Genomic DNA, 457,439 nt, shown 5'->3' with positions numbered 1-457,439 from the left:
CCCGTACGACGCGTGGATCACGCTGGCCGAGGCGGATGCCGGGATGAAGGCGGTGCCTCCGACCGCGCCGCAGAACACGGGCCTGGACCTCAAGGCGTTCCAGAACCTCGGCTACACCGGCGAGTGGTTCGTCTTCGCGGGCTTCGTCGTCTTCATGTGGTTCCGGCTGCTGCGCCGCGAGGTGGAGTTCGCCCGCGACGCCGAACTGGGGCTGCTCCCGGACCCGCCCGAGAGGCAGCCGGGGGACGACGACGCCACCACCGCGGTGACGCCGTCCGCCACGGCCTGACACCACCGCCACCGCCCGGCACCGCCACCCGCCGGCACCGCCGCCTGCCGGCGCGGCCGCCTGCCGGCGCGGCCGGGGCGAGCCCGACCTCCAGGCACCGCCCCTCGGCCACGCGCCGCTCATCGGTCGGCCGGCGCGCCGCGCACGGGTCAGGACGCCAGGATTCCCGTGTGGTAGACCGTGCCCGCGCAGGCGTTGGGGACGTTCACCGACGCCGCCGCGCCGCCCGTCGCGGCCGTGCTGGAGACGATGACGCTGCCGTCCTGCACGCCGTCCTCGACGAGGAGCTGGGCCGCGGTGCCGCCGCCCGTCTCGGTCGAGGTGCCGCCGGTGTCGGTGGCGCCTTCCGTGGGCGTCGGATCGGGTGAGGGCTCCACGGTCGGGCACGTCTCCGAGGGCACCCAGGCGAACTTCACCAGATACGAGGCGCCCGGCTGGAGCACCAGGGAGGCGACCTCCGTGGAGGGGTCGGGCAGCCCGGCGGCCGCGTCGCCCGCCACATGCGTCGCCACACCGACCTTGCCCCTGTCCGCCGCGCCCTGGACGTCCGCGTTGACGGTGCCGGCGCCGGTGACCGTGCAGGCGGTCGTGGAGATGTTCGAGACGGTGAAGGAGCCGTAGACCGCGCCGGTGGAGTCCGGGCCGGCGGCGACGCCGGAGGCTCCGCCGAGCTGGTTGATCGTGCAGGCCGTGGAGGCCGCGGCCGACGCCGAAGGGTCGGCACCGCCCGTGGCGGCCCCGCCCGGGCCCGTGCCCTTGCCGTCCGGCTTCTTCGTCCTGTCGTCCGTGCCCTGGCCCTTGGACGTGCCGGCGGAGCCGCCCGCGTCCTTGCCGCCGTCCGCGCCCTTGCCCTGGCTCGCTCCGCCCTGGGCCTCCGCGGTGTTGCCCACCATGGACGGGTCGGCTTTCGACCCGGAGGAGTTGGAGACGTGGACGAACGCCGGGATCGCCGTGCCGATGAAGAGCGCCGCCGCGGCCATGCCGACCACGGCCTGGCGCTTGCGGGCCCGTCGTGCCGGTACCGCGCGGCGCAGATGGTCCAGCGTGCCGTCGGAGGGTTCGATCTCCTCGACGGCCTGGTGCAGCAGCCGGCGCAGTGCCAGCTCGTCGGAGCCGAGGCCTTCGGATCCCAGTCCGTCCGTGCCCTGTGTGTCGGGCTGTTCGTCGGGGCCGTGGTTCACAGTTCCGTTCCCAGCGTGCGATTGCTTGTGCTCGTGTTCCGGGCGCCCCTGTTCCTCGGGGCGCCGCCCTTCGTCGTACCCGCTCATGCCGAGGCCCCCATGGCGACGCGGAGCGCGGCGATACCGCGCGAGCCGTACGCCTTCACCGAACCCAGCGAGATGCCGAGCGTCTCGGCGACCTGGGCCTCGGTCATGTCCGCGAAGTAGCGCAGGACCAGGACCTCGCGCTGGCGGCGCTGGAGCCCCTTCATCGCCTTGATCAGGGCGTCGCGCTCCAACTGGTCGTACGCGCCTTCCTCGGCGCTCGCCATGTCGGGCATCGGCTTCGAGAGGAGCTTGAGGCCGAGGATGCGCCGGCGCAGGGCCGAACGCGAGAGGTTGACGACGGTCTGACGCAGATAGGCGAGCGTCTTCTCCGGGTCCCGCACGCGCTTGCGCGCCGAGTGCACCCGGATGAAGGCCTCCTGGACGACGTCCTCGCAGGAGGCGGTGTCGTCGAGCAGGAGCGCCGCGAGGCCGAGAAGCGAGCGGTAGTGCGCCCGGTAGGTCTCGGTGAGATGGTCGACGGTGGTTCCCGCCGCCAGGGTGTCCTCGGCGCCGTCGCGCTGGTTCGGGATGCGGGCCGGCCGCGCTGCGGGCATGGGCGCGATCACCGGCATGCCGCCGGGCACGCCGGGGCTGCGGAGTCGGCGGGGTGGACGCAGGGCCGTGCCCCTTGTCTGTACCGCGGTGAATTCGAGTACCTCTGCCACGCCTGTTGGACACACGTCCCCCCGGCAGGGTTGTACGCGACAGGCATCACATTCGCGTCGGGTGTCACATTGGCCGGAATCCCGTCCCCGGGAACGACGCGCGGACGGCCCGTCGGTACGCCGTCCAGCGAGCGCGACAGTGCACTAAATGCCCTCATGCGTAACAGCTCTTCCCCTATGCCCAATGCCCTGTCGCCCCCCGGAGCCGCTGAATGGCGACCGCAAAGACGCTCCCCGCCCTCCGCGCGGTTGCGGAGAACGGGGAGCAAAATCTTCGAACGCCCACAGGGGTCGATTCAAGTGGTCCGGACCATTAAATTGATCACTGGACCAACACAGATCCTACAAACCGATCAGCCGAAGAGCACCGAGATTACGGCCGGCGTGCGCCGGGAGCGCAGAACCTGTGGATCAGGCGCATGTTCTGCGGACCGGTCCTAGGGGGTCCCGACGATCTCCGCCGCCACCAACTCCGCGATCTGGGCGGTGTTCAGGGCAGCACCCTTGCGCAGGTTGTCCCCGCACACGAACAGTTCGAGAGCCGTCGAATCGTCCAGGGCCCGGCGGACCCGGCCCACCCAGGTCGGATCGGTGCCCACCACGTCCGCGGGCGTGGGGAACTCACCGGCGGCCGGGTTGTCGAAGAGCACGACGCCCGGCGCGGTGGCCAGAATCTCCCGGGCCTTGTCGACCGTCACCTCGTCCTGGAAGCGGGCGTGCACGGTCAGGGAGTGCGTGGTGACCACGGGGACGCGGACGCAGGTCACCGCGACCTTCAGATGGGGCAGCCCGAGGATCTTGCGGGTCTCGTTGCGTACCTTCATCTCCTCCGAGGACCAGCCGTCCTCGGCGAGCGACCCGGCCCACGGCACCACGTTCAGGGCGACCGGCTCCGGGAACGGGCCCGTGTCGTCGCCCACCGCCCGGCGTACGTCACCGGGGCTGGTCCCCAGTTCCGTACCGGCGACGAGAGACATCTGCCGGCGCAGGGTGTCGACGCCGGCTCGGCCCGCGCCGCTGACCGCCTGGTACGAGGAGACGACGAGTTCGCGCAGCCCGAACTCGGCGTGCAGGGCGCCGAGAGCCACGATCATGGACAGGGTCGTGCAGTTCGGGTTGGAGACGATCCCGCGCGGACGCACGCGCGCGGCGTGCGGATTGACCTCGGGGACGACGAGCGGCACTTCCGGGTCCATCCGGAAGGCACCGGAGTTGTCGACGACGACCGCTCCCTTGGCGGCGGCGATCGGCGCCCACTGGGCGGCCACCTCGTCCGGTACGTCGAACATGGCGACGTCGACCCCGTCGAAGGCCTCCTCCGACAGGGCCACCACCTCGACCTCGACGCCGCGCAGGGCCAGCTTGCGGCCGGCCGAGCGCGGCGAGGCGATCAGACGGATCTCGCCCCAGATGTCCGCGTGCTGGGACAGGATCTGGAGCATGACCGTGCCGACGGCCCCGGTCGCTCCCACGACCGCGAGCGTCGGTCGTCCGGTCATCGCCCGGTGCCTCCGTAGACGACGGCCTCGTCGCTGTCGGAGTCGAGTCCGAAGGCGCTGTGCACGGCGCGTACGGCCTCGTTGACGTCGTCGGCGCGGGTGACGACGGAGATACGGATCTCGGAGGTGGAGATCAGCTCGATGTTGACCCCGGCGTCGGTGAGCGCCTCGAAGAAGCCGGCCGTCACACCCGGGTTCGTCTTCATGCCGGCGCCGACGAGCGAGATCTTGCCGATCTGGTCGTCGTAGCGCAGCGACTCGAAGCCGATCACGCCCTTCGCCTTCTCCAGGGCGTCGATGGCCTTGCGGCCCTCGGTCTTCGGGAGGGTGAAGGAGATGTCCGTCAGGCCCGTGGTGGCCGCCGACACGTTCTGCACGATCATGTCGATGTTGATCTCGGCGTTGGCGATGGCGCGGAAGATCGCGGCGGCCTCACCCGGCTTGTCCGGGACACCGACGACCGTGACCTTGGCCTCGGAGGTGTCGTGAGCGACACCGGAAATGATGGCCTGCTCCACCTTCTGGTCCCCTTGCTGCTGTGTCTTTCGAACGGGTGGTGCGCTGCTGACCCAGGTGCCCTGAAGCCCGCTGAAGGACGAACGCACATGGATCGGGATGTTGTAGCGGCGGGCGTATTCCACACAGCGGTGGAGCAGCACCTTGGAGCCGGAGGCGGCGAGCTCCAGCATGTCCTCGAAGGCGATCCAGTCGATCTTCTTCGCCTTCTTCACCACGCGCGGGTCGGCGGTGAACACGCCGTCCACGTCGGTGTAGATCTCGCACACCTCGGCTTCGAGCGCCGCGGCGAGCGCGACGGCCGTGGTGTCGGACCCGCCGCGCCCCAGCGTGGTGATGTCCTTCTTGTCCTGCGAGACACCCTGGAAACCGGCGACGATGGCGATGTTGCCCTCGTCCAGCGCCGTACGGATACGGCCCGGGGTGACGTCGATGATCCGCGCTTTGTTGTGGACCGAGTCGGTGATGACACCTGCCTGACTGCCCGTGAAGCTCTGGGCGCTGTGGCCCAGGTTCTTGATCGCCATCGCCAGCAGGGCCATGGAGATCCGCTCTCCGGCGGTCAGCAGCATGTCGAACTCTCGCCCGCTGGGCATCGGAGATACCTGCTCGGCGAGATCGATCAGCTCGTCCGTCGTGTCGCCCATCGCGGAAACGACCACGACCACCTGGTGGCCGTTCTTCTTCGCTTCCACGATTCGCTTGGCGACGCGCTTGATGCCCTCGGCATCGGCTACGGAGGAACCTCCGTACTTCTGCACGACAAGGCCCACGTGCGCTCCTCGCTCAATCCGTCTCTGCACCGCACTACTGCGGTCGGCTCAGTCTAACGAGCGGCCGGATTTCCCTTCCGAGGTATCGCATCGTGAGATGTCCCGCTCACGACGTGATCTCTCGGGATGTCAGGTCAGTAGGGACATCCGGCCGCTCCGAGACGGCACCTGCCCGTGCTGGGCCCCCGGCACTCCGAAAGTGCCCCGAGTCACACCGCGAACCGCTGCCGGAGCGCGGCCGACCGCCCCGGGAACCCCCGCCGGAGCGCGGTCGGCTACTTGACCGTGCGCAGGCCGAGCGGCCCGGCGATCTCCTCCGCCATCACCTTGCCGGCCTCCTCCGCGAGGGCCTCCTCGCCGAGGTCCTGGTCGGTGTCGAGGCCGTCGAGCTCCTCCAGGGGCTGGTTCAGGCGCACGTGCGCCACCACGGACTGCAGGGCGCGCAGCGTCGCGGAGGCGGTGGAGCCCCAGTTGGAGAAGTAGGAGAACTGCCACCACCAGAGGGCTTCCGTGGTGCGGCCCGCCCGGTAGTGGGCCATGCCGTGGCGGAGGTCGGCCATGACGTCGGCGAGGTCGTCGGAGATTCGGGCCGGGACCGGGGCCTTGCGGGGCTCGTAGGGGTCGAAGACCTCGGAGTAGACGTCGATCGGCTCGAGCATCACCGCGAGACGCTCGCGGAGTTCGTCCACATCCGCCTCCGGGCCGAGGTCCGGCTCGTAACGCTCGTCGGGGACGATGTCCTCGTGCGCGCCGAGACGGCCGCCGGCCAGGAGGAGTTGGGAGACCTCCAGGAGGAGGAAGGGCACGGCCGAGTCCGGCTCGTCGCCCTTGGCCACCTCGGTGACGGCGACCAGGAAGCTCTCTACCTGGTCCGCGATCTGGACCACGAAGTCGTCGGGGTCCGGGCTGGTCGCGTGCAGCGTGGCGTCAGACATCTAGAAGTCGTCTCCCCTCGAAGGCGCGGCCGAGCGTGACCTCGTCCGCGTATTCCAGGTCGCCACCCACCGGGAGGCCGCTGGCCAGGCGGGTGACCTTGAGGCCCATGGGCTTGATCATGCGGGCGAGATACGTGGCCGTGGCCTCGCCCTCCAGGTTCGGGTCCGTGGCCAGGATGAGCTCGGTGACCGCGCCGTCGGCGAGACGGGCCAGGAGTTCCCTTATCCGCAGGTCGTCCGGGCCGACGCCCTCGATCGGGCTGATCGCGCCGCCGAGCACGTGGTACTTGCCCCGGAACTCACGCGTCCGCTCGACCGCGACGACGTCCTTCGGCTCCTCCACCACACAGATCACCGAGAGGTCGCGGCGCGGGTCGCGGCAGATGTTGCACAGCTCCTCCTGCGCGACGTTGCCGCAGGTCGCGCAGAAGCGGACCTTCGCCTTCACTTCCATGAGGGTCTGCGCGAGCCGGCGGACGTCCGTCGGGTCCGCCTGCAGGATGTGGAAGGCGATCCGCTGCGCGCTCTTGGGACCGACGCCGGGGAGCCGCCCCAGTTCGTCGATGAGGTCCTGAACAACGCCTTCGTACAACGGATCGCCTTTCCGAGTGCCCTGGTACCGCCGGGTTCCGTCTTACGTTTCTTCCTGGTGCGTACGGTAGTTGGCCGCCACCGGTCTTAGAAGGGCAGACCGGGGATGCCGCTGCCGCCGCCGAGCCCCTGGGTGAGCGGGCCGAGCGTCTGCTGCTGGAGCGCCTGCGCGTTCGCGTTCGCCGCCTGGACGGCCGCGACGATCAGGTCGGCGAGCGTCTCGGTGTCCTCGGGGTCGACCGCCTTCGGGTCGATCACCAGGCCGCGAAGCTCTCCGGAGCCTGTCACGGTCGCCTTCACCAGGCCGCCGCCCGACTGGCCCCCGACCTCCGTCCGCGCCAGCTCCTCCTGCGCGTTCGCCAGGTCCTGCTGCATCTTCTGGGCCTGCTGCAACAACTGCTGCATATTGGGCTGGCCACCACCGGGAATCACGATCAGCTCCTGGTTTCGAGTACGGCTGTCCGGACCGTTTTTCCTGTCCAGCATGAGCCTACGTGGTCGACGGGCCCGTCGCCCAAGCACTCTTTCGAGTGACACCGTCGCGTCGCCTATACCTGATCAAGACCCTCTTCCGGGCGGAAAGCCGTTGAAACCAGGTCCATCGCCACCCATTGGGCGGTAGGAAGGGGGCGGCGCATTTGCACCACGCGTCACAGGACGTCACACAACGTCAGCTTCATGACCATCGTCCGTCATCACCGTCGTCAACTAGGGAGTGCCGGGTGAGTCAGCCGGAGATGCAGCCCGAGGGGCCGCCCCAGGACGGGCGGAGCGAGGGGGCGGCGGGGCTGCGGCCGGGTGACCTGACCGGTCGGCCGTTCCCGCTCGGCGACTGGGGGGAGCCGGCCGAGCGGCTCCATGAGCTCTACCGGTGGGTGGAACAGGGGGCGCTCGACACGGCGGCCTGGTACCTGTCCGACCGCATGTGGAAGCGGTGGGGCGCGCGTCTGCTGCGGTGCGGGGCCGCGCTGGGAGCCGTGGCCGGGGCCGCGCTGCCGTTGCTCGATCTCACCGGGTCCGTGAGCGGTGCCGCTCCGTGGGGGTATCTGGCGCTGCTGTCCGCGGTCGCCTGTGTCGCCGTCGACCGCTTCTTCGGAGTGACCTCCGGATGGATAAGGGACGTGGCCACCGCGCAGGCCGTCCAGCGGCGGCTTCAGGTACTTCAGTTCGACTGGGCGTCCGAGAGCGTCCGGGAGGTCCTCGGGCCCACGGACGGGACGGCCAGCGAGGCGGCCGACCGGTGCCTCGGGGTGCTGCGGAGGTTCTCGGAGGACATCACAGAGCTGGTGCGCACCGAGACGGCGGACTGGATGGTGGAGTTCCGCACGGGACCGACGCCGCTCGGGATCCAGTCGTCGTCGGCGGGAGCCCCCCGGGTCGACGGGCCGCCCCTGAACGGACGTGTGCCGCTGCCCCCGGGAACCCGCCCGAACATGCCCCGCCAGCGCCCCCCGGAGCCCCGGTAGCGGTCCCGGGCGGTGCCGCGGCGCTGACACCTGACAGCGCCGTGTGTGCGGTCACCGACACGGCGTCACCCGGCGCCGCAGATCTTCAGCCCGACCGGCGTCCCGCACGGCAGATGACCGTGGGTGCGGACGACGTCCTGGCCGCTGCCCCGGCTGATGTAGGAGAGGAAGCCGGAGGCGAGGGAGTCGGCGGGCGGCTGTCCGTAGGTGTAGGCGTACTCGATCTCGCGGTACGGGTAGTCCGAGGTGCCGCGCTCCAGGTCCTCGACGGAGGCGGTGTGACCGTCGAGGCCGATCCTGTGCAGCCCCTTGTGGCCGCCCGCGCTGTTGAGTTCGCTGTAGCCGATCGCGCCGGGCAGCTGGGCGACGGTGTTCAGCACCTGCTCGGTGGAGTCGAGTTCGCAGCGCACGAGCGGTGCCGTCGCGTCGTCCTTGTGGACGCAGTCCAGCGAGGAGTTGGCGATCTCGCCGCGCCCGAGCACCCGGCGCTGGAACACCTGCCGCGTACCGGAGTTGGCGTCCCGGCTGACCAGCAGGACGGGCCGGTCGGGTCCGCCCAGCTGCTTCCAGTTCCTGATCTCGCCGCGGTAGAGACGTCGTACGTCGGTCAGCGACAGGTTCTTGACCGGGATCCCGTCGTTGACGACCAGCGCGAAGACCGACACCGCGATCCGGTTCTCCCTCAGCCGCGGGAAGTCGCCCGGCTTGGGACCGTCGGAGAGAGCGACGACGGCCGGGGACCCGTTCTTCGACTCCCGCCCGGCCGCGTCGAGTTCGCGCACGCCGGCCGTGCTGCCGTGGGCGTCCACCGTGATGGCGGAGCCTTCGCAGTCCTGCTCGTACTTCTCGGCCAGTTCACGCATGACGGGCTCGAAGGCGGTCGAGCCCGTCACGGTCAGCGTGCCCTGCGCGCAGCCGACCGGCGGCGGGGAGTCGTCGCGCAGGACGACGAGCAGGGCGAGCGCGACGACGCACACCGTCAGCAGCACGGTGATCAGCCGGGCCGCGCGGCTGAACAGCGGCGGCTGGTCGTCCGGTGTCGTACTGCGGTTGGGCCGGACCTCGCCGTCCCGGATGCCGCCGACGATCCGTATCGGGCATCCCACGTCGCCGCCCGACAGCAGGACGAGCAGTTTGAAGTGCTCGCCCCGGTTGAGCGGGACCCTCGGGATGCGCAGCGTGCCGTCCGCGTAACTGAGACCGGCGGCCGGGGTGAAGTGGTCCATCAGGTGGTCGGTGCCGGGCGGCTGGGTCACGGACACACCGCGGATCGTGCGGTCGGTGAACACCGCGGTCAGACCGTGCCGTTCACGACTCGTGTAGTCGTCCCCGGCGATGCTCTGCGAACCGTCGTTCTCGATCCGCAGCAGCACGAGGGTGGCGTCGGACATGCCGGGCGCCTCCTCGAACAGCCCGAGCCGCACGTTCGCGCGTCCCGAACGGACGTCGTCCCCTATGGGGTTGTCCATCTGGACGCGGTAGCCGACACGTTTGCGGCGCGGCACCCTGCGTTCGTACCGGACCATCACGGCGGAGGCGCCGACACCGATGACGGCGGTCCCGACGGCCACGACGTTCTCTGCGCTCAGCCACTCCACGTGACCCACTCCCCCGAGCCTGCGGTGCGGTCACCGTACGACTCCGGACGGAAACAGCCCACCTACGGGAAGTGAACTTCAACCGCCTTGGTAGGCACGGAATTCGGCGTGCCGACCAGGGACCTCACAGGCCGCCGGACTCCTGGGGACCCGTGGGCCCGGGTCCACGGACCCGGGCGGGCTCAGCCGCTCTTCGTATAGGTGAGCGCCTCGCCCGAGTTGGTGTTCACCCGGCGCAGCCGGCCGTCCGACAGGAGGGTGACCTCGGAGGCGGCGCCCGGGGAGCACGAGGACGCCGGTTCGCCGGAGGTGACCTGGGAGGGCCCGATCTCCAGCGGTCCGCCGGCGCCCGGGGCCTCGGTCAGGGCGGCCTCGAAGACGCAGTGGTAGGTGCCGCTGCCGGCCGGGCCGTCCGCGGTGAGCGTCAGCACCGTGTCGCCGACCTCGCCCTGCTCGATGGTCAGCCGGCGGGTGTTGTGACCGGTGGCGTTGTCGATGCTGGAGTCCCAGGTGCCGAGGAAGGCCTCCGGGACGGTGCCGTCCGCGGATGCCTCGGCGCTGGGCGACTCGGAGCCGGCGGACGGCTCCTGCGAGGTGCTCTGCCCCGGTGTGGTCGGCGCGCCGGAGGCCGGCGTGGACGCCTTGGGGTCGTCCTGGCCGCCGCCCGCGCCGCCCTTCAGCAGCGCGTACACGCTGCCGCCCGCGCCGAGCGCGACGACCAGGGCCACGACAACGAGGAGGGCTGTGGACCGGCTGCGCCGGGGTTCGGGGCCGAGCGGGGCGACGGCGGGGCCGTACGGAGGGGTCGGGCCGTAGGGCGGGGTGACGCCGGGGCCGTACGGGCCCGGGGCGACGCCCGGTCCGTACGGCGGCGTGGAGCCGTACGGCGGCTGCTGGGGTGCGCCCCAGCCGGCCTGCGGGTAGCCGTAGGCGGGGTGGGCCGGGCCCTGCCCGGAGGACTGCGGGTGCTGCTGCGGGTAGCCGTAGGCCTGGTGCGGGGTGGCCGGTGCCGCCGGGGGCGGCGTCTGGCCCGAGCCCGCGACGAGGGTGGGGAGATGGTTCACGGGACCGGGCTGCCCGGGCGGAGGCGGGGTGGCGCCCTCCTCGGCCGGCGTGGGCGCGTGCTCCGGGGAGGCCTCGGCGGAGGCGGCGGGCGTCGAGGAGGACGCGGACGGCGTCGAGGAGGAGGCCGAGGAAGCGGGCGAGGCGGACGGCGGCTTGGAGAGGTCCGGGGCGGGGACCGGCGATGCGGGGGCCGGAGGCAGGGCGGGCCTGGCCGGCACGGGAGCGGCGCCGGGCACCGGGGCACCGGCCCGGGGCTGCTCCTGCTCCTCGTCGGGGTTCTCCGTGTCGAGCAACTTCACCGCGTGGCGGCCGAGTTGGGCCACCAGCGCGGCAGGCAGCCACGGATCGAGGGTGCGCCCGTCCGAGACGGTGTCCTCCGCGCCTGTTCGCGCCAGGATCTCGTCGAGGCCGGGCCGGGCGTCGGGGTCCTTGCGCAGACAGGCGCGCACGAGATCGGCGAGGCCCTCGGGCACGCCCGTCAGGTCCGGGTCCTCCTGCGCGATGCGGAACATCATGGCGTGCACACCACTGTTGGCCGCCCCGAACGGAAGGGCGCCGGTTGCGGCGTACGACAGGACCGAGCCGAGGCAGAAGATGTCGCACGCGGGGGTGACACGGTCGCCGCGCACCTGCTCGGGGGCCATGAACCCGGGCGAGCCGACGAGCGCCCCGGTGTGCGTCAGACCGCCGTCGGTCACCGTCTCCAGGGCGCGCGCGATGCCGAAGTCGATGACCCGGGGACCGTCGATGGTGACGAGGACGTTCGAAGGCTTGAGGTCGCGGTGGATGAGGCCCGCTGCGTGGATGTCCTTCAGCGCGTGCGCGAGGCCCGCGGCGAGGATGCGCACGGAACGCTCGGGCAGTGCGCCGTGGTCGCGTCCCACGACGGCCTGGAGCGAGGGTCCCGCGACGTAGCCGGTGGCCACCCACGGGATCGCCGCCTCGGTGTCCGCGTCCAGGACGGGTGCGGTCCAGAGACCGCCGACCCGGCGCGCGGCCCTCACCTCCTGGCGGAAGCGGGCCCGGAACTCCTCCTGCTCGGCGAGTTCCGGACGGACGAGTTTGACGGCGACCGTACGCCCCCGGTCGGAGCGCGCGAGATAGACGTGGCCCATCCCGCCGGCACCGAGCCGCGCCAGCAGTCGGTACGCCCCGATCTGGTGCGGATCCCCTGCCCCCAGGTTCTCCATGGCTGCGCCCACCCTCCCCCGTATGCGTGCAACAGACCGAGGATAGTGCGCCGTACGGGGAGGTGGACGGGGCGGTGTCTACGGTTCCGTCACGGCTGGTGCCGTTTTCGTAACAGGTGCCGCGTATTCCGTGGCCTCCGGCGCCGCCAGATCGTCGAGGACGGCCGACAGTCGCTCCAGGACGCGGACGGTCTCGGCGAGCCCTTCAGCGCCGAGCGCCTCGGCGAGCCGGTCGGCGAAGGCGGCGTGGCCGGGGCCGATCTCCGCGACGGCGGCGCGGCCCCGCTCGGTCGGGGAGAGGAGCTTGGCGCGGCGGTGGGCGGGGTTGGGCAGGTACGCGGCGAGCCCTCTGTCCACGAGCAGGTCGGCGACGCGCTGCACGCTCTGCCGGGTGATGCCCATGACGCGGGCGATCCCCGAGACGGGCAGGGGTTCGCCGAGGACGGCGCCGAGCACCTGCCACCAGGCGGCGGTGATCCCGGCGGGCCGGGCCAGCTCCTCGGCCACGGAGAGGTACTGCCCGTTCAGCCGGAAGACCGCGAGGGCGCTGCGGCTGAACAGGTCCTGCCGGCGCCGGCTCACCGGCCCGCCTTCTCCAGTACGGCGTACGCCTCGGCGTCGGAGTCGTGGAAGAGCCGGTACCAGGCGTCCAGGACCTCGCCCTCGTAGACCCCGAGCAGCCGGAAGACCTCGCGGGCGAAGGCGACGGGTTCGGTGGGCCCCGCGGTGACGAGCCCGCCGTCGGTGACGGCGTCGGCGTCGATGTACCGCTCGCCGCCCCGGTACCCCGTGGCGGCGAGGTAGAAGGAGACGGCGCTGGTGTGGTCCCGGTCGTCCAGCAGCCCCTCGCGGGCGAGGCCGGCCGTCGCCCCGCAGATCGCCGCGACCGGGACACCCGCGTCGAGGAACGCGCGGGCGGTACGGGCGAAGGGCGCGAGGTCCTCGGAGGTGTCCCAGAGGTCGGCGCCGGTGAGGACGAGCAGCGAGCTGTCCTCGGGGCGGAGCTCGTCGAGCGCGAGGTCGGGCTGCACGCGCAGCCCTCCGATGGTGGTGACCGGCTCCCGGCCGGGGCCGACCGTGCGGATCGGGTAGCCGGCTCGGGCGAGATGGGCCGTCGTGTGCCCCGTCTCCCAGTCGGCGAAGGTGTCGTAGACGGCGAGGTGGACGGGCTTGCGGGGTGCGGAACCCGTGCCGGCGTCTGCGGTGGCGTTCATGACTCCTCCTCGAGCGAGCGGAAGTTATGTAAGCATCCTGTCAATTCGACAGGGTGCTGTCAAGAGTTCGGAGGGTCCATCGCCCGACCACAGCCCGGACGCCGGGCCGTTGGCTCCCGGGAAGGCACGTGAGGCCGCCGAGAGCGCCCCCGCAGTCCGGACGGAGGCAGCCCGGAGACCGCGGCCGAGGCCCCTGGAAGCCACCCGGAGGGCGAAGGGGGCGTCCGGACGCCGAGCCTGGGAGCCCCTCGGGCGCTCCGGGGGCCCGAGGGGCTCCCGGAAGCCGCCTGAGGCCTGCCGGGAGGCGGCCGGTGGCGACCAGGAAGCCCCGGAAGCGACCCGGAGACCGGGGCGGAGGAACCGGGAAGTCGCCCGAAGCCCGCCGGGAGGGCAGCCCGGAGAGCGAAGGGAGGCGGCCGGACGCCGAGCCGAGAACCCCCGAGGGGGTCCGGACGCCGAGCCGAGAATCCCCGAAGGGCTCCGGACGCCGAGCCGAGAGACCCCGAAGGGCTCCGGACGCCGAACCGAGAACCCCCGAAGAGCTCCGGACCCGAACCGGGAGCCCGCGAGGCGGCCCGGGGGCCGGGCCGAGAACCCCTGGCGCTGCCCGTGGGCATCCCGCATGCCTCGGCCAAGCCCGACAGACTGTCGCGGAAAGCTCCCGACCGCAGACAGGACGCCGATACCGCGCCCGGTCCGTGGACATTTACGCTTCGCCGCATGACCCCTCAGCCCAACCCCCAGGCCGGCGCCGCCGTGAAGGCCGCGGACCGTGCGCACGTGTTCCACTCCTGGTCCGCGCAGGAGCTCATCGACCCGCTAGCCGTCGCCGGCGCGGAGGGGTCGTACTTCTGGGACTACGAAGGCAAGCGGTATCTGGACTTCACCAGTGGGCTCGTCTTCACCAACATCGGGTACCAGCACCCGAAGGTCGTCGCCGCGATCCAGGAACAGGCCGCGACCCTGTCCACGTTCGCGCCCGCCTTCGCCGTCGAGGCGCGTTCGGAGGCGGCCCGGCTGATCGCCGAGCGGACCCCGGGCGACCTGGACAAGATCTTCTTCACCAACGGCGGCGCGGAGGCCGTCGAGAACGCCACGCGGATGGCCCGGCTGCACACCGGCCGTCCGAAGGTGCTCTCCGCCTACCGTTCGTACCACGGTGCCACCTCCACCGCGATCAACCTGACCGGTGACCCCCGGCGCTGGCCGAACGACAGCGGCGCGGCCGGTGTCGTCCACTTCTGGGCGCCCTTCCTGTACCGCAGCCCCTTCCACTCCGACAGCGAGCGGCAGGAGTGCGAGCGCGCGCTGCAGCACCTGGAGGACACGATCGCCTTCGAGGGGCCCGCGACCATAGCGGCCCTCATCCTGGAGACGATCCCGGGCACCGCGGGGATCATGACGCCGCCGGCCGGCTACCTCGCCGGGGTGCGGGAGATCTGCGACCGGTACGGGATCGTCTTCGTCCTGGACGAGGTCATGGCCGGGTTCGGGCGGACCGGCAAGTGGTTCGCCGCCGACCACTACGACGTCACGCCGGACCTGATGACCTTCGCCAAGGGCGTGAACTCCGGCTATGTGCCGCTGGGCGGTGTGGCAATCTCCTCCGCCATCGCCGAGACCTTCGCCAAGCGGCCCTACCCGGGCGGGCTCACCTACTCCGGGCACCCGCTGGCCTGCGCGGCCGCCGTCGCGACGATCAACGTCATGGAGGAGGAAGGGATCGTCGACCAGGCCGCGGCCATCGGCGAGACCGTCCTCGGGCCGGGGCTGCGCGAGCTGGCCGAGCGGCACCCGAGCATCGGCGAGGTACGCGGCACGGGCGTCTTCTGGGCGCTGGAGCTGGTGAAGAACCGGGAGACCCGGGAGCCGCTGGTTCCGTACAACGCCGCGGGCGAGGCGAACGCGCCGATGGCCGCGTTCGGCGCCGCGGCCAAGGCCCGCGGTCTGTGGCCCTTCATCAACATGAACCGCACCCACGTCGTGCCGCCGTGCAACATCACCGAGGCCGAGGCCAAGGAGGGGCTTGCGGCCCTGGACGAGGCGCTGTCGGTGGCGGACGAGCACACGGTGTGAGGCCGTAGGGGTTCCCCGCCCCTGCGGGGGCCGGTCGCTCGGTTCCCGGCGCCCGTGCGGGGGTGCCGGGAAATCCGCTCGCCGATTCCCCACCGCGTATGGTGGCCTGCTCGACGGGATACGCGAGTAGATACGCGCACCTACCCACGCGACGGGGAGTGAGACGACCACCATGGCCGGCACCGGCGGCACGGGCGCCGTAACCCGCAGCACCCTGCGACAGCAGATCGCGGACGCGCTCCGCGACGAGGTGCTCGGGGGTCGCCTCCGGCCGGGCCAGGAGTTCACGGTGAAGGAGATCGCCGAGCAGTACGGCGTCTCCGCCACCCCCGTCCGCGAGGCCCTGGTCGATCTGTCGGCCCAGGGGCTCCTGGACGCCGACCAGCACCGCGGCTTCCGTGTGCACGAGTACTCCGCCGCCGACTACCGCGGCATGATCGAGGCGCGCAGCCTGATCACGGAGGGCATGTTCCAGGAGCTCGTGGCCGGCGGTATGCGGCAGGCCGACGATCCCCGCGCGCTCGCCGCCCTCGCCGCCGTCCGGCGCCGCGGCGAGGAGGCCCAGCGCGCGGCCGCCGCGGGTGACCTGAACATCCTCATCGGTTACGACCTCCGCTTCTGGCGCGAACTGAGCAGCCTCTTCGGCAACCCCTACCTCGGCGACTTCCTGCACCGGCTGCGGGTCCAGTCCTGGGTCTGCACGGTCCAGCACCTGCGCCGGGTCGCCGATCTGAGGGGCCAGCTGTGGTCCGGCCACACGGAGTTGGTCGACGCCCTCGCCCGCCGCGACGCCGACACCGCCCGGGCGATCGTGGCGGCGTACAACGAGCACGCGCTCGCCCTCATCGAACGGCTCGACGCCACGTGAGACCCCGGCCGGGACCCGGATCACCCCGGTCCCGCGTTTGAGGACACCCCCGCCGGGGATCGGGGGGTTGGGGGCACGGCCCCCGAGCGGCGGGCAGGCACCGGCCCACCCGGGAGACCTACTTGCGTACCGGCCTCTTCACAAGACCGCCACGCGCACTACGCTGCCCTGACCACCCTGCACCCCAAGGAGCAAGAGGAGCCGTCTGTTGGCCTGTGACCTGTGGTTGGTCCCGCTCGTCGACGTGCTGTGCCACACCCCCGACAACCCCTTCGCCGAGGAGCTCGCGCTCTACGACAAGGTGCTCGCCGAGGCCGGACTCCCACCGGTGCCGGTGTACGCGTACATGCCGGGCCTCTCGGGTGACGTCGCCCCGGTCGCCGGCTTCGACTACGACGCGCTGCACTTCCTGCGCCGCGCGTACCTCCTCCAGATGTGCGGGCTCGCGGTGACGCCGGTCGACGAACTGGGCGGAGACTACGAACAATTGCTGGAGATGTTCGAGACGAACGCCCAGCAGTCGCATCTGGTCTGGCACTACGACCACGCCGGTGCGTACGTCCCCGTCGAGTTCCCGCACCCGCTGGCCAACGACGAACTCCTCGCGGGCGGCGGCCCCCTGGGCTCCTCCCAGGCCCTCCTGCGCGAACTCGAGTTCGTGGCCCCCTCGATCGGCATCGACCCGGCCAACCCCCCGGCGGCACCGCAGCCCCCGAACGCTCCGACGGAGCTGGAGGAGCCCGCCGCCCCCGCCCCCTACGACGCCAGCCCCTTCGCCCGCGAACGTCACGTCTGGCTGGGCCTGCACGCCGCGGCGACCCGGAGTCTCGCCCAGGGCTCCATGATCATCTTCAGCTGATCCGGCCCTCCCGGTGCGGGGCCCCGGCCACGTGCGCCCCGCACCGACGGACCCTGGTCCCACCCCGGACATGCGCACGCACCCCCGCCCGGCCGTCAGCGCAGCTGGGCCAGGCCCTTCTGGAGATCCTCGCCGTTCATGATCGGGCAGACCTCGACCTCCGCGTTGAGCTGAGTGAAGAACGGTTCGCCGACGGGCGGGAGTTCCGAGCTGTCCTGCATGTCGAACACGATGAACGCGGTACGGCGCCCGCCCACCGGGCCGAAGTACGCCGCTTCCGGCTTGATGCGATCCAGAGCCTCCTTCAGCAGGTCCGACATCTTGCCGCTGCGGATCATTTCGTTGGCCTTCTCCGTGTCCAGGGTCGCCTTGAGCATGACGCGCATCGCACTCACCTTCTCCATCGGTCGACGCACGCAAATGCACCCGAACGTGCACATTCAGGCTATGCCCCCTATCCTCCGCATGCCCACTCCTGCGCCTCGAGCACGGAACGCCGCGGCGGCGTGCGGCCGAGGCGACGTCCACACCCGGCCGGTGCCGCCAACTCGACGGCCGGGTCCGCCCACTGAGGGCCGGGACGGGCACGTACACGATGCGGTTCGGGCTCGCCGTCGGATGCCTGACACCCTCCGGCCGCGCCCGGTGCGAGGTGCCGGCGGGCACCCGCGGGGAAGCGGACCGGGCGGCGCCCGGCGGATTCAACAAATCGTCGCAACACAAGGGGTGTTGGGGTCGTTTTCCAGTAGCTGGGTGAAGCGCTCGGCTGGGGTCTCCCAGCCGAGCGTTTTTCGCGGCCTGGCGTTCAGTTCAGCGGAGGCGGCGTCCAGGTCCATTCGCCCGGGGCCCGTTCCTCACCGGGCAGGCGCGCCGAGCGGCGGCGGGTCGCCCGCGGACGGGCCCACCGTCATGCGACGCCCTCCGCGCGGTGGGGGCGCACGGCAGGGGTGAGCGCCGCGGCACACGCCATCGCCACGGCGACAGACGGGTGGGGGTACGACCGGACCACCGGTTCGAAGGTGCGCCCGTCGCTCGTACGACAACCGAAGTGCGGCGGGACGAACGACGGTTCACAGCCGGTGAGCCGCGTCGAGAGGGCCCGCGCCAGGAGACCCCGCATCCGCGATCAGCTGGACTCGCGCACCACCAGCCTGCACGGAACCGTGTGGACACCCCCCGGCCCCGGCTCCACGTCCTCGGCGTCGATGGCCTCCAGCAGGCGCAGCGCGGCGATCCGGCCGATCTCGGTGAGGTCCATGTCGATGGTGGTCAGCGGCGGGCGGCAGGCCAGCGCCATGGTGTCCCAGTTGTCGTAGCCGACGACCGCGATGTCGCCGGGGACGTCCACCCCCCGCTCGCGCAGCGCGTCGGCGACACCCCGGGCGATCTGGTCGTTGCCGCAGAAGAAGGCGTCGGTGTCCGGTGCCGTGCGCAGCACCGCGTCGGCGGCCCGGCGCCCCCACGCCTCGCTCCACTCGCCGAAGTGGACCCGCCCGGTGGCCAGTCGCAGCGAGGAGCGCCCCAGGTGCTCGACCGCGTGCCGGGCGCGGTCGCGGGCGGCGGCGTGGTGCTCCGGGCCGGTGACATGCGCGATCCGGGTCCGGCCCGCGGCGAGCAGATGCTCCACGGCGAGCTGGGCGCCGCCCCGGTCGTCGGAGACCACGGAGGAGTCGGCCGGGTCGGTGGACGGGGAGAGCGCGTAGACGATCGGGATCGGGTCGACGCCGGTCAGCGGCGGGCGCGGGTCCGTGCGGCGGCCGGTGACGATGATGCCGTCCACCCTGCGGTCCATCAGGTTGCGCAGATGGTGCTGCTCGCGGATCGAGTCGCCCCGGGTGTCGCACAGCAGCACGGAGATCTTCCCGGCGCCCAGCGCGTCCTCCGCGCCGAGCAGCACGGGGGTGGAGAAGCGGCCGATGCCGTCCGTCGTCATCAGACCGACCGTCCAGCTGCGGCCGGTGTGCAGGCTCTGCGCGTGCTGGTTGGGGCGGAAGCCGAGCGTCTCCACGGCGTCGAGAACCCGCTGACGGGTCTCGGGCCGCATCCGCCCGCCGCCGTTCAGGGCCTTCGACGCCGTGCCCACACTGACCCCAGCGAGGGCGGCGACATCGGCGAGCTTGGCCCGGCCGGCGGAGGGCGAGCGCGGAGCAGAGGTCACGGGCAATCCTTTTCCTTCGCGTCGACCGGGACATCACCGTCCCTCGCCGACGACAGTAGCGACCCCATCGTGCCAGCGGCCAGGGGTACGGGCCAGAGCCCGAGCAGCGGAGAAAATTTTGCGTCCCGACCCTTGACCCCCTTCCGTCGACTCCCCTCTACTTTCCGGCAGGAAAACGGTTGCTCAAACGAGTTCCCGATCGGTCCCCCGACCCGTTCGAAGGGGCATGCCGCACCCGTCCCCGGGCGGTCTGCCTCACCCGTCCCCGAGCGGTCCGCCGCACCCGATTCCGAACGACCGACGACCCGCCGAACGCGTCCCGACGAGAACCGGAGAACCATGCCCCGCACACGCTCCGCCGCCCTCCCCGGCACGGGACCCGTGCACCCCACCCCCGGTGCCCGCGCCGCGCTGCGCCCCGCTCCCGTCACCATCGGCGCCGGGTTCTGGCACACCCGCCGTGAGGTCAACGCGCGCATCTCCATCCCGCAGGGCCCGGACCTGCTGGAGTCGGCGGGCAACCTGCACAACCTGCGGCTGGCCGCCGGCACGGCCGAGGGCTCGTTCCAGGGGGCGTACCCGTTCCTCGACACCGACGTCTACAAGTGGCTGGAGGCCGCCGCCTGGCGGCTGTCCGAGGAGCCCGCGGGCGGACCGGCCGCCGAGGTGGACCGGATCATCGCCCTGGTGGCGGCCGCCCAGCAGCCCGACGGCTATCTCAACACCTGGTTCCAGCTCCGCGGGAACGGCGAGCGCTACCAGGATCTGCGCTGGGGTCACGAGCTGTACTGCGCGGGGCACCTCATCCAGGCGGCCGTGGCCCACCACCGCACCACCGGCCGCCCCGAACTCCTCGATGTGGCCCGCCGTTTCGCCGACCACGTCGACTCGGTCTTCGGCGCCCCGGGCAGCGGAAAGCCCCTGGACGGCATCGACGGCCACCCCGAGATCGAGACCGCCCTGGTCGAGCTCTACCGGGAGACCGGCGAACGCCGCTACCTCGACCTGGCCGGCTACTTCGTCGACCGCCACGGCCACGGCCTGCTCGGCGGCGAGGCGTACTGCCAGGACCGGGTGCCGCTGCGCGAGGCGACCACCGTGGAAGGCCACGCCGTACGGCAGTTGTATCTGCTGGCCGCGGCGGCGGACCTCGCGGCCGAGACCGCCGACGCCGAACTCCGCGCCGCCTGCGAGCGCCTGTGGCAGGCCATGGTGGCGACGAAGACCCACCTCACCGGGGGGCTCGGCGCCCACCACGACGAGGAGGACTTCGGCGACCCCTACGAACTCCCCAACGAGCGCGCCTACTGCGAGACCTGCGCCGCCATCGCCTCCGTCCAGTGGAGCTGGCGCATGGCCCTGCTCACCGGCGAGGCCCGCTACGGCGACCTGATCGAACGCACCCTCTACAACGGCTTCCTCGCCGGGGTCTCCCTGGACGGCGAGCGCTGGCTGTACGTCAACCCGCTCCAGGTCCGCGACGGCCACACCGACCCCGGCGGCGACCAGTCGGCCCGCCGCACCCGCTGGTTCCGCTGCGCCTGCTGCCCGCCCAACGTCATGCGGCTACTGGCCTCCCTGGAGCACTACCTCGCGTCCACGAGTCCCGACGGTCTCCAGATCCACCAGTACGTCACCGGCGAGTACCGTGCCGAACGGGCCGGCGCCCCCGTCGCCGTACGCGCAGAGACCGACTACCCCTGGCACGGCACGGTCGCCCTGACCGTCGAGCAGACGCCCGACACCCCCTGGACCCTCTCCCTCCGCATCCCCCAGTGGTGCGACTCCTTCCGCGTCCACGACGGCGAACGGACCTACGACGGCGCGAACGCGCCCGTCCGGGACGGCTGGCTGCGCCTGGAGCGGACCTGGGCTCCCGGCGACCGGGTGATCCTCGAACTCGCCCTGGACGCCCGGCTCACCGCGGCCGACCCGCGCGTGGACGCCGTACGCGGCTGCGCGGCGATCGAACGCGGCCCGCTCGTGTACTGCCTGGAACAGGCGGACCACCCGGGCGGCGGCCTGGACGACCTCGTCCTCGACCCCGCCCGCCCGCTCGCCGTCAAACAGCGCCCCGACCTGCTCGGCGGCGTCACCACCGTGCTGGCCGCCGGACACCGCCGCGCCCTTCCTCCCGACGGTTCCTGGTGGCCCTACCGCCCGGCCGGTCACCCCGCCCCGCCGGCCGGCGACCCCGTCGAACTCACCGCGATCCCCTACTACGCCTGGGCCAACCGCGAGGACGGCGGCATGCGCGTCTGGCTGCCCACGTCCTGAATCCGTACGTCCCTCTCCCGACAACGAGGTCACCCCCGTGAGAAGCACCCGCCGCACCCTGACCGCAGCCATAGCCACCGCCTGTGCCCTCGCCACCGTCACCGCGTGCGGCGGCGGCTCCGGCTCCTCCTCGTCCGGCAAGTCCTCGACGTACACCTTCTGGGACCCCTACCCGCAGTTCGACGCGTCCTCCGACTGGGGCAAGCGTGTCGCCGCGTGCGGCACCGAGGCGGGGGTCGAGGTCAAGCGCACCGCGTACGACACCACGGACCTGGGCAACAAGGCACTGCTCGCCGCCCAGCAGGGCAACGCGCCCGACGTGATGCTGGTCGACAACCCGGTCGTCTCCACCCTCGTGGAGGCGGGCATCCTCACCAAGGCCGGCGACCTCGGTCTCGACACGGCCGCGATCCAGAAGAACATCATCGGAGCGGGCACCCTCGACGACGCGGCCTACGGCGTCCCCATCGGCGCCAACACCCTCGCCCTCTACTACAACAAGAAGGTCCTCTCCGCCGCACACGTCGACCCGGCCGGCATCAAGGACTGGCCGTCCCTCACGGCGGCCCTCAAGAAGATCAAGGCGGCGGGCAAGAAGGGCATCACCTTCTCGGCGATCAACACCGAGGAAGGCAGCTTCCAGTTCCTGCCGTGGTTCTGGGGAGCGGGCGGCGACCTCACCGAACTCGACTCCGCCAGGGGCGTCGCTGCCCTCACCCTGTGGAAGCAGTGGGTCGACGAGGGGTACGCCCCCAAGGACGTACTGAACAACACCCAGACCACCAGCTGGCAGGAGTTCGCCACCGGGGACTACGCGTTCGGCGAGAACGGCACCTGGCAGCTCGGCAACGCCGAGAAGGCCGGATTCCCGTACGGAATCGTCAACATCCCGGCGCAGAAAGGCGGTTCGGCACCGGTTCCCACCGGCGGCGAGTTCGTCACCGTTCCCGTGCAGCAGGACACCGGCCGCTACGACACCAGCAAGAAGATCGTCACCTGCCTGACCAGCGCCAAGAACCTCCTGGCGAGCGACACGACGCTGACCTATGTGGCACCCACCGACGAGGTGCAGGCCCGGCAGGTCGCGGCGAACCCGAAGCTCAAGCCCTGGGTGGAGGCGGTGGCAGCCGCCCGTGGCCGCACCAGCGGCGGCCTGGGCACCAAGTACCCGACCATCTCCCAGCCCCTGTGGACCGCCGTACAGGCGGCCCTCTCCGGCGCCAAGAGCCCCCAGTCCGCCCTGAACGACGCCCAGACCTCGGCCTCCAAGGGCTGAACCCCCAAGCGACTTTCGCCCCCTCCGCCCCTACCCGACCCGTACCTGGGGCTCCGCCCCAGACCCCGCTCCTCAAACGCCGGAGGGGCTGAAATTGCCGACCCCCGGAGGGGCTGAAAAGGGGAGACGCACCCGCAGCCGAAATGCGGCCGGAGGGGCCGTGCCGGTACATCCCTGATGTCCGTCGCTTACGCCCGGATCGAGCAGCGGCTCCCGTTCAGAACTCACGTCTGATCCAACGGCGACGGACTGGGATGTACCGGCACGGCCCCGACCCACCCACCGGACCCGCACCCGCACCCGCACCCACCGGACCCCGACCCGGAAACCGCAGAGGCACCCGCATGCTCACCCATCACCACCGGAGCCGGCTGACGGCGCTCGCCTTCCTCGCCCCGCTGGCCGCCTACCTCACCGCGTTCTACGCCTACCCGCTCTACCGCAACCTCGACCTGAGCCTGCGCGACTACACCGTCCGCTCCTTCGTCGCGGGCGACGCCCCCTTCTCCGGCTGGGACAACTTCTCCAGCGTCCTGAACGACCCGGCGTTCGCCCCGGCGATGCGGCACACCCTGGTCTTCACCTTCGTGTCCATCGCCGTCCAGTACGCCGCCGGCCTCGCGCTCGCCGTCTTCTTCAACCACCACTTCCGCCTGGCCCCCACCCTCCGGGCCCTGTTCCTGATCCCGTGGCTGCTGCCGCTGATCGTGTCGGCGTCGACGTGGTCCTGGATGTTCAACAGCGAGTCGGGTGTGGTGAATTACGCCCTGCACCCGACCGGCGTCGACCCCGTCGGCTGGCTCACCTCACCGCACTGGGCGCTGACATCGGTCATCATCGCCAACATCTGGATCGGCATCCCCTTCAACCTGGTCATCCTGTACAGCGGCCTCCAGAACATCCCCGCCGAGCTGTACGAGGCCGCCGCCCTGGACGGGGCGAACGCCTGGCAGCGGTTCCGCCGCATCACGTTCCCGCTGCTGCGCCCGGTCTCGGCGATCACGCTGCTGCTCGGTCTCGTCTACACCCTCAAGGTCTTCGACCTGATCTGGATCATGACGAAGGGCGGCCCCGGCGACTCCTCGTCCACCCTGGCGACCTGGTCCTACCGGCTCGGATTCGGCACCCTGCTGCCCCAGTTCGGCCCGGGAGCCGCCGTCGGCAACATCCTCATCGTCATCGCCCTCGCCTTCGGGCTGCTGCACATCCGCGTACAGAGGAGGCAGGAGCCGTGAAGTCCCGTACAGGCAAGCGGCGTTACACCGTGGCCGGCATCGCCCTCACCGCGCTGATGCTCTTCCCGGTGTACTGGATGCTGAACGTGTCCCTCACGCCGCAGCGGAACATGCGCAAGAGCCCGCCCGACCTGTTCCCGCTGCACCCCACCTTCGAGGGCTACCGGGCCGTCCTGAACGACCAGTTGCCCTACCTGGGCACCAGCCTGCTCATCGGCCTCGGCACCGTCGCCCTCACCCTGGTCCTCGCCGCCCCGGCGGGATACTCCCTCGCCAAGCTGCGCCCGCCCGGCGCGGGACCGCTCGGCCTCGTGCTCCTGGTCGCCCAGATGATCCCGGGCATCGTCATGGCGATGGGCTTCTACGGGTTCTTCCTCGACCTCGGACTGCTCAATTCCTGGTGGGGCCTGATCGTCGCGGACTCCACCATCGCCGTGCCGTTCGGCGTCATGATCTTCGCCGCGTTCATGTCGGGCATCCCGGACGAACTCATCTCCGCGGCCCGCATCGACGGCGCCGGCACCTGGCGGATCTTCCGCTCCGTCGTCCTGCCGGTGAGCCGCAACGCGATCGTCACGGTCTCGCTCTTCGGCTTCCTGTGGGCCTGGTCCGACTTCGTCTTCGCCAACACCCTCGACGGCGGCGGCGACCTGCGCCCCATCACCCTCGGCATCTACCACTACATCGGCAACAACAACCAGGAATGGAACGCGATCATGGCCACCGCCGTCGTCGCGTCGGTCCCCGCCACTGTCCTGCTCGTCCTCGCACAGCGCTACGTGGCCGCGGGCGTGACCGCGGGCGCGGTGAAGGACTGAGCGGGCGTCACCCGCTCCCCACCTCCAGGAGGCTCTCCATGAGCCGCACGAGCCGCTCAGGCCGCACGCCACGCACCACCACCGCCACTACCGCCAGTTCGACCACCACGACCACCACGACCCCCACCACCGGCACCGCCGCGGCCACCGCCAGTTCGACCACTACGAGCATCACGACCACCACCCCGACCCCGACCGCCAGACCTCACCGCGCCCGCGCACTGGCCGCCCTGGGGACCGCCGCCCTGGCCACCACCGCACTCCTGACCGCGCCCCCCGCCCAGGCCGCCCCGACCGCGGCCACCACCCTGGTCGTCAACGCCGACCAGACCCTGCGCTCCGTCACCCACGTGGCGACCGGCAGCCTGTACGGCCTCGCCGACGCGAGCGCCCCGGCCGACAGCCTGGTCACCCCGCTCAAGCCGAACACCTTCGTGCAGATGGCGCCGGGCGGTTCGCAGCTCCCCAACGGCGAACCCGCGCCCGGGGGAGACGCGCTGAAGGTGGCCTCCAAGGCCGCACGGGCCGGCGCCGGGATCGTCGTACGCATGCCGGACTGGTACCCGAACTTCCCCTACAAGTGGGTGAGCTGGAGCAACTGGCTGTCCGCCGTCGACACCCAGATCGCGTCGGTCAAGTCCTCCTCCGCCACCAACATCCGCGCCTACGAGCTGTGGAACGAACCCGACTGGACCTGGGACACCGCGAACGCCGGTACGTTCGACGCTGGTTGGACGCGCACCTACAAAGAGGTCCGGGCCAAGGACGCCACCACGCCGATCCAGGGGCCGAGCCACTCGGCGTGGAACCAGAGCTGGATGAGCCAGTTCCTCACGGCCGCCAAGGCCGCCGGCACCGTCCCCGACATCATCGCCTGGCACGAACTCCAGGGATCCCAGGACATCGCGGCCCATGTCGCGGCGTACCGCTCCCTGGAGAGCGGCCTCGGCATCAGCCCGCGTCCGATCTCCATCGAGGAGTACGGGACGCCCACGGAGATGGGCATACCGGGTTCACTCGTCGGCTATGTCGCCAAGTTCGAGCGGACGGGGGTGCGGGACGCCGAGCTCGCCTTCTGGAACCACTACGGCACCCTCGGCGACACCCTCACCGACACCGGGGGATCGCCCAACGGCTCGTACTGGCTCTACAAGTGGTACGGCGACATGTCGGGCACGATGATCCCCACCACGCCCCCGGCCCAGACGGGCATCGACGGAGCCGCGTCCCGCACCGGGGACGGCCGGCAGATCAGCGTCCTCTTCGGCGGCGGCACCGGCTCGACGGCCGTCACGGTCAAGGGCCTCGGCTCACTGTCCGCCTTCGGCAGCACGGTGCACGCCAAGCTGGAGTACACCCCGTCCAAGGGCCGCACCACGGCCGTACCGGCCCCGTACACCGTCTCGGAAGCCGACTACACGGTCTCGAACGGGTCCGTCACCGTGCCCGTGGCCATGAACCCCTCGGACGGCTACCACCTGGTCATCACCCCGAGCGGCAGCTCCACCTCGCTCGCCGGGACCTACCAGATCACCAACAGGAACAGCGGCCTCGTCCTGGACACCCAGAACGCGGGCACGGCCCAGGGCACCGCGGTCGTGCAGGCGACGTCCACCACCGGCGCCGGCCAGTCGTGGACCCTCTCGTCCGCCGGATCGGGTCTCTACCGCATCGCCAACAAGGCGAGCGGCCTGCTGCTCGGCATCACGAACGCGAGCACGGCGGCCGGCGGGACCGCGCTGATCTGGGCGGACAACGGCACCGCCGACCACCTCTGGCAGCTGGTCCCGGCCGGTGACGGCTTCTACAAGATCGCCAACTACAACAGCGGTCTGCTGCTCGGAGTGAACGGCATGAGCACCTCCACCGGCGCCCAGGTCCTGCAGTGGGACGACAACGGCACCGCCGACAACCTGTGGAGACTGACCTCCCGCTGAGGCCGGCTCCCCAGGTACGGGTACGCCCCCGGATGTCGGCCGGGGGCGCACTCGTGAAACAACAGCTTCCGGAACCGCGGCGGACGCCTTTTGGGAAACCGCCGCGGGTACCGCTTCGGAAACCGCGGCGGATCTCGCTTCCGTCACCGCCGCGGACACCTCTCCGCGCTAGATGAACGAGTTGATCTCGATCGTCTCGTCGCGGCCCGGGCCGACACCGATCGCGGAGATCGGCGCACCCGACATCTCCTCCAGCGCCTTCACGTAGTCCTGCGCGTTCTTCGGCAGGTCCGCGAAGGTCTTCGCCTTGGTGATGTCCTCCGACCAGCCGGGGAGGGTCTCGTAGATCGGCTTCGCGTGGTGGAAGTCGGTCTGGGAGTACGGGAGCTCCTCGACGCGCTTGCCGTCGATCTCGTACGCCACGCAGACCGGGATCTCCTCCCAGCCGGTCAGGACGTCCAGCTTGGTGAGGAAGAAGTCGGTCAGACCGTTCACGCGGGTCGCGTAGCGGGCGATGACCGCGTCGAACCAGCCGCAGCGCCGGTCACGGCCGGTCGTCACACCGCGCTCGTGGCCGATGCGCCGCAGCGCCTCGCCGTCCGCGTCGAAGAGCTCGGTCGGGAACGGACCCGAGCCGACACGGGTCGTGTACGCCTTGAGGATGCCGATGACCCGGCTGATCTTGGTCGGGCCGACGCCGGCACCCGTGCAGGCGCCGCCCGCGGTCGGGTTCGACGACGTCACGAACGGATACGTGCCGTGGTCGATGTCCAGCAGCGTGCCCTGGCCACCCTCGAAGAGCACGACCTTGTCCTGCTCGAGCGCCTGATTGAGGATCAGGACGGTGTCCGCGACGTACGGCTTGAGCCGGTCCGCGTAGCCCAGCAGCTCCTCGACGACCTGGCTCGCCTCGATGGCGCGGCGGTTGTAGAGCTTGGTGAGCAGCTGGTTCTTGACCTCGAGTGCCGCTTCGACCTTCTGGGTGAGGATCGACTCGTCGTAGAGGTCCTGGATGCGGATACCGACGCGGTTGATCTTGTCCGCGTATGTCGGACCGATCCCGCGACCGGTGGTCCCGATCTTCCGCTTTCCGAGGAAGCGTTCCGTCACCTTGTCGACAGTGACGTTGTAAGGCGTGATGATATGAGCGTTTCCGCTGATCAGCAGCTTGGAGGTGTCGACGCCGCGCTCGTTCAGTCCGTTCAGCTCGGAGAACAGGACGGACGGGTCGACGACGACTCCGTTGCCGATCACCGGAGTGCACTCCGGCGTGAGGATTCCGGAAGGGAGGAGGTGGAGGGCATATTTCTGGTCGCCCACGACTACCGTATGGCCGGCGTTGTTGCCGCCCTGGTAGCGCACCACATAGTCCACGGATCCACCGAGCAGGTCGGTGGCCTTTCCCTTGCCTTCGTCACCCCACTGAGCACCGAGCAGCACAAGTGCGGGCACAGGCGTACACCCCTTCCGGGCGGGGCATGTCCAAGGTCGGGGACGTACGCGGCTGGTTTTCGATACGGCTGCGTACGCCGGCGACCACCTTTGGCCGCGACCGTCGGACCGGATGCCCCGGAATAGACGAAGCCCCTGGCGCAATAGCGCAAGGGGCTCTTGCACAAAGATGCTACCCGAGGAAGCGAGGCATGACCGAGGTGGCGGCTTCCGACCAGCTTCTGGTGGTCATCGACCCGGTCGCCCGACGGACGGACGGCGAGTCTGTACGGATCGCGAAAGACGTGCTCAGCGCGGGTGCGGCGACCAAAGTGTGCCTCCCGGAGGGGCCCGAGGAATTCGCCCGCGCGCTGATCCGTCGGGGTGCGCGCCGACCGGTCGTGATCGGTGACGACGGCGCTCTGCTGCGGGCGGTGTCCCTGCTGCACCGGCAGCGGGAACTGGCCGCGTGCGCACTGTCCTTCGTGCCCGTGGGAGGCGTGCTGTCGCTGTCCCGCTCGCTCGGGGTGCCCATGGGGGCCGTCGCGGCGGCCAGGGCGGTCCTCGACGGGGCCGAACGGCGGCTGGACCTGCTCGTGGACGACAGCGACGGCGTGGTGCTCGGCGCACTGCGCATTCCCTCGCTGCCCTCCCGGCCGCCCGCTCCGGTGGGCGCGGGAGCGCCGGGGGAGGCCGGTGCACATCCCTGGCTCCGCACCTGCCAGTCCCTGGTCAGGACCCTCGCCTCCCGGCCGTCCCGGCTCGCTTTGGGGCCCGGACCCGGGCCCTCCCGGCTGCGGATCGAGGTCGACGGGGTGTGCGTGGTGGATCTGGACCAGCCCGTGGAGACCGTGTCCGTGACGCCCGGGGCGTCGGGGACCGGGGCGGAGATCGAGGTCCGCTCGGTGTCCGTGGGTGCCGAGGCCTCGCCCCTGCGACTGGTGGGGCACAAGGTCACCATCTCCGGCGCCGACTTCCGCTACCGCGCGGACTCCGTGGTCGCCGGCCCGGTCCGCACCCGCACCTGGACACTGCGGGAGTCGGCCTGGGGCCTGACCCTGCCGACAGCACGGTGACCTACCCGGGGATTCCGGGACACGCCGACCGACCGGGTTCCAGGGCACGGTGACCGACCCTGGGTTTCCAGGGCACGTGACGGGGCGAGCGCCCAGGGGCGCGATGGCGGGGCGGGTGTGTGGACGCCCCGCCCTCGCTCGTCACCTGTCGCCGTACAGCTTCTCCCGGTGGGCGCGCCAGCGTTCCATCATCGCGGCGATCTCCCCGTCGATGAACTCGAAGAACGCGAGGGTCTCGGAGAGCCGGCGCCCGGCGGGGGTCGCCGGGCCGAGGGAGTCGACGCCGGCCCGCAGGGCGAGTTCCCAGCGCTTCAGCACCGCGTCGCGGTTGGTCAGCGCCTCGTACCACTGGTTGCTGTGCACCCGGTACCGCTCGCGCCGCGAGCCGGGTTCGCGCTCGCGCGAAACCATGTGCTGCTGCGCGAGGTAGCGCACGGCACCGGAGACGGCGGCCGGGCTGACCTGGAGCTGCTCGCCGAGTTCGGCGGAGGTCATGGCACCGGAATCGGAGGCCAGCAGCGCGGCGAAGACCCGGGCGGGCATCCGCTGCATCCCGGCCTCGACGAGCTGCGCCGCGAAGCCCTCGACGAACTGGGAGACCGCCTCGGGATCCCGTTCCGCCGTAGTCGGTTCCGCCATCTGTCGATCATCTCCCCTGCTCGCGCATCACCGCCGAGTGTAGCCAGGGTTTATACGTTTCCTTAACTTCACAAATTTCTGAAAGAAGCGTACGTTCTGAATCATGACGAAGGCAATCAGCGTCGCCGGACTGCACAAGTCCTTCGGCACGACGCACGCGCTGGACGGCCTCGACCTGGAGGTCGAAGCCGGCGAGGTGCACGGCTTCCTCGGACCCAACGGCTCCGGGAAGTCCACCACCATCCGGGTCCTGCTGGGCCTGCTGCGGGCCGACTCGGGCGCCGCACGGATGCTGGGCATGGACCCCTGGGCGGACGCGGTCGAACTGCACCGCCGGGTCGCCTACGTCCCCGGCGACGTGACCCTGTGGCGCAACCTCTCCGGCGGCGAGGTCATCGACCTCTACGGCCGGCTGCACGGCGGGGGCCGCGCCCGGCGCGGCGGGCAGACGGGCGGACGGTCCGGCGGCCTCGACCCGGCGCGACGCGCCGACCTGATCGAGCGCTTCGAGCTCGACCCCACCAAGAAGGGGCGGACCTACTCGAAGGGCAACCGCCAGAAGGTCGCCCTCGTCGCCGCCTTCGCCTCGGACGTCGACGTGCTGATCCTGGACGAGCCGACCTCGGGCCTCGACCCGCTCATGGAGGAGGTCTTCCAGCGGTGCGTCCAGGAGGAGCGTGACCGGGGCCGGACCATTCTGCTGTCCTCGCACATCCTCAGCGAGGTCGAGGAACTCTGCGACCGCGTCAGCATCATCCGCAAGGGACAGACCGTCGAGAGCGGCTCCCTCACCGATCTGCGCCACCTCACCCGTACCAGCGTGACCGCCGAACTCACCGGCCCGCCGAACGGACTGGCGGCCCTGCCCGGGGTCCACGACCTCGAGGTGCAGGACACCGGGGTCCGGCCGGACGGAGTCCGCTGCCGGGTCGAACTCCACGTCGACACCGACAAGTTGAACGCCGTGCTCCGGTCGCTGACCGACTCCGGCGTACGGTCCCTGACCTCGACCCCGCCGACCCTGGAGGAGCTCTTCCTGCGGCACTACCAGGAGGACGTCCGGGCCGGAGCCGAGGAGGCGACGGCACGATGACCGCCACGACCGCCGGCACCTTCGCCGCACGCGTCGGCGGCTCCCGCCCGCTGGCCGGCACCGGAACCCTGCTGAGGTTCGCGCTGCGCCGCGACCGCGTGCTGATGCCGCTGTGGATCGGCGTGACCGCTCTGATGGTGCTCTCCCTGCCGAGCTCCCTGAAGACCGTCTACAGCACCCCCGCCGAACGCGCCGACGTGGCACGGCAGATGCTCACCAACAGCTCCCTGCGCGCCACCTACGGGCCGGTGTTCAGCGACTCGCTCGGCGGACTCACCGCCTGGCGCATCGGCGGCTACGCCGGAGTGCTCGCCGCCGTCATGAGCCTGATCGTCGTCGTACGGCACACCCGGGAAGAGGAGGAGAGCGGACGGCAGGAACTCGTCTCCGCCGCGATGGTCGGGCGGCGGGCTCCGCTGACCGCCGCGCTGCTCGCGGCACTCGTCGCGAACGGCGTCCTCGCCCTGCTCATCGCTGGTGGCCTGGCCGGACAGGGCGGCGCCGGAGCCCTGGCGCTGGGACTCGCGATCGGCGCCGTCGGGATGGTCTTCGCGACCATGGCGGCGATCGTCGCCCAGCTGACGGAGAGCGCACGGCTCGCCAAGGGGCTGACGGGCGGGCTGATCGGCGCCGCCTTCGTCCTGAAGGCGGCGGGCGACTCGGCCACCGACGACGGCTCCTCGGTGCTGACCTGGCTCTCCCCCGTGGGCTGGCTGGAGAACCTCCGCGCCTTCGCGGACGAACGCTGGTGGGTCCTGCTGCTGTTCGTGGCGGCGGCCGGCGTACAGGGCGCCGTCGCCTACGCACTCGCCGGTCGGCGCGACGTCGGCATGAGCTTCCTGCCCACCCGGCCGGGGCCCGCCACCGGCCGCCTCGGCACGGCCGGAGCACTGGCCTGGCGGCTGCAGCGCGGCGCGGTGCTCGGCTGGAGCCTCGGCTTCCTCGCCGCCGGCGCCGCGTTCGGCGGGATCACGAAGGGCGCATCCGACCTGGTCGGCGACAACGCCAAGACCCGCGAGATCATCGAGCGGATGGGCGGGCAGGCCGGCATCACCGACGCGTTCCTCGCCACCATGGTGAACATGCTGGGTATGGTCGCCGCGCTCTACATCGTCGCCTCCGTGCTCCGGCTGCACGGCGAGGAGACCTCGCAGCGCGCCGAACCCCTGCTCGCCGCCGCCGTCGGCCGACTGCGCTGGGCCGGCGGACACCTGGCCATCGCCTTCGGCGGCTCGGTCCTGATCATGCTGCTCGGCGGACTCGGCCTCGGTCTCGGCTACGGCTCCGAACTCGGCGCCGTCCTCGGAGCCTGCCTGGTCCAGGTCCCGGCCATCTGGACCGTGGGCGGCCTCGCCGTCCTGCTCCACGGCCTCTCGCCCCGCCTCGCCCCCGGCGCCTGGGCCGCCGCCGGTCTCGCCCTCCTCCTCGGCTGGATCGGCCCCGCCCTGGACATCCCCCAGGCCGTCATGGACCTCTCCCCCTTCGGCCACCTCCCGAAGCTGCCGGGCGGCACCATGGCCTGGACACCCGTCCTCGTCCTCACCGGGATCGCGGCGGCCCTGACGGCGGCAGGACTGGCCTCCCTGCGGCGGCGCGACCTGACGGTGTGAGGCGGCGCCGCCGAACGGAGCGAGCCGAGCTGAGCGAGTTGAGCTGAGCTGAGCGAGCGGACGGCCGACGGCGTCCGTCAGACCTCGACCATCAAGCTCTCCAGCCCGCGGATCACGAAGTTCGGCTTGCGGACCGGCTCCTCGGCGAGACGGAGGGCGGGGGCCCTGGTCAGCAGCGCACTCATGGACGCCGCCAGTTCGAGCCGGGCCAGCGGAGCGCCGATGCAGTAGTGGATACCGGCGCTGAACGAGATGTGCGGGTTCTCCGCCCGGGACAGGTCCAACGTCTCCGGGGCCGCGAACACCTCGGCGTCACGGTTCGCGGAACCGAAGAGCATCGCGATCTCCGCACCCCGCGGAACCGTCGTACCGTCGATCTCGATGTCGTCGAGCACCCAGCGCTCGAACAGCTGGAGCGGGGTGTCGTAACGCATCAGCTCCTCCACGGCCGTGGGGATCAGTGAGTGATCCGCCCGCAGCGCCGCCAGCTGCCCGGGATGCCGGAACAGGGTCCACCAGCCGGTCACCGTCGAGTTGACCGTCGCCTCGTGTCCCGCGTTCAGCAGCAGCACGCACGTGGAGATCATCTCCTGCTCGGTGAGCCGGTCGCCCTCGTCGTGCGCCGCGATCAGCCCCGAGATCAGATCGTCCGCCGGCTCCTTGCGGCGGGCCTCGATCAGCCCGCGCAGGTACTCGGTGAACTCCACCGACGCCCGCACCGCCTTCCCCGCCACCTCCTCGGACGGATTCAGCTCGTACATCCCGCAGATGTCCGCCGACCAGGGCCGCAACGGCGCACGGTCGGACTCCGGGATACCCAGCATCTCCGCGATCACCGACACCGGCAGCGGCTCCGCCACATCGGTCAGCAGATCCCCGCCGCCGGCTTCCACCAGCCGGTCGACCAGCTCACCCGCCAGCCCCTCCACGTACGGCTTCAGCCGCTCCACCGTGCGCGGCGTGAACGCCTTCGACACCAGCCGCCGGATCCGCGTGTGGTCCGGAGGCTCCAGATCGAGCATCCCGTGATCGTTGAGCACATGGAACGGCTCCTGCTCCGGCGGCGGCGCCGTCCGTCCGAAGTCCTCGTGCGTGAACCGGTGCTGATACGTCCGGCCCAACCGGCGGTCCCGCAGCAGTGCCGACACATCCGCGTGGTGCGGCACCAGCCACTGGTTCGTCGGCTCGTAGAAATGCACCCGGCCCCGCGCACGCAGCTCCTCGTACGCCGGGTACGGGTCCGCCACGAACGCCGGATCCCACGGGTCGAAGGCCTGCGAAGTCTCCAAAGCTGCCATGAACGGACGCTAGCCCGACCCACCCCCCGCTGACCAGGGCAGTCCCGAACAGCGACCGCCCGTCCCTCCCTGTCACCCCGGTGCTGTCGCGGCGCGGAGCCCCTTCGATGCGGCCGGCGTCGCACGGTCACCTCACTGCGACCGGCCGCGCCCGGTCCCCTCAGCGTGACCGGCCGCGCACCCTCACCTCGGAGTGACCAGTCGCGCCTCGTACGCGAACACCGCCGCCTGCGTCCGGTCCCGCAGGCCCAGCTTCACCAGAATGCGGCTCACATGGGTCTTGATCGTCGACTCCGCGACGACGAGGCGCCCGGCGATCTCCGCATTCGACAGACCCTGCGCGATCAGCACCAGCACCTCCGTCTCCCGGTCGGTCAGATCCCCGTACGCCGCATGCGCCGTCGCCGACAGCCGGGGCTCGTCCGCGAGCTTGGAGAACTCCGTGATCAGGCGCCTGGTGACCGAGGGGGCGAGCAGCGCCTCCCCGGCCGACACCACCCGCACCCCGTCGGCGAGCTGGCGGGCCGAGGCGTCCTTGAGCAGGAAGCCCGACGCCCCCGCCCGCAGCGCCTGATACACGTACTCGTCGAGATCGAACGTCGTCAGCACCAGCACCTTCGCCGCGCCGTCCGCTGCGACGATCTCCCGGGTCGCCTCGATCCCGTTCATCTCCGGCATGCGGATGTCCATGAGCACGACGTCCGGAGCCAGCTCACGGACCCGGTCGACCGCCTCCCGGCCGTTGACCGCCTCTCCGACCACCTCGATGTCCGGCATCGCGCCGAGCAGCACGGAGAAGCCCTCGCGGACCATCATCTGGTCGTCGGCGATCAACACGCGGATCGTGCCGCCCGTCATCCGGTCTCCTCCCCCGACGGCACCGGCACGAACACCGCCACCTCGTACCCTCCGTCGTCCGTGACGCCCGCCGTCATCTCACCGTCCAGCATCGTTACCCGCTCGCGCATGCCCGTGATGCCGTGCCCCGCGCCGTGCGTGGACTTCTCCAGGATCGTCGCCGGCGCGGGGCCGTTGACTATGCGCAGGCCGAGCCCGCCGAGGACGTAACCGACCTCGACGCGGGCCGACGCGCCCGGTGCGTGCCGCAGGGTGTTGCTGAGGGCCTCCTGGACTATCCGGTACGCCGACAGCTCGACGCCCTGGGGAAGTTCGCGCACCGCGCCGGTGACCGCCTTCTCCACGGTCAGACCCGCCTCCCGCACATTGGCGAGGAGCGCGTCCAGATCGGCGAGGGTGGGCTGCGGAGCGTCCGGGGCCTCGTAGTCCTCGGCCCTGACCACGCCCAGCACACGGCGCAGCTCGGTCAGCGCCGCCACCGCGTTCTCCCGGATCGTGACGAAGGCCTGCTCCAGCTCCGGGGGCGGATTCTCCACCCGGTAGGGCGCCGCCTCCGCCTGGATCGCGACCACCGACATGTGGTGCGCGACCACGTCGTGCAGCTCGCGGGCGATCGTCGTGCGCTCTTCGAGCAGCGTGCGCCTGGAACGCTCCTGGGCCGTCTCCGACTGGTGGGCCGTCACCTCCTGCTCGGCCTCCTTGCGGATGTTCAGGACCGTGACGACCAGGAGGGCCAGCGCGGAGACGAAGAGCAGCGGGAACGTGTTGACGCTGTAGTAGCCCGCTCCGAACAGGGTCTCGGTGACCAGGCTGTACGCCGCGGTCAGCAGCCACATCCACGCCGCGACGCGAGGGCGTGACCGCAGAGCCACGACCGTCAGCACCGTGACATGCGATATGAAGCTGCCGGGCGCCCACGGCCAGTCGCTCCAGGCGCTGGCGAACGTGGCGACGACCGGGGCCGCCGCGATCGAGAACCAGAAGGCGCCGACCGGACGGACCAGGGTCGCCAGGACCGGAAGCAGGGCGAGGAACCCGCACAGCAGGGGTGCGACCGTGCCGGAGCCGGGGCCGACACTGGACTCGGCGCCGTAGGCCGCGGCCATCGCCAGCAGGCCGGCCGCCGCCACCGCCGCGTGCGGGGTCCAGGCCGCGTATGCGCGCAGGGTCCCGGGGAAGCGGCGGGTGATGGGGCCGTCCGTGCGCATGCGGGGGAGGGGGCGGTAGGCGAAGGCGTTGTGGAACATGTCCTGCCGCAGGCCGCGCACGGCGTCCGCGGCGAGGCGGTACTCCGGGCTGCGGGGCTTGGCCCCGGCGATGCCGGAGAGCTTTCCGGCACCGCCGGGGGGCGGAGGTGTCGTCTGCGTCTGGGTCGTCTCGGTCACGTTCAAAACGGTAGGGCCGGGTGGGGGGTGCGGTCGTCACCTGCGAGGAGGGTTCCTGGGCGTCCGTCTCAGGTACTACGGGTAGGGGTTCGCTCGCCCCGAGGTCGGGCGGCCGGCGCCTGCCCGGGGTGCCTGCGGGGTCGCTCGCGCTGGCGTCCGGGTGGGGTGCGGTGGCCGGGCGGGGTCCGGGCGGGGTCCGGTGGCCCGGCGGGGTCCGGTGGGTGGGTCGGGGCCGTGCCGGTACATCCCAGTCCGTCGCCGTTGGATCAGACGTGAGTTCTGAACGGAGCCGCTGCTCGATCCGGGCGTAAGCGACGGACATCAGGGATGTACCGGCACGGCCCCTCCCGTGCGTGGACCGGTGCGGGTCGTACGTGGCGAAGATTCAGCCCCTCCGGCGTTTGAGGAGCGGGGGCTGGGGCGGAGCCCCAGGTGCGGGAGGGGATGGGGCGGAGGGTGCGAAGGAAAGTGGGGGCTGGGGCAGAGCCCCAGGGTGGGTCGGGTAGGGGCGGAGGGAGCGAAAAGGGTTGGGGGGCCGGGGCGGGTCAGTAGCCTGTGGGGCGGATCAGGCCTGACTCGTAGGCGAAGACTGCTGCTTGGGTGCGGTCGCGCAGGCCCAGTTTGACGAGGATGCGGCCCACGTGGGTCTTCACGGTCTGCTCGGCCACCACCAGGCGTTGGGCAATCTCTGCGTTGGAGAGGCCCTGGGCGATGTGGGCCAGGACCTCGGTTTCGCGTTCGGTGAGGTCGCCGATGCGCTGCTTGAGGGGTGCGCGCGGGGTGGAGTCGAGGCGGGAGAACTCGGCGATGAGGCGGCGGGTGATGCCGGGGGCGAGGAGAGCGTCTCCGGCCGCCACCACCCGGACCGCCTCGGCGAGTTGATCTGCCGAGGCGTCTTTGAGCAGGAAGCCGGAGGCGCCGGCGCGGAGGGCTTCGTAGACGTACTCGTCGAGGTCGAACGTGGTGAGCACCAGGACCTTGATGTGCGGGGTGTCGGTGGTGATGCGGCGGGTCGCCTCGATGCCGCCGAGTTCGGGCATGCGGATGTCCATCAGGACGACGTCCGGGGCGAGTTCGGCGACCTGGAGAATCGCGTCGAGTCCGTCGACCGCCTGGCCGATCACGTCGATGTCGGGCTGGGTGTTGAGCAGCACGGTGAATCCCTGCCGGACCATCTGCTGGTCGTCGGCGATCAGTACGCGGATGGTGCCGCTCACGGTCGTCATGGAGTCTCTTCTCCTGGGAGGCCTGCGATGGTGTCGTCGGTCCGGGCGGCGTCGTGGGCGGGAGCCGCGCCGTCGGGGGACGCGATGCCGTTGCGCGGGAGGAAGGCCGCCACCGCGAAGCCGCCGCAGGACGTCTCCGAGGTCACGAGAGTGCCACCGAGCATCGCGACGCGCTCCCGCATACCGAGCAGTCCGTGTCCCGCGCCCGGTGACGGCGGAGCGGGTCGCTCGGGCCGTGAGTTGACGACCCTGACCTGGAGGCCGCGCGGGAAGTGCCAGAGCTCCACCTTGACCGCGGAACCCGGCGCGTGCCGCAGGGCGTTGCTCAGCGCCTCCTGGATGATCCGGTACGCCGACAGCTCCACGCCCGGCGCCAGGGGAAGCTGCTCCCCGGTGATCTCCGTGGTCACGTCCAGTCCCGCCGCGCGGGTGTTCTCGACCAGGGCGTCGAGGCGGTCCAGTGTCGGCTGCGGAGCGTCCGGAGCCGCGCCCGCGCCCGCCCCGAGGCCGTACGGGTCGTCCGGATTCTCCGACCGCAGCACTCCGAGCACACGGCGCAGTTCCGTCAACGCCTCCAGGGCGTTCTGCCGGATGCCTTCCAGGTTCTCCTTCAGTTCCTGCGTCGGGTTCTCGACCAGGTGCGGGGCGACCTGGGCCTGAATGGAGATCACCGACATGTGGTGGGCGACCACGTCGTGCAGCTCGCGCGCGATGCGGCTGCGCTCCTCCAGGAGAGTGCGGCGGGCGCGCTCCTCCGCGGTCAGCGAGGCCTGCTCGACCAGTTGGGTACGGGCTTCCCGGCGACCGCGCAACGCCGTTCCGAGAAGGACGACGGCGGTGAAGACGACCACTGCCAGCGTTCCGGTCGGACTGTACGACGGTCCGCCCAGCATGCCCGTCGACCGGTACGCCGGTCCGCCTGCCAGGCCCTGCAGCACATACGTGACCAGACCCGTCAGAGCCAGCGCGCCGACGGCGACCCGTGTGGGCAGCCGCAGGGCGAGCAGGAAGAGCACGAAGGCCTGCGCCAGCATCGCGGACGTGCTCCACGGCCAGTCCGGTCCCGGGGCCGGGATGACCCACTCGGTGTGCGCGCGGGCGACGACGGCGGCCACCACAGTGGTGCCCAGCGACAGCCACCAGGCCGGAACGGGACGCCACAGCGCGAGCACGATCGCCGCACCCAGCACGAAGCCGCTCCCCGTGCCCAGCGGGAATCCCAGCCGATAGCTGCTGGTCAGCTCGTCCATGGCCGCCAGCCCGACTCCGAGGGCGGCCAGACACACCACCGCATGCGGCAGCCGACGCAGCCAACGGGGCCGGGACAACGGCGGCAGCGGCGCGGCCGCCGGCACCGCGAGCTCGGCCAGGATCTCGCGCAGCAGCGACAGGACCGGCATGAACGAGAGGGAGGCCAGTGCCCGCATGCGGGTGGGATGAGGAACACGACCCGTGGATGTCGTGGTGGGAGCGGGGACCTCGCGTGGGTGCGCGAGGTCGTCGGAGTGCACGGCAGGCTCGCTGTTCGCAGGCCTGCGCTCCTTGTCGGTCACGTCGGCAACCCTAGGCACGGGGCGCCGCCTTGGGAGTGGCCGGGCCGGAGCCGCGGTGGACGCGGACGACTCGGGACGTGCGACCGGTGGGACGGCGGGGTCCCCGCTCGTGGACACCGAAGGCGCACCAGCAGAGCGCGAGGGCGCAGACGAAGACGGGCAGCCAGGCGACTCTCGCGGCCACCCACGCCAGGGTGTCGGGGGTGGTGTGCAGACCGGGGAGCCGGCCCGCGAGCAGGCCGAGGGCGGTGACCGCCATCAGGGACGTCTGGTGCCAGAGGAATATCGTCATCGCGGAGAGGTTGGCGAAGGCGATCCCCGCCCAGACCGCCGGGCGCCGCATCCCCCGGCGCAGTGGCTCGCGCAGCAGCAGCGCGAGCCCGCACTGGGCCAGACCGAAGGTGACTGCGGCCAGCGTCGGCGGATTCAGGTTGGAGACCGTGGCCCCCGGTATGCCGACCATGGACGCCGGATAACCGCCCCACGCCACCAGCACGACCGTCGCCACGGCTCCGCCGCCGAACAGCACCCAGCCCGCGCGCCGCCTCTCCAGATCGCCGCGCGTCCAGGCGGCGCCCAGTGCATAGGGCACCAGCCAGCCGGCCGCGACGTTCACCCAGCCGAGCCATGCCGGGCCGCCGAGGCCGAACCGGATGACGTCCACATGGAGAACGACGGCCAGCGGCCACAGCGGGTTGACGCGGGTGAGCAGCGGCGTCGCCGCCGTCAGTCCGGCGAAGACCACCAGGAACCAGAGCGGGGACAACGCCAGCTTCACCAGCGTGTGCACCGTGGCGAGGTCGGCACCGGACACGAGCAGGCAGACCGTCGCCACCGCCCAGAGTGTCAGCACCGCGGCGACCGGCCTCAGGAGACGGCTCAGCCGCGCGCGCAGCCACTGCCCGTACGTCGTGCCACGCGCCCGCGCCGACGCATGGCTCTTCGTCGCCACATGGCCGCCCACCAGGAAGAACACGGCGAGCGTCTGGAAGACCCAGGAGATCGGGGCCAGCCACGGCATGGGCCGCAACGGGCTGGCCGCGCGCAGTGCGCCGCCGTCCGCGACCAGTGCCGTCACCAGCCAGTGGCCCAGGACGACGCCCAGGATCGCGAGGGCGCGCAGGGCGTCGACAGCGCGGTCCCGCTCGACGGGGGTGGCCCGGTCGACGCGGTGGACCGCGGTCCGCAGGCCGGCCAGGGCCGTCGTGCCGGTCACTTCACGCACGGGTCACCTCCGAGGTGTCGCCGAGGACGATGCGGGCGAGGTTGGCCAGCGACTCCGAGCCCGGTTCGAAGTAGTCGCTGTGGCCGTGGGGGCCCGCCCGGAAGACCCGGGCGCCGAAGAGCGGGGACACCGGGTCGGGGCCGAAGCCGACGGTCGTGCCGAAGAGGCCGGCACTCGCGTGCGGGAGATGCGCGATCCAGTCGGCGGAGCCGCGGGCCGCCCAGACGCGGGCGGAGGTGCGCAGCGCCGCGGCGGAGGACGCTCCCGTGCCGGGGCTGCCGATGAAGACGATGTCGCTCGCGTCCGAGCCCGGGGCCGCGCGGCCGCAGACCACCGTGCCGTACGAGTGGCAGAGCAGGGTCAGGTGCGCCGACCGGCCGACGACGCCCCGCAGTTGGCGCAGGAACGCCCACAGGAGGGGAGCCGCGTCGTCCGCGCGGTCCGTCGTCAGGACCGTGGTGCTCACGGTGCCCGGCGTCTCGTACCCGAGCCAGGAGAGGACGGCCCCGCGCGGGCCGAGTCGGTCGCGCAGGGCGAGGGCGCCGGCGCGGAAACGGTCGTACGTCTCCAGGGTGGTGTCCGAGCCCGGGACCAGGACGGCCACGCGGTCGGCGTGGGCGAGGTCGCCGAAGACCTCGACGGCCCGGCCGGGGCCCCGGCCGTCGAAGGAGAGAAGACGACGGGAGGGGGCGGCCATGGCGCGGTCGGCGGCGGCGCGGGTGCGGTCGCCGTGGTCCGCGGCCATCCGGGCCGCCTCCGCGGCGTTGGCCCGGTTCGCCTCGTACGCCGTGTCCAGGGTCGCCGCCGTCAGCGGCGCGAGGACCGCGGGCGCGGGTGCGGGGATCTCCGGCCGGGCGACGGCGGACACGGGGACGACCACGGCCGCCATGACCAGCGCGGCGAGCAGCGTCCGGCGCAGCCGACGGGTGAACCCGCCTCCGGCCCGGCGGCGGGGACCAGGGAGGGGACCAGGGAGGGGACGGAGGTCTTCGGTCCGCGTGGTCCGCTTGGTCCGCTTGGTCCGCGTGGTCCGCGTGGTCTGCGCAGTCGGCGCGGCGGGTGTGGCCGGCCTCCCCCGGGGCGGGTGCGCGGAGACGTCCGCTCTCCCCTTGGCGGAGACGTCCGCTCTCCCCCTGGCGGTCGGCCTCGCCCGGAATTCCATGATGTCCGTCCCTCCCCGTCCGCCCGTTCGTCGGGCGGCACTGGAAGGGAAATTACGGACCGTCACATGTCGTCCGCGTCCCGCTGTGGAACTCACCTGGGAGGTAGCTCTCAGGTACTACGGGTATGACCGGGGTTCGGGAGAGTGCGCCAATCGCCTTGATCGACAACGCGGTTGACGACTCCCGCGACGGCTCTTCTGTTGGCCGGCTCAGGGCCCGGTCACCGGGCCCAGCACCGGATCACCGGGCCCAACGCCCGATCACCGGGCCGGGTGCCCGATCGCCGGGCCGGGCCTGGACGCCGGTCCGGCTCCCGGACTACCAGGCCAGTTGGGCGATCTCCTCCGCCACGACGGCGCAGGCGTCGGCGGCCGGGTCGATCAGGGGGAAGTGGCCGACGTCCTCCAGAAGCGTCAGCCCGACCACCTCGCCCGCCTTGGCCGCCGCGTCCGCGTACGACTCGGCGACCGCCTGCGGTACGACGATGTCGGTGCGGCCCTGGACCAGGGTGGTGGCGATGCCGGTCGGGAGAAGGCGCACGGGGTCGGCGTACGGCAGACGTTCCGCGAACGTGGCTTCTCCACCCAGGAATTGGCGGGAGGCTCCGCCACAGACATCGAGCTTCTCCGCGACCTGGAAGTCCGCGATCGGGGCGAGGGCGACGACGCCGCGCAGGGGTGCGGGGCGCTCGGTGTACCAGGGCGCGTCGGCGGGCAACAGGTGGCGGGCCGCTGCCCACAGGGCCAGGTGACCACCCGCCGAGTGGCCGGTGACCACCATGCGCCGGGGGTCGGCCTGCGGGAGCGCCTCGCGTACGAGGGCGGGCAGCGCGTCGAGCGCGGCCGCCACGTCGTCGAGGGTGTCGGGCCACCGGCCGGCGACCGGACCTCCGGAGGAGGCCGCACTGTCCGGTCCCGGGGCCGCGGGGCCGCCCTGCGCGGGAATCGCGGCCCCGCCCGGCGCGGGGTGCGTCGCCTCCCCGCGGCGGTACTCGACGTTCGCCACGGCGAAGCCGCGGCGGGTCAGGAAGTCCGCGAACGGGGTGATGTGACGGCGGTCGTACGGGGCACGCCAGGCGCCACCGTGCAGAACGACCACGAGAGGGGTGAGGACCGCCGGGTCGGGATCGCGCGGGGCGTAGAAGTCGATCACCTGGTCGGGGTGGTCGCCGTACGCCATGGTGACGTCGGGGTCCACGGCCGGGTGCGAGAAGGCGGACGCCTCTTCGGCGGCATCGCGCGCGACGGCGGCCTCGCGCTCGGCGGCGGACTCGCGCTCGGCGGCACCGTCGCGCTCGGCGGCACCGTCGCGCTGTGCTCCGGCGCCGTGCTGTGCCGCGGCGTCGCCGCCGTCCCGGGATGCGGCGTCGTCCTGCATGCTCCAACCTCTCAGCGGTGAAACGGATTTGGCGGACCAGGGAAGATTCGGCCGTTGGCGGGGACGGTATCAGGCCGGTGACGTGCGTCGACACCGGGTTGTCACGCTCGGTGAGGGGTAAACGGTTCTGCTGTTTCGTTACGCTGACGGTGGCGTCCAGCCGTCCGGAACGTGATCGACGAAGGAGACCGTCATGTCCGCCGAGTCCGCCGAGTCCGCCGAGTCCGCCGAGTCCGGCAGCGTACGGCCCGAGCCGGACGAGTCCGCCGAGCCCGTCGAGCCCGTCGAGTCCCGCAGCGCACGGCCCGAGCCGGACGAGTCAGCCGAGTCCCGCAGCGTACGGCCCGAGTCCGCCGAGCCCGGCACCGTGCGGCCCGGGGGGCGTACGGCGCGTGTCCGTGCGGCCGTTCTGCGGGCTGCCGGGGACGTGCTCGCCGAGGAGGGGTTCGCGCATCTCGATCTCGCCGATGTCGCCCGGCGGGCCGAAGTGGGCAAGACGACCGTGTACCGGCGCTGGGGGTCGGTGGCGGGGCTCGTCGCCGATCTGCTCGGCGACATGGCCGAGCAGTCGCTTCCGCGGGTGGACACGGGAAGCGTGCTCGGGGATCTGCGGGCCAACGCCGATCTCGTACGGCGGACGCTCGCCGACCCTCGGCAGGGGGCGCTGTTCCGGGCGGTGATCGCCGCGGGGGCTTGCGACGCGCGTACGGCCGAGGCGTTGCGGAGGTTCTACGAGGTGCGGGTCGCCGAGTGGGCGCCCTGCGTGGAACAGGGGGTCGCCCGGGGGGAGTTGCCGGTGGGGACGGATGCGGTGGGGGTGGTGCGGGCGGTTTCGGCGCCGTTGTACTACGGGCTGCTCACCACGGGGGTGGTGCCGGGGGCCGCCGATGCGGAGCGGGCGGCGGAGGCTGCGGTTGCCGCTGCCGCGGCGGGGGTGTTTGTTGTCGCCGAGTGACGCTTCCGGCCGGGGGCCTGCACCAGGGAGGCGGCCTCCGGTGTCGATGTCAGTCCCCCCGTCACCGGTCACCGCCGGTCACCGGTCCAGGTAGCCGTGCCGGTGGCCTGACCGGGTCCAGGTCACCGTCCTTGCCCGGGGCCGGCGCACCCCGGTCGGGGCGGGAGCGGAGGAGTTTCGCCCCCTCCGCCCCTGCCCTTCCCGTACCTGGGGCTCCGCCCCAGACCCCGCTCCTCGAACGCCGGAGGGGCTGAAATTCTCCCCGGTCCGAGCTCCGGAGGGGCTGGCGGCAGGCCCGTTTTCTAGGCTAGTCCAGGGTGTCCGCCAGTACGCGTGCCGCCCGTTCCGTCTCCGCGAAGCCCACATAAAGGGGGGTGAAGCCGAAGCGGAGGATGTCCGGGTGGCGGAAGTCGCCTACGACGCCCTGGTCGATCAGGCGCTTCATCACGGCGCCCGCGTCCGCGCATCGCAGCGCCACCTGGCTGCCCCGTTCCGCGTGGGCGGAGGGGGTCACGGACTCGACCCGGCCCTCGGGGACGTACGCGGAGACGCACTCCAGGAAGAAGTCGGTCAGGGCGAGCGACTTGGCGCGGACGCTGTCGATCGAGACGCCGTCCCACACCTCCAGCGCCGCTTCCAGGGCCAGCATCGAGAGGATGTCCGGCGTGCCGACCCGCCCGCGCAGCGCGCCCGGAGCGGGTGCGTACGACGGGCTCATGCCGAAGGGGTCGGCGTGCGAGTTCCAGCCGGGGAGCGGGGAGTCGAAGCGGTCCTGGAGACCGGCGCGGACGTACAGGTACGCGGGTGAGCCCGGGCCGCCGTTCAGGTACTTGTAGGTGCACCCGACCGCCAGGTCCACGCCGTGCTCGTCCAGCCCGACCGGCAGGGCGCCCGCGCTGTGGCACAGGTCCCACACCGCCAGCGCGCCCGCGGAGTGGATCGCGGACGTCAGGGACGGGAGGTCGTAGCGTCGGCCCGTGCGGTAGTCCACGTGGTTGAGCAGCACCGCCGCCGTGCGGGAGCTGATCGCGGAGGGCACCTCGTCGGGGTCGACCGGGCGCAGCTCGCAGCCGGTCAGACGGGCCGCGGACGCCGCTATGTACCCGTCCGTGGGGAACGTCGTCGCGTCGACGAGGATCTCGTCCCGCCCGTCGCCGGCCAGCCGTACGGCGCCCACCAGTGCCTTGAAGACGTTCACGCTGGTCGAGTCGCCGACCACGATCTGTCCGGCCGCCGCGCCGACCAGCGGGGCGATCCGGTCGCCGATCCGCTCGGGCGCGGTCCACCAGCCGCTCTCCTCCCAGCTGCGGATGCGGAGTTCACCCCACTGCCGGCGTACGACGTCCTCGACCCGGCCGGGGACCCCGACCGGCAGCGCGCCGAGCGAGTTCCCGTCCAGGTAGACCACGTCGTCGAGCACGAACTGCTTGCGCAGACCGGCGAGTTCGTCGGCGGCGTCCAGTTCCGCCGCCCGCGCGGCCTGCGCGGACACAGAGCCTCGCTCAGACATAGGACCTCGCCGTCCACAGCTCGGGGAACACGTTCTTCTGCGCGCGCTTCTCCAGCCAGGCCACTCCGGCGGAGCCGCCCGTGCCGGTCTTCGAGCCCATCGCCCGCCGCGTGGCGACGAGGTGGTCGTTGCGCCAGCGCCACACCAGCTCGGCGACATCGGTCAGTGCCTCACCGAGCCGCGCGAGCTCGTCGGTGTCGTCACCGGCGTACAGGGCCGTCCACGCGGCCTCGACCTCGGGCACGGGCTCGTAGCGCTGCGACACGTCACGCTCCAGCACGGCGGCCGGGATCGCGTGCCCGCGCCGCGCGAGCAGCCGCAGCACCTCGTCGTACAGGCTGGGCTCGTGCAGGGCCTTCTCCAGCTCGGCGTGCACGCGCGGCGCGCCCCGGTGCGGGACGAGCATGGACGCGGCCTTCTCGCCGAGCAGGAACTCCATGCGCCGGTACATCGCGGACTGGAAGCCGGAGCCCTCGCCGAGGGCCGAGCGGTAGGAGTTGAACTGGGCGGGGGTGAGCTGCCCGAGCGGACGCCAGGAGGCGTTGAGCGCGTCCAGCTCGCGGACGGACCGCTTCAGCGCGGCCACCGCGACGGGGACGTCGTCCGAGCGCAGGGCCTTGGCCGCCGTCTCCCACTCGTGGACGATGACCGTGAACCACAGCTCCATGACCTGGGTCGTCACCAGGAAGACCATCTCTCCGGGGTCGTCGGAGAGGGTGTGCTGGAGGTGGGTGAGCACGTCGGCCTGTACGTAGTCCTCGTACGGCGTCGTGCCCTGGAAGTCGAGATGCGGAGTCTCGGGCTCCTGAGCCTGCGTGGGCTGAGCCTGGTGGGACATCGCTGTCTCCTGCAATGTGCTCCGGGTAGCGGTCCGCCCCTGCCGTTACCGACACGGGGGCCCCGGTCCCCACCGGGCATCCAACACAATCGTCCCCCGAAACCGCAAGGTCCGCCTGGTCACACCAGACGGACCCGCATCACGGCCTCGGAAACAGGCCGGTTCCTAGCCCAGGGTCTGGGCCGCCGTCGGCGAGGAGTCCTTCAGGAACTGGCTGCAGCGCTCGTACTCCTCCTGCTCGCCGATCGACTGCGCGGCGCGGGCGAGGGCGTGCAGGGCGCGCAGGAAGCCGCGGTTCGGCTCGTGCTCCCAGGGCACCGGGCCGTGGCCCTTCCAGCCGCTGCGGCGCAGGGCGTCCAGGCCGCGGTGGTAGCCGGTACGGGCGTAGGCGTACGACTCGACGACGCTGCCGCGCTCGAACGCGTCGTCGGCGAGCTGCGCCCAGGCGAGCGAGGAGGTGGGGTACTTCGCGGCGACATCGGCGGGGGCCGTGCCGTTCGCGAGGAGCTCGCGCGGCTCCGGGTCGTCGGGGAGGTGGGTCGGGGGCGGTCCCCCGAGCAGGTTCTCGTGAATCGTCATGGGTTCCAGTCTGCTGCATCACCGGTGATCGGTAACGGTTGCCCACGGTGCTCGGGGAACGGCCTGCTCCTCCCGCCCGACGAACCCCGACGAACTCCGTTCCTCCCGCCCGACGGACACCGACGGGCACTGACGGGCACTGACAGACCCCGACGGACACTGACGGGCACCGACGGACACCGCCAGTACGGTCACGGAGCCGGATCGGCGCTGGAGTCCGAGGCGCCCTTGGAGCCCGTAGAGCCCTTGGAGCCCGCGGCCCCGAGGACGCCCCGGGAGCGCTCCGGCTCCAGCGGGGGCGCCGTCAGCGAGCCGTGCGTATGGCACTCGGGGCGGAGGCAGCCGGGCGGCGGGCGGCGTACGGTCGTGAAGGCCAGCACCGCGCCGACCACCAGCACACCGGCGCACAGCGGCATCGCCCGGCGGAACGCGGCATCGAAGGCGTCCGCCGAGCGGTACGCCTCCTCTCCCATCCCGGTGAGCAGCGGCAGCGCGGCCACGGCGAGGAGTCCGGCCACGCGGGCCGCCGCGTTGTTGATCCCGCTGGCCAGGCCCGCCCGCCCGGTGTCCACGGAGGCCAGGACGGTGGCGGTCAGCGGCGCGACCAGGGTCACCATGCCGAGGCCCATCACCAGCAGCGCGGGCAGGACGTCGGCCACGTACGAAGCGTCCTCGCCCACCCGCAGCATCAGCAGCATGCCCGCCGCGCACAGCAGCGGTCCGACCGTCAGCGGGATGCGCGGGCCGATGCGCTGGGAGACTTCGCCGGAGCGGGCGGAGAAGAGCAGCATCAGGACCGTGGTCGGCAGCAGCGCCGTACCGGCCTGGAGCGCGGAGTAGCCCGCGACGACCTGGAGCTGGAGCGCGGTCAGGAAGAAGAAGCCGCCGAAGGCCGCGTAGACACAGAGGGTCACCAGGTTGACGGCCGTGAACTGGCGCGATCCGAAGATGTCCAGCGGCATCATCGGATCGGGCCGCCGCCGCTCGACGTACACGAAGGACACCCCCGCCAGCACGCCCCCGACCGCCGCCACCCACACGAGCACGGAACCGCTCGTGGCCTCGATCAGGGCGTACGTCACCAGGGCGAGCGCGAGCGCGCCGAGGACGGCGCCGAGGATGTCGAAGCCGCGGTGCGACGTGCCTCCCCCACTCTCGGCTTCGCTCGGGCGGGAGGTGCCCCCAGCGGACTCGGGGACGTGCCGCAATGCGATCGGGGCGCACACCAGCGCGACGGGGATGTTCAGCAGGAAGACCCAGCGCCAGCCGGGCCCGTCCACCAGCCAGCCGCCCAGGAACGGCCCGACGGCGGCCCCGACACCCCCGAAGCCCGACCACAGGCCGATGGCACGGGCCCGGTCGTCCGGGTGGAAGGAGGCCTGGATGATCGCCAGCGAACCGGGGGTGAGCAGCGCCCCGCCGACGCCCTGGAGGACACGGGCGGCGATGAGCACGCCCACGTTCGGAGCGAGCCCGCACAGCAGCGAGGCGGCGGCGAACCACACCACGCCGATGACGAAGACCTTCCGGCGCCCGAAACGGTCCCCGAGCGAGCCGCCCAGCAGGATCAACCCGGCCAGCGACAGCATGTAGCCGTTCACGGTCCACTGGAGGGCGGAGAGGCTGGCGTCCAGGTCACGGCCGATGGTCGGCAGCGCCACGTTGACGACCGTCGAGTCCAGCAGGGCCATGCTGGAGCCGAGGACGGTGGTCAGCAGGATCCACTTCCCCGTCCGGGAGGCGATCCGTACCGCGGGTCTGCCGTCCGACAGGTCCGATGCGTCCCGCGCAGGCACAGCCATACCTCGGAGCATACGGAAGGGCCCGGCACCGTGGGAGGTGCCGGGCCCTTGCGCGGGTGCTGACTACTTGAGCCTGGTGCCCGTGGAACGCAGGGCGGCGCACGCCTCGGTCACGCGCTGGGCCATGCCGGCCTCGGCGAGCTTGCCCCAGGTGCGCGGGTCGTACTTCGACTTCGTGCCGACCTCGCCGTCGACCTTCAGGACACCGTCGTAGTTGCGGAACATGTGGTCCACGACGGGCCGGGTGAAGGCGTACTGGGTGTCGGTGTCGAGGTTCATCTTCACGACGCCGTTCTCCAGCGCGGTGGCGATCTCCTCGGCGGTGGAGCCGGAGCCGCCGTGGAAGACGAAGTCGAACGGGCTCGCCTTGCCGTACTTGGCGGCCACGCCCTCCTGGAGGTCCTTGAGGAGCTCGGGACGCAGGACGACGTTGCCCGGCTTGTAGACGCCGTGCACGTTGCCGAACGACGCGGCGAGCAGGTAGCGGCCCTTGTCGCCCAGGCCGAGGGCCTCGGCGGTGCGCAGGGCGTCGTCGACGGTCGTGTACAGCTCGTCGTTGATCTCGTGGCTGACGCCGTCCTCCTCGCCACCGGTCGGGGTGATCTCGACCTCGAGGATGATCTTCGCGGCGACGGCCTTGGCGAGCAGCTCCTGGCCGATGGCCAGGTTGTCGGCGAGGGTCTCGGCGGAGCCGTCCCACATGTGGGACTGGAACAGCGGGTTCTCACCGCGGGCGACGCGCTCGGCGGAGATGTCGATCAGCGGACGTACGTAGCCGTCCAGCTTGTCCTTGGGGCAGTGGTCCGTGTGCAGCGCGACCGTGATGTCGTACTTCGCGGCGACGATGTGCGCGAACTCGGCGAGCGCGACGGCGCCGGTCACCATGTCCTTGTTGTGCTGACCGCCCAGGAACTCCGCACCACCGGTGGAGATCTGGATGATGCCGTCGCTCTCCGCCTCCGCGAAGCCGCGCAGCGCAGCGTGCAGGGTCTGGGACGAGGTCACGTTGATGGCCGGGTAGGCGAACTTGCCTGCCTTCGCCCGGTCGAGCATCTCGTTGTAGACCTCGGGGGTTGCGATGGGCATCTGTCCGCTCCTTGTATGTGCGGGTCTGCGTACTGCTGCTGCGGTACGACGGGACTGGTGCTTATGGCCCTGACCTAGGGGGGCGACGTCATCGTCGGCCCCATCTTTCCAGACATCGCCGGATGCTCCAGACCCCCATCCGACATACGGGACCCCGCCGTCGGCGGGGTCCCGCGGGAGCTTCGTCAGTCGAGCCCCAACTCGCCCTTGGAGTAGGCGAAGAGGTACGGGACACCGGCGCCCGACTCGATCTTCTCGGCGGCGCCGGTGGCGCGGTCGACGATCGTGGCGACGCCGACGACCTCGGCTCCGGCCTCCCGGACGGCCTGGACGGCCTCGAGCGGGGAGCCGCCCGTGGTCGAGGTGTCCTCGACCACAAGGACGCGCCGGCCCTTGATCTCGGGACCCTCGACACGGCGCTGCAGGCCGTGCGCCTTGGCGGCCTTGCGGACGACGAAGGCGTCCAGCCTGCGGCCGCGCGCGGAGGCCGCGTGCAGCATGGCCCCGGCGACCGGGTCGGCGCCCATGGTCAGCCCGCCGACCGCGTCGAAGTCCAGGTCGGCGGTGAGGTCGAGGAGGACCTGCCCGACGAGCGGGGCGGCCTCGCCGTCCAGCGTGATCCGGCGCAGGTCCACGTAATAGTCGGCCTCAAGACCCGAGGAGAGGGTCACCTTGCCGTGCACCACGGCCTTGTCCTTGATCTGCTGCAGCAGCGCGCCGCGTACGTCACTCATGGACGCCAGCTTAGAGCCGCCGCCAGCTCCAGGTCGTGGTGGCTTCGAGGGGCTCGATGGGTGTGACCAGGCGGGGGTGGGTGTTGAGCCCGTTCGGCGGACCGGTCTGCGGCTCCACGCACACGGCCGCCTCCTGCTCGTCGTAGACGACGACCCACTCCTCGCGGCTGCCGACCTTCAGCTCGAGCCGCCCCGGCCAGGTGAGCGTCACGTCGACGCCGCCCGGCATGCCGAAGCAGTCGTCCCAGGGGCCGGGCTGCGGGTCGACCCGACGGCCGGTGGGCAGATGGTCGTCGCCCCGCTCCTCCTGCCAGCCGGGCCGGAAGTCGACGCGGACGTCCTCGCCGCCGTCCCCCAGGTTCCTGTTGAACCAGGGGTGCCAGCCGATCTGGGCGGGGAACGAGTCCGCGTACGTCTCCACGGACATGGTGAGCGTCAGGGCGTCCTCGGTGAGGGTGAAGGCCTGGGTGACGCGGGCGGGATGCGGCCAGGGGTCCACCAGGTCGTACGTGATCACGGCCTCGCTCCCGGTGACGCGGGCCCTGGTCCAGGCGCCGTCGCGGGCGGTGCCGTGGATCGCGTGCGGCGGGGAGTTGAGCGGCATCTGCCGGACGGCGGCACCGTCGAGGAACCGGCCGTCGCGGATCCGCCCGCACCACGGGGCCATCGGGAAGCACCCGAACTTCGCGCCCTGTCGCAGCAGTTCGACGCCGCCGACCCGCAGACTTCCGACCCGTCCGCCGTTCCCCGGCGCCACGGTCACCTCCGCGTCACCCGCGGTCAGCGTGATGTCTTCGTTACTCACGGAGTTGACCCTACTGGGGCGGGAGCGCCGCGTGGTTCCCCGCCCTCACCGGCGCTTGCGCAGCGCCCGGGTCACGGCGATCGCCGAGGCCAGCGCGAGGGCCGCCGCGGGGGCCGCCCAGCGGAGGGTGGCGCGGGCGGCCGTGGCCTCCGGGGGCGGCACGGGGGCGTAGCGGCCACGCGGAGGAGCGTGGTCCACCTCCTCCGCGCTGCGTCCGATCATCGTCCGCCGCGCGTGCGCCGCCTCGGCCATCGCGTCCTCGCTCCCCGGTTCGTCGTCCTCCGCCACGAAGTCCTCCCCGTCGAACTCGTCGTCCCCGGCCGAGGAATCGAGCGAAGGAGGCGGCACCTCTGCCTCGAAGACGGAGGAAGCCCCGGTTCCGTGCCCGCCGTCGGACTCCGTCCCGGCTTCCTGCCCGGCGCCGGCCCCGACTCCGGGCTCGGAGTCGGCCTCGGGCTCGGGCTGGGGCTCAGAATCGGCCTCGGGCTCGGATTCGGCCTTGAGGCCGGGCTCGGACCCGCCCGCGGCCGCCGTACCGGTCGAGGGGCCGGTGTCGGTCGAGGGGCCGGTGTCGGGGGTGGAGGCGGCCGGGGTCGCGAGGCCCGCGGTCAGCGCTTCACCGAAGCGGGTCAGCAGGCGCAGTCCGGCCGAGGACACCGCGTCGTGCGGGAGTTCGGCCACGCGGCCGTCGCCGGAGGCCGTGCCGCCGAAGGCGAGGGTGGTGCCGCCGTCGGAGGAAGCGAGCCGCAGGGTCAGCGCCAGTTTCACGGCGCCCCCGCCGCGTACCTCCGTGGCGTCGCCCTCGACGGCGTACGAGCCGTCGTCCTGGGCGGTGACGCGCAACGCGCCGCGATAGGTGATCGTGTGCCCGGCGACGCGGACCTTCAGGCGCCCGGCGACCCGCGCGCCCGGCTCGCGGCCGACGGGGGAGGGCATCTCCGCGGCGTCGTCGCTACCGGAGACGGCGTCCTGCTCCGTCCCCGAGGCAGCGTCCTGCCCCGTCCCCGCGGCGGCGTCCTGCCCCGTCCCGGAGGCGGGCGGCGCAGCCGTGTCCGCCGCGCCGTCGGAGACGGCCGACGCGTCCTGCTGGAGACCCGGGATCGCGCGGGCGATCCGGACGGGATCCGCCAGGGCCTCCCTCAGCCGCCCGGCCGGAAACGGAACGAACACCTCATGCTCCATGTCAGCCGAGCCTACCCAGCACGACCCGGACCGCACCCGCGTATCACGGGATTCCCGCGCCTCCGCCTCAGTCGGCGTACCGCGGATGCACCAGCGTGGAGGGCGGCAGGGGGTGGGGGACGCGGCTTCGGTCGGCGGCGCGGGCGTCGGCCGTCAGGGCCGCCTGGGTGAGGGTGCGCAGGCGGGGACAGTGGGAGGCCAGCCGCAGGGACGCGGGCGTGCGGGAGGCCAGGATGAAGCCCCAGTCTCCGACGGAGCCCGCCGCGCCGCCGATGGCGCGGTCGGGACCGGCGGCGAAGCCGGAGTCCCGGCCGCGGACACGGTAGGGCCTGGTGAACAGGCCGGCCGCGCGGATCGTCGAGTCGACCGTCCAGAAGGCCCGATGCCGGTCGGCGAGCGGACCGGCGTGGACCACGAGCCGGCCGCCGGGGGCGAGGACACGGCGCGCGAGGCCGTAGAACTCCTGCGAGTACATCTTGGTGCTCGCGGTGATGCCCGGGTCGGGCAGGTCCGAGATGACGACGTCGTACGTCGTACGGGCGTCGCGCAGCCGGCTGAAGGCGTCCGCCGTCACCTCGTGCACCCGGGGGTCGTCGTACACATGACGGTTGAGGGCGGACAGCGCGGCGTCGTGGCGGGCCAGCCGGACCACGTCCGCGTCGAGTTCGACGACGTCGACGCTGCGCACCCCGGAGTGGCGCAGCACTTCGCGGGCGGCGAGTCCGTCACCGCCGCCGAGGATCAGCACGCGCGCGTGGGGGCCGTTCATCGCGGGGTGGACGAGCGCCTCGTGGTAGCGGTGCTCGTCGCGGCCGCTGAAGCGTGCGCGGCCGTCGAGGAAGAGGTGGAGGGGCCGTCCGCGGGTGCCGCCGGTGAGGACGACCTCCTGTACGCCGGTGCGGAGCGCGACGCGCACGTCCGCCCCGTACAGGGCATGCCGAGCGGCCCGTTCGAAGTCGTCGACCAGCACCGCGGCCGAGGCGAGGAGGCCGAGGACGAGGAGGTTGGACACCAGCAGCGTCCAGCGCGCGCGGCGGGACAAGTCCTTCCGGAACAGGCCGAGTACGAGGGCTCCGCCCGCCACCGCGTTCACCGTTCCGGTCAGCAGCGCGCCCGTCAACTGGCCGAACAGGGGCAGCAGCAGGAAGGGGAAGGCGAGGCCGCCGACGAGGGCGCCCACGTAGTCCGCCGCGAACAGGTCGGCCACCGCACCGCCGGGGTCCTGGCGGCGGATGCGCTGTATCAGCTCCATGAGGAGGGGGACTTCGGCGCCGATGAGCAGGCCGATGGTGAGCGAGAAGGCCACCAGGAGATAGCGGGGACCGTCCGCCCACAGGCCGCCCCAGCCGCCGGTCCAGGCGAACACCGCGTACAGGGCCATGGCGCTGCATCCGCCGACCAGCGCGAGCGCCGCCTCGACCGCGCCGAAGCCGGCCGCGGCGCGCGGGCGGAGCCGCTTCGCGGCGAGGGAGCCGACGCCCATCGCGAAGACCATGACGGAGAGCACGACGGATGCCTGGGTGACCGAGTCGCCGATCAAGTACGAGGCGAGGGCCACGAGTTCGAGTTCGTACACGAGTCCGCACGCGGCGCAGACGAACACTCCCGCCAGGACGAGGAACCTGCCGATGCCCGGGCGGACGGGCAGCCGCGCCTGGCCCTGGACGCCCCAGGGCGGCGGCGCGCCGGGAGGAGCTGGCGCGTGCGGTTCGATCACGCCGTGAACGCTACGTCACGCCGTCACTACGTCTCGTCACCCACACGTGTGGAAACCCTTGCGCTTCATGGCACATGGAGTTGACCTGGGCATCTTCCCGGCACACCGTCCGCGAACCCCGCCACGCGCAACTCCCTTGCTCCGCCCGCGCTTCCGGTATCCGATCGCGCGCTCGCCCTCAGACGCCGGACGTACTGAGGGCGTCCGTCCGCACGCCGACCCGCGTACGCGTCGCGACCAACTGGCCGTCCTGCGGGTACGCGTGCCACGTACGCCAATGGACCTGGCCCTCGTGGCGCTGGGCGAGCATCGCGGTGAAGGCGTGCGGGCTGCCGGGGAAGACGCCGGCGAGTCCCTGGGGGTGGTCGGAGACCAGGGCCAGCAACTCCTGGGCGCGGCCCGCGAAGGAGCCGGGGGACAGGATTTCGACCCGGGCCGCGAACTCGTACTCCCAGTCGTCGAACCGCTTCGCGACGCCGAGCGGCAGGGGTGTGCTGCTGCCGGAGATGCACGCGACGGTCTCCGAGCAGCTGCCCCGCTCCTCCTCCAGGAGTACCTGGTGGGATGCGCCGAGCAGCCTCAACTGCAGTTTTGCCCCGTCCAGTTCGAGGTCGAGTGCGGCGAGGGCCGGCAGCGGTTCGCGGCCCAGAGCCCAGGCGAGATCGGCCGCACGCGTGTCGGTGTACGAGGTGTTCAGGGTCGTGAGCATGGGTCGGCTCCGCTAGCACGCAAAGGTGAGGTGGGGTTCCGGCGCACCCGGTCAACACCGGGGGAACGGCCCGGTCAGCCCGGCCGGAAGGGCATCCGAAGGACGCGTCCGATAGGACCATCCGATGGACTTCCGAGGCCTGTCGGCCCAGGGCTGCTTGGTGATGTACCAGGGCTGCTTTGGTGGTTTAGAGGGAATCATGAACTGTGGTGCCGCCACAGCGTTTTTACCCAACTTCGTGCGGTTTCCATCCCCCCGAGGGCTCCACAGCTCAACTGTTCAACTACGGCGTGCGCCCCGCGCGCGGACGTGCCCGTCGGCAGTCGTCGGCCGACGGGCACCTCCGTGCGCCGGATGCGTTTCCCGCAAGGAGCTCAGCTGCCCCGTGTCAGCTGCCTCCGCCGCATCCGCCCCCGCCGCCGCACGAGGACCCGCCTCCGCAGGACGAGCCTCCGCACGACGAGTTGCCCCCACAGGAGTGACCCCCGTGGTGCCCGCCCGACGAACCGCCGGACGAACCGCAGGACGCGGCGCTCCCCGCACCGCCGGCCCACCAGCTGCTGGTGTCGCCGCCGCCGCCCCTGGAACGGCGGCGCCCCTTCTTGGCCCCGCGGACAACCCCCATGATCACAAAGAGCAGGACGACCGCCAGGATGATGCCGATGGCCATGGCGTCACCCTCCTTTCGTTCCCCCGAAGCGGCCCCCCGTGGGCCGTGCTTCTCGATTCCGGTCTTGCGTGACAGGGGGATGCCCCCACGCCTGCCGGCGCAAAGCAGAGTTGAGGAACTTCAGAGCCTCCACATGGGGGACGCCCCCGGCCTGCGCGGACTCATGCGCCCGAGCGATTGCGGCGTCGGCGGTTCCTGGGGTCGTTCGGCACTCTCGAACGCCGCTGCTGTCCGGGCGTTCTCACGGAGCGGCCGACCGTCCCGTTCGCCTCCGCCACGAGAGCCGGACACTCAACTGCCCACCGGGGCCCGGCACATCGCTCATTCCCCACCCCTGCCTCTGCCCCTGCGACGGATAACATCACGTGCCCCAGCCTTCCCCCACCCCCCAGGAGTCCCCCCATGAACCGCACCCCTGGCCTCCCCCTCTCACGCCGCGGCCTCATACGCACGGGCGCCGGCGGCGCGCTCGCGGCGCTCGGGCTCGGCGTCGGCGCGCAGACCGCCTCCGCCGCGGTGGCCGCCACCAAGCGGTTCGATCTCACGCAGCCCTCCTCCGACCTGTTCCGGTCCAAGACCACGCACGGTGTACGGGTCCAGCAGAGCTTCGCCTTCGACTGGGTGAACAAGTTCCTGTTCGTGGCGACCAAGCGGACCGACAGCCCCGAGTCCGCCGGTGACCTGTGTATCAACAAGATGGATTTCGACGGGAACTACATCTCGTACATGCACCTCAACGGCTTCGGCCACGGCGTCGCCTTCGCCGCGCTGCCGCACGGTTCCGGCACCGACCTGTGGATCGAGTGCGCCTCGGACGAGAACGTGGGCAAGACCGGGTACGGCACCGCGCTCACCCCTGTCCGTTTCACCGCCGACACCACCCTGAACTCGCCGAGTGGCTCGGCCGCCTACCGGCCGATCTCCGGGGCCACCGAGTACACCTGCTCCGTCGACCCGGTCTACCAGCGCATGATCGTGCGCTACCACACCAGCGGCGGCAAGCGCATCGCCGTGTACCCCCTCTCCGCCTTCGAGACGGGCACCTTCGGGTCGCCGCTGGTCGACTTCGCGCAGCCGACGATCCCCGGCACCGCGCAGGGCTACGCCCTCTACGGCTCGTACATGTACTTCCTGACGGGTGACCGCTACCCGGGCGACGGCACCCCCGTCGGCGACGGCAACACCCACATCACCAGCATCGACATCAACACGGGCACCGTGAAGCAGGGCCCCGAGCTCACCACGGCCGGCTCCACGCTCAAGTGGCGCGAGCCCGAGGGCATGGCGATCTACCGCACCGACGCCGGCGAGGCCCGCCTGTTCTTCGGCTTCGCCACCGGCGACGAGGGCGACCGGCGCTCCAGCATCTTCTACAAGAAAGCGCTGATCTGAGCCGTGTCCGCCGGGCGGCCGGTCGAACGCCGGAGAGGGCCGACCGCGCCTGCCCACGTCCGCCGTGGATCCCTCGGAAGTGAAGGAGGCCCCTGATCTGCTCACATCAGCAGGTCAGGGGCCGTCGAAGTCCCACCGGGCCGGACGGCCCGGACGTGTTTACGCGTGGCCCTGGTACGCGATGCTGCACCACGCCCCGGTGCCCTTGACCGCGCACACCTGGATGAAGACCTCGGTGCCCTCATCGAGGTTGCCGGTGTTCCAGCCGCTCGTGTAGGGGGACGGCTCCCCGCGCGTGGTCGCGGAACGCCCCGTCGTCGGGTCGATCATGCGCGCCTCTATGCCGAACCCGTCGGCGAGCACGTCCTTCACCCGGAACGCGTCGCCCGGTTCGCTGCCCGAGGGATCGCCGTTCCACTCCATGGTGCCCGCGTGGTCGCCGCCGTAGTAGACCTTGACGTCGAAGCTCCCGTCGGCGGACACGCCGCTCTTCGAGAAAGTGAAGTCGGCCGCCGCCGCGTCGGTGGCTCCGAGCGTGAGGGAGGTTCCGACGACGAGCGCACTGGTCGCCAGGAACGTCCCGACACGGCTTCTCATCTTCTGATTCATCAGTTTCCCTCAAGTCGGTTGTAAATTAGGCGAGTTGATCGACGATCATGACTCGCCGGACCGGTGCGGTCAACTCATTTCGACGGGGTCCGGTCGGCGGCCACTGCCTCCGGTAGGTGTCGGCGGCGATGTCCACCGACTCTTCCGGGACGGAAACGGGCCGTCCGCGGACGGACCGAACGAGCCGTCCGAGAAGCCGTCCGAGGGGGCCGTCCGAGGGGCCGTGGGTTGAGGAACTCCCGGGCCCGGGCGGAGGATGACCGGCATGACCTCCAGCGCGCGCCCCTTCCTGAACCGCCGGCTCGCCGAGTTCGGGACGACGATCTTCGCCGAGATGTCCGCCCTCGCGATGAGTACCGGCTCGATCAACCTCGGCCAGGGCTTCCCTGACACGGACGGTCCCGAAGAGATCCGGGAGGCGGCCGTACGCGCGCTGCGGGACGGGCGCGGCAACCAGTACCCGCCGGGTCCGGGTGTCCCCGAGCTGCGCACCGCGATCACCGCGCACCACAAGCGCCACTACGGCCTGTCGTACGACCCCGACACCGAGGTCCTGGTGACGGCGGGCGCCACCGAGGCCATCGCCGCCGCCCTGCTCGCGCTCCTGGAGCCCGGCGACGAGGTGATCGCCCTGGAGCCCTACTACGACTCGTACGCGGCCTGCATCGCCATGGCGGGCGGGACGCGCGTGCCGGTGACGCTGCGCCCCGACGAGGGCACCCAGGACGAGGGCGCCCATCGGCGCTTCCGGCTCGACCTCGACGAGCTGCGCGACGCCGTCACCGACCGGACCCGGCTGCTGCTGATCAACACCCCGCACAATCCGACCGGCACCGTCCTCACCCGCGCGGAGCTGACGGAGATCGCGCGGCTCGCCGTCGAGCGGGATCTGCTCGTGGTGACGGACGAGGTCTACGAGCACCTCGTCTTCGACGACGCCGAGCACGTACCGCTGGCCGGTCTGCCGGGGATGCGCGAGCGGACGGTCACCATCGGCAGCGCGGGCAAGACGTTCTCGTTCACCGGGTGGAAGGTGGGCTGGGTGACCGCGCCCCCGGCCCTGGTCGGCGCCGTACGGTCGGCGAAGCAGTTCCTGACGTACGTGGCGTCTGGGCCGTTCCAGTACGCCGTCGCCGAGGCGCTCGCGCTGCCGGACTCGTACTTCGAGGCCTTCCGCGCCGACATGCTGCGGAAGCGGGACGTGCTGACGGCGGGACTCAGCGAGGCGGGCTTCGCGGTCTTCCGGCCGCAGGGGACGTACTTCATCACCACCGACATCCGGCCGCTCGGCGAGACGGACGGTTTCGCGTTCTGCCGCGCCCTGCCCGAGCGCGCCGGGGTCGTGGCCATCCCGAACGCCGTCTTCTACGACCACCGCGAGCAGGGTGCGCCGTTCGTGCGGTTCGCGTTCTGCAAGGCGCCGGAGGTGCTGGAGGAGGCGTCCCGGCGGCTGAAGGCGGCCTGGTAGCCGGCGCCCGCACCCGCCGTCTAACACCGGCCGCGCCCTCCGAGCGGGCGACGCGCCGGGGCCCGCGGAACGGAACCCGCACGGACGAGCAGAGCTCGCGAAGGCCCCGTAGGGAACGCACAGTTCGGGTGTGACCCACCCGAGTACCCTCGCTCGCCCCGCCCTCACGGAGCCCGGCGACCGTGCCGTCCGACCGTCCCGCGCCGCACGCAGCCTGCCGTCCGCCGCGGTGACGGCGCTCGGGCTGTTCGCCGCCGTGCGCCTGGCCGGTCTCATCGTGCTCGCCGCGACCGCCTGGGCCACCGGCAAGCACCCGGTCGCCCTGCTCGCGCGGTCCTGGGACTCGGTCTGGTACCTGGGCATCGCCGCGCACGGCTACGGCCGGACGCTCTTCTTCCACCCCACGGTCGTCCACAGCGACCTGGCGTTCTTCCCGCTCTACCCAGCCCTCGTGCGCGTCGTCACCGCGCTGACGCCGCTGAGCGGGGGCACGGCGGGTCTGCTGGTCTCCTGGCTCGCGGCGGCGGCCGCCGTGTGCGGGGTGTACGCGATCGGGGCCCGCCTGCACGGCCGGGCGGTGGGTACCGCGCTGGTGCTGCTGTGGGGTCTGCTGCCGCACTCGGTGGTGCTGTCGATGGCGTACACCGAACCCGTGCTGACCGCGTTCGCCGCCTGGGCGCTGTACGCGGTGCTCGACGGGCGCTGGCTGTGGGCGGGCACGCTGGCCGCGCTCGCGGGACTGGCCCGGCCGAACGGCTTCACGGTGGCCGCGGCGGTCCTGGCGGCGGCGGCGCACACGCTCTGGCGGAATCGCGGAAAAGTTTCCCACAGGCTGTGGACGGGCGCCGCGCTCGCGCCGCTCGGCTGGGGCGGCTATGTGCTGTGGGTGGGGCACCGCAAGGGCGATCTGCTCGGTGGCTACTTCGAGGTGCAGCGGCTGTGGGGCTCGCGCTTCGACCTCGGCCTCGGGTCGCTCCGCTTCGTCAAGCACCTGCTGCTGCACGGGGACCGTTTCGTGTTCCCCATGACGGTGATGATCGTCGCCGCGTCCGTACTGCTGTACGCGCTGCTGATCGCGGACCGGGCGCCCCTGCCGCTGCTGGTCTACAGCGGCGTCCTGCTGCTGATCGCGGTGGGCGGCTCCGGGTTCTTCGAGTCGAAGCCGCGCTTCCTGCTGCCGGCGTTCCCGCTGCTGCTGCCGGCGGCCCGCGCCCTGGTACGAACGGCGAGAGCCCGCCCCTGGCACGCGACCCTGGTGGCCGGTGCCCTGGCCGGGCTCTCGTTCGCCTACGGCGCCTATCTGGTCGTGATCGCGCACACGCCGCTGTAACCGGCCGCGCGCGCCGCGAGGAGCGCCGCTGCGAGGACGGGTCTACTCCTCGTCGTCCTCGGGCTTCTCCGCCTCATTGATCTCCTGCTCCAGGCCGAGCTGCTCGACGAGCCACTTGTCGAACTCGATGGCGGCGCGCACCCAGCTGACCGTGGAGGACACGAAGTGCTCCAGGCTGACGCCGGTGCCGATCAGCATCTGCGCCTCGCCGATCAGGCGGACGGTGCCGTCGTCGTGGGTGTGGCTGTAGACCTTGGGCCACAGGGTGCGACGGTTCCAGTCGTCGATCGACTCGAGGAGCGCGGGCTTCTCCTCGAGCTGGTGCGGCCGGTCGTAGAACGTCCGGACCGAGAAGACCTGCTGGTCACCCTCGCCGCGGAACATGAAGTACGTACGGAATTCCTCCCACGGCGCCGCGAGGTCACCCTCGTCGTCGACGACGTACTTCAGCTCCATCTGTTCCAGGAGCTGCTTCACGAGGTCCTGATCCGGGACCACGGGGCCCGCGGGGCCGCCGGACTGCGGCTCGGGCTGGCCCCCGAAGTTCGGAATCGAGGACGGGTCGATGCTCACCGTGTATTTCCCTTCGTACGGATGGTGCCATCCTCCCCCATGCGGGGAGGGGAGTGGCAACCTCTGACGGGGCCTGTCCGCCGGGGGCTGACAAGATCCGGTCACGCGCGGGCATCGGGCCAGGTGGGGACGGTCCGCACGGACGCGCCGGAAGCCGCCCGGACAGCCGTTGCATGAACATCCAGCGGTGACATGAACATTCATGAGCCGGCCGAGCGCGACGCGGCCGGCCGGAGCCGTCGCCGAAGCGACGGGTCCGGGCACGCGGAGGGCCCGCGGCGGGTGTGCCGCGGGCCCCTGCCGGGTGCCGCGCCGGTTACAGCGTCTTGCCCGTGGCCGGCCCGACGATCAGGCCGTCGCCGAAGGCGTCCACGCGGACCGTGTCGCCGTCCTTGACCTCGCCCGCCAGGATCTCCTTGGCCAGACGGTCGCCGATGGCGGTCTGGACGAGGCGCCGCAGCGGGCGCGCTCCGTACGCCGGGTCGTTGCCCTCCTCGGCGAGCCAGGCCAGGGCCGCGTCGGTGACCTCCAGGGTGAGCCGGCGCTCGGCGAGCCGCTTGGCCAGGCGGTCGATCTGGAGCCTGGCGATGCGCTCCAGCTCCCGCTGGTCGAGCGCGGAGAAGACGACGAGGTCGTCCAGCCGGTTCAGGAACTCCGGCTTGAAGGAGGCGCGGACGACGTCCAGAACCTGCCGCTTCCTGTCCTCCTCGGAGGAGAGCGGATCGGCGAGACTCTGCCCGCCCAGGAACTGGCTGCCCAGGTTCGAGGTCAGGATCAGGATGGTGTTGCGGAAGTCGACCGTCCGTCCCTGACCGTCCGTCAGCCGCCCGTCGTCCAGCACCTGGAGCAGGATGTCGAAGACCTCGGGGTGCGCCTTCTCCACCTCGTCGAGCAGGATCACGCTGTACGGGCGACGGCGTACGGCCTCGGTGAGCTGTCCGCCCTCCTCGTAGCCGATGTACCCGGGCGGCGCTCCGACCAGCCTGGCCACGCTGTGCTTCTCGCCGTACTCCGACATGTCGATGCGGATCATCGCCCGCTCGTCGTCGAAGAGGAAGTCGGCGAGGGCCTTGGCGAGTTCGGTCTTGCCGACGCCTGTCGGACCGAGGAAGAGGAAGGAGCCGGTGGGCCGGTCCGGGTCGGCGATCCCGGCACGGGTGCGGCGCACGGCGTCGGACACCGCTTCCACGGCCTCGGTCTGGCCGATCAGGCGGCGGCCCAACTCCTCCTCCATGCGCAGGAGTTTCTGTGTCTCGCCCTCCAGGAGACGGCCGGCGGGGATGCCGGTCCAGGCGCCGACGACGTCCGCGATGTCGTCCGGCCCGACCTCCTCCTTGACCATGGTGCCCTTGGAGACCTCCTCCTCCGCCTGCGCGGCTTCCTCCAGGTCCCTCTCCAGGGTGGGGATCTCGCCGTAGAGCAGTTTGGAGGCGGTGTCGAAGTCGCCGTCGCGCTGGGCGCGTTCGGCCTGGCCGCGCAGCTCGTCGAGCTTCTCCTTGAGCTCACCGACGCGGTTGAGGGACTGCTTCTCCTTCTCCCAGCGGGCGGTGAGACCGCGCAGCTCCTCCTCCTTGTCGGCGAGGTCGCGGCGCAGCTTGTCCAGCCGCTCCCGGCTGGCGGCGTCCGTCTCCTTGCCGATCGCCAGCTCCTCCATCTTGAGCCGGTCGACGACACGCTGGAGCTCGTCGATCTCGACCGGGGACGAGTCGATCTCCATGCGCAGCCGCGAGGCCGCCTCGTCGACGAGGTCGATGGCCTTGTCGGGGAGGAAACGAGAGGTGATGTAGCGGTCGGACAGGCTCGCGGCGGCCACCAGCGCCCGGTCGGCGATCTGGACCTTGTGGTGGGCCTCGTACCGGCCCTTGAGTCCGCGCAGGATCGCGATGGTGTCCTCGACGGTCGGCTCGGCGACCAGCACCTGCTGGAAGCGCCGCTCCAGCGCCGGGTCCTTCTCGATCCGCTCGCGGTACTCGTCGAGGGTGGTGGCGCCGACCATGCGCAGTTCACCGCGGGCGAGCATGGGCTTGAGCATGTTGCCCGCGTCCATGGCGGAGTCGCCGCCCGCGCCGGCGCCGACGACGGTGTGCAGCTCGTCGATGAAGGTGATGACCTGCCCGTCGGAGTCCTTGATCTCCGCGAGGACGGTCTTCAGGCGCTCCTCGAACTCGCCGCGGTACTTCGCGCCGGCGACCATCGCGCCGAGGTCGAGCGAGACGAGCCGCTTGTTCTTGAGGGACTCGGGTACGTCGCCCTTCACGATCCGCTGGGCGAGCCCCTCGACGACGGCCGTCTTGCCGACGCCGGGCTCTCCGATGAGGACGGGGTTGTTCTTGGTGCGGCGGGACAGGACCTGCACCACCCGGCGGATCTCGTGGTCCCGGCCGATGACGGGGTCGAGCTTGCCCTCACGCGCCGCGGCGGTGAAGTCGGTACCGAACTTTTCGAGCGCCTTGTACTGGCCCTCGGGATCCGGGGTCGTCACCCGGCGCCCTCCCCTGCTCTTCTGGAACGCGTCGAGCAGCTTTTTCGCGCCGGCGCCCTGCTGGGAGAGTACGTCGGCGATCGGACCGCCCTTCGCGGCGATCCCGATGAGCAGGTGTTCGGTGGAGATGAACTCGTCGCCCAGCTCCTTGGCGCGCTCGGCGGCGTCGGCGATGACGGCGAGCACGTCACGGTTGGGCTGCGGGGGCGCGACGGTGGATCCGGTCACGCTGGGCAGACCGGCGAGCACGCGCTCGGTGCCGGCGCGCACGGAGGCCTGATCGGCGTCCACGGCTGCCAGCAGGTCGATGATGTTCTCGTTGTCCTGCCCCTCCAGCAGAGCGAGCAGCAGGTGGGCGGGGGTGAGGTCCGGGTGCCCCTCCTTCACGGCGCGGTTGCTGGCCGCGTTGATCGCGTCCCGGCTCCTGTTGGTCAGCTCGGCGTCCACGTTCGCGTTCTCCTCCTCCTGGTGTCCTGACCGCTGCCTGACTGAAGCAACGTACACAAAGTTGAGTCTATTCCACTCAAGGCTGGAATGGGGGCGGAACAGGCACCGCGAGGCGTAGATTCGGGCCCCATGGCTTCCTATCCGGTGGACCCGCGGCAGCCCGACGCCGCCTACCTGAGCTTCTGGCGCGAGCGCCACCTGTGCACCCTGACGACACTCCGGCCCGACGGCTCCCCGCACGTGGTGCCCGTCGGCGTTACATACGACCCCGAGGCCGGTCTCGCTCGGGTCATCACCAACAAGTCCAGCGCGAAGGTGGGTCACGTGCTCGCGGCGGGGCCGGACGGGGCTCGCGTGGCGGTCTGCCAGGTGGACGGCGCGCGCTGGGCGACCATGGAGGGGCGGGCCCGGGTCTCCACGGACCCGGCACGCGTCGCGGAGGCGGTGCGGCGCTACGCGGAGCGGTACGAGCGCACGCCGGCGCCGAACCCGTCCCGCGTGGTGATCGAGATCGAGCTCACGGGCGCGATGGGCCGCGGATGAGACGGCGGGGGGCGGCAGCCGGCGGGGGGAGCCGCCGGGCGGCCCGCGGGGCGGGCGGCCCCCGGAGCCCCGGGGCGCCGCGGCCGGTTCCGGCCCGTGGCGCGATGGGGCGGAACCTGGATCCTTCCCGTGAAACTGCAGCGGCGTCACCGTGTTCAGGTCACGGTGACGCCGCTGCGGGGGGAAGTACCTGCGCGATCTACTACGACGGGGGAATCGCGTCAGGCACTGCGGGGGGTGGCTGCGATGGTCTCGATGTCCGGGACGTCCGGACCGGCCAGCCGGTGGTCGCGCTGGTCGAGGTTCACAAAGATCATTCCGTACCGAATGGCGCACCGTACTGGCTGTGGCGCCCCCCGAGGCCGCCGCAGACACCGGTAAGCCCGTACGTCCTCGTCGTCGTCGCGGGTGACGACCACGGGCTCCCCGAACACGGTCACCATCAGCGAGTCACCACTGCCGGGGATGGCGGTGACCAGATCGATGAAGTGCCAGCCGGATCGGTAGGCGGTGGCCATTTCTCGGCGAAAGGAACGGTCGTCCGGGGGAATAGTCATGTCAAGCCCAGACACTGTCGTCAGTGCGGTCGGGAGACACCGGCCAGACGCTGTCGCCGGCTACCACGGTGGCCGCGGCTGCCGCTGGCCAGACACTGTCTGCCCGAACGTCGCCCTTCGCATCGGAGAGGCCACTCAGCGCTCCGAAGGCCGTGACGGCGGAGAAGGCGGCGACAAGCACCAAGCGAAGCATTTTCTTACGCATAATCGGCTTCGTCCTCACTTGAAGGTCCCCTCTTCCCCCGTCGGATACGACGATGGCTCATTTGGGGAGGTCATGGCCACACAATCGATGCATCATGTTCCTGCACGTTCAGGACCCTGGGGGGTGGAGATTTGATAACCAATGGGACTAAAGCGACACATCCCCATGCGGTGACCGAGTTGTGTGGGGAAGGTGGCCGACTTTATGCGATCGCACTCCGCACGGGACGTATCGCCCGCGCAGACGTGGAGAGCGCTCCCTGTTTGATGGAGTTCGCCCTTCTCCACCCGGATCCTGACGACGCGAACTGGCTGCGCCCCGTGCCCCCGTCGGCCGCCCTGGCCCAGCGGCTCAACGCCATAGAGCGCGAGATCACCGAGCGCAGACGGATGTCGATCGAACTGGCCGATGCTTTCGAGCCGTTCATGACCCTCAGCGCGCAGGCCGCTGCGACCACTCACTCGATCACCGTGCTCGAGGGCAACGACCGGATCAACGCGGCACTCGACCTGGCCACGGCCCAGTGCCAGACCGAGATGCTCACGGTCCAGCCGAGCGGCCCCCGCCCCGAACGCAACCTCATTCAGGGGCTGGAGCGGGACAGGCCTTTGATCGAACGTGGTGTGCGCATCCGGACCCTCTATCAGCACACCGCGCGATACAGCCCCGAGAAACTGGCCTACGTGGACCAGCTCTCCAACGGCAAGGTGGAGCACCGCACCATCGACGAGCTGGTCGAGCGGCTCATCATCTGCGACGAGACCGTCGCCTTCATCCCCACCCGCGACGACCAGAAGGTGGCCCTTGAGCTTCGTCACCCGGGCCTCGTCCGCTACCTGATCAAGGTCTTCGAGTTCATGTGGGGCCGCTCCGTCCCGCTGAGCGCCGGCGCACCCTACGAAACCGCCCCGGACGGCATCACGGACATCCAGCACTCCATCGCGAAACTCCTCGTGGAGGGCCACGTGGACGAGGCCATAGCCCGCCGCCTCGGCATGAACGTCCGCACCTGCCGTGCCCACATCGCCAAGCTGGCCTCCGCCCTCGGCAGCGGAAGCCGTGCTCAACTCGGTTTCCTGATAGCCCAGTCGGGGCTCCTGGACCAGGATCACTGAATGCCGAGAGAACAGAGCCACAGGTGACCACGGGGGCGCACGAGCACGGTGCCGAGGAACTGTGCCAGGCGGGCCTGGACCTGTACCCCCGCGCGCTCCACGAGGGCCGTGTCACCCAGCTGGAGGCCGAGCCCGTGCCCTGCCTGATTGACTTCGGCCTGCTCCAGCCGGACATCGAGGACATGCGATGGCTGCATCCCGTGGCCCCCGCCGTGGCGCTCCCCCGGCTGTTGCGCAACACCGCTGACGCCATCACACAGCAGCGACAGCGCGAGGCGCGCCTGGCGGAGGCGTTCGAGCCACTCATGCGGATCGATGGGCCTCACGCCGCGACGGCAGAGACCCCGACGATCAGCGTGCTCAGCGGTCTCCAGCGCATCAACTCGGTCATCACGCAGACCATGGCCTCCGCACACGAGGAACTCCTCACCATTCAGCCCCACAACGGGCGAAACGCCGCATCTGTACGAGAGTCCCTGGAACGCGACCAGGCACTGCTGGACCGGGGCGCCCGCATCCGTACGCTCTACCAGCACACACTCCGCCACTCGCCAGCAGTGGTTGCCCGCTATGAACTACTGAAGGGCGACATCGCGGTCCGCACCCTCGACGAAGTCACCGAACGCCTGATCATCATCGACCGCGCTGTCGCGTTCATTCCGGCGAACAAGGACCGCACACTCGCGCTGGAAGTCCGCAATCCAGCCCTGATCACCTTCTTCGTGATCACCTTCGAGCGCCTGTGGCGTCTGGCCATGCCCATGTACCCGGAAGCCGCCCAACAGCCCACCCTGAACGGCATCACCCCCCGCCAGCGAGCCATCGCGAGCCTCCTCGTCGAAGGCCACACCGACGCCTCCATAGCCGACCGCCTCGGCATGAACGTCCGCACCGCCCGAGTCCACATAGCCAAACTCGCCGCCACCCTCGGCAGCGAGAGCCGGGCCCAACTCGGCTATCTCATAGGCCAGTCGGGGATCCTTGATCAGGAACACCAGGGGGCTCGGGAGCAACTCCGGGAACGGTGATCGTCTCTGGCTCCGGAGTCCGCCGAGGCCCGTCCAGCCCCGCCTGGGCGATGCGGACGCCCAGTTGGGTGCGGCTCGCCGCGCCCAGGGTCTCCGACAGGCGCGCGATGTGCGCCCGGCACGTACGGACGCTGATGCCAAGGCGTTCCGCGACCACCGCGTCCTGGTGGCCCTCCGCCAGCAGGGCGGCGATCGAGCGCTCCCGATGGGTGATGCCCTCGATGCCGGTGGACGGGAGCGGGGACGTCAGCGGGATCGCCAGGCGCCACAGTCGCTCGAAGACCGTGACCAGGTAGTCCACGAGGGCCGGGTGGCGCAGCTCCAGGGCGATCGTGCGGTCCGAGTTCGCGGGGATGAAGGCGACCTTGCGGTCGAAGAGGATGAGCCGCTCCACGACCTCGTCGAGGGTGCGTGCCTCGGCCGCGTCACCCATCAACTCCATGTAGTTCAGAAGGCCTTGGCCATGCCGCGCCACGTGGGTATACAGATCGCGCATGCGCACCCCGCGCCGCCGCATCTCCAGCGCCCGGTGCAGGCCCTCCACGAGTTCGTCCTCGCGCCGGATGCCGCCCGGCTGGACCGTCAGCACCTCGCTGGTGCACTCCGAGGTGGCCTTGTCCATGGCGGCGTGGATCCGCGGCAGCCCGTCGAGGACCCGGATCGCCACTCCCTCGGCCGGTGCCTGTACCCGGCCGCCGAGCCCCGCGTACCACTCGAAGGCCGACACCGCGTCGCCCACCCGGGCCTGGCTCGCGCTGACTTCCTCGTACACGCCCCGCAGGAGCCGTGTCATGACCTCCTGGGGCGAGGTCGGCACCAGCCAGCCCATGTCGTCGGGATCGGGGTGCAGCAGCGCCAACTCCAGCAGGCAGGGCACCGCTTCCGCGTCCTCGCGGGGCACGCGGCCGCGCCGCACGGCCCGGGAGTACACCCGGTCGCCGGCCTCGCACAGTCGGTCAGCGCCGTGCGGATGCCTGTCCGTCCCGTGCCCGGCCATCTCCCACCCCTGGCTCCAACCCTGGCTCCAGCCCCTTCTGCGGTGAGACGCCTCGGCGTCTTCCGCAGCGCAACTATGCGCGGACGCGACCGACATCGCAACACTGCTGCCTCGTGGTCGCGCCCACTCTCGTCCTGCTTTGCGCATATAAATCCCCACCTCCGCCTCGACCCTTGCAACAAGATGACGGTGGCGACAACGTGTCCGCGGAGCGCATTCTTGGTGAAAGGCGGGGATTGACTCTCTCCGCCGACGAAAACGCTCGTGGAATTCGGGCGTAGCGGCACCCTGAGCGACCCTGGCCGGATTTCCCCCATCCGGCCAGGGTCCTCATGATGTGCCGTGCCAAACGGGGAGGTTGCAAGTGATACGGATCGGGATTTTCGGGCGTCATTCACTGGAACGCGCCGGAGTGCGTCAGACCGTTGAGCAGGACGATCAACTGCACGTCGTCAGCGAAGGCTCCATCGCATCGGCATCCCGGCTCGTACGTACGGCAACGCCGGACATCATCGTCATGAGTCATTCCAGCGTCGACGAAGCCCTGCACACACTCGAAGAATTGAACCAGCTCGCCATCACGGCCAAGAGAATTGTTCTCATGGACCGTGTCACGGAGCCCGTGGCCCGACGGCTTCTCCGCAACGGGGCGAACGGCATCCTTCACAGCGGCGACTGCGTGACGAACCTCCTGTGGGCCATACGAGCGGCCCGCGCCGGCAGTGTGGCGCTCGCGCCAGAGGTGGCTCGACCCGTGGTAGCCCGTTACCTCGAACCCAGTCACGCGGCGGAAGAAGTGAACGCCGCTCGGGAGCAGTTGAGAGGTCTCAGCCCCAGGTGCCAGGAGATCCTGAGTCTCCTTGGCGAAGGACTCTCCAACCTCGCCATCGCCGAAAAGCTCAGCATCAGCACGCACACCGTAAAGGATCACGTGCGCACGATCTACGAAACGATCGGTGCCGATAACCGCGTACAAGCCGCTGCGATCGCCTGGCGATCTCAGTCCCGCGAACAGCAACTCCACAATCTATGAAGGGCCTTGCGCCAAAATTCTCCAACTGTGAGTGCAGTCGGAGTGGTCAGGCGTACCTCAGTCCGATGAAGGCGTCCACATCCCTGCCGCCCGCACCGCGGCATGCGCTCCCCACAAGGCAAGCCCCAGGGCGCAGACCAGCGCACCAATCGTGATAGGCGCCACAGATGTAGGTGTCGCCACAGAAGTGCTGGTCAGCGGGGTCGCCAGCCACCATGACACCAAAACCCCGAATACTGCCGCCAAGACCGCGGGCATAAACAGCGACCACATGGCCACTGACCGGAAGATTCGGCGGCTGCCCGTCAGCACTGACAGCGGGGCAAGTTCCCGCCCGAAGCGGAGAAATTCAGCCATCGCACTTATCCCGGCAACCAAGCCGATCACGCCAACTCCCACCAGTGACATCAGTCGTACCAACTTGGTAGCCGTCACCAGTTTCCCCGTATCGGACAGGTCACCCAAGGGACGAACGGACGCCTTCATCGCCAGGGACCGGCCGGCTATCCCCTGAATTTCCGGTACCGAGAGCTGCTTGCGCCCCTTGCCTACGATCAGCAAGGTCAGCGAACCGCCCTTACTCGCTCCGATATGTGAGAGCGCCCCGCGTCGCGCGTATCCCTTCACCCCCTGTGCCACCCCGGTTCGACTCAGGATTTCTCGAAGGCGTACGTCTCCGCCCGCTGCCGAGATCCGTGCAGCTTTCTTCGAGCACGGCAGACCGATCTCTCGAAGGGCAGCACAGTCACCCACGATCTCAACCCGGTCGCCCGTCTGCCGTACGCCCAAAGACAGGGCAACCGACGGAAGCTCGCTCTCGAAATCCCGTACCCGATCACCTACTGCGTAGGGGGTGACTCTGAGGACCGTCGTCCCCACTCTCTTCTGTGTCTCCATCGCACTCTGCGTGAACTCCCCGAACACTCCTGTCCACAGCTGCGTCTGGGCGGCGAGCCCAATGGCGATCACCATGGAGGCCACCAGCCTCGACACCGAACGCGACCCGACACCCAGTCGGCGTCCGGAGACCAGAAGCCCCGAAGCACCAAACCGCCGACCGATACTCGCCATGAGCGGTCCCAACCGCTCCACCCCGGCCCCGATGACCGCGGGAAGAGTCGCAAGCACCACAATGCAACCAGTGGCGTAGACAGGTATCCGAAATCCAAGAGGAACGATTTCCACACCTCGCACGGTAACCAGCAAAGCGAAGGGAAACACCCATGGAATCCACGCTCTGCGACCCGATACGGAGGTCGGCCTGGTTCCGCCCGAACGCCGATGGCCGGGCTGAAGAACAATCGCCAGGAAGAGCACCGCGATCGGAACACCTGTCAGGCAGAGCAACAACTCTGGCCACGCGTCACGAGCATCTTCCTTCGAGAGGATGAACTCCACGAGAGGGTACGACGAATCCAACACGAGTGGGACCGATGAACCCAAAGCCGCGATACCTGCTCCAAAGGCAACAGGGAGCGCTGCCTCACCGAGCGTGAAGGCCAGCCTGACTCTCCTACCGGCACCCAGAGCTCCGAGCAGTGCCGTTCGCCTGTCCCGGGCAACGGCTCCCACCCGTGCCGCAATGACCACCAGGAGAGCCGCCGGGAGAAGAATCAATACAGCATATCCGGCATAGAACTTCTGGGCTCCGAAATTATGAATACTCTCTCCGACAAATCCGGCAGATGCCTCTGCGCCGAAGCCGCTGATCTCGAACATCTCGGATCGATCAAGCATCTTGGCGCTGGGCCGGACATAAACGAAGCGCTCCGCCGGTGCTTCGAGGCCGGCAGGACCGATGACACCGCCGAAACGCCCGAACTGCCGGGAGACGCCGTCGCTCCCACCGGCCTTCAACAGAGCGGGTGACAACACCGCCTCTCCCGGAGCGGGCCAGTGAGAGAGACCGGGGGGAAGCGGCGCGTCGTCACCTACCGGCTCGATGTACACGACGTCGAACGCCATGTTCCCGATACTTGACGTGGCCGGCGCCCAGAGCGCCCGGGGCGTCTCCCGCGGGTGGGCGGCAATGAGTCGAGGAGACCGTGCGACGCTGCGTTCTGCGCGGGCGTCAAAGGAGGCCGAAGCCAACACCAGGCCAGTTGCCGCGAGAGACAACAGAGACGTAGCCAGAACAAGGGCCCAGAAGCGCACTCGCCCTGCCTCCGCTGCCAGGGCGGCCGCGCGTCCCATGTGCAGCAACTGACGGAACAGCCCTCTGTCACTCACGCGCTTTCCCCCATCTCCGCAACCTCCGCACCGGCTGACAGCCGACCTCCGTCAAGTCGGACTCGTCGATCCGCGCGCTGCGCAACGCTGACGTCATGTGTGACCACCAAGAGGGCACAGCCTCGTTGCCGTGGCACGCTGTACAGCAGTTCAGCAACGGCGTCACGATGCATAGGGTCGAGTGACCCTGTTGGTTCATCCGCGAGAAGCAGAGCCGGATTGTTCATCAATGCCCGTGCAACTGCTGTTCGCTGCCGTTCACCGCCGGACAGCGTCGCAGTGGCAGAACCCTCGGCCGGCACACCCAGCTCATCGAGCAACTCAGCCGCACGCTCGTAGGCCTCAGTGGTCTTCTGGCCTGCCAAGAGACCCGCCAGGGCCACATTCTCCAAAGGAGATAATTCTGGAAGCAACTCGCCGAACTGAAAGACCATTCCGACGTTTTCCCGGCGATGCCGGGCAAGCTCGCGCGACGACAGCCCGCCCTGGTCGACGCCCGCAATGCGCACCAAGCCGGCGTCCGGTTTGATAAGACCGAGGATGCACGTCAACAAGGTGGTCTTCCCACTGCCGCTGGCCCCCGTCACAGCAACAGACTCGCCCGCAGCGACACACAGGCTGATACCTGCCAGCAGTGATCGGCCAGGCAGGCCGTAGTTGAGATCCTCGACTTCGAGCACAACGCGCTCGGTGTAGCCGCTCACTTGCACCTCCAGAGAGATTTCCCCATTGCTTGTCCGCCCCGAGCCCCGTCCACGAACGGCGCCGTGGGTCCGACTCGCTGAGTAGACTCATGGCGCAAGGAGGGGTGGCGGCCGCCATCACCGGCCGCCACCCCTCCGACTCTCCGACGTGGGTCAGCTACGAACTGCGGCGACTACTCGACCCAACCGCTGCAAGAGTCGGGCCAGTTGTTGTACACCTCGCACACCTGCATCTTGAAGATGGTGGAGTACTTCCCGCTCTCCACGGTCCAGGCGTTCCCGTCGTTGTCCTCGAAGTACGTGTCGCCGTAGGCCTGCTTGTTCCACAGGGTGAGCTTGTCGCTCGGGTGGGCGGTCCTGTAGTACTCGGCCTTCACGTCATGGCCGTCGTCCTGTGTGTCCTGGAGGTTCATGACCGTGGCGGACTGTTCGGTCCATCCACGGGCACCGCCCCGACTGACCGAGAGCGCGAACGCCGGCGACGCTCCCGCGATGGCGATCACGGTGAGCACACCAACCGCAGCCCGTCTCATCCCTCTGCCGCTCATTGCACCTTCCTTACTTTCGTCGGAGGCCTGTCAGCTCATGCACAGGCTCATACTCAGTCCCCGCCTCGTGCAGGGAAGAGCCCCGGTCGCGCTGGCAAAAGCGAACCGGGCAAGGAACAGTGAAGCGTCGGAGCATCCCTTTCTCACACCCCCCTTTTCGGCGGGTTCACGCACTCCCGTCCCCCATCAGGAGGGTTGGCACTCATCGGCCACGCGCCATGTGCTCCGTCGGGCTCCCTGGTCGGCAAGTAGGCACGGGTGAGCGGTGCGGAGTCCGCATCTCAGGAATGAATCGCGGATCTGAGCCACCGTCGGCCTCAGCAAGTCCTGGTCGCAGTCTTACGGGCCGACACGTCGTCGTGCTCACGCCCGGTCCCAGCAACGCCGCGTACTTCGAACACGCCCTGCTGCCACGGCTCATGGGCGTGCGGCTGGCGGAGGGGCACGATCTGGTCTGCCGCGGCAACCGGGTCTGGATGCGGACCACGCGCGACGAGAGGCGGGTCCATGTCGTATACCGGCGGCTCCGGTGGACGGGGCCGGCGGCCGACCCGTCGCCGGCCAGAGCCACGCCTGGATCTAGTACTGGGCGGGCGACTGGACCGGCCACGACCCCACCAACAGAACCCGCGCCGACGAGTCCCACGTCGTGGTCGGGCGGGGCCGCGACTACGACGACGTGACCCCGCACGAGGGGGTGTACCCGGGGGCCGCCGGAGGTGACGGTGGAGCTCACACGGGTGGCGTGAACCCCACCGTCCTGGCGTCGACGTCAGAACGCGGGCGGGAAGACGGAGTCACAGCTGCTTGCCGTCGGCGGTCTGCCGTGCGACGGCGCCGCCGTCGGTGCCGGACGCAACGCATCTCCACAGGAACTCCGCGCCCCACGGGCCCACCGGCTCGCGTCAGGCGTCGAGTTCGCGGGGCCCGTAGTGCGCGTGACCGGCGCCCGTGGCGAGCGCCCAGTAGCGGTCGCCGTACGACCAGTGCCACCACTCGGTGGGGTAGTTGACGAGGCCCGCGGCGGTCAGCGCGCCGGACAGCAGCCGACGGTGGGCCCGTGCCGTCCCGCTGATGCCGTCCGCGGCGCTGTAGCAGGCGCCGTCGCTCTCCTCGGGGTTCGCGTTCACCGGCGTGCCCATGTCCAGCTCCCGGCCGTCGGCGTCGACGAGGGTGAGGTCGACGGCGGCGCCCGCGCTGTGCGGGGCGATCTCCGGCGGGGACACGTAACGGCTCGCCGCGTCGCGCAGGCGCGCGGCGTCCCACTCGGGGTGTTCCGCCCGCAGTCCGGCGGCGTACCGGTCGAAGTAGAGCCGCTGCAGCGAGGGCGGGCGGTAGCCCTCGACGAACAGCAGCCGTATGCCGTCGGGCAGCAGTTCCCCGGCCGCCACGAGCCGGTTCAGCACCCCTTCGCGCAGATGCGCGTAAGCCCCCGAGCCGTCCCGTCTGCGGGCGTCGAGGGGGAAGGGCTCCTTCGCCCGTACGTCGACGAGCGGCTCGCCGCAGTCCACGACGGGTATCGCGGCGATCTTCGGGTCGGACATCAACACGATCCTGGACATGCGGCGATCATGCCGCACCGGGGCGCAGGGGCTCTCAGGGGGCGCAGGAGAGACCGGGCGGTCCGGCCGGGGCATCCGGGTGCCGGGCGGGCGGAACGCCGCCCAGCACCCCGGAAGGACCCTCCTCGCCGCCCGTCACGACGGCGAGGACCCGTACCGACCGCCTCGCCCCGAAACGGTGCGGTGAGCGCCCTGCCGGGGCGCCCCCGGTCCAGCGACCTACTTGAGACCGATCGCGGCGCAGGCCGCCTTGTACGGTGCCGTGCAGATCTGCTTGACGGTGTAGATGCTGTCCTGGATGACCGTGTCCTCGATGTTGTCCGTGGTCAGACCCACCACGGGCACGAGCTGGGCCGGGATGTCCTTGTTGGTCGGGCTGCTGACCTTGTCGCGGGTGAGGGCGTCGAACTCGATCGAGCGGCCCTGGACCTTGGCGACCGCCATCTCGGCGGCGGCGCTGGCCTCCTGCGGGTACGACTTGTACACGCTCATGTACTGGTCGCCCTTGATGATCCGCTGCACGGCGATGAGCTCGGAGTCCTGGCCGGTGACCGGCGGCACCTTGCTGACACCCGCGGTCTTGAGGGTGTCGATGACCGCGCCCGCGATGCCGTCGTTGGCGGCGTAGACCCCGGCGATGTTGCTCAGGCCGACCTTCTGGATGGACTTCTCCATGTTGGCCTTGGCGTTGACCGGGTTCCAGTCCTTGGTGTCCCAGGTGCTGGAGATGATCACCTTGTCCTTGAGCTCGGACTGGGCGCCGGCCTTGAACTGCGCCGCGTTCGGGTCCGTCGGCGAGCCGTTCATCATGATGATCTTCTTCGAGGCGGCGTTGGCACCCAGCGCACCGACCAGGGCCTTGCCCTGGACCTGGCCGACCAGCTCGTTGTCGAAGGAGATGTAGGCGTCGATCGGGCCCTGCGCCAGGCGGTCGTAGGCGATGACCGGGATGCCGGCGTCCTTGGCCTTGCGCACGCCCTTCGCGATGGACACCGAGTCCACCGCGTCCACCAGGATCACGTCGACCTTGTCGTCCACCATCTGCTGGAGCTGGCGGAGCTGCTTGGCGGCGTCCTGCTCGGCGTTGGCGTAGTCGACGGCACCCTTGCCCTCGGTGAGCTTCAGGACCTGCTCTCTGATGATCTTGTAGTCGAACTTCTCGTAACGGGTGTTCTCCTTCTCCGGAAGGAGCAGGCCCACCGTGATGTCGTCGCCCTTCGTGGGGCTGGCCTTGGTGTCAGTTCCACCGAGCCCGCCCACGCCGCAGCCGGCGAGTGTGATGGCCATGGCGGACGACGCCAGGGTTATGACGGTACGGCGGAGGCCGGTGTTACGAGTGTTCACATCAGGTGCCTTCCGGGCGAGGTTGCAGCATTGCGACCCAGGTGGCTGAAAGCCAACGCGGCGATCACCTCAGCGTCAAGGAGTAACCACTTAACGAGATGGCAACGGCGTTTCGTGTTCCACAAGTGAACACGACGGGAAGAGACTACGCCCAACCTTCGAGCAATCCCCTCAGCTTCACCTTCTGTCATTCACAGGTACAACCAACTCCCGCTCCCGGGAGTCGTGATCGTCAACGGTTTTTAACCGCTGTTGACGATCGGGCGGACCAGAAGGAACGCATGAACAGAGCCATCGGCACGACGGGCGCCCTCTCCTCGGCCCTCGTGCTCGCCACCGCGGGCGGACTGCTCACCGCGGCCGGCACCGCCGCCTCCGCAGTGACGAACTGCACATCGCCCGTTTATAAGCGGCAGTTCTATGCGAACACCGCATTCTCGGGCACACCGAAGAAGACGGACTGCGACTCCGCGATCGACCAGAGCTGGGGTTCCGGCGCGCCCGCCCCGGGTCTGCCCGCCAACGACTTCGGCGTCCGCTGGACCGTGACTCGGGATTTCGGCTCGGGCGGCCCCTTCACCCTCCCCGCCACGACGCAGGACGGAATACGGGTGTATCTGGACGGCGTGCGCAAGGTCGACCTCTGGAAGAACGTCTCGGCCACCCAGTCGAAAACGGTCAACCTCACCATTCCGCACGGACAGCACACTCTGCGCATAGATTTCGTCAATTGGACGGGCAAGGCAAATGTCACCTTCGCCTACAAACCCGTCACTTCCGCCACCATCGACAAGACAAAGCCACTTGTGCCCACCGGTTCTTCGGCGACGTACGACACCGCCACGGGCAAGGCCAGGGTCTCCTGGTCGAAGAACCAGGAGATGGACCTCGCGGGCTACCGCGTCTACCGCCGCCTCAAGGGCAGCACCACCTGGACACGGCTGACCACGACGACCTCCACCTCGTACACCGACACGACCCTCCCGGTGACCGGCGTGACCTACTACTACGAGGTCCGCGCCCATGACAGGGCGGGCAACGAGTCCACGGGGACGGCGGACCGGGCTGTGACCACCGCCGACCGGACGGCGCCCGCGCGCGTCACCGGCCTGTCGGCTCAGGGCACCACCGCGGGCAACGTCCTGCTGTGGTCGCCCTCTTCGGCGGACGTCGATCTCTACGAGGTGTGGGCCGCACCGCTCGGGCAGAGCGACCCCGACGGACCCCAGCCCGTGTTCGGGACGTCCTACACGGACCCGATCGCAGAAGTGGGAACCGACTACAGGTACACCGTCCAGGCCGTCGACGGAGCCGGGAACGTCTCGCCCGTCTCCGAGGGCGTGACGGTCATGCGCCCGGAGGAGTCCACCGTGCCCGTGCCGTCCGCGCTCCAGGGCACGCCCGCCGACGCTTCCACCCACATCACCTGGACCCCCGCGCAGGACTCCGACGCGATGGTCACCGGATTCCACGTCTACCGCCGTACGTCCGCCCAGGGCGCGTGGACCCTGGTGGGAAGCGCCGGGGCGGCGGCCACCTCCTACGCCGACACCTCCGCCCCGCAGGGCACCGCGTCGTACTACGTCGCCTCGGTCGACAACGGGGGAGCCGAGTCGGTGCCCTCCCCGCAGGCCGCCGTCGAGCGTCTGACGCCCGCCACCGCCACCGGGCCCGCCGCGCCCCGGCTGACCGTGGTCTCCGAGGGGGGAACCCGCTTCCCCGTCACCGTCGGCATAAGGCCCGGGTCGGGTGACGAGGGACGGCTGCTGAAGGGGTACTCCTGGGACGTCTCCGGAGCCTGTGGCTCCAGCGGCACCCGGTTCACGGACTCGGACACCATCGCCTGGACCCCGCAGTACACGGGTCCGTGCACGGTCTCCGTGCGCGCCGTGGACGTGTACGGCCGCGTGGGCGAGCGGCAGGCCTCCGCCGAGGTCATGGTCAATCGTTAGACGCGTGACGGCACACGAGAGGGCCCGGAGGTCGATGACCTCCGGGCCCCTTCAGATGTTCGCGCCCTACTCGGACGACCGCTTCGGCCGCCACACCACCAGCGCGCTGGTCTGCTGGACCTCCTGGTACGGGACCAGGTCACGGCGGTACGAGGCGTGCACGGCGGCCTCGCGCTGCTGCATGGCGGCCGCGGCGCCGTCGAGGGCCGACTCCAGCTCCGCGACGCGCGACTGGAGCGCGGCCACCTGGTTCTCCAGCTCGATGATGCGCTTGATGCCGGCCAGGTTGATGCCCTCGTCCTGCGACAACTGCTGCACGGTGCGCAGCAGTTCGATGTCGCGAGCCGAGTAGCGGCGGCCCCGCCCGGCCGTGCGGTCGGGAGAGACCAGGCCGAGGCGGTCGTACTGACGCAGGGTCTGCGGGTGGAGTCCGGAGAGCTGGGCGGCCACCGAGATGACGTAGACCGGTGTCTCCTCGGTCAGTTCGTACGGGTTGCGCCGACGACCGGTCGTATCCATGGCTCCGTCATGCTCCCTTCGCGGCCTGGAACAGCTCCGCCCGCGGATCCTCGCCCGCGGTCGCCTCGCGATACGCCTCCAGAGCGTCACGAGCCTTGCCCGACACGTCCTGCGGGACCGCCACTTCGACGGTCACGAGAAGATCGCCCCGGGTGCCGTCCTTACGGACCGCGCCCCTTCCCCGGGCACGCATGGTGCGTCCGTTGGGCGTGCCCGGCGGCAGCTTCAGGGTCACCGCGGGTCCGCCCAGGGTCGGCACCTTCACCTCGCCGCCGAGCGCAGCCTCCGTGAAGGTGACGGGCACGGTGACGGTGAGGTTGTCGCCCTTGCGGCCGAAGACCGGGTGGGCGTCCACATGGACGGTGACGTACAGATCGCCGGACGGGCCGCCCCGTTCGCCGGGCGCACCCTTGCCGCGCAGCCGGATCCGCTGCCCGTCGGTGACCCCCGCCGGGATGCGGACCTGCATCGTGCGGGACGACTTGGCGCGGCCGCTGCCCGTGCACTCCATGCAGGGGTGCTCGGCGATGAGGCCGCGGCCCTTGCAGTCCGGGCAGGGGTCCGTGAGCGAGAACCCGCCACCGGAGCCGCGCGCCACCTGGCCGGTGCCGACGCAGGTCGGGCACACGCGCGGTGTGCCGTTCTTGTCGCCGGTGCCGGAGCAGGCCTTGCACGGCTGCTGCGAGGTCATGCGCAGCGGAACGGTCGCGCCGTCCACCGCCTCCGTGAAGGACAGCGTGACCTCGGTGTCGATGTCCTGGCCGCGCCGGGGCTGCGTACGCGTCCCCGTGGTGGTGCCGCCGCGGTTGAACAGACCGCCGAAGACGTCACCGATACCGCCGCCGAAGCCGCCGGATCCTCCCGCTCCCTGGCCCTGGGCGCCGCCTCCGAAGAGGTCCCCCAGGTCGAAGTTGAAGTTGCCGCCGCCCGCGCCGGGACCCGGCCGGAAGCCACCGTTGCCGAAGAGGGCGCGTGCCTCGTCGTACTCCTTGCGCTTCTTGGGGTCGCCGAGCACGTCGTTCGCCTCGGAGATCTCCTTGAAGCGCTCCTCGGCCTTGGTGTTGCCCTTGTTGGCGTCCGGGTGGAACTCGCGGGCGAGCTTCCGGTACGCCTTCTTGATCTCGGCCTCGGTGGCGTCCTTGGGGACGCCGAGGACCTTGTAGAAGTCCTTCTCGATGAAGTCCTTGGTGCTCATCCCCGACGTCCCTCCTTCCTTCTCCGGTCAAGCTCAGCCCTCGTCCGGGCCACCGCTCTCCTTGTCCTCGACCGCCTCGGCCGACTCATCGGCCTTGACCGTCTGTGCCCCGGGCTGCGGTTCGGCGACGGCCACCCGCGCGGGGCGGATGGTGCGCTCGCCGAAGCGATACCCCGGCTGCAGAATCGCCACGCACGTCGTCTCCGTGACGTCCGGCGCGTACGAGTGCATCAGGGCCTCGTGGATCGTCGGGTCGAAGGGCTCGCCCTCCTTGCCGAACTGCTGGAGCCCCATCTTCGCCGCGACGGTCTCGAGGGACTCGGCGACGGACTTGAATCCGCCGACGAGCTCGCCGTGGTCCCGCGCGCGGCCGATGTCGTCGAGCACGGGCAGGAGCTCGGTCAGGAGGTTCGCCACGGCGATCTCCTTGACCGCGATCCGGTCGCGCTCGACACGGCGGCGGTAGTTCTGGAACTCGGCCTGGAGCCGCTGGAGGTCCGTGGTGCGCTCGGTGAGTGCCGTGCGTGCCTGGTCCAGCTGGGCCGTCAGGCCGACCAACTGTGCTGCTGCGTCCCCGTCCGGGGCCGCCGCCCCCTCCGCAGAGGGGGTGGCGGACTGCGGCTCGGCGTCGTCAGAGGTGGCGCCGGAAGGGACGTCGGGCTGCTCTTCGAAGCCCGGGGTCTCCTCCGTCACGCGGCACCGTCCTTGCGGTCCTCGTCGACGATCTCGGCGTCGACGACGTCGTCGTCGGCCCTCGGGGCCTCGGCACCGGGAGCGTCGCCGCCCGCCGCCTGCGCGGCCTGGGCGTCGGCGTACATGGCCTGGCCCAGCTTCTGCGAGACCGCGGCGACCTTCTCGGTGGCGGTACGGATCTCGGCGGTGTCCTCGCCCTTGAGCGCGGCCTTCAGCTCCTCGACGGAGGCCTCGACCTCGGTCTTGACGTCACCGGGGACCTTGTCCTCGTTGTCCTTGAGGAACTTCTCCGTCTGGTAGACGAGCTGCTCGCCCTGGTTGCGGGTCTCGGCGGCCTCGCGGCGGGCGTGGTCCTCCTCCGCGTACTTCTCGGCCTCCTGGCGCATCCGGTCGACCTCGTCCTTCGGCAGCGAGGAGCCGCCGGTGACGGTCATCTTCTGCTCCTTGCCCGTGCCCAGGTCCTTCGCGGTCACGTGCATGATGCCGTTGGCGTCGATGTCGAAGGCGACCTCGATCTGCGGAACGCCACGCGGGGCCGGCGGCAGACCGGTCAGCTCGAACATCCCGAGCTTCTTGTTGTACGCCGCGATCTCGCGCTCGCCCTGGTAGACCTGGATCTGGACGGACGGCTGGTTGTCCTCGGCCGTCGTGAAGATCTCGGAGCGCTTGGTCGGGATCGTGGTGTTGCGCTCGATGAGCTTGGTCATGATCCCTCCCTTGGTCTCGATACCGAGGGACAGCGGGGTCACGTCGAGGAGCAGGACGTCCTTGACCTCACCCTTGAGGACACCGGCCTGGAGGGCGGCGCCGATGGCGACGACCTCGTCCGGGTTCACGCCCTTGTTGGCCTCGTTGCCACCGGTCAGCTCCTTGACGAGCTCGGCGACGGCGGGCATACGGGTGGAGCCACCCACGAGAACGACGTGGTCGATCTCGGAGAGGTTGATGCCGGCGTCCTTGATGACGTTGTGGAACGGCGTCTTGCAGCGCTCCAGAAGGTCGGCCGTCAGCTGCTGGAACTGGGCGCGCGTGAGCTTCTCGTCCAGGTGCAGCGGGCCCTCGGCGGACGCCGTGATGTAGGGCAGGTTGATCGAGGTCTCGGTGGACGAGGACAGCTCGATCTTGGCCTTCTCAGCGGCCTCGCGGAGGCGCTGGAGGGCCATCTTGTCCTTGGACAGGTCCACGCCGTGACCGGCCTGGAACTGCTTGACCAGGTAGTCCATGACCCGCTGGTCCCAGTCGTCACCACCGAGGTGGTTGTCACCGTTGGTGGCCTTCACCTCGACGACGCCGTCACCGATCTCCAGCAGGGACACGTCGAAGGTGCCGCCGCCGAGGTCGAAGACGAGGATCGTCTGGTCGTCCTTGTCGAGGCCGTACGCCAGGGCCGCGGCGGTGGGCTCGTTCACGATGCGCAGGACGTTCAGGCCCGCGATCTCGCCGGCCTCCTTCGTCGCCTGACGCTCGGAGTCGTTGAAGTACGCCGGGACGGTGATGACCGCGTCGGCCACCTTCTCGCCCAGGTACGCCTCGGCGTCGCGCTTCAGCTTCTGCAGGATGAAGGCGCTCATCTGCTGCGGGTTGAAGCTCTTCCCGTCGAGCTCGATCTTCCAGTCCGTGCCCATGTGACGCTTCACCGAACGGATGGTCCGGTCCACGTTCGTGACCGCCTGGCGCTTGGCGACCTCGCCGACGAGCACCTCACCGTTCTTCGCGAAGGCGACGACGGACGGCGTGGTCCTGGCGCCCTCGGCGTTGGTGATGACGGTGGGCTCGCCGCCCTCCAGAACGCTGACGACTGAGTTAGTCGTGCCCAGGTCGATGCCGACCGCACGTGCCATTTCGATTCCTCCAGCAATGACTTGAGTGGAACGGACTCAAGTGTGCACGACGTCCGCCTCCCGGTCAACAGACCTGAGTCGTGGGGGCTCAACTCTTATCCGTTCCTTACACGCAGGTAGCCTCTGGCCTGCACTTTTCTCTCAGAGTCAGTGGACCCTCACTGCGTCCGGAGCCGCCCGGCGGGGTCTCCCCGGCCGGAAAGCGGATCTCGGGACGGGTCCCCCGGGGGAGGGAATCGCATGCGGAGGGGGACGGCGCGAGCGGGGCCCCGGACGAACGGCCCCCGCGACGGCGACCAGCGCCACGGCACCGGCCACCCACCAGGCGGCCCACGCCCCCAGCCACCCCAGATCGATGAGCAACCCGACGAGCGCACCCGCGAACGCGGCGAGCCCCGTCACGACCAGGACCCCCTGCCGGGTCAGCCCCGCCCGCCGCAGCCGGTGCACCAGGTGGTCCGGCGCGGGCCGCAGCAGCGGTCTGCCCGCCCGCCGCCGCGACACGAGGACCAGGACGGCGTCGGCGCTGGCCACGGCCGTCAGCGCGAACCCGGCGCCGAAGCCGGGCCCCGCGGGCCGCTCCGCGTGCACCAGCACGACCGCCGAGGCCAGCACGAACCCGGCGAACAACGACCCGCACCGGCCCGGCGCGATCCGGGCCGGCGGCCATCCGTGCATCAGAAGGCCGGTGAGGGCGGCGGCCAGCACGCTGAGCAGCGCCGCGAGCCCGTCCATGACCTCGGCCGCCGCGCACCCGCTGAGCGCGAACGCGGTGATGACGCCGACCGTCCCCATCACCCCGTCGGCATGGTCGAGCGAGCGGAAGGCGTGCGTCACGAGGACGATCCAGACGACGGCCAACACCCCTCCCGGCATGCCGAGTTCGTCATGGGGGACGGTGAGCGCGGCGGCCGCGGCGACTCCGGCCACGCACACGACCGGCGGCACGGGGAGCAGATCGGCGGCCAGACCGAGCAGGGCGACCGCGATCCCGGCGACCAGCAGCCGTCCGGCCTCCGGCCCGAGCGGGGCGACACCGGTCCAGTCGCCGGCCCACCCGACGAACGCCGTCGCGCCCAGCACGGCCACCCCGCCGAGCAGGGGAACCGGCCGCCCTCTCCCCGGCGCTCGCGGTCTGGCCCGGCGCGAGGGCGGCCCCGTCCCGTCGGCCACACCGAAGCGCAGGGAGAACGACCGCAGCAGCGCGGCGAGCGCGGCGGTCAGGAGCAGAGCGGCGGTGGCGGCCGAGATTCCGTACAGCACATCGCTAATTTAGGGGTAATTGTCACAGTATTGTGCGAATAACACGATCGGGTTTACGTGTCCTGTCGCCTCCGGGTGAAACGGACCTTCCGCCCGCCCTCGGCGCGGCCGGTCAGGCTTCCCTCAGCGACGCAGATCACCGCACCTCTGGCTACAGTGCGGCGGAAGAAGTGGGTAGTCTCAGACGGACTGCATAAGTTACCGCTTAGTAATCACCTTCGAGGTCACCCTCGAAGCAACACCTCGCAGGCCCGAGGAGCCCCCGAATGCAACTCGCCGCGATCATTGTGTCGCTGGTCCTGACCGTGGTCGGCGTCGCGCTGATCGCACGGGCCGTCGCGCAGATCTACCGGTTCATCAAGCTCGGCCAGCCCGTACCAGCCGGCAGCCGCACCGACGACTGGAAGGCCCGCAGCGTCACGCTGGCCAAGGAGTTCGTCGGCCACACCCGTATGAACCGGTGGGGGATCATCGGGGTCGCGCACTGGTTCGTGGCCGTCGGCTTCCTGACCCTCGGCCTGACGATCGTCACGGCCTACGGCCAGCTGTTCAAGGCCGACTGGACGCTGCCGGTGCTCGGCGGCTGGCTCCCGTACGAGCTGTACACCGAGTTCATCGCGCTGTTCACGACGCTCGGCATCCTCGTGCTGATCGCGATCCGGCAGCTGAACCGGCCGTCCAAGCCGGGCCGCAAGTCGCGCTTCGCCGGCTCGAAGACGGGCCAGGCGTACTTCGTCGAGGCCGTGATCCTCGTCATCGGCCTCGCGATCATGACCCTGCGCGGCCTGGAGGGCGCGATCCACGGTGTCGACCACTACGAGGCCGCGTACTGGGCCTCGTACCCCCTGGTCGCCGCCTTCAAGGGCCTGAGCTACGGAACGCTGCAGAACCTGGTCTACCTGACCGCCATGATCAAGCTCGGCGTCACCATGACCTGGGCGATCACGGTCGGTCTGAACACCAACATGGGTGTCGCCTGGCACCGCTTCCTCGCCTTCCCCAACATCTGGTTCAAGCGCGACGCCAAGGGCGGGACCGCCCTCGGCGAGCTGCTCCCGATGACCAGCGACGGCAAGGCCATCGACTTCACCGACCCCGGTGAGGACGACGTCTTCGGTGTCTCCCAGGTCGAGCAGTTCTCCTGGAAGGGCCTGCTCGACTTCTCCACCTGCACCGAGTGCGGCCGCTGCCAGTCGCAGTGCCCCGCCTGGAACACCGGCAAGCCGCTCTCCCCCAAGCTCCTCATCATGTCGCTGCGCGACCACGCGCACGCCAAGGCCCCGTACCTGCTGGCCGGCGGCGGCAAGAACATGGAGGGCGAGGAGAAGGCGTCCGAGGAGCAGCTCAAGGACGTCCCCGCGGCCGCCCTGGCCGAGGCCGAGCGCCCCCTCATCGGCACCGCCGAGGAGAACGGCGTCATCGACCCGGACGTCCTGTGGTCCTGCACCACCTGCGGCGCCTGTGTCGAGCAGTGCCCGGTGGACATCGAGCACATCGACCACATCGTCGACATGCGCCGCTACCAGGTGATGATCGAGAGCGCGTTCCCGTCCGAGGCGGGCACGATGCTCAAGAACCTGGAGAAGAAGGGCAACCCCTGGGGTCTGGCCAAGAAGCAGCGCCTCGAGTGGACCAAGGAGGTCGACTTCGAGATCCCGGTCGTCGGCCGCGACATCGAGGACCTGACCGAGGTCGAGTACCTGTACTGGGTCGGCTGCGCCGGCGCCCTGGAGGACCGGGCGAAGAAGACCACGAAGGCCTTCGCGGAGCTGCTGCACATGGCGGGCGTCAAGTTCGCGATCATGGGCGGCGACGAGAAGTGCACCGGTGACTCCGCCCGCCGCCTCGGCAACGAGCCGCTGTTCCAGGAACTCGGCATGGAGAACGTCGCCGCCCTGAACATGGCCTTCGGCGAGGAGCTCGACGACGAGGGCAACGTCACCGCCGACTCGAAGAAGCCGCGGACGGCGAAGAAGATCGTCGCCACCTGCCCGCACTGCCTCAACACCATCGGCAACGAGTACCCGCAGCTCGGCGGCGACTACGAGGTCATCCACCACACCCAGCTGCTCCAGCACCTCATCGACGAGGGCAAGCTGCTCCCGGTGACCCCGGTGGAGGGGCTCATCACCTACCACGACCCGTGCTACCTGGGCCGACACAACAAGGTCTACACGCCGCCGCGCGAGATCATGTCCGCCGTCCCGGGCCTGCGTCAGCAGGAGATGCACCGCCACAAGGAGCGCGGCTTCTGCTGCGGTGCCGGCGGCGCGCGGATGTGGATGGAGGAGCGGATCGGCAAGCGCATCAACAACGAGCGCGTCGACGAGGCCCTGTCGCTGAACCCCGACATCGTCTCCACCGCCTGCCCGTTCTGCCTCGTCATGCTGACCGACTCGGTCAACGGCAAGAAGAACGACGGCAAGGCCAAGGAGTCCATCCAGGTCGTCGACGTCGCCCAGCTCCTCCTGGAGTCCGTCAAGACCCCCGTCGACGACGAGCCCCCGGCGGGCGCGGCCGAGTCGGAGAGCGAGCCGGAGCCGGAACCGGTGAAGTAACGGCACGAGCGGTCCGGCCGACCGGCCGGATCCGATCGGTACGACCGGCACCCCCGTGCTCTCCGGAGCACGGGGGTGTCGCCGTATCTCGAACGCGTGCATCATTACCCAGTCGTTTTCAACGGGGCTGACGAGGTGAGCGGTGCGCGGGCGAATACGCGGGACACATACGGCGACGGCTCTCGGGTGCGTCCTCCTCCTCGCCGCCTGCGGCCCCACCGGCGGCGCCGCGGCCCCCGAGCACACACCCGTGCGGGTCGCCGACGCCCCGGCCCTGCTCCCCGTCCCGCACGGCAAGGGCAGCAAGGTCGCCGACGACTTCAACGGCGACGGACACCGCGACCTGGTGATCGACGACCTGGTCAAGGAGCAGAGCCACGCCGACGACGCGGGTATCGGGATCGTCTACGGCGGTGCGCGCGGACTCACGCCCGGGGCACGGCAGTTGCTCGATCCCCGCAGGCAGGCGGCCGCGACCGAGGGCCGGCTCCCCGCCGTCTTCGACGCGGAGGAGAGCTGCGACCTGGACAAGGACGGTTACACGGATCTCGTCGTGTCGACCGACCCGCCCTACGACGGCCAGGGGCAGCCCCCGGTCCCCCTCCAGATCCTCTTCGGCTCCCCCACCGGCCTGAACGGCAAGGGAGTGCGGCTCGTCATCCCCGCGCAGGCGCGTTTCGGCAATGACTGGCCCGATCAGCCGGTCTGCGGCGACTTCGACGGAGACGGCGCACAGGACCTCGTCGTGCACGCCTCCAACGGCGAACTGAGCTATCTGCGCGGCCCGTTCAGTCGCAAGGGCACGCCTCGCGCCGCGGGGAAGCCGCTCGCCTCACCGGGCAATGTGCCGACCGGGCCGGCCGCCGACGTGAACCGCGACGGCTACGACGACCTCCTCGTCCGTACGGCGGCCGACGGCGCCGCCCCCTCCGCCGTCGTCCTCGGCGGACCGGCGGGCCCCACCCGCACCGGGGCCACCCTGCCGGCCGGCGTCGACGTGGCGTTCGGCCGCTTCGGACGGGGCAGGGCACTCGACGCGGCCGTCGGATCGATGGGCGGAACGTCTCTGCGCTACGACCTCCCCGGCGCCGCCCGCGGGACGGTCGCCATCCCGGGATCGGTCCTCGACGCGGGTGACTTCGACGGGGACGGGCTCAGCGAACTCGTCTCCAGCGGGACGGCGTTGCGCGTCCTCCGGGGCCGCGCGGCCGGACTGTCCGCGAGCGGCACGGTGACCGTGAAGCCTCCCACCGAGGGCACCACCCGCGTCCTGGCCGTCGCCGACTTCACCGGGGACGGACGGGCCGACCTGGTGGTGCGGACGTTCCGGGGCGAGACACGGGACACGGTCGCGGTGTACCCGGGCGAGAAGGGTGGGCCGGTGGCCGACGCGCCCGACGTCACCTTCTCCACCGCCGCGTTCCTGCCCAGGACCTGACGGATCAGGACTTGTCGACGAGTTTCCCGACCGAGGCGGGCAGGCCGCCGTCGTCGGGCACGTAGAACGACGGGCAACCCTTCGTACGCCTCGGGAGTCACTCCCCGAAAACCCCTGGTCCCCGTCCGATCCCCCGGTCGTCGTCCGATTCCCCGGTCCCCCTTTGGAGCCCACCATGCGTACGCGCCGCCGACCCGCCGCCGTCCTGGGTTGTGCCCTGTTGTTGGCGGTCGCGGGCGGCGGCACGAACGAGCTCTCCGACCGCTCGTCCCGTCCCGCCGCCGGAAAGCCCGCCGAACGCCCCGACCCCGGCGACTTCAACGGTGACGGCTACGACGACTTCGTGGACGTCGTGGAGTCGAAGTCCAAGGACCGCAAGAAATACGCGGCGAACCTGGTCGTGGTCTACGGATCGCGATCGGGCCTCGACACCGCCACGGCACAACGGACTCCGGCCGGCACCGAGAACTACGCGATGTTCATCACGGAGCCCCTGCGCACCGACCTCGACGGCGACGGTTTCACGGACCTGGTCGGCAGCCGCGGCGCGGACGGGGACGCACGCGAGTCCTTCGCGCTGTTCGGCGGCGCCCACGGGCTGAGCACCGCCCGCCGGCTCGATCTGCCCGACGGCTTCCGCCCGATGGCCGCCGCCGACTTCGACGGCGACGGCTCCGTGGACCTGCTCGACGGAGGCCACGGCGGCTCGGGCGACCCCGACGCCACCGAGAAGGGCGCCGGCGGCCTGCTCCTGTACGGCCCCTTCGACCGCAAGGGGTCACCGAGCCGACAGGCCGTGCTCGACCTCAGCCAGCACGGCTACGCCACGACCGCCTCGGCCACCACCGGCGACTTCGACGGCGACGGCAGGGCCGAAGTGGTGCTCACCTACTCCTTCGACTCCGACGACGACGACAACGCGCCCACCGACCTGCACTCGGTCGGCGTGTACGAGGGCGACGAACAGGGGCTTGTGCGGGACACCCGTCAGGAGAAGGCCATCGAGGCCTTGACGGTGCCCGACATCCCGGCCACCGGGGACGCGGACGGCGACGGCCTCCCCGACCTGCTCGTGCACACCCAGCTCACCGCGACCCCGACGGGCGCCCTGACGATCCTGTACGGGGCGAAGTCCGGTCTGGACACGGGCCGCGAGCGGACCGTGATCGGCAGCACGGACACCGCCGACCGGCACCCCCTCGACTTCGGCTCGTCGCCCTCCATCGGCGACGTCAACGGCGACGGGAGACCGGATGCCGTCGTGAACACCCCGACCTTCCGGGGGCACGACGGCAAGGTGACGCTGCTGCCCGGCGGGTCGGACGGGGCGCAGTCCCTCGACGGCGAGCAGGCGATCGACGCGGAGACCGACGGCCTGCCCGGCACCCCGAATCCGCACTACTGGAACGTCTTCGGCCACCGTCCCCCGCTGCTCGACGTCGACGGCGACGGCCACGCGGACGCGGTCGTCTTCGGACGGCTGTACGAGCAGCGGAAGGGCGCGTATCTGGTATTGCGTGGCTCGGACCACGGGTTCGACCCCAAGAAGACACGGCTCTTCACACCGGACGACATCGGCGTACCCCTGCGGCTGAAGTAGCGGCTGAGACAACTACGTCTGAAGCAGCGGCCGAGGCAGCTACGTCTGAAGCAGCGGCCGAGGCAGCGGCTGCCGCGACGGCCGGCACCTCGGGCGGGGCCACGGCCCGAGGCACCCGGCGCACTCGCGCCCGGACGGGTAGGGGCGCGTCCTTCCACGGGCGCGCCCCCTCCGCCTCGTGAATCCCACCCAGCTCAAACGTTTTTCGAATTCTTGTACAACCTTCACTCACCTTCGCCGGTCTCCTGTTCGGCAACCGCCCGGCTACGCCCGGAACAACTCCAGGCGAACACGGGTGGCACGGCAACCCATTGACTGTGGACGCGCTCCAGGCGTCCCCGCATGCCGCAGGAGAATCCCGCATGCACAAGCGTCACCCGCACCACGTGCGACTCGCCCTCGCGACGGCCACCGCTGCCGCGCTGACGGGCGGTCTTCTGACCTTCTCGGCCGCGACCGCGACCGCCGCGGACTCCGCGACGGTCCCGCAGGCCGACTTCAACGGCGACGGTCGCGGCGACGTGGCCTTCTCGGCGCACGGCGCCTACGTCAGCGGTCACGCCGGCGCCGGCCAGATCGTCGCCCTCTACGGCACCTCCACCGGCGTATCCTCCGCCAAGCGCTCCACGATCAGCCAGAACACCTCCGGTGTCCCGGGCACCGCCGAGGCCGGCGACGCCTTCGGCGCCGAGTCGGCGTACGCCGACTTCAACAACGACGGATACGACGACCTCGCCGTCGCGTCCCCGTCGGAGAAGGTCGGCACCGACACCAACGGTGGCGGCCTGGCCATCCTCTGGGGCTCCGCGAGCGGCCTCACCGGCAAGGGCATCAGCGTCCCGGACCCGTCCCCCTCCTCGCACGACTACTGGGGCAAGGACCTGGCCGCCGGCGACTTCGACGGCGACGGCAAGGCCGACCTGGCCGTCGGCAGCTCGTCGAGCACGATCTACGTCTACAAGGGCGGCTTCAGCACGGCCGGCACCCCCGGCGGCCGTACGACGATCAAGCCCCCGATCGACACGGGCAGCAACGACTTCCCCTACGGCCCGCTCAGCCTGACCGCGGGCGACGTGAACGGCGACGGCAGGACCGACCTGATCGTCGACGGCTTCGAGACGCAGACCGGCGACTACTGGAACACGAACTACTTCGTGCCCGGCACGGCGAGCGGCCTGAACGTCGCGTCCGCGCAGGCCCTCAAGCCCGGCACGATCACCGGCATCGGTGACATCAACGGCGACGGCTACGGCGACATCGTCAGCGGCGCGGGCTGGGACGCCACCACGGATGACGGCATCCCCGTCCCGGACGCCGCCGACGGCGGCAAGGTGAACATCACCTACGGCTCCGCGTCCGGCCCGGCCGGCACGTCCGGCATCACCCAGAACACCGGCAGCGTCCCCGGCACCTCGGAGGCGGGTGACAGCTTCGGCTGGGAGCTGGACATGGGCGACATCAACGGCGACGGCTTCCAGGACCTGGTCGTCTCCGCCCCGGACGAGGACATCGACGGCGTCTCCAACACCGGCATGGTCACCGTCCTGTACGGCTCCGCCGCGGGCGTCAAGGTCTCCTCCGGCGCGCAGTCGTTCTCGCAGAGCACGGCGGGCGTCCCCGGCACCGACGAGAAGAGCGACCTGTTCGGCGCGGACGTCAAGCTCGACGACGTCACCGGCGACGGCAAGGCGGACCTGATCGTCGGCTCCTACGAGAACAGCGGCAACGGCGCGGTCACCTACCTGCCCTCCAACGGCAGCGTGATCACCACGACCGGCTCCCGCACCGTCTCGCCGAGCACCTCGGGCGTCTCGACCTCGGGCGCTCCGCAGTTCAGCGCCGTCTTCGCCGACTGAGCGGCCTAGCAACGGCCTGACCACGGCCGAACAGCGGCCGGTCGGCGACGGTCCCGGCCGTTCTCGCGGCGTACACCCCCGAGGCGCCGAGAGATCCGCCCGACCGTCCCGACCCACCCCGCCGGGCCCGCGCACGCGGGCCCGGCGGCGGCTCGTCCACCGATGTGCTGGAGCCTCCACCGTGCGCAACCGCACCCTCCTCCTTGCCGTAGCCCTGACCACCGGCCTGCTCACCACCCCCGCCGCCGCGGCCCCCTCCCGGCTCTCCGGCGACTTCAACGGCGACGGCTACCGCGACGTCGTCATCGGCGCCGCGGGCACCACGGTGGGCTCCGCGCAGCTCGCCGGAGCCGTGGTCGTCCTGTACGGCTCCTCCTCCCCCGTCTCGGCCGCGAGGAAGACCGTGATCACGCAGAACTCCGCCGGGGTTCCGGGCACGGCCGAGTCGTACGACTCCTTCGGCAGCAGCCTCGCCGTCGGTGACCTCGACGGGGACGGCTACGCGGACATCGTGGTGGGCTCCCCCAACGAGAGCATCGGCGACCGCGACGGCGTCGGCTCCGCCACCGTCCTGTGGGGCGGCAAGTCCGGCCTCTCGGGCGGCGCGACGCTGCCCCAGCCGTCCACGCTCGCCGAATGGGGCGGCTTCGCGTCCGGCGCCGCCACCGGGGACTTCGACGGCGACGGCAGAACGGACGTGACCCTCAGCGGGCAGGACCGCACCCGCCTCTACACGGGCCCCTTCACCCGGACCGGCACACCGGCGAGCCACACCACCATCGGCGAACTCGGCTCCGCGTACAACGTGATCGCGGGCGACCTGACCGGCGACGGCGCGGCCGAACGTCTCTACCCGTTCGGAGTCGACGGCGACGAGGGCGGCGCGGTCAGCTACTTCCGCTGGACCGGAACGAGGTACGTCCGCACCACTCTGCCGAGCGCCGACGGCTTCCAGGGCTCGGTCGGCGACATCAACGGCGACGGCTACGGCGACCTCGTGCTCGGGGACCACGAGGACCCGCACGGAGTCAAGACCGTCGGCCACAAGGGCGGCCAGATCTACGTCTGGTACGGCAGCGCGACCGGCCCCGACCCGTCCCAGGCACCGACCGTCGTCAACCAGGACACCCCCGGTGTCCCCGGCGCGGGCGAGGACTCCGACATCTTCGGCTCCGCGATCAGCACCGGCGACATCAACGGTGACGGCTACGCCGACGTCGCGGTCGGCACGTCCGGCGAGGACGTCGGCCGGACCCAGGACGCGGGCGGGGTCACCATCCTCCTCGGCTCCGCCTCCGGCCTGACCACCGAGGGCGCCAAGGCGTACACCCAGGACACCGCCGGCGTGCCCGGCACCGCCGAGACGAGCGACGCCTTCGGCCAGTCGGTCCGCCTGGCCGACCTGGACAAGAACGGCAAGGCCGACCTGGTCGTGGGCTCCGGCGGCGAGAACGGCTACGGCGCCGTCACGGTCCTGCGCGGCTCGGCCACCGGCCTGACCACCACCGGCGCCACCTCCCTGACGGCCCGCGACGTCTCCCTCAAGGGCGGGGCATCCTTCGGCTGGGCCATCGCGCAGTGACACAACCCTCCCTCGCGTCAAGGAACTTCATGCGTACACGCGCCTCGGCCGCCGCCATCCTGTCGGTCGCCCTGACCTCGCTCGCTCTGGCCGCGCCCGCCGCCCACGCCACCGCTGCCGCCGCCCCGTACGACTTCAACGGCGACGGCCGGGCCGACCTCGCGATCGGTGCGCCGGGCGCCACGGTCGGCGGGAAGGCGAAGGCGGGCGCCGTCTCCGTCGTCTACGGCAGCGCGAGCGGGCCGAAGAGCTCCACCTACCGGCTGATCACCCAGAACACGGCCGGGGTGCCCGGCACCGCCGAGGCCGACGACGCCTTCGGCACGGCCGTCGCCTCGGCCGACCTGAACACGGACGGCTACGCGGACCTGATCGTCGGCGCTCCCGGCGAGGACACCGACGACGACACCAACAACGGCACGGTCGCCGTCGTCTGGGGCTCCGCGTCCGGCCTGTCCGGCGCGCGCACCCTCCCGGACTTCTCCAGCCGCGACCACGACCACTTCGGCCAGTCGCTGGCCGCCGCCGACCTCGACGGCGACGGGGACCAGGACGTCGCGGTCGGATCGACCGACCTGATCGGCCTCAACTTCGTCGACGGTCCGATCACCAAGTCCGCCGCCCTCAGCTACGGTTCGGGCTCGGGCTTCTCCTGGGCCTCCTCGTACGGCATCACCTCCCTCTCCGCCGGGGACGTGACCGGAACCGGCATCGACAGGCTCGTCGTGCACGGACGCGTCTCCGGCACCGACGACGCGGTCACCGCCCTGGTCGACGGCACGATCGGCAACTACACCGACTGGCTTCAGGAGTTGCCCGGCGGCTATGTGTCGGCCGTCGGCGACATCGACGGCGACGGCCACGCGGACATCGCGGTCGGCAACGACCGGGAGACCTCCGCCGACCCGTCGGGCGCCAAGGGCGGCAAGGTCACCGTCGTCTACGGCGGCCCGGACGGCGTCGACACCCGGCGCGCCCCCTCGGTCGTCACCCAGGACACCCCCGGCGTGCCCGGCACCGCCGAGTCGGGTGACCGCTTCGGCAGCGGGGTCTCCCTCGCCGACGTCAACGGAGACGGATACGCCGACCTGGCGGTGGGGGCGGCCCACGAGTCGATCGGCAGCGCCGCCGCGACCGGCTCGGTCACCGTCCTGTACGGCTCGGCCGCCGGCCTGCGGACGACCGGCGCGGTGTCCTTCTCGCAGTCCACGGCGGGCGTGCCCGGCACCCCCGAGACGGGCGACCACTTCGGTGCCCGCGTCGCGCTGACCGATCACACCGGCGACCACCGCGCGGACCTCACGGTCTCCGCGCCCGGCGAGAACGCCGGCGACGGCGCCGTCTGGTCCCTGCGCGGCACGGCGAACGGCCCCACCGTCACCGGCTCGACCAGCTTCGGCCCCTCCACCACGGGCGTCTCCACCACGGGCGCCCCTGCCTACGGCACCGCCCTGAACAGCTGACATCCGGCCGCGTCCGGCCCGACCCGGCCCGGCACGGGCCGTCCCGCAAAGGAACCTCGCATGCGCAAGCGCAGCTCGACGGTCCTCGCCGCCTCCCTCCTGGCGGCAGGCCTCACCCCCCTCGCTCTGGCCACCCCCGCGTCCTCGGCGGTCGCCAAGCAGTACGACGACTTCAACGGCGACGGCTACCGCGACGTCGCGTACATCGGTTACAACCGGGACGGCCACACCGGCGGCGCCGTCACCGTCGTCTACGGCCGCGCGGGCGGTCTCGACACCTCGCACACCCGGGTCATCGACCAGGACAGCGCCGGCATCCCGGGATCGGGCGAAGAGGACGACGCCTTCGGCGGCAGCATGACGAGCGCCGACCTCAACAAGGACGGTTACGCGGATCTCGTCGTCGGCAACTACACCGAGACCGTGGGCAGTGCCAAGTACCGCGGCATGGTCACGGTCGTGTGGGGCTCCCGCTCCGGCCTGTCCGGCGGCACCACCGTCACCCCGAAGGGCGACGCGAACAGCACGTACGCCTCCTTCGGCATGGACCTGGTCGCCGGTGACTTCAACGGAGACGGCTCGCCCGACCTCGCGGCGATCGGCGGCCAGGAGGCGTGGCTGTACCGGGGCCCGTTCTCCAAGTCCGGTTCCACGGGCACGGTCAGCAAGATCGACAAGACCGACCAGGGCTGGTACTCGCACGGACTCGCGGCGGGCAGGATCAACGGCGACGGCAAGACCGACCTGGTGATCCTCGGCTCGCAGCTCTACGGCGGTGACGAGCGCAGCCGGGTCTGGTTCCTCAAGGGCGCCTCCGGGGGTCTGACGTCGGGCACCTCCAAGACCCTCGACAGTTCCGCCACGACCGCGGCCGTCGGTGACTTCGACAAGGACGGCTACGCCGACATCGCCCTCGGCCAACCGTTCCGCGGCGACGGCAGGGGTGCGGTGACCGTCTGGCGCGGCGCGGCCTCCGGCCCGAGCGGGTCGACCCTGCTCACCCAGGCCACCTCGGGCGTCTCCGGTACGCCCGAGGCCGACGACGACTTCGGCATCACCCTCTCGGCCGCCGACGCCAACGGCGACGGCTACGCGGACCTCGCGGTCGGCGTCCCGTCCGAGGACGTGGACGGCGCCGAGGACGAGGGCGGCGTCCACCTGTTCCGCGGCGGCTCCGGCGGCCTGACCGGTACCCGCTCCTCATGGATCCCGCAGACGGTGACGGGAGCCGACGGCGCGTACGCGACCTTCGGCTACACGGTCCACCTGCGCGACCTGAACGGCGACGGCAAGGCGGACCTGGGCGTGGGCACGGCCTTCCGGGGGCTGGTCCTGCCCGGCACCTCCGGCAACCCGACGGCGACCGGCGCCGTCACGCTGCCCGCTTTCGACGGCCCCTTCCTCGACTGACGGCCCTTGCGTCCTGCCGGGCGACGGCCCTGCTCCGACGACCCGTAGGGGCGGACTCGCCTCTCCCGTAGGGGATGTCACAGCTCGGCCCCAATGCCGGGCCCGTTGCCCCGGGCCCGGCACGTCACTCTTCGGGACCAGGTACGTTCGATAACGTGGCTGGATTCAGGATCGGACGCGGCGGACGGGACAACCGTGCCCCGCAAGCGCGACCGCAACAACGACCGTCGTACGGACAGGCCCCGCAGGGACGTGGGCAGCAGCCCCCCCAGGGAGGCGGGCAGCAGCCGTACGGCTATCCGCCCGCGCCGTCGCAGCCGCAGTACGGAGGACAGCAGCCGTACGGCGGACAGCAGGGCGGCTGGCCCCAGAGCGGCGGGCACGGCGGCGGGCACGGCGAGCCGGAGTACTTCGGCGACGGTCACCCGCAGCAGGGCCCGGACCCGTACGCGGCGAACAGCCCCGGGCACACCCAGGCCTTCTCGATCGGCGAGGACCCGTACAACCAGGGCGAGACCTACCGCGCGGGCGCGGCGGCGGCTCCGCCGGTCGGCCCCCGGCTGCACTGGAAAGACCTGCTCAAGGGCATCGTGACCGCCCCGAACAGGACCTTCCTCCAGATGCGCGACTACACGATGTGGGCCCCGGCCCTGATCGTGACGTTCCTCTACGGCCTGCTGGCGGTCTTCGGCTTCGACGGCGCCCGCGAGGACGCCATCAGCGCGACCCTCTCGAACGCCGTCCCGATCGTCCTGACGACGGCCGTCGCCATCGTCATCAGCACGTTCGTCCTGGGCGTGGTCACCCACACCCTGGCCCGCCAGCTCGGCGGCGACGGCGCCTGGCAGCCCACGGTCGGCCTCTCCATGCTGATCATGTCCATCACGGACACCCCGCGTCTGCTCGTCGCCATGTTCTTCGGCGGCGACGCCCCCTTCGTCAAGATCCTCGGCTGGGCCACCTGGATCGGCGCGGGTGCCCTGCTGACCCTGATGGTCGGCAAGTCCCACGACCTCCCGTGGCCGAAGGCCCTGGCCGCGTCGGCCATTCAGCTGATCGCCATCCTGTCGATCATCAAGCTGGGCACGTTCTAGCGCGCTCCGCGCTCCGCGTTCACACCCGAGAGGGGCTCCCGGCACCGCGCCGGAAGCCCCTCTCGCGTTCTCCCCCGCAAGGTCCGCGGCGGATGGGCCACCGGCCCCTCACGACGCCGCCGGATACCGGTACTCACCGACCTCGGGATCCGGCGGACCCCCCATCCCCAAGTCCTTGCGCATGGCCTCGCGGAGATGAGCGTTCTCCCGCCAGAGGTCGGCCCGGACCCGGAAGTACGCGTCGCCCCTGATGTCAGGGTCTTCGATGAGCCCGTCTCTCATACACGGGAGCTCGTCACACGCCCGCACCGCCAAGTGAATGATCTCCGCCAACACCCGGCCGGCAGTACGCTCCGGGCGCGACCGACCCCCAGCGTTACGCAAGCACCACCACGGATCAGAGGGCTTCCCTGGACGGAGTCACCGGCTCTCCGGCCCTGCGTACCGGCGGCAGGGGGTGGGTACACCGCCTTCTCGTCCTGCAAGGGAGGGCCTAGCCGGAGCCGCGGCCGGCCGACAGCTTGCGGCGTGGGCCGAGCGGGAAGGGGTCGGCCCAATCCTTGAGCGGCTCCTATTGGACGCCCACGACACCGCAGTTGCGCAAGAGACGGCGCAGGCCTTGCTCGAACGGAGGGATCTGGTCGGTCTGCGCGCGGTGCCGGCGGCGCTGTCGCGGGCTGAGGAGTGGTGGACCGCCGACCGGCTCCACGGCGAGGTGTTCGGCTACCAGAGTTGGATGATTGCCGACGACCGGACGGACGAGTTCGTGGACCAGCTTGTGAGACTCGCCGCCGACCAGGACAAGGGAGTCCGTGACGAAGCCCTGCGGCTGTCACGGCCTGGGGAGCAGCCATGAGTAAGCGTCGGTACGTAGCCAGAGGCGTGCCGGGCGGCTACCGGATCTGGGACAACCGAGGGCGCCGATGGTGGGGCGATCTCTACGAGCTGTGTCCCGATCTTCTCCTGGTCGAGCTGAACGGCGCGGCCGAGAGCGAAAAGATCACGGCTCTGCTCAAGCAGTACCGAGCCCAGAAGCGGTAACGGCAGCACCGGGGCCTCTCCGAGAAAAGCCGCTTGGCAAGACCGCGTGCGGTGGCTGACACCAGCGGTTGACACCAACAAGCGCGAACAGCGGCGGTCGACGCCGGACCTCCGTGGACGATCGGCCGAGGCGTAGGACCGGTGGGCCGACGTCGACGGTCCCCGGTGATCGACCTGATCAGGATGAGCCAGAGGTCCAAGTCCCGCGGCCGGCCAGGGGAGTCAACTTGACGGACACGTCCCAGGCGGACTGAATGCGCGGGCAAGGGCGCCGAGCCGGCCGTTGACAGCCGAGTTTCGTAGGCAAACCGTTGTCGGCGCGTCGTTGCCCGGTGGGCCCGTCACCCGCATCCTGACGGTTCAGCACGATCACGATGAAGAGAATGAGGGTTCCCGCGCATGCAGCAGATCCCCGACCTCGGAAAGAACTCGCTCGGCAAGCCGGATCCGTGGGCCAGGGTCCGAGGGCTCGCCTGGTGGCAGTTGGTCCTCTCGATCGTGCCGATCCTCCTGCTGTCTGTCGGCGGGGCGATAGGCGGGGCCATCGGGGCGGCGGGCCTCTTCGCGAACCTCTCCCTCGCCCGCAAGCCGTTCGGGACGCCGGTCAAGCTCCTGGCGATGCTGGGCGTGGTACTCGCCTCTTATCTGGGGTACCTCCTCGTCGTGGGTCTCGCCTACAACCTGCTCAAGGGCTGACCCCCTCCGGCCGGGAATCTGATCTCGGCGGCCTGGGCGACGGGCCCGGGGTAACTCGCCCCGTCCCGTGTCCTTCGGATCAAGGCCCGGGGCGTCCGGCCCTGATCCGCCGGACCGCCCGCGTCCGACTTGTGGCACAGCCCCAGGGCGTGGCCCAGTTCGTGTGCCGCGGTCTGCCGACGTTTCCGCCAACGGCGAGGCCGTCACGGGCCGCCCACCCGGCTTCGACCGCGAGGCCTACAAGCAACGGAACACCGTCGAACGCTGCCCCAACGGCCTCAAGCAGTGGCAGGGCCTGGCCACACGAACCGACAAACTCGCCATCGCCTATCAGGCCGCGCTCCCACCTCGCCAGCATCCTCATCTGGACCCGACCTGACCAAAGAGACAGAACCTAAGAGTGGTCCCAGAGCTCCCGTGATCGACCTGCCAAAAGATGAGGCCAGACCTCAAAATTCGCGATGTAACCTTCGGCCGGAGGGGAAGTTCGAAGGCGGGGGATTCAGTGCGGAGAGCGGTAATCGTGTCTAAGGCCGTGCTCACGGTGATAGGCACCTGGCTTGCCCTCGTGCTGGCGATCGCCCTTCCAGCCCTGCTTCCGGAGCGGTGGGAGTACTACATGATCTCCCCTGCCAGCGTGGGCCTGTGGATGCTTTCCATGCTCGTAGGCCCCGTCGCAGTCTGCTGGAAACTGCGCTCCTGGATACGGACGGTCCCCGGTGATCCGCAGCGGCTGGACAGGTGACCGGCTACTCCCACAGGCCCTGTGCCGTGCCACTCTCGTGCCAGGGTCCTCAGGGCGCTGCATCCCTCGCGGCCAGCCGCCGGCCGATCTCCTTCAGCTCCACCCGGGCTGCCGGCGTACCCGCAGGCGTCTCCCAGAACGGATGCGCCGCGATACGCCGAGACAACGCAAGCAAGTGCCGACGGTGCACAGCGGCGCCCGTGTGCTGCACCGACACGAGGCGTTCGTAGGTCACGTACCAAGCCGTCTGCGCAGCCAAAAGATCATCTGGGATGCGGTGCCTGTCCATACCCGTAATTAGATCGCACGTTCGATTTTCTGCTCAAGTCGACTCCCGCGGTCATCCATGCTCGATGCCGACCGCTACACAACAGGGCCCCCGGCTCACACCGAGGGCCCTGATCTTCGTCAGCGGGAAGCTGCTACACCGTGTCCGCAGCTCAGAGGGCTTCCGTGTTCTCCTTGGCCGCCTCGCCAGACTTATGCACTGGAGGCAAAACACTCCACGGGAAGTTGATCCACTCGTCGGTTCGCTTCCACACGTACTCGCACTTCACCAGCGACTGGGTCTTCTCGTAGATCACGGCGCTGCGGACCTCGGCGACGGCGTCGACGCAGAAGTCGTGCACGAGCTTGAGCGTCTTGCCCGTGTCGGCGACGTCGTCGGTGATCAGGACCTTCTTGTCGGAGAAGTCGATCGCGTTGGGGACCGGAGCGAGCATCACCGGCATCTCCAGCGTCGTCCCCACCCCGGTGTAGAACTCCACATTCACGAGGTGGATGTTCTTGCAGTCGAGGGCATAGGCGAGCCCGCCCGCGACGAAGACGCCGCCACGGGCGATGGAGAGCACGATGTCGGGCTCGTACCCGTCGTCGGCGATGGTCTGGGCGAGTTCGCGTACGGCGACGCCGAACCCTTCGTAGCTGAGGTTCTCGCGCACGGAAGACAGGCTCCTCGCCTCAGACCTGGGTGCGGTGGAAGTTCAGGAAGGACCGCGAGGCGGTCGGACCGCGCTGGCCCTGGTAGCGGGAGCCGTACCGGTCGCTCCCGTACGGGAACTCCGCCGGCGAGCTGAGCCGGAACATGCACAGCTGGCCGATCTTCATCCCCGGCCACAGCTTGATGGGCAGCGTCGCGAGGTTGGACAGCTCAAGGGTGACGTGCCCGGAGAACCCGGGGTCGATGAACCCGGCGGTGGAGTGGGTGACCAGCCCCAGCCGTCCCAGCGAGCTCTTGCCCTCCAGCCGCGACGCGAGGTCGTCGGGGAGCGAGATGACCTCGTACGTACTGGCGAGGACGAACTCTCCGGGGTGGAGGATGAACGGCTCGTCACCCTCGGGCTCGACGAGCCGCGTCAGGTCCGCCTGCTCGACCGAGGGGTCGATGTGGGGGTAGCGGTGATTCTCGAACACCCGGAAGTAGCGGTCGAGCCGCACGTCGATGCTCGACGGCTGCACCATGGATTCGTCGTAGGGATCGATCCGGACCCGCCCGGCGTCGATCTCGGCCCGGATGTCCTTGTCTGAGAGAAGCACGCCCTGAGGATACGCAAGGCGCGCGGAGCCACCACAATCGTGGCGGCACCGCGCGCCCGTACTACTCCGTCACTGCCACTGCGCCACTCCTGTGGCGCCCCTGTCTCTCCACTACTGATCCGGCGCCCCAGCTGCTGCGCCTACTGCTCCGTCACTGCTTCTCCATGGCGACCGCCACCGGAACCGGCACCACACTGCGGAGCCGGGCACAGCGTGGACACCGGAGCAGCCGGCCGGGGCCGAGCCGCTCGGCCTGCTGCATCGGGAACGAAGCGGTGCTGAACACGTGCCCCTCGGCACAACGGACGACGGTGCGCTCCATCAAGTCCCAGAGTCCCTTCCCCAAGAGCCGCGTCAGGCTGATGCCCTGACGACGAAAGCCACATTACGGGATGAAAGGGACGGCTCTCCAGGCGGCACTCCGATCCCGTCCGGACCCTCTTCAAGGCCACCACCGTACGCCCCAACTCCGGCCGCCCGCAGCCGCATCCACCCTCCGAAACGCACGCCGGCCCCGCGGCTTCGACGCCGGGGGCCGGGCATGAGGTAGAGTGAGCGAGCATTCGGCACCGGCTCGAACCGGCGTCTTACGCGGGTGTAGTTTAGTGGTAGAACATCAGCTTCCCAAGCTGAGAGTGCGAGTTCGATTCTCGTCACCCGCTCCATGTGAAACCCCCAGGTCGACGACCCGGGGGTTCTTTGTTGTCCAAACCAATGAGCGGGGCGCGCACCATATCGAAGCCGGCCTTCGCGGCCGCGAGGATCTTGCCGCATCAGGGCCGGAGGGGGTGAGAGTGAACTCTTGGGGTGCTCGGGCCGCATCGATTGCGGTGCCACTCGGGCTTGGCTTGTTGCTTGGTCTGTCAGGGCCTACCGCTGAGCATGGGGGCGGCCGTCCAGGTGCGGCCGTGGGCGCCGTTTTCACCGGTGGGTGGCCCTGGGCCTGTTACGCGTTTCTGGTGGGTTATTTCCGCCGGTCCAAAATCGAATCGGTCGTTCTCGCGCCTCTGGGGCTGGCCATCGGTGTCGTGACCTACTACCTGACCAAGGGACACCTGGCCTCCCTGGGTGGACTGGATTCCTCAGGTGCGGGATCATCCGGAATCGCCCTCTGGGGTGTGCTGGCATTCTTCTTCGGAGCACCCCTTGGGCTCCTGGGGAACGTCGCACAGGTGCCGGGCATCGGCGGCCTGTTCTTCCGGCTGCTTGTTCCCCTGGTGGCCTTCTACGAGACTTCCATGCGTCTGCAGACGGAGTCGCGCGGGCCGAGTCAGGTTGTTCTGGGTACCTGGACCACCGTTCGGTTCACGGCAGTTGCCGTTGCGGTCGCTCTGGTGGGCCACACGGTCTGGGGTTGGTGGAGGTCTCGCCGTATTCGTTCCGCCGGGGTGGACGTTGGCTAGTGTCGCGTGATCCTGTTCATGCCGTTTCGTGCCGTTTCGTGCCGGCGAGCCGCGCCCGAGGAGGTCTCATCGAACGCGAACAGCGCCGCGCCCACCGACAGGCCCTCGACAGCGATCACCCCACGCCGAAGCGGCGTGCGTACGCGGTGGACGGCAAGTGCCTGCGCGGGGCCCACCGGCCTGACGGCAGCCGCGTCTTCGTGCTGTCCGCCGCCCGGCACGGCGACGGCATCACCCTTCTTCGAACCCCTACCTGCGCCCCAGCGCCCGGCACGCACGCTCGCCGCACGCACCGACCGCTGCTGCCCCCGCGCTCCGCGCGAACGACGGGGGTTCGCAGACAGGCTCCTATTCGTCCAGGGAAGTCATTCCAAGAAGCTGTCGATGGGCGCCGCGTCGTATTCCGTCGCGCCCGCCGTGGTGATGCCGCCGGCTGAGCCGGGCAGCCGCAGAGAGCCGACGGCGCTCACATACAGGTCGGCCGTTCCGTCATCGTCCGTGTCGCGCAGCCGTACCAGGCCACCGAACTGATCGTCGGCCGTCAACGCGCCTGGCACGCCGGGGGTGTTGCGGGCGAACCACTGCGAACCGGTACCGGACAGGCCGCTCGCCCGCCCCTTGAGGACGTGCACGCCGCCCGCGTACTCCTGGCCGTCGATCTCCTCGCCCCGCACGCCGACCGCGAGATCCGCGTAGCCGTCGCCGTTGACGTCGCCCGCCGAGACGGAATCGCCGAACTCGTCGTAGTTCTCCGGGGTTCCGGCGACGCCGCTGGTCGACTGGGTGAAGCGGGTGCTTCGGGACGGGCCGGTGGACGAGCCGTACCAGACGCTGACACGGCCCTTGTGCGTGGAGTAGAGGGATGTGCCGACGGCGATGTCGCCGTAGCCGTCCTTGTCGAAGTCGGCGATGACACCGTCGCCGCCGCGCTCGGAGCTGCCGCCGTTGCCGGACTGGGACTCCAGGCGGAGGCTGTTGCCCGGGGTGAGCGAGCTCGCGCCGCCCTTGATGAACCAGACGTCGGACGCGATGTATTCGGGGCTGACCACGTCACCGATGATCGCGAGGTCGGTCTTGCTGTCGCCGTTGACCTTGCCGGAGATGAGGGCCGAGGCGTAGAAGGACGTCGTCTTGTCGAGCTTGGTCACGGTGCCGGTGGTGCCGGAGCGCTTGAACGGGCCGCGGTATACGTAGGTCATGGAATCGTTGATGACGGCCAGGTCCTGCTTGCCGTCCCCGTTGAAGTCGCCGGTCGCCAGATCCTTGCCCATGTAGTTGTTGCGGCCCGGGTTCTTGTTCGGGAGAGTCGTGCCCTCGGACAGGCCGGAGGCGGAGCCCCAGAGAACCGTCACGGCGCCCTGGTCGGCGCCTTGGGAGCCGTTTTCGCCGGTCGCCGCCACCGCGAGGTCGCCGTATCCGTCGCCGTCGAAGTCCGCGGCGGCCCGTACCTCGCCGAACATGTCGTCGGCCTCGTCGGCGCCGGGCACGCCGGGGCTCGCCTGGGTGATGCGCTGATGTGTGGAGCCGGGCCCGGTGGCGGTCCCGAAGACCACGGTGACGCCGCCGCCCCCTCCGGCGCTGAAGCTCGAGTACGCGTAGTCGCGGTAGCCGTCGCCGTTGAAGTCATCGCCGTGCTTCGCGGGCGCGGCGCTCGCTGCGGCGGGCAGCGTGAGGGGGATGAGGCCCGCTACCAGGAAGGTGGCGAGCGTGGCCGTTGTACGAATGGGCATGGGTGCTGGGGTTCCTTGTGAGTCGCGGAGGCGGTGGGCTCGGTCGGGGATCCGGCAAAGCCGCGGCGGCTCGGTGCTTCTCCGCCGACGGCCCGGGGCCGCTGGTCAGTTGGTGAAGTAGAGGTACTTCCAGGAGCTGTAGGTGGTGGAGTTGACGTTGTCGCCGGAGGAGTCGTTGACGTAGGCCGACCGGACCCGGACGCGGAGGCCCGCCTCGTCGGAGGCGCCGAGGTCGATGACGCTCTTGCCGTCGGTCCCCAGTGCGAAGAACTCCTCGTAACCGCGGTGCCACTGGCCCTGGACGTAGACGTCGATGTCCAGCCGGTGGTGGCGGCCCGCGTAGTAGCTCATCGTGGTGGTGAACAGCGGGCCGGTGTTCTTGCGGTACCAGTAGTACGTCGAGGAGTTCGCGCTGACCTTGCCCGTCTTGTAGTACTTCGCCAGAGAGGTGGAGACACTCACGTTGGCGTACACGGTGACCTTGACCGACTTCGGGGCGGTGCGGGCGTCACCGGCGAAGACCGCGGTGACGGTGGTGTCCCGCTTCATGTCCACCACGGCGGAGACGTTTCCGCTGGAGTTGACGGTCGCCTTCTTCACCAGGACGTTGGGCTTGTCCGAGCCGTAGGGGTTGGCCCAGATCTCCACCGTGCGGTTCTTGTAGGTGGTGCCCAGGTGCGCGGTGAAGGTGACGTCCTTGCCGTACGAGTACACCGTGCCGTTGTTGTTCAGGCTGAGCGTGGCGGCGGTCCGGGAGACGGCCACCGTGTCGGAGCCCGAAGCCGCGGCACGGGTCGCGTCGCCCGCGTAGGAGACGGCGTACTTCACGTCCCCGCCGGCCGGCGGGGTGTCGGTGAAGGAGAAGGTTCCGTCCGCCTTGGTCTTCACCGAGGCCAGCGCCTTGCCGGAGGGCGACTCCAGGTCCGTGCGCCTGACGGTGAGCTCGGTGCCGGCCGGCAGTGCCTCGGCGTTGGCGGCCTTGCCGGTGACGGTCAGCGACTTGGCACGGGTGGCCGTGGCGGGCGCGCTCACCGTCACCGTGGTGGCGCTGCGGGCGACGGCCACGGTCCGCGTGGCGGACGCCGGAGCGTGCCCGGCGTCGCCCGCGTAGGAGACGGAGTACTTCGCGTCGCCCTCGACCGGCGGGGTGTCGGTGAAGGAGAACGTCCCGTCCTCGGCGGTCGTCACCGGGGCCAGCGCCTTGCCCGACGGCGACTGCGCATCGGTGCGGGTGACGGTCAGCGACGTCCCGGCCGGCAGCGCATCGCCACCGCTGACCTTCCCGGTGACGGTCAGCGACTTGCCGGGAACGACCGAGGAAGGCGCGCTCACCGTCACGGTGGTGGTGGCCTTGGTCGGCGCGTTCAGCGTGTTGAGGCGGTACGTACTGCCGTTCTCGGTGACCGCGAAGAGGTGGTTGCCGTCCGGCTCCCAGGCCAGGCCGTCCGGAACCAGGGTGCCGGTGCCGGTGTCGGCGAAGTCGTACTTCCGGACCGGCTGGGTGGTACCGGGCTCGAAGATGTAGACGTCCGGCTCGTAGTAGCCGTCGATGCCCGCGGCGACGGTGCCGTCCGCGGCGATGTCGACGGCGTTCGGGTAGGCGTCGGTCGGGTAGCTGCCGACCTTCTTCAGGTCGGAGGTGGACAGCACCTGGTGCTCGTAGGGCGAGCCGCTTGCCGTGACGAGCTGGTGGCCGTCGGGGGTCACCGCGAGGTCTCGCAGGTTGCTGCCGGCCTGGTCCTGGGCCATGAGTCGGGGAGCGTTCGGGCCGGAGACGTCATAGGTCGCCACGGCGGAGGGGCTGAGGCCCGGCACGCCCGCGGCCAGCACACCGGGCGCGGCCGGGTTGGACGCCAGTCGGGGCGCGTAGTACCAGCGGCTGCGGCTGTCCTGGGCCACGGCGAGAACAGGATCCGAGCCCGAGAGGTCGAGGGAGCCGATGTTCCCCTCCGTCGCCGTGCCGTAGCCGAACCACAGCTTCCCGCCGGCGCGGGCGAGGGTCGTCGGGGCGTCGGCGGTGCCGGTCGAGTAGCGCGCGGACTCGGTGAGGCCGGCCGTGTCGATGGCCGCGATCTCGTCGCTGCCGGGGACGGCCACGTACAGCGTCTGCGAGTCGGCCGAGAGTTCCAGGCCGTTGGCCTCCGGCAGGGAGCCGAGCGTCCCGACGACGTTGCCGCTGTAGTCGGTGGCCACGACCTTGCCGCCGGTCGGGTCGCTCACGAAGACGCGCTGGTGCGCGCTGTCCACGACGACGTCGGCGACGGAGGCGACGGGCAGGACGGCGTGGCCGTCGGCGTGGGCGGCCGTGGACCCGAGGCCCGTCAGCGCCGCGGAACTGAAGAGGACGGCGAGTGCCGTCGCGGTGGAGATTCTGCGGTTGCGCAAGGTGGTTCAAACCCCCGTGAGCCGTGGGAGGCCGCGCGTCACCGGAGGTGGGAAGGCACCGGGCGCGGCATGTTTCGGATGCCTATGACACGGGTGTGACAACGGAGCCTCCGGAATGGTTGTGCGCAGGAAGAGGAGATTCCGGGGGTGGGAGGAGCCCTGGGCCGACCGGCGGCCCGGGGCGCCTCCCACCTCGATGTCCGTGCCTCTCGGGCCCAGTTGGTGAGGTTCACACGGCCGGCATCATGCGCGCCCAACGCGTTGTGTCGCAGGGGAGGCTGACCGGCCACGGCAGCTTCGGGCCGCACCACCGGCGCACCGGATCGAGCGGGGAGCACCGGAGGTCTGCCGGGAGGGCCCATGGACTCTCCCGGCACCTCGCGGAGCTACCGGAGGCGCAGCGCATGATCCGGCTCTCGTCGCGGCTGCGTCCGTCCGGCCCTGGTGCGCGGGGCCGTTCGGCCCTATCCGGCCCGGCCGGCGCAATGATCTTCTGGCGCCGTGGCCGGGTGCCCCGCCTCCGTACAACTCCCGTTCCCCCGTACGGGAAAGGGGCCGGAGCACTCGGCACGCGCCATGAACGGCTCCGGCCGGTGCGGGCGAGGACCGGCCCGTGCGGGTTTCCGGCGACCGGTCGGTCCTCAGGGAGGCTCAGTTGCGGCGTGGCATCGGCACGATCTTCATGGTGTTGGCGATCGTCGGCACGATCGGCTCACTCGCCTACCCGGTGTTCTACTCGTACCCTCACCGCTTCGACGCCGCGAAGGCCGACGCGCCCGCCCCCGCCGACACGGTGATCACACGCTGGGGACCGCTGACCGCCGCCGACCGGGACCTCTTGGTGCGGGTGCGCCTCGCCGGACTGTGGGAGATACCCGCGGGCCGACAGGCGATCGAGCGTGCCCCCACGCAGGCGGTCAAGGAGGCCGGCGATCATCTGGTGGTCGGCCACACCGACCTCGACAAGCGCGTCCGCGGCATCGCGGCCGACCTGGGTGTCGTCCTGCCGGACCAGCCGAACGCGCAGCAGCGGGGCTGGCTCGATGAACTGTCGCGGGCCCAGGGCAAGGACTACGAGCGGAAGTTCGCGAATCTGCTGCGCTCCGCGCACGGGAAGGTCTTCCAGCTGGTCGCGCAGGTGCGCAGCACGACCCGCAACTCGCTGGTGCGGCAGCTGGCCTCGGACGCGGACCGGACCGTGCTCGACCACATCACGGTGCTGGAGAAGACCGGAGAGGTCGACTTCGACGCGATCGCGAACGAGGCGGCGGCCGTGCCGGCCGCGAGCCCGACCGGGCCCCCGCCGCCGTCGCCGGGAGTGCCGGCGGCCTCGGCGCCGCCCGTGCGGCCGACCGGCGACATCGATCCGACGTCGCGTCCCTCGACGCTGCCCGCCGACGGCTCGGTCCCCACGGACCGGCCGGCACCCTCGGATCCGGACGACGTGCAGCGGTGACCGGCCGGTCTGTGCGGTGTCCGACCGGTCTGCGCGGTGACCGGTCGGTCTCCCATGCCCCCGTGTCCGCTGCCGGCTGCTCACGCCGCAGGGGTACGGCCACACCGCGCTGGACAATCCCAACGCCTGCGTCGGCCCGGACGGCCACGGACTCCGCGGCTCCCGGGCGCCTGTGGCCGAGGCCGCGCGGGCGACTCAGTGCGCGACCGAGCAGTTCTTCCAGGCAGCGGCCAGGGCGTCGGGAATCGCCGGGATGTCTCCGCAGCCGTGGGGCCCGGCGGGGAAGCCGTCGCTCCCGACATGGACCCAGCCGCCGCCGGAGTCGAGGAAGTACTTGGTGGCACTGCCCTCGTCCTGCATGCCCACGAGTTCCTCGTACGTCGCACCGTCGAAGGGCTGGAAGCGGGTGGCGGCGTAACGGACGGTGCCGCACTGGCCGTAGAAGAAGCCGTGCGGCACCGGCTCGATGTGCGCGAAGTGGACGGTCTGCCGGTACGCACGGGTCACGGCGGCCTTCACCTCGCCGTTCGCGGCCAGGTTGCGGCAGCCGGGGACGGCCGTGGGGGCGTGGCTGGTCACGGCGGGAGCAGCCACCGTGGCCCGGACCGGAGTGGCGGAGACATGCGACGGTGTGGGCGTGCCGGGGGAACTCGACGAGGGTGTCGTGGCCGGGGCCGGGCCGTCCGCCCGTACGACCGCCGAAACGGAGGCGTCCGGAGCGGAGGCGGCGGCGCCCGCGGCGGAACCGCCCGACGCGTCCTGGCACCCCGTCAACAACATGATCCCGCCTGCCAGCGCCATCACCGACGTACGTCTGAGACCGGGCATGACCCATCCTTTTCTCGACCGACGAAGTCACGGTCACGCCCCGCGTGACCACGGCTTACGGCCACCGTGCACCCGGCCGTGAGCTCTGCCCCACAGGACAGCACGGGAAGGGCCGCCAGTTGCAAAGAGAGGCATGCAGCACGGTCTCGATTCGGCATACGTGCCGTGCCGGCTCCGCCCCGCCGATGACCACCACGACCGCCGCGCGACGCGGGGCCGGGTCGGGGCCGGGTCTCGGGTCGGGGCCAGGGCCAGGGCCCGAGGTCCGGGTCCGGGTCTCGGGCCAGGGCCAGGGCCCGGACCGGAGGCCAGGGCCCGGACCGGAGGCCGCGGACCGGACCGGAGGCCGCGGACCGCTCCGGGGCGCGGACCGCTCCGGGGCCGGCCGAGGCCCGGGGTGGGCCCAGGGCGGTCCGGCCGGCGGGTCTCGCCAGGAGCGGCGGGGCCGGGCCTCGGCACCCGCGCCGACGCGGATTCGATTTTCGTCACATTTTCCGAACTGCGCCGCTGATCCCGGACAGAAACGCTGCGACCCGGGCGAGCCAATATCTGTGGCGGCGAAGTAAGAAATCGACGCCAGGCGCGATGAGGATTTCTTGATCGACAGGCGGAGTGAGATTTCCGGCCACGCACAATCGATCGTGCCGTGCTACTGTCGATAGCAGTTGCAGTTGTGGTTCCCAAAAACTTGTGAGCATCCACCCTGTTCTTGCAGGGTGGTGTTCTTTTGTATCCGGTCATTTCCGGCGGGGCAATCATCACGGCGACGCGGAGTCCGCACAGTGCGGATCCCGAGCACCGTCCCGAAGGAGAATTGACATGGCTACAGGCACCGTGAAGTGGTTCAACGCGGAAAAGGGCTTCGGCTTCATCGAGCAGGACGGCGGCGGCGCCGACGTCTTCGCCCACTACTCGAACATCGCCAGCTCCGGCTTCCGTGAGCTCCAGGAAGGCCAGAAGGTCTCCTTCGACATCGCGCAGGGCCAGAAGGGCCCGACGGCGGAGAACATCGTTTCCGCCTGACGCTGATACGCACGGCGCAGCTGGGGCCCGCACCTTGGGGTGCGGGCCCCGGCTCGCCGCGTTTTCGGCGCACGGCGCAGACGTCCCGGCAGTCCGCGGTGAGTTCGACCCGCGACCGCGCTTCCGGGTTTCAGGGTGACCATTCCGGTTCTTTTCCTGACCTCCTGCCGCCGACGCCGCTCCAGATCCACGTCCGGTCCACGCCTGATCTGCTCCTGAGCCACGCCCGGTCCGATCCTGGCCCCCTGCTCCACGTCCGGCCTGTTCCCGCTCCTGGCCTGCTCCGGTCCTGCGTACGACCCACCATTCCGCTTCACCCCCGTCATTGCTCTTCATTCCGGGATATCGCCGTTTCTCAGGCACCACATCCCGCGAGAATTCTTCACCGATCCGATTCGGTGCTGAATTTCATTCGGCTCGTTCTCGCGATTCTCTGCGCTGCTCATTCGCTGCGGGAATTCCTTGATACGCGCCCGGTCAAGGAAGGTTCCGCATGAACCGCACGCGCTCGAACGATCGCTTCACCCGCACCCGCACGGAGGGCGCCGGCGCCAAGAGGGGTGGCAGCCGCTTCGGTGGCGGTTCCTCCGGCCGGTCCGGCGCTCCCAGCCGGTCGAAGGGCTACGGACGCCAACAGGCTTCTCCGCAAGGCGAGTTCGCACTGCCGGTGACGACCACGCCCGCTCTGCCGGCCGTGGAGGCGTTCGCCGATCTCGCCCTCCCGGCGCCGTTGCTGGCGGCGCTCGGCCACGAAGGCGTGTCCGTCCCCTTCCCGATCCAGGCGGCGACCCTGCCGAACACCCTGGCGGGCCGTGACGCACTCGGCCGGGGCCGCACCGGCTCGGGCAAGACCCTGGCCTTCGGCCTCGCGCTGCTGGCCCGTACCGCCGGTCAGCGCGCCGAGCCCAGGCAGCCGCTGGCCCTGGTCCTCGTGCCGACCCGGGAACTGGCCCAGCAGGTCACCGACGCGCTCACCCCGTACGCCCGTTCCTTGCGGCTGCGGATGACCACCGTGGTCGGCGGGATGTCGATCGGCCGGCAGGCCGGTGCCCTGCGCGGCGGGGCGGAGGTCGTCGTCGCGACTCCGGGCAGGCTCAAGGACCTCATCGAGCGGGGCGACTGCCGGCTGAACCAGGTCGCCATCACCGTCCTCGACGAGGCCGACCAGATGGCCGACATGGGCTTCATGCCGCAGGTCACGGCGCTGCTCGACCAGGTGCGTCCGGAGGGGCAGCGGATGCTCTTCTCCGCCACCCTGGACCGCAACGTCGATCTGCTGGTCCGCCGCTATCTGACCGACCCGGTGGTCCACTCCGTCGACCCGTCCGCGGGCGCGGTCACGACGATGGAGCACCACGTCCTCCACGTGCACGCGGCGGACAAGCACCGGACGACCACCGAGATCGCGGCACGTGACGGCCGGGTGATCATGTTCCTGGACACCAAGCACGCGGTGGACCGGCTGACCGAGCACCTGCTGAACAGCGGCGTCCGCGCCGCGTCCCTGCACGGCGGCAAGTCCCAGCCGCAGCGCACGCGGACCCTGTCGCAGTTCAAGACCGGGCATGTGACGGTCCTGGTGGCGACCAACGTCGCGGCGCGCGGCATCCATGTCGACCAGCTGGACCTCGTGGTCAACGTCGATCCGCCGAGCGACCCCAAGGACTACCTGCACCGCGGCGGCCGTACCGCCCGTGCCGGCGAGTCCGGCAGCGTCGTGACCCTGGTGACGCCCAACCAGCGCCGCGACATGACCCGGCTGATGGCCGCCGCCGGCATCACCCCGCAGACCAGCCAAGTGCGTTCGGGTGAGGAAGAGTTGAGCCGCATCACGGGCGCCCAGGCCCCCTCGGGCGTGCCGGTCGTCATCCGCGCGCCGGTGACGGAGCGCCCCCGCCGTGGCGCCTCCGCCTCCTCCCGGGGCCGGCGTGGCCGCCCCGGACAGGGCCGGTCCACCGGTACCGCCGCACACCGCACCGCCCAGCCGTAGTCCGGGACCCGGCAGTGCTCGGGGGGCCGGCAGCGGCCGGGCCTCGGCCCGACGGCTCGGGCCCCCGACACGCCGGTCGCCGGTCCGCTTCACCCGTGACCGGTGAGCGGGGACCGGCGGCCGGTCCCCGCACTCTCCACCGCACTCACCCCGCAGGAGGCACCCTTTGACGCTCGTTCAGATGCAGCCGTTTTCCGCGGGACCCGTCCCGGCCGTCGCCGTCGACCTGAGGGACGCGTCCGGGCCGCGGGTGCGTGGCGACATGACCGTCGAGGTGGCCCTGTCCATCATGGCGGGCGCCGGTGTCGGGTATCTCCTCGTCTGCGACGAGGACGACCAGTGCACGGACTCGGTCACCGCGGCCCAGCTCGCCGCCGTCCGGGCCGGCTCCGCGTACTCGGACCGGATCCGCGTACGTGATGTCCTCGGCCTCCGCCGTACCCCGGGCGCCCTCGCCCTCTCCCGCTGAGCGTCCCGCCGTCCCCGGCCGCTCGGCCTCGGACCCGCTCGGCCCGTTCAACCGCTACCTGTGAGGCAACATGCGCTGTGTCATCGCCCGCTTCCCGTTCGACCTCTCCAAGAGTGGAGTGCTCGAATCGATGAAGGGGATCAAGCCCGAGCCCATCACGGGTGAGTCCGTGATCATCGGCCGCTGCCACTATCCCGTCAAGCAGGTGGGCGAGGTCATCACCCGCCAGGACCGCCGCGACTTCACGAGCGGGGAAGTGACCCGGGCCATGGCCCGCCTCGGCTTCACCTGCCGCACCCCGGAGGCGGCCGCGCCCCCGCGCGCGCTCAGCCCGCTCCAGAACGCCTCGGCCCTGCTCGGCAGCCCCGACCCGCTCGAACTCTGAGGACATCCGCCGAGATCAGGACACCATGAGGGCCCCGCCGACACAGGTCGGCGGGGCCCTCATCGCGTTTCACCGGGCGAAACCCACCTGGCGTGTCACTGGTCGGAGTACCGGAAGTCACCCACGGTCCAGGCGCTGACGTCCTTGATCGCGACGCGGTACATCCCGCCGGTCTCGGGAATCCCGACGCTGCCCTGAAGGATGCGGGCGAGATGGAAGTGCAGATGCGTGGGCGCTCCGGCACGGTCGCGCCGCTCCGCCGCGCGGCCCGGAGCGAAGACGTCGGAGAACGGGCCGAGGCGGTCCGAGTCCTTCAGGACCTCCGACACCCGCTCCCGCCACACCGCTTCGGGAGCCAGCCGGCCGGTGATCACGGCACCACCGACGATCACGGTCAACGACATCTGAGTGCTGTGCCCGGACTCCACCATGGCGGAGATGTCAACGAGCAGCTCGTCAGGGTTCGACATGGAAACCCATTCTATTCAGCGGTTCCGCCGGTCGCTGCGTGCCGCAGAATTTCTACGCCTCGAACCACGCGAAATCTACCTTTGCCACAGTAGACATCGACCGGTGGCTTGATTAGGGTTTCTTCTGCAGACATCGTCGAGCCGGCGGAGTTCGGACCGGTTCGGCATGGGATCGACCCAGCGGAAGGACGGAGGAAGCAGACGCCATCAGGATCGCCCGGCCCGCGAAACGTCGGGGCCCGGGTGCCGCAAGAGCCCGGAATGGAAGGTGGTTCCAGGTCACGCATACGCGATCCCCGCTCACCCGCCCGTCGCTCGGGCCCGGTAGCGGAAACAGACGGTCGGCTCCGCAGTAGAGCCGGCAGATGGTGTTCAATTTCCTTCGGGGCCCTGGTGCCGTACGGCATCGGGGCCCCTCGACGCGTGCCATAACGAGGTGAAATGACAGCGGACACTCCACTCAGTGGTCGTCTCGACGACGACGACTACCCCGCGTACACGATGGGCAGGGCGGCCGAGATGCTCGGCACCACGCCGGGCTTCCTCCGAGCCATCGGTGAGGCCCGTCTGATCACCCCGCTCCGCTCGGAGGGCGGGCACCGGCGTTACTCCCGCTATCAGCTGCGGATCGCCGCCCGCGCGCGGGAACTCGTCGACAAGGGGACCCCCATCGAGGCCGCCTGCCGCATCGTCATCCTCGAGGACCAGCTCGAAGAAGCCCAGCGCATCAACGCCGAGTACCGGCGCGCCGCACAAGCGGCACCGGACGGATCCGGCGTCGGCTGACCGCGCCCACGGCCGGACCGGCCGTCCCGTCCGTGCGGCGTCGACGCCCCGGACCGACACCCCGATCGGCATACGCCGGTCGAGCGCGTCCGCGACCCGGTCGGGGATCGCGTTGACACGGGGAGTCGCCCAGCGTTGACTGACAGCCGGTGTACAGCCCACGCCTCCGGTGACCGTGGCGGCCGTGATCACCGCGGTGATGACCCCGTCCGGAACGCCCCGTCCGGAACGCCCCGCCCGATCGTCACCACCCGATCGTCACCACCGATCGACACCACCGGTCGTCGCCACCGGATCGCCCTACGCGCCCGGCCGGTACGACGTACAGGAAGTGGCCCACGATGATGTACGACCAGACACGCGCCCAGCAGCCCCCGGACAAGCAGCCCGGGTCCGCCGGGCGCCGTATGCCGGGCCCGGAGCCGCTGCTCGGGTCGGACGAGCGGGCCGAACTCACCCAGCGGCTCAACCACGCCCTCAACACGTTCGCGAACAACCCGCGTGAGGCGCTGGAAGAGGCCGAGACGGCGTTCGACGAGGCCGCGGCCCAGCTCATGAGCGCTCTCACGGAACGCCGCCGCGCCCTGCACGAGGGCTGGCACGGCCAGGACCCCGCGACCCAGGCCGACGAACTCCGCCACGCGCTGCGGCAGTACCGGGAGATCACCCAGCGGCTGCTGCGCATGTGAGCACGCGCCTCCACGTCACCCCCGGGTCTTACGGACCCGTGACGTGATGGGCGCGGTGATGCCGCCGGACGGGGTGGCGGCTCTAGCGTTCGGGTCATGCGTGTACTGATCACCGGCGGGGCCGGGTTCATCGGAGGTCATGTCGTCGCGGCGCTGCGCGCGCGGGGGCACGAGGCGGTCGTGTTCGACCTGCGGGGCGGGCTCGACGTACGGGACGCCGGGGCCGTCGCGGGGGCGCTGGACGGCGTGGACGCGGTGTGCCACCAGGCCGCGATGGTCGGCCTCGGCGTCGGGTTCGGCGACGCGGTCGAATATGTCTCGCGCAACGACCTGGGTACGGCCGTCCTGCTCGCCGGGATGGCGGACGCGGGGGTACGGCGGCTCGTGCTCGCCGGGTCGATGGTCGTGTACGGGGAGGGGCGGTACGCGTGCGAGCGGCACGGCGTGGTGCGGCCGGGTCCGCGGACCGTGCCCGATCTGGACGCGGGGCACTTCGAGCCGCGCTGCCCGCGCTGCGGAGCGGAGTTGACGCCGGGTCTGGTGGGCGAGGACGCGCGCGCCGATCCGCGCAATGTGTACGCGACGACCAAGCTGGCCCAGGAGCATCTCGCGGCGGCCTGGGCCCGGTCCACGGACGGCTCCGCGGTGTCGCTGCGCTATCACAACGTCTACGGTCCCGGGATGCCCCGCGACACCCCGTACGCGGGCGTCGCCTCCTTCTTCCGGTCCGCGCTCGCCCGCGGTGAGGCCCCGCGCGTCTTCGAGGACGGCGGACAGCGGCGGGACTTCGTCCACGTGTCAGATGTCGCCGCCGCCAACGTGGCCGCCCTGGAGGCGGGTTCGCGGGAGGGCGCCCTCACCGTCTACAACACCGGCAGCGGCGAGCCCCGTACGGTCGGCGAGATGGCGCGGGCCCTGGCGGACGCGTACGGCGGACCCGGGCCGGTCGTGACCGGGGAGTACCGGCTGGGGGACGTACGGCACATCACCGCGGACTCGGCCCGGCTGCGGGCGGAACTGGGGTGGAAGGCGGAGACCGGATTCGCCGAGGGGATGCGGGAGTTCGCGGAGGCACCGCTGCGCGGGGAACCGTCCTGAGAGGACCGAGGAGCAGCCCGTGGGACCGGTCGCCCCGGCCGGCCTGGGCGAGAAGCCGCGGCCGGGGGCAAGCGTGGCCGGGGGCGGAGGGGCAGGGGCTTCAGGCTCTCGCCATCGGGAGGGTGACCTCGAAGCGGCAGCCGCCGGGGACGTTGTGGACGGCGGCCCTGCCCTGGTGGGCCTCGACGATGCCACGGACGATGGCGAGGCCGAGCCCCGCTCCGGCGGGTGGCGTGCGGGCGTGGGTGCCGCGCCAGCCGGTGTCGAAGACGCGCGGAAGGTCCTCCTCCGGAATGCCTCCGCAGCCGTCGGTGACGGACAGGACGACACCGACGTCCGAGCGTTCCGCGGCGATGGCGACCGTGCCGTCGGCGGGCGTACGGCGGATCGCGTTGACGAGGAGATTGCCGAGTACACGGCTCATCTCCTTGCCGTCCACCTCGACGGGCACCTGCTCGACGCGGTCGCCGATCAGACGGACTCCGTATTCGCGGGCCAGCGGATCAGCTCCCGCGAGGGCGTCGCCGACGAGGTCGTACACGGAGACACGGGACGGGGACAGGGCGAGGGCGCCCGCGTGGATGCGGGAGAGCTCGAAGAGGTCGCCGACCATGTCGTTGAGGCGTTCCACCTCCGTACGGATCTGGCGCAGGTAGCGGGCCGGGTCGGCCGCCACGCCGTCCTCGAGGGCCTCGGACATCGCGCGCAGCCCGGCGAGCGGGGTGCGCAGATCGTGCGAGATCCAGGCCACGAGCTCGCGGCGCGAGCTCTCCAGCGCACGCTCGCGGTCGCGGGACTCGGCCAGCTTGCGACTGGTGATCGCCAACTCGCGGCTCAGCGCGGAGAGTTCGGCGGTCGCCGGGCCTTCGGGGGCCGCGAAGTCGCCGCCGTCGCCGAAGGACCGGGCGGCGAGGGTCAGTGCCCTGCTGCCGGCCACGACCCAGCGGCCCAGCAGGAGCGCGGTGGCCAGCGAGACGACGGCCGCCATGGCCACGACCGTCGTGACCACGCTCAGGTCGTGCGGGGACAGGAACATCGCCCACGCCACCGCCAGCGTGCCCGCGAGCATCGCGCAGACGGCCACGGCGGCGACGACCGCGAGGGAGGCGGTGAGCGAGCGGCGTCGGAGCAGCCGGAGCGCGCCCGCCCCGAGCAGCCCGGCCGCGGTGGCGCCCAGGAAGGCGAACAGGGCCATGACCAGTATGTCGTTCACGGGCGGGCCTTCTCCTCGGGTGCGGGGTGGGCCGGTCCAGCGGTGGGGCGGGACGCCGCCTCCGTGTCGTCGAAGCGATAGCCCACTCCCCACACGGTCTGGATCAGACGGGGCCGGGCCGGGTCGTCCTCGACCTTGCCGCGCAGCCGGCGTACGTGGACGGTGACCGTCGACAGGTCGCCGAAGTCCCAGCCCCACACCTCACGCATCAGGTCTTCACGGGCGTACGCCCGGCCGGGATGCCGGAGGAAGAAGGCGAGGAGGTCGAACTCGCGCAGGGTGAGGGCGAGTTCGGCGCCGTCCTTGGTCGCACGGCGGGCCGACGGGTCGACGGTGAGACCTGCGGCGTGGAGCGGGCGCGCGGTGGCGGCGGGCCGGGTCCTGCGCAGGACGGACTCGACGCGCAGGACCAGTTCCCGCGGGCTGAACGGCTTGGTGACGTAGTCGTCGGCACCGACCTCCAGGCCGAGGATCCGGTCGTCCTCGTCGCCGCGCGCGGTGAGCATGATGACCGGCACGGGGCCGTCGGCGCGCAGCCGGCGGCACACCTCCAGGCCGTCCATGCCCGGCAGCATCAGGTCGAGAACCACCAGGTCGGGCCGGTGCGAGGCGGCACGGCCGAGCGCGGCGGGGCCGTCCGCGGCGCGGTCGACGAGATAGCCGGCGCGGTCGAGGTACCCGGAGACGACCTCGGCCACGGTCGGGTCGTCGTCCACGACGAGGACCCGGGTGGTCTCCGCGCGAGCGACCGCGGAGGCCTCCCCGTGAGGGCTCCCGGCACTCCGCGGATGAGGGTCGGGCGCCGCTCCGGGGTGAGGGTTCGGGGCCGTCCTCGGGTGAGGGTTCGACACGGTCCGCGCGTCAGGGTTCGACGCGGCCCCCGGGTGGGGACCCGCGGCGGATCCCGGCCCCCCGTTCACGCTCGCGGCAGGTCCGGCACCTGGGGATTCGTGCGGCTGATGCATGCGTCCAGCGTCCCACCCGGCCCGGTCCGGCGCGGCTCGTCGGCGGCGACGTCCGAGTTTCGTAAGGACATGAAGTCCGGTTTGTCCCTTTCGTGTTCGTAGGGTGAAGCCCGTGACCACCTCTCCCGTAGCGGACCCGGCCGTCGACCTGGTCCTCCCCTGTCTGAACGAGGCCGGCGCCCTGCCCTGGGTGCTCTCCCGGATCCCGCCCGGCTGGCGCGCCCTGGTCGTGGACAACGGCTCCACGGACGGCTCCGCGGAACTGGCCCGCGGGCTCAGCGCGACCGTCGTGCGCGAGGAACGGCGCGGGTTCGGCGCCGCCTGCCACGCCGGGCTGACCGCCGCCACCGCGGACATCGTCTGCTTCTGCGACTGCGACGGCTCGCTCGACCCGGCGCTGCTCCTGCCGTTCGTCGACGAGGTCCGGGCCGGCGAGGCCGACCTCGTGCTCGGCCGGCGCCGGCCGCAGGGGCACGGCGCCTGGCCCGCGCACGCCCGTGCGGGCAACATCGCGCTGGCCCGGATGCTCCGGCGCCGCACCGGCCTGCGCCTGCACGACCTCGGCCCGCTGCGCGCGGCCCGCCGCGAGGCGCTGCTCGGCCTCGGGCTCACCGACCGTCGCAGCGGCTATCCGCTCCAGATGGTCGTCCGCGCCGCCGACGCGGGCTGGCGCGTCGCCGAGCACGACGTGCCCTATCTGCCGCGCACCGGCGTCTCCAAGGTCACCGGCACCTGGCGCGGCACCTGGCAGGCGGTACGGGACATGCGCCGCGTCCTGGCCGAGCCGCCCATGCCCTCCGGAGCGCGGAACCGGACCGCGGCCCAGCCCCAGGACCGGGGGAGCCCGGCTCAGCCCCAGGACCGGGACGGGACCGCGGCCCAGCTCCAGGACCAGGCCAGAGCCCAGAGCCAGGTCCCGGCAGCAGCCCAGCCCCCGGCCGAAGTCCCGCCACCGGCACCCGCGCCGGCATCCGCACCGGCACCGGCCCTCGCACCGTCCCGAGGAGGAACCGTCCAGTGAGCGTCACCCTGCTCGTCATCGCCAAGGAACCGCGGCCCGGGCGGGTGAAGACCCGGCTCACGCCGGCGTTCACTCCCCAAGAGGCGGCGACGCTCGCAGAGGCGGCCCTCGTGGACACCCTGCGCACGGTGGCGGCGACGCCCGCGCGGCGCCGGGTCCTCGTGCTCGACGGGGCGCCCGGCCCCTGGCTTCCCGCCGGCTTCGACGTCGTACGACAGTGCGCCGGCACGCTGGACGAACGGCTGGCCGCGGCGTTCGCGGGCTGCGACGGGCCCGCGCTGCTCATCGGCATGGACACGCCCCAGGTGACGCCCGCCCTCCTCACGGTGGACTTCGCGGACTGCGACGCGTACTTCGGACCGGCCGAGGACGGCGGCTTCTGGGCCCTGGGCCTCGCCGAACCCGACCCGGAGCTGCTGCGGGGCGTCCCGATGTCCACACACACGACGGGTGCCGTGCAGCGGGAACGCCTCGTCGGGGCCGGGCTGCGGGTACGGGATCTGCCCCGTCTGCGGGACGTCGACACGGCCGCGGACGCGACGGCGGTCGCGGCGACCGCGCCCGAGGGGTTCTTCGCGGCGGAGCTGGGGCGGCTCGGGGCGACGGCGGGACCGGGCGCCGTCCGAGCTCCCCGGCCGTCCGAGAGCGAGGCGACCGGACCCACCCCGGGCCGGGTCCCCGGAGGAACCGCGGGAGCCACCTCGAGTCCGACGGCCGGGCAGACCTCCGGATTCACCGCCGGACTCGACGCCATGCAGGCCGCGGGACTCACCGCCGGCCCGGTCGCCGGGCGGCGGGGTGGCGGGCGATGAGCGGCACATCTGGGACGACCCAACAGGGGGCGACCGATCCACGGAGCCCCGTACATACCGCGATCCCTGCTGCAACGAACAGGCCGAGGACCGGGACGGGGACGGGGACCAGGACGGGGGCAGGGGCGGGGACCAGGACCGGGACGGAAGCGAGGGCCCGGACCGGAACCGAAACGGTGACCGGGGGCGGTGCGAGGTCGTGGGGCGCCGATCCCTACGCCGACGCGCTGGGCGCCGGGCGGGGGCCGCTGTTTCTGCGGCGGACGGACGGCTGGCTGCTCCCCCTGGAGGTGGAGCGCTGGTGCGCACACGCCGACGCGGTGGACCTACAGGTGCTCGCGTACTGCGAGGGCGCCGTGCTCGACGTGGGATGCGGACCGGGACGGCTGGTGGCGGAACTCGCCGCGCGAGGACGGCCCGCGCTCGGCATCGACGTCAGCGAGGCCGCCGTCGCCCGCACCCTGCGGCTCGGCGGGCAGGCGCTGCACCGGTCGGTCTTCGAACCGCTCCCCGGTGAGGGCCGCTGGGGCACCGCCCTCCTCGTCGACGGCAACATCGGCATCGGCGGCGACCCGGCCGCCCTTCTCCGTCGCACGGCCCAGCTCCTCGCCCCGGGCGGTCTGCTGATCGCCGAGACCGTGGCGGGCGCGGACGTCGACGAGCGCGTCGACGTCCGCATCGTCCGCGCCGCGCACACCGACGACGACAGCGCGGACGAGGCCGACCGCGGGGCCGACGCCCAGGGCCCGTCGGCCGACCGGGCGGCCTTCCCGTGGGCCCGGCTCGGCACCCCGGCCCTGCTCCGGCACGCGGCGCGCGCCGGATGGCGCGCGGACGCTCAGTGGGCGGCGGGCGGACGTTCCTTCGTGGCCCTGCGCAGCGGCCCGGGACGGGACGCCCGGAGGGACCGCAGCAGGAGCACCAGCGCGGACCCGGCGAACAGCACCGCCGTGATCAGCAGCCAGCGGGCCAGGAACGTGTCGCCGGGCAGGGCGGTGGCCGACCGGTAGTGGTCGGCCACCTGCCCGCTGATCAGCGGGAACCACACCAGCAGCAGAAGGCCGGAGAGGGCCGCCGGCACACGGACGTAGACCGTCCGGTCCCGGTGGCCTGCCGCGTCCAGTGCCGCCGCGACGCCCCGGTCGGCACCGGCGTACAACGGCACCAGCACCAGGTCGTGCAGCACCGCGGCGCCCACGAACCAGAGCGCCACCCGCGACCAGTCGTCCGCGAGCAGCCGCACCCCCGCGTAGGCCGCGAGCGCGAACGTGCAGGCCAGCAGGAGGAGTTGGAAGGGGCTGCCGATCAGGTCACGGCCGAGGGGCCGCCGGGACGCCGGCCGCCGCGTCCCGGTCCGTTCTCGCCGTCCAGGTCGTCGCATCACAGGTCTCCGAACGTCATCCGGGCCACCCACTTGGTGTTCAGCACGCCGGGCGCGGCGGGGACGATGACCCGCGCCGGGTAGCCGTGGTCGGGGGTCAGGGGCTCGCCGTTGACGAACAGGGCGAGCAGGGAGCGCGGATCACGCACCTGGTTGTCGCGCAGGGCGGCCACCCGGAACGCCCCGTGGCGCTGCAACGACTCGACGAGCACGTCGGCGGCCGCGTCCTCCTCGTATCCGACGAGCCCCGCCAGGTCCCGCAGCCGTACGCCCCGCCACCACTGGTCGGACGTCGACCAGCCCTCGACGCAGGCGATGGGCAACGCCGAACTGTAGAGGGGCAGTCGGCGCAGTTCCGTCCGGCTCAGCCGGACCGTCCGTCCCTTCCCCATGACGACCAGGCGCCAGGCCTCGTCGCTCGTCTCCGTGGCGGTGATGCCGCGTGAGGCGGCCGTCTTGTTGATCTGGAAACCGGCGGGTCCGGAGCCCGGTTCGGCACCGCCGTGCGGGGTCAGCAGCGCCGTCTCCCGCAGCGGCCCGTCGAAGCTCCGGCCCGCCGAGGTGGCGGCCAGGAGCAGGGATCCTCCTCCGACGAATCCGAGGGCCCCGCGCCGCGAGACGGTGGGCGGCAGCGGGTCCGGGGACACCAACTCGTCCTCCGGTCGCGGCTGTTCCCCCTCACCGGGCAGCGGGCTCGTCCCACCCGGCCGCGGGCCCGGACCGCGCAGGTGGCGCAGGTTGCGCAGGGCCGTCGGCACCCGAAGCACCGCGTGCGTCACGAACGCCGCGATGAACACCCAGGCTCCGTAGAAGTGCAGCGTGTAGAAGGAGCCGGGGAAGATGTAGTCGAGCTGGATGTTGAGCACGCCGGTGACGAACTCGAAGAGGGCGCCCCCCACCAGCAGGAGCAGCGAGAGCCGTTCGAGGGCGTGCGCGAGCGAGCGGGCCGGCGGCAGCGCGAACAGTTTCGGCACGACCGACCACAGCTTCGCCAGCAGGACGGGGACCAGCGCGAGGCCGAGCGTGACGTGGACACCCTGGGTGAGGCGGTACAGCCAGGGCGGATCGGTGGGCCAGGAGAAGAGGTAGAACCCGAGAAGCCCCTTGTCGGGGGTCTTGTCGTTCACCGGCGAGAGGTTCGGGTTGTAGGCGGCGTACGACAGGAGCCCGGTCACGAACAGCACCGTGATCCCGACGAGCAGCACGACGCCGAGCACGGAGGTGAACCAGGGGCCGCGCAGCGGGCTGCGCCAGAACGCGGGTGAGGAGGGAGACCGTGGCATGCCCCGACCGTAGGCCGGGGGCACCCCCCGAACGGGTTCTCAAACCATGACGAAACTCTGACGTCCACCTCAGTGGCGGCTCCTCCCCGAGACCTCCGGCCTAGCGTGCGACGTGTGAACCGCGACCTCCCCCGCGATCTGCCTCGCGAGCACCCCAGAGACTCTCCCCGGGCTCCGTCCGAGGCTCCTTCCCCGACCCGTTCCCAGGGTCTTCCGGGGGCTTCCTCCCGGGCCCTGTCCAAGATCCTGTCCCAGGCCCGCTCCCAGGCCCGTTCCCCGGACCTCTCCCGCGGACTGCTGGGCGACCGGCACCGGGACGTCCGCCGCGACCTGTCCGCGGCCCTGGCCGCCGCGCTGCTCGTCCTGACGGCGGCGGTCGTCGGCGCCGTCATTCAGCACCGCGACGGCACGCTGTTCGTCAGCGCCGCGCCGCTGTACGGGCACTGGGGGCCGCATGTCGGGCCCGGCACCGCGGCCGCGATCGCCGTGGCCGTCGCCGTCGTGGCGTACGGGCCGCTCCTCGCCGCCCGGCTGTCCTGGCGACGGCTGCTGCCCGCCGTGTGGGGCACGGCGACGGTGTGGACGTTCTCGCTCGCGCTGATCGACGGCTGGGAACGGGGCGTGGCCCGGCGTCTCACCACACGCTACGAGTATCTCCAGGTCATCTCCCCGGTCGACCGCTTCCACGACATCCCGGCCGCCCTGCGGGACTTCACCCACCACATCCTGTTGCACTCCCCCGACCACTGGCCCCCGCACATCGCCGGACATCCGCCGGCGGCCACCCTCACCTTCGTCCTCCTCGACCGGATCGGGCTGGGCGGCGGGGCCTGGGCGGGCGTCTGGTGCGTCACCGTCGGGGCGACGGCGGCGGTGGCGGTGCTCGTCACCGTGCGCGTCCTCGCCGGGGAGGCCCTGGCCCGACGCGCCGCGCCCTTCCTCGTCCTCGCCCCGGCGGCCGTGTGGATGGGCACCTCCGCGGACGGCTACTTCGCGGCGGTGGCCGCCTGGGCCCTCGCCCTGCTCGCCCTCGCGGTCACGGGACGCCGGCCGCGGACGACCGGCCTCGCCTCCGGTCTCCTCCTCGGCCTCACCGCGTACCTCTCGTACGGGATGACCCTGATCGCCGTGATCGCCTGCGCGGTGCTGCTGCTCGGCACCCGCCCCCGGCTCCGCCCGCTCCCGTACACGCTTGCCGGACTCACCGTCGTACCCCTGGTGTTCACCCTTCTCGGCTTCAACTGGTGGGAGGCGTACCGCCTGTTGGTCACCCGTTACTACGAAGGGGCCGGCGGCATCCGGCCGTACGGCTACTGGGTGTGGGCGAACCTCGCCTGCACGGTGCTGATCGTGGGACCGGCGACCGTGGCGGGGCTGCGGAGGGCGGGCGCGGCGGTCCTGCGGATGGCGGCGGCGCCGGTACTGGTCCGGGCGGCTCCCGCACCGCAGGGCCGGATTCCCGCGCCCGATCCGACGGCTCCTCCCCGCGGGACCACGGCCCGCCGGGAGAAGGCGACGCTGCCGGCCGCCGGCTCCGCCCCCCGGCTCGCCGTCCTCGTCGTCGCGGCCCTGCTGGCCCTGCTCGTCGCCGATCTGTCCGGCATGAGCAAGGCGGAGACCGAACGCATCTGGCTGCCGTTCGCGCTGTGGATGCTCCCGGCGGCGGCGTTCCTTCCCCGGCCGCGCGCCTGGCTCGTCGCCCAGGCCGCGCTGGCCCTGCTCCTCAACCACCTTCTGCTGACCGGCTGGTGAGCGCCGGGGCCGACCCCGGGTGCTCCGGGGGGGGGTGCTCGCCGTGACGGTGGTCTTCAGCGCCCGGCGCCCGCCGGCTGGGCGAGGGTCGCTCCGAAGACCAGGCCGACGGCGATGGCGGTGACGATCGTGACGAAGGTCAGCAGGTCGTGGAAGCCCTCGATGACATAGCCGCCGGCCAGGGTGGTCAGGCCCCGCATGCCGAGGGAACCGACGGTCAGAGTGAAGAAGCCGGGCAGGAGCAGCACGAGCCGGGGTGGCTGGTCCGGCCGGAGTGTCAGCCGGGTCGCGACGGCGGCCAGGACGGCGGCCGCGACGAACGTTCCGCCGGTCTCGCCGATCGCCACGTCCTCGCCGAGACCCACCCGCGCGCCGAGATCGTCCTCATGGGCGTGGAGGAACCCCGCTGCCTCATCCACGCGCCCAACGAGAGCGTCGACCCGACCGAGATCGAACACATGGCGCAGGTCGAGGCGCTCTTCCTGCGCGCCTACGCGGCCAGCGGGGGCCGTGGCCGCTGACCCCGGCACGACCTCTCCCCGCGGGATCGCGGCAGTCGCCCGGGGGTCGCGATCCCGCCCTTCGGCCTGCGAGCGGAGCGGAACCCTCAACCGCCCTGCGCGGAAGCCTTCTTGATCGCCTCGCGGATACGGGAGTACGTGCCGCATCGGCACACGTTCTCGATGCGGTCGATGTCCGAGTCCGTGGGGTCCGCCGTCCTCTCGAGCAGGGCCGCGGCGGCCATGATCTGCCCGGGCTGACAAAAGCCGCACTGGGAGACGTCGCAGTCGAGCCAGGCCTGCTGGACGGGGTGCAGACGGTCGCCGTCGGCGAGGCCCTCGATGGTGGTGACCTCGCGGTCCACGCAGTCCGCGACCGGGACGACACAGGGCTGGATCTCCGCGCCGTCCAGATGGCTGGTGCAGGCCCGGCAGACACCGACACCGCAGCCGTACTTGGGCCCGGTCACCTCCAGCAGGTCGCGCAGCACCCACAGCAGGGGCATGTCCGCCGGTGCCTCCACGGTGACCTGCTTCCCGTTGAGGACGAAGGAGTAGGACGGCATCAGCACTCTCTCCGGAGCGGCATCGGTACCTGCACCTCTAACGGGTCTCGGAAGGGGGTCGGACGGAGGTCTCGTACGGGGTCGGCGGGGGTCGGAAGGGGTCGGAAGGGGATCTCAGAAGTTGATCGGGAAACGGCGGGGTCGGGTCCCCGTCGCACGGGCGTAGGCGTTGGCCACCGCTCCGGCCGCCGCGGGGACACCGAGTTCACCGGCCCCTCCGGGGTCTCCCCCCGAGGGCATGATGTGCGCCTCGAAATGCAGCGGGGCGTGCCGCTGGCGGGCCCACTGGAAGTCGGCGAAGCTGCCCTCGCGGACGGCGCCCCGGTCGAGATGCAGGCCGGCCGTGAGCACGGTGGAGATGCCGTCGACCGCGGTGCCCATGAGCTGGGCCTCCAGTCCGCGCGGGTTGACGGCCGTTCCGACGTCGGCGGCCATCACGACCTTGGTGACCCGCGGGTTCTTCGGGTCGACGGCATCGATCTCGACCAGACAGGCCACGCAGGAGCCGTACTCCTCGTGCACGGCCACGCCCTGCGCGTGCCCGTCCGGCATGCCCCGGCCCCAGTGCCCGGCCTCCGCCACCCGGTCGAGCACGGCCCTGACCGCCTTGCCCCGCAGCGTCGTCCGCCGGAACGCGACCGGGTCGCGGCCGAGGCTCCGGGCGATGTCGTCGACGACGATCTCCTCCGCGGTCCGCATCGTCCCGGAGTCCACCGACCGCCAGGCGCCCAGCGGCATCGCGAGGCCCACCGAGCCCGAATCACCGGAGACACGGCCGAAGTTGTAGAGGCCGCTGTCGCTGGGCAGCGGACCGCCGGCCCGCACGCCCGTGGTCGTGACACCGCCCTGCGCGGTGACGCCCGGCTTCTCGTACGACTCGCTCACCGACGCCGTCATGTGGGTGAACGCCACCACCCGGCCGCCCGCGTGGCTGGCCCGGATGCGGTGGTGGCTGGCCGGGCGCATCCGGCCGTGCCGCATGTCGTCGGCGCGGCTCCACATCAGCTTCACCGGACGGCGGGCCGCCTTGGAGACGAGGGCCGCCTCGATCGCCGCGTCGTAGGTGAGCCGCCGCCCGAACGACCCTCCGCCGCGCAGGACATGGACCCGGACCTTCGAGACGGGCAGCCCGGTCACCGAGGCGATCGTGTCGCGCGCGTCCATCGGCGTCTGGGAGGAGAACCAGACCTCGGCACTGTGCGCCCGTACGTCCGCGACCGCGGTCAGCACCTCCATCGGGGCGTGCCCGACGAAGGCGAACTCGAACTCGCCGCCCACCTGCCGGGTGCCGAGCGGCGGAGTGCCGAGCGGCGGGACCGCGGCCCGCAGCCGGGCTCGTACCGCCGCGTCGGACAGGGCCGCGAGCGGGCCCGGCGACCAGGTGATCCGCAGGGCGTCCCGGGCCTTGAAGGCGTGGTGGAAGGTTTCCGCCACGACGGCGACACCTCCCTCGATCCTGACGACGGCGTGGACGCCGGGCAGCGCGCGGGCCGCCCGGTCGTCGAGCGAGCGGACCTTCCCGCCGAGCGTCGGCGGCCGGGCCACCACGGTCGGCTTCGCCCCGGCCACCGCCAGGTCGCCGGTGTACTTCGCCCTGCCGGTGACGATGTCCCGCGCGTCGATCCGGGAGGTCGGCCGCCCGATCACCCGATGCCGGGAGGCCGGCTTGGGGTCGGTGGACACGGCGGGCCGGTGGATCCGGGCGGCTGCCGCGGTCAGCGATCCGAACGTGGCCGTACGGCCGTCGGGCGCGACGACCATGGTGTCCCGCGTGCGCAACGTCTTCGGGGGTACGTGCCAGCGCCGGGAGGCGGCGGTCACCAGCTTGGCGCGCGCGGTGGCGGCCAGCGCGCGGGCGGGCCCGTACAGCGAACCGACCGAGTTCGAGCCGCCGGTGAACTGGTTGCCGCTCCTCCGGGCCTCGGCGAGCGGGATCTCGACATCGGCGAGCCGGGCGTCCAGCTCCTCGGCGATCATCATGGCGACCGCGGTGGTGATGCCCTGGCCGACCTCGACCCTCGGCAGCCGGACGACGACCTTGTTCGCCGCGGTGACCTCCAGGACCAGCATCTCGTCGTCGGTGCCGGTCACCAGGACGTCGGAGGGTCCCGCGGCGGGCTCGGCGCCCTCCGCGGGGGAGGCGTCGCAGCCGAGCGGCGCGGCGACGGTCAAGGTGGACGCCGCCAGCGTGTGGACGATGAATCTGCGGCGGGACAGCTGACGGGCCAACAGAGGCTCCTCTCCGAACCGTCCGGGAGCGTACGACTGTTAGGAGGGGCGGATCGGCCGTGAGGTTCCCGTTGAACGGATGGGGCCTCTGCCGCGTCCCCTTACCGGATGACGGACGGGGAGGACCACATGAACAAGCGAAGCAGGATCAGGGCGACCGGCGGCGTCGTGGCGGCAAGTGCCGTGGCACTCGTGGCGGTTCAGGGTTCGAGCGGCGCCGCGGGAGGCAAGGAGTCGCCCGTCGCGGAGGGCACGACCGTGTGCGTCGGCACCCGGCCGGCGCACAGTCTGCCCGGCAGGGAGTCCTCGCTGCTCCGGGTGACGATCTACATCGACAAGAGGGGCGCGTCACGCTACAAGAGCGTCTTCACCAGCGTGTCGGTCGACGAACGCAGGAACACCGCGACCGTGTACCGCATCCCGTCCGAGGCGTTCGACGCGGACATCTGCGGCCACGCGGAGAAGGGGGTGAAGGTGCGGATCCACGACACGGACGTCACCCTGCGGCAGCTCTACGCCATGGTCGACCGGGTCGGCGACGACATGGACCGCTGGGACGGCCGGTTCGAGCTGTACACGGTGGGCCTCGACGGCAGTGGCCATGTGGTCTTCGGCGTCGACGACCCGGCGACGGCCGAGCCGGTGCTCAAGAAGGCCTTCGGGACGTTCTGGGCGAAGCACATCCTGGTCGAGCACACGGGGCAGCCACGGCTCGACTGACGGCGGCGACACTCCGGAGCAGCACCCTTCGCCCTGCCCGGGGCGGCCCGCGCCCTCCGGGGGTCCGGCTTGCAGGTGCGAGGACCGCCTGCCTATCGTCACGCGTATGCAGTCCTACACCATCGGCCAGGCCGCCCGGCTCCTCGGGGTGAGTCCCGACACCGCCCGGCGCTGGGCGGACGCCGGGCGGGTGACCACCCACCGGGACGAGGGCGGACGGCGGCTCATCGACGGGCGCGATCTCGCCGCGTTCTCGGTGGAGCTGGCCGGAGCCGGCGGCGAGGACGGCGTCACCTCCTACACGTCCGTCCGCAACGCCTTCCCCGGCATCGTCACCGCCGTCAAGCTCGGCGATGTCGCGGCCCAGGTGGAGATCCAGGCGGGACCCCACCGGCTGGTCTCCCTGCTGACCCGGGAGGCCGTCGAGGAACTGGGCCTGGAGGTCGGCATGGAGGCCACGGCCAGGGTCAAGTCGACCAACGTGCACATCGACCGCGCCTGAGGAGCGGCCGGGTTCCGCAGGGCCGCCGTCGGCCGGGTTACAGGAGACGGTCGTCGGCCGGGTTCAGGAGACGGTCGTCGGACGGGTTCAGGAGACGGTCGTCGGACGGTTCAGGCAGCGGTCTCCCTCCGGGTTCAGGAGACCGTCGTCGAGTACGAGTGGGCTCCCGTCCCCGCCAGCGCGCCCCCGTCGACGATCAGGTACTCGTCGCGGATCGGGGTGCCCTCCAGCCAGCACTCCAGGATGACCACCTCGCCCTCCGGGGTCAGCCCCTCGTACCGTCTGCCGCGCCGCACGATCGGCACGTCCAGCTCGTGTTCGAGGCGGCGGATCGCGGCGGACAGTGACGGCTGCGAGACGAAACAGGCCGCCGCCGCCCGCGCGAAGTGCCGCTCCCGGGCGAGCGCGACCAGATACTCCAGCTGACGCAGCAGCACGCGCCACCTCCCGTCGGCGGGCCCGGCTCGCAGACCCCGGGCGCCCTGTCACGGCCCTTTGCACACCCCGCACGGGCCGCGCCCGCACCGCACCGCCCCGCACCGGGCGGACACTCGCCGGGCGGACTCCCGCCGGGGGGCGCGGACGGTCAGCCGGGACCTTCGGTGGACCAGGACGGATAACGGCCGTCCACCCGGATGACGTTGATGCCGCTGATGTGCCGGGCCCCGCACCGGTCCTGCGGGAGGACCAGCTGCGGGCCCGCCCGGTCCAGCGGGGTGCCGTCGATGCCGACCGCGAGCAGCACCGGGGCGTCCGCGAAGTCGGGGTCGATCTCGGCCCAGGTGAGCAGGGCGTGGTGACCGTCCGCGCCCGCCACCGCGATGAGGAAGCGCAGCCGGTCCTTGCGGCGGGCCGGATCGAACCGGGGTCCGGCGTCCCGCAGCACGTCGTGCAGCAGCGGGCCCTGGAAACCGTGGTGCTGTACGCCGCTGGTGGCGCAGTCGAAGCTGACCCGGACCCGGTGCTGGGGCCAGGCGAACAGGTCGGGCACGGTCAGCCGGGCCGGCCGGGCGAGATCGCCGGTCAGCGCGAGCTCCGCGAGCGGGGGAGCCGGGGACGTCGGCCGTGTCAGGGACTGGCTCACTGGGCAGCACCTCCCGGAAGACCGTACCCGGCAGACGGTTCCGTACAAACGCACATGCGTACATCCCAAGCCCGTGCCCACAGCTTATGCGATACGACAGGGGACTTTCAGCTCGCATATGCGGAAGTATGATCGGCGTACGCAGGACGAGAGCCCATGGCTGAGGAGCACGACGGAGGCTTCAGCGGGCTTCAGAGTTTCCGAGGGAGTAGATCCGTGATGACCCGATCCGCGCGCCGGACCCGCCGCACCACCCGGACCCTGCACGTGGCCGGCGTCGGCGCCGCCGCGCTGCTGGCCCTGAGCGCCTGCTCCTCCTCCGACGACACGTCCGACGCCTCGGGCTCGCCGAAGTCGTCGTCCTCGGCGAAGCTCTCCGGCACGGTGACCGTCTTCGCCGCCGCCTCCCTCAAGGAGAGCTTCACGACGCTCGGTCAGGATTTCGAGAAGGCCCACCCCGGCACCGAGGTCACCTTCAACTTCGGCGGCAGCGACACCCTCGCCGCGAGCATCACGGGCGGTGCCCCGGCGGACGTGTTCGCCGCGGCCAGCCCCAAGACGATGGCGATCGTGACCGACAAGAACGACGTGGCGACCGCGCCCGCCACGTTCGTGCGCAATCAGCTGGAGATCGCCACCCTGCCCGGCAACCGGGACAAGATCGCCTCCCTGAAGGACCTCACCAAGTCCGGCCTCAAGGTCGTCCTGTGCGACAGGACGGTGCCGTGCGGCGCCGCCGCGCAGAAGGCCCTGGACGCGAGCAAGTTGAAGCTCACCCCCGTCTCCTACGAGCAGGACGTCAAGAGCGCCCTGACCAAGGTGGAGCTGAAGGAGGCCGACGCGGCGGTCGTGTACAAGACCGACGTGAAGGCCGCGGGCGACAAGGTGGAGGGCGTGGAGTTCCCCGAGTCGGCCGACGCCATCAACGACTACCCGATCGCCCTGCTCAAGGACGCGCACAACGCGGCCGCGGCCAAGGCGTTCATCGAGCTGGTGCAGTCCCCGAAGGGCCAGAAGGTGCTGACGGCGGCCGGGTTCCTCCAGCCCGCCTCCTGACGTCCGGCTCCTGACATCCGCCGCCCGGCAGCCGGTTCCCGGCGCCAACTGCCCGGCACACGCCTCGTGCCGGCCGGCTCTTGAAGCCGACGCCCCTCATCCCGTCTCCTGAAGCCATGAGTGATCCCGTGACCTCGCTCGACAAGTCCGACGCCCCGGCCGACACCCTGACGGGTGGGCCGCGGCGCGGACGCGGCCGGATGCGGGGCCGGACGGGCGGCCGGGCGGGCGGCCGGATGCGGGGCGGGGCGCCGCTTCCCCTCCTGCTGCCGGCCCTCGTCGGGCTCGTCTTCCTGCTCCTCCCGCTGGTGGCGCTGCTCGTCCGGGCGCCCTGGCGCAGCCTGCCGGAACAGCTGACCAAGCCCGAGGTCTGGCAGGCCCTCCAGCTGTCCCTGTTCTCGGCCACGGCGGCCACCGCGGTGAGTCTGGTGCTCGGTGTGCCGCTCGCCTGGCTGCTGGCGCGAACCGACTTCCCCGGACGCGGGCTCGTCCGGGCGCTGGTCACGCTGCCGCTCGTCCTGCCTCCGGTGGTGGGCGGTGTGGCGCTGCTGCTGGCCCTCGGGCGCAACGGCGTCGTCGGGCAACTGCTCGACTCGTGGTTCGGGATCACGCTGCCCTTCACCACGGCCGGGGTGGTCGTGGCCGAGGCCTTCGTGGCGATGCCCTTCCTGGTGATCAGCGTGGAAGGCACCCTCCGGGCCGCCGACCCGCGCTACGAGGAGGCCGCCATGACACTCGGCGCCTCCCGTTTCACGGCGTTCCGCCGGGTCACCCTGCCCCTCATCGCGCCGGGCATCGCCGCCGGTTCCGTCCTGGCCTGGGCCCGCGCGCTCGGCGAGTTCGGCGCGACGATCACCTTCGCGGGCAACTTCCCGGGCCGTACCCAGACCATGCCGCTGGCCGTCTACCTGGCCCTGCAGAGCGACCCCGCCGCCGCGATCGCCCTGAGCCTCGTACTGCTCGCGGTGTCGATCGCGGTGCTCGCCGGGCTGCGGGACCGCTGGATGACGGCGGCGTCATGACGGACAGCCATACGATCACGACGGACGTCCGGACGAGGGTGCCGGACGTCCGGACGAGGGTGAGGTGATCGTGTGATGGCGGACGCGACCCCGGCGGCCACGGCAGCACCGTCCGACAAGGGCCTGGACGCCCGTCTCGTCGTCCGGCGCGGCTCGTTCCACCTCGACATCGAGCTCACCGCCGCCCCCGGTGACGTCGTCGCGCTGCTCGGGCCGAACGGCGCGGGCAAGACGACCGCGCTGCGGGCGCTGGCCGGGCTCACCCCCCTGTCCGAGGGCGGCCGGCTGCGGCTGGACGGCGCCTCCCTGGACGGCACGCCGCCCGAGTCCCGCCCCGTCGGCGTGGTCTTCCAGGACTACCTGCTCTTCCCGCACCTCTCCGCGCTCGACAACGTCGCCTTCGGGCCGCGCTGTCAGGGCGTGCCCAAGGCCGAGGCGCGAGCGCAGGCCGCCGCGTGGCTGGAGCGCATGGGCCTCGCCGAGCACGCCGGGGCCAGACCGCGCCGGCTGTCCGGCGGCCAGGCGCAACGGGTCGCCGTCGCCCGCGCCCTCGCCACCCACCCCCGGCTGCTGCTGCTCGACGAACCGCTCGCCGCACTGGACGCCCGCACCCGGCTGGACGTGCGCGCCCAGCTCCGGCACCACCTGGCCGACTTCGAGGCCGTCGCCGTCCTCGTGACGCACGACCCGCTGGACGCCATGGTGCTGGCCGACCGGCTCGTGGTGGTCGAACACGGCCGGATCGTCCAGGAGGGCAGCCCATCGGACATCGCCCGCCGCCCGCGCACCGACTACATCGCCCAGCTGGTCGGCCTCAACCTCTACCGGGGCGAGGCCGAGGGGCACACCGTACGGCTGGTGGCGGGACCGGCGATCACCACGACCGAGCGGCTCGACGGACCCGTCTTCGTGGCGTTCCCGCCGAGCGCCGTCACGCTCCACCGCGACCGCCCCACCGGTTCCAGCGCCCGCAACCTGTGGCAGTGCCGCGTGGGCGGTCTGGAGACCCACGGCGACCAGATCCGCGCGGACCTCACCGGCGAACTCCCGCTCGCCGCCGACCTGACGACGGTCGCCGCGGCGGAACTCGACCTGCGTCCGGGCGCTGCCGTCTGGGCGACGGTGAAGGCCACCCAGACACACGCCTATCCGGCCTAGCTCCCCCGTCCACGGCACCGTCAGAAGGCCGGAGCGTCAGACCGACAGACCTACCGGCCCCCGGCCGACGGATCAGGGGACCCCTGACCCCGGTGGACCCCGGGACCCCGGGACCCCGGGACCACAGGTCCCGGGACCACAGACCCCGGGACCACGGACCCTGTGACCCTGGCCCCCGGAACTACTCCCAGGACGAGCCGGGCGGGACGGCCGCCGCGCGGACCATCACGCAGTCGAACTCCACCACCCGCCCGGTCGCCGGCTCCCGCGTCACGGGGTACATACCGGAGATCTCGAACCCGTTCTCCTCGTACACCGCGACGGCCTCGCTCATCCGGGGGCTGCCCTCGTACAGCCGCAGTGTCGCGACCTCCGACTGCATCCCGACGAACTCCGCGACACGGTCTCCGGCGCCCGCGAACACCTCCAGGTCGTACCCCTGGGTGTCCATCTTCAGATAGGGGCGGGGGTCGGTGAGCCCGGCGAGCGCCTTGTCCATCATCCCGTCGAGACGCCGGACCTCGATCTCCTCGGTACGGGTCCTGGCGAAGCGCTTGTAGCGCCCCTTGCCGTAATCACTGGGCGGGAGAAGGGAGTTCATGCTGTTCCAGCCGACATGGATGGCCCGGGTGGCGTCCTCCCGGCCGAGACCCACCTGGTGCACCTGCCACTCGGGGTCGCCCTCGGCCGCCTGCCGGAGCTTGGGGAAGGCGTCCGTGGTCGGCTCGAAGGAGACGATCCGGCCGGTGTAGCCGAAACGGCGCAACTGGCGCCCGTACTGGCCGGAGTTGGCACCCACGTCGAAGACGCAGTTCACCTCGTACCGGTCGAGCAGGGCGGTGACGTGCTGACCGCAGAGATAGGCCGCGGCCGCCAGCTGGAACTTGCGTTCGTCGGCCGCCGTCTCCTTCTCGTCGAGCAGCAGCCGGGCGCCGGTCCCACCGAGCGGCACCTGCCGGAAGGCCGCGGTCCGACCGCGCAGCACCAGATCCGCGCCCTGGCCCAGCGCGACGCGTCTGCGCACGCCGCGCCGGTAGACCACCGCGGCGCCCGATCCGAGATCCAGCACCTGCACCCCGAGGCGGGGAAGCAGACCGAGCAACTTTCTGTGAAGGGTCACCATGCCCCACACCCTTCCAGACACACCCGGGTGTCCACCGGGTGTTGGTTGAACCCCTTTCAACCCGCGTGATACAGGCAGGGGGTGACTTCTCATGACACCGGGATTCCGGAACTGGCCGCCGCCCTGAACATGCAACCCCACCCGGAGGGCGGCTGGTTCGTCGAGACCTGGACCGCGCCGCAGGCCTTCCACCCCGACGGCTACCCCGGCCCCCGCGCCGCCGCCTCCGCCATCTACTTCCTCCTCGCCCCCGGAGACACCTCCGCCTGGCACACCGTCCGCTCCGACGAACTCTGGCTGTGGCACCGCGGCGGTCCCCTCGACGTGCTGCTCGGCGGCGACGGGAACTCCCCTCAGTCCACCCCGCAAGTCGTCCGTCTCGGTCCCCGTGTCGAGGCCGGGGAACGCCCTCAGGCCCTCGTCCCCGGCGGCGTCTGGCAGGCCGCCCGACCGGCCGGCGACCAGGAGGTTCTGGTCAGTTGCGTGGTGGCGCCAGGGTTCGACTACGCCGACTTCCACCTGCTGGACTCGGGGCGCTGAAGGAGCCCGCGCACGGACGTGTGGCGGCTTTGTGACGTAGGTCGTTGGTTGCGGATCGCCCGGGAGGGGCATCACCCGAAGGCAGGACCGGCCGCGCACCGTCTCGCGCGGGGTCCCTGTCGACGGGGACGGAGCCGTCGGCCGGGTGCTGGTTGTCCTGGAGGGGGAAGAGAGGTGTCAGTCATGCGTGCGCACCAGCGCACCGTCCGGCCGACCGCCCGCGTGGAGTACACACTGCCGCGTACGGCCGTCTCGGCGGGCAGGGCCCGCAAGCTGACCACGGCGTTTCTGACCCGACCACGACCACGGCTCGCGTCGCCGACCGCCGACCAGGTGGACGACGCCACACTGATCGCCTCCGAGCTCGTCGCCAACGCCGTTCGGCACGGCCGCAGCGGCTGCAGACTGCGCCTGCAACTGGGGCACGGGCACGTGACGGTCGAGGTCCGCGACGACAGTCCCGGACGGCCGCAGGTCGGCGTCCTGGACGCGGAGTCGGAGAGCGGCCGGGGCCTGGCGATGGTCCAGCAGCTCGCCCACAGCCTGGAGGTCGTCAGCACGAGCCTCGGCGGCAAGACCGTCCGCGCGGTCCTCGCGGTGTAGCGGGCTCAGGCCATCGCCGTCACGGTCACGGTCACGGTCACAAGGTCCGTCGACAGCGACATCCGCACGCGCGTCTTCATCCGCATCCGCATCCGCATCCGCATCCGCATCCGCAGGCATCGCCATCGGCAACCATCACGATCGCCATCGGCGGGCATCGCTCGATTCGGTGCGGTCGAACCGAAGAGCTGAGTTTGGCGCCACGGAAAGTGGGAACAGGGCGCCGAAAGTTCATCGCATATTCAATGACCGCGAAAAAACAGATGGCCGGGGTCCACACCTTGCGGTGCGAACCCCGGCCACCCGGTGTCCCGGACTAGGCGGGGACGATGTTCTCCGCCTGCGGGCCCTTCTGGCCCTGCGTGACGTCGAAGGTCACCTTCTGGCCTTCCTGGAGCTCACGGAAGCCAGAGGTGGCGATGTTCGAGTAGTGGGCGAAGACGTCGGCGCCGCCGCCGTCCTGCTCGATGAAGCCGAAGCCCTTTTCCGCGTTGAACCACTTCACGGTGCCAGTAGCCATGTCAAATCTCCTTCGGGGCAAAGCTCGAAGGTCCACACTGTGTGGACCTGCGTCGCCGCAATGATTGCCCCAACCGGAATGCACCGGAAAAACTTTGGGAACCACAACTGCAACTGAAATCGACACTAGCACGCTGAGGGCCTCGAAGGGGGCGCACTATCTCACCCCGGCGTGGGGAATAACAAAACCTCGTGGACCCGCGCACCAAATTCTGTATCGGCCGATGCAGATATCCCCGGGCCCGGCGGAGAATCGGTTCCAGGAGGGTGCCGGACTCCCGCTCAGGCGTCCTGCGGCGTCGACCCGCGCAGCTCCGCGTTGATCCGCAGGGCCTCGTCGAGACAGTCCTCCAGCGTGACGATGCGGCAGGCGGCCTCGACGGGAGTGCCCTGGTCGACCAGGTCCCGGGCACGGGCCGCGACACGCAGCTGGTTGGCGGAGTAGCGGCGGTGGCCGCCCTCGGAGCGCAGCGGCGTGATCAGCCCCGCTTCCCCGATGGCCCGCAGGAACGCGGGCGTGGCGCCGATCAGCTCGGCTGCCCGGCCCATCGTGTAGGCGGGGTAGTCGTCGTCGTCGAACCGGTCGGTGGGGCTCATGGTGCTTCCCTGGGGCGCGTGCATCACCTTCCACTTTGGCAGATCCCGGTCCGGTACCGGCCGGGAGCACCCCGCATCGGCCGTCACGTCCGCGCGTCGCGCTCACCCGGACGGCCCGGTGCGCTGGTGGGAGGCCGTGGCCGGTGATGGCGTGGGAGGACACAGCCCGACCTCGGGACTGCCCTCGGGAGGCCTTCGCATGAGCATGAACCGTCCGTCCTGTCTCCTCGCATCCGCCCTGACAGCGGGGATGCTGCTCTCGACGGCCGCCTGCTCGGACGACGGCGGCGACGGCAGTGGCTCCGGCCGTACGGACGTCTCCGCGTCCCCTGTCTCCGCGTCCCCCGTCGCCGAGGAGCCCCGCGCCGCCTCGTCCTCCCCCTCCGCCGTCCGCACGCTCACCAAGGACGAGGCCCACACCGCGCTGATCACCAACTCCGACCTGGGGTCGCAGTGGAGCGAGTCGAAGGGCGTGGCGACCTGGCACGACGCGCTGCTCAAGAGCACGGTCGACCCGGCGGACTTCATCACCGACAAGGCGAACGCCACCCAGTGCCAGAAGCTGCTGGACGGTCTGTACACCGAGGATCTGCTGGGCGAGCCGAAGGGCGCCAGTGCCGTCACCGGCTTCGACGACAGCGACAACGACGCCCAGATGCGCTACGAGGTCGGGGCGTACGGGAAGACGGCGCTGGACGACAAGCTGAAGTGGCTGAAGACACTGCCGGACGCGTGCGACGAGTTCACGGCCGTCAACGGCAAGGGCGACCGGCAGACGGTCCAGGTCATCTCGACGGATCTGCCCGATGTGGGGGACGCCCGGCAGGGACTCAGGGTGACGATGAACGGTGAGCTGGAGGGCGACCCCGAGACCCTGACGCTCGACTTCGCCACCGTGCGGGTCGGCGACAGCGCCCTCTCCCTCACCAACGGCGGCCTCGACGGCACCGAGCACGACTCCACCGAGCAGGCGGTCGAAGCGGGCACCAAGCGGCTGCAGGACGTACTGGCGGGGAAGTCGCCCGCTCCGACACAGGGCTGAGAACCGGGTCGGACCCGGACCGGCGCCGCCGCTCCCCGCTGTACGGGAGCGGCGGCGCCGCGTCTCTCCGGGCGGACCGGCCGGAGAGAGGCGGCGAGCGCCGTCAGGGCGTGACGACCGGGAACCCGGTGTCGGGGTCGCTGACGTACGAGACGAGGCGGGCCAGCAGGGCCGTGTCGCCGTCGCTCTCGATCCCCTCGAGGCCCCCGCCGGCCAGCAGGCCGAGAAGTTGCGGCTTGGTGAGGACGAGCGTCAGGTCGGCGTGCGGCTTCGGGGTGTGGTGGACCGGCATGGAGCGGTGTGTGAGGGCGCCGTTGTGCAGGTTGACGCGGTGGCGCCGCTGCTCGTCGGTGACGACGAGGTCGAGGGTCAGCCGGTCGTCCCACGCGCGTGGTCCGTCGATGCGTACGGCCAGGGAGTCGAGGAGCATGCCCACGGTGAGGGCGGACACCATCTCGGGGTTCGAGGGATCGACGTCGTCGGCCTGGGGTCCCTCGCGCAGTTCCAGGGCCGCGGTCAGGTAGAAGTTGCGCCAGGTCGCGTTCTCGGCGCCGTGGCCGAGGCGGTCGTAGACACCGGCGAGGGCCCGCTTGGCGGCGGTGTCCTCCGGGTCGGCGAAGACGAGATGGTTCAGGAGGGTGGCGGCGAAGCGCAGGTCGCCGTCGGCCGCGTACCGCTCCGCCTTGCGCAGCGCCTCTTCCGGGCCGCCCGCCACGTCCACGTAGCGCCGGGCCAGCTCGACGGGCGGGTGCTCCCACAGATGGGCCGGGTTGCCGTCGTACCAGCCCATGTAGCGCTGGTAGACGGCCTTCACGTTGTGGCTGAGGGAGCCGTAGTAGCCGCGGGCGTGCCAGGCGTTCTCCAGCGCGGGCGGCAGCCGCATCTCCTCGGCGATCTCCGGACCCGTCAGGCCGTTGTTGAGCATGCGCAGGGTCTGGTCGTGGAGGTACGCGTACAGGTCGCGCTGCTCGGCAAGGAAGCGGACGACGTTGTCGCGTCCCCAGGTCGGCCAGTGGTGGGACGCGAAGGCGACGTCGTAGGTGTCGCCGAAGAAGTCGATGGCCTCGTCGAGGTAGCGGGCCCACTGGCGGGCGTCGCGGACCAGGGCGCCGCGCAGGGTGAGCAGGTTGTGCATGTTGTGCGTGGCGTTCTCGGCGAGGCACAGGGCCCGCAGGTCCGGGAAGAGGAAGTTCATCTCGGCCGGGGCCTCGGTGCCGGGAGTGAGCTGGAAGACGATGCGGACGCCGTCGACCGTCTCCGTCTGGCCGGTGCGGGTGATGTCCAGGGTCGGCGGTACGAGCGTGATGGTGCCGCTGGAGACCGCCGGGCCGAGGCCCGTGCTGATCTGGCCGTCGGGCGCCTTGGGCAGATGGTCGCCGTACATGTAGCCGGCGCGGCGGATCATGGCGTTGCCCGCGTAGACGTTCTCGCTGACCGCGTGCTCCAGGAAGCCCTCCGGCGCGATCACCGGGACGCCCTCCTCGGTGCCGCGCGGCAGCACCCCGCGGGAGCCGCCGAAGTGGTCGCCGTGCGAGTGCGTGTAGATCAGGCCGGTGACGGGGCGGTCACCGCGGTGCGTGCGGTACAGGGCGAGCGCGGCGGCGGCGGTCTCGGCGGAGATCAGCGGATCGATGACGATCACTCCGCGGTCGCCCTCGACGATCGTCATGTTCGAGAGGTCGAGGCCCCGCACCTGGTAGACGCCCTCGGTGACCTCGTAGAGGCCCTGCCGCGCGCACAGCTGCGCCTGCCGCCACAGACTCGGATGCGCGGTCCCGGGACACTCCCCGTCGAGAAACCCGTACGCCTCGCTGTCCCACACCACCCGCCCGTCCTCCGCCTCGACCACAGCGGGCCCGAACGCCGCGAGAAACCCCCGATCGGCGTTCTCGAAGTCGGTGACGTCGTCGAACGGCAGCTCATCACGCGCGCGGAGTGTCATACGACCAGCCTCGGCCGGGGCATGACGCGAGGCATGTGGTGTGGGCCGTTCGGGGCCGGGGCAATGCGGACGAAGCGGCACCGGTGGCACCGGGCGCGGATATATGGTTCCCCTGATGCGCCGGAGAGTGTGGGGTGCGTCACACAAGGTAGGGGGTGCTCCCCGTCCAGCGGACCAGACGTGGCACGGATCCCCGGGACCGGCGCGTCGCCCTCGCGGACCGGCTGTGCCGGGACGGAAAACTGGACGCCGAACTGCGCATCGAGGGAACGCCCGGCGTCCTCGCGCTCTGCGCGGGCCTGCGCACCGGCAAGCTGCGGACGTCCATCGAGATCCCGGCTCCGGACCAGGGCTATCCGCTCACCTGGGCCAAGCGGCTCGTACGGCAGCTGGACGAGGCCCCGGCCGATCTGCACGTGGAAACCCTCGTCGACGGGGAGACGGGCGGGCCGCGGGGCACTCTGGAGCGGCTGCGTCCCGAACCGGCGGACATCCTGCCGGCGAACGGCGCCCGGATCACCGGCTTCCGGTTGTCCCTCTTCCGGGGGATGGGGAACACCCGTGGCAACGCCGAATCGGGCTTCATCCGCAGTGTCGACGACTCCGTCGACCGCTTCCACACTCTGGTGGTGGCCACCCTGGAACGCCGCGCACCGCGGCCCCGGCAACCTGTGGTGGGGGCTGCCGCGGGCTGAGGTGGCGGGCCGGGGTTGCTTCAGTGTGTTCGGGTCAGAGCCGGTCCATCCGGGTGTAAGGGCTCAGGACGCGGACCTGGCGGGCGCCGAAGTCGACGAGCATCGCGATGCCCTCTTCGACGCCGACGATCGTGCCCAGGCCGTACTGGTCGTGGGAGACGCGGTCTCCGAGGCTGAACTCCTTGGCCACGGGGACGACGGGTGCGGCGAAGGGGCTGGTGGGCAGGTGGCGCCGGGGCGCGGAGGATTTACTCATCGTGATTCCAGTATGGGCCCTATTCCGGCGGGCGGTAGGGCTTGATGGTCTCGATCCCGCTCCGACTCCGGGTCCCGGACCGCTCGGGAACGCGGTGGGCGGGGACCCCGGTGGGCGGTCCCGGCCCGGTCCGCCTCGCGTTCCCGGAGGTCAGCCGTCGGGGTGGGCGTTCCGCGATCATCCCGGCACGCGGAAACGTCCTCCGGACGGGCATGTCGTGGACCGGACAGATCGCGTCGGCGGGTCACAGGCCCGACCGGACGCGGACCCGTACCCCGGTCAGGGCCCGCCCCGGACGGGGTTCGCGAGGCGCCGCCGTGGCGGAATCCGAGGGCGTGCGCCGGCGCTCCACGGTCGACCCATCGTGCGGACGAGCGGAAGTCGTCGTACGTGGCGTGCACCTCGTGGAAAACCGAGTCGGGCTACTCGGGGCGGACGTCGAGCGGGGGCTTGACGGGATCCAGCCGGTTCATGACGCCCTCCACGACATCGGCGGCCAGCTGCGCCGCCATGAAGGGGAGCTGGGCGGTGCGGGCCGGGTGCCGGCCGTGGGCGGGACGCTGGGCGAAGAGGGCGACCGTGGTGGACAGCTTCGCGTCGTACGTGGTCCTCCACAGGGTGCGGGTTCCGGCGCCGCCGGTGAACACGCCCCGGGGTCCCGAGGCGGAGTGCAGGAGTTTGGTGACGAGCTGCGCGGAGAGCGGGTCCATCGCGGTGCGGGTGTGCGGGCGGGCCGAGTAGAGCGTGCGGCCGTCCCGGGTGATCTTCTGGACGGTGTACGGCTCGGCGTACCGCCCGCCGGCCGCCGCCGTGGCGTACGCGGCCGCCAGCGCGAGCGGGGAGGGCGCGGCGCGCTTCGGTAGCGCGGCCAGCGGAGGGCGGAGCTCTGCCCGCGTGAACGGCTCCATCGCCGTGCCCGCCTCCACCGCTCCGGCCAGCGCGTTGTTGAACGGCTGCCGGGCGTAGTCCGCACCGCCGTACAGCACCCGGACCGCGCCGTCGCCCGGCACCAGCGCGACCACGGCGGAGTGGAGCCGGGTGCCCTCGGCGGCCGCCGGTCCGGCCGCCGGTTCCGCGGCCGCGTCCTGGGCGGTGAGGTCGAAGGTGGTGCGGACGGTGTAGCCGCCGCGGGCCAGTTCGTCCTGGGTGACGCCGAGCCGGTCGGCGGCCTCCGCTCCGGCCGCGTCGATCAGATACTGGCGCTGGCCGTCCGTGGCCCCCGGCGGATAGAAGCGGAACGCGGGGAAGCGGGCCGCGGCGCGCTGGGCCGGGGTGATCGCCCCGCTGTCGGCCATCGCGTCCAGCACCCATTCCCAGCGGCGCGTCAGTTTCGCCGTCACCGCGGCGTCCGAGCCCGCCTTCTCGTAATACGAGGGGATGTTGACGACGGCGGCGAGGGCGGCTCCCTGACCGACCGACAGACGGGCCGCGTCGACGCCGAAGTAGTTGCGCGCGGCGGCCTGGATGCCCGCGGCCCCGCGGCCGAAGTAGACCGTGTTGAGGTAGCCCTCCAGGATCTCGTCCTTCGACCGGGTGCGGTCCAGCTTGATCGCGATCAACGCCTCCCGTGCCTTGCGGGACAGCGACTGCTGGGGACTGAGCAGGGCGTTCTTCACGTACTGCTGGGTGATCGTGGAGCCGCCCTGCCGGCCTCCGCCGCTCACCGTCGACCAGGCCGCCCGGGCGATCGCGGTCGGCGAGATTCCGGTGTCCGTGCGGAAGGAACGATTCTCCGCGGCGATGACCGCCTCCTGGACATGGCGCGGAACCTGGGCGAGCGGGACCGCCTGCCGGTCCACCGGGCCGCGCCGCCCCAGGTAGTCACCCCGGGTGTCGAGGAAGACCGTGCTCTGCATCGCGGTCTCCGGGTGCGGCTCGGGGATCACGGTGAGCCTGTACGCCACCACCCCAGCGCCCACGAGCGTGAGCACGAGGACCATCAGGGCGATCAGCGCGCGGCGCAGCCGACGGCCCCGGGTGCGGCGGGCCTTCACCCGGCGGTCGTGGAGGAACCGGCCGAGGCCGGCCCGGACGCGTGCGCCCGGGCGTTCGCGTTCCGCGTGAGTGGTCGTCCCCCTCCCCGCCCGGATGCGGGACCGCCGCCGGGAGGCCGCCGTCCCCGTCAGGGTTCGCGTGCGCCGGCCCGTCACGGCCCGCACGCGCCGCGGGGCCGACCCGCGCGTCAGGGAACGTACGCCCTTCACGGCCGGTACCCCTGACGGGCGATGACCCTGCCCGTGGAGTCGTACACCGTGACTCTCCACGGGTCGCCGGTCGGGGTCTCGTCCGGGGAGGGGGAGGCCGGCACCGCCGTCACCGCGTACCAGGCGCCCCAGCCGGGCCTGCCCGCGAGGGTCAGGGCGGTGGCGTGGACGACTCCCGCGGGGGTGGTGACCTCGACGCGGGCCGGTTCACCCGTTCCGTGGAAGACCCCGGAGAGGAACCTGCGGTCGTCGCCACGGGGGGACAGCCGGAACGAGACGCCCGGGCCGTTCATGTCGAGGTTGCCGTCCACGACGCTGCTGGACTGGGTGGGCATGCCGGGCTCCGTCCAGTGCGTACCGTCCTTCGTCAGCCACATCTCGGTGCCGGTCGTCACCCCCACCCGCTCGCCCGGTGCCACCACCCGCACTCTCGCGGCGCCCGCGGAGGGGGAGGGGCTCGCGCTGGAGCCACGCCCGGCGGGCGGCGTCACCGAGCCCGCCGGACCGGAGGCCACGCCGTCGCGGAGTCCGACGACGGCGAGCGGCACCAGCAGCGCCCCGCAGGCGGCCCCCAGCACGGCGGTCCTGCGGCGCCGCCGGAGCCGCCGGCCCTCGCGTTCGATGGCGCCCAGCGGCACGGCGGAGGGCGTGACGTCGCACGCGGCCTCGGCGAACACCTCGCGCAGCCGCTCGGCCTCGGCCGACGTGCGCGCGGAACGGGACGAGTGGTTCATGGGCGAACTCCGGAGACGGGGTGACGGCCGGTGAACAGGGGATGGGCCCGCAGCGCTTCCAGGCCGCGCCGGGCATGGGTCTTGACGGTGCCGACCGAGCAGCCGAGCAACTGGGCCGTCTCGGCCTCGCCCAGGTCCTCCCAGTAACGCAGCACCAGCACCGCGCGCTGCCGTGCCGACAGCGCGGCCAACGCCGTGTCCAGGGCGGCCCGTTGGGTGACGGCCTCCGCGTGTCCCGGCTCGCGGTGGTGGGCGCGCTCGGGAACGAACGGCATCAGCAGGTGGACGACCCGTCTCTTGCGCGTCCGGCTGATGTTGTTGTTGACCAGCGACCGGCGCACGTAGAAGTCGATGTCGTCGCCGGGGATGCGTCGCCAGCGGGCGTACACCTTGGCCAGGGTGGTCTGGACGAGGTCCTCTGCCTCGTGGAAGTCGCCGGTGAGCATGTGCGCGGTGCGCACCAGGCGGGGCCAGGCGGCGGTGGCGTACTCGGCGAAGTCCCCGCTGTCGCAGTGGATTTCGGAGGTGTCGGTGGGGTTGTGCGGCACGACCTGCGGTCCCTCGGGTCGGGTGCGTGGGGGGCGGAGGGAGGCGGCGGAGCCGGGACCTGAACGGCCCGGCACCCCCGCCCACATGCTCAGTTCAGGTCCAGCCGGGAGTACACCTTGCCCTCGGTGACGTACACCGCGGGCGCCCCGACCGGTGCGGGGGCGACGACCGCCACGACGGCCATGCACTTCTGCGTTCCTGCCATGAACGGACAACTCCTCGTGATGTACCCGGCGTTCGGACGGCGGGAGGGCACCCTCCCCTCCTACAAACTCCCGGCGTCCGTGGGCCGGATGACACCGGCCGGCGACTTTTTTCGCGCGGGTGTACGTCAGTCGAGCGCGCTCGCCGCCCGCCACTGGTCCCAGGGCAGGTTCCAGTCGCCGTAGCCGTTGCCGACGGCGACCGTGTCGCGGGAGCCGACGACCTTGACGACGTCCCCGGGGATGACCTCGTCGTAGAACCTCTTCGCGATGCCGTCGGTGGCGAGTCCGACGCAGCCGTGCGTGACGTTCTGGTGCCCGCCGTAGGTGTTCGCCTTCGGGTTCTGGTGGAGGTAGGTGCCCGAGGTGGTGAGGTGGACCGCGTAGTAGTAATAGCCCGCGTACGCGTCGCCGTAGCCCACGCTCCGCGAGTTCATGAAGACCTTGGTCGCCTTGTCGGAGACCACCATCGTGCCGTTCCAGGTGTCCATGCCCGGCGCGCCCGCGGTGATGGGCACGCGGCGCGACGAACCGGCCTTCTCGACCGTCATGAAGTGTGTACGGACATCCACCGTGGCGACGAGGGAGCGGCCCACCGTGAAATGCCTGATGATTCCGGCCCCGGCCCGGACGGTGACCGCTGTGCCGGGCTTCCAGTACGCGCGCGGCCGGAAGTCGACGCGCTGCCCGTCGAGCAGGTTGTGGCCCCTGACCCAGCCCCAGGACCCCTCGACATCGGCGGTTACCTTCAACTGCCTTTCCACATCGGCCCGTTCGGCCACCGGTATCGGGTGGTCGAAGGTCACCGAGATCGGCATGCCGACCCCCACGGTCTGCCCGTCCGCGATGTTGACGTGCGCGCCCGTCAGGGACTTGGGCGGCGTCGCGGAGGGCTTGGGAGCCACCCTGCCCGTCGGCTCGGCGGTCCCCGTGGCAGCCGCCCCGCCGCCCCGCCCCGCGTCCGCCCCCCTGTCTCCGTCGGCCAGTGCCTGCGCCGAACACCCCGTCAGCGCGAGCGCGCACACGGCCGCGGCGCTCCAGGCGCGGGCGAACCGACTGCGGCCACCGCAGCGTCTCTTGGTCATGGTGATCCCCCTGTGGTGTGTTTCGATGGGCGGCGTACGGGACCTGTACGCACGGCGGGGACAACCGGGTTGCACACGGCCGACGAAACTCCGGACATTCCGGCGGGGGGCATGACCGAGGAAGAGTTCGACGCGTTCTACGCGACCGCGTTTCCCCGACTGACCGGCCAGCTCTACGCGTTCACCGGGGACCACGGCGAGGCGCAGGACGTCGTCCAGGAGGCTTTCGTCCGCGCCTGGGACCGGAGGCGGGAGTTCCTCGCCGACGGGGCGCCCGAGGCGTGGATACGGACCGTGGCGATACGCCTCGCGGTGAGCCGCTGGCGCCGTGCGCGCCGCTGGCTGGAGCTGGTGCGGAGCACACCGCCGCCCGAGCACACCCCGGGCCCCGGGCCCGAGCGCACCACGCTGATCACCGCGCTGCGCACCCTGCCCGAGGCGCAGCGGATGGCGATCGTTCTGCACCATCTGTGCGACTTGAGTGTCGAGCAGGTAGCCTCCGAAACCGGTGCCCCCGTCGGCACGGTCAAGGCCCGGCTGTCCAGGGGCCGGGCCGCGCTGGCACGGGTGCTCTCGGAGGATTCGGCGGACTCGGCCGGCTCCGCGCGTCCGACGGACTCCGCGGGTCCGTCGGGCAGGGGGGAGAGGGAGGACGACCGTGTCCGATGAGCTCACCTCCGACCTGCGGGAGCTGGCCGCCGAGGGCGAGAGGCCGCCCACGCTGACCGGTGCGGAGATCCGTGGCCGCGCGGTACGCCGCCGACGCCGCCGCCGTACGGCACTCGCCGCGGCCGGCGCCTCCGTCGCGGGAGCCCTCGCCCTGGTCGTCGCGCTGAGCCTGGGCGGCGGCACGGACCGCGAGCTGCCCCCGGCCGCGAGCCCCACGGTCACCGCGAGCCCACCGGCGACGCCGGACGCCACGGTCGACCTGGGCCGGCGCGTGCTGTCGGTCGCGGGCCGTCAACTCCCCATCACCGCGGGCACGGTGAAGACGCCCACGCCCACCGGCCGGATGACGGTCCTGGCGAAGAAGGCCGTCGATGTGCTCACCGCTCGGGACGTCGGATTCAGCGACAAGTACGACGTCAAGGCCCCCTGGGTGATCCAGCTCGGCGCCTCCGACGGCTCCGAGAACTTCATCGCCACCATGACGTACGACGAGAAGGCCCTGGGCAACTACGACCGCACGGGCGGCTGGATCGGCCTGCGCCAGGCCGACGCCAAGTGGCTGTACGAGCAGCTCTCGCCGGGCGCGGTGATCGACATCGAGGCCTCGGGAGCGGCGGACAGGACCCCTTCGCCGACGCCGACAGGGGTGGACGGGCGCGGCGTGGCGACGGCGGGTTCGACGGGGATGGACGGGGGCGCGGCGACGGCGGGCACGGGCACAGGACCGGGAACCTCGGGCGGCTAGGGGGCGGCCGACGACCGGACGGCGGCCCCGGGGGCCTCGGGCTCGGGAACGTTCGGCAACCGACGGTCCCGGGGAACGGTCGGTGGCCGGAGCGCCGGTGGCTCTATGCGTCGGCGCGGGCAACAAGGTGAGCGTCGAGTGCGGCGAACGTCGCCTCGGGCCGCTCGATGTGCGGCAGGTGACCGGCCTCGGCGATCGTCTCGAACCGCCCCCGGGCGAACGCCTCCGCGTAGGCCCGCCCGTACGCGGGCGTCACGATGCGGTCGCTCTCGCCCCACAGCACGAGGACCGGGATCCGCACCCGGCCGAGCCGGTTCAGCAGCTTCGGGTCGTGCATGTACGGGTCACCGGCCAGCACGCGCAGGGTGGCCAGGTTGGCCCGCTGGGCGGCGATCCGTTCCTCCGTGAGGGTGGCGGGGTCCACGGCGAACCGGGCCGGATCGTGGAACGAGTACGTGGCGATCTCGTCCGGCCGGAGCGCGAAGATGTCGCGGACCGGCTCTCCCGGAACGGCCACTCCCGCCGCGTTGACCAGCACCAGCGAACCGATGACCGTGCCGTCGTCGCGGAGGGCCATCTCGGCGCCGGTCCAGCCGCCGAGTGAGGAACCGACGACGAGGACATCGCGGTGGCCCTCGTCCCTGAGCCAGTGCAGATAGGCGATCGCAAGGTCGTCGACACCGGTGAACCAGCCGGGACGCCCGGTCCCGTTCCAGCCGGGGTGCGTGGGAACGACGGCGCGCATGCCGTGCCGGGCGGCCAGATGCCCGGCGATGCCCTGGACGGTGGCCGGCCCGCCCCCGCCGTGCAGGACGAGCGCGACCCTGCCGTCGGCGGGGCCGGTCTCGGTGAGGGCGACGGGAAGGTCGGGGCGCGGGAAGACGGTGCGGGTACGGAACTCGGTGTCGGTCATGCGCCCCACGCTATCTACGCATACATATATACGCAAGCTTAGATTCTGGATTAGGATGCGGACATGAGCGCGAACCATGAGGAACCCGGGCCCCGAGCGTCAGCCCCCACCCCTGCCCCCGCTGCCGCTTCTGCTGCTTCTTCTACTTCTGCTGCTTCCGCTGCTTCTTCGTCAGCTGGCCTTGCCGCCTCCGTCGGCGTCGGACCGGACTCACCCCCCGGCCCCGTCGATGTCGAAGAGTTGGGGCGTGCCGTGAAAGAGGCGCAGTACCGGCATCACCGCACGCTCGACACACGCCTCTCGTCGGTCGGCACGACGCTGGCGCAGTGGGACGCGCTGCGGGCGATCTCCCGTGGGCCGGGAGCCTCCGCGCACGAGCTGGCGGTCGCGACCTTCCAGGGCGACCAGGCCTTCGGCACCCTTGCCTCCCGGCTCGCGGCCCAGCACCTGATCGAGCGCCGTCCCGGTCGTGGCCGCCGTATCGAGCACCATCTGACGGAGGCCGGCGAGCGCGTCCTGGCCGCAGGCCGTGCCGTCACCCGCGAGGTCCTCACCGCGTCCTTCGGCCCGCTCGACGAAGACGAACGGGCAACGCTGCTCGGCCTGTTGCGCCGACTCGGCTCCCCGGGCGAGGCACTCTAGGATCAGCGACCATGGAAATAACAGGTCTTTTCGTCCTCGCCGCGCTCGTGATCGCGGGCTTCGCCGGCCTGGAGAGCAAGCTCGGCCGCACCGACCGCAGGATCGCCCACGTCGAGCGCCGGCTCGACCTGATCCTGGACCACCTCGGCATCCGCGAGGATCCGCCGCACCTTCCGCAGGTCACCGCCTTCCTGCGCGACGGCAAGAAGATCCAGGCGATCAAGGCCTACCGAGAGGCCACGGGCGCGGGCCTGAAGGAGGCGAAGGACGCGGTGGAACGCATGAACTGACACCTCCGCCGCCCGCCGTCTCCGGCGCCCGCCACCTCCGGCGTCCAAGCGGCCGGAGCGTCTGGTCCGGTGCCGGAGGGGCGTGACGTCGGTACGTGTCAGAGAGGCGGCTGCGCCGGGGCGGGGCCCAGGGTCGTCGTGCCCGGGGCCGTGCGATGGCCGAGGCCCGTTCGGTAGGCGTCCAGGGCGGCTTCCACACGGCCCGTACGGCGGAGCAGGTCGCCCAGCAGCCGGCACAGGTCCGCCAGGTCCCCGGCCGCGCCCGCCCGCTCCAGCAGGCTCATCGCCCGCACATAGTGCTCCTCCGCCGCCTCGGTGTCCCGGGCGTCCTCGGCGATGATGCCGAGCAGGCGGTGCGCGGCCGCCGAGTGGATGGCGCCCCGCTCGGAGTTCAGGTCGCCGAGCACCTGGTGCAGCAGGGCGGCCGCCTCGTCGGACTTGCCGCGCCGGTGCAGCACGTCGGCAAGCTCCACCGCGACCTGGCTGGTGTAGAGCGCGGCTCGCTTGGCGGAGAGCATGGCCTGCGCCTCGCGCAACTCGTCCTCGGCGCTCTCCAGTTCGCCGTTCTGGGCGTACAGGTATCCGCGCATCCAGTGGCAGTTGGCGAGCTCGGTGCGGATCTGGAGCTGCCGGTAGAGCTCGGCGGCCTTGGCGAGGGAGACGTCGGCCTCGGCGATCCGCCCCTCGGCGATCATCGTCCGCGCCACCGACCGGTGCATCCGCGCCACCAGGGCCGGGTCGCCGACCTGCGGCGCGAGGGCGAGCGCGAACTCGGCGGCCTGGGCGGCCCGGGCGTGCGCGCCCATGTCCATGTAGGGCGCGATGACTCCCGTGTAGAGAAGGAGCAGCGCGTCGGGGTCGTGCAGGCCCGTCCGGTTGAGCTCGTCGAGGGTGGACTCGAACAGGTAGCAGGCGTACCGGAGTTCACCGGCGAGGTAGTGGGAGACCGCCCGGCCGCGCACGGCCGGGACCCGCTGCGGCAGCGGCGCGTCCCCCATCCGCTGCTCCGACTCCTCGAAACGCCGCTGCGCTGTCTCCAAGTCACCTATGTCCAGGGCGCATTCCCCGAGACCGAGGAGCGCCGCGGCCTGCTCGGCGACCAGTCCGTGCGCCTCCGCCTCGGCGAGCAGCGCGGTGTAGACGTCGGCGGCCACCTCGGCCTCTCCGGTGGCGAGCGTGCGCTGCGCGTCGGTCAGCCGCAGCCGCAGGTCGGTCGCAAGGTGGGCGGGCCGCCCCGTGGCCAGCTCCTCGTAGGCGACCCCGAGCCGGCCGGCGATGTGCCGCAGCGCGGGTTCGGAGGCCCGCACCCGTCCGGCCTCCAGGGTGGAGATGTACGCGGGCGTGTACGCGGGCTCCGCCAACTGCTTCTGCGTCAGGCCGCGTTCCGTACGCAACTGCTGCACCCTGCGCCCGATGATCTCCGGGTCGTCCCGCTCCGCCATGGGTTAAGCATGCCATTAAGCCGAGTTAAGTCCGGCCTGTTGTTGACTCTCGTCCAACTCCCCATGACCCTCTTGCGATGGGAGGACGAGAACCTCTACGTTAAGCGGCGGATTAAGCCTGCTTAATACGCCGCTGTTGTTGCGAGGTCACCGTGCTCCGACGTATTTCCGCGCGCTACTCCAGAGGGTTTCTCGCCGCCGTCATCGCGGTCGCCGCGCTGGTCACGGTGGCGAACGTCGGCCCCGCGAGGGCGGCAGGACCGGCCCCCGCAGCACACACCGCCTCGAAGACGGCCGGGCATCAGGGACTCCCGACAGGACGCTGACCCGGACGCGCCGCCGTCCGTGGAAGCGGTCGCCGACCGGCAGGGGTGGCAGTCCGCCCCGTCCCGACCGTCCAGGGGATGACGGGCAGCGGTCCCCTGGCCGTACGGCCGCTCCGAATCCCCCGTACGAGGGACACCCGCCGCTTACGCTGGGCCCGTGACCTCTGCCGCCGCCCGCATCGCGCTGGACCTCACCGCCGACCTCCCGGTCCCCGCCCTGGAGGACTTCTACCGCGACCTGCACCGGCACCCCGAGCTGTCGCTGCGCGAGCACCGCACGGCCGCCGCCCTCGCCGAGCGGCTGCGCAAGGCCGGGTACGACACGACCGAGGGCGTGGGCGGCACGGGTGTCGTGGGCGTCCTGCGGAACGGGGACGGGCCCACCGTCCTGCTGCGCGCCGACATGGACGCGCTGCCCGTCGCCGAGCGGACCGGCCTGCCGTACGCCTCGGTGACCGACGGAGTCATGCACGCCTGCGGTCACGACCTGCACGTCACCTGGCTGACCGGTGCCGCCGAGGCGCTCGCCGCCGGGCGCGACGCCTGGTCCGGCACGCTGGTGCTGGTCGGGCAGCCCGCCGAGGAGACGGGCGAGGGCGCCGCCCGGATGGTCGCGGACGGGCTCCACGAACGCTTCCCGCGGCCCGGTGTCCTGCTCGCCCAGCACGCCGCACCCGGACCCGCCGGGCTGTACGCGCACTCCCCAGGTCTGATCATGTCCGCCTCGACGGACATCGACATCGTCGTGCACGGGCGGGGCGGCCACGGTTCGCGGCCCGAGGCGACCGTCGACCCGGTGGTGACGGCGGCGTACATCGTGACGCGGCTCCAGACGGTCGTCAGCCGGGAGGTCGCGGCCCGGGACTCCGCCGTGCTGACGGTGGGGCGGATCGAGGCCGGTACCCGGCACAACATCATCCCGTCCGAGGCCCGGATCTCCCTGAACCTGCGGACCCAGTCGCCGCAGGTGCGGGAGCGGATGATCGCCGCCGTGCGACGCGTCGCGGCGGGCGAGTGCGCGGCGGCCGGCTGCCCGGCCGAGCCCGGGATCACCGTGGGCAGCGACTTCCCGGTGACCGTCAACGACGCCGACACCGAACGGCGGACCGCCGCCGTGCACGGAGAGGTCTTCGGTGCCGGGACGATCCTCGACCCCGGTCCGGCCATGGGCAGCGAGGACTTCCCACGGCTCGCCGCCGGGGGAATCCCTTACTCCTACTGGTTCGTGACCAGCACCCCGGCCGACGTCTGGAACACGGCCCCGGGCGGCGACGACCTCATGACCAGGCTCGCGGCCGTGCCCAGCAACCACAGTCCGCACTTCGCCCCCGACCTGTGCACGCTCGCGCCGGGCGTACGGACCCTGGTGTCGGGGGCGCTGGCGTTCCTGTCCGTCGGCGGCTGAGACTTCCCGGTCTCAGGCCTGCGTCTGCAACTGGCGCAACTGCTCCTGGACGTGGTCCAGCGCGCCTTCCCGGCGCCCGGGCACGCGCAGCCTCAACCGCGCCAGTTCCGCGCCGAGTTCGCGGGCCCGCGCCGGATCGCCGACACGGCCCCACTGGTGGTGCGCGCGGTCCACCGCCGACTCCACCTCCGGGGCGTCCGCGGCCTGCCCCGCGTCCAGCCGGGCCACCGCGACCGCCAGCCAGATACGGCAGCTGCGCTCGGGGTCCCCCGCGAACATCGCCAGATCCGCCCGCACCTCCATCCAGTGCAGCACCTGCTCGGAGCCGGGCCCGTACGCGTGCAGCGCCTCCTCCTCCCGGCGGCCCGCCAACCCGACGGCCTCACCGTGCCGTCCGGCCCGGACGGCCGCGGTGATCTCCCCATGGGGATCGGAGGACGGTGAACTCTCCCGTGGAGTCGCCTGGCCGGGGATGGCGACCGCCATCGGCCGCGGCGGGACGGCCGGTTGAGAGCCCGGCGAGGTGGACGGCCCACCCCGGGACGGTGCGCCGAGGGGCGGCCCGTGCGGCGTGAGCGGCGCGGACGGAGCGGGCGGCGGGGCCTGCGGCGCGGGCGACGCGAACGGAGCGGGCGGCGGGGCCTGCGGGAGCGGCGGCGGAGATGTCACGGTCGTGAACGCCGGGGCCGGGGGCCACGGCTGCCCGGCCCAGGACTGCCCGGGACCGGGCGGGAACGGCGGCGCGCCGGTCTCGGCGACCACCGCAGCCGGGGCAGCGGCGGAAGCGGGCGCGCCCGGACCGCCCTGCCCGGGTGCGAACAGCAGATCCGCCGCCCCCGGCCGGGCCGCCGCGTCCTCGCCCGACGTCCTCGTCAGCGCCTGCTGGTGAAGCTGGAGGAGGGGAGGCCGGTGACCGCTGCGAAGGATGGTGGCGACGGCTCTCATGTACGTCGGCTGCGCCACCGTACGACGGGGCGGCGGCGGGGCGACCCGGCCGTACAGGGCGGTCGCCGGACCCACCGCGAGAGGGCGCCCGGCGAGGTGCGTCCAGGTGTCCGCGTCCGTGTGCAGGTCGACGAAGACGCTCGTCAGGCCCGGTGGACGCAGCCGGAGTTCCTCGGTGACCCAGTGCCAGGGGAAGGCCGTGTAGCGGACCGTCGCCGGGGTGGTGCGGGCCAGCGCGAGATGGGGAAGCCGCTGGCGGCGGTCCAGTTGGAGCTGCCCGGTCACGAACATCGTCAGCGGTCCCGGAGACGTCGCGGCCGCGCGCAGCCGGGTCAGCACGGCCTGCGGCTCCAACGGGTCGGCCAGCTCCACGACGTTCGCGGTCTCGGTGCCCGAGAGCACCGACGGGGCGACGGCCGCGAGCACGGGGAGCACGGAGGCCGCGTCCACCAGACACCCCTTGCCCACCGGCGAGGCCGCGAGAAGCAGCACGGTTCCGGGCATAGGTTCCCTCCCCCATCGATCAGGTACGTCAGCACCGTAACCGCTGCGCATGCAAAGGGGGGACGCGCGGCGGGCGAACTCACCACCGCCCGACCGGACCTGACGTCCCGGTCCGCCGTCCCCGCTACGCCCGCCGGCCGCCGGGAGCCCGCCGCCGTACGGCGAAGATCGTCGTGTCGTCGGCGAGTCGGCCGCCGCAGTGGTCCAGGGTGCCGTCGCGGACGAACCGCACGAGGAGACGCGGGTCGGCGGTGCGCGGGTCCCGGGCCAGTGCCCTCACGAGGGCGTCGCGGAGCGGGAAGAAGTCCCCCGCCGCGTCGCGGGCCTCCGTCACGCCGTCCGTGACGAGGAGCAGCGTCTCGCCGGGAGCCAGCGGAACCCGCAGCACCGGCGGCGGCCCGGACGTCAACTCGCTGAATCCGAGCGGCAGTCCGTCCCCGGGCGGCAGGCTCCGTACGCCGTCGGGAGTGACCACGAGCGGAGGTTCGTGGCCGAAGTTGATGACCTCGACGGTGGCCGTCGTGTCCTCGGAGAAGGCGACCAGGACGCCGGTCGCGAAACGGTCGCCCTCGTCGCGGCCGAGAGCCGCGCAGTAGCCGACGTGCCGCAGCATCCGGACCTCCAGCCGGCCGGCGACCGTGGCGAGGACCGGTTCGTGGTACGCCGCCTCGCGGAACGTGCCGAGCAGAGCGGCCGCCGCCTCCACCGCGGCGAGTCCTTTGCCCTGGACGTCGCCGAGCAGCAGGCGGGTGCCGTGCGGGCCGGGCTGGATGTCGTAGAAGTCGCCGCCGACCCGGGCGTCGCTGTCGGCGGTGAGGTAGACGGCGGCGTGGTCCAGGCCGCCCCAGCCCGGCGGCATCGGGCGCAGCACGGTACGGCGGGTCGTCTCGGCCACATCCCTCATGTGCAGCATGCGCCGCTCACCGCGCACCCGCACCGAGCAGGCGAGGACCGCGAGGACTCCGCCCGCCAGGACGAGGATGAAATCGGGCAGACCCGTCCGGTACTCGTGCGGCCACGACCTGTCGACGACGACGTACGTGAGCAGCGACAGCACGGCGAAGGCCGCTGTGCCCCGCACCCCGCAGATCGCCGCGGCGATGGCCGGTACCAGGGCCACCCAGGAGATGATCCGGAACCTGCCGGAGGTGTTCGCGTCGAGCAGCGCGATGGCGATGAGCAGCAGCAGCGGCGGCACCCAGGCGACGCTGCGCCCGCGCGCACGCAGGGGTTTCTGCCGTTGGACGTCGTCCGGCCGTCCGGCACGCGGGAATCCGTCGAGGGTGGATCCACGGGCGGCCACCTCGCCGTACCGCCTCCCGTTCTGCGCGCTCAGTACGCGACCGACATCCGGCCGTTCGGGTGGACGGGCATCTCCAACTGGTCGACGAAGGCCATCGCGTAGTCCTCGGCGCTGATCCGGCTGTGGCCCTCGGCGTCGGTGAGCATGCGGTCGCCGCCGATCCTGAATTCGCCCGTGCGTTCGCCCGGACCGATCTCCGCGGCGGGCGAGATGTAGGTCCAGTCGAGGTCGTCGACGTACGCCCGGTAGAAGGCGAGGGCGTCGCGGTGGGCCAGGGCCTCGGGAAGGTAGGTCTCCGGGAAGTCGGGCTGGTCACAGGCGGCCTGACCGGGCGCGACCTCCAGGGTGCCCGCGCCGCCGACGATCACGAGCCGCCGTACCCCGGCCGTCCGGACGCCGTCCACCAGGGACTGATTGAGGACGAGGAAGGGTTCGCGGGGATCCGAGCCGTCCCGGGGCGGGACGCATGCCGACCCCACGGCGTCCGCGCCGGCCACGAGCTCGGCGACCTTCGCCGGGTCCGAGGCGTCGGCCGCCGTCGAGGCGACCCCGGGCACCGGGGACTGCCCGGACCGGCTGACCGCGACGACCTGGTGTCCGCGTGCCGACGCCTCCGTGGCGATACGGCTGCCGACCATGCCGGTGGCGCCGAAGAGTACGAGCTTCATGCACCTCAGCGAAGCACGCGACCATGATCACCGCATCCCGGCGCGGCATGTGCCCGTGATCCACAGGTCCCGGCGCGGCATGTGCCCGTGATCCACGCGCCCCCGCCGGCGCCCGTCGACGACCGGCGGAGGCCCGTCGCGGAAGCCCTGCGACGGCCTCCCGTCCCGACTTGCCAGGGGCTCCGGCGAGGTGTGACCTGGAAGGCGGGGGCGAGCAGAGAGGAGTCCTCCCATGGCTCAAGCCGCACCTGTTTCAGGGACAGCGAGTACATCCGGATCGACCGACGTCTTCGGGGCGCAGACCCACACGATCGCGAAGTGGGCGGTACCCGTCGCCGCCGGTCTCGTCTACGGCTTCTGGGCCGCCGCCATCAACCGGGACACCGGTGCGATCACTGGCTGGAACGTGCTGTTCGGCTTCGTGTGCGCCATCGCGTTCGCGGCGGCCTACATCGGCGTCCGCGCGCTGGCGCCGATGATGCGGCGCGAACTTCATGCGGTGGCGTGGGCCGCGTTCGCGGGCTGTGCGTTCGGTTTCCTGTACAGCCAGACCGACGCGACCGTCCTGCGGTCCGTGTTCATGTCGCTGGCGGTCGCCGTGGGCGTGTTCGCGGTGGCCTTCTACCGCTACTACACGCGCGAGGACGCTGCGGGAAAGGCGAGCTGACGTCGTCCTGTGCCGTTCCGGCCTCGCGGGAGGCCGGAACGGCACACGTCTGACACGTCACCACAGCTGACACGTCACCACGTCTGACACGTCGCCACGACGGACACGTCACCACGGCATACGGCGCACGAGGCCCCGGCGGGAGCCGGGGCCTCGTGCGTCTCCCTCACTCACCTACTCACCTGCCACCTGGGACCCAGTCCCAGGAGTTCGAGGAGTTCGAGGAGGAGCCGGACACGGTCCAGGTCCAGGAGCTGGAGACGCTGAAGCTCCAGGTGGAGCCGGTCGAACTCCAGCCGGGGTCGTTGCGCGGGTTCCGGTCGTTGTCCCAGTGCGCGTTGTGCCACACCCCGTCCTTCTCACCGGGGCACGGGTCCGAGCAACTGGGCACCCACTGGCCGCCGGTGTCGACGAACGCGGCGCTCGCCCATGCGTGGGCGCCGACCAGCCAGTACCAATGGGTGTCGCCGAAGACGCTCTGTCCGGTCACCGCGCACTGGACGCGGTCCTGACTGCCCGGTGAAAGCGCGCCGACGACGGGCGAGTTCGTGCTGGGCTGGAGTCGCAGGTTCAGTTCTCCACGGGAGACGACGGTGCCCCATACGGGACTGCCGGAGCCGCCACCGTTGTCGGTGTGCGCCGACGGTGCCGCCGCCATGGAGGTGCCGGCGGCCGCGACGGTCAGTACACCGCCGCTGAGCAGGGCCGCGGCAAGAGTCCGCAGGGCCGGGGTGGTGCGCATATCGGCCTCCTTTTCCCCAGATCCAGGAAACACCCGTTCGGGTGAGGGCTCCACCGGAGCGGACGGAGCCCTTGGGGCGACTGGGATCCGCGGGGGTGGAAGGCGGCGTGGGAGGCCGTCGAAGAGAGCCGGACGGGGGTCGGAACGCGGCTTCACGGGCGTGGCGGCTCCCCGTTCGGCTTGTCATATGCGCCCATTTGCAGTCAACCCGCTCGCGGACGGCGGCCGGGAGGCCTTGCCTGAAGAGGTGTCCCCTCGTGTCCGGAGCGCTCTCTCGACCGTGCTGATCGGCCTCGCCTGCCTGCTCGCGCCGCTCGGCGCGCTGTCGACCTGGGCGATGTACGGGCTCGGCGATTCGGCGCGGTACGAGGCCACCATGGCGCCGCTCGCCGCCGACGCCGACGTACGGGACGCGATCGCGGCCGGCGTCACCGACGGCATCCTGCGCGAAGTCCACGTACGGCCGAGGCTCCAGGGGCCGGTGAACCATTTCGTGCGGGACGCGGTGCGCTCGTTCACCGAGACCGAGGCGTACCGCACGGCGTGGGAGGCGGCCAACCTGGCCGCGCACGAGGCCGTGATGCGGGCGCTGCGCGAGGACCGTGAGGGTGCGGTGACCGTCGACCTCGCGCCCGTCACCGAGCGGGTCAAACGCCGACTCGCCGACGACCACATGCCGTTGGCCGCCCGCATCCCCGTCGAGCACACCGAGATCACCGTGCTCGAGGCCGAGGACATGGCCCGGCTCCGGAAGGGGTTCCACGTGCTCGAACTCGCCGGTTTCTGGCTGCCGGTGGCGTCGGTCGTCTTCGCGGCGGCGGGCATCATCGTCGCCGTGTGCCGCCGCCGGGCGGTCCTCGCGACGGGCCTCGGCACCGCGCTGGGCGCCACGCTGCTCGGTGTCGCGATCACCGTGGGCCGCACGCTCACACTCGACGACCTGCCGCCCGACGTGTCCCGCACGGCCGCGGGCGCGGTGTACGACGCCCTGACCGAGACCCTCCGGTTCGTCTGCTGGCTGCTGCTGGCCATGGGTCTGACGGTGGCTCTTACCGCCGTGCTCGTCGGCGTCTGCACGCGCCACCGGCAGGCGGCCAGGGCGACCCGGCCGGCTCCGGCGGAGCAGTCGACACAGGTCGGCGTCTGAGACTGCCCCGAGCGGGGGCCGTCCGGACCGCTCCGGGGCCGGACACCGCGTCGGGCAACCCTCCACCACCGCACCCCGTCTTCGGGGGAGGATTCGGACACCTCACCGGGACGAGCGGAAGGCGGGGAGTTGGACACTGCGGCGGCCCAGTGGACGGGCGCGGAGGACCCGGCGTACCGGGAGCGGCGGGGCGGCCGGACCTTCGGGGTCTGGGTGGCCGGTCTGCTGCTGGCGGGGGTGAGCGTCGTCGTCGGGTGCAGGGCGGCCGACACCGACGGGATCACACCCGTACCGCAACTGCTGGCGTTCCTGCCGTGGTTGCTCGTACCGACCGGCCTCGCCCTGCTGCTCGCCCTGCTCGCGCGCTGGCGGACGGGCCTGGTGTGGGGGGTCGCCCTCCTGGGGTTCGTCGCCTGGTTCATCCAGCCCTACGGCAGGGCCGATGAACCCGGCGGCCGTCCGCTCGCCGGGCTGCGGGTCATGACCTCCAACGTGGAGTTCGGGCGGGGGACCGGTTCGCTGATCGAGGCCGTCCGACGTCGCGCGCCCGACATCCTGTTCGTCGAGGAGTGCGACTACGGATGTTCGCGAGCGCTGGAGGACGCCTTCGGAGGCGACGAAGGCGTGTATCCGTACCGGGAGGCCGTCGAGGGGGCCGGGTCCGACGGGTCCGTCGTCATGAGCCGGTTCCCGCTGAAGGGCGCCGACGGCGTGCGCGGGACCATGGGCATGCCGGGCGCCGTCGCCGACGTACGGGGTCACGCCGTGCGGCTGCAGCTCGCCCATCCGATGCCCCCGCTCCCGGGCCAACTCGGCGTCTGGCGGCACGAACTGGGCGAACTGCGCGACTACGCGGACCGGTCCCGTGAACCCACCGTCCTCGCCGGGGACTTCAACGCCTCCCAGGACCACGCCGCCTTCCGCCGCATCCTCGACACCGGACTGCGCGACAGCGCCCGGCTCACGGGCTCCCCTCGGACCCCGAGCTGGCCGGCCAGGACCACGCCGGCGTTCGGCGCGCAGATCGACCACGTCCTGGTCTCCGCCGACTTCTCCGCGGACCGGGCCGCCTTCCTGCGGATCAGCGGCAGCGACCACCGCGCCCTCGTCGTCGACCTCACCCTCCACCAGCGGGATTGAGCCGGGAGCCGCCTTCCGGATACCCCCATACTTGGCACATGTCCCGCGAGTTCCCCATCGGCCTCACCCCTCCCGACTGGCTGGTCAGGAACCTCCAACCGCAGCGGGCACCCGTCAACCGGCCCGCCGCCGTACGCGCCGCCGTCGCCCTGTCGCTCCCCCTCGCCATCGGCTTCGCCTACGGCCGACCCGCGTACGGCGCCCTCGCCTCCATGGGCGCGCTGTCCGGAGTCATCGGCGACACCGCGGACGCGTACCGCATGCGGATCTTCAACATCGCCGTCCCGCAGTTCTTCGGCGCGATCGGCGTCACCATCGGCGCCGCGGTCTTCGGGCACGGCTGGGTCGCCGTCCTCGCCGTGACGGGGGTCGCCCTGATCTCCGGGATGATCTCGTCGATCGGCGCCGTCGCCTCCGTCAGCGGACTGCTGCTGCTCCTCAACTGCGTGATCGGCGCCGGACTTCCGCTGCCCGGCGCCTGGTGGCTCGCCCCGGTCCTGATGTCCGGCGGCGGGCTCCTGGTCCTCGCGCTGGCCCTGCTCGCCTGGCCGCTGCGCTCGGGCGTGCCGGAACGGTCCGCCGTCGCCGACACCTACCGCAAGGTCGCCGACCTGCTCGCCGCGAGCGGCACCGACGCCTACGAAGGCCTCCGCGTCGCCGTCACCCAGTCGCTCAACCAGGCGTACGACGTCGTCCTCGCCCGGCGCGCCTTCCACCACGGCCGCAGCCCCGACCTCGTCCGGCTGCTCGCCCAGCTCAACGCCGTCACCCCGGTCGTGGAGGCCGCCCCCGCGGCCCACCAGCGGGGCGTGCCCCTGCCCGCCGAGATCCCCGCCGCCGTCCGCCGGCTCGCCGAGGCCGTCGAGACCGGCGACACCGGCCCCCTGGAACTGCGCCTGCCCACCCCGGTGGACGAGACCGCTCGCGCCGTCGACCACGCCCTGCGGCACGCCTCCGGTGTCGTCTCGGACCGGTCCCCCGACGCGCGCGCCCTCGACGACCGCCTCGGCCGGCCCGCCGCGCTCCGCGTCCGCGCCGCCCGCGCCACCCGTGGCGTCCTGTTGTCCTCCGCCTCCTGGCGCTACGGCACCCGCCTCGCCCTGTGCATCGGCCTCGGCCAGGTGCTGGTCTCGACCGTCGCGGTGCCGCGCTCCTACTGGGTCGCGCTCACCATCACGTTCGTCATGAAGCCCGACTACGGCTCCGTCTTCTCCCGGGCGCTGCTGCGCGCGATCGGCACGGTCGCCGGTCTGGTGGTCGCGGCGGCCGTGCTGACCGTGGTGCCGCGCGGCTGGTGGGACGTGCCCGTGATGATGGTGCTCGCCCCGCTCATCCCGGTCCTGACCCCCCGTGGCTACGGCTACCAGACCGCCGCCATCACCCCGGTGATCCTGCTGCTGTCCGACAACCTCAACCACCAGGGCACCGGGCTCATCGTGCCCCGCCTCGTCGACTCCCTCATCGGCTGCGCGATCGCCCTGGTGGCCGGGTACCTCCTCTGGCCGGAGAGCTGGCACGCCCGGGTCGGCGACCGGCTCGCGGACGCGGTCGCCGACACCGCCGGCTATGTCGAGCTGGCCTTCGGGGACACCGCCGAACCCGCGGCCCGCGCCCGCAGCCGCCGCCGCCTGTACCGCGATCTCTCCTCCATCCGTACGGAGTTCCAGCGCGCCCTGACCGAACCGCCGCCCAACGGGCGCCGGGCCGCCGCCTGGATGCCGCTCGTCGTCGCCGTCGAACGGATCGTGGACGCGACGACCGCCGCGCGGGTCCACGTGAAACAGGGCGCGGCCGAGCCGTCGTCGGTCGAGATCTCCACCGTCGCGCTCCAACTGCGGGAGCTGTCCGAGGGACTGCGCGAGACGGACGTGCTCGTCGCCGTCCGCACCGACCTCACCGGCCCCTCGGGCAGCGTGCTCGAACCGGTACGGCAGGAGGTCGCGGCGGCCAGAGCGATCGCCTCACCGCACTGACCGCCACACCCCCTCGCCTTTCGTCCAGGCGCCCGGCGTCAGATCCCCACGTCGCAGCCGTCCGTGCGCCACACGGCGACGACCGCGGGCCGGACGATCTTCCCGGGGCCGTCGGGCCAGACACTCGCCGGCTTCTCCACGGAGGCGCCGTCGATCTCGCCCGGGTGCTGGACGGCGACGATCACGCGCCGGTCCTGCACGAGCGGACCGCAGGTCTCCGCACCGGTCGGCACGGTCAGGAACTGCTTCAGCTCACCGCGCCGCTCACCGCGCGTGGCGACACCGAAGAGGCCGTCGTGCGAGCCGAGCTGGTTGCCGTCGGTGGAGATCCACAGGTTGCCGTGCGGGTCGAACGCCACGTTGTCCGGGCAGGAGATCGGGCTGACCCTGTCCTTCGGGAAGCCCGCGAAGTAGGTGGCCGGGTCGGCAGGGTCGCCCGCGACGAGGAACAGCGACCAGGCGAAGGCGGTCGCCTCCGCGCGGCCGCGGCGCTCCGTGAGCTCGAGGATGTGGCCGTGCTTGTTGGCGTTGCGCGGGTTGGCCTCGTCGGCGGGGGCGAGGCCGGCCTTGCCGCGGTTGGTGTTGTTGGTGAGGGCGACGTAGACCTTGCCGGTGTGCGGCGAGGGCTGGATGTCCTCGGGCCGGTCCATCTTGGTCGCCCCGGCCTTGTCACCGGCGAGCCGGGTGAAGACGAACACCTCGTCGGCCGTCATCCCGTCGACGTGCGAGACGGCGCCGTGGGCGGTGGCGGTGGCCAGCGGGATCCACTCGCCTGAGCCGTCGAACTCACCGTCGGCCGGGAGCTTTCCGGTGCCGTCGATCTCGGTGGCCGGGGAGTCGCCGGTGAGCCGGGCGACGTACAGCGTGCCCTCGTCGAGCAGGGTGAGGTTGTGCTCGCGGACGCTGCGGGAGGAGCCGTGCTTCATCCGCTTGCTGCCGACGAACTTGTAGAAGTAGTCGAAGCGCTCGTCGTCCCCGGTGTAGACGACCGGACGGCCGTCGTCGGTGAGCCGGACGGTGGCGGCCTCGTGCTTGAAGCGGCCGAGCGCGGTGTGCTTGCGGGGCGTGGAGGCCGGGTCGTACGGGTCGAACTCGACGACGTATCCGAACCGGTGGACCTCGTTGGGCTCCTGGGCGACGTCGAACCGCTGGTCGAAACGTTCCCATTTGCGCTCGGTGGCGCCGGTTCCGATGCCGTAGCGCTGGTCGGTGGGGCGGCTGCTGTTGGCGAAGTACTGGTTGAAGTTCTCCTCGCCGTGCAGCGTGGTGCCCCAGGGGGTGGTGCCGCCGGAACAGTTGTTGAGCGTGCCGAGGACCTTGCGGCCGGTCGGGTCGGCGGACGTGCGGAGCAGGGGCGACCCCGCGGCGGGACCGGTGAGGCGGAACTCGGTGGTGGCGGTGACCCGGCGGTTGAGGTGGTGCCGGGTGACGGCGGTGAGCCTGCCCGTCCTGCGGTCCTCCTCGACGACGACGGCGGACAGCCCGTGCGCCGCCCAGGCGACCTCGACCTGCTCGCGGGTCGGGGCGGCGGCGTCGTAGCCGCGGAACATCAGGATCTCGTCGGTGTACTCGTGGTTGGCGACGAGGAGCTGCCGCCCGCGCTCACCGGGCAGCGGAAGCAGCGCGAGGAAGTCGTTGTTGTAGCCGAACTGGCCCGCCTGGGCCGCGGCGGTCTGGTGCTCGGGGTCGAAGGCGGGGGCACCGCGCAGGATGGGCTCGCCCCAGCGGATGACGACGTTCTGTCCGTATCCGTCCGGAACCACCACGGCATCGGTGGTGTTGGGCGCGACCGGCGCGAAGCGCAGCCCTCGTGCCCCCCGGCCGCCCTGGTGCGCCGTGCCGCTCGCCGGCTGTCCCTGCGCTCCACCCTGAGCCTGCGCCTCCGTGGCACCGGCACCGAGGACGGCGGCACCCGTCGCCGAGGCCACGGTCACGACGGCCGCGGCCCGCATCATCGAACGGCGGCTGAGCGCACCGGCGATGACATCGCCGACGTAGGCGTTGTCGCTGGTGTTGGGCACCTCGTGGAAGCAGGCGTCACCACAGCGGAACCGGCAGGTCATGGCGGACCGGCCGCCCGGATGCGATCCGGGCGTTCCGATCAACGGCAGCATTCGACGCACTTTACTCTCCCTTTGCGATCCCTTGATGTCAGCGTGACGCTAGGGGGAGGTGCATGCGGGAACCCTGCGCTCCGGTGAACGAGGAGTGAACCCGCAGGAGCCGTAAGGGTGTTGACGTGCCTGTTCGGCGGGGTGCCGTCCCTGTCGGGGCACTGTGCCGCCCCTGCCGAAGATCACCATCTGTGGCCGCTAACCTTACGTGTCCGTCCTGGCCAGGGATTGACGGGATCAACTCACGCGAAGGGTTGCGCACATGGGCATTCTCACTCTCCTGCGGAATGCGTTCGGCCGCTCACGCAAGGGTCGTGACGCCGACGCGGAGACCTCGCGAGAGGCAACGTCGACTCCGACGGTCCCGGCTCCCGCCACGGAGCCGGCACCGTCCCCGGAGGCCGAGCCGGCCTCCGCCCGGGTGACGGAGGCCGAGCCGAAGATTCCGGCTCCCGCCTCCGAGCCCCAGCCCTCCGTGGTCGACGAGCTGGTTTCGGCCGCCTTCGACAACGTGACGGTGCCGAAGCAGACCTCGTCCCCCGCTTCAGAGGGGACCCCCACGGCAGAACAGCCGGCGGAAGAGTCCCCGGAAACGCCCGCGGAGGCGAAGCCGGAAGCGGAGCCCGCGGCGGATCCGGTGGCCGTGACGGAGCCGGCGGCAGAGCCGACGACCGTGGTCGAGGCCGAGCCCGTTGCCGAGCCCGAGACTGAGCCCGCCGTCGAGCCGCTCGCCGAGGCCGAGCCGGTCGCCGAGGCTGAGGCGGAGCCCGTCGTGGAGGCCGAGCCGGTCGCCGAAGCGGAGCCCGTCGCCGAGACGGAAGCCGAGCTCGTTGCCGAGGCCGAGGCTGAGCCGGTCGTAGAAGCCGAGCCCGTCGTGGAGGCCGAGGCTGAGCCGACGGTCGAGCCCGAGGCCCCCGCGGCCGAGGCCGAAGCGGTCGAGGCCGAAGCGGTCGCAGAGGCCGAGCCCGTTGCCGAGCCTGAGGCCGAGCCCGTCGCCGAGACGGTCGTAGAGGCCGAGCCGGTCGGCGAGGCCGAGCCCGTCGCCGTGGTCGAGCCCGAGCCGGTCGTCGAGCCCGAGCCCGAGGCGGCGCCTGCCGTCGAGGCGGAGCCGGTCGTCGCCGAGGAGGTCACGCCCGTGGCCGCGCAGGTGGACGAGCCCGCGGCCGCCGACGGCGACGAGGCTCCACAGGTGGCACCCGCAGCCGAGGTCGAGAGCGGCACGGGTGGTGCGGGTGGGAGCGAGGACGCCGAGGGCGAAGCCGAGGCGGAGGTCGAGGCCGAGGGCGTGGCCGAGGCGGAAGTGGTTGCCGCCGACGGCGAAGCCGAGGCCACCCCGGGTGCCCCCGCCGTCCCGCTGACGCGGGTGAAGTCCGAGGCCCCGGCCCTGGTCACGGCGTACAACGAAGCGGGTACCGCGCTCCAGAAGCGGGACCTCACCGGCACGCGCGCCAAGATCTACCTCGTCCTCGACCGCTCCGCGTCGATGCGCGCGTACTACAAGGACGGCTCCGCCCAGGCCCTCGGCGAGCAGGCCCTGGCCCTCGCCGCCCACCTGGACCCGAACGCGACCGTCCACGTCGTCTTCTTCTCCACGGAGCTGGACGGCACCGGCGCTCTCACGCTCACCGAGCACGAGAACAAGATCGACGACCTGCACGCCGGCCTCGGCCGCATGGGCCGTACGAGCTACCACGCGGCGGTGGAGGAAGTCGTCACCCACTACCAGAAGTCGGACACCACCGACCCGGCCCTGGTGATCTTCCAGACGGACGGCGCCCCCGACGCCAAGACCCCCGCCACCCAGTCCCTCACCGACGCGGCGAAGGACCACCCGGGCGTCTTCTTCTCCTTCGTCGCCTTCGGCGAGCAGGACAACAAGGCCTTCGACTACCTCCGTCGGCTGAAGACCGGGAACACGGCCTTCTTCCACGCGGGCCCGGCCCCGCGCGAACTGACGGACGTCGAGGTCTACGACGGCGTCCTGGAGAACTGGCGCCCGTAACCCCCGTACACCGCACCATCGGGCCGCCCCTTCCCACGCCTTAAAACGGGAAGCGGGCGGCCCACCCATGTCGGCTACGATTTCAAGGTTCACCGACGACGACCCGCCGACAGCGAAACCGACGCGATCGTCGCCCCACGTAGCGACTTGGGAGCAGCCCGCGATGGCTCGACACCTCATCACCAGCGCCCTTCCGTACATCAACGGGATCAAGCACCTGGGCAACATGGTGGGGTCCATGCTCCCGGCGGACGTGTACTCCCGGTACCTCCGCCAGCGCGGCCACGACGTCCTGTACATCTGCGCGACGGACGAGCACGGCACCCCCGCCGAGCTGGCGGCCAAGGAGCGCGGCCTGCCGGTCGACGAGTTCTGCGCGCAGGCGCACGACGCGCAGAAGGCCGTGTACGACGGCTTCGAGCTGGCCTTCGACTACTTCGGCCGCAGCTCCAGCCCGGAGAACCGTGAGATCACCCAGCACTTCGCGCGCCGCCTGAACGAGAACGGCTTCATCGAGGAGCGCGCGATCCGCCAGGTGTACTCGCCCACCGACGGCCGTTTCCTGCCGGACCGCTATGTCGAGGGCACGTGCCCGCACTGCGGTTACGACAAGGCCCGCGGCGACCAGTGCGAGAACTGCACGCGTGTGCTCGACCCCACGGACCTGATCAACCCGCGTTCGGCGATCTCCGGCTCGACGGACCTGGAGGTCCGCGAGACGAAGCACCTCTTCCTTCTCCAGTCGAAGCTCCAGCACGAGGTCGAGGAGTGGGTGGCCCGCCACGAGTCCGAGTGGCCGCAGCTCGCCTCCTCCATCGCCCGCAAGTGGCTGACCGAGGGCCTGCACGACCGTGCGATCACCCGTGACCTGGACTGGGGCGTCCCGGTCCCGTCCGACACCTGGCCGGAGCTGGCGGCCGAGGGCAAGGTCTTCTACGTCTGGTTCGACGCCCCGATCGAGTACATCGGCGCGACGAAGGAGTGGTCCGACCAGGACCAGGAGAACCGCGACTGGAAGTCCTGGTGGTACGACGCGGACTCCGGCGAGAACCCCGTCCGCTACACGCAGTTCATGGCGAAGGACAACGTGCCCTTCCACACCGTGATGTTCCCGGCCACCGAGCTGGGCGTACGCGAGCCGTGGAAGAAGGTCGACTACGTCAAGGCCTTCAACTGGCTGACGTACTACGGCGGGAAGTTCTCCACGTCCCAGAAGCGCGGCGTCTTCACGGACCACGCCCTGGACATCCTGCCCGCCGACTACTGGCGCTACTTCCTCATCGCCAACGCCCCCGAGTCGGACGACTCGTCGTTCACCTGGGAGCACTTCACGGCCACGGTCAACAAGGACCTGGCCGACACCCTCGGCAACTTCGTCAACCGCGTCCTGTCGTTCTCCAAGAAGCGCTTCGGCGAGGAGGTCCCGGCGGGCTCGGAGGCCGGCGAGGCCGAGGCGAAGCTGGGCGAGGAGATCGCGGGCCTGCTCGCGGAGTACGAGACCCAGATGGAGGCGCTCCAGTTCCGCAAGGCGGCTGCCGCGCTGCGCGCCCTGTGGTCGGCGGGCAACTCCTACCTGGAGGAGAAGGCTCCCTGGCTGGAGATCAAGACCAGCCCCGAGGGCGCGGCGCTGACGCTCCGTACGGCGATGAACCTGATCCACCTGTACTCGGTGGTCTCGGAACCCTTCATCCCGGCGTCCGCCCGCGCGATGCGCTCGGCGTTCGCCCTGGCGGACGACACGGCGACCTGGGTGACGCCGGACGAGGCCCGTGCCCTGGCCTTCCTTCCCTCCGGCACCCCCTTCACCGTTCCGCCGGTCCTCTTCGCCAAGATCACGGACGAGGACCTGGAGTCGTACAAGGAGCGCTTCGGCGGCTCGCCGGAGTAACGTCCACCGCTCGACAGGAGCCCGGGAACGAACCGTTTCCGGGCTCTTCCGCGTGCCGGGAACCTGGCCGCCGGAGGTTCCGGAAACAGCGCCACGAGAGCTCCGGAAGCCGTGCACGGAACGGGGCCGGGAGCGGCTCCCTGTGGATCTCCCCTCGACCTCTGTGCACCCCCTTTCGGGCGGTATACATTGCGAAGATCATGTGAAGCCGTTGGCTTCCTGGGATACGAGTGGACCAGCGAGTCCACTGAGTGGGGGGTACATCCATGGCGCTCTTCGGAAACGCGCACACCGTCGACCCGGCCTCGGCGCAGCAGGACTTCGCCCGCCTGATGGGCCAGAACGAGCAGGTCCACGCCGCGTACCAACTGATACGCGACACCATCCTGTTCACCGACCGCCGCCTGATCCTGGTCGACAAGCAGGGCATCACCGGCAAGAAGGTGGAGTACCACTCCATCCCCTACCGCAGCATCACCCACTTCGCGGTGGAGACGGCCGGCACCTTCGACCTCGACGCCGAGCTGAAGATCTGGATCTCGGGCGCCTCCGTCCCGATCCAGAAGACCTTCACCAAGGGCGTCGACATCTACGAGGTCCAGGCGATCCTCACCCAGTACGTGGCGAAGTAGCACCGCACGCCGCGGGCGGGCTCGACCCGGCTCACCTGCGGCGATACGGCACCCTCCCCGCGAGACCCCCTGCCGACCCCTGTTAGCATCCGCGCACTTGTGCGAGGGCGGGGGCCCTCGCGGGGAGGGACAGTTCACGTGGGCAGACACGCCCCGAGACGGCGCGGCCTTGCCGCGGCCGTCTCCTCCATAGCGGTCGCCGTGGCGGCCGCCACCATCGCCGTTCTGCCGCAGAGCGGCGCCTCGGCGGACCCGGCCGCACCGGCCGGGACCACCTCCGAGATCACCCTGACCGACCCCGCCGGCACGCAACCGCGTGCCGACCGCCCGCTGGTGGCCGGCGCGAGCGGCTTCCTGCACCGGCAGACCGGGATCACCGGGCTGCTGTGGACGGACTACGCCGCCGGCACGAGCACGGTCGTCCGGACCGCCGACGGGGTGTACGCGCCCACGGGCGTCTGCGCGACCCTCGGCTCGTCGACCTGCCCCACCGCCTGGTACGGCAGCGACGCCGACCTGGTCGCGCTGCCGTCGTCCGGCTCCGTAGCCCTGTGGGACCCGGCGACCCGGACGACGACGTCGTTCACCTCGGACGAGGGCTACCGGGGGCTCGCCGGACGGACGGTCCTCACCGAGTGGTCGGTGCACGACCTCGTCGACGGCGCCTGGCGCTCCCGCGCCATCACACCGGCCGGCACCCGGATCACCTCGGGCTCCATCACCGCCGCCGACGCGCACGGCGTGCTGTTCAAGGTCGACAGCCACCTGTACTACCTCGACCTGGCCACGGCCACCACCACCAGGGCCTTCTCCGGCATGGACGCGCGGCCGTACACCGTCCTCAGTGACGACCGGATCGGCTGGTACGACCCGGTCGGCGGCAACCTGCGTGTCAAACCGCGCACTGACCCGGCCGCCGACGAGCAGGTGATCGACCTGCCCTCGCCCGGTGCCCAGCTCGACGGCGCCCCGGTGCTCTCCGGCGACTGGCTGCTGCTCCCGCTGCACACCGGCACCGGTACCAGCGAACTGCGGGCCGTCTCCCTGAAGGACGGCTCCTCACAGACCCTGGCGGCCAAGGCGGGGGCGTACACCGTTCGCCCGTCCGGCAACACCGCCCTCGTCACCGGCGGCACCGGCGCGAGCGACTGGTGGGTGCGGCGCTTCACCGTGGCCGCCGACGGCACGCCCGGCCTGGAGCAGCTCGCCCAGATCCCGGCGACGGAGAACGCGAAGACCGGCCTGGCACTCAGCCGGGGCAGCCTGCGCCTCGCCGAGGACGACCCGAGCGGCACCATGGACACCACCTCGCTGCGCACGCTCGCCGTGGTCGGCGGGCAGCTCAGCGCCTCCGCGCCGGAGGCCGGGGACAAGGTGCTCACGCGCTGCGCGTACACGGGCGTGGCCTGCTCGACGCTCTGGGGCAACCTCGGCAACAGCCCGCGTGACGCCTTCCTCGGCACCACCGACACCGGTCTGACCGGTAAGGACCGGCTGGTCGCCATGCTGGACGGCTCCTCGGACTGGACCCTGGAGTTCGGCACCACGGGCGGCCACATCGTCGACGTCTCGGACAACTACGCGGTCTACGACTCCGGGGGCGCTTCCCCGGAGCAGTACCTCGGCGAGTTCGGCCAGGGACAGAAGCTGAAGCGGTCGGTGCGCGCCGCCGCGCTGAACGGCTCGACCCTCTGGAGCGCCTCGACGACCGGCAAGCTCACCTCGTACAGCCTGACCGAGGACAAGACCCTCGCGACGGTGACCGTTCCGGGCATGTCCTGCGTGCCGGGCGAACTCCAGGCGGCGGGCCGCTGGGTGTACTGGGCGTGCGGCGACGGCTCGGCCGGTGTGTACGACTCCAAGGCCGCCACCTCCCGCACGGTGAACGGCGGCGACGTGCTGCTCGGCGACGGCTTCACCGTCCGCCACGACCGTGCCGCGGGCACCCTGGTGCTGACGGACGCGGCGACCGGCGCCAGCCGTGTGCTCGCGACCGATGTCGCCGACACCGGCCTCGCCATGGACCGCCGCTTCAAGTGGACCGTCGACGAGTACACCGGCCTGGTGGCCTGGACCGATCTGTACGAGCGGACGCACATCGCCAGGACCGGTGTCACGCCGTCGGCCGTCACGTCGCTCAAGACCGAGACATCGGACTACGTCTACGTCGGCTCCAGCGCGCCCTTCCACGGCTCCTGGCTGCTGTCCCGACCGGTCACCTCCTGGTCGGTGACCTTCACCTCCGTCCAGAGCGGCGCGCGGGGCAAGGCGACCCGCACGGTCACCGGGGGCGCGTCCACCGTCTGGGCGGCCACAGACTGGTACGGCACGACGGTCGACAACGCCCGCTTCCCGAACGGGCAGTACACCTGGACCCTCAAGGCCACGGGCACCGGCACCGGCTCGGCGGTCACCGTCGCGACCGGCAAGGGCTTCCTGGAGGGAGGCGCGCCGGTGCGGCACGACTTCTCCAGCGCGGAAGGACCGGACGGCCGCGGCGACCTCCTCACCCTGAACTCGTCCGGCGGCCTGACCTTCCAGTCGGGCACCGGCAGCGGCACGTTCGGCGAGAAGATCAGCGGTTCCGGCTGGGCCACCAGCATCAAGGCCGTGCCGTTCGGCGATCTCAACGGGGACCGCTGCAACGACGTCCTCGTCCGGCTGAGCAGCGGCGCCCTGCGGGCGTACAAGCCGCACTGCGGCGCCGCGGTCACCCCGAAGACGTCGTACACCACGCTCGCGAGCAGCGGCTGGACGCAGTACGACGTCCTGACCTCGCCCGGTGACGTGAGCGGTGACGGCCGGCCCGATCTGATCGCGCGCGTCGCGTCCACCGGGACCGTCTACCTCTACAAGGGGACGAGCACGGGAACCCTGTCCGCCCGCGTGAAGCTCTACGACAGCTGGAAGAGCTACAAGAAGATCGTCGGAGCCGGTGACCTCAACGGCGACGGCATCGGCGACCTGCTCGCCCAGGACACCTCCAACACCCTCTACCGCTACAACGGCAAGGGGGACGGAACCTTCGCCGCCCGCGTGAAGGTGTTCGGCGACTGGGGCGGCTCCTACAACGCCGTCGTCGGCGTCGGTGACATCACCGACGACGGCAGGGTGGACCTGGTCTGCCGCGACAGCAGCGGCAACCTCTACCGCAACAACGGGGACGGCAAGGGATCGTTCGGTTCGCGCACGAAGATCGCGACCGGCTGGAGCGGATACCGGTCACTCTCCTGAGGTTCCGCACCTGAAGCGCACCACCTGAGGAGGGGCACGGGACCACACGTCCCGGGCCCCTCTTCCGCGTACCCGGGCCGCGCCCGCCGAGGCCGCCGACGCGGCACCGGAGACCGACTGGAGGCCTGGTGAGGACCCTGTGGCGACCCGGCGACGACCCGGCGACGACCCGGCGACGAGGGGACAACGAGCCGGGAAAACCCCCCTCTGTCCGGTCCCGTAGATCCGGAGTGGACCCCGGCTCCACAAGGCCCTCGATCACCCGTATGGTTTCCGCCATGGCAGTCCCCGAGGTCATTCCGATCGCCTACGAACCGAAGCACCGCACCGAGACGATCGGCCGGTACGCGGACGGTCAGTTCCTGGCGTCGATCACGTACGCCTTCCCCGAAGGGTTCCGTCCCGACGACGGCTGGGAAGAGCACAAACGTCTGTACACAGTGCTCCACACCTTCGACTCCGAGGGCCGCTACCGCGACTCGGAGGTCTGGTGCGCCGGCACCTGGGCCGAACAGCAACGAGACCCGTACGGCGACAACTCGGTGCTCTCGCGTGCCCGCATCCACCTGGCGAAGCTTCTGCGCAGCCTGCCCCGGCGCTCGTACACGGACATCGCGATCCGGCCGTTCCAGCTCACCGTCGACGGCGTGCTGTTCGGCCTGCTGACCGGCGTCGACGAGGGCGAGGCCTGGGCCGAGCTGTACCCGGACCGCCTCGGCTTCGCCCAGCCGTGGGACGGCACGTACGACACCTGAGCGGTGCTCGATGCATCCACATCAGTGGACGATCACCCGGCACGGCTCACACGGAGCCGGCACAGCAGTGCGGCCAGCCCCTGCCGGGTGACGGCGACTATTCGTCCCGGATCATCGCTCTCACGGAGCAGCACTGTGTCCTCGACGCGGGCGAGCTCCACGCACTCGTTGCCGTCACCGGGTCCGGAGAACGAGGACTTCTGCCACTGCGTCACGGCTCAGATCTCCTTCGCCAGTCGGTGCATGAAGTCCCGCGACTTGGCGGGCTCCAGGGAGGCTGACTCCACCTTACGGAAGAGTGTTCGTATGGCGAGGAGTTGAGCCGAGGCATCCAGACGCCCTCCGCCTGATCCTCACCCTGCACGGCCTGCCGCATCTCGCGGAAGTGGCCGAACTCGTCGCGACCGAGCTGGTCACCAACGCCGTGCAGCACACCAAGGGCCCCGCGGCCATACGTCTCCGCTGGGCCCGCGGGGTGCTCCGCATCGGCGTGTGGGACGCGGACCCCACCCCGCCGGCCCCCGCTCCACCAGAGGCGCACGGCGAATCAGGACGCGGCCTCAACCTCGTACAGGGATGCGCGGACGACTGGGGCTGGTACCGGCTCGGCGGAGCCCGAAGCCCCGGGGGTGCGGGCAAGTTCATCTGGTGCGAACTGACCACGGCGGCGTGAACCTTCCCGCAGGCACCCCGGAGCGGAGCCCATCAGCTCGCGCGGGCTACGACGCCGAGGCGGACGCGTTCGGCTGGGTGTCCGTGCTGTCGTGGGTCTCGTCCGGGGCGACGCCCATCGTCAGGTGGGCGTGGACGCCCTTGGCGATGTGCTTCTTGCTGTACGAGAGGTACAGGAGCCCGCCCTCGTGACCGTTGTCCGGGTAGATCGTGTCCTCGTCCAGCGTCGTGCGGGTGGTGGTGTTCGTGGAGTACGGGGAGACCTCAGCCGACGCCAGCACCGCCTTCTCGTCGAAGAAGAGCTGGCCGGTGTGGCAGGTGTGGCCGCCTTCGTAGCCCGCGTCGGTCCACGTGCCGTCCACATGGACCTTCACGTGGATGTGGACACAGCGGCCCTGGTACCAGCCGGGGAACACCGTCCTGAAGGTGACGTAGCCGTGCTTGTCGGTCTTCCAGGTGCCGCGCAGATACCGCTCGTCGTCGGTGGGCTCGGAGTGGCCGCCACCGGTGCCTCCGGAGGGCCCGCCGGACGGGGGTTCGCCGGTCGGCGTGCCCGAGGGGGTGCCGGACGGGGCGTCCGTGGGCCCGCCCGACGGAGCGCCGCCGCCACCGCCGTTGCTCATCGCCTCGTAGCCGGAGTACACGCCCAGCGCCGTGCAGTGCCAGATGTCCACCGCGGCGTTCCTGACCGGCTTGCAGGTCTCCGCGTCGATCACCTTGAGCTTGAGGGTCAGGGGGATGCCCTCCTGGTCCTCGGTGATGTCCTGACGGAGTTTGTCCGCGTCGATGTAGTAGGGGCCCTCGGTGGTCTCCGAGGTCAGCGTGTAGCAGGTCTCCGCGCCCGACGCGGCCGCCGCGCTGCCGGTCGTGACCTCGTCCGCGGACGCGGTCATGGCGATACCGCCGCCCACGCCCACGGCCGCCACGGCCGCTCCACCTGCGATGACGACCTTGCGCCGGGTCATGTTCCGTTTGTGCGCGGGTCCTTGAGTCTCAGTCATGCGCCGGACGATAGGGAGCCGACCTGTCAGCAACGTGGGTGCGGACTGTGGTTTCGCAGCGCACGCGAAAGTGGCCCGGAACCGTCATCGGTTCCGAGCCACTTCAGTGGGCGAGGCCCGCTTCGGCGTGCGAGGCCTACTTCGGCTGCGGCTTGCGCACCGAGAGGTGCAGCTCGCGCAGCCGGGTCTCGTCCAGCTCCGTGGGCGCGCCCATCATCAGGTCCTGCGCGTTGCCGTTGAGCGGGAACGCGATCGTCTCGCGGATGTTCGGCTCGTCCGCGAGCAGCATGACGATGCGGTCGACGCCCGGGGCGATACCGCCGTGCGGCGGGGCGCCGAAGCGGAAGGCGCGCAGCATGCCGGCGAACTGCTCCTCGACGGTCTCGCGGTCGTAGCCCGCGATCTCGAAGGCCTTGAGCATGATCTCGGGCTCGTGGTTCCGGATCGCGCCGGAGGACAGCTCGACGCCGTTGCAGACGATGTCGTACTGCCAGCCGAGGATGTCCAGCGGGTCCTGGGTCTCCAGGGCCTCCAGACCGCCCTGCGGCATCGAGAAGGGGTTGTGCGAGAAGTCGATCTTGCCGGTGTCCTCGTCCTTCTCGTACATCGGGAAGTCGACGATCCAGCAGAAGCGGAAGACGTTCTCCTCGAAGTTGCCCGAGCGCTTCGCGGCCTCGACCCGCACCGCACCCATGATCTTCGAGACCTCGTCGAACTCGCCCGCGCCGAAGAACACGGCGTGACCGGCGGCCAGGGAGAGGCGCTTGGTCAGCTCGGCGACGTTGTCCTCGGTGAGGAACTTGGCGATCGGGCCCGTCAGCGAGCCGTCCTCACCCACCCGCACCCAGGCCAGGCCCTTCGCGCCCTGCTCGACCGCGTAGTCACCGAGGCCGTCGAAGAACTTCCGCGTCTGGCCGGCGACGTCCGGCACCGCGAGGGCGCGTACGTGCTTGCCCGCGAAGGCCTTGAACTCGGAGCCCTCGAAGATGTCGGTGATGTCGGTGAGCTCCAGCTGGGCCCGCAGGTCCGGCTTGTCGGAGCCGTACTTCAGCATCGACTCGCGGAACGGGATGCGCGGGAAGGGGGAGGTGACGTGACGGTCACCGCCGAACTCCTCGAACAGCTCCGTCATGAGCTTCTCGATGGGCTGGAACACGTCCTCCTGCTCGACGAAGGACATCTCGACGTCGAGCTGGTAGAACTCGCCCGGCGAACGGTCCGCGCGGGCGTCCTCGTCGCGGAAGCAGGGCGCGATCTGGAAGTAACGGTCGAAGCCGGAGATCATCAGCAGCTGCTTGAACTGCTGCGGAGCCTGCGGAAGCGCGTAGAACTTGCCGGGGTTCAGCCGGGAGGGGACCACGAAGTCGCGCGCGCCCTCGGGGGAGGTGGCGCTGAGGATCGGGGTCGCCATCTCGTTGAAGCCCAGCGCCGTCATCTTGTGACGGATCGCGGAGATCACGGCCGTACGCAGCAGGATGTTGCGGTGCATGCGCTCGCGGCGCAGGTCGAGGAAGCGGTACTCCAGGCGCCGCTCCTCGTTGACCCCGTCCTCGGCGTTGATCGTGAAGGGCAGCGGCTGGGCGGCGCCGAGCAGCTCGACCTCGCCGACCTCGACCTCGACCTCGCCGGTCGGCAGCTCCGCGTTCACGTTCTCGGTACCGCGCGAGACGACCTTGCCGTCGACGCGGACGGTCGATTCCTTGGAGACCTTGTCCAGGGCCTCGTAGGCGGGGGTGCCGGGGCGGGCGACGAGCTGCGTGATGCCGTAGTGGTCGCGCAGATCGATGAAGAGGATGCCACCCAGGTCTCGGCGATTGTGCAGCCAGCCGCTCAGCCGGACGTCGCTGCCGACGTCAGAGGCGCGGAGCTCGCCGCAGGTGTGGGACCTGTACCGATGCATCGTCGTTTCATCCAGTCTTCGCGGATTGAGGGCGTGTTTCACGTGAAACACCCCCAGGGTACCGGGCAGCCCAGGACCACCTCCCCATCATTAACCGCTCCGCCACGGCTCGGCGCCCTGGACGGCATCGGTGGCAGGCACCGATCACTCGTTCGTACAGTGGGCCCATGCGCACTGGTGAGCCCCTGCCCGCCGTGGGGGACGTCCTGGCCACTCTCGCGACCGGTGTGTGGCGCTGGGACAACGCCGCGGGCCTCGTCACCTTCGACGCGGAAGCCGCACGGCTCATCGGCATGCCCGCGGAGCGGACGACGCTCTCCGAGGCGGGAGCACGCTCCCACTTCCACCCCGTCGACTGGAACGAGATGGACGGAGTGGTGCAGCTCGCGGTCGCCGAGGGCACGCTCGCCGAGGCCCGGATGCGGATCATGGACGGGCACGGCCGGGTGCTCCGCACGGTCCGCAGCCGCTCCAAGCCGATCATCGACCCCGAGACCGGCCACTACGAGCTGATCGGCACCCTTCAGGAGGTCAGCGAGCAGCCTCCTGACGCCGCCGCGCGCACCCCCGTGACCGGGGACTGGCGCCGCTCGCGGGAGGCGTTCCTGCTGGACGCGGGGCGGGCGCTGGCCGAGGCGCGGTCCACGGCGGAGGTATTGCGGGTGGCGGCGGGGCTGTCGATGCCCGGCTTCTCACCGGACGGGCTCGCCGTCTTCGGCGCGGAGGGCGACCGGCTGACGATCATCGGCCATCACGGGCACCAGCCGGGCGACGAGGGACCCTTCACGCACATGTCGCTGGCCACCGACTATCCGGCCGCCGAGGTCGTCCGTACGGGCCGCGCGGTCTATCTCTCGTCCCCCGAGGAGTACAAGGAGCGCTACCCGGCCTCCTGGCCGCTCGCGCGGCACTTCGGGCGGCAGTCCTGGGCGTTCCTGCCGCTCACCGTCGCCGGCAGCACCATGGGCGCGTGGATGGCGGCCTTCACGTATCCCGTCACCTTCACGCCCGACGAGCGCTCGGTCCTCACGACCGTCGCCCGCATGCTCGCGCAGGCCCTCTCGCGCGCCGGAGCAGCCGAGACCGAGCGGGAGCTGACCGACGGCCTCCAGCGCTCGATGATGCCGACGCTCGGGCCACAGATGCCGGGCATGAGCGTCGCCGCACGCTACGTCCCGACCGGCGGCGGTCTCCAGGTCGGCGGCGACTGGTACGACATGATCCCGCTGCCGGCCGGCCGCTATGCCCTGGTCATCGGCGATGTGCAGGGCCACGACGTCCGTGCCGCGGGCCTGATGGGCCAGCTCCGGATAGCCCTGCGCGCGTACGCCGCCGAGGGCCACCGCCCCGACGCGGTGCTGTCCCGGGCCTCGCGCTTCCTGTACGGGGTCACGGACTCGGTGACCTACGGATCGAGCGGCGGCGCCGACGAGGGCGAGGATCCGGCGGACCCCGGCGATGTGCGCTTCGCGACCTGTCTGTACGTCGAGGTCGACCCGGCGACCGGAACGCTCGACATCGCCCGCGCCGGGCATCCCGACCCCGCGATTCGCATGGCGGACGGCACGGTGCTGATGCGGCCCACGGCGGGCGGGCTGCCGCTCGGCATCGACCCGGACGCCGACTACCCCACCACCCGACTCGTCCTGGAGCCGGGCGAGACGATGCTGGTCTGCACCGACGGACTCATCGAGACCGGCGGCCACGACCTCGACACCGGCTGGCGCCGTATCCGCCGGACGCTCGAGTCCCACGACGGCGACCTGGAGACCCTCGCCGACGAGCTCGTGCAGGCCGTGCACGGCCCCTCCTCCCACCACACCACCGGTCCGCTGGCCGACCGGCGCGAGGACGACATAGCGGTGCTGCTGCTGTCCCGGCTGGGCGGGACTAGCGGCTACGACGACACGGCCCCGACCGTCCGGCCGGCGGTGCGCCGCACGATGCTGACCGTGGCGCAGGCCGAGCCCGAGCAGATCTCGGAGGCCCGTCAGCAGCTGCGGGAGCTCCTGCACGACTGGGCCTCCGCCGACCAGCTCGACTCCGCGGTCCTGCTCGTCTCCGAGATGGTCACCAACGTCCTCGTGCACACCGACGCCGACGCACTGCTCGTCGCCGAGGTGACGGGCGAGCCGGGCAAGCGGCGGATGCGGGTGGAGGTCACCGACGGCAGCGACGACCTGCCGCACCGGCGCCACCCCGGGGAGCTGGCGTCGTCCGGACGCGGACTGGTGCTCGTGGAACTGCTGGCGGACGCGTGGGGAGTGGACCCGCGGGGCGAGGGCAAGACCATCTGGTTCGAATTCTCCGAGACCTCGGACATGGAGGCCGGGGAGCCCGGGACCGTACGGGAATCCGCGGTGCTGGAGGCCTTCGACACCTTCGGCGAGGCCGCGGACTTGGCCTAGGAGTCCTCGGAAGGCCCCGGCGCCCCGGGTACTCCGGGAAACCCCGGTGCCTCCGGTCCTTCCGGGCCATCCGGTCCCGGCTCGTAGCGTGCGCGGAGTTCGTGCAGCACACCGAAGGCGGCGGCCGTCAGCGGCACGGCGAGCAGCATGCCGAGGACGCCCGCGACGGACGCGCCCGCCGTGATCGCCAGCAGCACCACCGCCGGATGCATCTGCACCTGCCGGCTCTGGATCATCGGCTGGAGGCCGTATCCCTCCAGCACCTGCACCGCGAGCACGACCCCGAGCACCCACAGGGCGATGACGAATCCCCGGTCCGCGAGCGCGACCAGCACGGCCACCGTGCCGGAGATGAACGCGCCGAGATACGGGATGTACGCCCCGACGAAGACGAGCGCGCCGAGTCCCACCGCACCCGGGACCCGCAGGATCAGTAGCCCGACGGTGATGCAGAGGGCGTCGATGAGCGCGATGATCGTCGTCCCGCGCATGAACCCCTCGACGGCCTCGAAGGCGCGCCGGGCCATGGCCTCGACGATGTCGGCGGTCCCCCGGGGCGCGAGCGACCGCAGTGTCCCGGCGACCCGGTCCGAGTCCCGCAGGAAGAAGAAGACCAGCAACAGGGCGAGGAAGGCCATGGCGATGGCCTGGCCCACGATGCTGACGCCGCTGACGACGTTGGACGCGGCCGTGCTGCCGAACTCGGTCAGCAGATCCTTGGAGTTGGCGGCGAGGTCGTCGAGCGAGGTACCGGCCGCGCCGAAGTGCTCGGCGACGGACCTCGCGGCCACCCGGAGAGAGTCCACGATCTCCGCGCCGGTGTGGATGAGCGCGGCGACGACGATGTAGACGGCGCCACCGACCACGACGGCCACCGCGACGCAGGTGAGGGCGGCGGCCAGCGATCGGTTGACCCGTGCCTTCACCAGCCGCCGGTACAACGGACCCAGCAGGGCGGTACCCAGCAGCGCGAGCAGCACGGGCACCACCGCGGTGCGGAATTCCCCGCAGAGCAGGACGCCCACCCATCCCACACCGGCCGCCAGCAGGATCACGGCACACCAGGCCGCCAACCGCCGGGCACCCTCGGGGAGTAGCTGCACCCTCCCAGCTGACCATGCGTCAGCCGGATCGGCGCCTCCGCTGAGGCCGAACGGGGGAGAAGGCCTCGCGAAGGCGCCGATGGCACGTAGGGGGTGATCCGTACGACACCCCGAACCTCGGGAAGGGGAGGGCCTACAGCCCGCCCTCCGACATCCCGTGCACCGCCGGGATCGTCCCCAGGCGGCCCTTCTGGAAGTCCTCGAAGGCCTGCTGCAGCTCGTCGCGGGTGTTCATCACGAAGGGGCCGTAGTGGGCCATCGGCTCACGTATCGGCCGGCCTCCGAGAAGGACGACCTCCAGGTCCGGCGTGTTGGAGTCCTGCTTCTCGTCCGCGCGGACGGTCAGCGAGGAACCCGCGCCGAAGACGGCGGTCTGGCCGGTGTGGACCGGGCGGCGGTCCACGCCCACGCTTCCGCGTCCGGCGAGGACGTACGCGAGTCCGTTGAAGTCCTCGCGCCACGGCAGGGTGATCTCGGCGCCCGGACGCAGCGTGGCGTGGACCATGGTGATCGGCGTGTGCGTGATGCCCGGGCCCTGGTGACCGTCGAGCTCACCGGCGATGACACGCAGGAGCGCGCCGCCGTCCGGCGTGCTGAGCAGCTGCACCGTGCCGCCGCGGATGTCCTGGTACCGCGGAGCCATCATCTTGTCCTTGGCCGGCAGGTTCACCCACAGCTGGAGGCCGTGGAAGAGGCCGCCGGACATGACGAGCGACTCCGGCGGCGCCTCGATGTGCAGCAGGCCCGAGCCCGCCGTCATCCACTGCGTGTCACCGTTGGTGATCGTGCCGCCGCCACCGTTGGAGTCCTGGTGGTCGAAAACGCCGTCGATGATGTAGGTCACGGTCTCGAAGCCGCGGTGGGGGTGCCAGGGGGTGCCCTTCGGCTCTCCCGGCGCGTACTCCACCTCACCCATCTGGTCCATCATGATGAACGGGTCGAGGTACTTGTAATTGATCCCGGCGAACGCGCGGCGGACCGGGAAACCCTCGCCCTCGAAGCCACTGGGCGCGGTCGTCACGGCCAGCACGGGACGCTCCACGGCCTCGGCCGGCGCGGCCACACGGGGCAGGGCCAGCGGGTTCTCGACAGTCACTGCGGGCATGTCGGTACCTCCTTGTGCTTCGAGTTTAGTTGAGGATTGAACTTTCTGCTACCCGTAACGACGGACGCCCGGAGGGCATTCCCTCCGGGCGTCACGCGTCAGTGAGGCGCGGCCGAGGCGCCTCGGCCGCGCGGACGGCGGGGCATCGGCCGCGCCCGCGCCGGGCCGTCAGCCGTACATACGGCGCATCGCGAAGTCCACCATCTGCTCCACGGCCTTCGCGTCGAAGACCATCCGGTGCTCGCCCTCCATGTCGATCACGAAGCCGTAGCCCGTGGGCAGCAGGTCGATCACCTCGGCACCGGTGATCACGAAGTACTTGGACTCCTTGCCGGCGTACCGGCGCAGCTCCTTGAGCGAGGTGAACATCGGGATGACAGGCTGCTGAGTGTTGTGCAGCGCCAGAAAACCGGGGTTGTCGCCGCGCGGGCAGTACACCTTCGACGTGGCGAAGACCTGCTGGAAGTCCTCGGCGGCCATGGACCCCGTGGTGAACGCGCGGACCGCGTCCGGCAGGGACGGCGGGGACGGCTCGGGGTACAGGGGCGGCTGCTGGCCGTACCCGCCGGGCATCTGCCCGCCCGGCATCTGGCCGGGCATCTGCTGCTGCGGCGGGACGTACCCCTGCTGGGCGCCTGCGTTCTGCTCGTAGCCGTACATGCGTCAAAGAGTAGTGGGCCACATATGGCCCACTCGGGGTTGCTTCTTATTACTGGCGGGTAGCATTATCGAAGCTACTTGTTGGTACGTGAACCAAGTGCGAGGAGTCAGTGCCTCGCCGATCCCTTAACGGAGCCGTCGCCATGGGGCATTACAAGTCGAATCTCCGCGACATCGAGTTCAACCTCTTCGAGGTGCTCGGGCGCGACAAGCTGTACGGCACCGGCCCGTTCGCGGAGATGGACACGGACACCGCCAAGAGCATCCTCGAAGAGCTGACCCGCCTCTCGGAGAACGAGCTGGCCGAGTCCTTCGTGGACGCCGACCGCAACCCGCCGGTCTTCGACCCGGAGACCAACACCGCGCCGGTCCCGGCTTCCTTCAAGAAGTCGTACAAGGCGTTCATGGACTCCGAGTACTGGCGTCTCGGCGTACCCGAGGAGATCGGCGGCTCCACCGCCCCCCGCTCCCTGATCTGGGCGTACGCGGAGCTGATCCTCGGCGCGAACCCGGCCGTCTGGATGTACTCCTCCGGCCCCGCCTTCGCGGGCATCCTCTTCGAGGAGGGCACCGAGGTCCAGAAGCACATCGCGAAGATCGCCGTGGACAAGCAGTGGGGCTCCACCATGGTGCTCACCGAGCCGGACGCCGGCTCCGACGTGGGCGCGGGCCGCACCAGGGCGGTCCAGCAGGAGGACGGCTCCTGGCACATCGAGGGCGTGAAGCGCTTCATCACCTCGGGTGAGCACGACATGGAGGAGAACATCCTCCACTACGTCCTCGCCCGCCCCGAGGGCGCCGGCCCCGGCACCAAGGGCCTGTCCCTCTTCCTCGTCCCGAAGTACGAGTTCGACTTCGAGACCGGCGAGCTGGGCGCGCGCAACGGCGCGTACGCGACGAACGTCGAGCACAAGATGGGCCTCAAGGCCTCCAACACGTGCGAGATGACCTTCGGCGACCGCCACCCCGCCAAGGGCTGGCTGATCGGCGACAAGCACGACGGCATCCGCCAGATGTTCCGCATCATCGAGTTCGCCCGCATGATGGTCGGCACGAAGGCGATCTCCACGCTGTCGACGGGCTACCTGAACGCGCTGGAGTACGCCAAGGAGCGCGTCCAGGGTCCTGACCTGGCGAACTTCATGGACAAGACCGCGCCCAAGGTCACCATCACGCACCACCCGGACGTGCGCCGCTCCCTGATGACGCAGAAGGCGTACGCCGAGGGCATGCGCGCCCTGGTGCTGCACACCGCCGCGATCCAGGACGAGATCCAGGTCAAGGAGGCCGCCGGCGAGGACACCGCCGCCCTCGAGGCCCTGAACGACCTCCTCCTGCCGATCGTGAAGGGCTACGGCTCCGAGAAGGGCTACGAGCAGCTCGCCCAGTCGCTCCAGATCTTCGGCGGCTCCGGCTTCCTGCAGGAGTACCCGATCGAGCAGTACATCCGCGACGCCAAGATCGACACCCTGTACGAGGGCACCACCGCGATCCAGGGCCAGGACTTCTTCTTCCGGAAGATCGTCCGCAACCAGGGCGCGGCACTGAACTCCCTCGCCGAGGACATCAAGAAGTTCCTGGCGCTCGGCACCGGCGGCGAGGACCTGTCCGCCGCCCGTGAGCAGCTCGCGAAGGCGGCCGTCGAGCTGGAGGCCATCGTCGGCCTGATGCTGACCGACCTCGCGGCCACCGAGCAGGACGTCAAGAACATCTACAAGGTGGGCCTCAACACCACCCGCCTCCTGATGGCCTCCGGTGACGTGGTCGTCGGCTACCTGCTGCTGCGCGGTGCCGCCGTCGCCGCCGAGAAGCTGGAGACGGCCGCCGCCCGGGACAAGGCGTTCTACACCGGCAAGATCGCGGCCGCGAAGTTCTTCGCCGCCAACGTGCTGCCGGGTGTCACGGGCGCCCGCAAGCTCGCCGAGGTCGTCGACCTGGACCTGATGGAGCTGGACGAGGCCGCCTTCTAGGAACCGGCTTCCAAGGGGCCGCCGGAAGCCCCCTCCCAGGAGGCCGCCGGTCCCTTCGAAGCCGGACGGACACCGATCCGGAACCTGTCCATCCGGTCAGGTGCCCAAGGTGTCCGCCCTTCACATCCCCCTTACGAAGGCCCGCTCCCATCCCCGGGAGCGGGCCCTCGTGCGTCGTTAAGGTGAACACATGAGTGCACCCTCCCGCTTCGACCGCGGCCACACCGACGACCTCATGTCCTTCCTCGCGGCGAGCCCGACGCCGTACCACGCCGTGGCGACCGCCGCCGAGCGGCTGGAGAAGGCCGGATTCCGTCAGGTCGCCGAGACCGACGCATGGGAGGGGACCAGCGGCGGGAAGTACGTCCTGCGCGGAGGGGCGATCATCGCCTGGTACGTGCCGGAGGGCGCCGAGCCGCACACGCCGTTCCGGATCGTGGGCGCGCACACCGACTCCCCGAACCTGCGGGTCAAGCCGCTGCCGGACACCGGGGCGCACGGCTGGCGGCAGGTGGCCGTGGAGATCTACGGCGGTCCGCTGCTGAACTCCTGGCTCGACCGGGACCTGGGCCTGGCCGGGCGACTCTCCCTGCGGGACGGCTCGACCCGCCTGGTCAACATCGACCGCGCGCTGCTGCGCGTGCCCCAGCTGGCCATCCACCTGGACCGCTCGGTGAGTGCCGACGGACTCAAGCTCGACAAGCAGCGCCACCTCCAGCCCATCTGGGGACTCGGCGATCCCCGCGAGGGCGATCTGATCTCCTTCCTGGAGGAGGAGTCGGGCCTGTCCGCGGGCGAGGTCACCGGCTGGGACCTGATGACCCACTCCATCGAGCACCCCTCCTACCTGGGCCGCGACAAGGAACTGCTCGCGGGGCCGCGGATGGACAACCTGCTGTCCGTGCACGCCGCCACGGCCGCGCTGGCCGCGGTCGCGTCGGCCGACGCCGGACTCTCGTACATCCCGGTCCTCGCCGCCTTCGACCACGAGGAGAACGGCTCGCAGAGCGACACCGGCGCCGACGGACCGCTGCTCGGCAGCGTGCTGGAACGTTCTGTCTTCGCCCGCGGCGGCTCCTACGAGGACCGGGCACGCGCCTTCGCCGGCACGGTGTGCCTGTCCTCCGACACCGGCCACGCCGTGCACCCCAACTACGCGGAGCGGCACGACCCGACGCACCACCCGCGTGCCAACGGCGGCCCCATCCTCAAGGTGAACGTCAACAACCGCTACGCCACCGACGGTTCGGGCCGCGCGGTGTTCGCCGCCGCCTGCGAAAGGGCCGGCGTGCCCTTCCAGAACTTCGTCTCCAACAACTCCATGCCCTGCGGCACCACCATCGGCCCCATCACGGCGGCCCGGCACGGCATCAAGACGGTCGACATCGGCGTGGCCATCCTCTCCATGCACAGCGTCCGCGAACTCTGCGGCGCTCAGGACCCGTTCCTGCTGGCCAACGCGCTGACGGCGTTCCTGGAAGGCTGAGTCCCGCCGTCCTGGTCCCCCTCCACGAAACCGTTTGTTTTGAACCTGTTCAAAGATGGTTTCCTCGGCGTACGATTCGATCCGATCTTCAACGATCGGCATTCTGAAACAGTCTCGTGGGGGGACTCAAACGTGCGAAAAAGATCCCTGGCGCTCGCCTGCGCCTCCGTCGCGGCCGGCCTGCTGCTCGGCCCGGTGCCCGCTGCGCACGCGGCGGTGGCGCCGGTGCTGTACGGCGTCGGCAGCGGTGACCACCCCGGTGCCGGCCTGGTGTGGGTGTCCGCCTCGTCCGACACCGCCATCACCTCGATCACCGCACACCTGTACGCGCCGGGCTCCGCCGCCGGCGCCCCGGAGATCACCCAGGTCAGCGACTTCACCCCTGACTCCAGCACCGGCTTCGCGAACACATGGCGGACCACCACCCCGCTGCACCTGGCCGACCTCGGCACCTACCGTGTCGTGGTCGACCTGACCGACGCCGACGGGGACACCACCACCGCTCAGAACACTTACTGGTACGAGCTCGAAGCGAACCTCACGGATCTGCGGGTCACCCCGCAGAACCCGGACTACGAGCACCAGGACGTCACCGTCACCGGCGGCTTCACGGTCACCGACCCGCGCACCGGCGAGACCACGCCCGCGGCGAACGAGCGCGTGGACCTGGAGATCTCCGGCCCAAACGCGGAGACCAGGACCGGCGCCAACGGCCGTTTCAGCTACAGCTACCACGTCACCAGCGCGTCCAGCGACAGCGTCAACGCCTGGCTGCGGCCGGACGAGCCCTGGTACCAGTCCAGGGCCAACCAGAGCGTCGAGGTCAGGGCCGTGCAGTCGGACACGCGCGTGACCCTGGACGCCGCCGAACTGAACGTCAAGGCCGGGCAGGCGGCGAAGGTCTCCGGGACCGCCGAGGTGTACGTCGGCGGGGCGTGGAAACCGCTGGCCGGAGCCACGGTGGACGAGATCTGGTCCGACGAGTTCGGCGGCGTGGCCTCGCGGCCCGTCACCGGCGCCGACGGCCGCTTCTCCGGCGAACTGAAGATGTCACGGACGGGGAAGGTGGGCGTCTCGGTCCAGAACAGCACCTTCCTCAGCAGGAGCCCCGAGCGGTATGTCACCGTCCACGTCGCCCGTAAGACGTCGATCAGTGGCTTCACCGTCAGCCTGAACAAGTACGCCGAACTGACCGCGGGCGGCTACCTGCACACCGGATCGAGCACCCCCGGCGACGCGGACAACCACGTACGGCTGCAGTACTCGGCCGACGGGAAGACCGGCTGGACCACGCTGAAGACGGTCACTCCGAGCAGTGGCGACCCGGAGACCGGCAGCCACTTCAAGGGCACCTTCGACGCACCCGCGAAGGGCTACTACCGGGCCTACTTCGCCGCCACCGCCAACTGGCAGGCCTCGTACAGCACGGTGCTCCACGCCGAACGGACGAAAACGCGCATCACCGACGCGAACGCGTCGCCCGAGCCCGTCACCAAGGGCCGGACCATCACCGTCCAGGGCACCCTGCAGCACTACACGTCGTCGGCGTGGAGGGCGTACTCCAGCCAGAAGGTGAAGATCCTCTTCCGTCCCAAGGGCTCCAGCACCTGGTACGACAAGGGCGACACCACCACGCGCTCCAACGGCTCCTTCAGCAAGGGATTCACGGCCCAGACGGACGGCACCTGGGTCGCCGTGCTGCTCTACCCGACCAGCACCCACCTGGTGAGCTCCGGACGCGAGGACTACGTCGACGTGAGGTGACGCCAGGCCGTGAGGGATCGCCTCCGCATGGCTCGCGTGGTCCCGGGTACCCGGAACGGGCCCGGAATGACTCCGAGTTGCTACTTCAAGGAGGCGACACCCATGGGCCTGGGCGGATGCATCATCCTGATCGCCGCAGGGGCGATTCTCACGTTCGCGACCGACTGGGACATGCAGGGGGTCAACCTCCACGTCGTCGGCGTGATCCTCATGATCGCCGGACTGATCGGTGTGGCGACCTTCGGCAGCGTCGCCCGCCGCCGGCGGGTGGTCGTACCGCCGACGGCGACCGTCGTCGAGGAGGACCGCCACCAGCGCAACGGCTACTCCGACGGCTACGGCGTCTGAGCCGACTCAGTCGTCCAACCCCGCGAGGACCAGGGGCAGCCGGTCCGCACCGCCTTCGGTGAGGCGGACCGGCACCCCCCAGTCCCGCTGGTGGACATGGCAGGCCGGGTGCTCTCCCCCCGTCTTCGACCGGGATGTGCCCTCAGCCGGATCGTCGTCGCAGGACGCGGCCATCGCGGACACATGCAGCACGCCCTCCGTGACGGCCGGGTTCAGCTCGAGGGTCCGCGAGAGATCGGTGCCCGCGCCCTCGCCCGAGAGCAGCAGTCCGGGCGGAGTGGCGGAGACCAGGAGCCGCGTGGAGGGCCCGATGGGGGTCCCCCCTGCCCGAGCGGAATCGAGAGCTTGGGGAAGGGTGTCCAGCTTCTGCCCGGCCGGCGCCTGGAAGACGACGTCCAACCGGACGGCTCCCGGGGCGACTTCAATGGCCTCGCGCCGAGTGCGGTGGGCGACCGACTTCACGCGCACGGCCTCCTCGGGCAGCCGCAGCCGGGTCAGCCGGTGGCGGGCGGACTCCACCACCACGACGACGTCCCCGACGAGCACGGCGTCGCTCGGCTCCCGCAGATCCGTGGCCAGCGTGGTCACTTCACCCGTCGCCGGGTCGAACCGACGCAGCGCGTGGTTGTACGTGTCGCTCACCGCGACCGACCCGTCCGGCAGCGCGGTGACACCCAACGGGTGCTGGAGCAGCGCCTGTCCGGCGGGCCCGTCGCGGTGCCCGAAGTCGAACAGCCCGGTGCCGACGGCCGTGTGCACGCTCCCGTCCGGATCGACCCAGCGCAGCGCCGAGGTCTCGGAGTCGGCCAGCCAGAGCCGGTCCTCGGTGGCGGCGAGCCCCGACGGCTGCGCGAACCAGGCCTCGGGCCCCGGCCCGTCGACCAGCCCCTCGTTCCTCGTGCCCGCGGCGACCCCGACGGTCTCCGTCACCGGGTCGTACACCCACAGCTGGTGCACACCGGCCATGGCGATCCAGATCTTCCCGCCGAAGAGAGCCACGTCCCAAGGCGAGGACAGATCGACCTCGAGCGCCGGTCCGGACGTCGGCGATCCCCGCCACCACTGACGGCCGGTGCCCGCGAGGGTGCTGACCGCGCCGGTCGGGAGATCGACCCGGCGCAGGGCGTGGTTCACGGTGTCCGCGACGACGACCGCGCCCTCGTCGAGCAGCGCGAGCCCCTGAGGCTCACTGAACCCCGCCGCCTCCGCGCTGCCGTCCACGCATCCGCGAACACCCGATCCGATGCGCCGTACGACCGTCTCGGCGTCCTCCGCCAGCTCCACCAGCTGATGCCGGGTCGTGTCGCTGACCAGCAGATTCCCGCTCGGCAGGGCGAGCGCCTTGCCCGGGAAGCGCAACACGGTCGGCTCGGGCTCGGGCGCCACGTACGGGCCGTCACCGCGCCGCAGGGTGCCCTTCGCCGTGTGCTCGGCCTCCAGCTCCTCCACCAGCCGCTCGATGGCGTGGGCGTGCCCCTCACCGGCGTGCTGCGCGACGACGTATCCCTCGGGGTCGATCACCACGAGCGTCGGCCAGGCCCGTACGGCGTACTGCTTCCAGGTCGCGAGCTCCGGGTCATCCAGCACCGGATGCTCCACCCCGTACCGCTCCACCGCGTCGAGGACCGCCTGGTGCTCCGCCTCGTGCGCGAACTTCGGCGAGTGCACCCCGACGATCACGACGGTGTCCCGGTGTTTCTCCTCCAGCTCCCGCAGCTCGTCCAGGACGTGCAGGCAGTTGATGCAGCAGAAGGTCCAGAAATCCAGCACGACCAGGCGACCTCTGAGCTCCGCCAAGGTGAGGTTCTTCCCGCCGGTGTTGACCCAGCCCCCCTTGCCGACCAGCTCAGGGGCGCGGACCCGTACGCGTCTGCTCATCCGTCCAGGGTCGCACGGACGCCGGAGCCGACCGCTGCACTCCGGCGCGGGTGAACGACGAACGCCCCCGGGTGTCCCGGGGGCGTCGCCTGTGCCGTCCGGCCGTCAGTAACCGAGCACCGAGCCGAAGGCCAGGCCGGTCGTGGGGGCGGGAAGCGCGAGCGTTCCCGCGGTGAAGCTGACCGCGCCGGTGCCGGTCGGGCCGGACGCGCCGGAGGTCAGGGTCCAGACGCGGCCGTTGGTGCCGTCCTCGCCCGGTGCCGCGACGGAGAGGTCGGCACGGCCGTCGCGGTTGAGGTCCCGCAGGAAGATCCCGTAGCCGTTCGCGCCGCCGAAGGAGTCGTCGGTCTCGTTGGAGCCGGGGACGCCGGCGGTGCCTTGGTTGAAGCTCTGGGCGCCGGTGGTGGTCAGTCCGGAGCCGGAGCCGTGGAGCACGGTGACGTTGCCGGTGTTGACGGCGGAGCCGATGTCCTCGCCCGGTGCGCCGATCGCGAGATCGGCGGCGCCGTCGCCGTTGACGTCCGCGGTCGAGAGGGTGTTGCCGAAACGGTCGTCGGTCTCGTCCGTGCCGGGAACACCGCCGGTGCCCTGGACCAGGTCGACCGGGGGACGGGTGGCCGCCGGGCCCTGCGCACTGCCGTACAGCACGCGCACGACGCCACCCTTGCGAGTGGGCAGCGGGTGCTGCGGGACCCAGGGCTCCTCGCTGTCGTAGGCGCCGAACGCGGCGTTGCCGAGGGCGAGGTCCGCGTAGCCGTCCTTGTCGAAGTCACCGACGGCCACGGTGCTGCCCGTGGTCTCCCCGTACCAGGAGGAGGCGCGGACCAGCCCGGTGGAGGTGCCGCGCAGGTAGGTGGTGCCGCCGCCTTCCAGGCCGTTGTACGCGGCGGCCACGTCCGTCCTGCCGTCGCCGTCGATGTCGCCGACCGCCAGGCGGATGTACCCGGTGAAGTGCGGGATCCCGGCGCCGGTGACGTAGGTGAGGGCCGCCGGGGTCGTGCCCGGCGCGAACGGGCCGCGGGCGACGGAGACGCCTGAGGTCTCGTCACCCCGGTCGGCGGTGACGATGTCGGACTTCCCGTCGCCGTTGACGTCGGCGACGGCCAGCCCGGCGAACCCGGTGCCGCCGTACAGCATGGAGCCCTTCAGGACGGTGCCGCGGGTGAAGCCCTGCGGGCCGCTCCACAGGATGGTGATGCGGCCGGTGTCCTCACTGGTGGACGCGTCCTCACCGGGCGCCGTGACGACCAGGTCCGCGTAACCGTCGCTGTTGAGGTCCGCGCTGGTGATCCGGGAACCGAAGAAGTCGTTCGTCTCGGAGGTGCCGGGTATGCCGCTGGTGGACTGGCTGACGGTGTAGCGCGCCGAGGTCTTCGGTCCCTTCGCGGAGCCGGGCACGACGGCGACGTATCCGGCGCCCTTCTTGCCGCCGGCCGTTCCCGACTTCACACCGATCGCGAGATCGCGGTAGCCGTCACCGTTGAAGTCGTACGCCTTGGCGGCGCCGGCCGCGGAGGCCGGGGCGGTGGCGAACGCCAGCAGGCCGCCGGTGAGGGCGGCTGCAGCGGCGGTCGCCAGGGTGACGCTGAGGCGGTGGTGCATGCGGGGGTCCTCCTGGGCATGCGGGGATGCTCGGAGCATCCACAGAGTGTGGGTCGCCGGTGCGCCACCCCTGGTTCACCTCGTGTCGGCGCGGGCGTGGAGCGGCGTTGGCAAAGAGCAGACCAACGGAGGGCGCCCTTGGTTGCGCGGGGGACACGGTTTACTCGGTGGTCAGCCCAGGGCGTGCCCGGTCGTCGCGTCCACGTGGGCCGGGATCTCGTCGTGATGGTCGCCGACGGTGAGGGTGCCGGTGGGCTCGAAGAGGAGGATCGCGGCGCCGCCGGGGGCGTACGGCTTGTGCTCGGTTCCGCGCGGGACCGTGCAGACGGAGCCCTTGGGGAGGACGACGGTCCGCTCGCCGGCCGGCTCCCGGAGCGCGATGGTCAGCTCGCCCTCCAGGACCAGGAAGAACTCGTCCGTGTGGTCGTGCACGTGCCAGACGTGCTCTCCCTCGACCTTCGCGACGCGCACGTCGTAGTCGTTGACGGCGGTGACGATCCTGGGGCTCCACAGGTCGGTGAAGGAGGCGAGGGCGGCGGAGAGGGAGACGGGTTCGGCGCGGCGGGCGGATTCGCTGGTCATCCGCTCATCCTCGGCTCCGCGCGGAACACCCGCGAGTGCTAGAAATCGCGTATGCCGCAAGGATCCTCGCACTCTCCGCCCGCTCGGGAGCCTCGCACCGCCGCGCCCACTCGGGGACCCGGCACCGCCGTGCCCACTCAGGAGCCCAGCACCAACGTGCCCACTCGGGAGCCTCGCACCGCCGTTCCCGGGCGGGGGGAGCCGCCGCCGACCCGGCCGCATCGCGTCGCCGTGATCGTCGACGAGGGCACGAATCCCTTCGAAGTCGGAGTCGCGACGGAGCTGTTCGGGCTTCCGCGGCCCGAGCTGGGACGAGCGGAGCCGCTGTACGAGCTGACCCTGTGCGCGCCCACGACGGGCGTCCGGATGAACCACGGGTTCTTCACCCTGAACGGGGTGCCCGGCCTCGACGCGGTGGACGACGCCGACACCGTCGTCGTGCCCGGCCGGCCCGACAACGTCGTACCGCGCCGGCCCGCCGTCCTGGACGCCATCCGGCGCGGCCACGCGCGCGGGGCCCGCGTGGTGAGCTTCTGCACCGGGGCCTTCGCGCTGGCCGAGGCGGGGCTGCTCGACGGGCGGCGGGCCACCACCCACTGGCGCTGGACGGGCGCCTTCCGGGAGCTGCACCCGAGGGTGCAGCTGGATCCTGACGTGCTCTTCGTGGACGAGGGGGACGTGCTGACCGCGGCGGGCAGTGCCGCGGCCCTCGATCTCGGGCTGCACCTCGTACGGCGCGACCACGGCGCGGAGATCGCCAACGCGGTGTCCCGCCGGCTGGTCTTCGCCGCGCACCGCGACGGGGGCCAGCGCCAGTTCGTGGAACGGCCGCTGCCCGACGTGCCCGACGCGTCGCTGGCACCCCTGCTGGCCTGGGCGCAGGAGCGGCTCGGTGAGCCGCTGACGGTCGGCGGCCTGGCGGCGCGCGCCGCGGTCAGCCCGGCGACACTGCACCGCCGCTTCCGCGCGCAGCTCGGCACGACGCCGCTGGCGTGGCTGACGACGGAACGGGTCGCCCTGGCCTGCCGGCTCATCGAGCGCGGCGAGGTCCGGCTCGACGTGGTGGCGGACCGCAGCGGGCTCGGGACCGCCGCGAACCTGCGCGAGCGGGTGTGCCGGGCGACCGGACTCAGCCCGTCGGCCTACCGGCGGCGTTTCGGACCGCCCGCCGGGGAACCGGTGACGCATGAGATACCTCGTGCGCGACCGGCTGCTCGGCTTGGGTGACGACTACTGGATCGAGGACGACCACGGCAACAAGGTCTTCCTTGTCGACGGCAAGGCCATGCGCCTGCGGGACACCTTCGAGCTGAAGGACATCCATGGGCGCGTCCTCATCGACATCCACCAGAAGATGCTCGCGCTGCGCGACACGATGATCATCGAGCGGGACGGCGACCCGCTCGCGACCATCAAGCGCAAGCGTCTGTCCCTGCTCCGCAACCACTACCGCGTCTCCCTCGTCGACGGTACCGAGCTCGACGTCAGCGGCAAGATCCTCGACCGCGAGTTCGCCGTCGACTACGACAACGAGCTCCTCGCCCAGATCTCCCGCCGCCGGCTCCACATCCGCGACACGTACGGAGTGGACGTCGTACGGGAGGACGCCGATCCGGCACTGCTGATCGCGGTGGCGGTGTGCGTGATCCATCTGACGGAGAAGGAGCGGGGGGACGACTGAGAAGGGAACGGCGGCCGACGGCGGGAGCGCGTCTGCGGGGTCCCCGCCCGGGAGGACGTCCGGAGTGGGGACCCTGGAGCGCGCGACGGGCGGGCGGCGGGGGCGCCGGTCAGCGGCGGGGAGTCTCCAGGCCGAGCAGCCGGTCCTTCAGGGCCGGGAACTGTTCCCTCGTCGTCGTGACCTTCGCCGGGTCGAAGTCCACCGTGAGGATCTCCTCGCCCGAGCCCGCCTCGGCGAGGACCTCCCCCCAGGGGTCGACCACGATCGAGTGACCGGCCTGGGGAACTCCCGCGTGCGTACCGGCCGTTCCGCAGGCGAGGACGTACGCCTGGTTCTCCACGGCGCGTGCCTGCGCGAGCAGGGTCCAGTGGGAGCGGCGCCGTTCGGGCCAGCCTGCCGGGACGACGAAGGTCTGCGCCCCCGCGTCGACGAGCCCGCGGAAGAGCTCGGGGAACCGCAGGTCGTAGCAGGTGGCCACACCGAGGACGGTCTCCGGCAGCCGCACCGTCACCAGCTCCGTGCCCGCGCCCATCAGTACGGCCTCGCCCTTGTCGAAGCCGAAGCGGTGGATCTTCCGGTAGGCGGCGACGAGTTCACCGGCGGGGGAGTAGACGAGGGAGGTGTTGTAGAGGGGGGCCTCGGACCCGGAACCGGCCTCGGAACCGGCCTCGGACGCGGCACGCTCGGGGATCGAGCCCGCGTGCAGCCACACACCCGCGTCGCTCGCCGCCTTGGCCATCGCCTCGTGGGTCGGCCCCTCGAGCGGTTCGGCCTGGACTCCGAACTCCTCGTAGGCGAAGGCACCCGTGGTCCACAGCTCGGGGAGCACCACGAGATCGACTCCGGCTTGATCCCGTACCAGGTCCGCGACACGGCCTCTGCGGGCAGCGACCGATTCGTCGGCGTTTACGTCGATCTGGAGGAGCGAGGCGCGCACACTACCACCGTCCTGGCATTCGAGCCGTTGATACGGGCCTACGATCGTCACACGAAAGCACTGCCGGGGTGCCTCACAGCAGCGTAACTTAGCGTCCCAAGACACCCGCTGCCTGTGCACTGCCCGCGTCCAACCGCCCGAGGGGTCCCGTTCCGTGAGTCTGCATCCGAGTCTTCAGTCCTACGCCGACGCCTGGGCCCACTCCATCGAAGCAATATCCGAGCTGGTGCAGCCGCTTGTGGAGGGCGAGTGGAACCGGCGGACTCCGTGTCCCGGCTGGTCGGTCCGCGACATCGTCTCCCATGTCATCGGGCTGGACTGCGAGATGCTCGGTGACCCCCGGCCGATCCACACGCTCCCCCGCGACCTCTACCACGTGACGAACGAGCACCAGCGCTACATGGAGATGCAGGTCGACGTGCGCCGCCACCACACGGCGCCGGAGATGACCTCCGAGCTGGAGTACACGGTCATCCGCCGCAACAGGCAGCTGCGGAACGAGTCGCGGCAGCCCGACGCCAAGGTGCGCGGCCCCCTGGGCACCGAGGTGACCCTCGAACAGGCGATGCGCAACCGCGCGTTCGACGTATGGGTGCACGAGCAGGATCTGCGGGTCACGCTGGGCCGGCCGGGGAACCTCGACTCCCCCGGTTCGCAGATCGTCCGGGACGACCTGCTGGCCGCCCTGCCGAAGGTCGTCGCCAAGGACGCGGGGGCGCCGGCGAACTCGGCGGTCGTCTTCGACGTGCACGGCCCCGTCGAGTTCCTTCGTACCGTCCGCATCGACGCCGACGGACGCGGCTCGATAGACGGTGCGCCGTCCCTCGGTCCCGCCGCGAGCCTCTCGCTCGACTGGGAGACCTTCGTCCGGCTCGCCTGCGGCCGTGTCCACGCCGATGCCGTGTCCGACCGCATCAAGACCGAGGGCGACCCGGAGCTGACGGCGGCGATCCTGCGCAACTTCACCGTCACGCCGTAACGGAGCGGGACGGGCGGGGCGGCTCTCGCCCCACCGCCACGCGTCCTCCGCCGTCCTCCGCCGCCCATGTCTCCCCCGTCGCCCACGCCGGTCCAGGTCGGGACGCGCGGGCGGGGGGCCGGCATGGCCTGCGGTGGCTAAGCCGGCACGTGCACCGTCTCCACCCGGCTGGCCACCAGCCGCTCCCGCTCCCGGCGGGCCGCCTGCTTCCGCAGCCGGAAGATCTGGCTCAGCCCGGCCGCCTGGAGCACGAACACGGCGGAGAAGGCGATCCGGTAGTTGTCGCCGGTGGCGTCGAGCAGCACACCGATCGCCAGCAGCGTCGTCATCGAGGCGACGAAACCACCCATGTTGGTGATTCCGGACGCGGTTCCCTGACGCTCCGGCGGGTTCGCCGGCCGCGCGAAGTCGAAGCCGAGCATCGAGGCCGGCCCGCAGGCCCCGAGCACCGTGCACAGCACGATCAGCACCCACATCGGCGCGTGCTCGCCGGGGTACACCAGCACTCCGGCCCACACGACCGCCGTCGCCGCGACCGTGCCCAGCGCCAGCGGCAGCCGTGCCGTGTGGTGCCGGGCGACGATCTGCCCGTACACGAGCCCGACGACCATGTTGGACAGGACGACGAGCGTCAGCAGCTCACCGGCCGTCGCCCGCGAGAGACCCTGCGCCTGGACGAGGAAAGGCAGACCCCACAGCAGCAGGAACACCATCGCCGGGAACTGCGTGGTGAAGTGCACCCACAGACCGAGCCGGGTGCCGGGTTCACGCCAGGACGCGGTGATCTGCCGCCGGACGTACGCGGCGCCCCGGTGCGGGAACGGCTCCGGTTCGTGGCCCTCGGGGTGGTCCTTCAGGAACAGCAGGAGGAGGACGAGGACGACCACACCGGCGGCCGCGCTTCCGGCGAACGCCGTGGTCCAGCCCACTCCGTGCAGCAGCCGTGCGATCACGAGCGTCGAGACGAGGTTGCCCGCCATGCCGGCCAGACCCGCGAGTTGCGCGACGAGCGGCCCGCGCCGGGCGGGGAACCAGCGGGTGCCGAGCCGCAGCACGCTGATGAACGTCATCGCGTCACCGCAGCCCAGCAGGCCGCGCGAGGTGAGCGCCATGCCGTACGACGAGGAGAACGCGAAGCCCAGTTGCCCGGCCGTGAACAGCACCACGCCGATGGTCAGCACCCTCTTGGTGCCGAGCCGGTCGACCAGCAGCCCGACCGGTATCTGCATGCCCGCGTAGACGAGGAGTTGGAGGATGGAGAACGTGGACAGGGCGGAGGCGCCGACATGGAAACGGTCCGCCGCGTCGAGCCCGGCCACCCCCAACGACGTACGGAAGATCACCGCGACGAAGTAGACGGAGACGCCGATGCCCCAGACGGCGATCGCGCGCCGGCCGCCGGGTGGATCGCCGGGCAGTGCGGCCGAGGAGCTCATCGGACCTCGCCCCGCGCCAGGTTGGAGAACCAGCTGACGTGTCCGTGGATGAGATCGACGACCGCGTCGGCGTCGCCGGAACGCAGTGCCTGGAGGATCTGCTCGTGCTCGACGAGCGTCTTGGTGATCCGGTCGGGGTGCGCGTGCATCACGGCGACCCCCATCCTCAACTGCCGGTCGCGGAGCTGGTCGTAGAGCCGGGAGAGGATCTCGTTTCCGCCGCTGCGGACGATCTCGGCGTGGAAGCAGCGGTCGGTGACGGCGGCGGCGGCCAGATCTCCGGCGGCGGCCTGCTCCTTCTGCCGGGCCAGCAGTTCTTCGAGGCGGACAATGAGTTGCGGCGAGGCCGGTACGGCCTTGCGCGCGGCGTGCTCCTCGACGAGCTGGCGGGTCTCGACCACGTCCGCGATCTCCTGGGCGGAGACCGGCAGGACGAGCGCGCCCTTCTTCGGGTAGAGCCTGATGAGTCCTTCGGCCTCGAGACGGAGCAGCGCCTCACGGACCGGGGTGCGCGACACCCCCACGGCGTCGGCGAGTTCGCCCTCGGTGAGGAGGGCCCCGCCCTCGTAACGGCGTTCCAGGACACCCTGCTTGACGTGTGCGTAGACGCGGTCGGCGGCGGGCGGCTGCTTCACGGGAGGTCGCACCGGCGCGGGCGGGGCTGAAGGCATGCGCACATCATAGATACAACACGTACCCATGATCCGAGTCATTTCAGCATGCGGACCCCACCCCCCTCTCGATGTAACCCACGTCACATAACTTCCACCCCTTCGCCGTACATCCCTTTGCCCGCCCCGCGAGTCCGTACATGGGACGGCACTGCCATGTGCCGTTCTCCCAGGGGCATTTCGCGCATACGGAGCGTTCATTTTGATTACCGGCATTAAGGGCACGCGTTTCCGCAGGGCCGCCGCTGTGACCCTCACGACCGGCGCCGTGCTGGCCGCCGGCGGCTTCGGCGCCGCGCCCGCGGGCGCCGTCGCCACGCCCACCATCGCCGCCAAGGGCGGCTATGTGATGAACAACGGGACCGGCACGACGCTTTACACCAAGAAGGCGGACACCCGGCTTTCCACCGGCTCCACCACGAAGATCATGACGGCCAAGGTGGTGCTCGCTCAGCCGAATCTGAACCTGGACACCACGGTCACGATCCAGAAGGCGTACAGCGACTATGTCGTCGCCAACAACGCCTCGCAGGCCCACCTGATCGTCGGCGACAAAGTCACCGTTCGTCAGCTTCTCTACGGGCTGATGCTGCCGTCCGGCTGCGACGCCGCCTACGCGCTCGCCGACAAGTTCGGCTCGGGCACGACGCGCGCCGCTCGCGTGAAGTCGTTCATCGGCAAGATGAACGCCGCCGCGACGAGCCTCCACCTGACGAACACGCACTTCGACTCGTTCGACGGCATCGGCAACGGCTCGAACTACTCGACGCCGCGCGATCTGACGAAGATCGCCAGCAGCGCGATGAAGAGCTCCACGTTCAAGACGATCGTCAAGACCAAGTCGTACACGGCGAAGACCGTGACGAAGGTCGGCACCACGCGCACCATGGCGGCGTGGCCCAACACGAACGGGCTGCTCAGCAGCTACAGCGGCGCCATCGGCGTGAAGACCGGCTCCGGCCCCGAGGCGAAGTACTGCCTCGTCTTCGCCGCCACCCGCAACGGCAAGACGGTCATCGGGACGGTCCTCGCCTCGACGTCCATCCCGGCCCGTGAGTCGGACGCGACGAAGCTGATGAACTACGGCTTCGCCAAGTAAGGCCCACAGACGGGAGAAGGGGCCTGCCGCGCGATGCGCGGCAGGCCCCTTTCGCGTTCCTCCGGACCGGACTCAGATCCCTCCGGCCGGCCGGCTCACGCCCAGGTGATCAGCCGCTTGGGCTGCTCCAGGACGGCGGCGGTGTCGGCCAGGACCTTGGAGCCGAGCTCGCCGTCGACCAGGCGGTGGTCGAAGGAGAGCGCCAGCGTGGTGACCTGACGGGGCTTGACCTTGCCCTTGTGGACCCAGGGCTGGAGCTTGATCGCGCCGACCGCGAGGATCGCCGACTCGCCGGGATTGAGGATCGGCGTACCGGTGTCGACGCCGAAGACGCCGACGTTGGTGATCGTCACCGTGCCGCCCTGCATCGCGGCCGGCGAGGTCTTGCCCTCGCGGGCCGTCGCCACCAGCTCGCCCAGCGACTCGGCCAGCTGCGGCAGGGTCTTGGTGTGGGCGTCCTTGATGTTCGGCACGATCAGGCCGCGCGGGGTGGCGGCGGCGATGCCCAGGTTCACGTAGTGCTTCTGGACGATCTCCTGGTTGGCCTCGTCCCACGACGCGTTGACGGCCGGGTTGCGCTTGATCGCGACCAGCAGGGCCTTGGCGACGAGCAGCAGCGGATTCACCCGCAGCCCCTGCATGTCCTTGTCCTGCTTGAGCTCCTCGACCAGACGCATCGTGCGCGTCACGTCGATCGTCACGAACTCGGTGACGTGCGGCGCGGTGAACGCCGAGCCCACCATCGCGGTGGCGATCGCCTTGCGGACACCCTTGACCGGGACACGGGTCTCGCGGGCGCCGTCGTACGACGCGGCCGGAGCCGGTGCCTGCGGCTGGACGGGGGCCGAGGCCTCCTGCGGGGCCGGGGCGGCGACCGGAGCCGGCGCCTGTGCCGGGGCCGCGGCCGCGTGCACGTCCTCCCGCGTGATGATGCCGTCCGGACCCGACGGCGTGACCGTCGCCAGGTCGACCCCGAGGTCCTTGGCGAGCTTGCGGACCGGGGGCTTGGCGAGGGGCCGCTGCTGGACGGCGTGCCCGTGGCCGTTGAGCTCGCCCTGGATCGCGGTGGCCGCGTAGAGCGTCTCGCTCTGCTGCGCCGGGACCTCGGCGCCCTTGCGGGGGCGACGCTTGGTGGAGGACTCCGCCACGCCGTACCCGACGAGGACCGGCTTGCGGCCCTCGGGCTTGGCCTCCTCCGCGGGGGCCGCCTCCACCACGGGAGCGGGAGCGGCGGGAGCGGCGGGAGCCTGCGCGGCGGCCGGGGCGGCCTGCGCGGGTGCCGTGCCACCGGACACGTCCACCGCGATGATCACCTGGCCGACGTCCACCGTCGTGCCCTCGGGGAAGTGGAGCTCGGCCACCACACCGGTGTACGGGATCGGCAGTTCGACCGCGGCCTTGGCGGTCTCGACCTCGCAGACGACCTGGCCGTCGGTGACGGTGTCACCGGGCTGGACGTACCACTTGAGGATCTCCGCCTCGGTGAGTCCCTCGCCCACATCGGGCATCTTGAACTCGCGGAGTCCCGACGCGTTCTCAGTCATCGTCGTCACGACTCTCTCCTCAGTACGCCAGCGAGCGGTCGACGGCGTCGAGCACCCGGTCCAGGCCCGGAAGGTACTCCTCCTCCAGGCGGGCCGGCGGGTACGGGGCGTGATAGCCGCCGACCCGCAGAACGGGCGCCTCCAGGTGGTAGAAGCACCGCTCGGTGATGCGGGCCGCGATCTCCGCGCCCGTCCCGAGGAACACCGGGGCCTCGTGCACCACGACCAGGCGGCGGGTCCTCTCGACCGAGGCCTGGATGGAATCGAAGTCGATGGGGGACATCGAGCGCAGGTCCAGGACCTCGATCGACTTGCCCTCCTCCTGGGCGGCCGCGGCGGCCTCCAGGCAGACCTTCACCATCGGGCCGTACGCGACCAGGGTGAGGTCGCTGCCCTCGCGCGCCACCCGTGCCTTGTGCAGCGGGCCGGGGATGGCGTCCTTGTTGACCTCGGCCTTGTCCCAGTAGCGGCGCTTGGGCTCGAAGAAGATCACCGGGTCGTCGCTCTGGATGGCCTGCTGCATCATCCAGTAGGCGTCGCCGGCGTTCGACGGAGAGACCACCTTCAGGCCCGCCACGTGCGCGAACAGCGCCTCCGGGGACTCCGAGTGGTGCTCGACGGCGCCGATGCCGCCGCCGTACGGGATGCGGATGACGACGGGGAGCTTGATCTTGCCCAGGGCCCGCGCGTGCATCTTCGCGAGCTGGGTGACGATCTGGTCGTACGCCGGGAAGACGAAACCGTCGAACTGGATCTCCACGACCGGGCGGTAACCGCGCAGGGCCAGGCCGATCGCGGTGCCGACGATGCCGGACTCGGCGAGCGGGGTGTCGATGACCCGCTCCTCGCCGAAGTCCTTCTGGAGACCGTCGGTGACCCGGAAGACACCGCCGAGCTTGCCGACGTCCTCGCCCATGATGAGGACCTTGGGGTCGGCGTCGAGCGCCGTGCGCAGCGATTCGTTGATCGCCTTGGCCAGCGCCATCTTTTCCGTCGCCATGGCTACTTGCCCTCCCCGGCGTCCGCGAACGACGCCTGGTAGGCGGCGAACTGGGCGCGCTCCTCGTCGACGAGCGCGTGCCCGTCCGCGTACACGTTCTCGAAGATGGCCATGTGGTCCGGGTCCGGCATGGCCCGTACGACCTCGCGTACTCGTTTGCCCAACGCTTCGCTCTCGGTCTCGAGTTCCGCGAAGAATGCGTCGTCCGCCTGGTTCGTCGCCTCGAGGTACGCGCGCAGGCGCAGGATCGGGTCCTTCGCCTCCCAGGCCTCGCGCTCCTCGTCGGCCCGGTACTTGGTCGGGTCGTCGGAGGTGGTGTGCGCGCCCATGCGGTAGGTGTACGCCTCCACCAGGGTGGGGCCCTCGCCGTTGCGGGCCCGCTCCAGCGCCCAGCGGGTCACCGCGAGGCTGGCGAGCACGTCGTTGCCGTCCACCCGCACGCCGGGGAAGCCGAAGCCCTGCGCGCGCTGGTACAGCGGCACGCGCATCTGGCGCTCGGTCGGCTCGGAGATCGCCCACTGGTTGTTCTGGCAGAAGAACACCACGGGAGCGTTGTAGACCGCCCCGAAGTTGAAGGCTTCCAGGACGTCGCCCTGGCTGGAGGCGCCGTCACCGAAGTACGCGATCACGGCCGAGTCGGCGCCGTCCTTGGCGATGCCCATGGCATAGCCGGTGGCGTGCAGCGTCTGCGAGCCGATGACGATCGTGTACAGGTGGAAGTTGTTGCCGTTCGGGTCCCAGCCCCCGTTGTTCACACCCCGGAACATGCCGAGCAGGTTGGTCGGGTCGACACCGCGGCACCAGGCGACGCCGTGCTCGCGGTAGGTCGGGAAGACGTAGTCGTCGTCGCGCGTGGCGCGGCCGGAACCGATCTGCGCGGCCTCCTGGCCGAGCATCGAGGCCCACAGGCCCAGCTCGCCCTGGCGCTGCAGGGAGGTGGCCTCCGCGTCGAAGCGGCGGCTCAGGACCATGTCCCGGTACAGGCCGCGCAGCTCCTCGGGGGTGATGTCGGCGACGTACGGGTCGTAGGTGGCGTCCTTGACCCGCTTGCCTTCCGGGGTCAGCAGCTGAACGAGCTCCGGCTCGCCGCTCGTCGCCCCGGGCGACTTCCTGGCGGGCGCGGTTCGCTTGCTCGCGGCGCTCTTGGTACCGGTCGTACTGGCGCTCGCAGCGCTCTTCGTACCGGCGCTGCGTCGCGGCTTGCGCGCGGCAGTGCTCTCCACGGTCACGTGTGCTCCTCCGTCGGTCCGGCCCCCGGGGTTGCCGGCAGGCTGGGGTCCCCCTCGCTCGCTGTTTGAGCTCGGGGGGCGGCTCGCCTGTTCCGGCACCCGTGCACGGGGTGGGTGCCACTCGGCCGGGAACAGGCGTGACAGGTGCCCCGGCGAGCGCCCTGCAACAGTCACGTTACCCAGTGCTTCACAATTCTGTGAAACCCCTCCTGACCTGCGATTTTGATAGGAAATCCAAGTACTTCGGAAGTTGGATTACCTACTAGATCGAGCGGGTCGGGAACAGTCGCTGGTCACAGCACTGGTCACAGCCTTGCAGGGGGCCGGAACACCGGCACGTTATCCCGGCCACCCCTGGCTCGGGAAGAGTTCACTTGGGGCAATGCCCATGATCGTGTGTGACACTGACAGCGTGCGTGAAAACGGGAAAATCACCGTATTCCTCCTCGATGACCACGAAGTCGTCCGCCGCGGAGTCCACGAACTTCTCTCCTTCGAGGACGACATCGAAGTGGTCGGTGAGGCCGGCACGGCGGCCGACGCGCTGGTCCGGATCCCGGCCACCCGCCCGGACGTGGCCGTCCTGGACGTGCGCCTCCCGGACGGCAGCGGGGTGGAGGTCTGCCGCGAGATCCGCTCCGGGGACGACGCCGTCAAATGCTTGATGCTGACCTCGTACGCCGATGACGAGGCCCTTTTCGACGCGATCATGGCGGGCGCGTCGGGATATGTCCTCAAGGACATCCGCGGCACCGAGCTGCTCGCGGCCGTACGGGACGTCGCGGCCGGAAAATCCCTGCTCGACCCGGTGGCCACCGCCCGCGTCCTGGAGCGGCTGCGGGACGGAGGCGGCGCCAAGCGCGACGACAGGCTCGCCCGCCTCACCGATCAGGAACGCAAGATCCTCGATCTGATCGGCGAGGGGCTCACCAATCGCGTGATCGGGGAGCGACTGCACCTCGCCGAGAAAACGATCAAGAATTACGTGTCGAGTCTGCTGTCCAAACTGGGAATGCAACGCCGGTCGCAGGCGGCGGCCTATGTGGCGCGTATCCAGGCGGAACAGCAGCACCACTGAACGATTCGGGACTTTCGGCCCCGCTTTCGGGGGGCGGGCGCCTCTTTTTCCCTTCCCGCCGGTGCCGGAGATTGGGCGGTATGCCCATCGACGAACGCTCGACGACCGAGCGGCCCGCCGAAGAAGAGCCGGCCGTGGAACTCATCGGCCGCGCCGAATACGGCCGGGTGGCCACCAGCATGCGCGCACTGCCCTTCCTGGGCCTCGCCCGCCACATCGTGGTGGACGGCCGCATCCTGCTGCGCATGCCCCGCGCCTGTGGATACCACCGCGCGTGCGCCGGCAGCGTCGTCGCGTACGGCACCGACAACCTGGGCTCCGCGCGGCCGGGCGAGAGCCTGTGGACCGCGCAGGTCGTGGGCCGGTGCGACCCCGTCGAGCCGACCGCCGCCGAACTGGAGCTCTTCGGTCCCGCGCCGCGGTTCGTGGACGGCGAGCCGTTCGAGCCGGTCTATCTCGGCATCGCCCCCCAGTTCTCCAGCGTGCACTCCACGGACGGCGGCCGGGAACCCGGGCACCGGCACGCCCGGTGACCCGCGGGACGCCCGACGCAACGCGCGCGTGAAGCCCGTGGTGGGCCGCACGCGCGCGTGGGTGAGTGGGTGTGCCGGGCCGGATCCCTTCGGATCCCGCCCCCGCGGTCAGCCCAGGCTGTCCGCGTCGGGGGTGTTGCTGGCCGCCGGCTCGCTCGGCGTCGGCTCCTCCGTCACAGGAGGCGACTCGTCCGTCGGGTCCGCCGTGGTGGGCGCCGTCTTCGTGGGCTTGTCGGTCGGCTCGTAGGACGGCGGCTGGCTGGTCGCGCTTTCGGAGGGCTCGTACGACGGCGGGTAGTCCGTGTTGTCGCCGGTGTTGGTCGAGTCGTCCGACGTGTCGTCCGTGGAGTCGTCCGTCGCCTCGTCGCTCGGCTGCTTCGTGGAATCGTCGCCCTTGTCGGACTGCTTGCTCGTCGGCGACTGCGTGGTGCTGCTCCCCGTGCCCCCACCGCCACCGGTGTTGTTGAGCGCCAGAGCGACACCCGCCGCGATCGCGATCACGGCGAAGACCGCGAGGAGCCACAGCTTGCCGCGGCCGCCGCCCCTGTTGCCGTGCCCCTCGAAGCCGCCGTCGTCACCGCCGCCCCGGTAGGGCGGGATGAGCGGCGCCGGGATCTGCGTCGTTCCGGAGTCACCGGGGTGCGGCAGCGCGGCCGTGCCGGCGAAACCGGACGTCTGGCTGTGCAGCCCCTCGTGCAGGGTGACCGGGCCGGTGTTCCAGGCGCCGGTGTGGCTGCCGTGGTCGTACAGCATCTGCAGCGCGTACTGGACGAGGCCGCGCATCTCCTCGGCGGTCTGGAACCGGTCGTCCGGATCCTTCGCGAGGGCGCGCATCACGAGCCCGTCCAGCTCCGGCGGCGCCCCGTCCGAGACCTCGGACGGGGGCACCGGGATGTCCTGGACGTGCTGGTACACCACCGACAGCGGCGTCTCGCCGGTGAACGGGGGCCGCAGCGCGAGAAGTTCGTAGAGCAGACAGCCGGTCGCGTACAGGTCGGAGCGGTGGTCGACGGCCTTGCCGAGCGCCTGCTCCGGGGAGAGGTACTGCGGTGTGCCCATGACCATGCCGGTCTGGGTCATCGTCGACTGCGCGCCGTGCAGGGCGCGCGCGATGCCGAAGTCCATCACCTTGACCGCGCCGGTCTCCGTGATGATCACGTTCGCCGGCTTGATGTCACGGTGCACGATGCCGTGCTGGTGCGAGTAGGCGAGCGCCTCCAGGACACCGGAGACGATGATCAGCGCCTGCTCGGGCCCGGGGGCCTCGGCGTTGATCAGCAGATCGCGGATCGTGTGGCCCTCGACGATCTCCATCACGATGTACGGGACGACGCCGTGACCGACCACGTCCTCGCCGGAGTCGTACACGGCGACGACCGCATGGTGGTTGAGCCCCGCGACCGACTGTGCCTCGCGCGTGAAGCGGGCCTTGGACACGGGGTCCTCGGCCAGGTCGGAACGGAGCAGCTTGACCGCCACGGTCCGCCCGAGACGCACGTCCTCGGCGGCGAACACCTCGGCCATGCCGCCCCGGCCGAGTCTGCGTGTCAGCCGGTATCGGCCGTCGCCGACCAGCCCGCCGTTACCCCACATCTCCGGCGCATCTGACATACCGCCGCCAGTCGCCTCGGGGTCGGACGGGCCCTGAGCGCGCTGCTGCTGTGCCATCAGTCCTCGCCGTCGTTTCTGCCCGCGGTCTGCGCGGTGGTTGTTACGGTCTCCGTCGGGCCACGCTACAGGCTCCGCGCAGGGCGCCGGTCCGAGATGAGCGTGAGATGGACCGGCCATCAAACCCGTCACAGGTCCGTGCGTGCAAATTCCGTGTACCGGTCGTACGCCACCTGTAACGCTTCCGCGACGCTTCTTTCGCAGACGGTCACGGATCGGGCACCGAGCTTGACGTGTCCGTGCCCTCGGGCAGACTTGGCCCGGAATAAGCCAATCGATCACCAAGGCCGCGGGGGACGCAGAAGATGAGCCAGGACGGCGCACAGGGCCGGTACGCGGGGCGTGCGGTCGCCGGCGGCCGCTACCAGCTGCGCGATCTGCTCGGCGAGGGCGGTATGGCCTCGGTGCATCTCGCGTACGACTCGGTGCTCGACCGTCAGGTCGCGATCAAGACCCTGCACACCGAACTCGGCCGCGAGCAGGCCTTCCGCGAGCGCTTCCGCCGCGAGGCCCAGTCGGTGGCCAAGCTCACCCACACGAACATCGTCTCGGTCTTCGACACCGGCGAGGACGACCTCGACGGCATGACGACGCCGTACATCGTCATGGAGTACATCGAGGGCAAGCCGCTCGGCTCGGTCCTCGACGCGGACATCCAGCAGTACGGCGCGATGCCCGCCGACAAGGCCCTGAAGATCACCGCGGACGTGCTGGCGGCCCTGGAGATCAGCCACGAGATGGGCCTGGTCCACCGGGACATCAAGCCGGGCAACGTGATGATGACGAAGCGCAACGTCGTCAAGGTCATGGACTTCGGCATCGCCCGCGCCATGCAGTCCGGCGTCACCTCGATGACGCAGACCGGCATGGTCGTCGGCACCCCGCAGTACCTCTCCCCGGAGCAGGCGCTCGGCCGGGGCGTCGACGCCAGGTCCGACCTGTACTCGGTCGGCATCATGCTGTTCCAGCTGGTCACCGGGCGGCTGCCGTTCGAGGCGGACTCCCCGCTCGCCATCGCCTACGCGCATGTCCAGGAGGAGCCGGTCGCGGCCTCCTCGGTCAACCGCTCGCTGCCCCCGGCGGTGGACGCGCTGATCGCCCGCGCGCTGAAGAAGAACCCGAACGAGCGTTTCCCGAGCGCCGAGATCATGCGGGACGAGTGCCTGCGGGTCTCCCAGTCGTTCCAGGCGGCCGCGCCGAGCATCGTGCCGGGCGCCCAGACGCCGAGCGGCTCGGGCGTCGGCTCCGCCGTCTTCCCGCCCGTCGACCAGGGCACTCCGGCACCCGGCCCCGTGCAGACGCCGTACCAGCCGGGCCCGTACGGCGCGCCGACGCCCGCACCCGCGTACGGCTACCCGCAGCAGGGCGGCTACCAGACTCCGCCGCAGACCTCCGCGTACTCCCCGCAGCACGGCACGTCGACCCCGCCGCCCTACAACCTCACGCCCCAGCCCACGACACCCGTGTCGGGCGGCTCCGGCGGCAAGAGCAACAAGGGAGTCGTCATCGGCGCGATCGTCGTCGCGCTTCTGGCGATCGGCGGCCTGGTCACGGCGCTCACCCTGAGCGGCGGCGGAGACGACGACAAGGGCGGCGGCGGAGACGCCAGCAAGTCGCCCTCCGTGGTGGCGGGGCACCTGGGTCCGGACACGTCGAAGACGATCGACACCGACAAGTGCACCGACGCGACGGAGTCGTACGACGACCCGGACAAGATCCAGGTCCCGGACTTCCACTACAAGAACCTGACGTCGGTGAAGTCCTGCTTCCAGGCCGCCGGCTGGCAGATGAAGGTCACGCGCGTCGACGAGAACACGTACGGCGAGGACACGGTCATGGACCAGTTCCCCTCGGCGGGAACGGACGTCGACCCGAAGAACATGCCCGAGATCGAGCTCAAGGTGTCCTCGGGCAACCCCTCCTGAAGCGTCCCTGAGCATCGGCGCGGTCCGGGCACGCCCGGCAGCGGATTCGGGAACGGGCCCGGCACTTCGGTGCCGGGCCCGTTTCGGTCGGGGTGACCTTGATCCGCCGGATGACGGGACGGATGGGTGGCCTGCGTGGTTGCAGGCGCGGATCGGTGACCTGCGTGGTTACAGGTACGGTCCGCCGGAACGGCCTCCCGTGCGGGGATCCTCGTCGCCCTCCAGGCCGCCGACACCCGGCGGAAGGGCTCGGCGCATCTGCTCCAGCTGCGCCCTGGCCGCCATCTGCTGGGCGAACAGGGTCGTCTGGATCCCGTGGAAGAGTCCCTCGAGCCAGCCCACCAGCTGAGCCTGCGCGATACGCAGTTCCGCGTCGCTGGGGGTCCCCTCGTCCGTGAAGGGCAAGGAAAGACGCTCCAGTTCCTCCACGAGCTCGGGGGCCAGACCGTCCTCCAGCTCCTTCACGGAACTCGCGTGGATCTCCTTGAGCCGGACCCGGCTGGCCTCGTCGAGAGGAGCGGCGCGCACCTCTTCCAGCAGCTGCTTGATCATGCTGCCGATGCGCATCACCTTGGCGGGCTGTTCCACCATCTCCGTCACCGGAATCTCGCGGGAGTCCTCGTCCCCGGTGCCACCGAGAGCCATTCCGTCCTGGCCGACAACCAGGATCTGAGGGTTCTCCGGCGACCGTTCGTTCCTCGGCATCTCCATGCCGCCATTCTCTCGCACCCCTGCACTCCATCACGGTGGTGCCCCCCTTACACGGTGATCCACCACGTACGACGGCACACATCGCGATCCGAGGGTCGTTCGACGGCCTCCGACACGTGCGGACAGGGTCACTTTCTGTCGAGATGCCGGGATCACCACGTCATGTGAGGCTTGTTCCGTCGATCACGGCACCCGTCTTGGCGAACCGCACCGGGAGGGGGTCACCGGCGTGACTCCATGGCTCCGCACACTGCCCACGGCCGGGCTGCTGGCAGCCGCCCTGCTGAACGGCTCCGGCCACCTCGCGTACGCCGCCCCCGCGCGCTCCGGGACCGCCTCGTACGCCACCGCGCCCGTTCCGTCCGCCCGAGGGACCGCCGTCGCGGAGACGGAAGGCCCCGCCGCCACCGATCCGGCGAGGCCCACCCCCACGGCGGACCCCTCCCGCGCGGGCAGTTTCGCGGGCGAGGGGCGCTCGCGGCCCGGCCGCGCCGAGCCGGACCTCCAGGACGCCCCGGACGCCACGGACCTCCAGGACACCGGTCCCGGCACCGACGCCGGACTCACGGAGGCGAGCGTGGCCCCCGAGCCCTCACGGAACGACGCGGTCCCCGTCCAGCAGAACATCGTGGGCCCCGCTACCCCGCCCGAGCCGGTCCTGGAGATCCTGCCGCTGGGCAGTGGCCTGATCCTCATAGGCCTCGGCCTGGGACTGGCCTTCGTGGCCCTGCGCGTGCGCCGCCCTTAGGGAGCGACCAGCAGCACCTTTCCGATGTGACCGCTCGCCTCCAGTACCCGGTGTGCCTCCGCCGCCTCGCTCATCGGCAGCTTGCGGTCGACGACCGGACGTACGCGGCCGGAGTCGATCAGCGGCCACACGTGCTCCCGCACGGCCGCCACGATCGCCGCCTTCTCACTGAGCGGCCGGGCGCGCAGCGAGGTCGCGCTGACGGCGGCACGCTTGTTCAGGAGGGTGGCGATGTTCAGCTCCGCCTTGATGCCGCCCTGCATGCCGATGATGGCGAGCCGTCCGTTGACGGCGAGGGCGCGCACGTTCCGGTCGAGGTACTTGGCCCCCATGTTGTCGAGGATGACGTCGGCACCCGCCCCGCCGGTGGCCCGCTCGATCTCCTCGACGAAGTCCTGCTCGCGGTAGTTGATCAGAATGTCCGCGCCCAGCTCCGCACAGAAGTCGAGCTTCTCCTTGGTGCCGGCCGTGACCGCGACCTTCGCGCCGACGGCCTTCGCCAGCTGGATCGCCATGGTGCCGATGCCGCTGGAGCCGCCGTGCACGAGCAGGGTCTCGCCGGGGCGCAGGTGGGCGACCATGAAGACGTTCGACCAGACGGTGCAGGTCACCTCGGGCAGTGCCGCCGCCTGCTCGACGTCCAGACCCGCGGGCACGGGCAGCAGCTGCCCGGCCGGAACGGCGACCTTCTGGGCGTATCCGCCGCCCGACAGCAGCGCGCAGACCTCGTCGCCGACCGCCCAGCCCAGGACACCCGTGCCGACCTCGACGATGCGCCCCGCGCATTCGAGTCCGGGGTAGAGGGACGCGCCGGGCGGCGGGTTGTACATGCCTTGGCGCTGCAGCAGATCGGCACGGTTGACGGCGCCGGCCACCACCTCGACCAGCACTTCGCCCTCGGCCGGCACGGGATCGGGGACCTCGTCCCACACCAGCGCCTCGGGCCCACCAGGTTCAGGAATCGTGATCGCGTACATGAGAGGGACGCTACTCCTGGGAGATGACCGCTACTCCTGCGGCAGGGGCCGGATGCCCGGTGTCACCTGGGTGTTCCGAGTGACCCGCGCGATCGTGATCAGCCGGTCCATCAGCTGCAGGGTGCCGACCTCCGGATCGTCGTACCCGAGCACGCGATGACCTCGTACGACGCTGACCACCAGGTCGGTGGTCTCGCGGACGCCCATCCCCACCTCGGCCTTTATGACCGGCCGCTCGACGATGTCGAGCCCGCTGCCCTGGTGGATCAGATCCTCCATCACCATGCCCGCGGCGGGGCTGAGCACGGAGAGCCCGAGCAGCCGGCCTGCCGCGCTGGCGCTGGTGATGACCGCGTCGGCGCCGGACTGCTTGAGCAGAGGCGCGTTCTCCTCCTCGCGCACCGCGGCGACGATCTTCGCTCCTCGGTTGAGCTGCCGGGCCGTCAGGGCGACCAGGACCGCGGTGTCGTCCCGCTGGGTGGCGATGATGATCTGCCTCGCCTTGTGGACCTCGGCGCGCAGCAGCACATCGCTGCGAGTGGCGTCGCCGATCACTCCCGCGTATCCGTCGGCCGTCGCCGCGTCCACCACCCTGGGGCTCGGGTCGACGACGACGACCTGCTCCTTCTTCAGCCCGGTCGCGCAGACGGTCTCGACGGCCGACCGTCCCTTGGTTCCGAAGCCGACAACGACGGTGTGATCCCTCAAGGCCGCCCTCCAGCGGTTCAGGCGCCACTCCTCACGGGTGCGTTCCGTGAGGACCTCCAGCGTGGTGCCGACCAGGATGATCAGGAAGAGCACCCGCAGCGGCGTGATGATCAGGATGTTGATGAGCCGGGCGATATCGCTGGTCGGGGTGATGTCGCCGTAACCGGTGGTGGAAAGGGTGACCGTCGCGTAGTAGAAGGCGTCGAGCAGGTCGACGCTCCCGTCCGAGTTGTCGGTGTAGCCGTCCCGGTCGAACCAGACGATGAGCGCGGTGGAGACCAGCACCAGCAACGCCATCACCAGCCGCTTGGCGACCTGCCGGAGCGGACGCTCCACGACCTTCCGCGGCAGTTTCACCTGGTGGGTCACGAGATGCTCGTCCGCCTGGCGGGCGATCGCATCCTGGCCCGGAAGTTTCACGTGAAACACACCCCGTTCGGATTCATGCCGCTCCCGCCCTCGGTCCGGCTCAGATGAAGCACGCGTCGATCCCCGCGGTGGCCCACGGCAGATCGATGAGTTCCAGCTCCTGGCCGGCTCGCGCACCGCCCGGCGGGACGACCGCGAGCGCGTCGGCGGCGGCGATGCCCCGCAGCATCGCCGGGCCGTTGTAGTGCAGCGGCGCGGCCCGGTCGCCGCGCAGCGAGACGGGGACGAGCCGGGTGTCGTACGGGTGCCCCTGCACCGCTTCCTTGAGAGGCAGCGTGTACGAGTCCGGGGCCGCGCGACCGGCCAGGGTGCGCAGCAGCGGCTCGGCGAGCGTGAGCAGCCCGGAGACGGCGGCCAGGGGGTTGCCGGGCAGGCCGACGAGATGCTGGTTCTCCTGGGTGCGGGCCAGCAGCATCGGATGTCCCGGCCGCACCTTGACGCCGTCCACCAGGAGTTCGGCGCCGATGCGGCGCAACGTGGGGTGGACATGGTCGACGGGGCCCGCCGCGGTGCCGCCCGTGGTGACGATCAGGTCGGCCCGGGAGCCGGTGATCGCCTTGTGCAGCGCCTTGGCGTCGTCGCCGAGCCGGCGCACCGCGACGACCTCGACACCGAGGGCCCGCAGCCACGGCGGCAGCATGGGTCCGAGCGCGTCCCGGATCAGCCCCTCCTGGGGCAGTCCCTCGGTCAGCAACTCGTCACCGAGCACGAGAACTTCGGCGCGCGGGCGGGGAACGACGGCGAGCGTGTCGTACCCGGCGGCCGCCGCGAGACCCAGCACGGCCGGGGTGACCAGCGCTCCGAGCGGCAACAACTGGTCGCCGCTGCGGCACTCCTGGCCGCGCGGGCGGATGTCCTGCCCGTGCGCGACCACGCGGGTCCCCCGTGAACGGGCGGAGCCGGGTTCCTGAGCGTCGCCCTCGTGCAGACGCCCCTTGGCGTCGAGGCGGCCGTGCTCGCTGCGCAGGACGGCGGTCGCGTCCCTCGGGACGCGGGCCCCGGTGGCGATCCGCACCGCCTCGCCGTCGGTGAGCCGCTCCGGCGCCGCCTGCCCGGCGAGTAGGCCGTCCTCCCGTACCTCCCAGGGCCCGGGTCCGGCGACCGCCCAGCCGTCCATGGCGGAGGTGTCGAAGGAGGGAAGGTCGGTGAGCGCGGTCAGGGGGGCGGCGAGGACGAGGCCGAGAGCGGCGTCGAGGGGGACCGGGACGGGGGTGCGGCGGGGCACGGAGCGGGCGGCCCGCTCCGCGACGGCCCGGGCCTCGGGCCACGGGGTGGCCCGGTGGGGGGTGTGCCCGCCCGTGCCGCCGTCCCGCGCGTTGGGCGCGGGGACCGCCGCCTTGTCGGTTCCCTGGGGGTCCGCGGCGGTGCTGTCCGCTCGGCCGGGCTCACCGGACGCGCGGACACCGGCCTTCTTGACCAGGGCGAGCGCTTCCTCGACGTCGAAGTCGTCGGCGTCCTGGCTGTCCCGGGTGGAGCGGGCGGCGGTCATCCGGCGTCCGGTCCGGTGTCGGTGGCGGGCTTCGCGCCGTCGGCGGCGTCCGGTTTCGGGTCGGGGGTGTCCTCGTCGGCCCAGCGGAGCGCGAGCGCCGTGGCCTTGCGGGAGGCCTCGGCGACAGCTTCCGGTCCGCCACCGGCCCGTGCCGCCGCGTATCCGACGAGGAACGTCGTCAGCGGCGCGGCGGGCCTGGCCACCCCATGTGCGGCGTCGCGGGCCAGGTCGAGCAGAACGCCGATGTCGACGTCCAGGTCGATGTCCAGCTCGTCCTTGACTGCGGAAATCCATTCATCCAACACGTGCCCATGCTCCCTGATGCGTGCTCGAGCGGTGGCGATGTCGTCCCAGGTGTCGCAGTCGAAGGACGCGACGGGATCGGAGAGACGAGTGAGGTCGAGGGCGGCGACGAGCCGTCGCAGCGGCAGTCCGCCGAGTCCGCCGTGTGCGGCGGCGAGCACGGTCAGCTCACGGCGCAGCGCGTCCGCGCGGTAGACGGCCACGAGGGGCTGATCGCGCCCGTCGGGGTCGGTGAGGAGCACGCCGTCGGGGTGGCCCGGGTGGTCGTTCCCGGAGGCGGGCGGGGTGCGGTGCGTGCCGTCGTCCCGGAGGGTGTCCAGCAGGCGCCGTACCGTCCCCGCTTCCAGGAAGGGCAGATCGGCCGAGAGCACGACGACGTACGGCGCGGTGGTGTGCCGCAGTCCGGCGTCCAGCGCGGCGAGCGGTCCCCCGCCCGGCGGATCCTCGCGGGCCCACTCCACGGGGCGGGCGGTGGCCCTGCGTTCGGCCACGACCACCGTGCGGGTGGCACCGGCGCACGCGGCCAGCACCCGGTCCAGCAGTGCCCGGCCGCCCACCCGGACGCCGGGCTTGTCCGCGCCGCCGAGCCGCCGGGCCGCACCGCCCGCGAGCACGACGGCGTCGTACACGGCATCGGCACCGGGGGTGCCCGGCGGGCCGGAGGCGCCCGGTCGCCCGGTCGCGCCCTCGGACTCGTACGCGGTCATCCCCCGAGTATGGGCGCCCGAAGGATCATTGCCACCCCCGGGCACAGCATGTGGACGGGGGTGATCGGACCCGCCGGGGCTACAGGGTGCGCAGCAGCACCGCCGGCTGTTCCACGCAGTCCGCCACATAGCGCAGGAAACCGCCCGCCGTGCCGCCGTCGCACACCCGGTGGTCGAAGGTGAGCGAGAGCTGGACGACCTGACGCACCGCCAACTCCCCCTGGTGCACCCAGGGCTTGGGGATGATGCGGCCGACGCCGAGCATGGCCGCCTCGGGGTGGTTGATGATCGGTGTGGAGCCGTCGACGCCGAACACGCCGTAGTTGTTCAGCGTGAAGGTGCCGCCCGTGAGGTCCGCGGGCGTCAGCTTCCCGGTCCGGGCCGCCTCGGTCAGCCGGCCGAACTCCGCGCTCAGCCCCTCCGCGTCCCGCGTGTGCGCGTCCCGCACGACGGGAACGACGAGCCCCCGTTCGGTCTGGGCCGCGAAGCCCAGGTGCACCTGGTCGAGCCGGACGATCTCGCGGGCGTCCATGTCGACCGTCGAGTTGAGCTCGGGGAAGCGGGCCAGCGCGGCGGTGCAGATCCGGGCCAGCAGGGCGAGCAGGGAGATCTTCGGGCCACCGGCCGCGTTCATCGCCCTGCGGGCCTGCATCAGTTCCGTCGCGTCGGCGTCCACCCAGCAGGTCGCGTCGGGGATCTCGCGCCGGCTGCGCGAGAGCTTGTCGGCGACGGCACCGCGGACACCCCGAAGAGGGACACGGACACCCTGCGGAGTGGCGCCCCGGGACACGTCGGCCGCACCGGGCACGACCGACGCGATGTCCGCGTGCGAGGACACCGAAGCGGGCGCGCTGCCGTACGAGGGCGCCGCGAAGGTCGCCTCGGAGCCGAGCCCGACCGCCGGGGCGGGGTGCGGCTCCATGTCGGCGGACGACCGCAGCCGACCGGTCGCCGCCGCGCGCAGCGCGTACTCGACGTCGGCCCGCAGGATGAGTCCCTCGGGGCCGGAGCCCTCCAACTCCCGCAGATCCACGCCGTTCTGCCGGGCGAGCCGGCGCACCAGGGGCGAGATGACCGGCACGGGACCGTCACCCCGCGTGGCGGTGACGCCGTTCCGGGCGGCCTCCGCCTGGCCTGCCGCAGCCGAAGGCGCGGCGGCGACGGGCTCGGGGCGGACCGGCTCGCGCCGGCCGGCCGGGGCACCCGTGCCCGCCGGGGACGGAGCCCCCGCCGGCGCACCGGCCGCCCGTCGGCCACCGGCCGCGGTACCGCCGGAGGGCCGTACCCTCCTGCGCCGAGCCGGGGGCGCAGCCGTGCCGTAACCCACCAGCACGTTCCCGGAGCCCTCGTCGTCCTTGTCGTCCTTGTCGTCCGTTGCGGCACCGCCGGTGTCCGGCGTGCCCACGGCGACGGTCAGCAGCGGTGCCCCCACGGGCAGTTCCGTGCCCTCCTCGCCGAAGCGGGCGGTGACCACGCCGCCGTACGGGCAGGGGACCTCCACCATCGCCTTGGCCGTCTCGACCTCGACGACGAGCTGGTCGACGGCGACGACATCGCCGACCTCCACCAGCCAGCGGACGATCTCCGCCTCGGTGAGTCCCTCCCCGAGGTCGGGGAGCTTGAACTCCAGCACCTGTGCCATCAGCTGTCCGCCTCCCACTGCAGACGCCCCACGGCGTCCAGGATCCGGTCGACACCGGGCAGGTGGTGCCGCTCCAGCATCGGCGGCGGGTACGGGATGTCGAATCCCGCGACGCGCAGCACCGGTGCCTCCAGGTGATGGAAGCAGCGCTCCATGACGCGGGCCGCGATCTCCCCGCCCGGGCCGCCGAACCCGCCCGACTCGTGCACGACGACCGCTCGTCCGGTCCGTCGCACCGACGCCGAGACCGTCTCGTCGTCGAACGGCACCAGCGAGCGCAGATCGACGACTTCGAGGTCCCAGCCCTCGGCCCGCGCCGCCTCGGCGGCTTCGAGGCAGACGGGTACGGACGGCCCGTACGTGATGAGCGTGGCGCTCCGGCCCGGGCGCCGCACCACCGCGCGGCCTATCGGCTCAACGGCCGGCGGCTCGTCCGGGTTCCAGGAGTCCTTCGACCAGTACAGCCTCTTGGGCTCCAGGAAGACGACCGGGTCGTCCGAGGCGATGGCCTCGCGCAGCAGTCCGTAGGCGTCGGAGACGGTCGCGGGCATGACTACATGGAGACCCGGGGTCGCCATGTAGTAGGCCTCGGAGGAGTCGCTGTGGTGCTCGACGCCGCCGATGCCGCCGCCGTAGGGGACGCGGATCGTGATGGGCAGCGGCATGGCGCCCCGGGTGCGGTTGCGCATCTTCGCCACGTGCGAGATCAGCTGCTCGAAGGCCGGGTAGGCGAACGCGTCGAACTGCATCTCCACGACCGGCCGCAGGCCGTACATGGCCATGCCGACCGCCGCGCCGAGGATGCCCGCCTCGGCGAGCGGGGTGTCCGTGCAGCGGTCCTCGCCGAACTCCTTGGCGAGCCCGTCGGTGACCCGGAAGACGCCGCCGAGGGTGCCGACGTCCTCGCCCATGACATGGACGGCCGGGTCGGCGGCCATGGCGTCGCGCAGGGCGCGTCCGAGCGCCTGCGCCATGGTGGCCGGCTTGAGGGCAACGGTGGTCATCGCCCGGCTCCTTCCGGGCCGTGCGGGCCCGCTCCGTGCGAGCCGTCCGCCTCGGCGTCCAGCTCCGCTCTCAGCTGGCTCTCCTGCTCAAGCAGTTGAGTAGTGGGTTGGGCATACACATGGGCGAACAGGTCCATGGGGTCGAGCACCGGGTCCATGTTCATGCGCTCACGCAGGTCCGCGGCCATCGTCTCGGCGTCGTCGCGCACCGCCTTCAGGGCGGCCTCGTCGAGCAGACCGCGCTCGGTCAGCTCGCGCTCCAGAAGCAGGATGGGGTCGTGCCCGCGCCAGGTCTCGACCTCGGAGTCACCGCGGTAGCGGGTCGCGTCGTCGGCGTTGGTGTGGGCGTCGATGCGGTACGTCACGGCCTCGACGAGGGTGGGACCGCCGCCCGCCCGCGCGTGGGCGATGGCCTCGCTCAGGACCTGGTGCACGGCCGCCGCGTCGTTGCCGTCGACCAGGCGGCCCGGCATCCCGTAGCCGACGGCCTTGTGGGCCAGCGACGGGGCGGCGGTCTGCTTGGCGAGCGGGACGGAGATGGCGAATCCGTTGTTCTGCACGAGGAAGACGACGGGCGCCTGCCACACGGCGGCGAAGTTCAGCGCTTCGTGGAAGTCGCCCTCGCTGGTGCCGCCGTCGCCGACCAGGGCGAGCGCGACCACGTCGTCGCCCTTGAGGCGGGCGGCGTGCGCGAGGCCCACGGCGTGCGGGAGCTGCGTCGCGAGGGGGGTGCTCAGGGGGGCGATGCGGTGTTCGTGCGGGTCGTAGCCGGTGTGCCAGTCGCCGCGCAGAAGAGTGAGGGCCTGGACGGGGTCCAGGCCGCGGGCGACGGCGGCGAGGGTGTCGCGGTAGCTCGGGAAGAGCCAGTCACGCTCCTCCAGCACGAGCGCGGCGGCGACCTCGCAGGCCTCCTGTCCGGTGCTGGAGGGGTACACGGCGAGACGGCCCTGCTTGGTGAGGGCGGTGGCTTGAACGTTGTAGCGGCGGCCGCGCACCAGCTCCGCGTGCAGACGGCGCAGCAGGGCCGGATCGACCTGCGCGGCCGCGTCGGTGCCGAGGACGCGGTGGGGCAGCGCGTCGGGCAGCAGCGGCGCAGGGTCGGTGCGGGGCTGCCAGGCGGGCGGCGGCGTGGGCCGGTAGGCCCCTCGCTGCTCCATGACCGTCATGACGGCACCTCCTCGTGGGAGCGGCTTCAGACGCGTCACGGATGTGACGCCCCTCACCTACCGATTGTTCGGTCGTCGGCACATTTTGGCTACAGGCACCGCCAGGCTGTGGACAAACGGTTCTGCAGAGCCTGAGATGGACGCAGTACGTCCATGGTAGGGAGGCGGGGGGACATGGCACCTGAACAAATGGCCGAGCCGCCGGAGGCCGGCCCCGTCGCGCCGCCCGCCCGTCCGCTCGACGCGATCGACCAGGACATCCTGCACATGCTCCAGGCGGACGGCCGTGCCTCCATCCGTTCCGTGGCCGAACGGGTCCATGTGTCGCGGGCCAACGCCTACGCGCGGATCAACCGGCTCATCGAGGACGGCGTGATCCGCGGCTTCGGGGCACGCGTCGACCACGAACGCGCCGGTCAGGGCACGTCGGCGTACATCACCCTCAAGATCGTGCAGAACTCCTGGCGCACGGTGCGGGAGCAGCTGAGGGTGCTCCCCGGGGCCTCGCACATCGCTCTGGTGGGTGGCGACTTCGACGTACTTCTCCTGGTGCACACGCCGGACAACCGGGCGCTGCGCGAGCTGGTGCTCACCCGTCTCCAGTCCATCCCGGAGGTGCTCAGCAGCCGGACGCTGCTGGTCTTCGAGGAAGAGGACCTGGAACCGGAGGGCTGAGGCCGCCGGACGTGCGGGGGCGCACGACTCCTGCCGGAGCTCCGGACCTGCCGGGAGCCCGGATCCACCGGAGCCCGGGCCTCCCGGAGTCCCGGGCTCGCGGGCTCCGGGGCCTCGCGGGCTCCGGGGGCTCCCGGGCCTCCCGGGCCTCCCGACACCCTCACGATTCCGCCGGAGCCTTGACCTGCCGGGCTCCCGACACCCTCACGACTCCTGCCGGAGCCCTCCGAAGACCAGCACCACCACGGCGTCGGCCACTTCCCGCGCGCCCATGCCGCGCGCGTCGGGCCGGTACCACTCGACGAGCGAGTTGATCATCCCGAAGACCAGCCGGGTGGCGAGCCGGACCTCCACGTCGCCGCGTACGTCCCCATCGGCGGCCGCGGCCTTCAGGAGCTCGGCGACCCTGTGGTCGAAGTCGCGGCGCCGCTCCAGCGCCCACCGCTCGGCGCCCGTGTTGCCGCGCACCCGCAGCAGCAGCGTCACGTAGGGCAGCTCGGAGGTGAGCACCTCGACCATGCGCCGTACGACGTACTCCAGGCGCTCCACGGCACGCCCCACGCACGCGTGCTCCTCGTCGAGGATCCCGAAGAGACCGTCCAGCGCCCGGCTCACCGCGCGCCGCAGCAGCTCCTCCTTGCCCGCGACGTGGTGGTAGATCGACGACTTGGAGATGCCGGCCGCCTTGGAGAGGTGCTCCATGGAGGTGCCGTCGTACCCGCGTTCGTTGAAGACCTGGACAGCGACCGAGAGCAGCGTCTCGGGGGTGTACGTGTCCCGCTTGGCGGTGGTCACGAGGTACCCTCCCGCTTCTGGTCGGCGTAGGCGTGGCGGTACAGCGCCAGCGACGGCGCGTAGCGCCCGGAGGGGTCGCGTACGTGCATTTCGTCCAGGACGTCGTACGACCAGTTCGTGCCGAGCCTGCGGCTCCACTCGAAGGGGCCCAGGGGGTAGTTGACGCCGAGGCGCATCGCGGTGTCGATGTCCTCCTCGGTGGCCACGCCCTTGGCGACGGCGTCGTACGCGAGATCGACGATCCGGGCCACCGTGCGGGCGACGATCATGCCGGGGCAGTCGCCGATGACACTGACGTCCTTGCCGAGCGCCTGGAAGAGGCCGATGGCCTCGGAGAGCGTCTCGGGAGCGGTGTCCTGGGACGCCGACAGGGCGATCCGGGTGGCCTTGCGGTAGTCGAGCGCGAGGTCGAAGTAGACGACGTCGCGGAATTCGACCGAGGTCTGGCCGTCGGCGAGGACCAGCTGGCCGCCGCTGGGCAGGACCAGGCGGGTGCCGTGGTCCTCCTCGTCCTCACGGACCCGGATGCCCGCTTCGCGGATCAGGTCGAGGAGCTCGGCGGCGGGGCCCAGGTCGCCCTCCACGACGACGTACGCCGGTGCCTGCGCCTTCTCCGCGGTGTGCGGCTCGTCCCGCTCGGCTTCGACGCCGTAGTCGTACCAGCCGTGTCCCGTCTTGCGGCCGAGCCGGCCCGACTCGACGAGCCGACGCTGCGCGAGCGAGGGCGTGAAGCGCACGTCCTGGAAGAAGGACTGCCACACGGAGTGCGTGACGGACTCGTTGACGTCCTGGCCGATCAGGTCGGTGAGCTCGAAGGCGCCCATCCGGAAGCCGCCGGACTCGCGCAGGACCGCGTCGATCGTGGCGGGGTCGGCGGCCTGGGACTCGTGGACCGCGAAGGCCTCGGCGTAGAAGGGCCGCGCAATGCGGTTGACGATGAAACCGGGGGTGTCCGCGCAGGCGACGGGAGTCTTGCCCCAGGCGCGGGCCGTCTCGTACGCGCGCGTGGCCGACGTGACGTCGGTCGCGAACCCGGAGACGACCTCCACGAGGGGCAGCAGCGGCGCCGGGTTGAAGAAGTGCAGCCCGACGAGGCGCCCCGGGTTGCGCAGAGCGCCGCCGATGGCCGTGACGGACAGCGAGGAGGTGTTGGTGGCGAGCAGGCAGTCGTCCCCGACGATGTCTTCGAGGGCGCTGAACAGCTGCTGTTTCGCGTCGAGTTGTTCGAGTACCGCCTCGACGACGAGTACGCAGTCGGCGAGGTCGGTGAGGCTCGTGGCCGGGTGGAGCCGGGCGCGTGCGGCGTCCCGGTCGGCGCCGGTGAGCCGGTCCTTCGCGACGAGCCGGTCGAGACGGGCGCCGATCGCCTCGGCCGCCGCCCCGGCCCGCCCGGGAGCCGCGTCGTAGAGCCGCACGGGGTGGCCCGCCACCAGCGCGACCTGGGCGATGCCCTGGCCCATGGTGCCGGTACCGACGACTGCCACGGGGCTGCTGAGGTCGAGTGCTGTCATGTGCGCGATCCTCCCGCACGCCGATTTCCACAGATGCGGCGGCTCCCCTTGTCCCGACCGATCGTTCGGTTACTCTAACTCTGACTGTCCCTTCCTGCCCAGCTCGCGAGCCCGACGAAGAGCTCTTGAGACGAGGAGTTGGTCCTTGATGGCCGCCGAACTCACCGCCCACCAGCTGATCGCCCAGCACCGGCCCACCCTCGATCAGGCGCTGGAAGCGATCCGCACACGCGCGTACTGGTCCCCGCACCCCGAACATCCCAAGGCGTACGGCGAGCACGGCAGCCTGGGCATGGCCGAGGGCAAGGCCGCCTTCGACGCCCTCCTGGGCACCCGCCTCGACCTGGACCAGCCCGGCACGGACGACTGGGTCGGCGGCGAGGTGTCGCCGTACGGCATCGAGCTGGGCGTCACGTACCCGCACGCGGACATCGACACCCTCCTGCCCGCCATGCGCGCGGGGCAGCGCGCCTGGCGCGACGCGGGCGCGGAGACCCGCGCCGTGGTCTGCCTGGAGATCCTCAAGCGGATCAGCGACCGCACCCACGAGTTCGCGCACGCTGTGATGCACACGAGCGGCCAGGCCTTCATGATGGCGTTCCAGGCGGGCGGCCCGCACGCGCAGGACCGCGGCCTGGAGGCGGTGGCGTACGCGTACGTGGAGCAGGTCCGCACCCCCGACACCGCGGAGTGGACCAAGCCCCAGGGCAAGCGCGACCCGCTCGCGCTCACCAAGCAGTTCACGCCCGTCCCGCGCGGCATCGCGCTGATGATCGGCTGCAACACCTTCCCGACGTGGAACGGCTATCCGGGCCTGTTCGCCTCCCTCGCCACCGGCAACGCGGTTCTGGTGAAGCCCCACCCGCGCGCGGTGCTGCCGCTCGCGCTCACCGTGCAGGTCGCGCGCGAGGTGCTCACCGAGGCGGGCTTCGACCCGAACCTGGTGGCGCTGGCCGCCGAGCGTCCCGGCGAGGGCATCGCCAAGACACTGGCCACCCGCCCCGAGATCCGGATCATCGACTACACCGGCTCGACGGCCTTCGGCGACTGGCTGGAGACCAACGCCCGCCAGGCGCAGGTCTACACGGAGAAGGCCGGCGTCAACACGGTGATCGTGGAGTCGACCGGCGACTACAAGGGGATGCTGTCCAACCTGGCGTTCTCCCTGTCGCTCTACAGCGGCCAGATGTGCACCACCCCGCAGAACCTGCTGATCCCCCGCGACGGCATCGGCACGGACGAGGGCCACAAGTCCTACGACGAGGTGGTCGCCGATCTCGCGAAGTCGGTCGGCGGGCTCCTCGGCGACGACGCCCGCGCGAACGGACTGCTCGGCGCCATCGTGAACCCGGACGTGAAGGCCCGCCTGGAGGCGGCCGCCGGACTCGGCGAAGTCGCCCTGCCCTCACGACAGATCGACAACCCCGAGTTCCCGGGCGCCGTCGTGCGCTCGCCGGTGATCGTGAAGCTCGACGGCGCCCGCAAGTACTGGGAGCACGCCGAGAACGCCGACGAGGCCGCCTACATGAGCGAGTGCTTCGGGCCGGTCTCCTTCGCCGTCGCGGTCGACTCGGCGGCGGACGCCGTGGAGCTGCTGCGGCGCACGATCAGGGACAAGGGCGCGATGACCGTCGGCGCGTACACCACCGACGAGGCGGTCGAGCGCGACATCCAGGAAGCCTGCCTGGAGGAGTGCGCGCAGCTCTCCCTGAACCTCACGGGCGGGGTCTACGTCAACCAGACGGCCGCGTTCTCGGACTTCCACGGCTCGGGCGGCAACGGAGCCGCCAACGCGGCGCTGTGCGACGGAGCCTTCGTGGCGAACCGCTTCCGGGTGGTCGAGGTGCGCCGCGAGGCGTGAGTCCTGACGCCCGTCGGGCGTCTACACCGGTGCGCCCCCGCCGGCGCTCCAGTGGAACAGCGTCATGGCCACACTGGTCGCGAGGTTGTAGCTGGAGACCTGGGGGCGCATCGGCAGTGACACCAGGTGATCGGCCCGGGCCCGCAGTTCGGCGGACAGTCCGCTGCGTTCCGAGCCGAAGGCGAGCAGGGCGTCGTCGGGGAGCTTCGACCCGCGGATGTCCTCACCCTCCGGGTCGAGCGCGAACACCGGGCCCGCCGGCAGTTCGTCCACCGTCAGACGCTCCACGGCGGTCGCGAAGTGCAGGCCGGCCCCACCGCGTACGACCGTGGGGTGCCAGGGGTCGAGCGTGCCCGTCGTGACCACCCCGGTCGCGCCGAAGCCCGCCGCGAGCCGGATCACGGCGCCGGCGTTGCCCAGGTTGCGCGGATTGTCGAGCACGACGACGGGCGCGGTGCGGGGCGTGCTGGCCAGCGCCTCCAGGTGGACGGCGCGCGAGGGCCGTACGGCGAGAGCGGCCACCGAGGTGGGGTGCGGACGCGGCACGAGAGCCGCGTACGTCGCCTCCGGGACCTCGGTCAGAAGCTCGTCGAGAACGGCGCGTACGTCGGGGGCGAGTTCGTCGGCCAGTTCCAGAGCCGCCCGCCGGTCGGTGGTGACGGCGACCGGGACGCGCGCCCCGAAGCGCACCGCGTGCTTGAGGGCGTGGAATCCGTCCAGCAGGACGGAGCCGTCGGCGAGCTGACGCCATGCGCGTACCGGGTCGTTCATGCGGGGAAGCCTACGTGCGTCTGCTCGGGCTCCTCCGGAACGCCCGGCTCGGGAGCCCGGGGCCCCGGCACCGTACGGCCGCCGCCGGAGAACAGCCTGCCCCGCACGCGTGCCACCCCTCCGCCGAGGCGCCGCAGGAAGGACGTCGGCAGGAACACGGCGTCCGCGGCGATCATCGCGAGCGAGAAGAACGGCAGCCCGAGGACCACGGCGATCACGGCGTGCTCGGTGATCATGGCCGCCAGCAGGACGTTCTTGACCCGACGGTTGAAGAGGGTGAAGGGGAAGGCGACCTGCACGGCGACCGTCCCGTACGTCACCAGCATCACGATCGTGCCGTGCGCGGACAGCAGCTCGGACAGGGCCGGCCAGGGCGAGAAGGAATCCAGGTGGAGCGGGTAGTAGACGGCGGTTCCGTCCTGCCAGCGCGAGCCCTGGATCTTGTACCAGCCGGCGGTCGCGTAGATCAGGCACGCCTCGGCCATGATGATCATCAGGGCGGCGTTGTGCACGAGGTTGGCGACGACATCCAGCAGGATGCGCGGCTGGGCGGTGCGCGCGACCCGGCCGACGGTCCACCACAGTGCTTGCGCCGCCCACAGCCCCCAGAAGACGGTGAGCCAGCCGCCCAGGAAACCGGCTTCGATCCGGCCCGCGCCCGTCGCGGCGGCCAGCAGGACCCCGAACACTCCCCACAGGGCGGGGCCCGCCCGGTCGGGCCCGGCCCATTCGCCACGCGCGTGTGCCTCGCCGGCGAGGCGGTCCCGCCGCGCGTCGAGGGACCACACCCGGCCGCAGCGGGTGAACACCAGATAGATCGACATCAGATGGAGGACGTTGTCCCCGCCGTCGCCGATGAAGACGCTGCGGTTCTGCAGGGACAGCACGCCGATCATGAAGAGCACGGACATCGCGCGGGTCCGCCAGCCCACCAGCAGCAGGGCGCTGGAGACGACGGCGAGCGCGTAGACGCTCTCGAACCACACCTGGCTGTCCGACCACATCAGGGCCGTGAAGGCGTGGTTGCTCGCGACGAGCTGCTGGGCGAGGTCCCAGCTCCACGGTCCGTCGGGCCCGTACATCTCCTGGCGGTGCGGGTACTCGCGCAGCAGGAACAGCAGCCAGGTGACGGCGAAGCCGATACGGATCACGGCGCTCTGGTACGGACCGAGGGCGGACTCCGTGACACGGGCGATGCCACGCGCGACCGTCGGAGCGATTCGGTTCATCGGGCGCTCGCCTCCGTCAGCCCGTCCGCGCGATCGCTCTCGGGAACGGCCCACCAGGGCAGCTCACGGACGACGGGCTGGTCGGACACCTTCTCGTCGCTCCACTCGGGAGGCGGCACGTTGGTGGTCTGCGAGCGGAGCTGGACGCGTTCGACGACGGCACCCCGGCCGCCCGCGCGCTCGCGGTCCAGCCGCAGCACGGCGATGCGGCGCAGATAGCGCTCCGACAGATCGCCGCGCAGGCCCGTGGGGCGGTTCTCGCCGTCGTGCGTACCGATGTAGAAGTCCCAGGCACGGCGCAGTTCGTTCTGCTGGGTGTGGCTCGGCACGGGATTCCCGTCGATGGCGAGGCCGTCGAGCCCGGACAGGTCGTACCAGCCCGTCTCGCGACTGGTCCCGTCGGCGGCGCGGACCAGGGCGCGCACCTGGACCGTGATGTCCAGCTGCAACGGGTTGGGGGCGAAGAGCTTCCAGTTCTGCTCGAACTCGGGGTAGATCCACTCGTCGATCGCGTGCCCGTGCTGCTTGGTCACCGTGTTCGAGGGTGCGACGTGCAGGAACACCATGCCGAGATGCACACAGGAGACGACGGCCACGACGGCGAGGGCGAGGGCGGCGGCGATCTGATAGCGGAGGGAAAGCGCCGCCAGGCCCGCGGGCGCCTCGGCCTCCGGACAAGCGACCCCTTCGGGCCCGGCCTCCCCGAACTCCGCAGGAGCCTGCACTTCGGACTCGCCCCCGGCGAACTCAGGGGGAGCGACCACCTCGGCCTCGGCCCCCTCGAACCCCGGGGAAGCTACGGGCTCGGTCCCCTCGGACCCCGGGGAAGCTACGGGCTCGGTCCCCTCGGACCCCGGGGGAGCTACGGACCCGGCCACCGGATCGTCGGCCACCGGATCGTCGGCCGTCGGCTCGTCGGTCACCGGCTCGTCGGTCGGCTGCCTGCCGGGAAGCGACGTGCCGCCGGTGGCCCCGAAAGTGGCCCCCTCGGGCGCGACCGGACCAGGCTTCGGCTTCGAGCCTTCGTCGTTCGCGTCCATCCCGCCCCGATTCACGATCCCGAATCCGACTGCCGGCCGCCGGGTTGCGGGCACCGTACCGCCACGTCGCACCACACCACGACGTTCGCAAGCGAACCGTACTCAGACCCGCCCGCCCGGCACAGCCCCATCCGTCACAACGGCCACGCCAGAGCACACGAGGTCATCCACAGCGGTTGACACCATACGGCGCTCGACCGACCATTGACGCGAGCGGACCGAACGATCGGTCGGTCGGGAATGAGAGGTCGAGGGGGACCGCATGGCGACAGCATCAGCGCACCACACGGCCCGCACACAGGCGGACGAAGCCGCCGACGAAGCGGCGCGCACAGCGGCATACGAAGCCGTCTTCGACGCCGCGGTGGCGGCCGACGAACGCATCGAGCCCCGTGACTGGATGCCCGGCGCCTACCGCTCGACCCTGGTCCGCCAGATCGCGCAGCACGCCCACTCCGAGATCATCGGCATGCAGCCGGAGGCCAACTGGATCACGCGCGCGCCCTCGCTGCGCCGCAAGGCGATCCTGATGGCGAAGGTCCAGGACGAGGCGGGACACGGGCTGTATCTGTACAGCGCGGCCGAGACGCTCGGCACCAGCCGCGAGGAGCTGCTGGACAAGCTGCACTCCGGCCGCCAGAAGTACTCGTCGATCTTCAACTACCCGACGCTGACCTGGGCGGACGTCGGCGCCATCGGCTGGCTCGTGGACGGAGCCGCGATCACCAACCAGGTCCCCCTGTGCCGCTGCTCGTACGGCCCGTACGCGCGCGCGATGATCCGCGTGTGCAAGGAGGAGTCCTTCCACCAGCGCCAGGGGTACGAACTGCTGCTGGCCCTGAGCCAGGGCACCCCCGAGCAGCACGCGATGGCGCAGGACGCGGTCGACCGCTGGTGGTGGCCCTCCCTGATGATGTTCGGCCCGCCCGACGACGAGTCCTCGCACTCCGCCCAGTCGATGGCGTGGAAGATCAAGCGCCATTCGAACGACGAGCTGCGCCAGCGGTTCGTCGACATAGCCGTGCCCCAGGCCGAGTCCCTCGGCCTGACCCTGCCCGACCCCGACCTCGTGTGGAACGAGGAGCGGGGACACCACGACTTCGGCGCCATCGACTGGACGGAGTTCTGGGAGGTCCTCAAGGGCAACGGCCCGTGCAACGACCAGCGGATCACCCAGCGCCGGCGAGCCCACGAGGAGGGCGCGTGGGTGCGGGAGGCGGCCGCGGCGTACGCCGACAAGCACACGAGCGGGACCGGCGGCTCCGCGAGCACGACCGGCGAGACAGGAGCGACCCGAGCATGACGAACACCGACTGGCCGCTGTGGGAGGTCTTCGTGCGCTCGCGCCGCGGACTCTCGCACACCCACGCCGGCAGCCTGCACGCGCCGGACGCCGAGCTGGCGCTGCGCAACGCGCGCGATCTGTACACGCGCCGCGGCGAGGGCGTCTCGATCTGGGTCGTCCCCTCCACCGCCGTCACGGCCTCCTCGCCCGACGAGAAGGACTCGTTCTTCGATCCGTCCGCGGACAAGCCGTACCGCCACCCGACGTTCTACGAGATCCCGGAAGGGGTGAAGCACCTGTGACTCTCACCGTGAACACCGCGGCCGCCCTGGCCCTCGGCGACGACGCCCTGGTGCTCTCGCACCGTCTGGGGGAGTGGGCGGGCCACGCGCCCGTCCTCGAAGAGGAAGTCGCCCTGGCCAACATCGCGCTGGACCTGCTCGGCCAGGCCCGGGTACTGCTGTCCCTGGCCGGTGACGAGGACGAGCTGGCGTATCTCCGCGAGGAGCGCGCCTTCCGCAACCTCCAGCTCGTCGAGCAGCCGAACGGCGACTTCGCGCACACGATCGCGCGCCAGCTGTACTTCTCCACCTACCAGCGGCTTCTCTTCACGCAACTGGCTGGCGGGGAGAGCGAGTTCGCGCCCCTCGCCGCGAAGGCCGTCAAAGAGGTCGCCTACCACCAGGACCACGCCGAGCAGTGGACGCTGCGCCTCGGCGACGGCACGGACGTCAGCCACGAGCGGATGAGCCGGGCGTGCGAGGCCCTTTGGCGCTTCACGGGCGAGATGTTCCAGCCGATCGAGGGCGTCGACGTCGACTGGGAGGGCATGCGGGCCGCCTGGCTCGAGTCCGTGGGAGACACCCTGCGCCGCGCCACGCTGTCGGTCCCCGAGGGGCCGCAGTCCGGGGCGTGGACCGCGGGCGCCGGACGCCAGGGGCTGCACACCGAGTCCTTCGGCCGGATGCTCGCCGAGATGCAGCATCTGCACCGCAGTCACCCGGGGGCGTCGTGGTGACGACGACCGCCCTCGAGGAGGAGCTGCGCAGACTGGCAGGCTCCGTGCTCGACCCCGAGCTGCCCGTCATCACTCTGGACGAGCTCGGCGTGCTGCGCGCCGTCCATGTCCTCGGCACGGACTCCGTCGAGGTCGAGCTGACCCCGACCTACACCGGCTGCCCGGCCGTCGAGGCCATGTCCATGGACATCGAGCGGGTACTCCACGAGCACGGCATGCGCGAGGTGTCGGTGCGTACGGTGCTCAGTCCGGCCTGGTCGACGGACGACATCTCGGACGAAGGCCGCCGCAAACTGCGGGAGTTCGGGATAGCTCCGCCACGCGGCGGGCGTCCCACGGGCCCGGTTCCGCTCGGCCTGGGACCGACCCGGACGGCCGCCGCCGAACCTGAACTGGAGCCCGTCCGCTGCCCGTCCTGCGGATCGGCCGACACCGAGCTGCTCAGCCGCTTCTCGTCCACCGCGTGCAAGGCGCTGCGTCGCTGTCTGTCCTGCCGCGAACCGTTCGACCACTTCAAGGAGTTGTGATGGCCCGCTTCCACCCGCTCCCGGTGGCCGCGGTCGACCGGATCACCGACGACTCCGTGGCCCTGACCTTCGCGGTGCCCGCGGAGCTGCGCGAGGACTACCGGCACGCCGCCGGCCAGCATCTGGCACTGCGCCGCACGGTCGACGGCACCGAGATACGCCGTACGTACTCCATCTGTTCCCTGGCACCCACGCCCGACGGCGAGGGACCCCGCACGCTGCGGGTCGGTGTACGCCTGGTCGACGGCGGCGCGTTCTCGACGTACGCGCTCAAGGAGATCGCCGTCGGGGACGAGGTGGAGGTGATGACTCCGGCGGGACGCTTCACGCTGGAGCCGTCGGCCGGCCTGTACGCGGCGGTGGTGGGCGGCAGCGGGATCACCCCGGTGCTCTCGATCGTCTCGACGCTGCTGGCGCGGGAACCGGAGGCGAGGTTCTGCCTGATCCGCAGCGACCGTACGTCGGCCTCGACGATGTTCCTGGAGGAGGTCGCCGACCTCAAGGACCGCTATCCGCAACGGTTCCAGCTGGTGACGGTCCTCTCCCGGGAGGAGCAGCAGGCCGGGCTGCCGTCCGGGCGGCTCGACCAGGAGCGGCTTTCCGGGCTGCTTCCGGCGCTGCTGCCCGTGGACCGGGTGGCCGGATGGTTCCTGTGCGGGCCGATGGGGCTCGTGCAGGGCGCCGAACGGTCGCTGCGCGGGCTCGGGGTGTCCCGGACGCGGATCCACGAGGAGATCTTCCATGTGGACGCGGCCACCACGACCGCTTCCGCCGTTCCGGCCCCCGCGCACAGCACGGTGACCGCACGGCTCGACGGACGCGGCGGCACCTGGCCCGTCCAGGACGGTGAGTCGCTGCTGGACGCGGTGCTGCGGAACCGTCCGGACGCGCCGTACGCCTGCAAGGGCGGCGTGTGCGGCACCTGCCGGGCCTTCCTGGTCTCGGGCGAGGTGCGGATGGACCGCAACTTCGCGCTGGAGCCGGAGGAGACGGAGGCCGGGTACGTACTGGCCTGCCAGTCGCATCCGGCCACGGAAAAGGTGGAGCTGGACTTCGACCGCTGAGCCCGGCGAGCGGGACTCCGACCCGCTGGGCCCGACGGTCAGGACATCGACCGCCGGGCCCGATGGGCACGTGATCGGCAGCTCGGCCCGGCCCGCGGGTGACCGACCGCTGGGCGTTCCCTTCTCGTAGAACCTGTTCTATCTTGACGCACCGTCAGATCAGGCGTCCTGTCTGGTCGGTGGTCCGGCGCGTGTGCGGGAGGACGGGATCGTGGACTTCACCTTCACCGAGGAGCAGCAGGCGGCGGTCGAGGCGGCGAAGGCGGTGTTCGCCGGGGTCTCCCCGGACGGGGTGCCCAGTCCCGCGCTCACCGCGGGCGCCGTCGCCGAGGACTTCGACCGGGCCCTGTGGGCGCGGCTCGCCGACTCGGACCTGCTGAGCCTGCTGCTCGACGAGGAGGCCGGCGGGGCCGGTCTCGACGCGGTCGCGCTGTGCCTGGTGCTGCGGGAGTCGGCGAAGGTGCTGGCGCGGGTGCCGCTGCTGGAGAGCAGCGCGGCGACGGCCGCCGTGCGCCGGTACGGCGGCGAAGAGCTGAGGTCGGAACTGCCGGCGCGAGCCGGCCGGGGCGAGCTCGTGCTGACCGTCGCAGCCAACGGCAGGACCGGTCACGACCCCGCCGAACTCGCCGTGACCGCGCGGCGGGACGGGACTGCCTGGGTACTCGACGGTGTGCAGACGGCGGTTCCGTGGGCCCACAACGCCGACTTCGTCGTCGTCCCGGCGCACACGGACGCCCACCGGACCGTCCTCGCCCTCGTTCCCCGCGGCCATGAAGGGGCCGTACTCGCCGAGCAGATCTCCACGACCGGTGAGCGGCTCGGCGAGCTGCGGCTGGAGTCCGCGCGGATCGCCTCCCGCGATGTCATCGACGCGGAGGGTGCGTGGGAGTGGCTGCGCGAACTGCTGGCCACCGGCACGTGTGCGCTGGCGCTCGGGCTCGGCGAGGGGGTACTCCGGATGACGAGCGAGTACACGAGCAAGCGGGAACAGTTCGGATTCCCGGTCGCCACGTTCCAGGCGGTCGCCGTGCAGGCCGCCGACCGCTACATAGACCTGCGGGCGATGGAGGCGACGCTCTGGCAGGCCGCCTGGCGGATCGGCACGGGAGCCGGGGGTGCGCTCCCGGCCTGCGGTGACGTGGCCGTCGCCAAGATCTGGGCGTCCGAAGGGGTGCGCCGGGTCGTGCAGACCGCGCAGCATCTGCACGGAGGGTTCGGCGCCGACACCGAGTACGCACTGCACCGGTACCACGCCTGGGCCAAGCACCTGGAGCTGTCACTCGGCCCGGCGGCGGCACACGAGGAAGCTCTGGGCGATCTGTTGGCGGCGCACGTACTGGGGTGACGGAGCCCGATCAACTACAGATGACGGGCTCCGGCGCGGCCGGACCGGAGCCGGGGCCCGCTACAGGACGAAGCCGGGCTCGCCCTTGTCGTTCACGACGGGGCGGCCCATGGCCTCCCACGTCTGCATGCCGCCTTCGACGTTCACGGCGTCGATACCCTGCTGGACCAAGTACTGCGTGACCTGGGCCGAGCGGCCACCGGAGCGGCAGATGACGTTGACCCGGCCGTCCTGCGGGGCCGCCTCGGTCAGCTCGCCGTAGCGGGCGACGAATTCACTCATAGGGATGTGCAGCGCCCTCTGCGCATGACCTGCCTCCCACTCGTCGCCCTCCCGGACGTCCAGCAGGAAGTCGTCTACCGCGAGATTGCCGACCTCGACCGTGGGCACACCAGCTCCGAAACTCATGCCTCCGACGCTACCCGACCGCGCCGACGGTGAAGCTCAGGGAGCCTGGGCGTTCAGCTCCGCCAGCTCGTTCTCGCGCTCGCCGACCTGCGTGAGCAGCTGTTCGGCGATCTCCTCCAGGAGACGGTCCGGGTCTTCCGGAGCCAGATTGAGCATGGCACCGATGGCGCTCTGCTCCAGTTCCCGGGCGGCGAGGGTGAGCATCTCCTTGCGCTGGGCGAGCCATTCGAGGCGGGCGTAGAGCTCCTCGCTGCGGCTCGGCTTCCACTCCTCGGGCGTGGGACCGGCGGCCCACTCCGCGGCCAGCTCCCGCAGCAACGGCTCGTCACCCCGGGCGTACGCGGCGTTCACGCGGACGATGAACTCGTCGCGCCGCTTGCGCTCGTCCTCGTCCTGCGCCAGGTCGGGGTGGGCCTTGCGGACCAGCTCGCGGAAGAGCTTGCGGGCCTCCTCGCTGGGGCGCACCCGCTGCGGGGGCCGCACGGGCTGGTCCGTGAGCATCGCCACGGCCTCGGGGAACAGTCCCTCCGAGTCCATCCAGCCGTGGAACAGCTCCTCGACACCGGGCATGGGCATGACCCGCGCCCGCGCCTCGTGCGCCTTGCGTATGTCCTCCGCGTCGCCGGAGCGCGCGGCACGTGCCTCGGCGATCTCGGCGTCCAGCTCGTCGAGACGGGAGTACATCGGACCGAGCTTCTGGTGGTGAAGCCGGGAGAAGTTCTCGACCTCGACCCGGAACGTCTCGACGGCGATCTCGAACTCGATCAACGCCTGCTCGGCAGCCCGCACCGCCCTCTCGAGCCGCTCCTCGGGCCGAGCAGTCTCGGCCTGAGCCTCGCCGCCCTGCCCCTCGGACGGGGCTTCCCCCTGCCCCGCGGCCCGCGCCTCGCTGTCGGCCCCACTCGGAACCTCGGCGTCGGCCGCGTTCGGAGCCTCGCCGTCGGCCTCGCTCGGAACCTCGGCGTGGACCTCGCCCGCGGCGAGATCTTCGGCGCCGGAGGTGACCCCCGCGCCCTCCGCGTCCGTGATGCCGCCGTCCTCGCCGAGAGAGGCTTCGGGCGTCTCGCCCTCCGGGGCACCGGAGTGTTCCCGGCCCCCCTCAGTGGTGGGCTCGGACTGACTCTGATCGGCTTCCGGGGTCGTCACCCGACCAGCGTAGGCCACACTCCCCCGCGGCTCACTGCCTTCCCCGTCTCTCCAGCCACCTGACCGGCCACAACGACCTCAATGACCCCAACCACCCCGATCATCCCGACCACCGGAACGGGCCGCCGAAGGGCCCACCGGAACCGGCGGCCGGAACCCGCGGCCGGAGGAGGCGGCCGGGACGAGGGGCCGGAGGACAGGGGCCGGAGGGACAAAGGGCCGGAGGGAGACCGCCGGCTCGATGGACCGCCCCTTCCGGAGGGGCGGTCCGGGTGCTCCCCCGGTCACACCCCCGGTTCGGAAGCGATCCGCCCGCTTCGGACCGCCGCCACCAGGGCCGAGTGGTCCGCCTCCGTGCGGTCCGCGTAGGCGACGGCGAAGGAGGCGATGGCCTCGTCCAGCTCCTCCTTCTTGCCGCAGTAGCCGGAGAGGAGGCGCGGGTCGGCGCTGTGGCTGTGGGCACGGGCCAGAAGCGCGCCGGTCATGCGGCCGTAGTCGTCGATGTGGTCGGCGGCCAGCGCGGCGGGGTCGACGCTGCCCTTGCGGTTGCGGAACTGGCGCACCTGGTACGGGAGACCGTCGACCGAGGTCCAGCCGAGGAGGATGTCACTGACGACCTGCATGCGCTTCTGCCCGAGGACGACACGGCGGCCCTCGTGGACCACTTCGGGCATCTGGTGGCCGGCGGTCGCGAGGTGCGGGAGGAGCGCCGAGGCGCGGGCCTCCTTGACCTGGAGGACGAGGGCCTCGCCGCGATGGTCCAGGAGCAGCACCACGTACGAGCGGGTGCCGACGCTGCCGGTGCCGACGACCCGGAACGCGACGTCATGCACCGCGTAGCGGGCGAGCAGGGGGAGACGGTCCTCGGAGAGCGTCGTCAGATACTGCTCCAGGGACGCCGCGACCGCGGCCGCCTCCTCGTCGGGAACGCGGCGCAGCACGGGCGGCGCGTCCACGAACCGCCGGCCACCGCCCTCCACGGCCTCGGTCGACCGGGCGGCGAACCGCCCGCTGGTGTTGGCCCGCGCCTTCTCGGAGACGCGCTCCAGCGTGCCGAGCAGATCGTGGGCGTCGGCATGCGAGACCAACTCCTCGTCGGCGATGGCGTTCCACGCGTCCAGCGCCGGGAGTCTGGCCAGCAGGCGCATGGTGCGGCGGTACGCGCCCACGGTGTCGTGCGCGGCGGCCCGGCAGGTGTCCTCGTCCGCTCCGGCCTCCCGGCCCGCGAGCACGAGCGAGGTGGCGAGGCGCTTGAGGTCCCACTCCCAGGGGCCGTACACCGTCTCGTCGAAGTCGTTCAGATCGATCACCAGGCCGCCGCGGGCGTCTCCGTACAGACCGAAGTTCGCCGCGTGCGCGTCACCGCAGATCTGGGCGCTGATGCCGGTCATGGGGGTGCGGGCGAGGTCGTACGCCATGAGGCCCGCGGAGCCGCGCAGGAACGCGAACGGCGTGGCCGCCATCCTGCCGACCCTTATCGGGGTGAGCTCCGCGAGCCTGCCCCGATTGGACTCCTCGACCGCGGTCACGGCGTCCGGCCGGTCGGCGTCCGCCGTCAGCTCGGCGTGCGCTTCGCGCGGCACGCGCACACGCAGGGCCTTGCCCCGCTCCTTGGGCGAGCCCTCCACCGGCCAGGCGGCGAACCCCGGAACAGCGAATCGCCGGACCCCGAACGCCTCGGCGGCCGACCGGCCCTCGGACGAAGACCGCGCCTCCGCCCCGGACTCGGCCCCGGGCCGCCGACCGCCGACATCCCTCAGCACCTTCTCGGCCTGCTCGACCGAGCTGGCCTGTCCGGCCTGCCCTTTCGACGCCGCCTGGCGCTCCGCGCCCGCCGCACCCGCTGTACCGATCTCGGCCATCACGACCGCCTCCCCCGCACACGAACATCCACTCGTGCTGACCGTACAGCCGGTCGGGAAAACGCGTCAGACCCTGTGGACAACCGCACCGGCACGCGGAGACAAAGCCGCCCACGCGGCCGCGGACGGGGGTGAGGAGGTTCCACCGGCGGCGCCGCGGCACGGCCCGCGATGTCGCGCCATGAACGGCTCAGGAGAGTTCACTTCCTCCCCGGGCTACTTCCGCAGCTGTCCCGGACACGGTCCGCTCTCCGGCAGATACGTCTCCGCCCAGGCACCCAGCTCCTTGAGCGCGGGTTCCAGCGCGGCGCCCGCCTCGGTCAGACGGTACGAAACCCGCAGCGGGGGGCCCTCGTTGACCTCGCGCACGACCAGACCCGCCGCGCCGAGTTCGGTGAGCCGGTCCGAAAGCATCCGCTCGCTGATGCCGGGGATCGCTCTGCGCAGATCGGCGAAGTGGACGGGGTGCTGCATCAGAACCGCGACCACGAGACCCGTCCAGCGCTTTCCGAGCAGCGTGAAGACCCGGGTCATGCCGTCGTCGACCTTCTGGCACGGCCCCGCGTCGTGGCTTCCCGGTTCTGGCATGAGCCCAGGGTACTGCGTCTCCACAAGGGGATGAAAAAAAGTAAGTAGCTGTGTTATCTCTAGTTAGGAACGAAAGAGAAGCCCTCGGCAGGGCGGCTCCCCTTCGACAGCCCTGCCGTGGACCCGTTCCACCAGCCCCACCCGGACTCGTCAGCACGAGCCCAGCGAGGACGGACTCCGCCCAAGAGCCCGTACGAGCTCCGCCCACGGCCCTCCCCGGGCCAGGCACCCCACCCGATACATCCCGTTTCATCTGGAGATCCCCATGGCCACCCTCCTTCACATCGACTCGTCCGTCTTCTCCGGCGGCGCCTCCACGTCCCGAACCGTGACGGACGCCTTCCGTTCGGCCTGGGAGGAGCAGCACCCCGACGGCACCGTCGTCTACCGCGACCTCGCCGAGCACCCTGTGCCGCACATCACCGCCGACGCGCACACCGCCGGTTTCGCCGCCCCGGACACGCACAGCCCCGAGCAGGCCGAGGCCTTCGCCGCGCGTGTGAAGCTCATCGAGGAACTGGAGAGCGCGGACGCGGTCCTGATCGGCGCCCCCATGTACAACTTCGCCATCCCCTCGACCCTCAAGGCGTGGCTGGACAACGTCGTCCTCATCGGGCGCACCGCCATGACCGAGGACTCGAAGGTCGCGGGCACCCCGGTCACCGTCGTCGCGAGCCGCGGCGGCTCCTACGCCCCGGGCACTCCGCGCGCGGGGCAGGAGTACGTGCAGAACTACCTGGAGGCCGTACTGCGCGACATGCTCGGCCTGGAGGTCGACTTCATCGTCCCGGAGCTCACCATGGCCCCGCACAACCCGGCGATGAGCGAGCTGGTCCCGCTCTTCGAGGCGTCCCGCAGCAAGGCCCTCGACGACGCGGCCACCAAGGCCAAGGAGGTCGCGGAGCGCCTCGCCGCGTAACCACGGCACCCGCCCGCCGCCGCTCCGCCCGCCGGAGCCGGCCACGGAGCCCCGCAGGGCCGGCCAACTCGCCCTGCGGGGCTCTGTCGCCTGAGAGCATCGTCACACTTCACCGGGACCAAGGGCCGCTCAGCGGGACCAAGGGCCGGCCTTGCCCCGCCCGCACGCCCCGTCGCGCGTCAGGCCGCGGGAACGCGCGACCCCGCGGGAACGACTCCGGACTCGCCCCGGACAACGTGAAAGCCCCTCAGGTCGAAGACCTGAGGGGCTTTCAGCTGGTGCGCGAGGGGGGAGTTGAACCCCCACGCCCTTTCGGGCACTGGAACCTGAATCCAGCGCGTCTGCCTATTCCGCCACCCGCGCATTGGGTGTGTCGTCCGTCTCCCACCGAGTGGTGCGAGCGCCTGCCGACATCCAGAAGATTAGCACGCTGTCAGGGGTGGAATCACATCCCTTTCCTCCGCCCCCGGCACCCGGCATTGCCCGCCCGCGCACCCGGCATCCCGAGGCCCGCGCCCTTGCCCCGCCCGGGCCGACGGCCCGCTCGGCCTCGGCCGCCGGGCCGGCCTTCTCCCTCACGGCACCCCCGCGCGCATCACACGTCTCAGACAGAACCGGTTCACGTATCAACCTCGTACCGGTCCTGCACATCTCCCCCGGAGCAGGACGGGCCGCACAGTCAGGTGCGGGACACTGGTCGCGGGGCGCCTCTACGATCCATGGCAGGAGTAGTGCCGGGAAGAGTTCGAAGAGGGACCTCTCAGGGAACGTGCCGAGGGACTTCGGAAGGCAGTCGACAACCCGTCGACCGGGCCGACAGGGGGAACCAGCCGATTTCCCGACGCGTGGATACGATCAGTAAGCAGTACCAGCAAGGCCAGCAGGATCAGGTGGACGACAGCAAGCTGTACCAGGACGGCTACGCAGGAGGAGGTGCCCCATGGGAGTCCTGAAGAAGTTCGAGCAGCGTCTCGAAGGTCTGGTCAACGGCACCTTCGCCAAGGTGTTCAAGTCCGAGGTCCAGCCCGTGGAGATCGCCGGAGCGCTGCAGCGCGAGTGCGACAACAACGCCACGATCTGGAACCGCGACCGGACCGTCGTCCCGAACGACTTCATCGTCGAGCTGAGCACGCCGGACTTCGAGCGCCTCAGCCCCTACTCCGGCCAGCTCGGCGACGAGCTCGCGGGCATGGTCCGCGACTACGCCAAGCAGCAGCGTTACGCCTTCATGGGCCCCATCAAGGTCCACCTGGAGAAGGCCGACGACCTCGACACCGGTCTGTACCGGGTGCGTAGTCGTACGCTCGCCTCCTCCACCAACCAGCAGTCCCCCGAGCGCGCCCCCGCGGGCCCCGCGCCGGCGTCTCCCCGCGGAGCCCAGGGTGGTTACGGCTACCCGCCCTCGGCCGCTCCTCCCATGCCGTCCGCGCCGCCGCCCGGCGGCCGTCCGGGCGCGGCACCCATGGGTGCCCGACCCCCGGCCGGTCCGGCGGCGGGTGGCCGTATGCGGCACTGGGTCGAGATCAATGGCGCACGCCACCAGATCTCCCGCCCGACGCTGGTGCTGGGCCGCAGCACCGAAGCCGACGTGCGGATCGACGACCCCGGCGTATCCCGCCGGCACTGTGAGATCCGGACCGGAACGCCCTCGACGATCCAGGATCTCGGGTCCACCAACGGCATCGTGGTGGACGGGCAGCACACCACCCGCGCTACGCTCCGCGACGGCTCGCGGATCGTCGTGGGCAGCACCACCATCATTTACCGGCAAGCCGAAGGGTGAAGCGGGGGCAATGTCAGAGCTGACCCTCACGGTCATGCGGCTGGGTTTCCTGGCCGTACTGTGGCTGTTCGTGATCGTGGCCGTGCAGGTCATCCGCAGCGACCTGTTCGGAACGCGCGTCACACAGCGCGGCTCCCGCAGAGAGGCCGCAAGGCCTCAGCAGGCCGCGCGGCCTGCCGCGCCTCCGCAGCAGCGCCAGCAGCAGCCACCAGCAGGTGGCGGCGGCCGGCAGCGCCGCGGTGCCCCGTCCAAGCTGGTCGTCTCGGAGGGCACCCTCACGGGAACGACCGTCGCGCTCCAGGGCCAGACCATCACCCTGGGCCGCGCGCACGACAGCACCATCGTGCTGGACGACGACTACGCGTCCAGCAGGCATGCCAGGATCTACCCGGACCGGGACGGCCAGTGGATCGTCGAGGACCTCGGCTCCACCAATGGCACGTATCTCGACCGGAGCCGACTGACGACTCCCACGCCCATTCCGCTGGGCGCGCCGATCCGCATCGGCAAGACCGTCATCGAGCTGCGGAAGTAGTACGACAATGAGCGAGCGGAGCGAGCACGCAGCGGCGGTCCACACGACGGACCCCGGCGCGCTCCCGACCGGAGGGTGGGCACCGTGCGGATGTACCCGGAGCCGACGGGCGAGGTGCGCATGAGTCTGTCACTGCGCTTTGCCGCCGGATCGCACAAAGGCATGATCCGCGAGGGCAACGAGGACTCGGGCTACGCCGGTCCTCGCCTCCTCGCGATCGCCGACGGGATGGGCGGGCAGGCCGCCGGTGAGGTCGCCAGCTCCGAGGTGATCTCCACCATCGTCGCGCTCGACGACGACGTACCCGGCTCCGACATCCTCACCTCGCTCGGCACGGCCGTGCAGCGTGCCAACGACCAGCTCCGGCTGATGGTCGAGGAGGACCCGCAGCTGGAGGGCATGGGCACCACGCTCACCGCCCTGCTGTGGACCGGCCAGCGCCTCGGCCTCGTCCACGTCGGCGACTCCCGCGCCTACCTGCTGCGGGACGGCGTCCTGACGCAGATCACGCAGGACCACACCTGGGTGCAGCGCCTCGTCGACGAGGGGCGCATCACCGAGGAGGAAGCCACCACCCACCCGCAGCGCTCCCTGCTGATGCGCGCGCTGGGCAGCGGCGACCATGTCGAGCCCGACCTCTCGATCCGCGAAGTCCGCGCCGGCGACCGCTATTTGATCTGCTCCGACGGCCTCAGCGGCGTCGTCTCCCATCAGACGATGGAAGACACCCTCGCCAGCTACCAGGGCCCGCAGGAGACCGTGCAGGAGCTCATCCAGCTCGCGCTGCGCGGCGGCGGCCCGGACAACATCACCGTCATCGTGGCCGACGTCCTCGACATCGACTCCGGGGACACCCTCGCCGCGCAGCTCTCCGACACGCCTGTCGTGGTCGGCGCTGTCGCCGAGAACCAGCTCCAGCTGCACGACAACGGCGCCATGCAGACCCCCGCCGGCCGCGCCTCCGGTCTCGGCCGGCCCGTGCCCGGACAGGGCGGCGGCGGCGAGTTCGGCCCGCCCGGCAGCGGCGACACCACCGGCTATGTGTCCACGGGCGGCTTCGGCGACTACTCCGACGAGGACTTCGTCAAGCCGCGCACCGGACGCAAGTGGCTGAAGAGATCCTTCTACATCGTCCTGTCGCTCGCCGTCATCGGCGGCGGCCTGTACGGCGGCTACCGCTGGACGCAGACGCAGTACTACGTCGGCACCAAGGGCGAACACGTCGCGCTGTACCGCGGCATCAGCCAGGACCTCGCCTGGGTCTCGCTCTCGAAGGTGGAGAAGGATCACCCCGAGATCGAACTCAAGTACCTGCCGCCGTATCAGCAGAAGCAGGTCAAGGAGACGATCGCCGAAGGCGGCCTCTCCGACGCCAAGTCGAAGATCGACGAACTCGCCGTGCAGGCCTCCGCGTGCAAGAAGGACGCCGCGCGCCGCGCCGCCGAGAGCGAGAACAACGCGAAGACCGGTGAGGGCGAGGCCGGCGGGACCACGGGAACCACAAAGACCTCCCTGACGTCCAAGGCCACGTCCACCCCGAGCCCGAACCCGTCGAACTCGGCACCTTCGTCCTCCAAGTCCACGACCGCACCCACTCCCACACCCGGCCCCAGCCTCTCCGACGAGGAGCAGAAGCTGGTCTCGCTGTGCGGTAAGCAGTAAGAAGCCGTGAGGGGCCCTGTCACACGATGAGCAGCAGTACGAACACTCCGACACACCACACGTCCACGATCGGATCGATCGGCGCACCGAGCCGACGTAATACCGAGCTGGCCCTGCTGGTGTTCGCCGTTGTCATCCCGGTGTTCGCCTACGCCAACGTGGGCCTCGCCATCGACGACGCGGTACCCGCCGGCCTCCTGAGTTACGGCCTGGGCCTCGGCCTGCTGGCCGGCGTCGCCCACCTCGCCGTACGGAAGTTCGCTCCCTACGCGGACCCGCTGCTGCTGCCGCTGGCCACGCTCCTCAACGGGCTCGGCCTGGTGGTCATCTGGCGACTCGACCAGTCCAAGCTGCTCCAGTCGATCAACCAGGCGGGCAACGCGGCACCGCGCCAGCTGCTGTACACCGCGCTGGCCATCGGTCTGTTCGTCGTCGTGCTGGTCTTCCTCAAGGACCACCGCGTCCTGCAGCGCTACACCTACATCTCCATGGTCGGCGCCCTGGTCCTGCTGCTGCTCCCGCTGGTCCCGGGTCTCGGCGCCGACCTCACCTACGGCGCCAAGATCTGGATCTCGGTCGCCGGATTCTCCATTCAGCCCGGTGAGTTCGCCAAGATCGTCCTGGCGGTCTTCTTCGCCGGCTACCTGATGGTGAAGCGGGACGCGCTGGCTCTCGCCAGCCGCCGCTTCATGGGCCTGTACCTGCCGCGCGGCCGCGACCTCGGCCCGATCATCGTCGTCTGGGCGATCTCGATCCTCATCCTGGTGTTCGAGACCGACCTCGGTACGTCGCTGCTGTTCTTCGGAATGTTCGTCATCATGCTGTACGTCGCCACCGAGCGGACCAGCTGGATCGTCTTCGGTCTGATGATGTCCGCGGCCGGAGCCGTCGGTGTGGCCAGCTTCGAACCGCACGTCCAGACGCGTGTGCAGGCCTGGCTCGACCCGATGCGCGAGTACACGCTCAGCCAGGCCGGCGTCCAGGACGGTGTCATCCACTCCGAGCAGGCCATGCAGGCACTGTGGGCGTTCGGCTCCGGCGGCACCCTCGGCACCGGCCTCGGCCAGGGCCACTCCGAGCTCATCCGCTTCGCCGCCAACTCCGACTTCATCCTCGCCACGTTCGGCGAGGAACTGGGCCTCGCCGGAGTCATGGCGATCCTGGTGCTCTACGGCCTGATCGTCGAGCGCGGCATCCGCACGGCCCTCGCGGCCCGCGACCCCTTCGGCAAGCTGCTCGCCGTCGGCCTCTCCGGCGCCTTCGCGCTCCAGGTCTTCGTGGTCGCCGGCGGCGTCATGGGCCTGATCCCGCTGACCGGTATGACCATGCCGTTCCTGGCGTCCGGCGGTTCCTCCGTGATCGCCAACTGGGCCCTGATCGCCATCCTGATCCGCATCAGCGACACCGCACGCCGCCCGGCCCCGGCGCCCGCCCCGAACCCCGACGCCGAGATGACCCAGGTGGTCCGCCCGTGAACAAGCCCCTGCGCCGGATCGCGATCTTCTGCGGGCTGCTCGTCCTCGCCCTGCTGATCCGCGACAACTGGCTCCAGTACGTCCAGGCGGACGAGCTGCGGACCGACACGGCCAACCGCCGTGTGAACATCGAGCGGTACGCCACCCCGCGCGGCGACATCATCGTGGACGGCAACCCGATCACCGGGTCCGTGAAGTCCAAGACGGGCGACTTCGAGTACAAGCGCACGTACAAGGACGGCGCGATGTGGGCGCCCGTCACCGGCTACGCCTCGCAGGCCTTCGGTGCCAACCAGATCGAGAAGATCGAGGACGGCATCCTCACCGGCAACGACGACCGGCTCTTCTTCCGGAACACGCTCGACATGATCACGGGCAAGAAGAAGCAGGGTGGCAACGTCATCACCACCCTCAACGGCGCCGCGCAGAAGGCCGCCTTCGAGGGCCTCGGTGCCAAGAAGGGTGCCGTCGCGGCCATCGACCCCAAGACGGGCGCGATCCTGGCGCTCGCCTCGACGCCGTCGTACGACCCGTCGACGATCGCCGGCAACTCCCTGACCACGGACTCCAAGGCCTGGGACAAGCTGAAGAAGGAGAACAACCCCGACGACCCGATGCTCAACCGGGCGCTGCGCGAGACCTACCCGCCGGGTTCCACCTTCAAGGTCGTCACGGCGGCCGCCGCCCTGGAGAACGGACTCGTCCCCGACGCGGACACGAAGACGAAGTCGCCGGACCCGTGGATCATGCCCGGCACCACGACCGAGCTGCCCAACGAGGGCAACATCCCCTGCAAGAACGCCACCCTGCGCGACGCGCTCAAGGTCTCCTGCAACACGGTCTTCGGCAAGGTCGGCGCGGACCTCGGCAACGAGAAGATGCTGGAAGAGGCCAAGAAGTTCGGCTTCGGCTCCGAGCAGTTCACGCCGATCCGCTCCAGCTCCTCGGTCTTCTCCGACGGCATGAACACGTCGCAGACCGCGCTGTCCTCGATCGGCCAGTACAACACCGCCGCCACCCCGCTCCAGATGGCCATGGTGGCCTCCGCGGTCGCCAATGACGGCACCCTGATGAAGCCGTACATGGTCAGCGAGCTGAGCACGCACAACCTGGACGTCATCGAGCACACCGACCCCGAGAAGCTGAGCCAGCCGCTCTCCAAGGAGAACGCGCAGGTTCTCCAGTCGATGATGGAGACGGTGATCAAGCCGGGCGGCACCGGTACGAGGGCCGCGATCGACGGTGTCACCGTCGGTGGCAAGACGGGTACCGCCCAGCACGGCGTCGACAACAGCGAGAAGCCGTACGCGTGGTTCATCTCCTACGCGAAGCTCTCGGACGGCAGCTCGCCGGTCGCCGTCGCGGTGGTCGTCGAGGACGGCAGCGCCAACCGCGGCGACATCTCCGGTGGCGGTCTCGCCGCCCCCATCGCAAGGGACGTGATGAAGGCAGTCATCGACAGCAAGAAGTGACCCCGCTCACGTCCCCTTCACATCGGTGCACGTTGCGATACCGGTCCTGTCACGGGTGACGGTCTTGGCCAGGTCACACAAGCCGATCCGGGTACGGTATGCCCGGACAGCACACCGCCGGACCACACAAAGGTGCGGTCGGGACCGACGGAGAGGGCTGGTAGGTAGCTATGGAAGAGCCGCGTCGCCTCGGCGGCCGGTACGAGCTGAGCCACGTGCTCGGCCGTGGTGGCATGGCAGAGGTCTACCTCGCGCATGACATCCGGCTCGGCCGTACTGTGGCGGTGAAGACGCTGCGGGCTGACCTCGCACGCGACCCGTCGTTCCAGGCCCGGTTCCGCCGGGAGGCCCAGTCCGCCGCCTCGCTCAACCATCCCGCGATCGTCGCCGTCTACGACACGGGTGAGGACTACATCGACAACACCTCCATCCCGTACATCGTGATGGAGTACGTCGACGGGTCCACGCTGCGCGAGTTGCTGCACTCGGGCCGCAGGCTGCTGCCCGAGCGGTCCATGGAGATGACCATCGGCATCCTCCAGGCCCTCGAGTACTCCCACCGTGCCGGCATCGTCCACCGCGACATCAAGCCCGCCAACGTCATGCTGACGCGCAACGGCCAGGTCAAGGTCATGGACTTCGGCATCGCCCGCGCCATGGGCGACTCCGGCATGACGATGACGCAGACGGCCGCGGTCATCGGCACGGCCCAGTACCTCTCGCCGGAGCAGGCGAAGGGCGAGCAGGTAGACGCCCGCTCGGACCTCTACTCCACCGGTTGTCTGCTCTACGAGCTGCTGACGGTGCGCCCGCCCTTCGTGGGCGACTCCCCGGTGGCCGTCGCGTACCAGCACGTCCGCGAGGAGCCCCAGCCCCCGTCGGTCTTCGACCCCGAGATCACGCCCGAGATGGACGCGATCGTTCTGAAGGCCCTCGTCAAGGACCCGGACTACCGGTACCAGTCCGCCGACGAGATGCGCGCCGACATCGAGGCCTGCCTCGACGGCCAGCCCGTCGCGGCCACCGCCGCCATGGGCTCGGTCGGCTACGGCGGCTACGGCGACGACCAGCAGACCACGGCCATGCGCTCCTCGGACGCCCAGCCCACGTCGATGCTGCCGCCGATGAACCCGGACGACGGCGGCTACGGCTACGACGACCGCCCCGACCGCCGCCGCCAGAAGAAGAACAACACCTCGACGATCCTCCTGGTCGTCGCGGGCGTCCTGGTGCTGATCGGCGCGATCCTGATCGGCAAGTGGGCGTTCGGGGGCAATGGCCCGGGCGACAAGCCGTTCGCCGCACCGAACTTCGTCGGACAGAGCCTGAGCGACGCCAAAAAGATGGTGGTCAACGGAAATCTGAAGCTCGGGACGGTCTCCAAGAAGGCCTGTGAGGATCAGAAGACCGGCAACGTCTGCTCCCAGGACCCGGAGGCCGGCGCAAACGTCAACAAGGGCGACACGGTCAACCTGGTTGTGTCGACCGGTGCGCCGAAGGTGGTCGTTCCGAACGTCACAGGCAAGCAGCTGGACAAGGCCACGAAGATCCTCGAGGCCGACAAGTACGACTTCAACGTCAAGACGAAGTACGAGGAATCCCCGGAGGCGGAGAACAAGGTCCTGGGCCAGGACCCGGAGCTCGGTGCCGAGGTGGAGAAGGGGTCGACGATCACCCTGACCGTCGCCAAGGCGAAGAAGCAGTCCACCGTCCCGGACGTCTCCGGCAAGACCTGCGACGAGGCCAAGGCGCAGATGACGGCCAACAACCTCGTCGGCGAGTGCACCGAGGTGGAGACCGACGACCAGAACCTGGTCGGCAAGGTCATTCAGACGACCCCGGCGGCCAACAATCCCGCGGACCCCGGCACCAAGGTGACGATCCAGATCGGCAAGGCCAAGCAGCAGCAACAGTCGAACGTGCCGAGCGTCGTAGGCCAGACCGTGAAGCAGGCGAAGCAGACCCTGCAGCAGGCGGGCTTCAACGTCCAGTTCGCCAACGGCAGCGATCAGAGCGACAACGCCCTCGTGGCCACCCAGGACCCGCCCGGCAACAGCCAGGTCGACAGCCCGGACAACACGACGGTCACGCTCACGACGGTCAGCATCGGCGGGAACAACAACGGCGGCAACAACAACGGTGGCGGCGGCTTCTTCGGCGGCAACAACGGATAGGCCCCACCAAGAACCACTGCCGGGCAACCGACGGAAAGGGCCCCGGCACTCACTGAGTGCCGGGGCCCTTTCCGTCAACTGATCGAAGTGGCTGACCTGATCGAAGTGGCTGACGTGCTCGCGATGGCTGACGCTGACGTGCCGGCGATGGCTTACGTGGCAGCGATGGCTGACGTGCGGGCGATGCCTGATCCGCTCGAAGCAGGACCGTCGTGTCAGCGCAGTTCCTTCGGAGGCGTCCGGTCCTCGTCCACCTTGTCCACCCGCTCCAGTTCGCCCCACACGACATAGCGGTAGCGGGACGTGTACACGGGCGTGCAGGTCGTCAGGGTGATGTAGTGGCCGGGCTTCTCCTTGCCGGACTGCTTCGGGACCGTCTGGAGGACCTTGACGTTGTACTTCGAGGTCTCCGGAAGGATGCCGAAGACCTTGTAGACGTACCACTTGTCCTTGGTCTCGAAGACGATCGCGTCGCCCTTGCCGATCTTGTCTATGTTGTGGAACTTGGCGCCGTGACCGTCCCGGTGGGCGGCGAGCGTGAAGTTGCCGTTCGTTCCGGTCGTCGGCAGGGACGACTTGACGGGGTCCGTGTAGTAGCCGGCGACGCCGTCGTTGAGGACCTTCGTCGACGTGCCCTTCTCGACCAGGACCTCGCCGTTCTTCATCGCCGGAACGTGCAGGAAGCCGATGCCGTCCTTGGTGTCCAGCGCGCCCGGACCACCTCGGCCCTGCGCCCAGTTGTCGCGGACCTTGTCACCCTGCTTGTGCGCCTCGCGGTCGGCCACGACGTTCGTCCACCACAGCGAGTAGACGACGAACAGGCCGAGCACCAGCCCCACGGTGATCAGGAGTTCGCCGAAGACGCTGACCGTCATCGCGAACCATCCGATGCGCCGGCGCCCCACGGGCGCGTCACCGGCGGCTGCGGATCCGGCTTCCGATGCGGCGCGCTCGTCGTGGTCGGTCCTCGCTGCCACTGTTCATCTGCCCCGTCTGGTCTGTCTCAGGTTGTCTCACGTACCCATGACGCGCGCACGCTGCGCGCGTGCGTCCGCGCCGGTCCTCAGCCGACCAGCGCGTCCGGTTTGCCCTTGCTGCGCGGCCGGTCCTCGACCATCTTGCCCCAGACGATCATCCGGTACTTACTGGTGAACTCCGGTGTGCAGGTGGTCAGTGTGATGTAGCGGCCGGGCCCGGTGAAAGTCGAACCCTTGGGGATCGGGTCGAGGACGCTCGTGTTGCTCGGACTCGTCACCGGCAGGATCGACGCCATCTTGTAGACGTAGTAGTCGTCCTGCGTCTCGACCACGATCTCGTCGCCCGGCTTGAGCCGGTTGATGTAGCGGAACGGCTCACCGTGGGTGTTGCGGTGCCCGGCGAGCGCGAAGTTGCCCGTCTTGGCGTCCGGCATCGCCGTCTTGAGGTCGCCCTCGCCGTAGTGGCCGACCATTCCGCGGTCGAGCACCTTCGTCTTGCTGATGCCCTCCGCGATCGGCGCGACCACGTCCAGCTTCGGAATGTGCAGGATGGCGAAGCCCTGGCCGGGCGAGAACGTCCCCGGATTCCGCTTGCCGTTCGCCCAGTCCTGCTGGAGGTGGTCCGCGGCACTGCCCGCTTGCTGGTGCGCCCGCACGTTCGACCACCACAGCTGGTAGGTCACGAACAACAGCATCAGGACGCCGGTGGTGATGAACACCTCGCCGACCATCCGGCTCACGAGGACGCCCGCGCTGGGCTTCCGGGCCCGTGCCGCCCGCCGGGCCCCCATCCGGCTCAGAGGGGCCTCAGTGGCCCCCTGAGCCGTCTCCTGGGGCTCGTGGGGCTCCTGCGCGCCCCCGTGCCGTCCGCGGCGTCCGGCCGCCTTACGACGGGCCGCACGGCCTCCGGGCGCGGGCACGGCCCCGCTCCGCTCTCCTGTCCGGGGCGGTTCCTGGAGGCGCAACGCGACCGTCTCGTCGTCCAGCGGCAGACGCGCGGCGGCCTGCTCGGCCCGGGGAGCGGCGACCGGTCCGGCGTACGGAACGGCCGGCGACGCCCGGTACGGGGCGGCCACGGGCTCCTCGTACGGCGCGGAGTACGTCCTCTCGTACATCTCCGCGTACGACGGTGACGCCGCCGACGCGGAAGGCATGGCGGACGTCTGGGCCTGCGCCCGGGCCGCCTGAGCCTGAGCGGCCTGGACCTGAGCCGCCTGGAAAGCCTGTGCTTGAGCGGCCTGCGCCCGGGCCGCCTCCGCCTGAGCGGCCTGGGCTTGGGCGGCCTGGGCTTGGGCGGCCTGTGCTTGGGCGGCCTGGGCTTGGGCGGCCTGTGCTTGGGCGGCCTGTGCTTGGGCGGCCTGGGCTTGGGCGGCCTGTGCTTGGGCGGCCTGGGCCGCGTACCAGTCGGGTCCGTACCCTTCGGCGCCGTACCCCTGCTGCGGTACGCCCTGTCCCTGGCCCGGCAGCGGATCCGTCAACGGGTCCGCGAGCCCCCCGACCGCCGCCTCGAAGGCACCCCCGCCCGCATAGGCCTGGGCACCCGCGCCCTCGAACGCCCCGGCGCCCCCGTAAGCGGCCTCGCCGCCATAGGGGGAGCTGTCGCGCTCGGGGCGCAGCGCGGTCACGCCGTGGCCCTGCCCACCACCGGGGCGAGCCCCGCCGACCTCGCCACGGCCACCTTGTCCCCGCACTCGAGCAGCCAGTTGGCGAGCATCCGATGACCGTGCTCGGTCAGCACCGACTCGGGATGGAACTGCACACCCTCGACGGGCAGTTCACGGTGTCTGAGGCCCATGACGATTCCGTCGTGCGTACGGGCCGTGACCTCCAGCTCGGCCGGGACCGTGTCCGGCTCGGCCGCCAGCGAGTGGTAGCGGGTCGCCGTGAAGGGCGACGGGAGGCCGGCGAAGACGCCCTGGCCCTGGTGCTCCACGAGCGAGGTCTTTCCGTGCAACAGCTCGGGCGCGCGGTCGACCACACCGCCGTACGCCACCTGCATCGACTGCATCCCGAGACAGACGCCGAAGACGGGAACCCCGGTCGCGGCACAGTGCCGGACCATGTCGATGCAGACCCCGGCCTGTTCGGGAGCGCCGGGCCCCGGGGACAGGAGCACACCGTCGAAGCCGTCCTGGGCGTGCGCGGTCGACACCTCGTCGTTGCGCAACACCTCGCACTCGGCGCCCAACTGGTACAGGTACTGGACCAGGTTGAAGACGAAGCTGTCGTAGTTGTCCACAACGAGGATGCGCGTGCTCACTGGTTGTCCACCGTCACATCGTTGAAGGGCAGCAGCGGTTCGGCCCAGGGAAAGACGTACTGGAAGAGCACGTAGACCACTGCCAGGACGAGCACGAGCGAGACCAGGGCCTTCACCCATACGCTCCCCGGCAGATGCCGCCAGATCCAGCCGTACATGCCGTCCCTTCCGTCGCCGTACGCCAACAGACTAACGGCGCAGAGCCGCCGGTTTCCCTGCCTCCACGGGCTGTGTGGAATCAAGGTGTGCCCAGACGATCAACCGGTGACTGTGGCCCCACTCCGGATCGCACGTGGTCAGCGTGAGATAGCGCCCCGGACGCGTATACCCGGACTTACGTGGCACAGGGTCGATCACCTCAATGTCGGAGGGCACCGTTTTGTAGGGGCCTTTGTCGATCCGATAGGTGAACCAGGTCGTCCCGTCCGTCAGCACCACCGCGTCACCCCGGCGAAGCTCGGGAAAGTCCTTGAAGGGATCGCCGTACGTACGCCGGTGACCGGCGACCGAGAAATTGCCCTCCTGGCCGAGCTGGGCGGTGCCCCGGTAGTGGCCGAGGCCCTTCTTCAGGACCTGCGTGGCGGTGCCTTCGAGCACGGGCTTGTTCCACGTGAAACCAAGCCGCGGGATGTACATGACCGCGAACGGTCCGCCGTACCTGTAGGGGCCCGGCGCCTTCGGGCTCTCGGTCGCCGTGGCACCGGTGCCACCCGGGGCGCCCGACGCGTCCCCGGTGCCGGAGGGGTCCGAGGATGCCGGGGAGTCCGGCGGGGCCGTCGACTCCTGGGCCGCCGCTCCCCTCGACCACTGCTTCTGGAGCACATCGATCTGGTGGTCCATGGCGCTGTCGGCCTTCACGCCCGTCCAGAACAGCACATAGATCACGAAGAGCACGATCAGGGTGCCGACGGTGATGCACAGCTCACTGATCGTCCTGACGACCACTCGCACCGACACAAGGTCCCCCCGGCGGCAGCTCGCTCCACAGGCTTCGCCCACTGCGCCGCGAAGTCAGGTGCTCACTCCACGGGCTTCGCGTAGTGGAGATCCACTGTGCCCGAGTAGCCGGGAAGAGTCACCGTCCCGTCCTCCTCGACTTTCCAGCCGAGCCCGTAGACGTTGACGTAGACCATGTAGTTCTGGATCGCCGGAGAGGCGGCGAGCGCCTTCTGGAGCTTCTGCGGGTCACCGATGGCGGTGATCTTGTACGGAGGCGAGTAGACGCGGCCCTGGAGAATCAGGGTGTTGCCGACACAGCGCACCGCGCTGGTGGAGATCAGCCGCTGGTCCATCACCTTGATGCCCTGGGCGCCGCCCTGCCACAGAGCGTTCACCACCGCCTGAAGGTCCTGCTGATGGATGACGAGGTAGTCGGGCTGCGGCTCGGGGTAGCCGGGAAGCTTCGCCGTCGCGTTCGGCGGGGCGTCATTGAGCGTGACCGTGACGGCCTTGCCCTTGAGCTTCTGGGTGCCCGCGTTCTTCTCCAGCGCCGCGAGCTTGGCGTCCTCGGCCTCGCTGCTGCCGTCCTCGCGACCGGCGAGGGTGTCCACGTCGTCGCGCAGGGTCCCGTTGGACTCGTCCAGCGTCGCGTTCTTGTGGCTCCGCTCCTGAATCAGGTCGGAGAGCTTCAGCATGGACGCATCCGTACGGATGTTCGTACCCTTGGCGGTATCGAAGCTCATGAAGAAGATGAGACCGGCGAGAGCGAAGACGGCGGCCGTGAGGACACGTACGGGCCGGAAACGGCGCGTACCGCCAGGACTGGAATCCGTCCTGGGGGAGTCGGCAGAATTGCTCAACGTACCCTTATCTCCTTCGGCGCCGCGGAAGCACTACGCTAACGGACGCCCGGGGGAGCACTCAGTGTCCCCTTGTACGCTGCCCCGGAGCCCGCCCCAGTTCCCTGCGCGGCCACGCAGCGCATCGACAGGAGAGACCCTCGTGCCGAAGTCACGTATCCGCAAGAAGGCCGACTACACGCCGCCCCCGGCGAAGCAGGCGTCCAACATCAAGCTGACCAGCAACACCTGGGTCGCCCCGGTCATGCTGGCCATGTTCCTCATCGGTCTCGCCTGGATCGTTGTCTTCTACGTGACGGACGGCTCGCTGCCGATCGACGCGCTCGACAACTGGAACATCGTGGTCGGTTTCGGCTTCATCGCGGCCGGATTCGGCGTCTCCACGCAGTGGAAGTGACCGTCTTCGCTCACCTGGGAACAGCCGGGCCGGCAGCTCTGCCCACGGTTTTCCACTGAGTTATCCACAGCAGTTGTCCACAGGTGGAAAAGAAAGACGATCTGTGGATAACTCATCCGCGGTTGACGCCGGTGTGACTGATCTAACCGGCATCCGGAAACCTGTTCGCCCCCTGTCCGACCTGGGGAAACTCGGGTCAGTGACAGGGGGCACAGCTGTTCCCGAACAGGGTGCACAAGATCCGCCATAGTCTGTGGACAACATCACTTCTCAGGTGAGCCCACCGCGTCCTCAGGTGAGCTGAGCGGTCCTGATCAAGGTCGTGGCGACCACCACGACCAGCATCAGCGCGCAGACCCCGTACTGGACGAGGTTCCGCCGCTCAAGCGGTGCGTGAACCATCGCGTAGCCGACCACGACACCGGCGACCAGGCCTCCGATGTGCGCCTGCCAGGCGATGTTGCTCCACCCGAAGGTGAAGATCAGATTGATCACCAGCAGGGCGATGATCGGGCGCATGTCGTAGTTGAGCCGGCGCATCAGCACCGCGGTGGCGCCGAACAGACCGAAGATCGCGCCGGAGGCGCCGAGCGACGGCTGGTCGGCGTCGGCGAGGAGGTAGCAGAGCGCGCTGCCCGCGAGACCCGAGATGAAGTAGAGGGCGATGAAGCGGGCGCGGCCGAGAGCCGCCTCCAGGGGACCGCCGACCCACCACAGGCTGAGCATGTTGAAGATGATGTGCATGGCGCTGCCGTGCAGGAACATCGACGTCAGCATCCGGTACCACTGGCCTTCGGCCACGCCCTGGATATCGCCGGAGAGCCAGGCACGGCCGAACAGGGTGAAGCGGTCGGTGAAGGCGTCGCCCACCGAGAGCTGGACGAGATAGAAGGCCAGGTTGAGGCCGATCAGCACCTTGGTGACGAGTCGGGGGTCCGAAGCGACCGTGCCGCCCGCGAGGGTGCGGGGCTGGGTGGCCGCCGGGGCGTGACCGGTGCCGGAGCCGCCGCGTACACAGTCGGGGCACTGGAAGCCGACGGAGGCGCTGACCATGCACTCGGGGCAGATCGGGCGCTCGCAGCGGGTGCAGCGGACGCCTGTCTCACGGTCCGGGTGCCGGTAGCAACCGGGCAGGTTCTGGGCGTCCTGCGGTCCCTTGTCCCGCGGGCCCTGCGGGCTGCCGGGCGGCTGGTCCATGGGGTCCCCTCAATCTCCGTACGGCGGCTCGCACGCGCTCACACCGGGTCCGGGTGCGCAAGGCACCGCCCCGTCCATCCTTACGGATGAACGGGGCGTTTGGTTCCCTGCGGGACCCTTCGGGCTCACGGACGAAGGAGTCCGGCGCGGGCTCAGCCCTCGCGGGTCTCGACGACGACCGACTCGATGACGACGTCGTTGACCGGGCGGTCGGTGCGCGGGTTGGTCTGGGCGCCGGCGATGGCGTCCACGACCTTCTGGCTGGCCGCGTCCGTGACCTCACCGAAAATGGTGTGCTTGCGGGTCAGCCAGGCCGTCGGGGAGACGGTGATGAAGAACTGCGAGCCGTTGGTGCCCGGGCCGGCGTTGGCCATGGCCAGCAGGTAGGGCTTGTTGAAGGCGAGGTCCGGGTGGAACTCGTCCTCGAACTGGTAGCCGGGGCCGCCCGTGCCGTTGCCCAGCGGGTCACCGCCCTGGATCATGAAACCGCTGATCACCCGGTGGAAGACCGTGCCGTCGTACAGCTTGTCCGTGGACTTCACACCCGTCTCCGGGTTGACCCACTCACGCTCACCCTTGGCGAGCTCGACGAAGTTCCGGACCGTCTTGGGCGCGTGGTTCGGCAGGAGCCGGATTTCGATGTCGCCTTGGTTGGTCTTCAGGGTGGCGTAAAGCTGCTCGGCCACGATCTGCCTTCCGTTGCCTTCTCTTGACGCTCCGATCCTCGCACGGACCGGCCTGCTCAGCCCCTGACCGCCACCTCCGCACGAACATGCGGACGCCGCCTTTCGAGAAATCCGGTCGAGTCGCTCCGGGACGGGGGCGGGCGGAGGCGATCCGTGGCATTGTCGACGACAAGCTCCCGTTGCCCCGTATTAATCCGCTATCTCACTTGATCGACACCTGACCGGCTCCGTCTAGGGAGTCCCCGGGAGTCGGCACCCGTGACACGGATGCCCGCCCTCACATGCCCCGGATCACTTGGGCGGGCATGATCCCCATAGGGGTGGAAAGGTGAACTCTGTGTCATTGGGGGTACCTGAAACCCCCGACGTACGCCACCGAGGAGGAGGAAACCCGTGACCCGCATCGACAGCGTGCGCGCCGCGACCGGCTCGGCGAAGGACAGCGTGCTGCACGCCGCGGAAGTGGTGGCGCCTTACGCCGACACGGCCAAGGACAGGGCTTCGTACTACGCGAGCGAAGCACGCGTACGGCTCGCGCCGAAGGTGTCGCAGGCCGCCGAACAGGCCCGCGTCCAGTACGACGCCTATCTCGCGCCGCGCCTTGAGCAGGCCCGTACCCATGTGCCGCCGAAGGTCGACCAAGCCGCCCAGGAGGCGGCCGTCCGCACCCGCAAGGCGGCTCGTCAGGCAGCCGACTATTCCAGGCCGAGGATCGAGCAGGCGGTGGCCGCGGCCCAGCCCGTTCGGGAGGAGGCAGCGGCACGCGGTGTGGCCGCCATCGCCGCACTGCGCGGCCAGGTCTCACCGCAGGAGATCCAGAAGCTGCTCCGCAAGCACGAACGGCGGGCGAGGGCCGGCCGTCTCGTGAAGGGGCTGGCCGTGCTGGGGATTCTGGCGGGTGGCGCTTTCGCCGCCTGGAAGTGGTGGGACAAGCAGGCCAACCCCGACTGGCTCGTCGAACCCCCGGCCGCGACCGAGGTGCCCGAAGCCGGGCGGCTCACGTCGGTCGACGGGAGCGGCCAGTCCGCGCTGGACCCCGAGGTCCAGGCCAAGGAGGCCGAGGAAGAGGCGGCGGAGCGCGACGACCGTCGCTGAACCGACCCAACATCGCCGCGGGGCAGGAGACTTGACGGTCTCCTGCCCCGCGGCGATGTTTCACGTGGAACGGCGGAGCGAGGGGTCGCGAACAACCCGGGGCGGATTTACCCGCACCGCTCACGATGACGTTTGCAACGGTCCTGGTGTGCAGCATCGGTGGAGATGTTGTTGACGGAATGCGCCGAACCGGTTACTCGACAGCCTGCACGGCAGCTCACGCAAGGGCCCCGGCCGACCCCTCGACCCATCGGCGGCGCTCCGGCCGCCCACACAGCGGAGCCACAGGCCTCGTTCCGGCCATCTGTTTGCGCAAAGAACTGCAACGCCTGCAAAGCGGCATCCTGTGACACACGTCACCGAGGGCGCGCACGCCGGCCTTCGCCCTGCCCGGGACCACCTCACCGCAAGCCCGCGCCCGGACGAAAAGGGGACATACAAAAACCGGCCAGTCGCCGTTGTCGGGCGTCTGACCGGTTCGAGGTGTGGAGCCTAGGGGAGTCGAACCCCTGACATCTGCCATGCAAAGACAGCGCTCTACCAACTGAGCTAAGGCCCCGTAAGAGGAGCGTCCGACCACAGGATCCATCTGTCGACGGGCGCCGCAGACCAGAGTACCGGGTCACCCCCGGGATCTCGCAAAAAGATGGGGGTCCCCGTGGACGACCACTCTCCGTAAGATGCTCGACGTGGTTCGCTGTCGCGAACCGCGGTACTTGGGGAAGCGATGGGGAGACGCAATGGACGCCGCACAGCAGGAAGCAACCGCGAGAGCCCGGGAGCTGCAGCGGAACTGGTACGGGGAGCCGCTGGGGGCGCTCTTCCGTAGGCTCATAGAGGACCTGGGTCTGAACCAGGCGCGTCTTGCCGGGGTGCTGGGCCTGTCCGCACCCATGTTGTCGCAGCTGATGAGCGGTCAGCGTGCCAAGATCGGCAATCCCGCGGTGGTCCAGCGCGTACAGCTCCTGCAGGACCTGGCGGGGCAGGTCGCCGACGGAAGCGTCAGCGCCGCCGAGGCGACCGAGCGGATGGACGAGATCAAGAAGTCCCAGGGGGGATCGGTGCTCAGCAACACCACGCAGTCCACGACCAGTTCGGGAGCCCCGACGGTCAAGCGGGTGGTCCGCGAGATCCAGTCGCTGCTGCGCTCGGTGGCAGCCGCCGGAGACATCATCGACGCGGCGGACACCCTCGCCCCGACCCACCCGGAACTGGCAGAGTTCCTCCGGGTCTACGGCGCCGGCCGTACCTCTGACGCGGTCGCGCACTACCAGTCCCACCAGAGCTGAGCCGATCGCCCGGCCGCCGACCGCCCGTCGCTGGAGGCCTGTGACACCTTCCAGCCGCCACACGTCAGGCAGCCGGGCGCCTCGGAAGAGGTCTCCGGACCGACCGCCGAAGGGGAGCGACGCACGACCATGGGTGAGGTCTTCGCAGGCCGGTACGAACTGGTCGACCCGATCGGGCGCGGGGGAGTCGGTGCGGTGTGGCGCGCCTGGGACCACCGGCGGCGCCGCTATGTGGCCGCCAAGGTGTTGCAGCAGAGCGACGCGCACGCGTTGCTGCGATTCGTGCGGGAGCAGGCGCTGCGGATCGACCATCCGCACGTACTGGCTCCCGCCAGCTGGGCCGCCGACGACGACAAGGTCCTGTTCACCATGGACCTGGTCGCCGGGGGCTCGCTGGTCCACCTGGTCAACGACTACGGCCCGCTGCCTCCCCTCTTCGTCTGCACGCTGGTCGACCAGCTCCTGGCAGGCCTCACCGCCGTGCACGCGGAGGGAGTCGTACACCGGGACATCAAGCCCGCGAACGTGCTTCTCGAAGCGACCGGCACGGCCCGGCCGCGGTTGCGTCTGTCCGATTTCGGCATCGCGATGCGGCTGGGCGAACCGCGGCTCACCGAGACCAACTACGTGGTGGGAACGCCGGGTTACTTCGCCCCCGAGCAGATGCTCGGCTCCGAACCCGACTTCCCCGCCGACCTGTTCGCCGTGGGGCTGGTCGCCCTGTACCTCCTGGAAGGCGCCAAGCCCGACGCCAAGGCGCTGATCGAATACTTCGCCGAGCACGGCACGCCGTCCGCCCCGCGGGGCATACCCGAGCCTCTGTGGCAGGTCGTGGCGATGCTCCTCCAACCGGATCCGCACGCTCGCTTCCGCACCGCCACAGGGGCGCGCAAGGCCCTTGCCGCAGCCGTCGAACTGCTCCCCGAGCCCGGACCCGACGACGAACTGATCGAGGTCTTCGACCAACTCGGGCCACTGCCTGAGGGGTTCGGCCCGGCGGGACCCCTGGAGCCGGGAACCGCTTCGGGCCGGAACGCACGGACTCTGTCCTCCCGCGGACATCCGGACTCCACAGCCGCTCACCCCGGCCCGGACAGCACGCCTTCGTGGCCCGACACCGACATCGACTCCGGCACCTTCACGGACGCGGACTCCGACTCCCCACACGATTCCGCTCCGATCACCGGCACCGGCACAGGCGCCGGCATCGGCACGAACACAGGCATCGATGCCGGCACAGGCTCCGACACCGGCACTGGCGCCGATGCCGACCCAGGCTCAGGCTCCGACCTCGGAGCCGAATCCCACCCCCACTCAGGCTCAGGCTCCAGATCCGACTCCGGCCCAAGCCTCGCCCCTGACCCCCGCTCCGGCAGGGGCTCCCTTCCTGCCTCGGCCTCGGTGCCCACCCCTGGCGAGGCATCCGGTTCCGACCTCGGCTCGGGAGCGCGGGGGCTCCTCCCCAGGAGCGTCCGGCCTGGTCCCGGTGGCGAGGCGGGGTATCCGGACCTCGGCACCGGAGACGTACTCCCGGAATCTCTTTCCCCCGACGGCAGGCAGGGCTCTGCCCAGGCCGCCCAGGATCCGTGGCCCGCTCAGGACGGCGTACGGGCTCAGGACGGCGTACGGGCTCAGCCCGCCTCCGAGGGAGCGCGAGCTCAGCCTGGCCGCGAACGCGGGCGACTGACCGCCGACGACGGCGTACAGGCTCGGCACTTCTCCGAGGACGCGCGATCTCTTGCCGCCCCCGACGACACACCTCCGGACCCCACCGACGGGACCCCTTCCCAGCCGCCCTCGATGTCGGACACCGGCAGCTTCCATCTGCCGCCGCCGCAGATCTCTTCCTCCACCGACTCCCAGCGGCGGGAGCAGGCCGAGTTTCCATCCCACCAGCCCCAGCATCCACCGAAACAGCAGCAGCCCCAGCAGGCGTGGCAGGAGACGCAGACGCCCACTCCCCCCACCTCGGTCCCGCTCGCCCTGCCGAGGTCGGCTCCGCTCTACCCCCAGTCGTTCGACCCGACTCCGACGCCTACGCCCCCGACCACACCCACTCCTACGCAAGTGCCCTCCCCCGATCGGCCCCCGGCCCCGTCCGCCGCGATGCCGCAGCACGCATACGCCTCTACTGCTTCATACACCGCTCGGTCCGTCCAGGTTCCGCCTCGGACGGGGGCAGTTCCGGTGCGCCACAGAAGGCGCGCACGGCCGCGCCCGGGGCCGCCCGCCAAGGTCGCGGTGCCGATGCTGCTGCTCGCGCTGGCCTGTTTCGCGGTGGGGTTCTGGGCACTGAGCCGCATCTGATCCGGGCACTGGCACAAGCCTGAGAGGCGGCGCGAACGGTCCCGGGCGCCACCGCCACCGAAGCCCGCGGGAGAAGCCCCAGCCCAGGAAGATCCCTGCCCCACCCGACCCGCGATCCGGACGAGGAGCGCTACCAGCCGCGTGTCGCCCCGTGTTCCCAAGGTGCCGGCGCCGGTGCGGGCAGCTGGGCCGAAGCGGTGTCCGCGTCTTCCGGTGCGGTCCTGACGGTCCGCGCCGCCCGGCGGCGCGCGGCCACGGTCCACATCCCGAGCGTCAGCATCAGCAGGCTTCCCGTCCCGATACCCCCCGCGGCGATCAGTTCCATGGTGCCCATCCGGCCGTCGTCGCCGCTGCCACCGGCGCCGGTACCGGCCGTCCCGCCCCCCGTGCGGTCGTCGGTCGCGTCGTCGGAGTCCCCCGCCGGAACGTCGAACACGTCTCTGGGGTCCGCCGCCCCCGCGTAAGCGGGTCCCGTCCCCGCCGCTCCGGCCACGCGCACCCGCAGGGTCAGCCCGAAGGGCCCCTCGCCGAAGCGGTCGGCGATCTGCGCGGCGAGATGGACCACGAGGTAGTAGGAACCCGCGAACCGCATCGCACTCACATGGTTGTTGAGGGCGAAGCGGTTCTCATAGGCGACGGGAGGCAGGGGGTCGAGCGCGGCGGAGCGCTGGCTGCCGTCGTATCCGGAACCGACGTCGTCGACGAAGCCGCGCACGGGGTTGTAGAGAGACATGGTGAGGGCGGTGCCCACATAACCGTCGCCGCGGCCCGAACTGCCCAGGTCCGCGGTGGCATAGAACCGCTGTCCCCAGTCGACCGGCACCTTGTAGAAGCGCGTCTGCCCGGGGCTGATCTCGTCGTCCCAGATTCCCTGGCTCAGAGAGCGGGCCCTGCTGAACCCGGCGCCGCCGCTGCGGTGCTTCGAGACCCCCGCAAGGGCGTCGGGCGACGCGGAGTTCCAGGCTTCCGGGGCCTTCGTCGAACCGGGAGCCTTCTTCAGACCGGGCTCCGACACATAGCTGAGCTCCAGGTCCCAGGCGCGGGACGAGGAAGGCGCCGTGGCGGCCGGATCCGTCGTCCTCGACGCACCCGCCGCTCCGGAGCGTTCGACGACCACGTAGTACGTTCCCGCCGTCCGGCAGGCGTACTGCTTGCCGCCCGTTTCGCGGGACGCCGAGGCGGCGATGGGGTGCGGGCTCTGGGTGGCGCCGAAGTGGGCGGTGCCGGAGGAGGAACAGTTGCGGCCGTTGCCGTCCTGCAGAGCGACCTTGAGGCCGTCCGCATAGGAGACCGTCGCACCGGGCCGGGGGACGGCGGTGGCGGCGACGTACGCGCTGGAGTCGGCGTCGAGTTCGAGACGGTAGTAGAGCCTGCCGTCCCTGCCCGCAGGCCCGATGGAGCTCTTGTACGTGTGGCCCGGCTCGAGTCGTACGGAGTAGGTCGTGTCCGCGGTGCCTTTGACGGTGGTGGCGCCCTCCGCGAAGGAGTACGGCTCGGGCGTACCGTCGGCGGCCGTCCTCGCGTCCTCGGCGGTGGTTCGCGCGGCGGCGGGCTCGGAAGCCGCGGCCGGGCCTGCGGGCGCGAGGGTCACGCACAGCGCGGCCGCTGCCGCCGTGGCCGTGAGCATCCGGCCGTGCCACGACCCCGCACACCGGCCCTGGACACGCCCGCCTTCCGTGCGCCGCCCCATCACGCGCCACCCCTCGTCGTAGCCCCCTGGCGCGGACCATCCTGCCTCGTCGGCCACCGCGGCACCCGAGCTATCAGTGGGAGCGGCCGAAAGCCGGCGGCTGCAAGGCCGTCACTTTTGCCCGTGCCACCGATTCGCTCGCTTTCGTGAAGCGACGGGGCTCCGGGAAACACAAAACCCCGACCGCGAGGCGGCCGGGGTCTGCTCCGAGACTGTTGTCGGTACTCACGAACCCGTGGGCACGGAGTCAGTCGCCTCCGTCCACAGATCCTGCTCGGCGCGATCCGCCTGGATCTGGCGGTACACGAGGAGCCCGCCGATGGCGGCCAGTGCGACCAGGAGAAGCTTCTTCACCGCGCGACCTCGTCTTTCGTTGACGTAGGGGACCTCTGGCGCCCGACTATACACACCGACCGATATCGATCGGTGACCTGGATCGGCACCCAACTGCGGCCCCGCACACAGCAGTAGAACGGGAGACGACCACTCCGATCTCAGGGTGATCGCACATCACAGACAGTGACTTTCGATGGCATCTACGGACTTTTCCGGTCTCTTGCGACCATCCGGGTGGTGTTCATCTGAACATCAACGCGCCACGGGCGTTGGTCCACCACTTCGCGGCCCGCATACACATCATGAGGAAAGTACGCAAATCGCCCGACCCGAAAGTGAGGGGCCGTGACCCAGAACAAGGTCATGAAGCTGTGGACCGCCGTCATCACCGCCTTCCTGGCGCTGTGCACGACGCTCGGACTCATCACGACCACCGCGGCCGCCGCGGTACCGCAGGCCGGCCCGGCCCGCAACACCGAGACGTCCGTGACCGCCCCGGCGATGGCTCCCTGGGCCTGGGCCTGGTCCTACAGTCGGGCCCTGCCTCCCACGATGAAGCAACGCATCCGCGCCGAGGCACACGGCTCCTCGCCCAGCTGCCGCCACCGCGCACCGGCGGACGACGAGACGACGGATCCCGCCCTCGGCGATCCTGAAGGCCTGGCCGGCCCCGACGCCTGCTCCGAGCCCGAGGCCCTCGCGGCGCCCGACACGGAGCTCCTGGCACCCCTCGCGGCCGTAGCACCGCTCCAGCGCTGAGACGCTCGGGGAGCACCGCACGAGGAGTCGAAGTCGGTACAGGCCGGCGGTGAGTACGAAACCCCGCTCCTGGCTCAGTACCGGTGAATGACAGCACAGAACGCCGGCCCCGGCCGAGTTCGGACAGCCGGTACGGGACCTCGTCCCTGGCCGAGTACGCGTGGCCGGCAACGGACACCGTCCCCGGCAGAGCACGCGTGGCCGGTACGGGACACCGTCCCCGGCAGAGCACGAACGGAAAGCACGGGGAACAACCCCCTGCACCTTTCCGAACCCCGCGCCCTCTCGCGCCTCCTCCTCGCACACGCGCCCCTTCGCGTGGTCCTTCATGGGCCTTCGCGCACCCCTCAACCCCTCACGGACACCCTGACGTAGCGGCGAACTTGCGTACAAAGCACCCAGGGCAGAGGCCCGGCGACTCGGACGAGTCGCCGGGCCTTCGACGTTGCACCGCCGTGAACCGCCCGCAGTGAGCCTTCCGGCGCGCGCCACGCCTCGCGGACCGGCTCCTCGGCAGGAGGGCCCGTAGGGCGCGGTGAAGACGTGCCTCACGAGCGCCCACGGGCACGAGCCTCGGCGCCTTCAGCTGCTCCGGCGGCCGAACGCCCTCCCCGCCCCCGCGCACCATCCGAACCTGGTGTCCGGGATTCGCGATCCCCACAAGCAGGACCCGCTCCTTGAGGGCTCCGTCCGGCTTCGCGCTTTCCCAGGAATCGTCATCGTGACGGTGCATCCCGCCGGACCGTTCACGGTCGGCCAGGGAACCCGCACGCTCGTCATGGCCTCCCCCCGCGGGAAACGCAAAGACCCCCAACCGGAATCGGTTGAGGGCCTTCATGCTGTGGGGCTAACAGGATTTGAACCTGTGGCCTCATCCTTATCAGGGATGCGCTCTAACCAACTGAGCTATAGCCCCGCCGCGCTTTGCGGTGTGTGTCCCGCGCGCTGACCTCTGAAGATTAGCGCACGACGCGGCCAGTCCCAAAATCGATAGTCAGAGGCCGTTTGAGCGGGCGCTCACTCGTCCTCGGCGAGCGTCAGCTCGACGCCGCCGACGAAGCCGGCGGAGAGGTTGTAGATGAACGCTCCGAGCGTCGCCAGAGCGGTCGCGAGGACCACGTCGATGACCGCGATGACCGAGGTGAACATCAGGACGTGCGGGAGCGAGAGGAACGACTGCAGGTCGAAACCGTTCGACTCGTTCGAGCCCGTCGCCTCGGAGATCGTGCCGCCGACGGTCGAGAACACGCCCATCGCGTCCATGACCATCCACAGCACCGCGGCCGCCACGATCGTGCAGATGCCGAGCGCGATGGAGAGCAGGAAACTGACCTTCATCACCGACCACGGGTCGGCCTTGGCCACCCGCAGCCGCGCCTTGCGCGTCCGCGGCGTGGTCCGCGCACCGGTGCGCGGCCGGCGGACCGCGCCCGACGGCGGCTGCGCCGGATAGGCCTGCGGCGGGTGGTACGGCTGTGCGGGCTGCTGTCCCGGCCGCTCGCCGGGCAGCGGCGATGCCGGCGCCGCCGGGCCCGCCGTCGGCGCGCTCGGCGCCGCGGGCGCCCCGACCGGGGCCCCCTGCCCGCCCGCGTACTGCTGGGCCTGCTGGCCTCGGGTGTCCGTCACAGTTCCCCCCTGGGATCCATGAGAATCATGGGAGTCAGTCGCATCCATGGCGGTGCCACGGCCGCCGTCCGTTTCCGTACCGGTCGATCCGGCGCCCGTGGCTCCGCTCACGATGACTCACTCCTCGCGCTACTCGGCCGAGGACGGCTCGCCCTCTTCCGTACCGACGGCCTCGATGCCTTCGGCGTTCTCGTCCACGGCGTCCACGCCGTCGACTTCCTCCGCCTCACGACCGGCCTCGGCGTTACGAGCGATACCGACCACGGCATCGCGCTTGCCCAGGTTGATCAGTTGGACGCCCATGGTGTCACGGCCCGTCTCCCTGACCTCGTTGACTCGCGTACGAATCACACCACCGGACAGTGTGATGGCGAGGATCTCATCGGTCTCCTCGACCACCAGCGCGCCGACGAGAGAACCGCGGTCCTCGACGATCTTGGCGGCCTTGATACCGAGGCCGCCGCGACCCTGGACGCGGTACTCGTCGACGGCGGTCCGCTTCGCGTACCCACCGTCTGTGGCAGTGAACACGAACGTACCGGGTCGAACAACATTCATCGAGAGCAGCTCATCGCTCCCGCGGAAGCTCATGCCCTTGACGCCCGAGGTCGCACGGCCCATCGGTCGCAAAGCGTCATCCGTCGCGGTGAACCTGATCGACTGCGCCTTCTTGCTGATCAGGAGCAGATCATCCTCGGCGGATACAAGTTCGGCTCCGATCAGTTCGTCGTCGGATCCGTCCTCCGTCTCACGAAGGTTGATCGCGATGACGCCGCCCGCGCGGGGCGAATCGTAATCCTTGAGCGGCGTCTTCTTGACCAGTCCGCCCTTCGTGGCCAGCACCAGATAGGGCGCCGCCTCGTAGTCGCGGATCGCGAGGATCTCGGCGATCGCCTCGTCCGGCTGGAAGGCCAGCAGGTTGGCGACGTGCTGGCCGCGCGCGTCCCGGCCGGCGTCCGGAAGCTCGTACGCCTTGGCGCGGTACACGCGGCCCTTGTTGGTGAAGAACAGCAGCCAGTGGTGCGTCGTCGACACGAAGAAGTGGTCGACGATGTCGTCCTGCTTCAGCTTCGTGCCGCGGACGCCCTTGCCGCCCCGCTTCTGCGAGCGGTAGTCCTCCGTCTTGGTGCGCTTGATGTAGCCGCCGCGCGTGATGGTGACGACGATGTCCTCTTCGGCGATCAGGTCCTCGATGGACATGTCACCGTCGAAGGGCACCAGCTTGGAGCGGCGGTCGTCGCCGAACTTCTCGACGATCGCGGCGAGCTCCTCGCTGATGATGCCGCGCTGGCGGACCGGCGAGGCGAGGATCTCGTTGTACTCGCGGATCTTGGCCTGGAGCTCGTCGTGTTCCTGGATGATCTTCTGGCGCTCCAGGGCGGCCAGTCGGCGCAGCTGCATCTCGAGGATCGCGTTGGCCTGGATCTCGTCGATCTCCAGGAGGCCCATGAGGCCCTCTCGCGCGATCTCCACGGTGTCACTGCGCCGGATGAGCGCGATGACCTCGTCGATGGCGTCCAGGGCCTTCAGGAGGCCGCGCAGGATGTGCGCGCGCTCCTCGGCCTTGCGCAGCCGGAACTTCGTCCGGCGGACGATGACCTCGATCTGGTGCGTCACCCAGTGGCGGATGAACGCGTCCAGGGAGAGGGTGCGCGGCACACCGTCGACGAGCGCCAGCATGTTCGCGCCGAAGTTCGTCTGCAGGTCGGTGTGCTTGTAGAGGTTGTTCAGGACGACCTTGGCGACGGCGTCCCTCTTGAGCACGATCACGAGCCGCTGGCCGGTACGGGAGCTGGTCTCGTCCCGTACGTCCGCGATGCCGCCGACCTTGCCGTCCTTGACCAGGTCGGCGATCTTCTGGGCGAGGTTGTCGGGGTTGACCTGGTACGGGAGTTCGGTGACCACCAGGCACTGGCGGTTCTGGATCTCCTCGACGTCGACGACCGCGCGCATCGTGATGGAGCCACGGCCCGTGCGGTACGCCTCCTCGATGCCCTTGCGGCCCACCACCAGGGCACCGCTCGGGAAATCGGGGCCCTTGATGCGCTCGATCAGGGCGTCCAGAAGCTCCTCGTGGGAGGCCTCGGGGTTCTCCAGGTACCACTGGGCGCCGGCCGCGACCTCGCGCAGGTTGTGCGGCGGGATGTTGGTGGCCATACCGACCGCGATGCCCGCCGAGCCGTTGATCAGCAGGTTCGGGAAGCGGGCCGGCAGGACCGTCGGCTCCTGGTTGCGGCCATCGTAGTTGTCCGTGAAATCGACGGTCTCCTCGTCGATGTCGCGGACCATCTCCATGGACAGCGGCTTCAGCTTGCACTCGGTGTACCGCATGGCGGCGGCCGGGTCGTTGCCGGGAGAGCCGAAGTTGCCGTTGGAGTCCACCAGCGGCATCCGCATCGACCACGGCTGCGCGAGGCGGACCAGCGCGTCGTAGATCGAGGAGTCGCCGTGCGGGTGGTAGGTACCCATGACGTCGCCGACGACACGGGCGCACTTGTAGAAGCCCTTCTCGGGCCGGTAGCCGCCGTCGTACATGGCGTACAGGACGCGGCGGTGGACGGGCTTGAGACCGTCCCGTACGTCGGGCAGCGCGCGCGACACGATGACGGACATCGCGTAGTCGAGGTACGAGCGCTGCATCTCGGTCTCGAGCCCGACGGGCTCGATGCGCATGGCGATGTCGCCCGCTTCAGGATTGATCGGCGTGTTCTCGTCGGTCATTGCTGGTGAAGATCCTTTCTGACGCGGTCAGCTGAGACCGACTCAGATGTCGAGGAAGCGGACGTCCTTGGCATTGCGCTGGATGAACGCGCGGCGCGCCTCGACGTCCTCGCCCATGAGGACCGAGAACAGGTCGTCGGCCTGGGCGGCGTCGTCGAGCGTGACCTGGCCGAGGACGCGGTGCTCCTGGTCCATGGTCGTGATGCGCAGTTCCTCGGCGTTCATCTCACCGAGACCCTTGAAGCGCTGGATCGAGTCCTCACGGACGCGCTTGCCCGCCTGGCGGCCGAGCTCGATCAGCGCGTCGCGCTCGCGGTCCGAGTACGCGTACTCGAAGTCGTCCCGGCCCCACTTGATCTTGTACAGCGGCGGGCGGGACAGGAAGACGTGCCCGGCCTCGACCAGCGGCCGCATGAAGCGGAACAGGAAGGTCAGCAGCAGAGTGTTGATGTGCTGGCCGTCGACGTCGGCGTCCGCCATCAGAATGATCTTGTGATAGCGGAGCTTCGCGATGTCGAAGTCCTCGTGGACTCCGGTGCCGAAGGCGGAGATCAGTGCCTGGATCTCCTGGTTCTGCAGGATCTTGTCGATCCGCGCCTTCTCGACGTTGAGGATCTTTCCTCGGATCGGGAGGATCGCCTGGTACTGCGGGTTGCGGCCGGACTTGGCCGAGCCGCCGGCGGAGTCACCCTCGACGATGAAGATCTCGCACTTGGTGGGGTCGTTCGACTGGCAGTCGGAGAGCTTGCCCGGCAGGGACGCCGACTCCAGAAGACCCTTGCGGCGGGTGAGGTCACGCGCCTTGCGGGCCGCCACGCGCGCGGTGGCCGCCTGGATGGACTTGCGGATGATGTCCGCGGCCTCGACCGGGTTGCGGTCCAGCCAGTCGTTGAGGTGCTCGTAGACCGCCTTCTGGACGAAGGTCTTCGCCTCCGTGTTGCCCAGCTTGGTCTTGGTCTGGCCCTCGAACTGAGGCTCGCTCAGCTTGACCGAGATGATCGCGGTCAGACCCTCGCGGATGTCGTCACCCGTGAGGTTGTCGTCCTTCTCGCGAAGCAGCTTCTTGTCGCGCGCGTACTTGTTGATGAGCGAGGTCAGCGCCGCACGGAAGCCTTCCTCGTGCGTACCGCCCTCGTGCGTGTGGATGATGTTGGCGAAGGAGTACACGCCCTCGCTGTAGCCGCTGTTCCACTGCATCGCGACCTCGAGGGACAGGCTCTTGTCCTTGTCCTCGGCTTCGAGGTCGATGACGGTGGGGTGCACCGCTTCTCCCTTGCGGGAGTTGAGGTACTTCACGAAGTCGACGATGCCGCCTTCGTAGTGGTACGTGACGGTCTTGACTTCGTCCTTCTCGTCGGCGCCCGCCTCGTCCGCCCCGGCGACGGCCTTCGCCGAATCGCGCTCATCAGTGAGTTTGATCGTCAAACCCTTGTTGAGGAACGCCATCTCCTGGAAGCGCCGCGAGAGCGTCTCGAAGGAGTACTCCGTGGTCTCGAAGATGTCCGCGTCGGCCCAGAAGGTGACCGACGTGCCCGTCTCGTCCGTGGCCTCGTGCTGGACCAGCGGGGCGGTCGGAACGCCCATCTTGTAGTCCTGCGTGTGGCGGTGGCCGTCCGTCTTGACCTCGACGGAGACCTTGCTCGACAGGGCGTTCACGACGGAGACGCCGACGCCGTGCAGACCACCGGAGACCGCGTAGCCGCCGCCGCCGAACTTGCCGCCCGCGTGCAGGACGGTCAGCACGACCTCGAGGGCCGGCTTGCCCTCGGACGCGACGATGCCCACCGGGATGCCGCGGCCGTTGTCGACGACGCGCACGCCGCCGTCCGGGAGGATCGTGATCTCGATCGTGTCCGCGTGGCCGGCGAGCGCCTCGTCGACCGAGTTGTCCACCACCTCGTACACGAGGTGGTGGAGTCCACGCTCACCGGTCGAACCGATGTACATGCCGGGTCGCTTGCGGACCGCGTCCAGACCCTCGAGGACGGTGATGGCACTGGCGTCGTACGAGGCTGTGACCTCGCCGTTTGCGCCGACGTCGGTGGACAGGATGTTCTCGTTGGGGTTGCCGGAATCGGCCACGAAGCGCCCTTTCTGGCACAGCACAAGCCGAACTCCCGGCGGGTGGCCGGAGCGGCTGCGGCGTGTTGCGTTGGTAAGCCTTGGTCAGCGTTGCTCGGTGCGTCCCACAAGTGGGGCGGGATTAGCTTCCAGTCTACCGGTAGCGCCGACAGTGATGGGGGTTTGCCGGTACCTGAGTCCGCATGTGCCGCCCTGAACAGGTCTCGCCCGACTCCCCATATGCGGACCCGGGCCCAAAGAGGCTTACAGCGGCACTCAGCGCTTCCGGGTGTCAACCCTTGGCTACTGACGAGTCAGGTCGCTGTCCGCGGCCGTGAGCGGTTGCTCGCGGTGGCCGACCCGAGCCCGGCGCACAGAGCCCTGCCGAACGGCCGCGGCGGACTCGGTTCAGGGCGTGATCGACCTCTGACCAGGGACGATCGACAGATCACCGCATCAGCGAGCAGCGACGGCCGGGGGGCCGGAACGGCCACGGACGTCCGCGCGGCGGACCCGAGAGAACAGCGCGTCCTCCACAGACGGGGGCGTCGCGGGACTCGAAGGCGCTGCGAACAGTCGTCACCTCGCCCGTCCGTCGGCGGCGCGCACCCCGATCGTCGGCGCGGGGCGGCCCGATGCGGCAGCGGGCGACTTCCCGAACATGTTCACCATCGGCCGGATTTCGCGGCCGGGCGCGGTCACGATCACCCGGCTCGCCGGCTCGCTGGCCCGGCGATCACCGGGGTCGGTGGCCGGCACCCGGATGGGTCCGCCGCACGGCCCGACGCACGCCGGTCACCCGTAGGTGTCGCCGGGGCCCGTGCTGCCCGGAGCGCGCAGGGGCCCGAAGCGGCGTGGGGGGCCCGCGGGGCCCTGGACCTTGATCAGGCGCACCGTGCCGTGACCGAGGTCCTGGTTCAGCCGCGCGACCAGCTGAGGCGCCAGCAGGCGCAGCTGGGTCGCCCAGGCGGTCGAGTCGCACTGCACCGTCAGCACCCGCTCGGCCGGGTCGTCGTCGTAGCGCAGCGGAACGCAGTGCTTGGCCAGGTCGTCCCCGACGATCTGCGGCCAGCGGCCCATCACGCCGCCCACCGCGGCCGGAGTCTCCCAGCCGCGCTCGGTGAGCAGCCGGTTGATGGCGGCCCCGAGCGCCATGGGGTCACGGCGGTCGGCACCCGAGCCGGAGCGCAGGCCGCCGCCGCGTCGTGCCTGTTTCTTCTGCTGGGCCGCGTCCCCACGCGCGCGTGCCTGCTCCTTGGCGGCGCGGAGCGCCACGCGCGCGAGGTCGACGCCGGAGGGCTCGGGGGTCTTCTTCAGGGGTGCGGCGCCGGCGGCGCCCTCCGCACCGGGCCCCGATGTGTTCTCCGTCATACGCGCTCCACCGTGCCTTCGGACACGGCGTACCGCGTCCCGGTCAGGACGCCCGGTACGTCGTCGTCCACGGCGGCCGTGACGAGCACCTGCTCGCCGGGCGCGACGAGCTCCGCGAGGCGCTCCCGCCTGCGGCTGTCGAGTTCCGCGAAGACGTCGTCGAGGACCAGCACCGGCTCGTTGCCCTCGGCCCTGAGCAGGTCGTACGAGGCCAGGCGCAGCGCCAGCGCGTACGACCAGGACTCGCCGTGGGAGGCGTATCCCTTGGCGGGCAGCTGACCGAGTTTGAGGACCAGATCGTCCCGATGGGGTCCTACGAGGGTCACGCCGCGCTCGATCTCGGGCTTGCGGGCTTCTTCCAGGGCGGTCATCAGCTGTGCGTAGAGCTCCTCGCGCGCGTGGCCCGTGATGCCGGGCGAGGACGCCTTGTACTCCAGGGCGACGGGCCCGCCGCCGGGCGCCAGCTGCTCGTAGGCCTTGTCGGCCAGCGGCTGGATCGCGGCGACCAGTTCGAGGCGCTGGGCCAGCAGTTCGGCGCCCACGCGCGCGAGGTGCTGGTCCCACACGTCGAGCGTGGACAGGTCCATGGTGCGGCCGCCGTGCCGGCGCGCCAGGGCGGCCGACTTCAGGAGCGTGTTGCGCTGCTTGAGGACCCGGTCGTAGTCGGAGCGGACGCCCGCCATGCGCGGGGAGCGGGCGGTGATCATCTCGTCCAGGAACCGGCGCCGCTCTCCGGGGTCGCCCTTGATGAGGGCGAGATCCTCGGGCGCGAACAGGACGGTTCGTACGATGCCGAGTACGTCACGGGGCCTGACCTGCGACGACCTGTTGATGCGGGCACGGTTGGCCTTGCCGGGGTTCAGCTCCAGCTCGATGAGCTGCTGGCGCTCTCCCTGGCGGACATTGGCCCGGATGATCGCCCGGTCGGCGCCCATGCGGACGAGCGGCGCGTCGGAGGAGACGCGGTGGCTGCCGAGGGTGGCGAGATAGCCGACGGCCTCGACCAGGTTCGTCTTGCCCTGTCCGTTGGGCCCAACGAACGCGGTGACGCCCGGGTCGAGCGGGACCTCGACCCGGGCGTACGAACGGTAGTCGGCCAGCGACAGATGCGTGACGTGCATGGTCGTTCGCCGACCTCCCCCAGCGTGGTGTTCCGTTTCTCCCCGGGGTCCGGGTGGGCCCCGGTCCTCAGGTTTTTCCCCGGCTGTGGACAACCGGGTCACCCCGGGTGTGGAGAACCCGGGGCGTCGATCAGGCCTTCTCGACGGCGTGGCCGCCGAACTGGTTGCGCAGCGCCGCGATCATCTTCATCTGCGGCGAGTCGTCCTGCCGCGAGGCGAAGCGGGCGAAGAGCGACGCGGTGATCGCGGGAAGCGGCACCGCGTGGTCGATGGCGGCCTCCACGGTCCACCGGCCCTCGCCGGAGTCCTGTGCGAAGCCCTTGAGCTTCTCCAGGTGCTCGTCCTCGTCCAGCGCGTTGACGGCGAGGTCGAGCAGCCAGGAGCGGATGACCGTGCCTTCCTGCCAGGAACGGAAGACCTCCCGCACGTCCGTGACGGAGTCGGCCTTCTCGAGCAGCTCCCAGCCCTCGGCGTAGGCCTGCATCATGGCGTACTCGATGCCGTTGTGGACCATCTTCGCGAAGTGGCCCGCGCCGACCTTGCCGGCGTGCACCGCTCCGAAGTCGCCCTCGGGCTTGAGCGCGTCGAAGATCGGCTGCGCCTGGGCGACGTGCTCGGCGTGGCCGCCGTACATCAGCGCGTAGCCGTTCTCCAGGCCCCAGACACCGCCGGAGACGCCGCAGTCGACGAATCCGATGCCCTTGATGCCCAGCTCGACGGCGTGCTTCTCGTCGTCCGTCCAGCGGGAGTTGCCGCCGTCCACGACGACGTCGCCCGGCTCCAGCAGTGCGGCCAGTTCGTCGACGGTGGACTGGGTCGCGGCGCCCGCGGGGACCATGACCCACACCACGCGCGGGCCCTTGAGCTTGCCCACAAGTTCTTCGAGGCTGTGGACATCGGCGAGGTCCGGGTTGCGGTCGTATCCGATGACGGTGTGACCTGCGCGGCGGATCCGCTCGCGCATGTTGCCGCCCATCTTGCCGAGGCCGACGAGACCGAGCTCCATCAGTTGTTCCTTAGGGGTTGCGACGTGGCGTGAGGGCACTCTCGTACCTGGGTCCGAGCCTAGACCTGGGGGTACCACCCACGCCTTTCGGGCACCGGGGGAACTCACGCACATCTGTGGGCATAGCCGCTCAGACGTATGCCCTCCCACGGTGCAGCCCGCCGGGCCCTGGGGACCGGCGGGCTCCGGGGGTCAGCCCGACAGGCGCACCGGCATGATCAGGTACTTGTAGGCCTCGTCCGCCTCGGCGTCCAGGGCGGGCCTGCCGCTCAGCAGCGCGGGCTTCGTGGAGGTCGTGAAGGAGAGCTGGGCCACCGGCGAGTCGATGGCGCTCAGGCCGTCGAGCAGGAACGTCGGGTTGAAGGCGATCGAGACGTCGTCACCCTCCAGCTGGGCGTCGACCCTTTCCACAGCCTGTGCGTCGTCGCTGGAGCCGGCCTCCAGGATCAGCACGCCCTGCTCGAAGCTCAGGCGCACCGGGGTGTTCCGCTCGGCAACCAGGGCCACACGCTTGACGGCCTCCACGAAGGGGGCGGTCTCGATGACGGCGATGGAGTTGAACTCCGTCGGGAACAGCGAGCGGTACTTCGGGAGGTCGCCTTCGAGCAGACGGGTGGTCGTACGCCGCCCGGCGCCCTCGAAGCCGATCAGGCCCTCGCCCGCACCGGAGCCCGACAGCGCCAGGATCACGCTGTCGCCGCTCGTGAGGGCCTTGGCGGTGTCCAGGAGCGTCTTGGCGGGCACCAGGGCGACCGCGGACGCCTCGGGGTTCTCGGGCTTCCACAGGAACTCGCGGACCGCGAAGCGGTAGCGGTCGGTGGACGCCAGGGTGACCGTGTCGCCCTCGATCTCGATGCGCACACCGGTGAGCACCGGGAGGGTGTCGTCGCGTCCGGCCGCGATGGCCACCTGGGCCGCCGCCGAGGCGAAGACCTCACCGGGGACGGTGCCGGTCGCCGACGGCATCTGCGGCAGGGCCGGGTACTCCTCCACAGGCAGGGTGTGGAGTGTGAACCGCGAGGAGCCGCAGACCACGGTCGCCCGTACACCGTCTGTGGAAATCTCCACCGGCCGGTTGGGAAGTGCGCGGCAGATGTCCGCGAGGAGGCGGCCGGACACGAGGACCGTGCCCTCCTCGTCGATCTCCGCGTCCACGGAGACCCTCGCCGAGACCTCGTAGTCGAAGCTGGAGAGGCTCAGGGCGCCCGCCTCGGCCTTCAGGAGCAAGCCGGCGAGTACAGGCGCCGGCGGACGGGCCGGGAGGCTGCGTGCCGCCCAGGCCACTGCCTCCGCGAGTACGTCGCGTTCCACCCGGATCTTCACCGTTGCCGCCTCCGTCTGTTGCCGGCGCTGTCGCCCTGCTGGCCTTCGTCGTCTGTCTCGGTGTCGCTAGGTCCTGTGAGGGGAAGGACACCGGGGACCAGTCTGACGCACCGCGCTGACAGTCGGTGCCCCTCGGGGTCAAGTCGTGCCGAGCGGCACCTGAGCCTCCGAGAGCGAGTTGTGCACAGCCCCGTCTTCGAAACGTTTCCCAGACTCTCTCTAGTTGGTCTTAGTAGTAGGGCCTGTGGAAACCGTGGATAACCCCGTTTTCGCAGCTCAGAGCCGCTTTTTTGTCCACCGAGCCTGTGGGCGGAGACGGTGGACAACCGGGGTTATCTGTGGACGGCGAAAAGTTCTGCACACTCGATGCACAGGCTGAGGCCACTTCTCCCCAGCGCCGTCCCCAGCTTTGCCCCCGTTCCCCACAGCCCAACCTGGCACCTTGGTGTGACGCCTTTCACTCGACGCGGTGAGATGGCGCGTTGCGTTGCCGAACAGTGGACAGAGGTGTGGAGAAGCTCTGGATCACTGGGGACAACCGGCTCCGGCCTGTGGGTCACCGGTGGACAACTTCGTGCACACCCTGTGGATCTTTCCTTCGTCCACAGTCTGTGGAGAAGCTTCGTCCACGAATCCACAGGCGGTTGACCTGGTCTGATGGTCTTTCAACAGTGCTGCCTGTGGACACGATCTGGACAACTTCCCAGTCCCCAGGATGTGGACGCCAGAAAGTCACCACATCTGTGGAGAGTGGCCGTAACCAAGCCCGGATTCGAACAGCAGGTGTCGGGCCGGTAGCGGTGAAAACGGCGTGGGAGCCCTCGGAACGCGTGCCTGAACCCCCCGGGGAGCGCCCCTGAACCCCTCCGAGGGGGTCTTCGGACCTCTTGGAACGCGCGGCTGAGCCGTTCTGAGCGAAAGCCCGGACTTCTCGGAGGGCCCGGCCGAGCCGGCTCCGGGTGCCGTGAGTGCCGTCCTGGGCCCGTCGGTGCACCTGCGGCACCTCTCGCCGGGCGTGTGCGGGGGCGGAAACGCCGAAGGGCGCCCCGGGACCATGTCCGGGGCGCCCTCAGGCACGTACGGCAGTCTGTATCTCTGGCCGAGCTCGCCGGCCGCGCTGTCGGCGCCGGCCTCCGTCAGCCGTTCTTGATGCGGTTCGTGAGCTCGGTGACCTGGTTGTAGATGGAGCGGCGCTCGGCCATCAGCGCGCGGATCTTGCGGTCGGCGTGCATCACGGTCGTATGGTCGCGGCCGCCGAACTGCGCGCCGATCTTCGGCAGTGAGAGATCGGTGAGCTCACGGCACAGGTACATGGCGATCTGTCGCGCCGTCACCAGGACGCGGCTGCGCGAGGACCCGCACAGGTCGTCCACCGTGAGCCCGAAGTAGTCGGCGGTGGCCGCCATGATCGCGGTCGCGGTGATCTCGGGTGCCGAGTCCTCGCCGCCGGGGATCAGGTCCTTGAGGACGATCTCCGTCAGACCGAGGTCCACCGGCTGCCGGTTGAGCGACGCGAACGCCGTCACCCGGATCAGCGCGCCCTCCAGCTCGCGGATGTTGCGCGAGATCCGGGACGCGATGAACTCCAGCACCTCCGGAGGGGCGTTGAGCTGCTCCTGCACCGCCTTCTTACGAAGGATGGCGATACGGGTCTCCAGCTCGGGCGGCTGGACGTCTGTGATCAGACCCCACTCGAAGCGGTTGCGCAGCCGGTCCTCCAGGGTGACCAGCTGTTTGGGCGGCCGGTCGCTGGAGAGCACGATCTGCTTGTTCGCGTTGTGCAGCGTGTTGAAGGTGTGGAAGAACTCCTCCTGCGTCGACTCCTTGTCCGCGAGGAACTGGATGTCGTCGACGAGCAGGATGTCCATCTCCCGGTACCGCTTGCGGAAGCTGTCGCCCTTGCCGTCGCGGATGGAGTTGATGAACTCGTTGGTGAACTCCTCCGAGCTCACGTACCGCACCCGTGTGCCCGGGTAGAGGCTGCGCGCGTAGTGCCCGATCGCGTGCAGAAGGTGCGTCTTGCCGAGTCCCGACTCCCCATAGATGAAGAGGGGGTTGTACGCCTTCGCCGGAGCCTCGGCGACGGCCACGGCGGCGGCGTGCGCGAAGCGGTTCGAGGCACCGATCACGAACGTGTCGAAGAGGTACTTCGGGTTCAGTCGCGCGGTGGGCTCGCCCGGACCCGACGCCGGCGCGGGCTGCGCGGCCTTCGGCCCGGGGGCGCCGCCCGCGGACGGGCCGCCCCGGCGCACCTGACCGCTGCCGGACGGGTCCTGAAGATCGCGGCGGTCGGGACGCTGGTCGTAGTCCCCGCGCGACTGGTCGTAGTCCTGGCGTTGCTGCTCGTAGGGCGAGCGGTCCATCGGCTGCGGGCGGTAGTCCTGCGTCGGCGAGGCGTAGGGGTCCCGCTCCGGGAAGCCGAGACGCTGCTGCTGCCAGCCGTAGTCGTCCTGGGAGTGGCGCGGCCAGGCCCCGGGCTCCGGGCGCTGGTAGTCCGGGTACGCGGGACGGGCGGTGGGCAGCTGGTCGCCCGGGGCCCCGGGAAGGGGTTCGGAGCGGCCGCCGCGGTGGTCGTCGGCGCGGTGGCGGCCGTACCCCTCGTATCCCTCGCGCCGCTGGGAGTCGTACGGGCCGCGGTCGTCGCGCCCCTGCGGCTCGTACGCGCCGCGGTCGTCGCGTCCCTGCCCGCCTCCGTCGTAGCCGCCGCGGCCGTCACGGCCTTGGCCGTCGTACGCGTTCCGGTCGTCCCGTCCCTGCCCGTCGTACGCGTTCCGGTCGTCGCGGCTCTGTCCGCCCTCGTACGTACCGCGGTCCTCGCGGCCCTGCCCGCTGCCGTCGTAGGCCTTGCGGTCGTCGGGGCCCTGGTTCTCGTAGGAGTCACGGCCCTGGCCCGCTCCGTTGGAGGGCTCGGGCTCCTCGTAGCGGGGCGGTGCGGGGGCGGAGGGCTCGCCGGCGGAGTCGTCGACGGTGATGGCGATACGGATGGGGCGCCCGCACTCGCGGCTCAGCGTCTCGCTGACGATCGGCGCGAGCCGGCCCTCCAGTACGTTCTTCGCGAATTCGTTCGGGACAGCGAGCAGAGCGGTGTCCGCGACCAGCGCCAGGGGCTGGCAGCGCTTGATCCAGTGCTCGTCCTTCGCCTCGACACCCTGCCCGCGGCCCTCGCCGAGAAGTTGTTCCAGTACGCGTGGCCACACTGCGGCAAGATCGGCAGGTACGTCAGCCACAGGGCACGCTCTCTCACGGGTCCCACGAACGTGTGGTTCTGGGAACAGGGTCGGTAAGTCACTCGGGTGGGGCGGGGGGAACAAAACCGCTGGGGCGGTGGGAAGGGAACGAATCGGGGTCCAGCCACGGTAGTCAGGGCGACGGGTGCGGTTCAAGTTGTTGTCCCCAGCCTGTGGATAGTGTCTCCTGGCAGGGACTGGTTTGACCGGATGGCGTAGCCGCGCGTACCGTAACCAGGTCGAGTTGTCGATGGCTGCTGCCGCCTGCCTCCGATGGGCACAGATCGCGAAGAGTGATCGGGAAGCGGTGCACTCGGGCGTAATGCGAGTTTCCTCGTGGGCGCACGGTGACAGCCAGGACGGCACCCCGCCACCACCGATTCTTTCTGGAGCCCCCGAGTGAGCAAGCGCACCTTCCAGCCGAACAACCGTCGTCGCGCCAAGACCCACGGCTTCCGCCTGCGGATGCGCACCCGTGCCGGCCGCGCGATTCTCGCGAACCGCCGTGGCAAGGGTCGCGCCAGCCTGTCCGCCTGATTACTTACAGGTCATGATCTCGTGCTGCCTACCGAGCATCGGCTGAGGCGGCGCGAAGACTTCGCGACCGCGGTACGCCGAGGACGCCGGGCCGGACGCCCGCTTCTCGTCGTCCATCTACGTAGCGGTGCACCGGACCCGCACGCGCCTGGGGAGAGCGCTCCCTCGACGCGTGCGGGTTTCGTCGTGAGCAAAGCCGTGGGCGGAGCGGTCATACGCAACAAGGTGAAGCGCAGGCTTCGTCATCTGATGCGGGACCGAGTCGCTCTGTTGCCCCCCGGTAGCCTGGTAGTCGTACGAGCGCTGCCCGGTGCGGGCGACGCCGACCATGAACAGCTGGCCCGAGACCTGGATGCCGCCCTGCAGCGGCTGCTGGGAGGGGGCGCGCGATGAAGTACCCACTGCTTGCTCTCATCAAGCTGTACCAGTGGACGATCAGCCCGTTGCTCGGGCCGGTCTGCAAGTACTACCCGTCGTGCTCCCGTTACGGCTACACAGCCATCGACCGGCACGGTGCGATCAAGGGAACGGCACTTACCGCCTGGCGCATCCTCCGGTGCAATCCGTGGTCGCTGGGCGGTGTGGACCATGTTCCGCAACGCAAGCGTCCGCGGTGGCACGAATTGCTGCGTAACGCCTGGCGTGCACGCAAGGGCGGGACCTCCGCCGAACCGGCCATCGGGGACACCACTGCCCCGAGCCCGGCCGCTGAGACCCCGTCCCATGCTCAAGGAGCTTGATTAGTGGACACGATTGCTGGTCTTTTCAGCTTCATCACGACACCCGTTTCCTGGGTCATCGTCCAGTTCCACGCCGTGTACGGGAAGATCTTCGGTCCCGACACGGGCTGGGCCTGGGGCTTGTCCATTGTTTCCCTGGTGATCCTGATCCGTATCTGCCTGATCCCGCTCTTTGTGAAGCAGATCAAGGCCACCCGGGCCATGCAGACGCTGCAGCCCGAGATGAAGAAGATCCAGGAGCGCTACAAGAACGACAAGCAGCGCCAGTCCGAAGAGATGATGAAGCTGTACAAGGAGACGGGTACCAACCCGCTCTCCTCGTGCCTTCCCATCCTGGCGCAGTCGCCGTTCTTCTTCGCGCTGTACCACGTGCTCAACGCCATCGCGACGGGCAAGACGATCGGCGTCATCAACGATGATCTGCTCGCCAGCGCCCGTGACGCGCACATCTTCGGTGCCCCGCTCGCCGCGAAGTTCACGGACAGCGCCGAGACGGTCGCCGCGCTCGGTGCCACGCTGACCGATGTCCGTGTCGTCACCGCGATCATGATCGTGATGATGTCGGCTTCGCAGTTCTACACCCAGCGTCAGCTGATGACGAAGAACGTCGACACCACGGTGAAGACGCCCTTCATGCAGCAGCAGAAGATGCTGATGTACGTCTTCCCGGTCATGTTCGCCGTCTTCGGCATCAACTTCCCGGTCGGTGTCCTCGTCTACTGGCTGACCACCAACGTGTGGACCATGGGTCAGCAGATGTACGTCATCCGCAACAACCCGACCCCGGGCTCGAAGGCGCAGGCCGCTTACCTGGAGCGCCTGCAGAAGCACGTCACGCAGCACGGCAAGACCCGCCGCCGCAGCGAGAAGGCCATCGTCAAGGCCATCGTCGCCAAGGGCCGCGACCGCAACGAGTTCGAGCGTAAGTTCATCAACGGCCTGACCAAGGCGGGCCTCGTGGCCCAGCCGGACGGGCTCGTGGTGAAGGGCGAGGGCACGACGGTCATCGAGGCCGAGGACGGCACCACGACCACCGCGGCCGCCGCTCACAAGCGTCAGCAGCCGAAACGGCAGTCGAAGTCGCAGCGCCAGTCGGGCACGACGGCGACCGGCATGGGCAAACCGGCTGACGAGTCCGAACCGAAGACCTCGCTCACCAAGTCCGACGAGCCGCAGGACGCCAAGCCCTCCGCCGCAAAGCCGGCCACCGGAAGCGGGAGCAAGCCCGGCGCCGGTACCCGCAGCAAGGCCCAGTCCGGACAGCGCAAGGGCCCACAGCGGCCCAAGTCCCCGTCCAAGAAGTAAGAAGGAGTCCATCCCGTGACGGAAGGCACCACCTCCGCCGCCGCTGAGGGCGACACCCTGTCCCGCCTGGAGCAGGAAGGCGAGATCGCGGCGGACTACCTCGAAGGTCTGCTCGACATCGCCGATCTCGACGGCGACATCGACATGGACGTAGAGGCCGACCGCGCCGCTGTCTCGATCATCAGCGACTCGGGCGGCCGCGACCTGCAGAAGCTGGTCGGCCGGGACGGCGAGGTGCTGGAGGCGCTCCAGGAGCTCACGCGCCTGGCCGTGCACCGGGAGACCGGGGACCGCAGCCGGCTGATGCTGGACATCGGGGGCTTCCGCGCCAAGAAGCGCGAGGAGCTCTCCGAGCTGGGTGCCAAGGCCGCCGCCGAGGTCAAGAGCTCCGGTGAGCCCGTGAAGATGGACCCGATGACGCCCTTCGAGCGCAAGGTGGTGCACGACGCGGTCAAGGCCGCGGGCCTGCGCAGCGAGTCCGAGGGCGAGGAGCCGCAGCGCTTCGTCGTCGTGCTCCCCGCCTGATCGGTACGTACGTTCCTTCGGCCCCGTCTGTTGCGCAGGCGGGGCCGAACTTTGTCAGCCTGGTAGTCCCCACAGCTGTGGTCCCGGACCTCGATCACTGGCCGCGGTTCCCGAACCCTCGGTCCTCGACAGCTGTTGGTCCCTGATAGTCCTGGTGATCAGCGCTCAGTGCGCTTATGCGGTACGGAAGGACGGTCCCCCGTGACGGAGGCAGCGGAGCTTCCCCCCGCGCCCGAGCAGGCGCGCGTGGTATTCGGTGATCGCTTCGCGGACGCGGTCCGGTACGCGGAACTGTTGTCCGAGGCGGGAGTGCAGCGCGGGCTGATCGGTCCCCGTGAGGTGCCTCGGCTGTGGGAGCGGCACCTGCTGAACTGCGCGGTGCTCTCCGAGGTCGTCCCCGAGGGGGTGACCGTGTGCGACGTCGGTTCCGGTGCGGGGCTGCCCGGTATCCCGCTGGCGCTCGTCCGGGAGGATCTCAAGATCACGCTGCTCGAGCCGCTTCTGCGCCGGACCACCTTCCTGACCGAGGTCGTGGAGATGCTCGGCCTCGACCATGTGACCGTCGTCCGCGGCCGCGCCGAGGAGGTCATGGGGAAGCTGCAGCCGGTTCATGTGGTGACGGCCAGGGCGGTTGCTCCGCTGGACCGGCTGGCGGCTTGGGGGATCCCGCTGCTGCGCCCGTACGGCGAGATGCTCGCCCTCAAGGGTGATACCGCCGAGGAGGAGCTGAAGACCTCTGCCACGGCGCTGAGCAAGCTCGGAGCCGTGGAGACGTCCATCCTGCACGTTGGTGAGGGCGTCGTGGACCCGCTGTCCACCGTGGTGCGGGTGGAGGTGGGCGAGAGCCCTGGCGGGGTGCGCTTCGCGGCGAAGCGAGCCAAGGCTGCCAGGACGGGCCGGACGCGCCGCCGACGCTGATCCTGGGCGATGTGAGCATCGTTACTCCCGGTTCCCGCAGGGTGGGGCCGGGAGTTTCTCTGTTCAATCCGGGAGTTCTTTGTCACTCCCGACGATCGGCCCTGACGACAGGCCGTACTCCACACAAGGTGTCAAACCTACGCATATCGGAGTGTCGCGCCACGACGGCCCCGGTTAGCTGGGCATCGTGTTTCACGTGAAACGTCGCTCACTGTTGCACGGCATCATCAGTCGCGGCCGCGCTGCGGCCGAACCTCGCGACCGGAGGCCCCTCGGTTCACTCGGAGGGGGTGCGGAGTTGTCCACAGAGGTGGATTTCTCCACAGAACAACGGGCCTCGCTGGTTCACCACCCCGATGGCATGGGAGGCTCTGTTCATTGCGAGCCTGAAGTCGAGGAGAGTGAATCCTTGCGGTCCGACGCCAACATCGCGGGACCGATGACCGATCCGGTCCCCGGTCCCCGTACCGAGTCGATGGGGGAGGATGTTTCACGTGAAACACCGCCCCCGATGGACGACACTCCCATTGGTCGTGCTGCCCAACTGGCTGTGGAGGCGCTAGGTCGCGCCGGTGAGGGCCTGCCACGGCCCGAGCAGACCCGAGTCATGGTGGTTGCCAACCAGAAGGGTGGTGTGGGTAAGACCACGACCACGGTCAACCTTGCCGCCTCGTTGGCCCTGCACGGCGGCCGGGTCCTGGTGATCGACCTCGACCCTCAGGGCAATGCCTCCACCGCGCTGGGGATCGATCATCACGCCGAAGTCCCATCGATCTATGACGTGCTGATCGACAGCAAGCCGCTCTCCGAAGTCGTTCAGCCGGTCCCTGATGTCGAGGGTCTCTTCTGCGCTCCCGCCACGATCGATCTCGCTGGTGCGGAGATCGAGCTGGTGTCGCTGGTGGCCCGTGAGAGTCGGCTGGAGCGAGCGATCCAGGCGTACGAGCAGCCGCTGGACTACATCCTCATCGACTGCCCTCCGTCGCTCGGCCTGCTGACGGTCAACGCGCTGGTCGCCGGAGCGGAAGTTCTCATCCCCATCCAGTGCGAGTACTACGCGCTGGAAGGCCTGGGACAGCTCTTGCGGAACGTCGACCTGGTACGAGGGCACCTCAACCCCAACCTCCACGTCTCGACGATTCTGCTCACCATGTACGACGGCCGGACGCGCCTCGCGTCCCAGGTAGCGGAGGAAGTACGCAGCCACTTCGGCGAAGAGGTGCTGCGGACCAGCATTCCCCGCTCGGTCCGTATCTCGGAGGCTCCGAGTTATGGGCAGACGGTCCTGACCTACGATCCGGGTTCGAGCGGTGCTCTCTCTTATCTTGAGGCCGCGCGCGAAATCGCCCTCCGGGGAGTCGGAATGGCGTATGACGCGCAACATGCCCACGTGGGCGCACAGAACGATCAGAACATGGTGGAGGGGATCCAGTGAGCGAGCGACGACGGGGGCTGGGGCGGGGCCTTGGTGCGCTGATCCCTGCGGCTCCGACAGGTGAGCGTCCGGGTGTTTCGGCGAGTGGGTCCTCCTCGCCGGCTGCTGCACCCTTGCTCACAGCGGAGCGCGGGGTGGCGGCGGCCAAGGTGACCACGCTGCCGCCTGTTTCACATGAAACGGAGGAGCCGTCGTCGAGTGGAGCTCTGGAGGTGCCCCAGGCGCCTGTCGGTGCTCACTTCGCCGAACTGCCCCTCGACTTCATCACGCCGAACCCGCGCCAGCCGCGCGAGGTCTTCGACGAGGACGCTCTCGGCGAGCTCGTCACCTCCATCAAGGAGGTCGGGCTTCTCCAGCCGGTCGTCGTGCGGCAGGTGGGTCCGTCCCGCTACGAGCTCATCATGGGTGAGCGACGCTTCAGGGCCTGCCGCGAGGCGGGACTTGAGGCCATTCCTGCGATCGTGCGGGCGACGGAGGACGAGAAGCTCCTCCTGGACGCGCTCCTTGAGAACCTGCACAGGGCGCAGCTGAACCCGCTGGAAGAGGCGGCCGCCTACGACCAGCTGCTCAAAGACTTCAACTGCACGCACGACCAGCTGGCAGACCGGATCGGACGGTCGCGTCCGCAGGTCTCCAATACTCTGCGCCTGCTGAAGCTCTCGCCGTCCGTTCAGCGCCGGGTTGCCGCTGGGGTTCTCTCCGCGGGGCATGCGCGGGCGCTGCTCTCCGTCGACGACTCGGAGGAGCAGGACCGCCTGGCCCACCGCATCGTCGCCGAGGGGCTCTCGGTGCGGGCCGTCGAGGAGATCGTCACCCTCATGGGGTCGCGTCCGCAGACGGCTCAGCGCTCCAAGGGGCCGCGGGCCGGCGGTCGGGTCTCTCCTGCTCTGAGTGATCTGGCCACGCGCCTCTCGGACCGTTTCGAGACGCGGGTGAAGGTCGACCTGGGTCAGAAGAAGGGCAAGATCACCGTCGAGTTCGCTTCGATGGAAGACCTTGAGCGCATTCTCGGTTCGCTCGCCCCGGGCGAGGGACCGGTTCTTCAGAAGAGCCTCCTGGACGACGACTCCGACGACGCGGAAGCCTGAGGCAGCGGCTGGTGGTACTGATCTCTTGATCCGTCCACCAGCAGAGCGGGCCGTGTCCGGTGTGTACCGGAACACGGCCCGCTCTTTGCTTTCTGGCGGTATCGATGGAATCGCATCGTGGATACGATGCGATGGGCTATGGCGCATCCACCTGGCAGCACCTTCATCGGGGAGGCGGGGCCATGCAAACCGTGAGCCGTACCGGACTGGTGACCGCAGGCCTGGGCCTGGGAGCCGTCGGTGGATTCGTCGGCAGCCTGCTCAGGGAGCGGAGCCATCTGACAGCCGCCCGTGACGCCGCGGGCGAAGGAAGCGAGGAACATCCTTCATGGGGCGTCGGCTCGTACCGCTCACGCTGGACAACCTTCCGGACCTTCCCAAGCGCTGTCGCGCGTGCGTCTTCTGGGAACTGGATCCCGTCAGCAGTGAAGCCGCGGTAAAGGCAGGCACACCCGCGCTGGAGAAGGAAGCCTGGATCTCCTCGGTTCTGCTGGACTGGGGATCCTGCGGCCGGGTCGTCTACGTGGACGACGTACCGGTGGGCTTCGTGCTCTACGCGCCGCCGGCCTATGTCCCCCGCTCCACCGCATTCCCCACGAGCCCGGTGTCGCCGGACGCTGTGCAGTTGATGACCTCGTTCATCATGCCGGGCTATCAGGGGCAGGGGCTCGGACGAGTGATGGTCCAGACGGTCGCCAAGGATCTGCTCCGCCGCGGATTCAAGGCGATCGAGGCCTTCGGAGACGCGCGCTGGAAGGAACCCGCCTGTGTGCTCCCCGCCGACCATCTGCTCGCGGTGGGCTTCAAGACCGTGCGGCCTCATCCCAGATACCCCCGTCTGAGGCTGGAACTGCGGACGACGCTCTCCTGGAAGGAAGACGTGGAGCTGGCGCTTGACCGCCTTCTGGGAGCAGTACAGAAGGAGCCGGCGCTTCGTCCGCTGTGACGGTCGGCCGATCGCACCCGCGCACTGCGATCGGCGTTCCCTCGGCCAAAGCGAATGGGCCAGCCCGACCGGGCTGGCCCATTCGTGTTTCACGTGAAACACACGCCGCGCATGCGGCGGACATCGACTACTCGGCGATGAAGTCCTCGAGGTCGCGCACGATCGCGGCCTTCGGCTTCGCACCGACGATGGTCTTCGCGACCTCGCCACCCTGGTAGACGTTCAGGGTCGGGATCGACATGACGCCGTACTTGGCGGCTGTGCCGGGGTTCTCGTCGATGTTGAGCTTGACGATCTCGATCTTGTCGCCGTACTCCGCGGCGATCGCCTCGAGGGACGGAGCGATCTGGCGGCAGGGACCGCACCAGGCGGCCCAGAAGTCCACCAGGACGGGCTTGTCGCTCTTGAGGACGTCCTGCTCGAAGGAGTCGTCGGTCACGTTCTTCAGGGTGCCGGCCACAGCGGGCTCCTTAACTTGTTGGTGCGGTGGGGCGGACGGGGGGATCAGACGGTGGCGGCCGCGGCGGCCGTCTCGCTGTCCGCGAGGGAGGCGAGGTAGCGCTCGGCGTCGAGGGCGGCGGAGCAGCCGGTGCCGGCAGCGGTGATCGCCTGACGGTAGGTGTGGTCGACCACGTCACCGGCGCCGAAGACACCGGTCAGGTTCGTGCGGGTCGAAGGAGCGGCGACCTTCAGGTAGCCCTCTCCGTCCAGATCGAGCTGGCCCTTGAAGAGCTCGGTACGCGGGTCGTGGCCGATCGCGATGAACAGACCGGTCACCGGCAGCTCCGAGGTCTCGCCGGTCTTGAGGTTGCGCAGCGTCAGGCCGGCCAGCTTCGGGTCGCCCTTGATTTCGGCGACCTCGCTGTCCCAGACGAACTTGATCTTCGGGTCGGCGAAGGCACGCTCCTGCATCGCCTTGGAGGCGCGGAGGCTGTCCCTGCGGTGGACGATCGTCACGGACTTGGCGAAGCGCGAGAGGAAGGTGGCCTCCTCCATCGCGGTGTCGCCACCGCCGATGACGGCGATGTCGTGGTCCTTGAAGAAGAACCCGTCACACGTCGCGCACCAGGAGACGCCACGCCCGGAGAGCGTGTCCTCGTTGGGCAGTCCGAGCTTGCGGTGCTGCGAGCCCGTGGTGACGATCACGGCCTTGGCACGGTGGACGGTGCCCGCCGTGTCCGTGACGGTCTTGATCTCGCCCGTCAGGTCGACGGCGACGACATCGTCCGGAACCAGCTCGGCACCGAAGCGCTCGGCCTGGGCACGCATGTTGTCCATGAGCTCGGGGCCCATGATGCCGTCCTGGAAGCCGGGGAAGTTCTCCACCTCGGTGGTGTTCATCAGCGCACCGCCTGCGGTGACGGCGCCTTCGAAGACCAACGGCTTCAGCGACGCGCGCGCGGTGTAGAGCGCCGCCGTGTAGCCGGCGGGCCCAGACCCGATGATGATCACGTTACGGACGTCGCTCACGGCTTGATTCCTCGTCTCTGGAGACTGCTGCGTACCGGTGGGAGCCTCTCTCAGAACTCTCACCCCACCCAACGGATCCTAAGGGGCTTCAATTCCCGCTGTGTCAGGGCACACGGAGACCGGATGACGGACCGAGATGCCGTGCGGCGCCTGGGCAGGACACCACCGGGCGTCGAAGCGTCAGAGCGCGCGATCGAAAGGGCCGGGATCGTACCTGCCGAGGTGTTCACAATCCTGAGGCCGACGCGTTCAGGACCGCGCGTACGACCGGGTCAGCAGGAGTTTGCCGGGGGGCGAGGAGACCTGCTTCGCACAGGCCGATTCGACGAGGTAGGCGGTGACCTTCGTGTTGTCCGCCTCATTGGACAGCACGAGGAGGTAGACGCCGGTCCCCTGGTACGTGCCCTCCTTGGCGGCGAGGAGCGTTCCCTCGTCTCCGGTCCCCCGCGCGACACACTCGGGAACGGGGGGTGTCGGGGAGACCAAGGTGTTGACCCCGCCCGAGTCGGTCTCGGCGCCCCAGGGCTTCGCGCTACCGGAGTGCTCGCCCGACTTCTTGGTCTTGGTGAGAAGGTCTGAGACCTCGCCCTGCAGTGTCTTCTCGGAGAAGGTGCTCACTGCCCCCGACTCCTGCCTCGTCGCCGTCTGAGGGCTCTTGTCGGAGCTGTCGCCGCCGAACGATTGCACGAGGATCGCGCCCACACCCAGGGCGGCGGCAGCGAAGGCGGTCGTGAGGAGAGCCGTCCTGCGGCGCCCACGGCGTGCTCGGTGAGGACGACCTGGTCCGCCGGCCGCACGAGAATGTCCCGCTGGGCGATCGGCAGCCGACGTTTCACGTGAAACATGAGTGCGGTCGCCGTCAGCACCGGATGCCTCATCGGGTTCTGTGGCACTCAGCAAGGCCTCCGCGGCCAATGCGGCATCGATGCGTCCGGCCACATCGTCGGGCATGCGAGGCGGACCCGGCAGGGTGCCGAGCAGGCCGCGGATCTCCTCCAGGGAGTCGTGGACGTCGGCGCACAGTTCGCATGTATCGAGGTGCTCACGCACGTCCTCGGTACGGGATGGCGAGAGCAGACCTTCGGTGAGGTCGGAGATCTCCGCGACGTCCGGGTGCCCGGCCTTGTCCGTCGTGGATGTCACGCTCGCCCACCTCCGCCCTTCACAGCAGCTGAATCGCTTGGCCCTGCGTCACGGGATCCCGCCTCGCGCGGTCCCGCTGCCGGTGGGACGGATGTCCCCTGCGTCCGGTTCCGTCCGCCACCCGACTTCTTCCCCTTCTCGTCACCCGAGTTCTCCGTGCGGAGATGAGTGAGAAGGGGAAGGAGTCTGGCTCTGCCGCGTGCGCAGCGGCTCTTCACCGTGCCGGTCGGCACATCGAGGATGCGGGCCGCCTCGGCCACGGGGTAGCCCTGCATGTCCACCAGGACGAGGGCGGCGCGCTGGTCGGCCGGGAGTGTGCCCAGGGCGTCGATGAGCTCCCGGTGGAGGTCATTGCGCTCAGCCGGAGCAGAGGCTGACTCGTGCGGTTCGAGGAGCTGTTCCAGACGCTGGGTGTCATCGACGGGGGACGTCCTTCTGGAGGCCGCCTTGCGGGCGCGGTCCAGGCAGGCGTTCACCGTGATGCGGTGCAGCCAGGTCGTGACGGCCGACTGGCCCCGGAAGGTGTGGGCGGCCCGATAGGCCGAGACGAGTGCGTCCTGGACCGCGTCAGCGGCCTCCTCGCGGTCTCCCAGCGTCCGCAGGGCCACGGCCCACAGGCGGTCGCGGTGACGCCGTACGAGCTCACCGAAGGCGTCAGGATCGCCTTCCACATGGCGGGCCAGGAGGTCCTGATCGCTTGCTTCGCCGTATGCGGCTTGATCGGCCATCGGACCCCCTCCCCTCCGTCGACGAGCGTCAGCCGGTGAACTTCACGTCCGTGACGGCCTGCTTGTAGCCGGCACCGCTGTACTGGTCCTTGCCCGAGTAGGGGGCGGCGGTGATCCATACCACTACGTATCGCGTCTCCACCGCCTTGTCCGCGGAGATCTTCAGCTGCCTGCCGGAGGTCTCGGCGTCCGCGATCTTCTTCATGGAACCGATGGGTGTCGACGACGACATCGAGTCGGTCGCGTACAACGACACCGTCGTGTGATTGCCGCCGTAGTTCAGCCCTATCGAGGCCGCCGACAGGCTCTGGGCGGACCCGAGGTCGTAGACGATGCCCACGCCCTGCTTGAACGGCGCCAGGGTGGGGCCGCCGTTGTAGGAGTACGTCCGCCAGTACGTGGTGCTGTCGCCGTCGTAGGTGAGCTTCACGTCCGACGGGTGCTGCGGCTTGCCGTCCGGGTAGTACTCCTGCGCGCCCTTGATCGCGATCGGCTTGACCGGCTTGGTCTTGTCGCCGGTCTTGTCGTTGCCGTCCGTCGTCTGGGTCTTCTTGGTGTCGTCGGACTTGTCATGGTCCATCAGCGCGTCCGCGAGCTGCCAACTGCCCAAGCCCAGGGCGGCGATGAGAAGAGCCGAGACGGCCCACTTCAGGGCCTTGCCGGTACGGCTCTGCAGCGGGGGCGGTGGAGCCGGCACGGGCTGGGTCACACCTGGACGCGCCGACTGGCGGCCGTACGTGCCCTGCTGGTACGTCGTGCGCTGGTACTCGGGCGGTGCGGTGAACGCGGGCTCCGGCGGGCGGATGCGCGGCATCTCGCTGATCGCCTTCACGAGCTCCTCCGGCGTGGTGCACGGGGACTCGTGGCGGGAGGCGGTCGCCCCGTCGTTGGCGAGCGCGCGCATGGCGAGCTCCGACAGACCTCGGTGGACACCGGCCCGCACCTGGTCGGGCGCGATGAGCCCGACGCCCTTGGGCAGCCCTGACAGGCCATAGGCATCGTTCTCGTACGGCCAGCGCTGGGTCAGGGAGGCGTACAGGAGTGCCCCGATCGCCTCCGTGTCGGAGCGCTGCGGGGTGTCGGAACTGATGCCGCGGAGTGCCGCGTTCACGGCGAGCCCGCGGATGCGCCACTGACCGGACGACGTGCGGAGCAGGGCGCCGGGGGTCAGCTTCAGATGCGCGAGGCCCTCGCGGTGTGCGGCGGCCATCGCCTGGGAGACCTGACTGACCATCTGGTAGGCCTCGTGCACCTCCAGGGGGCCCGAGGCAAGGAGCGCGGTGAGTTCCGTGGCGTCCGGCAGCCACTCGTGCACCACATAGACGAGGTCGTTCTCCTCGACCGCGTCCAGGACCTGGACGAACCGGGGATCGCCCAGCAGGGCGGAGGAACGGGCCGCCGCCAGTACTGAGCGGGCCCGTGGATGATCGGCGGGCAGCAGGTGCACACCGACGGCACGACGAAGTTTCTCGTCCATCGCGCGCCAACTGCTGAAACCGTCCAGACGGGTGACGCACTCTTCGAGGCGGTAGCGCCTGGCGAGTTTGTGACCACTGTGCAGTTCGGGCGGTGAGGCCTTTCCGGGACTCTCGGTCCCGCCGCTCCCCTGTGCCTCTTCGCTGTCCGTTTCCCGCTCCCGGTTTTGGGCCACCCCGTCGGACGTGGTTTGGTCCGCCTTGGCGGTCAGCGGTTCGTCACCGCTGTTGTCTGCCACGTCGACGGCAGCCGTGCTCCGTTCCGCCACCGTCGTCCCTGCCTCCCCATCCGTTGCGCGCTGTCCGACGCAGAAACCAATTGTGCCCACAGTCCGGCGCTATGCACGACACACGGCGACGGACGATGGTTGTGCACGTACCCCCGCCTCAGCGCCCCAGGCGCCCGCGGACCATTCCGACCATTGAATTCAGTTCTTCGATGCGCATCTTGCGCGCGGCGATGTAGAAGACACCGAGCAGGGCGATCGATCCGACGACGAGCGCCGCGATCGAACCGAACACCCCGTGCCCGAGGGCCTGGGTGATCGCAAAGCCTACGGCGCCGCCCACCACGGCGCCCGGGATGGACGCCAGGCACAGCCGCGCGTATGTGCGCATCACACGGGCGCCGTCCAGGTCGCCGCCCAGTCGCCTGCGCAGCCGCTGCCAGGCCACTCCGACGCCCACGGCGTATGCCAGTCCGTACGCGCCGGCCATGCCGACGACCGCCCACTGCGCGGGCAGCACGACATAACAGACGGCCGAGGCCGCCGCGTTGACGGCGGCCACGATGACCGTGTTGTAGAAGGGGGTGCGGGTGTCCTCGTAGGCGTAGAAACCGCGCAGGACCACGTACTGCACCGAGAAGGGGATCAGGCCGAGCGCGAAGGCCATGAGGACGTAGCCCTGTGACTGGGCGGCCTGGAGGCCGCTGGAGCCGAAGAGCAGGGTGCACATGGGGATGCCGAGCGCGACGAACATGAAGGCGACCGGGACGATCGCCACCGCCGAGGTCCGCAGACCCTGCGAGATGTCGTCACGGACGGCGCCCGGGTCACCGTCGTGGGCCGCTCGCGAGATCCGCGGAAGCATGGCCGCCATGACGGAGACCGTGATGATCGCCTGCGGCATGCCCCAGATCAGCTGGGCGTTGGAGTAGGCCAGGATGCCCGCTCCGCTCTTGCCCGACGCCTGACCCGCTGCTGTGGCCAACTGCGTGACGACGAGGACGCCGGCCTGATTGGCGAGAACGAAGAGCACGGTCCACTTGGCGAGCTTGACGGCCTTGCCGAGGCCGTGGCCCCTCCAGTCGAAGCGCGGACGGAACCGGAAGCCTGTCTCGCGCAGGTACGGAACCATCGCCACGGCCTGCACGACCAGGCCGAGCAGGGTGCCGATGCCCAGCAGGCGGAGGCCGTCCGGCGGGATGTTGTTCACCGACATGCCGGAGTGCCGGGCGGTCCCGTAGACCCAGAGGAACAGGCCGAACGTGGAGATCATGACGATGTTGTTCAGGACCGGAGTCCACATCATCGCGCCGAACTTCCCGCGGGCGTTGAGGATCTGGCCCATGACCACGTGAACGCCCATGAAGAAGATCGTGGGCAGGCAGTACCGGGCGAAGGTGACGGCCACGTTGTTGGCCGCCGGGTCGCTCGCGATGGCGTCCGACATCAGCTGGATCAGCAGCGGTGCGATGAAGACCGCGGCGGTGACGATCACAGCGAGGGCGACCATGACCAGCGTCAGCAGGCGGTTGGCGTACGCCTCACCGCCGTCGTCGTCCTCTTTCATGGACCGCACCAGCTGGGGCACGAAGACCGAGTTGAGTCCGCCGCCGACCGTCAGGATGTAGATCATCGTCGGCAGGGTGTACGCGACGGTCCAGGCGTCACCGAGCGTCGCCGCCCCCAGAGCGGCCGTGATGATCATGGTGCGCACGAAGCCGGTGAGACGGGACACGAGCGTGCCCGCCGCCATCACGGCGCTCGACTTCAACAAGCCGGAGGCACGGCCGCCGGACTTCGCCGGAGCGGCCGCGGGTGCTGATGCCGGAGGCTGAGCGGCGGCCGGAGCCGGCTCCGGCGCCGGAGCCGGTACCGCGGGGGAGGCATAGGCGTGACGGACGCCGCCCTGCTGCTGGTCGCGGAAGAGGTGAGCGAAGGCGTCTGGCTCATGCTGCTCCTCGCCGGCCTGGGTGACCAGGTCGTCCACCCCCACGTACTGGGTGGTCCGGGCGTCGTCGCCGTACGGCAGGTGCCGCGTCGGCCCGGCCGGCTCCGGAGGGGGCGTCTGGGCCCACACCCGTGGGTCGGGGGCGTACTGCGGCGTGGGCGGCTGAGCGTAGAGCGGCTGCTGGGGCGGGTACGTCCCGGGCGCCGGCGGAGGGTGCGCGGCACGGTCGTAGAGCGCCTCCGCCACCGGATCCTGGGCCGAGAGGTCCTGAGCCCGGTAAGGGTCCTGGCTGTAGGCGTCCTGGAGGTACATGTCCGCGGGAGCACCCGGCGGCATCTGGCCGGGTTCCGGCGTGCCCTCGGGGTAGCCGGAGCGGCCCGCGTCCTGGTCCGGGTAGTCCTCGGGGTAGCCCGAGGATCCCGCGCCCTGGCCGCGGTCACCGTCGTACGGCGCGTTCATGGTTACCCCACCTCATCGTCCCCGGGCCCACCGGCCACGACATCGCTCAACGGTCCACTCTCTCACCCGTGCCGGACGGGTCGGCGCTTTCCGATGCGGTGTCCGGTGTCGGGTCACTCGGCTGCTCCGGGTCGTCTGCCCCGGACTCCGAGCCGGAAGCCTGTTCGGGACCGTCCTCGGAGTCTTCAGTGTGCTCAGTGTCCACGGTGCCGTCCGTGTCCTTGCGCACACCCCCCGCCTCGTGACCGTCTTCCTGCTCTCCCTCGGCCTGCCGGGCAGCCGCGCGCTTACGCTGCGTGTACATCCGGAAACCGGCGAGTACGAGAAGCAGGACGCCACCGCCGATGACGAGCATCACCGTGGAGGTGATCTCGGTGACCTTCACCTCGAAGGAGACCGCGTCGCCGTATGCCTGCCCGTCCTCCGTGTAGAGCTGCGCGGTGACTTTTACCGGACCGTTGGCCTTGGTGGAGGTCGTGAACTTCACCGACTGACTGTGCTCGCCCGCGACCTGGATCGACTGCGGACCATTGCCGATCTTGAGGCGGGTGGGCTGCCCCGACGTGAGGCGCAGCACCAGATGGTCGACGCCCTGCACGAGGTTGTTCTGGACCGTCACGGGGATCGTGGCGCTGCGCCCTGAGAGCTTCGCGTCCGACTTCTTGATGAGATGCACCAGGCCCATGAGCCCGTCGAGGTAGTTGTCCACGCCCGTGCGGAAGGCTTTCGCCTCCGTCGGGCGACCACGCCAGGACACGGACATCCCCCGGTCTATGGCCCGGCCGAACGGCGTGACCACACGGGACTCGTCGGTGAGGATCGACTGGAACTTGTCGAGCTTGCTCTGCGTCTCCTGGATCCGTACGAAGGCTTTGCTCGGCAGCTCCCGCTGGCGCAGCGCCGACGGGTACGAGGACGTGGCGGGCACCTTGGTGGTGGCGCCGGGGTCCGGCTTGGCCTTGGCGGCCTCGGCCAGCCCCTGGGACTGCGACCAGGTCCCCTGCTGGAGCACCCGCAGCGCCTCGGCCATGGACTGCGCCTGACTCGCGGTGGGCATCCTCTGCGGGGCGACGACGATGCTGCGCGGGTCGTCCGACTGCTGCAGGTTGATCATCAGGCTCTGGGCCAGGAACTTCTGGACGGCGAGCGTGGAGTTGTCGGCCTTCAGCATGTCGCCCTGGAACGCGGTGGAGAGCCGCTCGTCCGCGACCACCGCCGTCGTCCCGCCACCGATGGGACGTGCGGCGCTAGGCGTGTACGACAGGCCGCCCGTCTCCCGGAGGCTGTCGCTGCGGGCGATCACCTTGTCCGCGCCGGCCGAAGTGGCCACCTTCACGATCGACGGGTCCACGGCTCCGTCCACGGGCCAGGCGAACTCCGTGCTCGGCTTCACGTGGACGATCGTCTGCACCGTGTCGGCGGCAACATCGGTGGCGTCCTTGAGGTGGCTCAGGGAACCTGTGACCACCTTGCCGTGGTGGGCGAGCGACGCGAGGTCGGGGTCGGCGAAGGGGAGCGCGACGACGTTCTGGTTCTGGACCGCCTTCTCCAGCTTGTTGAGCCAGGCGTTGGCCACCGCCCGGTTCTGCCCGGCGACGGTCGTGCCGTCCTCCTGCTGGATCCGGTACCCGCCTCCCATGGCGTCGACGGAGGCCAGCAGGTCCGGGTCGAGGACCCAGGTGACATCCAGGCCGCTGCCGAGCGACAGGAGCTGGTCCAGGCGCCCGCCCGGGGCGATCTCCGCGGCCAGGTCGTCGTTCTTGAAGACGGGCGTCTGTTGTTCGTCGGAACCGGTCTCCGCCGTGAGGTGGACGGTGGAGATGAGCGGCCAGAGGTACGTCGTCCTGGTCTTCGTGTCCGCAGCGTCGGGCTGCCACGGCAGGAACGTCCGCTCGATACCGAGGACCTGGTCCCACTGCTGAGCGGTGGTCCGGCCCGTGAGTGAGACTCCGAGCTGGTAGACGCCGTCGGCTCCGAGATCGAGCTCCTTGACGGGCACCGAGATGCTGAAGTGCTGCGAGCTCCCGGAGGCGAGCTTGGTGACCTTCGCGACGTACTTGCCCCCGACCTCCGCCGCGTCGAGGCCCGGCTGGAAACTGGTTCGCTTCGCGACGGTGTCGATGGCGGAGCGGGTGTTCAGGGACGGTCCCACGCGGATGCCCACGTGGGCATCCGTGACGGTCTGCCTGCTCTTGTTGGTTACCGAGCCGGAGACCGTGATCGTGTCGCCGTCAGTGGGGGTGCTGGGGCTCAGCGAGTCGAGGCTGATGTCGACCGTGCCGGACCCCGTGGCATCGGCCACAGAGGCCCGCTCAGCGGCTTGAGAGGGGGTACTCAAGGGCAGCTGGAGCAGCCCCGCCAGCAGCGGCGCCCCGGCCAGCAGTGCACCGCTGCGCCGGAGCCACCGGCGGGCAGGTGAGGGACTCGTCCCTTGGAAGTCTGCCGCCTCGGCCACGCGCTCGCCCGTCCTCGTCGTCGTCAGTGGTCGTCGGAATGTGCGTCCAGGCATGGTAACGATGTGCGCTGAGAGGAAGTGCCGCGGAGTGGTCCACAAGATCGGGGGACAGCTCCGACTGTCCTGTATGTGCGCGTATTGAGGCGGCGAAGAGAGAAGGCACACGGATATGAGATTTATCGGGGCGCTCCCGGGGGCCTCGGCCACGTACCCTTTTCTGTTGTGCCGAACGCCAATGAAGACAATTCCAGTGCCCTGAGCCAGGTGCAGCGCCGCGCGGTGAGTGAACTGCTGCGGGTCTCTCCTGTAGCCGACGAGCTCGCCCGCCGTTTTCAGGAGGCGGGATTCTCACTCGCCCTGGTCGGTGGCTCGGTCCGGGACGCGCTCCTCGGCCGGCTCGGCAATGACCTGGACTTCACGACGGACGCCCGACCTGAGGACGTGCTGAAGATCGTCCGGCCCTGGGCGGACGCGGTGTGGGAGGTCGGGATCGCCTTCGGCACGGTGGGTGCGCAGAAGGATGCCCGTGTGGGCGATGTGGAGCAGTCGTTCCAGATCGAGATCACGACGTACCGCTCCGAGGCGTACGACCGGACCTCGCGCAAGCCGGAGGTGTCCTACGGCGACTCCATCGAGGAAGACCTCGTGCGTCGTGACTTCACCGTGAACGCGATGGCGGTCGCGCTGCCGGAGAAGGAGTTCATCGACCCGCACGGCGGTCTGGACGACCTGTCCGCTCGCCTCCTGCGCACCCCGGGCACCCCGGAGGCGTCGTTCTCCGACGATCCGCTGCGGATGATGCGGGCCGCACGGTTCGCCGCGCAGCTCGACTTCGCGGTGGCACCCGAGGTTGTCGCCGCCATGACGGACATGGCAGGGCGCATCGAGATCGTCTCGGCGGAGCGCGTACGGGACGAGCTGAACAAGCTGATCCAGTCCGCTCACCCTCGCAAGGGGCTCACGCTGCTCGTCGACACCGGGCTGGCCGACCATGTGCTCCCCGAGCTCCCCGCGCTGCGGCTGGAGAGCGACGAGCACCACCGGCACAAGGACGTCTACGAGCACACGCTGATCGTTCTGGAACAGGCGATGGCTCTGGAGGAGGACGGGCCCGATCTGACTCTCAGGCTTGCCGCTCTGCTCCACGACATCGGCAAGCCGCGGACCCGTCGCTTCGAGCAGGACGGGCGGGTCTCGTTCCACCACCACGAGATGGTGGGCGCCAAGATGACCAAGAAGCGGATGACGGCGCTCAAATACTCGAACGACCTCGTGAAGGACGTTTCACGTCTGGTCGAACTCCATCTGCGTTTCCACGGGTACGGCACCGGCGAGTGGACGGACTCCGCCGTTCGCCGCTACGTCCGGGACGCGGGCCCGCTTCTTGACCGCCTTCACAAGCTGACCCGCTCCGACTGCACCACGCGCAACAAGCGGAAGGCGGCCGCGCTCTCCCGTGCCTACGACGGCCTCGAGGATCGCATCGCCCAGCTCAAGGAGCAGGAAGAGCTCGACGCGATCCGTCCCGACCTCGACGGCAACGAGATCATGGAGGTCCTGGGCATCGGCCCGGGCCCCGCGATTGGTCAGGCGTACAAGTTCTTGCTGGAGCTTCGACTGGAGAACGGCCCGATGGGGCGCGACGCCGCGGTGGCGGCGCTCAAGGAGTGGTGGGCCGAACAAGGCTGAGGGGTGGACGGCCGGTCCATGTTTCACGTGAAACATCGACGCCGGGCGACGCGAAGGGGCGGTGTTTCACGTGAAACACCGCCCCTTCGTACATCTGGTTCTGCCGGCTACTTGTTGTCTCCCAGGCAGAGCGTGAAGGAATCGCCCGTTTCCTTCCACGTCAGCGTCGCCGTCGTCCCCGCGACGCTCTGGCACGTCAGCTGGGCCAGCGAAGCGCCGTCCGCCTTCTTGAGGACCTTGTGCGTGGCCTTGGAGTCGGTGCAGTCGACCTGGACCACGTCCGGGTCGGTGCCGGTGCCCTTGTTGTAGAGGCAGTCGCCGACCGCCAGCTTCTTGGCGTCCTCGCTGTCGCTGAACAGCCAGCCGCCCACGATGATGGAGACACCCGCGATGGCCACGATTATGCGCAGGTACTGCTTGAAGCCACGCTTCGGGCGCTCCGGCGGGACGGGGGCGTACCCGGCGGTCGGCTGCTGCGGGAACCCGGGCTGACCCGGCTGCTGCGGGTATCCCTGCGGGGGCTGCTGGCCGTACGGGTTCTGGCCCTGGGGCGGCTGGCCCTGAGCGAACGGGTTCTGGCCCTGGGGCGGCGGAGTTGTCACTTGGGGGTCCCCCTGGAACATAGGCGCGTGACGTGAATAAGACCCACGTAAGCTATCGGGATCCTGTGACAACGCAGTAGTCAGGATTGGCTCTGTGGCACTGATGTGACACTTACTGACGCTCAAAGCTGGCCATAGCGGCCGCAATTGACGCGTAGACCGCCGCCACGGTCACGACGAGGGAAACCGACCGTCCGTCAGAAGGCAGTATCAGAGCGGCCACTGCGGCCGCTCCGACGAAAGCGACGTTGAAGAGCACGTCGTAAACGGAGAAGATTCGGCCGCGGAAGCCGTCGTCGACGGAGGACTGCACGATCGTGTCCGTGGCGATCTTCGCGCCCTGCGTGGTCACACCCAGCACGAATGCGGCCATCAGCATGGGCGCGGGGGCGAACGGGAGGCAGAGCGCGGGTTCGAGGATCGCGGCGGCTCCGGCACAGACGGCGATCCAGCGGCCGGAGCCCAGTTGCCCGGCAGCCCAGGGCGTCACCAAGGCCGCCACGAAGAAGCCGGCTCCGGAGACTCCTACGGCCAGCCCCAGGAGCGCCAGCCCGTCGTCCGAGCCGGCTGCCCATGCGTAGCGGCAGAGCATCAGCACCATGACCGTCAGAGCGCCGTAGCAGAATCGCATCAGTGTCATGGCCATCAGAGCCCAGGCCGCCTCGCGCCGTCGGCGCTCCGCGAGATGACGTACGCCCGCCGCGAGGCCTCGTGCCGTGCCGGCGAGGGCCGTGGCCAGATGAGGGTGGACCAGCTCCTGTTCGGGCCCGAGGAGGTCCGGGGCGATACGCAGGGAAGCGAGGGCCGCGCAGAGGTACAGCGCCGCTCCTACGAGAACCACCGCCGCGTCGGAGTCCGCGACGACGAGCCGTACGGCGAACGCGAGACCTCCGCCCAGAGTCGCCGCGAGCGTTCCGGCTGTCGGTGAAAGGGAGTTGGCCAGCACGAGACGGTCCGCGTCGACGACACGGGGCAGTGAGGCCGAGAGCCCGGCCAGGACGAATCGGTTGACCGCGGTGACGGAGAGCGCGGAAGCGTAGAAGAGCCAGTCGGGGACATCGCTCAGGATCAGAACCGCTGTCACGCAGGCCAGCGTCGTGCGCAGCAGGTTGCCGTACAGGAAAACCTGCCGACGCCGCCAGCGGTCCAGCAGGACACCCGCGAAGGGGCCGATGAGGGAGTACGGGAGCAGCAGCACCGCCATCGCGGAGGCGATCGAGGCCGCCGAGGTCTGCTTCTCCGGTGAGAAGACCACATAGGTGGCCAGCGCGACCTGATAGACGCCGTCGGCGCCCTGGGACAGCAGCCGTACGCCGAGCAGGCGCCTGAAGCCCTGGAAGCGCAGGAGGACGCGCAGGTCACGCACGACGGCCATGGGGCACAGCCTCACATACGAGGAGGGTCCCCGGGCGCAATGCCCGGGGACCCTCAACAGCAAGCACGAAGCTGTGCTTTAGCGCTCGACCTCGCCCTTGATGAACTTCTCGACGTTGGCGAAGGCCTCGTCGTCGAAGTACTGGACCGGCGGGGACTTCATGAAGTAGCTCGACGCGGAGAGGATCGGGCCGCCGATGCCGCGGTCCTTGGCGATCTTCGCGGCGCGCACGGCGTCGATGATGACACCGGCCGAGTTCGGGGAGTCCCAGACCTCGAGCTTGTACTCCAGGTTGAGCGGAACGTCACCGAAGGCACGGCCCTCGAGGCGGACGTACGCCCACTTGCGGTCGTCCAGCCAGGCCACGTAGTCCGAGGGACCGATGTGGACGTTCTTCTCGCCCAGCTCACGGTCGGGGATCTGCGAGGTGACGGCCTGCGTCTTCGAGATCTTCTTCGACTCGAGGCGGTCGCGCTCCAGCATGTTCTTGAAGTCCATGTTGCCGCCGACGTTGAGCTGCATGGTGCGCTCAAGACGGACACCGCGGTCCTCGAACAGCTTCGCCATCACACGGTGCGTGATGGTCGCGCCGACCTGCGACTTGATGTCGTCGCCGACGATCGGGACGCCCGCCTCGGTGAACTTGTCCGCCCACTCCTTGGTGCCGGCGATGAAGACCGGGAGAGCGTTGACGAAGGCGACCTTGGCGTCGATGGCGCACTGGGCGTAGAACTTCGCCGCGTCCTCGGAACCGACGGGCAGGTAGCAGACGAGGACGTCGACCTGCTTGTCCTTGAGGATCTGGACCACGTCGACCGGCGTCTCGTCGGACTCCTCGATGGTCATGCGGTAGTACTTACCGAGACCGTCCAGGGTGTGACCGCGCTGGACCGTGATGCCCTTGTTCGGGACGTCGCAGATCTTGATGGTGTTGTTCTCGCTGGCACCGATGGCGTCGGAGAGGTCGAGGCCGACCTTCTTCGCGTCGACGTCGAACGCGGCGACGAACTCGACGTCACCGACGTGGTAGTCGCCGAACTGGACGTGCATCAGGCCGGGGACCTTGGTCGCCGGGTCGGCGTCCTTGTAGTACTCGACGCCCTGAACCAGCGAGGCGGCGCAGTTGCCCACGCCGACGATGGCTACGCGAACCGAACCCATTCCGGTTGCTCCCTGTGTGTATCGGTGAAACCCCGGATGGGTCTCACGTTGCGGTTTCGTCGGACGGATCCGGCCGGGTGCTGTCCCGGTGCCGGGGCAGGCCGCCCGTCTCTCCAGATGTGATGTCCTGCTGAGCGGAGCCTTCGGAGGCGGACTGCTTGATGTCCCGTCCGGCCCGCTCGCTCTCGATGAGCTCGTTCAGCCAGCGCACTTCGCGCTCCACGGACTCCATTCCGTGGCGCTGGAGCTCAAGCGTGTAGTCGTCGAGGCGCTCCCGGGTGCGCGCCAGCGAGGCGCGCATCTTCTCGAGGCGCTCCTCCAGACGGCTGCGGCGACCCTCCAGTACGCGCATGCGTACATCGCGTGACGTCTGCCCGAAGAAGGCGAAGCGAGCGGCGAAGTGCTCGTCCTCGTACGCGTCGGGACCCGTCTGCGCGAGAAGTTCCTCGAAGTGATCCTTACCTTCGGCCGTCAACCGATAGACGATTTTGGCGCGACGCCCTGCGAGCGTTGCCGTGAGGGCGTCTTCAGGTGTGGATCCTGCTTCCTCGATCAACCAGCCGTTGGCGACCAGCGTCTTGAGGCAGGGGTAGAGCGTTCCGTAACTGAAGGCACGGAACACACCCAGTGACGTATTGAGTCGTTTGCGCAGCTCATAGCCGTGCATCGGGGACTCGCGGAGCAGGCCGAGTACGGCGAACTCGAGGATCCCGGAACGCCGGCTCATCGTCGCCTCCTCCCTGTCGCTGCCTCGTCGGCACGGTCTTTATGTCGTGCTGATGTATCGACTCGATACATCAGCACGATAGAACGCCCCTGCGGATGCGACAAGAGGGGACAGGGTGAACGGCGTCACATCACCGATTCATACGAAGCAAGTTGCCTGATTTGGGGTGAACTTCGGTGCTAGGCAGGTTTTGACGGTGCGTAGTCTGTGCGGCATGCACACCACCGGGAACCGAGTGACGCCTGAGAACGTCAACGTCTTCGGTGCAGTACGGGTGAATGCGCTAACGACCGCATCCGTACTTCGGGGGGACCGGAAACCAGCCGCCGTTTCCAGGCGCGCAAAGGTGCGCCTGCCCGAGGAGTAATCGTTCGATGAGCGAGCACCGTCGCAAACCGCCGCAGCCGCAGGGCGGCGGACGTGCCGCGGCCCGGCGCGGCCAGCCACAGCCCGGCCCGTCCGCAGGCCGCCGGGAGACACCGCGAGGCGCCACCGGGTCTCCTTCCGATTCCTATGACTCGGGGGGCGCAGAGAGCCCGTTCGGTAGCCGTGCCGAGGCACGGCGGGCCACACAGAGAGGGAGCGGCGGAGGCCGGCGCAGAGCCGCCGACGGCGCGGGACACGGTGGCCCCGGAGGAGGGGGCGGCCGACGTGGTGGCCCCCCGGGCCCGAACGGGCCAGGACGCGGCCGAGGCCGCGCCCCCGAGCCTGCCCGGAAACGCATCATCGACTACCCGCGCGCCGGTAAGTACGGCGCCGCGCGCTGGGTGCCGTCCTGGAAGCTCGTGACGGGCCTGTTCATCGGCTTCTGCGGCAGCCTGGTCGCGGCCGCGAGCGTCGCGTACGCATTGGTGGGCATCCCGGAAGTCGGCAAGACCGCCAAGGCGCAGAACAACGTCTACTACTGGGACAACGACACCCAGATGGTCGCCACGGGTGGTGAGACCAACCGCCAGATCATCAGCTACGCGCAGATCCCCAAGGAGATGCGGTGGGCCGTCATGTCGGCCGAGAACAAGACGTTCGAGACCGACAGCGGAGTCGACCCGATGGGTATCGCCCGCGCCTTCGTCAACATGGCCAAGGGTGGTCAGACGCAGGGTGGCTCCACCATCACCCAGCAGTACGTCAAGAACGCGATGCTCGAAGACCAGTCACAGACGGTCTCGCGCAAGCTCAGGGAGCTGTTCGTCTCCATCAAGGTCGGGGCCAAGATGCCCAAGGACGAAATCATGGCCGGCTACCTGAACTCCGCGTACTACGGGCGCAACGCCTACGGGATCCAGGCCGCGGCGCATGCCTACTTCGACGAGCCCGCCCAGGAACTGGACGCGAGCCAGTGTGCCTTCCTGGCGGCGGTGCTCAAGGGCGCCACGTACTACGACCCGGCAGGGGCTGTGTCGATCGACCCGGCCGCCACGGCTGATGCCAACCGTCAGCGCGCCGAGGATCGCTGGCGGTGGATTCTCAACGAAGAGGTCAAGGACGGCCGCCTGAGCCAGGCGGAACGGAACAAGTTCACCGAGTTCCCCGAGATCAAGAGTCCGCGGTCCAACGCCGCGCTGAGCGGGCAGGTCGGCTATCTAGTCGACCTGGCCAACTCGTACCTGATCAACAACAGCGACAAGACCGGGATCTCGGAGACCAGGCTTCGGCAGGGTGGCCTCGAGATTCACACGACCTTCAACAAGAAGAAGGTCAAGGCGCTCGAGGCCGCGGTGAAGAAGGTCCAGAAGGCCAACATCAAGGAAAAGCTGCGACCGAAGACGGACAAGTACGTCCAGTTCGGCGGAGCCTCCGTGGACCCGGCCAGTGGTCAGATCAAGGCCATCTACGGCGGTGTGGACGCGACCAAGCACTTCACCAACAACGCCGACCAGACCGGCGCCCAGGTGGGTTCGACGTTCAAGCCCTTCGTGCTGGCGGCCGCCATGTCCTGGGGTGCCAAGAATCCTGATGGGGACCCGGAGCAGGCGCAGGACGAACGCACCATCGTCTCGCCGAAGAGCCTGTACAGCGGCAAGAACAAGCTCAAGATCAAGGACTACGACCACACCGACTGGACGGACGACAAGGGCAGGGAGTGGCTGCAGCAGAACGACGGCCAGCGGTCGTACAACCCGCCCAGCTACAAGATCGACCTGCGTGAGGCGATGCGCGAGTCCGTCAACTCCGCCTATGTCCAGCTGGGCATGGATGTCGGCCTGGACAAGGTCAAGACAGCCGTCCTGGACGCGGGCATCAAGGAGTCGAGCCTCGCCAGTTCGAGGTTCCCGTCGTTCTCTCTCGGTACCTCATCTCCGAGCGCGATCCGGATGGCTGGTGCGTACGCCACCTTCGCGGCCAGCGGTAAGCAGCGCGACCCGTACTCGGTCGAGAAGGTGACCGACAAGAACGGCATGCTCTTCCAGCACGACAAGATCGCGAAGACCAACGACGCCTTCACCGAGGCGGTCGCCGACAACGTCACCGACGTCCTGAAGACGGTGGTGGAGAAGGGCACGGGCACCAACGCGCAGCTGAAGGGTCGCGAGGTGGCCGGCAAGACCGGTACGACCGACGGCAACAAGTCCGCTTGGTTCGTCGGATACACCCCGCAGCTGGCCACGTCGATCGGCATGTACCGCCTGGACGACGACGAGACCAAGAAGAACCGCAAGTTCCTGCAGATGTACGGCACGGGTGGCGAGCAGACCATCCATGGTGCCTCGTTCCCGTCGCAGATCTGGCGGGATTACATGGAGGTGGCGCTCAAGGGCGAGCCGGCGGAGGCCTTCCCGAAGCCCGAGGACATCGGTGAGATCCTCAACGACACCCCGAGCCCGACGCCCACGCCCTCGGCCACCGAGAGCGCGTCCGAGAGCCCGACGCCGACTCCCACCCCCAGCGAGACCCTGACGTCCCCCTCGCCCTCGCCGAGTGACACCTGCAGGAAGTTCGACTTCAACTGCCAGAACACCGGTGGGACCGACACCGGCGGTACTGATACCGGTGGCACCACCGACGGAGGGGTGAGCGCCTCACCGTCGGAATCCACCTCTACCGGGACCAGTAGAGGCAACGGCAATGGCAGCAATAGCGGAGGCCTCTTCGGAGGCTCGAGCGGCTAGACGCCTCCGTGTGTGTTTCACGTGAAACACACCGTTTCACGTGAAACGAGGGCCGCCACACCGACCAGGTGGGGCGGCCCTCGGCCTATTCCTAGACGCGTACGGCAGGATGTGCGGCATGCCCAGTGCAGAGACGACGCGAGCGAGCGTGCACGAGCCGGAGCTGGTGCGGCCGACCAAGGATGACGAGGTCGCCGCCAGCGGCAGTGAGCTGATCGGCGGCCCCATCGGGCGGCGGGCCCTGCTCGGGACGTCCTGGTGGACGCCCGTGCGGGTCGTCGCGCTGTTGGCGATCGGCATGTTCGCCCTCGGTATGGTCCAGAAGCTGCCTTGCTACGACGGCGGCTGGTTCTTCGGCGCCAGCTCGCAGTACACGCACGCCTGCTACTCGGACATCCCGCACCTCTACCAGGGGCGGGGATTCGCCGACGGCCTTGTGCCGTACTTCGACAAGATCCCCGGCGACATGGAGTACCTCGAGTACCCGGTGCTGACCGGTGTGTTCATGGAGGTCGCGGCCTGGCTCACTCCGGGCAGCGGGAGCATCCAGGACCAGGAGCAGATCTACTGGATGGTCAATGCGGGGATGCTGATGGCGTGCGCGGCGGTCATCGCCGTATGCACCGCGCGTACCCACCGTCGCCGCCCCTGGGACGGCCTTCTCGTCGCTCTCGCGCCCGCCTTCGCGCTCACGGCCACCATCAACTGGGATCTCCTAGCCGTGGCCCTGCTGGCCGCCGCGATGCTCATGTGGTCGCGGGGGCGTGCTCTGGCGTTCGGTGTCCTGATCGGGCTCGCGACGGCCGCCAAGTTCTACCCGTTCCTGGTGCTCGGGCCGCTCTTCCTGCTCTGCTGGCGGGCCGGCAAGTGGCGTGAGTTCGGAACGGCGCTGCTCGGTGCCGTCGGTGCCTGGCTGGTCGTGAACCTTCCGGTCATGTACTTCGCGCCCGAGGGGTGGTCGAAGTTCTACAGCTTCAGCCATGACCGTGGCGTCGACTTCGGGTCGGTCTTCCTGTTCATCTCGCAATGGCTGAAGATCACGATCACCCCCGACGCCGCCAACGCGTGGGCGCTGATCATGATGCTGATCATCTGTGCGGGTCTGAGCGCCGTCACGCTCACCGCCCCACGTCGCCCCCGCTTCGCTCAGCTCGCCTTCCTGATCGTGGCGGCCTTCATCCTCACGAACAAGGTCTACTCGCCGCAGTACGTGCTGTGGCTCGTCCCGCTCGCCGCGCTGGCCCGGCCGCGCTGGCGGGACTTCCTGATCTGGCAGGCGTGCGAGGTCGCGTACTTCCTGGGTATCTGGATGTACCTCGCGTACACGACCAGTGGGGACGCCCATAAGGGCCTGCCGACCGACGGATACCAAGTCGCCATCGCCGTCCATCTGTTGGGGACGCTGTACCTGTGCGCGGTGGTGGTACGGGACATCTTCATGCCGGAGCGCGACGTGGTGCGCCGAGCAGGGGACGACGACCCGTCCGGCGGGCTGCTGGACGGCGCCGAGGACGTCTTCGTGCTCGGGGCGGCCGCTCATCCGCCGCGGCACGCCGCCCACTTCGACGGGCTTCCGCAGGTCGACTGGGGCGGCCGCGACGCGACGCCCGAGGACCGTTCGCTCTGAGCGAACAGGGTGGGAAAGACGTACGCAAAAGGCCGTACACGGTGTCCGCGTACGGCCTTTCGGCTGGAGCGTAGGGACTGAACCCGGGGCTCAGCGCTCGACGACGCGGTCGAACTGCGTGGTGGTGTGCCGCAGGTGGGCCACGAGTTCGTCGCCGACCTTCGGCTCCGAGGCGTCGGACGGCACGAAGAGGATCGAGACCTGCATGTGCGGGGGCTCGGCGAACCAGCGCTGCTTGCCCGCCCAGACAAACGGAGAAAGGTTCCGGTTGACCGTCGCGAGGCCGGCGCGTGCGACGCCCTTGGCGCGCGGCATGACGCCGTGCAGCGCCTTGGGGGCCTCCAGGCCCACCCCGTGCGATGTACCGCCCGCCACGACCACGAGCCAGCCGTCTCCGGCCGCCTTCTGCTGCCGGTAGCCGAAGCGGTCGCCCTTGGAGACGCGGGTGACGTCCAGGACGGCCCCGCGGTACTCGGTGGCCTCGTGGTCCCCCAGCCACAGCCGCGTGCCGATACGGGCGCGGAAGTGGGTCTGCGGGAACTGCTGCTGAAGTCGCGCGAGTTCCTCGGCCTTGAGGTGGCTGACGAACATCGTGTGCAGGGGCAGGCGGGCCGCACGGAGACGGTCCATCCAGCCGATGACCTCCTCGACGGCGTCCGAGCCGTCGGTGCGGTCCAGCGGCAGGTGGATCGCGAAGCCCTCGAGCCGGACGTTCTCGATGGCGGAGTGCAGATGCGGCAGCTCCTCCTCGCTCACGCCGTGCCGCTTCATCGAGGACATCACCTCGATGACGACACGGGCGCCCACAAGGCCGTACACGCCGTCGATGGACGACACGGAGCGGATGACACGGTCGGGCAGCGGTACGGGCTCCTCGCCCCGCCTGAACGGCGTCAGGACCAGCAGATCGCCGCCGAACCAGTCCTTGATCCGGGCGGCCTCGTACGTGGTGCCGACCGCGAGGATGTCCGAGCCCAGGCGGGTGGCCTCGTCCGCGAGCCGTTCGTGGCCGAAGCCGTAGCCGTTGCCCTTGCAGACGGGGACCAGCCCCGGAAACTGCTCGGACACCTGCTTGTGGTGTGCCCGCCAGCGCGCGGTGTCGACGTAGAGCGTGAGCGCCATGGCCGGTCCCGGAACCTTTCTCGTGGCTGCGGTGTATCAGAGGTATGAAAAGGAATTGTCGCCGATTTGCCGGACCGATGGGGCGATGCAGGGCTGAAACAGCGGCTCGGCATGCGGTTCGGTACGGCTCAGCGGCGCGACATGTAGATGTCGAGCGCCTTGTGGAGCAGCTTGTTGAGCGGGAAGTCCCACTCACCGAGGTACTCGGCGGCCTCTCCGCCCGTGCCCACCTTGAACTGGATCAGGCCGAAGAGGTGATCGGTCTCGTCCAGCGAGTCGGAGATGCCACGCAGGTCGTAGACCGTGGCTCCCAGGGCGTACGAGTCGCGCAGCATGCGCCACTGCATCGCGTTCGAGGGCCGGTGCTCGCGCCCGATGTTGTCCGAGGCGCCGTAGGAATACCAGACGTGTCCGCCGACGACGAGCATCGTCGCGGCCGACAGGTTCACCCCGTTGTGACGCGCGAAGTAGAGCCGCATGCGGTTGGGGTCCTCGGTGTTGAGGGCCGTCCACATGCGCTGGAAGTACGACAGAGGGCGGGGCCGGAAGTGGTCGCGCACAGCGGTGATCTCGTACAGCCGCTGCCACTCCTCCAGGTCCTGGTATCCGCCCTGGACGACCTCGACGCCCGCCTTCTCGGCCTTCTTGATGTTGCGGCGCCACAGCTGGTTGAAGTTCCTGTGGACCTCTTCCAGGGAGCGGTTGGCGAGCGGCACCTGGAAGACATAGCGGGGCTGGACGTCGCCGAAGCCGGCACCACCGTCCTCGCCCTGCTGCCAGCCCATGCGGCGCAGCTTGTCGGCGACCTCGAAGGCGCGCGGCTCGATGAAGTCGGCCTCGATGTCGCGCAGGCGCTTCACATCCGGGTTCTGGATGCCGCCCTTGATGGAGGTGGCTTCCCAGCGCCGGATGATCACCGGCGGGCCCATCTTCACCGAGAAGGCGCCCTGCTGCTTGAGATGCGCGAGCATCGGCTGCAGCCAGTCGTCGAGGTTCGGCGCGAACCAGTTGATGACCGGACCCTCGGGCAGGTAGGCGAGATAGCGCTTGATCTTGGGCAGCTGGCGGTACAGCACCAGGCCGGCGCCGACCATCTCGCCGGTCCTGTCGTCGAACCATCCGAGGTTCTCCGAGCGCCACTCGGCCTTCACGTCTGCCCAGGCGGGGACCTGCATGTGACTAGCCGCGGGCAGGCTCTGGATGTATGCCAGATGCTGCTCTCGGCTGATGGTCCTCAGGGTCAGGCTCATTCGGGGCGCTCCTCGGGCTGGTGTGTCCCCATGGGTACAGGGGCTCCGGCTCTCGCGCCGAAGCCTACTGCGCCCTGCGAGCGCCCCGTCTGGCCGTATGGAACCTGAACCCCGGGGACGGCGTGTGAAGCGTTCCGAGGTCAGGGGAAAACGGACGTTCGACTCAGATCACACCGCCGAATAGGCCGCCGTGAGCCAGGCCGAGGTAGAAACCGACGCCCGAGAGGCCGAGTCCGACGATCAGTCCGAAGCGCTCCCGGGTCGTCTCGGAGATGAACTGTCCGTAGGCGCCGGCCAGGATCCCGACAAGACCGGCCCAGGAGCTGAGCAGGTGGAGGCTGTCGAACATCGACGTGACGAAGGCCAGGACTCCGCACACCAGGGTCACCACGAGCAGGGTGTCCTGGAGCGGATGAGGCTTGCCGTCCGTGGCGAAGAGTGAGCCGGTGGTGTTGGGTCGCAATACCTGTGCCATAGGGCACCTCCTGCGGAAGGCGGCGCATCGTAGCGCCATACACACCCGATGTGTACAGATTGACGGCCAACCCGGTCGGATTTCAACCGGAAGCCGGTGTGCAGGTAGTCTGTACCCTCTGCACCGGTGTCTGCCCAGGCTCATGGCCAGGTCACGACAGGGATTGCCGCTCGGTTCACCGATCGGCGGGCCCGATTGTCAGTGGCGGCCGATACCGTTGCGTACGCATCACAACCCTCCTGCCACGGAACGACCGTGGCCGTTGAGTCCAAAGGAGGTGGGTTCCACATGCGTCACTACGAAGTGATGGTCATCCTCGACCCCGATCTGGAAGAGCGCGCTGTCGCCCCCCTGATCGAGAACTTCCTCTCCGTTGTCCGTGAGGCCAACGGCAAGGTCGAAAAGGTCGACACCTGGGGCCGTCGTCGTCTCTCGTACGAGATCAAGAAGAAGCCCGAGGGCATCTACTCGGTCATCGACCTGCAGGCCGAGCCTGCGGTCGTCAAGGAGCTCGACCGCCAGATGAACCTGAACGAGTCGGTCCTCCGGACCAAGGTCCTCCGTCCCGAGACCCACTGAGCTTCCAGCTCAGCTGATCTCGGGCATCGAGTAGCAGCACCAGCAGCCAGCAGCAAACCCGCCGAGAGGTTCCCCCATGGCAGGCGAGACCGTCATCACGGTCGTCGGCAATCTTGTCGACGACCCCGAGCTGCGCTTCACCCCTTCCGGTGCGGCGGTCGCGAAGTTCCGTGTCGCGTCCACTCCCCGCACCTTCGACCGTCAGACGAATGAGTGGAAGGACGGCGAGAGCCTGTTCCTGACCTGCTCGGTCTGGCGTCAGGCGGCGGAGAACGTCGCCGAGTCGCTCCAGCGAGGCATGCGCGTCATCGTGCAGGGCCGGTTGAAGCAGCGGTCCTACGAGGACCGTGAGGGCGTCAAGCGCACGGTCTACGAGCTGGATGTAGAGGAAGTCGGCGCCAGCCTGAAGAACGCCACGGCCAAGGTCACCAAGACCACAGGCCGAGGCGGTCAGGGCGGTTACGGCGGCGGCGGTGGCGGCGGCCAGCAGGGCGGCGGCTGGGGCGGTGGCTCCGGCGGTGCTCCGCAGGGCGGCGGCGCTCCTGCCGACGATCCCTGGGCAACCGGCACTCCCGCCGGTGGCAACCAGGGTGGCGGCGGCGGTGGCGGCTGGGGCGGAAGCTCCGGCGGCTCCGGCGGTTCCGGCGGCGGCTACTCGGACGAGCCCCCCTTCTAGGCCTCAGGGCCGAGGGTGGGCCGTACTCCCACTTCTTGATCACACAGGAGATACACCATGGCGAAGCCGCCTGTGCGCAAGCCGAAGAAGAAGGTCTGCGCGTTCTGCAAGGACAAGGTCACGTACGTGGACTACAAGGACACGAACATGCTGCGGAAGTTCATTTCCGACCGCGGCAAGATCCGTGCCCGCCGCGTGACCGGCAACTGCACGCAGCACCAGCGTGACGTCGCCACGGCTGTGAAGAACAGCCGTGAGATGGCGCTGCTGCCCTACACGTCCACCGCGCGATAAGGGAAGGGTGACCGACAGATGAAGATCATCCTCACCCACGAGGTCTCCGGCCTCGGTGCCGCGGGCGACGTCGTTGACGTCAAGGACGGTTACGCTCGCAACTACCTGATCCCGCGGAACTTTGCGATCCGCTGGACCAAGGGTGGCGAGAAGGACGTCGAGCAGATCCGTCGTGCTCGCAAGATCCACGAGATCGCGACCATCGAGCAGGCCAACGAGATCAAGGCCCGCCTCGAGGGCGTCAAGGTCCGTCTGGCCGTTCGCTCCGGCGACGCCGGTCGGCTCTTCGGTTCCGTCACCCAGGCCGACGTCGCTTCGGCGATCAAGGCTTCCGGTGGCCCCGAGGTCGACAAGCGCCGCATCGAGCTGGGCTCGCCCATCAAGACCCTGGGCGCCCACGAGACGTCCGTGCGTCTGCACCCCGAGGTTGCCGCCAAGGTCAACATCGAGGTTGTCGCTGCCTGAGTGCAGCGCTCGGCATAGCTGAGAGAAGGGCCGCACCCCTCGGGGTGCGGCCCTTCTGCGTTGCACGAGTGCGCCCTCGCGCTCCATGGATGACCGGGCTCGTCGTTTCACGTGAAACCCTCGTTTCACGTGAAACGGTCGGTGTCACGTCAGCGCGTAGCGCCCGTGACGATCCAGCGGCCCGAGCGAGACCGCAGCCACAGTGTCAGCATCCGCATCGTCATCATCAGCGTCATCGCTCCCCAGAGCGCGGTCAGCCCGCCACCGAGGAGGGGAACGAGCAGAGCGACGGGGGTGAAGACAGCCAGCGTGATCAGCATGGCCCAGGCCAGGTAGGGCCCGTCTCCCGCACCCATCAGGACGCCGTCCAGGACGAAGACGATCCCGCAGATCGGCTGGGAGACGGCCACCATCACCAGAGCGGGCAGCGCCGCGTCCTGCACGCCCGAGTCGCTGCTGAACAGCGGAAGGAGCAGAGGGCGAGTCGCCAGGACCAGCAGACCGAGCACCACTCCTGTGACGACACCCCACTGCATCATGCGGCGGCATGCCTCGCGGGCGCCTTGGGCGTCGTCGGCACCGAGATAGCGCCCGATGATGGCCTGACCCGCGATGGCGATGGCGTCGAGAGCGAAGGCGAGCAGGCTCCACAGCGACAGGATGATCTGGTGTGCCGCCATGTCTGCGTCCCCGAGCCGGGCGGCGACAGCCGTGGCGATCAGAAGGATCGCCCGGAGCGACAGCGTACGGACGAGCAGGGGAGCTCCGGTCTGGGCACTGGCTCGTATCCCGCCGGCATCCGGTCGCAGGGAGGCGCCGTGCTTCCGGGCTCCGCGGATGACGACGTTCAGGTAGACGGCTGCCATGCCGCACTGAGCGATGACGGTGCCCCAGGCAGAGCCGGCGATGCCGAGATCGGCGCCGTAGACAAGGACGACGTTGAGAACCGCATTGGCGACGAAGCCCCCGACGGCGACGTACAGCGGGGTCTTCGTGTCCTGAAGTCCGCGCAGTACTCCGGTGGCGGCCAGCACGACGAGCATGGCGGGAATGCCGAATGCCGAGATCCGTAGATAGGTCGTCGCGTACGGAGCCGCGGTGTCCGATGCCCCGAACAACTCCATGAGGGATGGTGCGGTGGGCAGGGCGACGGCGATGACGACCGCGCCGATGAGCAGGGCGAGCCAGATGCCGTCCATGCCCTGGCGGATCGCGGCTCGCAGATCGCCGGCGCCGACTCGGCGGGCGACTGCGGCCGTAGTGGCGTAGGCGAGGAAGACGAAGACTCCCACGGCCGTCATGAGGAGGGCCGAGGCGATGCCGAGTCCGGCCAACTGAGCCGTACCGAGGTGGCCGACGATGGCGCTGTCGGCCATCACGAAAAGAGGCTCGGCGACGAGTGCGCCGAAGGCCGGAACGGCCAGCGCGACGATCTCTCGGTCGTGCCGGCGTCGGGCGGCCCTGGGTGCTGCGGGAGCCTGTGTCATGAGCACCAATCTAATCTTCCACAGGTAAGAGATGCAATGTGCGAAAGACCCTTACTCTCCGTTGGGTGGGGCGTGTCGCGGTGCACCGTTTGCAGCGATCTTGATCCGAGTGGGGAAGTTTTTCTTCTGCACAACCGGTGGACGGGAAAGGACCAGGTCAGAACAGGTTCGCCGGAAGAGGTGAGGGCTTGTTCACAGGGCTGTCCACCGGGTCGTGCACAGGTTTTGTGGAGTTCTCCACAGCATCGGGGCCGTCGTCCACATGGCCTGTGGATAACCAGATTGGCTGACGGTGCCTGCGGGCCTAACGTGGTGCGGCGCCCGTTCTCTCCTCCGTCCTCGGAAACCACGCAAAACCGACGCGTGAGAACCGGAGTTGGGCAGCTCAGTTGTCAGTGCCGTGCCGTAGAAATTAAGGGCACTGCTAGGTCCGCTCCGCGGACGGGAGGAGGTGGCTCGGTGAGTATTTCCGAGCCCTTGGACGACCCCTGGGCGGACAGTGGTCCCAGTGATCGTCTGCCCTCGTCCCGCCGCCGTGGGAGTGGCGGCCGCAGCCGTGACGAGCAGCACGACCGTGACCGGGACAACGGCTCCTGGGAAAGCGGCGGCTCGTCGTTCGAACGGGTACCGCCGCAGGACCTCGACGCCGAGCAGTCCGTCCTCGGCGGCATGCTCCTGTCGAAGGACGCCATCGCCGACGTCGTCGAGGTGCTCAAGGGCCACGACTTCTACCGGCCGGCGCACGAGACCATCTACGGGGCGATCCTCGACCTGTACGCGAAGGGCGAGCCGGCCGACCCCATCACGGTCGCGGCCGAGCTCACCAAGCGGGGCGAGATCACCAAGGTCGGTGGCGCTCCCTATCTGCACACGCTGGTGCAGACAGTCCCGACCGCGGCGAACGCCGAGTACTACGCGGAGATCGTGCACGAGCGCGCGGTCCTGCGCCGCCTGGTCGAGGCGGGCACACGCATCACGCAGATGGGATACGCGGCCGACGGCGATGTCGATGAGATCGTCAACAGCGCCCAGGCGGAGATCTACGCGGTCACCGAGCAGCGCACCACCGAGGACTATCTACCGCTCGGCGACATCATGGAGGGCGCGCTCGACGAGATCGAGGCGATCGGATCGCGTTCGGGAGAGATGACCGGCGTACCGACCGGCTTCACCGACCTGGACTCGCTCACCAACGGCCTGCACCCCGGCCAGATGATCATCATCGCGGCTCGTCCCGCCATGGGTAAGTCGACGCTGGCCCTGGACTTCGCCCGAGCCTGTTCGATCAAGCACAACATGCCCAGCGTGATCTTCTCGCTCGAAATGGGCCGCAACGAGATCGCGATGCGCCTGCTGTCGGCCGAGGCGCGCGTGGCCCTGCACCACATGCGGTCCGGCACGATGACCGACGAGGACTGGACCCGGCTCGCCCGTCGTATGCCGGACGTCTCGGCCGCGCCCCTCTACATCGACGACTCCCCGAACCTGTCGATGATGGAGATCCGTGCCAAGTGCCGCCGCCTCAAGCAGCGCAGTGACCTGAAGCTCGTGATCATCGACTACCTCCAGCTGATGCAGTCGGGCGGCAAACGCTCCGAGAGCCGCCAGCAGGAGGTCTCCGACATGTCGCGAAACCTGAAGCTGCTGGCCAAGGAGCTGGAACTGCCGGTGATCGCGCTGTCGCAGCTCAACCGTGGCCCCGAACAGCGCACGGACAAGAAGCCCATGGTCTCCGACCTGCGTGAGTCCGGCTCGATCGAGCAGGACGCGGACATGGTCATCCTGCTGCACCGCGAGGACGCCTACGAGAAGGAGTCCCCGCGTGCCGGCGAGGCCGACATCATCGTCGGCAAGCACCGTAACGGCCCGACGGCCACGATCACGGTGGCCTTCCAGGGGCACTACTCACGCTTCGTGGACATGGCACAGACCTGATCCGGGCCCTGCTGCTCAGCGCCTCGTCTCGTACCTGGTCAGGACCACGCCGCCGGGAAACGTCCGCGTCTCCACCAGGTTCAGGTTCACCCAGTTGTCCAGCGCGGTGAAGAACGGCGTGCCGCCGCCTACCAGGACCGGATGGGCGGCGATCGCGTACTCGTCGATCAGCCCGGCGCGCATGGCCGCCCCGGCGAGCGTTGCGCCGCCGATGTTCATTGGGCCGCCGTCCTCGGCCTTGAGCCGGGTGATCTCGGCGATCGCGTCGCCCGTGACGAGGCGGGTGTTCCAGTCGACCTTGTCGATCGTCGAGGAGAAGACCACCTTCGGCGTGTCCCGCCAGTTCCGCGCGAACTCGATCTCCGCCGGGGTGGCGTCGGGCTGCTGGTCGCCGGTCGGCCAGTGGGAGCTCATCGCCTCCCACAGCTTGCGCCCATACAGCGACAGACTGCTCGCCTTCTCGTGGTCGAGCCACCACTGGAACAGCTCGTCACTCGGCGGTCCGCCCCAGCCGATGTCGTCGCCGGGCGCGGCGATGTAGCCGTCCAGGGTCAGGTTCATGCCGTAGATCAGCTTCCGCATGGCCCAGCCTTCCGTCCGTGGGTGTCCGGCGTATAGACCAGCGCGGCGCGGGAAACTCATCGGTGCGCGATCTGGGCTCGCCGGTAGTCCTCGTGCTCGAGGCTCAGCGTGGTGTACTCGGCCGACTCGGGCAAGCCGCCTTATCTCGACCTCGCCCTCGCGAGGAAATGCCACGGATTTGAGACTGATCATGGGTGACAACGCCGTGAGACAGCCAAGAACGCCAAGGTTACGCAAGATCGACATGTCACGAGCGGCGAGACCTTACAGCCCTGCGGGGCCGCTTCGGGTTAATCCGCTCGACGTTCGGTGGCGGGGCGGGTGGACTGGTGTCATGACGACACCCCACGAAGATCTCCTTCCCGGCACACGCCGAGCCCTGCTGCACCGTATTGCCGTCGCGCAGAGCGAGGGACGGGCGCCGTCGCTCGTCGCGACGGTGGTCCGGGGCGGGAAGGCGGTGTGGAACGGGGCGCGGACCTCGGTGGACGGTCACGGGCCGGACGAGAACGTGCAGTACCGGATCGGCTCCATCACCAAGACCTTCACCGCCGTTCTCGTACTGCGGCTGCGCGACGAGGGCGTCCTGGACCTCGGTGACCCGCTGGAGAAGCATGTCCCCGGCACCGGCGCGGGGGAGGTCACCATCTCCCAACTGCTCGCGCACACCGGAGGATTGGCGGCCGAGTCGCCCGCGCCGTGGTGGGAGCGCACACCAGGCTCGCTGCGCCCCGAACTGTCCGACGTACTCGGCGAGCAGCCGTTCCGGCATCCGGTCGGTCGGCGGCACCACTACTCGAACCCCGGCTACACGCTGCTCGGAGCGCTGGTCGAGGAGCTACGTGGAGCCCCATGGGAAGAAGTGCTGCGACGTGAGGTTCTGGAACCGCTCGGCCTGCACCGTACGAGCGGTCACGCGCAGGCGCCGCACGCGGGGGGATGGGCGGTCCACCCTTGGGCGGACGCGATGATGCCCGAGCCCGCGGAGGACCTCGGGCGGATGGCTCCGGCCGGACAGCTGTGGTCCACCACAGGGGACTTGGCCCGCTTCGCCGTCTTCCTCACCCAGGGCGACGACCGAGTGCTGAGCGCGGAGTCCGTGAGGGAGATGCGTGCGCCCGCCGCGCCGCCCGAGACAGCGGAGCTGGCCGCGGGGTCTTCCTACGGGCTCGCCCTGCAGATCGCGCACCGTGACGGCCGAACCCTCGTAGGGCACGGGGGCTCCCTGCCGGGCTTCGTCGCCGGACTGGTGATCAGCGTGGAGGACGACGTGGCGGCGGTGGTGCTGTCCAACTGCACCTCAGGTCCGCCCGTGTTCACCGTCGCCGCCGATCTGGTGCGGATCGTCGCGGAGGCGGAGCCGCGGATTCCCGAACCCTGGCGCCCGATGACCGAAGTCGACCATGGCGTCTTGGAGTTGGCGGGTCAGTGGTACTGGGGAACTCAGGCCTTCGGGCTGCGGCTGCCGGCCGATGGGGGGCTCGTGCTGGGCCCGCTCTCGGGTGTCGGCCGGGGTGCGCGCTTCAGGGCGAACGGGGACGGGACATGGACGGGGCTCGACGGCTACTACGCGGGCGAGCTTCTGCGGCCCGTACGACGGCCTGACGGCTCGGTGAGCCATCTGGACCTCGGGTCGTTCGTGTTTACGCGCCAGCCGTACGACGAGGAGGCTTCTGTGCCCGGTGGAGTGGACCCTGAAGGCTGGCGAGGCATCCAGTAGGCGACACCGGAGCCGGAGGCGTCCTGTTTCACGTGAAACAGGACGCCTCCGCTGTGCGGAGAAGCGGCATCGAGACGACCACCCCCCTGAGCGCCGCTGCGGTGCGTCGTGGGCGGCAGCGAGGACGGGGCGGCAGGAAGGCCGAGCGACGGGTGGTCAGTGGCCTGTGTCAGAGCGGGAGCTTGAAGCCGACGTGTGAGGCTTCGAAGCCGAGCCGCTCGTAGAAGCGATGGGCGTCGGTGCGGGAGGCGTCGGAGGTCAGCTGGACCAAGTGGCAGTCCTGGCGGCGGGATTCCTCGATAGCCCACTCGATGAGCTCCGTCCCGAGACCGCTGCCACGTTCGTCGGCGTGGATGCGTACGCCTTCGATGATGGAGCGCGTCGCCCCCTTGCGGGACAGTCCGGGAATCACGGTGAGCTGCAGGGTGCCGACAACGCGGTTCTCGCGCACGGCGACGACCAGGTGCTGGTTCGGGTCCCCGCTCAGACGCTCCAGGGCGACCTCATACGGGGTCAGATCGTCGGGCGATTCCCTTTGGGCACCCAGCGGGTCGTCGGCGAGCATCGCGACAATGGCGGGCACGTCGTCGGCGACCGCCGCTCGTATCTCAAGATCTGCCATGAGCGCACCCTACGAGGGCACGCCCACCGAGGGCGCGGGCTGTACGGGCACGCTCGCGGACTCCACGACCCGGACCAGGGGAGCCAGCTCAGGGTTCCCGGCCGCCTCGTCGAGCGCCTCGCGCAGGGCGGCGTCATTGGTGGGCCGCGCCTCGGCGAGGAGGTCCAGGCCGGCCTCGCTGACGTTCGTGTAGATGCCGCGGCGGTCGGTCGGGCAGAGATAGCGGGCGAGCAGCCCTCGGTCCTCAAGGCGGGTGACCAGCCGGGTGGTGGCGCTCTGGCTGAGGACGACCGCGTCCGCGACCTGCTTCATCTGGAGATGGCCGCCGTCGCCGTCGTGCTGCCGGCTGAGGACGTCGAGCAGGGAGTACTCGCGCACGCTGAGCCCGTGCTTGGCCTGTAGGGCCCGCTCGATGTGGGCCTCGATCCTCCCGTGCAGCAGGGAGAGTGCGCACCATCCCTGAGCGAGGGCGGTGAGCGCGGGGTCCGTGGCTGTCATGGCGTTTCCTCCGTCCCGGAGCGACTGAACCCAGGATAGAGCACAGGCGCAATAGTCCGCTGTTGCATGTAGCCCGCGTCTGCAACTATTGTGAACGCAGGCAAAGCGCTCATGCAATCTTCTGGAAGGTGTACTCCACCATGCCTCTCGCGCTTCTGGCCCTCGCGATCGGGGCCTTCGGAATCGGAACGACAGAGTTCGTGATCATGGGCGTCCTGCCCGAGGTCGCCGGAGACTTCGGTGTCTCCATCCCCACTGCCGGACTACTCGTGACCGGATACGCCCTTGGTGTGGTGATCGGTGCGCCGATCATGACCGCGCTCGGCACGAAGGTCTCCCGCAAGCGGATGCTCATGGTGCTGATGGGTCTGTTCGTCCTCGGCAATCTGATCTCCGCCGTGGCTCCGGCCTTCTGGCTGATGTTCGTGGGCAGGGTGGTCGCCTCCCTCGCCCACGGTGCCTTCTTCGGCATCGGGTCGGTGGCCGCCGCCGAGCTGGTCGCGCCCGAGAAGAAGGCCGGCGCCATCGCGATGATGTTCAGCGGGCTCACGATCGCCAATGTCGTCGGCGTCCCGCTGGGCACGCTGATCGGACAGTCCGCGGGCTGGCGTGTCACCTTCGCGGGGGTCGCCGCGCTCGGCGTCATCGGCCTGCTGGGCATCGCCAAGCTGGTGCCGGAGATGCCGAAGCCCGAGGGCGTGCACCTGCGCCACGAACTCGCCGCCTTCAAGAACGTCCAGGTCCTGCTCGCGATGGCGATGACGGTGCTCGGATTCGGCGGTGTCTTCGCGGCCATCACGTACATCGCGCCGATGATGACGCACGTCGCGGGCTTCGCCGACGGATCGGTCACCTGGCTGCTGGTCCTCTTCGGCCTCGGCATGGTCGGCGGAAACCTGGTCGGCGGCAGGTTCGCCGACCGCGCGCTGATGCCGATGCTGTACGTGTCTCTGGGCGGCCTCGCCGTCGTGCTCGCCCTCTTCACCGTCACCGCGCACAACAAGCTCCTGGCGGCCGTCACGATCGCCCTGATCGGCGCTCTGGGATTCGCGACCGTGCCTCCTCTGCAGAAGCGCGTTCTCGACCAGGCGCACGGCGCGCCCACCCTGGCCTCGGCCGTGAACATCGGCGCCTTCAACCTCGGCAACGCCCTCTCTGCCTGGCTCGGCGGCATCGTCATCGCGGCGGGCCTCGGCTACACCGCACCCAACTGGGTCGGTGCGGTTCTCGCCGCGAGCGCGCTCGTTCTGGCCGTCCTCTCGGCCGCTCTGGAGCGCCGCACGGCCCTTCCCGGCTCCGTGGTCGCCAGTGGTACCCCGGCCGAGCGGCGGACCGCCGTCCACCACTGACCGGAATCGGGCCCGGTGCGGGGCCAGGGCCGTCCCCGCACCGTCCCGACCGGCACGTCCCCACTCGAAACAGCACCCCCACAAGGAGAAACCCCTGATGAGCACATCCACCGCCGTTGCCCCCCTGACCATCGAGGACGCCGAGGTCCTCGTCACCACGGCCCGTCGTGCCGCCGAAGCCGCCGGCGTTCGGATCAGTGCCACCGTTCTCGACGCGGGCGGCCACCTTCTCGCGTTCCGGCGCGACGACCAGGCCGTGCTGATCTCGGGAGAGACCAGCACGCGCAAGGCCTACACGGCACTCCAGTTGAACGCGGCAACCGCCGATCTTGTCGACGCGGTGCAGCCCGGTGGTCTCTTCCACACCCTGCCCACCGCGCTCGACCGCCCCCTGCTGTTCATCGCGGGCGGCGTGCCGGTCCACCGTGACGGCCGTCTGATCGGCGCGATCGGGATCGGTGGCGGTATGCCCGACCAGGACCACGGCTTCGCCGTCACCGCCGTCGCATCGCTCGTCTGACGCTCGGCAGCGCTGCACCCGCCCGGCGTACGACAGTCCAGAAGTGCCGGTCTCCCACGGTGTCCCTGGGGACCGGCATTTCGTCTGTCGGCGTGGCGGAGGTCTAGCCGGCGGCGACCGTCAGCGGCGCGAAGCGGCGAGTCCAGTCGCCGGGCAGTTCCGGGATCCCGTACGTCATGACGGAGTTGAAGGCGACGGAGGCAAGCCCGCGCTCTGTCAGCCAGGCCAGCAGCTCTTCGTGCCGCACGTCGATGTCGGTGCGCAGCGGTCGGTCGGTGTGGGCGGCGAGCGAGGAGACGAGGGCCTTCGCCGTCTCCGCGTCCCGGGCGATCAGCGGGCCGACGACCTGGTCGGTCATGTTGGGCCATGCGGCCGCGTAGCCGATGATCCGGCCGCTCTCCTCGGCGACGCGCAGCTGGTCGGAGAAGGCGGGCAACCGCGTGATCATGCGGGTGCGATCCGTGCCGAAGACCTCTTCGTCCAGCCGGAGGATGGTGGGGAGATCCTCCGCCGTGGCCGGGCGGGTGAAGACCTCGGGCTCAGGGCCGCCAGGAGTGAACTTCCCACGGAACATCTCGGCCCGGCCGGTGACCTTGAATCCCAACTCCTCGTAGAGCGGGCGCCCGTACACGGTCGCGTGCAGGGTCAGAGGGGTGCTGCCCATCTCTTCGACGACGTGTCGCATCAGTCGACGGCCGACACCCTGGCGGGAATGCCGCTCGGCGACGAGAACCATGCCGATCGCTCCCAGTTCGGGGCAGTCGCGCGGTCCGTATTCGGTCACCACGCACGCGGTGACGAGACCGCCGGCGGGGTCGTCGATGCCGTATCCGGTCCCTGCGGTGAGCAGCAGACCCCACTTGTGTTCCTCACGGGGCCAGCCCCGGTCTTCGGACAAGTCCGCGCAGGCGGCGAGGTCGCGAGGCGTCAGACGACGAACGGGCAGAGCGGTGAGGGAAGGTGTCGACACGCACGTCAGGCTGTCTGACATGAGCCGCTGCCGTCCACCGGTTTCCAGGCAGTCCGCTCCTCTTTGGGCGATGCTCGGCGCCGCCCCACAGTGAGCGGACGCGACGGACAGCTGTTTCACGTGAAACCCCGGCCCCTGACCGTCGACTGCCCCAGTAGCCTCGGCGTACATGGCGAGACTTCATCTCTTCGACCTCGACGGGACGTTGCTCCATGGCAGCACCGCACCGTTGGAGATCTCCCGGCAGCTCGGGCTGGAAGCCGAGACCATGGCGCTGGAGAAGGCCATTTCCGCGGGGCTCATAGGTCCTCCCGAGTACGCGACGCGCGTGCATGCCCTGTGGACGGAACTCACTGAGGCGCATGTGGCGGCGGCTTTCGACGGAGCGCCATGGATGTCCGGTATCGAAGACGTCTGGGGGCAGATCCGGGAAAACGGCGACTACTGCGCCGTCGTCTCGTTGTCGCCCTCGTTCTTTGTGGAGCGTCTGATGTCATGGGGAGCGCACGCGGCTCATGGCTCGCGCTTTCCCGCCGTGCCGTTCGCGGAGCCGGTGGATCCGGCGGGCGTACTCAACGCCGCGGCAAAGGTGCAGATCGCGGACCGGCTCTGTGAAGAGTTCGAGGTGCGGCGGAGCGACTGTGTCGCCTATGGCGACTCCCTCTCGGACAAGGACCTTTTCCGCGCTGTGCCGGTGTCCGTCGCGGTCAATGCGGACCACCATCTGAGCGTCCTGGCCACGTACTCCTACGTGGGACGGAACCTGTGCGATGCCTATCAATTGGTGTGTGCGGCACGGTAATTCGCGCTATCGGTGGCCCGGTGCCGCCTTCATTCCCCCTGAGGGAAGAAGGCACTTGTGCCGAGAGCCACGGCCGGTATGGTCGACTCCGGTTCGCGTCCGCCGAGGTGTGCACACGTCCCGCCGACGCGGGCGACCGGCAACGCAGGCCAAAGCAGCCTAACGGGACGGAGAGATCGAAGACCCGCATTTTCCGTTATGAGGCCGGGCGTTGACCCGGGGTGGGATGCTCGACGAGAGCGCTGCGGCCAATGTCACATTCTCGCCTTACTTGTCCGTACGGGGCGGGAATCCGGCTTCAATGCGGCCGCACTGGGCCGACGGGACTGAACCGGGAAAGAGAGCAAGCCGTCTGCGGGGGAAAGCAGGCATCTTCCGACCGCGGAGGTGCGCAGACCGACCGAAAGATGTTCGAGGCGAGGCAGACCATGGACGCTCCGACCACCACGTCGGCCGACAACGGCACTTCAGGCGGAAACGGCGGGGGCGGCTGGTTCACACCGCACAAGGACCCGCCGACTCCCAGCGGTGACCAGGGATCATCGGACGGCCGTCGGCTGGCCGCGTTGCGCCCGGTGGGCCGGTCCGCAGGAACGCAGGGGGAACCCGGACACACCGCTCCTGAGCAAGCGGCTCCCGGGCAGGGAACTTCCCAGCAGGAACGAATATCCCGCGTCGCCGAAGCGCCCAAGGCCTCTCGTCATGTCGAGCCGGAGCCGGCCCACGAAGCCGTGCGGCCGCAGTCGGGTCCCCGGCAGGCGGAGTTCGGCTCTCCGCTGCCCTCACAGGCCTCCGCGACCGAGCAGGGCCCCCGGCAGTCCCACCGCGGCTCCCCGGGGTCTGAGGCCCGCCCTGAGCCGCTTGTGACGGCCCGGCCGCCGGCCCCCGCTCCCAAGGCGTCTCCCGACGCCGTACTGATCCGGCGAACCATGGCCGAGGTCGGTGACATCGCCGACAAGGTCACCTCCTACTTCTACGCGCTGCTCTTCGTGCGCCACCCCGAGCTGCGCTCGATGTTTCCCGCCGCGATGGACACCCAGCGGGACCGGCTGCTCAAGGCGCTGCTGACCGCCGCCGAGCACATCGACAACACCGAGGTCCTCGTCGCGTATCTGCAGAACCTCGGCCGGGGACACCGCAAGTACGGCACCCGGCCGGAGCACTACCCGGCCGTCGGTGAGTGCCTCATCGGCTCGCTCAGCCGGTACGCCTCCGCGATCTGGGACGCCGAGATGGAGGCGGCCTGGGTGCGCACGTACACGACCATCTCCCAGGTCATGATCGACGCTGCTGCCGCCGACGAGCTGCGTGCTCCGGCCTGGTGGTACGCCGAAGTGGTCTCCCACGACCTGAGGACGCCGGACGTCGCTGTCGTCACGGTCCGGCCCGACCAGCCGTACCCGTTCCTGGCCGGCCAGTACACAAGCCTGGAAACACCGTGGTGGCCACGCATCTGGCGGCACTACTCCTTTGCCTCGGCGCCTCGCTCGGACGGGCTGCTGACGTTCCATGTCAAGGCGGTTCCGGCGGGCTGGGTCTCCAACGCGCTGGTGCACCGCGCCCGGCCCGGCGATGTCATCCGGCTCGGACCGCCGTCCGGCTCCATGACCGTCGACCACACCACCGACAGCGGACTGCTCTGTCTGGGCGGCGGCACCGGCATCGCGCCCATCAAGGCCCTGGTCGAGGACGTCGCCGAACACGGGGAGCGCCGACCCGTCGAGGTCTTCTACGGGGCTCGCACCGATCACGACCTCTACGACATCGACACCATGCTGCGGCTCCAGCAGAGCCACCCCTGGCTCGCGGTACGCCCCGTCGTCGACCAGCAGGCCCATCTCCAGCTGCCGGACGTCGTACGCGAGTACGGGCCGTGGAACGAGTTCGACGCGTATCTCTCGGGGCCGCCCGGCATGATCCGCAGCGGTGTCGACACCCTCAGGGACATAGGCATCCCGTCGGACCGTATCCGCCACGACTCGGTGGAAGAACTCGTCGCGGCCGGCGACTGACCCGCGGCGGTTTCCCTCGGGGTCAGCCCAGGTCAGGTGCGTGCATGGCCCGTACGCCTTCGATGTTGCCATCGAGATAGTGCCTCAGCGAGAGCGGTACGAGGTGGACGGAGGCGATCCCGACCCGGGTGAACGGGACGCGGACGATCTCGTACTCACCGCACGGCTCGTCCATCTCGGGGCCGTGCCGCAGGGCAGGGTCCATGGACTCCAGCCGGCAGACGAAGAAGTGCTGGACCTTCACGCCGGTCGCGCCGCCGTCGTCGCCGATGTGCTCGACGGTGTCGACGAAGCAGGGCACCACATCGACGACCTTGGCTCCGAGCTCCTCGTGCACCTCGCGATGGAGTGCTTCGACGACAGTCGTGTCCTCCGGTTCGACCCCGCCACCCGGTGTGAGCCAGTAGGGATCGACGCCGGGCTTCGTGCGCTTGATCAAGATCAGGTCGTCACCATCGAGCAGAACGGCGCGGGCGGTGCGCTTGACCACGGGTCGGACGGTCATGGGAGAAATGTGGCCCGGCTGGTTCCACGTGAAACATCACCCGGCCGGGATTCCGTGTGAATCGTCCTGGAGCCCGCCCTCGGACTCGGAGAAGACGGGGAGGCCATCGCCCGGACCGTCGGTCTTCGGCGGCAGGCCCTGCCGCCTTGGGTCCCGGTTCAGGCCCGCGCCGGCCTCAGCCCCAGTCGGCGGCCGCTCGCAGCAGCCATTCGTGCGCCCGGGCGATGTGCGGCATCGCGAGCGTTCCGGTCCGGACGACAAGGAAGTACGTACGCAACGGGGGCACCGCCGGGTCGAGGAGCGCCACGACGTCTCCGCGTTCGATGGCATCGGAACAGAGGTATTTGGGCAGGACGGCGAGCCCGGCGCCCGCGGAGGCGCAGGCGAGGACCGCCCGCAGATCCGGGACGACGACCGTTCCGGAGGCGGCCGGGCGGCAGTCGAAGACCGAGGCCCAGTAGCGGGCGACGAGCGGCAGCGACTCGTGGACCTCGACGATGGGGAAGTCCTCGAGCGCGTGGGCGCCCTTCCGGCGGAGTTTGCCCGGCCCGACTTCGGCGGCCCAGCGCGGAGAGGCGACCAGGACGTGCTCTTCGTCGCAGAGCGGAGTCGCGGTGAGGAGCGCACCGCGTGGGCGGGCCGTCGTCATGGCCAGATCGTGATGTCCGGCGGCGAGCCCTTCGAGCGTCTCCTCCGCGTTGCCGAAGGAGGCGCGCAGCGTGAAGCCCTGGCCGTCGTGACCGGTCAGCTCCGTGAGTGCGGGCAGTGCGCGCTCCGCGGTGAACTCCGGCGGCCCCGCGAGATGCAGGGTCCGCAGCGAGGAGTCCTCGTCGAGACCGGTCTCGGCTATCTCCACGAGGGCATCGAGATGCGGGGCCGCCTTGTGGGCCAGCTCGTCGCCGATGGTCGTGGGGGTCACCCCGCGCGCCTGGCGAAGAAACAGGGGCCGTCCCAACTGCCGCTCCAGTGTGCGGATCTGCGAGGTGACGGCCGGCTGGGAGAGCCCGAGCAGCGCGGCGGCGCGAGTGAAGGAACCGGCCCGGTGCACAGTCACAAAAGTGCGCAGCAAGGCCAAGTCCATGGTGCCCCTCCCCTTTCAGCACCCCCGCGCGAACCCCAACTATAAATAAGTCGATAGGTCTCTGTCGCTACGGTGATTGGACACTGACACAGAGTCAACTAGCCTTGTTTGCGCGGTTCTTCGCGCGCGGAACCGGGACGGTCCGAGCCACGAGGGGGGAGGCTCGGACCGTCCGTTGTACGTAGCGGGGGTACTAATCCGGCCGCCATGGCCGCCCTACTCCGCGGAGGCGTCGAGGGCCCGCAGCACGTCCGTCACGAGGTCCTCGGGATCTTCGGCGCCGGCGGAGAAGCGGATGAAGCCTTCCGGGACCGCGTCCCCGCCCCAACGGCCGCGCCGCTCGGCCGTGGACCGCACCCCGCCGAAGCTGGTGGCGTCGTCCACCAGGCGCAGCGCGTCGAGGAAGCGCTCGGCACGTGCGCGTGTGGGCAGCGTGAAGGACACCACGCATCCGAAACGACGCATCTGCTGTGATGCGATCTTGTGCGACGGGTCGTCGGGCAGCCCCGGGTAGCGCAGCCCCGTCACCTCGGACCGATCCCGCAAGGCCTCGGCGATCGTTCTGGCGTTGGCGGTCTGCCGGTCGGCCCTCAGCTGGAGCGTGGCGAGCGAACGGTGGGCCAGCCAGGCCTCCATCGGGCCGGGGATGGCGCCGACGACCTTGCGCCAGCGTCGTACGGGAGCCATCAGCGCGGCGTCCCGCCCGGTGACGTACCCCAGGAGGATGTCGCCGTGCCCGGTGAGCATCTTGGTGCCGCTGGCCACGGAGAAGTCGGCGCCCAGCTCCAGCGGGCGCTGTCCGAGCGGGGTGGCCAGCGTGTTGTCGACGGCGACGAGCGTGCCCTGCGCGTGTGCGGCAGCGACGAGGCGTCGCAGATCGCAGACGTCGAGGCCCGGGTTGGACGGCGTCTCGATCCACAGCAGCTTCGCGCCGTCGAGGACCTCCAGCTGAGCATCGCCGGCGGTGGGGGCGGTGCGCACCTCGATGCCGTACGCGGTCAGCTGCTCGCGCACCAGCGGCAGCACCTGGTAGCCGTCGTCGGGCAGGACGACGATGTCACCGGCGCGCAGTTGGGAGAAGAGCACCGCGGAGATGGCGGCCATACCCGAGGGGAAGGCGAGCGTTTCCACGGAGTCCTGACCGGGCGCTTCCAACTCGCCGATGGCGCGCTCCAGGAGCGTCCAGGTCGGGTTCTCGTCACGGCCGTAGGTGTACGGGCCGGTGGGCTCACCGGGCAGATGGAAGTGCGCGGCGAAGACCGGGCCGGGAAGGGTCGGCTCGTACTTGACGGGCTCGGGCAGCCCGGCGCGCACCGCGCGGGTGCCGTCGCCCTGCACCGTCGCGCGCGTGTCCTCGCTCCGGCCCGCGCCCTCACCGCTCGCCGTGACGGAATCCCCTGACGTCATGCCTCTCGTCCTCCCACTTGCTCTCGTACCGCGGCGAGCAGTCCGGGGCTCGCCGCCTCCACCATCTCAAGACATTCCTCGAAGCCGTCCATATGTCCGTAATACGGATCGGGGACGTCCAGATCGTCGCCCGCGGCGGGGTCGTACGAGCGCAGCAGCCGGACCTTCGCCGTGTCCTCGGCGGTGGTCGCGAGGCGGCGCAGGGCCTTGAGATGGCCGGTGTCCAGCGCGATGACGAGATCGAGACGGGAGAACCACGAGGCCTGGAACTGCCGGGCCTCGTGGTCGCTCTCGTAGCCACCCGCCTCCAGCACGGCGACGGTGCGCTCGTCCGCCCCGTCGCCCTCGTGCCAGCCGCCCGTCCCCGCGCTGTCGACCTCGACCAGCCCGTCGAGTCCGGCTTCCGTCACATGGGCGCGGAAGACGAACTCGGCCATCGGCGAGCGGCAGATGTTGCCGGTGCAGACGAAGCAGACGCGATAGGGCATGGAGCTCTCTCAGTCGTTGTCGCCGTCGGGCAGGACGACGTTGAGCGCCCAGGAGACGACGGAGATGATCAGGCCGCCCAGGACGGCGGTCCAGAAGCCCTCCACATGGAAGCTCAGGTCGAGTTTGTCGGCGAGCCAGGAGGTGAGCAGCAGCATCAAGGCGTTCACCACAAGGGTGATCAGGCCGAGCGTGAGGATGAAGAGCGGGAAGGTCAGTACCTTCACGATCGGCTTGACCAGGAAGTTCACCAGTCCGAAGACCAGCGCGACGAGCAGGAGCGTGCCTATCTCCTTGCCTGTGCTGTCGCCCGTCAGGGTGATCTTGTCCAGGAGCCAGACGGCGACGGCCAGGGCCCCCGCGTTGGCGAGCGTCTTGACTACGAAATTCTTCATGTGTCTGATCGTGGCAGAAGAGATCGACTGGCAAGAAGGGGCTGTGGACACAGCCTGTGGCGTACGAGAGCGGACGAGGGCGATGAAGGCATTCCGACTGGATGAACTGGAGGCGGAGCGCGCCGCCAACGACGGCGCATACCTGCAGTTTCTGCGTGAGCGGAACATGTCGGTCGGGCTGTACGCGCTCGACGCGGGCGGGCTCGACCCGCAGAAGCCGCACGCACAGGACGAGGTGTACTTCGTGGTGAGCGGACGCGCGTCGATCACGGTCGGCCTGGAGACCACCCAGGTGGCGCGGGGCAGCGTCGTGTACGTACCCGCGGGGGTCGCCCACAAGTTCCACCACATCACGGAGGATCTGCGGGTCCTGGTGGTGTTCTCTCCGCCCGAGAGCTGACCTGCGTCTCAGGGTTCCCTAGGGGGACGGTCAGGGGAGGACAAGGGGTGCGAGGCCACCGCACGGCCCCCTCTCCGACCTAGCATCGGATGCAAGACACAAGAGAACCCGGAATCGGTGTCCCGGTGTTGGGGCCACGGGCGAGGAGAGGTAAGGACAGGGCGATGCGAGAGATCTTCAACGGTATGCCGTGGTGGGTGAAGTGGGTCGCGGTGCCGGTCATCGCCCTGGTGGTGTTCGGCGGCCTGATAGCGAGCGTCGTCACCTTCGTCGTTCTCGTGCTCTTCAAGGTGCTCATCTTCGTGGCGCTGGTCGGCGGGCTGATCTACATCGTGCGGAAGTTCATGTCGAGTTCGTCCTCACGCAGCGACTGGTGAGGCGCGAGAGGGTGAGCGGGAGGTAACGGCGAAAGGGGAAAGGGAACCCAAGGTTCCCTCGGGCGAGGGAAGTTTTCCGGCGAGGCCGTATGCCGGCCGTGACTGGCGGTTAAAGTCCGGAATTCGACGCGGGGGTCGACCCCCGCGCGCAGCGCACAGCCCCCTCCCGTGTTTCCCCGCACGGGCGGTCCTCCTCGCGCTTCGGGAGTGCCCCTTGGCCACGGTTGACACCGCACCCGCACCATCAGTCGTTCCGCCCTTCCGGCGATCGGGCATGCCCGCGGCGGCACGCGTTCCACCGGTCCAGCCGCGTACCTCTCCGGGGGAGCCGCCTCTTTCACGCTCCGCGCCGGTTTCGCCGGCGGAGCCGGCGCCGCCGCGTACTCCGATGGCGGAGGCGCCCGCGCGGCGCGCCCTGCCGGCGGACGGGCTCACCGGGCGCACACTGCCGTCGGTGACCCGCAGTCCGCGCTCTCCGTCCCCCGGGGCGGCACGGCTCGCCCGAACCCTTCCGGCGGAGCCCGAAGCCACCCCGCTGGATTCCCACTCCACGACGTTGATCGGCTCGGTGCAGCGGGCGATGCGTCTGCTGGAGGCCGTCGCCTCGCGGGAACAGGGCGCACCCGCCAAACAGCTCGCCCGGGAGGCGGGACTCGCGCTGCCGACCGCGTACCACCTGCTGCGCACCCTTGTTCACGAGGGCTATCTGCGCCGCGACAGAGGGCTGTTCTACCTCGGTGAGGCCGCCGAGCGGCTGAGTAGCAGCGGAGCCCAGCAGAAACGTCGCAGCACGGTGAGTGACACGCTCGCGCACTGGCGCGATGCGATCGGCGCCCCCGTGTACTACGCGATCTACCGCGAGGGCGAGATCGAGGTCGTGTGCGTCGCCGACAGTCCGGCGAATCCCGCGGTCGAGGAGTGGGCCGACTTCCGGGAGACCGCGCACGCCCACGCGATCGGCCAGTGTCTGCTGTCCCAACTGGACGACAAGTCCCGGCGGGACCACCTCGATCGCTACCCGGTGCAGTCGATCACCCCCTACACGGTGCGTGACAAGGACCGCCTGCTGCGGCGCCTCGAACGGATGGGGCGGATGGAACCGGTGGTCGAGCGGCAGGAGTACGCGCTGGGCGCGGTCTGTGCCGCGATCCCGATCACGGCGGGCAGTACCGCCGCGACCATGGCCATCTCCTTCCCGTCCCACCAGGTCGACCGGCTGCTGCCCGCGGCACACAAGTTGCAGAGCGAAATGGGCAGGCTGCTAGGGACACTCGCCATCTCTATCAGTATCTGAAAACTCACTCCTTGTGATCTGTCGTACACGTTGAGCAAGATTTCCAGCAGTGTCAGGGGGACGATTCCTGGCCAGTCGATGGCAAACGACGGGGTAGGCGATGCGCGAGTCGGTGCAGGCAGAGGTCATGATGAGCTTCCTCGTGTCCGAGGAACTGTCCTTCCGCATTCCGGTGGAGCTGCGATACGAGACCTGTGATCCGTACGCGGTGCGGTTGACCTTCCACTTGCCCGGAGACGCGCCCGTGACCTGGGCGTTCGGGCGGGAGCTGCTGATCGACGGGGTGGGCAGGCCATGCGGCGACGGAGATGTGCACATCGCTCCGGCCGACCCGGAGGCGTTCGGTGAGGTGCTGATCCGGCTTCAGGTCGGGGGAGATCATGCCCTGTTCCGGTCCGGGGCCGCGCCGCTCGTCGCCTTCCTCGACCGTACGGACAAGCTGGTGCCGCTCGGGCAGGAGCGCTCCCTCGCGGGCTTCGACACATCCCTCGACGAAGCGCTCGACCGCATCCTGGCGGAGGAGCAGAGCGCGGGCTGAAGCCCCCCGTGCCCGGCGGAGTAACGCTTCCTCAAAAGGGGCGTGTGCGTCGTACGGCTCCGGCGCTTCCGGCGGACGGCTCAGTGCTTGCGGCGACGGCCCTTCCCGCTCCGCGCCGGCGTCCTGACACCCGCGGGCTCGACGGGGCCGGTCGCGGTCCCCTCACGGTCCGCGGCGACCACGAGGGCGGCCAGAGCGGTCGTCACCGGCACGGCGGCGACCAGGCCGATCGATCCGACCAGGGTGCGCACGATCTCCTCGGCGACCAGTTCGCTGTTGGCCACGGTGCCCACGCTGCTCTGGGCGATCGAGAAGAGCAGCAGCAGCGGCAACGCGGCGCCCGCGTAGGCCAGGACGAGCGTGTTGACGACCGACGCGATGTGGTCGCGGCCGATCCGGATGCCCGCGCGGTAGAGGCCACGCCAGCCCATCGTGGGGTTGGCCTCGTGCAGTTCCCATACCGCGGACGTCTGCGTCACCGTCACATCGTCGAGAACACCGAGCGAACCGATGATGACTCCGGCCAGCAGCAGACCGCTCATGTCGATGGACGGGTACAGGCCGTGGATCAGACCGGTGTTGTCGTCCGTGTTGCCGGTCAGCACGGCCCAGTCGATGAAGACCGAGCCGAGGATGCCGATCAGCACGAGTGAGAGCAGGGTGCCGACCACGGCCACGGATGTCCGGGCCGACAGACCATGGCACATGTAGAGCGCGATCAGCATGATCGCGCTGGACCCGACGACGGCCACGACCAGGGGGTTCGAGCCCTGCAGGATCGCCGGCAGGATGAAGAAGTTCAGGATCATGAAGCTGATGGCCAGGGCGATCAGTGCCATGACGCCGCGCATCCGGCCGACCACCACGACGACCACGGCGAAGATCCCGGCGAGGAGCGTCAGGGGAAGCTTCCGGTTCGCGTCCGTGACCGAGTACTGGAGGTCCTTGGGGGCGGAGGGCTCGTACGCGACGACGACCTTCTCGCCCTGGTGCAACTGCCGTGACTGGTCCGGCTGAACGATCTCGGTGAACGTGCGGCCCTTGTCCTTGCCGGTGTCGATCCGGATCGTCGCCTTCTTGCATTCACCCGTCGCCTGCTGCTGGGCGGAGGAGCCCTCGGCGGTGGAGGTATCGCCCGTCGGGGTCTCCCCCGAGGCGTTCACGGACTTGCAGTCCACCTGGTCGATCTTGGTGACCGTCGCCTGCTGGGTCTGCCGGTCGAAGCCGACGCCGGTGCGCTCGTGGGAGGGGGCGCCGCCGGGCCACAGCACCACGAGACCCACCGCGACCGCGGCCGCGAAGGGGATCAGTACCGCGGCGATGACCTTGCGCAGGTGCTTGGAGACCGGCGCGGCAGGACCGTGGCTGTGCGAGTGCCCATGCCCGCCGCTCTGACCTCCACGATCTCCGTCGCCCGGGCCCGGCCCGTGTTCGCCGCCGTGACCGTTGTGACCGCCGTCCGGTCCGGAACCATGGCCACCACCCGGCCCGTGCCCAAGTCCATGGCCGTTGCCGGAACCATGTCCGTGGCCGTCGTCGGAGCCCGGACGGCGCGGAGACTCGGACGGTGGGAACGGGGATCGCTGGGGTGTTGTCACCGACCGATCATCGCAAGAACGACAGGGGCCCTCTGTTCACCGCGCCAAATATGACGCTAGCGTGGAGGCACCTTTGCACACGCGGGAGCTCGGAGCACCGGGCTGAGAGGGCGCTGACCTCCGTCTTCGCGATGTTTCACATGAAACATCGACGAACGGAAACCGCTGCGTCGACCGCTGAACCTGTTACCGGGTAATGCCGGCGTAGGGAGTAGGTCTCATGACCAACAAGGACGTACGCACGCCTGCCTCCAGCCAGACGGCCGGGGCTGCCTCACCGTCGCCGAACGGGGAGACCGGGAAGTCCATCGGCTGGCACAAGGCGTACGTCGGGGGTACGCGTCCCGATCTGCGGGTGCCGGTTCGTCAGGTGCACCTGACCAACGGGCAGTCCGTGACGCTGTACGACACCTCCGGCCCGTACACCGATCTGACCATCGACACCGATGTACGCAGGGGGCTGGCGCCGCTGCGCGAGAACTGGATCATCGCCCGCGGGGACACCGAGGAGTACGCGGGCCGCCCCGCCCGCCCGGAGGACGACGGGATCAAGCACACGTCCCCGCGCGGCGGGCTGCGCAATCTGGACGCGGTCTTCCCGGGGCGGCCGCGTCAGCCGCGCCGGGGGCGTTCCGGGCAGGCGGTCACCCAGCTCGCCTACGCGCGCCGCGGCGAGATCACGCCCGAGATGGAGTTCGTGGCACTCCGGGAGAACGTCGACCCCGAAGTCGTACGCGAGGAGATCGCCGCCGGCCGCGCGGTGCTGCCCGCCAACGTCAATCACCCGGAGATCGAGCCGATGATCATCGGCAAGCGGTTCCTGGTGAAGGTCAACGCCAACATCGGCAACTCCGCGGTCACTTCCTCCATCGAGGAGGAGGTCGAGAAGATGACCTGGGCGACCCGCTGGGGCGCCGACACGGTCATGGACCTGTCGACCGGCCGCAACATCCACACCACCCGCGAGTGGGTGCTGCGCAACTCCCCCGTCCCCATCGGCACGGTGCCGCTCTACCAGGCGCTGGAGAAGGTCGACGGCCGTGCCGAGGAGCTGACCTGGGAGATCTACAAGGACACGGTCATCGAGCAGGCCGAACAGGGCGTGGACTACATGACGGTCCACGCGGGCGTGCGCCTGGCGTACGTGCCCCTCACCGCGAACCGAAAGACCGGCATCGTCTCGCGCGGCGGCTCGATCATGGCGGCCTGGTGCCTCGCGCACCACAAGGAGTCGTTCCTGTACGAGAACTTCGAGGAACTCTGCGAGATCCTCGCCGCGTACGACGTCACCTACTCGCTCGGCGACGGTCTGCGGCCCGGCTCCATCGCAGACGCCAACGACGCCGCTCAGTTCGCGGAGTTGAGGACGCTCGGGGAACTCAACACCGTCGCGAAGCGTTTTCAAGTACAGACGATGATCGAAGGCCCGGGACATGTCCCGATGCACAAGATCAAGGAGAACATCGACCTTCAGCAGGAGATCTGTGATGAAGCTCCGTTCTATACGCTCGGCCCGCTGACGACGGACATCGCGCCTGCGTACGACCACATCACCTCCGGCATCGGTGCCGCGATGATCGCCTGGTGGGGCACGGCCATGCTCTGCTACGTGACGCCCAAGGAACATTTGGGCCTGCCCAACCGTGACGACGTCAAGACCGGCGTCATCACCTACAAGATCGCCGCCCACGCGGCCGATCTCGCCAAGGGGCACCCAGGTGCACAGGACTGGGACGACGCTCTCTCCGACGCCCGCTTCGAGTTCCGGTGGGAGGACCAGTTCAACCTGGCTCTCGATCCGGACACGGCACGGGAGTTCCACGACGAGACGCTGCCGGCCGAGCCCGCCAAGACGGCTCACTTCTGCTCCATGTGCGGGCCGAAGTTCTGCTCGATGAAGATCAGCCAGAGCATCAACGAGCGGTTCGGCGGTGACGCGGCCGAAGGGGCCTCAGCGGCGGAGATCTCCGAGGGCATGCTTCAGAAGTCCAGGGAGTTCGCGGAGGCGGGCAACCGCGTGTACCTGCCGCTGGCCGACTGAGCCGCTCCACAGGGGCGCGGTCCGGGGCACGGAACGCCCGGACCGCCGCCCTCGGCCGGCCCGGTCATACCGCGGCGTCCTGTGGGTACCAGCGCAGTTCCACCGTGTTGCCGTCCGGGTCCTGGACGTAGACCGAGGTGGCGGTGCCCCGCGCGCCGAAGCGCGCGACGGGACCCTGAAGCACGGTGAAGGATCCCGACGCGATGACCTCGTCCCAGTCCAGGGGTTCCACGGTGAGACAGATGTGGTCGACGTTGGACTCCCCACGGGGGCCGTCCACCAGGTCGATGACGCTTTCCGCGGTGATCCGCACCGACGGGAACGGGACCTGGCCGGCTCGCCACTCGGCAAGGCGCACGGGTGCCAGCCCGAGAAGTCCGGTGTAGAAGCCCAGGGACCGTTCGACGTCCTCGACGTTGAGGACCAGGTGGTCGAAGGCCTTCACGCGCATCGCGGTCACTTCGTCTCCAGGGCGACGGCGCGGCGGAGCCATTCACCGAAGAGGACGGGGTCGACCTCGTCGGTACGGCTGAGTTTCACCGAGGCCATCTGGCGGGCTCCGGCGACCAGTCGGCCCGATGGGTCGGCCACCTCCTGGCCGCGCCAGAGGCCGAAGGTGATGTAGGACGTGTAGCCCTTGAGCAGGCAGACCGGCGTCTGACCGGGCTTGGCTCCGAGGCTCCAGGTGGGATGGCCGTGCCACAGCGCGCCGGAGCCGTCGGGGAGGGCCGAGTCGATGACAGGTCGGATCTTCTCGCCGATGTCGCGCAGGGGGCTGTCGAGCCCGTTCAGATAGGAGGTGATGTCCGAGGCGTTCATGTGAGTCCTGTTCAGGAGAGGCGCGTCCCGGGCTCCCCAGGGGGCCGGTTGGACGCTTCTACGATCCGCCGCGGGACGGAGACCATCAAGGCATGATCGACGTACGACCGTTGAGCCAGATTTAACGCCGGGGGGATTGATGCTGGAGCGGCTGGAGATCGAGACCTTCCTGACGCTGGCCGAGGAGCTGCACTTCGGCCGAACCGCGGAGCGGTTGCTGATCACGACCGGGCGGGTCAGCCAGGTGATCAAGAAGCTTGAACGCAGAATCGGCGGGCCGCTGTTCGAGCGCAACAGCCGTTCCGTCCGGCTCACTCCGATCGGCCGGCAGCTGGCGGCCGACCTGGTGCCGCTGGTCGCCGCGATGGAGACGGCGCTGCGAAGGGCGGCCGACGCCAGTCGTGGGGTCGCCGGAGAGCTGCGGGTCGCCTTCCTCGGCGAGTGGACGGCACCCGCACTGCTCAGGGCGGTCGGTCTGTTCGGTGAGCGGCACCCCGATTGCCGGGTGGATGTGCGGGAGGTTCAACTGTCCAACTCCCGGGCGAGTCTGGTGGACGGCTCGATCGACGTCCTTCTCGCCTCGTTCCCTTTCGACGGAATGGCCTGCGGTCCGGCGCTGCTGCGGGAGAGACGGGTACTGGCCGTGGCGGCCGGTCATCCGCTCGCCGACGAGGAGCGGGTGTCCGTCGAAGTACTCGCGGAGCACCCCGTGGTGCAGTACCCGGCGGTGACCTCGGCGGGGTTCAAACGGGACCGCACACCGGACCGCACTCCTTCGGGCAGGCCGGTTCCGAAGGGCCCGGTCGGCGGGTCGTTCTCCGAAATGCTGACTCTGGTCGCGATGGGCCGGGGTGTCCTCCCGGTCGGAGAGCACTCCCGCCAGTACTACCCCCGACCCGATGTCGCGTACGTGCCTCTTCACGACGCCCAGCCGATCGAACGGGGACTGGTGTGGAGGGAGGGCAACAGCACCGAGCGGGTGCGCGAGTTCGTCCGGGCTGCGACGGACGCGACCGGCTCCCCCTGAACCGGAGCAGGGAGCCGGGAGCTGGGAGCCGGGAATCCGGAGCCGCGGGGCCGGAGCCCGACCCCATGTGCCGGGTGTTCCGTCTTCGGAGCCGGAGCCGGAGCCGGAGCCGGAGCCGGAGTGGGAGTGGGAGCGGGGCCTGGGGCCGTCCGATGGGCGCGGATGCGTATCGGACGGTTCGGGTGCGGGGTTCTCTAGGCAGACTGGGCGCATGACAGCGACATCGATGAGCAAGGGCGCCAACCTTCCCGTCGCAGCGCAGGAGGTGCAGGTCGTCCTGGGCTGGTCCGGGGGGCCCGGTGCTCCGGACGCCGATGCCTCGGCTCTGCTGCTCCGTGCGGACGGACGGGTGCGGGACGACGGTGACTTCGTCTTCTACAACCAGCCGAGACATGCCTCCGGTGCCGTGCGTCACCTGGGGAAGCGGAAGGAAGGCGTCGGGACGACGGACACCGTCGGGGTGGATCTGCGCGCCCTGGAGCCGGAGATCCAGCGCGTCGTCCTGGGGGCTTCCGCCGACGGGGGCACCTTCGGCGGGCTGACGGGTCTGAGGCTGACGCTGCTCGACGCCGGGACCGGTCAGGAGCTGGCGCTCTTCGAGATGGAGGCGACGACGGAGACGGCATTCATCGGGGGTGAGCTCTATATGCGGGGCGGCCAGTGGAAGTTCCGCGCGGTGGGCCAGGGGTACGACTCCGGACTCGCGGGCCTGGCCACCGACTTCGGGATCAGCGTGGATGAGGAGCCGGGTGCGTCCGGGAGCGCGGGCCCGGGGGGCGCGGCGCCGGGAGTCGCGGGCTCCGGAGGCTCCTCGCCCGGTGTGGCGGCAGCTCCCGCGGCCACACCCGCCGTCACACCCGCCGTTCCGCCTCGGCCCACGATGCCGCCCCCGTCCGCTCCGACGCCGCCCCCGTCCGCCCCGATGCCGTCTTCCGCCCCTCGCCTGATCAAGGGCGAGGATCAGTTGCCCGTTGACATGCGCAAGCGGCTCTCCCTGCGCAAGGAGCAGGTGGCGGTCAGTCTGCGCAAACACGGGGCGGTGGGTGTCAGGGCCCGCGTCATCCTGGTTCTGGACGCCTCCGGATCGATGTCGTTCCTGTACTCGAAGGGCGTCGTGGCCGATGTGGTGGAGCGGATGGCCGCGGTGGCCGCCCAGTTGGACGACGACGGCGAGATGCAGGCGTGGACCTTCGCGTCGAACCCGGCCCGGCTGCCGGACCTCGCCGTGGGGGACCTGCCGGAGTGGCTGGAGCGCCATGTCCGGGTCGGTGAGCTGACCCTCTTCCGGCGGAGCAAGAAGCCTCGGAAGGGGATGCTGCCCGGCCAGGTGGACATGCGGGCGGTCGGCATCCAGAACGAGGAGCAGAAGGTGATCGCCGAGGTCCGGACGTACGTCCGTGAGCACCCGGCCGCCGATCCCACGCTGGTGCTCTTCTTCTCCGACGGGGGTGTCTACCGCAACAAGGAGATCGAGAAGGAGCTGCGGGAGGCGGTGGACGAGCCGATCTTCTGGCAGTTCGTCGGACTGGGGCGCTCCAACTACGGCGTACTGGAGCGGTTCGACACGCTGCCGGGCCGGCGCGTCGACAATGTGGGGTTCTTCGCGGTCGACGACATCAGCCACGTACCGGATCCGGAGCTCTACGACCGGCTGCTGTCCGAGTTCCCGTCGTGGGTGAGCGAGGCACGGCGGCTGGGCATTCTCTGACCGACCTCCGATATCGAGGGCAGCCGACGACGCCTGAGGGTCCCGTCTGAGGTCCCGCACCCGAGGCAGCCCGTACGGGCCCGCGTCCGAGCCAGTCGTACGGAGCCGAGTCCGCCGCGGCCGTACGGACCGAGAGCCGTGAGGCGTGCGTATCCGGAGCCACGGCGGGCCCTGGAACCGTTCCGGCGGCGGGGGCGTCCGGGACCGCACCCCGGCGGCCGCGGCCGACCGCACCCCGCGGCCGTCGTACAGGCCCGCAACCGCAGCCGTACGGGCCCGCGCGCCCGCGCGGGCCCCTTTCCTCCCGTGAGCCCGGCCGTCGGCCCGGCCGGTCACTCGGGCTGGTGTTCCGGTCCCCCGAAGTCCGGGCTGGAGAAGTCCGGGCTGGAGAAGCTCGGGCGCGGCCCGGCCGCGGGTCCGCCGTCGGGGCTGCTGAACCCCGGGCGGTCGTAGCCGAGATGGGGGATACGGCTGGGAGCCGGTGCGGCCCGGCCCAGTGCCGCCGAGCCCGGGTCCGCGAGAGCCTCCCGGAGGAACGGCATGATGCCGCGCTCCAGCAGGGCGTCGTGCCAGGCCTGCCTGGCCCGGGCGACCTGTTCGGACAGCTCGCCGCCCGCTCCGGCCCGGAGCGAGGACGAGCTGTTGCGCAGGGCGGTGAGCAGGAGTCCGGCCGCGGCGACCAGAATCGCGGCCGCCGTGACCGCGCCGAAGACCCATCCGGTGGTCAGGAGAGTCGTGGCGATGGCCGGCTCGGGGTCGAGCATCTTCAGGACGTATCCCACGAGCAGGAATATCACCGCGGCTGTCCCGGCGAGGACGGGAGCGAGCACCGCGACGACGGCGACCGCTCCGGCACCGGCGGTCTCGGTGACCTCCCCCACGGTGGCGGCGAGCCCCATCGCGGTCGTACCCGGCTCCGCGGAGCCGACTTCCTCGCTCACGACCGTGGTGGACCGCGCCGGGCGGCGCAGTTCCTCGCGGGTCTTCACGTAGTGCGCGTACTCGTCCGCCGCGGCCGTCGTGATGAGGGCCGTGGCGTTGAGCGCCATGGTGCGCAGTTGTTCGAGGTTGAGCCGCTGGCCGACAGCGGCGAGTTCCGGGCGGTGTGGTGCGGAGCGCAGCGCCTCATCGAGGATCCGCTCGTAATCCTGGCGGTCCTCGCTCAGCAGGTGCTGCGGAACGCTGTTCATCTGCATCCCCCGATGCTCCGTAGGGCTGGTGGCTCGCACGCTGACGAGCCGTCGGGCAGAAACGGAGGGGAGCCTGCTACGGATAAGCCGATGGTAGAGCGGTGACGGCACGCCGTGACAGGGGGTTTCCAGAAATTGGCCCCTGGCCGACGTGGTCCGCCCGGGGGGACGCCTGCCCGGCGAACGCTCAGATATCCAGCGGAAGTTGCTGGACCAGCAGCTTTCCGGCCATGGTCACTCCGCCGTCCATGGCGATGGCCAGTCCGTCGGCGTAGAGGTGCGGTCCTTCGACCACGGGGCCCGAGCTGTTCTCGCCCTCCTCCGGGCCGACCTCGCCCAGCAGATACGGAATGGGGCTGTGACCGTGGACGATGCGCGAGCCGCCGTAGGCGCCGAGCAGTTCGCGGACGGCCTCGGCGCCACCGTCGTCGCGGAAGGCGAAGCGCTTGGTGAACTTGCGGAAGAGGTCCCAGCACTCGTCGGCGTCGTTGCGGGTGAGGGTTTCGCGGACGGTGTCGTTGACCGCTTCGATGGAGTCGCCGTAGTCGAGGTAGGCGGTGGTGTCGGAGTGCACCAGGAGGTGTCCGTCGACCTGTTCCATGGCGTCGAGGCGGGCCATCCACTGCAGGTGGTGGTCCTGGAGGCGGTCCATGTCCGTCTTCTGGCCGCCGTTGAGCAGCCAGGCGGCCTGGAAGGTGGCGGTACCCGCGCCGGAGTTGACGGGGGTGTCGCCGAACCGCTTGGCGCCGAGCAGCAGCAGCTCGTGGTTGCCCATGAGCGCCTTGCAGTAGCCTCCGGCCGCGGCAGCCTCGGCGGACAGCCGCATCACGAGGTCGATCACGCCGATGCCGTCCGGGCCGCGGTCGGTGAAGTCTCCGAGGAACCACAGACGCGAGGTGCCGGCCGACCAGCTGCCCGCGGCGTCGACGAGGCCCTTCTCCTGGAGCGCGGCGACGAGCTGGTCGAGGTAACCGTGCACATCGCCGACGACGTACAGCGGCCCGGGGCCGGCGCCGGGAGCCGGGGCGGGCACGGTGACAGGGTCGACGGCGACCTGAAGAGTGTCACCCCTATTGATGACCGGCAGATCGCGCTGTGTGGGGGTGTACCCCTCGGAGAACTCCCCCGGGAACTGCTCGGAGGAGTCCATGGACGCGTACAGGGAGGACTCTCCCGACGCGTACCGCGCAGCGTCTCCCACGGGTCCTGCGCTCTCGCCGTGAGGCGTGTTCTGCGCATACGGACCGGTCTCGTGGACGTACGCGGGTACCCGGAAGTCGCGCAACGTCGCCGTCCGCACCACCTCGGGTCCCTGACCGGCCCCCTGAGTCATCGACCCCTCCACCACCATCGCGCCGCATGTGCACCCGTTCGGACTGCCTGGTCGCAGCGGCCCGCGGTGTCGTCCGCCCATCATAGGAATGCGGATCGCGCCATGTGATGACCCAGGGGTGGTGAATCGGAACAGGAGCCCAGTTCACCGAGGTTTTCGACCGAATTGGGCGGGGCTTGCCCCGCCCGTACGGTCTCGGGCGTCAACCCGCCTCGGGTGATCGCGGCGGACTGACCGTCGTACGGGGTGGACGGCGTTGCGACGAGGTCCGCACGATCAGCTCCGTCGGTATCACCTGCTCGACCGGTTGGTCCGATTCGACCCCTTCGATGGCGTCGATCAGCAGCTGGACGACGGCTGTGCCGATTCGGCGCGGTTTGAGGGAGAGGGTCGTGACGGGCGGCTCGGTGTTGGCGTAGACCGTGGACTCGCTGCAGCAGACCAGCAGCAGGTCCTCGGGTACGCGCAGACCGTAGCGGCGGGCCGCGGCCAGCAGATCGGTGCCGTTCGGGTCGAAGAGGCCGTAGACGGCGTCGGGGCGGTCGGGCCGGGCGAGGAGCCGGTCGGCCGCGACGGCTCCCGCGCACGGATCGTGCGCGGGGTAGGCCTCGTACACGGGATCCTGGCCCACGCGCTCGCACCAGCGCAGGTACGCGGTGGTGGACAGGTGGGTGTACGTGTCCGTCGTGGTGCCGGTGAGGAGGCCGATGCGGCGCGCTCCCGCGGCGGCCAGGTGGTCGAGGATGCCGAGGACCGCGGCCTCGTGGTCGTTGTCCACCCAGGCGGTGACCGGGAGCGATCCCGCGGGGCGGCCGTCGGAGACGACCGGCAGACCCTGGCGGACCAGTTCGCTCACGACCGGATCGTGGTCGGACGGGTCGATGACCACGGTTCCGTCAAGGGCGACGTTCGACCACACGTCGTGGCGGGAGGTCGCGGGAAGGATGACCAGGGCGTATCCCCGGGCGAGCGCGGCCGAGGTGGCGGCTCTGGCCATCTCGGCGAAGTACGCGAACTCGGTGAAGGTGAAAGGTTCATCCCCGTACGTCGTCACGGTCAGGCCGATCAGGCCCGACTTGCCGGTACGGAGGGTTCGGGCCGCCGCCGACGGGCGATAGCCCAGCCGGTCGGCGACTTCGCGGACATGGCGTCGGGTGGCGTCCGGGAGCCGGCCCTTGCCGTTGAGGGCATCGGACACAGTCGTGATGGAGACCCCTGCTGCCGCGGCCACGTCTCTGATGCCCGCCCGGCCCGGCCGACCGCCTCGGCGGGAGGTCTCCGCCCGGCTCACCTGGTGCTTCCCTGCTGCTGTCATGGCGAGCCGATAGTAGGGCTCATGCGGTGGGGTAGTGCGGACGCATATGCACGCGTTGACAGGCACGTTTCTGCATGATCGAGATGGGCTAACTCCCTTTGAAGTGAAGGCAGTTGAACGATCCAATGCCAGGACGTGACTTGTCGGCGCGCATGGGCCTGCCAAGGGGGCCATGTTTCGAAGAGGTCTCAACTCACCTGTACGAGGGATGCGCGCCACGGCGCGAGCCACCGGCGCATGGGGCGGCTGTCGGCGCGCCCCCTTTTCGTACGACTTCGTACGCGGATGACCGCCGGTCGTGCGACGCGGACGGCCGGGTCCCGCGTATGTGAATGATCACCTGGTCGGACACAAGGTGGTGTTCGGTTGTCCACAGGCCATTCGCAGCGGCGCCGAATCCTCATAAGGTGAGAAGCATTGGTAGCCGGTGGTCGTCATGAGCCGCTGGTGGTCACGAGGAGGACTGCGGTGAGCGAGACGAGCCCCAAGCTGCGTGCGGAGCTGGCGGGTATCCCCACCTACAAGCCCGGCAAGCCTGCCGCGGCCGGTGCCGTGGCGTACAAGCTGTCCTCCAACGAGAACCCGTATCCGCCGCTGCCCGGGGTGATCGAGAGCGTCACGGCGGCGACCGGGTCGTTCAACCGCTACCCGGACATGGCGTGCACCGGGTTGATGAACGAACTGGCGGACCGGTTCGGCGTCCCGGTCTCCCACCTGGCGACCGGCACCGGCTCGGTGGGTGTCGCGCAGTCGCTGCTGCAGGCCACGAGCGGTCCCGGTGACGAGGTCATCTACGCCTGGCGGTCCTTCGAGGCGTACCCGATCATCACGCAGATCAGCGGGGCGACCTCGGTGAAGGTGCCGCTGACCCCGGGCGATGTGCACGACCTGGACGCGATGGCCGACGCCATCACCGACCGGACCCGGCTGATTTTCCTCTGCAACCCGAACAACCCGACCGGCACCGTGGTGCGCCGGGCCGAGCTGGAGCGGTTCCTGGACCGGGTGCCGAGCGATGTGCTGGTGGTCCTGGACGAGGCGTACCGCGAGTTCATCCGTGACGTCGAGGTGCCGGACGGTGTGGCGATCTACCGCGACCGGCCCAACGTCTGTGTGCTGCGTACCTTCTCCAAGGCGTACGGACTGGCCGGTCTTCGGGTCGGCTTCGCGATCGCTCATGAGCCGGTGGCCGCGGCGCTGCGCAAGACGGCGGTGCCGTTCGGCGTGAGCCAGCTGGCCCAGGACGCCGCCGTGGCGAGCCTGCGCGCCGAGGACGAACTGCTGGGCCGGGTCGGCTCGCTGGTCTCCGAGCGCACCCGGGTGGTCGACACGCTGCGCGGTCAGGGCTGGACCGTGCCCGAGACGCAGGCCAACTTCGTGTGGCTGCGGCTGGGGGAGCGCACCCTCGACTTCGCCGCCCACTGCGAGCGGGCCGGTGTCGTCGTGCGTCCGTTCGCCGGCGAGGGCGTCCGCGTCACCATCGGCGAGACCGAGGCGAACGACATCTTCCTGAAGGCGACCGAGGGCTTCCGCAAGGAGCTGTAGTCGTCCGGCGGAGTGCCTGCCCGGGGTCTCCGGAGCGGGCCACACGAGCCGGGAAGGGCCTCGTACGCGTTTCCCGCGTACGGGGCCCTTCGGTGTGTGTGCGATCCGGGTGGCGGCCGGGGGAGGACGCGGGCGGTCGGGGCGCCGGCGGTCGGGGTGAGGTGTCCCGCGGGCCCGGTGATCCGTAGATGCGCGCATCTGGCAGACCCGTGAGTCCGGCCTGCGGGTCGCGCCACTCCGTCCGTGGGGCCGGGAGATCGCGGGCGGGAAGAGCCGAGAAGCCTCGTGCACGCCATGGGGCGACCGGTCCCTATCGGCCGGGGCCCATCGGTCCCACTGAGGGACCCCCCCCACCCCTCACCCATCGAACGGGTATGCGTCATACTTGCTTGTGAATGTGAACGCGTTCACAAGCGTGTCCTGTTCCTCCCATGATGTCTGCAGCCAAGCGGGCAAACTGCCGCTGTGACCACGGCGACGTAAGGAGACTGACGACGTGGAATTGGCTTTGGCGCCGGAGACTCTGGCGCGATGGCAGTTCGGCATTATCACCGTCTACCACTTCCTCTTCGTTCCCCTGACGATCTCGCTCGCCGCGCTCGTCGCCGGCCTGCAGACAGCCTGGGTGCGTACGGAGAACCAGAAGTACCTCAAGGCCACCAAGTTCTGGGGCAAGCTGTTCCTGATCAACATTGCGATGGGTGTCGTCACCGGCATCGTGCAGGAGTTCCAGTTCGGCATGAACTGGTCCGCCTACTCGCGGTTCGTCGGCGACATCTTCGGAGCCCCGCTCGCCTTCGAGGCCCTGATCGCCTTCTTCTTCGAGTCCACCTTCATCGGGCTGTGGATCTTCGGCTGGGACAGGCTCCCGAAGAAGCTCCACCTCGCCTGCATCTGGATGGTCTCCATCGGCACGATCCTGTCGGCGTACTTCATCCTCGCGGCCAACTCGTGGATGCAGCACCCTGTGGGCTACCGGATCAACAAGGCGAAGGGGCGCGCCGAACTCACCGACTTCTGGCACGTGCTGACCCAGAACACCGCGCTGGCCCAGGCGTTCCACACCCTCACGGCGGCCTTCCTGACGGGCGGCGCCTTCATGGTGGGCATCGCCGCGATCCACCTGGCCCGCAAGCGGCATGTGGCCGTCATGAAGACCTCGCTGCGGCTCGGCCTCATCACCGTCGTCATCGCCGGTCTGCTCACGGCGATCAGCGGCGACACCCTCGGCAAGATCATGTTCAAGCAGCAGCCGATGAAGATGGCCGCCGCCGAAGCGCTGTGGGACGGTCAGGACTCCGCGCCGTTCTCGATCTTCGCGTACGGGGACGTCAGCAAGGGCCACAACACCGTCGAGCTCTCCATCCCGGGGATACTGTCGTTCCTCGCCGACGACAACTTCAACTCGTACGTCCCCGGCATCAACGACACCAACAAGGCCGAGCAGGAGAAGTACGGCCCCGGCGACTACCGCCCCATCATCCCGGTCACCTTCTGGGCGTTCCGCTGGATGATCGGCTTCGGTATGGCGTCCTTCGTGATCGGTGTGGTCGGACTCTGGCTGACCCGCAAGAAGTTCATGCTGCCGCAGCACCTGAGGGTCGGCGAGGACGAGGCGCCGCATCTGGTCCTGTTCAAGAACAAGGCCCTGGGCCCGAAGCTCACCAAGTGGGGCTGGCGGATCGCCATCTGGACGCTGGGCTTCCCGCTGATCGCCAACTCGTGGGGCTGGATCTTCACCGAGATGGGCCGCCAGCCGTGGGTCGTGTACGGCGTTCTGCAGACCCGGTACGGGGTCTCCCCCAGCGTTTCGCAGGGCGAGGTCATCACGTCGATGACCGTCTACACGCTGCTCTACGCGATTCTCGCCATCGTCGAGGTCAAACTGCTCGCGAAGTACGTCAAGGCAGGGCCTCCCGAGCTCACCGAGTCCGACCTCAATCCGCCCACCAAGATCGGCGGCGACTCCAGTGACGCCGACAAGCCGATGGCCTTCTCCTACTAGGCTCAGGGAGCTGCTGAGTCATGGAACTTCACGACGTCTGGTTCGTCCTCATCGCGGTCCTCTGGACCGGCTACTTCTTCCTGGAGGGCTTCGACTTCGGAGTCGGCATCCTCACCAAACTGCTGGCCCGCGACCGCACCGAGAAGCGGGTGCTGATCAACACGATCGGTCCCGTGTGGGACGGCAATGAGGTGTGGCTGCTCACGGCCGGCGGCGCGACCTTCGCGGCCTTCCCCGAGTGGTACGCCACCCTGTTCTCGGGCTTCTATCTGCCCCTGCTGATCATCCTGGTCTGCCTGATCGTGCGCGGTGTCGCCTTCGAGTACCGGGCGAAGCGCTCCGAGGAGCACTGGCAGCGCAACTGGGAGACGGCGATCTTCTGGACCTCCCTGATCCCGGCGTTCCTGTGGGGTGTGGCCTTCGGCAACATCGTGCGCGGGGTGAAGATCGACCGGAACTTCGAGTACGTGGGCAACTTCTGGGACCTGCTCAACCCGTACGCGCTTCTCGGCGGTCTGGTCACGCTGACACTGTTCACCTTCCACGGTGCCGTGTTCGTCGGCCTCAAGACGGTCGGCGACATCCGGGAGCGGGCGCGGAAGCAGGCGCTGCAAGTCGGCCTGGCCACGGCCGTGCTGGCGCTCATCTTCATGCTCTGGACCCAGGTCGAGAACGGAGACGGCGCGTCCCTGGTCGCGCTGGTCGTGGCCGTGGCAGCCCTGGTCGGGGCGCTGGTGGCGGTCAACGGCGGGCGTGAGGGGTGGGCCTTCATGCTTTCGGGGGTCACCATCGTGGCCGCCGTCGCGATGCTCTTCCTGTCGCTCTTCCCGGACGTCATGCCGTCCTCGCTCAACGAGGACTGGAGCCTCACGGTCACCAACGCCTCGTCGAGCCCGTACACCCTGAAGATCATGACCTGGTGTGCCGCGATCGCCACGCCGATCGTTCTGCTCTACCAGAGCTGGACCTACTGGGTGTTCCGCAAGCGCATCGGTACGCAGCACATCGCCGTGGATGTGTCGCACTGATTCCGACGTAGTGGCATGTTTCATGTGAAACATGCCTGATGAGCCAGGGGTGTGTTTCACGTGAAACCAATCGATCCGCGTCTGCTTCGGTACGCCCGAGCCACCCGCCTCTTCCTTGGGGCGGTCGTGGTGCTGGGTGTCGCCGGGGCGGCGCTGATCATCGCCCAGGCGATGCTCATCGCCGAAGTAGTGGTCGGCGCCTTCCAGCACGGTCTCTCCGTCACCGAACTCCGCACCCCTCTGACGCTGCTGGCGATCGTGGCGATCGGACGGGCCGCGGTGGCCTGGCTCACCGAGCTCGCCGCACACCGGGCGAGCGCCGCGGTCAAGTCGGAGTTGAGAGGGCGGCTCCTGGAGCGGGCCGCTTCCCTCGGGCCCGGGTGGCTCAGCGGCCAGCGGACAGGCTCGCTGGTCGCCCTCGCGACACGGGGAGTGGACGCGCTCGACGACTACTTCTCGCGCTATCTGCCGCAGCTGGGACTCGCGGTGGTGGTTCCGGTGGCTGTACTGGCGCGCATCGTCACCGAGGACTGGGTGTCGGCGGCGATCATCGTCGGCACCTTGCCGCTGATCCCCCTGTTCATGGTGCTGATCGGCTGGGCCACCCGCACCCAGATGGACCGCCAGTGGCGGATGCTGTCCCGCCTCTCGGGGCATTTCCTGGACGTCGTCGCGGGGCTGCCCACCCTCAAGGTGTTCGGCCGGGCCAAGGCGCAGGCCGAGTCGATCCGGAAGATCACCGGCGAGTACCGGCAGGCGACCATGCGGACGCTGCGGATCGCCTTCCTGTCGTCCTTCGCCCTGGAACTGCTCGCGACCATCTCGGTCGCACTGGTCGCGGTGACCATCGGAATGCGGCTCGTCCATGGCGAGATGGACCTGTACGTGGGGCTCGTCATTCTCGTGCTGGCGCCCGAGGCCTATCTGCCGCTGCGCCAGGTGGGAGCCCAGTACCACGCCGCCGCCGAGGGGCTCGCGGCGGCCGAAGAGATCTTCTCGGTACTGGAGACCCCGGCGCCGCGGTCCGGTTCGCTGCACGTGCCCGAGGGGGAGATCGCCTTCGAGGGCATGACCGTGCGGTACCCGGGACGCTCCGCGGACGCGGTCTCGGACGTCTCCTTCAGGGTCGAACCCGGTGAGACGGTCGCTCTGGTCGGGCCCAGCGGCGTGGGTAAGTCGACGCTGCTGAATGTCCTGCTCGGGTTCGTGGAGCCCACCGCGGGCCGGGCCCGGGCCGGGGGAGTCGATCTCGCCGAGGCCGATCTCGCGGAGTGGCGCTCAAGGATCGCCTGGGTGCCGCAGCGGCCGCACCTGTACGCCGGAACCATCGCCGAGAACGTACGGCTGGCGCGGCCCGACGCGGATGACGCGGCGCTGCGCCGGGCCCTCGCCGACGCGGGCGCGGCCGGATTCGTCGACGCGCTGCCTGACGGGGCCGACACCGTCCTCGGCGAGGACGGCGCCGGGCTGTCGGCAGGTCAGCGTCAACGCCTGGCACTCGCCCGGGCGTTCCTCGCGGACCGGCCCGTGCTGCTTCTCGACGAGCCGACGGCCTCGCTCGACGGCGAAACCGAGGCCGAGGTCGTCGCGGCGGTACGGCGGCTCGCCGTGGGGCGGACCGTCCTGCTGGTCGTACACCGGCCGGCGTTGCTGGGCGTGGCGGACCGGGTGGTGCGCCTGGAAGCCGCTGCGTCCGGTGCAGCGCGACTGGAGCCCGCGTTCCCGGTCCAGGTTCCCGGTTCCGCGGAACAGGGCCGTACACAGCCGCCGCGGGGAGTCGAGCCGGAAGGCCTGCCGTCGACCGGCGGCGAAGGACTCGCTCCGACGTCCCGGGGCCGGGCCGGAGTGCTCGCCCGCGTCCGGGCCATGGCGGTTCCGCGCCGGAGGCCGCTCGCGCTCGCGGTGGTCCTCGGCAGCCTCGCGCTCGGGAGCGCCGTCGGTCTGATGGCCACCTCCGGATGGCTCATCTCGCGGGCGTCGCAGCAGCCGCCGGTGTTCTATCTGATGGTGGCGGTGACGGCCACCCGGGCGTTCGGCATCGGCCGGGCGGTCTTCCGGTACGCGGAACGGCTCGTGTCGCACGACGCCGTGCTGCGGATGCTGGCCGATACGCGGGTCGCCGTCTACCGGCGTCTGGAACGGCTCGCGCCCGCCGGACTGCGGGCCACCCGGCGCGGCGATCTGCTCTCGCGACTCGTCGCCGACGTGGACGCCCTGCAGGACTACTGGCTGCGATGGCTGCTGCCGGCCGGAGCGGCGGTCCTGGTGTCCGCCGCCTCCGTCGGATTCACCGCCTGGCTGCTGCCCGAGGCCGGTGCCGCGCTCGCCGTCGGTCTGCTGGCGGCCGCTGTCGGTGTTCCGACGGTGACCGGCGCCGTGGCGCGCCGTGCCGAGCGAAGGCTGTCGCCCGCACGGGGCGCGCTGGCGACCCAGGTGGCCGATCTGCTCACCGGGACCGCCGAGTTGACCGTCGCGGGCGCACTGCCCGCCCGTATGGCTGAGACTCGGCGGGCCGACAACCTGCTCACCCGCATCGCCTCGCGAGCCGCCACCGCGACCGCGCTCGGCGACGGACTCACGGCGCTCGTGTCCGGGCTCACCGTCACCGCGACCGCCTTCGTGGGCGCCCAGGCGGTCGCCGCCGGGCGTCTGAACGGTGTGGTGATGGCCGTCGTCGTCCTCACTCCGCTCGCCGCCTTCGAGGCCGTCATGGGGCTGCCGCTCGCCGTCCAGTACCGGCAGCGGGTGCGGAAGAGCGCGGAGCGTGTGTACGAGGTGCTGGACGCCGCCGATCCCGTACGCGAACCCGAACAGCCGCTACCGGCGCCCGTCTCGCCGTTCCCGCTCCGTGTGGAAGGGCTCCGGGCCCGTCACGCGGGACAGGACCGGGACGCGCTGGCCGGCCTCGACCTGACCCTTGAAGAGGGCCAGAGGATCGCCGTGGTCGGTACGTCCGGGGCCGGCAAGACGACGCTCGCGCAGGTGCTGCTGCGGTTCCTGGACACGGAAGCGGGGGTGTACACGCTGGGCGGCGCGGACGCGTACGGGATGGATGGGGACGCCGTGCGCCGGTTGGTCGGACTGTGCGCCCAGGACGCGCATCTCTTCGACAGCACCGTGCGCGAGAACCTGCTGCTCGCCCGCAAGGACGCGACCGAGGGCGAACTGCGCGACGCGCTCGGGCGAGCCCGGCTCCTCGACTGGGTGGACGGGCTTCCCGACGGGCTCGACACCCTGATCGGTGAGCACGGGGCACGGCTGTCCGGGGGCCAGCGCCGGCGACTCGCACTGGCCCGCGCGCTGCTCGCCGATTTCCCCGTCCTCGTTCTCGACGAGCCGGCGGAACATCTCGACCTGCCGACGGCCGACGCGCTCACCGCGGATCTGCTGGCCGCCACCGAGGGCCGTACGACCCTGCTGATCACTCATCGGCTGGCCGGGCTCGACGCGGTGGACGAGGTGATCGTGCTCGCGGAGGGGCGTGTGGTCCAGCGTGGAACGTTCGCGGAGCTGGCCACCGTCGAGGGACCGCTGCGGGAGATGGTGGAGCGGGAGACCGCGGGAGACCTGCTGGTGGGCGCGGCGGCTCGCTGAGCGCGGTCCTCTCCCGAGACACGACTTTCCCTTGCAAAGAGGACTAATTAGGCTCAAGGCATGTCAGCAGCCCCAGACTCCCCCGCCCCGGGCGGCGGCACGGGGGCGGCGGACCCGGTGGTCCGTGGCCTGCGAGGGCTGCCCGTCGAGCTGACCGCACGGGTGCCGCGGTTGCTGGAGGCGATGCGATCGGTCGGAACAGGGCTGGAACTGCACTCCACACTGAACCGGATCTGTGAGACCGCGGCCGAGCTCACGGACGCGCGATACGCGGCCATCGGGGTCGTGGCCGAGAGCGGGGAGACACTCGCGGACTTCGTCCATCACGGCGTCGACGAGGCGACCGCCCGACGGATCGGACGGATGCCCGACGGCCACAAGGGGCTTCTGGGGGCGCTCATCCGGGCCTCGGATCCGGTGCTGCTCACCAACCTGACCGACGACCCGCGCTCCTGCGGGTTCCCGGCCGGACATCCACCGATGCACAGCTTTCTCGGAGTGCCGATCCCGGTGCGGGGGGAGATCTTCGGCAATCTGTACCTCGCCGAGAAGCGTGGCGGCGGGACCTTCGGCGACTACGACCTCGACATGCTCCGGGTGCTGGCCGCGGAGGCGGGCATCGCCATAGGCAACGCCCGTCTGTACGAGGCGGCGCAGCAGCGTGAGCGCTGGATCGACGGCTCGGTGGCCGTCACCACCGCGCTTCTGGCGGGCGGCGACAGCGAGGAGGCGTTGCAGGTCGTCGCCGAGCAGGCGCGCCGGCTCTCCGGTTCGGCAGCCGGGATCGTGCTGCTGCCCGTGGAGGAGGGGGGCCTGGAGATCGTCGCGGTCGCCTCGGAGCACCCTTCGAGGGTGCTCGGCACGGTCGTTCCGCCGGAGAGTGAGCTGGTCGCCGAAGTCTGCGCCGGGCGGCCGGTGTTCGTGGAGGACGCGGCCGTCGACCCGCGCATGCCCCTGGACCTCGCCCGCGCGTACGGGCCCGTCATGATGCTCCCCCTGCAGAGCGACGGCCGGGTCCTCGGCGCCCTCGTCACCCCGCGCACCCGGGGAGGACGCCCGTTCACGGAGACCGAGCGGACCCTCGCCGCGCAGTTCGCCTCGCAGGCCGCGCTGGCGCTGATGATGGCCGAGACACAGCGCGACCGGGAACGGATCGCGGTGTACGAGGACCGCGACCGGATCGCCCGCGACCTGCACGACCTGGTCATCCAACGGCTGTTCGCCACCGGGATGATGCTGGAGAGCGCGCAGCGCCGGTCGAGCGTGCCCGAGGTGCAGCGGGGCGTCGGCAAGGCCGTCGACGAACTCGACGTCACCATCCAGGAGATCCGCACGGCGATCTTCGCGCTCCAGCAGGGTCCCGCCGAGGTGCCGTCCGGGCTGCGCACCCGCGTCCTGCGCGAGATCAACATGGCCGCCGTGCCGCTCGGCTTCAAGCCCGGGTACCGCTTCACCGGACCCGTCGACACGCTGGTCGGCGAACTCACCGGCAAGAACCTCATCGCCGCGCTGCGAGAAGCCCTCTCCAACGCCTTCCGGCACGCGGGGTCCTCCCGTATCGAGGTCTCCGTCGACGCGAACGTCCTTCTGCCGGACAGGCGGCCGGGTGTGCGCCTCACCGTCGCGGACGACGGCGTCGGCATCCCCGCCGGAGGCCGGCGCAGCGGCCTGAAGAACCTCGAGCGGCGTGCCGAGTCGCTGGGCGGCGCCAGTTGGTACGGGCCGGGGATCGGCGAGGGCGGCGGCGGTACGACGGTGGTGTGGCAGGTGCCGCACTGAATCCCCTTGTGCAGGGGGTCCGTTCGGCGTTTCGCGCGCAAGCCCCGGCCGGGCGTCTTCCGCGGTCCGTGCGAAGGGCCCTGGTCGGTCCGCCCCGCCGTGACGGGGACCGACGTCACGAGGCGCCGTCACGGGCCGCCGTGACGGGGCCGTTCCGCCCGCCCCTGGGCCATTCGTGACGCCCCGTCCCCCAGGTGCACCCCTTCAACAGGCCGGGTCCGAAGGCGCGGGTCACGATCGCTGTCATGCGCTCTTCTCGTCGCCATCCCCTGTTCGTACCGGCGTTGTTGTGCGCGCTGGCGGTCCTCGCGGCCCAGCCGACGGTGGCCGAGGGCGACGGCGGGGACCCCGGCATCAGCACCCAGGTGGCGCGGCTGTACGAAGACGCCTCCGTGGCGACGCGGCAGTACGAGGCGGGGCGGCGGGATGCCGAGGCGCAGCGTGGCCGGGCCGAGCGGACCGAGTGGCTCCTCACGCGGGAGCGGCAGGAGATCGCGGTGCTGCACCAGGACCTGGGCCGTATCGCGCGTGCTCAGTACCGGCAGGGTGGCGGGCTGCCGTACACGGCTCAGATCCTGTTCGCGCAGGACCCCGATGATCTGATGCGTGGTCAGCGTGCCGTGTGGAGAGCGGATCTGGCCGTCGCCAACGCGGTCGCGAAGAGCCGGCGCGCCGAGGACCGGCTCGCCGCGGACGAGGCGAAGGCCCAGGCCCTGTGGCAGGCGCTGGAGAAGCGCAGCGGTGAACTCGCCGAGATGAAGCGGACCATCGACGCGAAGCTCGACGAGGCGCGGTCGGTGTTGCAGAGCCGGGCGGACGCCTCGGTGGCGGCGGGCGCCTGCCGTGGTGCGGTCCGTCTCGACCAGCCGCCGCTGGACTCCACGCGGGCGTGGGTCGCGCCGGTGGAGACGTACGAGCTCTCCGCGGGCTTCGGCAGCGGGGGCGAGCGCTGGGCGCACCGGCACACCGGGCAGGACTTCGCGGTGCCCATCGGCACACCGGTGCGGGCGGTCGGGGCGGGCCGGGTGGTGAAGGTGTCCTGCGGTGGTGCCTTCGGTATCGAGGTCGTGGTCGAGCACCCCGGCGGCTACTACACGCAGTACGCGCATCTCGCGGCTGTCGCCGTCGACCAGGGGCAGCGGGTGTCGACGGGACAGTGGATCGGGCAGTCGGGCACGTCCGGCAACTCGACCGGCCCGCATCTGCACTTCGAGGTGCGGGTGACGCCGGAGCTGGGATCGGCGATCGATCCGGTGCCGTGGCTCGCGGAGCACGGGGTCGACGCATAGGCCCACGGAGGCGGGACATCGGCGCCGTGAGGAGCGGCCACCCGGTTGTAGCCGGCGGCCGGGTAGCAGCCCACCGCGTCGGACAGGCGCTTCCCGGCGGTGCTGCGGGGCGACCGCCGCGGGGCCCGCGGCGGGTCTGCCGGAGGCCCCGGGGGCGGGTGGATGCCGGGTGGCTACGCCCGGTCCGCCACGATCTGCTCGATCACGACCGCCACCCCGTCCTCGTTGTTGGCGACCGTGCGGCCGGAGGCGGCGGCTATCACGGCGGGGTGGGCGTTGCCCATCGCGTACGACCGGCCGGCCCAGCTGAGCATCTCGACGTCGTTCGGCATGTCACCGAAGGCGACGACCTCCTCGGGGGAGATACCGCGCTCGGCGCAGCACAGCGCGAGGGTGCTGGCCTTGGAGACGCCGGGGCCGCTGATCTCCAGCAGGGCGCTGGGGCTCGACCGGGTCACGTTGGCCCGGTCGCCGATGGCCGGGCGGGCGACGTTGAGGAAGTCGTCCGGGTCCATGTCCGGGTGGAACGCGAGCACCTTCAGCACCGGCTGATCGGCGTCCAGAGCGTTCTCGGCGAGGAGCTTCTCGGCGGGCGCGACGATCTCCGGCGGCTCCATGTGCATCAGCGGATAGCCCGGTTCGAGGTGGAGGCCGTACGTCCGTTCGACGGCGCACACGGTGCCGGGCGCGGCGGAACGCAGCACCTGGACGACCTCGAGGGCGATGTCGGGCGCCAGTTCGCGGATCTTGACGAACCGGTGGGCTCCGGGGCCGCCGTGCAGGTCGACCACGGCGGCGCCGTTGCCGCAGATCGCCAGGCCGTGCCCGTGGACGTGGTCGCTGACGACGTCCATCCAGCGGGCCGGGCGGCCGGTGACGAAGAAGACCTCGATACCGGCCTGTTCGGCGGCGGCGAGGGCGGCGATCGTGCGGTCGGACACCGATTTGTCGTCGCGCAACAAGGTGCCGTCGAGGTCCGTGGCGATCAGCCGGGGCGGGACGGTGGAGGCCGGGGTCTCGGGCCGGCGAGTCGCTGAGGTCACGTGCTCATTCTCCCGCATATGCGCGCACGGCCGTGCGGCGGTCCGCACACTTGAGTGGTAACCGTCCTCACCAGCGCCGTTACACCCTGTCGAACCCGGGCTCGCGGCGACCGGTCTCAGGTCAGCTGAGAGACCGCTTCCAGGGCGATCCGCTCGAAGACCTTCTCGTCGGCGGCGAAGTCCGAGTCGGGGATCGGCCAGTGGATCACGATGTCGGTGAAGCCCAGCTCCTTGTGCCGGCCGGCGAAGTCGACGAACGCGTCGAGGGACTCCAGCGGGTGGCTCCGGTCGGGGGTGAATCCGGTCAGCAGGACCTTGTCGAGCTCCGCCGCGTCCCGGCCGATCTCGGCACAGGCGTCGGCCAGCTTGGCGACCTGCCCGCGAATGGCTTGAACCGACTGCTCGGGGGTGCCCGTCTCGTACAGCTTCGGGTCGCCGGTCGTCACCCACGCCTGCCCGTACCGGGCGGCGAGCCTCAGTCCGCGCGGGCCGGTGGCGGCCACCGCGAACGGCAGCCGGGGGCGCTGGACACAGCCCGGGATGTTGCGGGCCTCGTGCGCCGAGTAGAAATTGCCGCCGTACGAGACGGAGTCCTCGGTGAGGAGCCGGTCGAGCAGCGGGACGAACTCGCCGAAGCGGTCGGCGCGCTCACGCGGGGTCCAAGGGTCCTGACCCAGCGCGGTGGCGTCGAAACCGGTGCCGCCGGCGCCGATGCCCAGCGTGATCCGGCCGTTGGAGATGTCGTCGAGGGAGATCAGTTCCTTGGCGAGGGTCACCGGGTGCCGGAAGTTCGGCGAAGTCACGAGCGTGCCGAGGCGCAGTCGGTCGGTGACGGCGGCCGCCGCGGTCAGGGTCGGCACGGCCCCGAACCACGGGCCGTCGCGGAAGGTCCGCCAGGACAGATGGTCGTAGGTGAACGCGGTGCGGAAGCCGAGCTGCTCCGCACGCTGCCACGCGGAACGCCCGCCCTCGTGCCAGCGGACGTACGGCAGGATCACGGTGCTCAGACGCAGACTCATGTATCGAGCGTAAGCGGAGCCGGAGCGTGGTCGTGGCCCGCCTCGACGCGGCCCCCGCCCGGAGGCACCGGTACCCCCGGATCAGTGCGGCCCGGGAAACCGCAGGTACCGCGGGGGTACGGCCTCCGTCAGCCAGACGCCGTTGGCGCTGACCCGGAAGACATGGCCGTCGCGGTGCATGGCCGCCGCGTCCACCGAGAGCACGACCGGGCGGCCGCGGCGGGCGCCGACTCGGGTGGCGGTCTCCCGGTCCGGCGACAGGTGTACGTCGTGCCGGTTCATGGGCTTCAGGCCCTCGGCGCGGATCGCGTCCAGGTGGGGGGCGACGGTGCCGTGGTAGAGGTACGCCGGCGGGGTCGCCGGGGGCAGCCCGAGATCGACCTCGACGGAGTGGCCCTGACTGGCCCGGATCCGGGTCCCCTCGACGGCGAAGCGGCGCTTGTCGTTGTGGGCCACCACGTGATCGAGCTCGTCGCGGGTGAAATGAAAGCCGTGCGCGGCCGCCGCGGCGATCAGTGTGCCGATCTCGACCCAGCCGCCGTCGCCGAGCGTGAGGCCGATCCGCTCGGGCTGATGCCGCAGATGCTTCGAGAGGTACTTCGACACCTTCACGGTGCGTCTTTCGTCCATCCGATCATCCACCCGTCCGTTCATCCGCTCATCCGCCTGCCCATCCGTCCGCCCCTCAGTCTGTCCCCGAGTCCGGGTCCGTCCCTGCGTCCGTCCATCCGTCTGTTCCTTCATCTCGCCAGGGTGCCTGGCGAGAGACGAATCACGCATTTGATTTTGACGCGGAGGTTTGGTCCACAGCCAAGTCCTGTTATCCACAGGGGAATTGACGAAACTGTGGACAACACGCGGGCGTTTTAAGGTATTTCGTCAACAATGCTGTTTCGGGCGTGGTTTGCGGCCAGCCGGTCCAACGTGCGTGCCTGCAGCTCCCGTTCGGCGGCGGCGGTGACGAACTCGGCTGCGTTCTCCGCTCCAACCAGGAGCTCCACGGCGCGCATTGTCCCTGCCGAGACCTCCACCGTGCGCATGCTCTCCTGGTCCATCGGGGGTGGCCCCGCCGCGAGATGCCTGCTCAGATGGCGGGTGGCGAACAGCCGCATGGCACGGGCCAGTTCGGCGTCCACTGTCTGCTGCGCGAGCGGTCGCAGCCGCCGGACGAGCGAGGCCGCTTCGGCCGCTTCCGCGTCGGTCGGCGGATGTTCCCCGAGATAACGGGCGAAGACATGCTCCGTGGTGAACTCCAGGAAACGGGAGGCGATGTGCTCGACCTGACCTCTCAACTCCCGCAGATGGCTGGAGATCGCGGACAGCGGAACGCCCGCCGTGTACAACTCAACCGCCACGGACAGCTCTTGAGGGCTCGGAACGACGAAGGCGCCGTCCTCGCCCGGAATCGGCTCCAGCACGCCGAGCTCGACCGCGTCCGCCACCGCGGCGTCGTCGGGGCGGCCGCCGAACCGCTCGTCCAGCTCGGCCCGGGAGATCCGGGCGGCCTCCTCGTCGGTCCACGGGCCGTCGACCTCCGCGACCAGACCGAGTATCCCGCCGAGGCCCCGGCCCGCGTCCCAGGCCTCCAGGAGTTCCTTGATCGAGGCCAGCGTGTAGCCGCGGTCGAGGAGATCGGCGATCTGCCGCAGCCGCGCCAGATGGGCGTCCGCGTACACATTGGCACGGCCGCGCCGCTCGGGGCGGGGCAGCAGCCCGCGGTCCTGGTAGGCGCGGATCGTCCGGACCGTGGCGCCGCTGTGGTGCGCCAGGTCCTCGATGCGGTACGCGACCCCGCCCGGCTCGTCGCTCATCTCTCCCGCCCTCCCGCCCTCGGACCTATGAGGCCGCCGCCCGCCCGATCGCCCCCACCGCCGACCGCGCCGCGGGTGACTGCGCCAGATACTCGACGGCCCTGAGCAGCGAGCCCTCCTTCGACGGATGGTACGACCGCCGCAGATAGCGCGGTATGGCCGCGCCGAGCTCCTTCCAGGTGGGCAAGAGCCCTTTGCGCACAGCCTTGTTGTGTTCGCCGAGCGAGTAGCGCAGACGGCCGTCGAGCCGAGGGTCGTTACGGATCAGATAGGCGGCGCCCCACGCCCACATGTACAGCATCATCGGCACGGTGACCGCCATGCCCGCGAGCCGCCGGGCGTATCGGGGCGCGCCCTCGCCGCCGCAGTGCTGGTACATGTCGAAGGCCACAGCGCGGTGCTCGACCTCTTCGGCGCCGTGCCAGCGCAACAGGTCCAGCATGACCTCGTCGGCGTCGGCGAGATCCAGGCCCTCGGCCGTCAGCACCCAGTCGCCCAGCACCGCCGTGAACTGCTCGATCGCCGCGATCACCGACATCCGGAAGCGCAGCCACTCCCGGGCCGGGACCGGTACTCCCAGGGGCGGTTCGTCACCGAGCAGCTTCTCGAAGAGGAAGTCGACGTGCCGGGTGAAGTCGGCGGTGTCGAGCCGCTGCGCGGCGAGGTGGTCGAGGACATACGCGTGCTGCACGCTGTGCGTGGCCTCCTGGCCCATGAACCCCTTGACTTCCTTGAGGAGTTCGGGGTCGCGGACCAGCGGCAGGGCCTCCTTGAGGACCCTCACGAACCACCGCTCCCCGGCCGGCAGCAGCAGGTGCAGCACATTGATGACGTGGGTGGCGGTGGGCTCGTCCGGGATCCAGTGCAGCGGGGTGTCCTCCCAGTCGAAGGACACCCGTCTCGGGGCGATCGCGTGGTGACCGCCGCTCACAGTTTCCCCGCTCACGGTTCCCCCGCTCACGGTTCCCCCGCTCACGGTTCCTCCGCTCGCAGTGCTGCCGGAGGTGCCGGCCGCTTCCGTCGCGTCGCTCGCCCGCTCGGTCACAGCTTCGGCTCCATCCGGGCGATGGCGCGCAGCGCCCTGGGGGCGAAGCGGTGCATGAGGTGGGCGCCGCGCGCCTCCGGGGTGACCGGCACGAGCGCCTCGTTGCGGACCACCGCGCGCAGGATCGCGTCGGCGACCTTCTCCGGCGGGTAGTTGCGCAGCCCGTACAGCCGCGCCGACCGCTTCTGGCGCCGCTTCTCCTCGGTCGCGTCGACCCCGGCGAAGCGGGCGGTCGAGGTGATGTTGGTGTTGACGAAGCCCGGGCAGATCGCCGATACGCCGATGCCCTGCCCGGCCAGCTCCGCGCGCAGGCACTCGCTGAGCATCAGGACCGCCGCCTTGGAGGTGCTGTAGGCGGGCAGTGCCTTCGAGGGCTGGTACGCCGCCGCCGACGCGGTGTTGACGATGTGGCCGCCCTGCCCGCGTTCGGCCATCTGCCTGCCGAAGAGCCGGCAGCCGTGGATCACGCCCCACAGATTGACGTCGAGGACCTTCTTCCAGTCCTCCGGCGTGGTGTCGAAGAAGGAGCCGGACAGGCCGATCCCGGCGTTGTTCACCAGCACGTCCACCACGCCGTACTCGGTGGCGACCTTGTCGGCGAGTTTCTCCATGGCCTGCTCGTCCGAGACGTCGGCCGTCTCGGCCCAGGCCGCGGGTGAGCCGATCAGCCGGGACATCTCCGCCGTACGGGCCGCCGCATCGGCGTCCCGGTCGACGGCCACCACGCGGGCGCCGGCCTCGGCGAAGGCGAAGGCGGTGGCCCGCCCGATGCCGCTGCCCGCGCCGGTGACCAGCACCAGCTGGCCGCCGAACCGGTCGGCGTACTTGCCGGTGGCCGCCGGCTCGGGGGCGGGCATCCCGGCCTCGCGGCCCTCGTTGGCGGTCACGAACTCGAATATCCAGGCGGCCAGTTGGTCGGGGCGCGTCCGTGGAACCCAGTGCTTGGCCGGGAGTGTGCGGCGCACCAGCCGTGGAGCCCACGTCTCCAGCTCGTCGTAGAGCCGCTCGGAGAGGAAGGCGTCCCCGAGGGGCGTGACGAGCTGCACGGGCGCGTGCGCGAACGCGTCCTCGCGGGGACGGGCGATCCGGGGCCGTACGTTGTCGCGGTACAGCCATGCGCCGTGCGCCGCGTCGGAGGCCAGCGACGGGGTCGGGTACGCGCCCGCGGGCACCTTCTCGATCCGCTCGAGGATCTTCGGCCACTGCTTGCCCAGGGGGCCGCGCCAGGCCAGCTCGGGCAGCACCGGCGTGTGCAGCAGGTACACGTACCAGGACTTGGCGCCCTGGCCGAGGAGCTGACCGATCCGTCGCGGGGTGGGCCGCTTCGCCCGCTGCTTGATCCAGTGGCCGAGGTGGTCGAGGGACGGCCCGGACATCGACGTGAAGGACGCGATCCGGCCCTCGGTACGCGCGACCGTGACGAACTCCCACGACTGCACCGAACCCCAGTCGTGGCCCACCAGGTGCACCGGCTCGTCGGGGCTGACCGCGTCGATGACCGCCAGGAAGTCGTCGGTCAGCTTCTCCAGGGTGAACCCGCCGCGCAGCGGCTGCGGAGCCGTCGAACGGCCGTGTCCCCGGACGTCGTACAGCACGACATGGAAGCGGTCGGCGAGCCGGACGGCGACCTCGGACCACACCTCCTTGGAGTCGGGATAGCCGTGCACGAGCACCACGGTCGGCTGCCTGTCGTCGCCCAACTCGGCGACGCACAGCTCGACTCCGCCCGTCCGCACCCAGCGCTCGCGCGCGCCCACGAGACTCACTTGTCCTCCGCCCAGCGCCGCACATGCGGCAGATCGTCGTCGAGCCAGAACGCGCTCTGTTCGGGGTCCTTGGAGTCGGTGACGACCAGGATCTCCTCGAACTTCGCGCCCGTACCCCGGAAACCGAGGTGCGGTTCGACCGCCCACAGCCCCGGCCGGGGCGGGTGGTCGGAGAATGCGTACGGCGACCACAGAGGTGACCAGCCGTCCCGGTGCCCGTGCAGCGCGTCGCTCGCCAGCCCCTTCAGGGACTGGGTGCCGAATCCGAACAGGCGCGGTGACCAGGACCGCTCCGTCACCCGGTCCACCTTGTGCGCGATCACGCCGAACGGATACGCGCGGTGCCGGTTGGCATAGCCCTGGCGGGTCATGAGCCGGTCGACGTCCTCGTAGATCTCGCGCAGGGACCGCCGCTCACGCACCTCGCGCAGGATCAGCTCGCGGTGCGCCTCCAGATCGGCGAGCAGCTTGTCCTGCACGGGGTTCAGGCCGAGCGAGCCCGAATAGCCGATGTCCGCGGTGAAGCCCTTGTACACGGGGGCCATGTCGAGGATGAAGGGCATCCCCGGCTCCAGACGGCGGTTGGTGGGGAAGAACTGCAGCGGGATCCGGAAACCGACGAAGGCCGTGCGGTCACCGAACCAGGCGAAGGGCAGATGGAACCAGTCCCGCACCCCGCGCTCACGCAGCCACCGGCGCTGCATGCGCGCCGCCTCGCGTTCGGTGACGCCGGGCTTCAGCTGTGCCGCGACCGCTTCCGCGCACTCGTACGCGAGGCGCTGCACCTCTCTGAACCCCCGCAGTTCCGCGGAGAGTTCGCCTGCCACTGCCGTCGTCATGCCACCGCCCCACCCTGACCGCACCGACTGCGGTACGTGCCCGTAACTTGACACTGGCGAATGTGACAGTTGTTAGAGGCGGCGTCAATAGGTCCGTGGGGAACCTGTGGACAACCGGTCGGACCGGGACGGCTCCGGGCCGGTGTACCTGAGGGGGACCCCTACGGGCCCGTACGACTCGAGGCTGACGCGGATCCACCTCCGTGGGTTGACGACCCCTGTGGTGTGCGCCACTACCTTCGAATCGTGACTGTGATCGCGACCGAAAGCCTGAGCAAGCGGTTCCCCCGGGTGACCGCGCTTGACCGGCTCTCCGTGGACGTCGGGCCCGGTGTGACCGGACTCGTCGGAGCCAATGGAGCCGGCAAGTCCACACTGATCAAGATCCTGCTGGGTCTGTCCCCCGCCACCGAGGGCCGCGCGACCGTGCTCGGCCTCGACGTCGCCACCGAGGGCGGCGCCATCCGTGAGCGGGTCGGGTACATGCCCGAGCACGACTGCCTGCCGCCCGACGTCTCGGCCACCGAGTTCGTCGTCCACATGGCGCGGATGTCCGGGCTGCCGCCGGCCGCGGCCCGCGAGCGCACCGCGGACACCCTGCGCCATGTCGGTCTGTACGAGGAGCGCTACCGCCCCATCGGCGGCTACTCGACGGGCATGAAGCAGCGCGTCAAACTCGCGCAGGCCCTCGTCCACGACCCCCAGCTGGTCTTCCTGGACGAACCGACCAACGGCCTGGACCCGGTCGGCCGCGACGACATGCTCGGGCTGATCCGCCGCATCCACACGGACTTCGGCATCTCGGTCCTGGTCACCTCGCACCTCCTGGGCGAACTGGAGCGCACCTGCGACCACGTCGTCGTCGTCGACGGCGGCAAACTGCTCCGCTCCAGCTCCACCACGGACTTCACCCAGACCACCACGACCCTGGCCATCGAGGTCACCGACACCGACGAGCACCCGGACGGCACGGCCGCGGTCCGCGAGGTGCTCCACGCGCGCGGTGTCGAGACCCACGACGGCAGCGGCCTGCCGGGCGCCGGACACATCCTGCTGCTGACCACCGAGAGCGAGGACACCTACGACCTCGTCCGCGACGTGGTCGCCGACCTCGGCCTGGGACTGGTGCGCATGGAACAGCGCAGGCACCACATCGCCGAGGTCTTCAAGGACAGCGACGAGCAGCGCACGAAGGACGAGCGCGCGGCGAGCGCCGATCCGCGCACCGGCGACGAGCAGCGGAAGGAGGCGGTCGGCCATGGCGGTTGAGCAGCCCCTCACCCAGCGCGGTGAGCAGTCCCGTATCCACAACATCGGCTACCGCAACTACGACGGCCCGCGCCTCGGCCGCGCCTACGCCCGCCGTTCCCTCTACTCGCAGTCCCTGCGCGGTGCCTACGGCCTCGGCCGCTCGGTCAAGTCCAAGGTCCTGCCGATGCTGCTCTTCGTGGTGATGTGCGTCCCCGCACTCATCATGGTGGCCGTCGCGGTCGCCACCAAGGCGAAGGACCTGCCCGTCGACTACACGCGCTACGCCGTGATCATGCAGGCCGTCATCGGCCTGTACGTCGCCTCGCAGGGCCCCCAGGCGGTCTCCCGCGACCTGCGCTTCAAGACCGTGCCGCTGTACTTCTCGCGTCCCATAGAGACCAGCGACTACGTGCGGGCCAAGTACGCGGCGCTGGCCTCGGCGCTGTTCATCCTCACGGCCGCCCCGCTGATCGTGCTCTACGTGGGGGCGCTCCTGGCCAAGCTCGACTTCGCCGACCAGACGAAGGGCTTCGGACAGGGGCTGGTCTCCGTGGCACTGCTCTCGCTGCTCTTCGCGGGCATCGGCCTGGTCATCTCGGCGGTCACCCCGCGCCGCGGCTTCGGCATCGCGGCCGTCATCGCCGCCCTGACCATCTCCTACGGAGCGGTCTCCACCGTCCAGGCCATCGCGTTCGAGCAGTCCAGCGGCGACGTCGTCCCGTGGCTCGGGCTCTTCTCGCCGATCACGCTCATCGACGGAGTGCAGACGGCCTTCCTCGGCGCCTCCTCCGCCTTCCCCGGAGAGGTGGGCCCCTCGTCCGGGCAGGGCGTCGTCTACCTCATCGTCGTCCTGGGTCTCATCGCGGGCTGCTACGGCCTCCTGATGCGCCGCTACCGAAAGGTCGGGCTGTGACCACGCTCAACATCGACCACGTCTCGCGCTGGTTCGGCAACGTGGTGGCGGTCAACGACATCACGATGACGATCGGCCCCGGCGTCACCGGCCTGCTCGGCCCGAACGGCGCCGGCAAGTCCACCCTCATCAACATGATGGGCGGCTTCCTCGCCCCCTCGACCGGCACCGTCACCCTCGACGGCCGGCCGACCTGGCGCAACGAGGACATCTACCGGCACATCGGCATCGTCCCCGAACGCGAGGCGATGTACGACTTCCTCACCGGGCGCGAATTCGTCGTCGCCAACGCGGAGCTGCACGGCCTCGGCGCGAAGTCCGCCCAGCGGGCTCTCGCCACGGTCGAGATGGAGTACGCGCAGGACCGCAAGATCTCCACGTACTCCAAGGGCATGCGGCAGCGCGTGAAGATGGCGTCCGCACTGGTCCACGACCCGTCGCTGCTGCTGCTCGACGAGCCCTTCAACGGCATGGACCCGCGCCAGCGCATGCAGCTCATGGATCTGCTGCGCCGCATGGGCGACGAGGGCCGCACCGTGCTGTTCTCGTCCCACATCCTCGAAGAGGTGGAGCAACTGGCCGCCCACATCGAGGTGATCGTCGCCGGACGGCACGCGGCGAGCGGCGACTTCCGGCGCATCCGCCGGCTGATGACCGACCGCCCGCACCGCTACCTGGTCCGCTCCAGCGACGACCGGGCTCTGGCCGCCGCGCTGATCGCCGACCCGTCGACGTCCGGCATCGAGGTCGACCTCGCCGAGGGCGCGCTGCGCATCCAGGCCGTCGACTTCGGCCGGTTCACCGCCCTGCTGCCGAAGGTCGCGCGTGAGCACGGCATCCGGCTGCTGACGGTGTCGCCGTCCGACGAGTCCCTGGAATCCGTCTTCTCGTATCTTGTCGCGGCGTAGGAGGCCGAAGATGTACGACCCCACAGTCGCCCGGCTCACCTATCGGGGCCTGCTCGGCCGCCGCCGGGCCCTCATCCTCGGCGTCCTGCCCGTCCTGCTCATCGTGATCTCCCTGGCCGTCCGGAGCTTCTCCGGAGCGGACGACCAGGTGGCCTCGGACCTGCTCGGCGGGTTCGCGCTCGCCACCATGGTGCCGATCATCGGCGTCATCGCCGGTACGGGAGCGATCGGGCCCGAGATCGACGACGGCTCGGTGGTGTATCTGCTGGCCAAGCCCCTGAAGCGGCCCACGATCATCTTCACCAAGCTGATCGTCGCGATCGCCGTCACCATGGCGTTCTCGGCGGTGCCGACCTTCATCGCGGGCATGATCCTCAACGGCAACGGCCAGCAGATCGCCGTCGCCTACACCGTGGCCGCCCTGGTCGCCTCGATCGCCTACGCCGCGATGTTCCTGCTCCTCGGGACCGTGACCCGGCACGCGGTGGTCTTCGGACTCGTCTACGCGCTCGTCTGGGAGGCCCTGTTCGGGTCACTGGTGTCCGGCGCGCGCACGCTCAGCGTCCAGCAGTGGGCGCTCGCCGTGGGCCACAAGGTGACCGGCGGCGAACTCGTCACCTCGGACGTGGGCCTGCCGACCGCGACGGTTCTGCTGATCCTGGTCACCGTCCTCGCCACCTGGTACGCCGGGCAGCGGCTGCGGTCGCTGACGCTGGCCGGCGAGGAGTGACCGTGGGCTCTTCGCGCGCGGCGCCGGTCACCGGGCACGCGCGCGAAGAGCCCCTTTTTTCTTGACAGCGGCTTCATCCCTGTCCGGGCACACTGGCCGAACGGGGACGCACGGCCAGGAGGAACCGGGATGGCATCCGAGGAACCACGGGGTGACGGCCGCGAAGAGGCCGGGGACGGGTCAGGGGCCAGGTCCGAGGGCACTGCTGGGGAGCCGTGGGACGACCTCGTCCTGGACGAGAACTTCATACGGTCCGCGGAGACGGCCGAGCCGTCGGCCCGCGCGCGCATGCTCGCCGCCCGTTGGCGCGGGGGAGGACCCGATCCGCAGCCCTGGCGCTCGGACGAGCCGCCCGCCGGGTGGTTCTTCAGCAAGGGGCGCCGGCGCAGGTGGCGCCGCAAGTGAGGCCCCGCGGGGGCGGCCTTTAATCAGTGGCGCCCAAGTCGGCGTACGGGCACAGTGGTTGTGTCCACCCGCCGCATCGAGCCGGCGCCACATTCTGGGAGAGGAGCGCGACGATGTTCATCAGGAGCAGTACGTCGAGCTCCCGACAGGGCAGCCCGCGGCGGGTTCCGGAGTAGTTACCCCTCCGTCGAACCCGCTCGCACGGGGAGCTGCCCGGGGCGGCCGCTTCGAGCGCGCGTCACGCGCGGGCCGCCCACCCGGAGGATTGGCCGAGTGGAAAGGCACCGGCTTGCTAAGCCGTGGTCGGGGGTGAAACCCCGCGCGCGTTCGATCCGCGCATCCTCCGCAAGACGTTCGCACGCGACCAGCCGGCCGGCAGCACCGTCCGATCCCCGCCCGACAGTTCCGACCGGCTCCCGCCCGGCAGCGGCCACCAGCCGCCGCTGCCGCCCCGGCGACCGCTACGACTGCGCCAGCAACCGTTCCAGCACCACCGCGATGCCGTCCTCCTCGTTCGAGGACGTCACCTCGTCCGCGATCGCCTTGAGGTCGTCGTGGGCGTTGGCCATGGCCACCCCGTGTGCCGCCCAGGCGAACATCGGGAGGTCGTTCGGCATGTCGCCGAAGGCGATGGTGTCCGCCGCCTTGACGCCGAGGCGCCGGGCCGCCAGGGACAGTCCCGTCGCCTTGGAGAGGCCGAGGGGGAGGAGTTCCACTATCCCCGCGCCCGCCATCGTCACACCGACGAGTCCGCCCGCGACCTCCACGGCCACGGCCGCGAGCTCGTCGTCGGAGAGCGTCGGGTGCTGGACGTACACCTTGTTCAGAGGGGCCGACCAGAGGTCCGACGCGTCCTTGATCGGGACGACCGGCAGTGAGCCGTCCAGCCTGCGGTAGCCGGGGCCGACCAGCACCTCGCCGTCGAGCCCGTCGCGGCTCGCGGCCAGCAGCAGCGGGCCGACCTCCGCCTCGATCTTGGCCAGAGCGAGACCGGCCAGCTGCCGGTCCAGGGTCACCGAGGTGAGCAGCCGGTGCTCCCCCGCGTCGTAGACCTGTGCGCCCTGACCGCAGACCGCGAGGCCCTGGTAGCCGAGGTCGTCGAGGATGTGCCGCGTCCAGGGCACCGCGCGCCCGGTGACGACGATGTGGGCGGCGCCCGTCGCCGTCACGGCGGCGAGCGCCTCACGCGTACGGGCCGAGACCGTCTCGTCGGGACGCAGCAGCGTCCCGTCGAGATCGGTCGCGACGAGCTTGTACGGGAACGCCCCCGGCCCGGAGGCCCCGGACGCTCCCGTCGAACCGGTGGTGCTGGTCACTTGGAGATCGGCTCCAGAACCTCACGGCCGCCCAGGTAGGGGCGCAGTACCTCGGGAACGCGTACCGAACCGTCGGCGAGCTGGTGGTTCTCCAGGATCGCGACGATGGTGCGCGGGACGGCGCACAGCGTGCCGTTCAGTGTGGCGAGCGGCTGGACCTTCTTGCCGTCGCGCATACGGACGGACAGGCGGCGGGCCTGGAAGCCGTCGCAGTTGGAGGCCGAGGTCAGCTCGCGGTACTTGCCCTGGGTCGGGATCCACGCCTCGCAGTCGAACTTGCGGGAGGCCGAGGAACCCAGGTCGCCGCTCGCGACGTCGATCACCTGGAAGGGCAGTTCGAGGCCGGACAGCCACTGCTTCTCCCACTCGAGGAGCCGCTTGTGCTCGTTCTCGGCGTCCGCGGGGTCGACGTACGAGAACATCTCGACCTTGTCGAACTGGTGCACGCGGAAGATGCCGCGGGTGTCCTTGCCGTAGGTTCCGGCCTCGCGCCGGAAGCACGGCGAGAAACCGGCGTAGCGCATCGGCAGCTTGTCGGCGTCCAGGATCTCGTCCATGTGGTACGCCGCGAGGGGTACCTCGGAGGTGCCGACCAGGTAGTAGTCGTCCTTCTCCAGGTGGTACACGTTCTCGGCGGCCTGGCCGAGGAAGCCGGTGCCCTCCATGGCGCGCGGGCGGACCAGCGCGGGGGTCAGCATCGGCGTGAAGCCGGCCTCGGTGGCCTGCGCGATCGCCGCGTTGACGAGGGCGAGCTCCAGGAGCGCGCCGACGCCCGTCAGGTAGTAGAAGCGCGAGCCGGACACCTTGGCGCCGCGCTCGACGTCGATGGCGCCCAGCGACTCGCCGAGCTCCAGGTGGTCCTTGGGCTCGAAGCCCTCGGCGGCGAAGTCGCGGATGGTGCCGTGCGTCTCCAGGACGACGAAGTCCTCTTCGCCGCCGACCGGGACGTCGGGGTGCACCAGGTTGCCGAGCTGCAGGAGGAGCCGCTTGGTCTCCTCGTCCGCCTCGTTCTGTTCGGCGTCCGCGGCCTTGACGTCGGTCTTGAGCTGCTCGGCCTTCTTCAGCAGCTCGGCGCGCTCGTCCGGGGAGGCCTTGGGGATCAGCTTGCCGAGCGCCTTCTGTTCGGAGCGCAGCTCGTCGAAGCGGACGCCGGACGACCTGCGCCGCTCGTCGGCGGAGAGGAGGGAGTCGACGAGCGCGACGTCCTCTCCACGGGCGCGCTGGGAGGCGCGAACACGGTCGGGGTCCTCACGGAGCAGGCGAAGGTCAATCACCCCTCAAGGCTACCGGTGCGGGCTTCCGGCCAACGACTCGATATTCCGGAGCGTGAGGGCTGTCACGGTATGAGTGAAATGCCGGACTGAATCCCTTGATCACCGATCGACGTCAATGAAAAGGGGCCTACTCCCTGAAACGGGGCAGGGCGCGCCTTACCGGTTGACTGGATTTCCTTGCGGGGGACGGGACTTGCGAGCCGGGTTGTCCACAGGAATCCGTCCCCTCGGATAGTTATCCACAGGCTGTGTGGAAGATCTGTGGATGTCGGAATTGATCATTCCGAGTACCCTTCGGCGGCTGAGGAATTCCCGGTTCAAACCCTCCCTACACCCACTTTCGGGTGTAAATGATTCCCTCCATAGGGTTGATCAATGGAAAAGGGTAGACGAAGGGTGACGTGCGAGGGTGTGGAAGGACTTGGGCCCAGTAGCCGATTTGTCGATGATGTAGTGCTTCGTTGTCGACTTGTCCCCAGGTCGAGAAGCACACCTGTGGATAACATCTGTGGATGACGAAAATCAGCAGGTAGGACCGTGAGGAAACGCTCGGACGGGTGTGGACCCGTGGCTCAGAACCGGCCGTCCGCGCAGCGCGCCAGCCAGTCCGACGCGGCCGAGAACGCGTCGTCCGACGTCCCGGGCCGCAGCGGCCGTACATCCTCCAGGCCGACACCGGCCCGCGGATAGGAACCGAGGAAGCGCACCTGGGGACAGATCCGCTTGAGACCCATCAGCGCCTCGCCCACCCGGCGGTCGGTGATATGGCCCTCGGCGTCCACCGAGAAGCAGTAATTGCCGATGCCCTGGCCGGTCGGGCGGGACTCGATGCGCATCAGGTTGACGCCGCGCACGGCGAACTCCTGCAGCAGTTCGAGCAGTGCGCCGGGGTGGTCGTCGCCGAGCCAGATGACCACGGAGGTCTTGTCGGCGCCGGTCGGTGCCGCCGGCCGGGCCGGGCGGCCGACCAGCACGAAGCGGGTCTCGGCGTTCGCCGCGTCGTGGATCTCGGTCACCAGGGGCTCGAGACCGTATGTGGCCGCGGCGAACTCACCCGCGAAGGCCGCGTCGAAGCGGCCCTCCTGGACCAGCCGGGCGCCGTCCGCGTTCGACGCCGCCGACTCCCACAGGGCGTCCGGCAGGTGCGCGGCCAGCCAGTTGCGGACCTGGGGCTGGGCGACCGGGTGACCGGTGACCGTCTTGACGTCCTTCAGCGCGGTGCCGGGCCTGACCAGCAGGGCGAAGGCGATCGGCAGCACGACCTCGCGGTAGATCATCAGCTGGTCGCCCTTGGCGAGCTCGTCGAGCGTGGCGGTGACACCGCCCTCGACGGAGTTCTCGATCGGGACGAGCGCGCCCGCGGCCTGGCCGCCTCGCACCGCGTCGAGCGCGGCCGGGACGGACACCATGGGCACCAGCTCCCGCGTCGCGGCCTCGGGAAGCGTGCGGAGGGCGGCCTCGGTGAATGTTCCCTCGGGGCCGAGATAGGTGTAGCGCGTCGCCGACATACCGTCACCCTAATGGGCCCTGCCCCACGCGGCTCACGCCCGAGGAATCGGTGACACGCACGCGTGACGGGCACCCGGGCACCCAGGGGACACAGGCGCCCCGGGCACCCAGGGACCCTGGCGCTCAGTCCTCCGGTACCGGGCCCCGGCACCGGAAGGTCCCGTGGCCCTCCAGCGCAGGTCCCCTAGCCCTCCAGCAGCCGCTGTCCCACGTACTCCCCCTCCGCCGCGCCGCCCGGAACCGCGAACAGTCCGCTCGACTCGTGGCGGATGAACGTCGAGAGCGCGTCGCCGCGGTCGAGTTTGCGCTGGACAGGGACGAAGCCGCGCACCGGATCGGCCTGCCAGCAGACGAACAGCAGGCCGGCGTCGGGCACCCCGTCGGCGTCGATGCCGTCGTGGAAGGAGAAGGGACGGCGCAGCATCGCGGCGCCGCCGTTCTGGTCGGGCCGGGTGATCCGGGCGTGCGCGTTGATGGGGACGACCAGATTGCCGTCGGCGTCGGTCCTGTCCAGGTCCATCGCGGTGGTCTCGGTGCCGCCGCTCAACGGCGCCCCGGTGGATTTCCTCCGCCCGATGACGTCCTCCTGGGCCTTGCCCGAGAGCTTCTCCCAGTCGTCGAGCAGCATCCGGATGCGGCGGACGACGGCGTACGAGCCGTTCGCCATCCATTCCGGGTCGCCGGAGGCGGGCACGAAGACACGCCCGTCGAAGTCGGGCTCGGACGGCTTCGGATTGCGGGTGCCGTCGATCTGGCCCATCAGGTTGCGCGCGGTCATCGGCTCGGCGGTGGCGCCCGGCGAGCGGTTGAAACCGTTCATCTGCCAGCGCACCCGTGCCGCGCTGCCCGCGTCCTTCTGGATCGCCCGCAGGGCGTGGAAGGCGACGAGGGCGTCGTTCGCGCCGATCTGCACCCACAGGTCGCCGTTGCTGCGGGCCTTGTCGAGGTGGTCGGAGGAGAAGTCGGGCAACGGGTCGAGGGCGACCGGACGCTGCTTCTCCAGGCCCGTACGCGCGAAGAAGCTGTGTCCGAAACCGAAGGTGACGGTCAGGGAGGACGGCCCGGCGTCGCGTGCGACGTCCGTGTCCTCGTGGGCCGCGGCCTCGCCCGTCATCAGCCGCCGGGCCGTCTCCGACCAGCGGCGCAGCAGTGCGGTGGCCTCCCTGCGGCCCGAGCCGGCCGCCAGGTCGAAGGCGACGAGATGGCCGCGTGCCTGGAGCGCGGTGGTGATGCCGGGCTGATGTTTCCCGTGAAACATCACCGCGTCCATGCCGACCGACGCCAGCGGGGTGGCCTTCTCGGCCGAGGGCGCCGCGGTGTACCCCACGGCCGCCCCCGCCGCTCCGAGGGCGAGCCCGGTGGCGCCCGCCGTGCCCAGCAGCCGGCGCCGCGACATGACCCCCTTCGGGGAGGCGTTCGAAGACGCGGCGTCGGGGGACGCCTCGGGGGAGGGCGTCTCGCGGGCGGAGGAGGTCCCGGGGGTGGACTGGTCAGCCATGGTCAGGTTCAGCCGATCTGCGCGTTCTTGTTCACGGTGGCCTGGTCGATGTCCGAGGTACGCACGGTCACCGCGATCTTCCAGTCACCCGCCATGGGGATCTGCACCCCGCTCGCCGTCCAGTGTCCGGTGGCGATCCGGTCGGGGGTCACGGGCAGCGGGCCGACGTCCTTCGAGGCGAGCGTGAAGGCGACCTTCACCTCCGGCACGTCGAAGGCCTTGCCGTTCGGCCGGACCACGAAGACATGCATCTCGTTGCCGCCGACACGGGCCGGGTCGAGGGTGACCTCCACCGTGCCCTTGCCGTCCTCGCCGCCGGTGTCGAACGGGATCTTCAGGGACAGCGGTCCGGACCGCTGCGAGGCGGACGCCGTGGCCTGCTGGGCCGCCTCCTCCGTACGCCCCGGCTCGGTGGCCGTCAGCGCGGTCGTGACCGCGAGCAGGACGACCGCGACCCCGGCCTCGGCCAGCACCGAGCGGCGCAGACCCGAGCGGTGCGGGTCGGCGTCGCGGACCCGCTTGTCGCGCGCGGAGGCCACGGCGGCCTGCTGCCGGGCGAGCTGTGCGGCGCGCCGGGAGTCGGCGGGGACGGGGGCGGGCGTCCTGCGCGCCGAACGCTGCTCCATCAGGGCTGCCGCCACGGCTTCGGGGGCCGGTGCCTGAGCCAGCTGGGCGGTCCAGCGCCGCGAGATCCACGCGATGCCCACGAGGAGCGCCACCAGGCCGACCTTCACGAGCAGCAGCTGCCCGTACGTCGTGTCGGTGAGCGCCGGCCAGGAGCCGACCTGTCGCCACGACTGGTAGATCCCGGTCGCGACCAGGACGAGGACACCGCCGAACGCGAGGCGGGAGAACCGGCGCACGGCCGCCGCCTCGATCTGCGCTTCCGCCGGCGCCCGGAACAGGGCCACCAGCAGTGTCGACAGACCGCCGAGCCAGACGGCGACCGCCAGCAGATGCAGGACGTCGACGGGCATCGCGATGCCCGCCTGGATGCCGGTCGAGGCGTGCTCGGCCATCGCCCAGGTCGCGGCGAGGCCGGCCGCGACGACCGCGCCTCCGATGGCGAGTCCGAAGGTGAGGTCCTTCTTCTCCGCGGCCAGATCGTCGGTGTCCGGGGCGGCGTGGGGTCCGCTGTCCGAGGTCTCGCCCGATTCCGTGGTCACGACCTCGGCCGACTCGACGCCCGCGGTCTTCGTGGCGGTGGCAGCCGTCGCGCCGACAGCCGTCGCTGCGGCGGTCGCCTTCGCACCGCTCGCCGTCGCGACGGCGGTGTTCCCGGAGGCGGACTCGGCCGCCGCCCGTTCGTCCTCGTCCCGCTTGGCGTACGCGCCGAAGAGCACCGCGATGAACAGCGCGGCCGCGGCGAGCAGCAGCAGCCGCGACACAAGTGCCGCGCCCGACTTGGTCTGCAGCACCTGCCCGAGCAGCGTCAGGTCGAAGATGTCGCCGACCTTGCCGGAGCCGACGTACGACCCGCGCAGGAGCAGCAGAGCGAGCGTGGACGCGGTCAGCGTGAGCCATCCGGAGACCACGAGCCGCTGCACCGGCCGGATGCCGGAGCCCCGCTGCCAGCAGGCCAGCACGAAGGCGGCGCCGCCGACGAGCAGGATGAATCCTGCGTACGAGAAGTAGCGCGCCGCTCCGTAGAGGAAGCCCACGACGCCGCCGCCCACCGCCTGGTCGGACAGGGCGACGGAGGTCTGCGAGGGGGCGCCGATGGAGAAGGTGAAGGCGCCGGAGACGGGATGGCTGTCCGCCGACACCACTTGGTAGGTGACGGTGAACGTGCCGTCGGGCAGCCCCGCGTGCAGCTTCACGCCGTACGTGGTGCCGCCCAGGTTGCTCGCGCCGCCGGCGTCGACCCGCTTGCCCTTGGGGTCGAGCACGCGGAGCGCGCCGTCGCCGAGCGAGACCTGCTCGGAGAAGGTGAGCGAGATCTGGGTGGGGGCCTTGTCGACCACCGATCCCTGCTTCGGGTCGCTCCCGGTCAGCGCGGCGTGCGCGGAGGCGGGCGTGGCGCCGGCCAGGAGCGCGCCGGTGACGGCGAGGAACAGCAGCAGGAGGGTCCGGAAGCGGGAGGCGATGGTCAGTGTCACGGTGATGCCTCCCTCAGTGCCCGGTCTTCGGGTTGTACGTCGCGGACTTCACCGGCATGGAGATCCTCACCGTGCCGGATGTGGCGAAGTGCAGTTCCACGGACACCTTCTCGCCCTGCCGGGGCTTGTGGGTGAGCTTTGCGAACATGAGGTGGTTGCCGCCGCTAGCGAAGTCCAGGGTGCCCTCGGCGGGCACGGTGAAGGACTTCTCCTCCTGCATCGCGCCGTCCTTGGTCGAGTGCAGCGTCACGTCGTCCGAGAGGTCGCTGGTGACCGAGGTCAGTGTGTCGGCGCCGCCGGAGTTGGTGACGGTGAAGAAGCCGGCCGCCATGGTGTCCATGCTCGGGGCGGGCATGTAGGCGCCGGTCACCTTGAGTTCGGGTCTGGCCGAAGAGGACGAGGAAGAGGAAGACGAGGAGCCCGGGGAGCCGCGGTCGTCCGAGGCGCAGCCCGCCAGCGTCCCGGTGGCGGCCAGGACCAGCGCGCCGGCGGTGAGGAGCCCCGCGGGGCGGCCCGGACGGCGCCTCACGGGGTCTTCCCCTCGGCGATCTTGGGAAGGTCCTTGGTGTAGTCGTCGACGGTGGCGTCCTCGCCGTAGAGCACATAGCCGCCATCGGTCTTCGGCGAGAAGGCGATGACCTGGGTGCCGTGCACGGAGACGACCTTGCCGTTCTTGTCCTTCGAGGTCGGCTCGATGGAGATGCCCAGGGTGCGGGCGCCGGCCTGGATCGTGTCGAAGTCGCCGGTCAGGCCGATGAAGTCGGAGTCGATGCCCTTGAGCCACTTGCCGAGGGCGGAGGGGGTGTCGCGGTCCGGGTCGGTGGTGACGAAGACGACGCGCAGCTTGTCCTGCTCGGCCTTCGGCAGCTGCTTCTTGGCGACCGCGAGGTTGTTCATCGTCAACGGGCAGACGTCGGGGCAGTGGGTGTAGCCGAAGTAGACGAGTGTCGGGCGGCCCTTGGTCCGCGCGCGCAGGTCGTACTTCTCGCCGGTCGTGTCGGTGAGCACGAGGTCCGGCTTCTCGAAGGGCTTGTCGAGGACCGTCGCGGCCTTGCCGGAGCCGGCCTCGGCGGACACGTCGGCGACCGGCTTGTTGCTGTCGTCGCCGCTGCCGCAGGCGGAGAGGGTCAGAGCGGCGGCGGCGAACAGGGCGGCCACTGCGTACGTCTTCTTGCGCATAGAAAAATGTCCCAGATGTGAGCGCTCCGGTGTGCACCGGGGGCCGTACGAGGCCGAAGGGCCAGGTCGGACGTGGTCGGGGCGGGTCCGGGCCGGATCGATCCGAGCAGGTCCGGCCCAAGGTGCGGGCCGGTCCGGGCCGGTCGGGTCCGGTCCTGCCCGGAGAGCCGCGTCCTGCGACCCTCCGGTGCGCACCGGGAGCGGGTGTGTCTCAGTACCTCAGGTGCCGTGCGGCACCTCAGGCGGTCGTACGCCGCCGGCCGGCCAGCACGCCGTAGGCCACGCCCGCCAGGCCGACGACGATGCCCACGACGCCGAGCACGCGCGCGGTGGTGTCGCTGCCGTCCGTGGTGGAGGCGGCCTCCGTGGTGTCCTTGGCGGTCTTCTCGGCGTCCTCGGCCTTCTCGTCGTGCGAGGCTTCCTCCGCGGCGCCGGCCCCGTGGTGGCCCCCCTCGGACGCGGCCGAGAGCGCGAGCACCGGAGCCGGGTTCTCGGGCTCCTCGGCGCCCTCCTTCTGCGGCTCGATCCAGCGCACGACCTCCTTGTTGGAGTACGTCTGGACGGCCTTGAAGACGAGTTCGTCGGTGTCCTCGGGCAGAGCGCCGATGGAGAGCGGGAACTTCTGGAAGAAGCCGGCCTCGATGCCCTTGCCGTCGGCGGTCCACGTGACCTTGGTGACGGCCTCGTCGATCTTCTTGCCGTGCGCGGTGATCGGCTTGGCCAGCTTGGACTTGGTGACCTTCACGGTCCAGCCGTCGAGCGGCTCCGGCATGACGGAGGAGAGCGGGTGGTCGGCCGGGAAGCTCACCTCGAGCTTGGTGGTCGAGGCGTCGTCGCGCTCGTTGGGAACCTTGAAGTTCACGACGGCGTAGTCGCCCTTGGCCGCCACGCCCTCGGGCTGCACGCTGACGTGCGCGAACGCGGGGGCGGAGACGGCGAGAACGGCCGAGGCGGCGACGGTGCAGGCGGCGGCGATGCGAGAAGCCTTCATGGAAGAGAACACTCCACTTTCAGTCCGGTGACGAGGGGATGCGCGTGCGCCTCGGTGGCCCCGGGAGAGGGCGAATCCGTGTCCGGGGGAGACCGGGCGGGCACGCGCGCGTGCGGCACGACCGCGTCCCCTCCGGGAAGGCCCGGGAAGTCCGAGGAGGTCCGTGAAGGCATGGACTCCGGGGCTTCCGTGGATTCCGTGAAGCGGCGCGTCGTGTCAGGCGGCGAGGACGAGTGCGGTGGAGGCGGGCGGCCCGCGTCGGACGACCGTGTGCTGGAGGGCGGTCGTCCGTGGAGTGGGGGTCGCGAGCAGCGCGGTGCGGGGCGTGCGCGCGATCTCGGGTGCCCCGGGAAGTCCCGTGCGCAGGGCGCGTACGAGGGTCAGGGCGGCGCGCAACGACCGTACGAGCGCCCCTTCCGCGACTCCCTGCGCCGACAGGCGCATGAGACGCAGCAGCGCGAGGTCGCCGCGGCGCAGAACCCACCCGGCGGCGACGGCCGCGAGGACGTGGCCGAGCAGCATCGGCAGGGAGGGCAGCACCGACATCGGGGTGCCCGCGGCGGCCGGTACGGCGTCGGCGGCATGGTGCATGGACGACGCCATGTCCGTCATGCCCGTGTCGATCCGCGCGTCGGCGAGGATCTTCTGGGCCTGTACGGGGCTGATCGCCGCCGCGGTCGTCCCGCACACCAGGCGGGCGGCCCGGGCCACGAGCGAGGCGTCGGACATCGACATCCCCGAGGCCATCGAGCCCATGGACCCGGTGGCCGTCGTACTGGCGTGCAGCCCGAGTCCGAAGAGCGTGTGCAGCACGGTCTGGCCGAACGCGAGGACCGCCACGATGCCCGGAAGCGTGCGTTCCCGTCCCGCCAGCGCGGCGGCGACGGCGAAGACCGCGAGGAAGCCGGCGCCCAGCGTCCACGCAGGGACCGTGGTGCAGGAGGCGATCCCATGACCGGCCGCGGCCAGCACGACGCAGACCGCGGCGAACACCGCGGCCCTCAGGGTCCGGAGGCCGGCTCCGGAGCGCGCCGAACGCTGGTGGGGGGCAGTCATGGCGGGCTCATCATCGCACTGGGCACACCCGCCACGGACGGCAGGTCCGATTGATGGCATGCGGCCGGTCCGTCCGCAACGCGGCGTACGGCCGAAAGGTCGTCATCCGGCCGCGATTCGCCCGCGCATACACCGCCCCCTCATGTGAGCGCGTCCGCCGTATGGGCGGCATCACGTCCCGTAGGCGATTGCGCACGGGTGGTTGCGGCAATACGTAACGGTATGTCGAGCCGCGCCCAGGAGGCTGGAGCATGAGCATCTGGTGGTCACTCCATTTGCGGCGCGAGGCTGCGAGTGTTCCGCTCGCCAGACGTCTGCTGCTCGGCACGATGGAGAGCGCGGGTGTCGACCCGGACATCTCGTACGACCTCTCCGTCGCTCTCACCGAGGCCTGCGCCAACGCCGTCGAGCACGGCGGGGACACCGTGCGGGGCGCCGGCTGCGAGGCGTACCGCGTGACGGCCTACCTCGACGGTGATCAGTGCCGCATCGAAGTCGCCGATTCCGGCCCCGGCTTTCCGGCCGGGAACGCCCGTACCCTGCTCCGCCCGGCCGGGGAGGACGCCGAGCACGGCCGCGGTCTGTGTCTCATCCAGGAGCTCGCCGACCACGTCCACATCGGCAACAAGCCGGGGCGGGGCGGTGCGGTGGTGAGCTTCGACAAGATCCTCAAGTGGAAGAAGGCCCCTTCGCTGCTGCCGGTTTGACGCTCTGGGCGGTGGCGGTGGCGGTGGCGGTGACCGTGCCGGTGACGTCCGGCCGTGTCTCCGAGGGAGCCCCTCGCCCCGCCGTTCCACCCCCGCGGTCCAATCCGGGAGCTCTGTGAGCGCCGCCCGCCGTCGGCTTCGTGCCGTCCCCCGAAGCCCGTCTCCCGGCACCACCGCGCCCACGGTCCGACGGGATTCCGGCGTGATGCGTCTTCAGCTCTCTCAGGACCCACAGCTCCTTCACAGTGCTCACCCACGTTTCTGAGGGCTGACGTTCCTAGGCTTCCCGGCATGACGGGAAGCCACAAAGACACGACCGGCGCGGGCGGTGGCGACGACGAGGCGCTGGCGCGGGCCGCCGTGGCCGCGCTGACCCGGCAGTTGGAGCTGGCACCCAAACCCGGACTGCCCGACCCGCGCGACCTCCGCGCCCGCGCCACCCGGCGGGATCTCTGCTCCCTGCGCTGGTCCGCCAAGGCGCTGGCACCCGGCCTCGCGGCCATGGCGGCCGCCGCCCGGCGCACCGGCCGGGCCACGCCCGAACTCCGCGCGGAACTGGGCGCGATCGGCCGGTGCGCCGAGCACTCGGTGGCCCTGACGGGCGGTGGACACCGCGGTGCCCTGTGGGCGCTCGGCCTCCTGGTCGCCGCGGCCGCTCTGGACCCCCGGGCCACCGGGCCCGACGTCACCGCGACCGCCAAGCGGATCGCGGCACACACCGACCGGCGGGCACCGCGGCGGCCCTCCCGCGGCTCGTCCGTCTCCGCGAAGTACGGGGCGGCCGGTGCGCGCGGTGAGGCGCGTGCCGGATTCCCCCACGTGCGGCGGGCCTTGGACACGCTCGCCACCGCCCGCTCGGCGGGCGTGCCCGAGCCGCACGCCCGCCTCGACGCTCTCCTCACCGTCATGTCCACGCTCCAGGACACCGAGTTGCTGTACACCGCCGGTCCCCACGGCCTCCGGCACGTCCAGGCGGGCGCCCGGGGAGTGCTGGAAGCGGGGGGCTCCTCCACGGAGGCGGGGCGCGCGAGCCTGTCCGCCCTCGACGACGATCTCCACGCGCGCGCGTGGAGCCCCCGGGGAAGCGGCGCCCTGCTCTCCGGGGCGCTGTTCGTGGATTCACTGCCGGTGAGGACGGCCTCACGGGCCCGCGTCGCCTGAGACGGCCCAACCGGTGCGGGCCCGCGTCCGCCTGAGACGGCCGAGCCCGGTGCCGGACCGCCTCGCTCGGGACGGCCGAACCCATGTCGGTCCCCCTCTGCGGAGGAACCGAACCGGAATCGACATGCCTCGGTGCTCAGTTCCGGGTGGCCGTGGTGACCGGCGTCCGTCGGGTTCCGCCGTTCCGGGGGCCGACGTCGGCCCGGTGACCCGGGACCCCGTCGCGGGAGGCCGCCCACCGCGCCGCCGGTCCCATCGCGTACGACGCCCCGGCCGTGAGAGCCCCCAGCAGCAGCCATCCCGGTGTCCCCCAGCCCACCAGCAGCGCCGTCAGGACGAGGGGGCCCATGGTGCGGGCCACCGTGACCCCCGTACCGAAGAAGCCCTGGTACTCGCCCATACGGTCGGACGGGGCCAGGTCGAAGGCCAGTTGCCAGGAGCCGGCGGACTGCTGCATCTCGGCGACGACCTGGAGGACCGCGCCCGCCACGAGGACGGCGGCCGCGACCCAGGGGGAGGCACCGGACGACAGGGCGAACACCGCGCAGGACGCCGGCATCACGATCCCGGAGCGGCGAATGGCGCGGGTCGCCGTGGCGAGGTCCCTGACGCCGCGGGCCATGCGCACCTGGAAGGTCATCACCGCGACGGTGTTGAGCACGAACAGCGCGGACACCAGCCAGGCGGGCGCCTCGGTGCGCTCGGTGATCCACAGCGGTAGGCCGAGGCTGAGCAGCGGCATCCGCAGCAGCAGCACGGTGTTGAGGAACGTGACCAGCACGTACGGGCGGTCCCGCAGCACGCCGAGTTCCCGATTCCCCTTCCGGTCCCCGCGAGTCGGCGCCACCGACGGCAGCCGCCACAACAGCGCCGCGCACACCAGGAAGCCCACCGCGTCGAGCGCGAACACCCCGAGGTACGCCGACCGCGTCCCGGCGTGCAGGGCGAGACCGCCGAGGCCCGCGCCCACCGCCAGACCGGCGTTGAGCGTCGACTGGAGATGCGCGAGGAGCCCCGTGCGCTCGCCGGCCGGTATCAGCGCGGCGAGCAGTGCCTGCCGGGCCGCCCCGAGCCCCGACTGCGCGGACGCGTAGACGCAGGCCGCGACGACGAAGGCGACGAAGCCCTGGACGACCAGGAAGGACGACACCGCCGTCGCTGTCGCCAGCGCCAGCAGCACCGCCGTGCCCCGTGGTCCGCGACGGTCGGCGAGCCCGCCCAGCGGCACACCGACCAGCGAGCCGATCCCCCAGGCGACCGTCAGCCCGAGCCCCACGCGCCCGGGAGACAGTCCGACGACGTGCGTGAAGTACAGCGCGGACGTCACGTAATAGGCGCCGTCCCCCACGGAGTTGCTCAGCTGCGCGAGCGCGAGCACCCGCTGCGGACCGGAAGGCGGGAGGAGGCGGCTCGCCCGGGCCGGGCCGCGCGACGTACGAGCCCCCGCGAGGTCACGCGCCGTCGCCACCGGTGAATGGGCCGCGTGCGAAGAAGCCTCATGGGCGGAGGCCCCGCCGGTGGTGTGGGGGACCGCCTTCGAGGTCTTCCGCGAGGAGGTGTCCGGAGCGTCGCTCTGCGCGAGCTCCGCGGATCGTGCGGCGCGATGCGTCATGGCTTCGACGCTACGAGCCGGATGGACCGATCGACAGGCCCATTCACCGAGCCTTTCGATGGTCCAATTCCTCCCCGGACCCGGGCCGGACCACCCCGTTCGGCGGCCGCCCGCTCCGGATCACATCGGCCCGCCCCGGCGCCCTTCGGCCCCCTCCAACACCCGCCCCAGCACCTCCAGGGCCTCGGCATACATCCGCTCCCGCGGCGTCCCGTACCCGACGACCAGCCCCTGCGGCCGGCCGTCGCCCGGCGTGTGCCAGTGGTCGCCCAGACGCCCGACCGCGAGCCCCTCCTCCTCGGCGCGCGCCAGCACCCGCGACTCGTCCGCCACCTCGACCAACGCGTGCAGCCCCGCGGCGATCCCCCGCACGCTCCTGCGCGCCCCCACCCGGTCGAGGAGCTGGTCGCGACGGCGCCGGTAGCGCAGCCGGCACGCGCGCACGTGACGGTCGTACGCGTGGCTCTCGATCATCTCGGCGAGCGCCAACTGGCCGATGGACTCGGTGTGATGGTCGCTGTGCAGCTTGATGTCGGCGACCGGTTCGACCAGCTGAGGGGGCAGCACCATCCAGCCGAGGCGCAGGGCGGGGCCGAGTGTCTTGGACGCCGTACCGACGTAGACGGCGTGCGCCGGTGCCATTCCCTGGAGGGCGCCGACCGGCTGCCGGTCGTAGCGGAACTCCCCGTCGTAGTCGTCCTCGATGATCAGCCCGTCCCGTGTGCGGGCCCAGTCGGTGAGCGCCCGCCGCCGCTCGGGGTGGAGCGTGACACCGGTCGGATACTGGTGCGCGGGGGTGACGACGACCGCGTCCGCCCCGAGTGCCGGGAGCCCGTCGGCGCGGGCGCCGTGTTCGTCGACGGTCAGCGGCACGACGTGTCCGCCGCTCTTGCGCACCACGTCCCGGTGGAACGGCAGCCCGGGGTCCTCCATCGCCACCGTCCCGCCGTCCAGCACACGGGTGAGGAGGGCGAGCGCCTGGACGTAGCCCGACGTGATGACGATCCGCTCGGGCGGCGCGATCACCCCGCGGGCCCGTCCGAGGTAGCCCGACAACGCCGTCCGCAGTTCGATCCGGCCGCGTGGATCCCCGTAGTCGTACGCCAAGGAGGGCGCCGTCGCGATGGCGCGGCGCAGCGCCCGCAGCCAGGCCGCCGCCGGGAACGTGCCGACGTCCGGGCTGCCGGGGCGCAGATCGAAGCGGGGCGCACGCGCGCGTGGCGCCCGTACGTCCGCCGCCGCGCCGTCGGCCGGGAGGGGGGCCACCTCGGTGCCCGAGCCCTGCCGGGCCGTCAGATAGCCCTCGGCGATCAGCTGGTCGTACGCCGCCTTCGCCGTGCCCCGGGAGATGCCGAGTTCGGTCGCGAGCCGCCGGGTCGCGGGCAGCCGGGTGCCCGGGGTGAGCCGTCCGGTGCGGACGGCGTCCCGGAGGGCCCGTTCGAGCCCGGCTCTGCGCCCGGCCGACGCGTCCGGCTCCAGATGCAGGTCCACTCCGACGCCGGACCAGAAGTCGTCGTCCACGAAAAGCCGCCCCCTAGGCACACCGAAAGCCCGCAGGCGCGCCGCCGGGCCCGCGGGCGCGCCGACGTCCGGGGGTCACCGCCGTCCCCTGGACACACCGATGGCCGGGCACCTTGGAGGGCACCCGGCCATCAGTCTCGTATCAGCCCTCGCGGGCACTATGTCAGCCCTTGAGGGACGCCATCCAGGCCTCGACCTCGTCCGACCGGCGCGGCAGGCCGGCCGACAGGTTCCGGTTGCCGTCCTCGGTGACGAGGATGTCGTCCTCGATGCGGACGCCGATGCCGCGGTACTCCTCCGGCACGGTCAGGTCGTCCGCCTGGAAGTACAGGCCCGGCTCGACGGTCAGGCACATGCCCGGCTCCAGCGTGCCCTCGACGTACGTCTCGGTGCGCGCGGCGGCGCAGTCGTGGACGTCCATGCCGAGCATGTGGCCGGTGCCGTGCAGGGTCCAGCGGCGCTGGAGGCCGAGCTCCAGGACGCGCTCGACCGGCCCCTCGACGAGGCCCCACTCGACGAGCTTCTCGGTCAGCACGCGCTGCGCGGCGTCGTGGAAGTCGCGGTACTTGGCGCCCGGCTGGACGGCCGCGATGCCGGCCTCCTGGGCCTCGTACACGGCGTCGTAGATCTTCTTCTGGATCTCCGTGTACGTGCCGTTGACGGGCAGCGTGCGCGTGACGTCGGCGGTGTAGAGGGTGTGGGTCTCCACGCCCGCGTCCAGCAGCAGCAGATCGCCGGAGCGGACCGGGCCGTCGTTGCGCACCCAGTGCAGCGTGCAGGCGTGCGGGCCCGCGGCGCAGATCGAGCCGTAGCCGATGTCGTTGCCCTCGACCCGCGCACGCAGGAAGAAGGTGCCCTCGATGTAGCGCTCGCTGGTGGCCTCGGCCTTGTCGAGGACCTTCACGACGTCCTCGAAGCCGCGCACGGTGGAGTCCACGGCCTTCTGCAGCTCGCCGGCCTCGAACTCGTCCTTGACGAGCCGTGCCTCGGAGAGGAAGACGCGCAGTTCGTCGTCGTGCTCGCGGGTGACCTTGTCGGTCAGGGCGGCCTCGACGGCGGCGTCGTAGCCGCGCACGACCCGGACGGGGCCGGTGGCTTCCTTCAGCGCCGCTGCGAGTTCGCGGACGTCCGACGCCGGGATGCCGTACAGCTGCTCGGCCTCGGTGAGGGAGTGACGGCGGCCGACCCACAGCTCGCCCTGCCCGGACAGCCAGAACTCGCCGTTCTCGCGGTCGGAGCGCGGCAGCAGATAGATCGTCGCCCGGTGGCCCTCGGAGGCCGGCTCCAGCACGAGGACGCCGTCCTCGGTGAGGTTGCCGGTCAGGTACGCGTACTCGACCGAGGCACGGAAGGGGTACTCCGTGTCGTTCGAGCGGGTCTTCAGGTTGCCCGCCGGGATCACCAGGCGCTCGCCCGGGAAGCGCGCCGAGAGCGCGGCGCGGCGGGCCGCGGTGTGCTCGGCCTGCGCGATCGGGGTGAGGCCTCGCAGCTCGGTGTCCGCCCAGCCGGACTTCATGCTGTCGGCCAGCTCGTCGGACACGCCCGGGTACAGGCCGTTCTTACGCTGCTTGATCGGCTCTTCCTCGCCGTCAGCGGTTTCGTCGAGCACGGCTTCCGGGGTCTCCGGGGTGAGCGCCTCCGACACGGTCTGCCTCCTAGATACGACTGTGGACCGCCTCCCATCGTACGGTCGTACTGAAGGGGGCCCAGGGCCGGAAGGCCTGTTACACGAGGTATCCGTCCCCTCACTCGAACCGGGCGGCCAGCAGGACGATGTCCTCGTCGCTGTCCGCCTCGTCGAGGCCGTCCGGCAGCACACAGCGCAGGACGTGGTCGGCGATCGCGCCCGGGTCGTCACGGACGGCCCTCGGGACACTCGCCGCCGCCGCGTGCAGCCGGGCGAAGGCGCGGTCCATCGGATCACCGGTGCGGTGCAGCAGACCGTCGGTGTAGATCAGCACGGTCTCGCCGGCCTCGGCGGTCAGTTCGACGCTCGGGGCCTCCCAGCAGGCGAGCATGCCCAGGGGAGCCGACAGCGAGGTCTCCACGAACTCGGTGCGCCGCGGACCGATCACCAGGGGCGGGCTGTGTCCGGCACCGGCGAGGGTGAGCTTGCGCAGGGCCGGCTCGCAGTAGGCGAAGAGGGCGGTCGCGGAGCGCGCCGGTTCGGTCAGCCGCAGCAGCAGTTCGAGGTCGGAGAGCACGGCGACGGGGTCCTCGCCCTCCATGACGGCGTAGGCCCGCAGGGAGGCCCGCAGCCGGCCCATGGCGGCGATCGCGCTGGGGCCGGACCCGCTGACGGAGCCGACCGCGAGGCCGAGCGCGGCGTCGGGCAGCGGCAGCGCGTCGTACCAGTCGCCGCCACCGCGCGGTCCGGTGCGGTGCCGGGCGGCGAGCTGGACGCCGGAGACCCGGGGCAGCCGCGGGGGAAGGAGCTCGGCGGAGATGGTCGTCATGGCCGTGCGCGTGCGGTCCAGTTCCAGCAGCCGCGCCAGGTGCTCGGTGGCGTAGCGGACGTACAGGCCGATGAGGTGGCGCTGTCGCTCCACCGGTTCGGCGGGCTCGTCGTACAGCCAGACGGCGGCACCGAGCCGGCCCGCCGCCTCGGTGGACAGGGGCAGCGCGTAGCTCGCGGCGTAGCCGAGACGGGCGGCCACCTCGCGGTGGCGCGGGTCGAGCCCGTCCTCCGAGAGGAGGTCCGGCTGGGTGATCTCACCCTCGCCACCCGGCAGCCCGTCCAGGATCCTCCCGTACGACATGGAGCTGCGCGGCACGGTCTCGATGTGGCCGAGATCCGCTCGGGCGAGTCCGAGTCCGATCGTGGTGTCGGGACCCAGTCCGTCGCCGGGTTCCATGACGACGAGACCGCGCCGGGCGCCCACGAGGGCGGCTCCGGCGCGCAGCAGTTCCTGCAGTGCCTCGCTCAGTGTCGCGGTGCGTGCCAGGCGCTCGGTGAGTTCGTGGAGCGTGGTGAGATCCGAGACCCAGCCCGCGAGACGATCTTGGAGAACGGCCCCGGCGTCGACCGGGGAGACGGCCGAGGAGTCCCCCGCGGGGGCGGGCGTCGGCGCGACAGTGTGTGCGGGCGAAGGAACCGTTGAATCGATTCCAGCCACTTTCGGAAGGTGAGGGGCGTTCATGACGTCCGGCTTTCCGACCGGTGCGTATTGCTCAATAGCATCGCAAACCCCCATGTCGTTCTGCGCCGCTAGCGGTGTCTCCACATGTACACGTACTCGTGAGGGGATGTCCAGCATTGTCCTGCCGGGATTACTGGTGTCCGTGAGACCGTCGGTAACCCTTGCGGGAAACCAAAGTTGGCCTAAAACTGACTCGGGCAACGGCTTATTGAGGTCGACTGGCCTCGTTCGACGGAGCGTCACAGCGGTCGTGATGGGTACGTACTCGGTGAAGGCCAGGGGTGGTTGAGATCCGCCCGGAACCTGGCGACGGACCCGGGCGTCTTAACCACCGACGACCGTGCCCCATCCTCCCCGTGGCGGAGGCGGCAAGAAATACGCGGGACGCAAAACGCCAGGCGCCGCCACCCCACGCCATGCCCATGCTGTTGGTACACGCAGTACGGGCGCGGACGCAGCCACATGTTCGGCCCAGAGGGGTTCCCCTTGCCTCAAGCAGGGGTGTGATGCGCCAGCAGGTACGCACAGTGAAGAGATCGACACATGGTGTGATGTGATCCTCGGTGTTGCCAGGCGTGCAACGGAAAGGAACGAGCGCTCATGCGCGAGATCCTCGGAAGGCGACGCAGGCTCCTGTCCAGGCGAAACAACGGGAGGCCTGAGATGCTCAGCGCGGCCCTGACCTTCGCGACCCAATGGCGGTGGCCCGTACTCCCGGGTGTGGCGGCCGATCCGCAGGGGCGTGCCCGCTGCGGATGCCCCGACCCGGAGTGCACGGTGCCCGGCGCCCATCCCTTCGACCCCGGCCTCCTCGCGGCCACCACCGACGAGCGCATGGTGCGCTGGTGGTGGACCAACCGGCCGTCGGCACCCATCGTGCTGGCCACGGGAGGCAGTGCCCCGTGCGCGGTGAGCCTGCCCGCCCTCGCGGCGGCCCGTGCTCTCGACGCCCTCGACCGCAACGGCATGCGCCTCGGCCCGGTCGTCGCGTCCCCCACCCGCTGGGCGATCCTCGTCGCCCCGTACTCCATGGAACAGCTCGGCGAGCTCCTCTACGCGAAGGACTTCGTTCCCGGCTCCCTGCGCTTCCACGGCGAGGGCGGCTACATCGCCCTGCCGCCGTCCGAGACGGGCCAGGGCCAGATCCGCTGGGAGCGCGCTCCGCTGCCCGGCTCGGCCGCCCCCTGGGTGCCCGATGTGGAGGCCGTGGTGGACGCCGTGGTCGAGGCGCTCACTCGTACGGGTGTGAGCGCGCCCGAGTTGTAGGGGCGTCCGGCGCGCGGTGAGCCGCGCGCCCGCCCCCGCTCGTTATCGTCCGCGTATGCAGCGTCATTCTCGGGGGCCCAGTGCCTCATCGCCGCCGCCCGGCGGGCCGGACCCCCGAAGAGTTCGACTGGTGGCGCTGGCAGGCGTCGTGGCGTTCGTCCTCGCCCTGCCGCTGGCCGTGGCTTCGGCCGGCTCCGTGGGCGACGACGACTCCACGGCCGTACACGAGACGGTTCGCGTGGACGACCGGCCGCCGGCGCCCCGTCCCGGGCGCTCTCCCCGGCTGCTCGGCCTCGGTCTCGCGACCGCCGCCCGGTGCGGTCCCGAGCTCTCCTCGCCCGACGGCGTCGAGGCGCAGACCTGTGTCATGGCGCAGGGCGAGGAGACCTGGGCGCGTACCTACTACCGCAACGCCACCGGCGACGCGCTGAACTCCGTACTGAGTCTGATGGGCCCCGGCGGCCGCACGGTGCAGATGAACTGCGCGGTGGACGCGGAGGACGATCCGGGGGTGTGCGAGACGCCCAGGGAACGTACGGCGGGGGCTGCGGGGGCGTACACGGCGGTCGCGGAGTTCGCGAAGGACACCGGCTCCGCCGGACCGCTGCTGCTGCGCTCGGGGAGCAACTCGGGCCAGTAGCAGGGGTGTTGACGTCGTACGGGATTCCGCACATGGAAAGACCCGGTTGCTGGCGACGGGGGATGCACCAGCAACCGGGCTACTCGAACGGTAACAAGAGATCGGCGGTTCGCAAATTCGATCTCGGCTATTCGGACACGGATTTACCTGTCACAACGGGGAGTTGTGACAGGAGTCACCCGTTTCCGAGGTCCTGACCAGCTGACCGGTCGGTCAGTTTCCGGACCTGTGGGTTCGCTGTGTGTCAGCTGAGCGTCACCTGTCGGTTGGTGAGCCCCCCGCGCGCGCGGCGCTCGTCCGCCGTCAGCGGCGCGTCCGTGGCCAGAGCGGTGGTGAGGCGCTCGGCGAACTCGGCCGCCGGCTTCTCGATGTCGTCCGCCGTGACACCGGTCGGCAGGTCCCAGACCGGCACCGTGAGCCCGTGCGCGCGGAAGGAGCCGACCAGCCGGGTGCCCTCCCCGAGGCTCGAACGGCCCGCCGCGTGCAGTCGCGCGAGGGCGTCCAGAAGCTGCTCCTCCGCGTACGGCATGACCCAGCGCAGGTGGTTCTTGTCGGGCGTCTCGCACCAGTAGGCGGCGTCGACCCCGGAGAGCTTCACGGTCGGGATGGCGGCGGCGTTGGCCCGCTCCAGCGAGGCGGTCACCTCGGCCGTCGCGTTCTCCGCGTCGGGGACCCAGAATTCGAAGCCGCTGTGCACAACTGGCTCGAACGTGCCTTCGGGGTCGAGCAGGTCCTGGAGCCGCGGACCGTCGGCCGGGGCGCGCCGGCCCTCGATCGGGGTGCCGGGCGGCGCGGTGAGCGCGCGCCGGAGGGTGTCGGCGAGGTCGCGGCTGATGTCGCCGGACGCCGTGTCGTTCTGCAGGCCGAGCAGCACCGAGCCGTCGTCGCGGCGCAGCGCGGGCCACGCCATCGGCAGGACGGTGGCGAGGGTGACCGAGGGGACTCCCTCGGGCAGGCTCTCCTTGAGCTTGAGCTCGACCGTCGCGGCGGGCACCAGCTCGCGCAGCGCGACCCAGTCCCCTTCTCCCTGCAAACCCTCGAACGGGCGGTGCACCAGCTCGGTCACGGCGTGCGCGGCGGCTCGGCCGTGGCAGGCCTTGTAGCGGCGGCCGCTGCCACAGGGGCAGGGCTCGCGAGCGCCGACAACCGGGATCTCGCCGCCGTCCTTCGGCTGCGGCTGCTTGGCCTTCGTCTGGGGTCGCTTCTTGGCCATCGTGGGTGTCTCCCGATCACGGCTCGTCTCGTACTGGCGCGAGCCTAGCCGTTCGTACGGGGGCCGACGGGATCCTGTGGACAACGCACCGCGTCGTCCTGGAACCCGGCGCTTCGGTCGGCGTGCGCCTCAGTCCAGATCGTCGAAGGCTTCCGTGAAGTCCAGGTCGGATATCCCGGACACCCTGGGTGACGCGACGCGCGTAGCGAAATCGTCGTGCCGGCGCGCCGTTTCCACGTCGTCCTGGATGACCACCCACACCGTGACCTCGCCGTGGATGTCGTCCCGGACACCCCAGTCCTTGGCCAGCGCCGTGATGATGTTCAGCCCGCGGCCGCCGCGTGCGGTGACCGAGGGCGTGGCGGGAACGGGGCGGGTCGGACCACCGCCGTCCGTCACCTCGACCGTCAGCCGTCCCGCCGGGTCGATGCGCCACGTCGCGCGCACATCGCCGTCGCCGGCCAGGGCGTCGCCCAGGGGCCTGCCATGTCGGCAGGCATTGCTGAGCAGTTCGGAAAGGATCAGTACGGCGTCGTCGATGACCGTTTCCGCCACACCGCCGGAGCGGAGTTGATCACGCATCCGGTGTCTTGCTTCCCCCACGCCCGCAGGGCCATGGGGTACGGCCATGCTCGACGACGTGGGCACCTCCTGTGCCACCACCAACGCCACCCCCGAGACCTCCTTTGCCCCACGCCACGGTGTGAATGCCCCTTTGGACTGGACCGGAAACCGGCCAATCAACGTCTGCTGACGCACTCGTAACGATCGAATGCGGAGCGAACGCGCCGGAGCACTCCCTGTAATCGGGTGGCCGATTCTCGATGGTTTTCGATGGGCGATCCTGGTGCTTTCCGTGGGGTGCCCGCCCTGCGGCAAGGCCAGGTCAGCGGCCCAACTGGCTCAGCACGGCGCGCGGGCGGTTGGTGATGATGGCGTCGACGCCCAGTTCAACGCAGAGATCGACGTCCTCGGGCTCGTTCACGGTCCAGACATGCACCTGATGTCCGGCTCGTTTCAGTCGTTCGATGTACCCGGGGTGACTGCGTACGATCCGCATCGAGGGGCCCGCGATCCGGACACCCGCGGGCAGTCGTCCGTCCCGCAGCCGGGGCGAGACGAACTGGAGCAGATACACCGTCGGCAAGGTCGCGGACGCGGCCCGGACACGGTGCAGGGAGCGTGCCGAGAAGCTCATGACGCGCACCGGTGAATCGCCTGCGGACTCGGGGGTGTCCAGGCCGAAGCGCTTCAGCAGGTGGAGCAGCCGCTCCTCGACCTGGCCCGCCCAGCGCGTCGGGTGCTTCGTCTCGATGGCCAGCTCGACGCGGCGGCCGGCGTCGGCGACGAGCTCGAGCAGCCTCTCCAGGGTGAGGACGGAGGTGTCCTCGAGGTCGCCGGGGGCGTGTTCCCAGTCGGGCGACTCGTCGCGGTTCTTCCAGGATCCGAAGTCCAGGGCGGCGAGTTCGGCGAGCTCCAGGGCGGAGACGGCCCCGCGGCCGTTGGACGTCCGGTTCACGCGGCGGTCGTGGACACAGACGAGATGGCCGTCCGCGGTCAGCCGTACGTCGCACTCGAGGGCGTCCGCGCCGTCCTCGATCGCCTTCTTGTACGCGGCCAGAGTGTGCTCCGGGGCCTCTTCGGAGGCTCCGCGGTGGGCGACGACCTGAATCGGGTGCTGTCGTGCGAGGGTCACCGCGTCATGGTGCCACCGTCGCGGAGCGGGCGTGAGGTGAGATACGTCGCAGTTCTATCCTTTTGGCACTAAAGGTCCGTTATAAAGGATGGCCTTGGACGCACAGCCACCGCTTATGGTGCCCTGACGCCTCGTGGGAAAAGCTGACGGCGTACAAAAGCACATGCACAGCTGCATCGCGCCGGGCCATCGACAAGTGTGAGTGGGCGTGACCGAGTGCGACCGAGAACAACAGCCGTGGATCGAGGAGAAGAGCTGTGAGCACCGAGAACGAGGGCAACGCAGTACCCCCGGCCCCGTCCGCACCTCCTGTGCCGGTGGAAACTCCCGCTGCTTCCGCGCAGGGCGCCTCGCATACGGGGAGCGAGCCGACGGCTCCGATCCCCGCGGTGCCCAGCGCCCCCGGCGCACCGGAGCACGCGTCGGCGCCCGCCGGCATGCCGGCATACGCGTCGGCCGGAGCCGGACAGGGGCCTGACCCCTACGGGCAGGGAGCCGGGGCCCAGGGCTCCGCGCCCGAGGCGGGCTGGCCGCCTCCGCCGCCCGCCACCCCTTCGTACGCCGACGGCGGCGGCTCGGGGGCCGGCGGCTGGGGCTCCTCCTACCAGCAGCCCGCGCCGAAGCCGAAGAGCGGGCGCGGCGGCCTGGTCGCCGCGATCCTGGTGGCCGCGCTGGTCGCCGGTGGTGTGGGCGGCGGCCTCGGCTACTCCCTGGCCAAGAACAACGACGACTCCACCGACTCGACGACGGTCTCCGCCCCGAGCAGCAGCGGCGAGGTGAAGCGGGCCTCGGGCACGGTCGCCAACGTGGCCGCCCAGGCGCTGCCGAGCACCGTCACCATCGAGGCCCAGAGCAGCAACGGCGAGGGTGGCACCGGCACGGGGTTCGTCTTCGACAAGCAGGGCCACATCCTCACCAACAACCACGTGGTGGCGGACGCGGTCGACGGCGGCAAGCTCACCGCGACCTTCTCGAGCGGCAAGAAGTACGACGCCGAGGTGGTCGGCCACGCTCAGGGCTACGACGTCGCGGTCATCAAGCTGAAGGACGCGCCCTCGGACCTGAAGCCGCTGCAGCTCGGCGACTCCGACAAGGTGGCCGTGGGCGACTCCACGATCGCGATCGGCGCGCCCTTCGGCCTCTCCAACACGGTGACCACGGGCATCATCAGCGCGAAGAACCGTCCGGTGGCATCCAGTGACGGCAGCACCGGCAGCAAGGCCTCGTACATGAGCGCCCTGCAGACGGACGCCTCGATCAACCCGGGCAACTCCGGCGGGCCCCTCCTCGACGCCTCGGGCGCGGTCATCGGCATCAACTCCGCGATCCAGTCGTCGAGCAGCGGCGGACTCGGCGGCTCCGGCCAGTCCGGTTCCATCGGCCTGGGCTTCGCCATCCCGGTCAACCAGGCAAAGTACGTCGCCCAGCAGCTGATCAAGACCGGCAAGCCGGTGTACGCGAAGATCGGCGCCTCGGTCTCCCTGAACGAGGGCACGGGCGGCGCGGAGATCACCGAGCAGGGCGCGAGCGGCTCGGCCGCCGTCGAGTCCGGCGGCCCCGCCGCCCAGGCGGGTCTCAAGCCCGGTGATGTCATCACCAAGCTCGACGACATGGTGATCGACAGCGGCCCGACCCTCATCGGCGCGATCTGGACCCACAAGCCCGGCGACACCGTCAAGCTCACCTTCACGCGCGACGGCAAGACCCACACGGCCGACGTCACCCTCGCCTCCCGAGAGGGCGACAGCTGACCCCCGCGTCGGGCATCCGACCCGTTACTCTTGTCCCCGCGCCATCGATCACCGGCGGCGCGGGGTGGGTTGCCCGAGCGGCCTAAGGGAACGGTCTTGAAAACCGTCGTGGCAGCGATGTCACCGTGGGTTCAAATCCCACACCCACCGCAGAGGAACGGCCCCTGACCAGGTAACTCGGTCAGGGGCCGTTGCGTTGCCCACTGCCCCCGAGTTCCCGCGGTTCACCGTGGTCCGCTCGATCGGCACGCCTGGGTACGACGTTTTCAGGGTTGCCTCAAGAGCGCTGACGGGCGACACCGGCCACGATCGGTCGCCGCGGTGGCCGCACCTCCCAGCGCTGCACTGCGCAGGTGCCCCGTCAGGCCGGCGTGCACTTCTTCTTCACCGCGTCGTAGAAGTCGTCGGCGAACTCGTCCTCGGACAGTGCCGAGGCGAACGAGGGGATGTGGATGGGGTGCTGTGGGTCGTGCGCCCGGTAGGCGGCGCAGTACTCCTGGCGCTGCTTCTTGGTGCTCGCGTACCAGGCCGCTTCCCCTGGCGACCTTGTGGGATGCAGCGGCTTGGGCTCTTCCTGCGTACACCCTGCGAGCAGGGCAGCCAGTGACAGAGCCAGGGCGGCTATCGATACGCGTCTCACAACATCTCCCGGCGATGAAAGCGAAGGTCGGCGGAGCGGCTTCGGGCTGGAGCTGCTTTGGGGTGAGTGATCATGGCCCCTTGAGCTTCCGGCGAGTGGGGCAGTCTGTGGAACTGCCCGTTGAAGCACGACGTTGGGGCCATGATCGCACTTGGCACGGCACTCGATCCGGCACGGCGGAAGGGGTGCCACTCTCCGGAGTGGCACCCCTTCCGCATGTCCCTGTCCCAGTCCTGGCCCCGGTTCGCGAGTGGCCGGACGCGTTGTCATCTCGTCTATTTGGGGTCGCGGTCGAACTGTGCCTTCGACCAGCGGTGGCCGAGGACGCTCAGGGCCAGGCACCAGGCGAGGGCGATCCAGCCGTTGTTGCCGATCTCGGTGCCGAGGAGGAGTCCGCGCAGGGTCTCGATGGCGGGGGTGAAGGGCTGGTACTCGGCGATCGGCTGGAACCAGCCCGGCATGGAGTCCAGGGGGACGAAGGCGCTGGAGATGAGGGGCAGCAGGATCAGCGGCATCGCGTTGTTGCTGGCCGCCTCGGCGTTGGGACTGCCCATGCCCATGCCGACCGCGATCCAGGTGAACGCCAGGGCGAAGAACGCGAGCAGCCCGAACGCCGCCAGCCATTCCTGCACGGTGGCGTCCGTGGAGCGGAAGCCCATCGCGACGCCGACCGCGCCGACGAGGACCACGCTCACGATCGCCTGCAGCACACTGCCGACGACGTGCCCGAAGAGCACGGAACCGCGGTGGATGGCCATGGTGCGGAAGCGGGCGATGATGCCCTCGTTCATGTCGGTGGCAACGGACACCGCGGTGCCGACCACGGTGGAGCCGATGGTCATCAGCAGGATGCCCGGAACGATGTAGGCGATGTAGGCGGAGCGGCCAGCGCCACCGCTCATGGTGTTGCCGAAGATGTAGACGAACAGCAGCAGGAGCATCACGGGGGTGAGCAGCAGGTTGAGGGTGAGGGAGGGGTAGCGGCGGGCGTGCAGGAGGTTGCGGCGGAGCATGGTGGTGGAGTCGCGTACGGCGAGGGGGAGGGTGCTCATCGGACGTTCTCCTTGGGCTGGTTTGGCTGGTTCGGCTGGTTCGGCTGGTTGGGCTGGTTGGGCTGGTTGGGGTGTTGGGTGGGGAGGGTGGTGTTGCCGGTGAGGGCGAAGAAGACGTCGTCGAGGTCGGGGGTGTGGACGGTGAGTTCGTCGGCTTCGATGCCGGCGGTGTCGAGTCGGTCGAGGATGGTGCGCAGGTCGCGTTGGCTGCCGTCGCTGGGGATCTGCAGGGCGAGGGCTTCGTCGTCGTGGGTGGTGTCGGGCAGTGTGCGGGTGGCTGTGCGGTAGGTGGCGGGGTCGGTGAAGCGGAGGCGGACGTGTCCGCCGGGGATGAGTCGTTTGAGTTCGTCGGCGGTGCCTTCGGCGGCGATCCGGCCGTTGTTCAGGACGGCGATGCGGTCGGCGAGTTCGTCGGCTTCGTCGAGGTATTGGGTGGTGAGGAAGACGGTGACGCCGTCGGTGACGAGTTCTCTGATGATCTGCCACATGTTGTGGCGGGAGCGGGGGTCGAGGCCGGTGGTGGGTTCGTCGAGGAAGATGATCCGTGGGGTGCCGACGAGGGTCATGGCGATGTCGAGGCGGCGTTTCATGCCGCCGGAGTAGGTGGAGGCGGGTTTGTTCGCCGCTTCGGTGAGGTCGAAGCGTTCCAGGAGTTCTTTGGTGACCTGGCGTCCCTCGGTGCGGGAGAGGTGGTGCAGGTCGGCCATGAGGAGCATGTTCTCCTCGCCGGTGATCAGGCCGTCGACGGCGGAGAACTGGCCGGTGACACCGATCGCGGCACGGACCGCCTGCGGGTCGGCGGCCAGGTCATGGCCGCCGACCCGGATCTCGCCGGCGTCGGAGTCGGGGGAGATGAGGGTGGAGAGGATCTTCACGGCGGTGGTCTTGCCGGCGCCGTTCGGGCCGAGCAGGGAGAAGACCGTTCCTTCGGGGACGGCCAGGTCGACGCCGTCGAGCACGGTCTTGTCGCCGTAGGACTTGCGCAGCCCGTTCGCCGCGATGGCCAGCTTCGTCATGATCGGTGCTCCTCAGAGGCTGCGGGCGGCGATGTCGCCGTGGGCGGTGGTCGCGTGGATGGTCAGGCCGGGGGTGCCGTCGGTGTTCTTGAGCGTGTTGTCGATCCGGCCGTGGCTGGTGCCGGCGTCCAGGGCGGCGGAGACTCCGCGGGCGGCACCGACCGACACATCGCCGGACTCGGTGCGCAGCACGACCGTGCCGCGCACGGCCTCGGTGATCCGGATGTCGCCCTTCGCGGTGCTGATCTCCGCGGGGCCGCCCAGGCGGCCGACCGAGATGTCACCGGCGAGGAGGGTCAGCCGGACGCCCGCGGTCTCGTCGATCTTGACGGAGCCCTGAGCGCCCTCGAAGGTGACGTCGCCGAGCCGTCCGACGCCCCGGAACTCGGCGGCCGCCGCCTTCGCCTCGACCCGGGAACCGGCGGGCAGCTGGACCGTCACCTCGATGGATCCGGAAGCGCCGAGGATCCGGTTCTTCGCCCGTGAGGTCTCGATCCGCAGGACACCGTCGTCGTACGCGACCGTGGTCTGCTCCGCGGCCTTCACGTCGCGGCCCTTCGAGGCGTCCGCGGGCAGGACCTCGACCGTGGCATCGGTCCGGTCGGCGGCGATGAGACGGATGTGCCCCGCGGGGATGTCGAGGACGGCGGAGATCGGGGCGGGGGTGTCGAACTTCTGCATCGTGCTCTCCTTCTTCTGCGTCGCGCGCCCTTGCGGCCCGCTGTGTTTCTGATGATGGAAACGCTACGTTGCATTCATAGTTGCGGCAACAGTGTTGTTGCGTATTGATCCCATCAGTGCAGGTGAATGCAGAGAATTCATTGCAATGACTCTGGATCTAATGCAACAACTCGACGCAAATCGTTGCAATGGAATGAGAGTGAACGCTATAGTGGAGACACCGAAGACCACGAAGGAGGCCGCGATGCCGGGAGGCAGGCTCACCCAGCAGGAACGCCAGCAGATCGCGCTGGGACTGGCCGACGGCCTCGCCTACGCGGAGATCGCCAGAAGCCTCGACCGTCCGACCTCGACGATCACGCGCGAGGTGATGCGCAACGGCGGCCCCACCGCCTACCGGGCCGACCTCGCCCATCGCGCCACCGAACACAGGGCCCACCGCCGGAGACAACAGGCCGCACCTCGGGGGTCGGATGCGCCCCCGCAGGCCCACGGACGCGACGCCGAGGCGGTGCGCGAGTTCGAGGAGACGTTCACCACCGTCATGATGGCTTCGGGCGCACCCAAGATGATGTCCCGGGTGATGGCCTGTCTCACCCTCACCGACGCGGGCAGCCTCACGGCGTCCGAACTCGTCCAGCGTCTCCAGGTCAGTCCGGCGTCCGTCTCCAAGGCGATCGCGTTCCTCGAGAGCCAGGGCCTCGTCCGCCGGGAACGCGACGAACGTCGCCGCGAGCGCTACGTCGTCGACGACGACGTCTGGTACCAGTCGATGATGGCCAGCGCCCGGTCCACCGCCCAACTGGTCGAGACCGCACGGGAAGGCGTCGGCATCCTCGGCCCGGGCACCCCGGCCGCCGCCCGCCTCGAGAACATCGCCCGCTTCCTCGACTTCGTCTCCGAGAGCATCGCCCGCGCCGCCGAGCAGGCCCGCGAGATCCTCCACACGAAACCCGAGACGACCTCGGACGACACTGCCTGAGCCGGGTCGGATCGCGGCGAGACAGCTGCCTTGCCGGGCACAGCGCACGGGACTCGCGCCGGATCCCGCGATCCGAGCCGATCCGAGCCGATCCGAGCCGATCCCCGATGCCACGCCCGGCGCGGATGACAGGCCCCTGACCGGGTTTCCGGGTCAGGGGCCGTTCGCGTCTCGGTTGCCGGTTGCTGGCTGTCCGCTGTCCGCTGTCCGCCGGGCCGTCTCAGGGCTGCCGGGGCGGAGGGGCCGTCATCCGGGCCGCGGAGGCGATCGTCGAGCGGGCCTCGCGTTCGGTCAGGCCCGTCCGGACGGCGGCCTGGACGAGCGGGGTGATCAGTTGGGGGCCGATGCCGTTCTCGTAGGCGCGGCAGGCGGCCCAGAAGAGGCGGGTGTTGCGCTGACCCGCGTGCGCGGCGAGGACGAACTGGACCAGCCCCTGGCCCTGCCGACCGGTCGTGGAGGGTGCCGGATGGCTCGTGCGGGGCGGGGGCAGCAGCAGGCGCAGGAGTTCGGACGGACAGGGTGCGGGTGCGAGTCGAGCGGTGCCGGGGGCCGTTTCGTACACACCGTGTTCGGTGCGTGAGCCGGGGCCGACGAGGTAGCCGCCGGCGCCCCGGATGTCGATGCCGGGGGCGAGCCGGCTCGCCGAGTTGGGGACGACGACGTCCGGCGGTCCGCTCAGCCACAGGTGGCGGCCGCCGCTGGGGGTCAGGACGACCACCGTGTCCGGAATCGTGAAGAGATGGCGCAGCGCCAGCTCGCGCAGGGCCGCCGAGGAGTCCGTAGCGGACTTGGTGTCGAGGTCGATGCCGATGAGGTGGTGCGGGTGCAGTCCACAGGCGATGCCGTAGCCGGTGGCCCAGGGGGCGGCGGCGAAGAGCGCGCGGATGCGTCGGGGCTCGGTCGAGGCGTCGTACACGCCGTGCCCGAAACGGCCGCATTCGCCGTGGCAGGGATTGGGATCGGGGTCGTCGTGGTGGGGGGAGCGCAGGGCCGGGAGCTTCGTTCGGGACAGCGGGATCACCGCCAGTCCGCGCTCGGCTGCGGACAGGGCGTGGGCCAGGGCCAGGGTGGTGGCCCGCCGGTCGATGGTGGCCATGCATCCATGTTCGTACGAGTGTTCGAAAAAGGGAAGGGCTCTCGGGGTGTGCGGGGGCGCCGGGCGGGTGAAGGGCGAGATCGGCCGAAAATGTGCCGTAACGCTTCCGCTGTTGCGGCATCTGGGGTTGAGCGGTCGGCAGTGGTCTGAGCAGGGGTTTTGTGGGCGTGAAGGTGGTTTATCGACATGTCCTCACGCTTGAGGGGGAATCGTGGCTTGCGGGGTGGTTCGCCGGTGATCCGGTGGGCAACCCTGGACTCGCGACGTCGTGATCAACGCCGGGGTGGTCGGCCAACTGCCTTGGAACTAGCCGTATTTCCCGTACATCCCGGCTCACCGCTGGTGCGTACAACCGGTTCTGGAGGAATTCACATGGCAAGCATCCGTACCGCTCGTGTCCTCGCCGCCGTCGCGGCCCTGCCCCTGGCCGCCGCCCTCTGCTCGGGCGTCGCGACGGCGGACAACGGCGCCTTCGCGGACAACGGATCGAACGCGGGAGTGGCGACCGTCGGCGGCAGCGGGGTCGGGCGCGACAACAACGGCAATTCCTCGACCACTCAACAGCAGGCGGTCGGCTCAGGAGCCTCGAATCAGAGCAATACCGCCCAGGTGAACGGTTCCGCGTTCACGGCCGTCAACCAGTCCAACGACACAGTCCGCGTCAACTTCGTCAACCTCTGGTGAGTCGGGGGCCGATGCGCCGCCATCGGCCCTGGGTCTCCTGCGTGGGGTAGTGCTCTGTGGGGTTTCACAGCGTCTGCGCGACGGTGCTCCGGTGCCGTCGCGCAGACGTGTTCGGGACGTCGCGCAGGGCCGGGCAGGGCGTCGCGACGGCCCGCTCGCGGGTGTCGTACGGGGTGGATCCGAGGTGCCGTGCAGGGGCTGCCGCGAGAAGGAAGTGCCGGGAGCGGGGGCGTCGGAGGGGCGGCTCGGCCAGGTGGGTCGCGGGCGGGTCGAGGGCGGCCCGGGGCCTGTCCGTGACCTTGACTGTGACCTTGACAGTCGACGGTATCTGACGGACAGTCAGAAAACCTTGTTCGTACGAGGTCCGGGAGGGCCGCCGCCGTGCACCTCGCCCCCACCGAGCGCCAGCAGCGGCTGCGCGCCGAGCTCCGCACGTACTTCCGGGACCTGATGCCGGACGGGCCACCGCCCTCCGACGATCGCGTACGCCAGCGGGCGCTGCTGCGCCGGATCGGCGCCGACGGCCTGCTCGGGCTCGGCTGGCCGGTCGCGTACGGGGGGCAGGGGCGCGGAGCGGACGAGCAGTTCGTCTTCTTCGACGAGGCCTACCGGGCCGGTGCGCCCGTCTCGATGGTCACGCTGAACACCGTCGGGCCGACCCTCATGAAATTCGGCAGCGCGGAGCAGAAGGACTTCTTTCTGCCGCGCATCCTGAGCGGGGACCTCGTCTTCGCCATCGGGTACTCGGAGCCGTCCGCCGGCACGGACCTCGCCTCCTTGCGGACGCGTGCCGTGCGGGAGTCCGGGGGGAGCGCGGGACCGGTCGGCGCCGAGGGCGGGCACTGGCGGATCGACGGGCAGAAGATCTTCACGTCCAACGCCCAGAACGCCGACTGGATCTGGCTCGCCTGCCGGACCGACCCGGACGCGCCGAAGCACCAGGGCATCTCGATCCTGCTCGTGCCCACGGACGCTTCCGGCTTCTCGTGGACACCGATCGAGACGGTGGGCGGCCAGACCACCTCGGCGACCTACTACGACGGGATCCGTGTCCCGGCCGGGAACCTGGTCGGTGAGGAGAACGGCGGCTGGGGGCTCATCACCAACCAGCTCAACCACGAGCGGGTGGCCCTCGCCGCGATCGGCATGCAGGCCGAGGACTTCTACGCGGCCGCGCTGGAGGCGGCCCGTACACCTGATCCGGTGACTGGGCGGCGCAAGGTTGACGAGCCGTGGGTGCGTTTCCAGCTGGCCGAAGTGCATGCCCGACTGGCGGCATCGCGCCTGCTCAACTGGCGTTTGGTGGGGGATGTGGGAGCCGGTGGACCGGCGCCGGGGGACGCGAGCGGCGTGAAGGTCATGGGAACCGAATCCGCGGTCGCGGTGTACCGGATGTGTCAGCACATCGTGGGAGCGGACGCACTGGTCCGCTCCGGTTCGCCGGGGGCCTTCGGGACCGGCGAGCTGGAGCGGATGAACAGGGCGGCGCAGATCAACACGTTCGGGGGCGGGGTGAGCGAGGTGCAGCGGGAGATCGTCGCGACCATGCGGCTCGGTATGAAGAGGGGGCGGCGGTGAGCGGCCGTGGAGCGGGCGGTGAGGGGGCTGCCGTGCATGGCGGTGCGGTGCATGGCGGTGCCGTGCCCGGTGGGGACGACCTGTCGGAGCGCTTGAAGGGGTACGAGGGGCGCGCGGCCACCGTCGGGGGTGTCGGCAAGGACGCGGTCAACGCTCCGATGATCCGGCACTGGTGCGAGGCGATGGGGGACACCAACCCGGCGTACGACGGGCCGGACGCCGTGGCCCCGCCCACCATGCTCCAGGCGTGGACCATGGGCGGCCTCGGCGGGCACACCGGCCGCTCCGGGGCGTACGACGAGTTGCTCCGCCTGCTCGACGGCGCGGGGTACACCTCGGTGGTCGCCACCGACTGCGAGCAGGAGTATCTGCGCCCGCTGCGCCCCGGGGACCGGATCACCTTCGACGCGGTGATCGAATCCGTCTCCGGGCGCAAGACGACGAAGCTGGGCACGGGGTTCTTCATCACGACGCGGATGGACATCCGGGCGGGGGGCGAACTCGCCGGGACCCACAGGTTCCGCATCCTCAAGTACGTTCCGGCGCACCGGAATGCGAAGGGCCGGGCGGGGGCGGGGGACTCGTCGAGCACCGTGGGGCCGAACGCCGTGGGGTCGAGCACCCCTAAGCCGAGCACCGCGGGGTTGAAGGCCGCTGGGTCGAGCGCCGCCGAGGCGAATGGTGCGGGGGCGAAGAGCGGGGAGGCGAAGCGCCGGCGCCCGCGCCCGGTGGTCAACCGGGACAACGCCGGGTTCTGGGAGGGCGTCGAGCGGCACCGGCTGCTGATCCAGCGCTGCACGGCGTGCGGAACGCTGAGATTCCCGTGGCTGCCGGGGTGTGGCGCGTGCGGCAGCCCGGACTGGGACACCGTCGAGTCGTGCGGCGAGGGGACCGTCTATTCGTACGTCGTCATGCACCACCCGCCGTTCCCGGCCTTCGACCCGCCCTACGCCGTCGGCCTGATCGAACTCGCCGAGGGCGTGCGGATCGTGAGCAATGTGGTGGGTGTACCGCACGACCAGGTGCGGATCGGTCTGCCGGTTCGACTCGGATTCCAGCGGTACGACGAGGAGTTGGAGCTGCCGGTCTTCCGGGCGGTGGACGGTTCCGGCGGCGAGAGCGACCCCGGCGCCTCGGCCGCACGCGAGCCCGTGGGGATCGGTGCCTCGGCGGCACACGAACTTGTCAGCTCCGGCGGCTCGGCAGCGCGCGAACTCCCAGGTCCCGGCCGCTCCGCAGCGCGCGAACCCGTCGGTTCCGGCCGCTCGGCCTCCTCGGGCCTCTCCGTCGGCCCGGACGCCGGGCGCTCGGGTGAGGGGAGCTGACATGGACTTCACGCCCACCGAGGAACAGGCGGCCGCCCGGGACCTGGCCGCGCGGATCTTCGGCGATCTCGCCACCCACGAGCGGCTCACCGTGGCCGGGACGGGCAGCGATGCCGGACTGTGGAAGGAGCTGTGCGCCGCCGGGCTCGTGGCGGCCGTCGAGGACACCGGGCTGCTCGGTCTCGTCCTGCTGCTGGAGGAGCAGGGGCGCACCACGGCGCAGGTGCCCTTCGCGGCGAGCTGTGTGTACGGGCTGCTCGCGGTGGCGGCGCACGGTTCGCCCGAACAGCGTGAGCGGCTGCTGCCGGGGATCGCCGACGGGACGCTGGTAGTGGCCGGTGCGATCACCGGATCGTTGCCGCGGCCGACATCGGTGCCGACATCGGGGCCGGGGCAAGGGCCGGAGGCGGTCTCCGCTGTTCGGGCCGAGGCCCGAAACGAGGCCCGGGCCGCTCCGGATCTCTGGGGGGCGGATACGGAGATCACCGTGTCCGGTCCCGAGATCGCCGCGTCCGGTCCGGAGGCTGTCGCGTCCGGTTCGGAGGCTGCTGCGTCTTGTCCTGGGGGCGCGGGGTCCGGTTCTGGGGTCGCCGGGTCCCCTCCTGTGCGGGAGTGGGAGACGGGGAGGCTGACCGGGGTCGTTCCCGCGGTGCCCTGGCTGCGCGACGCCACCCATGTGCTCGTCGCCGACGACCGCCGCCGGCTCTGGCTGGTGCGCACCGCGGAGGCTGCGGCGAGCGAGCCGGTCGAGCTGACGGCGCCCTGGTCGGCCGGGCGTCTGACGCTGGACGGGACGCCGGGCGAGGCGCTGGGCGGCGAGGGGGCGTTCGACGACCTGCTGGCCACCGCCCGTACCGCCTTCGCCGGACTCCAGGCCGGGGTGTGCGCGGGGTCGCTGGCCCGGGCCGTGGAGTACACGAACGCGCGCGAGCAGTTCGGGCGCCCGCTCGCCGCCAAGCAGGGCGTCCAACTGCGTGCCGCCGACGCGCACATGGACACCGAGGCGATACGGGTGACGGCGTACGAGGCGGCATGGCGGCGCGACGAGGGGCTGCCGTACGCGACGCACGCGCTGACGGCCGCCTGGTGGGCGTCCGAGGCGGGGCAGCGGGTGGTGCACTCGGGCCAGCACCTGCACGGCGGGGCGGGGGCCGACATCGAGCACCCCGTGCACCGGCACTTCCTGTGGGGCCGGCAGCTGGACGCCTATCTGGGGTGTGGGGGCGAAGTGCTGCAGGAGTTGGGGGAGTTGATCGCGAACGGGGAGGTGGGGACATGAGGGTGGGCGATGCGTTGCCGCCGCTGGAGATCGAGATCACCCGCACGCTGATCGTGGCCGGGGCGATTGCCTCACGGGACTACCAGGACGTGCACCACGACGCGGACCTGGCCAGGGAGAAGGGCTCGCCGGACATCTTCATGAACATCCTGACGACCAACGGCCTGGTCGGACGGTACGTGACCGATCACTTCGGCCCGGACGCCGTGCTGCGCAAAGTGGCGATACGGCTGGGAGCTCCCAACCACCCCGGAGACACCATGGTGTTGACCGGTTCGGTCGAGGAGGTCGACGGCGGCACGGTCACGGTGAGGATCCTCGGCGCCAACGGCCTCGGACGGCACGTCATGGGCACCGTGACGTTGACGGTCCCGGCCACGGAGGCGGCGCCCGGCCCTGCTCCCGCAGCCGCAGCCGCAGCCCCTCCCGCTCCCCCAGCCCCCGCCGTCTCGGCCGAGGGCGGTGTCGCATGAGCGTGCGGAAGAGGGACGGACTCGGCGGGCGGGCGGCGGTCGTCGGGATCGGGGCCACCGAGTTCTCCAAGGACTCGGGGCGCAGTGAGCTGCGGCTGGCGGTGGAGGCGGTGCGGTCCGCGCTCGACGACGCGGGGCTGACGCCGGCGGACGTGGACGGGATGGTGACGTTCACGATGGACACCAGCCCGGAGATCACCGTCGCGCAGGCGGCCGGGATGGGGGAGCTGTCCTTCTTCTCGCGGATCCACTACGGCGGCGGGGCGGCCTGCGCGACGGTCCAGCAGGCGGCGCTCGCGGTGGCCACCGGGGTGGCCGAAGTCGTGCTCTGCTACCGGGCGTTCAACGAACGGTCGGGCCGCAGATTCGGCTCGGGCGTGCAGCGGCGGGAGCCGTCGGCGGAGGGTGCGGCGCTGGGCTGGGCCCTGCCGTTCGGGCTGCTCACCCCGGCCTCCTGGGTGGCGATGGCGGCCCAGAGGTATCTGCACACCTACGGGCTGACACCCGAGGCGTTCGGTCATGTCGCGGTGGTGGACCGGAAGTACGCGGCGACGAACCCGGCCGCGTACTTCCACGGCAGACCGATCACCCTCGCGGAGCACGCGGCCTCGCGGTGGATCGTGGAGCCGCTGCGGCTGCTGGACTGCTGCCAGGAGACCGACGGCGGCCAGGCCCTGGTGGTCACCTCCGTCGAGCGGGCCCGCGATCTGCCGCACTCCCCGGCGGTGATCACGGCCGCCGCCCAGGGCGCGGGCCGGGCGCAGGAGCAGATGACCAGCTTCTACCGGGACGATCTGACGGGACTTCCGGAGATGGGCGTGGTGGCCCGGCAGCTGTGGCGGACGGCGGGGATGAGCCCGGCGGAGATCGACGTGGGGATTCTGTACGACCACTTCACACCGTTCGTGCTGATGCAGCTGGAGGAGTTCGGGTTCTGCAAGCCGGGGGAGGCCGCGGACTTCGTCGCCGAGGAGCGACTGCCGCTGAACACGCACGGAGGGCAGCTCGGGGAGGCGTATCTGCACGGGATGAACGGCATAGCGGAGGCCGTACGGCAGCTGCGGGGCACGTCCGTGAACCAGATACCGGGCGCCGGGCGCGTCCTGGTGACGGCGGGCACCGGGGTTCCCACCTCGGGGCTGATCCTCGGGGCCGACGGGTGAGACCGCCGTGCCGACCCCCGTCATGTGCGGGTCGACACCCCGTCACGCCTGGGGGACACCGCTCCCGAGTACTCCCCCGGTGGTCGTCTCTCAGGGGGGAACCCTCAGGGGGCGGGCCCGGCTCGTCCACCTTCAGGAGGTGAGGACAACCCCACTCCTACAACCTGAGGCGGACATGGCTTCGGGACCTGCGGCCGATCCGCCGGAGGAGGGGGCGAACCTAGCGTGGAGCCATGACCACACTCGTCTGCACGAGCGCCTCGGATGTCGCCACACGGGCGACGCAGACCCGTCCGTACGCGTCGTTCTCGTCGTACATGAAGGCCCGCCAGTCGGCGCTGCTGCGCACCGCCCGGTCGCTCACCGCGAACCCGAGCGACGCGGAGGACCTGCTGCAGACGGCGTTGGCGAAGACGTATGTCGCCTGGGACCGGATCGAGGACCACCGGGCGCTGGACGGCTATGTGCGGCGGGCGCTGCTGAACACACGGACGTCGCAGTGGCGCAAGCGCAAGGTCGACGAGTTCGCCTGCGACGAACTGCCGGAGCCGGAGGGGCTGCCCACCGCGGACCCCGCCGAACAGCAGGCGCTGCACGACGCGATGTGGCGGGCGATCACCAAGCTGCCGGCGCGGCAGCGGGCGATGGTGGTGCTGCGCTACTACGAGGATCTGAGCGAGGCACAGACGGCGGAGGTGCTCGGGGTCTCCGTCGGCACGGTCAAGTCGGCGGTGTCCCGTGCGCTGGGCAAGCTGCGTGAGGACCCTGAGCTGATTCCCGTCCGTCAGGAAGCGCCCCGTCCGGTCGCCGAGCAGGCCCTTCGCTGATCGATCATTCCTGCCCCTAGTGACATACCGCGCGGTATGTGCGCAGAATCAGCGCAACCCATTACTACCGCGTAGGCAATGTCGCCCCCGGGAGGACGCCGTGCTGAGCACGATGCAGGACGTACCGCTGACTGTGACCCGCATTCTCGTGCACGGGGCGCTGGTGCACGGAGGTTCGCAGATCACGACCTGGACGGGAGAGGGCGAGCCGCACCGCCGGAGCTTCCGCGAGGCCGGGGAGCGCGCGAACCAGCTCGCCCACGCTCTGCGCGGCGACCTCGGCGTGACGGGCGACGAGCGGGTCGCCACCCTCATGTGGAACAACGCCGAGCATGTCGAGGCGTACTACGCGATCCCCTCCATGGGTGCGGTGCTGCACACGCTGAACCTCCGCCTCCCGGCCGAGCAGCTCGTCTTCATCGTCAACCACGCCGCCGACCGCGTGGTCATCGTCAACGGCTCGCTGCTTCCGCTGCTCGCGCCGCTCCTCCCCCATCTCCCGACGGTGGAGCACGTGGTCGTCTCGGGTCCCGGCGACCGTTCGCTGCTCGACGGGGCGAGCGTGCGGGTGCACGAGTACGAGGAGCTCATCGCCGGGAAGCCGACGGTCTACGACTGGCCGGAGATCGACGAGCGGCAGGCCGCGGCCATGTGTTACACCTCCGGGACCACCGGGGACCCCAAGGGCGTCGTGTACTCCCACCGTTCGATCTACCTGCACTCCATGCAGGTGAACATGGCCCAGTCGATGGGGCTCACCGACCAGGACACCACCCTCGTCGTGGTCCCGCAGTTCCACGTCAACGCCTGGGGCCTGCCGCACGCGACCTTCATGTCGGGCATCAACATGCTGATGCCCGACCGCTTCCTCCAGCCCGCGCCGCTCGCCGAGATGATCGAGAGCGAGCGCCCGACGCACGCCGCCGCCGTCCCGACCATCTGGCAGGGCCTGCTCGCCGAGCTGACCGCCAAGCCCCGTGACGTCTCCTCCCTCACCCAGGTGACGATCGGCGGATCGGCCTGCCCGCCCTCGCTCATGGCCGCCTTCGACGATCTGGGCATGCACGTCTGCCACGCCTGGGGCATGACCGAGACCTCCCCGCTCGGCACCATCGCCCGCCCGCCGGCCCACGCCGTGGGCACGGACGAGGAGTTCGCGTACCGCCTCACCCAGGGCCGTTTCCCGGCGGGCGTCGAGGCCCGCCTCACCGGCCCCGGCGGCGAACGGCTCCCGTGGGACGGCGAGTCCGCCGGCGAGCTCGAGGTCCGCGGCCCCTGGATCGCCGGTGCCTACTACGGCGGCGACGGCGCGGAACCGCTGCGCCCCGCCGACAAGTTCAGCGAGGACGGCTGGCTCAAGACCGGCGACGTCGGCACGATCAGCCCCGACGGCTTCCTGACCCTCACCGACCGCGCCAAGGACGTCATCAAGTCGGGCGGCGAGTGGATCTCCTCGGTCGACCTGGAGAACGCCCTCATGTCCCACCCGGAGGTGACCGAGGCCGCGGTCGTGGCCGTCCCCGACGAGAAGTGGGGCGAGCGGCCGCTGGCCACCGTCGTCCTGAAGGAGGGCTCCACCGCCGACTTCGAGTCGCTGCGCGCCTTCCTCGCCGAGGAGGGCAAGATCGCCAAGTGGCAGCTCCCCGAGCGCTGGACGATCATCGAGGCCGTTCCGAAGACGAGCGTCGGCAAGTTCGACAAGAAGGTGCTCCGCAGGAAGTACGCGGAGGGCACCCTGGACGTGACCCAGCTCTGAAATGCCAGGGGCCGGCCACGGCCGGCCCCGAAGACCCTCACACGTACGCCGGGCGGGCGCCCCACGGCCCACGCCCGGCGTACGCGCGGTTCATGGCCGTAGCGGCGGTCCGTCCGTGCCCGGACGGGCCCGCTAGTTGGTGCCGATGCGGGCCAGCAGGTCGACGATCCGGTCCTGGACCTCGTCGCTCGTCGAGCGCTCCGCGAGGAACAGCACGGACTCCCCCGCGGCCAGCCGCGGCAGTTCGGCCGGGTCGACGGCGGCGGTGTAGACGACGAGCGGCGTGCGGTTCAACTGCCCGTTCGCCCGCAGCCAGTCGACGATTCCGGCACGCCGGCGCCGTACCTGCAGCAGGTCCATCACCACGAGGTTCGGCCGCATCTGCGAGGCCAGGGTGACGGCGTCCTCGTCCGTGGAGGCACGCGCGACCTGCATCCCGCGCCGCTCCAGCGTCGCCGTGAGCGCCAGTGCGATCTCCGCGTGCTCCTCGATGAGCAGCACCCGCGGCGGGTGCTGCTCGGAGTCGCGGGGCGCGAGCGCCTTCAGGAGTACGGCGGGGTCGGCGCCGTACGCCGCCTCGCGCGACGCCTGTCCGAGCCCCGCCGTCACCAGGACGGGCACCTCCGCGGCGACAGCGGCCTGGCGCAGCGACTGCAAGGCCGTGCGGGTGATCGGGCCGGTCAGCGGGTCGACGAACAGCGCGGCCGGGAACGCGGCGATCTGCGCGTCGACCTCCTCGCGCGAGTTCACGATGACGGGCCGGTAGCCGCGGTCGCTCAGCGCCTGCTGGGTGGTGACGTCCGGCGCGGGCCACACGAGCAGCCGCCGCGGGTTGTCCAGCGGCTCCGGGGGCAACTCGTCGTCCACGGGCCGCGGCTGCGGCTGGTCGGCGACCTCGACGGCACCGCCGGGACCGTCGAGCGGCTCGGGGCCCTCGGCGGCGTTCTCGTCCGGTGCTCCTATGGCGTACGACCGTCCGGCGCCCTCGGTGGCTCCGGGGAGCCGGGGGCCGGGACCCGCTTGGCCGCCCTGGGGGAGCGAGCGCGCGGCCGTCTCCGGTTGTTCGACGACGGGCTCGGGCGGAGTGCCGAGCTTGCGGCGGCGGCCCCCGCCGTTCGTCTGGTGAGGGGGAGGCGTCGGGGCCTGGACACCGCCGCCCGGCTGGGCCGCCGCGACCTGGCGGGCGAACGGAACGCCCTGGCCGAGCGTCCTCACGCTTATGGCACGGCCCTGCGTCGTAGAGGAGTCGGCCGGAGCGGACGCGGGCTTCGCCTCGGCGGGCAGCGGCTGGGCGACCCGCTGCGCCGGGCGCTCCGGGGGCAGTGGGGCGGGGACCGGCTGGGCCGGGGCCGCCGCGTTCGCCGCCGGAAGCGCGGGCTGCGCGGCGCCGGGCGGCACCGGGCCGCCGGAGGCCGGGGCGCCCGTGCCCGGGGCGTTGTCGGCGCCGGGAGCGCTGTTCGCGTCGGGCCACGGCTGGGGAGCCGGAGCGGGCGCGGCACCGGCCCGCGCGGCGACGGCGGGCTGCGCGGGGGGAACCGGCTGACCGGTGGTGACCCCGCCCGGTACGCCCTGAGCGGGAAGGCTCTGAGCGGGAAGCCCCTGTGCCGGAACGGTCTGGCCGAGTGCCGGGACCGGCTGCCCGGGAAGGGCCTGCGCCGGGAGCGCCTGGGCGGGTGTCCCGGCCGACTGCTCCGGGACCGCGAGCTGACGGGCTCGCCGACGGCCCGTCGGGGCCGACACGGGGTGCGGCTGCGGCGGGGTGTGATCGTCGTCGGGGCTGTGCGGCATCGCGTCATGGCGGCTGTCGTCGGCCTGACCGTGACCGGACGCGCCCGGGCCGCCGGACTGCTGAGCCGACGCGACCTGAGCCTGCGCCGCCTGAGCGGCCTGTGCCTGAGCCGCCTGCGCCTGCGCTGCCTGTGCCTGAGCGGCCTGCACCTGGGCTGCCTGCGCCTGGGCCTCGGCCTGGACGTACTCCGGCGAGCGGTCCGCCTCCGCCGGGGGCAGGGCGAACACCGTACGGGAGCCCGTCTCCTGCGCCGCGGCGGCACGCTCGGCCGCCGCGGCGAGCGCACGGCGGCGCCGCCCGGTCGGCTGCCCCGCGTCCGCGGCGGCACTGTCGTCCTCGGCGCCGTCCGGCGCGGTCTCTCCCGCGGCCGGAGCGGCCAGCGCACCGGGGGCGGCCGGCAACGCCGCGGGCAGTGCGTGCTGTTCGCCGTCCCGGCGCGCGCGTCGTCCGGAGGGCACCGGCACGCCCTGCGGAGGCACCGTCCCGCCGAGTCCGGTTCCCACGGCCGCGGTCCCGGCCCCGTGCTCGCCCGCCATCACGACCGCGCCCTCGGAGACGCCGTCGGGCATGCCCGGTGCCGCGGCGTCGCCCGCGCCCTCGACGGGGCTCGGGCGGCCACGACGCCGCCCGGTACCGCCGGAGCCGTCACCGGGGCCCTCGGCCGCCGGCCCCTGCGCGGGAACCGCCGGCTCGCCGGCCGCCTGCTCCTCGGCGGCACGTCGTCGACGGCGCCCGGTGGGAGCGGCCACACCGGCTCCGGCGGGCTCGAGAGCCTTCGGGCCGGACTCCCCCGCCGACTCGCTCTCCAGGAAGGCGTCCACGGAGGACCGCCGGGCCCGCCGCCTGCCACCGCTCTGCTGCGAGGCCTGCTCGGGAAGGGCGACCTCGGTGGAGACCGCCGGTCCGGTGGCGGGCGGAACGGCTCCGGCCCCGTCCCCGATGGGCACCTCGAGGACGAACGCGCTGCCGCTCATCCCCGGCACCTCGTGCGTCTGGAGCACACCGCCGTGCGCGCGCACGATCCCGCGCACGATCGGCTCGTGCACCGGGTCTCCCCCGGCGTACGGCCCGCGCACCTCGATACGGACGACCTCGCCGCGCTGTGCCGCCGCCACGACGACCGTGTTGTCCATGTAACCGCCCGCCGACACCGGCGCATTGCCGGTCGCGTCGACTCCCGCGACGTCCGCGATCAGGTGGGCGAGGGCGCCCGCGAGACGCTGCGGATCGACCTCGGCCTCGATCGGCGGCGCGTGCACGGCGAACTGCACACGTCCGGGCCCGATCAGGTCGACGGCCCCGTCGACACCGGCCGCGACGACGGCGTCGAGCATCACGTTCGTACGGACGATCGTCTCGGCCCCGGAGTCCAGCCGCTGGTAGCCGAGGACGTTGTCGACGAGCGTCGTGATGCGTGAGTAGCCGGCCGCGAGGTGGTGGAGCACCTGGTTGGCCTCCGGCCACAGCTGCCCCGCGTCGTCGGCGGCGAGCTTGGAGAGTTCGCCGCGCAGCTGGTCGAGCGGCCCGCGCAGGGACTGGCCGAGGACGGCGAGCAGCTGCTCGTGCCGGGCGGTCAGCGCCTCGTACCGGTCCTTCTCACGCTCACCGAGAGCGGCGTACCGCTCGTCGCCGGCGGCGAGTTCCTCGTCGTGCCCCTCGTTCAGCTCGGAGAGTTCGGCGGCGTGCCGCTCGCGCAGCTCCTTGAGTTCGGCGGTGTGCTCCTCGCCGATCCGTTCCAGTTCCTCGGCGTGCCGGGTGGCCGCGGCGTCCTTCTCCTCGACCAGGGTGTCGTACGGCCGCCGGTCGGTGAAGGTCATGACGGCGCCGACGAGCTGGTCCCCGTCCCGCACCGGAGAGGTCGTCAGATCGACCGGCACCTTGTCCCCGGACTTCGACCACAGCACCTGCCCGCGGACCCGGTGCTTGCGCCCGGAACGCAGGGTGTCGGCGAGCGGCGACTCCTCATAGGGGAAGTCCTCGCCGTCCGCCCGCGAGTGCAGGATCAGGGCGTGCAGGTCCTTGCCGCCGAGGTCGCTGGCCCGGTAGCCGAGGATCTGGGCGGCGGCGGGATTGACGAGAACGACCCGTCCCTCCGTGTCCGTCCCGACCACGCCCTCGGCCGCCGCGCGCAGGATCATCTCGGTCTGGCGTTGCGAACGTGCGAGCTCGGCCTCGGTGTCGACGGTGCCCGAAAGGTCGCGTACGACGAGCATGAGCAGCTCGTCAGGGGTGGGGCCGTAGTTGTCGTAGGCCTGCTGGCCGTTCTCCAGATTCGCACTGGTGACCTCGACCGGGAACTCCGTGCCGTCGGTCCGCCGCGCGATCATCCGGGTCGGCTTGGTGCGCCCGCGCTCGTCGGTGGTGTCGGGCCGTCGCATGGATCCGGGGATCAGCCGCGAGTCGAACTCGGGCAGCAGATCGAGCAGCCCGCGCCCCACCAGAGCCGTGCCCGGGGTCTCGAAGGCCTCCAGGGCGATGCTGTTGGCGTTGACCACGGTCCCATTGGCGTTGACCAGGACCAGCGCATCGGGCAGCGCGTCCAGTATGGCTGCGAGGCGAGCAGCGCCTCGGGATGGCCTGCTGCTCACGAGACGCTTCCTCCCTGTTACCGCACCTTGCCGACCGCGGATGCCATCTTGCCAACCGGCCCGCAGCGTGTCACGCGAGGGAGTCTACGGGCAGTGGTTGCGCTCGCGACGCCGGATGAGAGGGAGGTCGCACACAGATGAGACGCAGAACAGGCGGAGAACCTGTGACCACGCGTTTCGGCCCGCGGAACCGTGAGACCACCGTGACTCAGCCGTGTCCCGAACGGGTCCGCGCTATGAGCGGGAGCCGGGCAGCAGCGGCACCATGGCGTTCCAGCGCGAGATCTCGCACCCGTCGGAGCGGTCGTAGCGGGCGTCGACGGGCCGCCCCGCCCAGGTTCCCGTGACATGCGCGGTGGCCGGTCCCCCGTACTGCATCGTGCACAGGGTGTCCGGCGGCACCGGGGCGAAGGGGTCCTTGCCCCAGGTGGTCTTCCGGTCCAGCCGGTCGCAGGCCTCCGCCGCGTCCGGATGGCTCCCGCCCGCGGGGTGGCACGCCAGCTCGAAGGTCCCGTCCGCGCCGCCGCCCGCGCCGTGGACCGTCACCGTCAGCCGGTCCACGGAGTCGTCGGGGCGGGCCGGCGGCGGCATCAGCGCCGGCAGGGCGACGCCGTACGCGGCGGGGGACAGGGAGGACGGGCCGGCGGGGAACGCCGTGGGTACGGGGAAGGCCGTGGGTACGGGGGAGGCCTCGGGCAGCGGGGAGGCCTCGGGTACGGCGGAGGGGGTGCCGGCGACGGCGCTGGGCACGGCGGAGAGCGCGGCCGTGGCGGACATGGCGGCGGTGAGGAGCAGTCGGCGCAACATGACCTGCCTAACGCGAGGCACCCCGCCCGGTTGCGTGCCGGTGGGGGGCTTTGCCCTGTGGCCTGCCTGCCTAGTACCGTGGGGGGCGATTGGTGACACCGCGCTCGACTGTGTCATCATCTGCACGCACCACTCGCGCTCGCGTGAGCGGTTGTGCGGGAGGCGTCGCCTAGTCCGGTCTATGGCGCCGCACTGCTAATGCGGTTTGGGCCTTCAAGCCCATCGAGGGTTCAAATCCCTCCGCCTCCGCGCGAAGATCCGAAGCCCCGGTCCGATGGACCGGGGCTTCGGCGTTCCGGGGGTCCCTGAGTGCTGCGGAAAGCGTCGGCGTCCAAGGTGTCCGCGAGGGCCCAGAAGTGCGTTTTCCCAGCTCACAAGGGGTGAGGCAAACGGATTTCACATGGCGGCGGCAGTCATGTAATGTTCTTCCTGTCGCCGCGAGCGGGGCAAAAGCCCGGGAAGCGAAGACAGAAGCACAACAGAACAAGCACTCGTAGCTTAACGGATAGAGCATCTGACTACGGATCAGAAGGTTGCAGGTTCGAATCCTGCCGAGTGCACACAGCTCAAAGGCCCCGCCGGTTTAACCGGCGGGGCCTTTGACATCAGCGGGTGACATCAACGTCGTCGCGGCATCCTCAGAAGCCGGAGCAGGTAGCGGCGGCTGACGGCCCTGAGGCGGTGGACGTTTTCGGGGTGTCCTTGTCCACGGTCACGGAACAGGTGGCGGTGCCCCCCGACCCGCTGAGGCTGATGAGCAGCGACCCGCCTTTCATGAAGCCCTTCGTTTTCACGACCTTCCGCCAAGGCAATGTCTTGACGACTTCGGATCTTGTCGAGATGCCGTCGTCGTTCCAGACGGAGTACGCGATGGTCACGTTTCGTGCGTCGCCGGTGACGGCGTACTCCACCTCGACCGTCTTCGATACCTCGTTCGAGACGCCGGCGATGACGGCCACGCACCCGCCCGCTACCAGCAGGACCAGCACGAGCAGCACCCACGGCCACTTCCGTCTCTTCTTTCTCGGCGGCGCTCCATAGGGTGGTCCGCCACTGGGGGGTGACTGCCACCCTCCCCCTGACTGCCGCCACCCCCCTCCTGGCTGTTGCTGCGCGCCTTGCCCCCATGACTGTTGAGACGGATCGGGACGGGGCTCCTGCCCAGGGGTGGGTTCGCTCATAGCCTCAGCGTCTGGCAACGCCCTCGGGTGCGCGACTCAGGGACCCACTGGTGGCTTCCATTTGCCTGAAAGCCGAGGGCTAACAGGCCGTCAGTCGGCACCCGGCGCGGCTGGATCGTCGCCGCCGTCCTTATCGGTGTCATTGAAGCCCAACGCGTCGTCCATGCGATCCGCAGCGGCCCTGAGCGTCGTGTTCATCACGTGCGCGTACGTGTCCAGGGTCATGGTGATGGTGCTGTGCCCGAGCGTTTCCATGATGGTGCGGGCGTCGACTCCTTGGGCGAGTAGCAGGGACGCGCAGGTGTGCCGCAGGTCGTGCACTCGCACCCGCCGCACCCGTGCGTCACGGCACAGGATGGTGAGCATCCGGTTCAGGCCCCGCGGGTCCGTCACCCCGCCGGTCGTCGTGGTGAACACGAGTCCGGCCGGCTGCCCCGGCGTCGGCTTCCACTTCGCCCCCGCGACCTTGCGCTCCCGGTCCTGCTGCTCCCGGTGCGCGGAGAGAGCCCGCACACAGCGCTGCGGCAGTGAGATCGTGCGCACGGAACGCTTCGTCTTCGGGGTACCGAAGATGAGTTCCCGCCGGATGCGCTGCACGTTCCGTCGGACCCGGAGCGTGCCTGCCACGAGATCGATGTCCGACCACGCGAGCGCAAGTGCTTCCCCCCGGCGTAAGCCCGTGGATACGAGCAGCAGCCACAGGGCGTAGAGCCTGTGGGGCTGAGAGACCTTGAGCAGCATCCGGACCTCTGCCGCATCCAAGGGACGAACCTCCTGGGAGACGACCGTGGGTGTCTCCACGATCCGGGCGACGTTCCGCGCGATCAGTTCTTCGCGCATCGCCTGTTGGAGCGCGGACCTCAGCACCGCGTGGATGTACTGGACCGTGCGGGCCGACGGCCGGCGCTTGCAGCAGCGACCTACAGCGCAGCAGACCCGCTTGTCCTCCGAGCGTTCGGTGTCGGCGCCCCGCAAGCAGCAGAGGCACGCGACCTTGAACTCAGTCAGGAACCGACGTACGTCCGTTGGAGACAACCGGTTGAGCCGCTTCTTGCCGAGGGCCGGACGGATGTAGAGCCGGGACAGGCCCTCGTAGCTGTTGAGAGTCGCGGGCTTCAGCCGCTCCGGGGCGACGGTGGCCAACCAATACGTCAGGTAGTCCCCGAACGCCATCGTGGATGACGCGGCGGGGATGCCCTGCCGCGTCAATTCCTGCAACTCGGTCAGCTTGTCCGCGACTTCTTCGCGGGTCTTGCCGTAGACGAACTTCCGGGTACGGGTCCCGTCGGGGCGGTAGACGTATGCGGCTGCCTGATAGCGGCCGTCCTTGCGCTTGGTGATCGTTCCTTCGCCATTGGCGCGGCGCTTGGCCATCAGGCGGCCTCCTCAAGTCGGTCTTGCATGTACTGGCGTACTGCGGCGACCGGGACCCGGCGGGCACGGCCGGCGGTGAAGCTTTCGAGCTGCTTGGAGCGGAAGAGGTCGTAGACCTTGCTGCGGCTGAGGCGCAGCGCGTGCATGACCTCGGGAACGGTGAGTGCTTCGGGCGGAGTGAGGGCGACGGTGGGCACGACGAACCTCCGGGAGCAGGGCGGAACCGCTTCGGGCCCCCTTCTGAGGGGCGCTACTGCCGCTACCGCCGCTACCGCGCAGGTCAGGGGCCTGATCGGGGTAGCGGGAAGGGGTAGCGGTAGCGGATGGGTAGCGGCGCGGTAGCGGCAACCGAGGACGGTTGCCGCTACCGCGTTGTCGCAGGTCAGGACAGGTTTTCGGTGCCCGGTAGCGGAGGTAGCGGACTTTCCGGGGACGGGGGGCAGTAGCGGGCCCACGCGTCGTGCAGATCGGAGGCGTAGTAGCCCTTGAGGACGCTCCCGGCGGTCTTGATGTTGCGGGAGGTGATCGGCTCGATGTCGGCCGTCATGTACTCCGCGAGCATCTTCGACAGCCGCCGGTTGTCGAGCGGCCTGCCGTTCAGATCGGCCCACGGGGCGTCATCCAGGGAGTTGAGCCGGTCCAGGATGGCGACGGTGGGAAGGCGGTCGATGCCAGCCATGACGTGATCGCGCAAGTCGATCAGGAGCCGGACCCCGAGGCTGCCTTTGTCGTTGGCCTTGGACGCGGTCACCAGCGTCACGCACGCCTGCCGGGCCCGTTCGGGCCAGTCGCCGCCGGCAGCGTCGGCGACGGCGATCAGGGGTTCCCATACATCCGCGGGCCGGTCGGTGACGTCGTCGGGCATGTCGGGCCAGGCGCCGACGACCTGCTTCTCCACGGACTCGGCCCACTTGGCGAGGCGGTCGCGGATCTCGTTGCCCTCGCGGACGTGGATGCGGGAGCGGAACGGCTCTGCCTTCTCGTTCCTGGCCCGGCGGCGCATGCGGACGATGACGGAGCGGGTGAGGATCGTGTCGGGCAGGGAGCCGAGGCCAGCGACGGCGACGGCGCAGTACGAGGGGAAGCCCTGTACCTGCTGGTTGGCGCCGTCTCCGACGCACCGGTAGACGGGGCGTCCGCGTGCGTGGCCTGCGTTGATGAATCCGCGGAGCTGCTCGTTGTCTCCGGCCTTGGGACCGAAGATGGTGTCGATCTCGTCGAACAGGATGGTGGGCCGTCCGCCGTCGATGCCGGACACGGACCGGAACAACGCGGCTGCGGACGCGTCCGCAGCAGCCATGGAACGCGGCACGAGCGTCTCGACCACGTCCAGCGCCCGGGACTTCCCCGACCCCGGCTCGGGGGACAGGAACGCGAGGCGCGGTGTGGAGTCGAAGCAGTCGAGCAGATGAGCGTGTGCGTCCCACAGCACGACGGCGACGTAGGCGGCCTCGTGCGGGAAGACGTTGAAGCGGCGGTGGAAGGCTTCCACCTCGTTGAGCAGCGCGGCCCCGTCGATGTCGTCGGTCATGCGGCGGCCCTCCCTTCCTGGATCGTGCGGAGCGGGCAGGTCTCGCGGTGGGATTCGTGGTCGGCGATCAGGGCGTGCACCTTGCCGTGGCCAATGGCGCTGCGGTTCCTGCCGCATAGGCACTTGGAGGTGGCGGTGGGGATGGCGTTGCGCGGTGCGCAGATGGTGAGCCATGCGATCGGATAGCGGCCGTCGCCTGGGTGCGGGTCAGGGCGAACAGCAATGGGGACGCCTTCGGCGACGCCTTTCGGCTCGCCCACGGCCGCCGTATCCACAGGCTGTGGAGCGGCGGACGGGCGGCCCGGGGTGGTGATGCTCTTCAGAGGGGGATGCCAGCGGGTGCTCATGCCGTCGCCCGGCGGTTTTGGTTGTGGGCGATGGACCAGTCGAGTGCGCTGCGCAGGGTGGAGCGGCACTCGGACGCGGACAGTCCGGCCGCCTCGCCCCCTGTCTGAAGAGCCTGTTCAACCACGTCCCGGGGGAGGTCGCCCCACGCGACGAACCGCCCCAACGCGCGTGCGGCCCGGAACAACTTCGCTTCCCGCTCGCCGACTTGAGCCGCCGCGACGTTCCGCGTCTCATTGTCGAGTGCTACGTCCGCGTATCGGCGCGATTGCCCCGCTACGGCCACCGAAGGGGCCAGAGGGGCTTTGGGGGCAGGTTGCAGGATGCTTTGGAGCCATGAGGGCAGGCAGGCCGCCTCAGGGTCGCACAGGGCTTCGTATGTCCCTGCCGGGGTGGTGCTGCTGGCGGCGACGACGTATCCGCCCCACGCGCGGGTGTCGACCGAATCGGCAACGGTGCCTTGGGTGTTGGTGATGCGGACGTTGGGCGGTGCGGTGAAGTACAGGTGGTTTCCGCCGCTCGCGGTCCGGACCCGGTAGGTGTTGGGGATGGTGTGCCCGGCGCGCTCGCAGAGCGCCCCGAAGGTTGCCGCGCCGTCAGGCGCGTCCGAACTGCCCTTGTGCTCCGGCGTGTCCAGATCGACAACCAGCAGCCCGGAAGGGCCGGTGGCAATACCGACGTTGAACGGCGCCCGGGACCAGGCGGCACGGATACGGTCCGGGTCGGTCGTGGCACGCTGCTCCCACTTCCGATGCCCTCCCGCACACGGGCCGGTGCCGGTGCATGCCCGCTCGCCGTGCAGTGCGGGCCGCTTGGTGCCGGGGCGGAGGGGGAAGACGTGCCATCCGCGTTCTGCGGCGGTCAGGGCCGCGTCCAGCAGGTGCTCGCTCATGCGGCCACCTCGAGCCGGGGGGTGAGGGCGGTGAGGTAGGCGGCGCCGATCCATTCCGTGTAGGCGGGCGGGAGGGCTTCCCGGAGGCGGAGGTGGTCGGTGGACCAGTCGATTTCCTTGGCTGCGCGGATCTCCTGCACGGTGGCCTTCCCGCCCCCCTTGCCGTACGCGGCGACGTACGGGCCGTCACGCCAGACGCCGTGGCGGTAGCCCCGGACGTAGCCGCGATGCCGGGGGTGAACCGGCTGCGGAAAGGTCCAGCCGCCGAGTTCGAAGTAGCGGTGCATGAGCACGGCGAGACCGAACTGTTCCCCGCAGAGGCGGATGTCCTTGCGGACGTCGGAGCCGGCCACGTTCTCCATCACGTACGGCCGCCCCGTCGCCTCCAACGCGGCCCGGGTCGGGACGATGAGCCGGGGATAGGTGCGGCCGATCGCGGCGTTGCGCGCCTTGTTCGTGCCCTTGGTCGGGGCGCCCTCGCCCTGGCAGGGCGGGGAGGTGTGGATGAAGTCGAATTCGTGGCCGTGGGCGCGGATGTATTCGATCGCGTCGCCCTGGTGGAAGGCGTCACCGCAGTAGTCCGGCTGCGCCTGGATGTCGACGCCGGTGACGTGGCAGTTGGCGCCGAACGCGCGCCGGTAGCCCTTGGCGGCGCCGCCGATGCACGAGTAGGCGTCCAGTACCCGGAACACGTCCCCGCGTCGGAGCCGTAAGACGAGTGCTCGCCGGTTGTCGGTTAGTTGCGTCATGCTGGATGTCTCCAGTTCCTTGGTGAGGTGCTGGTGAGCAAGGGCGGCCCCGCGGCTTTGGCGAGACGGTGGGGGCCGCCCTTGGCGTAGCTAGGCGCCGGACGTGTCGTTGAGCAGTGCGGCGGGGTTGGGGTGGAAGGCCTTGGTGTAGAGGCGGACGCGGTGCCCGTCGTGGGCGGGGCGGCACTCGATGGGGTCGCAGTCGAATGCGTCGGTCAGGGCGCGGGTGATGGCCTGCTCGTCGGCCGGGTCGCAGATGATGCGAATGTCGAACACGGCTGTCCCTTCGGGTCGGTTAGCTGTGGAAGTGGTTGCGTTTGATCACGGCCTTGCGGATGTTGACCGTGGTCCCGCCCTTCGGGCCGGACGCGCTGAAGATCTGGACGGCGATCCATCCGCCGAAGATGACGGCGGCGAGGGTGATCAGTTGGGTGATGAGCGCGGTGAGTGCGGCGATGAACGTCGTCAGCAGCAGCAGACCGCCGCACACCGCGCCGAACCCGATCCCTCCGAGGGCGATGTTCACGGCCGTTCGGGATACGGCCGGTTTGGCCGCGAGCGGTTCCGGCTGGACGGGGCTGATCGCGTAGCCGGTGACGACTCGCCCGTCGGGAAGGACCACGCTCGCCACGGCCGGGACGCTGCCCGGCTGGACGGGCACGAGGGGCGCCGGCGCCATCACGGCGGGGGCGAGCGGAACGGGTTGGTGGACTTCCACGGCGGTCGCTGGGCGGCTGTCGGTGGGGTGTTCGGGGTACATGCGGAATCCCTTCCGGTGCACGGTTGGGGAGGCGGGGGCACACCCTTGGGGGTGGGCTGTGGAGGGGGTTTTCGGGGGCTGGCCTGCGGAGCCTCCCCGCCTCCCTGGAACGGCGTTTTCGCTGATCAACGCGGGGGAGGCGGCTCGGGGAGGGCGTTGGGGAGTTCTCCCCGCCTCCCCGAGCCGGGAGGGTGCGCCTCCCCGTTACCGGGAGGCGGAAGCGGAACCGTCGGCGTCGCGGTTGGCGAGGGCGCGAAGGACGTGATCCTTGCGGACGACCATGACCCCGTGCGACTTCTTCGGCTCCTCGCCGTGCCGCTCCAACAGAGCCTTGAGGCGGTCGTTGGTCCACTGATCGCCGTAGGTGTCCGGCGCCAGCACGTGCAGCCGCTTGAGGACTTCATTGGTCCGCAGACGCGGGGCGTCCCCGAGGATGGCCAGGACGTCGGCGAGCGCGTCCCGCTCCTCACCCTCATCGACGGTGCGCAGGGTCGTGACGCCATCGCGCAGGGCCCGGGCACGGTCGGCGATCTCGACAGCGGGTTCGGCATCGATGAAGTGGGTCCGCACCGTGATGGACGACTGCCCCTTCGGCATCTTGATGCCGTCCGAGGCAACCACCAGTGTTCCCTTGTCCAGCCCCTGCCGGAGCATGTGCGGGGCGGCGCCGTCCTCAACTGCCTTGTCACCGAGCGCCATGCGGGCCTGTGACTCGGTGCCCAGCACGAGGGAAGCGCGGGTGTGCGCGCCCTCGCGGACCAGCTTGGGAAGGTTCTGATCGGTCGGGTCCTGGGTTCCCTGCCACATCAGCACGTCGACCGCGCGGCCCTGGTTGTGAATCTTGCGCACGGCCATGAAGTACCTCGAGGTGGCCTTGGCACCGCCGTAGGGGCGCCTGTCGTCGCCGACGACCGGGCACATGAACGCCAACTGCGCCTCATCGACCAGCACGATCAGCGGCGCGAACACGATGCTCGGGTCACGGCGCTGCTCCTCGATCCGCCGGTTCATCTCCTCAACCGCGTCCTCAACCATCTCGGTCGCCTCGATGACGTGGTCATCCGAGGGGCCCTCGATCAGCACTTCGGCGATGCCGTCGAACATCGCCCAGTCCCCGATGCCCTTGAGATCGGCAATCCAGAACTGAACCGAGCGGTCCAGGGCCAGCCACAGCGCAAGCGAGCGCAAACTAGCGGTCTTGCCCTGGTTCGAGCGCCCGGTGATCAGGAAGTGGCGCTGATAGAGACTCAGCTCCGCCAGGTCACCGCGCAGATCCTGCCCCCACGGCGCCTTCCCGGTCTTGTAGTTCGCGGTCACCGTGGCGTCCGTGACCAGCGGAGACGGGCCGATCGGCTCATCGAGCGCACCGGAATCCGCGATCCACAGACGGACCGTCCGGGCCGCCTCGGGAATGTTGATGAACACCTCGTGCTCGTGCCGGGTCAGGTTCTCGGCGAGCTTGCGCCGCTTGCCCTGCACCTCGTTCGTCGCCACACCCGAGGGCAAGGTGACGTCGACTTCCACGCCGCATCCCGCGATCCGGATCGGACCGAGCATCGACGCGCCCGCGTCGCCCATTTCCTTGATGGCGTTGCGCAGGGCGGGTACTCCGAGGTCGCGCAGTGCCTTGACCACGATCGACGGCGTGATCGGCTCGCCCTCACTGTTGCGGACGTTCTCGGGTAGGGCCCATGCCGGGGCGGCTTGCTGCTTGCTGCCGATCGCCCACAGCGCGAGCAGGGCCAGGAAGGGCCCGATCGCGAGAGCCGGTCCCCAGACCACGCGGACGATGGTGATGAGCAGGTTGATGAAGTCGATGGTCGCCATTAACGGGGTGACGACGTCCGTGACGTCCTTCGTCGCGATCGCCATCACGATCCCGAGGGCGACCAGCGAACCGACACCCATACCAGCGCTGACCGCAACGCCCTTGGCCGCGTCGATCGGGGAGTGCAGGAGGTCCATGCGGCGGCGGTGGCGGGCCTCGCGGAAGTGCTGCCCGCGCTCCTCCCACTCCGAAGCCATCTCGTGGTTGCCCGCGGCTTCGGCGGCGCGGAACATCCGCTCGTACCGGGACGCGGTCCGACCGTCCCACGTCCGCTTCGCCGCAATCTTCGCCCCGCCGACGACGTACAGGGTGTGCCGGGCAACGGCGCGGGCGGTGGTCTTGGTCGTCTCATGCGTGAGTGCGGTCTTGACCGCGCGTCCGGAGCGGACCCACAACGGGACGGGCGCGGCGGGTGCCGGTTCGGGGACCACGGTCAGCGTGGTCACGGTGGCCGACTCGGGAGCCGGTTCGTTGTTCTTGTGCAGGTGAACGACGTTGTCACTCATGGTTCAGGACACTCCTGACTGCCCCGTGTCCGGGGTGAGGGTGAAAAGGGAGGGCGGTGCGGGGCGAGCGGGTGGCGCGGGTGCGCGTCACCACCAGCGGGACTTCCTCGGCACGATGTTGGGGTGGCCGTTGACCATGTGGTCCACGCACTGCGGGCAGTCCTCGCGCGGCCGGAGGTTGCGGTGGGCGCGGGGGTCGTGGGCGTGCTGCCAGCACTGCGGGCACTCACCGGGAGGCGTTGACTGGTTGGCCACGCTCACCACCAACCGGAGGACTTCTTCGCGGCCTTGGCCTGCGCCGCTTCCGTCACGAGTCGCTGACGCTCTACCTGCAACGCGGTGATCTCAGCGATCAACCGCGTTTCTGCAGAGGTGGAGACGGAGTCGATCCGGTTGTCCGCGCGGCCGGTGCTCTTTCCGCGCATGACCCGGTAGGAGCCGCCGGCGAGCGCTGCGAGCATCTGACGGCGCTCCGATCCGGTCAGCGGCCACAGCTCGCCCTTGCGGACGGCATCGAGCTTGCGGTTCGTCTCGCGGATCGCCTGGTCAAGGCGGCGGGTGTTGGGCTTTCCCATGGTCAGTACGTCCTTCCGGCGTGCGGGGCGAGGATGAGGTGAATGTCGGCGAGCTGGACGGTCGAGCCCTGCGAGCGCAGCCATGCGGCGACTTCGCGGGTGACCCGGTCCCAGCAGAAGGAGGTGGGGACGGTGACGGTTCCGTGGGCGAAGGCACGGCCCTCACCGGGCATGGTCACGTGCGCGTGCCACGCGTAGTCGATGGTGCTCGGAGCAGCGTTGATGCTGGTCACAGCGGAACTCCAAGAGGTGGTGGGAGAGTTCAGGCGGCGCGCTGGTCTTCGGGGTAGGCGCAGGGCACGCAGGTCCCGAGCGAGGCGGGGATGACGTAGCCGGCGTCGCGGCGGCAGGACGGGCAGGTGCGGCGTGCTTGCATCGCTTTGGCGAGCGCGGCCCGCCGGCCCGGAGTCATCGACCGGACGGGCTTGGCGCGGTCGATCCGGTACAGGTAGGCGACCAACGGGCCGCGCCGATACCGCGGGCGCAGGACCTGCGCCGCTACGGGTTGGCCGCCCGGGCGCAGGCCGCGGGCCCGTAACTGCCGGCGGGTGGCGTAGCCGTCCGGGGCGAGGCGCCACGGGAATGTCGGTATCCCGTGGCGGTCGCCGTCCGGGTCGAAGCACTGAGTGAGCGAGCCGCCCATCAGACGGTGTTGGCGGCGCGTTCGGTGAGCAGGGCGTCCCGCAGCATCCGGGCGTTGACCGGCGACGTGTGGACCGCGCGGCGGATACCCTCCGCCGTGATCTGCCCGTCCGTCCAATCGGCCGTTGCGGCGCGGGCCTCATCGGTCAGTTGGTCCTTGGTGCGGCGCGGCCGTGCCGATCGGGCCACCTCCGGAACGCGTCCCGTGGCGCGGCGCGGTCGGGTCGACTCAGCGGCCACCGGGCGGTGCTCGATTGCCGCGACCGGAGCACGCTCCGGGGTCGGGGTCGGCTTGGCCAGTTGGGTCGACTTGAGAAAGTCGACAGTGACCGGATCGGGCATGGGAAGCAGTGCGGCCGGGGCGGATGCCGGGGTCGATACCGCGAGGTCAGCGGTAGACCGATTCCTTGTGATCTCGGTGGATTTCTCCGCATTCGCGTCCGGCGCCGGAATCGGGTCGGGGCGGTGGTGGAGAACCTTGGCGACCAGGTCGGAACCGAAGTAGATCGACCCGACCGGAAGCGAAGTCGCGAGCAGGACCAGGGCCCAGTTCGCGGGGTCCCAGTCGGCGAGCCGGGTCCAGTCGAGTTGCGCGTCGTGCAGCTTCGGGACCAGGCCGTGCACGTAGTTGAGGACCAGCGAGGCGAGCGTGTAGGCGCCCAGTACCCGTAGGGCGAAGTCGCGCGCCTTGTCGGTCAGGACCAGCGTGGCGACCAGGGCCAGGGCCATCAGGCCATCGACCACGAACGGGTAGAGCGTCGCGGCCGTGTTGTCCGCGCCGACCGCGTTGGCGATGTCCCGCAACGCGTTCCATGACACGCGGAACGCCATGGCGACCACGGCGACCAGGGCCAGCACGAGAGCTGCCCGTCCCTTGCGGTGAAGGTTCATGCCGCGCCGCCCGTCGTGCTCGCGTCGGCGGTGCGGTTGGCCAGCTCGCGGCGGGCGACCAGCGCCCGGCGCTGCGCCCGCCGGATCCGGCGGACGTCCAGCTCGGTGGGCGTGCGGTCAAGGGTGACGATCTGCGCGTCCAGCAGCTCGATGTCCGCCGTGATGACGGGCATCTCCCGCTCGATCGCGTCCAGCTCCGCATCCGTCGGCTCCATGAAGTCGGCGAACGCGGTAACAACGTCCTGAACAGTGACGATGGAATTCATTGGGTCGTGTTCTCCCTAGTAGGTGGAACGGCCCGAACAGCGGCTCCCGGGGTGCCTCCCGGGAGCCGCGCGCCGTTGTCGGGTAGGTCTGCTCGGCCGAGCAGCCACGGCCCCCGACGCCCCGATTCGAGGCGTCAAGGACCGTGAGCACTCGGGCTCACATCGATCCATCGACCGCCCGTGTGCAGGCGACTGGATCGGCACTCTGTTGATTTCTCAAACAATCGACGCTCTCTTCGTACTCGCCCTCACGGGCTTTCCTCTGGACGCCATACCTGCAGGTCAAGTGGGGCGCGACGACCACTTCCCCAAGCTGCTTAGGGGGGGTTGCCGTGTTGCCTGTTAGGTACCGTAGGCAAAGTCGGAGCTGCGCGCAACCCCCTCTTGCGATACGGTTCGTTAGCCCCCCTAGGCGAGCATTGGAGAGCCGTGCACGACGACATGAAGCGGGTCGCGGAAATCGCGGTACCGGTCGACAGGGCCAAAGCAGCAATCGACCTGATGGCGACGTACCAAGGCTGGGTTTTGGAGCTGTCCCGGGTTCGGCGTGAAGCCATCGAGGAAGCCCAGGCCTCGGGCATGACTCAGGCTGAGATCGCCACGAAACTCGGGGTCAGTCGCGGGCGCGTTGGTCAGCTAGCCTCTGCCGGCCCGCCGCCGGAGCGTGCGTTCTTCGGCACGGGACAGGTGACTGTCTCGCTTGGTGGCAAATATGAAGCTGGCAAGGGGCCTGACCAGAACCCCAGTGAGGTTGTGACCAGGGAAGACCTCGACAACTTCGAGCACCTGCGCAAGTTGCTGGGGGGCATGAAGCTGGAAGCCGAGTACGAGGTGATCCCGACGACAGGAATCGTCAACCTCAACAGGGACAACCACGTCGTGGTCTGCGGCCCGCGACTGTCGCCGATCGTGGCCCAGGTGCTTGAAGGCGACGACAACCTTCGGTTTGAGAAGGATCGCGCGTGGCACCTGCTGGACCGGAAGGCAGGAAAGGAGTACCGCTCGCCCTTGGATGAGGACGGCTCGCCGGGTGACTTCGGCTACCTGGGACGACTCCCCCGGCTGGATGGGCGGGGGACGTTTCTCTACATCGCGGGCGTCCACGCCATCGGCGCGAACGGCGTCGTGCACTACCTGGAGAACAACCTCGCTGAGCTGTACAGGGAGGTTCGGACCAAGAGGTTCTCGACGCTCATCTCCTGCCGCTACGACCCCGACACGCTCACCGTGTTGGAGAGCCGCCGCGTCACGCCGTTGTACCGACATGAGGGATGAACATGCGCGTCTGTCTGGACACTCGCCCTGGAGGGGCGAACCCGAACGAGGATTGGGTAGCTGGATCGCCCACGCTCGCCATCGTGTTGGACGGACTCAGCACGGCGGGGCTTTCCACGGGATGCCAACACGGCGTTCCTTGGTATGTGGCCCAGCTCGGGGGACACCTGCTTGCGAGTCTCGCGGACTCGCAACGTGCGCTCTCTGACGGTTTGGCCGACGCTCTTGAACGAGTGGCAGGGATGCATCCTCAATGCGATCTCAAGAATCCGGGTACACCGTCCGCCACGGTCGCGGTTCTGCGGCAGCGAACGGACGCCTTTGACCATCTGGTTCTCGCCGATTCGCCCATCGTCTTCGAAGATGCCACGGGTTACTCAGTGATCACCGATCTTCGGGTGGATGAGATCTTGCCGGAGTTGAGGACCGAGACCGAGCGTCACGAGACACACACGCCCGAGCACAGAGAGGCGGTGCAAGCACTTGTGACGGCCCAGCGTCAGGTGCGCAACACGCCCGAGGGCTACTGGGTTGCGGCGGCCGGCCAGGATGCAGCGGAGCACGCTTTGACGGGTACGACGGCACTGGAGGGCCTGCGCGCCGCCGCAGTGATGTCCGACGGGGTATCGAGGCTTGTCACCGAGTACGAGATGGCGACTTGGGCCGATGCCTTTGCAGCGCTGCGGCGCGGGGGGCCCCGGGAACTGATCGAGCGGGTGCGTGAAGTTGAAGCGACGGACCCGACGGGACGCCGATGGCCTCGCTACAAGTCCGGCGATGATGCAGCCGTTGCGTTCTGTCAGTGGTGATCTGACCAGGGGAAGAGCCGCTTGCGCTGACATCAACTGCTGACATCAACAGCCACGTACAACGGCGGACAGTCGCGCACTCGCGTGTCGCTGGAATAGCCCAGTGACGCTGCGGAATTGCTGATCCACAGGGCGCGCCGCGAGAGGGAACGCGCCTACGGATCAGAAGGTTGCAGGTTCGAATCCTGCCGAGTGCACACAGATCAAAAGCCCCGCCGGGTGAACCGGCGGGGCTTTTGACATCAATGGGTGCCGTCAGCGCACCCCGGGAACGCTCGGTGTTTGTGTCCGATTCCGAGCGCTCGGGGCCGTCCCTGGACAGGGCAGGCCCCGGATGGCCGGCTCAGCCGCCGAGCATGCCGTTGGGCAGGATCGAGCTGACGATGCCCGAGGGATTGGCCAGGAGCTGGTTCACGACTCCCGAGGGATTGGTCAGGAGCTGGTTCACGACTCCCGAGGCATTGCTGAGGGGAGCCGGGACCACCCCAAGGGGGTCCGGAGTGTCGGCGGCTTGGGCGCCGGCGACGCCCATGGTGAGGAGTCCCGCTGTGAGCGCGACGACTGTCGTTGTGCGAACTGCGGTCCGCCAAACGGCGGTGGGGGTGGTCATCCGTCCTCCACGTAGTTGCGGTTCACGGGCGGAGCGTGTCCGCCCGGCCTGATCAACCCGACAACTGTGCAGCGAGCCGAGGGTTACTCCGGACTCCGGACTCCGCCCTGTGCGGCCGAACGATTCGCCGTCCGTGAGTGCCTGAGGCTAGGCGTGGCTGTCCGCATCCCAGACCTCGGCACGGTGAGCGTTCCTGCTGGTCAGGTGGGTTGTCAGCGCGAGGCTCTACTGTCGTCGTGTGCGGCAGGCATGGACGTGTTCGGGGTTGCGGTGGTCGGGGGACGGGCCCGTGCTCGTGTGGGGCGGGGGGCGGGGGAGTCCGCTGGCACGGGGGAAGCGGGTGGCGTTCGGCGTGGTGGACGGGGGTGTGCGGACGTGCGTCGGGGCCCGGGGCAACGCGTGTCCCGTGCGAGCCCCCGTGTCGCCGCGCGGTACGGGCGCGCGGTGTGAGGAGTGCGCACGCCTCGACCGGGCGCACTCCGTGGCCGCCGACACGATGGCGGACGATCCGCGGCCGTACCACGTGTATCTCGCGTGGTTCGGGCCCGGCATGGTGAAGGTGGGGATCACAGGGGTCGAGCGGGGTTCCGCGCGCCTCCTGGAGCAGGGTGCCGTCACCTTCAGCTGGCTGGGGCAGGGGCCGTTGATGGCGGCGCGCAGGACCGAGGAGCTGTTGCGGGCCGCGCTCAAGGTGCCGGACCGGATCCCGTACGCCGACAAACGGGCGGTGCGGGCGGAGCTGCCGGGGCCCGGGGAGCGCATCGCCGAGATCCGGGAGCTGCACGCGCTCGCCGGACGGCTCCACGGCTGGCCGGAGTCGCTGCGGCGCGAGCCCTTCGTACCCGTCGACCACACGGACGTGTTCGGGCTCGCCGGACTCCCGCCCGCACGGGGAGTCGTGAGCGAACTGGTCGCGGGAGGGGTGATCAACGGTGAGCTGTGCGGTGCCGCGGGTCCTGACCTCCATCTCGTCACCGGGCGGGGAGTCGTCGTTCTCGACACACGGTTGATGACGGGGTGGGATCTGGCCGGGGCCGGGGCCGGGGCCGGGGCCGGGGCTGGGGCGGGGGATGGAGGCTTCGGGATCTCCTTTCCTGTACGGGAGTTGAGGGTCGCGGACCTCGGTGTCCAGGACGGGCTCTTCTGAGCGGGCCGTGTGAAGGGGTGGGGTGCGCGGTGGAATGGTCAAGACTTGGATCCCTTTGGGATCCCGTTCGGAAAGGTGCTGGACGACCGGGGACGCCCGGACGGAGAGTGGCGGACATGAGCGACCACGATCACGCGCCTGTCGCAGCCCACGAGCCGCCCTACTACGTCGCCGTGTTCACCTCCGTACGGACGGAGGACGACGCCGGGTACGGGGAGACCGCCGAACGGATGGAGGAACTGGTGCAGCAGATCCCGGGCTACCTGGGAATGGATCACGCGCGGACCCCGGGCGGACTGGCCATCACCGTCGGGTACTTCCGGGACGAGGACGCCATCAAGCAGTGGAGTGCGCACGCCGAGCACCGGGCGGCACAGCGGCGCGGCCGGACCGAGTGGTACGAGCGGTACACCCTGCACGTCGCCAAGGTCGAGCGGAGCCATGGGTTCGAGCGTGCCCGCGGCTGAGCGGGAGGGCGCGGCCGGCGCCGGGAAGGTGCCGGGCGAGGTGTCCGGGGCGGTTCCGGGCGAAGGGCCCGTGCCGACTCCGGGCGAGGCGTCGGAGGTCCGGGGCTTCTGGGAGGGGCTCGGACTGCCCGGACTCGTCGACGTCCACACGCACTTCATGCCCGAGCGGGTGCTGCGCAAGGTCTGGGACTACTTCGACGGGCTCGGTGAGCTCACCGGCGGCGTCGAGTGGCCGATCACCTATCGCGCCGACGAGGACGAACGGCTCGCGCTGATCAGGGAGTTCGGGGTACGCGCCTTCACGGCGATGGTGTACCCGCACAAGGCGGGCATGGCCGAGTGGCTCAACTCCTGGGCCGTCGACTTCGCCCGTCGGACCCCGGACTGCCTGCACACCTCCACCCTCTTGCCCGAGCCGGGCGTCGAGCGGTACGTGCGCGACGCGGTGGAGGCGGGTGCGCGCGTCTTCAAGGCGCATGTGCAGGTGGGGGCGTACGACCCGGGGGACGAACTCCTCGATCCGGCCTGGGGATTGCTCGCCGAGGCGGGTGTTCCCGTCGTGATCCACTGCGGATCGGGGCCCTCGCCCGGCAAGCACACCGGGCCGGGCCCGGTCGCGGCGGTCCTCGGCCGGCATCCCCGGCTGCGGCTCGTGTTCGCGCACATGGGGATGCCCGAGTACGCGGACTTCCTCGGGCTCGCCGAGCGGTACGACGAGGTGCGGCTCGACACGACCATGGCGTTCACGGACTTCAGCGAGCGGCTGGCGCCGTTTCCGCCGGAGCTGCTGCCCCGGCTCGCGGACCTCGGGGACCGGGTGCTCCTCGGCACCGACTTCCCGAACATCCCGTACCCGTACGTCCACCAGCTGCGCGCGCTGGAACGGCTCGGGCTGGGGGACGACTGGCTGCGGGCGGTCTGCCACGAGAACGGCGCACGCCTCTTCGGTCTCGGCTGACGTCGACGGGGCGGGCGGGGCCCTGGTCCGGGGCCCCGCCGGGAACCGCGTGATCTTCCCAGGAGTTCCCTGAGAGGCACCTGTGTGTTTCTCAGGAAAATCACAGGTTGCCGAAAGGATGCTCTCAGCGGCGCCCACCAAGGTGTCCGCTATGACCACGACCTCGCCCCAGGGGCGCACCGAACTGCTGAGGCCGGACGGGAGCCCCGTCCGGGTGCTTGTGGTGGACGACGAGCTGTCGATCACCGAGCTGCTGTCCATGGCCCTTCGCTACGAGGGCTGGCAGATCCGCAGCGCGGGTGACGGGACGGGTGCGGTGCAGACCGCGCGCGAGTTCCGGCCCGACGCCGTTGTCCTCGACATGATGCTGCCGGACATGGACGGGCTGACGGTCCTCGGCCGGCTCCGCCGGGAGCTGCCCGATGTCCCGGTGCTGTTCCTGACGGCCAAGGACGCGGTCGAGGACCGGATCGCGGGGCTCACGGCCGGGGGCGACGACTACGTCACCAAGCCGTTCAGCCTCGAGGAGGTCGTGGCCCGCCTGCGCGGTCTCATCCGGCGCTCGGGTGCCGCCGACCGGCGGTCCGAGTCCGTGCTCGTCGTCGGAGACCTCACCTTGGACGAGGACAGTCACGAGGTGTCGCGGGGCGGTGACAACATCCACCTGACCGCGACGGAGTTCGAGCTGCTGCGCTTCCTGATGCGCAATCCGCGCCGGGTGCTGAGCAAGGCGCAGATACTCGACCGTGTGTGGTCGTACGACTTCGGCGGGCAGGCCAATGTGGTCGAGCTCTACATCTCGTATCTGCGCCGCAAGATCGACGCCGGGCGTGAGCCGATGATCCACACCCGGCGTGGGGCCGGATATCTGATCAAGCCCGCCGTGTCATGAGCGGACGACGACGGACGCGAGCGCAGAAGAGGCGAGGACGACAGCCGCGCACCCTGCGGACGCGGCTCGTCGTCTCGGCGGTCGCGCTCATCGCCGTGGTCTGTGCCGTGATCGGCACGGTGACGACCATCGCGCTGGACCAGCATCTCTACAAACAGCTGAAAGACCAGGTCACCGACGCCGGCCAGCGACTCTCGGGTCCCCCCTCGAACCTGCGGGGCGCGAACCCGGGCGACGGAAGTCAGGATCCCAGCAAGCCGAACGCCGACGGGGCGCCGAACTCCGCCGATGATTCCTCCGCCGAGGACCGGCTCGACATTTTCGTCACCAGGGGTCCGACGCAGACGAAGACCATAGCGGCCGAACTCGGCACCGACGGCGGCGTCGACAAGGCGGTCGTCGCCGCGGAGGAGTCCAGCAACAGCGCCGGATTCCAGCGGATGAAGGCCGTCGCGCTCACCGCCGGACAGAAGGCCGTGCTCGCCTCCGTCGCCAAGGACGGCAAGCCGCACACCGTGGACGTCCCGGGCCTGAGCGAGTACTACGTCATGTACGTGACCGGCGGTCACGGCAGCTTCTACGTCGGTCTGCCCACCGAGTCCGTCACGAACACCATCAACACCCTCATCCTCGTCGAGGTGAGTGTCACCGGTGCCGGTCTCATCGCCGCCGGAATCGCGGGCAGTGTCATCGTCGGCCTGGCCCTGCGCCCCCTGCGCAAGGTCGCCGCCACCGCCACCCGCGTCTCCGAACTCCCCCTGCACACGGGTGAGGTCACCCTCTACGAGCGTGTCCCGGAGTCCGAGTCCGATCCGCACACCGAGGTCGGGCAGGTCGGGGCGGCTCTCAACCGCATGCTCGACCACATCCACGGCGCGCTGCACGCGCGGCAGCAGAGCGAGATGCGCGTACGGCAGTTCGTCGCGGACGCCAGTCATGAGCTGCGGACGCCGCTGGCCTCCATCCGCGGGTACGCCGAGCTGACCAGACGGGGCAGGGAAGAGACCGGTCCCGACACCCGGCACGCGCTCGGCCGGATCGAGTCCGAGGCCGGGCGCATGACCCTGCTCGTGGAGGATCTGCTGCTGCTCGCGCGGCTCGACGCCGGGCGGCCGTTGCAGCACGAGCAGACCGACCTCGTACCCCTGGTGATCGACGCCGTCAGCGACGCGCGCGCCGCCGGGCGGGGTCACAACTGGCGGCTCGAACTGCCCGAGGAGCCCGCGCTGGTGTCGGCGGACGCCGCGCGCCTGCAGCAGGTCATGGTCAATCTCTTCGCGAACGCCCGCACCCACACTCCACCGGGGACGACCGTCACCGCGCGGGTGCACCGGCACGGGCCGTGGCTGTGCGTGGACGTCCAGGACGACGGACCCGGCATTCCGGCCGACCTGCTGCCGCGCGTCTTCGAGCGGTTCGCGCGAGGCGACTCGTCGCGTTCCCGGTCCTCCGGCTCGACCGGTCTCGGGCTCGCCATCGTGCAGGCCGTCGCGGCCGCGCACGGGGGCGCGGTGACCGTGGACAGCGTGCCCGGCAGGACCGTGTTCACCCTGCATCTGCCCGCGCTCGCCCTCGAAACATCGTGGCAACCGCACTCACAGGCACAGCACAGCGCCACCACATGGGTGCAACAGGGGGCTTGACGAGAGTCGTTCCCATGCGAACCGACTCTTCTCCCGGCAACCTGCCGGCGCGGGAGCACCTCCCGGCCGGAGACGCCGGTACGCCTGTCCTGGACGTAGTGATCCCCGTCTACAACGAGGAGAAGGACCTCCAGCCCTGTGTGCTCAGACTCCACGAGCACCTCAAGCGCACGTTCCCGTACGCGTTCCGCATCACGGTCGCGGACAACGCTTCGACGGACACCACCCCTCAGGTGGCGGCGCGGCTGGCGGCACAGATCCCGGAGGTCACGTCCTTCCGGCTGGAGCAGAAAGGCCGCGGCCGGGCGCTGCGGACCGTGTGGTCGGCGTCCGACGCGCCGGTTCTCGCGTACATGGACGTGGACCTGTCCACCGATCTGAACGCGCTGCTGCCGCTGGTGGCCCCGCTGATCTCCGGTCACTCGGACCTCGCGATCGGCTCGCGGCTGTCCCGCTCCTCGCGCGTGGTGCGCGGTGCCAAGCGGGAGTTCATCAGCCGCACGTACAACCTGATCCTGCGCGGCTCGCTCCAGGCCCGCTTCTCGGACGCGCAGTGCGGCTTCAAGGCGATCCGCCGTGATGTCGCCCAGGTGCTGCTGCCCCTGATCGAGGACACCGGCTGGTTCTTCGACACCGAGATGCTGGTGCTGGCCGAGCGGGCCGGGCTGCGCATCCACGAGGTTCCGGTCGACTGGGTCGACGACCCGGACTCGACCGTCCACATCGTCAGGACCGCGACGGACGACCTCAAGGGGGTGTGGCGGGTGGGACGCGCTCTCGCCACCGGTTCGCTGTCGCTCGACCGGCTCGCCCGGCCCTTCGGGGACGACCCGCGCGACCGCGAACTGACCGACGTGCCCAAGGGGCTGGCCCGTCAGCTCGTCGGCTTCTGCGTCGTGGGAGGCCTCTCCACGCTCTTCTATCTGCTGCTCTACAGCGGCTTCCGCTCCTTCTCGGGGTCGCAGGTCGCCAACGCGCTCGCGCTGCTCGTGTCGGCGGTCGCCAACACGGCGGCCAACCGGCGGCTGACGTTCGGTGTACGCGGCCGGGGCGGCGCCGTCCGGCACCAGGCGCAGGGCCTGGTCGTCTTCGCCATCGGGCTGACCCTGACCAGCGGCTCCCTCGCCGCCCTGAACGCGGCGACGAGCGATCCCTCGCACTCCACCGAGCTGGCGGTGCTCATCGCCGCCAACCTCGCGGCGACCGTGCTGCGCTTCCTGCTCTTCCGCGCCTGGGTCTTCCCGGACCGCCAGGGCGAGTCACCGTCGCCGTCCCCGGTGGTGGCCTCGCACCAGCCGGGCCCGCCGGTCCACCCGACGGGCGTACGGCACGGCGTGGACGCGCGTGCCCCGCTGCCGCAGCGCCCGACGGCGCCCTCGTCCTCGTACGACACGGCCCAGTTCCGCGCCGGTGAAGCCGCGGACCGCACCTGGGGGGATTCGACCATGCAGTTGCAGGCGGTGCGCCCGCACGATCACGATCCGAGGAACGCGCGATGACGACACAGCCCGATACGAGTACCGACACGAGTACGAGCCGTCCGGGGGGCGTGAGTCCCGCCGTCGGCGCCGGCTCCACGACGGGCGCCCAGGTTTCCGGAAGCTCCGGTCACTCCTGGGGGCCGCCCGCCTCGACGCTCCCCCCGGAGCCGGCCCCGCCCGCGGCGGCGCCCGGGTCCGGTGAGCCCCAGGAGCCGTTCTTCCGGCGGGCCTGGAGAGGCCGGCCCGAGGACCCGCGCTGGGCGCGCCCCGCTCTGCTCGGGCTGCTGCTCGTCACCGCGGTGCTGTACCTGTACGACCTGAGCGCCTCCGGGTACGCCAACTCCTTCTACTCCGCGGCCGTGCAGGCCGGCAGCCAGAGCTGGAAGGCCTTCTTCTTCGGCTCGCTCGACTCGGCCAACGCCATCACCGTCGACAAGCCCCCGGCCTCGCTGTGGCCGATGGCCCTGTCGGTACGGATCTTCGGACTCAGCTCCTGGGCGATCCTCGTTCCCGAGGTGCTGATGGGTGTCGCCACGGTCGGCGTCCTGTACGCGGCCGTGCGCCGCAGGTTCAGCCCGGCGGCAGGTCTGATCGCGGGCGCGGTGTTCGCGCTCACTCCCGTCGCCGCGCTGATGTTCCGGTTCAACAACCCGGACGCGATGCTCGCGCTGCTCATGACCGTCACGGTCTACTGCGTGATCCGCGGCCTGGAGGACGGCCGGACGAAGTGGCTGGTCTGGGCGGGCGTCGCGGTCGGCTTCGCCTTCCTCGCCAAGACGCTGCAGGCTTTCCTGATCCTTCCGCCGCTGGCCGTGCTGTACGCGGTCTGCGCGCCGGTGAGGCTGCGGAAGCGGTTCGCGCAGCTGGGCCTCTCGGCGGTCGCGATGATCGTCGCCGGAGGCTGGTGGGTCGCGATCGTCGAACTGTGGCCCGCGTCCTCCCGCCCGTACATCGGCGGCTCGCAGAACAACTCGTTCCTGGAGCTGACGTTCGGCTACAACGGCCTCGGCCGTATCAACGGCGACGAGACCGGCAGCGTCGGTGGCGGTGGCGGCGGCGGTGGCACCGGGCAGTGGGGTGAGACCGGCTGGAACCGGATGTTCAACTCCGAGATCGGCAGCCAGATCTCGTGGCTGCTCCCGGCGGCCCTGATCCTGCTGGTGGCCGGCATCGTCCTCACCCGGAAGGCGAAGCGGACCGACCTGGCCCGTGGCTCCTTCCTGGCCTGGGGCGGCGCGCTGCTCATGACCACGCTCGTCTTCAGCTACATGGCCGGCATCTTCCACCAGTACTACACGGTGGCCCTGGCCCCCTACATCGCCGCCGTGATCGGTATGGGAGCGACGGTGCTGTGGGAGGAGCGGGGCAAGGTGTGGGCGTCGCTCACGCTCGCCGGTGCGGTCACCGCGTCCGCGGCCTGGGGGTACGTCCTCCTCAACCGCACCTCCGACTATCTGCCGTGGCTCAAGTGGCTGGTCCTCGTCGGTGGTCTGGCCGGCGCGCTCGGCCTGATCTTCGCGGGCCGGCTGGGCCGCCGACTGGCCCTCGCGGCCGTCGCGCTGAGCTTCGTGTCCGCGGTCGCGGGTCCGACGGCGTACACGCTCTCCACGGTGAACACCGGACACACCGGCTCCATCGTGACGGCCGGTCCGTCCGGGGCGAGCATGATGGGCGGCGGTCCGGGCGGCGGTGGCGGTGGCATGCGGGGCGGCTTTCCCGGCGGCGGCCAGAACCAGCAGAACGGCAACGGCACCCCGCAGAACGGGCAGCAGGGCGGCGGCATGGGCCAGCCCCCGACGGGTGGCACCGGCGGCTTCCCCGGCCAGAACCAGCAGGGCAACGGCAACACCCAGGGCCAGAACCAGCAGGGCGGCATGCCCGGCGGCGGTACGGGTGACGGCGGTATGGGCGGTGGCGGCGGCGGTGTCGGAGGACTGCTGAACGGCGCGACCGTCAGCTCCAAGGCCAAGACGCTGCTGTCGAAGGACGCGGACCACTACACCTGGGCGGCGGCGGCCGTCGGCTCCCAGAACTCCGCGAGCTACCAACTGGCCACCGGCAAGCCGGTGATGGCCATCGGCGGCTTCAACGGAACCGACCCGTCCCCGACCCTGGCCCAGTTCAAGAAGTACGTGACGGACGGCAAGATCCACTACTTCATCTCGGGCGGCGGCATGGGTGGTGGCGGAAACTCCGCCACGACCTCCAGCTCCTCGCAGATCAGCTCGTGGGTCACGGCCAACTTCAAGAAGGTGATTGTGGGTTCGGCCACCTTCTACGACCTGACGCAGCCGACGAGCGGCAACTGACCGGCGCTGGTCCGCAGGGTCCGTAGGCGGGCGATGGCCCGGCAGGCGCGCGGTGGTCCGGCGGGTGGGTGCCGGCCCGGCGAGTGGGCGGTGGCCCGGCGAGTGGGCGGTGGCCCGGAGCGAGAGTGCTCCGGGCCACCGCCCTTTCGTTTCTCGTGGTGCGGGGGGCCGCCGTCGGCCGTCGCCGGAGAATCCGCGTTGTACGCCGTATGGGAGCTGTTCTGCGGTGTACAGCATGGCAATTCCGACCACCCCCCAAGGGCACTCCCAGCGCTGGCTGATCCTGTGGCCAACCCCGCCATGGCGCACGCGATCATGAGCGCGATTCCGCGGGAGAAGGCCGGCGTGGGCGCGGGGATCAACGGCACGCTCGCCGAGTTCGGGAACGGACCGGGGGTCGCGGTGCTCGGCGCGGTGCTCAACTCGCGGTTCGCGGCGCTGATTCCGGTGACGGCGGGCTCGCTGCCCGCGGCGCTCGCCTCCGCAGGATCGGCGAAGGAGCGGGGCCGGATCACCGACACGTTCTCGTCGGGGCTGGAGACCAGCCAGTTGGTGGGCGCCGTCGCGGTGCTGCTCGGCGGACTCCTGGCGGCGGCGTTGCTGCGGCGGGCGGAGAGGGCAGACTCCGCGGTGGCGGTCTCCGTGTGAGGGGCACGTGGGGTCCGCGGGGCCGTTCTTCGCGGAGCGCCCGCCTAGCATCATGAAGGAGGGCGGACCGGGGAGTTCCGGCCCGCTCCGGGTTCGAGTTCCGAGGAAGGTGCGCCATGGTGAGGGCAGCCGACAGGGCCGAGCGGCCGGCGCGGACCAGTGTCTGGCTGGAGGGCAAGGCACCCCGGGGCGGAGCGGCCCGGGGTGGCGGCCAGCCGTCCGGGCTCGACCGGGAGCGGATCACCGAGGCCACCGTGCGGTTGCTGGACGCGGAGGGCCTGGCGAAGTTCTCCATGCGGCGGCTCGCGGCGGAGCTGAACGTCACGGCGATGTCCGTGTACTGGTACGTCGACACCAAGGACGATCTGCTGGAGCTCGCGCTCGACGCGGTGTTCGGCGAACTGGCGCTGCCGGACGCCGAGTCGGGGGAGGGCTGGCGGGATCAGCTGCGGGCGCTGGCTGTGGGGTACCGGGCGCTGCTGGTGCGCCACCCGTGGGTGTCGCCGCTCATCGGGAACTTCCTGAACATCGGGCCCCATTCCATGGCGTTCTCGCTGAGCATGCAGGAGGTGATCCGGAACACCGGGCTGCCGCCGCACGGGCAGATGGGGGCGATGTCGGCGGTGTTCCAGTTCGTGTACGGCTTCGGGACGATCGAGGGGCACTTCGTGCAGCGGTGCGCCTCGGCGGGGATGTCGCAGGACGAGTACTTCCGGCAGGCCATGAGCACCATCAGCGAACAGCCGCAGTTCGCGGCGAACGTCGAGAGTGCGGCGGATCTCATGGAGGCGCGGGGCGGGGACACCGTCTCGGAGATGCGGGAGCGGGACTTCTCGTTCGCGCTGGAGATGCTGGTCGCGGGGATCGAGGCGATGGTGGCACGGGGCTGAGCCCCGTGCCGGGTCCGGCCTGTGCGGCTCCCGCGTGCGGGTGCGGGTGCCGCTTCGTCGTGGGTCGGGGCCGTGCAAGATCCAGCCCCTCCGGCGTTTGAGGGGCGGGGTCTGGGGCGGAGCCCCGGGTACGGGACGGGTAGGGGCGGAGGGGGCGAAGAAAGGGCTTGGCTCGGTCGGGCTAGTCCTGGGGGGCCAGGTGGGCCGGGAAGCCGCCGGTCGCGATCGGGCCCCAGCGGGTCGGGGTGATGCGGATGATCGACTTGGCCTGCTTGCGCATGGCTTCCCGGTACTCGTCCCAGTCGGGGTGCTCACCGGCGATGTTCCGGTAGTACTCGACGAGGGGCTCGACGGAGTCGGGGGAGTCGAGGACCTCGGCGGTGCCGTCGATCTGGACCCAGGGGCCGTTCCACTCGTCGCTGAGGACGATGAGGCTGACCCGGTCGTCCCGCTTGGCGTTACGCGTCTTGGCGCGCTCGGGGTACGTCGAGACGACGACGCGCCCCGAGTCGTCGACACCACAGGTGAGCGGGGAACCCTGGGGGCCGCCGTCGGCACGGCGGGTGAGCAGGACGGCCCGGTGCCGGGGGCGCACGAAGTCCAGCAACTCGTCCAGGGAGACAGAGGTGTTCGTCGCGATGTTGGGTGCCATGCGATCAGCCTAGGCCGCGTGCCCCGGAGTCGCCCGCGGGCTGAGCCGGTGGGCGGCACCGGACCCGATCGGAGCAGCTAAAGTGCTGTTCGTCCTGTGCTCGCAGTCAGGAATGTGCTGCGGAGCTCTCCTGCGCATGGCCGTACGGCCATGCATGCCGAAGAGGTTCGTGGTGGCTGCGTCCGAGTTTTCTGAATTGCCCCGTTGTGCTACGGGTTTCGAGCTGGCCGATGCCCTGATGATCGCCGCGCAGCAGTTGCACGAGACGGATGGTCCCCGCAACACCCTGCGCACCGCCGTCCGGCTGGCCGTGCACATCCTGCCCGGTGCCGAGCACGCCGGGATCTCCGTCATCGAGCGCAACGCCCACCGGCAGACCCTGGCCTGGACGGACGAGGTCGTCCGGTCCGCCGACGCCCTGACGGCGGACCGTGAGCACCCCCCGTACTGGAGCCGGCTCTGGACGGCGCCGGTGGCCCGGATCGAGGACAGTTCCTCGGCCGAGGCGGACGGGGAACTCGGGCTGTCGGGCCTCGGGCTGAGATCGGTGCTGTCGTTGCGGCTGCGGGTCGACCAGCGCCGGCTCACCGTCCTGACGGCGTACGCGCGCAAGCCCCGCGTCTTCGACGAGTCGGCCACCCGGATCGGGCGGCTGTTCACCGCGCATGTCAGCATCGCGCTGGACTCGGTGACGATGCGCGAACAGCTCACCGAGGCGATGCGCACCCGGGATCTGATCGGGCAGGCCACGGGCATCCTCATGGAGCGGCTCGACATCGACGCGTCCGAGGCCTTCGACAGCCTTGTGCGGACCTCCCAGCGGGAGAACATCAAGCTCCGAGACCTGGCCCGGCGGATCGTGGACGCCAGTGAGGGCGAGTAGCCGGGTGAGGCGCGTTCACGCCGCCGGCAGCGTGTCTCCCTGCACCGCCTGGATGTCCAGCTCCACCTTCAGGGTCGTACCGATGGCGGAGATACCCGCCTGGACGATCTGGTTGTAGTGCATGGCGAAGTCCTCGCGGTGGAGTTCGGCGGTCGCGCGGAACGCGGCCCGGGTGCCTCCCCAGGGGTCGGCGCCGGTACCGAGGTGGGTGAGGTGCAGGTCGACGGGACGTACGACGCCGTGCAGGGTGAGTTCGCCGTGCACGGTCCAGCGGTCGGAGCCGGCCGGTGTCAGGCCCGTCGAACGGTAGGTGATCCGCGGGTACTTCTCGATGTCCAGGAAGTCCGGCGACTTCAGGTGGGTGTCGCGCATGCCGTTGCCGGTGTCGATCGAGGCGGCCGTGATCGTCGCCTCGACGCGGGACGCGGCCACCTTGTCGGGGGCGATCTCGATACGGCCCGCGAAGTCCGTGAAGCGGCCGTGCACGCTGGAGATGCCCAGGTGCTGGGCGACCACGCCGATCGAGGAGTGCGCCGGGTCGATGGTCCACGGTCCCGGCGGGGGCAGCTCGGTGCCGCCCCGGCGGGCCAGCGTCACCTGGCCGACCTCGGCACGGCCTGCCGCCGTGACGATCGCTCCGGCCGCGGCGGGCGCGTAGCCGAGAGCGGTCACGATCACCGTGTAGGCGCCGGGCTCGAGGCTCGTGGTGTCGTGCACGGCTCCGTCGGTGTCCGCCTCGGCCCGCAGCACCTGCGCGCCGGTCGTGTCGGTCACCGTGACGACCGCGTGCGACACGGCCCAGCCGTCCCGCGTACGGATCTTCGCGGTCAGTCCCATGGCAGTAACTCCTTGCGATGCGGCAATGAAAACCGGCCCGTGGGGGGCGCGCCTCCGCTCAGAGCGCGCGCATCCCCACGGGCCGGGGCTCGGACTACTCGCCGGGGTGGGCGAGTTCGATCTCGTGGTCGTCCACGCCACGGCCGCCGACGGTCAGCGCGGTCGCCACCGGCGGATAGCCCGCCGCGATGACGGTGTACTCGCCGCCGTCCAGGTCGGTGAAGGCGTAGGCGCCGTCGACGCCGGTCCTGGCCGTGCCGACCACGTTGCCGGCCGCGTCCACGAGCGTCACGCGGGCGTCCGACAGGGGGCCGTGCGGCGCCCGTACGACACCCTGGACCTGGGCGCCCGAGTCGAGGTCGACCTCGATCCGGGTGACCCCGGTGCCGCCGACCTCGACGGGCAGCGCCCGCGGCCGGTGACCCGCGGCGTTCACCGCGACCGTCACGACGCCCGGCACCAGCTCGGCGAAGGCGAACTCGCCCTGCTCACCGGTGGTTCCGGAGGCCAGCACATCACCGCGGACGTCGGTCACGATCACCATCGCGTCCTTGACCGGGTCACCGCCCTCGGCCGTCCGGACGACACCGCTCAGCCCGCTGGTGCCGCTCAGCAGGATGTCGTACGCGAGCGGCTCGTCGTTCACGACGATCGTCGAGGCCTGCGGCTGGAAACCGTCGGCGGAGGCGATCAGGACGTAGGAGCCCACACCGGGCGCGTCCACGGCGTAGGAACCGTCGGCCTGCGCGACCGAGCGGCCGAGCTGCCGTCCCGCCGGTGAGATCAGCGTGACCGCGGCCTGCGGCACGGGCGCGCTCTCGGCGCCACGGACCTGGCCGTGCACCGTGATGCCGCCGGACGCGGGCTGCTGGGTGCCCTCCCTCGTCGCGGTGGCGACGGCGGCGAGCCGCTGCGTGCCCTCGGGGGCCGCCTCGGTGGTGTCGACGGCCGGGGCGAGGGCCGCGGTGGCCGCGGCCTCGACGGCTTCGGCGACGGGAGCCTCGGTGACCGGTTCCCCGGACTTCTCCGCGGCGGCCTGCGCCATCGCGCCGGACGTCCGCAGCGGGACCTCCTTGATGAACAGCACGATGAGGAAGGCGATCAGCGCCATGCCCGCGGCGATCAGGAAGACGTCCGCGATGCCGTGGCCGTACGCGCTCTCCATCACGGTGCGCAGTGGCGCGGGCAGCTTGTCCATGTCCGGGATGCTGGAGCTGGAGTCCGAACCCGAGCCCAGGGAGGCGTACTTGGGGCCGAGGTCGGTCAGCCCGTCCTTCACGTAGTCGGTGATCCGGTTGGCCATGACCGCGCCGAGCGCGGAGACACCGATCGCACCGCCGAGGGAACGGAAGAACGTCACCGTGGAACTGGCCGAGCCGAGGTCGGCCGGAGCCACCTGGTTCTGCGTGGAGAGCACCAGGTTCTGCATCATCATGCCGATGCCGAGGCCCAGCAGCGCCATGAAGATCGCGATGTGCCAGTAGGCCGTGTCGTAGCGGATCGTGCCGAGCAGGCCGAGGCCCGCGGTGACCAGGAAGCCGCCGCTGACCAGCCAGTACTTCCACCGTCCGGTCTTGGTGATGACCTGGCCGGAGACCGTGGAGGAGATGAACAGGCCGGCGATCATCGGGATGGTCATGACGCCCGACATCGTCGGGGACTTGTCCCGAGCCAGCTGGAAGTACTGGCTGAAGAAGACCGTGCCGGTGAACATCGCGACGCCCACGAAGAGCGAGGCGAGGGAGGAGAGGGTGATGGTGCGGTTGCGGAACAGCCGCAGCGGGATGATCGGCTCGCTGGCCCTGGACTCGACCAGCACGAACAGCGCACCGAGGACGATCGCGCCGGCGACCATCGTGTACGTCTGCCACGAGACCCAGTCGTACTTGTCACCCGCGAAGGTGACCCAGAGCAGCAGCAGGGAGACCGCGGCGGAGATGAAGAACGCGCCGGCCCAGTCGACCTTCACGTCCCGCTTCACGACGGGCAGGTGCAGGGTCTTCTGGAGCACGATCAGCGCGATGACCGCGAACGGCACACCGACGTAGAAGCACCAGCGCCAGCCGAGCCAGCTCGTGTCGGTGATGACACCGCCGAGCAGCGGACCGCCGACGGTTGCGACGGCGAACGTCGCGCCCAGGTAGCCGGAGTAGCGACCGCGCTCGCGCGGGGAGATCATCGCGGCCATCACGATCTGCGCCAGGGCGGACAGACCGCCGACGCCGATGCCCTGGACCACGCGGCAGGCGATGAGCATGCCGGGGTTCTGGGACAGCCCGGCGGCGGCCGATCCCAGCACGTAGACGATGAGAGCTATCTGTACGAGCGCCTTCTTGCTGTACAGATCGGAGAGCTTGCCCCACAGGGGCGTGGTCGCGGTCATGGCCAGCAGTGAGGCCGTGACGACCCAGGTGTAGGCGGACTGGCCGCCGCCCAGGTCGCCGATGATCTCGGGGAGCGCGTTGGTGACGATCGTCGACGACAGGATCGCGACGAACATGCCGAGCAGCAGCCCGGAGAGCGCTTCCATGATCTGCCGGTGCGTCATCGGAGCGCCGTCGGCGGCGCCTCCGTGCTTGGCGTGAGAGCCCCGCACACCGGCTGGTGTGGTCGTTGCCATGGGGTTCCTTTTCTTACGTACTTACGCGGGTGTACGGGTGGTCAGTTCTGATACGTCTGTCGCATACGGGGGAGGGGGCGCGGGCGTCCGCTGCGTGGAGCGGCAGTCGCCGAAGCTCTCGCGCAGCCGGCCCATCAGCTCGATGAGCAGTCCGACCTCGTCGTCGGACCAATGGCTCAGCCGGTCGGCGAGCAGCCGCGATGTGCGCAGGGAGAGCTCGTCGAGCTGCTCCTGGCCGGCGTCGGTGAGACGCAGGATGCGTGAGCGCTTGTCGGCCGGGTCGGGGGACCGTTCTATCCAGCCCCGGTCGGCGACATGCGCGACATGGCGGCTGGTCACCGACATGTCCACGGACAGCAGCTCCGCGAGCCTGCTCATCCGCATCTCGCCGTACCGGCCGAGCAGGGTGAGCACGGCGGCGGAGCCTCCGGGGCAGTCGGGCGGCAGGATCCGTCCCATGTCCCTCTTCACGGCACCGATGGCACTGAGGCGGCGAGCCAATTCCTCGTACTGCGCCTGCTCTGCCATCGCACCCCCTGTATTCGTTGCTTGGGGCAACCATAAAAGCAGTTGGTTGCTGCAGGCAAACGAGTTCGGTGCTTCAGGGATAAAAACTTGGCAAAGGCAAGCATTGGCGAATGTAAACACGCAGGTGGGAGTCGGTGGCCGGCCCTTCGCTCGTCGGGTGGTGCACCCGGTCCGGGTGGACGCGCCATCCGGCGAGGTCCGGTTCCGGGGCGCGGCCGACAGGAGGGGCCGGCCGGGGGGCTCGCGAGGTTCACCGGGTGAGAGGCCAGGGCGGGCGGTGTGACGGGCGGGCGCCGGTGTGAAGGCGCCTCGCGGTCGGAGTGAAGGCGCGTCGTGAGCCGCGTGAAGGCACGTCGTGATCGGCGTGAAGCGGAACCCTGCACTTGGGCAGTCCCCGCGTATTCGCTAGGGTCCTGCCCTATGGCAAACACCCAGGGCCCCGAGGGCAACTACGACCCCGCGGGCAGCACCCAGATGTTCCGTGCGTTCGTCGACGAGGCCCCCCAGGGCCGGCAGCAGCAGGCGGCGGCCGCTCCCGCGGGTCCCCGCGTGGGTCTGATCGTCGGCGTCGTCCTCGCCGTCGTGGTCGTCGTCGCGGTGGCCTGGCTCGCGCTCAAGTAACCGAGCGGGGCCGCGCCCTACTTCCACCGGCCGCGCCCTACTTCCACCGGACGGACACGTCCCGCGTCTCGATGTGCATGCCCAGCGGCACGCGCCACGCGTCGACGCACACCGTCCAGGTCCTGCTCTTCCTCGCGCCGGCGGCGATCGGCGCGGGAAGGGTCTCGGTCGACCCGATCGTCGCCCAGTCGATCCCGAGCGACCCGATGATGTGCGTCCCGAACGTCACCGTGCCCGAACGCACCGTTGTACCACCGGTGTTGCGGAAGGAGACGGTCACCTTCTCGCACCACCGATGATCGGCGGCCGCGCGCGAGGTGTCGCTCACGCCGAGTACGGCGGGCCCGGCGCTCGCCGTGGCCCCGGGCGCGGGCGGCGCGGAGGAATGCCCCGAACTCCCGTCCGTCCGGCCGGAGTCGCCGCCGGACGCGGAGGACCCGCCACCGGAGGCTGACGAGGACCCGCCGGCGCCGCCGGTCCCCGTCCCTTCCGTACCGCCGTCGTCGGCCCCTGAACCGCCCGCGCCTCCCGGACCACCGCTGGGCGCGTCCGGGCTCCCCGGGCCACCGTCGCCGTCGGCCGGGAGCGAGCCCGGATCGCCGGTGACCGCCGTGCCGGTGTCGGAACTCCCCTTGTTCTCGGCGGCGTTGGAGCCGTCCGCGGCCGTGCCGCGCAGCGGTACCAGGGACACCTCGCCCGAAGGCGCCACCGCGGCCCCTGACGCCCGCGGAGATCCACCCGCGGCCCCGACGGCGACATAGCCGCCGCCGCTCCCGTCGCCGCCGCACGCGGCCAGTGTTCCGCCCAGACACAGCACGGCCGCCGAGGCACCCACCAGGGCACCTCGGCGACCGCGTATCGACTCGTGACGCATCGCGCCAGTGTGGCTGACGATCCGTCAATTATGAACCCCGCGTGGGGTGGTCAGTCGGAGATGAGGCCTTCCCGCAGCTGGGCCAGGGTGCGGGTGAGGAGGCGGGAGACGTGCATCTGCGAGATGCCGACCTCCTCGCCGATCTGCGACTGGGTCATGTTCGCGAAGAAGCGGAGCATGATGATCCGGCGCTCGCGGGGCGGCAGCTTGGCGAGCAGCGGCTTGAGCGACTCGCGGTACTCCACGCCCTCCAGGGCGGTGTCCTCGTAGCCGAGGCGGTCCGCGAGGGAGCCCTCGCCGCCGTCGTCCTCCGGGGCGGGTGAGTCGAGCGACGACGCCGTGTACGCGTTGCCGACGGCGAGGCCGTCGACCACGTCCTCCTCGGACACCCCGAGAACGGCGGCGAGTTCGGCGACCGTCGGCGAACGGTCGAGCTTCTGCGAGAGCTCGTCGCTGGCCTTGGTGAGAGCGAGCCGCAGCTCCTGGAGGCGCCGCGGAACGCGGACGGACCAGGACGTGTCACGGAAGAACCGCTTGATCTCGCCGACGACCGTCGGCATCGCGAAGGTCGGGAACTCGACGCCGCGTTCGCAGTCGAAGCGGTCGATCGCCTTGATCAGGCCGATGGTGCCGACCTGGACGATGTCTTCCATCGGTTCGTTGCGGGAGCGGAAGCGGGCCGCCGCGTACCGGACGAGCGGGAGGTTGAGCTCGATGAGCGTGTCCCGGACGTAGGCACGCTCCGGGCTGTTCTCGGCGAGTGCGGCGAGCCGCAGGAAGAGGGAGCGGGACAGGGTCCGGGTGTCGATGGCGCCCGAGGACTCGGGGACCAGAACGGCTTCCGGGGCCTCGGCGGCAGGGACATCGTGAAGCGCGGCGTGCGCCTCGGGCGCTGTGTCGCTCTTCGTGAGCGTGAGCACCTTCGAGCTGCCCTGATCTGCGGACATGCCACCCCCTTTGGGTCGCGGACGGTCGCGGCAATCGCTCCCGTCGGAGGAACGCAGCCTCCACCTGAATACCGGAGGCGAGGCCGCGGCAAACGCGCTTCCGGAAGAATGTCACATGTCGGCAACACGCTGTAGTGACATGTCGACATGGAGAGGGTGGATCGGCCCTGGAAAAAGGGGGTCTGACGGTTTTTCAGCACTGAAACGACAGAAAATGCGAGCTTGAGCGATTCGCTCTTTTCGGTTACGCCTCGATCCTGTTTGCGGATCGAAGACGCGCGAAGCTACGGGCGAGGAGCCTTGACACATGCATCTGGGAGACTCCCAGCTCGGCGCTGATCTGCGACTGGGTGAGATTGCTGTAGTAGCGCAACAGCAGGATCCGCTGCTCCCGTTCGGGCAGCTGTACGAGCAGATGTCGTACGAGGTCGCGGTGTTCGACCCCGTCGAGAGCGGGGTCCTCGTAGCCGAGCCGGTCGAGCAGTCCCGGCAGTCCGTCGCCCTCCTGGGCCGCTTCGAGGGAGGTCGCGTGGTACGACCGTCCCGCCTCGATGCAGGAGAGCACCTCCTCCTCGCTGATGCGCAGCCGTTCGGCGATCTCCGCGGTGGTGGGCGAGCGCCCGAAGGCGGTCGTCAGGTCCTCGGTCGCGCTGTTCACCTGCACCCACAGCTCGTGCAGCCGGCGCGGTACGTGGACCGTGCGAACGTTGTCACGGAAGTACCGCTTGATCTCTCCGACGACCGTCGGCATCGCGAAGGTGGGGAACTGCACGCCGCGGTCCGGGTCGAAGCGGTCGATCGCGTTGATCAGGCCGATGGTGCCGACCTGGACCACGTCCTCCATCGGCTCGTTGCGCGAGCGGAAGCGGGCCGCCGCGTACCGGACGAGCGGGAGGTTCGCCTCGATGAGGGCGCCGCGCACCCGGTTGTGCGCGGGGGTGCCCGGCTCCAGCGTCTTGAGTTCACCGAAGAGCACCTGGGTGAGGGCCCGGGTGTCGGCACCGCGGCGCCGCTCCTGCGTGACCTCCTGGATCGGCGCGGGACCGGGCGCGGAGCCCGACGCCGGGCCGGGTGCGGGATCCGACACGGGGCCGGGTGCGGTGCCGGGTACGGGGTCCGGTGCGGGGCCGGCTTCCGGGCCGGGTGAGGGGCCGGGGCTCGTCGGGGCACTCGTGGAGGCGTTCGGTGCGGCGTTCGGTGCCGTGGTCTGCGCCGGGGGCGAGGCCGGGGCCGGGGCGGGCGTGAGGGCCGGTGCCGGGGCCGTGGCCGGGGCTTCCTCCTGGGGCGGCGCAGTACTGGCCGACACGGTCAACGCCACCTCTTCATTCGTCAACGATCCGTCAACGTATCCGTCAACTCATCCGTCAAAAGCGGTCATAGCATCACAAGACATGTGCACTGTGTGCAAGCACCGCATAACGCCGTGTTGGAGCCGAGTTGGAGGCGATTCGGGCCGTAGGACGGTGAAAACCCCTGACCGGTCGCGGTCAGGGGCTGCGGAAGAGCGTGCGATCAAGAACGATCAGAACGGGTAATCGGCGATCACCCAGGTGGCGAACTCCCGCCAGAGCGCGACGCCGGCCTGGTGCGCCGGGTGCTCCAGGTACCGCTTGAGGGCGTCGGTGTCCTCGACGGCGGAGTTGATCGCGAAGTCGTACGCGATGGGCCGGTCGGTGATGTTCCAGTCGCACTCCCAGAACCGCAGCTCCGGGATCTGCTCGCCGAGCGCGCGGAAGGCGGCGACGCCCTCGACGACGCGGGGCTCGTCGCGCCGGACACCGTCGTTGAGCTTGAAGAGGACCAGATGGCGGATCACGGACACTCCCTGGTGGTGCGGTTCTCTACTCGGTCGCGCCCTCGCCCGTCACACCCGCTCGGCGTGGGGCGCGCGGAATCACTGCCGCGGGGGCCCGTCCTGCGGGGTCCGCCGTGCGGGACCCTGCCGTGCGGGCGTCGGCGCCGGGCGTCAGTTCTGGGCTCCGTCGGCGATCCAGCTCATGAAGTCGCCGACCGCCTGAGCGGCGCTCGATATGCCCTCGAAGCCTATCTGGACGTAATCGGCGGCCTTGGCCGGATCCGTGATGATCACGTAGAGCACGAAGACCACGAGTATGTAGATGGCGATCTTCTTCGAATTCACCGCCATCGCGGCCTCCCCTGTGACTCCTGCGCCCGGTGGGCCCCCTGTTGCCGGCGGTGAGTGTAACCTTCACGCCGCCTTTAAGGACCAACGGCCCGCTGGTCGAGGTCTTTTGCCGGGCCGGAACGGCGCCCCGGCGGCGCAGGATGGAAGGGAGCCCCGGCGGAATCGTCAGGAGTCCCCGGGGCCTGGAGGGACCTCACTGCGGGGTCCTCGCCGCAGGCTTCCCCCCGAGACGGCGGCGTGGACTTGTGGGTCCTTCCCATCGGGGGAAGCGGCGTCCCCGATGGCGCCGCTTCCCCCGTCCTCTGTGGGAGCGGAGAACCCTTGTGGGTGCGGAAAGCCCCGGCGACTGAGCGGCGCCGGGGCTTTTCCGCACCCGGAGCCGTACGACGTACCCGTACCCGTACCCGTACCCGGAGCCGTACGAAGTCCCCGCCCTCGGAACGCACGAAGGGCCCCGTCTTTCGACGAGGCCCTTCAGAAGCGGTAGCGGAGGGATTTGAACCCTCGGTGACTTGCGCCACACTCGCTTTCGAGGCGAGCTCCTTCGGCCGCTCGGACACGCTACCGAGGGAGACCCTACCCCAAGGTGGGCCGTGGTCTGAAATCCGTTTCGGCGGCTCCGGGCGTTCCGTGCGGGACGTGGGCCGGACGGTCGGCCGGTACTCGGCCGGAGCCCGGTGGAGCTCGCTCGGAGCGCGCCCGGGCTCGGTCAGCGGTCGCGGAAGAACTCGGTGAGCAGTGCGGCGGACTCCTCGGCGAGGACGCCCTCGATCACCTCGGGCCGGTGGTTGAGCCGCCGGTCGCGGACGATGTCCCAGACGGAGCCGGTCGCGCCCGCCTTCTCGTCGCGCGCGCCGTACACGACCCTCTCGACACGGGACTGAACGAGCGCGCCCGCGCACATCGTGCAGGGCTCCAGGGTGACGACGAGCGTGCAGCCGGACAGCCGCCACTCACCGAGCCGCGCGGCGGCCCGGCGCAGTGCGAGGACCTCGGCGTGCGCCGTCGGGTCCCCGGTGGCCTCGCGTTCGTTGTGCCCGGCGGCGAGCACGGTCGTACCGTCCGGGGCCAGCACGACGGCGCCGACGGGAACGTCCCCGCCCCGAACGGCCAGCCGTGCCTCGTCCAGAGCGAGCCGCATCGGTGCCCGCCATGGATCGCGTACGGGATCGGGCGGCCGAGGTACCTGGTGGGGGGTGCTCACCCGGGGAACCTAGCGGAATCCCCCGGAGCCGACGACAGGCACGGCCCCGTCGGGAGCCGACGGCAGTCATCCGCCCGTCGGGAGCCGATCGCAGGCTCCCGCCTCCTCGGGAGCCGAAGACAGGCACCCGCCCCGGCGTCCCGGTCCCGCCCGCCGCCCGCACGGAGGCGTACTCGGCCTCCGGCCCCGGGGCGGGAGGCCGAGGCAACGGCTCCGCCGCCGGCGCGACGGCACGCCGACCCGCGGGCACGAGGGGCGAGCCCGCGGGCCGGCGGCCGGACGGGCCTGCTGGCGTGAGGGCCGCCGAGCCCACCGGTACGAGGGCCGAGCGCACTGACATGAGCGCCGAGCCCGCCGGTAAGAGGGGTTGAGCCGCTGGTACGAGGACCGGGCGCACTGGTGCGAGGACCGGGGCCGCCCGTGCAGGGGCCAGGCCCGCCGATGTGAGGGCCTGGTCCACCTTCGGGGCGCCTAGCGCACGGTCTCCAGGACCTCTGCCGCTCCCAGCGCGTCGGCGATCGTGCTGAGCGCGTCGCCTTCGTCCAGGGCCAGCAGTTCCCTCTCGCTCACTCCGAGGTCCGCGAGGATGTAGCGGTCCCCGACGGGGCTGTGCGAGACGGCATCGCCGGACACGCTCCCCTGCTCCTCCTCGTCGTCGTCCGCGGAGTCCTCGGGTTCACCGTCCTCCGTACCGTCCAGGTCGAGGGAGTCCAGGTCGGCGTCGTCGTCGCCCGGCTCCCGTCCCAGCAGTTCGTCCGTGAGCAGGATCTCCCCGTACGAACTGCGGGCGGCCGCGGCGGCGTCCGAGACGTAGATACGCGGATCCTCCTCGCCGTCCACACGGACGACGCCGAACCACGCGTCCTCCTGCTCGATGAGCACGAGCACCGTGTCCTCGTCCGAGACTTCACGGGCCAGGTCGGTCAGATCCGACAAGGTCTCCACATCGTCGAGCTCTGTATCGCTCGCTTGCCACCCGTCTTCGGTGCGCGCGAGCAGTGCGGCGAAGTACACCGTGACTCTCCCACTGGTCATAGGCGTGCCGGTTGGGGTTCCCCCCGGCGGAGGCTGTGGGCGGGGAGTGCTGCTCCGAGCCCCGCCCACTCGGAATCGTGGCAGAAACAGAGCGTTCAGGGGACGTCTTCGGCCTGCTGTGTCTGCTCCTTTGATCGCTAACAGCGGATCGTACGCGGATGCCCGCGCTGCGTACGCACCTCTCGGCCCGACACGGCCGCCGCACCGCCCCTCGTGGGACGGCCGCGGCCCGCCTCCACGGCGGCCGGGCGACCGGTTTCCCACGGGCGAGCCACCGAGTGCGGTCTGGGCGCGTCATCCCCCGCACGGCGGGCGTGCCATCGGGTGGGCTGCGGGCGCGTCACTCCTTCACACCGGCTCTGCCCCCGGCCGTGGTGCGGGCGTGTCACGCACGCACGGTGGGCCGTGCCGCCGGATTCCTCGTCGGCGGGGCGGCCGTGGCGATACGGGCGGGATGTCGGCCCTGCGGGCGCGTCGGCCACGGCGACGCGGGCGTGCCGGCGACTGCCCCGGGCGGCCTGGCGACCTGCGGTGCGAGCGGGACGCGGCTCGGCGTGGGCGTGTCACCTGATCACCGGGCGTGCCACTGGGCTCGACGTGAGCGGTGGGCGTGGGTGTGGGCGTGGGCTTGGCGACGGTCGCGGGCGGATGGGCGCCGTGCGTGTCGGCCCGCGACGGCCGACGTCGGGCGCGTTGTCCGTCGGACGACGCCGGGCGACGCGCACGGGGCGGGTGGTCGTGACCACCGCCGCGCGCGGGGTGGTGGCCGTGACGGGCGGGCTACCAGCGGAAGGTGCGCATGCGCATGGCGTGCCGCAGCCGGGCGGTCTTGGCGCGGCGGGGCTGGACCCGGTCGCGCAGCTCGCGTGCCTCGGTCAGGTCACGCAGGAACTGGGCCCGTCGCCTCCTGCGTTCGGCGTCGCTCTCCAGCCGCTCGGAGGTCTCCTCTTCCGGGTTCCGCATTGGCACACCACCCCAGGTCCGTCCCTCCCACCTTCCCTCTGATGGGCGGTTTGATGCCAGCGGACGGGTGATGTCGGGGGACGGGCCTTGCCGGGCGGGACAGTGGCGGGCGGCGGGAGCCCGGCTACTGTTGTGGACATGCGTCTCCACGTCGTCGACCACCCCCTGGTCGCCCATAAGCTCACCACCCTGCGCGACCGGCGCACCGACTCCGCGACCTTCCGGCGGCTCGCCGACGAGCTGGTCACCCTGCTCGCCTACGAGGCCACCCGCGACGTCCGCACGGAGCAGGTCGACATCGTGACCCCGGTCTCCCCGACCACGGGCGTCAAGCTCTCCTACCCGCGCCCGCTCGTCGTGCCGATCCTGCGCGCGGGCCTCGGCATGCTCGACGGAATGGTCCGGCTGCTGCCGACCGCCGAGGTGGGCTTCCTGGGCATGGTGCGCGACGAGGAGACGCTTCAGGCCTCCACGTACGCCACCCGCATGCCCGACGACCTCTCCGGCCGCCAGGTGTACGTCCTCGACCCGATGCTGGCCACCGGCGGCACGCTCGTCGCCGCGATCCAGGAGCTGATCAAGCGCGGCGCCGACGACGTCACCGCCGTGGTCCTCCTCGCCGCCCCGGAGGGTGTCGAGGTCATGGAGCGCGAGCTGGCGGGCACACCGGTCACCGTCGTCACGGCCTCGATCGACGAGCGCCTGAACGAGCACGGCTACATCGTGCCGGGTCTCGGCGACGCCGGGGACCGCATGTACGGGGCCGCCGAGTAACTCCGCGGCGGCACCGGAGGCGCTCCGCCGCGATGGCGGAGCGCCTCGGGTGTCAGCAGCTCTTCTTCGAGGTGGAGGGCGCGGGCTTGGGCTGAGCCAGGACGGTCAGCGCCTGGTCGGCGTCCTCCTTCTTCGTCAGCGCCTTGAATCCGGTGCCGATGATGAGGTCGACCGTCGTGGCCTTCGCGCGGCCGTCGGTCTTCAGCTCGGCGCCGGAGAGCTGGGTGTTGAGGACGGGGAGCGCGGCCTGGTCGGCGCCCTTGGCACCGAGCAGTATCCCGGCGCCCGGGACCTTCTTGTCGTACGCGGCCGTCGCGTTGCCCACGTCGCCGATCTTGAAGCCGCGCTTCTTCAGCTCGTCCGCCGTCTCCTTGGCGAGCCCGCTGCGGGGCGTCGCGTTGAAGACGTTCACGGTGATCTGACCGGGCTTGGGCAGGGCGGCCGCGAGCCTGGCGGACGCCGCGGAGGCCTTCGCCGAGGGCGTGACCTTCGAGCCGCAGTCGGCCTTGGCGCCCGCGGCCGTGGCCGTGTCACCACCGCCCGTGAAGACGTCGATGAGCTGCAGGGTCCCCCACCCGATCAGCCCGAGTGCGGTGACGGAGGCGACGACCAGGAACGCGAGCCTGCGACGTCCACGGGGTCGGCGCATCCGCGGGTACTTGTCCCCCGTGATCCGGTACTGGCCACCCATGCCAGGGGGAGTAAGCATGCTCATGGGCGCAGCGTAATGCGCCGAGACCCCGATGCCTACTAAATGATCATTGCCCGGCGTTCAGTTCAACCCATTGGGGTCAAGCCGTGGCCATTAGTCCAGTTCAAGGACGCGCGCGTGCAGCACCTGGCGCTGCTGGAGCGCGGCGCGGACGGCGCGGTGCAGGCCGTCCTCCAGGTACAGATCGCCCTGCCACTTGACGACGTGGGCGAAGAGGTCGCCGTAGAAAGTGGAGTCCTCGGCGAGGAGGGTCTCCAGGTCCAGCTGGCCCTTGGTCGTGACGAGCTGATCGAGGCGGACCGGGCGCGGCGCGACGTCCGCCCACTGCCGGGTGCTTTCCCGGCCGTGGTCGGGGTACGGCCGGCCGTTTCCGATGCGCTTGAAGATCACACGGAAAGCCTACCGGTCAAGACCTTCCGGGCGCAGCCATGGCGACGGAGTGCGACGCTGGAAAAGATGCCGTAAATCATCGCAAATCGGGAACAGGGGTCCGAGATGAGTGACAGCGAGACCATGCCCTCGGCTGCCGCTGGGACCGCTCCCGAAGAGGTGGTCCGTGCCGCGGCGCTCCCGCGGGAAGCCCTGGAGATCGCCTCCGGCTACGCCTTCGCGGGTCCCGCCCTCGATCTGGGCGCGCTGCTCTGGGACGGGACGTGCCTGCCCGACGCGCAGATCCGCGTCCCGTTGCCGATGCTCAACCGGCACGGCCTGGTGGCGGGCGCCACCGGCACCGGCAAGACCAAGACGCTCCAGCTGATCGCCGAGCAGCTGTCGGCGCAGGGTGTGCCGGTCTTCCTCGCCGACATCAAGGGTGACGTCTCCGGGATCTCGGCGCCGGGCGAGCCCGGGACGAAGGTCCAGGAGCGGGCCCGGGAGGTCGGCCAGGAGTGGACGCCGGGCGGCTGTCCGGCGGAGTTCTACGCGCTCGGCGGCCTGGGCCACGGCATTCCCGTACGGGCCACGGTCACCGCCTTCGGACCGGTGCTGCTGTCCAAGGTGCTCCAGCTCAACCGGACCCAGGAGCAGTCGCTCGGCCTGATCTTCCACTACGCCGACCAGAAGGGCCTGGAACTGGTCGACCTCAAGGACCTGCGCGCGGTCGTCGCCTTTCTGACCTCGGACGAGGGCAAGCAGGAACTGAAGGGGATCGGCGGGCTGTCCACCGCCACGGCCGGCGTCATCCTGCGGTCCCTGACGGCGTTCGAGGCGCAGGGCATGAACCCCTTCTTCGGGGAACCGGAGTTCGACACGAGCGAGCTGACGCGTACGGCGCCGGACGGCCGGGGCGTGGTGTCGGTCCTCGAACTGCCCGCCGTGCAGGAGAAACCACAGCTCTTCTCGACGTTCCTGATGTGGCTGCTCGCCGACCTCTTCCACGACCTTCCGGAGGTCGGGGACGCCGACAAGCCGAAGCTCGTCTTCTTCTTCGACGAGGCCCATCTGCTCTTCAACGACGCGTCGAAGGCGTTCCTCGACGCGATCACGCAGACCGTCCGGCTGATTCGCTCGAAAGGAGTCGGCGTCTTCTTCGTGACACAGACGCCGAAGGACGTCCCCGGAGATGTCCTCGCCCAGCTCGGCAACCGGGTCCAGCACGCGTTGCGCGCCTTCACCCCGGACGACCAGAAGGCGCTGAAGGCCACCGTGAAGACGTTCCCCGACTCCCCGTACGACCTCGAAGAGGTCCTCACCGGCCTGGGCACCGGCGAGGCGGTCGTCACCGTGCTGAGCGAGAAGGGCGCTCCGACGCCGGTCGCGGCGACCCGGCTGCGGGCACCGCGGTCCCTGATGGGGCCGGTGGAGGCGGGCGCGCTCGACCAGGCGGTGCGGGTCTCGCCGTTGTACGGGCGGTACTCCCAGGCTGTGGACCGGGAGTCGGCGTACGAGAAATTGACGTCGGCGTCGGCCGGCGGCGGGGCAGCCTCCGGTTCGCAGCCGTCCCCGACGCCCTCGCCGTCCCCGCAGCCCTCTTCCGCCCCGCCGTCATCGGGTGGGCGGGGTGCGCCGGAAGCCGCGCGCTCCGGGGGCGGGAGCCGGAGCCGGCCCAAGGAGGACGCCTCCGTCGTCGAGCAGGTCGTCGGCAGCGGGCTGTTCAAGTCCCTGGCCCGGTCGGTGGGGACGCAGATCGGGCGGGAGATCACTCGGTCGATCTTCGGGACGGCTCGGAAGCGGCGCTAGAGGGAGGGCTCAGGGGGGCGCTCGGAGGGCGGCCGCCCCGGGTGGGACGGCCGCCCTTCGTCGCCCGCTGTCTGCTTCAGGTCGTCAGACGCGCGGGTCCTCCGGGGGCGTGCCCGGCCCCTGTTCGTCCCGGCCGGTGCGGGGGACGGGGTGCCGTTCGGGGCGGGGGCTCGGCTCGGGGGCGGGGGCGTTGTCACGGGCGGCTTCTGCGCGCAGGAGGGCGCGCAGTACCGCGTAGGGGTCGCTGGGCATGGGTGTGTCCTGTCCTTGTGTTCGGCGTTCGCTGGTGAGTGACCGGTGGCCGTTCGGCGGAGAAACCGGGTCTGTCAGCAGCGCAGGACCACGCAGCGGAGCGTGTGCAGGACGGAGGTCAGGGGCGAGGGGGCGGGTACGGCCGAGGCCGGTGCCGGTCCCGGGTCGGACCGGTGCGGTGGGATTCCCGTGGCGGGACGCTGTGCGGCGAGTGCGCGGTGTCCCTGGCGGGGTGACGGGCGCAGGGCCGTGTCGAGTACGTCGTGCTCGGCGGCGCCCTCGGTGGTGCCGGTGACCGCGGGGGCGGCCGAGGCGGTGAACGCTTCCGGGTGCGGGCCTGTCGCGAGCATCGCGACGACGAGCACCACGAGGATCCGGAGCCACGGGCCGCCCGTCGGGCGGGGGTGTGGGTGGCGCGGAGCGGTGCTCATGAGCGTGATGTCCCACCGGAGGCGGGTGGCTCACCGTGTCGGAGGGGAGATACGCCCTGTTGGCGTAGGGCGGGCGCTTGCCGGAGTGCCTGCCGCCGTGCCTGCCGAGGGTGCCTGCGGTCCGGTGGGTGGGTCGGGGCCGTGCCGGTACATCCCAGTCCGTCGCCGCTGGATCAGACGTGAGTCGCATCGGGAGCCGCTGCTCGATCCGGACGTAAGCGACGGACATCAGGGATGTACCGGCACGGCCCCTCCGGCCGCATTTCGGCTGCGGGTGCGTCTCCCCTCTTCAGCCCCTCCGGGGGTCGGCAATTTCAGCCCCTCCGGCGTTTGAGGAGCGGGGTCTGGGGCGGAGCCCCAGGTACGGGTTGGGTAGGGGCGGAGGGGGCGAAAGAAAGGTGGGGGCCGGCGCCCGAGGCGGGGGTGGTGTGAGCGCCGGTTTCCCGGGACCGGGTTACTTGCCGGAGGCCTTTGCCGCCGCCTTCATCTCCTGTTTGTGGGCGCGGACCTTGGCCAGGGACTCGGGGCCGGTGATGTCGGCGACCGAGCGGAAGGACTTGGGCTCGCCGTAGGAGCCCGCCGCTTCGCGCCAGCCCTTGGGCCGGACGCCGAGTTGTTTGCCGAGGAGGGCCAGGAAGATCTGGGCCTTCTGGGCACCGAAGCCGGGGAGCTCCTTGAGGCGCCGGAGGAGTTCGTCGCCGGTTTCGGCGTCCTTCCAGACGGCGGTTGCGTCTCCGTCGTAGTGCTCGACGAGGTACTGGCACAGCTGATGGATGCGCTTGCCCATGGAACCGGGATAGCGGTGCACGGCCGGCTTGGCCGAGAGCAGCGCGGCGAACTCCTCCGGGTCGTACGAGGCGATCTCGTGCGCGTCGAGGTCGTCCGTCCCCATGCGCTGAGCGATCGTGTACGGCCCCGCGAAGGCCCACTCCATCGGCACCTGCTGGTCCAGCAGCATGCCGACCAGGGCCGCGAGCGGGCTGCGGCCGAGCAGTTCGTCGGCCTCGGGCTGCTGGGCGAGGTGAAGAGTGACGTCCATGGATCGATGATCCCGCGTGCGGGGGCGGGACGCTCGGTCGTGGCCGCCCGGGTTCGGCGGCCGGTCGCCCCGCACGTACGATCTCCAGGATGTGAGTTAGGTGAGCCTAACCTGATAAGAGTGGGGATGGACCGTGACCGCCGAGATCTACCGTGACACCTGGGGCATCCCGCACCTGCGCGCCGGCAGTGCGAACGGACTCGCACGCGCCCAGGGCCGGATCACCGCGGTGGACCGGGCCTGGCAACTGGAGGTCGAACGGCACCGCTTCCAGGGCACCTCGGCCGCGTTCCTCGGCGCGGAGGCCGTCGGCTGGGACCGGTTCGCCCGGCAGGCCCGGCTCGGCGACACCGCGCGACGCTGCTTCGAGACCCTGGCGGAACGGGACCCCGAGACCGCCGCGTGGATCGTCGCGTACGTCGACGGGGTCAACGACGGGCTGGCCGAAGGCGCCGCTCGCGCACCCGAGTTCGCGGCGAGCGGGCTCGCTCCGGGGCGCTGGGAGCCCTGGAGCCCGCTGGGGGTCTGGCTCGGCACGCACATCCTCTTCGCCGGGTTCCCCGCCAAGCTGTGGCGTGAGGAGGTCGTACGGCGGCTGGGCGCGGACGCGGTCGGGCTGTTCGCCATGGACGGACCGGGCACGGCCGGGAGCAACGGATGGCTGGTGAGCGGCGAACGCACCGCCACCGGGCAGGCGGTGATCGCCGGTGACCCGCACCGCTTCATCGAGGACCCCGGCGTCTACCAGCAGATCCGCCTCTCCTGCCCCGAGTTCGACGTCGTCGGCATCGCCGTCCCGGGCGTCCCGGGCATCGCGCACTTCGCCCACACCGGAACGGTCGCCTGGGCGATCACCAACGCGATGGCCGACTACCAGGACCTCTACCGGGAGCGGCTGCGCCTCGCGGACGGCAGGGACGGCGGAGTTGTCGAGGCCCTCGATCCCGACGGTGTGTGGCGGGCCGCGGCGCGGCACATGGAGCGGGTGGAGGTGGCCGGCGGTGAATCCGTCGAGGTCGAGGTGATCGAGACGGCGCGCGGGCCCGTGGTGATCGGGGGCGTCGGTGCCGAGGAGTCCATCAGCCTCCGCTGTCCGCCCCGCGTGACGGGTGACCTCGGATTCGGCGCGCTCCTCCCGCTGCTGCGGGCCCGCCGGGTCGCCGACGTGGACCGGGCGTTCGACGCCTGGGCGGAGCCGGTGAACGTCGTGCAGGCCGCCGACACCGAGGGCGGGCTGCTGCACCGCGTCGCGGGCCGGGTCCCGGTCCGCCACGCGGCCAACCGCACCCGGGTGGTGCCCGCCTGGGAGGCCGGGCACGAGTGGACCGGCTGGCACGCGACGCCGTACGGCCCGGTCGAGGACGGCGTCGCCGTGATGGCGAACCAGCGCGGCGTCGCGGCCCCGCTCGGCGTCGAGTTCTCCCCGCCTCACCGCGCCGCCCGCATCCGGCAGTTGCTCGACGCGGGCGACACCTGGTCGGCGGGGGACATGCCGGCCATCCACATGGACACTCATCTCGGTTCCGCCGCCGCCCTGTTGGACCGGCTGGCCGCACTGGAACTGTCCGGTCCCGCGGCCGAGCTCCGGGACCGGCTCCTGCGCTGGAACCGGCACATGGACGCCGACAGCGCCACGGCCGCGGTGTTCGCGGAGGTGCGCGGTGCGGTCGTTCGACGGCTCGCGGCCCACCCGGCCCTCGCCGTCCTGGCCGAGCCGCCCGCCCACCCGGCCGTCTTCCTGCCCTGGCTCGCGCTCACCCCGCGCGTCGCCTTCGCCCTCGAGAACCTTTTGACGGAGCGGGAGTTGTACGGCATCGACCGCGACGCCGTGGTGCGCGCCTCCGTCGAGGAGGTGGCCGCCCGGCCCGCGTCCGGCACCTGGGGCGACACCCATCGCCTCGCCCCCTGGCGGGCGCTCACCGGCACCGCGTACGACGAACCGGCCCTGTCCGGCGACAACGACTGTGTCCTGAGCACGTCCTCGGTACCCGGACTCACCGACCTGAGCGCGCGTGGACCCGCGGCCCGGTACGTCTGGGACCTCGCCGACCGGGACAACAGCCTCTGGGTGGTGCCGTTCGGCGCCGACGGCGTTCCCGGCGCGGCCCACCACCGGGACCAACTCCCCCTGTGGCTCGCGGGAGATCTCGTCCCGGTGACCACCGACTGGAACGCGCTGACCAAGGAGAGCCATGACGACTGAGACGTACGCCGACGCCCGCGAGGCCGTCCACGAGCAGCCGGTCGACGGCTTCGGCACGGTCCGGGTACTGCCGGTGGACCCGCACGCCGACCTCGGCGTCCTTCACGGCTGGGTCACCGAGGAGCGCGCCGCGTACTGGGGCATGACCGGGTTCACGAGGCAGCAGGTGCTGGAGACCTACCTCCACCTCGACTCGCTCGACACCCACCACGCCTTCCTCGCGGTCAAGGACGGCGTCCCCGCCGCGCTCTTCCAGACGTACGAGCCCGAGGCCGACCGGGTCAGCGAGTGCTACGAGGTCCGGCCCGGCGACATCGGCGTCCATCTGCTGATCGGACCCCCGGCCCCCGGGGGCGGCGCGCGGCCGGGCTGGTCGTCCACCCTGCTGGCCGCGTTCCTGGCGTACGCGCTGACGGGCCTGGACCGGCAGCGGGCCGTGGTCGAACCCGACGCCCGCAACGCCAAGGCCATCGCCCGCCTGACCCGGCAGGGCTTCGTCCCGGCCGGGGAGATCGTGCTCCCCGAGATCGACCTGCCCGAGGTCCGTCTGCCCGAGAAGCCCGCCCTGCTCGCCTTCCTCACCCGGGAGGCCTTCGAGAAGGGTTCGACGGCGCGGAGGTGAGCCGGACGCGGCCCCCGTCCGTACGTAACCGAGACTCTGCACATGCGGATACGGAGACGGCGTGTGAACGGAAGCAGGCAGCGAGACCGGCGGCGGCGCGGCGCCCGTGCCCTGGCCCTGCTGGGCGGCGTCCTGGCGCTGGTGCTCTTCGGGGGCGTGGGCGGCGCGTCCGCCCACGCCGCGCTGACGAGCACCGACCCGCAGGACGGCACTGTGCTGAAGTCGGCACCCCGCCAGGTGACCCTGACCTTCAGTGAGTCCATCGGGCTGCTCGACGACTCCTTCCGCGTGCTCACCCCGGAGAACCGGCGCGTCCACACCGGCGAACCGAGCCATGCGGACGGCCGCTCCGACACCGCCCGCGTCACCCTGCCGCGCGGCCTCGGCACCGGCACGTTCACCGTGGCCTGGCGCGTCGTCTCGGCGGACAGCCACCCCGTGTCCGGCGCCTTCACCTTCTCCATCGGCAAACCCTCCCCGACCGCCGCGCCCCTGCCGCCCACCGGTGGCGATCCCGCCTCCGCCGCGCTCTACGACATCGCCCGATACGCCGCGTACGGCGGTCTGGCCCTGCTCATCGGCGCCGCGGCCTTCGTTCTGGCCTGCGGCTTCCCGGGTTCCGTGCGGCGTCTGCTGGTGACCGGCTGGTGGACCCTGCTCGGTTCCACGCTCGCCCTGCTTCTGCTGCGCGGCCCCTACGAGCGCGGCACCGGCCCGGGAGAGGTCTTCGACCCGGCGATCCTGCGGGACACCCTGACGAGCCGGCCCGGCATCGTGCTGGTGGCGCGGCTGGCGCTGCTCGCCGCGGCGGCCTTCCTGCCCCTGCGGGCGCCGGCCGGAGACCGGGAGGCCGGCCGCGGTGTCCTCGTCCTCGGTGGACTCTTCTCGCTCGGCCTCGCGGTCACCTGGGCCGCCTCCGAGCACGCCTCCGCCGGGATCCAGGTGCCCGTGGCGATGGTCTCCTCCGTGCTGCATCTGCTCGCCATGGCGGTGTGGCTCGGTGGCCTGACCGCCCTGCTGACGGCCCTCTACCGTCCGGCCGAGCTGATCCCCCCGGCCGTCGTCACCCGCTTCTCCCGGCTCGCCCTCACCTCCGTCGCCGTTCTCGCGGCCACCGGCGTCTACCAGTCCTGGCGCGGCCTCGGCTCCTGGGACGCACTGACCTCGACGTCGTACGGCAGGCTGCTGGTCGTCAAGCTCGGCGCGGTGGCGCTGCTGCTGGTGGGCGCCGCGTACTCGCGACGGTGGACGGCCCGACTGGCGGTGCCGGCGACCTCGGAAGCCTCGGAGACCTCGGTCGCCGTTCCGGCCGAGCGGGTGGCGGTCGCGGTGACGGCCGGGGCGCCGGTGGACAAGGACACCGGCGCGGCGAGCACGGCCGCCGGGGACACGGACACGGACACGGCCGTCGGCTCGGGCGGCGGACAGGAAGACGCGGCCGAGCGGGCGCCGGAGGACGGTCGGGCGGACGGCCGGCAGGAGGCAGGGGGAGACGGACCGATCGGCGCCGCTCATCACCGGGGCCTGCGCCGGTCGGTGCTCGCCGAGGTCACCGTCGGCATCCTGGTGCTGGTGATCACCACGATGCTGACCGGGACCCAGCCGGGCCGCGCGGCCACGGAGACCGCCGCCGCCGTCGCGGCCGCGGACCGGCCGACCTCGTCGACGACCGTCGTGCCCTTCGATGTCGGCACCCCCGGCGGGCACGGCAAGGTCCAGGTCGAGCTGTCGCCGGGCCGGGTGGGCGAGAACTCCGTGCAGGCCGTGATCATCGGCCCCGACGGCGGCCTCGCGACCGTCCCCGAACTGCGTCTCACCTTCACCCTGGAATCACAGAAGGTCGGCCCGATCGACGCGGAGGTCACCGACAAGGGCGGCTACTGGACTTCCGACGGCCTCACCCTTCCGCTGCCGGGCACCTGGACCATGAAGGTCACGGTCCGCACCACCGACATCGACCAGATCACCGTCTCGAAGAACGTGAAGATCGACTGAGACGGGGAGCGGCCGGAGCCGTCGGGTCCCACCAGTCGGCGGTGGGGCCCTTCTGCGGTCGGCCCTTTTACGGTTTTCCGTCCGCGGGAGGCCGCCGGGCGGCTTTCAGCGCCCGGTCCAGTTGCTCGCGGGCCCGGCGCTGGATCGCTTCACCGTCGTGCAGCAGCCGCTCGGTCTCCTCGGGGGTGAGCGGAACGGGCCGGGGCCCTTCGTCCGTCAGCAGGCCGTAGAGGTAGCGGCAGGCCGCGTCCTCGTCCGGGAACGGTTGCATCACCTCGCGCCGGCCGCGTTCGTGGACGCCCACCACCCACCGGCCGTCCTGTTCGGCCAGGAAGAGGCGGTCCGCCGGCCACGGACCGCCGGGACAGCCGGCGATCTCGTACCGCCCGGCCGCGACCCCGGCGGCCCGCAGGGCCGCGCACAACTGGTGCCTGTCCATGGCGCCGGCCTTCACTCCCGGTCGGTCAGTTCGCGCGTTGGATGTTGCCGCTGGCCAGGAGACCGTTGACGGAGCCGTCCACGACCCCCGACCTGGGGCAGAACGCCGGGGAGGTCACGTACTGCACGCCCTGGCCCGGCTGCTCGAACGCCGGGGCCTGGGGCCCGGCGCACAGGACGGTGTCCTTCACCACCCGGTACAGGTGGTAGTTGTACGGATACCGGGGATCCGACGTGTTGAGGTTGGACGGCGGCAGCGCGCGCTGCGCGAACTTCGCTCCGGCCGGTGCCAGGTACCTGCCGAACTCGTCGCCGAAACGGTCCACCAGGTCGCCCGGGTGGAGCGTCACGGGGCCCGCGATGACCTGCCCGGTGTTGTTGTGCGCGAAGCCCTGGTCCGGCGGGTACCGCCAGTCGCCCCGGCCAAAGTCGGCCGTCGGGTTCCACCACTTGTTCAGGAACTCCACGGGAGTGAGCTGGCCGAAGCGCTGGTAGCCGCTCAGGATGCCGCCGAGAACGCCGGTCCTGGGCAGGTGTACCGGGCCGAACCGCCAGTCGCCGCACACGGACGGCGAGTGCGTCGCGTACGCGTAGGGCGGCGGCACCAGCCCGAGGCACTCCGTCCGCGGCGCCCGCGGATCGCCTCCCTGGGGCCGTGTGGTGCCGACGGACGACGTCGGCGAGTCCGGTCCCGCGGACGCGGCGACGGTCAGGGCAGGGGCGGCCGGCGTCTGCGCCTGCGCGGGAGCGGCGGCGAATGTGCCGAGCAGCACGGAACCGGCGAGCCCGGCCACCGAGGCCAGACTCGCGGACCAACGAAACGATCTCAACGAAGACTCCTGACGAGAAGGTCCAAGGCGCTGTATGCGCCCTTGAACTCATCTGTGCCAAGGCCCCGAGAGGCGATAACAGGTGTACGGCCGGATGGCGGGCCGACGCGGGAGACCCGGGAACTCGCCGCCCGGCGGTCGCGCCCCAACGGCCCGACCGGCGAATCCGCTGCGGCGGTGTCCGGCAGTGGGGAGTGCGGTGTCGACTACTCTTTCCGTTCGAGGGAGTGGTGATGGCCGGAAATGCGAATAGGCATATTTCCGCAATACTGTGCGCCGGTCGAATGGACTGCGTCCTTCCCGCTCTCGTTTGGATCGGCACCGGAATAGTTCTGCGTAATATGCGGCGGCAGCAACACCAAGGCTTCCCGGGTGATCGGTAGGGCCCGGTATGCCACGGCCCCCCACAGGAATGGCCTCGATGAAACTGAAGATCCCCCAAGCAGGTCATCGCCGTACTCTGTCAGGCTTGCTGGCCTCGGCCCTCGCCGTGACCGTTTCCGCTGCGATGGTTTTCCTGACGCCGACCGCGGCGTCGGCGATCGCCTTGCCCGTACCTCTGGGCACAACCGCCGGCTACTCCGTTCTTTCGGGTCAGGGAGTCACCAACACAGGCAATTCGGTGCTCGCCCACGACCTCGGAACGCACCCGAACCCGTCCATCACCGGATTCCCGCCCGGCCTGGTGCAGGGCGCCGTGCACGCGGCGGACGCCAACGCCCTCCAGGCCAAGTCCGACCTGCTCGTGGCGTACAACAACGCCGCCGGCCAGGCGCAGGACTTCGCGCTTCCGGCGGGAATCGGCGGAGGCCCGGCGCTGCTTCCCGGCGTCTACCACGCCACCGCCGGTGTCGGCATCACCGGCGACTTGATCCTGGACGGTCAGGGCAGCTCCGACGCGGTCTGGGTGTTCCAGATTCCGGAATCCCTGACGACCGCGACCTCCAGCCGCATTCTCCTCACCAACGGCGCTTCGGCGTGCAACGTGTTCTGGCAGATCGGCCAAGACGCGTCGCTCGGCGTCACCACCAGCTTCGTGGGCACGCTCATGGCCGGGAACTCGATCACCGTGAACCAGGGAACGAACGTCGAGGGCCGGCTACTGGCCCAGGTAGGTTCTGTGACCCTCAACAACAACAGGATCTTCCTCGGCGGGTGCGCGGCTTCCACCACTGGTGGAACGACTGCGGGAACCACCACCGGCACGACGACCGGCACGACGACCGGCGCGACCACCGGTGGGGGGCTCCTTGGTGGAGGCCTCGTCAGTGGTGGCCTCATCACCGGTGGCGTCCTGGGCGGACCCCTCGTCTCGACCGGCGGCACCTCAGGCAACATCGCGGGCAACACGTCCGGAGTCACCGCCGGCAACACCTCCGGTAACACCGCGGGCAACACGGCCGGGAACACCACCGGCGGGAACACGGCCGGTAACACCACCGGTGGGCCCGGCGGCGGGCACGGCCATGCGCCGGGCCGGCCGGAGCACGGCGGTCACGGAAAGCCGGACCAAGGTGGTCACGGGAAGCCGGAGCACGGCGGTCACGGAAAGCCGGACCAAGGTGGTCACGGGAAGCCGGACCAGGGTGGTCACGGGAAGCCGGACCAGGGTGGTCACGGGAAGCCGGACCAGGGTGGTCACGGAAAGCCGGACCACGGCGGCAAGGTCGACGACGAGCAGTACGCCCACCACGGCAAGCCGGACCACGGCAAGCAGCCTGACGAGGACTACGGCTACGACGACGTGCCCAAGGGTTACGAGGGCGACCACCACTCCAAGAGCTACGAGGGCTAGGCAGCGCACTGCGGTCAGCCTGCTCACCGGATGACGGCGCGCGGCGGGATTCTCATCGAATCCGCCGCGCGCCGTCGGTGGCGATAGGCGCGGAACGCGGAGCGAGCAGCTGAAAATGAGAAAGACAGGGTGCTCGGTGTCGAGCGGAATTGACTCAGCGGATGTGAAGGCAGTTCAGCACTCCGGATCAGGTCCGGTCGCGCGGGAAGGTCCCGACGCTACGGACGCGACGCCCGCATTGCCGAAATGTGCCCGTGCGCTGAGAGCCGGGCTGCGCACTGCCGTCGTCCTGTGCCTGGCGGCGAGTGTCGTCCACGTGATTCTGGTGTTTCTTCATGTAGCGCCGACGAACACCCTGTCCAAGCGATACAGCCCGCAGATCAATGCGTGGGTGTTCCCCTTCTTCGAGCAGAATTGGCGGCTTTTCGCCCCGGACCCCGAATCCGTCAACCGGCAGATTCTGGTGAGAACCGCACACACCGAACGCGACGGATCGGTCCAGGCGAGTCCCTGGTTCGACCTGACCGCCGTGGACAGCTCTGCAGTCGAGCACCAAGTGTTCCCGAGCCACACGGCGCAGAACCTGCTGCGCCGTGCCTGGGCCGGTTACGTCGACTCGCACGGAGGCGACGACAAGGCGCATACGGAACGCGCCTTGATGATGCAGAAGTACCTGAGCAACATCGCCGCGGACCGGGTCGCCGCCCGCAGGGGCAGCACCTTCGACTTCGTTCAGCTCCGTGTCGTCACACGGCCGATCGCCGCGCCTGGCGCCGCGGCCGGCGATCGCCCGCCGAGGCCGGTCGAGAACCGGCTTCTGCCCTGGTGGAAGGTGACCCGCCATGCAAAGTGAGACGGACAAGGCCGCGCCCTTCGGCGCCGAGCGGTGGCTCGCGGACCGGATCACCGCCGCGTGGCACCTCCTGACCGGTAGGCCGGTGTCCCTGTACGCCGCGTCGGTGCTGCGCATCGGCTACGGGCTGCTCTACCTGATCTTTCTGCTGCGCGAGTTCCCGCACCGTGCCGAGATCTGGGGCCCCGACTCACCGTGGACGCCCGCCTTGGCACGCGAGCTCTTCGAGCAGACGGGATGGAGGAGCATCCTGACCCTGTCCGACAGCCGCGCCTACTTCGAGTTCTGCTACGTGCTCGCCCTTGTCACGTCCGCGCTGTTCCTGTTGGGCTGGCGAACCCGGGTCATGTCCGTCCTCTTCGCCGTCGTGGTGTGCTCGTTCCATGCCCGCGCGATCTTCATGACGGACGGGGGCGACAATCTGGTCCTGCTGATGTCCATCTACCTCGTCCTCACCGCGTGCGGCCGGCGCTGGTCCCTGGACGCGCGCAGAGCCCGACTGAAGGCGCCTCGTGCGGACAGCGCGCCGGAACCGGCAGGGAGCTGCCTCGCGCGGCAACTCCGCGAATCCCGCACCGCCTTGATCACCGCCGTGCACAACTGCGGCATGCTCGTCATCGCAGCGCAGGTCTGCCTTCTCTATGGATCAGCCGGCCTGTACAAGGTCCAGGGCCCTTCCTGGGGCGGCGGCACCGCTCTCCATTACGTCCTGAACCTCGAACTCTTCCGGCCCTGGCCCGCGCTCTCCCACTTCGTGGACGAACACACGCTGCTGATCGCGATCGCGGGCTACATGACCGTGCTCTTGCAGGTGGCCTTCCCGTTCGTGCTCTTCGGCCGGCTCAAGTACCCCGTTCTCGTCATGCTGCTGGGCATGCACTTCGGCATCGCGGTGCTCATGGGGCTGCCCCTCTTCTCCGGCGCGATGATCGTCGCGGACGCCGTATTCCTTCCCGACCGCTTCTACACCCTGCTGCCCCACCTCTGCCGACGTGCCGCGCAGCGCAGGAACGGCCGGCAGCCGGTACCCGAACGAGCGGCGGGATCCGGAACCGTACCTACGCAGGGCGGACCCGGCGCACTCGGTTCGAAGCATCGAGTCGTACTTCCGGCGGACCGGAAAGACGCCACGCTCGCCGCCGGGCCCACGTCCTCCCCAGTCCCCCCGGAAAGCAACTGAGTCACAAACTGAGCTGGGGTTACGTCTTCGCCTCACCGGTCGCTGTACCGCTGAGCCCGAACGCGGACTTCCACGTCTGGAAGCGGCTGCTTCGCGATGCGGGTGTCCGGGACGGGCGCCTCCATGACGCACGTCACACCGCGGCGACCGTGCTCTTGACCCTGAGACGGAATCCGAGACGGACAACGAAGAAGGGCCCCACCTTGCGGTGGGGCCCTTCGACATCGTTCATAGGCGTTCGCGTGGCAGCTCAGAGGGGGTACGCGTACAGCGGTGAACGCCAACGGCCATCGGCGCACTGGACAAGGACCAGGACAACGAAGGCCAACGCCTGGGGCAGGCACTCAAGCGCCGGTCGTAGACGATGCGGGTACCGGCTCGCACCGCGACGGCTTTCAAGACCGCTGCTGTACAGCAACCAGCGGTGACCACCGCGCAAGAACCCGAATCGCGTCGGCACCGCCTTTACTCCCGAAGCAACCCTGAAGTGCGCGACGCTGGCGTGGAAGCGAGTTCCACCGACTTGCGATGGGAGCACCTGAACGTCCCTGGTGGTACCGCCGTGCGCGATCGTTGTCACGCAGTCAGACACGCAGGATCTCAAGGGAACTCGCCTTACCAGTGGCCGTGGTGGTGCTTGCAGTGCCTGTCGTGTCCGTGACCCTTGATCTTGGTGGGGTCTGTGGCGGTGTGGCTGGTGGTGTCGCCGCCTCCGGTGACGGTCGCGGTGTTGGTGACGGTGCTCGGGGCCTTGCAGGAGACGTCCACCGTGAGGGTGAGCGCCGGATAGCTGCTACCGGACGCGAGGACGTCACTGCGGGTACAGGTCAGCGTGACCAGCGTGCACGTCCACCCGGTACCGCTCAACGACGTCGCGGTAAGCCCAGCCGGGAGAGTGTCGGTCACGGTGACGGTGGTGCCGTCGGTCGCGCCGGTCCCGTTGTTGCGGACCGTGAGCGTGTAGGAGCCGGACTGACCCCGCACGAAACTGCCACTGTGGCTCTTGCTGATCGCCAGCGTGGGCGGGCAGGCGCCGGTGATGGTCGTGGGATCGGTCGCGGTGTGAGTGGCGGTGTCCCCGCCGCCAGTGGCCGAGGCCGTGTTGGTGACCTGACCGGAGGCCGTACAGGCGACGTTGACCGTGAGGGTGAGCGCCGGATAGCTGCCACCGGACGCGAGGACGTCACTGCGGGTACAGGTCAGCGTGGCCAGCGTGCACGTCCACCCGGTACCGCTCAACGATGTCGCGGTAAGCCCAGCCGGGAGAGTGTCGGTCACGGTGACGACGGTGCCGTCGGTCGCGTCGATCCCGTCGTTGCCGACTGTGAGCGTGTAGGAGCCGGACTGACCCCGCACGAAACTGCCACTGTGGCTCTTGCCGATGGTCAAGCTCGGGCCAGGGAGGCCGTAGGAGATGGTCACCTGGCCGTTGTTGTTCGCCGTCCCGATCGTGGACGGCGCATAGTGTGTACCGGTGCTCGACGTGGTGGTGAAGCTGCTGCCCCCACCACCACCGCCGCCACCCGCCGAGGTGCCGTTGCTGTTGACGGCGCCGCTGCCGCCGCCCCCGCCGGCGAAGTACCCACCACCACCGCCCCCACCACCAGCGATGGCAGTGGCGGCGCAGCCGCCGTCGAAGCTGCCCCCGGTGCCACCGGTACCGACCGTGGCACCGGAGAACCCGCTCCCTGGCCCGCCGTTCGTGACCGCGCAGAATGGAACGCTGCCGGCGGCCCCGCCGGCCCCGCTGGTGCTGGTGCTGGTGCTGCCACCGCCCCCACCCTGCCCCGGCGAAGCCCCAGGGCCGGTGGCACTTCCCGCGGTACCGGCGGTGGCATCCGGCGTTGTCCCACCGCTGCCTCCGTTCCCTCCCGTAGAGCCCGCTCCGGTGCCGCCGGCGGCACCGCCGCCTCCGGCGACCACCAGCAAGGAGCCGCCCGTGCTGATGCTGGAGGCCCCGCCCCCACCCGGACCTTCAAAATGAAAACCACTGAGCGGAAAACTCCCACCTGGGGCGCCGCCGTTGAACCCACCGGCGCCCGGCGTCCCGGTGCCGTTGCAGCCTTTGCCACCGGTCCCGCCGACGTCGACGGTGAACGTTGTCGAGGAGGCGGTCAGCGGGAGGGTGGTCACCACCTGCGTCCCTGTCCCGCCCGTCCCCGTGACGGAACAGGGGGTGCCGGTGTTGTCGGCACCGCCGGCCCCGTCCGCGGTGATCGTCACGAGCATCCCCGCAGGGACCGTCAGGGTCTGCGGAGCGCCGGTGAAGGTGAAGGTCTGGCTGACCGGCGCGGCTGCCCGACTGCCGCTGCGATGACCGGCCGTCGGAGAGCCGGCAACGGCCGCCGGCACCCCCGCACCGGTGAGCACGGCACACACCGCTACGGTGGCGCCCATACGCCACCAACCCCGCCCCGGCCCGGCCGGCGATGCCGCTGAAGCCGACACTTGCCCCGCCCGACGACCAGTAACACGCCAGAGGCCCCGACCGCTCCAACTTTGAGATCTGTGAACGTCATTGGTCACAACACGCCGATCCTCTCTTGAAGCAATTCCCCGCTGCGCCAGAACACGACCCGGGGCGATAGAGCGACGACGCACAAAACACCGCCGCCGCGCAGCTAATAGAACCTGACAGAAGATCACAAAAGGTGGCGAAACGCCGCAATCCTCATCCCCGTGACCGTAGGCGCGTGCAGCACCACAACGCCGCTCGCCTGCTGGGAACTGTTGGCTCGCCCACCGATCGCGGGCGTGTCACCGTGCTCG

The 457,439-nt window shown here is 70.5% G+C and carries 403 protein-coding genes, 9 tRNA genes, 11 pseudogenes and 1 riboswitch (1 of these 424 only partly in view); of the genes and pseudogenes, 190 read left to right on the top strand and 233 right to left on the bottom strand.

All coding sequences use genetic code 11. The features are described 5' to 3' along the window. On the top strand, positions 1-289 hold the end of the coding sequence (locus OG788_RS24705) for an SURF1 family protein (RefSeq protein ID WP_406373478.1). The gene continues 536 nt to the left of window position 1, outside the view; only the last 289 of its 825 coding nucleotides appear in the window; the start codon falls outside the window, past its left edge; its stop codon occupies positions 287-289. A 149-nt stretch (positions 290-438) separates the two neighbouring features. Here the strand turns inward: OG788_RS24705 and OG788_RS24700 are convergent, their stop codons facing one another. The 7 genes from OG788_RS24700 to OG788_RS24670 form a co-directional block, all read right to left on the bottom strand. Next, entirely contained in the window at positions 439-1,557 is a 1,119-nt protein-coding gene (locus tag OG788_RS24700; RefSeq protein ID WP_351542967.1) for a hypothetical protein, read from the bottom strand. Continuing rightward, positions 1,554-2,129, bottom strand: a complete 576-nt coding sequence (locus OG788_RS24695) for a SigE family RNA polymerase sigma factor (protein WP_323178842.1) — start codon at positions 2,127-2,129, stop codon at positions 1,554-1,556. The genes OG788_RS24700 and OG788_RS24695 overlap by 4 nt, the downstream gene beginning before the upstream one ends. Positions 2,130-2,659: 530 nt before the next feature. Beyond that, complete coding sequence (locus OG788_RS24690; protein WP_406373476.1) at positions 2,660-3,721, bottom strand: aspartate-semialdehyde dehydrogenase; 1,062 nt, start codon at positions 3,719-3,721, stop codon at positions 2,660-2,662. Then, complete coding sequence (locus tag OG788_RS24685) at positions 3,718-5,010, bottom strand: aspartate kinase (RefSeq protein WP_351542961.1); 1,293 nt, start codon at positions 5,008-5,010, stop codon at positions 3,718-3,720. Before OG788_RS24685 ends, OG788_RS24690 begins: the two co-directional genes overlap by 4 nt. A gap of 275 nt (positions 5,011-5,285) precedes the next feature. Continuing rightward, a complete protein-coding gene (locus OG788_RS24680; RefSeq protein WP_266760961.1) occupies positions 5,286-5,945 on the bottom strand; it encodes a DUF5063 domain-containing protein in 660 nt (219 codons plus the stop codon). Continuing rightward, on the bottom strand, positions 5,938-6,537 hold the full coding sequence (gene recR / locus OG788_RS24675) for a recombination mediator RecR (RefSeq protein WP_356747394.1): 600 nt from the start codon (positions 6,535-6,537) through the stop codon (positions 5,938-5,940). Before recR ends, OG788_RS24680 begins: the two co-directional genes overlap by 8 nt. 86 nt (positions 6,538-6,623) lie before the next feature. Then, positions 6,624-6,968: a YbaB/EbfC family nucleoid-associated protein gene (locus tag OG788_RS24670; protein ID WP_351543150.1), complete on the bottom strand. Its 345-nt coding sequence runs from the start codon at positions 6,966-6,968 to the stop codon at positions 6,624-6,626. A 290-nt stretch (positions 6,969-7,258) separates the two neighbouring features. Between OG788_RS24670 and OG788_RS24665 the strand changes: the two genes are divergently transcribed. Next, positions 7,259-8,002, top strand: coding sequence for an SLATT domain-containing protein (locus OG788_RS24665; RefSeq protein ID WP_406373473.1), 744 nt, complete (start codon positions 7,259-7,261; stop codon positions 8,000-8,002). 65 nt (positions 8,003-8,067) lie between these two features. Here OG788_RS24665 and OG788_RS24660 read toward each other — a convergent pair whose 3' ends face one another. The 4 genes from OG788_RS24660 to OG788_RS24645 all read right to left on the bottom strand — a co-directional run bounded on the left by OG788_RS24660 (position 8,068) and on the right by OG788_RS24645 (position 13,069). After that, positions 8,068-9,600: a substrate-binding domain-containing protein gene (locus OG788_RS24660; RefSeq protein WP_406373471.1), complete on the bottom strand. Its 1,533-nt coding sequence runs from the start codon at positions 9,598-9,600 to the stop codon at positions 8,068-8,070. A 182-nt stretch (positions 9,601-9,782) separates the two neighbouring features. Further along, positions 9,783-11,855 carry a serine/threonine-protein kinase gene (locus tag OG788_RS24655; RefSeq protein ID WP_406373470.1) on the bottom strand — a complete coding sequence of 691 codons (2,073 nt, stop codon included), beginning with the start codon at positions 11,853-11,855 and terminating at the stop codon, positions 9,783-9,785. A gap of 78 nt (positions 11,856-11,933) precedes the next feature. Next, positions 11,934-12,437 carry a MarR family transcriptional regulator gene (locus OG788_RS24650; protein WP_351542950.1) on the bottom strand — a complete coding sequence of 168 codons (504 nt, stop codon included), beginning with the start codon at positions 12,435-12,437 and terminating at the stop codon, positions 11,934-11,936. Then, positions 12,434-13,069, bottom strand: coding sequence for a type 1 glutamine amidotransferase family protein (locus OG788_RS24645; protein ID WP_406373467.1), 636 nt, complete (start codon positions 13,067-13,069; stop codon positions 12,434-12,436). Before OG788_RS24645 ends, OG788_RS24650 begins: the two co-directional genes overlap by 4 nt. 720 nt (positions 13,070-13,789) lie before the next feature. On the opposite strand from OG788_RS24645, the gene OG788_RS24640 reads away from it, so the two are divergent. The 3 genes from OG788_RS24640 to OG788_RS24630 all read left to right on the top strand — a co-directional run bounded on the left by OG788_RS24640 (position 13,790) and on the right by OG788_RS24630 (position 16,872). Next, positions 13,790-15,145 (top strand): aspartate aminotransferase family protein, encoded by a 1,356-nt coding sequence (locus tag OG788_RS24640; protein WP_351542944.1) that lies wholly within the window; start codon positions 13,790-13,792, stop codon positions 15,143-15,145. Positions 15,146-15,317: 172 nt separating this feature from the next. Next, positions 15,318-16,013 (top strand): GntR family transcriptional regulator, encoded by a 696-nt coding sequence (locus tag OG788_RS24635; protein ID WP_351542941.1) that lies wholly within the window; start codon positions 15,318-15,320, stop codon positions 16,011-16,013. A gap of 208 nt (positions 16,014-16,221) precedes the next feature. Beyond that, positions 16,222-16,872, top strand: a complete 651-nt coding sequence (locus tag OG788_RS24630; RefSeq protein ID WP_266760945.1) for a hypothetical protein — start codon at positions 16,222-16,224, stop codon at positions 16,870-16,872. Positions 16,873-16,967: 95 nt separating this feature from the next. Here the strand turns inward: OG788_RS24630 and OG788_RS24625 are convergent, their stop codons facing one another. Next, on the bottom strand, positions 16,968-17,258 hold the full coding sequence (locus OG788_RS24625) for a hypothetical protein (protein ID WP_356747384.1): 291 nt from the start codon (positions 17,256-17,258) through the stop codon (positions 16,968-16,970). 740 nt (positions 17,259-17,998) lie between these two features. After that, positions 17,999-19,030, bottom strand: coding sequence for a LacI family DNA-binding transcriptional regulator (locus OG788_RS24620; RefSeq protein ID WP_406373465.1), 1,032 nt, complete (start codon positions 19,028-19,030; stop codon positions 17,999-18,001). 339 nt (positions 19,031-19,369) lie between these two features. Between OG788_RS24620 and OG788_RS24615 the strand changes: the two genes are divergently transcribed. The 5 genes from OG788_RS24615 to OG788_RS24595 all read left to right on the top strand — a co-directional run bounded on the left by OG788_RS24615 (position 19,370) and on the right by OG788_RS24595 (position 26,573). Next, positions 19,370-21,307 carry a glycoside hydrolase family 127 protein gene (locus OG788_RS24615; protein ID WP_406373463.1) on the top strand — a complete coding sequence of 646 codons (1,938 nt, stop codon included), beginning with the start codon at positions 19,370-19,372 and terminating at the stop codon, positions 21,305-21,307. A 37-nt stretch (positions 21,308-21,344) separates the two neighbouring features. Further along, complete coding sequence (locus OG788_RS24610; RefSeq protein WP_406373461.1) at positions 21,345-22,583, top strand: extracellular solute-binding protein; 1,239 nt, start codon at positions 21,345-21,347, stop codon at positions 22,581-22,583. Between the two features lie 254 nt (positions 22,584-22,837). Beyond that, the gene (locus OG788_RS24605; protein ID WP_406373459.1) at positions 22,838-23,818 is read left to right on the top strand and encodes a carbohydrate ABC transporter permease; all 981 of its coding nucleotides are present in this window, start codon (positions 22,838-22,840) and stop codon (positions 23,816-23,818) included. Further along, on the top strand, positions 23,815-24,636 hold the full coding sequence (locus OG788_RS24600; RefSeq protein ID WP_406373457.1) for a carbohydrate ABC transporter permease: 822 nt from the start codon (positions 23,815-23,817) through the stop codon (positions 24,634-24,636). Before OG788_RS24605 ends, OG788_RS24600 begins: the two co-directional genes overlap by 4 nt. 38 nt (positions 24,637-24,674) lie before the next feature. After that, on the top strand, positions 24,675-26,573 hold the full coding sequence (locus OG788_RS24595) for an RICIN domain-containing protein (protein ID WP_406373456.1): 1,899 nt from the start codon (positions 24,675-24,677) through the stop codon (positions 26,571-26,573). A gap of 168 nt (positions 26,574-26,741) precedes the next feature. On the opposite strand, the gene OG788_RS24590 is transcribed toward OG788_RS24595, so the two are convergent. Continuing rightward, complete coding sequence (locus OG788_RS24590) at positions 26,742-28,025, bottom strand: adenylosuccinate synthase (protein ID WP_351547895.1); 1,284 nt, start codon at positions 28,023-28,025, stop codon at positions 26,742-26,744. Positions 28,026-28,216: 191 nt separating this feature from the next. Between OG788_RS24590 and OG788_RS24585 the strand changes: the two genes are divergently transcribed. After that, positions 28,217-29,080, top strand: a complete 864-nt coding sequence (locus OG788_RS24585; protein WP_406373454.1) for a diacylglycerol kinase family protein — start codon at positions 28,217-28,219, stop codon at positions 29,078-29,080. Positions 29,081-29,221: 141 nt separating this feature from the next. Here the strand turns inward: OG788_RS24585 and OG788_RS24580 are convergent, their stop codons facing one another. Further along, complete coding sequence (locus OG788_RS24580) at positions 29,222-29,719, bottom strand: MarR family transcriptional regulator (protein WP_351547889.1); 498 nt, start codon at positions 29,717-29,719, stop codon at positions 29,222-29,224. A gap of 103 nt (positions 29,720-29,822) precedes the next feature. Here OG788_RS24580 and OG788_RS24575 point away from each other — a divergent pair, with 103 nt between their 5' ends. Both OG788_RS24575 and OG788_RS24570 read left to right on the top strand, forming a co-directional pair. Next, a complete protein-coding gene (locus OG788_RS24575; protein ID WP_356747376.1) occupies positions 29,823-30,812 on the top strand; it encodes an ABC transporter ATP-binding protein in 990 nt (329 codons plus the stop codon). Beyond that, positions 30,809-32,422, top strand: coding sequence for an ABC transporter permease (locus OG788_RS24570; protein WP_406373453.1), 1,614 nt, complete (start codon positions 30,809-30,811; stop codon positions 32,420-32,422). The genes OG788_RS24575 and OG788_RS24570 overlap by 4 nt, the downstream gene beginning before the upstream one ends. A gap of 77 nt (positions 32,423-32,499) precedes the next feature. Here OG788_RS24570 and OG788_RS24565 read toward each other — a convergent pair whose 3' ends face one another. The 8 genes from OG788_RS24565 to OG788_RS24530 form a co-directional block, all read right to left on the bottom strand. Further along, complete coding sequence (locus OG788_RS24565) at positions 32,500-33,720, bottom strand: cytochrome P450 (protein WP_406373451.1); 1,221 nt, start codon at positions 33,718-33,720, stop codon at positions 32,500-32,502. Positions 33,721-33,903: 183 nt separating this feature from the next. Beyond that, positions 33,904-34,578, bottom strand: coding sequence for a response regulator (locus tag OG788_RS24560; protein WP_406373450.1), 675 nt, complete (start codon positions 34,576-34,578; stop codon positions 33,904-33,906). Continuing rightward, complete coding sequence (locus OG788_RS24555; RefSeq protein WP_406373448.1) at positions 34,575-35,963, bottom strand: sensor histidine kinase; 1,389 nt, start codon at positions 35,961-35,963, stop codon at positions 34,575-34,577. Before OG788_RS24555 ends, OG788_RS24560 begins: the two co-directional genes overlap by 4 nt. A 545-nt stretch (positions 35,964-36,508) precedes the next feature. Beyond that, the gene (locus OG788_RS24550; protein WP_406373447.1) at positions 36,509-37,189 is read right to left on the bottom strand and encodes a response regulator; all 681 of its coding nucleotides are present in this window, start codon (positions 37,187-37,189) and stop codon (positions 36,509-36,511) included. Then, positions 37,186-38,616, bottom strand: coding sequence for a sensor histidine kinase (locus OG788_RS24545; protein WP_406376832.1), 1,431 nt, complete (start codon positions 38,614-38,616; stop codon positions 37,186-37,188). The genes OG788_RS24550 and OG788_RS24545 overlap by 4 nt, the downstream gene beginning before the upstream one ends. 136 nt (positions 38,617-38,752) lie before the next feature. Next, the gene (locus OG788_RS24540; RefSeq protein WP_406373446.1) at positions 38,753-39,967 is read right to left on the bottom strand and encodes an acyltransferase; all 1,215 of its coding nucleotides are present in this window, start codon (positions 39,965-39,967) and stop codon (positions 38,753-38,755) included. Next, entirely contained in the window at positions 39,960-41,129 is a 1,170-nt protein-coding gene (locus OG788_RS24535; protein ID WP_406373444.1) for an alpha/beta hydrolase, read from the bottom strand. Before OG788_RS24535 ends, OG788_RS24540 begins: the two co-directional genes overlap by 8 nt. 319 nt (positions 41,130-41,448) lie before the next feature. Next, positions 41,449-42,507 carry an alpha/beta hydrolase family protein gene (locus OG788_RS24530; RefSeq protein ID WP_406373442.1) on the bottom strand — a complete coding sequence of 353 codons (1,059 nt, stop codon included), beginning with the start codon at positions 42,505-42,507 and terminating at the stop codon, positions 41,449-41,451. Positions 42,508-42,874: 367 nt separating this feature from the next. Here OG788_RS24530 and OG788_RS24525 point away from each other — a divergent pair, with 367 nt between their 5' ends. After that, positions 42,875-43,462: a TetR/AcrR family transcriptional regulator gene (locus tag OG788_RS24525; protein WP_406376831.1), complete on the top strand. Its 588-nt coding sequence runs from the start codon at positions 42,875-42,877 to the stop codon at positions 43,460-43,462. Between the two features lie 307 nt (positions 43,463-43,769). On the opposite strand, the gene kynU is transcribed toward OG788_RS24525, so the two are convergent. From kynU to OG788_RS24475, 10 genes are all read right to left on the bottom strand, one after another. Beyond that, positions 43,770-44,972, bottom strand: coding sequence for a kynureninase (gene kynU / locus OG788_RS24520; RefSeq protein WP_406373441.1), 1,203 nt, complete (start codon positions 44,970-44,972; stop codon positions 43,770-43,772). Then, complete coding sequence (locus tag OG788_RS24515) at positions 44,965-45,810, bottom strand: tryptophan 2,3-dioxygenase family protein (protein WP_351547858.1); 846 nt, start codon at positions 45,808-45,810, stop codon at positions 44,965-44,967. The genes kynU and OG788_RS24515 overlap by 8 nt, the downstream gene beginning before the upstream one ends. Before the next feature lie 165 nt (positions 45,811-45,975). Continuing rightward, positions 45,976-46,389 carry a DUF3151 domain-containing protein gene (locus OG788_RS24510; protein ID WP_351547855.1) on the bottom strand — a complete coding sequence of 138 codons (414 nt, stop codon included), beginning with the start codon at positions 46,387-46,389 and terminating at the stop codon, positions 45,976-45,978. A 191-nt stretch (positions 46,390-46,580) separates the two neighbouring features. After that, a complete protein-coding gene (locus OG788_RS24505; protein WP_406373438.1) occupies positions 46,581-48,191 on the bottom strand; it encodes an MFS transporter in 1,611 nt (536 codons plus the stop codon). Between the two features lie 63 nt (positions 48,192-48,254). Next, positions 48,255-49,277 (bottom strand): class II fructose-bisphosphate aldolase, encoded by a 1,023-nt coding sequence (gene fbaA / locus OG788_RS24500; protein ID WP_406373436.1) that lies wholly within the window; start codon positions 49,275-49,277, stop codon positions 48,255-48,257. A gap of 185 nt (positions 49,278-49,462) precedes the next feature. Beyond that, positions 49,463-50,011 carry an orotate phosphoribosyltransferase gene (gene pyrE / locus OG788_RS24495; RefSeq protein WP_266760915.1) on the bottom strand — a complete coding sequence of 183 codons (549 nt, stop codon included), beginning with the start codon at positions 50,009-50,011 and terminating at the stop codon, positions 49,463-49,465. A gap of 10 nt (positions 50,012-50,021) precedes the next feature. Then, entirely contained in the window at positions 50,022-50,816 is a 795-nt protein-coding gene (locus OG788_RS24490) for an aldose 1-epimerase (RefSeq protein WP_406373435.1), read from the bottom strand. A gap of 45 nt (positions 50,817-50,861) precedes the next feature. Beyond that, complete coding sequence (locus tag OG788_RS24485) at positions 50,862-51,998, bottom strand: carbon monoxide dehydrogenase (RefSeq protein WP_406373433.1); 1,137 nt, start codon at positions 51,996-51,998, stop codon at positions 50,862-50,864. A 67-nt stretch (positions 51,999-52,065) separates the two neighbouring features. Continuing rightward, positions 52,066-53,715: a polyamine aminopropyltransferase gene (locus OG788_RS24480; RefSeq protein ID WP_406373431.1), complete on the bottom strand. Its 1,650-nt coding sequence runs from the start codon at positions 53,713-53,715 to the stop codon at positions 52,066-52,068. 178 nt (positions 53,716-53,893) lie between these two features. Then, the gene (locus tag OG788_RS24475; RefSeq protein ID WP_351547839.1) at positions 53,894-54,424 is read right to left on the bottom strand and encodes a DUF2617 family protein; all 531 of its coding nucleotides are present in this window, start codon (positions 54,422-54,424) and stop codon (positions 53,894-53,896) included. A 1,072-nt stretch (positions 54,425-55,496) separates the two neighbouring features. Here OG788_RS24475 and OG788_RS24470 point away from each other — a divergent pair. Continuing rightward, complete coding sequence (locus OG788_RS24470; RefSeq protein ID WP_406373429.1) at positions 55,497-56,486, top strand: teichoic acid biosynthesis protein C; 990 nt, start codon at positions 55,497-55,499, stop codon at positions 56,484-56,486. A 159-nt stretch (positions 56,487-56,645) separates the two neighbouring features. On the opposite strand, the gene OG788_RS24465 is transcribed toward OG788_RS24470, so the two are convergent. Then, positions 56,646-57,083, bottom strand: coding sequence for a hypothetical protein (locus OG788_RS24465; RefSeq protein ID WP_406373427.1), 438 nt, complete (start codon positions 57,081-57,083; stop codon positions 56,646-56,648). Positions 57,084-57,351: 268 nt separating this feature from the next. Between OG788_RS24465 and OG788_RS24460 the strand changes: the two genes are divergently transcribed. Both OG788_RS24460 and OG788_RS24455 read left to right on the top strand, forming a co-directional pair. Further along, complete coding sequence (locus tag OG788_RS24460; RefSeq protein ID WP_406373426.1) at positions 57,352-58,563, top strand: pyridoxal phosphate-dependent aminotransferase; 1,212 nt, start codon at positions 57,352-57,354, stop codon at positions 58,561-58,563. Between the two features lie 130 nt (positions 58,564-58,693). Then, entirely contained in the window at positions 58,694-59,893 is a 1,200-nt protein-coding gene (locus OG788_RS24455; RefSeq protein ID WP_406373424.1) for a mannosyltransferase family protein, read from the top strand. 42 nt (positions 59,894-59,935) lie between these two features. On the opposite strand, the gene OG788_RS24450 is transcribed toward OG788_RS24455, so the two are convergent. Next, positions 59,936-60,466: a YbjN domain-containing protein gene (locus tag OG788_RS24450; protein ID WP_266760896.1), complete on the bottom strand. Its 531-nt coding sequence runs from the start codon at positions 60,464-60,466 to the stop codon at positions 59,936-59,938. A 316-nt stretch (positions 60,467-60,782) separates the two neighbouring features. Further along, complete coding sequence (gene clpB / locus OG788_RS24445; protein WP_406376830.1) at positions 60,783-63,395, bottom strand: ATP-dependent chaperone ClpB; 2,613 nt, start codon at positions 63,393-63,395, stop codon at positions 60,783-60,785. Positions 63,396-63,524: 129 nt separating this feature from the next. On the opposite strand from clpB, the gene OG788_RS24440 reads away from it, so the two are divergent. Then, positions 63,525-63,938: a pyridoxamine 5'-phosphate oxidase family protein gene (locus tag OG788_RS24440; protein ID WP_406373422.1), complete on the top strand. Its 414-nt coding sequence runs from the start codon at positions 63,525-63,527 to the stop codon at positions 63,936-63,938. 221 nt (positions 63,939-64,159) lie between these two features. Here OG788_RS24440 and OG788_RS24435 read toward each other — a convergent pair whose 3' ends face one another. Then, the gene (locus OG788_RS24435) at positions 64,160-64,495 is read right to left on the bottom strand and encodes a hypothetical protein (protein WP_266760890.1); all 336 of its coding nucleotides are present in this window, start codon (positions 64,493-64,495) and stop codon (positions 64,160-64,162) included. A gap of 336 nt (positions 64,496-64,831) precedes the next feature. On the opposite strand from OG788_RS24435, the gene OG788_RS24430 reads away from it, so the two are divergent. Beyond that, on the top strand, positions 64,832-65,815 hold the full coding sequence (locus tag OG788_RS24430) for a helix-turn-helix transcriptional regulator (RefSeq protein ID WP_351547815.1): 984 nt from the start codon (positions 64,832-64,834) through the stop codon (positions 65,813-65,815). Between the two features lie 23 nt (positions 65,816-65,838). Beyond that, positions 65,839-66,843 carry a LuxR C-terminal-related transcriptional regulator gene (locus OG788_RS24425; RefSeq protein WP_406373420.1) on the top strand — a complete coding sequence of 335 codons (1,005 nt, stop codon included), beginning with the start codon at positions 65,839-65,841 and terminating at the stop codon, positions 66,841-66,843. Here the strand turns inward: OG788_RS24425 and OG788_RS24420 are convergent. Then, a complete protein-coding gene (locus OG788_RS24420; RefSeq protein ID WP_406373418.1) occupies positions 66,776-67,840 on the bottom strand; it encodes a LuxR C-terminal-related transcriptional regulator in 1,065 nt (354 codons plus the stop codon). The genes OG788_RS24425 and OG788_RS24420 overlap by 68 nt on opposite strands. A 364-nt stretch (positions 67,841-68,204) precedes the next feature. Between OG788_RS24420 and OG788_RS24415 the strand changes: the two genes are divergently transcribed. Further along, positions 68,205-68,873, top strand: a complete 669-nt coding sequence (locus tag OG788_RS24415; protein WP_406373416.1) for a LuxR C-terminal-related transcriptional regulator — start codon at positions 68,205-68,207, stop codon at positions 68,871-68,873. 57 nt (positions 68,874-68,930) lie between these two features. Here the strand turns inward: OG788_RS24415 and OG788_RS24410 are convergent, their stop codons facing one another. The 3 genes from OG788_RS24410 to OG788_RS24400 form a co-directional block, all read right to left on the bottom strand. Next, complete coding sequence (locus tag OG788_RS24410) at positions 68,931-70,838, bottom strand: hypothetical protein (protein ID WP_406373414.1); 1,908 nt, start codon at positions 70,836-70,838, stop codon at positions 68,931-68,933. 260 nt (positions 70,839-71,098) lie between these two features. Further along, positions 71,099-71,806, bottom strand: a complete 708-nt coding sequence (locus tag OG788_RS24405; RefSeq protein ID WP_406373412.1) for an ABC transporter ATP-binding protein — start codon at positions 71,804-71,806, stop codon at positions 71,099-71,101. Positions 71,807-71,979: 173 nt separating this feature from the next. Further along, on the bottom strand, positions 71,980-72,354 hold the full coding sequence (locus OG788_RS24400) for a hypothetical protein (RefSeq protein ID WP_406373410.1): 375 nt from the start codon (positions 72,352-72,354) through the stop codon (positions 71,980-71,982). Between the two features lie 314 nt (positions 72,355-72,668). Here OG788_RS24400 and OG788_RS24395 point away from each other — a divergent pair. Both OG788_RS24395 and OG788_RS24390 read left to right on the top strand, forming a co-directional pair. Beyond that, positions 72,669-72,881, top strand: a pseudogene (locus tag OG788_RS24395) (circularly permuted type 2 ATP-grasp protein); the annotation flags it as partial. A gap of 20 nt (positions 72,882-72,901) precedes the next feature. Further along, positions 72,902-73,103, top strand: a pseudogene (locus OG788_RS24390) (transglutaminase family protein); the annotation flags it as partial. A gap of 156 nt (positions 73,104-73,259) precedes the next feature. Here the strand turns inward: OG788_RS24390 and OG788_RS24385 are convergent. Together OG788_RS24385 and OG788_RS24380 are read right to left on the bottom strand one after the other, a co-directional pair. Continuing rightward, the gene (locus tag OG788_RS24385) at positions 73,260-73,916 is read right to left on the bottom strand and encodes a M15 family metallopeptidase (protein WP_406373408.1); all 657 of its coding nucleotides are present in this window, start codon (positions 73,914-73,916) and stop codon (positions 73,260-73,262) included. A 219-nt stretch (positions 73,917-74,135) separates the two neighbouring features. Beyond that, entirely contained in the window at positions 74,136-75,260 is a 1,125-nt protein-coding gene (locus OG788_RS24380) for a sugar ABC transporter substrate-binding protein (RefSeq protein ID WP_406373406.1), read from the bottom strand. A 281-nt stretch (positions 75,261-75,541) separates the two neighbouring features. Here OG788_RS24380 and OG788_RS24375 point away from each other — a divergent pair, with 281 nt between their 5' ends. Continuing rightward, positions 75,542-77,212, top strand: coding sequence for a fibronectin type III domain-containing protein (locus tag OG788_RS24375; protein ID WP_406373404.1), 1,671 nt, complete (start codon positions 75,542-75,544; stop codon positions 77,210-77,212). Positions 77,213-77,278: 66 nt separating this feature from the next. Here OG788_RS24375 and OG788_RS24370 read toward each other — a convergent pair whose 3' ends face one another. The 5 genes from OG788_RS24370 to OG788_RS24350 all read right to left on the bottom strand — a co-directional run bounded on the left by OG788_RS24370 (position 77,279) and on the right by OG788_RS24350 (position 82,723). Next, positions 77,279-77,731 carry a heat shock protein transcriptional repressor HspR gene (locus OG788_RS24370; RefSeq protein WP_351547787.1) on the bottom strand — a complete coding sequence of 151 codons (453 nt, stop codon included), beginning with the start codon at positions 77,729-77,731 and terminating at the stop codon, positions 77,279-77,281. 7 nt (positions 77,732-77,738) lie between these two features. Next, entirely contained in the window at positions 77,739-78,926 is a 1,188-nt protein-coding gene (dnaJ, locus tag OG788_RS24365; protein ID WP_406373402.1) for a molecular chaperone DnaJ, read from the bottom strand. Between the two features lie 33 nt (positions 78,927-78,959). Next, the gene (gene grpE / locus OG788_RS24360; protein WP_351547781.1) at positions 78,960-79,619 is read right to left on the bottom strand and encodes a nucleotide exchange factor GrpE; all 660 of its coding nucleotides are present in this window, start codon (positions 79,617-79,619) and stop codon (positions 78,960-78,962) included. Continuing rightward, the gene (gene dnaK / locus OG788_RS24355) at positions 79,616-81,460 is read right to left on the bottom strand and encodes a molecular chaperone DnaK (protein WP_351547778.1); all 1,845 of its coding nucleotides are present in this window, start codon (positions 81,458-81,460) and stop codon (positions 79,616-79,618) included. Before dnaK ends, grpE begins: the two co-directional genes overlap by 4 nt. A 147-nt stretch (positions 81,461-81,607) precedes the next feature. Continuing rightward, complete coding sequence (locus tag OG788_RS24350) at positions 81,608-82,723, bottom strand: MraY family glycosyltransferase (protein WP_406373400.1); 1,116 nt, start codon at positions 82,721-82,723, stop codon at positions 81,608-81,610. A gap of 266 nt (positions 82,724-82,989) precedes the next feature. Between OG788_RS24350 and OG788_RS24345 the strand changes: the two genes are divergently transcribed. The 8 genes from OG788_RS24345 (at position 82,990) to OG788_RS24310 (ending at position 95,724) form a co-directional block, all read left to right on the top strand. Then, positions 82,990-85,281 carry a (Fe-S)-binding protein gene (locus OG788_RS24345; protein ID WP_351547772.1) on the top strand — a complete coding sequence of 764 codons (2,292 nt, stop codon included), beginning with the start codon at positions 82,990-82,992 and terminating at the stop codon, positions 85,279-85,281. Between the two features lie 142 nt (positions 85,282-85,423). After that, a complete protein-coding gene (locus OG788_RS24340) occupies positions 85,424-86,719 on the top strand; it encodes an FG-GAP repeat domain-containing protein (protein WP_406373397.1) in 1,296 nt (431 codons plus the stop codon). A 175-nt stretch (positions 86,720-86,894) separates the two neighbouring features. Then, the gene (locus OG788_RS24335) at positions 86,895-88,319 is read left to right on the top strand and encodes an FG-GAP repeat domain-containing protein (RefSeq protein WP_406373396.1); all 1,425 of its coding nucleotides are present in this window, start codon (positions 86,895-86,897) and stop codon (positions 88,317-88,319) included. Between the two features lie 362 nt (positions 88,320-88,681). Then, complete coding sequence (locus OG788_RS24330) at positions 88,682-90,175, top strand: FG-GAP and VCBS repeat-containing protein (RefSeq protein ID WP_406373394.1); 1,494 nt, start codon at positions 88,682-88,684, stop codon at positions 90,173-90,175. Between the two features lie 181 nt (positions 90,176-90,356). Beyond that, positions 90,357-91,757, top strand: coding sequence for an FG-GAP-like repeat-containing protein (locus OG788_RS24325; RefSeq protein WP_406373392.1), 1,401 nt, complete (start codon positions 90,357-90,359; stop codon positions 91,755-91,757). A gap of 29 nt (positions 91,758-91,786) precedes the next feature. Continuing rightward, a complete protein-coding gene (locus OG788_RS24320) occupies positions 91,787-93,220 on the top strand; it encodes an FG-GAP-like repeat-containing protein (RefSeq protein WP_406373391.1) in 1,434 nt (477 codons plus the stop codon). Positions 93,221-93,280: 60 nt separating this feature from the next. Next, a complete protein-coding gene (locus OG788_RS24315; protein ID WP_406373389.1) occupies positions 93,281-94,630 on the top strand; it encodes an FG-GAP and VCBS repeat-containing protein in 1,350 nt (449 codons plus the stop codon). Between the two features lie 74 nt (positions 94,631-94,704). Then, complete coding sequence (locus OG788_RS24310) at positions 94,705-95,724, top strand: Yip1 family protein (protein WP_351547752.1); 1,020 nt, start codon at positions 94,705-94,707, stop codon at positions 95,722-95,724. Between the two features lie 108 nt (positions 95,725-95,832). On the opposite strand, the gene OG788_RS24305 is transcribed toward OG788_RS24310, so the two are convergent. Then, positions 95,833-96,060 (bottom strand): hypothetical protein, encoded by a 228-nt coding sequence (locus OG788_RS24305; protein WP_406373387.1) that lies wholly within the window; start codon positions 96,058-96,060, stop codon positions 95,833-95,835. 238 nt (positions 96,061-96,298) lie between these two features. On the opposite strand from OG788_RS24305, the gene OG788_RS24300 reads away from it, so the two are divergent. The 5 genes and pseudogenes from OG788_RS24300 to OG788_RS24280 all read left to right on the top strand — a co-directional run bounded on the left by OG788_RS24300 (position 96,299) and on the right by OG788_RS24280 (position 98,206). Further along, positions 96,299-96,580, top strand: a complete 282-nt coding sequence (locus OG788_RS24300; RefSeq protein ID WP_406373385.1) for a hypothetical protein — start codon at positions 96,299-96,301, stop codon at positions 96,578-96,580. Continuing rightward, the gene (locus OG788_RS24295) at positions 96,577-96,765 is read left to right on the top strand and encodes a hypothetical protein (RefSeq protein ID WP_406373383.1); all 189 of its coding nucleotides are present in this window, start codon (positions 96,577-96,579) and stop codon (positions 96,763-96,765) included. The genes OG788_RS24300 and OG788_RS24295 overlap by 4 nt, the downstream gene beginning before the upstream one ends. Before the next feature lie 399 nt (positions 96,766-97,164). Continuing rightward, the gene (locus OG788_RS24290) at positions 97,165-97,461 is read left to right on the top strand and encodes a hypothetical protein (protein ID WP_406373381.1); all 297 of its coding nucleotides are present in this window, start codon (positions 97,165-97,167) and stop codon (positions 97,459-97,461) included. A 208-nt stretch (positions 97,462-97,669) separates the two neighbouring features. After that, positions 97,670-97,859, top strand: a pseudogene (locus OG788_RS24285) (IS5/IS1182 family transposase); the annotation flags it as partial. Between the two features lie 125 nt (positions 97,860-97,984). Next, positions 97,985-98,206, top strand: a complete 222-nt coding sequence (locus tag OG788_RS24280) for a hypothetical protein (RefSeq protein ID WP_406373379.1) — start codon at positions 97,985-97,987, stop codon at positions 98,204-98,206. 49 nt (positions 98,207-98,255) lie between these two features. Here OG788_RS24280 and OG788_RS24275 read toward each other — a convergent pair whose 3' ends face one another. The 4 genes from OG788_RS24275 to OG788_RS24260 all read right to left on the bottom strand — a co-directional run bounded on the left by OG788_RS24275 (position 98,256) and on the right by OG788_RS24260 (position 100,064). Further along, on the bottom strand, positions 98,256-98,495 hold the full coding sequence (locus OG788_RS24275; protein WP_406373377.1) for a hypothetical protein: 240 nt from the start codon (positions 98,493-98,495) through the stop codon (positions 98,256-98,258). 151 nt (positions 98,496-98,646) lie between these two features. Beyond that, positions 98,647-99,156 carry a phosphoribosyltransferase gene (locus OG788_RS24270; protein ID WP_356465486.1) on the bottom strand — a complete coding sequence of 170 codons (510 nt, stop codon included), beginning with the start codon at positions 99,154-99,156 and terminating at the stop codon, positions 98,647-98,649. A 10-nt stretch (positions 99,157-99,166) separates the two neighbouring features. After that, positions 99,167-99,742 carry a dCTP deaminase gene (gene dcd / locus OG788_RS24265; protein WP_010985889.1) on the bottom strand — a complete coding sequence of 192 codons (576 nt, stop codon included), beginning with the start codon at positions 99,740-99,742 and terminating at the stop codon, positions 99,167-99,169. A 151-nt stretch (positions 99,743-99,893) separates the two neighbouring features. Continuing rightward, positions 99,894-100,064 (bottom strand): hypothetical protein, encoded by a 171-nt coding sequence (locus tag OG788_RS24260; RefSeq protein WP_351552136.1) that lies wholly within the window; start codon positions 100,062-100,064, stop codon positions 99,894-99,896. 269 nt (positions 100,065-100,333) lie between these two features. Between OG788_RS24260 and OG788_RS24255 the strand changes: the two genes are divergently transcribed. From OG788_RS24255 to OG788_RS24245, 3 genes and pseudogenes are all read left to right on the top strand, one after another. Then, positions 100,334-100,407: transfer RNA gene (locus OG788_RS24255), tRNA-Gly, on the top strand. Positions 100,408-100,650: 243 nt separating this feature from the next. Next, positions 100,651-101,145 (top strand): hypothetical protein, encoded by a 495-nt coding sequence (locus tag OG788_RS24250; RefSeq protein WP_406373375.1) that lies wholly within the window; start codon positions 100,651-100,653, stop codon positions 101,143-101,145. 62 nt (positions 101,146-101,207) lie between these two features. Next, positions 101,208-101,384: pseudogene (locus OG788_RS24245) on the top strand (ISAs1 family transposase); the annotation flags it as partial. Positions 101,385-101,510: 126 nt separating this feature from the next. Here the strand turns inward: OG788_RS24245 and OG788_RS24240 are convergent. Both OG788_RS24240 and OG788_RS24235 read right to left on the bottom strand, forming a co-directional pair. Beyond that, the gene (locus OG788_RS24240; RefSeq protein ID WP_406373373.1) at positions 101,511-102,875 is read right to left on the bottom strand and encodes an FG-GAP-like repeat-containing protein; all 1,365 of its coding nucleotides are present in this window, start codon (positions 102,873-102,875) and stop codon (positions 101,511-101,513) included. 105 nt (positions 102,876-102,980) lie between these two features. Continuing rightward, the gene (locus tag OG788_RS24235; protein ID WP_406373372.1) at positions 102,981-105,260 is read right to left on the bottom strand and encodes an Ig-like domain repeat protein; all 2,280 of its coding nucleotides are present in this window, start codon (positions 105,258-105,260) and stop codon (positions 102,981-102,983) included. Between the two features lie 655 nt (positions 105,261-105,915). On the opposite strand from OG788_RS24235, the gene OG788_RS24230 reads away from it, so the two are divergent. Beyond that, positions 105,916-106,716, top strand: coding sequence for a DUF4142 domain-containing protein (locus OG788_RS24230; RefSeq protein WP_406373371.1), 801 nt, complete (start codon positions 105,916-105,918; stop codon positions 106,714-106,716). 195 nt (positions 106,717-106,911) lie between these two features. On the opposite strand, the gene OG788_RS24225 is transcribed toward OG788_RS24230, so the two are convergent. Next, positions 106,912-107,544 carry a hypothetical protein gene (locus tag OG788_RS24225; RefSeq protein ID WP_406373369.1) on the bottom strand — a complete coding sequence of 211 codons (633 nt, stop codon included), beginning with the start codon at positions 107,542-107,544 and terminating at the stop codon, positions 106,912-106,914. Positions 107,545-108,363: 819 nt separating this feature from the next. On the opposite strand from OG788_RS24225, the gene OG788_RS24220 reads away from it, so the two are divergent. The 4 genes from OG788_RS24220 (at position 108,364) to OG788_RS24205 (ending at position 111,411) form a co-directional block, all read left to right on the top strand. Further along, entirely contained in the window at positions 108,364-108,567 is a 204-nt protein-coding gene (locus OG788_RS24220; RefSeq protein WP_103550103.1) for a cold-shock protein, read from the top strand. A gap of 493 nt (positions 108,568-109,060) precedes the next feature. Next, positions 109,061-110,557 carry a DEAD/DEAH box helicase gene (locus OG788_RS24215; protein WP_406373367.1) on the top strand — a complete coding sequence of 499 codons (1,497 nt, stop codon included), beginning with the start codon at positions 109,061-109,063 and terminating at the stop codon, positions 110,555-110,557. Between the two features lie 181 nt (positions 110,558-110,738). Then, positions 110,739-111,026, top strand: coding sequence for a CBS domain-containing protein (locus OG788_RS24210; protein WP_406373366.1), 288 nt, complete (start codon positions 110,739-110,741; stop codon positions 111,024-111,026). A gap of 70 nt (positions 111,027-111,096) precedes the next feature. Further along, entirely contained in the window at positions 111,097-111,411 is a 315-nt protein-coding gene (locus tag OG788_RS24205; protein ID WP_351552102.1) for an SCO5918 family protein, read from the top strand. A 95-nt stretch (positions 111,412-111,506) separates the two neighbouring features. Here OG788_RS24205 and OG788_RS24200 read toward each other — a convergent pair whose 3' ends face one another. Then, on the bottom strand, positions 111,507-111,881 hold the full coding sequence (locus tag OG788_RS24200; protein WP_356747262.1) for a hypothetical protein: 375 nt from the start codon (positions 111,879-111,881) through the stop codon (positions 111,507-111,509). 441 nt (positions 111,882-112,322) lie between these two features. Between OG788_RS24200 and OG788_RS24195 the strand changes: the two genes are divergently transcribed. From OG788_RS24195 to OG788_RS24185, 3 genes are all read left to right on the top strand, one after another. After that, complete coding sequence (locus tag OG788_RS24195) at positions 112,323-112,667, top strand: MerR family transcriptional regulator (protein ID WP_351552096.1); 345 nt, start codon at positions 112,323-112,325, stop codon at positions 112,665-112,667. A 341-nt stretch (positions 112,668-113,008) separates the two neighbouring features. Further along, the gene (locus OG788_RS24190; protein ID WP_406373364.1) at positions 113,009-113,356 is read left to right on the top strand and encodes a hypothetical protein; all 348 of its coding nucleotides are present in this window, start codon (positions 113,009-113,011) and stop codon (positions 113,354-113,356) included. A gap of 96 nt (positions 113,357-113,452) precedes the next feature. After that, positions 113,453-114,454, top strand: a complete 1,002-nt coding sequence (locus tag OG788_RS24185; RefSeq protein ID WP_406373362.1) for an NAD-dependent epimerase/dehydratase family protein — start codon at positions 113,453-113,455, stop codon at positions 114,452-114,454. A 100-nt stretch (positions 114,455-114,554) separates the two neighbouring features. Here OG788_RS24185 and OG788_RS24180 read toward each other — a convergent pair whose 3' ends face one another. Both OG788_RS24180 and OG788_RS24175 read right to left on the bottom strand, forming a co-directional pair. Next, positions 114,555-115,649: a sensor histidine kinase gene (locus OG788_RS24180; RefSeq protein ID WP_406376829.1), complete on the bottom strand. Its 1,095-nt coding sequence runs from the start codon at positions 115,647-115,649 to the stop codon at positions 114,555-114,557. 14 nt (positions 115,650-115,663) lie between these two features. Beyond that, positions 115,664-116,632, bottom strand: coding sequence for a response regulator (locus OG788_RS24175; protein ID WP_406373360.1), 969 nt, complete (start codon positions 116,630-116,632; stop codon positions 115,664-115,666). Between the two features lie 103 nt (positions 116,633-116,735). Between OG788_RS24175 and OG788_RS24170 the strand changes: the two are divergent. From OG788_RS24170 to OG788_RS24160, 3 genes and pseudogenes are all read left to right on the top strand, one after another. Next, positions 116,736-117,446 (top strand): annotated as a pseudogene (locus OG788_RS24170) (glycosyltransferase family 2 protein); the annotation flags it as partial. A gap of 203 nt (positions 117,447-117,649) precedes the next feature. Continuing rightward, positions 117,650-118,255: pseudogene (locus OG788_RS24165) on the top strand (DUF2064 domain-containing protein); the annotation flags it as partial. Positions 118,256-118,641: 386 nt separating this feature from the next. Next, positions 118,642-119,475 carry a methyltransferase domain-containing protein gene (locus OG788_RS24160; protein ID WP_351552084.1) on the top strand — a complete coding sequence of 278 codons (834 nt, stop codon included), beginning with the start codon at positions 118,642-118,644 and terminating at the stop codon, positions 119,473-119,475. Between the two features lie 370 nt (positions 119,476-119,845). On the opposite strand, the gene OG788_RS24155 is transcribed toward OG788_RS24160, so the two are convergent. Beyond that, on the bottom strand, positions 119,846-121,129 hold the full coding sequence (locus OG788_RS24155; protein ID WP_406373358.1) for a molybdopterin-dependent oxidoreductase: 1,284 nt from the start codon (positions 121,127-121,129) through the stop codon (positions 119,846-119,848). A gap of 294 nt (positions 121,130-121,423) precedes the next feature. On the opposite strand from OG788_RS24155, the gene OG788_RS24150 reads away from it, so the two are divergent. Further along, a complete protein-coding gene (locus OG788_RS24150) occupies positions 121,424-122,881 on the top strand; it encodes a hypothetical protein (RefSeq protein ID WP_406376828.1) in 1,458 nt (485 codons plus the stop codon). 56 nt (positions 122,882-122,937) lie between these two features. On the opposite strand, the gene OG788_RS24145 is transcribed toward OG788_RS24150, so the two are convergent. Beyond that, entirely contained in the window at positions 122,938-123,300 is a 363-nt protein-coding gene (locus OG788_RS24145) for a hypothetical protein (protein WP_406373356.1), read from the bottom strand. Between OG788_RS24145 and OG788_RS24140 the strand changes: the two genes are divergently transcribed. Next, positions 123,274-123,402: a hypothetical protein gene (locus OG788_RS24140; protein WP_406373355.1), complete on the top strand. Its 129-nt coding sequence runs from the start codon at positions 123,274-123,276 to the stop codon at positions 123,400-123,402. The two genes, OG788_RS24145 and OG788_RS24140, sit on opposite strands and share 27 nt — an antisense overlap. An 86-nt stretch (positions 123,403-123,488) precedes the next feature. Here the strand turns inward: OG788_RS24140 and OG788_RS24135 are convergent, their stop codons facing one another. Both OG788_RS24135 and OG788_RS24130 read right to left on the bottom strand, forming a co-directional pair. Further along, positions 123,489-123,947 carry a (2Fe-2S)-binding protein gene (locus tag OG788_RS24135; RefSeq protein ID WP_351552072.1) on the bottom strand — a complete coding sequence of 153 codons (459 nt, stop codon included), beginning with the start codon at positions 123,945-123,947 and terminating at the stop codon, positions 123,489-123,491. Positions 123,948-124,061: 114 nt separating this feature from the next. Further along, positions 124,062-126,146: a molybdopterin cofactor-binding domain-containing protein gene (locus OG788_RS24130; RefSeq protein ID WP_406376827.1), complete on the bottom strand. Its 2,085-nt coding sequence runs from the start codon at positions 126,144-126,146 to the stop codon at positions 124,062-124,064. A 159-nt stretch (positions 126,147-126,305) separates the two neighbouring features. On the opposite strand from OG788_RS24130, the gene OG788_RS24125 reads away from it, so the two are divergent. Both OG788_RS24125 and OG788_RS24120 read left to right on the top strand, forming a co-directional pair. Beyond that, positions 126,306-126,896, top strand: coding sequence for a hypothetical protein (locus OG788_RS24125; protein ID WP_406373352.1), 591 nt, complete (start codon positions 126,306-126,308; stop codon positions 126,894-126,896). Positions 126,897-127,002: 106 nt separating this feature from the next. Then, positions 127,003-127,398: a helix-turn-helix transcriptional regulator gene (locus OG788_RS24120; RefSeq protein WP_356747248.1), complete on the top strand. Its 396-nt coding sequence runs from the start codon at positions 127,003-127,005 to the stop codon at positions 127,396-127,398. Between the two features lie 239 nt (positions 127,399-127,637). Here OG788_RS24120 and OG788_RS24115 read toward each other — a convergent pair. Next, positions 127,638-127,835: pseudogene (locus tag OG788_RS24115) on the bottom strand (LysR family transcriptional regulator); the annotation flags it as partial. 149 nt (positions 127,836-127,984) lie between these two features. Beyond that, positions 127,985-128,482 (bottom strand): molybdopterin-dependent oxidoreductase, encoded by a 498-nt coding sequence (locus tag OG788_RS24110; protein ID WP_406373351.1) that lies wholly within the window; start codon positions 128,480-128,482, stop codon positions 127,985-127,987. A 219-nt stretch (positions 128,483-128,701) separates the two neighbouring features. Between OG788_RS24110 and modA the strand changes: the two genes are divergently transcribed. The 3 genes from modA (at position 128,702) to OG788_RS24095 (ending at position 131,718) form a co-directional block, all read left to right on the top strand. Further along, complete coding sequence (gene modA / locus OG788_RS24105; protein ID WP_406373349.1) at positions 128,702-129,538, top strand: molybdate ABC transporter substrate-binding protein; 837 nt, start codon at positions 128,702-128,704, stop codon at positions 129,536-129,538. Between the two features lie 116 nt (positions 129,539-129,654). Further along, the gene (gene modB / locus OG788_RS24100) at positions 129,655-130,560 is read left to right on the top strand and encodes a molybdate ABC transporter permease subunit (protein ID WP_406373347.1); all 906 of its coding nucleotides are present in this window, start codon (positions 129,655-129,657) and stop codon (positions 130,558-130,560) included. 75 nt (positions 130,561-130,635) lie between these two features. Then, positions 130,636-131,718 (top strand): ABC transporter ATP-binding protein, encoded by a 1,083-nt coding sequence (locus tag OG788_RS24095; RefSeq protein WP_406373345.1) that lies wholly within the window; start codon positions 130,636-130,638, stop codon positions 131,716-131,718. A 181-nt stretch (positions 131,719-131,899) separates the two neighbouring features. On the opposite strand, the gene OG788_RS24090 is transcribed toward OG788_RS24095, so the two are convergent. Then, positions 131,900-132,841: an FkbM family methyltransferase gene (locus OG788_RS24090; protein ID WP_406373344.1), complete on the bottom strand. Its 942-nt coding sequence runs from the start codon at positions 132,839-132,841 to the stop codon at positions 131,900-131,902. 81 nt (positions 132,842-132,922) lie between these two features. Between OG788_RS24090 and OG788_RS24085 the strand changes: the two genes are divergently transcribed. Together OG788_RS24085 and OG788_RS24080 are read left to right on the top strand one after the other, a co-directional pair. Then, entirely contained in the window at positions 132,923-133,381 is a 459-nt protein-coding gene (locus OG788_RS24085) for a cupin domain-containing protein (protein WP_406373343.1), read from the top strand. Between the two features lie 183 nt (positions 133,382-133,564). Further along, positions 133,565-133,984, top strand: coding sequence for an ATP-binding protein (locus OG788_RS24080; protein ID WP_351552042.1), 420 nt, complete (start codon positions 133,565-133,567; stop codon positions 133,982-133,984). Positions 133,985-134,300: 316 nt separating this feature from the next. On the opposite strand, the gene OG788_RS24075 is transcribed toward OG788_RS24080, so the two are convergent. Together OG788_RS24075 and OG788_RS24070 are read right to left on the bottom strand one after the other, a co-directional pair. Then, a complete protein-coding gene (locus tag OG788_RS24075) occupies positions 134,301-134,504 on the bottom strand; it encodes a cold-shock protein (RefSeq protein ID WP_020871138.1) in 204 nt (67 codons plus the stop codon). 281 nt (positions 134,505-134,785) lie between these two features. Next, a complete protein-coding gene (locus OG788_RS24070) occupies positions 134,786-135,100 on the bottom strand; it encodes a MerR family transcriptional regulator (RefSeq protein WP_406373341.1) in 315 nt (104 codons plus the stop codon). Positions 135,101-135,299: 199 nt separating this feature from the next. Between OG788_RS24070 and OG788_RS24065 the strand changes: the two genes are divergently transcribed. Further along, the gene (locus OG788_RS24065; RefSeq protein ID WP_406373340.1) at positions 135,300-136,142 is read left to right on the top strand and encodes a hypothetical protein; all 843 of its coding nucleotides are present in this window, start codon (positions 135,300-135,302) and stop codon (positions 136,140-136,142) included. Positions 136,143-136,245: 103 nt separating this feature from the next. Here OG788_RS24065 and OG788_RS24060 read toward each other — a convergent pair whose 3' ends face one another. Continuing rightward, positions 136,246-138,084, bottom strand: coding sequence for an alkyl/aryl-sulfatase (locus tag OG788_RS24060; protein WP_406373339.1), 1,839 nt, complete (start codon positions 138,082-138,084; stop codon positions 136,246-136,248). Positions 138,085-138,239: 155 nt separating this feature from the next. On the opposite strand from OG788_RS24060, the pseudogene OG788_RS24055 reads away from it, so the two are divergent. Further along, positions 138,240-138,779: pseudogene (locus tag OG788_RS24055) on the top strand (TerD family protein); the annotation flags it as partial. A 34-nt stretch (positions 138,780-138,813) separates the two neighbouring features. On the opposite strand, the gene OG788_RS24050 reads toward OG788_RS24055, so the two are convergent. From OG788_RS24050 to OG788_RS24030, 5 genes are all read right to left on the bottom strand, one after another. Continuing rightward, the gene (locus OG788_RS24050) at positions 138,814-139,035 is read right to left on the bottom strand and encodes a hypothetical protein (RefSeq protein ID WP_037614735.1); all 222 of its coding nucleotides are present in this window, start codon (positions 139,033-139,035) and stop codon (positions 138,814-138,816) included. 422 nt (positions 139,036-139,457) lie between these two features. Next, positions 139,458-141,029, bottom strand: coding sequence for a transglycosylase domain-containing protein (locus tag OG788_RS24045; protein ID WP_406373338.1), 1,572 nt, complete (start codon positions 141,027-141,029; stop codon positions 139,458-139,460). 206 nt (positions 141,030-141,235) lie between these two features. Then, complete coding sequence (locus OG788_RS24040) at positions 141,236-141,973, bottom strand: hypothetical protein (RefSeq protein ID WP_351552598.1); 738 nt, start codon at positions 141,971-141,973, stop codon at positions 141,236-141,238. After that, positions 141,970-142,521, bottom strand: a complete 552-nt coding sequence (locus tag OG788_RS24035; RefSeq protein WP_406373336.1) for a SigE family RNA polymerase sigma factor — start codon at positions 142,519-142,521, stop codon at positions 141,970-141,972. The genes OG788_RS24040 and OG788_RS24035 overlap by 4 nt, the downstream gene beginning before the upstream one ends. 332 nt (positions 142,522-142,853) lie before the next feature. Beyond that, positions 142,854-143,810: a L,D-transpeptidase gene (locus OG788_RS24030; protein WP_406373335.1), complete on the bottom strand. Its 957-nt coding sequence runs from the start codon at positions 143,808-143,810 to the stop codon at positions 142,854-142,856. 111 nt (positions 143,811-143,921) lie between these two features. On the opposite strand from OG788_RS24030, the gene OG788_RS24025 reads away from it, so the two are divergent. Together OG788_RS24025 and OG788_RS24020 are read left to right on the top strand one after the other, a co-directional pair. Beyond that, on the top strand, positions 143,922-144,479 hold the full coding sequence (locus OG788_RS24025; RefSeq protein ID WP_406373334.1) for a SigE family RNA polymerase sigma factor: 558 nt from the start codon (positions 143,922-143,924) through the stop codon (positions 144,477-144,479). Beyond that, the gene (locus tag OG788_RS24020; protein WP_406373332.1) at positions 144,469-145,224 is read left to right on the top strand and encodes a L,D-transpeptidase; all 756 of its coding nucleotides are present in this window, start codon (positions 144,469-144,471) and stop codon (positions 145,222-145,224) included. The genes OG788_RS24025 and OG788_RS24020 overlap by 11 nt, the downstream gene beginning before the upstream one ends. 103 nt (positions 145,225-145,327) lie before the next feature. Here the strand turns inward: OG788_RS24020 and OG788_RS24015 are convergent, their stop codons facing one another. Further along, the gene (locus tag OG788_RS24015) at positions 145,328-146,137 is read right to left on the bottom strand and encodes an alpha/beta fold hydrolase (RefSeq protein ID WP_406373331.1); all 810 of its coding nucleotides are present in this window, start codon (positions 146,135-146,137) and stop codon (positions 145,328-145,330) included. Positions 146,138-146,389: 252 nt separating this feature from the next. On the opposite strand from OG788_RS24015, the gene OG788_RS24010 reads away from it, so the two are divergent. After that, positions 146,390-146,779, top strand: coding sequence for a MarR family winged helix-turn-helix transcriptional regulator (locus tag OG788_RS24010; RefSeq protein ID WP_406373330.1), 390 nt, complete (start codon positions 146,390-146,392; stop codon positions 146,777-146,779). Positions 146,780-146,790: 11 nt separating this feature from the next. Next, positions 146,791-147,069 (top strand): ribosomal protein L7/L12, encoded by a 279-nt coding sequence (locus OG788_RS24005; protein ID WP_266760765.1) that lies wholly within the window; start codon positions 146,791-146,793, stop codon positions 147,067-147,069. Positions 147,070-147,167: 98 nt separating this feature from the next. Here OG788_RS24005 and OG788_RS24000 read toward each other — a convergent pair whose 3' ends face one another. Further along, entirely contained in the window at positions 147,168-148,511 is a 1,344-nt protein-coding gene (locus OG788_RS24000; protein ID WP_406373329.1) for a helix-turn-helix domain-containing protein, read from the bottom strand. A 483-nt stretch (positions 148,512-148,994) separates the two neighbouring features. On the opposite strand from OG788_RS24000, the gene OG788_RS23995 reads away from it, so the two are divergent. Next, the gene (locus tag OG788_RS23995; protein ID WP_406373327.1) at positions 148,995-150,242 is read left to right on the top strand and encodes an amidohydrolase; all 1,248 of its coding nucleotides are present in this window, start codon (positions 148,995-148,997) and stop codon (positions 150,240-150,242) included. A gap of 12 nt (positions 150,243-150,254) precedes the next feature. Here OG788_RS23995 and OG788_RS23990 read toward each other — a convergent pair whose 3' ends face one another. From OG788_RS23990 to OG788_RS23980, 3 genes are all read right to left on the bottom strand, one after another. Continuing rightward, positions 150,255-151,691 carry a hypothetical protein gene (locus OG788_RS23990; protein ID WP_406373325.1) on the bottom strand — a complete coding sequence of 479 codons (1,437 nt, stop codon included), beginning with the start codon at positions 151,689-151,691 and terminating at the stop codon, positions 150,255-150,257. Between the two features lie 124 nt (positions 151,692-151,815). Continuing rightward, positions 151,816-152,994: a PP2C family protein-serine/threonine phosphatase gene (locus OG788_RS23985; protein ID WP_406373324.1), complete on the bottom strand. Its 1,179-nt coding sequence runs from the start codon at positions 152,992-152,994 to the stop codon at positions 151,816-151,818. A 29-nt stretch (positions 152,995-153,023) separates the two neighbouring features. Continuing rightward, complete coding sequence (locus tag OG788_RS23980; protein ID WP_351552555.1) at positions 153,024-153,662, bottom strand: NAD(P)H-binding protein; 639 nt, start codon at positions 153,660-153,662, stop codon at positions 153,024-153,026. 232 nt (positions 153,663-153,894) lie between these two features. Between OG788_RS23980 and OG788_RS23975 the strand changes: the two genes are divergently transcribed. Further along, positions 153,895-154,329, top strand: coding sequence for a hypothetical protein (locus OG788_RS23975; RefSeq protein WP_406373323.1), 435 nt, complete (start codon positions 153,895-153,897; stop codon positions 154,327-154,329). Positions 154,330-154,507: 178 nt separating this feature from the next. On the opposite strand, the gene OG788_RS23970 is transcribed toward OG788_RS23975, so the two are convergent. Next, a complete protein-coding gene (locus OG788_RS23970; RefSeq protein ID WP_406373322.1) occupies positions 154,508-155,071 on the bottom strand; it encodes an SH3 domain-containing protein in 564 nt (187 codons plus the stop codon). Positions 155,072-155,318: 247 nt separating this feature from the next. On the opposite strand from OG788_RS23970, the gene OG788_RS23965 reads away from it, so the two are divergent. The 3 genes from OG788_RS23965 (at position 155,319) to OG788_RS23955 (ending at position 159,331) form a co-directional block, all read left to right on the top strand. Continuing rightward, positions 155,319-156,218, top strand: coding sequence for a hypothetical protein (locus OG788_RS23965; protein WP_406373321.1), 900 nt, complete (start codon positions 155,319-155,321; stop codon positions 156,216-156,218). A 129-nt stretch (positions 156,219-156,347) separates the two neighbouring features. Beyond that, positions 156,348-157,358 carry an endonuclease/exonuclease/phosphatase family protein gene (locus OG788_RS23960; RefSeq protein WP_406373320.1) on the top strand — a complete coding sequence of 337 codons (1,011 nt, stop codon included), beginning with the start codon at positions 156,348-156,350 and terminating at the stop codon, positions 157,356-157,358. A gap of 38 nt (positions 157,359-157,396) precedes the next feature. Next, entirely contained in the window at positions 157,397-159,331 is a 1,935-nt protein-coding gene (locus OG788_RS23955) for an FUSC family protein (protein WP_406373319.1), read from the top strand. A 38-nt stretch (positions 159,332-159,369) separates the two neighbouring features. On the opposite strand, the gene OG788_RS23950 is transcribed toward OG788_RS23955, so the two are convergent. Beyond that, positions 159,370-161,454, bottom strand: a complete 2,085-nt coding sequence (locus tag OG788_RS23950; RefSeq protein ID WP_406373318.1) for a PhoX family protein — start codon at positions 161,452-161,454, stop codon at positions 159,370-159,372. A 253-nt stretch (positions 161,455-161,707) separates the two neighbouring features. On the opposite strand from OG788_RS23950, the gene OG788_RS23945 reads away from it, so the two are divergent. The 5 genes from OG788_RS23945 to OG788_RS23925 all read left to right on the top strand — a co-directional run bounded on the left by OG788_RS23945 (position 161,708) and on the right by OG788_RS23925 (position 169,956). After that, positions 161,708-163,447: a VWA domain-containing protein gene (locus OG788_RS23945; protein WP_406373317.1), complete on the top strand. Its 1,740-nt coding sequence runs from the start codon at positions 161,708-161,710 to the stop codon at positions 163,445-163,447. 163 nt (positions 163,448-163,610) lie between these two features. Next, complete coding sequence (metG, locus tag OG788_RS23940; RefSeq protein ID WP_356747192.1) at positions 163,611-165,335, top strand: methionine--tRNA ligase; 1,725 nt, start codon at positions 163,611-163,613, stop codon at positions 165,333-165,335. Positions 165,336-165,601: 266 nt separating this feature from the next. Beyond that, the gene (locus tag OG788_RS23935; protein WP_351552530.1) at positions 165,602-165,967 is read left to right on the top strand and encodes a PH domain-containing protein; all 366 of its coding nucleotides are present in this window, start codon (positions 165,602-165,604) and stop codon (positions 165,965-165,967) included. 138 nt (positions 165,968-166,105) lie between these two features. Further along, on the top strand, positions 166,106-169,201 hold the full coding sequence (locus tag OG788_RS23930; protein WP_406373316.1) for an FG-GAP repeat domain-containing protein: 3,096 nt from the start codon (positions 166,106-166,108) through the stop codon (positions 169,199-169,201). Positions 169,202-169,479: 278 nt separating this feature from the next. Then, positions 169,480-169,956: a hypothetical protein gene (locus tag OG788_RS23925; protein WP_406373315.1), complete on the top strand. Its 477-nt coding sequence runs from the start codon at positions 169,480-169,482 to the stop codon at positions 169,954-169,956. Between the two features lie 32 nt (positions 169,957-169,988). Here OG788_RS23925 and OG788_RS23920 read toward each other — a convergent pair whose 3' ends face one another. After that, positions 169,989-170,171: a DUF397 domain-containing protein gene (locus OG788_RS23920; RefSeq protein ID WP_406373314.1), complete on the bottom strand. Its 183-nt coding sequence runs from the start codon at positions 170,169-170,171 to the stop codon at positions 169,989-169,991. An 83-nt stretch (positions 170,172-170,254) separates the two neighbouring features. Here OG788_RS23920 and OG788_RS23915 point away from each other — a divergent pair, with 83 nt between their 5' ends. After that, positions 170,255-170,629: an ATP-binding protein gene (locus OG788_RS23915; protein WP_406373313.1), complete on the top strand. Its 375-nt coding sequence runs from the start codon at positions 170,255-170,257 to the stop codon at positions 170,627-170,629. A 46-nt stretch (positions 170,630-170,675) separates the two neighbouring features. On the opposite strand, the gene OG788_RS23910 is transcribed toward OG788_RS23915, so the two are convergent. Then, complete coding sequence (locus tag OG788_RS23910) at positions 170,676-171,629, bottom strand: intradiol ring-cleavage dioxygenase (protein WP_356747180.1); 954 nt, start codon at positions 171,627-171,629, stop codon at positions 170,676-170,678. A gap of 136 nt (positions 171,630-171,765) precedes the next feature. Next, positions 171,766-173,529 (bottom strand): aspartate--tRNA ligase, encoded by a 1,764-nt coding sequence (aspS, locus tag OG788_RS23905; protein WP_406373312.1) that lies wholly within the window; start codon positions 173,527-173,529, stop codon positions 171,766-171,768. A 167-nt stretch (positions 173,530-173,696) separates the two neighbouring features. Here aspS and OG788_RS23900 point away from each other — a divergent pair, with 167 nt between their 5' ends. After that, a complete protein-coding gene (locus OG788_RS23900; RefSeq protein ID WP_406373311.1) occupies positions 173,697-175,937 on the top strand; it encodes a SpoIIE family protein phosphatase in 2,241 nt (746 codons plus the stop codon). On the opposite strand, the gene OG788_RS23895 is transcribed toward OG788_RS23900, so the two are convergent. The 3 genes from OG788_RS23895 to OG788_RS23885 all read right to left on the bottom strand — a co-directional run bounded on the left by OG788_RS23895 (position 175,934) and on the right by OG788_RS23885 (position 178,805). Beyond that, a complete protein-coding gene (locus tag OG788_RS23895) occupies positions 175,934-177,040 on the bottom strand; it encodes an AI-2E family transporter (protein ID WP_406373310.1) in 1,107 nt (368 codons plus the stop codon). The two genes, OG788_RS23900 and OG788_RS23895, sit on opposite strands and share 4 nt — an antisense overlap. Positions 177,041-177,173: 133 nt before the next feature. Beyond that, a complete protein-coding gene (locus OG788_RS23890) occupies positions 177,174-178,145 on the bottom strand; it encodes a pirin family protein (RefSeq protein ID WP_406373309.1) in 972 nt (323 codons plus the stop codon). Between the two features lie 168 nt (positions 178,146-178,313). Next, positions 178,314-178,805, bottom strand: a complete 492-nt coding sequence (locus tag OG788_RS23885) for an SseB family protein (protein WP_266760725.1) — start codon at positions 178,803-178,805, stop codon at positions 178,314-178,316. Positions 178,806-178,948: 143 nt separating this feature from the next. Here OG788_RS23885 and OG788_RS23880 point away from each other — a divergent pair, with 143 nt between their 5' ends. The 4 genes from OG788_RS23880 (at position 178,949) to OG788_RS23865 (ending at position 184,373) form a co-directional block, all read left to right on the top strand. Next, complete coding sequence (locus OG788_RS23880) at positions 178,949-180,775, top strand: acyl-CoA dehydrogenase (protein ID WP_406373308.1); 1,827 nt, start codon at positions 178,949-178,951, stop codon at positions 180,773-180,775. Positions 180,776-180,965: 190 nt separating this feature from the next. Continuing rightward, the gene (locus OG788_RS23875; RefSeq protein ID WP_406373307.1) at positions 180,966-182,261 is read left to right on the top strand and encodes a M18 family aminopeptidase; all 1,296 of its coding nucleotides are present in this window, start codon (positions 180,966-180,968) and stop codon (positions 182,259-182,261) included. Between the two features lie 132 nt (positions 182,262-182,393). After that, the gene (locus OG788_RS23870) at positions 182,394-184,025 is read left to right on the top strand and encodes a hypothetical protein (RefSeq protein WP_406373306.1); all 1,632 of its coding nucleotides are present in this window, start codon (positions 182,394-182,396) and stop codon (positions 184,023-184,025) included. A 102-nt stretch (positions 184,026-184,127) separates the two neighbouring features. Next, positions 184,128-184,373: a DUF6458 family protein gene (locus tag OG788_RS23865; protein ID WP_266765774.1), complete on the top strand. Its 246-nt coding sequence runs from the start codon at positions 184,128-184,130 to the stop codon at positions 184,371-184,373. A 6-nt stretch (positions 184,374-184,379) separates the two neighbouring features. Here the strand turns inward: OG788_RS23865 and OG788_RS23860 are convergent, their stop codons facing one another. The 3 genes from OG788_RS23860 to OG788_RS23850 form a co-directional block, all read right to left on the bottom strand. After that, positions 184,380-186,251 carry an NHL domain-containing thioredoxin family protein gene (locus OG788_RS23860; protein WP_406373305.1) on the bottom strand — a complete coding sequence of 624 codons (1,872 nt, stop codon included), beginning with the start codon at positions 186,249-186,251 and terminating at the stop codon, positions 184,380-184,382. Positions 186,252-186,356: 105 nt separating this feature from the next. Beyond that, entirely contained in the window at positions 186,357-187,892 is a 1,536-nt protein-coding gene (locus OG788_RS23855) for an FG-GAP and VCBS repeat-containing protein (protein WP_351536333.1), read from the bottom strand. Between the two features lie 132 nt (positions 187,893-188,024). After that, positions 188,025-188,435, bottom strand: coding sequence for a cupin domain-containing protein (locus tag OG788_RS23850; RefSeq protein WP_406373304.1), 411 nt, complete (start codon positions 188,433-188,435; stop codon positions 188,025-188,027). Between the two features lie 231 nt (positions 188,436-188,666). Between OG788_RS23850 and OG788_RS23845 the strand changes: the two genes are divergently transcribed. Together OG788_RS23845 and OG788_RS23840 are read left to right on the top strand one after the other, a co-directional pair. Further along, positions 188,667-189,662, top strand: coding sequence for a helix-turn-helix domain-containing protein (locus OG788_RS23845; protein ID WP_406373303.1), 996 nt, complete (start codon positions 188,667-188,669; stop codon positions 189,660-189,662). Next, complete coding sequence (locus tag OG788_RS23840) at positions 189,622-190,116, top strand: LURP-one-related/scramblase family protein (RefSeq protein WP_406373301.1); 495 nt, start codon at positions 189,622-189,624, stop codon at positions 190,114-190,116. Before OG788_RS23845 ends, OG788_RS23840 begins: the two co-directional genes overlap by 41 nt. A 109-nt stretch (positions 190,117-190,225) precedes the next feature. On the opposite strand, the gene OG788_RS23835 is transcribed toward OG788_RS23840, so the two are convergent. After that, positions 190,226-191,053: a carbon-nitrogen family hydrolase gene (locus tag OG788_RS23835; RefSeq protein WP_406373300.1), complete on the bottom strand. Its 828-nt coding sequence runs from the start codon at positions 191,051-191,053 to the stop codon at positions 190,226-190,228. Positions 191,054-191,207: 154 nt separating this feature from the next. Between OG788_RS23835 and OG788_RS23830 the strand changes: the two genes are divergently transcribed. After that, positions 191,208-192,032, top strand: coding sequence for a maleylpyruvate isomerase family mycothiol-dependent enzyme (locus tag OG788_RS23830; RefSeq protein WP_266760708.1), 825 nt, complete (start codon positions 191,208-191,210; stop codon positions 192,030-192,032). A gap of 137 nt (positions 192,033-192,169) precedes the next feature. Here OG788_RS23830 and OG788_RS23825 read toward each other — a convergent pair whose 3' ends face one another. Further along, entirely contained in the window at positions 192,170-193,468 is a 1,299-nt protein-coding gene (locus OG788_RS23825) for a nitrate/nitrite transporter (RefSeq protein ID WP_406373299.1), read from the bottom strand. Then, positions 193,465-194,139 (bottom strand): GntR family transcriptional regulator, encoded by a 675-nt coding sequence (locus OG788_RS23820; RefSeq protein ID WP_406373298.1) that lies wholly within the window; start codon positions 194,137-194,139, stop codon positions 193,465-193,467. Before OG788_RS23820 ends, OG788_RS23825 begins: the two co-directional genes overlap by 4 nt. Before the next feature lie 202 nt (positions 194,140-194,341). On the opposite strand from OG788_RS23820, the gene OG788_RS23815 reads away from it, so the two are divergent. Then, a complete protein-coding gene (locus OG788_RS23815; RefSeq protein ID WP_406373297.1) occupies positions 194,342-195,238 on the top strand; it encodes a D-alanyl-D-alanine carboxypeptidase family protein in 897 nt (298 codons plus the stop codon). Between the two features lie 95 nt (positions 195,239-195,333). Here the strand turns inward: OG788_RS23815 and OG788_RS23810 are convergent, their stop codons facing one another. The 3 genes from OG788_RS23810 to pdhA (OG788_RS23800) are packed head-to-tail and all read right to left on the bottom strand — an operon-like array spanning position 195,334 to position 199,011. Beyond that, on the bottom strand, positions 195,334-196,791 hold the full coding sequence (locus tag OG788_RS23810) for a dihydrolipoamide acetyltransferase family protein (protein ID WP_406373296.1): 1,458 nt from the start codon (positions 196,789-196,791) through the stop codon (positions 195,334-195,336). Between the two features lie 10 nt (positions 196,792-196,801). Continuing rightward, a complete protein-coding gene (locus OG788_RS23805) occupies positions 196,802-197,782 on the bottom strand; it encodes an alpha-ketoacid dehydrogenase subunit beta (protein ID WP_351536304.1) in 981 nt (326 codons plus the stop codon). A 2-nt stretch (positions 197,783-197,784) separates the two neighbouring features. After that, a complete protein-coding gene (gene pdhA, locus OG788_RS23800) occupies positions 197,785-199,011 on the bottom strand; it encodes a pyruvate dehydrogenase (acetyl-transferring) E1 component subunit alpha (RefSeq protein ID WP_351536301.1) in 1,227 nt (408 codons plus the stop codon). A gap of 412 nt (positions 199,012-199,423) precedes the next feature. Between pdhA (OG788_RS23800) and OG788_RS23795 the strand changes: the two genes are divergently transcribed. After that, positions 199,424-200,089, top strand: coding sequence for a response regulator (locus OG788_RS23795; protein WP_406373295.1), 666 nt, complete (start codon positions 199,424-199,426; stop codon positions 200,087-200,089). 80 nt (positions 200,090-200,169) lie between these two features. After that, positions 200,170-200,622: a pyridoxamine 5'-phosphate oxidase family protein gene (locus tag OG788_RS23790; RefSeq protein ID WP_406373294.1), complete on the top strand. Its 453-nt coding sequence runs from the start codon at positions 200,170-200,172 to the stop codon at positions 200,620-200,622. Positions 200,623-200,730: 108 nt separating this feature from the next. Here OG788_RS23790 and OG788_RS23785 read toward each other — a convergent pair whose 3' ends face one another. Next, complete coding sequence (locus tag OG788_RS23785) at positions 200,731-202,290, bottom strand: protein kinase domain-containing protein (protein WP_406373293.1); 1,560 nt, start codon at positions 202,288-202,290, stop codon at positions 200,731-200,733. 305 nt (positions 202,291-202,595) lie between these two features. Here OG788_RS23785 and OG788_RS23780 point away from each other — a divergent pair, with 305 nt between their 5' ends. After that, positions 202,596-204,215: a protein kinase domain-containing protein gene (locus tag OG788_RS23780; protein WP_351536288.1), complete on the top strand. Its 1,620-nt coding sequence runs from the start codon at positions 202,596-202,598 to the stop codon at positions 204,213-204,215. A 168-nt stretch (positions 204,216-204,383) separates the two neighbouring features. On the opposite strand, the gene OG788_RS23775 is transcribed toward OG788_RS23780, so the two are convergent. Beyond that, positions 204,384-204,926 carry a bacterial proteasome activator family protein gene (locus OG788_RS23775; protein ID WP_037614800.1) on the bottom strand — a complete coding sequence of 181 codons (543 nt, stop codon included), beginning with the start codon at positions 204,924-204,926 and terminating at the stop codon, positions 204,384-204,386. Positions 204,927-205,155: 229 nt separating this feature from the next. On the opposite strand from OG788_RS23775, the gene OG788_RS23770 reads away from it, so the two are divergent. Then, positions 205,156-205,674 (top strand): hypothetical protein, encoded by a 519-nt coding sequence (locus tag OG788_RS23770; protein ID WP_406373292.1) that lies wholly within the window; start codon positions 205,156-205,158, stop codon positions 205,672-205,674. Here OG788_RS23770 and OG788_RS23765 read toward each other — a convergent pair. From OG788_RS23765 to pdhA (OG788_RS23735), 7 genes are all read right to left on the bottom strand, one after another. Continuing rightward, positions 205,671-206,651: an NAD(P)H-quinone oxidoreductase gene (locus OG788_RS23765; RefSeq protein ID WP_406373290.1), complete on the bottom strand. Its 981-nt coding sequence runs from the start codon at positions 206,649-206,651 to the stop codon at positions 205,671-205,673. The two genes, OG788_RS23770 and OG788_RS23765, sit on opposite strands and share 4 nt — an antisense overlap. A 30-nt stretch (positions 206,652-206,681) precedes the next feature. Further along, positions 206,682-207,788 carry a potassium channel family protein gene (locus OG788_RS23760; RefSeq protein ID WP_406373289.1) on the bottom strand — a complete coding sequence of 369 codons (1,107 nt, stop codon included), beginning with the start codon at positions 207,786-207,788 and terminating at the stop codon, positions 206,682-206,684. Positions 207,789-207,828: 40 nt separating this feature from the next. Next, the gene (locus OG788_RS23755; protein ID WP_406373288.1) at positions 207,829-209,277 is read right to left on the bottom strand and encodes a molybdopterin molybdotransferase MoeA; all 1,449 of its coding nucleotides are present in this window, start codon (positions 209,275-209,277) and stop codon (positions 207,829-207,831) included. Continuing rightward, on the bottom strand, positions 209,274-210,287 hold the full coding sequence (locus OG788_RS23750; RefSeq protein WP_406373286.1) for a DUF6457 domain-containing protein: 1,014 nt from the start codon (positions 210,285-210,287) through the stop codon (positions 209,274-209,276). Before OG788_RS23750 ends, OG788_RS23755 begins: the two co-directional genes overlap by 4 nt. A 79-nt stretch (positions 210,288-210,366) precedes the next feature. Further along, on the bottom strand, positions 210,367-211,929 hold the full coding sequence (locus tag OG788_RS23745; protein WP_406373285.1) for a dihydrolipoamide acetyltransferase family protein: 1,563 nt from the start codon (positions 211,927-211,929) through the stop codon (positions 210,367-210,369). Further along, complete coding sequence (locus OG788_RS23740) at positions 211,929-212,933, bottom strand: alpha-ketoacid dehydrogenase subunit beta (RefSeq protein WP_266760679.1); 1,005 nt, start codon at positions 212,931-212,933, stop codon at positions 211,929-211,931. The genes OG788_RS23745 and OG788_RS23740 overlap by 1 nt, the downstream gene beginning before the upstream one ends. After that, positions 212,930-214,099 carry a pyruvate dehydrogenase (acetyl-transferring) E1 component subunit alpha gene (gene pdhA, locus OG788_RS23735; RefSeq protein WP_406373283.1) on the bottom strand — a complete coding sequence of 390 codons (1,170 nt, stop codon included), beginning with the start codon at positions 214,097-214,099 and terminating at the stop codon, positions 212,930-212,932. Before pdhA (OG788_RS23735) ends, OG788_RS23740 begins: the two co-directional genes overlap by 4 nt. Positions 214,100-214,288: 189 nt before the next feature. On the opposite strand from pdhA (OG788_RS23735), the gene OG788_RS23730 reads away from it, so the two are divergent. Beyond that, the gene (locus tag OG788_RS23730; RefSeq protein WP_266765773.1) at positions 214,289-214,774 is read left to right on the top strand and encodes an Lrp/AsnC family transcriptional regulator; all 486 of its coding nucleotides are present in this window, start codon (positions 214,289-214,291) and stop codon (positions 214,772-214,774) included. A 204-nt stretch (positions 214,775-214,978) separates the two neighbouring features. Here the strand turns inward: OG788_RS23730 and OG788_RS23725 are convergent, their stop codons facing one another. Both OG788_RS23725 and OG788_RS23720 read right to left on the bottom strand, forming a co-directional pair. Further along, positions 214,979-215,569 carry a TetR/AcrR family transcriptional regulator gene (locus OG788_RS23725; protein WP_406373281.1) on the bottom strand — a complete coding sequence of 197 codons (591 nt, stop codon included), beginning with the start codon at positions 215,567-215,569 and terminating at the stop codon, positions 214,979-214,981. Continuing rightward, the gene (locus tag OG788_RS23720; protein ID WP_406373280.1) at positions 215,566-217,080 is read right to left on the bottom strand and encodes a 3-hydroxyacyl-CoA dehydrogenase; all 1,515 of its coding nucleotides are present in this window, start codon (positions 217,078-217,080) and stop codon (positions 215,566-215,568) included. The genes OG788_RS23725 and OG788_RS23720 overlap by 4 nt, the downstream gene beginning before the upstream one ends. Before the next feature lie 148 nt (positions 217,081-217,228). On the opposite strand from OG788_RS23720, the gene paaN reads away from it, so the two are divergent. After that, on the top strand, positions 217,229-218,941 hold the full coding sequence (gene paaN, locus OG788_RS23715; protein ID WP_406373278.1) for a phenylacetic acid degradation protein PaaN: 1,713 nt from the start codon (positions 217,229-217,231) through the stop codon (positions 218,939-218,941). A 21-nt stretch (positions 218,942-218,962) separates the two neighbouring features. On the opposite strand, the gene OG788_RS23710 is transcribed toward paaN, so the two are convergent. Genes OG788_RS23710 through OG788_RS23700 form a run of 3 tightly spaced genes read right to left on the bottom strand, consistent with a single transcriptional unit; the run spans position 218,963 to position 221,981 of the window. Further along, a complete protein-coding gene (locus OG788_RS23710) occupies positions 218,963-219,712 on the bottom strand; it encodes a TrmH family RNA methyltransferase (protein ID WP_406373276.1) in 750 nt (249 codons plus the stop codon). Next, on the bottom strand, positions 219,709-220,941 hold the full coding sequence (locus OG788_RS23705; protein WP_406373275.1) for an HTTM domain-containing protein: 1,233 nt from the start codon (positions 220,939-220,941) through the stop codon (positions 219,709-219,711). The genes OG788_RS23710 and OG788_RS23705 overlap by 4 nt, the downstream gene beginning before the upstream one ends. Then, positions 220,938-221,981: a DUF5819 family protein gene (locus OG788_RS23700; protein WP_406373273.1), complete on the bottom strand. Its 1,044-nt coding sequence runs from the start codon at positions 221,979-221,981 to the stop codon at positions 220,938-220,940. The genes OG788_RS23705 and OG788_RS23700 overlap by 4 nt, the downstream gene beginning before the upstream one ends. 262 nt (positions 221,982-222,243) lie before the next feature. On the opposite strand from OG788_RS23700, the gene paaA reads away from it, so the two are divergent. The 6 genes from paaA (at position 222,244) to OG788_RS23670 (ending at position 227,220) form a co-directional block, all read left to right on the top strand. After that, positions 222,244-223,284 carry a 1,2-phenylacetyl-CoA epoxidase subunit PaaA gene (gene paaA / locus OG788_RS23695; protein ID WP_266760663.1) on the top strand — a complete coding sequence of 347 codons (1,041 nt, stop codon included), beginning with the start codon at positions 222,244-222,246 and terminating at the stop codon, positions 223,282-223,284. Beyond that, complete coding sequence (paaB, locus tag OG788_RS23690; RefSeq protein ID WP_266760661.1) at positions 223,281-223,568, top strand: 1,2-phenylacetyl-CoA epoxidase subunit PaaB; 288 nt, start codon at positions 223,281-223,283, stop codon at positions 223,566-223,568. Before paaA ends, paaB begins: the two co-directional genes overlap by 4 nt. Continuing rightward, a complete protein-coding gene (paaC, locus tag OG788_RS23685) occupies positions 223,565-224,284 on the top strand; it encodes a 1,2-phenylacetyl-CoA epoxidase subunit PaaC (RefSeq protein ID WP_406373271.1) in 720 nt (239 codons plus the stop codon). The genes paaB and paaC overlap by 4 nt, the downstream gene beginning before the upstream one ends. Continuing rightward, positions 224,278-224,811, top strand: coding sequence for a 1,2-phenylacetyl-CoA epoxidase subunit PaaD (gene paaD, locus OG788_RS23680; RefSeq protein WP_406373270.1), 534 nt, complete (start codon positions 224,278-224,280; stop codon positions 224,809-224,811). The genes paaC and paaD overlap by 7 nt, the downstream gene beginning before the upstream one ends. After that, a complete protein-coding gene (gene paaE, locus OG788_RS23675) occupies positions 224,811-225,875 on the top strand; it encodes a 1,2-phenylacetyl-CoA epoxidase subunit PaaE (RefSeq protein WP_406373268.1) in 1,065 nt (354 codons plus the stop codon). Before paaD ends, paaE begins: the two co-directional genes overlap by 1 nt. A gap of 211 nt (positions 225,876-226,086) precedes the next feature. Further along, positions 226,087-227,220 (top strand): acyl-CoA dehydrogenase family protein, encoded by a 1,134-nt coding sequence (locus tag OG788_RS23670; protein ID WP_406373267.1) that lies wholly within the window; start codon positions 226,087-226,089, stop codon positions 227,218-227,220. A gap of 60 nt (positions 227,221-227,280) precedes the next feature. Here the strand turns inward: OG788_RS23670 and OG788_RS23665 are convergent, their stop codons facing one another. From OG788_RS23665 to OG788_RS23650, 4 genes are all read right to left on the bottom strand, one after another. Next, positions 227,281-227,610 carry a rhodanese-like domain-containing protein gene (locus tag OG788_RS23665; RefSeq protein WP_351536366.1) on the bottom strand — a complete coding sequence of 110 codons (330 nt, stop codon included), beginning with the start codon at positions 227,608-227,610 and terminating at the stop codon, positions 227,281-227,283. A 54-nt stretch (positions 227,611-227,664) separates the two neighbouring features. Then, complete coding sequence (locus OG788_RS23660) at positions 227,665-228,657, bottom strand: hypothetical protein (protein ID WP_406376826.1); 993 nt, start codon at positions 228,655-228,657, stop codon at positions 227,665-227,667. Positions 228,658-229,058: 401 nt separating this feature from the next. Continuing rightward, positions 229,059-230,636 carry a DUF2252 domain-containing protein gene (locus OG788_RS23655; protein ID WP_406373265.1) on the bottom strand — a complete coding sequence of 526 codons (1,578 nt, stop codon included), beginning with the start codon at positions 230,634-230,636 and terminating at the stop codon, positions 229,059-229,061. 216 nt (positions 230,637-230,852) lie between these two features. Further along, the gene (locus OG788_RS23650; RefSeq protein ID WP_351536228.1) at positions 230,853-231,224 is read right to left on the bottom strand and encodes a helix-turn-helix domain-containing protein; all 372 of its coding nucleotides are present in this window, start codon (positions 231,222-231,224) and stop codon (positions 230,853-230,855) included. A 265-nt stretch (positions 231,225-231,489) separates the two neighbouring features. On the opposite strand from OG788_RS23650, the gene OG788_RS23645 reads away from it, so the two are divergent. Further along, positions 231,490-232,143: an FMN-dependent NADH-azoreductase gene (locus OG788_RS23645; RefSeq protein ID WP_406373263.1), complete on the top strand. Its 654-nt coding sequence runs from the start codon at positions 231,490-231,492 to the stop codon at positions 232,141-232,143. A gap of 276 nt (positions 232,144-232,419) precedes the next feature. Here the strand turns inward: OG788_RS23645 and OG788_RS23640 are convergent. Then, positions 232,420-232,506, bottom strand: a tRNA-Leu gene (locus OG788_RS23640). A 577-nt stretch (positions 232,507-233,083) separates the two neighbouring features. Between OG788_RS23640 and OG788_RS23635 the strand changes: the two genes are divergently transcribed. From OG788_RS23635 to pknB, 6 genes are all read left to right on the top strand, one after another. Further along, a complete protein-coding gene (locus OG788_RS23635) occupies positions 233,084-233,926 on the top strand; it encodes a DUF3662 and FHA domain-containing protein (RefSeq protein ID WP_351536222.1) in 843 nt (280 codons plus the stop codon). 10 nt (positions 233,927-233,936) lie between these two features. Beyond that, positions 233,937-234,461, top strand: a complete 525-nt coding sequence (locus tag OG788_RS23630; RefSeq protein WP_266760643.1) for an FHA domain-containing protein — start codon at positions 233,937-233,939, stop codon at positions 234,459-234,461. A gap of 90 nt (positions 234,462-234,551) precedes the next feature. Beyond that, on the top strand, positions 234,552-236,123 hold the full coding sequence (locus OG788_RS23625) for a Stp1/IreP family PP2C-type Ser/Thr phosphatase (RefSeq protein ID WP_406376825.1): 1,572 nt from the start codon (positions 234,552-234,554) through the stop codon (positions 236,121-236,123). 26 nt (positions 236,124-236,149) lie between these two features. After that, positions 236,150-237,598, top strand: coding sequence for an FtsW/RodA/SpoVE family cell cycle protein (locus tag OG788_RS23620; RefSeq protein ID WP_266760641.1), 1,449 nt, complete (start codon positions 236,150-236,152; stop codon positions 237,596-237,598). Further along, complete coding sequence (locus OG788_RS23615; RefSeq protein WP_351536218.1) at positions 237,595-239,070, top strand: penicillin-binding transpeptidase domain-containing protein; 1,476 nt, start codon at positions 237,595-237,597, stop codon at positions 239,068-239,070. The genes OG788_RS23620 and OG788_RS23615 overlap by 4 nt, the downstream gene beginning before the upstream one ends. Positions 239,071-239,240: 170 nt before the next feature. Continuing rightward, positions 239,241-241,244, top strand: coding sequence for a Stk1 family PASTA domain-containing Ser/Thr kinase (pknB, locus tag OG788_RS23610; protein WP_406373261.1), 2,004 nt, complete (start codon positions 239,241-239,243; stop codon positions 241,242-241,244). Positions 241,245-241,459: 215 nt separating this feature from the next. On the opposite strand, the gene OG788_RS23605 is transcribed toward pknB, so the two are convergent. The 6 genes from OG788_RS23605 to OG788_RS23580 all read right to left on the bottom strand — a co-directional run bounded on the left by OG788_RS23605 (position 241,460) and on the right by OG788_RS23580 (position 246,280). Next, positions 241,460-242,119, bottom strand: a complete 660-nt coding sequence (locus OG788_RS23605; protein ID WP_406376824.1) for a class E sortase — start codon at positions 242,117-242,119, stop codon at positions 241,460-241,462. Between the two features lie 188 nt (positions 242,120-242,307). After that, complete coding sequence (locus OG788_RS23600) at positions 242,308-243,336, bottom strand: class E sortase (RefSeq protein ID WP_406376823.1); 1,029 nt, start codon at positions 243,334-243,336, stop codon at positions 242,308-242,310. A 506-nt stretch (positions 243,337-243,842) separates the two neighbouring features. Then, positions 243,843-244,481, bottom strand: a complete 639-nt coding sequence (locus OG788_RS23595; protein ID WP_356747098.1) for an aminodeoxychorismate/anthranilate synthase component II — start codon at positions 244,479-244,481, stop codon at positions 243,843-243,845. Then, complete coding sequence (locus OG788_RS23590; RefSeq protein WP_356747096.1) at positions 244,478-244,639, bottom strand: hypothetical protein; 162 nt, start codon at positions 244,637-244,639, stop codon at positions 244,478-244,480. Before OG788_RS23590 ends, OG788_RS23595 begins: the two co-directional genes overlap by 4 nt. Before the next feature lie 31 nt (positions 244,640-244,670). Further along, positions 244,671-245,432, bottom strand: coding sequence for a class E sortase (locus OG788_RS23585; protein WP_406373260.1), 762 nt, complete (start codon positions 245,430-245,432; stop codon positions 244,671-244,673). A gap of 68 nt (positions 245,433-245,500) precedes the next feature. Continuing rightward, on the bottom strand, positions 245,501-246,280 hold the full coding sequence (locus OG788_RS23580) for a DUF881 domain-containing protein (RefSeq protein ID WP_351536205.1): 780 nt from the start codon (positions 246,278-246,280) through the stop codon (positions 245,501-245,503). Positions 246,281-246,422: 142 nt separating this feature from the next. Between OG788_RS23580 and crgA the strand changes: the two genes are divergently transcribed. Next, positions 246,423-246,677, top strand: coding sequence for a cell division protein CrgA (crgA, locus tag OG788_RS23575; RefSeq protein WP_266760634.1), 255 nt, complete (start codon positions 246,423-246,425; stop codon positions 246,675-246,677). 291 nt (positions 246,678-246,968) lie between these two features. Here the strand turns inward: crgA and OG788_RS23570 are convergent, their stop codons facing one another. Together OG788_RS23570 and OG788_RS23565 are read right to left on the bottom strand one after the other, a co-directional pair. After that, entirely contained in the window at positions 246,969-247,874 is a 906-nt protein-coding gene (locus OG788_RS23570) for a rhomboid family intramembrane serine protease (protein WP_406373259.1), read from the bottom strand. 152 nt (positions 247,875-248,026) lie between these two features. Continuing rightward, complete coding sequence (locus OG788_RS23565) at positions 248,027-248,560, bottom strand: peptidylprolyl isomerase (protein ID WP_266760632.1); 534 nt, start codon at positions 248,558-248,560, stop codon at positions 248,027-248,029. A gap of 393 nt (positions 248,561-248,953) precedes the next feature. Between OG788_RS23565 and OG788_RS23560 the strand changes: the two genes are divergently transcribed. After that, positions 248,954-249,655, top strand: a complete 702-nt coding sequence (locus OG788_RS23560; RefSeq protein WP_406373257.1) for a DUF5324 family protein — start codon at positions 248,954-248,956, stop codon at positions 249,653-249,655. Between the two features lie 486 nt (positions 249,656-250,141). Here OG788_RS23560 and OG788_RS23555 read toward each other — a convergent pair. Continuing rightward, positions 250,142-250,214, bottom strand: a tRNA-Ala gene (locus tag OG788_RS23555). Positions 250,215-250,395: 181 nt separating this feature from the next. Between OG788_RS23555 and OG788_RS23550 the strand changes: the two genes are divergently transcribed. After that, on the top strand, positions 250,396-250,944 hold the full coding sequence (locus OG788_RS23550) for a transcriptional regulator (RefSeq protein WP_037614940.1): 549 nt from the start codon (positions 250,396-250,398) through the stop codon (positions 250,942-250,944). Between the two features lie 129 nt (positions 250,945-251,073). Next, positions 251,074-251,962, top strand: a pseudogene (locus tag OG788_RS23545) (serine/threonine-protein kinase); the annotation flags it as partial. Between the two features lie 1,419 nt (positions 251,963-253,381). On the opposite strand, the gene OG788_RS23540 reads toward OG788_RS23545, so the two are convergent. Beyond that, positions 253,382-254,878: a hypothetical protein gene (locus OG788_RS23540; RefSeq protein WP_406373255.1), complete on the bottom strand. Its 1,497-nt coding sequence runs from the start codon at positions 254,876-254,878 to the stop codon at positions 253,382-253,384. A 288-nt stretch (positions 254,879-255,166) separates the two neighbouring features. After that, entirely contained in the window at positions 255,167-255,295 is a 129-nt protein-coding gene (locus OG788_RS23535) for a DLW-39 family protein (protein ID WP_003999697.1), read from the bottom strand. Positions 255,296-255,622: 327 nt separating this feature from the next. Here OG788_RS23535 and OG788_RS23530 point away from each other — a divergent pair, with 327 nt between their 5' ends. After that, complete coding sequence (locus OG788_RS23530) at positions 255,623-256,036, top strand: DUF6344 domain-containing protein (protein ID WP_351536191.1); 414 nt, start codon at positions 255,623-255,625, stop codon at positions 256,034-256,036. Positions 256,037-256,878: 842 nt separating this feature from the next. Here OG788_RS23530 and OG788_RS23525 read toward each other — a convergent pair. From OG788_RS23525 to dnaA, 9 genes are all read right to left on the bottom strand, one after another. Next, positions 256,879-256,952 (bottom strand) — tRNA-Ile (locus tag OG788_RS23525). A 101-nt stretch (positions 256,953-257,053) separates the two neighbouring features. After that, positions 257,054-257,773: a DUF3566 domain-containing protein gene (locus OG788_RS23520; RefSeq protein ID WP_406373253.1), complete on the bottom strand. Its 720-nt coding sequence runs from the start codon at positions 257,771-257,773 to the stop codon at positions 257,054-257,056. An 18-nt stretch (positions 257,774-257,791) separates the two neighbouring features. Then, positions 257,792-260,383 carry a DNA gyrase subunit A gene (gene gyrA / locus OG788_RS23515; RefSeq protein ID WP_351536186.1) on the bottom strand — a complete coding sequence of 864 codons (2,592 nt, stop codon included), beginning with the start codon at positions 260,381-260,383 and terminating at the stop codon, positions 257,792-257,794. A gap of 42 nt (positions 260,384-260,425) precedes the next feature. Next, complete coding sequence (gene gyrB, locus OG788_RS23510; protein ID WP_351536183.1) at positions 260,426-262,489, bottom strand: DNA topoisomerase (ATP-hydrolyzing) subunit B; 2,064 nt, start codon at positions 262,487-262,489, stop codon at positions 260,426-260,428. A 750-nt stretch (positions 262,490-263,239) separates the two neighbouring features. Beyond that, positions 263,240-263,815 (bottom strand): DUF721 domain-containing protein, encoded by a 576-nt coding sequence (locus tag OG788_RS23505; RefSeq protein WP_406373250.1) that lies wholly within the window; start codon positions 263,813-263,815, stop codon positions 263,240-263,242. After that, positions 263,812-264,936: a DNA replication/repair protein RecF gene (gene recF, locus OG788_RS23500; RefSeq protein WP_406373248.1), complete on the bottom strand. Its 1,125-nt coding sequence runs from the start codon at positions 264,934-264,936 to the stop codon at positions 263,812-263,814. Before recF ends, OG788_RS23505 begins: the two co-directional genes overlap by 4 nt. Before the next feature lie 130 nt (positions 264,937-265,066). Continuing rightward, positions 265,067-265,942 (bottom strand): phosphogluconate dehydrogenase (NAD(+)-dependent, decarboxylating), encoded by an 876-nt coding sequence (gnd, locus tag OG788_RS23495; protein ID WP_406373246.1) that lies wholly within the window; start codon positions 265,940-265,942, stop codon positions 265,067-265,069. Between the two features lie 192 nt (positions 265,943-266,134). After that, positions 266,135-267,265: a DNA polymerase III subunit beta gene (dnaN, locus tag OG788_RS23490; RefSeq protein ID WP_406373244.1), complete on the bottom strand. Its 1,131-nt coding sequence runs from the start codon at positions 267,263-267,265 to the stop codon at positions 266,135-266,137. Between the two features lie 1,136 nt (positions 267,266-268,401). Then, on the bottom strand, positions 268,402-270,492 hold the full coding sequence (gene dnaA, locus OG788_RS23485; protein ID WP_406373242.1) for a chromosomal replication initiator protein DnaA: 2,091 nt from the start codon (positions 270,490-270,492) through the stop codon (positions 268,402-268,404). Between the two features lie 399 nt (positions 270,493-270,891). Between dnaA and rpmH the strand changes: the two genes are divergently transcribed. The 9 genes from rpmH to OG788_RS23440 all read left to right on the top strand — a co-directional run bounded on the left by rpmH (position 270,892) and on the right by OG788_RS23440 (position 277,986). Beyond that, positions 270,892-271,029, top strand: a complete 138-nt coding sequence (rpmH, locus tag OG788_RS23480; RefSeq protein WP_006381191.1) for a 50S ribosomal protein L34 — start codon at positions 270,892-270,894, stop codon at positions 271,027-271,029. Positions 271,030-271,050: 21 nt separating this feature from the next. Then, on the top strand, positions 271,051-271,422 hold the full coding sequence (gene rnpA / locus OG788_RS23475) for a ribonuclease P protein component (RefSeq protein ID WP_351536168.1): 372 nt from the start codon (positions 271,051-271,053) through the stop codon (positions 271,420-271,422). Further along, positions 271,419-271,769, top strand: a complete 351-nt coding sequence (yidD, locus tag OG788_RS23470; protein WP_351536165.1) for a membrane protein insertion efficiency factor YidD — start codon at positions 271,419-271,421, stop codon at positions 271,767-271,769. Before rnpA ends, yidD begins: the two co-directional genes overlap by 4 nt. 3 nt (positions 271,770-271,772) lie before the next feature. Beyond that, positions 271,773-273,074 (top strand): membrane protein insertase YidC, encoded by a 1,302-nt coding sequence (gene yidC, locus OG788_RS23465; RefSeq protein ID WP_406373240.1) that lies wholly within the window; start codon positions 271,773-271,775, stop codon positions 273,072-273,074. A 15-nt stretch (positions 273,075-273,089) separates the two neighbouring features. Beyond that, positions 273,090-273,599, top strand: a complete 510-nt coding sequence (locus OG788_RS23460; RefSeq protein WP_351536160.1) for a R3H domain-containing nucleic acid-binding protein — start codon at positions 273,090-273,092, stop codon at positions 273,597-273,599. A gap of 201 nt (positions 273,600-273,800) precedes the next feature. Continuing rightward, positions 273,801-274,517 (top strand): 16S rRNA (guanine(527)-N(7))-methyltransferase RsmG, encoded by a 717-nt coding sequence (gene rsmG, locus OG788_RS23455; protein WP_406373237.1) that lies wholly within the window; start codon positions 273,801-273,803, stop codon positions 274,515-274,517. Between the two features lie 361 nt (positions 274,518-274,878). Then, positions 274,879-275,952, top strand: coding sequence for a ParA family protein (locus OG788_RS23450; RefSeq protein ID WP_323178843.1), 1,074 nt, complete (start codon positions 274,879-274,881; stop codon positions 275,950-275,952). Continuing rightward, a complete protein-coding gene (locus OG788_RS23445) occupies positions 275,949-277,040 on the top strand; it encodes a ParB/RepB/Spo0J family partition protein (RefSeq protein WP_406373235.1) in 1,092 nt (363 codons plus the stop codon). The genes OG788_RS23450 and OG788_RS23445 overlap by 4 nt, the downstream gene beginning before the upstream one ends. A 328-nt stretch (positions 277,041-277,368) precedes the next feature. Beyond that, positions 277,369-277,986, top strand: coding sequence for a GNAT family N-acetyltransferase (locus tag OG788_RS23440; RefSeq protein ID WP_356747067.1), 618 nt, complete (start codon positions 277,369-277,371; stop codon positions 277,984-277,986). Between the two features lie 127 nt (positions 277,987-278,113). Here OG788_RS23440 and trxA read toward each other — a convergent pair whose 3' ends face one another. The 7 genes from trxA to OG788_RS23405 all read right to left on the bottom strand — a co-directional run bounded on the left by trxA (position 278,114) and on the right by OG788_RS23405 (position 287,891). Next, entirely contained in the window at positions 278,114-278,446 is a 333-nt protein-coding gene (trxA, locus tag OG788_RS23435; RefSeq protein ID WP_007383275.1) for a thioredoxin, read from the bottom strand. Between the two features lie 44 nt (positions 278,447-278,490). Then, positions 278,491-279,456 carry a thioredoxin-disulfide reductase gene (gene trxB / locus OG788_RS23430; RefSeq protein ID WP_356747065.1) on the bottom strand — a complete coding sequence of 322 codons (966 nt, stop codon included), beginning with the start codon at positions 279,454-279,456 and terminating at the stop codon, positions 278,491-278,493. 249 nt (positions 279,457-279,705) lie between these two features. After that, positions 279,706-280,074 carry a hypothetical protein gene (locus OG788_RS23425; protein ID WP_406373232.1) on the bottom strand — a complete coding sequence of 123 codons (369 nt, stop codon included), beginning with the start codon at positions 280,072-280,074 and terminating at the stop codon, positions 279,706-279,708. Positions 280,075-280,595: 521 nt separating this feature from the next. Beyond that, positions 280,596-281,327: an RNA polymerase sigma factor SigM gene (sigM, locus tag OG788_RS23420; RefSeq protein ID WP_351536143.1), complete on the bottom strand. Its 732-nt coding sequence runs from the start codon at positions 281,325-281,327 to the stop codon at positions 280,596-280,598. Between the two features lie 28 nt (positions 281,328-281,355). Further along, the gene (locus OG788_RS23415) at positions 281,356-283,071 is read right to left on the bottom strand and encodes a serine/threonine protein kinase (protein ID WP_406373230.1); all 1,716 of its coding nucleotides are present in this window, start codon (positions 283,069-283,071) and stop codon (positions 281,356-281,358) included. Between the two features lie 118 nt (positions 283,072-283,189). Further along, positions 283,190-285,436 carry a murein biosynthesis integral membrane protein MurJ gene (gene murJ, locus OG788_RS23410; RefSeq protein WP_406373229.1) on the bottom strand — a complete coding sequence of 749 codons (2,247 nt, stop codon included), beginning with the start codon at positions 285,434-285,436 and terminating at the stop codon, positions 283,190-283,192. A gap of 46 nt (positions 285,437-285,482) precedes the next feature. After that, the gene (locus OG788_RS23405) at positions 285,483-287,891 is read right to left on the bottom strand and encodes a DUF6049 family protein (RefSeq protein ID WP_406373227.1); all 2,409 of its coding nucleotides are present in this window, start codon (positions 287,889-287,891) and stop codon (positions 285,483-285,485) included. Between the two features lie 222 nt (positions 287,892-288,113). Here OG788_RS23405 and OG788_RS23400 point away from each other — a divergent pair, with 222 nt between their 5' ends. Beyond that, positions 288,114-289,580, top strand: coding sequence for a CCA tRNA nucleotidyltransferase (locus OG788_RS23400; RefSeq protein ID WP_406373226.1), 1,467 nt, complete (start codon positions 288,114-288,116; stop codon positions 289,578-289,580). A 107-nt stretch (positions 289,581-289,687) separates the two neighbouring features. On the opposite strand, the gene OG788_RS23395 is transcribed toward OG788_RS23400, so the two are convergent. The 4 genes from OG788_RS23395 to OG788_RS23380 all read right to left on the bottom strand — a co-directional run bounded on the left by OG788_RS23395 (position 289,688) and on the right by OG788_RS23380 (position 293,445). After that, entirely contained in the window at positions 289,688-290,182 is a 495-nt protein-coding gene (locus OG788_RS23395) for a hypothetical protein (RefSeq protein ID WP_406373225.1), read from the bottom strand. Between the two features lie 112 nt (positions 290,183-290,294). Next, the gene (locus OG788_RS23390) at positions 290,295-291,557 is read right to left on the bottom strand and encodes an MFS transporter (RefSeq protein WP_406373224.1); all 1,263 of its coding nucleotides are present in this window, start codon (positions 291,555-291,557) and stop codon (positions 290,295-290,297) included. A gap of 78 nt (positions 291,558-291,635) precedes the next feature. Beyond that, entirely contained in the window at positions 291,636-292,718 is a 1,083-nt protein-coding gene (locus tag OG788_RS23385) for an inositol-3-phosphate synthase (RefSeq protein ID WP_356464981.1), read from the bottom strand. 43 nt (positions 292,719-292,761) lie between these two features. Beyond that, positions 292,762-293,445, bottom strand: coding sequence for a PadR family transcriptional regulator (locus OG788_RS23380; RefSeq protein WP_351536122.1), 684 nt, complete (start codon positions 293,443-293,445; stop codon positions 292,762-292,764). Positions 293,446-293,819: 374 nt separating this feature from the next. Here OG788_RS23380 and OG788_RS23375 point away from each other — a divergent pair, with 374 nt between their 5' ends. Next, a complete protein-coding gene (locus OG788_RS23375) occupies positions 293,820-296,555 on the top strand; it encodes a transglycosylase domain-containing protein (protein ID WP_406373221.1) in 2,736 nt (911 codons plus the stop codon). Between the two features lie 118 nt (positions 296,556-296,673). After that, a complete protein-coding gene (locus tag OG788_RS23370) occupies positions 296,674-298,182 on the top strand; it encodes a glycosyltransferase 87 family protein (RefSeq protein ID WP_351536117.1) in 1,509 nt (502 codons plus the stop codon). A 90-nt stretch (positions 298,183-298,272) separates the two neighbouring features. On the opposite strand, the gene OG788_RS23365 is transcribed toward OG788_RS23370, so the two are convergent. The 3 genes from OG788_RS23365 to OG788_RS23355 all read right to left on the bottom strand — a co-directional run bounded on the left by OG788_RS23365 (position 298,273) and on the right by OG788_RS23355 (position 301,029). Then, positions 298,273-299,304, bottom strand: a complete 1,032-nt coding sequence (locus tag OG788_RS23365; RefSeq protein ID WP_266760578.1) for an alanine racemase — start codon at positions 299,302-299,304, stop codon at positions 298,273-298,275. Between the two features lie 128 nt (positions 299,305-299,432). Continuing rightward, the gene (gene femX, locus OG788_RS23360) at positions 299,433-300,554 is read right to left on the bottom strand and encodes a peptidoglycan bridge formation glycyltransferase FemX (protein ID WP_351536111.1); all 1,122 of its coding nucleotides are present in this window, start codon (positions 300,552-300,554) and stop codon (positions 299,433-299,435) included. A 163-nt stretch (positions 300,555-300,717) separates the two neighbouring features. Then, a complete protein-coding gene (locus tag OG788_RS23355) occupies positions 300,718-301,029 on the bottom strand; it encodes a hypothetical protein (RefSeq protein WP_266760574.1) in 312 nt (103 codons plus the stop codon). A 288-nt stretch (positions 301,030-301,317) separates the two neighbouring features. Between OG788_RS23355 and rpsF the strand changes: the two genes are divergently transcribed. From rpsF to rplI, 4 genes are all read left to right on the top strand, one after another. After that, positions 301,318-301,608, top strand: a complete 291-nt coding sequence (gene rpsF / locus OG788_RS23350) for a 30S ribosomal protein S6 (protein WP_017240415.1) — start codon at positions 301,318-301,320, stop codon at positions 301,606-301,608. Positions 301,609-301,684: 76 nt separating this feature from the next. Next, positions 301,685-302,284 (top strand): single-stranded DNA-binding protein, encoded by a 600-nt coding sequence (locus OG788_RS23345; RefSeq protein WP_406373219.1) that lies wholly within the window; start codon positions 301,685-301,687, stop codon positions 302,282-302,284. Positions 302,285-302,341: 57 nt separating this feature from the next. Then, positions 302,342-302,578 carry a 30S ribosomal protein S18 gene (rpsR, locus tag OG788_RS23340; protein WP_003949403.1) on the top strand — a complete coding sequence of 79 codons (237 nt, stop codon included), beginning with the start codon at positions 302,342-302,344 and terminating at the stop codon, positions 302,576-302,578. Positions 302,579-302,596: 18 nt separating this feature from the next. Then, a complete protein-coding gene (rplI, locus tag OG788_RS23335) occupies positions 302,597-303,043 on the top strand; it encodes a 50S ribosomal protein L9 (RefSeq protein WP_266760569.1) in 447 nt (148 codons plus the stop codon). Between the two features lie 149 nt (positions 303,044-303,192). Here the strand turns inward: rplI and OG788_RS23330 are convergent, their stop codons facing one another. Continuing rightward, positions 303,193-304,539: an MATE family efflux transporter gene (locus tag OG788_RS23330; protein WP_406373218.1), complete on the bottom strand. Its 1,347-nt coding sequence runs from the start codon at positions 304,537-304,539 to the stop codon at positions 303,193-303,195. A 450-nt stretch (positions 304,540-304,989) separates the two neighbouring features. Here OG788_RS23330 and dnaB point away from each other — a divergent pair, with 450 nt between their 5' ends. After that, positions 304,990-306,465, top strand: coding sequence for a replicative DNA helicase (gene dnaB, locus OG788_RS23325; RefSeq protein WP_351536103.1), 1,476 nt, complete (start codon positions 304,990-304,992; stop codon positions 306,463-306,465). Between the two features lie 15 nt (positions 306,466-306,480). Here the strand turns inward: dnaB and OG788_RS23320 are convergent, their stop codons facing one another. After that, positions 306,481-307,047 carry a dihydrofolate reductase family protein gene (locus OG788_RS23320; RefSeq protein WP_406373215.1) on the bottom strand — a complete coding sequence of 189 codons (567 nt, stop codon included), beginning with the start codon at positions 307,045-307,047 and terminating at the stop codon, positions 306,481-306,483. A 334-nt stretch (positions 307,048-307,381) separates the two neighbouring features. Here OG788_RS23320 and OG788_RS23315 point away from each other — a divergent pair, with 334 nt between their 5' ends. Continuing rightward, positions 307,382-308,767, top strand: coding sequence for a serine hydrolase domain-containing protein (locus OG788_RS23315; RefSeq protein WP_406373214.1), 1,386 nt, complete (start codon positions 307,382-307,384; stop codon positions 308,765-308,767). A 169-nt stretch (positions 308,768-308,936) separates the two neighbouring features. Here the strand turns inward: OG788_RS23315 and OG788_RS23310 are convergent, their stop codons facing one another. Together OG788_RS23310 and OG788_RS23305 are read right to left on the bottom strand one after the other, a co-directional pair. Continuing rightward, positions 308,937-309,389, bottom strand: coding sequence for a GNAT family N-acetyltransferase (locus tag OG788_RS23310; RefSeq protein WP_406373212.1), 453 nt, complete (start codon positions 309,387-309,389; stop codon positions 308,937-308,939). 9 nt (positions 309,390-309,398) lie between these two features. Then, positions 309,399-309,887 carry a MarR family winged helix-turn-helix transcriptional regulator gene (locus tag OG788_RS23305; RefSeq protein WP_406373210.1) on the bottom strand — a complete coding sequence of 163 codons (489 nt, stop codon included), beginning with the start codon at positions 309,885-309,887 and terminating at the stop codon, positions 309,399-309,401. A 140-nt stretch (positions 309,888-310,027) separates the two neighbouring features. On the opposite strand from OG788_RS23305, the gene OG788_RS23300 reads away from it, so the two are divergent. Both OG788_RS23300 and OG788_RS23295 read left to right on the top strand, forming a co-directional pair. Beyond that, the gene (locus tag OG788_RS23300; RefSeq protein ID WP_406373208.1) at positions 310,028-311,236 is read left to right on the top strand and encodes an MFS transporter; all 1,209 of its coding nucleotides are present in this window, start codon (positions 310,028-310,030) and stop codon (positions 311,234-311,236) included. A 97-nt stretch (positions 311,237-311,333) separates the two neighbouring features. Then, positions 311,334-311,756, top strand: coding sequence for a heme-binding protein (locus OG788_RS23295; protein ID WP_406373207.1), 423 nt, complete (start codon positions 311,334-311,336; stop codon positions 311,754-311,756). Between the two features lie 103 nt (positions 311,757-311,859). Here OG788_RS23295 and OG788_RS23290 read toward each other — a convergent pair whose 3' ends face one another. After that, the gene (locus tag OG788_RS23290; RefSeq protein WP_406373205.1) at positions 311,860-312,726 is read right to left on the bottom strand and encodes a GNAT family N-acetyltransferase; all 867 of its coding nucleotides are present in this window, start codon (positions 312,724-312,726) and stop codon (positions 311,860-311,862) included. 169 nt (positions 312,727-312,895) lie between these two features. On the opposite strand from OG788_RS23290, the gene OG788_RS23285 reads away from it, so the two are divergent. Further along, positions 312,896-313,528 carry an HAD family hydrolase gene (locus tag OG788_RS23285; protein WP_406373203.1) on the top strand — a complete coding sequence of 211 codons (633 nt, stop codon included), beginning with the start codon at positions 312,896-312,898 and terminating at the stop codon, positions 313,526-313,528. A 407-nt stretch (positions 313,529-313,935) separates the two neighbouring features. Continuing rightward, entirely contained in the window at positions 313,936-315,540 is a 1,605-nt protein-coding gene (locus tag OG788_RS23280; protein WP_406373201.1) for a globin domain-containing protein, read from the top strand. A 22-nt stretch (positions 315,541-315,562) separates the two neighbouring features. Here the strand turns inward: OG788_RS23280 and OG788_RS23275 are convergent, their stop codons facing one another. The 5 genes from OG788_RS23275 to OG788_RS23255 all read right to left on the bottom strand — a co-directional run bounded on the left by OG788_RS23275 (position 315,563) and on the right by OG788_RS23255 (position 319,414). Beyond that, positions 315,563-316,045, bottom strand: coding sequence for an NUDIX domain-containing protein (locus OG788_RS23275; RefSeq protein WP_266760553.1), 483 nt, complete (start codon positions 316,043-316,045; stop codon positions 315,563-315,565). 175 nt (positions 316,046-316,220) lie between these two features. Then, positions 316,221-317,126, bottom strand: a complete 906-nt coding sequence (locus OG788_RS23270; RefSeq protein WP_406373199.1) for a LysR family transcriptional regulator — start codon at positions 317,124-317,126, stop codon at positions 316,221-316,223. A gap of 216 nt (positions 317,127-317,342) precedes the next feature. Then, positions 317,343-318,533 (bottom strand): cystathionine gamma-lyase, encoded by a 1,191-nt coding sequence (locus OG788_RS23265; protein ID WP_406373197.1) that lies wholly within the window; start codon positions 318,531-318,533, stop codon positions 317,343-317,345. Further along, positions 318,530-319,021 carry a low molecular weight protein-tyrosine-phosphatase gene (locus OG788_RS23260; protein ID WP_406373195.1) on the bottom strand — a complete coding sequence of 164 codons (492 nt, stop codon included), beginning with the start codon at positions 319,019-319,021 and terminating at the stop codon, positions 318,530-318,532. The genes OG788_RS23265 and OG788_RS23260 overlap by 4 nt, the downstream gene beginning before the upstream one ends. A 9-nt stretch (positions 319,022-319,030) precedes the next feature. Further along, positions 319,031-319,414, bottom strand: a complete 384-nt coding sequence (locus OG788_RS23255; RefSeq protein WP_356747016.1) for a phage holin family protein — start codon at positions 319,412-319,414, stop codon at positions 319,031-319,033. 82 nt (positions 319,415-319,496) lie between these two features. On the opposite strand from OG788_RS23255, the gene OG788_RS23250 reads away from it, so the two are divergent. The 4 genes from OG788_RS23250 (at position 319,497) to OG788_RS23235 (ending at position 322,023) form a co-directional block, all read left to right on the top strand. Continuing rightward, positions 319,497-319,814, top strand: a complete 318-nt coding sequence (locus OG788_RS23250) for a cupin domain-containing protein (RefSeq protein ID WP_261703765.1) — start codon at positions 319,497-319,499, stop codon at positions 319,812-319,814. Between the two features lie 164 nt (positions 319,815-319,978). Beyond that, positions 319,979-320,191 carry a DUF5326 family protein gene (locus OG788_RS23245; RefSeq protein WP_406373193.1) on the top strand — a complete coding sequence of 71 codons (213 nt, stop codon included), beginning with the start codon at positions 319,979-319,981 and terminating at the stop codon, positions 320,189-320,191. 568 nt (positions 320,192-320,759) lie between these two features. Beyond that, positions 320,760-321,485 (top strand): IclR family transcriptional regulator, encoded by a 726-nt coding sequence (locus tag OG788_RS23240; RefSeq protein WP_406376822.1) that lies wholly within the window; start codon positions 320,760-320,762, stop codon positions 321,483-321,485. Between the two features lie 100 nt (positions 321,486-321,585). Next, the gene (locus OG788_RS23235; RefSeq protein ID WP_266760541.1) at positions 321,586-322,023 is read left to right on the top strand and encodes an SsgA family sporulation/cell division regulator; all 438 of its coding nucleotides are present in this window, start codon (positions 321,586-321,588) and stop codon (positions 322,021-322,023) included. 80 nt (positions 322,024-322,103) lie between these two features. Here OG788_RS23235 and OG788_RS23230 read toward each other — a convergent pair whose 3' ends face one another. Then, entirely contained in the window at positions 322,104-323,621 is a 1,518-nt protein-coding gene (locus OG788_RS23230; protein WP_406373191.1) for a YibE/F family protein, read from the bottom strand. Positions 323,622-323,692: 71 nt separating this feature from the next. Next, positions 323,693-323,849: riboswitch (TPP riboswitch) on the top strand. Here OG788_RS23230 and thiC point away from each other — a divergent pair. Beyond that, positions 323,842-325,662 (top strand): phosphomethylpyrimidine synthase ThiC, encoded by a 1,821-nt coding sequence (thiC, locus tag OG788_RS23225; protein ID WP_406373190.1) that lies wholly within the window; start codon positions 323,842-323,844, stop codon positions 325,660-325,662. (Overlaps the previous riboswitch by 8 nt.) 64 nt (positions 325,663-325,726) lie before the next feature. Here thiC and OG788_RS23220 read toward each other — a convergent pair whose 3' ends face one another. Beyond that, a complete protein-coding gene (locus tag OG788_RS23220) occupies positions 325,727-326,113 on the bottom strand; it encodes a VOC family protein (RefSeq protein WP_406376821.1) in 387 nt (128 codons plus the stop codon). 5 nt (positions 326,114-326,118) lie between these two features. After that, entirely contained in the window at positions 326,119-326,481 is a 363-nt protein-coding gene (locus tag OG788_RS23215; RefSeq protein ID WP_406373188.1) for a DUF1801 domain-containing protein, read from the bottom strand. A 139-nt stretch (positions 326,482-326,620) separates the two neighbouring features. Between OG788_RS23215 and OG788_RS23210 the strand changes: the two genes are divergently transcribed. Both OG788_RS23210 and OG788_RS23205 read left to right on the top strand, forming a co-directional pair. After that, a complete protein-coding gene (locus OG788_RS23210) occupies positions 326,621-327,508 on the top strand; it encodes a LysR family transcriptional regulator (protein ID WP_406373186.1) in 888 nt (295 codons plus the stop codon). Positions 327,509-327,719: 211 nt separating this feature from the next. Then, positions 327,720-329,216, top strand: coding sequence for a VWA domain-containing protein (locus OG788_RS23205; protein ID WP_406373184.1), 1,497 nt, complete (start codon positions 327,720-327,722; stop codon positions 329,214-329,216). Positions 329,217-329,548: 332 nt separating this feature from the next. On the opposite strand, the gene OG788_RS23200 is transcribed toward OG788_RS23205, so the two are convergent. The 3 genes from OG788_RS23200 to OG788_RS23190 all read right to left on the bottom strand — a co-directional run bounded on the left by OG788_RS23200 (position 329,549) and on the right by OG788_RS23190 (position 333,054). After that, on the bottom strand, positions 329,549-330,412 hold the full coding sequence (locus OG788_RS23200; RefSeq protein WP_356747002.1) for a hypothetical protein: 864 nt from the start codon (positions 330,410-330,412) through the stop codon (positions 329,549-329,551). 181 nt (positions 330,413-330,593) lie between these two features. Then, positions 330,594-331,739 carry a metallophosphoesterase gene (locus OG788_RS23195; protein ID WP_406373182.1) on the bottom strand — a complete coding sequence of 382 codons (1,146 nt, stop codon included), beginning with the start codon at positions 331,737-331,739 and terminating at the stop codon, positions 330,594-330,596. A gap of 202 nt (positions 331,740-331,941) precedes the next feature. Further along, entirely contained in the window at positions 331,942-333,054 is a 1,113-nt protein-coding gene (locus OG788_RS23190; RefSeq protein WP_351536041.1) for a LacI family DNA-binding transcriptional regulator, read from the bottom strand. Between the two features lie 468 nt (positions 333,055-333,522). Between OG788_RS23190 and hisC the strand changes: the two genes are divergently transcribed. The 6 genes from hisC (at position 333,523) to OG788_RS23160 (ending at position 344,294) form a co-directional block, all read left to right on the top strand. Continuing rightward, a complete protein-coding gene (gene hisC / locus OG788_RS23185; RefSeq protein ID WP_406373180.1) occupies positions 333,523-334,599 on the top strand; it encodes a histidinol-phosphate transaminase in 1,077 nt (358 codons plus the stop codon). Between the two features lie 496 nt (positions 334,600-335,095). Further along, complete coding sequence (locus OG788_RS23180; RefSeq protein WP_406373178.1) at positions 335,096-336,604, top strand: cytochrome ubiquinol oxidase subunit I; 1,509 nt, start codon at positions 335,096-335,098, stop codon at positions 336,602-336,604. A 20-nt stretch (positions 336,605-336,624) separates the two neighbouring features. Beyond that, complete coding sequence (gene cydB, locus OG788_RS23175) at positions 336,625-337,632, top strand: cytochrome d ubiquinol oxidase subunit II (protein ID WP_406373176.1); 1,008 nt, start codon at positions 336,625-336,627, stop codon at positions 337,630-337,632. A 60-nt stretch (positions 337,633-337,692) separates the two neighbouring features. Then, entirely contained in the window at positions 337,693-341,226 is a 3,534-nt protein-coding gene (cydD, locus tag OG788_RS23170; RefSeq protein ID WP_406373175.1) for a thiol reductant ABC exporter subunit CydD, read from the top strand. 60 nt (positions 341,227-341,286) lie between these two features. Continuing rightward, positions 341,287-343,005, top strand: coding sequence for a GAF domain-containing protein (locus OG788_RS23165; protein ID WP_406373173.1), 1,719 nt, complete (start codon positions 341,287-341,289; stop codon positions 343,003-343,005). 245 nt (positions 343,006-343,250) lie between these two features. Beyond that, positions 343,251-344,294: a peptidoglycan DD-metalloendopeptidase family protein gene (locus tag OG788_RS23160; protein WP_406373171.1), complete on the top strand. Its 1,044-nt coding sequence runs from the start codon at positions 343,251-343,253 to the stop codon at positions 344,292-344,294. A 173-nt stretch (positions 344,295-344,467) separates the two neighbouring features. On the opposite strand, the gene OG788_RS23155 is transcribed toward OG788_RS23160, so the two are convergent. From OG788_RS23155 to OG788_RS23125, 7 genes are all read right to left on the bottom strand, one after another. Further along, entirely contained in the window at positions 344,468-345,355 is an 888-nt protein-coding gene (locus OG788_RS23155; RefSeq protein ID WP_406373169.1) for a Cof-type HAD-IIB family hydrolase, read from the bottom strand. A gap of 98 nt (positions 345,356-345,453) precedes the next feature. After that, on the bottom strand, positions 345,454-346,356 hold the full coding sequence (locus tag OG788_RS23150) for an LLM class flavin-dependent oxidoreductase (protein WP_406373168.1): 903 nt from the start codon (positions 346,354-346,356) through the stop codon (positions 345,454-345,456). Between the two features lie 81 nt (positions 346,357-346,437). Continuing rightward, positions 346,438-346,986 carry an RNA 2'-phosphotransferase gene (locus OG788_RS23145; RefSeq protein WP_406373166.1) on the bottom strand — a complete coding sequence of 183 codons (549 nt, stop codon included), beginning with the start codon at positions 346,984-346,986 and terminating at the stop codon, positions 346,438-346,440. A gap of 236 nt (positions 346,987-347,222) precedes the next feature. Beyond that, complete coding sequence (locus tag OG788_RS23140; RefSeq protein ID WP_406373165.1) at positions 347,223-348,167, bottom strand: MerR family transcriptional regulator; 945 nt, start codon at positions 348,165-348,167, stop codon at positions 347,223-347,225. Positions 348,168-348,192: 25 nt separating this feature from the next. Next, positions 348,193-349,113: a metal-dependent hydrolase gene (locus OG788_RS23135; protein WP_406373163.1), complete on the bottom strand. Its 921-nt coding sequence runs from the start codon at positions 349,111-349,113 to the stop codon at positions 348,193-348,195. A gap of 95 nt (positions 349,114-349,208) precedes the next feature. After that, the gene (locus tag OG788_RS23130; protein ID WP_406373161.1) at positions 349,209-350,978 is read right to left on the bottom strand and encodes an SDR family oxidoreductase; all 1,770 of its coding nucleotides are present in this window, start codon (positions 350,976-350,978) and stop codon (positions 349,209-349,211) included. Then, positions 350,975-351,817, bottom strand: a complete 843-nt coding sequence (locus tag OG788_RS23125; protein ID WP_406373160.1) for a M24 family metallopeptidase — start codon at positions 351,815-351,817, stop codon at positions 350,975-350,977. The genes OG788_RS23130 and OG788_RS23125 overlap by 4 nt, the downstream gene beginning before the upstream one ends. A 252-nt stretch (positions 351,818-352,069) precedes the next feature. On the opposite strand from OG788_RS23125, the gene OG788_RS23120 reads away from it, so the two are divergent. The 6 genes from OG788_RS23120 (at position 352,070) to OG788_RS23095 (ending at position 356,370) form a co-directional block, all read left to right on the top strand. Next, positions 352,070-353,086, top strand: a complete 1,017-nt coding sequence (locus tag OG788_RS23120) for an ABC transporter ATP-binding protein (RefSeq protein ID WP_351536346.1) — start codon at positions 352,070-352,072, stop codon at positions 353,084-353,086. Continuing rightward, complete coding sequence (locus OG788_RS23115; RefSeq protein WP_356746978.1) at positions 353,076-353,981, top strand: ABC transporter permease subunit; 906 nt, start codon at positions 353,076-353,078, stop codon at positions 353,979-353,981. Before OG788_RS23120 ends, OG788_RS23115 begins: the two co-directional genes overlap by 11 nt. Then, positions 353,978-354,889, top strand: a complete 912-nt coding sequence (locus OG788_RS23110; RefSeq protein WP_351536000.1) for an ABC transporter ATP-binding protein — start codon at positions 353,978-353,980, stop codon at positions 354,887-354,889. The genes OG788_RS23115 and OG788_RS23110 overlap by 4 nt, the downstream gene beginning before the upstream one ends. Before the next feature lie 10 nt (positions 354,890-354,899). Beyond that, positions 354,900-355,619 carry an ABC transporter permease gene (locus OG788_RS23105; protein ID WP_356746976.1) on the top strand — a complete coding sequence of 240 codons (720 nt, stop codon included), beginning with the start codon at positions 354,900-354,902 and terminating at the stop codon, positions 355,617-355,619. A gap of 129 nt (positions 355,620-355,748) precedes the next feature. Next, a complete protein-coding gene (locus OG788_RS23100) occupies positions 355,749-356,024 on the top strand; it encodes a hypothetical protein (RefSeq protein WP_406373157.1) in 276 nt (91 codons plus the stop codon). A gap of 259 nt (positions 356,025-356,283) precedes the next feature. After that, positions 356,284-356,370 (top strand) — tRNA-Ser (locus tag OG788_RS23095). Between the two features lie 115 nt (positions 356,371-356,485). On the opposite strand, the gene OG788_RS23090 is transcribed toward OG788_RS23095, so the two are convergent. The 9 genes from OG788_RS23090 to OG788_RS23050 all read right to left on the bottom strand — a co-directional run bounded on the left by OG788_RS23090 (position 356,486) and on the right by OG788_RS23050 (position 366,946). Beyond that, positions 356,486-357,340, bottom strand: coding sequence for a Cof-type HAD-IIB family hydrolase (locus tag OG788_RS23090; protein ID WP_351535992.1), 855 nt, complete (start codon positions 357,338-357,340; stop codon positions 356,486-356,488). Then, positions 357,337-358,614, bottom strand: coding sequence for a serine--tRNA ligase (gene serS / locus OG788_RS23085; protein ID WP_351535989.1), 1,278 nt, complete (start codon positions 358,612-358,614; stop codon positions 357,337-357,339). The genes OG788_RS23090 and serS overlap by 4 nt, the downstream gene beginning before the upstream one ends. A 572-nt stretch (positions 358,615-359,186) precedes the next feature. After that, positions 359,187-360,122 carry a prephenate dehydratase gene (gene pheA / locus OG788_RS23080; RefSeq protein ID WP_266760490.1) on the bottom strand — a complete coding sequence of 312 codons (936 nt, stop codon included), beginning with the start codon at positions 360,120-360,122 and terminating at the stop codon, positions 359,187-359,189. A gap of 185 nt (positions 360,123-360,307) precedes the next feature. Next, complete coding sequence (gene efeB / locus OG788_RS23075; RefSeq protein WP_406373155.1) at positions 360,308-361,621, bottom strand: iron uptake transporter deferrochelatase/peroxidase subunit; 1,314 nt, start codon at positions 361,619-361,621, stop codon at positions 360,308-360,310. 8 nt (positions 361,622-361,629) lie between these two features. Continuing rightward, the gene (locus OG788_RS23070) at positions 361,630-363,720 is read right to left on the bottom strand and encodes a copper resistance CopC/CopD family protein (RefSeq protein WP_406373153.1); all 2,091 of its coding nucleotides are present in this window, start codon (positions 363,718-363,720) and stop codon (positions 361,630-361,632) included. Positions 363,721-363,733: 13 nt separating this feature from the next. Beyond that, positions 363,734-364,249, bottom strand: coding sequence for a copper chaperone PCu(A)C (locus OG788_RS23065; RefSeq protein WP_406373151.1), 516 nt, complete (start codon positions 364,247-364,249; stop codon positions 363,734-363,736). Further along, positions 364,246-364,899, bottom strand: a complete 654-nt coding sequence (locus OG788_RS23060; RefSeq protein WP_406373150.1) for an SCO family protein — start codon at positions 364,897-364,899, stop codon at positions 364,246-364,248. The genes OG788_RS23065 and OG788_RS23060 overlap by 4 nt, the downstream gene beginning before the upstream one ends. A gap of 238 nt (positions 364,900-365,137) precedes the next feature. Then, entirely contained in the window at positions 365,138-365,890 is a 753-nt protein-coding gene (locus OG788_RS23055; RefSeq protein ID WP_356746963.1) for a YcnI family protein, read from the bottom strand. A gap of 216 nt (positions 365,891-366,106) precedes the next feature. Beyond that, positions 366,107-366,946: a hypothetical protein gene (locus tag OG788_RS23050; RefSeq protein WP_406373147.1), complete on the bottom strand. Its 840-nt coding sequence runs from the start codon at positions 366,944-366,946 to the stop codon at positions 366,107-366,109. A gap of 251 nt (positions 366,947-367,197) precedes the next feature. On the opposite strand from OG788_RS23050, the gene OG788_RS23045 reads away from it, so the two are divergent. Then, positions 367,198-367,653, top strand: coding sequence for an ATP-binding protein (locus OG788_RS23045; protein ID WP_406373145.1), 456 nt, complete (start codon positions 367,198-367,200; stop codon positions 367,651-367,653). 291 nt (positions 367,654-367,944) lie between these two features. Then, positions 367,945-368,814 (top strand): triphosphoribosyl-dephospho-CoA synthase, encoded by an 870-nt coding sequence (locus tag OG788_RS23040; protein ID WP_406373143.1) that lies wholly within the window; start codon positions 367,945-367,947, stop codon positions 368,812-368,814. 136 nt (positions 368,815-368,950) lie between these two features. On the opposite strand, the gene OG788_RS23035 is transcribed toward OG788_RS23040, so the two are convergent. The 4 genes from OG788_RS23035 to OG788_RS23020 form a co-directional block, all read right to left on the bottom strand. Beyond that, positions 368,951-370,426 carry an MFS transporter gene (locus tag OG788_RS23035; protein ID WP_406373141.1) on the bottom strand — a complete coding sequence of 492 codons (1,476 nt, stop codon included), beginning with the start codon at positions 370,424-370,426 and terminating at the stop codon, positions 368,951-368,953. A 120-nt stretch (positions 370,427-370,546) separates the two neighbouring features. Continuing rightward, complete coding sequence (locus OG788_RS23030; protein ID WP_406373139.1) at positions 370,547-371,947, bottom strand: PLP-dependent aminotransferase family protein; 1,401 nt, start codon at positions 371,945-371,947, stop codon at positions 370,547-370,549. A gap of 163 nt (positions 371,948-372,110) precedes the next feature. Further along, on the bottom strand, positions 372,111-373,592 hold the full coding sequence (locus OG788_RS23025; RefSeq protein ID WP_351535957.1) for an aminopeptidase P family protein: 1,482 nt from the start codon (positions 373,590-373,592) through the stop codon (positions 372,111-372,113). Between the two features lie 100 nt (positions 373,593-373,692). Then, the gene (locus tag OG788_RS23020) at positions 373,693-375,204 is read right to left on the bottom strand and encodes a PP2C family protein-serine/threonine phosphatase (protein WP_406373137.1); all 1,512 of its coding nucleotides are present in this window, start codon (positions 375,202-375,204) and stop codon (positions 373,693-373,695) included. 483 nt (positions 375,205-375,687) lie between these two features. On the opposite strand from OG788_RS23020, the gene OG788_RS23015 reads away from it, so the two are divergent. Both OG788_RS23015 and OG788_RS23010 read left to right on the top strand, forming a co-directional pair. Then, positions 375,688-376,353 (top strand): bifunctional DNA primase/polymerase, encoded by a 666-nt coding sequence (locus OG788_RS23015; protein ID WP_351535952.1) that lies wholly within the window; start codon positions 375,688-375,690, stop codon positions 376,351-376,353. A gap of 55 nt (positions 376,354-376,408) precedes the next feature. Further along, a complete protein-coding gene (locus OG788_RS23010; protein WP_406373135.1) occupies positions 376,409-376,993 on the top strand; it encodes a hypothetical protein in 585 nt (194 codons plus the stop codon). A 244-nt stretch (positions 376,994-377,237) separates the two neighbouring features. Here the strand turns inward: OG788_RS23010 and OG788_RS23005 are convergent, their stop codons facing one another. The 3 genes from OG788_RS23005 to OG788_RS22995 form a co-directional block, all read right to left on the bottom strand. Then, positions 377,238-378,206 carry a DUF5926 family protein gene (locus OG788_RS23005; RefSeq protein ID WP_406373133.1) on the bottom strand — a complete coding sequence of 323 codons (969 nt, stop codon included), beginning with the start codon at positions 378,204-378,206 and terminating at the stop codon, positions 377,238-377,240. 129 nt (positions 378,207-378,335) lie between these two features. Continuing rightward, entirely contained in the window at positions 378,336-378,965 is a 630-nt protein-coding gene (locus tag OG788_RS23000) for an ATP-binding protein (RefSeq protein ID WP_406373132.1), read from the bottom strand. A 127-nt stretch (positions 378,966-379,092) separates the two neighbouring features. Further along, positions 379,093-379,902 (bottom strand): glycerophosphodiester phosphodiesterase, encoded by an 810-nt coding sequence (locus OG788_RS22995; RefSeq protein WP_351535940.1) that lies wholly within the window; start codon positions 379,900-379,902, stop codon positions 379,093-379,095. Between the two features lie 257 nt (positions 379,903-380,159). On the opposite strand from OG788_RS22995, the gene OG788_RS22990 reads away from it, so the two are divergent. Together OG788_RS22990 and OG788_RS22985 are read left to right on the top strand one after the other, a co-directional pair. Then, positions 380,160-381,653, top strand: a complete 1,494-nt coding sequence (locus tag OG788_RS22990) for a S1C family serine protease (protein WP_406373130.1) — start codon at positions 380,160-380,162, stop codon at positions 381,651-381,653. Positions 381,654-381,716: 63 nt separating this feature from the next. Then, a tRNA-Ser gene (locus OG788_RS22985) sits at positions 381,717-381,803 on the top strand. 211 nt (positions 381,804-382,014) lie between these two features. On the opposite strand, the gene OG788_RS22980 is transcribed toward OG788_RS22985, so the two are convergent. The 4 genes from OG788_RS22980 to OG788_RS22965 form a co-directional block, all read right to left on the bottom strand. After that, positions 382,015-382,293, bottom strand: coding sequence for a hypothetical protein (locus OG788_RS22980; RefSeq protein ID WP_406373128.1), 279 nt, complete (start codon positions 382,291-382,293; stop codon positions 382,015-382,017). Positions 382,294-382,568: 275 nt separating this feature from the next. Continuing rightward, positions 382,569-383,345, bottom strand: coding sequence for an ABC transporter permease (locus OG788_RS22975; protein ID WP_406373127.1), 777 nt, complete (start codon positions 383,343-383,345; stop codon positions 382,569-382,571). Then, a complete protein-coding gene (locus OG788_RS22970) occupies positions 383,342-384,361 on the bottom strand; it encodes an ATP-binding cassette domain-containing protein (RefSeq protein ID WP_406373125.1) in 1,020 nt (339 codons plus the stop codon). Before OG788_RS22970 ends, OG788_RS22975 begins: the two co-directional genes overlap by 4 nt. 12 nt (positions 384,362-384,373) lie before the next feature. Next, on the bottom strand, positions 384,374-385,042 hold the full coding sequence (locus OG788_RS22965) for a DUF4097 family beta strand repeat-containing protein (RefSeq protein ID WP_406373124.1): 669 nt from the start codon (positions 385,040-385,042) through the stop codon (positions 384,374-384,376). Between the two features lie 244 nt (positions 385,043-385,286). Between OG788_RS22965 and OG788_RS22960 the strand changes: the two genes are divergently transcribed. Continuing rightward, the gene (locus OG788_RS22960) at positions 385,287-386,024 is read left to right on the top strand and encodes a helix-turn-helix domain-containing protein (RefSeq protein WP_406376820.1); all 738 of its coding nucleotides are present in this window, start codon (positions 385,287-385,289) and stop codon (positions 386,022-386,024) included. 220 nt (positions 386,025-386,244) lie between these two features. On the opposite strand, the gene OG788_RS22955 is transcribed toward OG788_RS22960, so the two are convergent. Beyond that, positions 386,245-387,120: a bifunctional DNA primase/polymerase gene (locus tag OG788_RS22955; protein WP_406373122.1), complete on the bottom strand. Its 876-nt coding sequence runs from the start codon at positions 387,118-387,120 to the stop codon at positions 386,245-386,247. A 372-nt stretch (positions 387,121-387,492) separates the two neighbouring features. Between OG788_RS22955 and OG788_RS22950 the strand changes: the two genes are divergently transcribed. From OG788_RS22950 to OG788_RS22915, 8 genes are all read left to right on the top strand, one after another. Next, positions 387,493-387,804, top strand: coding sequence for a hypothetical protein (locus OG788_RS22950; protein WP_406373121.1), 312 nt, complete (start codon positions 387,493-387,495; stop codon positions 387,802-387,804). A 381-nt stretch (positions 387,805-388,185) separates the two neighbouring features. Then, positions 388,186-389,382, top strand: a complete 1,197-nt coding sequence (locus tag OG788_RS22945) for an acyl-CoA dehydrogenase family protein (RefSeq protein WP_406373120.1) — start codon at positions 388,186-388,188, stop codon at positions 389,380-389,382. Positions 389,383-389,444: 62 nt separating this feature from the next. After that, complete coding sequence (locus tag OG788_RS22940; RefSeq protein ID WP_406373118.1) at positions 389,445-390,707, top strand: bifunctional MaoC family dehydratase N-terminal/OB-fold nucleic acid binding domain-containing protein; 1,263 nt, start codon at positions 389,445-389,447, stop codon at positions 390,705-390,707. Between the two features lies 1 nt (position 390,708). Next, on the top strand, positions 390,709-391,986 hold the full coding sequence (locus OG788_RS22935; RefSeq protein WP_406373117.1) for an acyl-CoA dehydrogenase family protein: 1,278 nt from the start codon (positions 390,709-390,711) through the stop codon (positions 391,984-391,986). Beyond that, the gene (locus OG788_RS22930; protein ID WP_406373115.1) at positions 391,983-392,459 is read left to right on the top strand and encodes a MaoC family dehydratase; all 477 of its coding nucleotides are present in this window, start codon (positions 391,983-391,985) and stop codon (positions 392,457-392,459) included. Before OG788_RS22935 ends, OG788_RS22930 begins: the two co-directional genes overlap by 4 nt. Beyond that, positions 392,456-393,622: a lipid-transfer protein gene (locus OG788_RS22925; protein WP_406373113.1), complete on the top strand. Its 1,167-nt coding sequence runs from the start codon at positions 392,456-392,458 to the stop codon at positions 393,620-393,622. Before OG788_RS22930 ends, OG788_RS22925 begins: the two co-directional genes overlap by 4 nt. Before the next feature lie 233 nt (positions 393,623-393,855). Next, the gene (locus OG788_RS22920) at positions 393,856-394,449 is read left to right on the top strand and encodes a SigE family RNA polymerase sigma factor (RefSeq protein WP_406373112.1); all 594 of its coding nucleotides are present in this window, start codon (positions 393,856-393,858) and stop codon (positions 394,447-394,449) included. 112 nt (positions 394,450-394,561) lie between these two features. Continuing rightward, complete coding sequence (locus tag OG788_RS22915) at positions 394,562-396,205, top strand: long-chain fatty acid--CoA ligase (protein WP_406376819.1); 1,644 nt, start codon at positions 394,562-394,564, stop codon at positions 396,203-396,205. 132 nt (positions 396,206-396,337) lie between these two features. On the opposite strand, the gene OG788_RS22910 is transcribed toward OG788_RS22915, so the two are convergent. Then, positions 396,338-400,582 (bottom strand): PAS domain-containing protein, encoded by a 4,245-nt coding sequence (locus tag OG788_RS22910; RefSeq protein ID WP_406373110.1) that lies wholly within the window; start codon positions 400,580-400,582, stop codon positions 396,338-396,340. A 234-nt stretch (positions 400,583-400,816) separates the two neighbouring features. After that, positions 400,817-401,389 (bottom strand): SSI family serine proteinase inhibitor, encoded by a 573-nt coding sequence (locus OG788_RS22905; RefSeq protein ID WP_406373108.1) that lies wholly within the window; start codon positions 401,387-401,389, stop codon positions 400,817-400,819. A 158-nt stretch (positions 401,390-401,547) separates the two neighbouring features. Here OG788_RS22905 and OG788_RS22900 point away from each other — a divergent pair. After that, a tRNA-Ser gene (locus OG788_RS22900) sits at positions 401,548-401,638 on the top strand. A 238-nt stretch (positions 401,639-401,876) separates the two neighbouring features. Further along, positions 401,877-401,949, top strand: a tRNA-Arg gene (locus tag OG788_RS22895). A gap of 78 nt (positions 401,950-402,027) precedes the next feature. Here the strand turns inward: OG788_RS22895 and OG788_RS22890 are convergent. The 16 genes from OG788_RS22890 to OG788_RS22815 all read right to left on the bottom strand — a co-directional run bounded on the left by OG788_RS22890 (position 402,028) and on the right by OG788_RS22815 (position 412,929). Further along, a complete protein-coding gene (locus tag OG788_RS22890) occupies positions 402,028-402,387 on the bottom strand; it encodes a hypothetical protein (protein WP_406373106.1) in 360 nt (119 codons plus the stop codon). 273 nt (positions 402,388-402,660) lie between these two features. After that, entirely contained in the window at positions 402,661-403,944 is a 1,284-nt protein-coding gene (locus OG788_RS22885) for a tyrosine-type recombinase/integrase (protein WP_406373105.1), read from the bottom strand. Beyond that, complete coding sequence (locus tag OG788_RS22880) at positions 403,944-404,141, bottom strand: helix-turn-helix domain-containing protein (protein ID WP_406373103.1); 198 nt, start codon at positions 404,139-404,141, stop codon at positions 403,944-403,946. Before OG788_RS22880 ends, OG788_RS22885 begins: the two co-directional genes overlap by 1 nt. Before the next feature lie 185 nt (positions 404,142-404,326). Next, positions 404,327-405,475, bottom strand: a complete 1,149-nt coding sequence (locus tag OG788_RS22875; protein WP_406373102.1) for a DUF3631 domain-containing protein — start codon at positions 405,473-405,475, stop codon at positions 404,327-404,329. Then, on the bottom strand, positions 405,472-405,735 hold the full coding sequence (locus OG788_RS22870) for a hypothetical protein (protein WP_406373100.1): 264 nt from the start codon (positions 405,733-405,735) through the stop codon (positions 405,472-405,474). Before OG788_RS22870 ends, OG788_RS22875 begins: the two co-directional genes overlap by 4 nt. 83 nt (positions 405,736-405,818) lie before the next feature. Then, positions 405,819-406,712, bottom strand: coding sequence for a bifunctional DNA primase/polymerase (locus tag OG788_RS22865; protein ID WP_406373098.1), 894 nt, complete (start codon positions 406,710-406,712; stop codon positions 405,819-405,821). Further along, a complete protein-coding gene (locus OG788_RS22860) occupies positions 406,709-407,461 on the bottom strand; it encodes a DNA methylase (RefSeq protein ID WP_406373096.1) in 753 nt (250 codons plus the stop codon). The genes OG788_RS22865 and OG788_RS22860 overlap by 4 nt, the downstream gene beginning before the upstream one ends. A gap of 90 nt (positions 407,462-407,551) precedes the next feature. Next, positions 407,552-407,737: a hypothetical protein gene (locus OG788_RS22855; protein WP_406373094.1), complete on the bottom strand. Its 186-nt coding sequence runs from the start codon at positions 407,735-407,737 to the stop codon at positions 407,552-407,554. A gap of 19 nt (positions 407,738-407,756) precedes the next feature. Beyond that, positions 407,757-408,221, bottom strand: a complete 465-nt coding sequence (locus tag OG788_RS22850) for a hypothetical protein (protein ID WP_406373093.1) — start codon at positions 408,219-408,221, stop codon at positions 407,757-407,759. A gap of 204 nt (positions 408,222-408,425) precedes the next feature. After that, positions 408,426-410,555 (bottom strand): FtsK/SpoIIIE domain-containing protein, encoded by a 2,130-nt coding sequence (locus OG788_RS22845; RefSeq protein ID WP_406373091.1) that lies wholly within the window; start codon positions 410,553-410,555, stop codon positions 408,426-408,428. A gap of 87 nt (positions 410,556-410,642) precedes the next feature. After that, complete coding sequence (locus OG788_RS22840) at positions 410,643-410,816, bottom strand: pRL2-8 (protein ID WP_406373089.1); 174 nt, start codon at positions 410,814-410,816, stop codon at positions 410,643-410,645. Then, positions 410,813-411,130, bottom strand: coding sequence for a hypothetical protein (locus tag OG788_RS22835; protein WP_406373088.1), 318 nt, complete (start codon positions 411,128-411,130; stop codon positions 410,813-410,815). The genes OG788_RS22840 and OG788_RS22835 overlap by 4 nt, the downstream gene beginning before the upstream one ends. 2 nt (positions 411,131-411,132) lie before the next feature. Further along, positions 411,133-411,363 carry a hypothetical protein gene (locus tag OG788_RS22830; RefSeq protein WP_406373086.1) on the bottom strand — a complete coding sequence of 77 codons (231 nt, stop codon included), beginning with the start codon at positions 411,361-411,363 and terminating at the stop codon, positions 411,133-411,135. Positions 411,364-411,392: 29 nt separating this feature from the next. Next, a complete protein-coding gene (locus OG788_RS22825; RefSeq protein WP_406373084.1) occupies positions 411,393-411,773 on the bottom strand; it encodes an RRQRL motif-containing zinc-binding protein in 381 nt (126 codons plus the stop codon). Then, a complete protein-coding gene (locus OG788_RS22820; RefSeq protein WP_406373083.1) occupies positions 411,773-412,663 on the bottom strand; it encodes a DUF2637 domain-containing protein in 891 nt (296 codons plus the stop codon). Before OG788_RS22820 ends, OG788_RS22825 begins: the two co-directional genes overlap by 1 nt. Then, positions 412,660-412,929, bottom strand: a complete 270-nt coding sequence (locus tag OG788_RS22815) for a DUF6284 family protein (RefSeq protein WP_406373082.1) — start codon at positions 412,927-412,929, stop codon at positions 412,660-412,662. The genes OG788_RS22820 and OG788_RS22815 overlap by 4 nt, the downstream gene beginning before the upstream one ends. A gap of 429 nt (positions 412,930-413,358) precedes the next feature. Here OG788_RS22815 and OG788_RS22810 point away from each other — a divergent pair, with 429 nt between their 5' ends. Further along, positions 413,359-414,204, top strand: a complete 846-nt coding sequence (locus OG788_RS22810; protein ID WP_406373080.1) for a sigma factor-like helix-turn-helix DNA-binding protein — start codon at positions 413,359-413,361, stop codon at positions 414,202-414,204. Positions 414,205-414,287: 83 nt separating this feature from the next. Next, on the top strand, positions 414,288-415,013 hold the full coding sequence (locus OG788_RS22805) for a hypothetical protein (protein WP_406373078.1): 726 nt from the start codon (positions 414,288-414,290) through the stop codon (positions 415,011-415,013). 343 nt (positions 415,014-415,356) lie between these two features. Here OG788_RS22805 and OG788_RS22800 read toward each other — a convergent pair whose 3' ends face one another. Further along, complete coding sequence (locus OG788_RS22800) at positions 415,357-415,623, bottom strand: hypothetical protein (RefSeq protein ID WP_406373076.1); 267 nt, start codon at positions 415,621-415,623, stop codon at positions 415,357-415,359. A gap of 238 nt (positions 415,624-415,861) precedes the next feature. Here OG788_RS22800 and OG788_RS22795 point away from each other — a divergent pair, with 238 nt between their 5' ends. The 9 genes and pseudogenes from OG788_RS22795 to OG788_RS22755 all read left to right on the top strand — a co-directional run bounded on the left by OG788_RS22795 (position 415,862) and on the right by OG788_RS22755 (position 426,058). Continuing rightward, positions 415,862-416,770 carry a DUF2797 domain-containing protein gene (locus OG788_RS22795; protein ID WP_406373074.1) on the top strand — a complete coding sequence of 303 codons (909 nt, stop codon included), beginning with the start codon at positions 415,862-415,864 and terminating at the stop codon, positions 416,768-416,770. Positions 416,771-416,886: 116 nt separating this feature from the next. Beyond that, positions 416,887-417,237, top strand: a complete 351-nt coding sequence (locus OG788_RS22790; RefSeq protein WP_406373073.1) for an antibiotic biosynthesis monooxygenase family protein — start codon at positions 416,887-416,889, stop codon at positions 417,235-417,237. Then, positions 417,212-418,195 (top strand): amidohydrolase family protein, encoded by a 984-nt coding sequence (locus OG788_RS22785; protein WP_406373071.1) that lies wholly within the window; start codon positions 417,212-417,214, stop codon positions 418,193-418,195. Before OG788_RS22790 ends, OG788_RS22785 begins: the two co-directional genes overlap by 26 nt. Positions 418,196-418,346: 151 nt before the next feature. Next, a complete protein-coding gene (locus tag OG788_RS22780) occupies positions 418,347-419,087 on the top strand; it encodes a response regulator transcription factor (RefSeq protein WP_261703843.1) in 741 nt (246 codons plus the stop codon). Further along, a complete protein-coding gene (locus OG788_RS22775; protein ID WP_406373069.1) occupies positions 419,084-420,730 on the top strand; it encodes a sensor histidine kinase in 1,647 nt (548 codons plus the stop codon). The genes OG788_RS22780 and OG788_RS22775 overlap by 4 nt, the downstream gene beginning before the upstream one ends. Positions 420,731-420,744: 14 nt before the next feature. Further along, a complete protein-coding gene (locus tag OG788_RS22770; protein WP_406373067.1) occupies positions 420,745-422,229 on the top strand; it encodes a glycosyltransferase in 1,485 nt (494 codons plus the stop codon). Next, entirely contained in the window at positions 422,226-424,520 is a 2,295-nt protein-coding gene (locus OG788_RS22765) for a glycosyltransferase family 39 protein (protein WP_406373065.1), read from the top strand. The genes OG788_RS22770 and OG788_RS22765 overlap by 4 nt, the downstream gene beginning before the upstream one ends. Positions 424,521-424,805: 285 nt before the next feature. Next, positions 424,806-425,168: pseudogene (locus OG788_RS22760) on the top strand (MFS transporter); the annotation flags it as partial. A 116-nt stretch (positions 425,169-425,284) separates the two neighbouring features. Beyond that, complete coding sequence (locus tag OG788_RS22755; RefSeq protein WP_351551581.1) at positions 425,285-426,058, top strand: TetR/AcrR family transcriptional regulator; 774 nt, start codon at positions 425,285-425,287, stop codon at positions 426,056-426,058. A gap of 181 nt (positions 426,059-426,239) precedes the next feature. Here OG788_RS22755 and OG788_RS22750 read toward each other — a convergent pair whose 3' ends face one another. Next, entirely contained in the window at positions 426,240-426,710 is a 471-nt protein-coding gene (locus tag OG788_RS22750; protein ID WP_351551584.1) for a PPOX class F420-dependent oxidoreductase, read from the bottom strand. A gap of 154 nt (positions 426,711-426,864) precedes the next feature. Between OG788_RS22750 and OG788_RS22745 the strand changes: the two genes are divergently transcribed. Next, positions 426,865-427,593, top strand: a complete 729-nt coding sequence (locus OG788_RS22745; RefSeq protein WP_406376818.1) for a GAF and ANTAR domain-containing protein — start codon at positions 426,865-426,867, stop codon at positions 427,591-427,593. A 15-nt stretch (positions 427,594-427,608) separates the two neighbouring features. Here the strand turns inward: OG788_RS22745 and OG788_RS22740 are convergent, their stop codons facing one another. From OG788_RS22740 to OG788_RS22730, 3 genes are all read right to left on the bottom strand, one after another. After that, entirely contained in the window at positions 427,609-428,430 is an 822-nt protein-coding gene (locus tag OG788_RS22740) for a YceI family protein (RefSeq protein ID WP_406373064.1), read from the bottom strand. Between the two features lie 94 nt (positions 428,431-428,524). Continuing rightward, on the bottom strand, positions 428,525-431,050 hold the full coding sequence (locus tag OG788_RS22735; protein ID WP_406373062.1) for an MFS transporter: 2,526 nt from the start codon (positions 431,048-431,050) through the stop codon (positions 428,525-428,527). Positions 431,051-431,071: 21 nt separating this feature from the next. After that, positions 431,072-431,578 (bottom strand): MarR family transcriptional regulator, encoded by a 507-nt coding sequence (locus tag OG788_RS22730; protein WP_351551593.1) that lies wholly within the window; start codon positions 431,576-431,578, stop codon positions 431,072-431,074. Between the two features lie 420 nt (positions 431,579-431,998). Here OG788_RS22730 and OG788_RS22725 point away from each other — a divergent pair, with 420 nt between their 5' ends. After that, complete coding sequence (locus OG788_RS22725) at positions 431,999-432,199, top strand: hypothetical protein (protein ID WP_351551595.1); 201 nt, start codon at positions 431,999-432,001, stop codon at positions 432,197-432,199. A 37-nt stretch (positions 432,200-432,236) separates the two neighbouring features. Here the strand turns inward: OG788_RS22725 and OG788_RS22720 are convergent, their stop codons facing one another. The 9 genes from OG788_RS22720 to OG788_RS22680 form a co-directional block, all read right to left on the bottom strand. Beyond that, on the bottom strand, positions 432,237-433,073 hold the full coding sequence (locus OG788_RS22720; protein WP_406373060.1) for a hypothetical protein: 837 nt from the start codon (positions 433,071-433,073) through the stop codon (positions 432,237-432,239). Positions 433,074-433,123: 50 nt separating this feature from the next. Further along, on the bottom strand, positions 433,124-434,020 hold the full coding sequence (locus OG788_RS22715; protein ID WP_406373058.1) for an RNA polymerase sigma factor SigF: 897 nt from the start codon (positions 434,018-434,020) through the stop codon (positions 433,124-433,126). 244 nt (positions 434,021-434,264) lie between these two features. Next, positions 434,265-435,326 (bottom strand): SigB/SigF/SigG family RNA polymerase sigma factor, encoded by a 1,062-nt coding sequence (locus tag OG788_RS22710; protein WP_406373056.1) that lies wholly within the window; start codon positions 435,324-435,326, stop codon positions 434,265-434,267. A gap of 216 nt (positions 435,327-435,542) precedes the next feature. Next, positions 435,543-435,836 carry a Dabb family protein gene (locus OG788_RS22705; protein WP_356753260.1) on the bottom strand — a complete coding sequence of 98 codons (294 nt, stop codon included), beginning with the start codon at positions 435,834-435,836 and terminating at the stop codon, positions 435,543-435,545. A gap of 150 nt (positions 435,837-435,986) precedes the next feature. Next, complete coding sequence (locus OG788_RS22700) at positions 435,987-436,166, bottom strand: hypothetical protein (protein ID WP_266760406.1); 180 nt, start codon at positions 436,164-436,166, stop codon at positions 435,987-435,989. Between the two features lie 481 nt (positions 436,167-436,647). Next, positions 436,648-436,732 (bottom strand) — tRNA-Ser (locus OG788_RS22695). 143 nt (positions 436,733-436,875) lie between these two features. Next, on the bottom strand, positions 436,876-437,307 hold the full coding sequence (tadA, locus tag OG788_RS22690; protein ID WP_351551637.1) for a tRNA adenosine(34) deaminase TadA: 432 nt from the start codon (positions 437,305-437,307) through the stop codon (positions 436,876-436,878). A gap of 534 nt (positions 437,308-437,841) precedes the next feature. Beyond that, a complete protein-coding gene (locus OG788_RS22685; protein ID WP_351551640.1) occupies positions 437,842-438,384 on the bottom strand; it encodes a hypothetical protein in 543 nt (180 codons plus the stop codon). An 801-nt stretch (positions 438,385-439,185) separates the two neighbouring features. After that, a complete protein-coding gene (locus OG788_RS22680; protein ID WP_351551613.1) occupies positions 439,186-439,368 on the bottom strand; it encodes a hypothetical protein in 183 nt (60 codons plus the stop codon). A gap of 138 nt (positions 439,369-439,506) precedes the next feature. On the opposite strand from OG788_RS22680, the gene upp reads away from it, so the two are divergent. Further along, complete coding sequence (gene upp, locus OG788_RS22675; RefSeq protein ID WP_351132133.1) at positions 439,507-440,142, top strand: uracil phosphoribosyltransferase; 636 nt, start codon at positions 439,507-439,509, stop codon at positions 440,140-440,142. A gap of 52 nt (positions 440,143-440,194) precedes the next feature. Here the strand turns inward: upp and OG788_RS22670 are convergent, their stop codons facing one another. Both OG788_RS22670 and OG788_RS22665 read right to left on the bottom strand, forming a co-directional pair. Further along, on the bottom strand, positions 440,195-440,857 hold the full coding sequence (locus tag OG788_RS22670; RefSeq protein ID WP_406373054.1) for a LytR C-terminal domain-containing protein: 663 nt from the start codon (positions 440,855-440,857) through the stop codon (positions 440,195-440,197). Between the two features lie 90 nt (positions 440,858-440,947). Next, a complete protein-coding gene (locus tag OG788_RS22665) occupies positions 440,948-441,244 on the bottom strand; it encodes a type II toxin-antitoxin system VapB family antitoxin (protein WP_003999914.1) in 297 nt (98 codons plus the stop codon). A 105-nt stretch (positions 441,245-441,349) separates the two neighbouring features. Between OG788_RS22665 and OG788_RS22660 the strand changes: the two genes are divergently transcribed. Then, positions 441,350-443,032, top strand: a complete 1,683-nt coding sequence (locus tag OG788_RS22660; protein WP_406373052.1) for a helicase HerA-like domain-containing protein — start codon at positions 441,350-441,352, stop codon at positions 443,030-443,032. Between the two features lie 84 nt (positions 443,033-443,116). On the opposite strand, the gene OG788_RS22655 is transcribed toward OG788_RS22660, so the two are convergent. The 3 genes from OG788_RS22655 to OG788_RS22645 form a co-directional block, all read right to left on the bottom strand. Then, on the bottom strand, positions 443,117-443,284 hold the full coding sequence (locus OG788_RS22655) for a hypothetical protein (RefSeq protein ID WP_406373050.1): 168 nt from the start codon (positions 443,282-443,284) through the stop codon (positions 443,117-443,119). Positions 443,285-443,358: 74 nt separating this feature from the next. After that, positions 443,359-443,715, bottom strand: a complete 357-nt coding sequence (locus OG788_RS22650) for a hypothetical protein (protein WP_406373048.1) — start codon at positions 443,713-443,715, stop codon at positions 443,359-443,361. 454 nt (positions 443,716-444,169) lie between these two features. Then, positions 444,170-444,754: an HhH-GPD-type base excision DNA repair protein gene (locus OG788_RS22645; protein ID WP_406373047.1), complete on the bottom strand. Its 585-nt coding sequence runs from the start codon at positions 444,752-444,754 to the stop codon at positions 444,170-444,172. A gap of 133 nt (positions 444,755-444,887) precedes the next feature. On the opposite strand from OG788_RS22645, the gene OG788_RS22640 reads away from it, so the two are divergent. The 3 genes from OG788_RS22640 to OG788_RS22630 are packed head-to-tail and all read left to right on the top strand — an operon-like array spanning position 444,888 to position 449,574. Next, positions 444,888-446,957, top strand: coding sequence for a penicillin acylase family protein (locus OG788_RS22640; protein ID WP_406373045.1), 2,070 nt, complete (start codon positions 444,888-444,890; stop codon positions 446,955-446,957). Continuing rightward, positions 446,947-447,579, top strand: a complete 633-nt coding sequence (locus tag OG788_RS22635) for a GNAT family N-acetyltransferase (protein WP_406373043.1) — start codon at positions 446,947-446,949, stop codon at positions 447,577-447,579. The genes OG788_RS22640 and OG788_RS22635 overlap by 11 nt, the downstream gene beginning before the upstream one ends. Before the next feature lie 42 nt (positions 447,580-447,621). Then, positions 447,622-449,574, top strand: a complete 1,953-nt coding sequence (locus tag OG788_RS22630) for a copper resistance protein CopC (RefSeq protein WP_406373041.1) — start codon at positions 447,622-447,624, stop codon at positions 449,572-449,574. Between the two features lie 67 nt (positions 449,575-449,641). Here the strand turns inward: OG788_RS22630 and OG788_RS22625 are convergent, their stop codons facing one another. Beyond that, complete coding sequence (locus OG788_RS22625; RefSeq protein ID WP_406373039.1) at positions 449,642-450,013, bottom strand: hypothetical protein; 372 nt, start codon at positions 450,011-450,013, stop codon at positions 449,642-449,644. A 25-nt stretch (positions 450,014-450,038) separates the two neighbouring features. After that, positions 450,039-450,842 carry a TNT domain-containing protein gene (locus OG788_RS22620; protein WP_406373037.1) on the bottom strand — a complete coding sequence of 268 codons (804 nt, stop codon included), beginning with the start codon at positions 450,840-450,842 and terminating at the stop codon, positions 450,039-450,041. Between the two features lie 508 nt (positions 450,843-451,350). Between OG788_RS22620 and OG788_RS22615 the strand changes: the two genes are divergently transcribed. The 4 genes and pseudogenes from OG788_RS22615 to OG788_RS22600 form a co-directional block, all read left to right on the top strand. Further along, the gene (locus OG788_RS22615; protein WP_406373035.1) at positions 451,351-452,637 is read left to right on the top strand and encodes an ice-binding family protein; all 1,287 of its coding nucleotides are present in this window, start codon (positions 451,351-451,353) and stop codon (positions 452,635-452,637) included. A 115-nt stretch (positions 452,638-452,752) separates the two neighbouring features. Beyond that, positions 452,753-453,490: a DUF5819 family protein gene (locus OG788_RS22610; RefSeq protein WP_406373034.1), complete on the top strand. Its 738-nt coding sequence runs from the start codon at positions 452,753-452,755 to the stop codon at positions 453,488-453,490. Next, a complete protein-coding gene (locus OG788_RS22605) occupies positions 453,480-454,670 on the top strand; it encodes an HTTM domain-containing protein (RefSeq protein WP_406373033.1) in 1,191 nt (396 codons plus the stop codon). The genes OG788_RS22610 and OG788_RS22605 overlap by 11 nt, the downstream gene beginning before the upstream one ends. Positions 454,671-454,684: 14 nt before the next feature. Then, positions 454,685-454,834, top strand: a pseudogene (locus tag OG788_RS22600) (site-specific integrase); the annotation flags it as partial. 451 nt (positions 454,835-455,285) lie between these two features. Here the strand turns inward: OG788_RS22600 and OG788_RS22595 are convergent. Then, positions 455,286-457,067, bottom strand: a complete 1,782-nt coding sequence (locus OG788_RS22595; protein WP_406373031.1) for a hypothetical protein — start codon at positions 457,065-457,067, stop codon at positions 455,286-455,288. Positions 457,068-457,439: the final 372 nt, after the last annotated feature.

Source organism: Streptomyces sp. NBC_00647 (genome assembly GCF_045207245.1).
Taxonomy (GTDB): domain Bacteria; phylum Actinomycetota; class Actinomycetes; order Streptomycetales; family Streptomycetaceae; genus Streptomyces.
This window is presented reverse-complemented; position numbering and strand designations above follow the sequence as displayed.

What these genes read in the sequence shown, in the direction of transcription:
- OG788_RS24515 (WP_351547858.1), bottom strand. Translation starts at nt 45,810, where the DNA reads ATGTCCCACCAGGCTCAGCCCACGCAGGCTCAGGAGCCCGAGACTCCG.
- OG788_RS22775 (WP_406373069.1), top strand. Translation starts at nt 419,084, where the DNA reads ATGAGCGGACGACGACGGACGCGAGCGCAGAAGAGGCGAGGACGACAG.
- OG788_RS23040 (WP_406373143.1), top strand. Translation starts at nt 367,945, where the DNA reads ATGACGGGAAGCCACAAAGACACGACCGGCGCGGGCGGTGGCGACGAC.
- OG788_RS22605 (WP_406373033.1), top strand. Translation starts at nt 453,480, where the DNA reads ATGCAAAGTGAGACGGACAAGGCCGCGCCCTTCGGCGCCGAGCGGTGG.
- rpsF (WP_017240415.1), top strand. Translation starts at nt 301,318, where the DNA reads ATGCGTCACTACGAAGTGATGGTCATCCTCGACCCCGATCTGGAAGAG.
- OG788_RS23190 (WP_351536041.1), bottom strand. Translation starts at nt 333,054, where the DNA reads ATGACAGCAGCAGGGAAGCACCAGGTGAGCCGGGCGGAGACCTCCCGC.
- OG788_RS22625 (WP_406373039.1), bottom strand. Translation starts at nt 450,013, where the DNA reads ATGGACAGGCACCAGTTGTGCGCGGCCCTGCGGGCCGCCGGGGTCGCG.
- recF (WP_406373248.1), bottom strand. Translation starts at nt 264,936, where the DNA reads ATGCACGTCACGCATCTGTCGCTGGCCGACTACCGTTCGTACGCCCGG.
- OG788_RS24510 (WP_351547855.1), bottom strand. Translation starts at nt 46,389, where the DNA reads ATGACGATTCACGAGAACCTGCTCGGGGGACCGCCCCCGACCCACCTC.
- OG788_RS23935 (WP_351552530.1), top strand. Translation starts at nt 165,602, where the DNA reads ATGGCGCTCTTCGGAAACGCGCACACCGTCGACCCGGCCTCGGCGCAG.
- OG788_RS23320 (WP_406373215.1), bottom strand. Translation starts at nt 307,047, where the DNA reads ATGCGGAAGCTGATCTACGGCATGAACCTGACCCTGGACGGCTACATC.
- OG788_RS23260 (WP_406373195.1), bottom strand. Translation starts at nt 319,021, where the DNA reads ATGCCCTATCGCGTCTGCTTCGTCTGCACCGGCAACATCTGCCGCTCG.
- OG788_RS22875 (WP_406373102.1), bottom strand. Translation starts at nt 405,475, where the DNA reads ATGACCGACGACATCGACGGGGCCGCGCTGCTCAACGAGGTGGAAGCC.
- femX (WP_351536111.1), bottom strand. Translation starts at nt 300,554, where the DNA reads ATGAGCCTGACCCTGAGGACCATCAGCCGAGAGCAGCATCTGGCATAC.
- OG788_RS23125 (WP_406373160.1), bottom strand. Translation starts at nt 351,817, where the DNA reads ATGACGACGGCAGTGGCAGGCGAACTCTCCGCGGAACTGCGGGGGTTC.
- OG788_RS23105 (WP_356746976.1), top strand. Translation starts at nt 354,900, where the DNA reads ATGTACGACCCCACAGTCGCCCGGCTCACCTATCGGGGCCTGCTCGGC.
- murJ (WP_406373229.1), bottom strand. Translation starts at nt 285,436, where the DNA reads ATGAACGCGCCGTACGACGGTGACCGCGGCCAGGGCGCGGGATCCTCG.
- fbaA (WP_406373436.1), bottom strand. Translation starts at nt 49,277, where the DNA reads ATGCCCATCGCAACCCCCGAGGTCTACAACGAGATGCTCGACCGGGCG.
- OG788_RS23790 (WP_406373294.1), top strand. Translation starts at nt 200,170, where the DNA reads ATGCCCATCGACGAACGCTCGACGACCGAGCGGCCCGCCGAAGAAGAG.
- OG788_RS24615 (WP_406373463.1), top strand. Translation starts at nt 19,370, where the DNA reads ATGCCCCGCACACGCTCCGCCGCCCTCCCCGGCACGGGACCCGTGCAC.
- OG788_RS24420 (WP_406373418.1), bottom strand. Translation starts at nt 67,840, where the DNA reads ATGGCCGGGCACGGGACGGACAGGCATCCGCACGGCGCTGACCGACTG.
- OG788_RS24595 (WP_406373456.1), top strand. Translation starts at nt 24,675, where the DNA reads ATGAGCCGCACGAGCCGCTCAGGCCGCACGCCACGCACCACCACCGCC.
- OG788_RS23195 (WP_406373182.1), bottom strand. Translation starts at nt 331,739, where the DNA reads ATGACTCAGGGGGCCGGTCAGGGACCCGAGGTGGTGCGGACGGCGACG.
- OG788_RS22920 (WP_406373112.1), top strand. Translation starts at nt 393,856, where the DNA reads ATGACCACACTCGTCTGCACGAGCGCCTCGGATGTCGCCACACGGGCG.
- OG788_RS24655 (WP_406373470.1), bottom strand. Translation starts at nt 11,855, where the DNA reads ATGGAGAACCTGGGGGCAGGGGATCCGCACCAGATCGGGGCGTACCGA.
- OG788_RS24580 (WP_351547889.1), bottom strand. Translation starts at nt 29,719, where the DNA reads ATGGCGGAACCGACTACGGCGGAACGGGATCCCGAGGCGGTCTCCCAG.
- OG788_RS23385 (WP_356464981.1), bottom strand. Translation starts at nt 292,718, where the DNA reads ATGGGTTCGGTTCGCGTAGCCATCGTCGGCGTGGGCAACTGCGCCGCC.
- OG788_RS23630 (WP_266760643.1), top strand. Translation starts at nt 233,937, where the DNA reads ATGTCAGAGCTGACCCTCACGGTCATGCGGCTGGGTTTCCTGGCCGTA.
- OG788_RS24135 (WP_351552072.1), bottom strand. Translation starts at nt 123,947, where the DNA reads ATGCCGTCCTACTCCTTCGTCCTCAACGGGAAGCAGGTCACCGTGGAG.
- OG788_RS22615 (WP_406373035.1), top strand. Translation starts at nt 451,351, where the DNA reads ATGGTTTTCCTGACGCCGACCGCGGCGTCGGCGATCGCCTTGCCCGTA.
- OG788_RS23155 (WP_406373169.1), bottom strand. Translation starts at nt 345,355, where the DNA reads ATGCGGGAGAATGAGCACGTGACCTCAGCGACTCGCCGGCCCGAGACC.
- OG788_RS22955 (WP_406373122.1), bottom strand. Translation starts at nt 387,120, where the DNA reads ATGGCCACCATCGACCGGCGGGCCACCACCCTGGCCCTGGCCCACGCC.
- modB (WP_406373347.1), top strand. Translation starts at nt 129,655, where the DNA reads ATGAGTGATCCCGTGACCTCGCTCGACAAGTCCGACGCCCCGGCCGAC.
- OG788_RS24585 (WP_406373454.1), top strand. Translation starts at nt 28,217, where the DNA reads ATGACCGAGGTGGCGGCTTCCGACCAGCTTCTGGTGGTCATCGACCCG.
- OG788_RS23305 (WP_406373210.1), bottom strand. Translation starts at nt 309,887, where the DNA reads ATGACAGCCACGGACCCCGCGCTCACCGCCCTCGCTCAGGGATGGTGC.
- OG788_RS22965 (WP_406373124.1), bottom strand. Translation starts at nt 385,042, where the DNA reads ATGCAGAAGTTCGACACCCCCGCCCCGATCTCCGCCGTCCTCGACATC.
- OG788_RS23145 (WP_406373166.1), bottom strand. Translation starts at nt 346,986, where the DNA reads ATGGACGAAAGACGCACCGTGAAGGTGTCGAAGTACCTCTCGAAGCAT.
- OG788_RS23780 (WP_351536288.1), top strand. Translation starts at nt 202,596, where the DNA reads ATGAGCCAGGACGGCGCACAGGGCCGGTACGCGGGGCGTGCGGTCGCC.
- OG788_RS24220 (WP_103550103.1), top strand. Translation starts at nt 108,364, where the DNA reads ATGGCTACAGGCACCGTGAAGTGGTTCAACGCGGAAAAGGGCTTCGGC.
- OG788_RS22975 (WP_406373127.1), bottom strand. Translation starts at nt 383,345, where the DNA reads ATGAGCACCCTCCCCCTCGCCGTACGCGACTCCACCACCATGCTCCGC.
- OG788_RS23625 (WP_406376825.1), top strand. Translation starts at nt 234,552, where the DNA reads ATGTACCCGGAGCCGACGGGCGAGGTGCGCATGAGTCTGTCACTGCGC.
- OG788_RS23750 (WP_406373286.1), bottom strand. Translation starts at nt 210,287, where the DNA reads ATGACCGCGTACGAGTCCGAGGGCGCGACCGGGCGACCGGGCGCCTCC.
- OG788_RS24370 (WP_351547787.1), bottom strand. Translation starts at nt 77,731, where the DNA reads ATGGATACGACCGGTCGTCGGCGCAACCCGTACGAACTGACCGAGGAG.
- modA (WP_406373349.1), top strand. Translation starts at nt 128,702, where the DNA reads ATGACCCGATCCGCGCGCCGGACCCGCCGCACCACCCGGACCCTGCAC.
- OG788_RS23390 (WP_406373224.1), bottom strand. Translation starts at nt 291,557, where the DNA reads ATGGCCGTCGTGCGTGACCTGCGCGTCCTCCTGCGCTTCCAGGGCTTC.
- OG788_RS23220 (WP_406376821.1), bottom strand. Translation starts at nt 326,113, where the DNA reads ATGCGCGTGAAGGCCTTCGACCACCTGGTCCTCAACGTCGAGGACGTC.
- OG788_RS23805 (WP_351536304.1), bottom strand. Translation starts at nt 197,782, where the DNA reads ATGGCGACGGAAAAGATGGCGCTGGCCAAGGCGATCAACGAATCGCTG.
- OG788_RS24190 (WP_406373364.1), top strand. Translation starts at nt 113,009, where the DNA reads ATGATGTACGACCAGACACGCGCCCAGCAGCCCCCGGACAAGCAGCCC.
- OG788_RS24570 (WP_406373453.1), top strand. Translation starts at nt 30,809, where the DNA reads ATGACCGCCACGACCGCCGGCACCTTCGCCGCACGCGTCGGCGGCTCC.
- OG788_RS23820 (WP_406373298.1), bottom strand. Translation starts at nt 194,139, where the DNA reads ATGCCTTCAGCCCCGCCCGCGCCGGTGCGACCTCCCGTGAAGCAGCCG.
- OG788_RS22750 (WP_351551584.1), bottom strand. Translation starts at nt 426,710, where the DNA reads ATGGCACCCAACATCGCGACGAACACCTCTGTCTCCCTGGACGAGTTG.
- OG788_RS24155 (WP_406373358.1), bottom strand. Translation starts at nt 121,129, where the DNA reads ATGCCACGGTCTCCCTCCTCACCCGCGTTCTGGCGCAGCCCGCTGCGC.
- OG788_RS24125 (WP_406373352.1), top strand. Translation starts at nt 126,306, where the DNA reads ATGAACAAGCGAAGCAGGATCAGGGCGACCGGCGGCGTCGTGGCGGCA.
- OG788_RS23010 (WP_406373135.1), top strand. Translation starts at nt 376,409, where the DNA reads ATGCAGCGTCATTCTCGGGGGCCCAGTGCCTCATCGCCGCCGCCCGGC.
- OG788_RS24030 (WP_406373335.1), bottom strand. Translation starts at nt 143,810, where the DNA reads ATGACCAAGAGACGCTGCGGTGGCCGCAGTCGGTTCGCCCGCGCCTGG.
- OG788_RS23600 (WP_406376823.1), bottom strand. Translation starts at nt 243,336, where the DNA reads ATGTACGAGAGGACGTACTCCGCGCCGTACGAGGAGCCCGTGGCCGCC.
- aspS (WP_406373312.1), bottom strand. Translation starts at nt 173,529, where the DNA reads ATGCATCGGTACAGGTCCCACACCTGCGGCGAGCTCCGCGCCTCTGAC.
- OG788_RS24175 (WP_406373360.1), bottom strand. Translation starts at nt 116,632, where the DNA reads ATGCATCAGCCGCACGAATCCCCAGGTGCCGGACCTGCCGCGAGCGTG.
- OG788_RS22755 (WP_351551581.1), top strand. Translation starts at nt 425,285, where the DNA reads ATGGTGAGGGCAGCCGACAGGGCCGAGCGGCCGGCGCGGACCAGTGTC.
- OG788_RS22780 (WP_261703843.1), top strand. Translation starts at nt 418,347, where the DNA reads ATGACCACGACCTCGCCCCAGGGGCGCACCGAACTGCTGAGGCCGGAC.
- OG788_RS24070 (WP_406373341.1), bottom strand. Translation starts at nt 135,100, where the DNA reads ATGAGCCCCACCGACCGGTTCGACGACGACGACTACCCCGCCTACACG.
- OG788_RS22765 (WP_406373065.1), top strand. Translation starts at nt 422,226, where the DNA reads ATGACGACACAGCCCGATACGAGTACCGACACGAGTACGAGCCGTCCG.
- OG788_RS23755 (WP_406373288.1), bottom strand. Translation starts at nt 209,277, where the DNA reads ATGACCGCCGCCCGCTCCACCCGGGACAGCCAGGACGCCGACGACTTC.
- OG788_RS24295 (WP_406373383.1), top strand. Translation starts at nt 96,577, where the DNA reads ATGAGTAAGCGTCGGTACGTAGCCAGAGGCGTGCCGGGCGGCTACCGG.
- OG788_RS22680 (WP_351551613.1), bottom strand. Translation starts at nt 439,368, where the DNA reads ATGCGGAACCCGGAAGAGGAGACCTCCGAGCGGCTGGAGAGCGACGCC.
- OG788_RS24690 (WP_406373476.1), bottom strand. Translation starts at nt 3,721, where the DNA reads ATGACCGGACGACCGACGCTCGCGGTCGTGGGAGCGACCGGGGCCGTC.
- pheA (WP_266760490.1), bottom strand. Translation starts at nt 360,122, where the DNA reads ATGTCGGCGACGCGCTACACCTATCTCGGCCCCGAGGGAACATTCACC.
- gyrA (WP_351536186.1), bottom strand. Translation starts at nt 260,383, where the DNA reads ATGACCGACGAGAACACGCCGATCAATCCTGAAGCGGGCGACATCGCC.
- pknB (WP_406373261.1), top strand. Translation starts at nt 239,241, where the DNA reads ATGGAAGAGCCGCGTCGCCTCGGCGGCCGGTACGAGCTGAGCCACGTG.
- OG788_RS24040 (WP_351552598.1), bottom strand. Translation starts at nt 141,973, where the DNA reads ATGAACCACTCGTCCCGTTCCGCGCGCACGTCGGCCGAGGCCGAGCGG.
- OG788_RS23055 (WP_356746963.1), bottom strand. Translation starts at nt 365,890, where the DNA reads ATGAAGGCTTCTCGCATCGCCGCCGCCTGCACCGTCGCCGCCTCGGCC.
- OG788_RS23785 (WP_406373293.1), bottom strand. Translation starts at nt 202,290, where the DNA reads ATGGCACAGCAGCAGCGCGCTCAGGGCCCGTCCGACCCCGAGGCGACT.
- OG788_RS23165 (WP_406373173.1), top strand. Translation starts at nt 341,287, where the DNA reads ATGTCAGCAGCCCCAGACTCCCCCGCCCCGGGCGGCGGCACGGGGGCG.
- OG788_RS22650 (WP_406373048.1), bottom strand. Translation starts at nt 443,715, where the DNA reads ATGAGCACCGCTCCGCGCCACCCACACCCCCGCCCGACGGGCGGCCCG.
- OG788_RS23035 (WP_406373141.1), bottom strand. Translation starts at nt 370,426, where the DNA reads ATGACGCATCGCGCCGCACGATCCGCGGAGCTCGCGCAGAGCGACGCT.
- OG788_RS24000 (WP_406373329.1), bottom strand. Translation starts at nt 148,511, where the DNA reads ATGGCGGAGCGGGACGACCCGGAGATCATCGGGCGCAGGGTGCAGCAG.
- OG788_RS24330 (WP_406373394.1), top strand. Translation starts at nt 88,682, where the DNA reads ATGCACAAGCGTCACCCGCACCACGTGCGACTCGCCCTCGCGACGGCC.
- OG788_RS24310 (WP_351547752.1), top strand. Translation starts at nt 94,705, where the DNA reads ATGTCACAGCTCGGCCCCAATGCCGGGCCCGTTGCCCCGGGCCCGGCA.
- OG788_RS23355 (WP_266760574.1), bottom strand. Translation starts at nt 301,029, where the DNA reads ATGGCACAGGTATTGCGACCCAACACCACCGGCTCACTCTTCGCCACG.
- OG788_RS23250 (WP_261703765.1), top strand. Translation starts at nt 319,497, where the DNA reads ATGAAGGCATTCCGACTGGATGAACTGGAGGCGGAGCGCGCCGCCAAC.
- OG788_RS22970 (WP_406373125.1), bottom strand. Translation starts at nt 384,361, where the DNA reads ATGACGAAGCTGGCCATCGCGGCGAACGGGCTGCGCAAGTCCTACGGC.
- OG788_RS23850 (WP_406373304.1), bottom strand. Translation starts at nt 188,435, where the DNA reads ATGACCAGCGAATCCGCCCGCCGCGCCGAACCCGTCTCCCTCTCCGCC.
- OG788_RS23150 (WP_406373168.1), bottom strand. Translation starts at nt 346,356, where the DNA reads ATGAGTCTGCGTCTGAGCACCGTGATCCTGCCGTACGTCCGCTGGCAC.
- OG788_RS23310 (WP_406373212.1), bottom strand. Translation starts at nt 309,389, where the DNA reads ATGGCAGATCTTGAGATACGAGCGGCGGTCGCCGACGACGTGCCCGCC.
- OG788_RS24290 (WP_406373381.1), top strand. Translation starts at nt 97,165, where the DNA reads ATGCAGCAGATCCCCGACCTCGGAAAGAACTCGCTCGGCAAGCCGGAT.
- OG788_RS22915 (WP_406376819.1), top strand. Translation starts at nt 394,562, where the DNA reads ATGCAGGACGTACCGCTGACTGTGACCCGCATTCTCGTGCACGGGGCG.
- OG788_RS24560 (WP_406373450.1), bottom strand. Translation starts at nt 34,578, where the DNA reads ATGACGGGCGGCACGATCCGCGTGTTGATCGCCGACGACCAGATGATG.
- OG788_RS24060 (WP_406373339.1), bottom strand. Translation starts at nt 138,084, where the DNA reads ATGACACTCCGCGCGCGTGATGAGCTGCCGTTCGACGACGTCACCGAC.
- paaN (WP_406373278.1), top strand. Translation starts at nt 217,229, where the DNA reads ATGGCCGCCGAACTCACCGCCCACCAGCTGATCGCCCAGCACCGGCCC.
- yidD (WP_351536165.1), top strand. Translation starts at nt 271,419, where the DNA reads ATGAAGTACCCACTGCTTGCTCTCATCAAGCTGTACCAGTGGACGATC.
- OG788_RS23860 (WP_406373305.1), bottom strand. Translation starts at nt 186,251, where the DNA reads ATGAGCAGACGCGTACGGGTCCGCGCCCCTGAGCTGGTCGGCAAGGGG.
- OG788_RS24475 (WP_351547839.1), bottom strand. Translation starts at nt 54,424, where the DNA reads ATGCTCACGACCCTGAACACCTCGTACACCGACACGCGTGCGGCCGAT.
- OG788_RS24550 (WP_406373447.1), bottom strand. Translation starts at nt 37,189, where the DNA reads ATGACGACCGTGAGCGGCACCATCCGCGTACTGATCGCCGACGACCAG.
- OG788_RS23300 (WP_406373208.1), top strand. Translation starts at nt 310,028, where the DNA reads ATGCCTCTCGCGCTTCTGGCCCTCGCGATCGGGGCCTTCGGAATCGGA.
- OG788_RS23875 (WP_406373307.1), top strand. Translation starts at nt 180,966, where the DNA reads ATGAGTGCACCCTCCCGCTTCGACCGCGGCCACACCGACGACCTCATG.
- OG788_RS23975 (WP_406373323.1), top strand. Translation starts at nt 153,895, where the DNA reads ATGGCTCAAGCCGCACCTGTTTCAGGGACAGCGAGTACATCCGGATCG.
- OG788_RS22815 (WP_406373082.1), bottom strand. Translation starts at nt 412,929, where the DNA reads ATGAATTCCATCGTCACTGTTCAGGACGTTGTTACCGCGTTCGCCGAC.
- OG788_RS23900 (WP_406373311.1), top strand. Translation starts at nt 173,697, where the DNA reads ATGCGCACTGGTGAGCCCCTGCCCGCCGTGGGGGACGTCCTGGCCACT.
- OG788_RS24345 (WP_351547772.1), top strand. Translation starts at nt 82,990, where the DNA reads ATGCAACTCGCCGCGATCATTGTGTCGCTGGTCCTGACCGTGGTCGGC.
- OG788_RS23775 (WP_037614800.1), bottom strand. Translation starts at nt 204,926, where the DNA reads ATGGAGATGCCGAGGAACGAACGGTCGCCGGAGAACCCTCAGATCCTG.
- OG788_RS24625 (WP_356747384.1), bottom strand. Translation starts at nt 17,258, where the DNA reads ATGCGCGTCATGCTCAAGGCGACCCTGGACACGGAGAAGGCCAACGAA.
- OG788_RS24605 (WP_406373459.1), top strand. Translation starts at nt 22,838, where the DNA reads ATGTACCGGCACGGCCCCGACCCACCCACCGGACCCGCACCCGCACCC.
- OG788_RS23210 (WP_406373186.1), top strand. Translation starts at nt 326,621, where the DNA reads ATGCTGGAGCGGCTGGAGATCGAGACCTTCCTGACGCTGGCCGAGGAG.
- OG788_RS24275 (WP_406373377.1), bottom strand. Translation starts at nt 98,495, where the DNA reads ATGGACAGGCACCGCATCCCAGATGATCTTTTGGCTGCGCAGACGGCT.
- OG788_RS23650 (WP_351536228.1), bottom strand. Translation starts at nt 231,224, where the DNA reads ATGCCAGAACCGGGAAGCCACGACGCGGGGCCGTGCCAGAAGGTCGAC.
- OG788_RS23705 (WP_406373275.1), bottom strand. Translation starts at nt 220,941, where the DNA reads ATGAACCGAATCGCTCCGACGGTCGCGCGTGGCATCGCCCGTGTCACG.
- OG788_RS23005 (WP_406373133.1), bottom strand. Translation starts at nt 378,206, where the DNA reads ATGGCCAAGAAGCGACCCCAGACGAAGGCCAAGCAGCCGCAGCCGAAG.
- OG788_RS22595 (WP_406373031.1), bottom strand. Translation starts at nt 457,067, where the DNA reads ATGGGCGCCACCGTAGCGGTGTGTGCCGTGCTCACCGGTGCGGGGGTG.
- rplI (WP_266760569.1), top strand. Translation starts at nt 302,597, where the DNA reads ATGAAGATCATCCTCACCCACGAGGTCTCCGGCCTCGGTGCCGCGGGC.
- OG788_RS24385 (WP_406373408.1), bottom strand. Translation starts at nt 73,916, where the DNA reads ATGTCCAGGATCGTGTTGATGTCCGACCCGAAGATCGCCGCGATACCC.
- OG788_RS24535 (WP_406373444.1), bottom strand. Translation starts at nt 41,129, where the DNA reads ATGGAATTCCGGGCGAGGCCGACCGCCAGGGGGAGAGCGGACGTCTCC.
- OG788_RS24075 (WP_020871138.1), bottom strand. Translation starts at nt 134,504, where the DNA reads ATGGCTACTGGCACCGTGAAGTGGTTCAACGCGGAAAAGGGCTTCGGC.
- OG788_RS24260 (WP_351552136.1), bottom strand. Translation starts at nt 100,064, where the DNA reads ATGGAGCGCACCGTCGTCCGTTGTGCCGAGGGGCACGTGTTCAGCACC.
- OG788_RS24120 (WP_356747248.1), top strand. Translation starts at nt 127,003, where the DNA reads ATGCAGTCCTACACCATCGGCCAGGCCGCCCGGCTCCTCGGGGTGAGT.
- OG788_RS23115 (WP_356746978.1), top strand. Translation starts at nt 353,076, where the DNA reads ATGGCGGTTGAGCAGCCCCTCACCCAGCGCGGTGAGCAGTCCCGTATC.
- OG788_RS22735 (WP_406373062.1), bottom strand. Translation starts at nt 431,050, where the DNA reads ATGGCAACGACCACACCAGCCGGTGTGCGGGGCTCTCACGCCAAGCAC.
- OG788_RS23655 (WP_406373265.1), bottom strand. Translation starts at nt 230,636, where the DNA reads ATGGCCGAGATCGGTACAGCGGGTGCGGCGGGCGCGGAGCGCCAGGCG.
- OG788_RS23050 (WP_406373147.1), bottom strand. Translation starts at nt 366,946, where the DNA reads ATGACTGCCCCCCACCAGCGTTCGGCGCGCTCCGGAGCCGGCCTCCGG.
- paaE (WP_406373268.1), top strand. Translation starts at nt 224,811, where the DNA reads ATGGCCCGCTTCCACCCGCTCCCGGTGGCCGCGGTCGACCGGATCACC.
- OG788_RS23015 (WP_351535952.1), top strand. Translation starts at nt 375,688, where the DNA reads ATGCGCGAGATCCTCGGAAGGCGACGCAGGCTCCTGTCCAGGCGAAAC.
- OG788_RS24400 (WP_406373410.1), bottom strand. Translation starts at nt 72,354, where the DNA reads ATGAGCGGCAGAGGGATGAGACGGGCTGCGGTTGGTGTGCTCACCGTG.
- OG788_RS24435 (WP_266760890.1), bottom strand. Translation starts at nt 64,495, where the DNA reads ATGACTATTCCCCCGGACGACCGTTCCTTTCGCCGAGAAATGGCCACC.
- OG788_RS23235 (WP_266760541.1), top strand. Translation starts at nt 321,586, where the DNA reads ATGCGCGAGTCGGTGCAGGCAGAGGTCATGATGAGCTTCCTCGTGTCC.
- OG788_RS23990 (WP_406373325.1), bottom strand. Translation starts at nt 151,691, where the DNA reads ATGCCCGGAACCGTGCTGCTTCTCGCGGCCTCGCCGGTGGGCAAGGGG.
- OG788_RS24695 (WP_323178842.1), bottom strand. Translation starts at nt 2,129, where the DNA reads ATGCCGGTGATCGCGCCCATGCCCGCAGCGCGGCCGGCCCGCATCCCG.
- OG788_RS22925 (WP_406373113.1), top strand. Translation starts at nt 392,456, where the DNA reads ATGAGCGTGCGGAAGAGGGACGGACTCGGCGGGCGGGCGGCGGTCGTC.
- OG788_RS23270 (WP_406373199.1), bottom strand. Translation starts at nt 317,126, where the DNA reads ATGGACTTGGCCTTGCTGCGCACTTTTGTGACTGTGCACCGGGCCGGT.
- OG788_RS23160 (WP_406373171.1), top strand. Translation starts at nt 343,251, where the DNA reads ATGCGCTCTTCTCGTCGCCATCCCCTGTTCGTACCGGCGTTGTTGTGC.
- OG788_RS22610 (WP_406373034.1), top strand. Translation starts at nt 452,753, where the DNA reads ATGAGAAAGACAGGGTGCTCGGTGTCGAGCGGAATTGACTCAGCGGAT.
- OG788_RS22660 (WP_406373052.1), top strand. Translation starts at nt 441,350, where the DNA reads ATGAGTGACAGCGAGACCATGCCCTCGGCTGCCGCTGGGACCGCTCCC.
- OG788_RS23100 (WP_406373157.1), top strand. Translation starts at nt 355,749, where the DNA reads ATGGCATCCGAGGAACCACGGGGTGACGGCCGCGAAGAGGCCGGGGAC.
- OG788_RS23890 (WP_406373309.1), bottom strand. Translation starts at nt 178,145, where the DNA reads ATGCCCGCAGTGACTGTCGAGAACCCGCTGGCCCTGCCCCGTGTGGCC.
- OG788_RS22930 (WP_406373115.1), top strand. Translation starts at nt 391,983, where the DNA reads ATGAGGGTGGGCGATGCGTTGCCGCCGCTGGAGATCGAGATCACCCGC.
- OG788_RS23700 (WP_406373273.1), bottom strand. Translation starts at nt 221,981, where the DNA reads ATGGACGCGAACGACGAAGGCTCGAAGCCGAAGCCTGGTCCGGTCGCG.
- OG788_RS23365 (WP_266760578.1), bottom strand. Translation starts at nt 299,304, where the DNA reads ATGGCGCTCACGCTCTACGTCGACACCGCGCGCTGGCGGGCACACCAC.
- OG788_RS22865 (WP_406373098.1), bottom strand. Translation starts at nt 406,712, where the DNA reads ATGAGCGAGCACCTGCTGGACGCGGCCCTGACCGCCGCAGAACGCGGA.
- OG788_RS23765 (WP_406373290.1), bottom strand. Translation starts at nt 206,651, where the DNA reads ATGTACGCGATCACGATTCCTGAACCTGGTGGGCCCGAGGCGCTGGTG.
- OG788_RS22700 (WP_266760406.1), bottom strand. Translation starts at nt 436,166, where the DNA reads ATGGCGGTGAATTCGAAGAAGATCGCCATCTACATACTCGTGGTCTTC.
- OG788_RS24575 (WP_356747376.1), top strand. Translation starts at nt 29,823, where the DNA reads ATGACGAAGGCAATCAGCGTCGCCGGACTGCACAAGTCCTTCGGCACG.
- tadA (WP_351551637.1), bottom strand. Translation starts at nt 437,307, where the DNA reads ATGCGGCTCGCTCTGGACGAGGCACGGCTGGCCGTTCGGGGCGGGGAC.
- OG788_RS23215 (WP_406373188.1), bottom strand. Translation starts at nt 326,481, where the DNA reads ATGAACGCCTCGGACATCACCTCCTATCTGAACGGGCTCGACAGCCCC.
- OG788_RS24095 (WP_406373345.1), top strand. Translation starts at nt 130,636, where the DNA reads ATGGCGGACGCGACCCCGGCGGCCACGGCAGCACCGTCCGACAAGGGC.
- OG788_RS23200 (WP_356747002.1), bottom strand. Translation starts at nt 330,412, where the DNA reads ATGCAGATGAACAGCGTTCCGCAGCACCTGCTGAGCGAGGACCGCCAG.
- OG788_RS23970 (WP_406373322.1), bottom strand. Translation starts at nt 155,071, where the DNA reads ATGCGCACCACCCCGGCCCTGCGGACTCTTGCCGCGGCCCTGCTCAGC.
- cydB (WP_406373176.1), top strand. Translation starts at nt 336,625, where the DNA reads ATGGAACTTCACGACGTCTGGTTCGTCCTCATCGCGGTCCTCTGGACC.
- OG788_RS22770 (WP_406373067.1), top strand. Translation starts at nt 420,745, where the DNA reads ATGCGAACCGACTCTTCTCCCGGCAACCTGCCGGCGCGGGAGCACCTC.
- OG788_RS24015 (WP_406373331.1), bottom strand. Translation starts at nt 146,137, where the DNA reads ATGACCGACACCGAGTTCCGTACCCGCACCGTCTTCCCGCGCCCCGAC.
- OG788_RS24320 (WP_406373391.1), top strand. Translation starts at nt 91,787, where the DNA reads ATGCGTACACGCGCCTCGGCCGCCGCCATCCTGTCGGTCGCCCTGACC.
- OG788_RS24050 (WP_037614735.1), bottom strand. Translation starts at nt 139,035, where the DNA reads ATGAGTAAATCCTCCGCGCCCCGGCGCCACCTGCCCACCAGCCCCTTC.
- OG788_RS23745 (WP_406373285.1), bottom strand. Translation starts at nt 211,929, where the DNA reads ATGGCACAGGTGCTGGAGTTCAAGCTCCCCGACCTCGGGGAGGGACTC.
- OG788_RS24485 (WP_406373433.1), bottom strand. Translation starts at nt 51,998, where the DNA reads ATGGAGCATGAGGTGTTCGTTCCGTTTCCGGCCGGGCGGCTGAGGGAG.
- OG788_RS22785 (WP_406373071.1), top strand. Translation starts at nt 417,212, where the DNA reads ATGGGTTCGAGCGTGCCCGCGGCTGAGCGGGAGGGCGCGGCCGGCGCC.
- OG788_RS23280 (WP_406373201.1), top strand. Translation starts at nt 313,936, where the DNA reads ATGTTCGAGGCGAGGCAGACCATGGACGCTCCGACCACCACGTCGGCC.
- OG788_RS24375 (WP_406373404.1), top strand. Translation starts at nt 75,542, where the DNA reads ATGAACAGAGCCATCGGCACGACGGGCGCCCTCTCCTCGGCCCTCGTG.
- gnd (WP_406373246.1), bottom strand. Translation starts at nt 265,942, where the DNA reads ATGGAGCTCGGTCTCGTCGGCCTCGGCAAGATGGGCGGCAACATGCGC.
- efeB (WP_406373155.1), bottom strand. Translation starts at nt 361,621, where the DNA reads ATGGCTGACCAGTCCACCCCCGGGACCTCCTCCGCCCGCGAGACGCCC.
- OG788_RS24200 (WP_356747262.1), bottom strand. Translation starts at nt 111,881, where the DNA reads ATGTCGAACCCTGACGAGCTGCTCGTTGACATCTCCGCCATGGTGGAG.
- OG788_RS23450 (WP_323178843.1), top strand. Translation starts at nt 274,879, where the DNA reads ATGGGAGGCTCTGTTCATTGCGAGCCTGAAGTCGAGGAGAGTGAATCC.
- OG788_RS24505 (WP_406373438.1), bottom strand. Translation starts at nt 48,191, where the DNA reads ATGGCTGTGCCTGCGCGGGACGCATCGGACCTGTCGGACGGCAGACCC.
- OG788_RS23255 (WP_356747016.1), bottom strand. Translation starts at nt 319,414, where the DNA reads ATGAAGAATTTCGTAGTCAAGACGCTCGCCAACGCGGGGGCCCTGGCC.
- OG788_RS23375 (WP_406373221.1), top strand. Translation starts at nt 293,820, where the DNA reads ATGAGCGAGCACCGTCGCAAACCGCCGCAGCCGCAGGGCGGCGGACGT.
- OG788_RS23885 (WP_266760725.1), bottom strand. Translation starts at nt 178,805, where the DNA reads ATGTACGGCTACGAGCAGAACGCAGGCGCCCAGCAGGGGTACGTCCCG.
- OG788_RS24005 (WP_266760765.1), top strand. Translation starts at nt 146,791, where the DNA reads ATGGAAATAACAGGTCTTTTCGTCCTCGCCGCGCTCGTGATCGCGGGC.
- OG788_RS23570 (WP_406373259.1), bottom strand. Translation starts at nt 247,874, where the DNA reads ATGGACCAGCCGCCCGGCAGCCCGCAGGGCCCGCGGGACAAGGGACCG.
- OG788_RS23315 (WP_406373214.1), top strand. Translation starts at nt 307,382, where the DNA reads ATGACGACACCCCACGAAGATCTCCTTCCCGGCACACGCCGAGCCCTG.
- OG788_RS24700 (WP_351542967.1), bottom strand. Translation starts at nt 1,557, where the DNA reads ATGAGCGGGTACGACGAAGGGCGGCGCCCCGAGGAACAGGGGCGCCCG.
- OG788_RS23380 (WP_351536122.1), bottom strand. Translation starts at nt 293,445, where the DNA reads ATGAGCCGGCGTTCCGGGATCCTCGAGTTCGCCGTACTCGGCCTGCTC.
- OG788_RS23540 (WP_406373255.1), bottom strand. Translation starts at nt 254,878, where the DNA reads ATGCTCACGGCCACGGCGGCAGCGGCCGCGCTGTGCGTGACCCTCGCG.
- OG788_RS23910 (WP_356747180.1), bottom strand. Translation starts at nt 171,629, where the DNA reads ATGACTGAGACTCAAGGACCCGCGCACAAACGGAACATGACCCGGCGC.
- OG788_RS24635 (WP_351542941.1), top strand. Translation starts at nt 15,318, where the DNA reads ATGGCCGGCACCGGCGGCACGGGCGCCGTAACCCGCAGCACCCTGCGA.
- OG788_RS24470 (WP_406373429.1), top strand. Translation starts at nt 55,497, where the DNA reads ATGAACCGCACCCCTGGCCTCCCCCTCTCACGCCGCGGCCTCATACGC.
- OG788_RS23370 (WP_351536117.1), top strand. Translation starts at nt 296,674, where the DNA reads ATGCCCAGTGCAGAGACGACGCGAGCGAGCGTGCACGAGCCGGAGCTG.
- OG788_RS23980 (WP_351552555.1), bottom strand. Translation starts at nt 153,662, where the DNA reads ATGAAGCTCGTACTCTTCGGCGCCACCGGCATGGTCGGCAGCCGTATC.
- OG788_RS23245 (WP_406373193.1), top strand. Translation starts at nt 319,979, where the DNA reads ATGCGAGAGATCTTCAACGGTATGCCGTGGTGGGTGAAGTGGGTCGCG.
- OG788_RS24210 (WP_406373366.1), top strand. Translation starts at nt 110,739, where the DNA reads ATGCAGCCGTTTTCCGCGGGACCCGTCCCGGCCGTCGCCGTCGACCTG.
- OG788_RS24215 (WP_406373367.1), top strand. Translation starts at nt 109,061, where the DNA reads ATGAACCGCACGCGCTCGAACGATCGCTTCACCCGCACCCGCACGGAG.
- OG788_RS23345 (WP_406373219.1), top strand. Translation starts at nt 301,685, where the DNA reads ATGGCAGGCGAGACCGTCATCACGGTCGTCGGCAATCTTGTCGACGAC.
- OG788_RS24680 (WP_266760961.1), bottom strand. Translation starts at nt 5,945, where the DNA reads ATGTCTGACGCCACGCTGCACGCGACCAGCCCGGACCCCGACGACTTC.
- OG788_RS24185 (WP_406373362.1), top strand. Translation starts at nt 113,453, where the DNA reads ATGCGTGTACTGATCACCGGCGGGGCCGGGTTCATCGGAGGTCATGTC.
- OG788_RS23880 (WP_406373308.1), top strand. Translation starts at nt 178,949, where the DNA reads ATGGGGCATTACAAGTCGAATCTCCGCGACATCGAGTTCAACCTCTTC.
- kynU (WP_406373441.1), bottom strand. Translation starts at nt 44,972, where the DNA reads ATGTCTGAGCGAGGCTCTGTGTCCGCGCAGGCCGCGCGGGCGGCGGAA.
- OG788_RS24335 (WP_406373396.1), top strand. Translation starts at nt 86,895, where the DNA reads ATGCGTACGCGCCGCCGACCCGCCGCCGTCCTGGGTTGTGCCCTGTTG.
- OG788_RS22885 (WP_406373105.1), bottom strand. Translation starts at nt 403,944, where the DNA reads ATGGCCAAGCGCCGCGCCAATGGCGAAGGAACGATCACCAAGCGCAAG.
- OG788_RS24410 (WP_406373414.1), bottom strand. Translation starts at nt 70,838, where the DNA reads ATGGCGTTCGACGTCGTGTACATCGAGCCGGTAGGTGACGACGCGCCG.
- OG788_RS23295 (WP_406373207.1), top strand. Translation starts at nt 311,334, where the DNA reads ATGAGCACATCCACCGCCGTTGCCCCCCTGACCATCGAGGACGCCGAG.
- OG788_RS23205 (WP_406373184.1), top strand. Translation starts at nt 327,720, where the DNA reads ATGACAGCGACATCGATGAGCAAGGGCGCCAACCTTCCCGTCGCAGCG.
- OG788_RS23275 (WP_266760553.1), bottom strand. Translation starts at nt 316,045, where the DNA reads ATGACCGTCCGACCCGTGGTCAAGCGCACCGCCCGCGCCGTTCTGCTC.
- OG788_RS24225 (WP_406373369.1), bottom strand. Translation starts at nt 107,544, where the DNA reads ATGCCCGGTCTCAGACGTACGTCGGTGATGGCGCTGGCAGGCGGGATC.
- OG788_RS23720 (WP_406373280.1), bottom strand. Translation starts at nt 217,080, where the DNA reads ATGACAGCACTCGACCTCAGCAGCCCCGTGGCAGTCGTCGGTACCGGC.
- OG788_RS22820 (WP_406373083.1), bottom strand. Translation starts at nt 412,663, where the DNA reads ATGAACCTTCACCGCAAGGGACGGGCAGCTCTCGTGCTGGCCCTGGTC.
- OG788_RS24530 (WP_406373442.1), bottom strand. Translation starts at nt 42,507, where the DNA reads ATGCAGGACGACGCCGCATCCCGGGACGGCGGCGACGCCGCGGCACAG.
- OG788_RS23825 (WP_406373299.1), bottom strand. Translation starts at nt 193,468, where the DNA reads ATGAGCTCCTCGGCCGCACTGCCCGGCGATCCACCCGGCGGCCGGCGC.
- OG788_RS22670 (WP_406373054.1), bottom strand. Translation starts at nt 440,857, where the DNA reads ATGAGCATGCTTACTCCCCCTGGCATGGGTGGCCAGTACCGGATCACG.
- rpsR (WP_003949403.1), top strand. Translation starts at nt 302,342, where the DNA reads ATGGCGAAGCCGCCTGTGCGCAAGCCGAAGAAGAAGGTCTGCGCGTTC.
- pdhA (WP_406373283.1), bottom strand. Translation starts at nt 214,099, where the DNA reads ATGACGGTCATGGAGCAGCGAGGGGCCTACCGGCCCACGCCGCCGCCC.
- metG (WP_356747192.1), top strand. Translation starts at nt 163,611, where the DNA reads ATGGCTCGACACCTCATCACCAGCGCCCTTCCGTACATCAACGGGATC.
- OG788_RS22935 (WP_406373117.1), top strand. Translation starts at nt 390,709, where the DNA reads ATGGACTTCACGCCCACCGAGGAACAGGCGGCCGCCCGGGACCTGGCC.
- OG788_RS23265 (WP_406373197.1), bottom strand. Translation starts at nt 318,533, where the DNA reads ATGACGTCAGGGGATTCCGTCACGGCGAGCGGTGAGGGCGCGGGCCGG.
- paaB (WP_266760661.1), top strand. Translation starts at nt 223,281, where the DNA reads ATGACGAACACCGACTGGCCGCTGTGGGAGGTCTTCGTGCGCTCGCGC.
- OG788_RS24640 (WP_351542944.1), top strand. Translation starts at nt 13,790, where the DNA reads ATGACCCCTCAGCCCAACCCCCAGGCCGGCGCCGCCGTGAAGGCCGCG.
- OG788_RS23590 (WP_356747096.1), bottom strand. Translation starts at nt 244,639, where the DNA reads ATGTACGGCTGGATCTGGCGGCATCTGCCGGGGAGCGTATGGGTGAAG.
- OG788_RS22835 (WP_406373088.1), bottom strand. Translation starts at nt 411,130, where the DNA reads ATGGGAAAGCCCAACACCCGCCGCCTTGACCAGGCGATCCGCGAGACG.
- OG788_RS22730 (WP_351551593.1), bottom strand. Translation starts at nt 431,578, where the DNA reads ATGGCAGAGCAGGCGCAGTACGAGGAATTGGCTCGCCGCCTCAGTGCC.
- upp (WP_351132133.1), top strand. Translation starts at nt 439,507, where the DNA reads ATGCGTCTCCACGTCGTCGACCACCCCCTGGTCGCCCATAAGCTCACC.
- OG788_RS24025 (WP_406373334.1), top strand. Translation starts at nt 143,922, where the DNA reads ATGACCGAGGAAGAGTTCGACGCGTTCTACGCGACCGCGTTTCCCCGA.
- OG788_RS23645 (WP_406373263.1), top strand. Translation starts at nt 231,490, where the DNA reads ATGGCCACCCTCCTTCACATCGACTCGTCCGTCTTCTCCGGCGGCGCC.
- OG788_RS23620 (WP_266760641.1), top strand. Translation starts at nt 236,150, where the DNA reads ATGAGCAGCAGTACGAACACTCCGACACACCACACGTCCACGATCGGA.
- OG788_RS23285 (WP_406373203.1), top strand. Translation starts at nt 312,896, where the DNA reads ATGGCGAGACTTCATCTCTTCGACCTCGACGGGACGTTGCTCCATGGC.
- OG788_RS23710 (WP_406373276.1), bottom strand. Translation starts at nt 219,712, where the DNA reads ATGAACGACCCGGTACGCGCATGGCGTCAGCTCGCCGACGGCTCCGTC.
- OG788_RS22825 (WP_406373084.1), bottom strand. Translation starts at nt 411,773, where the DNA reads ATGGGCGGCTCGCTCACTCAGTGCTTCGACCCGGACGGCGACCGCCAC.
- OG788_RS23440 (WP_356747067.1), top strand. Translation starts at nt 277,369, where the DNA reads ATGGGGCGTCGGCTCGTACCGCTCACGCTGGACAACCTTCCGGACCTT.
- OG788_RS22740 (WP_406373064.1), bottom strand. Translation starts at nt 428,430, where the DNA reads ATGGGACTGACCGCGAAGATCCGTACGCGGGACGGCTGGGCCGTGTCG.
- OG788_RS24565 (WP_406373451.1), bottom strand. Translation starts at nt 33,720, where the DNA reads ATGGCAGCTTTGGAGACTTCGCAGGCCTTCGACCCGTGGGATCCGGCG.
- OG788_RS23955 (WP_406373319.1), top strand. Translation starts at nt 157,397, where the DNA reads ATGTCCCGCGAGTTCCCCATCGGCCTCACCCCTCCCGACTGGCTGGTC.
- thiC (WP_406373190.1), top strand. Translation starts at nt 323,842, where the DNA reads ATGACCAACAAGGACGTACGCACGCCTGCCTCCAGCCAGACGGCCGGG.
- OG788_RS24090 (WP_406373344.1), bottom strand. Translation starts at nt 132,841, where the DNA reads ATGGTGACCCTTCACAGAAAGTTGCTCGGTCTGCTTCCCCGCCTCGGG.
- OG788_RS22860 (WP_406373096.1), bottom strand. Translation starts at nt 407,461, where the DNA reads ATGACGCAACTAACCGACAACCGGCGAGCACTCGTCTTACGGCTCCGA.
- OG788_RS23020 (WP_406373137.1), bottom strand. Translation starts at nt 375,204, where the DNA reads ATGCTGGACATCCCCTCACGAGTACGTGTACATGTGGAGACACCGCTA.
- OG788_RS24440 (WP_406373422.1), top strand. Translation starts at nt 63,525, where the DNA reads ATGGCTTCCTATCCGGTGGACCCGCGGCAGCCCGACGCCGCCTACCTG.
- OG788_RS23865 (WP_266765774.1), top strand. Translation starts at nt 184,128, where the DNA reads ATGGGCCTGGGCGGATGCATCATCCTGATCGCCGCAGGGGCGATTCTC.
- dnaJ (WP_406373402.1), bottom strand. Translation starts at nt 78,926, where the DNA reads ATGAGCACCAAGGACTTCATCGAGAAGGACTTCTACAAGGTCCTCGGC.
- OG788_RS22720 (WP_406373060.1), bottom strand. Translation starts at nt 433,073, where the DNA reads ATGCGTCACGAGTCGATACGCGGTCGCCGAGGTGCCCTGGTGGGTGCC.
- OG788_RS22950 (WP_406373121.1), top strand. Translation starts at nt 387,493, where the DNA reads ATGGCAAGCATCCGTACCGCTCGTGTCCTCGCCGCCGTCGCGGCCCTG.
- OG788_RS22960 (WP_406376820.1), top strand. Translation starts at nt 385,287, where the DNA reads ATGCCGGGAGGCAGGCTCACCCAGCAGGAACGCCAGCAGATCGCGCTG.
- OG788_RS23045 (WP_406373145.1), top strand. Translation starts at nt 367,198, where the DNA reads ATGAGCATCTGGTGGTCACTCCATTTGCGGCGCGAGGCTGCGAGTGTT.
- OG788_RS23605 (WP_406376824.1), bottom strand. Translation starts at nt 242,119, where the DNA reads ATGACGGTCAGCGTCTTCGGCGAACTCCTGATCACCGTGGGGCTGGTG.
- OG788_RS23840 (WP_406373301.1), top strand. Translation starts at nt 189,622, where the DNA reads ATGAGATACCTCGTGCGCGACCGGCTGCTCGGCTTGGGTGACGACTAC.
- OG788_RS23730 (WP_266765773.1), top strand. Translation starts at nt 214,289, where the DNA reads ATGGCCGAGCCGCCGGAGGCCGGCCCCGTCGCGCCGCCCGCCCGTCCG.
- OG788_RS24195 (WP_351552096.1), top strand. Translation starts at nt 112,323, where the DNA reads ATGACAGCGGACACTCCACTCAGTGGTCGTCTCGACGACGACGACTAC.
- OG788_RS22845 (WP_406373091.1), bottom strand. Translation starts at nt 410,555, where the DNA reads ATGAGTGACAACGTCGTTCACCTGCACAAGAACAACGAACCGGCTCCC.
- OG788_RS23635 (WP_351536222.1), top strand. Translation starts at nt 233,084, where the DNA reads ATGGGAGTCCTGAAGAAGTTCGAGCAGCGTCTCGAAGGTCTGGTCAAC.
- OG788_RS22655 (WP_406373050.1), bottom strand. Translation starts at nt 443,284, where the DNA reads ATGCCCAGCGACCCCTACGCGGTACTGCGCGCCCTCCTGCGCGCAGAA.
- OG788_RS22715 (WP_406373058.1), bottom strand. Translation starts at nt 434,020, where the DNA reads ATGTCCGCAGATCAGGGCAGCTCGAAGGTGCTCACGCTCACGAAGAGC.
- OG788_RS22800 (WP_406373076.1), bottom strand. Translation starts at nt 415,623, where the DNA reads ATGACCACCCCCACCGCCGTTTGGCGGACCGCAGTTCGCACAACGACA.
- OG788_RS22635 (WP_406373043.1), top strand. Translation starts at nt 446,947, where the DNA reads ATGACGACTGAGACGTACGCCGACGCCCGCGAGGCCGTCCACGAGCAG.
- OG788_RS24065 (WP_406373340.1), top strand. Translation starts at nt 135,300, where the DNA reads ATGAGCATGAACCGTCCGTCCTGTCTCCTCGCATCCGCCCTGACAGCG.
- OG788_RS24545 (WP_406376832.1), bottom strand. Translation starts at nt 38,616, where the DNA reads ATGCGGGCACTGGCCTCCCTCTCGTTCATGCCGGTCCTGTCGCTGCTG.
- OG788_RS23855 (WP_351536333.1), bottom strand. Translation starts at nt 187,892, where the DNA reads ATGCTCCGAGCATCCCCGCATGCCCAGGAGGACCCCCGCATGCACCAC.
- OG788_RS23740 (WP_266760679.1), bottom strand. Translation starts at nt 212,933, where the DNA reads ATGACCACCGTTGCCCTCAAGCCGGCCACCATGGCGCAGGCGCTCGGA.
- OG788_RS23060 (WP_406373150.1), bottom strand. Translation starts at nt 364,899, where the DNA reads ATGCGCAAGAAGACGTACGCAGTGGCCGCCCTGTTCGCCGCCGCCGCT.
- pyrE (WP_266760915.1), bottom strand. Translation starts at nt 50,011, where the DNA reads ATGAGTGACGTACGCGGCGCGCTGCTGCAGCAGATCAAGGACAAGGCC.
- OG788_RS23505 (WP_406373250.1), bottom strand. Translation starts at nt 263,815, where the DNA reads ATGACGGAGAACACATCGGGGCCCGGTGCGGAGGGCGCCGCCGGCGCC.
- OG788_RS24240 (WP_406373373.1), bottom strand. Translation starts at nt 102,875, where the DNA reads ATGCCCATTCGTACAACGGCCACGCTCGCCACCTTCCTGGTAGCGGGC.
- OG788_RS22725 (WP_351551595.1), top strand. Translation starts at nt 431,999, where the DNA reads ATGGCAAACACCCAGGGCCCCGAGGGCAACTACGACCCCGCGGGCAGC.
- OG788_RS23140 (WP_406373165.1), bottom strand. Translation starts at nt 348,167, where the DNA reads ATGAGCGACGAGCCGGGCGGGGTCGCGTACCGCATCGAGGACCTGGCG.
- OG788_RS24080 (WP_351552042.1), top strand. Translation starts at nt 133,565, where the DNA reads ATGCGTGCGCACCAGCGCACCGTCCGGCCGACCGCCCGCGTGGAGTAC.
- OG788_RS24180 (WP_406376829.1), bottom strand. Translation starts at nt 115,649, where the DNA reads ATGGCCCTGTTCGCCTTCCTGGGCGCCACCGCGGCCGGGCTGCTCGGG.
- sigM (WP_351536143.1), bottom strand. Translation starts at nt 281,327, where the DNA reads ATGGCCGATCAAGCCGCATACGGCGAAGCAAGCGATCAGGACCTCCTG.
- OG788_RS23925 (WP_406373315.1), top strand. Translation starts at nt 169,480, where the DNA reads ATGGCAGTCCCCGAGGTCATTCCGATCGCCTACGAACCGAAGCACCGC.
- OG788_RS24460 (WP_406373426.1), top strand. Translation starts at nt 57,352, where the DNA reads ATGACCGGCATGACCTCCAGCGCGCGCCCCTTCCTGAACCGCCGGCTC.
- OG788_RS23945 (WP_406373317.1), top strand. Translation starts at nt 161,708, where the DNA reads ATGGGCATTCTCACTCTCCTGCGGAATGCGTTCGGCCGCTCACGCAAG.
- OG788_RS24645 (WP_406373467.1), bottom strand. Translation starts at nt 13,069, where the DNA reads ATGAACGCCACCGCAGACGCCGGCACGGGTTCCGCACCCCGCAAGCCC.
- OG788_RS24315 (WP_406373389.1), top strand. Translation starts at nt 93,281, where the DNA reads ATGCGCAAGCGCAGCTCGACGGTCCTCGCCGCCTCCCTCCTGGCGGCA.
- OG788_RS22790 (WP_406373073.1), top strand. Translation starts at nt 416,887, where the DNA reads ATGAGCGACCACGATCACGCGCCTGTCGCAGCCCACGAGCCGCCCTAC.
- paaA (WP_266760663.1), top strand. Translation starts at nt 222,244, where the DNA reads ATGGCGACAGCATCAGCGCACCACACGGCCCGCACACAGGCGGACGAA.
- OG788_RS22645 (WP_406373047.1), bottom strand. Translation starts at nt 444,754, where the DNA reads ATGGACGTCACTCTTCACCTCGCCCAGCAGCCCGAGGCCGACGAACTG.
- OG788_RS24205 (WP_351552102.1), top strand. Translation starts at nt 111,097, where the DNA reads ATGCGCTGTGTCATCGCCCGCTTCCCGTTCGACCTCTCCAAGAGTGGA.
- OG788_RS23550 (WP_037614940.1), top strand. Translation starts at nt 250,396, where the DNA reads ATGGACGCCGCACAGCAGGAAGCAACCGCGAGAGCCCGGGAGCTGCAG.
- OG788_RS22630 (WP_406373041.1), top strand. Translation starts at nt 447,622, where the DNA reads ATGCGGATACGGAGACGGCGTGTGAACGGAAGCAGGCAGCGAGACCGG.
- OG788_RS24465 (WP_406373427.1), bottom strand. Translation starts at nt 57,083, where the DNA reads ATGAGAAGCCGTGTCGGGACGTTCCTGGCGACCAGTGCGCTCGTCGTC.
- OG788_RS22745 (WP_406376818.1), top strand. Translation starts at nt 426,865, where the DNA reads ATGCCGAAGAGGTTCGTGGTGGCTGCGTCCGAGTTTTCTGAATTGCCC.
- OG788_RS22850 (WP_406373093.1), bottom strand. Translation starts at nt 408,221, where the DNA reads ATGTACCCCGAACACCCCACCGACAGCCGCCCAGCGACCGCCGTGGAA.
- dnaK (WP_351547778.1), bottom strand. Translation starts at nt 81,460, where the DNA reads ATGGCACGTGCGGTCGGCATCGACCTGGGCACGACTAACTCAGTCGTC.
- OG788_RS22905 (WP_406373108.1), bottom strand. Translation starts at nt 401,389, where the DNA reads ATGTTGCGCCGACTGCTCCTCACCGCCGCCATGTCCGCCACGGCCGCG.